Source organism: Neobacillus drentensis (assembly GCF_021560175.1).
GTDB classification, from domain to species: Bacteria; Bacillota; Bacilli; order Bacillales; family Cytobacillaceae; genus Neobacillus; species Neobacillus drentensis_A.
On record NZ_CP091110.1, the window covers coordinates 3,816,201 to 4,277,573 of the forward strand.

Sequence of the window (461,373 nt, forward strand, 5' to 3'; positions counted from 1 at the left end):
AACAACTTTTAACCTTCATTACTGTATTTGAGTTAAATAATTATTCGCGTACAGCAGACCACTTGAATTTAACACAGCCCGCGGTAACGGCAAGAATTCAAAAACTAGAAAATGAACTAGACTGTAAATTATTTTACCGTGACGGAAAAAAAATCCTATTGACTCAGGAAGGAACTGCCCTGCTTCCATATGCGCGTAAAATATTAAACTATGTAAAAGAAGCCAGACAGGTGATTGAAGGTATTAAAACTCCAACGATTACCATTGGATTATCACCTGCCATCTCTGTTTCGATTGTCATAGAGGTTTTATCACTGCTGCGCAAAACAAGTGAGTTTTCGTTTGAACTAGTGGAAGCAGCGGACTCTGTAGAAGTTTCTAAAATGATTGAAGATGGGTCAATCGATATAGGGCTGGTAAGAGATGTAATCCCATTTACAAATCTGGAATCTGAATATATTTTTCATGAAAAGCTTGTTTTTATTGTTGGAAAAGACCATCCATTAGTAGGAAAAGCTAAAATTTCCAAAGACGATCTTATTGACCAAACGATGATTTGCTATCGTAGGGAAACAGCCTTATGGCGAAAAATTGATGAAAGATTAATCGGAATAAGAAATCTAAAACGAATTGAAGTTGGCGGATTCGAAATGGTAATATCGATGATTAAAAATAACTGGGGTTTTAGCGTCGTACCAGAACTAATTCTAGCTAATCACACAAATACACACAATAAAGATTTATGTACCGTCCCTTTTGCTGAATTTAAAGATCTCACTTATAATATTGCTGGAATATATAAAAAGGATTCTCCAAAATTAGAAAGGCTTCTTCTGTTCCTTCATACTTTTGAAACTATTTTAAAAAATTTAAAATCTATTTAAATAGGTATAAGCTATGGATCAGCAATAACAAAGGACATTCCATTTAAACAGAAATGTCCTTTGTTATAAATCCATACCGTTCTTTAATAACACTGTGGCTTTATTTAACCCCAAAACTCGATAGCATTTTCTCCAAGCATTTTTTTCCTTTCCTCATCCAACACTTTTTTCTAACATTTCGACTACAATACCTGGTGGTGCTACATCCATTTTTACCCCTGCTGATTTCTAATCGAAATAATCTTTGTTTTTGCGCGTTAATTCAAGATTTTAGTTATATTCATAAGGTTATTAAATGTTACACAAACTTATAAAAAATCAAAAAACCGTCAGATATATCTCGACGGTCTTAACATTTAAATTATTTGTTTGAGTTAGTTCGTTTTCAATCTTCTTTGTTTTGCTTTTTCTATAATGACTTGGGACTCTGTACTTTGCTTTAAATTTTATTATTAATCGTTTTGTTCTCTCACTATAATATTATTCTCAATTATTAATGGTTTTTCTACAAAATTAATCTTTTTCATTATTTTTTGTATTACTTTCGGAAAAAAGTAAGCCCCAAAAAAAGCGCAAATAAAAGCCTGTGACCAAGTTTTTAACCATGCATGTAAAAATGTTCCATCATAACCCCTATTTATTAAGATTAATATTAATGAAATAAAAAAGGACATACTAAAAGCCATTAAAAATGCAAAAATGATATTTTTATATTTAATATTAATATTTATTATTACTCATCTCCTCATCATTTAATTTAGATACATTTTTATCTTACGAATACCTACTTATCAAAGTTAGAAAAGCTTCTACTATTTCTACAGTCATTTAAAACCTCTTTAAAAAAATTAAAATTTTCCTGATCTGAACTATAGGTCAAGATAAAAGAACATTCCTATCAAAATGGAATGTTCTTTTATTTGGCCTATTCCGATTCTTTAATAAAACTCTCTTTATTTAATCCCAGAAAATTAATCGCATTTTCTCCAAGCATTTGTTTCTTTTCCACATCCGAAACATTTTCCAACATTTCAACTATTTTCCCCGGCGGTGCTTCCCGCAACATGAATGGATAATCTGTACCCATGATAATATGATCAGCACCAAATTTTCCAAGCATAAATTGGAGATTGCACGGATCGTAAACGAGCGTATCGTAATAGAGTTTCTTCGCATAATAGCTTGGCGGCTGTTCCGTTGTGCGTATATGCGGCCAAACTTCCCAGGCTTGGTCGATTCGCGGTAATAAATACGGCAGGGACCCCCCGCCATGGGCGAAGCAGATTTTTAATTTTGGAAATTTATCAAGAATACCGCTGAAGATTAGGCTTCCTGCCGCTAGAGCTGTTTCGGACGGCATTCCGATCGAATACATAAAGTTGTGGTTTGGCATTCTCTCTACTCCGACCGTGGCCCATGGATGAACTAAAATGGGTACATCCATTTTTGCCGCTGCTTCCAGAAATCTTTGAATCTCTGGATCATCGAGGGTCTTTCCATTTGCGTTGCTGCCGATTTCAATCCCGATCAGCCCCAGCTCTTTAACTGCTCTTTCCATTTCTGCAATCGCCAAATCCGAATTCTGCAATGGTACCGTTCCAAGGCCGACAAAACGATCAGGATATTGGGCTACTACCGAAGCTATGAAATCATTTTGTGCTTTCGACAGCTCTAAACACTTTTCTACATCTGCCCAATATGTAAACGTAACGGGAATCGGAGATAAAACTTGGACATTGACACCTTCTGCATCCATTTCAGCGATGCGCTTTTCAGGATTCCAGGCATTCTCGTCGATTTTTCGGAATGACTTTCCATCCTTGTAAATTTCAGCTCCACAGCTGCACGTATGCTTTAAAATCGGAAAACGATCATCCGCATATTTTTCCGCAAAATCAGGAAAATTCTCGGGAATAATATGGGTGTGAAAGTCAACACGGAAATTCTCACCTTTTGACACGATGCTGCCTCCTTAAAGGATAATTATTGATTGATTATTGATTAACTTTTTCCAAGTCTTCCTTTATCAATTTACCAACTTTTCCCCATCCTGGTTTAGGTCTTCCTCCCCATTCATCAAGGGTATGCATGGTTGGTTCTAGACGGCGAGGCTCTCTTGGATTTTCTTCCGGAAATTCTTCCATTCCTTGACTATACTCAATCGTTAAACCGTCAGGATCCGCAAAATATAGGAAAATGCTGCCCGATGGGTGATGTTTTCCTGGCCCAAAAAGAATCGGAACATTGTTATCCTTTAATCTATTAACTTGAATCCCTACATCATCTACACGTTGAGCTTGATAAGCAAGGTGATTTAATTTATTTTCTTTTCCTTTTGTCAGGGCAAAATTATGGTGAAATGGAGTTCCAGCTGCCCTTAACCAGGCCCACCCCGTTTCCCTTCCTTGGATATCTGAAATGTTGAAGTTCAAAACAGTCGTAAAGAAATCAAATAATTCGTCAAATTTATTAGTTTCATAAACGACATGAAGAAGTCTCGTAATTCTGGCCTTCTTAGGAACAAATGGTGTACCCATTTGCATAATTTGCACATAGAATTCATACGTTACCCCTAAATATGGATCTTTAAAACGCAATGTTCTACCTTGGGCCAAATTTTGGCACTCCTCTGCGCTTAATTCGACAGGATTTACACCTTGTTTCGTTAAATGGTCAAACACTGCTTGAAATTGGTCTGCCTTTTCAAGCTCAAATGCTACTCTTTTTAACCCAGGTTCTTCTCCTTGTTCAAGGATTAAATTGTGATGGTCCCAGCTGCATCGAAGGTATGCGGCATCAAGAACCCGTTCAACAAATTCCATACCAACAATATTTTCATAAAAATCTACCGATTTATTAAGATCAGTCACGCTTAACACAACATATCCCAACTTTTTATAACGAATCATTCAAAAACCTCCTATATTATAGTAGAGTGTCTGACCCTCATAGCTTAACCGCGTTAATGTGTTAATTCGTATAATCCATAATCAAAATCTGACTTCATATTATAAAATGATACTTACTTTTCCGTGCGGGCGGAGACTGTCCAATTTGAGAATGACTTTCTTGGATTGAATCTTTAATTCTCCATTTTCTTTTACCAAGATGTATTCGTTGACCCCGACATAATTGTCCATTACTTCACGTTTCGTACGGTAGGTAGAGAAATTGCATCTGACTTTTACGGCATCCTCTTCATTATTAACGATTCTTACATTCATCACATTGTGGAGAGTAGTGGAGTGCGGGTATTCTACATGGGCTTCTCTTTTCAGTAATCGTAACGCCCGCTGTTCTAAACGAGCACGATCATCATGAACAAAGAAAAGCGATTTTTTAAAATCCGCATCAGGATTTCCGATGGGCGGAATCACATACGTTCCATTGCTTGCGAATAATGCAGCCCACTCCTTTAACTTAAACTCATCAAGAAGCTCAGACTCATGGAATAAAAAATCTTCAATTTCCTGACGTGTTATGTTCATACTTCCACCTTCCCATCTTCTTCTTTTTTGCTTTCCGCTGCTGTCATCCGTTTATCCCATTCACGCCAAAAGGCACGCATTTGTTCTTCATCTGTCGCTTGGGGAATTTCCCTGTTCATTCCTTTGGAAATATCATTCCATCCGACTTCTTTAGTATTTAAAAAGCCTTCCTGGCATAGTTCAAGTGCTTCATTATCATCCGGAGTCGCAAAACCGCCTGGCCCTAAAAACTCTAAGTAGCTGTCATTCCGTACCTCTCTGAAACCGTCTGTTTCATTTATAGGAGATAAACCATAGGCGGTTACTTGCATATAACCCGGTTCAATCGGATAAAAGGTTCTGATTGCAATCGCCATGATGTCATTGATGACCAGGTTAGGGAAAATTAAAATATTACGGTTCTTTTTCGAAATGCGGTGGGCTCTTTCTTCGCCAAATTTTTCTACTAAGCGGGCATTGATTTTGTCGATAATTTCTTTCGCCTCTTCACCATAACCTTCAATCCATTTTCCGATTGGTCTTGGCCACGGGGCATAATATTCCATTACGGCATGTCCATTCCCCAGAGCGCGTGCTTCCCCTGCAAGACTGTCTTTTTCCATTATTCCGCCACGGGTAGCAACAATATCAAAATAGGTTTTATGGGTTGGTACCCCGTGGTATAAATCAAAACTATTTTCACAAAGTAATTTCCAGTTCGCTCGTACGCTATATTCTTGGGAATCCTGCAAAACTTCCATTCCAACTTCTGTTTGATCTGCCACCAAGTCGAGATACTCTTTTGCACCTGCCAGGTATTCCTCTAATGAAATGGCGTTGTCATCAAAGTTAACGAATACGAAACCGCGGTAACTTTCAAGTCGTTTGACAGCCAGCATATTTTTGGAGCCATCGCAGTTATGGTCTTCCAAGAAACCATATTTATCAGGTAATCCGACTAATTCCCCTTGCGTATTAAAGCTCCATGCATGATAGAAGCAGCGGAATACTTTTGAGTTTCCTTTTCCTTCACGGCAGACGAGCGCACCCCGGTGTGGACAGGAGTTATATAATGCCCTTATTACCCCATCATTGCCGCGGGTGAATAAAAGGTTTCGTCCCCCAACTTTTCTTCTATGAAAATCCCCTTTATTCGGTACTTCTGATTCATGCCCGATATATAACCAGCATTTATCAAAAATTTCATTGCGTTCGATTTCTAAAATTTCCGGATCAATAAAAACTTCACGATTTACTTTGAATAAACACTTCTGTTGATCATCCTTAAGATAATTGCTCATTGGCTCTCCCCCTAAATAAGTTTTTTTAGTAAACCTGCTCATCATCTGTGTCAGTTCTGAATGAGGTTTTAGAAAACCTTAAAATCATTTTTATTGCATCTTGCTTCCGCCATTTAAAAATCCCTCCGTAATTTTGTTTCACCATATTCGGCAACACTCTGTATCATGACCACAGCACGGTCCAGTGGTTACGGCCGATTGTTGTTTTTAAGGGTACGGTGTTTGTTCAAGGAACGGAAGAATTACGCTTCAGGCGGCATTATTGACAAGACTGTCGATTTTGTCCCATTTATGTATGGGTTCTTCAACCATCTGGATAACGTTTTCATCCTATGATAGATCACCAATAAAGTAGTCTGTTTCCCGCCCTGTTAATACTTCCTCGGAGACTTTCTGCGAACGTTCGAGATTGGTTCCTGTAACCAATACAGTCGCACCTGCTTGTGATAAACCAATTGCAACCGCTTTCCTAATTCCTTGTAAAGAACCTGTTTCAACGGCTACTCTCCCTTCCAAAAGATAGGCTTGTGATTGACTCGACAAGCTAAAATCTCCTCCTTTCCTTGTAAAAATGGTCTGTTTCCTTTTTGTCGTGCAACTTTCAATTGCACAAAAACTAGCATCGATCCGGATACCTCAGCTAAATGTAATCGCATCCAAAACTTAACTCAGTGTACTTAGGTAAACTGCGTTTAATGCATTTTCCAGATACTATCTGAACATTTTGACATAATAAATATCAGAATATTATCTTAATTGATTTAATTTTAAATCTTTTTTTTGTGAAAATCTAATCGAAATATTCTTACTTTTAGTGCCTAAATTCAAGATATTATTTATATAAACATTATGAATATGCTGTCAATTCACGTGCAAAGAGATGATTTAAGAGGAATAATTAAAAGATTTCGTTTGTCCTGAGTAAATTCTAAAGACATTTAAATGGACATGACATAATAAAAAAAGGGTAAGGGGTGCTCGAAATTATAAAAAGGATAAACTAAAAGAATCTTTATATTTGTTTTTGATAATCTAGATTTGATGCACTTTTATACGATTTGATCACAAAAAAAATGAGCCATATGATTTCCAATTCTATTAACCTCTCTTATGATAAGAAGTGACTAAACTTACTTCTTATGAGAGGACGAATAGGATAATCAAAATGGCTTAATTTCATAATATCAAATTCTTAAAAAAGGTTGGTTTTTGTCGGTATCTCCTGGTTCCTACATTAAGGCTTGTAGCTTTCCCCACATTTTTCGTAGCGATTTACCCAATTAAGTATAGTTTGAGGACTACCAATGCTAAATTTCTTTACCTGTTCTCTTAATCCTCCCCCTCCTTCTAAATACTCTGATACAATCTATTTTCTAAAATACTTGAAAACTATTAAAAACCTCCTAAATTTGGATTATTATTCCAACCTAAGGGGGTAACTTCATTAAGTTGCCTTTTTCTAATGCTAAAATATTGTTAATTACAGTTTTATTTATTGCTAATAAAGTTACCTTCCCTCCGAAAAGAGAACCCGGTTACTTTTCCTCCTGGCTCCTATTTGTTGAAACTGGATGAATTACATAATAGAATCCTAAAATACTTTCAATCTCTCCTATATCTAAATATTCATCTGATGAATCTTTAAGCACTATCTGTGCATCTTGAATATCCAATTTCTCTAGTTTTTCAATGAGTTCAGATACTGTCATTTTATATTTTCCTCCATAATTATTTACCGATGTCTGCAATTTTTTTATAATGAGTCTGCACCTGGAAGATAGACCTGAAAACAATAGATTAACATGATAAAAAATTCGTTAATGAAACAATTAATTCAGACAGATACAAAAAATTACCAATTCAACAAGATGAATGGGTATGCCTTTAAATCTATTTTTACTATGGCTAATCATAACGATATGAGTAATAACAAGAAGAGGGGTAGTGAACCTCGCTTAAGGGGATGTCAATACCTCAGGTATATCGACAAACCCGAATATTTTCGAATTTGTCGACAGTCTGAACTCCCTTTCAAAAAATATAGGGAGTTTTAATTTTTTTTTTCTAAGGTTGTGAAAAATTACCTTTATAATAACAACTAATAGTTTGTCAATTTTCTAGAACAAAGTTACTAGACTCATGCTTATTCGTTTATTTTCTATCAGAAACCGGTACACCGGCAACTCCCCAATGAGTTTTTGGCATTTCATTTACCAATACTCGAACGCTAGTTTTTGGTACAACTAATGTTTCAACAACAGTATTAGTAATATTTTCAATTAATGCTTTTATTTTTTCAGGTGGTCTGCCTTCCAAAATACTTACTTGAATAAGTGGCATGGTAATTCCCCTTTCATAAATTATATTTTCCTATTGTAATATGTTTTAAAATTGCTCATTTATTTACCAACAGAGAAAGTTACTTCGCCCAGGCCATCAAATTTACCTGAAACTACGTCGCCAACTTTTAACAATATTGCACTTGTTAAGGCTCCCGATAATATGATTTCGCCCTTTTTAATTTTATCTCCTTTTCTGGCGAGCATGTTTGCCAATACTGCAATGGCATTTGCAGGATTTCCCAAAACAGCAGCTCCAGCGCCCAATTCTTTAATTTGGCCATTAATCGATAAGGTTGCCCCTACTAATTCAAGTTCAAAGTCATTTGGTTTTCGAAGTGTATTACCGAATACGACCCTTGAAGTAGATGCATTATCAGCAATTACATCTGTGTGGGTAAAGTTAAAATTTTCATAACGGCTATCAATAATTTCAAGTGCAGGTAAAACATACTCTGTTTTAGCTAACACTTGTGAGCCGGTAATTCCTGGTCCTTCAATATCTTCGCCAATCAAAAACGCAATTTCTGCCTCTACTTTTGGATGGATCAGATCAGAATATGGAAGAACACCAGCGTTATCGATCAACATATAATCAAACACATATCCATAAATTGGCTCAGTAACGCCCATTTGTTCCCACTTCGCCTTGCTTGTTAATCCCATCTTAGGGCCAATGATTCTTCGGCCTTCGTCTAATTTTTTTTGAACAAGCAGTTCCTGTGCCTCATAAGCTTCCTCAACTGTTAAATCAGATTTAAACGTCTTAGTTACCTTTACAACTTCACGTTTTTCTACTTCTGCAGCAACTAAGTAATCAGCAATTTGTTTAATAATATCACTTGCCATTCCTTTTCCTCCTTTGATCCAGATTCAGTATCTATTTAAGGCAATTATTTAAAGTTAACGCTTACTTGACCAAGATGAGCAAATCTTGCTGTAACATTATCGCCCGGATTAACGACAACCATGCCGGAAAGTGCACCCGAAAGAATTACTTCACCTGCTTTAAGAGTAATATCATAATCTGCTAAACGATTCGCCAGCCATGCAACACAAGTTGCCGGATTTCCAAGTGCAGCTGCTCCAACACCTGTATTGACAACTTCACCATTTTGCAAAAGTACCATGCCCATTAATTCCAGATTAATATCTTTAATTTTTGTAGGCTTGCCACCCAATACAAATAATCCGGATGAAGCATTATCAGCGACCGTGTCTGGTAGCTTAATTTTCCAATCTTGTATCCGACTATCAACAATTTCTAAAGCAGGAACAACATAATCTGTTGCTTGCAGCACATCAAGAACAGTCACATTCGGACCTTTTAAATCTTTCTTTAAAATAAATGCTATTTCACCTTCTACTTTTGGCTGAAGCATGGTTTCACAAAAAATAGTACCGCCATTTTCAACGACCATGTTGTCTAATAGATGTCCATAGTCAGGCTCATCAACACCCAACATTTTTTGTACGGCAACAGAGGTTAATCCAATTTTTTTGCCAACAATTTTCTGTCCTTCAGCTACCTTATTTTTAATATTTTCCAATTGAATATAATATGCCTCATCGACAGTAATTTCTGGATCTACCACAGTTAACGGATTAATTCCAACGCGTTTTTTTTCAGATTCTAATAATTTAGCAGCAATCTTTTCAATTTTACTAGTCAATTGAATATATCCTTTCTATTATAAACGTATTTTAAGACTGTTTAGTATAAGCCGAGAAACATTCAAAAAAGTTGCACGGTATATCTTATTTAAACCGTGCAACATATCTATGATAAAAACTAAAAATTAAAGTTTAACACAAATATTAGTTATTTCAGTGTAGAATTCCCAACTGTGACTACCGCCAACACGACCTAGTCCACTGTCTTTCGTACCCCCAAATGGAGTTCTTAAATCACGTACGAACCAGCAGTTGATGTAAGATAAACCTGATACAATTTTTTGAGCTACACGATGTGCACGACGGATATCGTTAGTCCAGATTGTATTACTTAAGCCCACGCGAGTATCGTTTGCAGCCGCAATTACTTCTTCTTCTGTGTCGAATGGAATAACTGTAACAACTGGCCCAAAGATTTCTTCACGAACACAACGAGAGCTGTCATCTAAACCAGTAATAATAGTAGGTTCTATGAAATATCCTTTATCCAATCCTTCAGGACGTTTACCTCCTGTAACGAAAGTTCCGCCTTCTTCTTCAGCAATTTTTAGGTAGCTCATTACTTTATCGTAGTGTACTTTAGCAACTAATGCGCCTTGATCGTTGGCCATATCAAATGGGTCGCCAACTTTTAATTCTCTTGTTTTGGCTGCAAATTTTTCAAGGAATTCTTCATAAATTGGACGCTCAACGTAAATTCTTGAACCGCATACACAAACTTCCCCTTGGTTTGTAAAACTTGATCTAATAGTTGTTGCAACTACTTCATCAATATCTACATCCGCAAAGATAATGTTAGGGTTTTTACCGCCTAACTCGAAAGAGAGCTTTTTCAATGTAGGAGCAGCTTCTTCCATGATCTTAGTACCTGTTGATACTTGACCGATAAAGCCGATACCTGAAATGTCAGGATGTTTGTTGATTGCACTTCCAGCACCAGGTCCAAAACCGTGAACTAAGTTTACAACTCCATCTGGAACACCAGCTTCTTTAAGTATTTCCATTAATTTTGTTGCTGTCATTGGAGTTAATTCAGATGGCTTAATAACTACAGTGCAGCCTGCAGCTAAAGCTGGAGCTAATTTCCAAGTTAATAAGAATAATGGAAGGTTCCATGGCTGGATTAATCCGACTACTCCGATTGGGCGGCGATATCCGTAGTTAAGCGCATTATGAACTTCATCCTGGTATGCTTCTGTTCCTATAGAAAGCATGTAGTCAGCAAAGAAATGGAAGTTTGCTGCTGCACGAGGTGCATCAACGTGACGTGAGAATTTAAGATGCTTACCAGTATCTAATGATTCTAATTGTGCAATTTCTTCTTGTCTTGCTTCAAGAATGTCACCAACTTTGCGGATAATTCTTGAACGTTCATTTACAGTCATTTTTCCCCATGGGCCTTCTTCAAAAGCACGTTTAGCAGCTTTTACAGCTAAATCAATATCTGCCGAGCTTCCTTCTGCAACTGTACCATAAACTTCTTCAGTTACAGGGTTGACGTTATTAAACGTTTTTCCATCTACAGATTCAACAAATTTACCGTCGATATAATGTAAACAATCAAATGGTTTTACGATAGGTTCAACTTCTGTTTTAGTTTCGATTTGTACCATTCATAATTCCTCCTTGGCTGGTCGTCTGATTCCTTCTTGTCGAGACTATCAAATGCAGAAAACTAGCATCGAACCCGTGCACCTCAGCCAAATGTAATCGCATCCAAAAGTTAACCCAACGTGCAACGGTAATCAGCGTCTAATGTATTTTTCAGATAATAACAATATTTTAAAATGTTAATATTTAAATATATCGGAATATTATCTTAATTAATTTAATTTTAAATCTTTCGACCATGTAATTCTAATCGAAATTATCTTTCTTATAGCGCCCGAATTCAAGATTTTATTTATATATAAACACAATGAATATGCTGTTAATAAAATAGTAAACCCTTGTTTCTTCCAGTTACATTTCGAGAAAAAATGGGATTAAACATATCATTCAATATAATTTTTGTATCAATCCGTTTTGCAAGTGGTTCGGAAGCCACAAACACAATTTACTGTGGTCAAGAATAAACCTTATCGGTACAAACTCAACTCATCCGGAAAGCGGGACACAAATCATTTCAATGTATTAGAGCATCGCACAGGAAGTAGAACACTGAATCCGTATTAATTCTGTGAAGGATGTTGTGTCTGAATACCAATTTCATAAGAAAAGTATGTAAATTCAGATAACAATCCAGTTGAACATCCTTCCTATTTAGACGACCTATACGAAATAGTTAAACTCTAATAAAAGTGGATTCTTTTTTCATTTTTTTAGCGCAAACCAAATTGGGTGAGAAAAGTTTATATACAAGGCTATAGCTTAAATCTTAAATTTCTATGAAGGAATCAGATTAAATGATATTTTCTCTCTAACGCTAAGAAGAAGAAATAGTTTTAGTTCCGCCTGTTTGCCACAAAAGGAACATTTAATTTTTGTTTGGGCAGACATTTTTTTTACATGTGGAACAGGGAGTAATTCCAATCCTTTTGTGAGATGTTCTTTACAAACCATTACCATAATGAATGCTCCTTTCTAATTAGACTCTACTCGAGCAAAATAAGTAAATGATAAACCAACGATTGCATCTGCCTTCCCAATTCCTTGTGAAGAACCTGTTACAACGGCTACTCTTCCTTCCAAAAAATAGGCTTGTAATTAACTCGACATGCTAAAATCTCCTCTTTTCCTTGTAATCTCTTTTTTGGTTTGTAATGAAAAAGGGCTGTTTCCTTTTTATCTTGCAACTATCAAATGCACAAAAACTAGCATTGATCCCGGATGCCTCAGCCAAATGTAACCGCATTCAAAACATAACACAGTGTGCTATGGTCTAAAATCGCAATTAAAATATATCAGAATATTATCTCTATTAATTTAATTTTAAATCTTTTCCCCATCTAATTCTAATCGAAATAATCTTTCTTCTAGAGCTAAAATTCAAGATTTTATTAATATATAAACACAATGAATACATTGTAAGGGCAAATTCACAAGAGAAATTTTGTTGCTGTTTATACCATCTTGTTTTCTCCTCCTAATATGGCTCTGATTTTTTAAATAAGAATTATTAATCAATACAGTAATATTTTCTCCTTCTAGATCCCCTTATTGACTTACAACTATAAAAAATATTTTAAAAAAACCGCCTTTTTACAAATTATATTCTATTAGATATTTCAATAGCTTTTTATTACACTATAAACATTCAGAAAATTTAAATATGTATAAAATATTTATTTTCTGAATGTTTAAGACAAAGGTGATTCTATAAGTTAATGGAAGATTTAGGGTTATATAAAAAGGGGGGAAAATGAAAATGCCATTATTAATGGTTGCACTTGGGGTTATTCTATTAATTATTTTAATCACGGTCTTCAAATTAAACGCTTTCATCACATTGATTATTTCCTCGTTTGTTGTGGCGCTGGCATTAGGGATGCCGCTAGGTGAAATAGTCACTTCAGTAGAAACTGGATTAGGAGGCACTTTAGGACATATAGCGCTAATCTTAGGTTTCGGAGCGATGATTGGTCGTTTGATCGCTGATGCCGGTGGAGCCTATCGAATTTCAATGACATTAATCGATAAGTTTGGAAGAAGTAATGTGCAATGGGCAATTGCTGCTTCTTCCTTTATCGTAGGAATTGCTTTATTCTGGGACGTTGCCTTTATTCTATTAGTTCCAATCATCTATATGATTTCTAAGGAACTAAAGATCTCCATTACACACTTTGGCCTTACGTTAGCAGGTGCTTTAGTTGTCGCACACAGTTTCTTGCCACCTCATCCAGGAATCACTGCCGTTACACAGGAGTACGGAGCAGACCTCGCCATGGTATTAATATACGGAATCATTATTGGGATACCAACAATTGTAGTTGCGGGAGTTTGGTTTCCTAAAATCAACAAAAAGTGGATCCCAAGTGCTTTTGAAAAAACAGGCAATGCGGAAGCAATAGGAGATCAAAAAATATGGAAATTAGAAGAAACACCTAGATTTGGAATCAGTGTCTTAACAGCAGTATTCCCGATTCTATTGATGTTTGCAGCAGCTTTTTTAGATATTTTTCAAAAACAATTGGGATTTGCCGATAATCTTTTAGTTGTAATTATTCGTCTTGTCGGAAACGCTCCAGTAGCTTTGTTAATTTCACTATTATTAGCTATATATACAATGGGATTTGCCAGGAAAACTCCAATGAAAGACTTAACGTCCTCTGCAGGGGCATCCATAAACGCGATTGGTTTGCTATTCTTAATTACTGGTGGTGGTGGTGCATTCAAACAAGTTATTATAGATGGCGGAGTTGGGGAATATATTGCTAGTCTGTTTACTGATGTTTCCATTTCTCCAGTTCTTCTTTCGTGGATTATTGCCGTAATTTTCCGTACTTGTTTAGGTTCAGGAACTGTTGCAGCATTATCAACTGCCGGATTGGTCCTTCCAATGCTAGAATCATATCCTGAGGCAAACTTAGCACTTGTTGCTCTTGCTACTGGAGCGGGAACAGCTTTTGCTTCACACGTAAATGATCCTGGCTTCTGGATGGTAAAAGAATTTTTTGGCTTATCAATGAAAGAAACATTTGCGACATATACGATTCTTTCATCAGTAGCATCAATTGTTGGAATTATTCTTGTCCTCTTAATGGATACTTCTGTCATATTAGCTGGTGTAACCATTGCAGCTATCCTAGTTGCTGCAGTTTTTATTCATACGATTGAAGGGGCTGGAAATAAGAAGAAGCAATTTAAAAATATTTCTGTTTAATCTTTATATATTAACATAACACCAAGAAAAGCTATTTGATAAATTCCTTTCATAATGAAGTTACTATTATAAAAATAAATAGCAAGATGCTTCCTATTTTTAATAGACTTTCTATTCTAATTATGAAAAATGGAGAAAATATAATACGAAATGGGGTTTTTAAATGAAGATCATTACAGTACTTGGAGCAGGTATTATGGGTCATGGCGTTGCTCAATTACTTGCACAAGCAGGATATATTGTACGTATTCAAGCTAGACGCGAGACATCATTGGAAACAGCAAAAAAAATGATTACGAACAGCCTGAAAATCATGGTTGATAAAGGAATGCTGTCACAAGAAAAAATGGATCAGACTTTGGATAATATTAAATACACAACAGATTTACTTGAAGCGATCCAGGATACCGATTTTATTCTAGAATCTATTCCAGAAGTGCTTGAGACAAAATTAGATACTTACCAGATTATTGAAAGCATTGTCTCTGAAAAAACGATTATTGCATCTAATACATCTACTTTCCCTTTAAAAGAATTAACACAAAGAGCAAAACATCCAGGAAGATTTATCATTACACACTACTTTAACCCTCCACAACTTGTACCAATTGTAGAAATTGCTAAATTTGAGAAGACAGATGAAAATGTCGTAAAAGTAACTTATGACCTAATGAAAGAAATCGGTAAAACTCCAGTAGTACTGAAAAAAGAGATTACCGGCTTTATCGTTAACCGCATACAAGTAGCCTTTCTACGGGAATGCTTCAACTTAATTGAATTGGGAGTATGTACGGCAGAAGATATTGATATCGCTGTAAGAGGAAGCATGGGCTTTAAATGGGCTTTCTGCGGACCAATGGAAAGTCAGGATTTAGCAGGTCTGCAAACAACACAAGCTATGGTATACAACATCGAGCAGGATTTATCAAATACAAGAGAAGTTCCTAAATTCTTAAAAGAAATGGTTGAAAAAAGTGAACATGGTATTCGTTCAAATAAAGGTTTCTATGAATACGATGATAATGGGGCAAAAGCAATTTATACACGTGATGATAATTTCCTAGATCTTCTAAAATTAATTCAAGACAAAGAAGCAAAGAAGGAAAAAAAAGCATCTGCAGTTAAATAAGCAATGTGACAGTTTAAAAATAGTGAGAAAGAAGTTGGTTTAGCCTGCTTCTTTTTTTTGCTCCGTACAGCGTCTCCGATTCTGGGATAGGAAAAGCTTTTGTTGATTAACTTAGATTTACCCTCGGACCCAAGAAACACTTATTTTAAGTTCAACTCTCCTGTTACTTGAAGAAGAAAAAGGCTACTGAAGAAATATTTCCTTCAAAGGCGAATTCCCTTCTTAGTTCAAAAGCTATTTATTGTTTAGCGCTTTTCTCTGACCCCCTTTTATATATTGTTTGAGGCCCTCAAGAATTGTTCTTAAGGGCTATTTTTTTCTCCATGTTGTATGCTCACTTTCCCACACCACCAATAGTTTTATGACACCAAAAAAGGGGACGTTCTCCACTTAGGTATGGAACGTCCTTTTACAGTACTAAGACGAAGAGTCATCATCGTCACCACAACAATTTGCCACATCTTGCTATAGACGATCAACTAAAAAGATCATTTATTGTTAAAGATACACAATCGGCTTACCTTTTATTACTGAGTTTAAATATTAATATAATGTATATATAATAGTAATAAAGCAATTTACAATGTAATCAGAAATAACAACAATCATATAATAAATTCTTTGAGAAGATTAATATTCCAGTTAATCTATTACAAGGAATATTATCTCTTCGCAAATAAAAAGTCTCGTGAATTCTTTTCGAGACTTTTTTGATCTATTATGAATGGTAATATTTTTATAGATACACTCAGTTTTGAAGACTGTCGAGGACACCAGTGGTCACTTCAGCTTCATAATTTTGTGTAACATCAAGGGATATCGGCAGTCTCTTGATTGTTTTTTAGACCGTTTTCCCTCAACCTCTACTCTCCCCTTCCTGAATAGAAGTTTCTATTTTAAATACCGCCTAAAATAAATCCAGGCCTATAATTAGGTGCGGAGTGAAACGAACAGCGCTTCTCTATTAGGACTACTTCTCTTCAAAAGAACATTCCTTTAGTGGAACAATCTTTGTTTTATGAATTAATTTATACCCGAGCCATACTGCCAAAAAGATCGGTAAACCAATATAAGACACGGCTACTCCATACCAATCAATCTCACTAGTTATAAAAGCTTGATAATTTTGGCCTAAAACAACAAAGACACAAATGCCTAAAGCGAGAATCGGACCGAATGGGAACCATTTAGCTCTAAATTTCAAATCATTTATGTCCTTGCCCTGGGCGATATATGCTTTTCTAAAACGGTAGTGGCTGACAGCAATTCCAATCCATGCAATAAATCCAGTTAAACCGGACGCATTTAATAACCATGTATACACTTGATCTCCAAAAATGGAACTTAAAAAGGCCAAGCCTCCGATAATGGTGGTTGTGACCAGGGCATTCATTGGAATCCCGCGATTATTTACTCTTTGTAAAAATTTAGGGGCCTGTCCGTCTTTTGCCATCGACCAAAGCATTCGAGTCGATGCATATAAACCAGAAGTCCCTGCCGATAAGACCGATGTCAAAATAACTGTATTCATTACAGATGCCGCAAAGGCAATGCCCACTTTCTCAAATACAAGGGTAAAAGGGCTGACAGCGATACTGTCGACATCTCTGCCCAACAGATTAGGACTTGTATAAGGAATTATAAGGCCAATGACAGCAATGGCGATAATATAGAACAGAAGAATACGCCAAAATACTTGTCGAATCGCCTTTGGTACATTTTTCTCCGGCTCTTCACTTTCTCCTGCAGCAATCCCGACAAGTTCCGTTCCTTGAAAAGAAAAACCTGCGATGAAAAAAATACTTAAAATGGATAAAAGACCGCCATGAACCGGAGCATCGCCTAAAGTAAAGTTTTTAAACCCGATAAACTGCCCTCCTAGAATACCGAAAATGGTAAGCAAACCGACTCCAATGAAAACAATGATTGTTACTACTTTTATCAAGGAGAACCAATACTCGGATTCTCCGTAACTTTTAACCGACAACGCATTCAATAAAAAGATTAATCCTAAAAAAAGTGCACTCCATAGGATGCTCGGTACATCTGGAAACCAAAACTTCATTATAATAGCGGATGCCACTATTTCAACCGCAAGTGTGACGGCCCAGTTAAACCAATAGTTCCATCCAAGCGCAAAACCAAATGCCGGATCAACAAAACGGCTGGCATATGTTGAAAAAGATCCCGAAACCGGTATTAACGTAGCCATTTCTCCGAGACTAGTCATCAAAAAGTAAACCATGATGCCAATAGCACCATACGCAATTAGCGCTCCACCTGGTCCTGCCGTCTGAATGGATGCCCCTGTTGCTAAAAATAACCCTGTCCCGATTGACCCTCCAATAGCAATCATCGTCAGGTGACGTGCCTTTAGGTTGCGTTTCATTTGCTTTTCGCTCTCAATAGTATTTCGATTTTTCTGATTTTTATCTGTATAGCTTTTGATTGCTTCCATGTCTTGTCTCCCTTCCATTTTGAACACTAAGAATCTATCTAACTATAAGAATCTATTATTGCAGATTGTTTGGACAATTTATCCCTTCTTGAAGATAGCTGGGATAAATTGTCCATAAGAAAGTTCATTACTGGTGTTATCGAAAAACGGGAGACGGCTCGCTATTTATTTGGAAAAATCAAAGTAGTTTCGCTTCAATAAGCGCGGAGCAGCCATTAAGGTTTCATACTTCATACTTTTTTCTAGTAGGGAAGAATCAATCAAATATAGCTGATCCTCGATTTCTTTTACCGTAGTATCTGTTTGATAGTTCATTCCACATTCCAGGCATAGAATGGACGGTGTACCCTGAATTTCAATTACTTTTGTTCCATCGGGAAGTTCCCAATACACTGTGTTGCGCGATTCATGTACTGTTTCGGATTCGCACCATTGACAAATCAACATTATTCCTCCTTTGCTCCCACCATCTCGTACTTGCTCATTTGCGCCTGGAACTTTTTCTCTTTTAACTCGTCCCGTTTATCCCTTTTATCCTTTAAAGAGCTATGCTCAGGATTTTCCCGGTACGTTTTACGGCGGTCTAAACGTTTTAAACCTTCTGGGGTCAAGTTAAATTTGGTATCATCAATAAGAGACAGAACACCATTGCTTTCAAACTTTTCAAATACTTCAGGATAAACCTTTTTATAATAATCTTCTGCACTTCCTGCCACATAGTTTACTGGTTCAGGATAAGAGGTAATGACACCTTCAAAGTTACGTAATACGACTTTATTGGAGCTTTGAGAAATAATGTAGTTCGGCTGCAATGGAATTTTACCGCCTCCGCCAGGGGCATCTACGATAAATGTCGGAACGGCATAACCCGATGTATGGCCGCGGAGTCCTTCCATGATTTCCAATCCTTTACTGATTGGAGCACGGAAATGACCAATCCCCTCTGATAAATCGCATTGGTAAATGTAATATGGGCGAACACGAATTTTAACAAGATCATGCATAAGCTGTTTCATGATTGGAACACTGTCATTGATCCCTGCCAAAATAACCGCCTGGTTACCAACCGGAACACCAGTGTTAGCAAGCATTTCACAAGCGCGCTTCGATTCTTCTGTAATTTCTATGGATGTATTGAAATGTGTATTTAGCCAAACTGGGTGATACTTTTTCAAGATATTACAAAGATTTTCGGTAATTCGCTGCGGGAACACGACAGGTGCCCGTGTACCGATGCGAATAATTTCAACATGCGGAACCTCACGTAAATTTTTTAAAATATATTCTAAAATATTGTCATTGATAAGGAGACCGTCTCCTCCGGAGATTAACACATCTCTGATTTGCGGATTTGAGGCAATATAATTTATCGCTGTGTCTAACTGTTTCTTTGGCACGCCCATTCCAATTTGTCCGGAAAAACGTCTTCTGGTACAGTAACGGCAGTACATGGAGCATTGATTTGTTACCAAGAACAGTACGCGGTCAGGATAACGATGGGTTAACCCTGGTACTGGTGAATCCTCATCTTCGTGAAGGGGATCTTCTAAATCATATTTTGTTTTATGCAGTTCCTGAGAAATCGGCACAGACTGCATTCTAACCGGACATCTTGAATCATCCTGATCCATAAGAGATGCATAATATGGCGTAATATTTAACGGAATTGTTTTCGTTGAGATTTTAACGCCTTCTTCTTCCTCAGGTGTTAAGTTAACAACTTTCTTTAAATCTTCTAAATTTTTGATTGTATTGGTCAGCTGCCAAACCCAATCGTTCCATTGCTCATCGGTTACATCCTTCCAAAGCTCGATTTCTTTCCAATGTCTTTTTGGTTTGAATAAAGTGTTTCTCATTAGTAACTCCCCCTAAAATGGTTGATTTTTTATGACCCCTTTAATGAATTCTCTGTTTATTAAGAAATGGAGTATTCCATATAGTAGCGATTTTCGCCTTCTCCAAATTCATCGAATCTCGTCTCTTTTATAGCAAATCCCATTTTTTCATAAAGCTTAACAGCTGACTTATTTTCAACGTTGACCGTTAAGCATACTTTTTGAAATCCATCTTGCTTCAAAATCGGATAAATCTCCTGTAAAAATAATTTCCCTATGCCTTTTCCCTGCTGATCTGAGCGGACATAGAATCCAAAAATATAGGCTTTATGAATATCGTGGTAAGCTCTCATCACTTCGCAAATCGCAATCGGTCTTGGATCACTTTCCTGCCGATACTGAATGAGTTTCCCATAACGTGTAAGCGGGACAAGTGTTTGTTCATCTACTGCTCCAAATCCCGGAAATGCATCTTTCTCAAGCTCCATCATCATTGTCAGCTGATCCGGCTTCAATGCAGCCGGTACTTCGATATAATAGGTTTTTTTCATTGTTTCCATCGTTCTTTCTCCCTCCGTTCCACTTCATATTCGATATCATCCAGCGGCCAAATTGGCTTAGGAATATTACGATACGTAAATGTTGATAAACAATTGGAAGCAACACCTGGCGCATCCACATAAATGATCCGGCCAACAATTGGTTCAAATGCAGCACGAAAATGATTTTTAGCCTTGAGCGCGAGAATTTTCTTGGTCGATGGCTCAAGCCCGATATGACGAAACATTGCAGGATCATTCGCTGACATCGGCCTGCCAATCAGGAGGATATCCATTTGTCCCACACGGATGTGTGCCGCTCCCTTTAAATCAACTTTTAAATGCTGATTGAAGGGGCCTGTATTTTGAAATATCCCGTCTGATAGAGCCACTACCGTAGCTTCCACTTGAACAGGTTCCCCAAATTCAGGAGACACTTTCCCACCAAGGGACAACCATACCTTTTTTCCTACTCCCGCTTTACGACAAAGCTCGAGCGATTGGGGATCATAGAGCCCTCCGAACAATATGTCGGGAATATCAAGCATCACCAGTTCCCGAAGCAGCTCTGTTGTATCGCCGCTCCCACAGCTTAAAGGATTATCTGATATGTCTGCCAGAACAACCGGACGATCGTCTTCAATAGAAAGCGCCAATTCCAGCCCTTCCTTTACACTGGGTAAATCAATGATAAATTCTTCTTTGACACTCCAGAACAAGGAACCCATCCTTTTAGCTGTCTCTTCTCCTTTTTTCGGATCAAGGGAAACAACTAGCACACTTGCACCGACCATGGGGATGTCCGAATAAGGAAAGCCGCCAAATACCGAGACATTCACAATCCCTGCTTCCAGTTCGGCTTGTTTCGCCCACTCGATCATTTTGTGCATCGGCCCTTCTGAAGTTCTCATATTGATTGAAGGAGGCATCATTGGCAATTTTTCAAAAGAAGCATAATAATTTACCTCTTCCTTTAATTGGTTCATTAAAGCCTTTGCTGCATGAACGCCTTGATCATACATATCAACATGGGGATAGGTTTTAAAGCCAAAATGTAGTGGTGTGTAATGAATCATTTTTCCACTTAAGTTTGCATGCATATCCAGTGTCGTAGCAATCGGGATCCGCGGTCCAAGAAGCTCACGAATTTTACCCAGTAAATGCTCTTCAGGATCAAAGAGATCTTCCACAACCATTGCTCCATGTAATGCCAGCAATAAACCGTCCAGCCTTCCCGCCTGTTGGATGGACTGAAGCATTTGTTTTTCGATGATCGAGTACGCTTCGGTTGATACGACCCCGGAGGGAATCGCAGCCGCACACACTAGAGGTACGATTTCGACAGCCTTTTCTTGTTCCAAAACATCCAAAAATCCGCCCACTTCCGTTTTCGTGCCCGTATAGGCATCATAAATTTCATCGCCAATAAAGTAGCCTTCATGTAGAAACTGTTCGATTTCAGTCTTTATTGGGCTGAAACTGTGGGATTCATGGTAAAAGAATGCGATACCGATACGATGTTCTTTCATATTCTCCCCCCTTGGATATATGAAGTTTAATATAGTCCTCCTGAACTTCCCGGTCCGTTTTGAAAATTAATAATTTGTATAAATTGACTTCCACTCTGTCATGACGTCAAATACATGATGGGATACTTCACGGTGACCGTTTCCTGACATTTTCATTCCTCCAAATGCAACGCCCATCTCAGCATTGGATGTACCGTTATTAATATAGACAAGTCCGCTGACCACTTCCTTGGCAGCTCGGTTTGCAAAGTGGAGACTTTGAGTATAAATAGAAGTCGACAACCCATAAATGGTCCCGTTATTTACCTCTATGGCTTCCTCATATGAATCTACTTCAATGATGGCAAGTACAGGGCCAAAGATTTCTTCCTGTGCAACGGTATCCTTCGCTTTGACATTCTCAATGATGGTTGGTTCATAATAAAAGCCTCCCAATTCATTGACACGCTGACCGCCTGAAACAATTTCCCCGCCTTCTTCGACCGCTTTTTTCACATATTGTTCGACTGTATGAAGTTGGTCTTCATTTACGAGTGGTCCCACTTGTACCCCTTCTTCAAGACCATTTCCTATTTTCATAGACTTTGTTAATTCCACCACTTTTTGTAGAAGCAATTCCTTTACCGGACGCTCCACGATTACCCTGCTTGCTGCTGTACAGCGCTGGCCAGTTGTCGTAAAGGCCGATTTTACGATTCCGTCCGCGGCTTTTTCCAAGTCGGCATCCTTCAAGACAATCACGGCGTTTTTTCCCCCGAGCTCCAATGAAATCCGTTTTAACGTTTTACTGCTCATTTCACTCAGCTGTTGTCCAACTTCAGTTGAACCCGTAAATGAAATAACTTTCACATCCGGATGCTCTGCAAGTCTTTGTCCCACAATTCTTCCCGAACCAGTAATTAAGTTTACAACCCCCGCCGGAAATCCAGCTTCATCCAAGACTTCCACAAAAATCTTTGCTGATAACGCAACCTCTGAAGCAGGCTTCCATACGACGGTATTCCCAGCAATCAGGGCTGAAAAGATTTTGTAGGAAGCAAGCGCAACCGGGAAATTCCAAGGCGTAATGCACGCTACAACTCCAAGAGGTTCACGAACCATTGTTACGTTCCGGTCTAGGAAACCTGCCGGGACTATTTCTCCAAAGAGGCGTCGTCCCTCACCGGCCATGTATTGAGCAGTTGCGATGACGACTCCTGCTTCGCCTAAAGATTCCGATAGGACTTTGCCCATCTCCATTGTCATGACACGAGCAAGTTCGTCCTTTCTCTTTTCAAACAATTGAGCTGCTTTCATTAAATATGCCGCTCGTTCTGGAATGGGGGTGTCTTTCCAATTTAAATAGACTTTATTCGCTATTTCGACAGCATCATCCACTTGTTCTGGTGTAGCAGCCGCACATATACCAACAAGTTCACCTGTTGCGGGATTTAAACTATTAAAATACGATTGATCGGGCGCAGTTACCCATTCTCCATTTATATAAAGATCTCCCTGAAGAATATCTGTTTTGATTTGGCTAGACATAAGCTTGACCTCCTTTTGTGGTATTCCGCAGAAATGAAAATTAGTTTCCTGAAATGCTTTCAGTGATCACATCTTCTAAAATCGTTAATCCTATGTTCAGCACATCTTCTTCAATATTAAGTGGCAGCATTAGTCGGATGGTTTGTCCGCTTACACCGCAGTTCATAATAAGCAAACCATTTTCCAGTGCTTTTGATTTAATTTTAGGTACATAGTAAGGAGCAGATTGCAAATCGAATTCAATGCCGATCATCATACCGACTCCACGGACTTCAACAATACCTGGTAAATGACCGATCGAGCTTTGAAGCCTGCGCACAATTTTCGCACCTAGTTTTGCACTGCGTTCGACTAATTTTTCTTCCTCAATAACCTCAATGTTTGCCAATGCCGCTGCACAAGAAACCGGATTTCCACCAAATGTCGAACCATGACCTGCCGTCGGCCATTTTTCATGCAGCTCGCGACTTGCCACAATGGCACCAAGAGGCATTCCGCCAGAAAGGGCTTTTGCCAGTACTAAAATATCAGGCGTCACATTCGCGTGCTCTGCCGCGAACATTTTGCCTGTACGGCCAAATCCTGTTTGTACTTCATCAAAGATAAGCAAAATGCCATGTTCCTCTGTCATCTTTCTTAACGCCTGCAAGAAACTTGGCGGTGCTGGATAATAGCCGCCTTCCCCCATTACCGGTTCAATAATGATTGCAGCTACTCGTGAAGGGTCGACACGTAAATCAAACAATTTCTGAAGCTGATTCAAGCAATATTCTTCAACTTCTTCTTCTCTAATGTTTTTCAACTGGCTGGGATACGGAAATGGTGCATGGTACACTTCGCCTAAAATCGGTTCATAATAACGGCGGTATTTAGAGCTTGAGGCCGTTATGGCTGTTGCTCCTAGTGTGCGGCCATGAAACGATCCTTCAAAAGCAATAATCGCTGGTCTTCCTGTTGCGGCTTTTGCCAGTTTAAGAGCCCCGTCAATTGCTTCCGCTCCAGAATTGGAGAAAAAGACGGTGTCTAAATTTCCAGGAGTGATATGAGCAAGCTTTTCTGCCAAATTTGCCGCCGTTTCATAATAACCATAGTTCAATCCCAGATGTATCAAGGCTTCTGCCTGCTTCTGAATCGCCTCAACCATTTTTTTGTTCGTATGCCCGACAGCGTTGACGGCGACTCCTGAAACGAAATCAATATATTCCTTTCCGTCCATCGTCCAAAATTTGGCGCCATGCGCTTTTTCAATGACAAGCTCGGTCACCCTTGTCATAACCGGTGATAAATGTTTTTTTGCTTTTTCTTGGATTTCTGCTGTTTTATTTTGTAATTTCATAGAGTTCATCCTTTCTTAATTGAAGCTTGAATATGGTGAATGATTCATCTAGAATTCTTACAATCTCATCCATTTCTGTTTTGGTAACATTTAAAGGCGGGCTAATGATAAGGTGTTCCCCCTTTGTGCCGTCAATCGAACCGGAACCGGGGTAAAAAACCGCACCGAGATCCATGGCAATTCCATTCAATCTTTCAGCCGCTTTTTCTGCTGGATCGAACAATAGATCCTGTTCACGATCCTTCACAAGCTCGATCCCCATTAAAAGCCCTCTACCGCGCACATCAGAGACAAAAGCGTGTTTTTGCTTCAACTCCAAAAGCCGGTTGAAAAGGTAAGCACCTTGTTTTTTGACGTTTTCCAGCACCATATCCTGCTTATATACTTCCAATGCAGCTAGGCCGGCTGCAACCGCTACGGGATGCCCGCTATATGTGTAACCGTGAATGAATTTCCCGTCGCTGTTTTCAATGAGCCCTTCGATTACCCGATCATGAACAATCATTCCGGCAAGCGGGGCATATCCCGCTGATACCCCTTTTCCAAAAGTAATCATATCCGGAACGATCCCTATCTGTTCTGTCGCAAAGTTGGTGCCGGTACGACCAAATCCAGTCATCACTTCATCGATAATTAAAAGAATTTGATAACGGTCACACAGCTCCCGAACTTTTTTAAAATACCCGAGCGGCGGCGGTACAGCTCCTTGCTGGCTTCCAACAATCGGTTCGGCTATAAACGCCGATACGTTCTCTGGCCCAAGCTCTAAAATCGTTCTTTCAATATCCGTAACGCACGTCCAGTTTTGTTTCGAAAGACAATCTTCTTTTTGACGATCATAGGGACAACGATGGCAGTAGGGAGAATAGACATGGGCATAGTTTAAAAGATTAGGTGTATAGGCGTGTCTGCGTTTGACATCTCCTCCTGCAGATAAAGAACCAATCGTGTTACCGTGGTACGACTGCCATCTCCCTATAACAATATGTTTTTGATGTCTGCCGGCATCCCGATGATATTGCCTTGCCAGCTTCAGAGTACTTTCATTTGCTTCGGAACCACCGGTTGTAAAATATACTTTATTTAAATCGTCCGGTGCCATTTGGCCGATTGTTTCGGCCAGCTGATGGAGCGCTTTTGTCTCGAAACGCAAAGTATGGACGAAAGCTGCTTTTTTTGCTTGTTCCGCCATAGCCTCGCCGATGGATGATATTCCATGGCCCAGGTTGGCTGCTACTGCTCCCGAGCAGGCATCCAAATATTTTTTCCCGCTTTCATCGAAAAGATAGGAGCCTGCACCATGGGTAATGATTGGATAATCCTTTTTTAAATCACGATGAAACACGTAGTCTTTTTTTATTCCATCCATCTTTCCACCACCATAGCCATTCCTAATCCTCCTGCGACACAAATCGTTGCAAGGCCAAATTGCCGCTTTTGTTTTTCAAGCTCATGACACAATGTAGTGACGATCCTTGCACCGGAACATCCAAGTGGATGCCCTAAGGCAATCGCCCCACCATTAACATTGACGTTGTCTCCTTTTATGCCCCATTCTCGTAAACAGGCAAGACTTTGCGCAGCGAATGCCTCATTTAATTCAATTAAATCGATATCTTCCAAACGGAGCCCCGCCTTTTTCAATGCCATTTGGGATGCCGGCACAGGACCGAGTCCCATTTCTCTCGGCGATACACCCGCTGCAGCAAAAGAACGAATCCTTGCCATCGGGACAACTCCGAGTTGTTTCGCCTTTTCATCGGACATCAACAGCAGCATTGAGCTACCATCATTTCTTCCGGATGAGTTACCGGCTGTTACCGTACCATCCATTTGAAACACAGGCCTTAATGTTCCAAGTGTTTCAATTTCCGTTAATCTAGGGTGCTCATCTGTCGCAAAATTTCTGATCCCTGTTTTTCCTTCCTTTACCGGAACAGGAATAATTTCTTCTTCAAAACGACCCATTTCAATGGCGCGTTTCACTTTCTGCTGGCTTATATAAGCAAATTCGTCTTGTTCCTGGCGGCTAATGTTATATTTTTCAGCCAGCCATTCTGCTGTTTGCCCCATCGTTAAACGGCCGTATATCTCCTCCGGCTGGGATTTTGGCTGACTTTCCGTATTGGAATCGTATAATGTGATATCTCCCATCTTTGTTTCAAATCGACTGCCAACCAAATAATGAGGAGCTTGTGACATGCTTTCAACTCCCCCTGCTAGCACAACGCTAGCCTGTCCGGCCAAAATCGACATAGTTCCGTTTAAAACTGCCTGCATTCCCGAGCCGCATTGCCGATGGACCGTATAAGCAGGAAGCGATTCTGGAAAATGGGCCAATAGTGCAGCGACCCTTGCGATATTCGGAGCATGGGCACTCTGCTTTGTTTGCCCCACGATGACTTCATCGACAATATTGGCACCGTAACCGGAAGCAGAAAGGTTATTTTTCATAATTAGTGAAACCAGCTCTTCTGGACGAGTATTTACCAGTGACCCGCCAAAGCTTCCGATGGCAGTACGAAAGGCATTTACAATGACAACCACTACACGGTCACCTCTTTGCTGTTTTTAAATGACTCAGGAATATGGAAAGGTGCATCCGTTTTCTGCTCCACTTCCCTAAGGGAAACCCCAGGGGACAGCTCGATCAAATGAAGTCCATCTGCCTTTACAGTAAATACCGCCAAATCAGTAATAATTAAATCTACTATTCGTTCGGATGTTATTGGATAGGTTAATTCCTTGACGATTTTTGGCCCCCCCTCAGTATTTGTATGCTTTGTGGTGACAATCACAGTCTTGGAGCCCTCCAATAAATCCATTGCCCCGCCAACACCAAGAACACTTTTTCCTGGTACGGCCCAATTAGCGATCCGACCATTGGCATCGATTTGCAGTGCCCCAAGAATGGAGACACTTACATGCCCTCCGCGAATCATTGCAAAAGAGGAAGCGCTATCAAAAAACGATGCTCCTTCTAATACCGAAACGGGTAGTTTCCCGGCATTGACCAGATTTGGGTCCCTATGCTCCAGATCTGGAGAAGGACCTACTCCAAGAATGCCGTTTTCCGAATGTAAAAACACTTTGACATCTGATGGAATATAATCAGCCACCATCGTTGGAATCCCAATCCCCAAATTGACGATATCTCCAGGCTTTAATTCCTTCGCAGCCCTTGCAGCAATGTATTGTTTTGGATTCATGCTAGTTCCCTTCCTTTACAACGATATAATCCACGTATAAATGAGGGGTTACAATTTCTTCAGGAGAAATTTCCCCTGCCTCCACTATCTCGTCAACCTCTGCAATCACAACATTTGCAGCTGTTGCCATCATTGGATTAAAGTTTCTTGCAGATTGGTTGTAAATGAGATTTCCTAATTGATCCGCTTTTTTCGCTTTAATGAAGGCAAAATCGGCTTTAATTGGTTCCTGGAACACATATTTTTTACCGTTAAGGGCTCTCACTTCTTTGGTTTCGGCGATTTTCGTTCCAACACTGACTGGTGTATAAAATCCCCCGATTCCGGCACCGCCCGCCCGGATAGCCTCAGACATCGTTCCCTGCGGGATAAGCTCTACCTCTAATTCTTGATCCTGATAGGCTTTCACGACTTCAGGATTAGAGGTAAAGTAGGAACCGATCGCCTTTTTCACTTGTTTTTTGCGTACTAAAACTCCAAGACCTCTACCCGGCTCTCCGAGGTTATTACTAATAATCTCTAAGTCTTTCACGTTTCTTTGAGCCAAAGCGTCGATTAAACTGAGCGGACATCCGACTAGTCCAAATCCTCCTACCATAATCCGTGAGCCGCTTTTAACCATTTTTACAGCTTCAGCGCATGTAATTAGCTTGCTCATCCTTTTCCCTACCTCCTCTTGGCTTTTTGTGTGTTTTAACGGTTTGGAAAAATAAAAAACCGGACAAAACATAAATCCTCCATAAAGAATGTGTTCCAAAGAACATTCTATACAAAGTGTTCATGTTTGCCCGGTTTTAATAAGACCATGGAAAGAGGTCATCTTCCCACTTTATTATAACCAAACGTTATGTATTCTTTTGCTTTATGTTATCCCAGTAACGTTGAACTGCCGCCTGAAGGGCCACAATGATCGCTTGCTGGGATGGAGCAAAATAAAAGCTTTGAATTCGTTCTATCAGCGGCTCAAGACCGTCTTGAAGACAGTAACCAATCAGTAGTTTTTGAAAATAGTTTTTCGTTAGTTCTGTTACGAATGTAAATTCGGCGCCGATAATTTTATGCTCTTTCAGTTCCACTTCGAGTACAATTCCCGCATGCTTATACATTTCATACATGGAAGTTCCCTGTGGAGCCTTTGCATATCCTGTAACAATCACTGTTTCCAGTGTTTGCATGCCCCTAATCCTCCTTTCAAAAACCAACTGATCATATTTCTAACACGAGTATACGTGTCAGAAAAAACTATGTCAATAATAATATTCTAAATTTTCAAATATATAAGAGCGCTTACATCACCTAAAAACGGCTTTCTACTATTTTTAATCTCTATATAAATAATTATCTCTTGCTTGACAAAACCCTTCCACAAAGATTAAAAATTTTTTACCAACCACGTTCTGTATTCACCAGTAATCCCACTTTGATGATTGTGAATATTTTTAATTCATTTCTTTTGTTTTTTTATAATAGCATTGAATTTCTCCTGTCACCCCTCTCATATATGGATAATCTTGGACACTTATCCAAAATATTTTTTTCACTTAAAAAATATGCAATTACTGTGCCAATATTAAAAACACCTATTTATAAACAATATAAAAAACAATATGCAAAATTTATTGGCACTCCGTTTCTTATTTTTGCGCAAAACCGCAAAAAATTTATTACCAATAAAATAGACGTACGTTGAATTCAAAAAATGTTATCTTTCGAAAAAAACGAGCATGTAGAAGTATAATGGAAACGAGAATTTTAGATTTTTTATATGAGGATTTTAAGTACAAACTTTATTCTATCTAACACGCCCATGTAAGCAGCCGTAGCTCTCACCGCCCCAACCTCTGTGCTAATTTCCCCTTACTGCACTTTGTGGCTTCGTCCCTCTCATACCACTCTTTATACCTTAAAATAAATGGATATAATAATTCTTCTAGTTTATGAACGGAAGGTACACAAAAAAAGAGGATGCCCTAAAAGTTATACTCTTAGGACACCCTCTCTACTTCTCATTATATTTGTTAGCATCTATAATTTTAAAGACTGCCCCTCAAATGCTTTAACCTCTAATGGTGCAGCTAAGAAATCTTTAGCTTTAGCTACGAACTTATTGAAGTGATCGCTTGAATTGTGACTGGCAACAGCTTGCATATCCTGCCAAACCTCCACCATCATATATACATGTTCATTTTCTACATCTTTTTGAAGGCGATAAGAAATATTCCCGTTCTCTTCTCTTGAAGCGGAAATAAGCGGCTTGATTTCCTCTAGAAACAGATTCTCCTTCGCTGGGTTTATTTGGAATGTAGCATGAATGATAATCATTAAACCTCAATCCCCTCTTGTATATTTTTCATTACTTCCATTGTGCGACTTGGTCAATTGGGAGACGTACAGATGGGTGCCCATTGTCAGCTGCTTTACCAATAGAGATCAACATAACCGGAATATAACGGTCCTTATCCAATCCAAAAGCCTCAGCAATTTGGTCTTTTTCATATCCTCCAATTGGATTTGTATCATATCCATAAGCACGGGCAGCAAGCATTAACTGCATGGATACAAGACCGCCATCTACCAAAACAACCTCTTTCATCTCTTCGCGTGAAATGGTTTCAAAGTAGCTAGAAAAGGATGCCTGAATTCGCTCTTTTACCTCTAAAGGCATTAATCCCTTATCTACAGCTGCCCCGTAGATATCTTCGAACTTCTCAAAATTATTCAAATCACCAAAAACCGCAATAACAGCTGATGATGTTTCAACCTGGGTCTGATTGAACCGAGCTAAAGGGGCAAGTTTTGCTTTTGCCTCAGAGCTTTCGATCACAAGAAAACGCCATGGCTGCATATTTACGGAAGAAGGAGCACGTGTTGCGAAGGTAAGAATTTCTGCCATCTCTTCGCGGCTAATTTTTACGGATGGATCGTAATTCTTTATGGAACGGCGTTCTGTTACAATTTTTTTAAAATCATTCTTTACTTGTGCTGTTGTCATGATGGTCATTCTTATATTCTCCTCTTTTCCCATTAAGCATTTATTCTAATGTTATTAACCATTTTAGACAAAATTGATATAAAGTGTCTAAAATGATATCTATGTATAAACATACTCCACTTTCTGTTAGTTGTAAACTGTGAAGAATTGGATTATCAAACTCTTCATTCACTTTATTGGATTATGATATAATTTCGGGATAAAGGAAGTGGTACTTTGAGAAAAATCGCACCTGATGAAAGACAGATGATGAGAAAAATCCATGTAAAAAAATTGATCCCTCTCGTTCGTACGCAAGGATTTCTTTCCCTTACTATTCAAGATATCGCCGACACGATTAATTTGAGCCGGGCTTCCTTATATAACTATTTTTCTTCCAAGGAAGATATCATCATGGAACTGACCAATCTCTGCATTGATTATATAAATGAAGCGGGTCAAACTATTACGAACGAAGATTTATCGTATCCACTTCGTCTTCAAAAAGTGTTTGAACAGGCTGTTTTTTCAGCTGCATATGCTTCAGATATTTATTTACATGACCTAAAAAAAAGCTGCCTACATCTTTATGAAAAAAAAAGGCAATCAAGAAAAGAACAATTGTCCATTATTCATACTTTTTATCAAAATGGCATGAAAGCACAGGTGTTTAACGAATTAAATGCCTCAATACTCATAATTCAGGATGAAGCGGTACTAGGGAAATTAGTGAATACCTCCTTCTTAATGGAAGAGGATTTGTCCTTGAAACAGGCGCTATTCGATTACTATGTGGCGAAGAAAACCCAGGTACTTACGCCTGCATACCTGCAAAACACGGAAGATGACGATGTCCATGCCATGATAGAGTCCATCCTGAAAAAACTAGCAGCCATCTAACTACTAAAAAAAAGCTGTCATTTGTATGACAGCTTTTTTCAATGCTATATGAATTTAAGTATTTGATGTAATTATTTTATATGAAGATATCACAAGGAAGCAGGAAATTCGAACCAAGCCCCTGCTTCCTCGTTACTATATTGTTGCCCCTGCCAAGGAATCTCATTTTAACACATTACATACTAACTTGCCATGTCCATACTAACAAGGCATTCTTTATAACTACATTAGAAAAAAATTCAATTCTATGAATTGATGATATGAAACAGGGGAACCTACCTAGAAATTAGGAAGAATCAACACACAAAAAAATGAGTTATAATTATTCTCCCGATTCCTCCTAATAATAAGATTGAAAACATTAATTTAAGGAGGTCTCATATGCCACAGGATCAACAAGCTAAAGAGAATTTAGGCTCTGGATCTATTATGAATCCAGAATTTGCTGGAACTGATGCACAAAAAGTAAAACAAGAAATAAAAAAAGATGTAAGCCAGGGACAAGGGGCAATCACTTCCCGAGAGGCAGGATCATTACGCGATTAAAAAACCACGCCATGTGGTTTTTTTATTTTCCTGCCTTACACTCATTATTTTGTATTTTTGTAATGGCCTGTCCCTCATCCTGCATAAAAATGTAGAAAGGGGGATTTTTCATGAAAATGTATTTATCAGCCAATAGATTAATTAGATATGCGGTGGCCTATGTTTTTATTACCTCTTCACTCATGAAATTAATGAGTCCCAATGTAGCCAATCATTTTCTTGGACTAGGGCTCCCTTATCCTCACCTAATGTTAAAGCTTATCATTTTCCTCGAATTTGGTTGCGGAATTTTACTATTAGTCAATAAATCTGTAAAAAATGCAGTGGTACCACTAATTGGAATCATGATCGTCGCCCTTTTAGTAACAAAGGTTCCCTTATTACACACAGGTTTCCTTCCATTTGCCTTTCAAGCACGTTTAGATATTGTGATGTTACTTTCACTAGTTTATCTATACAAGCAATATCCTAGGTAATCCTTTCGTGTGTTAAAATACTACTATCTATTTATGATTTGGTGAGTGAACACACTATGAAACTAAAAGACAAGGTAAAGTCGCTGCCGCTAACTCCTGGGGTGTATTTGATGAAAGACGCCCATGGTCATATCATTTATGTTGGAAAAGCTAAAAGCCTAAAGAAGCGAGTCCAGTCTTATTTTCAACATTCCAAAGCCCATACTCAAAAAATCAAAAAAATGGTTTCTAACATTTTTGACTTTGACTATGTGCTTACTGATACTGAATTTGAAGCCTTTTTACTGGAATGTAACCTAATCAAGGAATTAAAGCCACATTTTAATAAAAAAATGAAAAGTCCCCAATCCTATATTTACCTCGTGATAAAAATGGTTGCAGGCAAGCGGGTTCTGGAAATGGCCAGCTCCATTGAGGAGAATGACGGGAATCTATATTTCGGTCCTTTTCTTAACAAGTACACTGTTGAAAGAGCCATCACCGGAATAAAAGATGTTTTTAAAATAAACTGCAGCAACCCGTCGATGAAACATGGACCGTGTTTAAATTATTCTTTAGGATTGTGTATGGGAGTGTGTCTTGGAGGTTCCGCTTTAGCACAATATAACCGAATATTGGACAAAATCATTGCATTTTTGAACGGGACGGACTCCGAAATACTGGAGGAAATCGGGCAAAAGATGGTAACTGCATCCGAACAATATCAGTTTGAAGTTGCGGCAAAATATCGGAACATCCTTGGAACTATCAATGCCCTCCTTTTTAAGGAGAAGGTCATCGAGTTCACAGAGGCAAATCAAACTATTGTGGTCGTTGAATCCTTAACTGAGTCTACCTTTAAACATTTTCTTATTAAGGGTAACAAGGTTTTATATAGAGAAATACTAAATAATGAACAACCGTTCGAGACCATCAAGATGAATCTATCAACTTATTTAAAACAAAGCCCGCTCAACACTCGCATTGTAGTCAGTAAAGAGGAACTTGATGAGGCGCAAATTATCTATAATTATTTAAAAAGCGGCCATTGCCGTTATCGTATTATCCCTAATGCTTGGCTTGAGGCAGGGAATGATTTGCTTATTGAAAATGTACTTGAAGAATTACTAAATGAAATTCTCCAAAAAGAGAGTCAAAATTTGTTTGAAAGGTAGTCCAAATCATGTCTTGTTTTATATCTAAAAAAGATGTACCTTTCCATCCATAAACCTTTTAGTGGAATTAGCTATAATCAAAAAAACCACCTTCCCTTCCATTAAAAGGAAAAGTGGTTTTATAATGTTAATTATACGTTATTACCTTTGTTAATTAGTTGCCTTTTTTTCTTGCCCATTATATTTCGAACCTTTTGAATAGGAACACTAGAAATGATCAGTAATGCAGCAAAATAGTCCGTTATGGTAAGTTTTTCACCCAACAATATAACAATAAACACAAGAGTAACAAATGGTGTAAAGAACGTAAAACTTGCGATTAAAGAAGCGGGAGAATATTTCAGTGCCCGAAAATACAGGAAAAACCCTAATACAATGTTGCTGATACTCAACCATGTAACACCTAAAAAGTCTGTTCTATGAGGAAGGATAAACTCAGAGGATATAAGTATCGCTCCAACAGATAAAACAAAGGCTGTAATGGTTATAAAAAAGGTGCTGAGAAACATGTCTTTTTGGTTCTTCTTAATGAGGTTCGTAAAGAGCCCCCAACTTACTGCGGCTAACATTGCAAAAAAGTCTCCCTTTAAGTTCGTAAAGGTAAGATTTGCCAAATCACCTTTTGTTACAAGGAGAACAGTTCCCATAAACCCCATACCAATTGAGAGCACCTTGTATACAGTTAACTTTTCTTTATGGATAGGTATAGCAAACAAAACAATAAAAATAGGAAATAGATAATTAAGCATGGATGCTTCTACAGCAGGGATGCGTTCAAGGGATTTCAAGTAAAAAAAGTCATAAAGAAAAGTAAAGGATCCACATGAAATTATTAATGCAAACTCTGATCTTTTCCAAGAGCGGATTACACTGAATTTCACTTTGAAAACAACTATAACAAAAAAAACAGCAACTCCAATTCCATACATATAAAACAACACTTGATAGCTATCTAGGTTGTTTAAGAGTAGTTTACTTACGGCTGCAAGTGACCCCCACATAAGCAGTAAAATCGGCATTAAAAATAGAGGACTTTTTGTTATATCCATTTTTTGATTTTTCATATTGTAAGGTTTCCTATCAACAATTTGTCATATAGGGTCTATTATAGTATTTCCCTAGAATTTTTGCATTATTTTAAATACTGTTAATTGTAAAAAGCCGTACAAAAAAATTGTAAACGGCTTTATTCTCTAAATTTGTTTTTGATACTAATAGGACTATAATTACGTATAGTTGAAATAGACCTCTAAGAAAAATCCTTCTGCTATTTTTCTGCGATAATTATGAGGAAAATGCGTATTCTTTACTGACAAAAAAATGATAGAGCGCCCCATAAAGGTTGGCATCATTCTGAAACTTACAAGCAACAACAATAGGATTTGCAGTATGCAACGGGTTGGCCTTTTTGATTTCATCTAAAGCCCATTGGATTCTTTCAATTAAAATGGGCTGAGCACTAATTCCTCCACCAATTGCAAAAATTTCCGGGTCTAAAATATAGCTAAGGTTTAATATTTGCGCTGCTAAGTAAAGGCAATATTCATTAAAAATGGCATTGGCTTCGACATCGTTGTCCTTAATATACTTAAAAACCTGTATTCCATCTGTTGTATCTTTCATGTTCTTTATTTCGGCAATCTTTTTTACCATTTCAACAGCAGAACAAACCAAACCAAAATATTCGACTTCTTTTGTTTGTGTATCAATTGCATTATTGATATAACTTACCTCTCCAGCAGAAAGATGGACTCCCCGATGAAGTTTTCCATCAATAATGATTCCTCCCCCTACTGCACTTCCAAGTACGAGGACCACTGAATTCTTAGTATCCTTTACACTTCCAAGCCACAATTCCGCTAAAGCCGCACACTTTGCATCATTTTCTATAAACACATCGAGATCGTATTTCTTTTCAATTTTATTTTTTAGATTGACTTGATGTAAAAATGGGAATGAACCGCCATTATAAATCATCCCTGTATCTACATCAATGGTACCTGGACAACTGATCGCAATTCCCTTTATTTCATTTAATAAATGCGCATCAATAATCGAATAAATCACACTTTCAAAATCAGTTAAATTTGTTCTTGGAATTGGCTGTTTACCTTTGCTTATAATATTCGCTGCTGCATCCATTAAGGCATACTTAACAAAGGTGCCCCCTATATCAATAACTAAATACATACTAATCACCTTTCTACCGAAAAACTTTAGAATGATCCCTTATAATTGAAATCTGGAATATCCGTCCAACGTCTGCGGAGTTCATGGGCGACATACTTTGGTTTACGTTCACGGGTAAAGATCCCTTTTTTATTTCCCTGAACACGGATAATCCCTTGACTGGTTGCAAAATCTGCGAAGTTCCACACTTGTTCGCCAACAAACTGGGTAAATTCATCAAACACTTCATGATTGGCCCGATAGAACTCTACTTGATATTCTTCTGTAAACATAACTGGCTCTACATCATGCAATCCTGCAACGGTATCGGCACCATATTCAGTCATCATAAACGGTTTGTTCGGACATCGTTTAAGCCAGCCATTAAATTCTGCACGAAGTTTTTCTTTTGCTGAAGCGAAATTGCCTCCATCAACATACCAGCCGTAATATCGATTAAAGGTAAGGATATCGAGTAGTTCCGCAACTTGGTCTTTTTCTGGTGAAGATTCAATTTGTGTTACGAGTGTAATAGGTCGTTTTTGCGGGTCAAGTTCTCTTGCCAGTTCAACTAGGGGCTTAAAGTATTCATATGCTCCCTCTTCCTCTGATGCAGGTTCATTTGCTATATTCCACATAACCACCGACGGATGGTTCTTATCGCGTTCAATTAATTCCTTGATAACCTGTTGATGGTGCTCGAATGTTTTGAGCTCCTTCCAAGTATTACGCAGATTCCCTCCGTTATACATGACCATCATATTCAAGTGCAAACCAACGGCTGGTACTTCATCAATGACGACAAATCCTTCACGGTCAGCAAGACGCATGATTTCTTCCGAATATGGGTAATGGGCCGTACGGAAGGAATTAGCTCCGATCCATTTCATTAGGTTGAAGTCCAAAACATTTGCGGCTTCATCAAATCCTCTTCCATGGATGGGTGAATCTTCATGTTTACCAAAGCCTTTAAAATAAAATGGTTTATTATTAATCAGGAACTTCCCTTCTTTTATCGCCACCGTCCTGACACCAAATGGCTGTTCATACACATCAACGGTTTTCCGACCCATTTCCAACTCGACACGGAGTGTATACAAGTAGGCATTTAATGGCTCCCACAGCCTAACATTTGGAATGCTGATTTCTCCTTTAGTTCCTGATGCCTCACCCACGACATCACCGGATTCATTTATCACCTTCACTTTTACATGTGTGGAACCAATCATATCTACACAATAGTGAACCAGTCCATCTATTTCCGTTACGATGGTTACATCCTTCACATAAGTGGTCGGTGTGGTATAAATTTTAACGGGTCTGTGTATACCAGCATAGTTAAAAAAGTCAAAGTTTGGCTGGTTGCGGATTACTTTACCCTTGCCGGGAATCTCCTTTTCCGTTACAAAGCCAACCGGTAAGGTAGTCTCATCAACTATATTATTGACAGCAACCGTTAATCGATTTTTCCCTTTTTGTAAAAAATCATTGATTTCCGCCTCAAAAGGTAAGAAACCACCTTTATGCTCGACTACAAGTTCCCCATTTAGATATACTTTTGCCAAATGGGTAGCAGAACCAAATCGCAAAACCACCCGTTCAGCGGTAAGAATATGTGGAATGGTTATTTCTCGCTCATACCAAACCCAGCCAACATGGTCACGTATATTTGCATGCACCCCAATATCATTAAACGATGAAGGAACAGCCATGCTTCTAGCATCAGACAATTTGGCATTATGCCACTTTTCTTGAAATCCAATTCCTGGATCAAGTTTAAAATTCCAAATTCCATTTAAATCTATAATACTACGTGTTTCAGTAACAATTGGATATAACATTTCAAACTCTCCTCTTCAACTACTAGATTCTGTATCTTGAATGATTGGCAATGAATCCAAGTTTTCTAAATATATTAGTTTGATTAAAGGGAGATAGTTAAAGGTGTTCCTAACTATCTCCTTTCTTTCATGCACTTTTACCAGAATTCATTTCATTTCTTTTTACTTCTATATCATTTACAAGTTGAGCCGTACGTTTTTTATTTAAAGGGTATAAGAATGCAAGAAATATAAACACCAACAATAGACCAATTGCTGGTATTAAAGTAGCCAGAGTATGGATTCCATGAAGTGTACTTTGAGATTGTGCCTGGAGGGCTGGATTATAGCCAACCGCTGCAACCGCTACACCACCTATACCGCCGGCAACAGCCTGTCCTACTTTACGGGCAAAAGAGTAGAGTGAATAAATGGTTCCATCTTCACGTAAACCGGTTACATATTCATGGTAATCAACTAAGTCCGTAATGAACGCCCAACTAACTAAATTAAATAGGGCATAACCAAACATGCCGATTGATAAAATCGCAAGGTATTGTATGGCAGACAAATTTGGCAATAGGTATAAAATGAAATAGACCATTGTTGCAAGCAAAAACCCTGCCGAAGCAACTTCTTTTTTCCCAAACTTTGATACCAATGGTTTAACAAGCGGCATCCCAATAAAAATCGTTGCTGCTTGAACAAGGCTTAGCATACTTAATATTTTTGCATTTCCGAAGTAATCCTTAAACAAATAAGTATTGACAGTTCCCATTAACATTAAACTAATTAAGAATATTAGAGATCCAATAAGAAAAACGATTAATGGCTTATTCTTGGAAATACCTTTTAGCGTTTTGGCCAAATTAACATTTGGTTTTGCGCTTTCATTTATGACTACTCTTTCAACACTTAATTTATAGCAAGCCATATAACTTGAGATTGACAGAATTCCGAAAATGATTGCGGCCATTAGAAAGTGATTAGCATCCGCTTTATTATTTACAAACATGAGCAATGGTCCGATAACTCCGACAATTAACTGAGCCAAAGTCGCTCCAAGAGATCTCCAAGTTGATAAAGTGGTCCGTTCTACTGGGTCCCCTGTAATCACAGAAGCCATTGAGCCGTATGGGATATTAACCGTACTATACAAGGTTCCCCATAGAATGTAGGTTACATAAGCATACGCTGTATAAAATCCATTTGACATCCCTGGAATATGGATAAACATTAATACCCCTGAAATCACAAGCGGGAATGACATTCTATAAATCCAAGGTTTGAATTTCCCGTTTTTCCCTGCTTTCCTTGTATCAATAAAGCGTCCCCACGAAATGTCTGCAACTGCATCCCACAAACGGGCTAACAAGAATAACCCTCCTACACTAGCAGGATTGAGATGAAAAACGTCAGTATAATAGACCATCAAAAAGGATCCGACAAGTCCAAAAAAGAAATCATTACCAAAATCACCAAATAGATACCCAACCTTATCTTTGAAACCAAAAGGACGCATATTAGTCACCTCGGAAATTTTTTATATTAGATAATTGCTAAACATAAATGACAGCTTTGACGGCCAAAACATGTATACGATTACATTTTAGTTAAAATTAAGTATTGTGCAATCCCTGACAAAGGTGCTTAATTCAAGCAATCCTACTAGTTACCTATCTAAATATCTGTCCCTCTCCTCCCTATTTAGGTTTTTGAAATCGATTTCTTAAACAGATTATAGTTTTTATTTTCAATAAATTATGGTATGTTTTACAGATAAAAAGGATGAATTACAGATAAGTTTTTATTCTTCTTTTATACGAGATTGGAGGATTAGTAGTGGGGATTTTTAAACAAGAGGAGATTAATTATATTTGTACATTAGCTTTTAACATGTATAAAATACCTGTTTACTTTTACAATCATCGTGGTGAGTTAGTCTATGATGCCGCCCCTAATTCTCTGTATAATCCCTTGTATCCTTCTAATTCAGCAATCATCGCTGAGCTTTTTTCGGGAACGGGACTTCATAATTTTCCAGTATTAAAGGAAACAAAATACCTGGAGAAATTTTTTTCAATTAGTGTCCATTCTAACCATCAATTGAACGGAAATATAATTGTTGGCCCTGTCCTTAATTTTAGAATGACTGAGGAAACCATCAATGGGACCTTAAGAGACCTGCAAATCAAAGTAAATAAAGAGGAAATGATTCGTTATTATACTGAACTTCCTGTCATAAGTAATTTTAATTTTATTAATATGAGCATGGTTATTTATTACATGGTTTATCAACAACCATTGTCGTTAGCAGATATCTTGCACAATAATGAGGGAGTAGAAAAAGCACGGATTGAGGTAGAGACTCCGGATTCTCGAATAACCGAAGGACGTCAAACCAAAATGGTTCATACTGATATATCCATTGAAAAGAAATTCTTAAATTATATAAAGCTGGGAAAAAAGGATAAATTATTAGAAAGTTTCCACGCTATTCAAAAACAAGGAAAAAAAGGAGTACTATCAAAGACAAGTTATGTGCGGAGTCAAAAAAATCTGGCTATTTCAATCATAACACTCGCAACAAGGGCAGCCGTGGAGGGTGGACTTTTTCAAGAAATAGCCTACAACCTTAGTGATTTGTATATACAGAAGCTGGAAGAACTAACTGAAAGTAAAGCAGTCGATCAATTAGTAGAAACTGCCCTTTTAGAATTCGCAGAACGAGTGGAAAATAGTAAAAAACATAAATATTCCAAACCCATAAATATGTGCCAAAATTATATTTTTAACCATCTTTACGAGAATATAACACTTTCTCAACTAGCTGAATTAACTTCCTTGAATCCCAATTATCTATCCAATCTTTTTAAGAAGGAAGTAGGTGTTTCATTTCTTCAATATATCCAACAGACTAGGATAGAGGAAGCAAAAAACTTATTGTCATATTCTTGCTATACCTTAGCTGAAATTTCCACACTTCTTAACTTTCATGATCAAAGTCATTTTGCAAAGATTTTTAAGAAATTTGCTGGTGTAACGCCAAAACAATTTATAAATGGGAATATGGAAAGATAATTTTTCATTTTGAAGGAAAAAAGTAGTAAAGGAAAGAAATGAATAGAGGACAACGAACAGAGGTGATAATATGTTAACAAAAGAAGAATTAGCTTCCATTAAAGAACTTCAAAATGTTTGCGAGCAGGCTGACAGTTTCAAACTAAAGCTTAATTTTGACATGCTTGAAAATAGAGAAGGGAAAGAGAAAGAAGACTTCTTTCATTATGAAGACGATAAGCTTGTCGGTTTTCTCGGCAGCTATGGCTTTGGCAACAAAGTGGAGCTTTGCGGAATGGTCCACCCAGATTACCGCCGTAGAGGTATTTTTACTAATTTGCTAGCTTTGGGACTTGCGGATTCAAAACGACGAAAATTTCAAACGATTTTATTAAATGCTCCAACAGACTCTCAATCGGCAAAGGAATTCTTAAAAAATATCCCATGTGCTTTTTCGGTTGCCGAATATCAAATGAAATGGCAAAAAACAGGATTAATTGAAGACTCTGCTGTTACCTTAAGGCCTTCTACCACAGCTGAGGATTTTGAAACAGAAGTACAGCTTGAAGTCTTGGCCTTTGGATTTGAAGAGAAAGAATCGCGGAAGTTTAATCTGAAACTCAGAGAAAACCACTTTGAGGAAAATTTCATTATTGAAGTTGATGGGAAACCTACCGGTAAAATGCGCGTGGCTGAATCCGATGGTGAAGCTTGGATTTATGGGTTTGCCGTGTTTCCTGAACTCCAAGGGAAAGGAATTGGCAGAAGAGCTCTTTCCAGGATTGTCAATCTGGAGGATCAAAAAGGCTTATCCATTTTCCTTGAGGTAGAAGCAAAGAATGCGCATGCCCTTAGGCTCTATGAATCATGTGGATTTAGAAGCTACCATTCTCAGGATTATTATCTATATCAAAAATAGTTTAAAGAGCCTTTTTATGATCTCCATAAAAGGCTCTTTAACTTTGTAGATTCTTGTAAAAAATACCTACTCGTTTGTTTCATCAAGGTACACTTTTCGGCTTTAATTTATGTTATAATGAAAGAGTTTACATAGGTGTTAATTACCTACTTATCTCTCAACAAGAATGGTCTGGAGTTGATAAAAATGAACAATATTTTAGAACGTTTAAACCCCGTTTTTGAGTGGATTACAAAGCTTGCCGGCACCAATCTGTTATGGGTTTTGTTTAACTTCCCGATTGCTTACCTAGTATTATCTTTATTTACTGTTAAAGAGATGTCGCAAATCTCCATGTTAATTATAACCATTGCCGTATTGGCACCATTTATTTTATTTCCTGCAACCACGGCTATGTTCGGCATTGTCAGGAAATGGGTTATGAAAGAAGAAGTGCCAATTATACGATTCTTTTGGAAATACTATAAGGAAAATTATAAGAGGAGCCTCGTCGGGGGATTGATTCTAACTGTTCTTTGGGCCATTGTTGGCATTGACTATTATTATTTTCATTCCCGCATTTTCCTAGGCAGTTACCTATTTTTATTCCTAATGGTTTGGCTGTTCATTATTACTCTTTTCTTTTTTTCTCATACCGTTCATACCGAAACAAAACTTGGACAAGCATTAAAGAATGTGTTCATTTTATCGATTGCTAATCCCATCCTTTCATTTGGAATTGCCATTATCAGTATTGTCATTTTGTATATTAGTTTGATGAAATTAACCTTTCTATTGCCATTTTTCAGCGGCGCGGTTATCTCTTTTCTCGGATTCTTTGCCTACTATAAGGTATTCACAAGGATTGTTCAAATAGAACAAAGTGCTTCAGTAGAAAAAAACATGATAGAAAGCTAAGTTACCTGTGGTTGGCAATTTCTAATTTGCGGATAGCAGCAGCTAACTTGTAAATAGCCAGTAACCAAATAAAAATTCCTCTCTAACCGAGAGGAATTTTTCAGATTGTAGACAAAAGGCATCCGGATGTGCCAATCTGGGTGTCTTTTTGTTGTTTTTTTGCTCGTAAGAGCAAAAGTTAGGCCTATCCTATGCTTATTGCTACGCCATTTCTGGACTTATCCAAGTCCAATTGGCCATCTTTTTTAAATTCATGGCAGCAAAAGTAAGCATCGCTTGCATGGACAATTTTTTTAGGCCTCTTAAGGTTGTCCAACGCATACCATGCTTTTCCTTGGCATCTGCAAAAACACGTTCAATGGTTTCTTTGCGTTTTGCGTAAATGCTTTTATTCTCTTGTGTCGAACGAAGATATTCGGCTTCTTCTATATGGTGTTCCCAGACATGACGCTGAATGAGTTTTTTATGTTCCTTACTCTGCGTGCATTTTGAAAGTAAGGGACATTTTTCACATTCAATCGGATTAGAGAAGTATTGACGGTAGCCTTCCTTCGTCGTAGTTGCATACTTCAATACTTGTCCTTGCGGACAGATATAACAATCGTAGTATTCATCATAAACATATTCATATTTTTTCATGTACCCCTCTTTCGTACGAGGGCGAGTATAAGGTAAAGCAGGTGTCATATCATTTTCAAATATGTATTGGGCAATAGCAGGTGTTTTATATCCAGCATCAGCAGCAACAGCAGAAGGTTTTCCTTGTTTCTCGATTACCTTTTCCAATAGTGGTTCGAAAATGACACTATCATGGACATTCCCAGGAGTTACAATTGCCCCTAATACAAAACCATTTCGATCAGCGGCCGCATGGAATGAGTATGCGAACTGTTTCGTACGCTCGTCTTTTACGTAATAACCACTCTCAGGGTCAGTAGTACTTTTTTTTATTTCCTTAAATTCCTCTTTCTCAAACTTATCTGGTGGAAATGGCTTTTTATCATGTTCTTCACGGTCTTTATTAATCTCTTCTTGTAGTCTTGCTTCGTATGCTTTCGTTTCTTTTCTAACTAATTTCTTCTCGAATTTATGTTTATTTGCACTTGCTTTTACATGGGTTGAATCTATAAATACATGCTCGCTACTAATCAATTTCTTATCAGAGGCTTCCTTCAAAATACGATAGAAGATCTGTTCAAATAAATCTGTATCTTTAAAACGTCGTTCGTAATTTTTACCGAAGGTAGAGAAGTGAGGCACTTTATCATAAAATCCAAAGCCTAAGAACCAACGATAAGCCAAATTTGTTTCGATTTCTTCAATAGTTCTTCGCATAGATCGAATACCGAAGGTGTATTGGATGAATGCCATCTTAATTAATATCACAGGATCAATGCTTGGGCGTCCTCTTTCAGTAGAATACATTTCTTGAACCAGGGGATAGATAAATGAAAAATCAATAGAAGCTTCTAACTTGCGTACTAAATGGTTGGCCGGCACAAGTTGTTCTAAAGCTATCATTTCTAATTGGTCACGATTTATCTGTGTATTCTTACTTAACATCTTATCCACCTCAAAAAAATTATCTATATCCCAATTATACAAAAAAGACTGCCTACAAACCCTTAATTTTTTCGGATTTGTCGACAGTCTGAAAAATTCCTCTCTAACCGAGAGGAATTTTTATTTGGTGTGTCCTATTTAATTATGAAGATCCACTCTAGCTTTAATAACCCTAAAGCTATCCTCCGTTTCTTCCACTTCATAAATCTTAGCCCGCGATTCAGGTGTACTGAATGGATGATGAAGAATAAGCATCCAATCCCCTTCAAATGTTTTGAACAGCATCCCGTGTCCACTATCACCAACAACCAACGGATCCAGTTGCTCCCAAGGCCCTTCTAACTTACCTGACCTAGATCTAGCCATCGTTTGGACATACCCCTCATTGTTATAGCTTGACCACAGCATCATAAGGTGACCACCATATGTCCGGTATAATTGACACCCATCCGAAACGTAAACTGACGGCTTCACATCAGGCCTTCGTTCAGCATTAATCCATGGGGCATCTGAAGCTTTAAAAAGATGTTGCGGTTCCCCATCAGCTGCAGATAAATCATCTTTTAGTGGAATAGCCTCAAACGTACCATCAATGACCTGAATCCATTCATGACAATAAACCATCCATGGCTTTCCATCCTCATCCACATATAAGGTTCCGTCTAATGTCATGAAGTTTCTAGGCGGCACTGGCCCATCCGTTTTTAGTAATTCAAATGGTCCATCTGGCGAATCAGATACAGCAATGCTTGTGCCACGAAGATGATTAGTATTCCACACTTCCGGCGGTTCTGCTAGCTTCGTATCTCTATTATGAAGAGTCACGAATAAATAATATTTATCATGGTACTGGTGAACCTCTGGTGCCCATGTACCATGCTGTGGATGAGCCCAAGTTCCATCAGGAACCTCGAAAACGACAAATGGTCCCTCCCAATCAAGTAAATCTTTACTTTTATAAGCTAATACTCCATTTCTTTCTAAATCGGTTAATTCCCAATCTCCGGTTGTATATAAATAATAAGTATCTGTTTCTTTATGCGACAAAACGAACGGGTCGTGTGCAGGAATATCAATAAGCCGGTGCCCCTTTTGGGGATTCGATGTGTCAGAGGCGTTATTATACGGCATCTAAGCATCTCCTAACTAGTATATTTTTAATCAAACCTTTAAGTAGCTCTTACTCAACCTTTATTTTGAGAGCTGAACTTTCCAAACCACCAGAAGATGTTTTTAAGGTAATCGTCCCTGGTTGATCAGTCGACTTCACATAAATTAATAATTTCCCTTGATAGGCATTTCTAAAATTTGCTTTATAATCCTGATGGCTCGCAGGGTTACTGCATTCCATTCCAATCAATTCGCCAGGTCCTTCAATCTCGCAATCTATTTGATTTTCTGCGTCATAAACAAGGGTTTCGTCTTGATCAAGGATATTTACTTCTATATGTGCAACATCCTGTTTATCAGCTTTAAGAATGGTGGTATCCGCGAGTAACTGTAGCTTAGATGGCTCACCAGCTGTCTTGAGTTCGTGTGTACAACAAATGTTCCCGTTTCTTTTTCCAACAGCTTTTAACGTACCCTTTTCGTATGGAATATCCCAATAAATGGTTCCACTTGGGAAGTCCTCCCGATTTTTCAAACCAACAGATACTCCATTTAACAATATGTCCACCTCAGGACAATTGGTACAACAAGCCACCCTAACTGTTTCTCCTTCATTCCCTTTCCATTGGCAGACAACTTCATGGTCCCAATAAATTTGACCAGGATGATCTTCCTTTATAGAAGTTAAACCTACATGGACCATATCCTTTTCGGACCATTCACTTTGTTTAAAAAAGTATAAAGGCTTTTTGAAACCAGCAAGATCGAGCAATCCTGGTGTAGCGTGACGAAGCGGCCAGCCATGGGCTTCTCCCAAATAGTCAATCCCTGTCCAAATAAATTGTCCTGATATAAAGTCATTCTGTTCTACAGCCAGCCATGCCTCATGATTCCTCCCGTTTTCACTTCCATAAATCACACGATTAGGGTAATTTTCATGGTCTTCAGGATATAGAAACTCTTGATAGTTATATCCAACCACGTCAAGTGCATCTGGAAATTCCGTTTCATTTGACATGATCACACTTGCGAGGGCTGCTGTAACGGGCCGCGTGGGATCATATTGCTTTACAACCTTTGCCAGCCTTTTCGCAATCTCCCCCATCCCCTTTGCTTCCGGTTTGTCCGCGTTATAACGTTCTTCGAGTACTGGATGTGAATAAGGATCATTTGGATAATCAATTTCATTCCCAATACTCCAGAAAACAATCGACGGATGGTTCCGGTCTCTTAAAATCATATCCCTCAAATCAATCTCTGCCCATCCCGTAAAGTCGGAAGCATAACCGTCAAGGGATGGCTCCCCTTTATTCCAGCCTTCTACCCACTTGTTTTTAGGATATTCCCATTCATCAAATGCTTCATCTTGCACTAAAAACCCGTAGGAATCACACATATCTAAAAGCTCCGGTGCAGGCGGATTATGGCTCATTCTGATCGCATTTACACCAGCGTCTTTTAATAGCTTCAAACGCCGATGCCAGACCTTTTCAGGAACAGCCGCTCCCAGACAGCCTGCGTCATGATGAAGACAAACACCCTTCATTTTCAAATTTTTTCCATTAAGATAAAATCCTGAGTTCACATCGAAATGAAAATATCGCACACCAAGTGGAGTTGTTTCAACATCAATCACTTCACCATTTTTTACCACCGTCGTTTCCACACGGTATAAATACGGATTTTCCGGTGACCAGAGATTCGGCTGTTCTAGCAAGATGGAATGAGAAAATTCTTGTTCCCCATTTGCAGCCATGGTCTCCCCAGATGAACAAGCGATGATTTCTTTGCCGGCAGCATCTTTAATTTGATGGACAATTTGGAATTTAGCTTCGTTTGGTTCTTCATTTTTCACGCTTGTTTGAATATGGATTTCTGCTTCTGATGATGAAATATTCGGAGTGGTGACAAAAATACCATAGGGCTTGATATACAGCTGATCAGTTAAATGGATAAATACATTCCGGTAAATGCCAGACCCTGGATACCAACGGGAATCAGCAAAATCAGTGTGATCCACTTTTACCGCAATCACATTTTCTTGGGTTTCGAAGTTTACATATGGGGTTAAATCATAATGAAATGAGCTGTAACCATAAGGTCTTTTACCGAGAAATTGTCCATTGATCCAGACTTCACTATTTTTATAAATCCCGTCGAATTGAATCACGATTCTCTTTGCCTTGATGCTGTCAGGTACGATAAATTTCTTCCGGTACCAGCCGATTCCTCCTGGCAAATATCCTGTTGAACTGGCATATTCCTTTTTAAAAGGACCTTCAATACTCCAATCATGCGGCAAGTCTAATGTACGCCAATCGGAATCGTCAAATTGAATTTCCCATGCATCAGGATGATCACCCTTTAAGAATTTCCAATCAAAATTAAACATTCTACTTTTAACAGACAGATTCCACTCCTGAGATATTACATTTACCATAACAAGCTTACACCCCTTACCTAAATACTAATTATTAAAAAATAGCAGACTGATAGAGAAAGGGCTATCAAACATGAATGATAGCCCTTTTCCTTTACATACAATCTCTCATTAATTACCTTCTACCTGTTTTTTAAATGCATCCATTTGTTTCTGGATTTCTTTTAACACCTTATCATAACCGGCGTCTTTTAATCTCTTGCGGAAATCTTTTACAGCCTTTTCTGGATCGCCTGCTTTACCAAATGCAATGGCTGGTACCATTTGGGCAGTCACTTGTGATAAAGCAGAAATTTCGGCCTGTACAGGTGTACTATCAAACACAAATCGGCCATATGGGTAAGGCTTCTTAATTTTATCGTACTTCGCATAAATCTCAGAAATTCCATCATATGAGTCGGCACTTGGGATTTCGTACTTGTCCATACGGCCGCCCCAGAAGTTAGTAGAGAATGAATCCTTTGTGTCATCATAACCTTGTGGTTGAACACGTTTTCCGTCTTTAATTTCGTATTGTACACCTTCAATACCATAGCTCCATAATCGATAAAGTTCCTGATCGTTTCGAATTAAATCGTATACCATTAAGGCACGTTCAGGATTTTTACTATGAGCTCCAACTGCCATCGCACCATGTGTAATAGATGTTGAAATTAAGTTGTTTCGTGTATCAGACCAAGCAAACATATCAATAGCTGAACCTGGCTGCTTCACGTCCATTTGTGGGCGAAGACCTGAGAATGTTTGTGTATGATGTTGGTCAGCACCTGTTTTTCCTGCTTGGAATTCAGCTCTAGTGTCACCTTTATAGTTCAATACATCCTTACGCCAGTAACCAGCATCTCCCCACTGTTTCATCATTTTTGCATAGTCGACAAAAGTATCTGTGAAGATAGGACTCATAACATTATATTTCTCATCATAGGATTTGGCCCAGTAAATTGGGAATACTCCTGTTGTAATAGGCAGTTCAATAGCATCTGAATAAGAAGTTACATATCCCCATGCTGTAGTAACGTTTGTTCCTTGTGCATCCCAAGGAATGACACCTGGTTTTTTATCTTTCACACCTTGGAGGTATTTACCCATTGTTTCAAAATCGCTAATATGTTCATTGATTCCAAATTCTTTTGCCCAATCTGTGCGGTAGAAGAATCCGTGGTTCACCCATTGAGTATATTGGTCCTCAGGAATCATGACAATTTTACCTTTATACTTTGATTCCTCCCAATCAGCTTTAGGAACTTCTGCCCATGTCTTAGGTGCATATGTTGGCAGAAGTTTCGAAATATCCATGAATGCACCTTTTTGTGCATTACCCCAAGCATCTAACCAGTCAGTTGCTGTGATGACTAAATCAACAGGTTCCCCGGAAGCTAGAGTTAGATTATATTTTGTCGTATAATCAGCCCATTCAATCCATTTTAATTGAATCGTAGCGTTTACTTTTTCTTTTAATTTAGCATTCACTTTTTCCAATACTTTTTCTACTTGGCCATTGGTTGGTTTATCCCCCAACACCATCATAGTAACGTTTACAGGCTTAGAAGTATCAATTTTCCCATTTTTGTCTACCTTTGTTCCAGCGTTTCCTGAACTGGTTTTGCTTGAGCCGCTACAGGCTGCAAGGCTGAAGGTCAACACCATAATCAAGACCAGTGCCAGGATTTTTTTCATCTTAGACATTCTATTTCCCCCTTAAAAGTTTAAAATGATTACTCTCTATGAAACGAGGTAAGATCCTCAAGTCATATTCAATTACCCTTTTACTGCACCAACTGTAATACCTGTAATAAAGTACTTTTGTACAAACGGATAAAATAGAATAACCGGACCAGTAGCTACAACGGCTGTTGCCATTTTCATAGATTCCAATGGTACGTCTTGCGGCGGCACATTGGAGGATGCAGCTGAATTCCTGATAAAGTCAGCACTCGTAATTACGTTATAAAGAAACAGTTGCAGCGGCCTATATTCCATATTAGGTGAAAGGAAAAGCATGGAATTATACCATTCATTCCAATACCCAAGGGCAATGAATAGTCCGATTGTCGCCAAGGCTGGCGTAGACATCGGCAGGATAATCCTTAAAAAAATGGTGAAATCACCGGCACCATCAATCTTCGCAGATTCCGTAATCTCATGTGGAATCGACTTTGTGAAAGATTTCATCATAATAATTAGAAAAGGACTCAGCAATCCTGGTAACAGTACAGCCAAGTAATTATCCTTAAGATGCAGATACTGCGTAATTAATAGATAGAATGGGACAAGACCACCTGAAAAAAGGGTTGTAAAGTAGATGTAAAATGAAATCTTATTACGATACAAGAAATCCTGGCGCTGCAAGGCATAACCTGTCATGGCGACAATAAATAGACCTACTGCAGTACCGACAATTGTAATGCCCAACGTTACGATATAGGATCCAATGACAAGTCTTGGATTCTGAAAAACAATCTGATAGGCAAATGTAGAAAACTCTTTAGGCCATAAGGAAAATCCGTGGTCCATAATGGACTTCTCTGATGAGAGAGAAGAAGATAGGATTAAGATAAAGGGCAAAAGACACGAAAGAGCAAAAACACCGATAAAACCATAACCAATTATACGAACCATAATCGTCGACACATCTATATTTCGTCTGGCCGTATTTTCCATAAATACTCCCTCCCTTAAAATAATGAATTATCTGGTGAAACCTTTTTAATAATCCAGTTAGCCACAAGAACAATAACGAGACCAAAGAAAGATTGATATAAACTTACAGCACTTCCTAATGAGAAGTTAAAATTCGTCATCAATGTTCGGAAAACATAGGTTTCAATAATATCAGTGGTAGGATAGAGCATGGTATTATTTGCCCCAACCAAGTTATAAAACAAACCAAAATTTCCTTTTAATACTCCACCTAAAGAGAACAATAATAAAATGATGAACGTCGGCTTAAGCCAAGGAATAATGATATATCGAATACGTTGGAAAGCATTTGCACCATCGATTTCCGCAGCTTCTAAAATCGATTTATCCAGCCCCATAATGGCTGCAAAATAAACGATTGATCCATATCCTGTGGATTGCCATAAGAAGGTAATGACAATAATATAAGGCCAAATATGAGGATTAGAATAAGTCTGCACCGGATCCACACCAACCATTTTTAAAAATGAATTTAATAAACCATAATCGTAACTTAGGATGTTATAGGCTAAAAGTCCAACTAGAACAGCGGAAATAAAGTGTGGCAGGAACATGATTGTCTGTGATACTTTTTTGAACCATTTATTTGTCAGTTCGTTCAGCATGATGGCTACACCTATTTGCAGGAAATTACCTAGTACTATGAAAGCTATATTATAAGCAATTGTATTAAAGGTTAATTTCCATAAATCACCGGTCATGACCAAAAATTTAAAATTATCAAATCCAACGAAGACGCTTTTAAAAATTCCAAGTGAATAATCATAGTTTACAAATGCTAGATAAAGTCCCGGCATGGGCAGGTAAGCAAAGATAGCAAAGAAAATAATCGCAGGCAAACACATAAGAAGAAGGGTTCGGTTCTTCCACATTCTTTTAAATGCGGACTCTTTAGTTTTTGTTTGTTTTTCAACAATAGGTGTCGGTGATTCTACAGTAACAGTTTTCAAATAAATCCCCCCTAAACAACATATTTTGAACTCAAAAGCGGCAAACCAGCATATAAAACAAGCGGCAAGGTGATCTATCAGATTACTACACTAGCACCTGAAGAAGATTATCTTTTTAGAAACAAAAGGTTTTCTATAGGTCATATAGTATAGAGTAGTATCAATTAACTAGGTGATTTGAAATGGGTTTCAAAAAACATTCCAATGCAACTTTTTATTGATATTCTGTTCTCATTTATTATGTATGGATTCTAGGAGGATGAAATGGGTTTCATTACATTGAGATAAAGGCAGTTTCTTATTCAGAAAATCAAAGGAGTCTTTTAAATCCTCCATTGTAAGCGGTTACTATATTTTTATTATATTTCGGTTCCTATCAAATGTAAATACTGTTACTTGACTATTTAGATTATTTTCAAGATTACCATTATTATAATCCTATACTTGTATACCGTTTGGTATCGCATCAATTAGAAATGGGTTTCAAGACAATACTCATGACCAGATTTATATTATGTTCCCTTGGCTAAACTAATCCAAGGGAACACATTAATACTAAAGCGACAGTTCATACCTCGAAATCGGATAGGTTCTGATGGATTCAATTCACAAGAAAAGGTCTATAAACCCTTTACACTAATTCCCTTAAGTTTAAAGGTATAAGAGTAACATCGATTGGCAAATAGCGTGAATTCAGGATGTGTTTTTTGACCCCAGCTATCATCTCCGCCTACGCCCATTTGTTTATAATTAATCCGTACGACTGTTTTACCGCTTGGTGGTAATTTATAACCGTGATCATGCTCTTCAAGCTCAAATGGAGTATAAGGTAAGGCATTCACCTCAACTGTAGGGCTTCCAATTACCTTTAACCCTGCCCCCTGTTGATTGGAGAGTACTGCCCATCTTACGCCTGTTTTATTGCCGCATTCCTGAGGTTTTAAGTATGGTACATATTGATCTTTAACTTTCCCCGTATATAATCCAATTTTTGCTCCTTTCTCTTTATCCCAATAATTTTCATATGGGCCTTTTCCATACCACGTTATGGTGTCGAACCTGCCATCTAATGTTGTCATCATTCCGACCTCAGGCAGCTCGGGAAGATCGTTCCCAGGTTGTAGTTGATAGTCTACTGTTATTTCTCCATCACCCGTAATGGTGTAAACAATCTTGCATATAGATAATGTTGTTGGCAAACCGTATTCAGTTGTCACTACCGTAGTAGAAGGACTTTTCACATCTACTAAAAACGATGTCAGAACTTTATTCGTCCCCGCATCTCTCCATACAGAGCTGCGTTCATCCAATTTATTCCCACGGTCATTATCTGTCATCGCACGCCAAAAATTCAGACCTAATTCATTCTCAAGTAGAGGGATACTATTGAATCTATAAGACTCTAAAGCCCCATTGGTTTTATTAAAAACAACAGTAAAACTGGCACCATTTATCGTTACATAATCTTTTTCATGTCGCACCTCTGTTTTGGGCAGGTTGATAGGCATACTTGCTGCTGCTGTTTTCACTGTAGGAATCACAAATTGTTCAAAAGCAACTTCATGGCCTATCTGTGCCCAAAGGGTGCTATTTTTTAAATGCAGGCTAACTGTTAAAACGTATTCATCTGACGGTTTACAGACTTCTGGAAGAGAGTAAGCTAGTTGAATCGTTTTGGAGGAGCATGGTTCTACCTCTATTTCTGCAGTTCCTTTTTGAATGAACACGCCATTTTCTGCTAGCTGCCATACTAGTTCGTACTCTCGAAGGTCAGTAAACAGATAGTTATTTACCACATCAACAAGACCTTCTTCCAGATTATTAGCTGTAAAACGAACATTCTGATAGCACTTTTTAACCTCGATAATCTTTGGTGAAATCGTACCATCGGCAAAAATCAAACCATTCCCTGAAAAATTGCCATCATGAGGTGTTTCTCCAAAATCACCACCATAGGCTAAGTATGGTACACCATCCTTGGTCTTAGTTAATAAAGCTTGATCCTTCCAGTCCCAAATAAATCCACCCTGAATAATAGGGTATTTTTCAAACAAATCAGTATATTTGTAAAGGTTTCCACAGGAATTTCCCATCGCATGGCTATACTCACATAAAATGTACGGCTTTGGATTTTCTGCGTTTTGCACATATTCAGCATATTTCTGCACACCTTCAGGATTTACATACATCGTACTTTCAATATCTGAAGCTGCTTCTGATTTACGGTAATGGAAAATCCCTTCATAATGAACGATTCTAGTAGGATCATTTTTCTTTAAAAAATCATGCATTTTAATAAAATTATCCCCGCCAAATGATTCATTACCAAGCGACCAAATAATAATTGAAGGATGGTTTTTATCTCGTTGAAACATGGAATTACATCGATCAAGGACGTTTTCCCGCCATTCAACCTTGCTTCCCGGCACTGTATCGCCTTCATCTTTTTGCCCATACTTCCATGTTCCGTGGGTTTCAAGATTGGTTTCATCAATCACATACAAACCATATTGATCACATAATTCGTACCAAAACGTATTATTCGGATAATGGGAAGTACGGACGGCATTAATATTATGCTGCTTCATTAGTTTTATATCGTTAATCATATCCTCATAACCAACGGCTCTCCCTTTATCCGATGCAAACTCGTGACGGTTTACACCTTTTAGGACAATTCGTCTGCCGTTGATTTTCATGAGACCGTCTTTTATTTCAAATGTTCGGAATCCCACCTTACAGCTCTCGGTTTCTCTGATGATTCCGCTTTCATCTTTTAAAATTAAAACGAATGTATAGAGGTATGGTCTTTCTGCACTCCATTTAAAAGGATTCTTTACATGAGTTGAAGCGTTAATCGAAAGCAAGGATTGATTATTCATATCCACGTTTATTTGGAGAGAGTCCTCAAAAACAGGATTGTTTTCTTGGTCATAAAGCATTGCTTCGACCTTATAACCATTCACTACCTGCTCAAACACATTTTTGATTTTGGCTTCGATCTTTAATTCAGCATCCTTATAGTCACAATCCAACTCCGTGGTCACAAAGAAATCATTGATATGAACTTCTGGAGTTGAATACAAATAGACATCACGGAAGATCCCACTCATCCTCCAAAAATCCTGGTCCTCTAACCAGCTGGCATCACACCAACGATAAACCTCTACTGCTAACTTATTTTCGCCGTCAATTAAGTAAGGTGTTAAATCAAACTCTGCTGGTGTAAAGGTATCCTCACTGTATCCAACAAGTTCTCCATTTACCCACAAATAAAAGGCTGACTCCACTCCTTGAAAGCTGATATAAACCGGCTGGTCCTTCCAATCCTCTGGGATCGTAAAATTCCGGATGTACTGCCCAACAGGATTATATTTTGTTGGAGCAAAAGGTGGCTTAATATCTTCTTTTCCTTCCCATGGATATCGAAGATTTGTATATTGGGGATAATCATATCCTTGCAGCTGCCAGTGTGCCGGCACCTTGATTTCATCCCACTCACTTGCATCATAATCCTCTTTAAAAAATGCTTGATTTCTTTTTTCAGGATTCTCATAAAATGCGAATTTCCAGTTTCCATTTAATGAATGACAAAATTCAGACGAAGTTCGGTCCCCTTTTAATGCTTCCTCAACTGTTCTATACGGCATTAATGTTGCATGAGCATCCAATCGATTTAGTTGAAAGATCTCGGGGTTGTTATTCCACTCGGGATATCCATTTTTAGGTGGAGTATACTTATATTTGTTCAGCTGTTTAAGCATAAAAATACCTCTCTTCCATACATTTAAATTCGTAATTTCTCACACAACTACCTTTTCATGAAACCCGTTTCAAAAAAACTAAATAATAAAGGAATATTAATCATCTATTATAGTAAATTTAAATACTATCAATTAATATTCCACACCTTACGAAACCCATTTCATTTTTTATCGTACCCTAAATTATGGATGGGTGCAATGATTTATTTTATAATTCTGAAAATAATTTACAAGAATCTCTCAATACGAGTGATGTTGGAACGACCGTTTCTTTTTCTGCTTCGTTCTCATTAATTAAATCTACTAGAACATTGATAGCCGTCTGACCCAACTGATCATAATTCTGGCTGACTGTCGTAATTCCCGGAGGAAAATGCTGCGCCAAATAAATATCATCGAAGCCAACAATGGAAACATCATCTGGAACTTTTAGCCCAAATTTAGTAAGAACCTTTATGACCCCAATTGCTACTAAATCATTGGCACAGATAACCGCTGTAGGTCTATCTCTCAAATAAAGCAATTGTGCAGCCACTTCTTCACCTGATTCAATATTAAACCCAGTACCAAAAATCCAATCTTTGTTAACGCCTAACCCTTTAGATTTCATGGCTTTCACAAACGTATTCTTTTTCACGTCCGTTGAACTAATTCCTTCCAATCCACCTAGAAAACCTATCTTTTTATGTTTTAGATTTACTAATAGTTCAACAAGCTTTTCAATCCCTGACTCTTCATCTGTTCTAACCATATGGGCATCCACCCCAGCCATTTGACCGTTCACAAAAACAACCGGAATTCTTTCCATCACTTTCTTCATTTCTTCCGCGTATTCTTGATCGGTGTCCGTATCATTAATTCTTCCGCCCAAATAGATAATCCCATCCACTTGTTTTTCTACTAAACTTTGTAAGTATTTTGATTCATTTGCTGAGTTGTTCATCGTATTGCACAAAAAAGTTGTATACCCTAATTCCAATGCATGTGCTTCACATTTTTGAACCAGTGTTGAAAAAAATGGATGATTGATGTCTGGCAGGATAAAACCAATCGTTTTCGATTGCTTATGTAATAAGCTTCTTGCTAGACTATTAGGTCTAAAATTATATTTTTCAATTACATCTACTATTTTCCGCATTGTTTGAGGCCGCACTTTTGCATTTCCGGTTAAGACTCTCGAAACAGTAGCTGGAGATACATTAGCTTCTTTGGCAATGTCATATATAGTTATATTTTCCTTTTTCATAACTTTCCTCCATCGCTAATGATTTCATTGCATTCAAGAAGGAAGAATGAAACCGATTTCAATTAAATTGTAATCCTTTAATAGCCGCAAGTCAATAAATTGTTAACCACTCTTTGAGTAAATCAATTTTGTAAGCTTTTTGTCACTTTATCGGCCGCTTGCTGTACTTGTTTTATTAATTTGGGGATAGTTCGCTCATTTATTCTAGTAATCGGTCCTGCGATACTCACAGCGGCTATTGGTTTGCTTTTGCTATTCCTAACAGGAACTGCGATTGACACACCCCCTTCATGAAGTTCTTCCTTACTCACCGCATATCCTTTGGATCGGATTGTATGTAATAACTTTTTTAACACCATTGGATCTGTGATTGTTTTGGATGTATAGGATATTAGATTCCCCTCCAGTACCTGATTAATGGTGGACTCTTCTTGATAAGCTAACAAAACTTGTCCAGTGCTCGTACAATGAAGCGGACTTCTCCTCCCAGCATGCGACAATAAATGGACGGGATTTGTACTATCGATTTTTATGAGATACATCAGCTGAAATTCTTTAATAATACCAATATGGGCTGTTTCACCCGTCCTCTCTGCTAGTTTCTCTATATGATCGTATGACAAATGATATATATTTTCCTTTTTAATGAGCGTCTGTCCCAAAGCTAATAAGGATGCTGCTAAACGGTAGGATTTAGTGGATGAATCCCTGACAATAAAGCCTTCTACCATCAAAGTATGAACTAAACGAAACGCCGTACTTTGCCCTATTTCCAAACGGCTTGCAATATCCTCTAATTGTAATTCAGGTTCTTCCAAGGAAAATAGATGGAGAAGACGAAGAGCATTTCTCAAAGACGAGTAATGATAACTATTTGCAGAAGGATACCTCAATGTTCTGACCGCTCCTTTTCAGGAATATTTCCTAATCTCAGCGATACTTCATTTGCAGCCTTCATGACCCTTCCAGTAAACCTATTAATTTCATGATTTTGAATACGGTCCCTTGTCCCGACAACACTGAGGGCCGCTACCACTTCACCCGTGTAGTCCCTAACTGGAGCTGCAATACTTACAACATTGTCATGCATTTCATCGATACAGATGGAATATCCCTGTTCTTTAATTTGACGTAATTGATAGATTAGTTGCTCAGGATCTGTCTGGCTGTTTGGTCCCATTCGTGGAAGACCTTCCCTGATGATGCTGTCAACTATATTCTTTCTCCCAAATGCCAATAAAACTTTGCCAGCACTTGTACAAGATACCGGATTCTTTTTTCCAATCGATGATAAAAGAGGTACTGGATTCGAGCATTCGACTTTATGGACGTAGGTAATTTCTATTCCTTCTAAAATTGCAACATGAGCCGATTCCCCTAGATCAGATACTAATTTTTTTAATATATCTTTGGACTCTCGATGAATTTCTAAATGGGAAGTAATCACGCCACTAATAGAAAGTAACGAAAATCCAAGACTATATTTATTCCCTTCCTTTTGTAAAAAACTTTCAGCAGTCAAATCGGATACTAGCCTGCTCACGGAACTTTTATTCATTTCAAGAGCATTGGCTATCTCAGTGATTCCCCAAATTGGTTTTTCAATTGTAAAAAGTTGTAGTATTTGCAGTCCATTCTGGACCGATTGTAAAACGGACGTTTTTTTATTAGTCGGAATGATACCAATCACCTCAAAAGATTTAATTTGTTCCGTATATAAGAAGTTAACACTACTATTCAGAATATTTTAATTATATTATAACTTTATCGAAATATAAAACGCTTTCAATCAAAGGAGCTGGAAAAATTGAAAACACAAGTTGGGATTATCGGGGCTGGCCCAGCTGGTCTTATTCTTGCACAACTACTACATCTTCAAGGTATTGATTCTGTTATCTTGGAGCGTAAATCCAGAAACAATATCGAGGGAACCGTTAAGGCCGGTATTCTAGAACAAACAACGATTGATCTTTTAAGAGAAATGGGTGTCGGCGACCGAATGGATCGTGAAGGTCATTTTCATAATGGCAACTACTTTCAATTTAATGGGCAAAGACGCCATATTGATTTAAAAAAATATTCTGGCGGCAAGCACGTCGTTGTTTATCCACAGCACGAAGTGATTATCGACCTGGTCAATGCCCGTTATGAAAATGGCAAAGACATTATCTTTGACGTGGAAGAGGTCACTCTACATGATATCGATACAAACCAACCGAAAATAAGGTACCGTAAAAATGGGTTGGACGAAGAACTTGTTTGTGACTTTATCGCAGGCTGTGACGGCTATCATGGACCAAGCCGTCTTGCAATTCCTGAAACGATAAGAAAAGAACATGTTCATTTTTATCAATATGGCTGGTTAGGAATCCTATCCGATTCCGCACCCGCAGCAGATGAATTAATTTATGCCTATCATGATCAAGGATTTGCTTTACTTAGCACGCGTACACCTATTCTCCAACGACACTATCTTCAAGTGGACCCGTTCGATGATATTGCCAATTGGTCAGATGATCGGATTTGGACCGAATTAACGGCACGAACCAAAACAAATGATGGCTGGCAGGTGCCAGATGGACCGATTAATTCAAAAGGAATTTTCCAAATGCGCAGTTTCGTTTGTGAGACGATGCAATATGGCCGTCTCTTTATTGCCGGGGATGCTGCTCATACGGTTCCGCCAACAGGTGCTAAAGGACTAAACCTTGCCGCTACGGATGTAAAAGTCATGTCCCGCGGAATTACCGAATTTTATCAGAATGGCAGTACAGATATACTGGATCGTTATTCGGAAATTTGTCTTCATCGTGTTTGGAAGGCAGAACGTTTCTCTTATTTCATGACACGACTTCTTCACACCAATCCTAAATTTGATTCCTTTGAACAGGGTGTTCAGCTGGCAGAACTAGATTATTATACTTCGTCTGAAGCTGGATTAAGTACGATCGCTGAAAATTACGTTGGCTTGCCGATTCAGTGGGAAAAGGCGGGAGATTTTAAGACACTTATCAAATAAGCGGATGATTTTTTGGTTAATAATGGCAGAAGAGCCGATGTTGTTTAAAAATGATCCAAAGTCCATATAAATTCGGCCAATCAACTATTCAGGCATTTAAAAAAGGAATTTGACGCATGGTCAAATTCCTTTTTTAGTTCCGTTACTAGGGGGATCTCGTTTTCTACTTCAAATCTTCAATTGAATCGATGTCCATATACTTTGGAACCACTAATCCATTCCTTGTTCCATGGAGGTTCACTCCTAAATCTAGAAAATCGTTTTTATATTGCTCGTAATATTTTTTATGAGTACTTGGCAGCCAACCAGCAACCATAGCGTCGGCGCTTCCGTTAGCCACACCGGCAAACATTGGTCCTACCTCGACTTGACTTAATTTTACCTTAAAGCCATTGTCTTCCAGCACCTTCCCGATCACGTTGGTACTAGCGATTTCTGTGTCCCACGCGACATAGACAAGATTGATGGTTTCCCCATTGCCCTTTTTGGCGCCATTAGTCCATTTTGCCACTTGATCTCCGTTAGCCTTTATCCATTTTTCGGCTGCTTGAGTGGGGTCCATCCCCTTTTTGATGTCCACCATCACTTTTTCCATATCAGCTGGCTTCCACGAAAATTGATCAAGGATGGTGTAAGCACCCGGCATATCTTGTTCAAGACCTTTTCTTACGATGGTATGAATATCTTCTACTGTGCCAAATGATTTGTTCGGGTCTTTTAGAAATTTCAAATCATAAGTTGAAAACATCCAATGCGGTGCCCAGCCGGTGACAATAATCGGTTTCTTCTGACCATAAGCCTTATCCAATTCAGCTGCCATCGCGGCGGAAGATCCTTCCACTACCTGCCAATCCTTCAGTTGATATTCTTTTAGTGCGTTACCAGCCTGAGTCATGATACCTGCTCCAGGCTCAATCCCAATAATTTGATAATCGGTTTGAGCCCCAACGCCGTTTCCTTTTTTATCCTGAGCCGTTTGGTTGGTAATGCCTGTCACAATGGCAGTAAGAATAACCAGCGCGGCAACGATCGAAAACACGATTTTTTTCTTGATAATATGCTCATAAGCTGGCTTCCGTAAGTTTTGCGTAATCCGGTCAAGAATGACCGCGATAAAGACGATCGATAATCCTGCTTCAAATCCTCTTCCTACGTCAATTTGACTGACCGCCCGGTAAACATCCGCGCCTAGTCCTGGTGCTCCTACTAAAGAAGCGGTTACCACCATAGAGAGGGCAAGCATAATACTTTGATTCACACCAGCCATAATCGTTGGTGTGGCGATCGGTAATTGAACCTTAAATAATTTTTGGCTGTTACTCGAACCAAAGGCATCCGCTGCCTCGATTAAATCTTTCGGAACTTCTTGAATACCCAAATTAGTCATGCGAATCGTTGGTGCAATCGCAAAAATAAAGGAAGCGATAATTCCAGGTACTACACCAATGCCAAAAAATAAGATAGAGGGTATTAAATAAACAAATGCCGGCATCGTCTGCATAAAATCGAGTATTGGTGTTACTATTCTATGTACCGTTTTCCTTTGAGCACACCAAATTCCAACAGGAATTCCAATAATGATCGTAATTAATCCCGATAATAAAACAATCGCAATCGTTTGAATACCGGAATCCCAATAACCGAGATTATCAATTAAAAGTAAGCTCAGGAGCGTAAAGACTCCTAAAGGCCATCTGCTTGTGTAGGTTACCAGCAAGGTTAAGATGATTATTAAAAGAATAGGAGGTCCCGCACTCAGGACATCGACTAAAATATTCAAAAGACCCTCGATAGCGGTTGTTAACACGGTAAATAAACCTGCAAATGCAACGGTGACCCACTTGACCAGAACGTCTACCCAATCTCCTAAAGGGATTTTCGGAATGTTCATCTTATTCACCCTCCAAATCGTTCAAGGAATCTTTATTTCCGGCCAAAGCTCCAATGACGGCCCCGCGAATAACAATTCCTACAAGACGGTTGTTTTCATCAATCACAGAAATGGGCAGACTTGCTGTCGCCATTACATCCATCAGATCAGTCAAAAATGTATCACCAGAAACCGTTGGAATATCCGTTGTCATCACTTCCGCAATCGTTTGATTATGCTCAATTGCCTGCCGCGCCTGCTCAGCGGTAATTGCTCCCAATAGTTTTCGATTCCGATCCACGACAAAAATACTGGAATACCCCTGCTTCCGCATGATTTCCAATGCCACCCGTGGACCGCGGTCGACCCCTATTTTTTCTGCCCGCTTCATAACATGGGAGGCAGTTAAAATTTTGGATAAGTTTACATCCTCCACAAACTTCTCGACAAATTCATTAGCCGGATTCATCAAAATTTGTTCTGGTGTTCCCAGCTGTATGACACTGCCATCCTTCATTAAGGCAATCCGGTCTCCAATTCTCAATGCCTCATCTAAATCATGGGTGATAAAAATAATTGTTTTTTTGTATTTTTCCTGGATCTCCAGTAATTCATCCTGCATATCTTTCCGGATTAAGGGATCAAGCGCACTGAAGGCTTCGTCCATCAGTATCACAGCGGTGTCACTTGCTAGAGCCCTTGCCAACCCCACCCTTTGCTGCATGCCGCCGCTCAATTGTTTAGGCAGCTGGTTTTCATACCCTTTTAACCCGACAACTTCCAGCGCTCGTAGTCCTTTTTCCTTTCGCTGTTCTGGCGGAACCTTCTGAATTTCTAGTCCATACTCCGTATTTTCTAAGATAGTTTTATGAGGAAACAATGCAAAGTTCTGAAACACCATGCTGATTTTTTTCTGTCTTACTTCCCTCAGCCTTGCGTCGTTCATCTTTACGATATCTTCATTTTCAATCAAGATCTCACCGATTGTCGGATCAATCAGCCGGTTAAACATGCGGATTAAGGTAGATTTCCCACTTCCAGATAAACCCATAATAACGAAAATCTCCCCAGGATAAATTTCAAAGGAAACATTCTTTACCCCTACCGTCTGTCCCGTTGCTTTCAATATTTCTTTTTTGGTCTTCCCTTGTTTTAATAAATCAATGGCCGCTTTTGGATTGTTACCAAAAATCTTAGAGACACTTCTAACCTCTATGTAGGGATTCATGCTGTCACCTCATTTTTATAATCGAGCTTATCATATACATTTTTTCCACAATTTGTTGTTCTATGTTCGTTTAGATAGAAAAACAAAATAAAACATAAAAAAAAGGATATACCCAGTGGGCATACCAAAAAAATTTAGCAATCCTCAGAATAGTCGGAGAAGAATCGTATTGTATGCATATATACTAAAATTCTTCAGGAGGAGTGCAGTTTTACTTTTTTGGGAGTTTTTAAGAGGTCATCGGAATTAACTAAATGGATTAACATTTATCGATAATTTCAAATAAGACAATTCCAAATTTTAATCTGAAAAGCATTCACCAATTACGATGAATGCTTTCAAATCAGCTATTTTTTGGCTTAAACGTTTTACAACAAGTCTCCGCTGAATGACCAGCTGTATCTTGGTGGTTCTTTTCGCCTAACTCAGCAGACATTTCGGTATCATATCGTGCATGGCTATCTAGTTCAACCATAATCTTATCAGCAGTACAAACATTTCCATCTCCATAAAAAGTACAGTTCGAAATCGCACAAGAAACTTCTACTTTGGGCATTTTAGTACCTCCCTTTTGTTTTCCTGTTGCTATATTATCTTCTGCAAAAAGCCATTTTTCATTCCATATGATTACTTTTATAAATAATTTTAATTTACTGAAAAATGGTATAATAAAAAGCGCATGAAGAGAATGAGTTTGTATAATAAAGGGGATTTTTATGAATAAAAAAGCTTTGCTTATGGCAATGATAACGGTAATTATCTGGGGATCTGCATTCGCTGCCATCCGTGCAAGTTTGCAAGGTGGTTATTCTTCTGGCCATTTGGTTTTATTTCGCTATTTAATTGCTTCTTTCTCATTTGTCCTATATGCACTCATTCCCGGAGTGAAATTTCGCTTTCCAGCCAAGAAAGACTGGATACGGCTTTTGCTTTTGGGATGGATTGGTATTAGCACCTATCATATTGGGGTAACCTTTGGTTCTCAAACTGTTTCTGCCGGAACCGCTGCTATGCTTATAGCATCTTCGCCCATTTTTACCACGATTATTGCGATACTTGTCCTAAAAGAGCGGCTTGAACGAATGGGTTGGATTGGACTTTTTATTGGTTTTGCAGGTATTGCCATTATTACCATCGGTTCAAATGACACCTTGACTTTTTCACCAGGAATTATCTTTGTATTAGTTGCTGCGTTAGCAACTTCTGTTTTCTTTGTTTTACAAAAACCACTTTTTACTCGCTACAAACCGATTGAATTAACCGCTTATTTTACCTGGGCTGGAACGCTGCCATTTTTATTTTTCTCACCAGGCTTGATTGAGGGAATTCAACATGCAACGTTAGAAGCCAATTTGTCAGCGATCTATGTAGGAATTTTCCCAGCAGGTATAGCTTATGTAACATGGGCTATTGCTTTATCCATGGGAAATGCAAGCTCGGTTTCAACCCTTCTTTATATTGAACCTGTATTCGCGATTATAGTGGCTTGGGTATGGCTTAGAGAGCTTCCAAGTACACTATCTATTGTAGGGGGAATTGTTACCGTTTCGGGGGTATTATTGGTAAATTTGTTAGGTAAAAAGAAAACAGTTGGGATGACAATTGACTATTAATTTAGTTACACGCATAATGGTGAACTGGTTTGAATAAAAGAACGATCGTATATTTCTTTTAAAACAATTAACCATAAAAAAAAAACGGGACATCTTTTAAAGAGGTCCCATTTTTTGGTGGATTAAATTCTCGTAAGTAATAAATAATGCAATTTGGGTAGCCAAGGGGTTATTGATGACTGTCATTGAATTATTTTTCGTGCTTGGGTCGTCAATCACGGCTATTGTCTACCTTCAACGAATTATTTTTCAAGCTTCGGTCGTCTATCAGGGCTGTTATCTACCTTCATTGAATTATTTTTCAAACTTGGGTCGTTAATCAAGGCTATTGTCTACCTTCATCGAATTATTTTTCAAACTTGGGTCGTCAATCAGGGCTATTGTCTACCTTCATTGAATTATTTTTCAAACTTGGGTCGTTAATCAAGGCTGTTGTCTACCTTCATTGAATTATTTTATAAGCTTGGGTAGTCAATCAAGGCCATTGACTACCCTCTTTTTTTTATTTTTCAAGATAGGTTGTCAAGCATCTAAATTTCTTACTTCAAAAGGCAGCAAGCCTCTCTCAATTTGACCTCTATATGGTTCATACTGTTCAGGCAGCATTAATTTTTCACCCATCGTTTCATATGATTCATCAAGTGCGAATCCTGGAGGATCTGTCGCAATTTCAAATAGTATTTCGCCATGCTCCCTAAAATAAACCGCATTAAAATAATTTCTGTCCTTAACAGGAGTGACTCCATATCCATTCGCTGCAACATGTTGTTTCCAATACAATTGGTCTTGGTCATTCAATGCCCGCCAAGCAATGTGGTGTACCGTTCCCACACCCATTTGTCCGCGTCCAATCGGCGATAATTTAAGGTCGATCACATTACCAATATCTGCGGTAGAGCGGAACCGAGTGAAATCCCCCTCATTCCCGATTACTTCAAGACCTAATACTTTTTCTAACAATTCAGCCGTTTTGTTAGGCTGGGTTGATAATAAAGTCGCTCCGCCAAAACCTTTGATAGCGACTTCTGATGTTACTTCACCAAAGCTCCATGGATTGATTTCCCCTTCTTCTCTTTCCACTAATTCTAAGTGAAGACCATGTGGATCATCAAATTCCAGATATTGCTCCCCAAAACGTTCCATTTTCGTAAAAGGAATTTGGAACGTTTCAAGTCTTTGTTCCCAAAATTTAAATGAACCCTTTGGAACGACATATGAAGTAACGCCTACCTGACCGTCACCAATGATTCCTTGGCGAGCCCCAGCCCATGGAAAGAAAGTAATAATAGTTCCTGGTTTTCCACCTTCATTCCCGAAGTACAGGTGATAGGTCTCTGGATCATCAAAATTAACCGTTTGTTTTACCAAACGTAACCCTAAAACTCCAGCGTAAAAATCAACATTCTCTTGAGGATGACCGACAATCGCAGTGATATGGTGAATCCCCATTATTTTTTTAGTCATAGTGGAACACTCCTTTTTCATAGGATAGTTATTTTGTTCCTAGTTAAAACATTAAAACCTAAGATTTTTATTTGAATTTAAGAATCTCTACTTCAAGATATTTAAAATAAAAATGCGTCTAAAGCATATTGACCAGGACCTATTAGCGCTACACCTATCGTCACCGCAAGTAAAGTTAAGTTATATTCATAGCCATTGGACGTTGCCCATAACCCATTAGCACCATGTACCTTCACAATTGCCATTACCATCGTTCCTGCAATGATGAAACCAGCTAGGGGCGTTAGAAGACCAACAGCAAACAATATTCCGCCAACAAGTTCAGCTAATCCTGCGAAAAGGGCCATGGTTACACCCGGCTTCATTCCAATCGACTCAAACCATCCACCTGTTCCTTTTAAACCGTACCCGCCGAACCAGCCAAACAATTTCTGTGCACCGTGACCAACAAAAAGTAAACCGATTACTAAACGAATAATTAATAAACCAATATTTATCATCTTAAAATCCTCCTAAGTTTTTTATCTCGAATTCGAGATATTTATCAAAAAAATTAAACTTTATTCCTTACCTTTTTCAACAAGCGAACCAATGTCTCTGCTTCTTCGGAATTTAACGAATCAAACATATCATCCACTACCTGATGATAGTTAGGCATTATTTTATCCATAAATTCATTTCCTTCATCAGTTAATGAAACATGGATTGCTCTTCGATCATTAGGGCAGTCACTTCTATTTAATAGACCTTTTTGTTCTAACTTATCTATCACATAGGTCATGGAACCACTTGAGATTAAGATGCAATTCCCAATCTGTTGAATGGTTTGTTTCCCTTTTTGGTAAAGGACTTCCAAAACCGAGAATTCCGGAATATTTAGCTTGTTTTTGGACATTTCTTCCTTCATTCGATCATGGACTGCTTTTGATGTTTGCATTAATTGCAGAAAGGGTAAATTCGTGCATTTCTTCACCATTTAACTCACCTCCAATAAATCTTGAATTAATATATCTTGAATATGAGATAATGATAATACGAATAACGTTATTTGTCAACAACCATTTTAAATGTTTTGCCATTTGAATATTTGTAAGATGATTCTACTGTTCAGAGATGCCCTCTCGCACATGAGTTGGAGCAAATTCCTACTCGGCTGATTTATCTATTTGTTTTATCTATTATTAACTTATTTTCCCATTACTTCTTGTATAATAGATATAGAAATAATTTCTTTTTCGACTTATCCAAATGATATGGTTTTTAAAGGAGGTGTTTGTTTGATAAAAAGGAAAATCAATAGCAGCAAGAAAACCTCATTAGGCGTATTAGGGACAATTGGTGCTATATTATTGGGTAAATTAAAATATGTTCTCGTAGTGTTAAAACTCCTTAAACTTCAAACACTTTTGAGCATGTTTATTACTCTCGGATCCTACGCCCTCATTTTTGGCTGGGAGTTTGCCGTTGCGATCGTCTATTTATTATTCATTCACGAAATGGGTCATGCCTACGCAGCGAAAAGGATTAAACTACCAGTAAGCCCAGCTATATTTATTCCTTTTATGGGGGCGGTTATTGGGATGAAGGAAATGCCAAAAAATGCAAAAGATGAGGGCTTTGTAGCCTATATGGGACCTTTATTCGGATTGATATCCTTTTTGCCGGCGATTCCTTTGTATGATCATACACATGAACCGTTCTGGGCGCTTCTAATTATTTTAGGAGGAATGATCAATTTATTTAATCTAATTCCTATTACTCCATTAGATGGCGGAAGAATTGCCGCTGGAATTAGTACTAAGCTATGGGGTTTAGGAATCATTTTGTTATTAGCTTACTCCATATATAAATTAAGCTTCATAGGTTTTATCATCGTCCTTCTGGGCTCCCGAGAATGGTACAAATTATATAAAAAACAAAAACGGTTAAAGGATGATCAATTAGAGGTGCAAGAACTAGAAGTTCTAATTGAGAATATTTCTCTAGAATCTCATTCTCTAGATTCGACTTATGAAATGATTAGAAAGGCAAAATGGAAAATCGCAAATTTAGAGATTACTCAACTATTAAATACACTGACTTTGGAAATTGAAAAAATGAAAAAGGATCTTTATTTGCAACAATTGTCTGGTACTTATCATTTGAGTGATGAAGCTATTCATTACAATCAACCCGTTATTTTAGATATTCTTAACCAATTACAAGAAAAATTATCAGCGTATAAAAAAGATATACTGATAACAAAAAGTTATTATAAAACGGATAAAAAAACGAAACTGCAATTATTTTTGATTTATATCGGTTTAGTCCTTGCCCTAACGATTAGTTATTATTATGGTAATGAAATCCTCATGAATCATCCAGAAATACAAAATGAGTTGAATAAGTAAAAACGCAATCCAAAAAATGTAATCCAAACAACCCAAAAAGGTACACCACAATTTAATCCGTGGTGTACCCTTTTCAAAGAGAACTGATTGAATCGTATATAGCACAAGAACGACAGTACATATTAAATTAATTCATTTTTCTTTTTTAATATCATATATAGGATGATGCTGCACACCGAGCATAAAAGAGCTAGAGAAGCAATAAACCCGTATCCTGCCTGTAATCCCACTACCTCGTTTACAGATCCCCCATCACCATTGAACATCTTACTAACTAAATCGATAATAAAACCTATCATTAGGTTTCCGATTACACTGGCAATCCCCATGAGTGTAACAGTAAATGTAATTGCTGTACCTGTACCTTTTGGGTAGCGTTTAGCTAAAAGTGCCATGACAGTTGGATATATTAACGCAATCCCCACTCCAGATATAGCAAATAGGATAGCTCCTTTTTCTCCTGCCAAAATCGCAGCGAATCCGCATATGCCTGAAAAGGCCGAGGCAATAATGATCGATAAGGTAAAACCAATTTTATCAGTGATCGACCCTAAAAAAAGTCTGGCGAGCATAAAAAATAAGAAAAACATCGATAACATCTTAGATGCATCGTTTATGTTCCATTTATAGGCTTTTACCAAAAACTGTACAAGCCAACTTCCAATCGCAAGCTCTGAGACCACACCGAAAGAAAGAACCGCAACGATGAGCCATGCGACAGGGTCGCGAATTAGAGAATGATAGGAAGTAGTTTCCTCAACTTCATGCGTCTCGTTAGGAATTTTCCCTAATAGAGAAGGCACAATTGGCAGCAGTGACAATAATAGAACCAAGAGGTACATCCCCCGCCACCCCAGTTCTTCACCAAAAACATTCCAGCCCATTATGGACGCTGCAATAGTCGGGGCAACGGTTGAACTAAGCCCGTAAAAAAAGTGAGAAAGGTTCATCATCGCACCCGTATTTTTAGTGAATATTCGAGCCGCCATGATTCCTAGTCCAATCTCCAGAACGCCGTTTCCAATGTACAGTAAAAAGAACGAAGCAGAGAGAGATGCATAATTAGCTGAAAAATAAATAACAAATCCAGCTAGTGCCATTGATAAAAATGCAATGACTCCGGTCCATTTAATCCCTATTTTATTGCTAAGTGCTGATGTAAATGAACAGGCAAGCAGATAGCCTAAAGAATTCAAGGCTAGTAAAATGCCAATTTGTGACTGACTTAAATGTAGTTCGTTTTGGATGATTGGAATAGCTGGTCCTTTTATGTTTTCAGATAAACCAAAAATTAGAAAGCCGCCAAAAACGATACTAAGTAATAGATAATAATTGTATTTAGGATTTACCTTAAGGGCATTGCTACTTTTTTCAGTACTTAGAGCTTGTTGTTGTGTTTCCATGAATGTTCCTTTCTTTATAAAAAATTATCTAATCTATCATGTACGTCTTCTTATCATTTATTTGCATGCATATAGTTTGATAAGTAAAGCACCAAAACCATAGGGACCATCCCGCCTTTTTACTTCAGATAAGATTCTGCTGCTGTATATGATTTATTTTTCGGGTTTGGAAATATACAACATTCCGTAAAGGATGTGGGATTAAATGGATTTAGCTACCTTTATCAGATTATATCAAGAATTTTTAAAAGAATGTGAACAAAATGGATGGATGGTAGAAGTTCTTATTGAAGAATTCGGAAATTATCTTGCTGCTATAACAAATGTGGAAGGAGTCGAAGTCCAATTCTATATTGAGTTGGACATAGAAAACTGTGTACACCTTAGTGAGTCTACCAATCAAAGCAGACTGGATTATGGTGTAATCAGGGACGAAGGAAAGGGTGACCAGTTTGCGAAACAAGTATTGGATGAATTTCACCAATACTGGGTAAAGCATATACCAAAACGGTACTCGAGCTTTATTCTTTATAAACAATAAAATAAATTCATGGAAGAAGGTATAATTGTCTAATATATCTTCTTTATTTTTTGATTACCAAATATGTGGTAAACACAAGTTAGATAAGACAACATAAACTATAAATCAAAATTCAAATCATATGATCTTCACGTTCATTGGAGGGTAAATATTGAAATTAAGCGTTCTCGATCAATCAGTTATAAGTAAAGGGGATTCGGCGAGTACCACTTTACAAAAAACTGTAAAATTAGCTCAGTTATCGGAGGATTTAGGATACACTCGCTTTTGGGTTGCGGAACATCATAACACCAATGGAATGGCTGGTTCCTCTCCAGAAATACTTATTTCACATATAGCATCAATGACTCGGAAAATACGTGTCGGTTCGGGCGGTGTATTACTCCCTCAGTATAGCCCCTATAAGCTTGCCGAGAACTTCAAAGTATTAGAGGCCTTGTTTCCGAATCGAATTGATTTAGGAATCGGACGTTCCCCTGGTGGTTCAGCGACTACTCGGCTGGCTTTGACAGATGGATTAAGAAAAAGCCTCAATGAATTCCCTAGGCAGGTAAAGGACCTGCAGGGTTTTTTACAGAATCAATTACCCGAAGATCATCCTTTTCATGGTGTACAAGCATTCCCGATGACAACAAATTTACCAGAAGTATGGCTTTTGGGAATTACTCATAGAGGTGCAAGATTAGCTGCAGAAAATGGGACCGCTTTTACTTATGGCCATTTTATCACTCCGGTAAATGGACAGCAGGCTATGAACTATTATTATAATCATTTTCAGCCCTCGCCTTTTCTGGAAGAGCCTGTGGCAAATGTTTGTGTATTTGTGGTGTGTGCCGCTACTCAGGAAAGAGCGGAAGAATTGGCTTTAAGCCAAGATATGTGGCTGTTAGCAGTTGAAAAAGGAATTGATACTAGGATCCCTTCCATCATAGAAGCAAAGAACATACCGTTAACCTACGACGACAGAATTAAGATTAAGGAAAATCGAAAGCGCATGATTATTGGTACACCTCAAAAAGTTAAAAGCGAACTTCTTCGGTTGATTGAAAATTACCAAACGGAGGAATTTATGATTATAAGCAATATACATGACTTTCAGGAAAAAATTGAAAGCTATACTTTGTTAGCTGAAGCATTTCTTTAACCTAATCCGATAAAAAACATGATTAAATAGCATAAAATGTCTTTGTGTTTTCTAATAATCTTTCGGAAACTTCTTCTTCTGCAAGGTTTTTTATTTTCGCAATCATGTAAATCGAATGCTTCATCATGTCAGGATGAGTCATTTTTCCTAAAAAAGGACCTTCGAACGGCCATGGACCGTCTGTTTCAATCATCATTTTCCCTAATGGATAGGTTTGAACCAATTTCTGAATCTTCTCCTTATAAACAATTTCAGGAGTAACAGAGATAAAATACCCCGCTTCGATCATTCTCGAAATTGTTTTTTCATCCCCTTTAAACCAATGGAAATGGGCCTTTGTCACCGAATGCTTTTCCAAAAGATCACAAACAATCGGGGCATCATCATAGACGGCATGCAGAACAATCGGCTTGTCCCATTTCTTTGCCATCTCCACAAACGTTTCGAGATGGTCAATATATTGGCCATACTGCAATCTAGATACTTTTTGGTCCTCCTTTAAATAGTAAGGCAAACCTACCTCTCCAATAGCAATCATTTCTTCTTGATGTTGACCCATCCATTCAATCAGTCTGGAAAACTCAACTTCAGTTGGCAGTATCTGCTCTGGATGCAACCCAAATAGAGGTTTTATTTTTTGATATTTCCTTGATAATTGAAGGTTTCGCTTACAAGATTCAAGATCAAAAGAAACCGACAGCAAAGCTTCAATCGAACCAGTCCCTTCCAATATCAAGTCTATTTCTTTATCTGTATACCGATCTAAATGAATATGGGCATCAATCATTTTCATTTTGGATTCACACTTTCTTTATTTCTTTGCTTATAGATTCCTTGTTAGAAAAACAGATTCATTTCATAACAAGAAATATGGGCTGCCGGGTTCACTGTTTAGAACAGATGACACAGCTGCCCACATCTTAAGTCTTAAAACTTATCTATTTGATAGGGAAAATCCTTTTCCGATTACAGGTCCAACACTAGATACCATGTTATTAACAGCACTAAATAATGCTTTTATGGATGAAGCCATAATGTCAGCATCGATTCCACAGCCCCAATAAACAGCCCCATCTAAAGAAGTGAATCCTACATATGATACTGCATTTGATTCCGAACCTCTTTCTAGGGCATGTTCTTTGTAAACTAAATCTTTAAAATCGAGACCCAGTGTGGTGCGAAGACCATTGCTGATGGCGTCAAGTTTCCCATTTCCTATACCAGTCAATTCGTGAGCCTCACCGTTTATCTTGACTGATACAGTCGTTTCATATTTTTCATTTTGAGTAAATCGGTAATTGATGAACTCAACTGGGGTATGAATATTGACATATTCTTTTATGAAAATATCATAGATTTCATTTGGCATAAGCTCCTTGTGCATGCGATCCGATACATTTTTAACACTATATCCAAAGCTTTCACGCATCTCCGCCGGCAGATCAAGTCCAAAATTCTGCATCAGCACATACCCAATACCCCCCTTACCTGATTGGCTATTAATACGGATAATATCGCCTTCATACTGTCTGCCAATATCCTTTGGATCGATCAATAGATAAGGGACTGTCCAATACTCATTTTCTCTTTCCTCACGCCACTTCATTCCTTTTGCGATTGCATCCTGATGGGATCCTGAGAATGCCGTAAAAACAAGTTCTCCCCCATACGGGTGTCTTTCATGAACTTTCATTCTTGTTAATTTTTCATACTTGGCAAGGATATGATAGATATTTTCAAAGTGAAGCTTAGGATTTACGCCGTGCGAATACATGTTTAAAGCCAATGTGACGATGTCTACGTTACCTGTTCTTTCTCCATTTCCGAACAGTGTTCCTTCTACCCTCTGCGCTCCAGCAAGCATACCCAACTCCGCATCGGCAACTCCGGTTCCCCTGTCATTGTGAGGATGAAGGGAAAGAATGACATTGTTCCGAAAGTTTAAATGATCACTCATGTATTCAATCTGACTGGCATAAACATGGGGCATTGACATAGACACTGTAGCTGGAAGATTGATAATCACTTTGTTGTCAGCAGTAGGCTGCCACACATCCAGTACCCGGTTGCAAATTTCAAGCGCAAACTCCATTTCTGTGCCTGTGAAGCTTTCCGGTGAATATTGAAACTGGAAATTCCCCTCCGTTTCGGCGGCATATTTCTTAACCATTTTTGCTCCGGTTACGGCAATGTCGATAATTTCTTCCTCCGTTTTTTGGAACACCTGTTCACGCTGCGGTATGGATGTTGAATTGTAAAGGTGGACAACCGCCTTATTCGCTCCTTGAAGAGATTCAAACGTTTTTTTGATAATATGTTCTCTTGACTGGGTTAAAACTTGAATGGTTACATCATCTGGAATTAATTCCTGTTCAATCAAGGTACGTAAAAAAGTATATTCTGTTTCAGAAGCGGCAGGAAAGCCCACTTCTATTTCCTTGAAACCTACTTCCAACAGTAATTGAAAATATTCCAGCTTCTCCTCTAGACTCATTGGCACCACTAAAGCTTGGTTACCATCTCTTAGGTCTACACTGCACCATGTTGGAGCTTCCTCAATATACTCCTTTTCCGTCCATTTCAAGCTTTTTACTGGAGGCATGAAATAACCTCTGGAATACTTTTCAATGTTTTTCATTCTATTGCCCACCTTTTTATCAATTTAATTAGTAGAGTTTAAATAAAAAAAGCCTATCATCTCATAAGAGACGACAGGCTTTGCCTACGTGGTACCACTCTTTTTGATTCGTTAAAAAAAGCAAACGAATCCACTTAATGACTTGATTACGGCTATCAACCGTTAAGGCCTACATTTCAGCCTTACCACTCCTGGGTGAGTTGGGGGTGTTATTGACTGTCTCTCACCAACCGACAGCTCTCTATACAATACGTAACCCTTAATACTCCCAATCATTGCGTTTTTATTTTTTGAATTTTCCCCATTTTATTACTAATTTTAAAAACAGTCAACCCTTTAGGTAATTATTTTCCACAATAACCAACTTATTAATCTTTAATCAAGTGAAATTTTTTTGTTTTTTGCAAGGTTTCCATCATTTCAAATTCGCACATTTAGTACATTTGGATGAGATTTATGGAGAAAAAAGTGAATCTAGGTTAAATAAAAAAAGAGCAATTCAGCTCTTTTTTATTGATCCTTCTGTATCGGAAACTGTATTCAGTATTAAAATGAAAAAGAGCTGCTTTTTCTAAAGAAATATCTATTGATTACTCTGTGAAATAGCACTAGATAAAACGATTTCATAGCATTTAGATGTTCGAAAGACTAACCCCTATAGTTTTTGCACAACCTTATACACCACCACTACAGAAATCGTTCCCCCATCTAAATTTGCTACCCTAAGATCGACGAAATTCATTTGGTCAAGGGTATTTAAGAAAACATTGACCTGTTCCTCGACATCACTTGGTGGACCTGTAAATATTTTTGTTCTTATCTTACGAACCGTATATTCCATATCGCATCCGCTCCCTTGTATGATTGAAATCCATTGCTACAGATGTGAATCAGTTGCCGCCAAAATTTCTATCACCCCTGCCTCTTGTTCCTTTGCTTCTTCCTTGCCCTTATCTATTCAGCCAACAGCAGAGGCAGAAAATTATGAGACCTCTGCTGTTGCCCAGTTAAAATTTGGTTCTAAGAATGATTGTTTTTTTGCGCCGCGCCTGACCAAATAGCAAGAATTAAGACAATAATTCCAAGAATGACACTATTCCACATAGCGCCCGCATTGCTGGTGAAACTATACACCCATGGAGAAATGATGAGCCAGACACCGATCAGTCCAGTTAGCCAAAGTTGCCACATCATAAAAACCTCCTATTTATTAATTGACGTTAACGTTAATGTCAACGTCAATAAAACATATGAAATTTATGAGAATATATTCCAATTCATGTGAGAAGTTATCTTTATTTTTTTGATTAATCGAAAAAAAATCGTTGCATATGGAGTAATGAGTGTAAGTTGTTTTAAAATTTTGTAGGGTATTGCCAAAGGTAAAACTGTGGAGTGTGCTATCTCTGAGGTTGCTGCCAGGATTTATGTAGATACTTAGTTTAATACGCTTAATCTGAAAAAATTCTTTATTATTTGTAGCTAGACCCGATTTACTTTTTTTCCAATTCGTCCATAAAGTGTAAAGAGCGTTCCACTTGCTCTTGGTACAGATTGCGCATGATTTCTACGTTTTCTATTTTCGTATTCATTTTTTCAATCAAGTTGTGAAGAACATCGATGTACTGCCTTACCAACACTCTTTGTCCATCGGCACTTTCAATATTCTCTTGAAATGTACGGCGTATTTCATTAAGCGACTCCTCTGCGTCCATAACTTCCTGAATCTCTTGAAGTGAGATACCCAAATATTCCTTCAGGCGAAGGATTTGCTTAATTCGGTCCATCGTGCTTTGATCATAAAGACGATGCCCGCCATTCGTGCGCAATGCAGGGGAAATAAGACCTACCTCCTCATAATACCGGAGCGTTCTTGGGGTTATCCCAAGTTGCCGTGAAACCGCGTCAATGGTCAATACATCGTAAATCTCATTATTCGTCAAGCTGAAACACCTACTTTGTACAGAGTTAATTTGGATAAAAGATATATATCTATTAAAACACATGGATAACTTCCAGGTAAATCCATTTATTCACCACTCTTTGTACCTTTTTTCTCCAAATAAAAGGAGATGCTGTACGGCATCCCCTTATTATTCAACATTTACTTCTCTTCACTTTTTTTCCAATACTGCAAAATAATTATTTTCACTATCTGCAAAGTTGAACACTCTGCCAGAAGGCATGGTGACCATTTCACCAACGGTAACATTTTGCTTGGATAAGTCGGCATATAATTGATCTAGGTCATTTGAAAAAAACATTAAAGATGGTGTACCGAGATTTAATTCAGGCTGCATTTTAGAAATTAGTTCCTTATTGTGCAGGACAATACTTGTCCCAAATTCATTTGTTGGTGCAATTTCAATCCATCTCAACCCCTGACCGTTATCTTCGTCTGAAATTACCTTAAATCCCACTTTTTCAGTCCAAAATTTAACTGCCTCATCTTGATTATTTACATACAACATTACTTGCCCTAACCTATTAATCATTCGTTCACCCTCTATATCAATTTAAATTATGACCTCTATCAATTTATTGATAGAAATAAATAATATACTATTCAATTTTACCCAATCAAGCCAATAATGAATACATTTTTTATGGAAAATGATGTTAAAATATGATTTAGAGTTACTTACTTTATAAACAGTTCGACTGAAAAATATAAAAAGGGAGGTATCGAAGATGACATCTTCAACTAAAAGTTTACGAACCTGCGCCAAGGGCCACAAATACTATAAAAGCAGCGACTGTCCGACTTGCCCGATCTGTGAAAAAGAACTGAAACCTGCCACTGGATTTCTCTCCATCCTCTCGGCGCCAGCCAGACGGGCATTAGAAAACAATGGGATCACTTCTTTACAACAGCTTTCTACCTATAGTGAAAACGAGATCTTGGAATTTCATGGTATGGGGCCAGGTTCTTTACCGAAACTTAGGACCGCTTTGAAAGAAAAGGGGTTATTTTTCAAAGCAAAATAGCTGAATGATATTTTTTCTAACTATCTTATTTGTCTAAACAGTTCTTAAATATATAATTACTCTATTTTTATAAAACATGTTCCTCTAATCTCCCTGTTATACCGAAAACAAAAAGGCTGCCATAATGACAGCCAGAGCATTTTTTTCATAGAAATTAAAAATCCTTTTATTTAATCGTCAAACTTAAATTTTGGTAACGCTTCGACTGTTTCGGTATTTGTTAGTTCTTCCTGCCTTACTTTTGATTTTTTCACACCTAGAAAAATAACCATTCCAACCAATAAGATTGCAAGTAACAGCCAGAGAAAAACCATATGAATCGCTCCCTTCGAAAAAATAACCGCATTATAATATATGAAGAGGAGCTTGGCATTTTTAATGTCAAAAAGATATAAAATTATTTACAGTTTTATAACTGAATGGAATATAGCTCCTTTTTAATATGCACTAATTCTTTGTTTCGTAAAAATTTTATTTATACATCAGGTACTCCTCAAAAATCCCTCTTTCTGCTATGTTAATGTTAGCTAATACCAATTTAAGGATGTGAAGGGCAGTTCAGTTCTGCTATGGGATGAATATTAAAATATTGATTGCGGATGATAATTCGTTTATTCGCGAGGGAATGAAGATCATTTTGAGTACCTACGGAGAGTTTGAGGTACTTGCAACCGTAGATGATGGTAAGGAAGCAGTTGAATATTGTCAACATCATCATGTTGACATAGCTCTTCTGGATGTAAGGATGCCCAATATGAATGGCGTTGAAGCAACAAAACTTCTGACAGAAACAACGAAGACCAAGCCGATGATTCTGACAACGTTTGATGACGATGAGTACATTATCGATGCAATTAAGAATGGAGCAAAAGGCTACTTATTAAAAAATACCGACCCTGAACGGATCCGCGATGCCATTAAAAGTATCTACTATGGCAACACTGTTTTGCAGGATGTTGTCCTCGATAAGGTTAAATTCAAAATGACTGGCAATTCAAAACCCGAGTCCAAGGTGGATTCCAGCCTCTTCACAGAGCGGGAAATGGACATCATGAAACTTATTGCAAAAGGCTACTCCAACAAGGCGATCTCTAAAGAACTATTTATTTCGGAAGGCACTGTTGCTAACTATATTACTTCGATTCTAGGGAAAACAGGCTTGGAGGATCGAACCCAAATTGCCATATACTTTCTTACTGGCTCAGTAGATTAAGAGGACCATGAGATGGAATTATGGATCATTTTCAGCAAGCTAATTATTATCCTATTTCTCAGCTTTTCCTATGTTCAATCCAAAACAAGCAGTCTGGCTTTGATTGTCCTTGCGATTTTAGTATATTTCAGCATAAATATTACCCTTTACCTTATTCGATCGGGAAGAGTAAGGATTTGCCTCCACCTTGTATCGATGGTTCTTATTTTTATTACCTTTCGGGAAGTCAATTCGTTATTTATCCTTCTCCTGCCAAATCACTTTTATGAGCTTGCCTGGCCTTTTTTTGAAAAAAAGTGGGCGTTGTTGGTATTGGGATTACTGCCTGTATTTATTGTCCCTCACTTACAGGCGTCATACTGTCTGGTTGCACTCTTTTGCTTTGTGGTTTATTTCATGACTAGCCATTACTCGCATAGGCTGATTAAATATGAGAATATGCTTGATAAGATGCGCGTTGATATGCAGCGTCTCTCCAAAAACCTTAATGAAAATAAAGAGTACATTAGGCAATCTGAATATACCTCTCGCTTAGAGGAGCGCAACCGGATTTCCCAGCAGATTCATGACAGCATTGGCCATTCCATGACCGGCGCATTGATTCAAATGGAAGCGGCGAAGACTCTAGTGGGTATGGACCAGGCGAAGGCCGTGGAACTGCTTCAGAATGCGATAAACATTTCAAAAGAAGGCATCGAAGATATTAGAATTACCTTAAAAAATATGAAGCCCCCAACCGAACAAATCGGCTTACAGCGTCTAAAACTGTTCATTGAGGAGTTTTCCATCCAGCACCAGTTACGAATGCCGTTGGTATACAAAGGAAACATAGATTTGATTTCACCGATTCAATGGAAGATTATTGCTGATAATATCAGCGAAGCCCTTACGAATTCATTAAAATACTCAGGTGCGTCGGAAATAGCGATTGACATTCAGGTATTGAACAAACTAGTCCGGGTCGAGGTCCGTGATAACGGTAAAGGGATTGTATCCGGCAAAGTGGTAAAAGGGCTTGGCATCGTAGGCATGGAAGAACGGTCTGCATCCATAAAAGGCACAGTGATTGTCGATGGACCAAATGGATTCTCCGTTACCACCCTCCTCCCCATCGCCTAATGAAAGCCTTCATATGAAAAACATGAAATTTCTCATGTATAAAGGGTGAACTAATGCACTTATGTTAGTTCACCCTTTTTTCTTATAATCAAATTACAAATAAAGGAAATGGTGTCAGGCACCATCCTATATGAGGTGAGTTTATGAACGTGTTGGAGATTAAGAATTTAACGAAGAAATTTGGCGATTTTATTGCTGTAGATAATATGTCTTTAGTGATTCAGGAAGGGGAAATTTTCGGTTTCCTGGGGTCCAATGGAGCCGGCAAGAGTACAACGATCAATATGATCTCAGGTCTTTTACGAAACAACAGCGGGGAAATCCATATCCTTGGCAAGAACATTGCGTCACACAGCAAGTTTTCCAAGATGAATATCGGGATTGTACCACAGGACTTGGCGATTTATGAGGATATGACAGCTTACGAGAATGTGAGATTTTTTGCAGGTTTATATGGTCTGCGAGGAGCAGAATTAAAAGAACGTGTCGAAGAAGCACTAGAGTTTGTCGGGCTGTTAGATAAACAAAAGAGCTATCCAAAGACTTTTTCCGGCGGGATGAAACGCAGATTAAATATCGCTTGTGCGATTGCTCATCGCCCAAAGCTGATTATTATGGATGAACCAACTGTTGGTATTGATCCACAATCACGAAACTACATTTTAACCTCTGTCCGCAAATTAAACGAGATGGGCTGTACCGTTATTTACACGAGCCACTACATGGAAGAGGTGGAAGAAATCTGTTCGCGGATTGCGATTGTCGATCATGGAAAGGTGATTGCGGAAGGAACTAAGGAGCAATTAAAAGCGATTATTACGGATACAAAGGATATATTGTTTGAAGTGAAAAACTCAGATAACTTCGATGAAGTTTCATTAAAGGAAATCAAAGGTGTCAATTCCGTTTCCGTCGAGGAAAACCTGGTGAAAATTAACTCCAAATCAGAAATAAACAATTTAAACCAGATTATTCAGTTCTTCATTAACAATGGTAAAGAAATCCGCTCACTCCAAGAGCTGGCTCCAAACCTTGAAACCGTATTTCTTACTCTAACCGGTAGAAACTTAAGAGATTAGGAGGAAGCCACAGTGAATATCATCAACATAGCTCTAAATGAATGTAAACGCAGCATCCGAGATTTCAGGACGCTGGTGTTTATGCTGGCCTTCCCAATCGTGTTAATGCTGATTCTCGGAACTGCTTTGTCTAGTACCTTTGACACAAACATTAAAATTGGAAAAATCAATGTACTATTTACCGAAAATAATGATCGTAACTTTTCAGAACCGTTCCATAATTTTATAATGGAAGCCAAAAAGCAAGACATTCATTTTTCAGAGGCAAAGAATGGTACAAATGGACAGCTGGCTGTTCAACAAAACAAATATGATGCTTATGTGATCGTTACTGATAAAGGAATTCAATTTTACGGCAGTGAGCGGAACAGCATCCAGGCAAGTATGGTTGAAGGAATGCTGACTGCTTTTACCGATAAATACAATTTGATTACCGAGATAGCAAAGGAAAAACCTGAGCAAATACAAGCCGTATTAGCCAATACCTCAAGCAACTATGTAAAAGAAACCTCCTTAACTGCTGATAAAGCTCCTGGATCGATGGATTATTATGCCATTGCGATGACCACGATGATTGCCTTATACAGTGCTATTTCTGCCAGTTCTCTAATTCGCGCGGAAAGAAGGCGGAACACAGCCATTCGACTCGCCATCGCACCTATCAACAAAATCGAAATTTTTCTAGGTAAAATTCTTGGCGGAATCGGTATTAATTTTATATGCATCTTGCTGGTAATGGCCTTCAGCCGTTTTGTCTTTGGCGCAGACTGGGGCACCCATCTCGGAATGGTAGTACTCATTCTGTTCACGCTCGTATTTCTTGCTGTGAGCTTTGGGCTCGGCCTCAGCTATATGATCAAAACGGATTCAGGTATGCAAACCATCGTCATGATTGTCCTACAGCTTGCTGCCTTTTTTGGCGGGGCCTATTTCAGAATTGACAATGCTGACGGAATTCTGGGAATCGTGGTGAATTTGTCCCCTTTGACATGGGCAAGGGATGCGTTAACAAAAATTATTTATAACAATGATCTAGTCGCTGGACTGCCTGCGATCTCATTAAATATTGGCATTGCACTTGTTTTTCTAATGGTTGCGATTGTTGCATTCAGAAAACGGGAGGGTCTCTAGAATGAAAGAAATCATGTGGCTGGTGGCCAATTCGTTACGTTCCATCTTTTTAAACAAACGAAAAATTTTCTCATATGTGCTCGTACCGTTACTGGGCATCTTTATTGCCTTTATGGTGTATGGCAATACGGGTCCCTCCTATCTCAATGCCGGGATTGTGGACCAAGATCAGACGACGATTTCGAAAAATACCGCCAGTTTTATTGGCAGTTTAAAAAATGTAAAGACAAGTAAACTAAGGGAATCTGAGGTTAAAAACAAAATCGCTTCCGGCGACCTGGATTGCGCCATAATCATTGAACCAGGTTTTTCTCAAGCAATTATGAATGGCGAGAAGCCTGAGGTGCAGGTTGTATCGATTAAAGGAGCACAGGTTACGACTTTTATTACGACCTACCTTAACAACTATATTAGTAATCTTTCATCCCTACGAACTGCTGCCAATGGGGATGAAACGGTGTTTATAACTCTCTACGACAATTACCAAATTTCAGGGTTTAAGGTTTCTACGCATTCTTTAAAAGATACATCAAATAACAACGATATGACGATCCAGACGATTGGCTTTCTGCTAATGATTATGCTCAATTCTGCAGGCGGCTTGTCAGAATTGATTTTAAAAGAAAAAGAAAACCGAACCTATTTCCGGATTATGTCGACACCAATTGACGGTAAAAAGTATGTTCTTGCTAATGTGATTGTCAACATGATCATAATGACCATTCAAGTGGTTGTCACCATGACGGTTATGACGAAAGTCTTTGGTATTTCAGCTGGGGTCCCCTACTGGGAAATGATTGGTGTGATGATGTTTTTCTCACTTGTCTCTGTAGGTTTATCATTGGTCATTACTGCCTTTGCCACCAACTCGAATTCGGCAAGTGCCTTGCAAACTCTTATTATGACACCATCCTGCCTGTTGTCCGGCTGCTTCTGGCCAGTGGAAATCATGCCAAAAGCAGCCCAAAAAATTGCGGACTTCCTCCCGCAAAGATGGCTGCTCGACACAATCGCTGAACTGCAAAAAGGACATACACTCAGCAGTTTGGCATTAAATCTAGCAACCCTACTCGCCTTTGCCTTAGTGTTCTTTATGATTGCCATTTATAAGTTTAGCCGGAATAACAATGTTAGGAGTTTTATTTAAGCGAGTATCATTACAAAAAACCTCACCGAGCTTCGGCGAGGTTTTCAAATTTTGGGCTATTGAGTTTATTTCCGCTTATTTATCAAGAATTCGATTCTATTTTAATATTAGTAGAAGTCTGTTAAGAGCTGTATCAATTTAAGGAATTAATCCAAGCCTCAACCGTCATCACATCAGCTTGTCGCGGGAATACCTTCTCGGTAAGAACACGGTGAACCTCAGGGTCACCGTCGAGACAAGCATCCGATAGTACCGTAATTGCATAATCTTTATCCGCTGCTTCCCTTACTGTTGATAGAACTACACCACTTGTCGCAATCCCACTCAATATTAACGTGTCAATCCCCTTCGATCGCAGAATGACTTCCAGGTTACTTCCGGCGAAGGCACTGACTCGATACTTTGTTACGACTGGTTCATTCGGTTGGGGTTGCAGGGATTCGTGAATTTGCGTTCCTGGGTCTACGACCGTCATTCCCCCGAATTTAGACAAAGCTGAGAACATTTTATTCCGCGGATTGCTTTCAGGATAACCTTCGCTAAAGGCCACACGGACAAAAATGACTGGAATATTAGATCGGCGTGCAGCTTCCACTGCCTTTTGAAATGGAGAAAGAATGTCCTGGTTTTCTGAATAGCGAGACACAATACCATTTTGCAAATCCATCACTAATAGAGCTGTATTTTCGAAAGACTTCTTCATGTGTGAAACTCCTTTGAGGATTACTAACTCAACTTTCGCAGAGTGAAATCGGCAAATAAGCCTTGATATAACTAGGAAGGCCAGAAATCCATTGTTCAAGTTGACTTTTAATTAACTTTTTGATTTATTTATTTGTCTGTTTTAGGACATCTTGAAGAAGTTCCATTAATCGTTGCAACGCGACAGCCCAATCAAGTTCATTTACTTCATAGCATAATTCGTAAAAGAGACCACCTATTGTGCGATGATCAATATTACAACGATTCTGCCATGACAGTACAATAAAGCGAGCAAAGACAATAGTTGTATGGCAAATAAGCGCATCATATGAACGGCTTTGAAACTCCTTTTCAAGTTTTAAAAGAGATTTGGTCGCCTTAAAGAACACTTCAATATCCCAACGCATTTCATAGATTCGAACAATTTCCTGTTCAGAAAGAGTGTAATCGGTACTTAGGATGGCAAGCCAGTCGCTTTTCTTATTTCTATTTTGAATAAAAACAACTTTTATTAATGTTCCATTAGCCATAACTGTATGAATAGACCGAAGAATTCCTTTCTTAGATTGAACAGGCTGAGCTAATGTATACAACTGTCTTAAGGAAACTAACTTACCATTTATATTATAGCGTTGTTTTGTTTCTTTAACCATGCCAATTACATCTAATCCCTGATCCCCTATTGTTTTGCATAAATAACCTCTAGAAGTGCGACGTTTCAAAGGTGAAATTGTTCAAAAAAGCATAGTTTTAACCAAAACTGTAGGTGAAGACCAGCATCCTTCAAAAAGCTAATACTTCCTATTTTCGTAAAAAAAGAATGTATCAAAATAGAAATTCCTTTCTATTTTAATACATTCACTTATCTTGTTGACTCTTATTTAATTATTGTTCCTTTTTGTTTTTTTATGGTCACAATACGTTAAAAAGTGTCAATTTTATTTCTTCCATTTAACTTAAAAATTTTTCTTTTCTTTAATGTTCAATAATAAATTCACTTCTCCATCGTAGCCATTAACAGTTCCTGTATAAAGCTGATTTCCGGGACTAGATTTAGCTACTCTGGTTAATGACCATGTTACATTTACTTTTTCCTTACTTCCATCACTCATTAATGCTTCAACCATTTGAGGCAAAACATATTTGTCCCCTTCATTAATTGTCACATTTATATCTAGAATATCACTTATTACTTTTGCCTGAACAGGAACATGGAAATCATCAACGTTGATGTGTCCAAATCCACCTGTTGAATTATCTACAACTTTAATATATAAATCTTCTCCAATGAATTTAGAAGCATCCCAGTTTACACGACTATACTGTTCACTATTATTTCCTGTAGCCTTTAACAAAACAGTATTATCAGAAGCTCTTACTAAAGCTACATAAAGATTGTCAGTATCCTTTCCACCACCAACCAAGAAATTGATTTGTCCATCTCCTGCCAGCCTAAAGTTATTGGACTTTAATGAACCAGTAGCAGCATCTCCTAAACCGCCTTTTGCCGGATCTTTAAATCCCCATAGATGATATCCTGCTGAACCATCACTTCTCTGAGCCTGGTTGAAAGTCGCCCATCCAGAGTCAGTAGCGCTCGTTACCATATCGTTTGAAAAAGCATTTCCTTGTACTGTCCATCCTGTTAAGTCTCCAGTTTCAAATCCTGCATTTTCGATATTTCCTGTCTTAATTTTTGTATCCTGAAGGTGTGTCTCTACCGGAACTACAGTTCCATCTCCATAAGCAGATTTCATCGACCATACCTTCATGGACTTAACATCAACATTACCATCTCCATATATTTGCAATCCTAATGAATCATATCTTACCGGATATGCTCTAGTAGTTATACTCTTTGATCCATTGGCGTAAGCTTCAATCATGGATCTATCCAGGTATATATGAAGTTTTAATTTTTTCCCATCAAGTTCAAGTTTTCCTCCATAGATACCTTTTTTGGAATCTGGATTTATACTTGTTTTATTATTATTTACATTAACAGTGCTATTAGAGGCATCATAATATAGAACAGTTTCTTCTTGCCCATCAGGGCTTCTTCTAACCTTTATACCAAACTTTTTAGCACCCTTGGGTTGCAGCTCTAACTGAATGTCCAGCATATCGCCTTTAACATCCTTTAACAAAGCATTAGCCTCTGGTAAAGTTTTATTAGAGAAATTAACAAGTTGTTTATCATGTAGCGAATCGAGTTCATCCGATATTGGATTAATTCCAAGTTTTCCATCATCATAGGTTAATTGTAGTGGAAGTCCTGCATTATGTGCCCAGCCTGCATCATAATGATCCTGTTCTGAACGTGAATCCTGTGCAATGCTAAATACTATTGTCCTTCCTTTTTGATCAACAAAACCACTTGGACCGGAAAAATGCATTCCATAATCGAACATCTGTGGTGCTTCTTGATCTGGAGTAAATCTAAATGTCTTATTATCCCATTTACCAATCCAATATAAAACTGTTTTTGATTGATACAATGCGGTTTCTTGAAAATTAGAATAACTTGGACTTACTAGCATGATATATTTACCTGTTTCCTTTCCTTTGCTATCCTTTAATGGAAGGAAGACAGGCAATTCCCAAACTGTTCCATCTATAACATATTTATTATGATCCCCTTCGAATACTGGTCCTTTATAACTCCATGAAGTTAAATCTTTCGATGTATAAACCAATGCAGTTCCACCAGTTTTAACTCCATCCTTTTGTATACCTGAACCAACTAGCATAACCCAAGTATCTCCATCCTTAAATACAAATGGGTCTCTAAACTCTCCGTAAATAGCAGTTTCACCAGGATTTTGCCCCTGCAAATCTTTTTGTTCAACATTAACAAGCTGATTATACATATTCCAATTTGGCAATTCAGGATTAGAGTAATTTGTAGCTGTGGCAAGACCTATACTTTGGTTTGGTGTAGCACTGTCATTCCCCGCTGTAAAGAACAACACCGGCTTACCTTCTTTATCATAAGTTGCGCTACCTGACCATACTCCATCAGGTGCGACAGAATTTTCCTGTGGTGTTAGGGCAATAGGTTCTTCCTTCCAATGGACCAAATCTTTACTTACAGCGTGGCCCCAATTTATATAATGCCAATATGGTCCTCTTGGATTTGCCTGATAAAATATGTGATATTCTCCATTAAAATAAATAGGAGCATGAGGCTCATTCATCCAATTTTGCGGTGGACTATAATGAAATTGAGGTTTATATCGGTCTCCTGCTAAAATACTTGAGTCTAGTGTTAATTCTGGTTGAGGATCCGGAATATGTTGATTTAGCTTACTTAAATATGAATCATAGTTTTCTTTAACTTTTTCAGCTGTTATTGGAGCATATGAAATATTCAAATCATCTATTAAGCCATCAAACATATTAGCTGAAAAAACGCCATTTATTATTGTTGGTTGATTGTGCTTACCAATTATTAATGGCTCTGTTGACGGGGATATAAAACCTTTAACAGGAACCTTTTTTTCACCAACCAATTCACCATTTAAAAATAATCTCATATATTGACTATCCATATCATAAGTAGCAGTAACATAAGACCATTTTCCAAGAGGAATTGGTTTATCTTGAGCTGCATCAACTCTAAACCATGCGTTATTGATTCCTAGCTGCAAATCCCACGCACCATGTCTTCCAATGCCCAGTCCAAATCCTTGGGACTTACTTTTATCCTGCTGATTCACTATGATGGAATCTTGTCCAAGGTCACCATATTCATAGGTTCTTGGTGCTACCCATGCTGAAATAGTAATAGCATTAGACGGTTTTGGAATTTTATCTGCATCACGGCTAATCCAGGTTGAATAACCGTCAAATAAAAGTGCATTACCTAGAATACCTTTTTTCCAAAGCGGTCCGGTAATTGGTTTTTCCTTTGCCGTATTAAAAACATAATTCACATAATCCTCTGTTCCACTTATAGAATCCTTAGCCACAGTTCCCTTTTGTTCATCAAAATTCCAGGATGCAACTGTCCCAAAATTTTTGACATGTATATCATCCACATTTATATACCCAAAGTCCTTTGTAGAATTATCCACGATCTTTAAATACACTTTTTGCCCTATATATTGTGATGCATCCATTTCTACTCTGTTATATTGAATGCTATTGGTTGGATTTGTTACTTTTACAAGTTCAGTATTATCTTTTGCATTTACGAGTGCTACATATAGATAATTCTTATCTGCTCCGCCTGAAAGAAGCATATTTATTTTACCTGTTCCACCTAATACTAATTCTGACGACTTCAGCGCACCAACCTTTGAACTGTCTTTGTCCCATAAATGGTATTCGCCATTTATATTAAGTTTCACTCCGTTATAATCGGTTTCTTTAGTAACTGCATTGTTAAAAGCATCACCGCTTACTACATTCCATCCGGTTAAATCTTCACTTTCAAAATTTGGATTGATTATATCATCAGTGATTGGCTCATCAACATTATAGACATGAAAATCATCCACATTGATATGTCCAAATCCCCCGCCTGTTTTGTCAACAACTTTTATATATAGATATTGACCAATGTAAGCAGAAGCGTCCCATAAGACTCTTGTATAACCTTCATCGTTATTACCAGTTGCTTTAAACAATTCTTTTCCATCTTTAGCACTTACAAGTGCTACATAAAGGTTATCTAAATTATTTCCTCCTCCAACAAGGAAATTTATTGTGCCGTTTCTACCTAATTTAAATATATTAGATTTCATCTCGCCTTGCCCATCATCCCCCGCTCCACCTTTTGCTGGATCAATAAACCCCCAAACGTGATATTTGCCATGTTGATTAAAATTATGTGTTTGCCAATACTTATCTACATCTGATACTGCAAAAGTATTACCTGATACTTGCCATCCACTTAAATCTCCGGTTTCAAAATCCGGATTATTAATATTGTTAGTTATAGGCTTACTTAGATCTATTGCTATAAACCCATCAGTAGGTACAGTTTCATAATAGGTCTTAAATGCATCTGCAAACATTACTCCCCAATCAGATGTCGCATTATCAACTATTTCAATATATAAATTCTTGCCTTTATATGCCGACATATCAGCTCGATACTGAACCATATTTGCCAAATTCATACCTTGATCTACATGTGGAAAGTTTTTATCTGCAAATTCTGTATTTCCAAATTTCGCAATCATTTGCTTGGTGTCGGCATCATACACCTGGATATTACATAAATCTGTATTCTTTCCACCTCCTAATTTGAACGAAATCCAACCAGTCCCACCCAATTGAAAGGTAGATGAACGAAGTACTCCAGTTTCTGATTCTGGATAAGCCCATCCATCTAAATGATAGTTCCCTTCTTGATTGTACGGTATTTTTTCATTCCACCATGTTGTTGCATTGGATACACTGTTAGGGCCAAACGTTCCCCCTTTTACTACTGTCCATCCGGTGAGATCTCCAGTTTCGAAACTACCATTTATAATTTCATTTGGTACCACATCTGCTTTAATTTTGGATACAGGACCCATAATTGCTGTGAACATAATTATTAGTAACACTGACCATACACTGATTTTTTTACTTTTAATTGTTTTTCCCATTCATATTTCCCCTCTTTTTAACGATCTCCTCAATACTTTTGTTGTTATAAAAAACGGAAAGAGCTAAATTAAACGGTAATAATTACGTAAATTGCTAAGAGTGTATCCAATATCAAATAGGTAACTCCTCTTCATCCCTAAAAATGTCAAAAGGCATATGAGTACGAAGAAACACTTCCTAGTCAATTCCACAATGAAATATTTTAGGAGAGATAAGATAATCTTTTAATCTTACTATTAAAATGAACTTTCTAAATGTACTATTTGAAGTAATTCTTGTGGTGTTAAAACATACTAAGGAGCAATTAAAGAATCCAGATTAAAAGAAGAAGAGTGAAGTGATGCAGTTAATTATTGTTCAGACAAGCCTTTACAAATTAAAGGAAGGCTCCTTTTTGAAACGTTTCCAATGAAGGATAAAAAAATAAAACGAAACTACTTAGCTTTTTCATGCTTTGTAAATTACTATCAATCCATATTCTTTTTAGCTGCAAGGGATGAAACGTTTCCAATAAAGGATAAAAATTTTTACTGTTAGGTCATTTCACCTGCTCTGTACTTTACAGGGATTCGGAAACTTCTTGCTCAAACGTTTCACCTTCAATCTTTCTTAGGAGAAGTTTTACAGACGTTCAAGCCATTTCCTCCACCGGCTGCCGGATCGTTGATAAGACGGGGTGAAATAATTCATTATCTTGAATCCATCATAACCGATTACTTTTACATTGTCGGGAGTTATAATTCATCAAGCTCATCTTCAATATAATAGGCAAGCTCTGAAAAAAAGGATTCCATATACTAGGGAGAACTAGGGCTACCATTTTTTATTTTTACATTTTAAAGTTTCTTGCCACTTCATTATGTATATAATTTAATCTTTGGATAGCCTCAATCACTTTCTCCCTTTTTTCCGGCATAACACTAGGATGGTTGTTAATGACTCTTGAAACAGTACCAACTCCTCTCCCGCTAAGTTTCCACATCTTTAATACTAGGCACTACAACTACCTCCAAAATTTAAGCGATTTCATTAATTTATTTTTCATGGAAACGTTTCAATAGCTTTATTATTTTATCTTATCACCCATTTGGAAACGTTTCAACTGTTTTTTTATAAGATTTTTAGGAACTCGCCAAGATCGCGAATGATGGAATCGAAGCTAATCTCTACGAGATTATTGCTGATGATACGAGCCGGAATTTACAACAAGGCCTTGCCGGAGGAGTACCTTTCTTGTACCCGCAATTGTTTCACTAAAATTTCAAATAATTATTCTTAGGAGGGGGGCAACATGCGTTTTCTCGTTCATGTCAAAATTGATCCATCCACATCAGAGGAAGAAATTGCAGAACCTGTTACCTGCGGAACTAACACGATTTGCCGAATTAGTGGAACAGGGTATGATCAACACGTTTTACCTCTCCTACACAAGGGATGAGCATTGGTCCCTTTGTATTGCTGCCAGCGAGGACGAATTAAAAATGGCTTTGGAATCATTGCTATTTTATAAATTCATGAAAATAGAACACACCCAACTTATCGACGATACGAATCAGGCATAAACGAAAGTAGTACCGGAATCAGACTGACGTAAGTGTTTCTTGATTTCAAGCTCAGAAAAAACAGAATTAAGTTCTTTTGGTAGTTGATTGTATTGGCTATTTTGGTCTATCATGTAGATGACACCTCTTCTATATGGTTTGTGATTCTAGTCAATCTCACTATACCAAGGAACGAGGTGTTTTTCATTTTTAATTCATCTTGTCAAGCAACATAATAGATTGTATTAAAATTCAATACAGTCAACGAGTAGCACTTATTTTATTGGTGCGAAAGTTGAGTTACTAATAAATAATTTTTTCATGTTTCATCTAACATTCGGTACTTTTAAAATTTTACCGATTATACTAATACAAATCAAAAATAAGCCATAAAGATTCAGTAACTTTTTTAGAAACTGTATCTTCATGGCTTATTTCAATAGTATACTTAGACGTATTTTAGTCCTGCTTGCTTAATATTATTTTTATCTGCTGATCCACATGGTGTTACCGCATAGGTCATTTCACAGTTTGGACAATTCATAACGATTGTTTGTAGGATAAAAGTTTCTCCACAATCACATGAAATTTCGTGAGCCACTGTCGGAACAAAGTTTTCCTTCCCTTTACTTTTCACATGATCTACGACGTCTTTTCCATTTTTTAATCTTGTTGTACAACCACAACTCATTTTTCACCCTCCAAATACTTCATATAATAATCTATGTTCAGAATATCACATATTTATTTAAAGCTCTGTGTCCAAAAATCAACAGATATGCTCTTAAAAAATATCCATCAACCATCATGTTACAAAATACAAAGAAGCCTGCGCCACTTTGACTTTTATGTTATAAAAGTATTCAAAATAAAAGAAAAAACATTTTTATTCAGCCTGTAACTTAGTAATTTTTTCAATATTATTTTCAGAATAAAGATTTCTCCAGCGCACATTATATTAAAGGCTTGACCATTCAACTTTTAAGGGGGATTTTTATGAGCGACTTCTTAGGTTTATTCAGTGATGACAATTCACAAAATACGGAAAATCAAAATAACCAATCAAACTCAAGCAATCAAGGCAATGCAACCAGTTCAACTAGCCAAAATAGCCAACAGAGCAGCCAGCAAAATAGCCAAAATGGTCAAAATGATGGCACACTTCAACTTCATAAAGAAGAACTAGACATTACGAAAAATAGTGTGGATGCTGGTGATGTAGTGATTTCTAAAGATGTTGTCGAAGAACAAAAAACGGTTGATGTTCCTGTCATGCACGAGGAAGTTGTCATCACGAGAACCCCTATGAATAATGAACGAAGCGATTCATCTTCGATCTCCCAGGAGACCATCACTATTCCGGTGTCTCAGGAACAAGTGGAGGTAAACAAGTATGCAGTAACGACTGAGGAGATTTCCGCTTCAAAACGTCAAGTTGAGGAAACGCAGCAAGTCCAGGAGACTCTCAAGCGCGAAGAAGCTCATGTTGATACGACTGGAAATGTGAATGTCGTTTCCGATGAGTCAAGCTTTAGCGATATCAATAACAGCTAAACAAAAACACCTATTCATTGTTGAGCAATGAATAGGTGTTACATCACTTTCCTATGGAGGGAATTTAGTTGACTAAACAGCAGAATTCACGATTAGACCCACAAAATGAAATAACGCTCCAATTACATAAAGAGGAAATGGAACTAAATAAAAAATGGGTTGATACCGCCGAAGTTACCATCTATAAGAAAAAGTATACGGAGGAAAAACAAATACTGGTTCCTATCACCCGAGAGGACCTAATTATTGAGAAAAAGCTAGCAAATCCAAAAAATCCAGCAGATACAAAATTGGAAACGATCTGCATTCCTTTATCTGAAGAGAAGATTGAGGTCAAATTAACCCCAGCAATACTGAATGATGTAGAAATAAATAAGAATCAATATCAAGAACTTATCCAGGTTCATGAAATCTTAAAAGAAGAGAAAGTCCACATAGAAACGGTTGGAAATGTAAAACTAGATGATGAAGAACCTTTATCTTAGGTTTTCGTCGACTTGATAAATGATATAAAAAAGCAGCCTTGCTTAAAAACAAGACTGCATTCTAGACTGCTTATCCAGTTATTTTTTATCTTTCCCCATAAACGGAAGACCTGCAATATAACCAACATATCCTGGATTTTGTGAACTATTCATTAAATACGTATGTCCGTCAAGGTTATCGACCATCTGCAAGCCGGTTGATTCCCCGCCGCCCGGTACTGATAGGATTCTAGAAAGTTTTTTGGTATCGACATTGTAAGCCCAAGTATAGTTGTTTTCATGTTTATCGGAATCTTCAGCGATAAATAAAGTTCTCATATCTTGTGAAAATACGACGTTATCGGGATTCGCAATTTTATCAACGTTGGCGGTGTTTCCATCCACATCCGGTGTTGATAAATCTTCCCCCATTAAAGTTCCTGTCATGCTTACAGGTACATAATGACTACTTATTTTCTTGCCGTCGATTGTTTTTCTGTTAGGTTGAAAAGAAAGTTCATACACTCCACCAGCACTAATCTTTGGAAGTTGGATATCATCTGCAGGTGCTGCAGGATCTGCTAACATCGTCTTTTCCTGATAGGAAATAGCCACGTAAGCCTTATTGTCTTTTTCATTAAAATCAAGACCTTCCATTTTATTAAATTCAACAGTTGCACCTAGGTAAGCCGCATATCGATGCGTTTCTAAGAACGCAGCAGCAGTTTCCATTCCTGGTTTCACTTTCACCCATTCCACTTTCCCACCATTTGCTGCTGTTTTGATCGCTTTGTAGCCCTCAGCTTTTCCCTTTACAGCATCATCTGTTGCCTCAAAAATATCACTGAATTTGGTAGTATCAGCAAGCTTCTCCATTTCCTTATCGGTAGCATGTCCAAGCTTAATCCATTCAAGGTTAGCCGAACCGCCATTCTCCGTGCCGGTTTGGACCCATTTAGCCGCATAAAGTGTACCAGCTGATAAATCCTTTTCTTTGTCAGCCACATACATAAACAGCGCGCCAGGATTGCTGTCGATTCCATAAATAACAGTTCGATTATCAGGCATAACTTTCACTCGTTCGAAGGCCATTCTGCCCATACTGAAATGTTTGACCACCTTTGTTCCACCTTTAGCATCCACTGTTACTTCAGGTACGTGGCCGTAGTAGTAGGGATTGCCCGTTATAGTTGGGTCATTATAATAGTTTTTCATAAAATTAGTTACAGCAGAGGCGGAAGGATTTTTTTCATGTGCTCTAGCATCTGGGTCTGTTTCTTCCGAGCCAAGATGGGTATTCCATGGAGTCAATAGACCCGCACACGGTTTCCAAATTCCATGAACCGCTGAAAAATCGATCGGTTTGATATCGACAACAGTCAATTGACCTGTAGCTGTGTCCATCTTAACGGTGCTCAGACTCATGGTACCCGGATTTTCTAATCCATTCTCGTTTTTTGGCATCGACTCGTAATGGCTGATCAAATAATATGTATTCTCAGGTAATCCTGGAACCTTCATCAAGCTATTCATATCGGGAGCTGTCGATACGTACGGAGTTCCATTGGATTTAGTCATCACTTGTCCATTTGCATTCATGGTCACCCCCGCAATTTTACCATTGATTACCTCGCCGGGTCTAAACAAGGATTCATAGCTTAGCGGAACTGTCTTCTTTGTTCCATCATTGTAAGTCACCTTTACCGATGCTTTAGAGTACATTAGTTCAGTTTTTTCTTGCAAGGTCTTTGGTGCATCCATTCCGAGGAATTCAACTGATTTAATTTTTCCGGGTTCTTTAGGGGCTGCCATAACGGCATTAAATGAAGATAGTGTGAATGTTGCTGCAAGTACTGGTACTAATATTTTTTTCAATTCTTCTCACTCCCAATTTTGGTTTGGTTTACTCTTAAAACAATAACGGGAAATCATTAAGCCGATGTGAAGGGAATGTAGGAGTTGTGTAAATTTTTAGAATTATTAATTTAACAAAAAAAGTGACCAGATTCAAAACTGGTCTGTTTAATTTTAGTCTTAGGTTTTCCGTCTTTATGACCCGCAACAATGGCATAGGGATTTACGTTATGCTTAATCAAGCGATCAATCGAGCTGCTTCTTAGTTATTCAACTCCGTGTTAGGTTAGGTCAATTGCCTCTTTTTCTATTTCAAGAAAACAAATTCTCTGGTAACCGCATACACTGTTGGTGAACAACCGATGACAGGGGGTGAAAATAAATGAGTTCTAATCATTTTTGCTGGGGAGCATTTCTTGGATTTTTAACAGGGGTATTCTGGGTACTTGCTGTCGTTTTGGGCTGGATTACCACTTTACTTGGAATTATTGGCCTAGGTGGTTTACTTGTTACTGTTATCAACTTCCTAATTGCTTTAATAGGCATTCTAGCTTTCCTTATCTTCGGATTATGTGTTTTCAAAAAAGCCTGGCATCACTGTAAGTGAATTAGCCATGGTGAATAATAGATATTCATTCCCGTAACACTCGATATTTAGCAATCTTAATCAAAACTAAAAAAAAGCGGGCAACAAGAGCCGTAATCGGCCTTATCCCGCTTTTTATTTTAAACTTAGAATTTAGAATGATAGTTTTCGATTTCCCATGTATGAACGGCTGTACGGTAGCTATCCCATTCTGTTTTCTTCAATAATACATATTCATTGTAAACATGTTCCCCGAGTGTTTTAGCAGCAATTTCTCCTGCTTCTAATTCTTTAACCGCTTCAGCTAAGCTGCCTGGCAAGTTATCGATTCCCCTGAATGCTCTTTCTTCTTCATTCATGTGGAAGATATCCTCATTAATTGGTGCTGGTGCCTCTAAACCTTTTTCAATTCCGTCTAAACCTGCAGATGCAATCACCGCAAATGTTAAGTAAGGGTTAGAAGATGGATCTGGACAGCGTAATTCTACGCGTGTTGCGAGTCCTCTTTTTGCAGGAATACGAATTAGCGCTGAACGGTTTGATGCAGACCAAGCAATATAACAAGGAGCTTCGTAACCAGGTACTAAACGCTTATAAGAGTTTACTAACGGGTTGGTTACCGCTGCAATGCCCTTTACGTTTTCTAGTACTCCCGCAATAAATTGGTACGCTTTTTCTGATAATTGCATCTCATCAGTTGGATCAAAAAACGCATTGTCGCTTCCTTCAAAGAATGACATATTTACGTGCATACCAGAACCGTTGATTCCGAACACTGGCTTTGGCATAAAGGTAGCATGCATACCAAATTTCTTTGCCACTGTTTTTACAACCCATTTATAGGTAGTTGCAAGGTCAGCTGCCGTTAATACATCGGCATATTTAAAGTTAATTTCATGTTGTCCCTCAGCTACTTCGTGGTGAGAAGCTTCAATCGTAAAGCCCATTGCTTTTAATGCACGGTAGATTTCTAAACGAACGCGCTCACCAAGATCATGTGGAGATGGCTCAAAATAACCTGCTTTATCTGTTAACTCTGTAGTTGCGTATCCATTGTCATCGTTTTTAAATAAGAAAAACTCTAACTCAGGACCTACTGAAATGGTATATCCTTTATCAGCTGCACGGTCTACTGTTTTTTTCAAAACATTTCTTGTATCACCTTCGAAAGGAGTGCCGTCTGGATTGGCTGCTGAGCATAGGAACCGAGCTTCTGAATATCCAGCTTCTTCTGTCCAAGGCAGAACCGCAAATGTTGTTAAATCTGGTTGAAGATAAAGGTCTGATTTATTAATAGGTGAAAAACCTTTGACAGAAGAACCATCAAACATCATTTTACCTTCTACTACGTCTTCTAATTGCGCACTTGTAACCGTGACGTGTTTTAAAATCCCTTCAATATCGACAAATTGCAAATGTAATAGTTCAACACTTTTCGCTTTGATGATTTCTTTGATTTGCTCTAAAGTTGCTTCTGTAGATGCGTTTGATATTAGTGTTCCAGCCACGTCACATTACCTCTCATTTTCATGTTATATTTTGTCACATCATTTAATAACTAGATTATATTTTATAAATACAAGTTTGACAATCCTTTTTTGTATATTTTTTTGAATATTTATTCTAATTTTTTCGAAAGCGTTTTCATTTATCCCCTAGTAAATAAAGGGATACCTCTATCAGCAGTCGAATGTTTATAAATAAATATGCAAAAATATGTAATACTTATCAAATTCCATTGCAAAACGTTACAAGGGCTGCTCCTGATGTGGGGCAGCCCTTTTTAATCAAAGTTAAAAATTAAATTTTCATTTTTCCCGTATCAATTATTTTTTTCAGATAATCGTATTCTTTTTGCTGTAAGATGTCGATCTCGTTGTTGGTGGCAAGAAGAATCTGATCCCTGCATTTTGCTATTCTTTGAATCATGGGATGAATGGTGAGACTCGATAAATTCACAAAATCGTATAAGTCGTTTAGGCATGCAGGTAGTTTATAGCCTCTATTACTGCTTGCAATCAATAATCCGCTGTCCCGAAGCTTAGAAACGATGGTTGAGCGAAAGTTATGCGGATTTAATTTTACATCGCGGATAGCGTTCAGATTGTCTAAGATTTCCTCTGTATATACATACTCGTCCGGATTTTCCTTCAAATTAAATAACAGAAACTTTAGGAAATCTAAGCGAAGCCGCTCATCCTCATCGTCACTGTTTCGATGCCTTTCAATATATTTATACGTTAAATTAACGGCTTGCTCTATAATAATTTCATCAGATTTTGAGTGATGATGCTCTGGCTGATAGTCAAAAAGAAAGTTCTTATAGTCTTGGGGCAAAAGGTTTACGGCAGCTATCTTGCTTTTAAAGATTTTAGAAAAAGAACGGTATTGATCCGTATAGATTGTCCTTTCATATCCTGTTGCAAGAATCCTGGTGATTAAGTTTGCTAGCTGGGGAATGTTGTCTGAACGCGTTTGGTTGAATCCGAAGGTAGAATAATTAAATAAATCCGGTATACTTCTTGTTTTAATATAATCGTTAAATGACCTAATAAAGAGTTTAGGTTCTTGTTCATCTGCCGCAAAGTCAAGTTGTTCGAAGGTTCGATTTAAGTCATCATAGATTTGTCTGTTTAAGTACTTAAGGAAAGGTACTTTATATAAAATTCCATGGTCTTCTCTTATTTTTCTTTTATCAATAACATAGGCATAAATACTAAATGGTAACTCCTTTAGGTCATTTATGAGCTGCATGGTTTGGGTTGGATCCTGGCCAATGATGTTAGGATCCATTTCTCCAGTTTGAAAGTACTTTTTGCTAATCTTTTCAAGTTCCCTTTCTAAAGACGCTTTATTTGATTCCTTTAGGAGAATAGACGCAATAATAAAATGGGTTGATCCTATCCCCTTTTCAAAATCAAATCGATCATCACCCAATTCATCCATAAAAGCATATTGGATTTCCTCCATCTTTCCACCACCCTGAATGAAATTTTGTCGTAATATACAAGTTCAACAAAATTCCATTGAAACCTCCTAACCTATGCTATTTTCAATAAAAAGGGCACTAATAATTAGCGCCCTTCCTAAAAAAGTCACCTGTTATTGTCTTCTTTTTCACCAACCGTAGTATTCCCAATTTTTGGTTCGGTTGTGGAGTTGGTTTCATTTGGAACCCAATCAAAACTTGGTTCGGTTGTACCTGTTGACATTAATGGCTGGATGACTCCATCTGCCTTGGATGCATTTTTTGTACTTTTGGAGTTAGAGTTTTCTTGTACCAAACTTTTTTCCTCCTTTTCATTTCCCAAATTTCTTGGCTAAAGGCTCCTCCTTATTATGGACCAAATGAAAAAGAAAAATAATTAAATTAATTCTTCCTTCAATTCTTTGTTTTTCCCAATATCCCTTACTCCCCTTTTTATATTCAAGTTGAGCTATAAGTCTTACCAGCCCTTCGAGAAGTTAAGGATGTAATATGTGCTAGATGGTGGCGGCCATGCCATGCATACATTCCGATATTCCTGCCTACAGATACTTCACCTGATTCAGGATGTAAAAATGTTTTTTTCAAATCATTCGGACTTAAACTACGAAGGAGTTGGACCAATCGTTTATGGAGGGCTGTTAGGAGTTCTAAGGAAACATTAATAGGTGATTTACTATCAGGCAGTTCCGCCCATTTTTCTTCTTGGTAAGGCTTAATCGTTGGATTTTCCTCGGTGAGGGCCAATTTAATACGGATATATGCATTCATATGACTATCAGCCAGATGATGGACAACCTGACGTACTGTCCATCCCCCAAGTCGATATGGGGTTGCAAGCTGTTCCATATTCATGTTTTTTACAGCTGATCTTAAAAGTTCAGGTAATTCCTCAATCTCTTCTATCCAAGAATTAACAACATCGTTGGTTATTTCACCTTTAAATTCAAATTTCCCAATTGGATACCTTTCGTCCATGAGCATCTCCCCCTTTTCTATTTAATTTTAGCAAATTATCCCACCATTTTAAATAATCCTTTTGGAAGTGATTTGAACTTTGGTAATGATTTACTTTTTTGAATGATTGGATTATGATATAAATGTGATATCACTTTTATATCACTTTACCTTTGGGAGGGGTTCAAGATGAGAGAAAAGTCAATTTTTAAAATTAATGGATTTGCCGCAATGATTATTGCACTTGCCTGTATTGGTTTTGGTATTTATTTAATTGTTACTGGTACAACAATCCCTGAAAAAATAGCTGGAGTCATTGTGTTAATTTTAGGATTAGTCATTGCAACAAGTTTAACCATTGTACAACCAAATGAGGCTAAAGTCTTAACGTTTTTTGGTACTTATCTCGGTGTTATTCGGGATCAAGGCTTATGGGCTACTATTCCATTCACATTCAAACGAAGCGTTTCACTGCGTGTAACGAATTTTAACAGCGAGAAATTAAAAGTAAATGATCTAGAGGGTAATCCTATTGAAATTGCCGCGGTTGTGGTCTATAAAGTAAGAGATGCCGCCAAAGCATTGTACGACGTAGAGAACTATGAAAAATTCATTCAAATTCAAAGTGAGACCGGTATTCGCCATATTGCAAGCACCTATGCCTATGATTCATTTGAAAATAACACAAATGCATTTACCCTGCGGCAAAATAGTGACGAAGTCTCGGACGTGTTGGTTCGTGATCTTCAAAGAAGACTGGATGTTGCTGGCGTAGATGTGATTGAAGCCAGACTGATGCACCTTGCCTATTCTTCGGAAATCGCCTCTGCGATGCTTCAAAGACAGCAAGCTCAAGCTGTTTTATCTGCTCGTAAAGTGATTGTTGACGGTGCTGTTGGTCTTGTAAAAGCAGCGATTGACCAGCTAACCGAACAGGATATTGTAGAGCTTGATGAAGAGAAGAAGGCTCAAATGGTCAATAACCTAATGGTCGCGATTGTTTCCGAAAAAGGTACACAGCCAATTATCAATACCGGAAGTATTTATTAAGGTCGTGTAGTAAATGAGTAAACGAAAAGCATTTCCGCTTCGGATTGACCCAAAGTTATATGAGGTATTGGAAAAATGGGCTGAAGATGAGCTGCGAAGTGTAAACGCCCAAATAGAGGTAATTTTAAAAGAGGCTGCAAAAAAAGCGAAAAGATTAAAATAAATACATGAAGCCATTTACGCCACTTTCTAAATGAAGCTAGGATTTTACATTTAGGAATGTTTTTGTTAATGATCGGACAATTAAAACCCTCTACATCTCACTTCCGCCTTGAACTAAGGCGGTTTTTCTTTTCCCCCGACATAATGTTTACCTCCTTGGCAATAATAAACAAATAGTATAAAGATAAATGACCGGAGGAAGAGACTATGGAGCATACTTGGCTTTCTCTGTTACCTTTTATTATTGTCATCTCCATGTCCATATGGCTGAAAAACATCTTGCCTGGCTTGGTTGTTGGCTTACTGGCCGGGGCTTTTATTGTTCAAACTCATTTATTGGCTGGTGCCTATCAAACCGTTTCTTATATTGTTACAACCCTATCCAATGGAAACAATATAAAAATTATCGGGTTTCTTTATTTATTTGGCGGGTTAGTCGGGATGATGAATATTTCCGGTGGCATTAAAGGATTCTCGGAATGGATTGGAGCTAGGATTAAGACAGAACGAGGACTCTTAGGACTCATTTGGCTCACCCTCCCCTTCACGTTTATGATGCCGATGTTCCGGATTATGATGATTGGGCCAGTCGTTAAATCGCTTATAAAAAAGATGAATGTCCCTAAACAACGGGTTGGCTTAATGATGGATATTTCCACAGAGTCAGTTATTGTCCTTTTGCCCGTTGCGACAGCGTTTGTGGGATTCATGGTTTCATTAGTAGAAGGAAGCATCCGAAAACTGCAATTAGACATGTCGGCTTATCATGTATTCCTGCTAAGTATCTTGTTTGATTTTTTTGCGATTTTAATGCTGGTAATTGGAATTCTATTTACCTTCTGGAATCCCGACAAGAGAAGTCATGCTAGACAACGTGACCATGAGTTATTAGATGCAGAAGGAAATGAGTTTCACCGCGCAGGCATACAAAAAGAATTGTCCTTGGTCAAAGCCCAGCCTTGGAATTTAATTTTCCCTGTCTTTTTACTGCTAGGATTATCTTTATTCCTTTTGTGGAAAGATGGTATAGATAAAGGGGCTAAAACGGTTTTCGAAGCTTTTTCGAGGGCAGATGCGACCTTCGTGATGCTGCTCGCTGTTTTCATCACACTTGTTTTATCTTTTGTGTTTTACATCATTAGGAGACAAGCATTGCATGAAATCTTATACCATTTTTATGATGGCGGAAATCAAATGATGGAGGCCATAAGTCTCCTAGTCCTCATCTGGTCTTTGACCTTAGCTGCTGAGGATTTAGGTTTTTCAAAATTTATCAGCTCGACATTAGGGTCATTTCTGCCAGCTTTTTTGACCCCTGTCACTATTTTTGTGCTCGGTTCTTTAATCGGCTATTTTATTGGGTCTTCCTGGGGAACTTGGGGGTTATTTATGCCTTTAGGTATGTCGCTGGCTGTTTCTACCGGTGCATCGATTCCGTTAACAGTCGGAGCCGTGTTTGCGAGCGGGGCATTTGGTGCGTTAACTTCGCCCTTGGGTGATACGACTATTACGACCGCGTCGATCTTGGATATGCCACTAGTCGAGTATGCCCGCTTTAAATTGAAGATATCTGTCATTGGTGCTGCGATTGCGATTTGTTTATATTTAGTTAGTGCGTTGTTTTATATTTAGTCAATTTTAAGGACATTTCAGTCATTTTTAAAACCCTTGTCTTGCCTTCTTTAATAATCATTTAAAATAGATTATACTATAATAACAATACCTATTTTAAAAAGGAGAATTTCCTATGACTGAAAATAATCAAACCGAAGAAAAAAAGAAGATTAGTCTTCAAGACCTAATGAAGCAGCAGTTAGCAAACAAAAAGAATCAATCTGCTTCAGGTAAAGGCCAGGCAATTAGCAGCCAAGCAACCCAGAAAATGAAAAGCCAGCAAACAAAGAAGCCAAGTAATACCCGCAGAAAAATGGGTGTCTAATGAACGGACGAAATCGAAAAGACCTGCAGCCTGGATTGACGGTTGATATTATTTTAAAAGCAGATCAACGAACAGGGAAGTTAACTAGAGGGGTTGTAAAAGATATACTTACCAACTCCTCTACCCATCCTCATGGCATCAAAGTCCGACTCACAGATGGGCAGGTTGGACGGGTACAAGTCATCCACACACACGAAAAATAATGAAAGCAACGCTCCTTGGCGTTGCTTTCATTTTTCTATTCCAAAGTGTTGTTTTGCCAATTGCTTAAATCTTTCATCCTCAATTAATTCTTTTGAAACCATCCCATCCTTCCACTCTGTCCAGGTTGAATTGGTTAAAGTTATATTCCCTTTACTAGTTAGCCGTGTAAGTAATTGCCCCTTACTAAAAGGAGATTCCGGGTGTTCTGCGATAATAGATTGAATCTCATTAAATTCCGTCACATCGTCAATACGCTTCCTGGTATCAAAGGTATAGCCTGTCTTCCATTCTGTATCTTTATGTTTTAGCTTCATTTCCAGCACATAGTCCCCATATTTTGTATTGAGTTTGCGAACTCTAAATTCCCCATTATGAGAGGTAACCGACTCACCTGTTAAAGGAACCGGTCTTAACGGTAAATTCCCACCAAAGCCAGTATCGACTACATAGCTTTGCCCTTCATGATTGACTAGAATGGTTACATGGGTTCTCCCCAGATCTTGAAATTCTTGTTTAGCTTGATTAAACACCACACCGCGTGCTAGGAAGGCGTCAAATCCATTTTCGATTAAATAAAAATAGAAAAGTGAATTTAATTCATAGCAAATTCCCCCTTCCTTCCTAACCAAAATTTTATTTACTAAGTTACTCTTGGTAATTTCATTGGTATTCTTCTCAATGATACATAAATTTTCAAACGGGATTGTTTGGGCTGTTTTTTCCAGAACAGTGGCTAATGTATCAAAAGTTATTGGATGTCCCTGAGATAATCCAATTCTTTCATAAAATAATTTATTTAGTTCAGGCATTGCAATCCCCCCTCATCGTTTAAACCTTATTCTACCAAATAACTCATCTAAACTAAAAAAAAAAAGCGAGCGTAATCAGCTCACTCTGTAAATCTCCATCGATTTGCCTTATTTTTTGTCACTTTCATTTAGCACAACTTCTGCCACAATCTTGTGCGATCCATAACGGAATTCTGTTCCACAATTTCATAGGCAGCATTCGTAATTGCTTGTGCTAAAGATTCTCCTGTTGCACAAAAATCATTAAAACAAACCTTTGACAATCCTTTTATTTCATACGTAAAGCCCAGCCCTTCTAACCGATCAACGATAAGCATAGCATGGTCTATGTTCTGTTCTGGCTGAAATTCAGACTCGTGAATGAATTTCCCTTGTTCATAATCATACCAGCGGTCCCACCTATTTAACTTCCAACCAAGGATTCTCCTTGCAATGGCATCGATTTTCATCATCGTTCATTCCCCTTTTTAATTAATAATCATTTTTTGTCCACTTTTTGTTATATAACAGTTTAATTAATTACTTATCATTATATAACAGGTGTGGGCCGTTTTCCAGTATCTGTTGGAAAATTTTCTATAAATTTTTTTTTGTTGGACATGCACCGAAAAAGAAACGTTCCGAAAAAAGATAAGCTCTTTTTGTTTGAGAAACAAGAGGATAGACAATAAAAAAAGAACATGCCCCAATCGACTCCAAGTTTGTTCTTTCCACGCATTAATTTATAGTTTGGCAGCGATGATCATTGTATTTTTCAGAATAATAGTTAATAAAAAAATGTTTGAGTACATAAATTTAGTAAGAGGATGAATTAAAAGGGGCAAAGGAATTGACTGAATTAGCTAAAGTTTTTTTCATAACCTTAGTAAGTGACATTGATAATATGTTAATTTTAGGAACTATTTTACGTAAATATACACATTTACGAATCACCTTGCCAGCTATTATTGTTCTAACTTTCTCACGGGCTATCTATGTTTTTATCATCAAGAGTATTTTGGGTGTCCCAATGCTGCAGCTATCGATGGGTCTCATTTTACTTTTGATTGCTTTTAAACTTGTTCGAAAATCAATCGACGGAGAACCATTAACAAGGCCTTTCAATCAATCTATTTTTTTAAAAATGAAAGTTTTATCTATCCTAGCGGCAACCGACTTTTTAATTTGTCTTGATAGTGTAGTCATTATTGCGGGTATATCTCAGCATGTTGAGGCGGTAACACTCGGAATCTTTTCAAGTCTTTTAGTATCGCTTCTATTCCTCCCATTCGTTGTAAAGCTCGCTACAAGCTTTTTTTGGATTAATATTATTGCAGGAGCATTTATTGCACAAAATGCTGTCATTGGCATTCTGAAGGATCCCGTATTAACTGGTTGGCTAAATACAATCAATAGACTTTTTCCGCATACGAATGTAATCAATATGACTGCAAATGGGGCAATTATTATTTTTATTGTTATCGGGGTCTATTCGTATATAAAGCATCAAAGAATCACTATCCATAAATAGAAATGATTCATATCTCCCCTTTGTAACTTGGAATACCCTACCATTTTGCCTAATTTGATAAATCAACAGCATTTTTTAGAACTTTGGTTCATACATAAAAGAATGGTGATACACCTAACTCTACAATATCCCCCAAGGAGGACTAGAATGATTCAGCAAACAGTGAAAATTAATAACAAAGCAGGATTATACGCCCAACCAGTCAATCAATTGGTTCAAGCAGCTTCGCAATTTAATTCGGATATTTTTCTTACCCATAAAGGAAGAACAGTTAATGTAAAGTCGGTTCTCGGCGTTTTATCTTTAGCCATACCAAAGCAGGCAGAAATTACTTTAGAGGTTTCCGGGGATGACGAAAACGAAGCAATCAATACAGTACTTCAAACCTTGAAGAAGTTTGAACAATAAGACAAAAAAACAGCTAGGTATCAACACCTAGCTGTTTTCTATATACAAGTTTCGTGATTTGTTTGTTTAAGTAGAAAAAGTGTGTAAGTAAACCTAACAAGAAACTTGGGTGATACCTTGTTTTGAAACTATAATGGATTTGTGACATTATTCCTTGAATGAAAACCATAGTGAGGGAAGGCACTTTGGTTTTCGTTCTTTCCATCAAATATTTTGTCGTCGTTTTTGTCTATTTCTTTGTAATTCGCTTTGTTTCCATATGTATTTTTGCATATATACTCTAAGTACATCTTTCATTGACTTTCCATTATTTTCGACAGCATCCCGAAAATTATCTCTTATGTTTTCTGGAATTTCGATACTGAGACGGACAGTTTGCGTCTTTTCCTCATTTCTATTTATTTTCGATTTACATTTGTGTATCTGCTGCATTATTTATCCTCCTGTATAAGTTCTCATCAATACACACTACGATTGAAATAGTCGTAAGAAAGTAAAAATTGAAAATATTACGGACCATTTTATCTTAACAACTGAAAACGGATACAGTTTAATTTTTTTATCGACAAATTCCGACATTTAGAAATTGGTAACTGCTCTTTAACAGAACATGGGAAAAACGCCGCCTTTTTATGGCAGCGTCATCGATATCCAATGGTTTTATGGTTAAACAGTTTGATGGTTTAACCTTTCCAGTTCCTCATCAATTCTTGCTATATCAATCCGTTTAAATAAGGGTTCAACGTTTGATAAACATTCCGTTTTAACTCCAAAGGATTTCCAATTTGTTTCTAGTATATTTAACATTTTTTTAACCTTTTCACTCGAAAAGGGAAGGAATGGAGTCAAGACATGTGCTAGGTTCCCTATTAGATAGACGCAATTTACTAAGGTTTGTTTACATGACTCAGGATTTTCGTGTACCTGCTTCCATGGCTGCTGTTCATCAAAATATTTATTTGCGAACCGAACTAGTTCAAAAATTTTTTCCAATCCTTGTTTGAAAGATGTACGTTCAATAGAATATCCAACTTCTTCGTATAAATGATTCACTTTATCTTGAATAGAAAGTGTAACGTCCTTTTTAGGTATAATACCTTCAAATGACTTTTCTATAAACATCAAGGTGCGATTTACGAAGTTCCCATATGCGCCCAATAATTCACTGTTATGACTATAGATGAATTCCTTCCAAGAAAAATCAGCATCACGGCTTTCCGGTGCATTAATTGTTAAAAAGTAACGAATGGAATCAGGCTCATATCTTTCTAAAATATCTGGAACCCAAACGGCCCAATTCTTACTTGTAGATAATTTTTTCTTTTCCAGCGTAAGATACTCGTTTGAAACGAGATGTGTCGGTAATGGCTCTTTTTCAATCCCTGCCAGAATCCCTGGCCATATAATGGAATGAAACGGGATATTATCTTTTCCATGTACGTAATAAGATGTTGAAGAAGATTCCCAAAACCCGGAGTCATTTTGATTCGTTTCTTTTGCCCATAGTTTACTGGCGGTATAATACCCCGAAACGGCTTCAATCCAAACGTAGATTTTCTTATCCTCATAACCTGATACCGGCACACTTACCCCAATGGGCAGATCCCTTGAAACGGCTCGATCTTGCAAGCCTTCTTTTAAATATCTTTTGGTCAACGATAGTGCATTTTCACGCCATAGATGGTTTCTTTCAGCTTGCAGAGTATGGTTTTCTAAAATAGTTTGAAAGGAACTTAACGAAAAGTAAAAATGCTCTGTTTTTCTTGTCGTGGGCGTATGTCCGCAAATTTTGCATTTTCTATTTAGTAATTCAAGCGGTTCTAACACACTTGAACAAGAATCACATTGATCTCCACGAGCCTGTGCCCCACAAACTGGACAAATCCCTTCCACATAGCGATCAGGTAAAAATTGCTGATCGTATTCACAATAGGTTTGCTCGATTTCTTTTTTGTAGATAAGATTCTTTTCAAGTAAAGCTAAAAATATCTCTTGAACAATTTGATGATGATGTGCTGTATCGGTTCTTGTATATACGTCGTAGGAAAATCCTAATCTTGAAAAACAGTCTACAAATTCTTGATGGTAGCGATCCGTAATTACTTGTGGTGATACCCCCTCTTGTTTTGCTCTGATGGTTATCGGTGTTCCATTACAATCGCTGCCTGATACATATAAAACCTCTTCTCCTTTTAAACGGTAATATCTCGCTAAAATATCACCAGGCAACAAACTTGAAATATGGCCAAGATGTAACGAGCCATTCGCATACGCCCACGCACCGCCGATAAAAATACTCATAATGAATACCTCCCACTATTAATTTAATAAAAACAAAAAAACCCCGCCTTAACTGTTACTAGTTAAGGACGAGGTTTATATACCACGTGATACCACCTTATTTCACAAATGGCTTACACCATTTGCCTCAGCAAGTACGGAGCTATAAAACGTGCTCATATACCGTGGCATTGATAACGAGTGCCAAAACTCGTCGTATCCTACTAATACAAATAGTACGTTCAGTACGAAGCTCAGAGACCATTGTTCAAATGATTGTTTTTTGCTTCTTTTCAGCTTCCGAAGCTCTCTGTGGAAAAACAAATTCATTCTACTTTTTCTCATCATTGCCTTTATTTGTTAATTAACAATTAGTTTATTGAATTTTATACATGAAGTCAATAAAAATCTTTGCTGGTTATTAAAGATAAGGACCATGCCTAGAGGTTGAGAAGCAAAAGAACCGTCCCCATGCTTATTTATTTTTCTCTCTGCCTTTCCCTTTCCCTTTTCCTTTTTCTTTTTGTTTTTTCCATTCTTCTGAATGATTCTTTTTGACTTCACTACCGTTGTTTCCACTGTTTTTTGTTGTGGCTTTTTCTTCTGTGTTTTTAGGTTTAACTGGGACTTCCGCAGAACTGTTCCCTTTTATATATAATTCATTATTTACTCGATAAACACTGTTTGGCTGCTGGAAACTAGATGAATCTGTTCCAAAGGATCGCATCATCGCTTTGAACATATATTGGGCAATTTTTGTCGTATTACCTGCCATGTAGTTACCAGATCCATTTTGTGCATATCCTGTCCAGACTGCCATGGTGTATTGTGGTGTGTATCCAGCAAACCAGCTATCATTTGTCGCTGTGCTTGGATAACCGTATTTCGCACGAGTCTTTGTATCAAAATTGGTTGTTCCAGTTTTTCCGGCAACATCTAACCCAGGAACATTCGCTGTCGTCCCTGTCCCTGTATTTACGACTGAACGTAACATGTCGGTTACCATATAGGCAGTGTAGTCTTGCATGACACGCTGTGACTTTTCGGCAAAATTAACAGCTTTACCATTCGGAAAAACAACCTTTTGGACAAAATGCGGTTTATTGTAGACACCATCGTTTCCAAAAGCACTGTACGCTCCTGCCATTTCTACAGGACTGACTGTATTACTTCCAATTGAATAAGATTCATAAACTTGGTCATTTTTAAATTTAATGCCGAGTTGTTCTGCAAAGTTCTTGGACCTATCAAGTCCCACTTCTCTAAGGGTGAGAAGCGCAGGAATATTATAAGATTTTTCAAGTGCTGTCCTAATCGTCAGTAATCCGTGATATTGATGGTCCCAGTTTGAAATCGGCTGACCGGTTGAATAGAAGGTCTCTTGGTCATCAATCTTATGAGCAGTTGACCATTTTAACTTTTCAATCGCCGGACCATAATCAAAAATCGGTTTAAATGAAGATCCTGGTTGACGATTTAAATCGACTGCAAAGTTGTTGCCAAGGAATTGTGCTTTATAGCCGTTTCGTCCACTTCCAATCGCCCTAACTTCTCCTGTTTTGGTATCTAGAAAGACAAAAGCTCCCTGAAAATTTGAATCTGGATAAGCAATAATTTCATTGGTATTCATCATTTTGTCTGCATAATCCTGTGCTTTCGGATCCAGTGTCGTATAAATAGATAACCCATCCTTACTTATGTCAACATCCTTCAGTTTTCCTTTTACCTCTTTCACCACTGCATCTAAAAATGCCTCGTATGGCATATTTTGTTGAGCTGTTTTTCCTACTAGTCCCTCTGTTATGGGGACTTTTGATGCTTCCTTCATTTGTTCAGCTGTTATATAACCATCTCTCAGCATCGAACTTAAAACAATATTTCTGCGTTTCGTTGCATCATCTCTGTTTTCAGGTTTTGTCGGATCGTAATTATTCGGACTCTGTGGCAGTCCAGCTAACATAGCTGCTTGTGCAAGCGATAATTTTTTCAAATCGTTGGCTTCTATACCATAGTAGTTCTTCGCTGCTGCTGCAATTCCATAAGAGCGGTTACCAAGGTAAATCTTGTTTAGATACATCATTAAAATATCATGCTTGGAATATTTTTGTTCTAACTGATACGCTAAGTCCCATTCCTGAACTTTTCGCTTTAATGTTTTCTCGGGAGTCAAAAACGAGTTCTTAATTACCTGCTGTGTAATCGTACTTCCGCCCTGTGATCCAAAATCTCCCGTTAAATTCACTAAAATAGCCTTGGCAGTCCTTTTTATGTCTATGCCGTGATGTTCATAGAAATGAGAATCCTCCGTAGCAATAAATGCCTCTTCAAGCACTTTTGGTACTTGATCATACGTAATTTTAGTCCGCTTTTCTTTTCCATATTCATATAAAAAATTTCCGTCTTTATCATAGAATTTTGTTGAAAGCGGATCGACCAGTTTAGAAGAATCCAACTTAGGTACATTTTTTATCATAGAAGCAAAAGTAATCGCTCCTGCACCTGTTGACACGAGTCCGAGCACTAAACAGACGATGATTATTTTTTTAAACATGGAACCTTTTTTTGGTAATCGATTGCTCTTTTGTTGACTTTGTCTCGCTTTTTCCGCTGCTTTTCGTTCTTCACGAGATTGATAAGTTTCTTCTGACATTCTACTACTCTCCCCTATACATAGTTACTCAAAGTTGATTTAAGAGGCATTTTTTAATTACAACATATGGATGAGGTTATATTTTAGCCGATTTTGTTCATTTACACGAATATAACGTATTAAAGAACTATTAATCCAGTGATCTCCTTGGCTGTCTCTAGCAAGAAAGTATTTCCGTTGCTCAATTTTTTCAAGTATCTCTTGAACAACCTCTTCCTTTTTAGTATCGGTCTCTTTAAGTATTCTTTCTCGTTTAATATCATTTTCTAAGGTATAACAAACCACAAATTCCTTCAAAAAACTCTCCCCTATTCTCTATTCCCCTGTTTACTCAGTTGATGAAGCAGTTTAATAATCTAAAAGCTGACTTTTTTACGAAAAAAAGGGAACACCCTCCCTTTATTAAGCCATATATAGAAGTTCGTAAGAAACTCATTTTTTATGAGGGAATCTAACTTAAAATTTCATTCTGTTAATAATACAGTTAATCGGATAAAAAAAAAATCGACCAATTGGCCGATTTTCATAAATCTTAATAAATTTTATCTCCATTGAAAATGGAATTCTTCACAATAACATAATCTACATTTCGAATGGCTGAGAGCTTGTTACCGCCAGCATAAGAAATTGAAGATTGCAGATCCTGCTCCATTTCCACTAGGGTATCTTGTAAAGAACCTTTGAATTTCACATACATCTTTTTGCCTTCAACATTTTTTTTCTCGCCTTTTTGAAACTCGGAAGCTGAACCAAAATATTCTTTATAAAGCTCTCCGTCTTTTTCAACTGTTTCTCCCGGAGATTCTTCATGCCCAGCAAACAACGAACCAATCATCACCATAGAAGCCCCAAATCGAATTGACTTGGCAATATCACCATGCGTACGGATGCCTCCATCAGCAATTATAGGTTTGCTTGCTGCCTTTGCACACCATCTAAGTGCAGCTAATTGCCATCCGCCAGTCCCAAATCCAGTTTTTATTTTAGTAATACAAACCTTACCTGGACCAATTCCGACTTTTGTAGCATCTGCACCTGCATGCTCCAGTTCTCTTACAGCTTCAGGTGTTCCAACATTTCCGGCAATTACAAAACTTCCAGGAAGATGTTTCTTGATATGCTGAATCATATTAATAACAGCATTGGAATGTCCGTGTGCAATATCAATGGTAATGTATTCAGGTGTAAGATTTTCTTCTGCTAATTCTTTAATAAAGCGATACTCATCTTCTTTTACGCCGACACTAATCGATGCATACAATCCTCTTGCTTGCATGTCTTTAACAAAATCCAAGCGCTTCTCTGGCTGAAAACGATGCATAATATAGAAGTAATTATTTTCTGCTAAGTAAACGGCAATCTTCTCATCTATAATTGTCTGCATATTTGCAGGCACAACCGGCAGTTTAAATGTACGGCCGCCAAATGTAACCGTTGTATCACATTCAGTACGGCTGTTTACGATTGATTTTGCTGGTACAAGCTGAATATCTTCATAGTCAAATACATTATCCATGTGTTTTCACTCCATATTTAGGTTTGGTATTAAGAATAAGTTTTTAATTTAAAATAACTTATCTAATATTAATAGTCTTCCGAAAGTGAACCGTTTCATCCACTACTTCAAGTTGTGATTTAATACATTTTTGTGTTAAACCCAAAATTGATTGTATAACACGAATATTAGTTTGTCAATTAATAATAATGTTCGTCTTTTAGGTTAAAAGAAACCTTTCATGATAAAAATAAAACTTTTTCTCGATAATCGGACATTTATGCTGATAATTCTAATATTTCTTCAATAGTAAGGTATTATAATAGTCTTAATGGATTGAAGAGCCTAACATTAAGAACAATAAAAAATGAGGACGCTTCGTGATAACGGATTTCGTTTCTATCGCATACATTAAAAATGTAAATTAAAATGAGTGCCAAATTGTATATGAATTTGACACTCATTTATTGTTTGTGAAGCGATTTGTACAGAAATCACACTAAAATTTGTATAGCTGTTTTTGAAATATAAATCATTTGTATGGACGTAAGAGGAAGTGGTGGGAATTTTACGATAAGCCCAAATTTTTTATAAGGGTTGAACTTCCTTTCGATATTGGCCCTTATATCCTATGTCTATGTGGTTCCTTAAATTTTCAAATGGAAACTTTAAAAAGTTTGTATTGATTAATGCGATAGCGAATGGACTCTTTGCTTTTCTCTTCATTCCTTTCTTAAATAAAATTAAAATTGTTCCTCTAAATTCCGTAACAAAGATCGCTGGATCCGGTCTATACGTTATCCAGGTATCAATTTAACCAAATTTGGCAGCGAATATTAAAATAGACCTCCCGTCCTTATTTTCTTCTAACAGCAGACCGATTCAACCAATTAATTCTACCCCTATCTAGGAAACATAAATAATATGGGATAAAAGATACACAAGTTATTCGAAAAAAGGTTAAATAAGGAAGATTTGGCAAATCATAAGTAGTAGAAGGAGGATTTGAAATGAAATTTACTATTCGTATTTTCTACAGGGAAAACTTTAATAATTCATTATTTGAAAGAGAGCTAAAAAAATCCTTAGAGGAAATTAGTGTATCTGTTACAAGTATTAATTTTAATCAATTTGAAGAAAAATACCTACATAATAAAAGGAATATTATTGAGATAAATGTTGAAGTTAAAGGGGACTATATCGATTACAGAACTGTTTTTGGTTGTGTATTTTTAGTGTTAGATGAACTTTCTTTAAATTTATCCGGATTAGATATAAATGAATAATAGGCTTCCCTAAGTGCTTTTGTATTTCTAAATTTCCCCCAAAAAAATTTGTTTTAAGGAGGAAATTATAAAAGAATTTATTATTTAATATATAGAAGATAATGAAGTTGGTGGCCATAGAAAGGAAATCCTCGTTGTGGGCGAAGACTTTCAATCATGCTATGAAGAGTATATTCAAAAATATCCAACCATGGTATTGTTCTCAATTTGATGAAGACCACAAAGCCATAAATCTTCTCCGCCCTAACAATATTCAAATAGAAAAAGTCACTGACGAAAATAGAATCGGTTAATTTGTCCATAAAATTCCTATTTCTTTATTATTCACACTATTAGATTCAGTTAACATTTATTTAATTGACCTACTAGTTAATGGTGGTTCATTAAACCAACCTTTTTTAACTAATAGCTTAAACCCTTTTTCTGAAAAACTTTGGACCTGTTCCATTAATTCATTTAGTATTTTGACATGACTCTTCTTATAACTAGATACAGCAGCGTTTTGTAAATTTATTATTCCAATAGGATTTAAAAACATTATTAGATTCGTCATTAACTTATCGGAAAATGGAGATTCATGGACACTATAAACGAAGCTCTCTAGTCCAGTTGTAGTACTAATTCCGTTTTCCCTGAAAATATCCGATAAAGTAGCAGCTTGATGAAATGCTAATTTCTTGCCATCATTAATTAATTGTTTTGACTCTTCATCTTTTACAACATCAGCAAAAGCAGTGCATAGAGCAACACCAACATTATTGCATTGAAGTGCACTATACATATGTCCCAATTCTACCGCATTAAGTGGTCTCAATTGTGTAGATACAACCTTAAACAGTTTACTCTCTCTTTCATTTGCTTTCATGTATAAAAATGGACTGTTTTGTAACAAGTTCTTTTCTTTTAATAAACCTAAAAGAGATTCATCAATTTGAATAAGCTTAGTGAGGACTTTACTAAAGAATTTCTTTACATTCATATCCGTTAGTTCTGAATATTGAGAAGCGAGGACCCGCATCCCATTTCCGGTAATATGCTTAAGAATTTCAATGATTAATTGATCGGTAAAAAGCTTTACTGAGGAGTTATATAAATCAGCTTCACTGAAAAATGGCGTTTCATTATAACCGCTGTCATTTAATATCTTTGTAGCCTCTTTTTCTTGAAATGTAGATAATGAATTGATTTCATCTAGAACACTTCTCAAATCCTTATCCTCAGCGGTGTCAATAAGGTTTTTTAAAATAATATTAACCATATTTGAATTTGATTGTAGATACCAAAGAAAGCCGAACTCATTTACGTTCATACAAAAGGCTCCTTCATTATTTATTTTCTCTTATTAGAATGACAAAAATATTGGTAATTATTCAGGGTTATTTCTAATTAATACATTTAGTCTCAATCTCAAACTTTTTTAATTATTGTAATTTATATAATTTAATTAGAGTTTCTGTTAAGAATACTAATTAAATTCACTGGCTCTCAGGTTTCTCAATAACTTATTTAATAATTTTCATTAGTAAAAGGCCTATCCAAATTCCTGGTATCACGCACAAAATTGGTAACCATATTGGGCCAAATAAAAATCCGAATATCTTGAAAGTTGATGAATATATACACCCCACTGTTACAAAGAAAGCAGAAAAAACGAATGGGAAATAAGAATATTTTCTATTTCCTCCACCAGCATCTTTATAAGCATCCCACATAGCAAAAAAGTATAAACAAGGGTAAAACATTAGCCATAAGTAATCAGTTTGAGCAATGGATTTTTCGATTTCTCCATGAAAACTCGAAATTATAACAACATTAAAATTTGCATTTACATTTATAAGGAATTCTAAAAATACAAAAACAATACCTTTTATTAGTTTGCCATTTAAAAATTGACCAAAGCCAGGAAGAGCAATACTCCATAGTAATACTTCTTTTGAGTTAGCCACCTAATTTTAGCTCCTTACCAAGTTTCTTATAGTGTGATTATGTCAATTGTAAAAAAGGCAATCGCACTAATCATTATTCATTAAAAACTTAATTAGTTTTTTATTATGGAAATAAAATTTAACATGACACCAACGTAACCTTAGAATGTCCTGCTTAACATATAAAATGTGATAAATTAAAGGGTAACCTAAATAATTAGGGCAGCTAACTCTGACAGCTTTTCTTAGTAAAGTAACGTGGAGTGGAACAAGAGAGTTAAAAATCCAGTAGTACTATCTTTTATACCACTAGACTGAAATCGTGCATTTGACTTTATACAAGGGTCAGTCTAACTGCTCCTTTTTATTCATAAAATTTAGTTTTAAAAAACCAGTTGTGAAAAGCTTGTGTTATGTAATCAGTTATCCATATTGTTATAAAACTCCAATACCAAGTCCATTTTTTATATTTAATTAACTTTGTATATTTCACTGCAATTATTTCAAAGATGACTATTACAGAAGTACTAATAAAGCAATGCAGGATTTTTAAAAGGTTAGATTTATTTTTTTGATAGTACAAACTAAATAAAGCGCACAGTCCAGGATATATAAAGTATTCAAATGAAAAAGCAGCTTTATTTGCTTCTTTGAAAAATAAGCGATATGGATAGGAAATTAAGTTTTTTTCTACCACTACTAATCCAAAAATCCATGTTAGTGCTTGTTTAAATAAAAATACAACTAGTGATTCACGAATTTTATTTTTTGGTGTAAATTTTATTAATAATAATGAAACAATTATCCAGGATGAAATTTCGATTGTTTTCTCTGCTGTATTTCATTAATTATCCCCCTTTAATAAATAGTTTTTACTTTTAGAATTGATTAATTCAATTTTTATTTAAGGTAAAATTATAATACGAAGATAATATGAAATAAAACAGTAAGGGATATTAAGCTAAGCGTTGATTCAAGAAGGATCAACGATCTTATTGTATAGTCCTCCTCTGTTTGTAAAACCAATTTACAAAAAGCAGCACTTTAACAATGGTCTTGCAGCAACGATCGTTTCCAAAGAAATAGCTAAGAGCTGGAATTTTGTTTTTCTTTATTTCCAAACATAAATCGACATAAAAAAAGACCCTCACAGGGTCCTTCTTATTAATTCAAACTATTTCTATAAACATAAGGGTCATTCGGCTTTGGAATGATTTTGTAGCTTGTCACTTTTAAAACAGGTATTTTGGTTTTCATTTGTGGATAATAGACTGTATCCATGGTTCCTGTCGCCTGATACCACTGGTCATTTGGGATATGAATATTGTTCGGGAATTGAATCATCAAACCAAAAGCTCCAGAGTCTGCGACACAGTGAATCATCCCGAATCGAAGTAAAAATAGTTGGTTGGATTGTAATCCAGGGCCATTGTAAGTAAATCCTTTCATCGTAAGAGTTTTCCCTACAAAATCCCCTGAAAAATTATATAGCACTTCTAAACCGACTAAATAGTCTTTATCTGTTAAAGTAATATTATTTTTTGGAATATAAGACTTCGACTCTTTCCTGACTAAATCCGTAAAATCAGATTGGTTCATGAATTTACTCATATCAGGATTCAGAACTTGATGGGTTCCGTACTGATCACCTCCGTCTTCTAATGTTGGAAATGAAAATCCCTTGGCATTTACTAGCTGTGAATCAAGAGTTGCCACCGGCAAAACTACGCCAGAAATAGCAGGAATTAACACAAGAGAGTATGCCAATAATTTTTTTATTTTCTTTCCAGCAGATGGTTTCTTTTTTCCGTGAACATGGTCATGATGATCGTGGCTACAATCACAATCATGTTCTTTTTCTTTCTTCTCTCCAGATGACCATAATTTAATTCCTTCGACAACTGTAAGTATGAACAAAATCACGATCATACTCTCCGATAGGAAGCTATATTTCATATTTATATATTTTGAAATATTTCCTGTGGTATGCAGCATAAAAAACAAGTTTGTAGTAAGTATTAAAATAAGGACTTTAAACATCATCACACATCCTTTACAACAGAAGTGAACCAATGAATACAAATGACGAAATTAATGAAACTAAAAGAAGAGCAAATTTTGCTTTAAAAGACCCAAACATCATCAGTAAATTTTTAATATCTACCATATTGCCAAACACTAAGAAAGAAACGATTGACGTTTGGGGGAAAAAATTACGAAAAGATGCGGCTACAAAAGCATCTGCTTCCGAACAAACAGATAAGATAAAAGCTAAAACCATCATAACCAATATAGCAGTTACATGCGTACCGCCCAGTGTTGTTAATATCCGTGTAGGTACATAAACTTGCATTGTAGATGCAAGTAGTGCACCCAGAACTACGTATTTTCCCATATTAAAAAATTCGTCAATCGTATGGTTAAGAACACTCCATAATTTTTGTCTAGTATTCTGGTGGGAATGGTCGTGAACATGTATTTCATTATTTTCTTTTAGTGGGTTGTCCTTTATGACAAAAGATAAAACAAGTCCAACTAAAATGGAAACACCGATTGCTAACCCTGCTCGGTACCCTACCATCGTCCAGCTATCTCCGAATGCAATAAATGTAGCAAATAAAACAATCGGATTGATAATTGGACCAGAAAGCATAAAGGCAATTGCTGCGTGAGGGGCGAGTCCCTTTTTTATTAACCGTGAAACGATGGGAACAATCCCACATTCACATCCAGGAAATAATACTCCCATAAAACTAGCAGCCACAACAGATAAATATCTATTTTTCGGCAGAATTCTAAGCAGTGTATTTTCAGAAACAAAAACTTCTATCAGTGCAGAAATAAAAGCCCCAACGACAATAAATGGGAATGCTTCAATGATAATACTTATAAAAATCGTATTCAATTGTAATAATCGATCCATGCATATTCCTCCTGTGATATCACACAATTGGTCTCTTTAAAAAAACAACTACTATCATATCAAAATGATCAAGAATTTGATATGTTTTGATTTTCCATATGAGTAAATAGTTTTCCCATCAAAATATATTAAACTATCTTTGTGACGAAAATGTTAACAATTTAAAAGTATTTTCAATAACCAGTAATAATTAGAAATAAAAAATCCAGACAATTACGACTGGATTTCTCTTTATAAGCTATTTTTAGTTGTAAATTCACTTTTGTAATAGGAAAACGGAACCCGTTACCTTCGTGCGGTCATCACTCTTTCGAATTACACCCGATTCTTTAAATTTTAACTGATTCCACTGTTTCTTTTATTCATCAGCTTTATTACCTGCTCCTTTGGGTTCCAGCAATCAAATTTATAGTTCGTTTTTGTTTCATAACCTAATCGGCTGCAAAAATAAGTGATTCCTTCTGATTTTTTCTCTATTTTAAAATGACGGCATGTTGCACAGCAATGGAAATCTTTCATGGACACCAGCACCTTTGCATCTTCAAAATAACAGGGAAAAAACTTGCGATTTTTTCTCTGTTATTTATAGTTTATATTTTTCAGACCGGAGTGGTAAGCTATTGGGTCAGCCTTTTTCATTATTGAATCAATAAACATTTGACTGCGATGAAAATCCTGAATTTGCGGAAGCAGTTCCACTTTCAACGTTGCAGCAAGGGTGGTGTGAACGTATAACATGTCCCGAAACAAATCGACTGCTCCACAATAATTCGGGTAAAAGCTATCTCCCGTACCGAATACGGCTGTGACCAAGTCTTTATTGTCAAGCTCCTCTAATCCTTGATAGAGTTTCCACATCTCTTTAGGGATTTCACCATCTCCCCACGAATAGGTGCCAATCGCGATCGCATTAAAGATACTTAGAAGCTCAAGGGGGAAATCTTCAATCCTATAAATGTACACGTCCACTGAACGGCCAATCAAGTTTCGATAAATCAGCTCGGCTAATTCTTTGGTGTTACCTGTAACAGACGAATAAACAATGGCAATCTTCATCTTATAATTCGTCAAACCCGTTGGACTGTGAGACTTTTGAGTAGGTTCTTGATTTTTGCTCAAAGAAATCCGACTTCGTCTCATTCACCATATCATCTCCAAACACTTGGATCCATGGCATAGGGTTTATTTTTTCAGGATATAAATTGTTCAATCCCAGCTGTCTCAATCTCTTATTTGCCAGATATTCGACATACCCATCAAACTCCTGTAAATCAATACCTTTTATTTCAGCTAAAATGTAATGAGCCCACTCCTTCTCCAGCTTGACTGCCTCGTTTATGGTTTGATATACATAGTTGATATTTTCATCTGTATGAAGAGCAGGATTTTCCGTTAAAAGAATGCGGATAAACTGAGCTATAAAATAGGCATGCTGCATTTCATCGCGTTGGATATAACTAATCATCGTACTGGTTTTCAGCATTTTTTGCTGACGAGCTAAATGATAGAAAAAGGCAAACCCTGCGTAAAAGTAGATTCCTTCAAGATTGATAGAATTCACACCTAATTGGAATAAAGTTTGTGGTGTAGGATTCTCTCTAAACTGCTCATAAGCATCTAAAATTAATTGATTTCGCTTCTTTACAATTGGATCCATTTTGGCCTGATTGAACCGTTCATTTTGTTCGCCAATCGAGACCAAGGAGCTTAGGATATAGGAATAGGATTCATTATGGACCGCTTCTTGCTGTGAAATCACAGCAAAGATTGCTTTGAAGCTAGAGTCTGTTACATAATCCATGACCTGACTCATCGTCGGTGTTTGCAAGCTGTCAAGTGAGGCAAGCTGTGTGTTTATTCGCAGGAAAACATCTTTTTCTGTATCACTTAGGGAATCCCACTGTTTAATATCATCCTGCATATTAATTTCTTGCGCCTTCCAAAAATTCGCAAGCAAGGTTTGATACAAATCATACATTTTCGGATAGGCAATATCATTCCAATTCAACAAACCTGATGACTTGCCATTGATAATTCCGGTTGACTTATTAGGATATACCGGGTTTAATAGTTTAATTTTGGTTAATGGTGTCTGAATCATTTTGTAAATACCTCCCTTTTTTCACTAACTATGGCATGCTTCACATTCGTTGATTTCTGTTTGAGATGTACTTCTGACGTAATAAGTTGTTTTTAAACCTTGCTTCCAGGCTTCCATATGAAGATTCAATAGGTCCTTCGCTTTAATGTCATGACGAACATAAAGATTAAAGCTAATCGATTGATCAATGTGCCGCTGGCGGGCAGCATTTTGTCGAATGCTCCAAGTCTGATCCAAGACATGTCTCGACCGGCGATAATAGTTATAAGTGTTATGATCTAAATCGGGTGCCGTGACTTTAAATTTGAAATTCTTCTTTTCTTCCGCGTATTCGACCGCATACAATGGATCAATTCCATCTGTCGAACCACCGATTTTTGCTGTAGATGAATTAGGAGCAATCGCCATCATCCAGCCATTTCTCACTCCGAATTTGGAAACATCCTCTTTTAGCTGTTTCCACCGTATACTTTTATAACCTTTTCTCTCAAAATAACGGCCCGTTTGCCATTCTGACCCAGCGAACTTACTATAAAAGCCTTTTTCCTTTGCTAACAACATCGAGGAACGAATGGTATAGTAGGCAATTTCCTCATAAAGTCGGTCGGCAAAGGAAACAGCCTCATCTGATTCCCAGAAGATCCCCTCTAAGGCAAGGAGGTGATGCCAGCCAAATGTACCCAAACCAATGGCGCGATATTTTTTATTGGTCACTTCGGCTTGTCCGACTGAAATGGTATTAAGATCAATGACGTTATCTAACATTCTTACCTGAATGGAAATTAACCGCTCTAAAACATGCACTGATTTAGGCAGATTAATAGAAGATAAATTACAAACTACAAAATCCCCGGGTTTGCGAACAATCACGATATTCCCATCTTCATCCTTATATTCTTTGACAATGGTTGTAGCAGACATATTTTGAGCGATTTCCGTACACAAATTGCTGCAGAAAATAGACGTTCGTCCCAATCCGGCTATATGTTTGTTAGGATTTTGCCGGTTGACTTCATCTCGATAAAACATATATGGCGTTCCTGTTTCTAATTGAGATATCATTATTCGCGCCATAATATCCATTGCCCGATACGTTTTCCTTGGCAGTAATGGATGCCTTACCGCTTCTTCGTATTTTTCAGTAAAGAACTTTTCATCCAGCTCGTCATAAAAATCTTCTAAACCCAGAGGCGTTCCGTCTTCATCCTTCCATCCCATGATTTGTTTGACTTGATGCGGACAAAAGGTATGCCATTCTCCCACACTTCGGCCATTTTCATCGACTTCTTCCAGTTTCCTCATAAATAAATCAGGGATGGAAACACCCGTAAAAATATCATGTGCCTTTCGTCTTTCGTCTCCATTGTTTGTTTTTAAATCCAAAAAGCCATTCATCATGTCTTTATGGAAAACATCTAAGTAAACGGCGATGGCTCCTTGTCTTTGACCCAGTTGGTCGACACTCACTGCGGTATCGTTGATGAGTCTGATCCACGGAACCACACCGGATGAATTTCCTTTGAATTTTTTAATATCAGACCCTAACGCCCGTACTTTTCCAAGATAAATACCAATACCGCCGCCATCTTTACTTAGGCGGGCAATGTCCCAATTGTTTAAATAAATTCCGTCTAACGAATCGTCTACCGTATCAATAAAACAGGACGAAAGCTGCCCAAAACTCTTCCCAGCATTAGAGAGCGTCGGGGTCGCAACGGTCATATATAGGTTGCTTAATGCCCAGTATGCTTCTTTCACATAGAGTAATCGCTTTTCCCTAGACTCGTTTTTCATCAAGGTCATCGCGATGATCATAAAGCGTTCTTGAGGCAGTTCGTAGATTCTTCCCTCGTAGTCTTTGGCAAGGTATCTGTCTGCTAACAAAAATAAACCTATATAATTAAACAAAAGGTCCTTGTCTGAGTCTATTTCCGCCCCGAGGTTTTCAATTTCTTCCTTGGTATAATCATTTAATACATTTTCAGAGTAGATACCTATGTTCGTCAGATATGTAAGTAGTTTATAGAAATCACCGTATTTTTCGTTTTGCTGATATCCTCTATGTTTGGCTGCTTTCTCATATAAATCATTTAAAAATAAGTTTGCCGCCAGAAAGGTCCAGTTTGGGTCCTCCATGGAGATTTGATTTAAGGCATAGATCAGTGATTGTTCGTAGCGTGTTGACTGCTCTAGCTCAGATATCTTTTTATAGAGCAGAGTGGTGTCTAGTTTGTATTTTTCATTTGCTGTTTTGATGGCTTCTAAAACAGCATCCATCTCTGGATGATTTTTTACAGTCATTTATATTACCCCTTTTTTATGACCGTGGCTCCAGTATTTTGGGGAGTTCGGGCATAAATATTCTTATTTGTGACCGTCACACCTATTTTTTCTGGAACTCGGGCATAATTTACTTTTTTTGTTACCATTGCTTCTCATTTCCCGGACTCTCGGGCACAATTAACGTTTTTTTTACCGTATTCCCTCTTTTTCACACACACTCGGGCACAAACATCAAAAAACCCATCTTCAGAGAAGATGGGTTTAATAAAACGTGGATTGATCTAGTAAAACAGCAGGATCACTGTATTAGTCAGAATACCCCTCGTTCTATCTTCCCACTTCCCGAAGAAGATAACACGCTATAAAAATGGCAGGTCTCCTGACTTATGCTTTGAACCTACTTTAATCCCTTCCCGTCCTATGACAGTGGATATAATTATTTCGTCAGCATATACAGTTGCGGGTACAGTTCTGGATTTTCACCAGATTCCCTATTAAGTCTCTATGGACACCATTTTCATTGGTTATTATCTATATTTAGTATCTTTTCAAAAAAATAAACACTAAATATTGTATATCAACTAATATAGTATACTACTCTCACTTTGACAAGTAATTTATTTTTTCACAACAAGATTAACTCTCACCTGGTGTGCTGCTGCTATCATTACCTCTAGGGCCGCAACAGACTCCTCCAACCCGCGGGTTTTCAAACCACAGTCAGGATTTATCCAGAACAGCTTCGGATCAAGGACTTGAAGGGCCCTCTCAATGTTTCTTGTCAACTCTTCAAGTGCTGGTACACGAGGACTATGAATATCATAAACTCCGAGACCAATCCCTTTTTCATACGTATTTTCTTCAAAAGCAGACAGTAGTTCACCATGACTGCGGGATGTCTCAATTGAAATCACATCCGCATCGAGTGCCTTTATTGCATCGATAATATCTTCAAAATTGGCATAACACATATGCGTATGAATTTGGGTCTCATTTTGAACGGATGCGGTGGCAAGCTTGAAGGCATAAACGGCAGCATTCAAATAATTCTCCCAGTTCTCACGCTTTAGTGGCAGTCCTTCACGGAGTGCAGGCTCATCCACTTGAATCATTCGGATTCCACTTTCCTCAAGTATTTCAACTTCTTTGCGAAGGGCAAGGGCAATTTGATTGGCCACCTCATAACGTGGAATATCATCGCGGACAAACGACCAATTTAGAATCGTAATCGGACCTGTCAACATCCCTTTTACAGGCTTTGTCGTTAACGACTGTGCAAAAATTGTTTCCTTGACGGTCATTGGGACCTGGAAGGAAACATCTCCATAAATGAGCGGCGGCTTTACACAGCGGGAGCCGTAGGATTGTACCCAACCGAATTTAGTGAATTGAAACCCAGCTAATTTTTCTCCAAAATATTCAACCATATCGGTCCGCTCAAATTCTCCATGGACCAATACATCTAGGCCTAGTTCTTCTTGAATTTCTATCCATTTTTTAATTTCTGTATTGATATAATTCTCATATTCCGCATCTGTTAACTCGTCTTTACGCCATAGTTGACGCTGTTTTCGGACCTCCTGTGTTTGCGGGAAGCTCCCAATAGTGGTGGTGGGCAATAGTGGTAATTGAAATGTGTCTTCCTGAATGACTTGTCGATTCTTAAATGGCACTTCCCGTTCAGCCCTAAATGAAGCCAAGTTTTCAATGTCCTTTTGCACTTGTTGATTGTTTCGGAAGGATGATTCATTCAATGCATTAATTGCTTTTGTACTAGCTTCCAGCTCTTCTTGAATGGAGTCTTTCCCTTGACGAAGTCCTTTTGTTAGAATAACAACCTCGGATAATTTTTCATCCGCAAAGGATAGCGCATTTTTCAGTACCCCTTCCAGTGCTTCTTCACTTTTCACTGTTACAGGCACATGTAATATGCTTGATGAGGGCTGGACAATCAAGCGGTCCTTCGAAACACTCTCGGCAATTTCTGCAAGTAACGATGTTTTTTCATCAAGATTGGCGCGCCAGATATTCCGGCCATCGATAACTCCAGCGGCAAGTACTTTATTTTTCGGGAATCCCCACTTCTTCAAAGAGGCAAGATTCTTACCACAATCATGGACGAAATCCAAGCCAATTCCCTGAACAGGAAGGGAAATAATCTCGCTGTAATAATCGGTGCTATCAAAGTACGTTTGCAACAGAAGCTTTACGTTTGGTGCTGCCTCATGCAATTGGCGGTAGACGTCAGAAAATAGCTCTACCTCTTCTTTAGAAAGGGTTGTCACTAACATAGGCTCGTCGATTTGTACCCATTCCACACCTTCGGCCTCAAGCTCATTAAGTATTTCAGCATATAGCGGCACAAACTGTTGAACCACTGTTTTAAAATCACTATACCCTTTTGAGAGTTTGACAAAGGTAACCGGCCCTAAAATAACTGGCTTTCCTTCAATCCCCAGTTTTTGTTTTGCCTCTTGATAAAACTGAAGTGGACGGTTATCAACAAGCGTCGGAACAGCTCCCTCCAGCTCAGGAACAATATAGTGATAGTTCGTGTTAAACCATTTTGTCATTTCAGCTGCCACGGCATCTTTTCTTCCTCGTGCAATTTCAAAATAGGTTTCTAGTGACACTTTTCCACCATTATGATTAAACCGCTTAGGCACCAGACCGAACATTACAGCTGTATCTAGCACATGGTCATATAGGCTAAAATCACCGACTGGAATCAGATCAATCCCCTGGTCCTTTTGCTTCTGAAGATGCTGCAGGCGAAGCTCTTCCATTTGTGTTAAAAATAGCTCTTTTTCTATTTTCCCTGCCCAAAACTGTTCAAGGACCTTTTTCCACTCGCGTTTTTCTCCAATTCTTGGATAACCCAAATTCGAACTCTTCATCTTGTTTTACATCCCCTTATATGTTTCTTTTTTGTCCCAATAAAAAATCTCCCTTTTCTTATAGAAAAGAGAGATTGATACGCACAGTTAACTAGAATTGAGACCATCAGGATTTCTCAACACGTATTTCTCACTCCCCCCTATACACCCGTAGAGTCCAAGCGCATACAACAGGCAGGTCTCCTGGCTTAGGTTCATCGCTCCTTATCCCTTCCCATTTCAATTGAAACAGTGGTTCTTTGATAAGTCGCTCACCATTACAGTGGCGGGACCGCGCCGGATTTTCACCGGTCTTCCCTTTTAAGCTGTGTAAGGTTCACACAGCACCTGATGCATTTATTATGTAATTTTTACAAACATTTTGAATTTAATAGCCATGTTAGCATGGATAACGAAGACTGTCAAAATATTATTTTCTAACATGCTGTAATATTTTGTTATAATGATCCTATGACAAATTCTCCTAGGAGTAAAATGATGGAATTAACATATGAAGTGATCTCGGATGAAAATATTGATTGCTGCAGAGATTTATGTAATGAACTTATGGTATTCCAAAAATCAAAAGCAACCATCAAACCTGAATTGTTTGACAGCATGAATTTTGAAACAAGGATGATTCCGTCCATCAAAAGTGCCCTGCACAATTATACGGTAGTAGCAAAAGACGGCAATAAACCAGTTGGTTATGTCTACTCCAACATTTCTGCTAAAGAAGCGTATTCCAATGACTTTGCCACTTTTTTTGATCTATCTTCTGTTAGAAAAAGTAATATAGGATGTTTATCCAATTTTTATATAAAAGAGGAATACAGGCAATTTGGGATTGGTTCTACACTTTTTAATATGTCAATGGATTGGTTAAAACAATTTGAGGATGTCGAAGATTATTTTATCTTTGTCTCAAATGGCAATACAAATGCTTTGGAATTCTACAAACAAAAAGGTTTTTCGGTCAGTCATGATATTTTGGATAGTTTTATCACTGTTTTACGAAAACATAAGAAAATATGATGTAAACCTAACAGGTAAAACAAATGTTTTACCTGTTTAATTGTTAGAGTACTGTGACGGAAGCTCGATCTCGAATTTCTAACGGGTCTTGTGGTTCTGTTGATTGATTGACTTCAACCATTGGTACTCTTGTTTGTGAATCATTTGAGGGACTCATCTCAGCAGGTTCTCCGATATCATTCATGGCTGATGGAAAGTTATTTTGTTTATCCACATCTTTCACCTCCCTATTTTATTATTTCAAACAGTTGAAAAAATAATTGTTTCTTTAAAAATTGGAAATAGTAATGAAGTAGAAATTAATGAGTAGGTGGGGTAATCATGGAAGAAAACAAACCGAATTTCCATAAAGAAACAATCAAAAGTTCTCACGAGAATGAACCAGCCTTTAATGTATATTTAAATGAAATGCTAGTTGCCGAAGTACGGGGGAGTGATCCTACTCAACTAACCGTCATTCCGATGAGAGAACTGAATGATTATGAGGAAGACAAACTTCACGAGTATATAGAATCCATGGTATCGGATCAAGAATATTAATGTGAAAAGGACTAACCATCATTTGTTAGTCCTTTCTTGTCATATTATTTTTTTAAAACAAAGAATGACTTGATCGATTTCGTCTTTTGTCGTGTACCTGCCTAAACTAAAGCGAATTGCCCCCATCCCCACTTCTTCAGGTACACTCATCTCCTTTAACACCGGAGATAATTCAATACTTCCGGCATGACAGGCAGATCCTGTTGATGCAGCAAGATTAGGGATTGCTGAAAGCAAGTCTTGACCTACTTTTCTGACAAAACTTACATTCAAGGTATTTGGCAGTCTTAATTCAAGATGCCCATTTAAGACAACCTGTTCTCCAAATTCATCCTGTAGTTGACGCCATAAATAATGGGTCAACTCCTTTATTTGCTGATTTGTATCCTGTTGCTTCGCTATTTCACAGGCCTTTCCTAATCCCACAGCCAATAAGGTATTTTCCGTTCCTGCACGGATCCCAAACTCATGCCCCGCTCCGTGAATGAGTGGTTCAAGCTCCATTCCGTTTCTAATAAATAATGCGCCAATTCCCTTTGGTGCATACAGTTTATGCCCGGCAATCGTGAGAAGATCAACTTTTAGTTCATTCACGTCAATAGAAACTTTTCCTGCTGATTGAGAAGCATCTGTATGAAAAGCAATCCCATACCTTTCGGCGATCTTCCCAATCTCTTTGATTGGCTGCAACGTGCCGGTTTCATTGTTAGAGTGCATAATGGAAATCATTATGGTTTCTTTTGTGACTGCCTTCTCGATTTCTTCCGTTAAAACTCTCCCGAACCGATCGACACCTATGTAAGTCACTTTTGCTCCTACTTGTTCCAGGAACTTACAAGGGTTCATAATCGCAGGATGCTCAATTTTAGACGTAATGATATGATTGCCTTTATGTCGATTTTTAAAATAAAATCCTTTTAATGCCAAGTTATTAGCTTCACTGCCGCCGCTAGTAAAAATGACTTCTCCTGCTGTGCTCCCGATTAAATTGGCCACCTGTTCTCTAGCATTCTGTAAGACCTCTTTTACTGGGCCACCTGCCCAATGCAAGGCCGAGGGATTTCCATAAAAATCGGTTAGCAAAGGCTGCATGGCGTCCACCACTTCAGGTGCCAATGGGGTACTCGCATTAAAATCCAGATAAATTTTTTTCATAGCCATCTTATTTCCCCTTTACTTAGGTTTATAAAACAGGGACTTTCATGCTGCTTTTAATAAATTCAGCAAATAAGTTGTTCATTCCAGTATTTGTACTTGCCATTGATTCAGGATGCCATTGAACTCCGACTGTAAAAGTACTTGGATGAACATATTCTACTGCCTCAACAACTCCGTCGGATGACCGAGCGACTACTCGTAACTCACTGGCTATCCTATCTATGGATTGATGATGCAGACTATTTACTCTTACATGCTCAGAGCCAAGTAATTGAAATAATTTACTATCATTCTCAATGTTCACCCAATGAGTATCACGACTTCTCTTTACTATTTGCGAATGCTGGATCGGTTCTTTAACTTGGCAAGGGATATCCTGTATTAGGGTTCCGCCTAGAGCCACATTTAAGATTTGTATCCCTCTGCAAATCGCCAGAAGTGGAATGTTGTTCTCCAGTGCATATTTAACAATGGCAATTTCTACTTTGTCGCGCTCAGGAATGGATGGCCCTATTTGTGGATGAGGGTCCTGGCCATAAAATTGCGGGTCAACATCTTCTCCTCCGCTTAAGATGATTCCGTCACATAAAGGAAGCGTTTCTAGGGCTATTTCTGCATTAATAAAGGGAACAATGATGGGTATCCCACCATTGTTCGCAACAGATTTATGATAATCATGGTGCACATAGACACCTTCCATATAATGATTATGGTCAACATAGGCACCGGTGATGCCAATAACAGGTTTTTTCATAAAATCCCCCTTTAAATCTAAAGCCAGCCTTCATCAATCGAGCTATTATCTGCAACCGAGTAGGCTGCATTTGTGATTGCCTGCGCTAAAGTTTCCCCCGTTTCACAAACATCACCAAAGCAAGCCCCCGATGTTCCATTCGTTTTATAGCTAAATCCCAGCTCTTTTAACCTTTCGACGATTAGCATTGCATGTTCTATATTTTCTTCAGGCTGAAACTCTGAAACTGGAATAAACTGTTCCTTTTCAAAATCGTACCAGCGATCCCATCTGTTTAACTTCCAGCCTAGGATTCTGCGCGCAATGATTTCTATTTTGTTCATAACCTTTGGGCTCCTTTTTTCTATGTTTTATTATTTTACCATTTTCATAGATCCCGTCCTATCAAAATAGCACACTCTTTAGGCGCATCGAAAATTTTCACAATATCGTCACAATAGACTATACTTGTACTTACTACCGTTAGTTGGTTTTATTTGCTTATGGATAGGGAAATATCTAAATTGAGGTGAGAAAATAAAATGAAAGTGAACATAACAAAAGACGCAAATCAGCAGCTTATAACCTCTCTGGGAGAGGGGCCAATCGTTAGACTAAACCAAATCCGCACCACTGGTTGAGGGGCCACCTATATGTATGAACTTGCTCAGGTTGAGCAAGCAGAAAATGAAGAAATTTTTAATGTAGATGGGATTACCATTCTTATTGACCCACAGGTGATTCGTCATCTTGATGGGGATATCGTGATTGACCATAACAAAAATTATGGATTTATTCTTAAAAATAGTTATGAAATCTTAACTTTTGGGATGAATTTTAAAAAGAACTCCTAGCCTAAAGGATGTTAAACCAGCCACTGTATCGAAATGAACAGTGGCTTTCTCTTGTAATTCGATCGTTAACGTTCACATACTTCATATTGAATTATAAGTTTTGCATTGGCTATGACAAAATTCACAAGAAAAGCTGTTTTGAATAGCCCTGCAAATACATATGCATTAGGTAATAGATTGATTTTTAAGGAGGTAGTTACTTGAACGATTTTTACCAGCCCAGAATAAAGCCCTACCTTAATACAAAGTCCTTAATGCCTGAAAATCAAGAAACACCTATCCAATTTTTAGATGGCGAGATTGTTGATGCTCCATTATTTTATAGAAGAAATCATTTTTCCTATCCTCCTTTTACTTCATCCTTCTATTTTCTTCCGATTGAGGGATTGGTGTATACTCCAAAAACATTTTCATTACAGGAAATATATTCAATGCCATCGAAAACGATAAAAGTTGTTTTAGAATGTTCTGGAGATAAGCGGGAGTTATTCCAACCAAAGGTATTTGGAGAGCAATGGGAAAAAGGGGCAATCAGTCAAGGTATTTGGAAAGGTGTTTCTTTAAGAACGTTATTAAAGTCCACGGGCTTGCTTCCTACTGCGAAAGAAATCGTTTTTGAAGGCTATGATTTTGGAGAAAGACCTGATTCCAACCAAATATTTAGATTTGCACGAAGTTTACCCATTGAAAAAGCTCTAGACCCAGATACCATTATTGCTTATGAGTATAATGATCACCCTATCCCCTTCAAGCATGGATTTCCCTTAAGATTGATTGTCCCTGGATGGTATGCAATGGCTTCTGTAAAATGGATTAAAAAAATCACTGTGATTGACAAAGAATTTAACGGGCCCTTTCAAGCTGTTGATTACGTTTATTATCCAAACAAAGAAAACGATCATGGAAAATTTCCTGTCAGTACAATTCATGTAAACTCTACCATTCAATATCCATTAAATAGGCAATTATTGCATACAGGGCTTTATCAAATAAAAGGAATCGCATGGACCGGAAAAGGTATTATAACAAAGGTCGAGCTTAGTTTAGATGGTGGTCAAACATGGAATATCTGTCAACTACCTACTAAATCCGAAAAATATTCATGGGTTCCTTGGTATTTTAAATGGAAGGCTCTAAAAAAAGGAGAATATACCATTAAATCAAAAGCGACTGATTCCGAAGGCAATGTTCAACTTTCAGAACCATTTTGGAACAGGAAGGGCTACGGTTATAATGCCATTGATACTATAGAGGTCAATGTGGAATAATGCTATGCTAAAATAGTGATTCCTCTTATGTATAAAAAAGAGACATGTTAAGGCAGAGGGATCCTCTGCCTTTATTCGTATTTTATTTTTATAGTATTACACCTAAACCTCTAGCTATATGTATACATCATCCAGAAACCTATGTCTTCAAAACCAATTCGCTTGTAAATAGCTCCAGCTTCAGGATTATCATAGAATAAACATAGTTCTTTTCCTTCATCTAAAAGTTCGTTGCACAACTTAAGCATACACTTAGTAGCAAATCCTTTTTTCTTATAGTTTTCTAGCGTAGCTACACCAACAACCATCGCTGACATTGAATTTTCTGCCGCCGTTGAGGCAGTTGATACTATTTTCCCATCTTCCTTAATAAAAAAGGACCGCGAACTTCGATCTTTCAATTCCCGAAGTTTTCTTTCTATTGTCATAGTGGATCCGCTAAATTCAGGAACGGAATTTAGTAATTCAACAAGTGCTTCAGCATCATCGGGATGTGCCTGTTGGACAGTCGATAGATCCACACTGTTCTCATTAGTATTTAACTTGGTACACTTGGCATAGTAAAGTTGTCTTTTCCTCTTATATGGTTGTTTCAGGTATGGTTCAATTTGCTCGGTAATTTCCTTAAGTCCGGACATCATCTTAAATGAAGGGTCATTAGACATAATCTCAGCAAATCCTCTAGCATTAAATGATTCTAGCGCAAATGGAATATAGTTTTCTTCGAATTTTAATAAGACAGCAATTAGTTCTCCTCTCTCGTTAAACTCTCCCCAGAGCTTTTGAAAGTTTTGTTCATACCCATATACCTCTATGTCCCCAATGATAAATAAGTTTTCTGCAGGCTTAGTTCTTAACAATCTTAGGCATACCTCATGATCATGTTGAGTTAGTCTTCTTAACAACGTTCTCCCCCATTTCTCAATTCTAATCCTCTTAATTTTAACATTAAAGATGCACTTAGTTTGAATTTAAACAAGAAATCCAATACAGTTAGGTGTTGCTATACGATCAATAAAGGAACACTTTTTTCAAGTACATAGTACTTGATTTTTTTCTGAATTATGGTATTCTTATAGTGAATTTTCAGTATATTTAGAATTATTAATTAAAATATCTTTGTCTTTATCTCTCACTTTCACCACAAGATGAAATCCTAACTTTCTAATGGTTCGGTAAATTTATAATGAATGGAATGGAGTGGATGGTATGTACGATTCCCAAGGTGGATCTCTTGAGGCTGTGAACACCCATGTCTGTCAGGATTGTGGAAGATTAACGTTAAAACATGGAGAAGCTGAATCAAATAAAAAACAAGGAATCATCTATCCTATATTAGGTTGGACATTCTTTGTTCTTTCCCTTATTTTTATTCCCATTTTGTTTGGAGCGGCCGCGTTTTTGATGGGTTTCTTTACTTTCCATGATCGAAGTAAAGCACACGGCGCTGTCCTCATGATGTTTGCCTCAGTTGGATTAATCTTGGGCTCATTGTTCAGTATTATGGTTTCTGGAACGATGTTTTTATAGTTTTTCCAATGGTTGGTAGATATTCTATCAACCTTTTTTTATTTTTAAGGAATAGCTGGAGTAACAGTCGAAGTATAATAAAATACTCTCCATCACACCACGCAGACAACTGATTATTTGACTAAAGGGCAAGTCATGTATTGTAGTACGTTCTCTGACTTACCCTTTTGGGTGGTCTTTTTAATCATATTAATTAGTCGTGATATACTGAGTAAATACAACTATTTGTTAAGTAAGCTAGAAAGCATCATAGGAGTGTGTACGATGAATTATAAGGTTGTCATTTTAGATATAGACGGAACTATAGTCCCACATGGAAAAAACATTAGTCCTGCAACGAAGGATGCAATTCAACGGTTAAAAGATCGAAATATGGAAGTCGTCATTGCTACAGGAAGGGCTCCATATTTCTCGACGTCTGTTATCGAGGATACTGGGGTAAATTCAATGGTCTTCTTTAATGGTTCGTATGTTTTTCATGAAGGGGTAGAAATTTTTCAAAATCCAATCGATAAAAATATCTTGAAAAAGGTTCAACTGTTATCTGGTGATTTTCAGCATCCGCTTACGTTCTTAAGCAGTTCTAGTTTTAAAGCGACCGACCTAAGTCATCCTTATGTGGTTGAAGCCTACTGTCGTGATCCATGGAAGCCTGAACTGGCACCCCCACAATATTGGATGGATCAGGATATTTTCCAAATATTCCTCCATTGTAACTTAGAGGAAGAGGTTCATTATAAGGCAAACATTCCTGAGTTGGATTTTCGGAGGTGGAGTTCAGGGGCAAGAACCTGCGATGTCAATCTAACGGATTCGAATAAGGCTGTTGGTATCACCAAGTTATTGGAGAAGCTGGGAATTGCACCAGACGAAGCTGTGGCCTTTGGGGATGGCTTAAATGATATTGAGATGCTTTCATTAGTTGGCATGGGAGTAGCCATGGGGGCTTCATCTGATGAATTAAAACAAGCAGCCAATATGGTGACACTGTCAGCAGAAGAAGATGGAGTTGCCTACGGGTTGGAAAAACTAGGTTTAATTTAACTGAAAAAGCTTGTAAAATTATCCCGACAGGACTTATTTTACAAGCTTTCATTATTTATTGTTCTGCTTCCCAATTAGCCACTTCTTCACGAACACGTGGCGCAACTTCTTTACCCAGCAACTCAATTGCTCTTAAAACATCCTCATGAGGCATGCTTCCAACCGGCACATGGAGCATGAACCTGGTCACTCCCACATTCTTACCAAGGTGAATGATTTTTTGTGCCACTGTTTCAGGGTCCCCCACATAAAGCGCTCCTTCAAAGCTGCGTGCGGCATCAAAACTCGACCGATCGTAATATCCCCAGCCGCGTTCTCGTCCAAGTACGTTCATCGCTTGCTGAGTAGAAGGGAAAAATTTATCCGCAGCCGTATCAATGTCATCAGCAATAAAACCATGGGAATGCGACGCTACCGTCAACTTCGACCCATCATGCCCTGCTTGTTCCGCGGCTCTTTTATAGAGTTCAACAAGCGGTGCAAACTGGACAGGACGACCACCAATTATTGCTAGAACAAGTGGCAATCCCAAAAGTCCCGCACGAATAACGGAATCAGGCGTTCCCCCGCTGCCAATCCACACAGGCAATGGATCCTGCACGGGTCGAGGATACACCCCCAGATTTTGAATCGACGGACGATGCTTTCCACTCCAAGTGACTTTCTCGGACTCCCGTAATTTTAATAATAGCTCCAACTTTTCCTCGAACAATTCATCGTAGTCTTGGAGATCATAGCCGAACAAAGGGAACGATTCAATAAACGAACCTCGGCCTACCATAATTTCTGCCCGCCCATTTGAAAGACCATCTAACGTGGCAAAGTCTTCAAAAACTCGGACTGGATCATCTGATGAAAGGACTGTTACCGCACTCGTCAGCCTGATCCGTTTTGTTTGCGATGCGGCCGCAGCAAGAACAAGTGTGGGAGAAGACGCCGCATAGTCTTTTCGATGGTGCTCCCCCACTCCAAACACATCCAATCCGACCTGATCAGCAAGGACAATTTCCTCTACGACTTCGCGCAGCCGCTCTGCATGACTTATCACCTTTCCGGTCCGTGTGTCCGGAGTTGTTTCTACAAATGTACTAATCCCTATTTCCACCTAAATTCCTCCTATTTCTACTTTGTTTATGTAAGTAATTAAGACAGACCCATTTTATCATAGTTTGCTCAAGTCCATTGTCAAACCCAACTCGGTCAAAATAATTTTGTGAAGTTTACACATAATACAGGAAAAAAGGTGTGTTCTTGTTTGGATTTTCCTACCATTGAAATGAATTTTTGGGACGCCGTCTTTGCGATCCCAATTATTATGGTCTTAACCCAATTTATTAAAGTTTATTTTAAAATTCCGAAATGGTTTGTTCCTACGATTGCCCTTTTGTTCGGACTTGGGATCTCTATTTTTATTAGCCACAAACACAGCTTCATTTCTGGTGTGTTTATGGGCTGGTTTTATGGATATGCGGCGATTGGCTCTTATGCTTCATTAAGGACCAATATAATCTCTTATCGTAATAAAAAAAGGAAGAAGAATTAAAAAGAAAGGAAACCTTTCGTAAAAGCTTTACGATTGATTTCCTTTCTTTTTACCGAAATCTATTAGGAAACTGTTTCACAATTCCATCTGTTAAAAAGTCACCCATATGAATAAGATGGGTCTCAATGGTATCGGCGGTTTTGATATCAGCCGCCCATTCCCCTTTCAATCGGTATTCCACTTCAGCTATTGTTAATTTTAAATGGGTATAGAACATATCTGCTAGAACCTGTTTGTTCCAATTTGGGTTCGCGTTCGTTAAAAATGCTACAATTTCATCGGCATTACGGATCCAATCTTTATTGAATTGGTTAAACTTCGCTTGATCACCGGCTTTTGCCGCCTCAATTATTTTTCCGGCAATCAGAATATGTTCCTTAAGTAAACTAGTCAGTTTGTCCCTAGCTTGTTCTCCGTAATATGGTTTAATAATATTTCCAAGATCCACTTGATTTTGTAATAACCTTGCTAGAACATCATTTTGATCTTTAAGTCCTGCTAAACTGCTAACAATAAAGCTTCTAGTCCACCAGGCATGTTCGATCCATAGCTTTTGCATTGGGTACTTTAGTTGAATCACTGATTGATTAATACAAACCCGCTGAGGTGCTGGTCTTCCTTCTGCCCATGCGAGTGAATGAGAGGTTGTAATAGCAATGGTGAAAACAGCCAAACATGAGACTAGTTGTTTTTTCATTGATGAATCTCCTTTTCGGATGTTTTTCTATTAGTTTTAGTATTGGGACATTTTCCTTCCTTATGCAACCAAGTCCAGAGCCCCGAATCAAAAATTTACATTTTTCCGGGATGAGTTTGACTTACTAAGGATTCATGATAGAAAACCATCCCTGGCATATTAATCTGGTGTTCATGAAATATCCTTAATAACTCAAATCTTACCTGCCTCGATACCTCAAAATAATCATCCGGCCAAACCAGCCCTACCATACAAAGCTCGTACCCAACATATTTATGATATGGATTAAGATCAGTTATGCCGATAAACTGAAATTCCTGTTCTGGGCTGCCGTCTTCCATTATTAATAGGCATTGGGAATATTTTTCATTACAGATACTACAAACTTGTTCCATCAACTGTTTCATTTCTTGAGGGTCTTCCTGGTAACTGACCGTTATTCGTTCGATTACACGCATTTTCCCTTTATTAAAATTTTGAATTGTCCTAACTTCCCCATGTGGTATAGTCAAAAGCTTGCCAGACCATTCACGTATTTGCATAAAACGGATGCCAATCTCCTCGATTGTTCCAGAATTATTACCATTAAACGTGACATAGTTTCCGACTCGAAACTCTCGATCTGACAGCCGAACCAATCCCAATAGTATATCTTTTAAAACCTCTTGAGCAGCAAGACCGACGATAACTCCAACAATTCCTGCACCCGCTAATAAGCCCTTTAGGTTCATAAATTGGCCGATGAGATACACAATCACAATGGTAACAGAAGAGTATTTTAAGGCAGATCGGATAACCCCTTGAATGGTCTGCTCGACTTCATCCTCTAATAAATGTGATTTACGAAAAAACCAATCGACACTCCGGTTAATCACAAAAGAAGAAACAGTGAGGATAAGGATTATAAACACAACTCTTAAGATTAAATAATCCTTTATATAGTTTAAGAATGTCTCTGTATAGGTTAAAAGTTCCATCGATTCACTTCCTTTTTAAAAATAGAATCACCTCTTAGCATGACCTATATTTTCCAGATTATTTTTCATAGTACTTCAATATCTAGCAAACGATTCTTCCAATACTAACAACTCTTTTATTATGTAATGTAATTGTAAAACTCTGTAATACTAATCTAGCGATTCTGTTCATAGAAATAGACATAAATAAGAGAGTTCGACTGGAGGAAAAACAATGAAAAAATTAATGACTGTGATAACTGTTCTGTTATCCCTACTATTTACCTCACCTGCATTTGCTTATACTGTAAATAGCGGGGACACGATGTCAGGAATTGCCAGAAGTCACAATCTTTCATTACAAGAATTAGCAAGACTAAATCCGCAAATACAAAATATTGATTTAATTTATGTTGGGCAAACGATCCATACAGAATTGCAGGAAGTTAATGCAATTGGACAAGCTGTACATACTGCTTCAACACCTGAAATAACAGTAGGTTATTCTGAAAATGAACTCGATTTGCTGGCAAGATTGGTCCGTGCCGAGGCCGAAAGTGAACCATACCAAGGCAAAGTCGCTGTCGCCTGTGTGGTCCTAAATAGAGTTGCCAGTCCAGCGTTCCCTAACTCCATTAAAGAGGTTATTTATCAAAAAGGGCAATTTCAACCTGTCCGCAATGGGGCCATTAATCAGCCGGCTGATGGAGACTCCATCAAAGCGGTACAGGAAGCCTTAGATGAAAAACGTAATACAGCCGCAGGCTCGCTATTCTTCTATAATCCGTCCACTGCCACCAATCGCTGGCTTGATTCCAAAACAACAACCCTTGTTATTGGCCACCATGTATTTAAAAAATAACTAAATATCCAAGCGCCAGATGCCTTTCAATTAAATGGATGGCACCTGGCGCTTTTCTACGGTAAAATAAAAATCAATGAATCTTAAAGAAACAAAGGGGAATTAGCTTGAAACCATATAAAACGATATTGTTCGATGTTGATGATACATTATTAGATTTTGCTGCTGCTGAAGCGTTAGCCTTAAAACTCTTGTTTGAAAGTCAAAATATCCCACTGACAACAGAAATAGAAGCAAACTATAAAAAATTAAATCAGGGGCTGTGGAAATCATTTGAAGAAGGAAAAATGGCTCGGGATGAAGTTGTAAATACCCGGTTTTCCCTTTTATTTAAGGATTACGGTCAAATCGTTGATGGTGTTTTATTAGAAAAGAACTACCGGGGCTATTTAGAAGAAGGCCATCAATTAATCAGTGGTGCACTTGAACTAATTTCCGAGTTGCGAAATCACTTTGATTTATACATTGTTACAAATGGGGTTTCCAAGACACAGGACAAACGATTGCGAGATGCAGGCCTCCACCCGCTTTTTAAGGGGATTTTTGTCTCAGAAGATACTGGTTTTCAAAAACCGATGAAGGAATTTTTTGTTTATGTCTTTGCTCGAATTCCAAATGTTTCTCCAGATCAAGCTTTAATCGTCGGGGACTCCTTAAGCTCTGATATTAAAGGCGGACAGCTTGCTGGCCTTGATACTTGTTGGTTTAACCCAATGGGTAAACCAAATGATACTGGAATAATTCCCACCTATGAAATCCGCAATCTTCATGAGCTATATCCCATTTTAAATCTGAATCATTAATCGTGACCACGTTGAATAGCCGCCATGTGTTATGCATGGCGGCTATATTATTTATTTTGAACCGTTGTTGGATGGATGATTTAGGCTTTCCGATTGTTCATTCGTCGTTTCTTCAGGTTCATCGATCGTTTCTTCATCCCCGTTACTTTTCTTACGATTGGTCTGAAAAATATCTTTTGATACTGTGTTAAGCTTTTTAACAAAACGGTTAAAACCAAATCCTACAAAGAAAGCTATACTTATCGGTGCATAAGGAGTATCTTGATAATCCGTAAATTGAATTAATAAAATCCCACTTTGGATAATGGTAACCGCTACGACTGCCGTGCCGGTTGCAAAAATAGGATAAAAAATATACATGATCCATTTGCGATAATCATGTAACTCGTCATCCATATAATGAGTGCAGAACATATAAAGATGTCTTAGTGAACCCCCAATGGCTCCAGCAAAAAAATAATACAAAAAGATTTTAATTTCCGAAATGAATGGCAAAAATTTCTCCAGTGTACCGGTCCCCAACATGCCTACAGCAATAAAACTTCCGAAAAATAGCAGCGAAAGATATGTCAAAATGACTACTTTTAACCATCTCTTCATTTGTGACACCTCCGCTACTATCCTATGTTTCTCTGGAGCTGAAGTGTCACTGTCTTTAGAACCAATTCCATTTAGAACAAAAAAACGAAGAAATTTTCACCTTTTTCATTAATTGATCATGCTTTGATAACATCATCCGGCTGTAATAGGGTTACATTATTGGTTTCAACGGTTTCCGGATATTTAATGCCTTGCCCCGTGTTTAAGCAAACCACTGTTTCATCTTCCTTAATCCAATTTTGTTCACGTAATATACGTGCTGCTGCAAATGTCGCCGCACCTTCCGGACAAATGAAGTTTCCTTCAAGTTCTGCCACTTGCTTTTGAGCTTCCGAAAGTTCATTTTCCGATATCGCAATCGCACAGCCGTTTGTTTCATAGATGGCTTCTAAGACCAGAAAATCTCCAAGTGCTTTAGGTACATTGATGCCAAACGCATTTGTCTTAGAGTTTTCCCAAAACTCCGATTCCTTCTTCCCTTCTTGCCATGCCTTTACAATTGGAGCACAACCCTCCGCTTGGACAGCTACCAATCTAGGAAACTTGTCAGTCGTAATCCAGCCCAGTTCTCTTAATTCGACTAGTGCTTTAAAAATACCGATAATCCCTACACCGCCGCCAGTCGGATATAAAATGACGTCCGGAACCTGCCAATTGAATTGTTCCAAAATTTCATAGCCCATTGTCTTTTTACCCTCAATACGAAAGGGCTCTTTTAATGTTGATGCATCATAAATACCTTGTTCAGCAATTAACTTGGCGACAATTTTACCAGCATCACTGATTAATCCATTTACTAAATATAGATTGGCCCCGGAGACGGCAACCTCTTTTCTTGTGATATTCGGTGCATCCTGTGGCATAACTATGGTCGCTTTGATCCCTGCTTTTGCAGAATATAATGCCCAAGCAGCACCAGCGTTACCATTCGTCGGCATTGCCAGCTGTTCTATACCAAGTTCTTTTGCTTTTGAGATTCCCACACTTGCACCGCGAGTTTTAAAGGAACCCGTTGGAATGATCCCCTCATCCTTAAGATATAAATTGGTTAGAGCGTATTTTTCGCCAAGTTTCTTTAGTTTTGTTAAAGGAGTCATTCCTTCATCTAACGAAACGATATTTTCCTCGCTTTTAACGGGAAGCAGTTCATGATATCTCCATAAACTATTTTTTCGAGCGTTTAAATCTGCTTTTTTAAACACAGATTTTGCCCCACTTAAATCGTATTTAACTAAGAGTGGTGCTCCACAACGACATAACTGATTTACTTCATCTACGGAATAAACCTCATGACATTTTGGGCACTCAAGGTGAGAAACATAGCTGTACTTCATGGTTTAAGCCCTCCAATAATGTATTATGCAGGCTAAATATTTCGAAAAACGAAATATAAAGCTCACTAGTCTGTACAAGCCCATTATATCCGATAATTCCGATTATATAAATAAGTATTATGGTATAGATTAAACAAAAAAAAGGGAGTTCTGGTAAACTCCCTTTCTCCAATCTTCATCATCCCGAAAACGGCTCTTCCCCTAACTGATTTTGATTTTGTGCAATCCGCTGTTTTTTGGACTTTTTAAAATGGAATAATTCATAGATAACCGGCACCACAACTAATGTTAACAAGGTTGAAATAGCGAGACCTCCGATTACTACGATAGCGAGACTCTGAGAAACAAGACTTCCCATTTCTGCTTTTTTAAATAATAGTGGCAGCATGGCACAGATTGTCGCAATGGCCGTCATTAAAATTGGTCGTATCCGCGTACTGGCCGCATCTAAAATGGCCTCACGCATAATCATCTTCACTTCATTCTGCTTAACCCGATCAATTAATACAATGGCATTGGTCACAACAATTCCAATTAACATTAATGCGCCTAGTAGGGCTGTAATATCAACAGGAATTCGGCTTACCAACAGTCCAATGATGGCCCCAATTGCAGCTAATGGGAGCGAGAATAGTATCGCTAGGGGGGCACGCAAGGTTTTGAATGTAATGACCATGATTAAATAAACAATCCCAATTGATAGCGCCATTGTTAAAAATAGATCCGTAAAATCATTGGCTTGATTGACAGCCGCACCTCCGACATATACCTTTACATCATCAGGAAATTTTAAACCAGTTCCAGATTTGGTGCCATTAATCTTGGTATTGATTTTCCCAGAAACGACGGAAAGCTGTTTTGGGTCAACGGTAGCCGTAACTCGGAGATAGGTCTCCCCTCCCTTATGAAGAATCTGGGTTGCTTTATTTTCTACATCAAGCTTGGCAACAGAGGTTATTGGGACTAATTTTTGTTGATTTGTAACCATAATTCCTTCCAAATCCTTTTTATCGGACGGATTTAAAATGGGTTCTAAATATACAGGTGTATGATTACCATCTAGATTAACACTTCCAATTGGCATACGATTTAGCATCATGCCGAGTTGTTGGATCACTTCACTTGGCCTTGCTACTTCTGGGTCAACTGAGAACGTATAGACTGGCTTCTTCTCTTCTTGGTTTGTTTCTACTTTTTCTACCCCTTTAATATCCTTAATCACATTTTTAATCTTCATAGCACTGGCCTCTATATCGGCCATTTTTCCGCCTACTACATCAATGGTAATCGATGTGGAACTTCCGCCTGTTAATGAACCAGTGCCTGAGAGTAATTCAGCACCCGGATAATTTTCCTTTTGTTTTTTCACTTGATTGATAAATCGTTCCGTATTGGCATTCTTTTTCATCACAATGGTAAAAGCAGCCGATGTCGGGGATCCAACCTCCCCATATTGAGCCGCATCGGGACTATTACCCAATTGTGTATAAATGGCTTTAGGTCCGTCTTGGTCTAATAAATAATTTTCTAATTTTAAAGTATTATCATGGACTATTTTTATCGGCGTTTCATTCGGGTAATCTAATGAAACCGTGACCAGTTCTGCATCAGAACTATCAACTGCCCCCTTCGGCATCACAAAATAGGCACCGATTGAACCAAAAAACAGTAAGGCTGATGAGAGTAAAATAACCCACTTATGATTTAATGACCAGCGCAGCATTGAAACATACCTTTTAGAAGGACGATGTTTCGGGAGATTTGCCTTTTTCAAAAGTCCTGCACTCATCAGTGGAACAACAGTTAAAGCGACAAGTAACGATGATAATAATGAATAGGTTACCGTTAACGCAAACGGCAGTAAGAAATCTTTTAACCCCGCCCCCACTAAGCCAAGTGGAAGAAATACAGCCACCGTTGTGAGTGTGGAAGATGTGATGGCAGAAGCCACTTCCTTTGTAGCTGCGATTACAAGCTCAATTGAAAATTTCTCGTCCTGCATTTTGCGGAAAATATTTTCAATCACGACGATACTATCATCAACTAAACGCCCGACAGCAACCGCGACTCCACCTATTGTCAGGATATTTAGGGTGATACCTGACCGCCCTAGTAAAAAGAGCGTTAAGCACAACGATAATGGGATTGAAACAATGGTAATAAAGGTTGATCGAATGTTCCGCAAAAAGAACATAATAACAATGGTTGCAAATAAAGCCCCTAATAATACCTCTTTTATCATGCTTGTGACTGAGTTGACAACCATATCGGCAGTTGAATAGAAGACACGAACATTAGCATTCTCGTATTTTTTCGTGAGCGCTTTTGCTTCTTTTCTTACCTCTTTGATAATGGAGACCGCACTTGAATTACTATCCTTTGTGATGACAGCAAGCAGGGCATCCTCCCCATTAACACGAGTAATATGATCTTCTTGACTGGCTTTTTGGACATGGGCAATATCCCCGAGCTTTACTCCTTGAATAACAGGAACATTCTTTAAGTCTTCAAGACTTTCAAGTGTTCCAACTACCTTAATGTTACTCGTTTTTCCATCAATCGTTTTTTGACCGACAGCAGCTGCCAGGTTTTGACCCTGTAACGCCGCTGCAACAACTTGAGCTGGTAATTTATATTGCGACAGTTTTGCTTGGTCCAATTCAATGGAAACCTCATTTACTCCTCTTCCGTACATGGCAACACTTCCGACACCTTTCATTTGCTTCAGTGCAGGAAAAATTTTTTCATCTGCTAGTTTACTATTTTCTTTTGTAATGCCGTCCTTAAATGTAACTGAAATGTCAGCTATTGGAATCATATCTGTATTAAGTTGGACAACGATCGGTTTATTCGTACCTTCCGGCAGCTTGACTGTATCAATGGCTTTTTGAACATCCGCAGCAGCCTGCTTCATATCTGTCCCTGCCTCAAACATAAGGTCTATCTTACTGAATCCATCACCAGTGGTGGAATAAGTCTCACTTTTTCCTTTTACGGCTGCAACCGAATGTTCAAGTGGAGCGGTTACTGTATCTGTCATGGTCGCAACATCTGTCCCCTGACCAAGAACTACTACTGTTACCTGCGGATTATCAGCCGTTGGCAAAAATTCCATTGGTAAAGTAAAATAACTAACAATCCCCATTATTAGGATTAGAACAGTCGTTAGTGACACAGCAGCTTTGTTCCGAAAAGACCACTTTGTAAACCAAGTCATTTTTAATTTCCCCCTTATAAATTTATTGATGAATGTACGTATGTAGGTATGGATAAAGGCCTTATGAAGACTAAGTAGTGAACAACAAGTACAAAATACCTATCTCGACTAGGATTTTTGAATTACTTAATCCAAAATGATTATACTTGTTCTTTATTAAGAAGTAAATTATTTTTGGAAGATTTACCAAACTTTTACAACATTGATTTTTAAAATTAAATAAAAAAGCAGTATGAATAAATTCACACTGCCTTTCTAGTTCAACTATTATTTTTTTATTTTATAATTTTTATGATTCACGATGGTTGTTAGCGGTTCATCCTTTTCTTTTGAATAACCGTATTGGACGATAACAGAATTTTCCCGGACCCCGGTAACACTGCCTTCGTGGCTTTCTCCATCACGTTTAAAAGTTATGATTTCTCCGACTTTTGCATTAGCCATTCTATTCACCTCGTCTTTATCTTTTCCAAAACAACTAACTGCCATTCGATTACCGCTTCTCTTCCTACATAAATTTTTAGATCTTGACGAAAAATAACATGAAAAATTTCAAAATTCATTGGGAGATACTGAATGGAAAAAAGGCAGGACTCTGATCACAAACATATTGCACGGTTATATTTACGAAGATATTTCTATAAAGGCAGGACTGCTCTGCCAAAATTAACGGCGGAATCTGTTGGGCTCGGAATATTACTTGCCTTAGTGGGGGGATTCTTGGATGCCTATACCTACGTTAGCCGAGATGGAGTATTTGCTACTTCCCAAACGGGTAATCTTGTTTTGTTAGGTGTTGAGATGGCACATGGCCAATGGCATCAAGGATTAAGACATATTCCGCCTATTGTCGCATTTGTTTTAGGAGTAGCCGTTGCCGAAGGATTAAAACACCCACATATTATTAGGACTTTTCCCTATCCAGCCCGTACTGTCCTTTTATTAGAAAGTATTGTTCTTTTATTGGTCGGAACTTGGCCAGTTGAGGTACCAAATATGATTGTTACGATCACGATTGCTTTTGTAGCCTCAGTACAAATTTCCTCATTTCGAACCTTAGTGAAATGGCCCTATAATTCTGCAATGGTAACTGGAAATTTACGTACTGCTGCAGAAGCGGCCTATACTGCAATCGTGATGCATGACCGAAAAGGCTTCCACCAATTACTTGACTTTACGCTCATTATTGCCTCTTTTCTAATCGGTGCTTTATTCGGCACTCTTTCAACTTTACATTGGGGTGCAAAAGCCATTTGGATTGCTTCAGGAATTCTTCTATGTGCCATGCTCGTCTTACATTCAAATCCAAAAACATTACTTAATAAATCATAAAGTAGAAAAGAGGCGGGTGACTCCCGAAATCGGGAAAATCTATCGCCTCTTGAGATTATATTTTCTTTTTAATATCGTTTCGGATCAATTCAATGATTTCTTCAGGTACATTAGCCGGTAGTGACGTGCCATCCTCGAAAACCCAGCTATTGATGATTTCTAAATCTGCTTTTTTAAATGTAACACTATATTCTTTATTTTCATAAACGAATTCGGCTGTCACATATTCCTCAACAGCAAAATCATCATCTATAATCATATTGGTAATTTGAAATGACTTCACAAATATGTCTCCTTTTTCATTCCGATATTATCTTATATCGTTAACCTAATAGAGGGATTTATTCAAAAGTTATTCCAAACCAGCTTCCTCATTTGTCAGTTTCGTTAACGCAGACCAATCAAGATTTCCCCGGCCTTTTGCAGTAGAGGACAAGAGACGATTATGGACTAAATTTGCCAGTGGCATAGGAGTCTTTGTATTGTTCGCTTCATCCAGGACAAGATTACAGTCTTTTAGACCTAGTGCCAACTGAAAACCGGCTGGTTCAAACATCTTCTTCGCAATCATTGACCCATAACCGTTATAAACGGTGCAGTTAAATAGGGTTGACGAATAAACTTCAGCCACCATCTCACGATCCATTCCATTCTTTTCAGCCAAATTAAAGGTCTCTGCCATCGCTTCCATTGCTGCCATTATCATAAAATTCCCGCCTAATTTTACCACATTAGCATTGCCAGGTTCTTCACCTAAATCAAATACACGCTGACCCAGTGCCTCTAGGACAGGCTTCACCTTTTCTTTCGCTACATGGTTCCCTGATGACAGGATCCACAATTTTTGGGCAGCGGCAGCCTCTGGACGTCCAAATACCGGAGACGCGATATAAAAACTCCCCTTTTCTTGATGGTACTGCGCTAGTTTCCTTGATGTCTCGGGTGAGACTGTACTCATCGAGAGGTGGATACCATCTGTCCCTAATCGATCCCCGATCCCATCTTGACTGTATACTAATACCTCTAGTACTTGGTCGTTGGCAACCATGGTTACAACAATTCCACCAGGGGTAATAACATCACACGGACGATTAACCTGCTCCGCACCTGCCGCAACAACCTCCGAGGCTTTACTTGCTGTCCGATTGTAAACTTTTACTTTAAAGCCTGCCTTTAATAGGTTCAATACCATTGGTTGTCCCATATTTCCAATACCAATAAAACCGACTTCTCTCATTTTAATTCCTCCTCACTGCTTTCTTATTAATGACTATTCCCTGTCTAAGATACCCATTTCCATATAAAATCAGATTCAAGATTTTCGTTTTTTGGTTTCTACCGAAAGAAAAAGCCCATTATAATAGCTTTTGAATTCATTGATTATTAAATCATTATTCTTTAGTAAACTAAGAGTATCTCGGTTCAGGCAGCACCCATCACAAATTCTTTTCCAAGCAGGTGTTAGCCACTCTTGTAATGCAGCTAGAAACCGATTTTCCATTTTAACATGTTCAAAAAACAGTAATTTTCCTTCTGGCTTACATACTCGCAGCATTTCCTTCATTGCTTGATTCGGATTTGGGATCGTGCAGAATACGAGTGTAGCTACAACTGTATCAAAAGTATTGTCTCCAAAAGGGAGCTTTTCAGCATCTGCTTTCACCAGCTCAATTTTTACAGAGGATTGTTTAAGCTTCTCTTGTGACTTGTTAATCATATAAGTACTTGGTTCGGTTGCGACTACCTTTTCAACCGATTTATATAGAGGAAAATTAATACCAGTCCCGGAACCGATTTCCAGTACATATCCATCGGCCTTAGACAAAAGTTCCTCACGAATTCTTTTAAACTTCCTTTTTTCTAGAGGACGCATAAAAAAATCATACCATTCAGCAAACCTGCGGCTCAATCTAGTCAACTCCATTATGTATGTTCTCGTTTTACACTATCACTATTCCATAAAAAGGGAAAGACCCCCTAACCCTGGAAGTGGCCATTTCTAATAGTTAAACAAGAAAAAAGCAGTGAATTCACAAATAGAATCCACTGCTTTTTAGAAGAACTGATGACGCGCCCGAAAGGAGTCGAACCCATAACCTTCTGATCCGTAGTCAGACGCTCTATCCAATTGAGCTACGGGCGCATGTAAGTGATATTTTTTTCTATTGAGAGTTCGTTCTCTCAAAACTAGATAATGTAGAAGAAATTTTGTAAAAACGAGTTATTTCGCTTTAAAACTTGTCCAGCTGCGGCTCCTAACTTCTCGGTCGTTTCGATCCGTCCCCACAAATCCAAAACCAGGATTTGCAGTGTCGGCTCTTCAACGCCTGTCGAAGTTGAACAGTCGCCTCCGCTTTTCGTTTTGGTTAAGTCCTCGATCGATTAGTATCAGTCAGCTCCACATGTCGCCACGCTTCCACCTCTGACCTATCAACCTGATCATCTTTCAGGGATCTTACTAGCTTGACGCTATGGGAAATCTCATCTTGAGGGGGGCTTCATGCTTAGATGCTTTCAGCACTTATCCCGTCCGCACATAGCTACCCAGCGATGCCTTTGGCAAGACAACTGGTACACCAGCGGTGCGTCCATCCCGGTCCTCTCGTACTAAGGACAGCTCCTCTCAAATTTCCTGCGCCCACGACGGATAGGGACCGAACTGTCTCACGACGTTCTGAACCCAGCTCGCGTACCGCTTTAATGGGCGAACAGCCCAACCCTTGGGACCGACTACAGCCCCAGGATGCGATGAGCCGACATCGAGGTGCCAAACCTCCCCGTCGATGTGGACTCTTGGGGGAGATAAGCCTGTTATCCCCGGGGTAGCTTTTATCCGTTGAGCGATGGCCCTTCCATGCGGAACCACCGGATCACTAAGCCCGACTTTCGTCCCTGCTCGACTTGTAGGTCTCGCAGTCAAGCTCCCTTGTGCCTTTACACTCTACGAATGATTTCCAACCATTCTGAGGGAACCTTTGGGCGCCTCCGTTACTCTTTAGGAGGCGACCGCCCCAGTCAAACTGCCCACCTGACACTGTCTCCCACCCCGATCAGGGGTGCGGGTTAGAATTTCAATACAGCCAGGGTAGTATCCCACCGACGCCTCCACCGAAGCTGGCGCTCCGGCTTCTCAGGCTCCTACCTATCCTGTACAAGCTGTACCAAAATTCAATATCAGGCTACAGTAAAGCTCCACGGGGTCTTTCCGTCCTGTCGCGGGTAACCTGCATCTTCACAGGTACTATAATTTCACCGAGTCTCTCGTTGAGACAGTGCCCAGATCGTTACGCCTTTCGTGCGGGTCGGAACTTACCCGACAAGGAATTTCGCTACCTTAGGACCGTTATAGTTACGGCCGCCGTTTACTGGGGCTTCGATTCAGAGCTTCGCTTTTAAGGCTAACCCCTCCTCTTAACCTTCCAGCACCGGGCAGGCGTCAGCCCCTATACTTCGCCTTGCGGCTTCGCAGAGACCTGTGTTTTTGCTAAACAGTCGCCTGGGCCTATTCACTGCGGCTCTTCGAGGCTATGAACCCCAAAGAGCACCCCTTCTCCCGAAGTTACGGGGTCATTTTGCCGAGTTCCTTAACGAGAGTTCTCTCGCTCACCTTAGGATTCTCTCCTCGCCTACCTGTGTCGGTTTGCGGTACGGGCACCTGTAATCTCGCTAGAGGCTTTTCTTGGCAGTGTGGAATCAGGAACTTCGGTACTAAATTTCCCTCGCTATCACAGCTCAGCCTTCACGAGAAACGGATTTTCCTGCTTCTCAGCCTAACTGCTTAGACGCGCATATCCAACAGCGCGCTTACCCTATCCTCCTGCGTCCCCCCATCACTCAAACGATTCTTTGGTGGTACAGGAATATCAACCTGTTGTCCATCGCCTACGCCTTTCGGCCTCGGCTTAGGTCCCGACTAACCCTGAGCGGACGAGCCTTCCTCAGGAAACCTTAGGCATTCGGTGGATGAGATTCTCACTCATCTTTCGCTACTCATACCGGCATTCTCACTTCTAAGCGCTCCACCAGTCCTTACGGTCTAGCTTCAACGCCCTTAGAACGCTCTCCTACCACTGACATCGAAGATGTCAATCCACAGCTTCGGTGATACGTTTAGCCCCGGTACATTTTCGGCGCAGAGTCACTCGACCAGTGAGCTATTACGCACTCTTTAAATGGTGGCTGCTTCTAAGCCAACATCCTGGTTGTCTAAGCAACTCCACATCCTTTTCCACTTAACGTATACTTTGGGACCTTAGCTGGTGGTCTGGGCTGTTTCCCTTTTGACTACGGATCTTATCACTCGCAGTCTGACTCCCACGGATAAGTCTTTGGCATTCGGAGTTTGTCTGAATTCGGTAACCCGATGAGGGCCCCTAGTCCAAACAGTGCTCTACCTCCAAGACTCTTACTACGTGAGGCTAGCCCTAAAGCTATTTCGGAGAGAACCAGCTATCTCCAAGTTCGATTGGAATTTCTCCGCTACCCACACCTCATCCCCGCACTTTTCAACGTGCGTGGGTTCGGGCCTCCATCCAGTGTTACCTGGACTTCACCCTGGACATGGGTAGATCACCTGGTTTCGGGTCTACGACCACATACTCATTCGCCCTATTCAGACTCGCTTTCGCTGCGGCTCCGTCTCTTCAACTTAACCTTGCATGTAATCGTAACTCGCCGGTTCATTCTACAAAAGGCACGCTATCACCCATTAACGGGCTCTAACTACTTGTAGGCACACGGTTTCAGGAACTATTTCACTCCCCTTCCGGGGTGCTTTTCACCTTTCCCTCACGGTACTGGTTCACTATCGGTCACTAGGGAGTATTTAGCCTTGGGAGATGGTCCTCCCTGCTTCCGACCGGATTTCACGTGTCCGGCCGTACTCAGGATCCACTCAGGAGGGAACGAAGTTTCAACTACAGGGCTTTTACCTTCTATGACGGGTCTTTCCAGACCGCTTCATCTACCCCGTTCCTTTGTAACTCCATGTTGAGTGTCCTACAACCCCAAGAGGCAAGCCTCTTGGTTTGGGCTAATCCCGTTTCGCTCGCCGCTACTTAGGGAATCGCGTTTGCTTTCTCTTCCTCCGGGTACTTAGATGTTTCAGTTCCCCGGGTCTGCCATCAATACCCTATGTATTCAGGTAAAGATACTGTTCCATTACGAACAGTGGGTTTCCCCATTCGGAAATCTCCGGATCAAAGCTTACTTACAGCTCCCCGAAGCATATCGGTGTTAGTCCCGTCCTTCATCGGCTCCTAGTGCCAAGGCATTCACCGTGCGCCCTTTCTAACTTAACCTAAAAGGTTTTACTCTATATTAATAGAGAGAAAAACTAAAATGGCGATTTTACTCGGTTTTTACTTGGTTTCTTCTATACGATTATCTAGTTTTCAAAGAACGAAATTTCTTGAGAGATTGTACTCTCAAAACTAAACAAACAAAAAGTGGTCAACTTCTTATCAGTCCATAAGGACTGCATTATCCTTAGAAAGGAGGTGATCCAGCCGCACCTTCCGATACGGCTACCTTGTTACGACTTCACCCCAATCATCTGTCCCACCTTAGGCGGCTGGCTCCAAAAAGGTTACCCCACCGACTTCGGGTGTTACAAACTCTCGTGGTGTGACGGGCGGTGTGTACAAGGCCCGGGAACGTATTCACCGCGGCATGCTGATCCGCGATTACTAGCGATTCCGGCTTCATGTAGGCGAGTTGCAGCCTACAATCCGAACTGAGAATGGTTTTATGGGATTGGCTAGGCCTCGCGGCTTTGCTGCCCTTTGTACCATCCATTGTAGCACGTGTGTAGCCCAGGTCATAAGGGGCATGATGATTTGACGTCATCCCCACCTTCCTCCGGTTTGTCACCGGCAGTCTCCTTAGAGTGCCCAACTGAATGCTGGCAACTAAGAACAAGGGTTGCGCTCGTTGCGGGACTTAACCCAACATCTCACGACACGAGCTGACGACAACCATGCACCACCTGTCACTCTGTCCCCCGAAGGGGAAATTCCTATCTCTAGGAGTGTCAGAGGATGTCAAGACCTGGTAAGGTTCTTCGCGTTGCTTCGAATTAAACCACATGCTCCACCGCTTGTGCGGGCCCCCGTCAATTCCTTTGAGTTTCAGCCTTGCGGCCGTACTCCCCAGGCGGAGTGCTTAATGCGTTAGCTGCAGCACTAAGGGGCGGAAACCCCCTAACACTTAGCACTCATCGTTTACGGCGTGGACTACCAGGGTATCTAATCCTGTTTGCTCCCCACGCTTTCGCGCCTCAGCGTCAGTTACAGACCAGAAAGCCGCCTTCGCCACTGGTGTTCCTCCACATCTCTACGCATTTCACCGCTACACGTGGAATTCCGCTTTCCTCTTCTGCACTCAAGTCCCCCAGTTTCCAATGACCCTCCACGGTTGAGCCGTGGGCTTTCACATCAGACTTAAAAGACCGCCTGCGCGCGCTTTACGCCCAATAATTCCGGACAACGCTTGCCACCTACGTATTACCGCGGCTGCTGGCACGTAGTTAGCCGTGGCTTTCTGGTTAGGTACCGTCAAGGTACCGGCAGTTACTCCGGTACTTGTTCTTCCCTAACAACAGAGCTTTACGACCCGAAGGCCTTCATCGCTCACGCGGCGTTGCTCCATCAGACTTTCGTCCATTGTGGAAGATTCCCTACTGCTGCCTCCCGTAGGAGTCTGGGCCGTGTCTCAGTCCCAGTGTGGCCGATCACCCTCTCAGGTCGGCTACGCATCGTCGCCTTGGTGAGCCGTTACCTCACCAACTAGCTAATGCGCCGCGGGCCCATCTGTAAGTGTCAGCCGAAACCGACTTTCAGCTTTTCCTCATGAGAGGAAAAGGATTATCCGGTATTAGCACCGGTTTCCCGGTGTTATCCCAGTCTTACAGGCAGGTTGCCCACGTGTTACTCACCCGTCCGCCGCTAATCAACAGGAGCAAGCTCCTGTTGATTCGCTCGACTTGCATGTATTAGGCACGCCGCCAGCGTTCGTCCTGAGCCAGGATCAAACTCTCCATGAAAGTTGATTAGCTCATTTTGTTACGTTGGCTTCATTTCGTAAGAAATGAATAGTATTGTTTGTTGACGTTTTTGTTTGTTTAGTTTTCAAAGAACAATGTCACCAAAAGCGACAGGAATACTATCTTATCGCATTTCTAACAATCTATCAATCATCAATTATTTCCAATTTCGATTGACGTGCTCACTCTTTTTAAAGAGCGACTTTCATATCTTAACACGTTGTGTGTTTCAGAACAATAGAAAGTTATTTCCATTTTTAATTCACTCTTTGGAAGTGCGACTTTCATATCTTAACACCATTGGTGTTCACTTACAAGAGAAAGTTTTTTCCAATTCACAAATTGGGGAAAGAAAAAGACAGAAACGTAAATTCCTGTCTTTCGCCTGGCAACGTCCTACTCTCGCAGGGACAAAGTCCCAACTACCATTGGCGCTGAGAAGCTTAACTTCCGTGTTCGGTATGGGAACGGGTGTGACCTTCTCGCCATTATTGCCAGACTATTTACTTGTTCGCTCTCATCAGAGGCGACTTTTTTATAATACCACCCATACCAAGTATAAACAACTGGTAATTTTTTTCTAAAACTAAAACTAGTTTAACTAAATTAAAAACAAAAAAAGGAACATTCCTTATTATAAGGAACATCCCCTTTGTTTATTTTAATAAAGATAGATTTAAGTATTCCGTAATCAACTTTCCTAGCCTTTGAACACCTTCGACTATTTCAGGTTGACCTTCATAACAAAATGATAGACGAAGAAACTCTGTTCCATCCTGCGGGTTTAGGAAGAAGTATTTTCCTGGAATAAAAGACACACCCTTGTTCAGGGACAGGTCTAATAGTTCGGATGTATCCATTCCAGGAATATGAACCCATACAAAGTAGCCTCCGCTTGGCATATACCAAGTAACGCATTCAGGAAAATATTTCTCCAATGAATTGATTAAGGTTTCACTTTTCTCGCGATACACTTCTTTTATCCTATTTAGCCGATCTTGAAAATCAATGTCTTCAAGAAAGGAAGCCATTGATGCCTGTGAAAATGGATGATCTAAATCTTTCTTAAACCAAGCAAAAGCTGAAATTAACGCCTGTTTACCAGCTATCCATCCTACTCGCATTCCCGGTGCAACCACCTTAGATAGTGAGCCAACATGTAAAACTCTTCCTTCCGTATCCATTGATTTTACAGGAAGCGGGCTATCTTCAAATGAAAGTTCTCCATAGGCATCGTCTTCTAAAATGAGGAAGTCATATTCATCGGCTAATTTTAATAAATGATGTCGACGTTCCGGCCCCATTGTTGTCCCTGTGGGATTTTGCGCAGTAGGTATAGTATATAAAATTCGAGGTAGGGGAAGATTTTTTTGTTTTCTTTCCCTTAGTTCTTCTTCTAATAAATTCGTTTGAAGTCCATTCTCATCTATAGGGATATTAATAATCTTTGTCGAATAGTTTCGGAATATTTCCAATGCTTCCATATAAGTTGGTGCTTCCACTGCGACAACTGATTTTTCGTCAACAAGAACACGCGCAATTAAATCAAGCGCTTGGCACGCGCCTGAAGTGATTAACAGTTCCTCTGCTTCTACCTTGATTCCACGCTCAGCTAATCTCTTTTGAATTTGCTTCTTAAGGACATCAATCCTTGGACTTCCAAGATAATGGAAAGGCAAATCCTGTTCTTCCACGATAAGTTTTGCTACAGCTTCCTTTATTTGATGGGAAGGAACAAGGGAGGGATCCGGATAGCCCGAGCTCAAGCGGATACACTCGTCCGGAAGCATAGGCATCCATTCACCCGGCGGATCGTTCTTAAGAGCCGCTTTTACGTTTTCAGAAATAAAAGACTCTATCTTCACCTTACTAAACACCTTTCACTAAAGGAGATTATTTAATTTTAAAAAATACTCCATTTTTCAGAATACTATCATCATAGCAGAATTGTACTCATATTTTAATTAATTGCCTTCAAGCTTTCTTCCCTAATCAACGACAACAATTCTTCCTTATATCCTGCAAATTCCACTGACCCTTTTATACTAAAATCCCTTGGCCTTGCCAATGCGATTGGAACCTTTTTCTTTAGACGCCCAGGTCTTGCCGTCATGACATAAACCGAATCAGCCAGAAAAATCGATTCTTCTACATCATGGGTGATAAACAAAATCGTTTTCTTTGACTCCTCCCACGCTTTTAAAAGGACTTCCTGCATGATATTTCTTGTTTGCGCATCTAGCGCACCAAACGGTTCATCCATTAAAAGGATTTTAGGATCATTCGCCAAGGCACGCGCAATGGCCACCCGCTGTTTCATACCACCAGACAATTGAATAGGATAATGTTTCTCGAATCCTTCTAACCCAATTAATTGTAGATAATGACGTGCAACGTCGTCTCGTTCCTTTTGAGAAATGCCTTGTAATTTTAAGCCAAATGTAATGTTTTCCTTTACTGATAGCCACGGATATAAGGTATAAGACTGAAACACCATCCCACGGTCAGGTCCCGGACCATTTATCTTCTGCCCATCAAGTAATACCTCTCCGGATGTAGCGTCTTCCAAGCCGGCAACGATTCGTAAAACCGTTGATTTACCGCAGCCTGATGGGCCTAAGATTGTAACAAACTCCCCTTCACTTATGGAAAAGGATGTTTTCTCTAATGCCGTCGTTTCGCCGCTTTTGGTTTTAAATACTTTACCAACTTCTTTAATTTCTAACTTTGGCGTTACCAGTTTTGGTTGAGATTTATCAAATTCTACATTTTTTGCAGCTGTTGTGACCATCTTATAAACCATCCTTTCTCATCCATGAAAATGAAGCGCGATAAATGGCTTTAAAGACCATATCTGTTAACAGCCCAAGTATACCAATAATTAAAATACCCACTATAATTTTATCTGGCTGAAGGAACCGTGAAGCCTGCATAATCATATAGCCTAATCCGCTAGAGGCCCCGACGATTTCCGCTACGACTAAATATGTCCACGCCCATCCAAATGTAATTCGAAGGGTATCGACAATCCCTGGAAGTGCAGCAGGTAAAATGACCTTGGTAAACACCTGAGCTTTTTTTGCGCCTAAGGTATAGGAAACTTCAATCAAGTCATTTTGAACATTTTTTGTCACATCCATGATCATCAGCGTTAATTGAAAAAAGGTTCCAAGGAAAATAACGCTCATTTTTTCCGGCTCTCCAAGGCCAATCCATAAAATTAATAAGGGAATAAAAGCAGAGGCTGGCATGTAACGGATAAATCCAATAATAGGTTCAAAGGCGCCTTCCATAATTTTTAACGAACCCATCAATATCCCCAGAGGGATACCAATAATCGCGGCTGCAAGAAATCCTACTAATACCCTTGTAAAACTGATTCCAATATCAGAAAGGAGATCTCCATTCACAAATAAATCAATACCGGTGGTAAGTACAGCCGTTGGTGTCGGCAAAAACAGCGGATTGACAATTCCTCCATACGTTAGGACACACCAAACGGCTAAAAATACCATAAATGTAACAAACCCTGCGGTGGAATAAAAACCTTTCGGAATCTCCCTATTAGGCGTAAACAATTTTGCCAACATTTTAATCACCCATTCTATCAATCTGTTAAAAAGCCTAACATATGAGAATCTCATATATTAGGCCTCGGTACATTTCTTATTACTGAAAGCTCGGGTTAATAACCTCTTCCGCTTTCGGTTCAGTTTTTATAATTCCTTGCTCTTTATAAAACTGAATTGCATTTTCGGTTGATTTATAAATAGAACCTTTACTGCTTTCCGTTCCGAATAGGTCTTTATTATCCTCTTTTGTAAAGAACTGCAGGCCAGATTCCGTTCCGACAAATTCTTTAGTATCAATTTTTAGACCCTTAGCCATAATTTCATCCGCTTCATCTTTATGTTCTTTCCAATAGGCCATAGCTTCACCCATTGCTTTTACGAACGCTTTGACATCATCTGGACGGTTTTTAATCACGTCTTCTTTAAAGCTAATGGTGTCAACGATGATTCCTGGAAGATCTTTTGTCGATAATAAAACCTTTCCATTTGCTTGTGAACCTTTAGACAACCAAGGCTCCCATGTGACCGCTGCATCTACTTTACCTGCGGCAAACGCTGCTCCGGCGTCACCTGCTGACATTTGAACAACTTCTACGTCTTTCTCAGTTAAACCGCCTTGCTTTAATGCGGTAAGTGCAAGCATATGGCTTGTTGAACCTACTTCAAATGCTACTTTCTTTCCTTTTAAATCTTTCACACTGTTGATGCTCTTCTTGACAAGGATTCCGTCACCACCGTGGGAATCATCTAATACCCACACCACTTGAACAGGTATCTTTGATGCAGCCAGTGTAACCTGAACATCTAATGCTGTTGCCATTCCATCAATTTTTCCACTTGCTAAAGCTTGTTTACGCTCTGCTAACCCCTCTACGATTGAAAGGTCTACATCAATCCCATTTTTCTTAAAGAAGCCCTTTTCTTTTGCCAAAAATAACGGACCATAGCCCGTCCAAGTCGGCAGTGTTACCTTTAAAGGTTCGGATGATTTCTTTCCATCGGCACTGCTGGATGCTGCGTCTTTCCCGCAAGCTGCTAGCGCAAATAACAACATTAGTGTACAAATTAACCCTAACCACTTTTTCATCTAAATTTCCCCCTATTAATTCTGTATATTAGTGTGAAACGACTAACATTTCTGTTCCTATTTTATCGGCCTGACTGACAGCCTTTATGACCATATCGGGTGTCACCTCAAACGGCATATTTGCCATATCTTCAATCGTCACTGTAATTTCACCTAGTGCTATCCATTGGTCAGCTGTTAATCCGTTGATCCCCATTTGCTGCAAGGTGTAAGGCAAACCAACTTGTTGGTAATAGTGAATTAACGTTTTTATCTCTTCCTTATTCGTACCTTCCATACATAACTGCGCTAAAATCCCAAAAGCGACAATCTCACCATGATAGGTATGGTGAATATCCGGGAAGATCGTTAATCCCGAGTAAATTGCATGAGCTGCGGCTGTCCGGCAATCATCCCCTCCATAGCCGCTTACACTTCCGCTGACTAATATAATCGCATCAATGATGTCATTAAGTTCAATCGTTGCTTTTTGTGCATTCAAGGAACTGACTGCTTTTTCACCTTTTTGGATTAAGCATTCATATAACTGGCCAGCTATTGCAATTGCTGTTTGATTAATTGCGTTAGGCACTGCTTTTTTGATGGAACACTTGGTTTCGAACCATTTTGCTAATGTATCCCCAATCCCGGCAACTAAATAACGGACCGGTGCTGACAGAATGATATTTGTATCGACTAAGACCAGTTCTGGCACTTTTGAATTCCTACCAATTTCCAGAAATTCTCCTTCGTCACTATAGAGAATACAAATTGGTGTTGCTGCGGCACAGGTAGCGGCAATTGTAGGGATAGCCACTAACGGCTTGTTCAGTTGGAAGGCTGCGGCTTTAGCGGTATCTAGTGCCTTTCCTCCACCAGCCGCAATGATCACGTCAAAGGTTTCATTCTCTAATTGCTCTACCAATCTATCAATATTGGTTTGTGAAGATTCTCCCCCAAACCATAATGAATGTTTCAATGTCACCCCGTTCTCGGATAAGCTTTGCCGGAGCGGCCCATCGATAACCTTGCGGCTTAGATTGCCTCCGACCAGAACAGCGGTTGTTCCAAACCTTTTTATGTATAAACCAGCATCTGATAATAAACCTGAATTTCTGTGATATTGTCCGGGCCCCACCGTAACAAACACATCGATCACCCTCTAAATTATTGTATATTTATTAATAATATTCTATTAATATAAATGCATGTCTAATTTATGTCAATATATTATAAAAATATTCTAAATCTTATTTTTATTCCATTACAATAGTCAATTAAAGTAATCCAGAGAAAATTTTATCAAAAAATTATTATTCAAATACTTTTTTCTGTTGATCATATTCATTGTTAACAGATAAAAAAAGAACAGACCCATAAAATCGGAATCTGTTCTTTTGCATTAATTGATTAGCTTTAACGCCTCATCTATCGGAATCTCACCCGAAACGAGATCAAACGCTTTATAAAACGTATTCCCTTCTTCTAATGAGGCGATAATGGTTTTCGCTACATCCTCACGAGAAATGGTCCCGCTGCTAATATTCTCTGCCACTGATATAGTTCCAGTACCTGAGGTGTCCAATAGACCGCCAGGGCGGATGATTGTATAGGTTAAATTACTTTGTTCAAGCATTTTGTCGGCATAATACTTTGCAGCATAATACGGCTTGATCGCTTGATTCCAGTTTTCTCTTTTATGTGCTTGAAGAGCACTGACCATGATAAATCGTTTAATTTTTGCTTTTTCGGCAGCTTCGATCGTTTTAACTGCACCATCTAAGTCGACTAAAAGCGTCTTATCTGCTCCGGTATGACCGCCAGAACCCGCCGTAAAGACAATCGCATCACACCCATTAGCCCGATTCGCAATTTCCTCGACACTATCTTCCAAATTAGCGATTGCTGTTTCCACTCCTAAAGTTTGCAATACACGCGCTTGCTCCTCTTTTCGAATCATTGCTTTAACTGTATATTTATTCGAATCTGATAATAATTGAACGAGGTGTTTTCCGATTTTCCCGTTGGCACCAACTACAAAAATCTTCATTTGTACTAACCCCTCATGATTAATTTATCCTCTATTGAAACTATTCAATATCACATTTTACCTTTCTTTACTTTTTACGATTTTTCTGCCGTAATATCGTTATATGGGAGAATCAGTTTTTTTACTTTTTCAAAGCTCATTGAGCTAATTTCCTCCATCAGTCGTGGGATGGACTGTTCAGGATACCCATAATCACGAAGTAATTTTTCCATTTTTTCATTTTGTTCCATGAGTTGACTCCTTCCATAAATGCTTACCAAATAAATTGTAGTAAATTCAATTAGCCAAAAATACGCCGAGATCGATAGCTAAATTCATACCTTCAAAAAACAAAAAGGCTTTTTGTTATTTCCCCTTTTTTGGTCTTTACTAACGTATTTACCTATTATTTTTTATACCTTACGAATTTAACCTTTCAAGTTCATTAAAAACGGCTTCATAGTCTTCTCTTTTATCTGCTTTAAATGAAGTGTTTAAATAGGTTATGACTCCAGCTTTATTTACAACAAATACGGAACGGATTGCAGTCTCCCCTTTTTCGTTAAACACTTGGTAGTTTTTTACGGTTTGTTTATGCCAATCTGAAAGCAGTGGATATGGAAGTGTGCCCATGCTTGCGGCAAAGACCCGGTGCGAATGAATATGATCGACACTGATTGGTAAAACCTCAGACTCCGTTTGTTCAAATCGTTTATAATCCTCTTTCCAAGAGGCTATTTCTTTTATTCAGCCTGGAGTAAAATCCATTCCATAAAAGGCAACTACAATATTCTTCTTACCGCGGTAGTCCGATAAAGAAATCTGCTCCTTTGTTGTAGCCGGCAGTGAAAAGTCCGGAGCCATTTCTCCAACTTTCAAAAATTCCTGCATTCAAAATTCTCCTTTCTTAGGTTAAAATGAAATAGCATTAACTCCTTATGTATGCTTTCCATAATGGCTGGAATTAGACTATTAAGCTCTAAATACGATACTAACTTTTTACATTACTTACATAACCAGCCTTATAAAACGTTTCCATTTATCCTAAAATAAATTTTTTTAAAATATCTTTCCTTATTGGAATAAAACTTATTTTCCGAAAATTGAATCTATGGTATAGTCAAATAAACCAAAAAGATGGAGTGAGAAAAGTGAAATTACAAGTACAACGTGCCTACAATTTTAATGCCGGCCCTTCCGCATTACCTCTTTCAGTATTAGAGAAAGCTCAAGCAGAATTAATCGATTTCCGTGGTACAGGAATGTCAGTAATGGAACTCAGCCACCGAAGCCGCCCGTATGAAGAGGTACATAATCAAGCGATAAGCAGCTTACGCGACCTATTGGCGATCCCTGATACCCATGAAGTTCTATTTCTTCAAGGCGGAGCCAGCCTTCAATTTTCAATGATTCCGATGAATTTTTTACAGCCAGGGAAAAAAGCAAGTTATGTTATGACGGGTTCTTGGTCAGAAAAGGCCTTCTCAGAAGCTAAATTATTTGGCGATGTTTACCAAGCAGCTTCAACAAAAGACGGAAAATACCGCAGCATCCCAAAACTTAATGAATTACAGTACGATCAGGAAGATGCTTATGTGCATATTACCTCCAATAATACGATTTATGGGACACAATGGAAGGACTTCCCTGATACTGGAAGTGTACCTCTGATTGCGGACATGTCGAGCGATATCCTTTCTAAGCCGATCGATGTCAGCAAGTTTGCCCTAATTTATGCGGGTGCGCAAAAGAACCTGGGTCCTTCAGGTGTAACAGTTGTGATTATTCGCAAAGATTTGCTGGAGCGTGCGAATACGAACATCCCGACAATGTTAAAGTATACTACTCATGCGAAAAATAATTCCTTGTATAATACGCCGCCAACCTTTGGTATTTACATGCTTGGAGAAGTTCTTAACTGGGCACGTGATTTAGGTGGTCTTGAGACAATTGCTAAGCGAAATGAAGAAAAAGCAAACTACATCTACTCAGTTATTGACAATAGTAATGGTTTTTACATTGGCCATGCGGACAAGGACAGCCGTTCACTAATGAACCTTACCTTTAACTTAAAAACTCCTGAATTGGAGAAGAAATTCTTAGAGCTGGCGAAACAAGAAGGCTTTGTAGGAGTGAATGGGCATCGTTCTATTGGTGGATGCCGCGTTTCGTCCTACAATGCGGTTCCGATTGAAGCTTGCCAAGCTTTCAGCGAATTTATGACTAAATTTCAAAAAGAAAATAACTAAAAAAAATCACCCTCTTCATGTTTAGAGGGTGATTTTTTTTAGAAGGTTTATTTGCCATCAACGATTTCTTTAAAAATCTCATAAGAACGTTTTTGTTTTTCTTCATCAAAGATATAAGATACAGCCATAATTTCATCGACGTGGTATCTATCTTGAAAATTCGTTAATTGTTGACGGATGGTTTCCTTGCTTCCCAACAACGTGACACTCGACATAGAAGAAGCCATTTCTTTTTCCATCGGACTCCATAGCTCATCTATATTTTCGACAGGAGGACGTAATGGATTTTGTGTCCCGCGGACTACATTAAGGAAGAATTGCTCCTTGGTTGTTGACAGCCATTTCGCTTCCTCATCTGTTTCAGCTGCAATCACATTTAAGCAAACCATCATATATGGTTTCTCCAAAAACTCGGACGGTTGGAATCGTTCCCGATAAATCGATATTGCCTCTTCCATGAATCTTGGAGCAAAATGGGAGGCGAATACATAAGGTAAACCCAAACTTGCTGCCAAATAAGCAGAATCCGTTGAGGACCCGAGAATATAAATCGGAATATTGATCCCGACCCCAGGATATGCTTTGACGTAACTTTGTTGCTCGAGTGGTCCGAAATAGGTAAGCAATGATTGTACATCCTCAGGAAAGGTGTAAACAGAATCATTTTTCGAACGCCTTAAAGCACTTGCTGTCATCATATCGGTTCCGGGAGCTCGGCCAAGGCCCAGATCGACACGGTTTGGAAACATTGTCGCCATTGTACCGAATTGTTCGGCCACTACAAGCGGTGCATGGTTTGGAAGCATGATTCCACCAGACCCTACTCGAATATGGTTAGTATGTTCTAAGGTATGTTGGATTAAAATTGATGTCGCTGAACTGACTAGTGTGGAAGTATTATGATGCTCTGCAATCCAATAGCGTTGATAGCCCATGTCTTCTACAGCTTGGGCAAGGTCGACCATTGCCTCAATCGCTTGTTTGGAGTCCTGACCCTCGCGGATGGGGGCAAGATTCAGCACTGAAACAGGTATATGAATGGTTCCCATGGTAAATTTCCTTTCATTTTCAAGATTTACTACTATAGTAACAATTGAGATAACCGAAACAAACTTATTTGCTTAGGTTGTACTAAAAAGAATCCCAGCACCCGCTTGTAGTTAAAAATAAAAGACTGCCTCTGGGCAGCCTTCATGAAGTTATTCACCCTGCTTTTTGGAATCCTGGATTGGCACATTTTTCGGCCGTTCCGGATAGGTGGCTTTTCCGTCATTTGGACCAGTAAGGTCATTTCTTTGGTCCAATACCCTTCCTGTATACTCAATCGGATTATTTTTTGGCATTTTTTCACCTGCTTTTTTCTTTAGCTTTTTTTTCCTAATCCTAGAATTTTTAATTTATACTCTGCTTCGCTCATGTTTGGATTTTTTTTAGGCGGACTGTTTTGTAGACTGTTCTTTAATTCAATATTTGCGTCATCATTTGTATTATATTTTCCTTCCATCGCTCATACCCCCTTTACGTTATTTATTATGGACTGAATCCACTGGTTCATTCTGTTATATCCATTTGCAAAAAAGCCTCTAGCTAATTCTAGAGGCTTAACAGTATCAGGTATAAGACTCGATAGCCTGATCTAGAGCATTGTATGCTTCACCAAAGGCCGCTGCAGACGATACATCTCCCGCATTTTCCAAGGCCCCTACGGCATTCCTGGCTTGGGTTAATGCGCGGATACAATCCTCAATCATGGTGCCTTTATCGCCATTTTGTTCCAATGCTTGCTGCAGCTGGGCAATACAACGGTCTAAGTCAGAAGATTGTGGATGGTCATAAGCTTTTTCTAATTCTTCTTTTACTTGCTGTAAAACTTCCTTCATTTGCTAATCCCCATTTCATCAAATAGTCAACAAAAGGTAGTTTCACCGCGGAAAAACTTTCTTATTCCTTTTTATTAGAATCAATACGCCAAGCCACAAGAACACTTGGTTTTCCCGAATAGGAAGGAATAGGAGGATGGGAACTCCTTGTTTACTCTTTGCACCTCTTTTGCGAATTCTACTTCGCTTATTGGGACCTTAGATAAACTATTTGCTTTATCTTGCGTATCTATATGAGCCCCAGGAGGTACAAAGCTGTGTGGTTTTAGAGTGACACCACCTGTAACAAGGGCATTTGTCGAAATAAAGGATCCTTCACCTATCTGTGCGTTATAAACGATTGCCTTAAAACCCACAAAAACCTCTTGCTGAATCTCACAAGGACCATGAATCAGTGAACCATGAGCACAAGAAACTCTTGGTCCTATGTAGATTGAATATTTTTTCCCATTAACGTCCACTTGTTTATTTTTTAAGCCATGCAGGATGACACCGTCCTGGAGGTTACAATCTCTATCTATATAAAATGGACTACCTTCATCCGCACGGATACTTACGAAAGGAGCAACGTAGGTACGATCGCGGATGGTTACATCCCCTATAACAGAAGTGAACGGACTAAGAAAAGCCGTTCTCTTAATTTTTGGAAAGATTGGATTAGGATTGAAGGAGGTTGAAGGATTGGCGCCAATAAAGTAGCTATATATATTATAGGGTCCAGATTGGTTCGTCATCATCATTTCTCCTTTCACAAAAAGATCATTTTGTATTTATATTACTTATATGGAGCACAAGTAAAAATCATAACCTTACTAATATAAAAAGCGAGTCAGCATGTGGGCTGACTCGGCTGTATATTTATTCATTTCATTAGCAATCCCCCAGTTTTTTGCATCAGCAAAATGTTGTGTTAGAAGAGGCAATTGATTGGATTGACCGCTGATTCTATACTGCTTTTTCTTCATAAAGTTACCATGGCAAGCAACGTAACTACCTTAAGACATATAGTTTTGCGATTATGACGAAAGCCTTTATTTATATACAGCAATATCCAAACCCCCGCCATAATGAAAATGAAATGCAAAACAATCAGGTCTTTCCAAGCAAATTCCGATTCACTTTAGACTTATTGCCAGTTTTCAAATAGAAAATGGTTCCTCCTTTCTACCGGCACAAGAAATTCTCATTTTCTTAGTGAACCAGATCCACCTCCTTGGCAGATGTATTCTCCAATCGGAATTCGTTCGGTTCATTGCATTTCATTACACTACTATTATTTCCTTACCTCTCCAAGTATTTCTATATAGATGTTACATTCCTGTGAACCTTTTTGAATACCATTCAGGCTGGAAACATCGATTATAATTGTGATTTCTGTCTATTAGTAAAAAGCAGTTTTGGGACTAGGTATGATTTGGTAAAATAGATGAAATAGACTTTATGTTATTTTTCTAAAGTTTTTGTTATAATAAAGTGTCTTTAACATTTATGAGGGGGAAACATATTTTTATGTCAGTTGAAGTAGGCAGTAAAGTACAAGGTAAAGTAACCGGAATCACTAATTTTGGAGCATTTGTAGAATTGCCAGGCGGCACAACCGGCCTAGTGCATATTAGTGAGGTTGCAGATAGCTATGTAAAGGATGTTAACGATCATCTCAAAATTGGCGATGTAGTTGAAGTAAAGGTAATTAGCGAGAAAGACGGAAAAACTGCCCTATCCATTAAAAAAGCAATTGATCGACCTGAAGGACAAACATCTTCTCATTCACAGCGCCCACAGCGTCAAGGTAGAGGGGATAGCCGTTCAAAAGATTTCCGTTCTAAAGGGAACTTTAAACCTAAGGAAAGTTTTGAAGATAAAATGGCAAAGTTCCTGAAGTCGAGTGAAGAGAATTTATCAAGCCTCAAACGCAACACCGAAACAAAACGCGGTGGCCGAGGCGGCAGACGCGGTTAAAATGCCCACCTGCTAATAAATCTCTATATAGATCAAAAGGCAAGCCTATCCCAAGGCTTGCCTTTCTATTTATCTATGCTGGCTTTGGTTAGAGCTTTTTTCACTTCATTAGATTAGAAATGGTGCCTGTCACCATTTAGTCGTTTGGCAGCCATATTCTATATCTGATATAGTAGCTATATGTAAAATGGAAAGGAATTAAAGGACACCCATGAAATGTATTTCAATTGATTTAGACGGTACATTATTAAACTCTAAGCATGAAATTACCGAAGAGAACGTAAAAGTCTTAAACGAACTGCAGGCACAAGGTCACTGCTTGATTTTAAACACAGGGCGGGCTTATGCAGACGTCATTAAATTAGCGGCTATCCAAAAGATGAAAATGCCTATTTTTTGCGTTAACGGTTCAGTATTATTCTCAGCAGACAGAGAGGTTCTTTTTGAAGCAACCTTATCTATTGAGGTCTATAAGGACATTTTTTCCATATTAAATGAGATGGGTGTAGGAATCCTCGTTTACACAAATCACGGCGGCCTGCCTTCAACGCTCCCCCCATTACATGAAAAGAGTAAACAAGAGCTTGACCAGATTTTTACTGAATTTGATTATAGCAAGATTGTTGAACTTAAAGATTTAAAGATTTACAAACTCATTGCACTTGTTCACCCAGATCAGTTAGCTAAGATTGACGAAGTAAAACAAGCATTAGCTGGGAAATTTCCAATCTCGATTGCGTCTTCTCATCCGAATAATGTGGAGATTACTTCAAATGAAGCTCATAAGGGAAAGGCATTATTACGCTATCAAGACATGATGAACCTTACGTTTGAAGAGATAATTGCTTTTGGCGACGGCGGCAACGATATCGCTCAATTTGAGGTAGCGACAACTGCTGTAGCAATGGGAAATGCCCCGATGGAGGTTCAACAGGCGGCAGATATGATTACAAAAACCAATGATGAAGATGGATTTGCTTATGCAGTCCGCCATCAGCTGGGGTTACTAGACTAAATACGACATGAGGGGGAATGGATTTTACCTTTCCCCCATTTTTTATGACCTGATGGCGGGTGAATGCTCATACAAATTCAGCTAAAAAGTACGATCTGCCTTAGTGTTAAAATCGGGTCAGTTGTTTCATAATTTCTCTTTTTCTCTCTTTATCCGAGATCCTTGTCAAATCAAGGGCTACCTCATGTCCTTTATGCTTAGAACGTAATATCTCTCTAATGGCATTTTTAACACTTTCCTCATTATCCTTTACAACAATCACATTTCGGAGCATTTATTTTCCTCCTTAACCAGAATTCCTTTACCACCTAATTTAATTCGGAAACAACCCCTTCATTTTATGTGTATACCTTTTAGTTTAGCCCTTTAAAACTACCATTTTCTTCACTTAATTTTAACGATAAACAAGGCCGCCATTTATCAAAAATGGCGGCCATATGCTTTTTTATAATAAATGATGAAAATTCATTAGAGAAGGAATCAATAATGCTCCCCAAACTAAGGTAATCAAAGCTGCAAAAATCATTGCTAACGATGAAAAAGTAGCTTCTTGCTTTCCGTATTCCATCGCTTTATTCGTACCAACACCATGTGCTCCCATGCCTAATGCAAGGCCTCTAGCAATAGGTGTTTTAATCGACAATCCTTTAATAACCGAAGGTCCAACAATACCTCCAACAATTCCCGTAATAATGACAAACACTGTTGTTAATGTTGGCAGACCGCCAATTTCCTTTGAAACCTCAATCGCAATCGGCGTCGTAATCGACCTTGGCAAAATAGATATAATAAAATCAGGTTTCAAATGGAACAATTTTGAAAGTCCAAAGGTTGAAAAAATGGCCACCAGCGAACCACACGTAATACTAATAAGAATGGTCCCAATATACTTTTTTATCACAGCTAAGTTTTTATAAATCGGCACCGCGAACGCAACGGTTGCAGGGCCAAGCAAATGAGTCAGCCATTTTGAGGCATGAAGGTACTGATTGGCAGATACATGTGTAACGGATATAAGCACAATTAACATAATTGGCGAAAGCAGCAATGGGTGAAAAAATGGCATGCTCCATTTTCCATATGCCATTTTCGACAACCGATAAATAAGATACGTTGCTATTGTAAATACAATCATCATCAATGCTGCTCACTCCTTTTTCGACCGCTCATTTTTTCCGCCGTTAAGGCCGTCATACCCATTACAATTATCGTACTAATCCCAATTAAACCGACAATCTCAGCGCCTTGTAGGCTGATAATTTCATCATAATTTACAATCCCCACTGCTGACGGGATAAAGAATAGCAATAGTTCTGCCAATAACCAATTGGCCCCTTTTTCAACCCACTCCAGCTTAATGATTTTAAAGCAGAGTGCCAGAAACAAAAGGAATAAGCCAAACATCGAAGCTGGAATCGGAAGTGGAATCACTTCCTTAAGCGCAGCACCTAAAAATAAAAAAACATGCAAACATAGTACTTGTAACACAATTACTCCAAGTTTCATCTTCATGACCCTTTCTATATACAAAAAAGAAGTAATACTCTCCTTTTTGTTTCACGAAATTTAACTATAGAGTAATCCTACGCTCATTATTGCCATTCGTAAAATACATATTACGAATCATTTTCATAACTAAAAGTTATAATGGATCTTTTAAGATAAAGTCAATAAAGGTCCTGCCTGCATTCGAGATATATCGATCTTTTTTTGTAAGCACTGCCAAGCGCCACAGAATTTTTTGTTTGAGGTCAATAACCTCAATATCACTGGTAAAGACACGATTACAGATGGAATGCGGAAGGATTGTAATACCGAGATTAGCCGCTACCATCTCTGTCATGAGGTCCCATTGAGAACTTTTAAACAAAATTTTCGGTTCAAACCCTGCAGCAATACACTGGTTCCTCATAATTTGATTAAGCGCAAACTCTTCGTGATAAAAGATAAACTCCTCATCCTTCAATTCTCCTATATCGACCACTTTTCGCTTCGCCAAACGGTGGTCTTTATATACTAACAGCTTCATTTCCTCTTCGACGATGGGGTAAATATCAAACAGCTGCTCATCAATTGGCAGCACGGCCACACCAAGTTCGAACTCCCCTTCTTCTACACTCTTTACGACCCTTGCACCGCCATACTCCGTAATATTGAGTTCAATATTAGGGTATGTATGATGAAACTTTGCCATCACTCTCGGAAAAAACAGACTTCCAATAAATGGAGGAAGACCGATATTTATCTGCCCTCTTGTTAAATCGGTCATATCATTAAGGGTGGTTTTCATTTCATCCACTAGACCATTCATTTTTTGTGCATAGTCGAGAACCACCCTGCCTGCATCGGTTAAATCACTCGTTTTATTGGTCCGAAGGATTAACGTCATGCCGAGCTCTTCTTCTAACGCCATAATCGACTTACTTAAAGCCGGCTGTGACAAATGCATGGCCTCTGCTGCTTTTGTAATACTTTTATGCTTCGCCACTTCAGAAAATAATTTCAGTTGTCTTAATTCCAACAGCTAACACCCCATATAAACAAACTAATAACTATTATTATTATCCTAAATAAATGTTTCTGTTCACATAAAAAAATACCCCCACCCAAGTGGAGGGCATTGAAAAAGGCCCTTAAATGTATGTTGTGTATGTAACTTGGCTGTTGATTTCCGCTCCATGCGGCTTCGCTTTCCGCGGGCGTGCCGGGAAGCCTCCTCGGCGCTATAGCGCCTGTGGGGTCTCCCCTGTCCCGTACTCCCGCAGGACTTTGAATTTGCATCCTCGAATCTGCCCACACACGAAGGAAATGCGATAGCATTTTCGAGGAGTCTTCGCCGCCTTCCGCTCCAACCAACAGGGTTCTTTAACTTAGTCTTAATTTAAAAAGGTTATAATTTGTTCGTTTTTTTTTAAAAAAATTCGTTTATTTTTCCTTTAGTTCAGCTAAAATTGGGTAAAGTTCTTCCAAATGCTTAATTTCGTAAGTAGGAATTACTTCATTCCGCTCTTTGTTAAGTCGGTTAATCCAAACTGTTTTGATCCCGGCACGATTGGCTCCCAATACGTCGGTCATTAGATTATCCCCTACCATTAGAACTTCATCTTTTTGTAATTCCATTAGAGAAAGAGCATGCTCAAATATCGATGGATCAGGCTTTCCTCTCCCAAAATCACCTGAAATGACAATCTGGTCAAAATATGGAACAAGCTCCGGTGTAATCTCTAATTTCGTATTTTGCAGCTCCGGTGATCCGTTAGTTAACAGTAGAAGCTGGTAGTTACCTTTTAAAGTATCGAGTATTTCAAACGTTTCTTCGTATACAAACGGGCTCTTTCTCCGCTCCTCGGGAAAACGCTCTGCTAACACAGAACCAAAATCAGGATTATCTATCCCCATTTTCTTCAAACCTACTGTCCAAGCATCCTTTCTGTAGCTTGGAACGGTTACCTTCATTTTTTTGAAATCCTCTAGATTTTCATCCGAAAAATTGCCCCATAATCCTTCAAACGGATTAATCCCTATCATTTGTGTAAATGGGTAAAAGTCATAGGAAGAATACAGTTCTCTTGCTGCTTCACGAACCGATTCTTCTAGTTGGTCGGCATTGATTCCATAACGTTCTTCTGCCACCTTACATGTGGCTGCAAAAGCTTCCTTCACACTCTTTTGGTCCCAAAGAAGTGTGTCATCTAAATCAAAAAATATTGCTTTTATCATTTTGAAACTCCTCTAGTAGATTTTTTTATAGTTTACCATTTTACGAGTTAAAAACAAAATATTTCTTCAATTCCGAGTAAAAGAAAACGGTATGTGAAGCGCGTCTTCACATACCGTTTTCTCGTTTAAGAAACTACTGAGATCACCTTGTTTTTACTAGAAAAATCTTGCAAGGCAGGGTTAATGATTTCATTATGACCCACGACCAATAAATGGGCATCAGGATTTTTAGAAACGATAATGACCCCATCCATAATTTGTGTTTGGCTTCCCACCACAGCATTTTCAATCCAAACATTTTCTCCAATAATGGTCTGAGGCAGGATAACGGCATTTTTGATTCGCGCTCCTTTTCCTACTTTTACACCACTAAACAAAACTGAATTTTCAATGGTTCCATATATTTCACAGCCGTCGCTTACAATGCTTTGATGCATCTTGGCACGCACATCAAAGTATAACGGGGGTTCATCATAATGGGCAGTCTGAATTCTCCAATCAGGGTTTTGCAAAAAAATATTTTTTGCACCTGATAATAAATCCAAGTTTGCTTCCCAATAACTATGAACGGTGCCCACATCCTTCCAATAATGATGATTATAATAAGCATACAGCTGTAAGTGATCACTTAGCATGGAAGGAATAATATCCTTGCCAAAATCTCGATGGCTAAATTCCTTTAGTTCTTCACGCAGCAAATATTCTTTTAAAATCGGCCATTTAAAAATATAGACGCCCATAGATGCTAGATTAGATGTCGGGTTTTTAGGCTTTTCTTCAAAGCTGGTTATTTTATAAGTCAACGGATCCGTCTTCATCAGCCCAAAACGATTAGCTTCTGCCCAAGGAACCTCAACTACCGCTATCGTACAATCTGCGTTTGTCTCTAGATGCTGCTCCAGCATAAGTGAATAATCCATTTTGTAGATTTGGTCGCCAGACACAACGAGAACATGCTCTGGATTGGATTGTTCAATAAACTCAATATTTTGAAAGACAGCATGTGCAGTTCCTTCATACCATTCTACACCGGAGTCACTTCGCTGGTAGGGTGGAAGAATGGTCAAACCGCCTTTAGGGTTGTAATGATTCCCATATTGACAACGGCCAAGATGAGCATGCAGCTCGAATGGCCTATATTGTGTCAAAATCCCAACCGTTTCAATCCCGGAATTCCAGCAATTACTTAGAGCAAAGTCAATAATTCGGTACTTCCCGCCAAAAGGCACGGCAGGTTTAACTAATGTTTTAGTAAGCAGATTTAATCTTGTTCCTTTTCCACCCGCCAGCAGTAATGCAATCCACTTTTGTTTTTTCATACTCTACCTCCTGCTCTTCATTTTTGCAAACTTTAGTTCGTGTAAGGTAATTTTCTTTCTACATATACTTTTATTATCTCCGTTTTTTTCCATTTTTCCGTTGAAGCTGTTACAGCTTTGTGAAGAGTTCAGGCTTTTTTATCGACAGAAAAAGAGCGGTACCACAAGAAACTGACTAGTATTGTCAGATTTTCAGGTTTAAATAAGGAACCTTCACTTGTCATTTATAAAATCATTTATTTGACAAACCTTTTATTCAATGATATATTTATCTCGAATTAAAGATAAATAGTTTTGAGATAAACATTGAAGATAATTCCAAAACTTAATGGAGTGGATTATCACTAGAAGTGAATCATAATCATAAATAGAAAAGGAGCGTTTATAGATGAACCATTTAAAAGGGATTCACCATGTAACAGCGATTACGAGCAGTGCCGAAAAAAATTATCAATTTTTTACTTATATTTTAGGGATGCGCCTTGTAAAGAAAACGGTCAACCAAGATGATATCCAAACCTACCACCTATTTTTTGCGGATGATCAGGGAAGCCCTGGAACTGATATGACCTTTTTCGATTTTCCTGGTATTCCTAAAGGTAAACATGGCACGAATGAGATTTATAAAACATCCTTCCGGGTACCAAGTGATGCTGCATTAGAATATTGGGTCAAGCGATTTGACCGCTTGCAAGTCAATCATACAGGCATAAAAGAACAATTTGGGGTAAAGACATTGTCATTTGTTGATTTCGATGATCAACACTATCAATTGATTTCTGATGAGATGAATAAAGGAGTTGCTCCCGGGACTCCTTGGCAAAAAGGACCTATCCCATTGGAATTTGCGATCACTGGACTAGGACCTATTTTTGTGCGGGTAGCTAACTTTGATTATTTTAAAGAAATGATGGAAAAAGTCCTTATGTTCAAAGAAATAGCCCATGAAGGCTCATTTCATCTGTTTGAAGTTGGTGAAGGCGGAAATGGAGCGCAGGTCGTGGTCGAATACAATGCAATACTTCCACCCGCACAACAAGGATACGGAACTGTTCATCATGCAGCTTTCCGTGTAGAGGACCGGTCTGTATTAGATGAATGGATTAACCGAATGGAAGGTTTCGGTTTCCAAACTTCCGGTTTCGTAGACCGTTTCTTCTTTGCTTCCTTGTATGTACGTGTTGCTCCGCAAATTCTATTCGAGTTTGCCACCGACGGTCCAGGATTTATGGGTGACGAACCTTATGAAACTCTTGGTGAAAAGCTTTCTTTACCGCCATTCCTTGAACCAAAACGTGAACAAATTGAAAGTTATGTCCGCCCTATTAATACAGTAAGAAGCACGATAGAATTTATTAAGGAATAGATAGAAAAAGGCAGTGATTTTTTAAATAAAATCACTGCCTTTTTAATGTATCCCCTTAATTTACCTTCTTAGGGCCCTTCCAGTACATTTCACGGAGACGATATTTTTGCAGTTTACCTGTTGTTGTTTTTGGTAACGCTTCCACAAATTCCACTGTTTTAGGTGCTTTAAAGTGAGCCATGTTGGCACGGCAGAACTCAATAATTCCTTCTTCTGTTACCGCTGCATCAGGTTTTAGAACAATAATGGCCTTTGGTACCTCGCCCCATTTTTCATCTGGTATCGCAATTACAGCCGTTTCTAAAACTGCTGGATGCTTATACAACACACCTTCTACTTCTGTGGAAGAAATATTCTCTCCACCAGAAATAATCAAATCCTTCGCACGGTCTTGGATTTCAATGTATCCATCTGGATGCGTGACTGCCAAATCCCCGGTATGAAACCAGCCATCTCTTATCGCTTCAGCTGTATTTTGCGGGTCTTTGTAATACCCCGACATAACGACATTGCCGCGGGTGACAATTTCACCTAACTCTCTTCCATTCCAGGCTACTTCTTCACCGTCCTGACGAACGACCTTTGTCTCGCCATTAAAGGCAAGTTCAATCCCTTGTCTTGCTTTAATCGTCGCCTGATCATCAGCAGATTTTGTATCAAACTCTTGTTTCCATTCACAGTAAAGAATAAATGGGGAAGTTTCTGTCAGACCGTAAACATGAATCATGTTCAGTCCTAGTATCTCCTGTGCCTTTTGAATCAGAGCTGCTGCTGGTGGTGCACCGGCTGTCGCCATCCGCGGATGGGTTTTCACTTTTATATTCTTCGCTTCTGGTTCGTTTACTAACATATTGATCACAGTTGGAGCACCGCAAAGTAATGAAATCTTTTTGGTTTCAAACAGATTTAGGATTAATGGTGGATCTACCTTGCGCAAGCAAACATGGGTCCCACCTGCAGCAGTAATCGCCCAGACTCCTCCCCAGCCATTTGCATGAAACATTGGCAATGTGTGAAGATAAACATCATCATGGTTTACGCCCAGGTGGTACATGAAATTAGCAGCATTCAAATAATTACTACGGTGGGTAAGCATGACACCCTTCGGATGAGAAGTGGTCCCACTAGTGTAATTTAATGTAAGCAACTGATTTTCATCAATCTCAACCACAGGAAAATCGGCTTGTTCCACGGCATGCTGAAGAAAATCCTCATAGTCTATTCCATTTAAAGTCGTTTCTTGTCCAGGTACACGCACAATAATTATTTGATCCAAAGCTAGTTTTTCAACTATTTCCTCTATTGGTTTAGTAAACTCCTCATCGATGATTAACATCTTCGCATCACTATGCTTGATAATATACTCTAAATCTTTTGCTGTTAACCGGTAATTCAAGGGGACCATTACCGCACCAAGCTGACAAATCCCATAAAAACATTCCAACATGTAATGGGTGTTAGGCAGCATAACAGCTACGTGCTCTCCTTCCCGTATACCTGCATGGTGTAGAGCAGTTGAAAGCTGATCGACTCGTTGTCCAAATTCTGTGTATGTAAATTCTTTCTCACCATCAATAACTGCTGTCTTTTTCGGATAATACTTGATTGCTCTCCGTTTCCAATCAAGTGGCGTTAGTGGTGAAAACATCTTATCTACTCCTTTTAATTATTAGTAAATTCATAAAATTTTTCATATTATTCCTCTAGATATTTCAAAAAAACATATGCATGTAAAGCATATGTTTTAAGTTGGGCAATGTTATTTAATAGGGCTTTTGACTGGATAAAATACTTCTTTTAAGGCCAAGCCTGATTTTTCAAGGGCAGCTTTTCCAAGTCCTATGACGGAAGCCATGCTCATGAAACCATGAATCGTTCCCTCATAACGCACTAACTCTACCTTCACACCAGCATCCTCCAACTTTTTCGCATAAAGTTCCCCTTCGTCTCGAAGCGGATCGTATTCGGCTGTAATGACAAGAGCTGGTGGAAGTCCACTGACATTTTCAAATAAAATAGGTGCTAAGAGCGGATTGCCCTTGTCCTCTTCTTCCCCATTCGAATAACAGTCAAGGAACCATTCCATTGTTCCTCTAGTTAAAAAATAACCTTCTGCATTTTCGAGCATAGATGGAGTTGGTTCACCCCAAATATTTGTTGCAGGATAAAGTAGTAGTTGGAAACAAATTGCCGGGGTCTGTTTGTCCTTAGCCAAATTGGAAATAACAGCCGCAAGATTACCTCCCGCACTATCCCCGCCCACAGCAATTCTCCTTGGGTCCACTTGAAACTCATCCGCATGCTCAGACACATATTCTACTGCCGCGTAGCAATCATAAACGGGAGCTGGAAATTTATGCTCAGGTGCTAATCGATAATCAACAGAAATCGTTACACAATTTGCAAGATTTGTTAATGCCCTGCAGATATTATCATGTGAGTCAATATTGCCGACCACCCATCCACCGCCGTGGTAATAAATAAGTGCAGGATACCTTGTTTGAGCCTCTTGTGGATAATAGATTCGAACAGGAATTTCACCCTCGGGACCTGGGATTTTCCGGTCTTCCACATTTCCTACCGCCTCGATCTCCCCCTGAGGAAGCTGAAATGCTCTCCTAGCCAACTCAGGTGTTAACGTTTCTAATGGCGGCGTACCTAAAGAAGCTAAGTAATCTAGTAACATTTTCGTTTGTGGATCAAGAGACATCAGTTCGCCCTCTTTCACGTGGAATTATCTTACATTTATTACTTCGCTTTTAAGTTTAAATATCCTTCTCTATTTAGTAATCGCTTTCATTTTTATTTTCTCTACAAAAAAGAACTAATCTCAATTCAAAGATTAGCTCTGCCATCGTCGTATTCTAAGTCATTCTATTGATAGCCTTTTAGTCATTACAACATGTGCCTTCTTCGTTTAAATGACCAGACTTATTGATTTTTGTCTTCAAATACTTCTCGTTGAATTCTGAAATATCTCCCCATAACGATTCCCTGCCCGAAACCTCTAGTCCAGCATTCTTTAATGCTTTCAGCTTTTTAGGATTGTTCGTGATTAATGAAACTGGTTTAGCGCGCAATGCTTTGAGGACGAGAATAGCATCTCCATAATTTCTGGAATCATCAACAAAGCCAAGGGCCTCATTGGCCTCAACTGTGTCATAGCCATTCTCTTGCAAAATATAAGCCATGGCCTTGCTAAAAAGGCCAATTCCTCTTCCTTCATGGTTCGCTAAGTAAAATAATGCTCCCGTTCCGTGGTCTGAGATCATTTTCATGGATTGCTTTAATTGGTAACCACAATCACACCGCTTACTTCCAAAGATATCTCCGGTATGACAAATGGAATGAAACCGGATAATTGCATCGTCTCCATATTCAAAATCCCCATAGGCTAGAACACTTGATTGCTGGAATTCCGCTAAATTAACTGATGATAATTTATCAATAATTCGTTGAAAATCTTCTGTTACTTCATCACAATTTAGCCAGCAATACCATTTAAACACAACCGTTTCACCATACAAATTTACGGGCAGCCGGATAGGACCAACTAAATAAATAGCCCCTTTATCTGTTTTAATTAACTGAATTTTGTCTTCCAAAACAGAAATCACTTTGGCATCGAGTGTTTGCTTCAAATTTAAGCACTCCTTTTTAGCATAGTGTTTAACTACAGGACCTTTGGCATTCTTGGAAGATTTCTCTAGAAGGTGACTATAGTAGAAATGGTGTCAGGCACCATTTCTACTATAGTCACCTTTTTTTCTGCGGTTAGGCTTTTGTCCCAAACATGGACAGTCTTTGGTACGTAAATTGGTAAAAGAAGAGTGGGTCAGGCGGGAAAGTTTTCTATTTTAAATTTTCGTACTCTTTTTTTCTATCTTGTAAGGAGGTGCAATTTAATGAGTGATTTTTCATCAGAAGAAAGCGAAAATAAGTCAGAGAATGTAAGACGGGGCGGCTTTGGTGACTTTATGTTTGGGCCCCACTTTCATCATCATGAATCCTCATCCAGTGATAGCAGTTCAAGCTCAAGTGATCACAGTACTTCCGAATCACCTTCTGGTTCCCAGAAGGATCCATCTAGAGAACATCCAAGAAACTGTGGAAAATTGAAATGGCAGAATTCAGCTCACAGCAATACCCAAACGAAAATCTGTTGGGCTGATGGAAGCATGTGGGAATTCCGAATGAGAAGAAGACCTAGATGAAGTGTAGCGAATAAAAACGGGAGAGGATATAATGAACCTTTCCCGTTTTTATTATGCTAAATTCATTTATTCTTTTTCAGGAATCACACAGTTCCCATCTGCACAGCTGACATCCTGTTCAGTTGAGAGATCCTGAAACATCGGTTTTGGTGCTTCTTCCTCCCAAACCTTTTGTAAGGCACCCTTAAACGTCTCAAGCGGCTGTGCCCCAGATATTGCGTACTTTGAATTAATAACAAAATACGGTACCCCGCCAATTTGATATTGCTGTGCTACTGCCTCATCAGCACGAACTTCATTGGCAAACACAGATTTATCCTGAAGAACATTCAACACTTCTTGGCGGTCCAACCCTGAGGTTTCCGCAAGGTCTGCTAATGTATCAAAATCGCCGATATTCTTTCCCTCTGTGAAGTAAGCCTGTAACAACTTTTCAGATACTTCGGCCGCTTTTCCTTTAGTTTCAGCAAACTTTGCTAGACGATGGGCATCAAAAGTATTAGTAGGCTTCATTTCATCAAATTGATACGATAAGCCTACCGTTGCGGCCTGTTGACCAACATTCTGGTTGGCTTGTTTTGCCTGTTCCACACTCATCCGATACTTTTTGGCAAGTACGTCATGAATGCTTTCCCCCTTGTACGATGGGGAATTTGGGTCAAGTTCAAATGCTTTAAATTCTACTTCTACCTGATCTTTATGTGGAAATTGTTCTAACGCCAGTTCTAAACGGCGTTTTCCAATATAACAAAACGGACATACATAATCTGACCAAACTTCAATTTTCATGTCTACACCTCAATTTTCATTGGTTACGTACATCGTATCATAAAGAATGTAAAAACCAATACAAAGTGCTCATCTTTGTCCTCAGGTACCTATTTCTTCGAAAATGGTTAATTTTACCTATAAAAAAGGCAAAATTAACTAGATCTATTGATTTAGCTCCGGAGGTGAAATGCCAATTAAATATATATTTAAAGGTATCATTGGCTTTATTATTTTAGATTTATACTTCAATCTTGTCCCTGTTCAACTATCGAATCCCTATCTTCAATTTATTACTACTCTCCTTTTTTTCCCGCTTGCATATGTAGTCTCAAGATGGGTAGGAATAGACGGGATAAAAGGACTTGGCCTCTACTTCCATCAGGGCTGGAAGAAAAACTTTTGCATAAGTTTTATGATTGGATTTCTCCTTTGGATGGTGATGTTTGGAATCCAATTTTTATCAGGTGAGTTAGTATATATCAGTTCCAAAAGTATGGCAGAAATAACAATGCCAATTTTAGAAATTTTTGTAGGCTATTTTGTTGGTTCCCTCATAAATGATTTAGTAGTGAGAGGGTATGTTTTTGGTCTCTTAAAAGGTAGAATGCGCATTGGCTGGGTTTTCATGGTTAGTATCCTGCTATATGCCTTGGATGATTATTGGTACGCCGGCTTTAATCTTAGTAATATCATCTTTTCTATTATCCTAGGTCTCTCATTGACACTTGCATATTACAAAACTGGCAGCATATGGGCCGACACCGGTATCCACTATGGCCTAAATATTGCCTACGGACTATTCTTTGGACTAGTCGGCAATCCAGAAAGTGCGATCTTTATCACAAGGGAAACTGAACACCACACCTACCTTACTGACAGTCTTCAATACACCATACCAGCCATTATGTTGATTGTCGTCCTTTGGGCATCAAAATACTATAAAGTTCATAATAGCGGTAATTCTTTTAATTTTGATGATCACAGCGGCAGCCAGTCTGATTTTCGATAAAAAATAACTCACCCCCTATTTTTTGGTTCAACTTTGCCTCTATATTCATGCAAAAATAAACATAAATAGTGAATAGTTGGCAATAATAACCTCGATAACCTTGAGAGGATGGGATGTTTGATGTCGTTAGAATGGTTTGACAGAGTAAGTGCTGAATTGCAGGATCACCTAGAGTCTATTTGTGAAGAATATGATCAAGTTGGTCAAATGACAATTGAAAGAGCTGCCAAACATCCAAGGATTGAGTTCTTTGTGGATACAGCAGATGTAGACACAGAAGAACTTGACCGTGAATATTTCTGCACCCTTTTCTTTGATCCGCAGAATGAAGAGTTTTACGTCGATAGCTTCGATGTTGACAGTGGACATACGGCGAAAATCATCCTTTCAGATATTGAGGAGATTATCGATGAAGTGCATGCTAGTCTTCATGACTACATAAATGGAGATGACCATTATACAGATGATGGGGTCTACCTTCAGTCAGAGGAAGAATTTAATGAAGAAGACTGCGAGACCGTTGAAGACGACATGGACGAAGAATATTATCAAGCAGAACAAGTGAATGAAGATGATATTTTTGAGGAAATTGATGTTGACTGGTCCACGCCTGAAGTGACGGCTTTCAAGCACGAGGACGAAGTGGAAGTAACCTATCAGTTTGGGGTGGTTCAGGAAACGGGTGATGGTGTGCTAAAACGGATTAACCGAATATGGACCACTGAAGATGAATTGATTAAGGACGAATCCCACTTTATTTTTAGCAAAGAAGAGGCGTCCACGATTATCGCCATGATTGCCAGCCACATGGACCAATTAAGCGAGTTTGACTTTTAATAAAATTACCTAAAACGCATGGATTTTTCCATGCGTTCTTTTAATTGATTAACAATCTAGAAAGGGCTCGGGGGTGCCGAGTCTGAATAATGGACTTCCATCTTCTTGAGTTTAATCAATTGTATAGTCAATTTGAATCAGATCCCAGGCAGTGATGATCCCTATGGGAGCTTCATCTATTTTCCCGTTTTCCGTAATAATCACGCCTTCGATTTTACGTTTCTTTTTATGGGCCTTTTCAAAAATGTTTTCTATTTCGAAGATATTTATGTCTTTCGCGACAATCTCAATAAGATGCTCTTTTTCGAAATCCATGATGTCTGAAACCCTAATATTTGATAGGTTCACCATACCATTTTCCATATTTTGCGCCATCCATTTCATGATGGTCCCTGCAGTTAACAGACCGATACATTTTTTATTATGATAGATTGGAAATTTTGAATAATCGTACTCCTTACTAGCATCTGTCACCTTTAGAATGCTGTCCTGATAATCAAAGTAAACCACCCTTTTTGTGGCAATACTCATAGCATAATTAGGCTGGCTTAAAACATTGGCTATTTTTTCAATGTGGTGTACAACCTTGGCATTGGGCTCCGCGATATAAAAGCCCACCTCCATTTTTTCATGCACAATGGCATTTCTCAGCCTCGCATATTGCTCTAAGTCTTTTTTAAACGAATCGATAATTTGATATTTTTTTGCCCCGATTTTCACTAACACTACGAATCTCTCATCATTTATTTGAACAATATCTCTTAAGGCATCATGAACCTGATTGAAGGCTACCTCAAAACGCTCTGATAAAAGTTGTCCCTGCTTTTTATTCATAATCCCATTCTCCCATATTCTTAAGCTTCTTTCATTTATTTACCCGTTAATTTTATAGTAAATTTAACACTCAAAATTTTCAAGAAACTTCTAATTCCATTTTTTCTTAATCATTTCAATCTCTTCTTTGTGGCTGATCCCTTCGTCATCAGGAGTCTCTAAAATCAACGGGATTCCTGCCAGTACAGATGCCCTAACAAGTTCTTCCAACTGATCCGCGTTAATATAACCATTACTGCTTTTAAAAATATTGGCATGACGGTCCTTTTTGGAACCTGTTGGATACTTGGAATTATTCAAGTGAATGACCTTTAATTGCTCCCAATAACCTAAGCTCTCGCCTTTTGCAATGAATTCCTCCGTGTTTTCCCCATTCCAAAGACCACTTGCAAACGCATGACAAGTGTCCAGGCAAAAACCAATTTTTTCAGGATAGCCACATAAGTTCCGAATCTGAACAAGTTCCTCAAGGGTTGTTCCGAGTGCCCCCTTTGTCCCGGCATTATTTTCTAAGAGAATCAGAGAGTTTCCGTTCCACTGGCTTAGTACACTGTTGAGTATATCTAACATCAAATGATAACTGGCGAGCGGATCTGTTTTACTAATTTGACTGCCATAATGAACAACTACCCCAATCGAGCCGCAGGCATCTGTAATTTCTAAATCATTAAGAAGAGAGGAAATTGTTAGGTCTTTTTTGTCGATTGCTGGAGTTAAGCTGGTAGAATAGGGCGTGTGGGCCACGGAATAAAGCTGATGTTCCAAACAGAAATGGTTGCAATTTTTCGCATCTTCTCGATCGAATTCCTTTATTGACAAACTCCTTGGGTTTTTCGGGAAATATTGAAAAGCGCTTGCCTGATTTGCAACGGCTCTTTTCGCTGCCCCTGTATATCCATCTCTAATGCTCACATGACTACCGATTATCATGGAATCATCCCTTCTCCACCACGTGATAGGGGTTATTTTTTGTAGTCTCAGCTATTTCTATACAGTAAGCTGGTTTTACTTCCGGAGGAAAATAAGGAATTTAAATCGTACTTTTCTCCTATCTATATGATAAAAATATTTCCTGTGGTAGAATTAGGTAAAAAGAAGATCGAAACGGTTTCAGGGGGTAGTGAGGTTGGTAAAAGTTCTTGTTGTAGAGGACGAAATTAGGATCAGTAATTTATTAAGATTATACTTGGAACGCGAGGCGTATCAAGTTGACGTAGTCGATAATGGGAAAGATGGGTTGGAATGGGCTTTAAAGGAAGATTATCATCTAATTGTTTTAGATGTCCTAATGCCTTTTAAAAATGGGTACGAGATTCTCGAAGAGGTTCGCAGGATTAAAAAAACACCGGTAGTTATGCTCTCGGCAAAGTGTAGTGAAGAGGATATAAAACGAGGGAAAGATTTGGGGGCAAATGAATTTATCGCTAAACCCTTTAGCCCTGGTATGGTTGTTTCAAAAATAAAGGAAATATTGTTACAAGAAATGTAGAAGAAAGAATTAAATAAGTAGAAAATTCTAAGATAGGCGCTATTTTAAGCAGGCCTATCTTGAATTATTGATTTGCTAAAATGGTAACGAGGGTATCCTCAATTTTTTTTCCCTTTGTTTCATCCAGCATATTATTTAACAGGATAGAGAAAATTAGGGTTTGCCCACTTTTCGTGTCCACATATCCAGATAAAGAAGTCACAGTTGAAATCGTTCCTGTTTTTGCTTTTACCCTTCCTGTCATACTAGGGTCTGTTAAGCGTTTCCTTAACGAACCACCGACCATTTTTTCTGAATTTCCAGCGACCGGAAGCGAATTCAAGTAGACAGGAAACCACTTTTCCTTCTGGACCGAAAATAATAACTTAGAAAGTTGATTGGCCGGTATACCATCCACATGGGAGATCCCTGATCCATCCCTTATTACCATTATATTAGGATTTACTCCTAACTTAGCCACTTCCGATTTCATAACAGTTAATCCCTTATCCCAACTTCCTTCGCCTTTTTTTAATTTTCCCATTTCCTTGATCAATATTTCAGCATGAACATTATTGCTAAGTTTCATAAATGGAATAAGCAATTCCGACAACGGCATCGATTGATGTTTTGTTAACAGTTTTGCCTGTTCAGGGACTGTACCTGTTTTTATTTTTCCTGTTACCGTAATCCCACGTTCTGCTAATGCTTGTCTAAAAAGGGTTGCAGCAAAAAGGGTTGGCTCCCAAACACCGATCCATGTCTTTGTTTCTTTGGTATTAAGTGGGAGTGTTCCTTCAATCGTTACTGTGTTTTTTGAATGCATCCGTTCAATCTTAATCTTTTTTTTATCATCTTTAGCAACTGTTACAGCGAGGTTAATTATTTTTACATAATTACTTTTTGGTGTAACCGTTATTTTTGCCTTCTCACCTATTTTCGTTCCAGGTTTCACCTTTATCCTAATGGAACCTGAATCATAATCTTTTGTTGGAGAGACAGTGAGGGCAGAAATTTGGGCACCGTAATAGGCGGTTTCATCACTCCATGGCATATCGAGTGAATAGCGAACATGGTCGTAACGAGAATCATCCGCGACCAAATTTCCTTTAATTTTTTTTACACCGATTCTTTCAATCGCCATTGCCAAATTTTCAATATCATCCTTTAATAAGGTAGGGTCACCGTTTCCCCTTAAATAGAGATCCCCTTTAATGGTTTTCTCGATTTTCTTTGCATCCGTTTGTACTTCTGTGGAAAAGGTATAATTTTCACCCAGAACCTTGAGAGCGGCTGCGGCTGTCAATAGTTTCATGTTAGAAGCCGGCCGCAGGCGGACATCTCCTTGGTAATCATATAAAATTGCACCGTTTGCTCCAGACCTGACACTAATTCCGGCAATCGCCCCTTGTAAGGCCGGATCTTTCATGATGACCTGGTTCAGTTGATGAGTCAAGCTCTGGTTACCAGTCATTGCGCTTACCTGCGTATAGGGCATTAAGGAAATAGTCATCGTTATGAGTATAATGACCATTCTTTTATCTATCTTAATCAAACTATTTCCCTGCCTTCCCTTTTCTTATTAGTGTTTCCCGTCCTTTATAAATTATGATAAAAAAACCCGGGACCATTAGGCCCCAGGTTCATTACCAATTAATTTGATTCGTTAAAGTTAAAATAAAATTTTGCTGTAATCGACCCATCATTGTTCTCTTTAATGTCCGTTACATGAATGCCCGAATCAGCTGGAGTTGCACTGTAGCCTTTCCAGAAGTAATACGATCCAGTATGCACGTTTCCAGAAACAGGAGTAAGTTTGCTGCCTGTTTTAAAGAAGTCTACTGCATCCCCGCGGTTAACATTCTTTTCTAAATCATACTTACCATCTGCCTGAAGAACTGATAGACCGTAATGTGTAACAACCGTTCCATTGCTGGCTGTTTGTGATTGATTGAATTGGAAACGTTTGTTCATCCAATTCTCTACATTATTTGGACGGAAGCCTGCAGTTTGATAGAGTGATAGAATATTTTCATCTACATGCCATGCAACCAGTCCATGAGCATCTGCCCCTTCACGAATTAACCCTTTATTAAAGCCTTTTTGTTGAACATTTTCAAATAAGAAATACTCAGTACCGTTTGAACCAGGTACCTCCATTTTAACAATTCCATTCGTTGATTCGGCTGCATTCACTGGCGGTAATGTTATGGTTTGGACACCATCTGTTGGCTTAACTTCTTTAGGAGTAGCCCAGCCAAGGAAAGTTTTTGAATATGGATCGAAATGGGTTGGTGAGTTTCCAGAGTATGCTGCTGCATCAGGATACCTCATCCAAGAACCGCCTGCCATCATAGAGTAGTTGCCGACACCCTCTGAAGTATAGACCGTATCATAGAAATCCGGAAGACCTAGGGCATGTCCAAATTCATGGGCAAACACACCAGCCTGTCCAGGGAATGGACCTGTTTTCGAGGCTTCATCATAACCGCCCGTTGTTTCATTATAACCTGCTACGTTTCCACCGATTTCCGGCTGAATATTATAATTGTTTACTAGAACGCCGTCTAATGTATGGTCTTTAATAAATTGAGCCTGCCAAGTACTCATTTCCGCTGAAGAAACTTTACCGTCTTTGTTTACATCCGGTGTAAAGTAACCTGTCTCATAATACTTTCCATAATATTGGGCACTTAACGCGTTCCATTTGTGTGACCAAATTTGGGCAGGATCGCCGCTGAATTCGGCACCTGTACCTTCATGAACAATAAATACGTTTGGTACTTGTCCATTTACAGCATATTTGGAGTAATCCACTACACTATCAGCAGCTTTAAATAAATCGGTCACTAGCTCGCCATTATGGGCATCACCATTAACGTTACCGTTAACATACTTACCGCCTTCCGCATATGTCCCATCTTGGTCTAAGTAGTAGGATGCACCTTTAGGAAGTTCAACCCAAACCAGATCAGTATTATCCTTTTTTACTAGTTTCACTTTTCCATAACTGGATTCCTTGTAAATATTCTGCATCGTTCTATCGGTTGGAGCTTTTTCACCATTGAATTCTGCATACTTCTTAAATTCATCTAATTCATATGGATTATAATGATCACCGAAAATTAAATCTTCAAAATACTTCACCGGGACTTGTCCAGGTACATCACCCTTTGGCTCATCTCCCTCTTTAAATTTGGCTAAGATAACTAATACTGGGACATCCCCAGTTGTAGGCTGATTCGTCACATGATTGTCTCCAGCCTGTTGAAACTTTTCCCCTTGCTGGTTCGCTATTTTTTCAGCAGGGTCAACTTTTGATAAATCTTTGCCTAATTCCTTTGCCTTATCTTGAAGCTCAGGAGATGTGCTTACATAGTGAGCGAGGCTTAATTCGTATGTATCTTTTAGTGTTGCTGCCTTTGTTGAAGAACCACTAGTTGGAACCCCGCTAAAAGCAACACTTCCTGCTAACGCTAAAGCGAACGCAGATTTAGACAGAACCTTTAACATATTCAACACCCCTTTTTGTTGTAGAATTCAAATTTATCAGAATAGTTTATAAATAAAAAGTTACTATATTACCATTATTTAGTAACCCGAAATATAGGTCCTTATACTCGAATCCACCTCCTCTTTAGTGCCATTTTCCACACTAAAAACAAGTAATAAAAAAAGACCTAATGCAGGCCTTTTTAACACTTTTTATATTAATATTCCTCACCATATCGATATCGTTTATACTTGGCAGCATGACAAGCATCACAAGTCGGAAAACTATGATCCCACGGCAGTTTTTTTCCACACGTTTTGCATTTTTTTATAAACTTTCTGATATCCGTTTTCAAACGGTCTTGAACCCGATCACTCACTTCTTCACGCAATCGTTCCCAATAGATGGCTTCCGTTCGCTCCCCTAACCGGTATAAGAATAAAAGGTGCAGCCCAATCGCTTTGTAACTTAATTCTAGGTCCTCTAGGCTTCGATCCTTTACAGCCGGCTCCGGCAGCTCCCTGCCTTGGATAAGAGCATAAATGGTATCTTCCCATTGTCTCGTTAACACCTGTTCATTCTTTGAAAAAGGTAGGTGTAAAAATCCATAAAGGTCCATTAAAGAGAGACGCGCTTCCACCTCAGTCCCTGCAATGATTTGATATAGTGACTTTTCTTCAGATAAAGAAGCCTTTTTTGTCCCATTCGGACTTTCAAATTTATCCCATAGTTCAAAAAATGTTCCTAAGTCGTGATAATAGCGCTGAAAGCGTTCAAAAACCGAGTTAGTTGGGGCAATGGCAAAGGTATGAACCGGTTTATCCTCCTGTTCCAGTAAATTGCGCATTTTCTTAATATCACTCGTGAAGGCGACTTTTCCGACATCATAAATTCCTTTTCGACCAGCACGACCGGCAATTTGCTTCACTTCTTGTGAGGTTAACAGCCTTCTTCTTGTTCCATCAAACTTGTCATTTTCCAGAAAAACAATGCGCCGAATTGGCAAGTTTAGACCCATTCCAATCGCATCGGTTGCAACAATCACCTTGGTCTTTCCTGTATTAAACTGCTCAATTTGTTTTTTTCTCGTTTCCGGAGGCATGCTGCCGTAAATCATGCTGACAGAATGGCCGTCATTTTGCAGCCTAGAGGCCGTTTCAAGCACGCGCCTTCTTGAAAAACAGATTAAGGCATCGCCCTTTTTGACGTGTTTGATATTAAACTCTTTCTTTTCCACTTCCAGAGGGGTATCGCGGCTATATTCGTGAATTTCAATATTAGCATCACCTAATAACTGCAAAACCATAGTCCTGGCATTGCGGCTGCCTATGATATGGACCTCCTCTGCATTGGCTTTGGTAATCGCTTTATACCAAGCAAAACCTCGATCCTTGTCTGTTAACATTTGTGCTTCGTCTATAACTACAACCTCGTAATATGCTTTTTCGTGGAACATCTCGACAGTACTCGAGATATGCTCGGCACCAGCAACGATTTTTTCTTCTTCACCTGTTTTTAACGAACAAGCAATTCCTTCAGCATTTAATTTGTCGAAAACTTCAAGTGCTAATAATCGAAGCGGAGCTAAATATAAACCGCTGGCTGCCTCTTTCATTTTTTCAAGGGCATGATGGGTTTTACCGGTGTTGGTTTCACCTATATGCAGAACATAGCGGACATTTCGCCTTAACGAAGGGTCGTACTCTTCCCCAAAGATATCCTGCATCATCCGTTCTTCCGCCTCTTTTTTGCGCTGGAGTTCCTCCTCTTCTGCTTTTTTCTTTATTTCCCGCTCCTGATAATCCTTTTCAAAAATTTCACCATGAATATTTTCGTCAAAAGGGACTTCTGATAATTTTAATAAATCTATCAGGTATTCTTGCTGTATATCTTCAATAAAATAGCTCTCTACATCATATAAAGGTTGTGTGATACTTCCCTTGACAAAAGATGCTGAAATTTCTTCATGAAAGGTTTCATAAAAATCTTCCTTAAGATCATTCGGCAGCTGTTCGAGTACTTTCTGGGGAATTAAATCGGACAGATAGTCAGAAATTAAGCTTTCATAAATGAAAAAATAGGTTTGGTATTCATAAAAGCTCCTCCCCCAATGCAAGGTTTTATGAATATCGCCTGTTAGCTCTTCAAAAAAGGTGGCAACGGTTGTATAGGCTGACGGATTGAATGCACCTTGATCAACCAATTTTTCTTCAAGGGCAAAAGTATCAACCGATTGGAACTTTACATTATTTTTTATATCTGCATCCAGCTGTTTGGCTGTAAAGTATCGAACGTATAAATAAAACAGTTCGTATTGATCTTCCAAAATACCTACTGCAACATCCTCTATTTCCGTTTGTATCAAGCGCTTCTGTTCTTCGAGTTTTTTCTGTTCCTCCCGCTTTACGAAGTTCTCCTTGGCAGCATAATACCGGTTAGTCCACTTTTCCTTCTGGCCTTCAAACTGTTCTCGAAGCCATTCCATGGCATCAAAGGGCAAATAGGTCCTCATTTCATCACGAAAAAGCTTATTGACAAGCTTACGATCAACCCCCTGAAGTTCAAACCCTTTTTCAGCTAAAAATTGCTTCTTTTCATTCTTTGGTACATCGTTTGTTACTTTGTTCAACCAGACATTTACCCATATTTGCTCACTATAGTGGCCTCGGTCAGCTAAATATTGTTCAAATGTCGGCAAAGATTCTTGAGTTTCTAAATAGCGATCGATATCTTCATAAATTCTCACTTTTGTCTGTTCAATCGCTTGAGGGTATATAGCGGTTAATTTATTCAAATCTCATCCCTCCAGGGAAAATTTGATTTTCCTTTTTTCTCAAAGTTATGTATAATGTGAGTATAGATTATCGTATAGTAAAAAAGACCGAGCATGACGATAAAACGGCTCGGTCATGCAATAGCTGCTTCCCTTTTTCCGGGGATCGGCGTTACGGACCATAATCCACCGCTTCTGCTTGCCGGCTCAAGGGTGGATTATTTTTTTTTGTGGAAGGACAGAACCGTGACAATGAGACTAGCAAACGATAAGCTAAACATCAATGCCTGAAAAACTGTCAAAAAGCATCACCCCCTTTCTGTTAGGAGATGTGCCGTCCACCCTTGAGAAAAACATGCTATTGCATGTTTATTATAGCATTAATCAAAATATCGAACAAGTGTTCTTTAAATATTATGTTTATTACAGTAATCATCAACTAATTCCTCAATTTTGTCCAGTTCAGGATATTTTCCCGTAAACTTAAATTGAATTTCCTCAATAAAACTCTCGTGATTATACACATGAATAGCCCCATTTTGTTGGATGATACTATACTCTGGTACAAAGCGGTATCCGCCTCGTTCAATTGCCCCCATTAATAGACCCCTTTTTCATTTTTTATTATAGTATAATCGGAAAATGTGGAGATTATCATGTTTAGAAAAAGTTCCGTTTTGCGATTGGCTCTTTTCATTCGTTTTATTGTCGATTTTTTACCGACTCTAGCTCATTTTTTTGTATTATTGGCTCATTTTATTTTTCCAAACAAAAAAAGGAAAAGGATACTCACATCCTTTTCCCATGTTTATTTAGGCAGTTGTATATACCTCTTCTTTGTTTAATTCATAGCGAATAGTTGCCTGTGCTGCAGCTAAGCGGGCAAGCGGTACACGGTATGGCGAGCAGCTGACATAGTCTAGACCGATTTTGAAACAGAAGTCAATCGAACTTTTCTCTCCTCCATGTTCGCCGCAAATCCCTGTTTTTAACGACGGCTTTGTCGCACGGCCAAGCTTCACACCTGTTTCAACTAATTTGCCAACCCCATCTTGGTCAAGTACAGCAAATGGATTTTCTGGCAGTACTTTATTTTCAATGTACGCCTGCAGGAATTTGCCTTCTGCATCATCCCGGCTATAACCAAATGTGGTCTGCGTTAAATCGTTGGTTCCAAAAGAAAAGAAATCAGCTTCCTCGGCAATTTGGTCTGCCGTTAAGGCGGCACGAGGAATTTCTATCATCGTACCGATTGTGTAATGGAAATTCTTCCCGGTTTCTTGCTGGACTAGTTCTGCTGCTTCCATCACTAATTGGCGCATTTGTTTCAACTCGTTGACATGACCGACTAATGGGATCATGATTTCAGGCTGAACTTCCAAGCCTTTTTCAGCAAGTTGTGCAGCAGCATAAAAGATCGCTTTTGCCTGCATGTCATAAATTTCTGGATAAATCATCCCTAATCTGCAGCCGCGGTGTCCCAGCATTGGGTTAAATTCATCTAATTGACGAACCTTTTTAAGCAATTGCTCTTTCTTCTTTAATTCAGCTGATCGTGGATCCGTAATTTGAAGCTTAGTCACTTCTACTAACAGTTCCTCTTTATCTGGTAAAAACTCATGGAGCGGCGGATCCAGTAAACGAATGGTAACCGGGAAGCCTTGCATAGCTTCAAAAATCCCTTCAAAATCGCCTTGCTGCATGGGCAGCAGTTCGCTTAGGGCTTCCATTCTTTCAGCGTAATTATCAGCCAAAATCATTTTTTGGACAATTGGAATCCGCTTCAAATCCATGAACATATGCTCCGTTCGGCATAATCCAATGCCGCCAGCGCCAAATTCAAAAGATTTCTTCGCATCTTCCGGAGTATCTGCATTCGCACGTACACCCATTTTCCGCTCTTGGTCAGCCCAAGCTAAAAGAAGTTGAAATTCATCAGAAAGTTCCGGGTCAATCATGGGAATTTCCCCAAGCATAATTTCTCCGGTGGAACCATCAATGGTTATTATATCACCATAATTTACCACTGTTTCACCAACAGTAAATTGTTTTGCTCTTACATCGATTTTTAACGGCTCACATCCACAAATACAAGCTTTTCCCATCCCCCGTGCAACAACAGCTGCATGGCTGGTCATTCCTCCACGGCTTGTTAAAATCGCTTGCGCGGCAACAATGCCATGAATATCATCGGGAGTTGTTTCCGGCCTAACGAGGATGACTCTTTTCCCATCATTCCCTAAACTTTCCGCTTCATCAGCATCAAAAACTACCTGACCTGTTGCAGCACCCGGTGATGCTGGCAATCCTTTAGCTAAAATATTTTTTTGGAATTTGTCATCAATCCGGCGGTGGAGCAGTTGGTTCAACTGATCAGGGTCTACACGCAGTAGGGCCGTCTTTTTATCAATAATTCCTTCTTGAACCATCTCTACGGCAATTCGAATCGCTGCTTGTGCCGTTCGTTTCCCATTCCGGGTTTGCAGAATGAAGAGCTTGCCACGTTCAACGGTAAATTCAATGTCCTGCATTTCTTGATAATGCTGTTCAAGAATTTTACATGTATCTGTAAATTGCTTATATACCCCAGGCATTTCGTCCTTTAATGTAATAATTGGCTGTGGTGTCCGAATACCCGCTACCACATCCTCTCCTTGGGCGTTTATTAAGTATTCACCGTATAAAACATGTTCGCCTGTTGAAGGATTTCGTGTAAAAGCAACTCCAGTCCCTGAATCATTGCCCATATTGCCAAACACCATACTTTGAATATTAACCGCTGTTCCAAGGTGATCTGGGATTTTATTCAAGCGGCGGTAGACGATGGCGCGCTGATTGTTCCAAGAATTAAAGACAGCGTTAATCGCTAGAAAAAGCTGTTGTTTTGGGTCTTGAGGAAAATTTGTTCTCGTACGCTTTTTGACAATGTCTTTATAGCCACTAATCACTTCCTGCCAATCTTCAGCTGACATTTCTGGATCTGTATTGTATCCTTTCTGTTCACGTGTTTCTTCTAAGAATTGCTCGAAGTAAAATGTATCAATTTCTAGCACAACATTACTAAACATCTGAATAAAGCGGCGGTAGGAATCATAAGCAAACCGAGGATTATTTGTTAATGCTGCTAAACCTGCTACTGTTTCATCGTTCATCCCAAGGTTTAAGATCGTATCCATCATCCCTGGCATTGAAAAAACGGATCCAGACCGTACTGAAACTAGCAATGGGTTATTGGGGTCGCCCAATTTTTTACCCATTTTTTCTTCTAAGCGGCTAAGTGCTTCCAGTGTTTGTTTTTCCACTTCTGTTGGAATGGTTTTACTAGCTTCATAGTAAGCATTACAGGCCTGGGTTGTTATCGTAAAACCAAATGGCACTGGAAGACCAATTCTAGTCATTTCCGCAAGATTTGCCCCTTTCCCCCCAAGTAAGTCTCTCATATTACCTTGTCCCTCTTGAAATAAGTAAACAAATTTCTCCATCTCTAAAAGCTCCTCTCTTTTTTTAATACGTCTAGTATTAACCCTGAAGTTTCTTCCACAGCTTTGTTGGATACATCAATGATCGGACATCCTACCCGCTTCATGATTTTTTCTGCATGATCCAATTCTTTTAAAATTCTATCAAAACTAGCGTAGTTAGCCCTTGAGGCTAATCCCAACGCTTTTAGCCGTTCTTTGCGGATTTCGTTTAGCTTATCGGGTGAAATAATAAGTCCAATGCAATTCTTTCTCGGAATTTGAAATAACTCATCAGGCGGCTGCACTTCCGGGACGAGAGGCACATTGGCCACCTTAAAACGCTTATGCGCCAAGTACATCGATAGTGGTGTTTTCGAAGTACGTGATACCCCTATTAGAACAATATCGGCCTTTAGTAGCCCCCTTGGGTCACGGCCATCATCATACTTTACGGCAAACTCAATCGCTTCTATTTTCCGAAAGTATTCCTCATCAAGCTTCCTCATTAATCCTGGACGGTGATGCGGTTCTTTATTAAATTTGGTTTCGAATGCATTCATCAATGGACTTAGCAGGTCCACTGCCATAATTCCTTCTTCGGCAGCACGACGATCTAAATACCCTTTTAAAGCTGGTATGACAATCGTATAAGCAATAATCGAGTTCGATTTTACGGCTAATAATATGACGTCTTCAATATCTTCAAAATCTTCCACATAAGAATTACGACGAATGTCTACCTGTCCCCCGTTAAATTGTGTAGCCACTGCCTTTACAACAAATCCAGCCGTTTCCCCTACTGAGTCGGAAACCACATAGACTACTTCTTTTTGTGCCAAAATGACAGCCACTCCTCCCTTAGTCTATTTTTTCATCCATCACTTCTAAATAGGCCCTTGTAATGGTTGTTTTTGTAATACGCCCCACCAGCAAATATGTATTCGTCTGTTCGTCAGATTTCCGCACAACTGGAAGCGAATCAATGTGATTTTGGATCATTTTTTTAGCTGCCTCAAGTAAGGTTTCATCCGGATTTATGGTAATAATATTTGGCATTCTTGTCATAATAACGCTGACTGGTAACTCTGAGAGATTTTGGTTACCAAGTGATGCTCTGAGCAAATCCTTTCTAGAAATCACCCCAGCTAGAAGCCCTTCGGAATCTACCGCGTAAAGTGTACCTACATCCTCTAAAAATAATTGGACGATGGCATCGTAAACGGAGGCTGATTTCCCAACGACAATAGGGTGGGCTTTATAATTATTGACACTTTGATGCAGGAATCGTTCGGCTTGGCGCTTAACCCTAAATTTGTCATTATAAAAATAACCAACACGCGGTCTTGCATCGATATTTCCTGACATGGTTAAGATGGCTAGGTCAGGTCTTAACGCTGCCCTCGATAATGACAACTTTTCAGCAATCTCTTTTCCTGTGATTGGCCCGTTTTGTTTTACAATCTCAAGAATCTCGCCCTGACGCTTTGAAAGTTTTATCTTTACCACCCCCTTTATTCTATTATCATGTTATAATATGTGTAATCGCTTTAAATGTGCTATACTTATTTTCATTTAGTATATAACATTTAAATATAAAGTGAAATAGTTATTTGCAAAAAACTTGATAAAGCAACATAAAAAAGACACCAGCGATCTTAAAACATCGTTAGTGTCTTTTATTAGAGTATGGCTGTTATAACCCTACTAGGTATCTTTAATTCTGACAACTCGGACAAAAGAAAGTTTTTCTAGAGGAGATAACCTCAATAACTATAGTTGTTCCACACCGATTGCATGGTTGTCCTTCGCGGTCATAAACCTGGCATTGGTTATTGAACCCACCAGTTAATGTGTCCCCCTTAAAGAGTGGATTATCCATATACCCGCCGTGCTTGATTCCATCTTGAAGAACATTTTTCATTGAATCGAAGAGTTTGTTTCGATCACCATCATTCATGTCATCAATATCCTTGGTCGGTTTGATCCGAGCCTCAAAGCATATCTCCGCAGAGTAGCAATTGCCGATGCCGGCAATAAATGATTGATCAAGCAAAGTGGTTTTTAACCGGCCATGTTTAGTACCTAATCTTTTTGAAAATTCATTTTTGGTAAATTCTGAATCTAATGGCTCTGGACCCAAGTCCGATAGCTTTTCCTCTGTTTGAGTTTGATTATATAGGTGTAAGTATCCTAACCGGAGACCGATAAAATAAAGATGGTTTTGTCCAAATGATAGTCGAACCTGAATCGTTCGTTTTGGTTTTTCTGATTCTGTACCGAAAAACATCCATCCCCCCAACATTAAGTGTAATAATAGCGTTTGCTCATTTTGCAGCTGGAAAAGAAGATGTTTTCCTCGACGTTTGATATCAATGATTCTTTGTTGCTGAACCGTTTTTTTGAAGAGATCAGGGTTGGTATTGATGGATTTCTCACGGTTTATTTGAACATCTGTTATGAGCTGATTTACAATTTTGCCTTTTAACAGGTTTTTATAGTTTTCCATTTCCGGGAGCTCGGGCATGTTAGATTCCTCCCTTATTTCATTTTCTACTATCGTTCCCATTACTCAGCAGAAAATGAACTTTATTTCTATATAGACACAAAAAAACCGAACAGCACTCTGCTCGGTATGATTCATTCATATTTTAATGGGCCTAAATGGACTCGAACCATCGACCTCACGCTTATCAGGCGTGCGCTCTAACCAGCTGAGCTATAGGCCCGTTATTGGAGCGGGTGATGGGAATCGAACCCACTACATCAGCTTGGAAGGCTGAGGTTTTACCAGTAAACTACACCCGCACAAGTATAAATACTAGATGGTACCGATGGTCGGGGTCGAACCGACACTCCTCACGGAACACGATTTTGAGTCGTGCGCGTCTGCCAATTCCGCCACATCGGCATGTGTTAATAATCAAAGAAAATATCTGGCAGGGGCAGTAGGAATCGAACCCACACTGAAGGTTTTGGAGACCTTAGTTCTACCTTTAAACTATGCCCCTAAAATGGTGGAGGGGGACGGATTCGAACCGCCGAACCCTGAGGGAGCGGATTTACAGTCCGCCGCGTTTAGCCACTTCGCTACCCCTCCAAAAAATATAAAAATGGCGGAGGAAGAGGGATTCGAACCCCCGCGCGGTTTAACCCGCCTGTCGGTTTTCAAGACCGATCCCTTCAGCCGGACTTGGGTATTCCTCCATTAAAAACCATATTTATAATTATGGTAGCGGCGGAGGGGATCGAACCCCCGACCTTACGGGTATGAACCGTACGCTCTAGCCAGCTGAGCTACACCGCCATATTATCATTTTTTTTAAAAAATTGGTGGAGTCTAGGGGGATCGAACCCCTGACCTCCTGCGTGCAAAGCAGGCGCTCTCCCAGCTGAGCTAAGACCCCATTTTTCTTAAGAAGATTCATGGTCGGGAAGACAGGATTCGAACCTGCGACCCCTTGGTCCCAAACCAAGTGCTCTACCAAGCTGAGCTACTTCCCGAAACTTTAAAGCAATATCCATCATAAAATTAATATGGTGCCGAGGACCGGAATCGAACCGGTACGGTAGTCACCTACCGCAGGATTTTAAGTCCTGTGCGTCTGCCAGTTCCGCCACCCCGGCATTTATGGAGCGGAAGACGGGATTCGAACCCGCGACCCCCACCTTGGCAAGGTGGTGTTCTACCACTGAACTACTTCCGCAATATGATAAATAACTTTTATGTTTTTAAAAAACATTGGTGCGGGTGAAGGGAGTCGAACCCCCACGCCTTGCGGCGCCAGATCCTAAGTCTGGTGCGTCTGCCAATTCCGCCACACCCGCATAATTAAAATAAACTAATAGAAAAGGTGCCGGCGAGAGGACTTGAACCCCCAACCTACTGATTACAAGTCAGTTGCTCTACCAATTGAGCTACCCCGGCATACAGTATAAGGAATATATTAATTTGAAACACGCTGTCTTTGTTACCGTCATCCTGACCTCAGAAGGATTATTCAAGCAGCAGCTCGGTCAGTATGCTGAAGTTTATTCAGGAAGCTTATTCGGTCGTGCTCTACCAATTGAGCTACCCCGGCGTAAGGTAAGGAAAAATTATGGTGGAGGATGACGGGATCGAACCGCCGACCCTCTGCTTGTAAGGCAGATGCTCTCCCAGCTGAGCTAATCCTCCATATAAAGCCTGGCAACGTCCTACTCTCACAGGGACAAAGTCCCAACTACCATCGGCGCTGAGAAGCTTAACTTCCGTGTTCGGCATGGAAACGGGTGTGACCTTCTCGCCATTATTGCCAGACTATTTAATTGAAAGAAGTTCATTCTCTCAAAACTAGATAATGTAGAAGAAACTTTATAAAAACGAGTTATATCGCTTTAAAACTTGTCCAGCTGCGGCTCCTAACTTCTCGGTCGTTTCGATCCGTCCCCACAAATCCAAAACCAGGATTTGCAGTGCCGGCTCTCCAACGCCTGTCGAAGTTGAACAGTCGCCTCCGCTTTTCGTTTTGGTTAAGTCCTCGATCGATTAGTATCAGTCAGCTCCACATGTCGCCACGCTTCCACCTCTGACCTATCAACCTGATCATCTTTCAGGGATCTTACTAGCTTGACGCTATGGGAAATCTCATCTTGAGGGGGGCTTCATGCTTAGATGCTTTCAGCACTTATCCCGTCCGCACATAGCTACCCAGCGATGCCTTTGGCAAGACAACTGGTACACCAGCGGTGCGTCCATCCCGGTCCTCTCGTACTAAGGACAGCTCCTCTCAAATTTCCTGCGCCCACGACGGATAGGGACCGAACTGTCTCACGACGTTCTGAACCCAGCTCGCGTACCGCTTTAATGGGCGAACAGCCCAACCCTTGGGACCGACTACAGCCCCAGGATGCGATGAGCCGACATCGAGGTGCCAAACCTCCCCGTCGATGTGGACTCTTGGGGGAGATAAGCCTGTTATCCCCGGGGTAGCTTTTATCCGTTGAGCGATGGCCCTTCCATGCGGAACCACCGGATCACTAAGCCCGACTTTCGTCCCTGCTCGACTTGTAGGTCTCGCAGTCAAGCTCCCTTGTGCCTTTACACTCTACGAATGATTTCCAACCATTCTGAGGGAACCTTTGGGCGCCTCCGTTACTCTTTAGGAGGCGACCGCCCCAGTCAAACTGCCCACCTGACACTGTCTCCCACCCCGATCAGGGGTGCGGGTTAGAATTTCAATACAGCCAGGGTAGTATCCCACCGACGCCTCCACCGAAGCTGGCGCTCCGGCTTCTCAGGCTCCTACCTATCCTGTACAAGCTGTACCAAAATTCAATATCAGGCTACAGTAAAGCTCCACGGGGTCTTTCCGTCCTGTCGCGGGTAACCTGCATCTTCACAGGTACTATAATTTCACCGAGTCTCTCGTTGAGACAGTGCCCAGATCGTTACGCCTTTCGTGCGGGTCGGAACTTACCCGACAAGGAATTTCGCTACCTTAGGACCGTTATAGTTACGGCCGCCGTTTACTGGGGCTTCGATTCAGAGCTTCGCTTTTAAGGCTAACCCCTCCTCTTAACCTTCCAGCACCGGGCAGGCGTCAGCCCCTATACTTCGCCTTGCGGCTTCGCAGAGACCTGTGTTTTTGCTAAACAGTCGCCTGGGCCTATTCACTGCGGCTCTTCGAGGCTATGAACCCCAAAGAGCACCCCTTCTCCCGAAGTTACGGGGTCATTTTGCCGAGTTCCTTAACGAGAGTTCTCTCGCTCACCTTAGGATTCTCTCCTCGCCTACCTGTGTCGGTTTGCGGTACGGGCACCTGTAATCTCGCTAGAGGCTTTTCTTGGCAGTGTGGAATCAGGAACTTCGGTAATAAATTTCCCTCGCTATCACAGCTCAGCCTTCACGAGAAACGGATTTTCCTGCTTCTCAGCCTAACTGCTTAGACGCGCATATCCAACAGCGCGCTTACCCTATCCTCCTGCGTCCCCCCATCACTCAAACGATTCTTTGGTGGTACAGGAATATCAACCTGTTGTCCATCGCCTACGCCTTTCGGCCTCGGCTTAGGTCCCGACTAACCCTGAGCGGACGAGCCTTCCTCAGGAAACCTTAGGCATTCGGTGGATGAGATTCTCACTCATCTTTCGCTACTCATACCGGCATTCTCACTTCTAAGCGCTCCACCAGTCCTTACGGTCTAGCTTCAACGCCCTTAGAACGCTCTCCTACCACTGACATCGAAGATGTCAATCCACAGCTTCGGTGATACGTTTAGCCCCGGTACATTTTCGGCGCAGAGTCACTCGACCAGTGAGCTATTACGCACTCTTTAAATGGTGGCTGCTTCTAAGCCAACATCCTGGTTGTCTAAGCAACTCCACATCCTTTTCCACTTAACGTATACTTTGGGACCTTAGCTGGTGGTCTGGGCTGTTTCCCTTTTGACTACGGATCTTATCACTCGCAGTCTGACTCCCACGGATAAGTCTTTGGCATTCGGAGTTTGTCTGAATTCGGTAACCCGATGAGGGCCCCTAGTCCAAACAGTGCTCTACCTCCAAGACTCTTACTACGTGAGGCTAGCCCTAAAGCTATTTCGGAGAGAACCAGCTATCTCCAAGTTCGATTGGAATTTCTCCGCTACCCACACCTCATCCCCGCACTTTTCAACGTGCGTGGGTTCGGGCCTCCATCCAGTGTTACCTGGACTTCACCCTGGACATGGGTAGATCACCTGGTTTCGGGTCTACGACCACATACTCATTCGCCCTATTCAGACTCGCTTTCGCTGCGGCTCCGTCTCTTCAACTTAACCTTGCATGTAATCGTAACTCGCCGGTTCATTCTACAAAAGGCACGCTATCACCCATTAACGGGCTCTAACTACTTGTAGGCACACGGTTTCAGGAACTATTTCACTCCCCTTCCGGGGTGCTTTTCACCTTTCCCTCACGGTACTGGTTCACTATCGGTCACTAGGGAGTATTTAGCCTTGGGAGATGGTCCTCCCTGCTTCCGACCGGATTTCACGTGTCCGGCCGTACTCAGGATCCACTCAGGAGGGAACGAAGTTTCAACTACAGGGCTTTTACCTTCTATGACGGGTCTTTCCAGACCGCTTCATCTACCCCGTTCCTTTGTAACTCCATGTTGAGTGTCCTACAACCCCAAGAGGCAAGCCTCTTGGTTTGGGCTAATCCCGTTTCGCTCGCCGCTACTTAGGGAATCGCGTTTGCTTTCTCTTCCTCCGGGTACTTAGATGTTTCAGTTCCCCGGGTCTGCCATCAATACCCTATGTATTCAGGTAAAGATACTGTTCCATTACGAACAGTGGGTTTCCCCATTCGGAAATCTCCGGATCAAAGCTTACTTACAGCTCCCCGAAGCATATCGGTGTTAGTCCCGTCCTTCATCGGCTCCTAGTGCCAAGGCATTCACCGTGCGCCCTTTCTAACTTAACCTAAAAGGTTTTACTCTATATTAATAGAGAGAAAAACTAAAATGGCGATTTTACTCGGTTTTTACTTGGTTTCTTCTATACGATTATCTAGTTTTCAAAGAACGAAATTTCTTGAGAGATTGTACTCTCAAAACTAAACAAACAAAAAGTGGTCAACTTCTTATCAGTCCATAATGACTGCATTATCCTTAGAAAGGAGGTGATCCAGCCGCACCTTCCGATACGGCTACCTTGTTACGACTTCACCCCAATCATCTGTCCCACCTTAGGCGGCTGGCTCCAAAAAGGTTACCCCACCGACTTCGGGTGTTACAAACTCTCGTGGTGTGACGGGCGGTGTGTACAAGGCCCGGGAACGTATTCACCGCGGCATGCTGATCCGCGATTACTAGCGATTCCGGCTTCATGTAGGCGAGTTGCAGCCTACAATCCGAACTGAGAATGGTTTTATGGGATTGGCTAGGCCTCGCGGCTTTGCTGCCCTTTGTACCATCCATTGTAGCACGTGTGTAGCCCAGGTCATAAGGGGCATGATGATTTGACGTCATCCCCACCTTCCTCCGGTTTGTCACCGGCAGTCTCCTTAGAGTGCCCAACTGAATGCTGGCAACTAAGAACAAGGGTTGCGCTCGTTGCGGGACTTAACCCAACATCTCACGACACGAGCTGACGACAACCATGCACCACCTGTCACTCTGTCCCCCGAAGGGGAAATTCCTATCTCTAGGAGTGTCAGAGGATGTCAAGACCTGGTAAGGTTCTTCGCGTTGCTTCGAATTAAACCACATGCTCCACCGCTTGTGCGGGCCCCCGTCAATTCCTTTGAGTTTCAGCCTTGCGGCCGTACTCCCCAGGCGGAGTGCTTAATGCGTTAGCTGCAGCACTAAGGGGCGGAAACCCCCTAACACTTAGCACTCATCGTTTACGGCGTGGACTACCAGGGTATCTAATCCTGTTTGCTCCCCACGCTTTCGCGCCTCAGCGTCAGTTACAGACCAGAAAGCCGCCTTCGCCACTGGTGTTCCTCCACATCTCTACGCATTTCACCGCTACACGTGGAATTCCGCTTTCCTCTTCTGCACTCAAGTCCCCCAGTTTCCAATGACCCTCCACGGTTGAGCCGTGGGCTTTCACATCAGACTTAAAGGACCGCCTGCGCGCGCTTTACGCCCAATAATTCCGGACAACGCTTGCCACCTACGTATTACCGCGGCTGCTGGCACGTAGTTAGCCGTGGCTTTCTGGTTAGGTACCGTCAAGGTACCGGCAGTTACTCCGGTACTTGTTCTTCCCTAACAACAGAGCTTTACGACCCGAAGGCCTTCATCGCTCACGCGGCGTTGCTCCATCAGACTTTCGTCCATTGTGGAAGATTCCCTACTGCTGCCTCCCGTAGGAGTCTGGGCCGTGTCTCAGTCCCAGTGTGGCCGATCACCCTCTCAGGTCGGCTACGCATCGTCGCCTTGGTGAGCCGTTACCTCACCAACTAGCTAATGCGCCGCGGGCCCATCTGTAAGTGTCAGCCGAAACCGACTTTCAGCTTTTCCTCATGAGAGGAAAAGGATTATCCGGTATTAGCACCGGTTTCCCGGTGTTATCCCAGTCTTACAGGCAGGTTGCCCACGTGTTACTCACCCGTCCGCCGCTAATCAACAGGAGCAAGCTCCTGTTGATTCGCTCGACTTGCATGTATTAGGCACGCCGCCAGCGTTCGTCCTGAGCCAGGATCAAACTCTCCATGAAAGTTGATTAGCTCATTTTGTTACGTTGGCTTCATTTCGTAAGAAATGAATAGTATTGTTTGTTGACGTTTTTGTTTGTTTAGTTTTCAAAGAACAATCATCATCTACTAATCTATCATTTAGCGACATATGTTATTTTAACATATTGTTTAAGACTTGTCAACTTTTAATGAAATGTTGTTCATTACTGAACTCTCAACTCATTCCGTCGAAGCGACATTGATAATAATACTATCTTCATACATAATAGTCAACTATCTTTTTAAAATTTTTATAGAAAATAAAACTCCTTATCTAATTCAAAACTAGAATACTACAACCTAGATAATGAATTAGTTTTAAATAGCCCATCAGTGGTTAAAATATAATAGTAAATATTTGTAAGGGAGTGTTGAATAATGAAAATTAATACCTATAAAAAAGATGAAAACAGTCAACCCATTGAACAGGAACAAAGAGAAGATTTAAACCCGGAGGAAAGGGTACCAGAATTTGACGAAATAGGAACAGCCCTAAATGGTATCTGATTTATCAAAAAAACCCTTCGCACTTAGAGAATATCTCTTTTTGCAAAGGGGTCTTTTCTTATTTTTTAATTGCTTTTAAAAGGATGGCCTCTCCTTGAAAAGATATTATTTGACTCTCTTTAATCGTAATTTTAAATTTATCCTTGATCCTATCAGAAGCATTTATCATAAACTGGGTCAAATTTTTCTTTTCTTCGATTGGTAAGTTCATTCGATTACACCAGGAATCAAAATAAAAGATTTTTTCAAAACGATGCCATTCAACAATTTCGAAACCAGCAAACTCAAGCATACGAATCCACTCACTCTTCTTCCATGCCCTAAAATGACTGTAATCCCGCCATTTTTCTATTTTATTATAAAATTGGTCGTATTCGTCATCTTCCGGAACAACATTATCGTCCAATAAAAATTGCCCACTTTGCTTAAGGACACGGGATACTTCCTTAGTAAACTGATTAATGTTGGGAAAGTGATGCGGAGCAATCCTGCAAGTGACAACATCAAAAGAATTGTTCGAAAAAGGTAAATCTTCCGCATCCCCTTTTACTAACTCTACATTTTGATTCCCATTTCCTTTTACAAATTTCTCCGCAGCCAATAACATCTCCTGAGTTAAATCAACTGCGGTTACCTTCTTTACAAGCGGAGCAAACGCGTTTGCCGTATGGCCTCCACCTGTGGCAACATCTAGAAGTTCTTCTTTCCCAGTAACTTCAGCCATCGCTAATATTTTTTGCAAATCCTTTCCATCTTTATGATTCGGACTGTTCACGTATGAATCCGCACTTTTTCCAAATTGCTGCTGTACATCCTTTTTGAGATCCATCATTATCCCTCCGAGAAATTCCTTATATACTAACTATAAGGCAGCATCTCGATGAAGAAAATTACAGTTTTTCAATACATTGTTATAAGAAATTCTTATTGAAATGGGCTTTATTTAAGTTCAAGCACGACCGGACAATGATCACTCCCCATAACATTGCAATGGATTTCAGCATTTATAAGACACTCTTTCATGGAATCTGACACGATAAAGTAGTCTATACGCCAGCCAATATTTCTTTCACGGACCTTGTTCATATAAGACCACCATGTATAGGCTCCTTCCTGTTGTGGATAGAAATAACGGAAGCTGTCTATAAAACCAGAGCCAAGCAAGGTTGTCATTTTCCCTCGTTCTTCATCCGTAAAGCCCGAGTTTCCAATATTGGATTTTGGATTGCGAAGATCAATTTCCTTATGGGCGACATTTAAATCACCGCATAATACAACTGGTTTTATTTTATCTAAATCCTTCAAGTGCTGAAGGATCCGATCTTCCCATTCTAAGCGGTACCCAATTCTAGCTAGATCTCTCTGTGAATTTGGAACATAAACATTGACCAAGAAAAAATCGTCAAATTCCAGTGTGAGAATTCGCCCCTCCTCTTCCCCCTCTTCTTCTCCTACTCCATATTTAACCGACAGCGGTTTTACCTTTGTAAATACGGCTGTACCGGAATAACCCTTTTTGATTGCGTAATTCCAATATTGATAATATCCCTCTAATTCCAGACTGATTTGACCTTCTTGCAGTTTCGTTTCCTGAACGCAGAAAATATCCGCATCTACTTCTTGAAAATAATCTAAAAATCCTTTTTTCACGCAAGCTCTAAGGCCATTCACATTCCAAGATACTAACTTCATTTTACCTATTCCCTCTCCCTAATGATTCTATGTGTTAACCAATGATTTGTTTATTTAATAAGTCAGGTGCCATTTTACCAGTTTAGCACGTATAGGAAAAGAATTCTGAATGACCATTGTTTTCCATCAATAAAAAAAGACAGCTCTCGCTGCCTTTTTCATGGTACAAATTGTTTTTTTGTCAGTTCACCCGCAAATAGTTCTGACACGGGTACTATTTTTATATTCCGCTTTTTAAATTCATCGATAGCTTGAAAGATCCCTATTGAACAAACTTTTCCTGTAACACCTACATGTCCAATGGCAATTCCTTTGCCTTTTACTTCTGTTACCTTTGCCAACCTGACCATTTGTTTTCGAACATAGGAAGATGAGGAAATATCATCGAGAAATACATCTCGTTTTAAAAGTGAAACCCCAAGTTCCTTTGCAATCTCAGGAAATTTTGTGCCTGGACTTGTCCCGCTGTCGATTATAAATAAGTTCTTTTCCTTAGCTACTTCTACAATTATCCGAACAATTTCTTCGTTTTCAACTGCTCGCGAACCCATATGATTATTCAGACCTACCGCATATGGGACACTTTTTATGGCTTCCTCTACACGTTTTCTTACTTCTTCTTTCGAAAGGTCAACAGTAATTGGTTTAGGACCTAACCATGATCTCTTTCCTCGCTTAGGTTCCATTGGCAAATGAACCATAACCTCTAAGCCGTTTTTATGTGCCCACTCTGCATGCGCCTTAGAATTTTCAGTAAACGGCATCACGGCAGCTGTAATGGGTATGTCACCTTCTAAGAAATCACGTACTCCACCGGTACCCCCGCCAAAATCATCAATAATAATCGCTGCCTTCAGTTCTTTTTCTTGCTTTTTATTTTCTGCCGCATTTATGTGAAAAGGAAATAACAAGAAAGGGATAAACACCAGCATTAACTTTTTCATATAACCCCTCCAATTGATTGCTTTAAAGTTAATGTGCCCGTTTGTATTTCCCTTTACTACTTGTTAATGACTATTTTCTTCTCCTTTGCCAAACCTTTCACACCGAACATATATTCTATATAATTATAGAAATAATCAATCAAACTGACTTGAAATCACACACAAAAAACGGGCCTCATTAAAATTGATGTGTTCTGCCTGTGGAATCGTAAAAAAAAGAGTAGAGCATCAGCCCTACCCTAGCACTACCTATTTAATTATTCCTCATCAAACACTCTAACTTCTGTCATTTTGTCACCATTCTTCATTTTAAGAGCAGTCTCAAGACCTGATGTAACCTGACCAAAAACAGTATGAACTCCATTTAAATGAGGCTGGGGCTCATGGACAATAAAAAACTGAGATGAGCCTGTATCTCTTCCTGCATGAGCCATGGATAAAGAACCTGCTACATGCTTATGAGGATTACCTTGAGTCTCACATTTGATAGTAGTACCACTTCCACCCATACCTGTTCCTGTAGGATCTCCCCCTTGACTTACAAAGCCTGGGATTACTCTGTGAAAGATAACTCCATCATAAAAGCCTTCATTAGCCAATTTTTCAAAGTTAGCTACTGTGTTCGGAGCTTCATTAGGATAAAATTCAAGCTCCATCTTTTCTCCATTTTCCATTACTATGTATCCTTTTTTAGCCAAAGAAAACATCTCCTTTTAGGTAAAATCAGCTTTTATAATAACATTTTTAAAAAGATAAAAAAAGCACGAGCTATTCAAAAAACTAAGAACTCTTGAATATGACAAATAATGCATCTAATTTCTAAACAAATTCATCATATTACTTAAAAAAATTTGAACCACTAATATTTTCAATATATCTGTGGTATAATAAGAGTACCCCCTCCGAACATTCGCTTGTTGCGGGACACTTAACCACTGTACGGACGGAGGGGGTAGGTGCCGCAATGACGGCATCACGAAAGCCGAGACTGCGGTCTCGGCTTTTTGTATTTTTATCGAGTTCTTTTTCCCATCCACTCATGAAATAACCAAACAATCGTAAGAAACAACAAATAACCAAGAAATGTGTATAGGTGTTTCCAATCAACTGAGTGAGTAAACAAACCTAATAATTCCGATAATTTTTCAAGAATAGGCATTAGCAAGCTCACAAATAAGATAACCCCTGCTTTCCCCCAGTTCGTTAACTGGGCAATACTTCGTAAAAGTATTAATGTCATGAGCGGCAGTACCAATAACGTAAACGCAATATTAATTGAAAAAATTTCTGCGAATGGTCTTAAAGGAAATTGATAAAAGTGATTTCCAACAAAATATAAATCTAAATATGTCCCTAGCAAAGAGGCGAGGACCATACTGCCAAGTTCATATTTAGAAGGTAATCGCTTTTTTGGCAAGAGCTGCAAGTTCGAGTCGTTCGAGTGTTTTGCAATATTCATCCTTAATCTCCCCGTCAATAAATTCATCATCTTCCATTAGGTAATCCACAATACGCCAATCTGAAAACCAATCCCCTTGTTCTGCTTCTTTATGGGTTTCATTTTTCCAGGCATTCTCAAGCATTGGGCTATAAATTCTTTTTGACCCTGGCCTTAACTGGCAGGACTCTAAGTGAAGCTGGTATGGAATTCCCGGCGTACCTTCATTTACACTATTAAAAATATCTGGCCAATAATCCTTCCTAGAGCCGGTATGGGGATGGCTTTTTGCCCATTCTACTGACATTTGGTGAATCACTTTATTTTTAAAAAGAAGCTGATACAATTGCTTTCCAAGTAAAATCCTCTCATGTAATGACTCAAATTGATGCACAGTTAATCCCGCCAACTTCTTATTCCCATATGGAAACAGAATATGATTAAACGATAACCAATCTTGAAGCAAAAATTCAAATTTGTTCAAGACATCTTTTTGGTACTGCTGATTTTGAACGACTCTTTTTTCAAGGTAATTTTGTTCATTAATTACAAGAGCCATTGTTAGGATATACGTATCATTAGTTTGCCAATACTGATTCCAAATCGTTTCCATAAAAGTGGAGATTTTTAAGTGAGCAAATAAGTGAAACAGGGGCTTCTTTTTTCTTAGGCTTTCCTCATAGAGCAAAAACTGCGGATAAACGTCTTGAAAAATCAGCCAATTACCCCGCTCTAAAAATTGAAAGAATAATTGACGATCTTTTCTCGCCATTAATCGATTCAGAAATTCCCCTTTTAAATCTGTCATATTCCAGCCGCCATTCCGCGAAACCATATGACCTAGAAAAGCCCAGTGAATATCTGGATAACGAACATAAAGATCAAGGTAAGCTTTTGTCCTGGTGACATTATTCAAATTCATTTCTTTCGTTTTTTGCTTTATTTTTTCTAGAAGACTTACTTTATACTTGGTGATTGAAGAAAAAGGCACCGGCGTTTTACTTTTTTTCTTTAATTCTTCCGTTATGATTTCAAGCGGAGATCTCTCTCGATTTCTAATAAAAAAAATAGTCCATTCCCTCCCTTACGAATTCTCCAGTAATGATGAGAATATGTATAGATAGATGTGAAATTTTGGGAGAGGAATGTGAGGTTCGATGACTGATACAAAAAAAGGCATGGATTGGATTATTGAAATGCTGCGAAAAGATCAATCTCCCAACGGCTCTTGGGACTATCCATTTGAAACAGGCATATCTACGGATGCCTATATGATCATTTTATTACGGACATTGGAATTACATGATGAAGAATTAATTCAAGGGCTTGCAAAAAGAATCATCAGCAAACAGGAGGAAAATGGGGCCTGGAAGCTCTTTTATGATGAGGGATCTGGAAATTTAACGGCAACCGTGGAAGCTTATTATAGTTTGTTGTATTCAGGACACTATTCAAAAAATGACAAACGCTTAGTGGCGGCAAAACGTTTCATTCTTGCTAACGGAGGATTAGAACAAGTAGGTATGTTTACTAAAGTTATGCTTGCGTTAACCGGTCAATACACGTGGCCTTCCTATTCTCCGCTCCCAATTGAACTAATTCTCCTGCCGTTACATTTTCCAATTAATTTTTATTCGTTTTCCGTGTTTGGCAGGGCTAATTTAACCCCCATCATGATTTTGGCAGATAACCAGTTCACGATTAAAACAGACAAGAGTCCTGACCTTTCTGAGCTATATTTAAATAGAGAGGCAGAAAATCATTGGGACCGTTCAGATCACTATCGCTCGTTGTTTTCCTATATTAAGGACGGAGTAGAAAGTTTACTTGGGTTACCAAAACAGCTTCACCAACTTGCAATTGAACGGGCTAAAAAGTATATGTTTGATCATCTTGAACCCGATGGTACGTTTTACAGCTATTACAGCTCGACTTTTTTAATGATTTTCGCATTGTTATCATTGGGTTATAAAAAAACAGATCCCGTACTAACCAAAGCAATTAAGGGTATCACCTCGATGAAGTGTGAAATAGACGGCTTCCCCCATATGCAATATACCACTGCAAATTTGTGGAATACCTCATTAATTAGCTTTTGTTTACAAGCAGCAGGAGTTTTACCCGAGGATCCCATGGTAAAACAAGCTAATCAGTATTTACTTGAACGGCAGCATCGTAAATTTGGAGATTGGGTGATTCATAATCCTAAGACTTTGCCAGGCGGGTGGGGCTTTTCTGATATCAATACGATTAACCCGGATGTCGATGATACAACCGCTTCCCTTCGCTCCATTTCTCGAGTCATCCCGCCTGAAATGCAGGCTTGGGGTCGTGGCATCACCTGGTTATTGTCTATGCAAAATGATGATGGAGGCTGGGCGGCATTCGAGAAAAATATAGATTCAAAGATGCTGCAATTTCTGCCAATTGAAAAAGCAGAATTTATCCTTGCTGATCCGTCAAGTGCTGATTTAACCGGGAGAACTCTTGAATTTTTGGGTCATTACACTAATTTATCACAGGATCATACGGCCATAAAAAAAGGAATTCATTGGCTATTGAGGAATCAGGAAAGAGATGGTTCTTGGTACGGAAGATGGGGAATTTGCTATCTCTATGGTACTTGGGCTGCGATTACAGGCCTTATGGCAGTTGGTATTTCTGCACGTAACGCTTCAATAGAAAAAGCGGTTAAATGGATCCTTGATAAACAGAATAATGACGGGGGCTGGGGAGAGTCATGTCACAGTGACAGTAAAAAAATGTATATCTCGTTACCCGCAAGCACGTTAACGCATACATCCTGGGCCCTTGATGCGCTGATTTCCGTGGCAGATAAACCGACAGCCGAAATCAAAAAAGGAATGACTTATTTACTTCATTCACTAGAAAAAGTGGACTGGACGACACAGTACCCCAAAGGGCAAGGAATGGCAGGTGCGTTTTATGTTCATTATCACAGCTACCGATACGTCTTTCCACTTGCTGTTTTAGCGCATTATCATAAAAAATTCGAATAACCTCTACATCGCATCGACGGTATCCACATCCGTCGATGTTTTATTTTATTTCAAGCAGAAGCAGCCGGTAGATGTCTACAATTTCAGCCATTTTCATTCTGACTAAACCGCTCGACGACGGAGCCACAAAATCAATAACTCCCGGGACAACCGGCTCCGTTTGTTTTCCCCATGGAGCAGACTTTCGTCCACTGTATTCCTGATAGACACCCTTACCAACAAAACAAACCACCTTCGGCCGATATCGTACAATTTTTTGTTTTAAAATCTCTTTTCCCTTTTGATATTCTTCTCTTGTAATCTCATCAGCTGCCTTGGTTGGCCGCTCTACAATATTGGTAAAACCATAACCAGAATCCAATAGCTGCGCATCCTCTTCTGGCTCATATTTTCTAGGTGTTAACCCTGCTTCAAATAAAATCTTCCAAAACCGGTTGTTTGGGTTTGCGTAATGATGGCCACATTCACTCGAGCGAATACTTGGATTAAAACCTACAAATAAAATCTTTAAATTCTCTGCTAAATGATCATCTACTAATTTCACCGGTCTCCTCCTCGCGCATTGTCTGTTTACTCTATTATACCCATTTTTAGTTTGTTTTCAGTTTACGTGCTTAATCCGACTGTAGGATGTAATAATCGTTGCTAGCATTCCAATAATGGAGATGATTAATAATGAATATAAAAGCCTCACATCCTGCAAGAGAAAAAGTCCTGTTAAAATAATCACGGCATCGAGGGCAACCATGATAACCCCGACATTCACCCTTGTCCATTTTGCGAGTAAAAGTGCGAGTAAATCCATGCCGCCTGGACTGATATGATTTCGCAGCATCACTCCTACACCTACTCCAATCATGATCGAACCGATGATAACACTGCTGATAATTGGCAGAGTAATCATTCCATTTAACGGTAGTAATAATTCTATTAAACAACCTGAAAAAATCGCCCCAAACAGCCCATTATAGAAATATATAGGGTCTTTTTTTAAAGCAAATAGATAAATAGGAATATTCAGCAGGATAAACATAACCCCAACTTTAAATCCCCAAACATAATTTAACAACAAGCTGATGCCAAATATTCCACCATTTATTAGATGGAATGGCAGAATAAACATATTGATTCCCACACTGATCATCGTGCTTCCAAATCCAATCACCGCTAATTTCCTCAGCATCCCATCATCCCTTGTCCAAATACTTTATTACCACTTATATGATAAAAAAACGGACTTCATTCAAAAGATATTTAGTGATTCGATTCGAAAAAGAAAAAACAGAGCCAAGATAGCCTCTGTTTTTAAGCTGATGCAGTATGATGTTTTTCGGATTTGCGCCATTCCCTTCCAAACGATATCACTATCGTAGCGAGCGGTAATACCCATAAAAATAATGCATATGGCAAATACTCAAGCAATGGAATACCTACAATGGTGCTGCACATGATCGTAAGCACGCTCCATGGAACAATACCAGGAAATAGCATGGTCGAATCTCCCATCACCCTTGCTAACTCTTCCTTTCCATAATAATGAGACCAATGCGGGAGAAACGATCTCCCTGTTAAAATAATCGGAAGTGTCTGATTAGCAGCGATGAGAGTTATGATTAGGGTTGCCGAAATCGTTTTTAAGGTATCAATAAGCAAATTGTGCGACGATTCCAGCCATTTGTCCAAATAGGGCTGAATAACATTCATCTCTTCCAAAAGACCATTATAGGCACCAGCCAGAGCTAAAAAGAGCAGTAATTGATACATATGGATAAAACCGCCGCCTAGACCATCAATACCATTCCAAAGAGCACCAGCTAATTTGGTTAATGAGGCTCCGTTGACAAAAGAAATAACAGCTGCTGATAGAATACTAGATAAAAATGCATAAATGATACTCAACCTAAAAAGAACAAACACAATTAGAATAATAGGAGGAATAAACTTTGCCAAAGACAGCTTATTCCAGTCCAAATGACTGCTTGGCAAGGATGCTCTGCTGGAAAAACTTATATCCACAACACCATAAAAGCATAGACAAACAAGAATTGCGGTAATGGTAGTAATAAACATTGCTTTCCACTGCCTTTTAACAGGTACCTCGACCGTGTGGGACAGTAATTGATGCGCGCTGGAAAACGGTGATGTCCGGTCTCCCACAAAAGCCCCGGAAACTAATGCTCCGGCTACAATGGGAATAGGGAGATGAAGTACTGCCGCGGTCCCTAAAATCGGAACCCCAATTGCACTTAATGTCCCGATCGTTGTACCAATCAGCATGGAGAAGATCATGCTAATAACAAATGATAAAATAAAAAAGTGGTGTGGATGGAAAAGATCCAGTGCCATCTGAACCATTTGCTCAATCGTTCCCGATAAGTACCAGGAAGGGAGCAAAAAGCTGACTAACAATAAAATAATGATTACAATTCTTGTTTTATGAACACCTAGCAAACTAATTTTTATTGATTTTCTAATTGGAAATTTACTTTTTAATGAAAGAAAAAATAAAACCAGATATCCTGGAAGAAAACCTATAACCAGCGGCTGGTGATCGATAACAGACCAGATCACACCAACTATGGTAATGAGTAGTAGAAACAGGACATGCTTAAAAGAAAACTTTACCATCATAAAAAACCACCTTCAGAAATAGGAACATTTCTTATTATATGGGAGATTTCTCACTTCGAAAAGTCTCTCAAAAAAAAGAGAGCCGTACCATTTACCATTCAAAAAAATCTCCCCAGAAATTTCCTGAGGAGGCTTTTTTGCTTCTTAAATTACCTCATCCAAAAGTGCATAAAGCTGGTCGCGCTCACTTTCCCTTACTTCAATCTCCTGGAATATTTTCTGCAGCAATTCCAGCTCACTTTCCTTTTCAAGCCTTTGTTTTAGATCAGAAATATCACTTTCAATCTGTTCAATTTTTTCCTCAATTTCTTCTGTTTTTGTCTTCCCTACCTTTGTTGCTTTTGGAGGGATGGTTTTATCGACGACTACCTTAGAAACGATTGGTTTGCTTACACTCTGTGCCAACTTCACTTTTGCCCAATCATAATTACCGTCGAAATGGTGGAGACGACCATTTTGAAGCCAATAGGTTTTAGTAAATATTTTATTTATAAAGTATCTGTCATGGGATACAGCTAAAATCGTCCCATTAAACTTTTCCAGCGCTTCCTCCAGGACTTCGCATGAATCAATATCCAGATGGTTTGTCGGTTCATCCAAGATGAGCAAATTAATGTCTTGATACATTAATTGTGCCAGCCGCAAACGCATCCGCTCGCCCCCACTCAACTGGTTCACCTTACGAAACACCGCTTGACCGTAAAATAAAAACTTGGCTAATATATGGCGGGCTTCTCCTTCATTCACTACTACCTCAGAACGAAATACATCGATCACTTGTTCATCGGCAAAATCCTGAAAGACATGCTGAGATAAATAACCCATTTTCACATTACTCCCAACCTTAATGACCCCTCTATCCGTTTCGACTTCCTTTAGAATCATTTTCAACAGAGTGGATTTTCCTGTTCCGTTATCACCGACGATGGCAGTTCTTTCCTTAAATTGGACCAGCATATTCACTTCATTAAACAAATTATGAGTACCAAAGCTCTTTGAAACGCCCTCAAGAACGATAACATCTTTCCCACTCCGATCTCCCGCATCAAAATCAATGGCCAATTTTTTGACGTCAATCTTGGGACGTTCTAGTTTTTCAATACGGTCAAGGGCGCGCTGCATATTGGTGGCTCGCTTATGAAGCGCCGCACTTGGCGGATTTGACCGGTTCGCCCAATCACGAAGACGCTTGATGGCTTCTTTCATCTTTTTAATTTTCCGCTGCTGCTCTTGATATTCTTGAAATTCCCGCAACAACTTTTCTTCTTTCTCTTTCACGTAGCCACTAAAATTCGTATGAAATAACTGGACTTCACCATCTTCCATTTCCAGTACTATTGTCACTACCTCATCTAAAAAATAACGGTCATGAGAGATCAGAATAATCGTCCCTTTATAGTCGTTCAGATAGGAGCCCAGCCATTCGATCGCTTCTAGGTCTAGATGATTAGTCGGTTCATCCAGAAGCAATAGATCAGGATTCCTCAACAAGCTAAGCCCGAGGCCTACCTTGGTCTTCTCCCCGCCACTTAAGGCCGCGAAAGTCTGTTCCTGCAGATGGGTAATATTTAATCCACTAGCAATCCTGTCTAATTGAGCTTCCATTTCATACCCGCCATTTAAAATAAACTCATCCTGAAGGATACCATACTGGTCCATGAGTCTTTGTAAGTCAATAGGAGTAAACTCTTGAGCCATTTCATGCTCCATTTCCTGAAGCCTTAATTCGGTTTGGATTAATTTTCCAAAGGCAGTTTTAAGAACTTCCCTTACCGTTAAACTTTTATAATCAGGGATTTGAGCTAAGTAGCCAATGTTCAATCCCTTTCTCCAGTGAATAATCCCCTCATCAACCGGTTCCTGATTTGCAATCAGCTTGATTAATGTCGTTTTCCCACCGCCATTCCGGCCGACTAAGCCAATCCGGCTCCCTTCGTGTACTTCAAAGGATAAGTCTTTGAATATCGTATTGCCTCCGTACGATTTTGATATATGATTTATACTACAGATAATCATGTTCATTCTCCTTAAAAAAATAAAATGAACATCTCTATTACGCAAAATAAGCTACGGGCATCTTTTTCCCGCAGCTTTACAACGGCATGAAAAAAGAGAGCACACGAAGCACCCTCTTCTACATACCTATTTTAATGGGCAAAGAGATGTGTTCGTTCTAATTTCTGTATGCAGTTTCGAAAAAAGGGCAGACTTCTCCCTTGGAAAACTACTTCATGAAAAATTGCACGATAAATAGTTAGCGCTTTAAGCCACTCTAGACGTGCAATAATAGAACGTTTCATCTCTTCCCCACCTCCGTTTTCATTCAAGTTACTCCCATTGTAAAATGTTTAAGAAGCATTTGCAAGCCCAAATTATCCAACTTGTCTGAAAGTTTAAAATTTACCTCAGTGAAGGTATTTCTTTCTTGAGCTAAACCTTCTGCGGTATACAAATTTACGTAAATCATCATCCTTCAAATGATTATCATAAATTAAAAATAATAGGGACTGTAACTCTGGATAACGATCCATGACGAAAAGGGCGAACTCCTTTCGTCCGCTCTTCATCATTAATTTAAACTCTTCCTGTTTGACAATTTCTTTCAACTGCTGCTCATAATAAGCTTTTGAATCTTCCCATTTTTCCTTACGATTTTCCAACGTATCACGGGCATACTCAGGTAATTTGTCGATAACTTGGTCAATATAGCCTTCTGACCACATGATCATCTTATCCTTCTCAGGCAATTCAAAGACCATATTCATAAGTTCAAGGTCATCTCCTGTACTGCTGGCTGCATGTTTCCCTACCCGATTCACTTTTGTCCACCCCTTGGTTGTTGGGTTATGCTTCTTTACTCAATGTATTTTCAATATCATAGCTCTTCTTCTTGCTGTCTATCCATGTTTGATATTGAGAATCGACTTTTTGATCAAATAATGTTTCTTTTATTTGGGCCTTGCTGTCCTCATAGTTTGCTGCTTGTGCTGCCTTTTTAGCCTCCACTTTAATAATGTGGTACCCGTATTGTGTCTTTACAGGGTCACTGATGGTGTTTACCGGCAAGGAAAAAGCTACGTTATCAAACTCAGTTACCATCGTTCCTTTTGCAAAGTAACCAAGCTCGCCGCCATTAGCTTTTGTTCCTTCATCGGTCGAGTATTTTTTTGCTAATGCTGCAAAGTCCTCGCCATTATCCAATTTTTGCTTGATTTCCTTTGCCGTTTTCTCATCTGCAACAAGAATATGGCTGGCTTTTACTTGTTCTGCTGACGCAAATGAATCTTTGTTTTCATCAAAATAAGTTTTCATTTCCTTATCAGTAATTTTGATATCTGGTTTCATTAGTTTTTTTAGGATGAGATAATTCTTTAAATCGTTTTTAACGACAGTAAGAGTGGTATTATTGCTCTGAAGCGCCTCATTAAAGGCGTCATCTCCACCATATTGTTCTTTTAAATTGTTAATTTCCTTATTGACTGTACTATCTGAAACGGTAACTTTTTGTTTAGCTGCCTCTGCTGCAACAATTTTATCACTAATAATTTGATTAACGGTGGCCGAACCATACTGTTCGACCATTTTATCATACAGTTCATCCTTGCTAATGGATTCACCATTAAACTTTGCCACCGCATCATCCTTTGTGAAGGTAAAGGTTAGATAGACACCTGCAGCAACGATGAACGCCAAAATAAGCGTGGTCATCATTTTATTTTTCTTTAGCCATGTCATTACCTTGCCATCATCCTTCCGATTGTGCCGTTAGTTTAGCAGTTAAGGTGATCAGTTTTCCGTTTCGGTACACTTCAAACTTAATCGTGTCACCTGTTTTCACTTTTGAGTATAAATATTTCCTGAGTTCTGATGAATTTGCGATCTGAGTTCCATTCATGGATACTATGATATCCTTTGGCTGGAATCCTGCTTTCGCTGCTGCAGAATTGTTGTCAATATTCATGACCAACACACCTTTTGTAACATTCTGTGGCAGGTTTTGGTAGTACATCTGCGGCACTTGGTCTAAGTCAGCTAGGCCGACACCTAAATATGGACGAGCGATCTTACCGTTTTTAATTAGTTGATTCACAATCGGAATAAAATCATTACTTGGGATTGCGAAACCTAGCCCTTCCACCCCGGTTTCGGATATTTTCAGGCTGTTAATTCCAATCACTTGACCTTGAGTATTGATTAGAGCACCGCCGCTGTTCCCAGGATTAATTGCTGCATCTGTTTGAATAACATTTGTATCCCAATTACCTGCAGAGGTGGACACGGAAATCGACCGGTTAGTCGCACTAACGATACCTTGCGTTACAGTTCTAGATAGATCAATTCCAAGTGGATTTCCAATTGCATAAACCGTGTCCCCAGGTCTTAATTTGGTTGAGTCCCCAAAGTTTGCCGTAGTCGTAACATATTTTGCATCAATTTTTAAGACGGCCAAATCTGTTAACGCATCGGTTCCCACTACTTCAGCAGTTGTCTTTTGACCGTTATATAGTGAAATTTCAAGCTTAGATGCCCCTTCAACTACATGATTATTGGTCACAATATAAGCGATATTATTATTCTTTTGAAAAATAACCCCAGAGCCAGAGCCGGTTTCAACACTTTGTGATGAGTTTGGATCCGAGTAAGAATTTGAACTTGAATCGGAATTGCCCCAAAAATCAGTTGATTGCTGTTGTTGCTGCTGCTGGTAATTTACAATACCAACAATCGCTTTGGACAGCTTTTCTACGGTGTCAGCAACGGAATTTGTCGATACAGCTGTGGGCTGTGCCGTTACGGGTTTAACATTATTACTACTAGTAAGGCTGCTAACCTCTTGATCTTGGCCATTTTGATTAAAGTTTTGCAAATAATCAGTATGCGGTAAAACAGCTAGCGTTAGAACTGAACCAATAACACCCGCTGCAATCGTGGAAACAAATCCTTTTGCCTTACGCTTTTTTGTTTCCGGATGAAGATTGGCACGGGTTTGTTCTGCTACAGGAGGTTCAACATTTTCTTCTGCTAATCTTCTTTCCCTAAGGTCTTCATCGTCCCTTGTCTTATTCGACTCTACTGAGAAAGTCGCATCTACTGCATTCACAGTATTCTCTGAATGGCTTTCGTCCTTCATTTTTTCAAGGGAAGGATCTTGTGGATTTGTATAATTGTTCATCTCAGATGAGTTTGATTGATTGGTTTCGAATTCATTTTCATTATTATTTTTGAAGTCCATCATCATCGATCTCCTTTAATCTATTACTTACCTTGTCTATACTTTAACTCACAAATCTTAACAAATTATTAACAAACTTTAACGAGTTTAAGAAAAATGCTTTAAAAACATGAAAAAGCTGCGGTCAGTCCGCAGCTTTTTCGATTATTTATTTTTTAAACGAATCGTAAATTTCGTACCTTTTCCTTTTTCACTAGTAACATCTATTTCACCGTTATGAAGCAGTACTAATTGTTTCACAATCGACAGACCTAATCCAAATTCTCCATATGGCGTACTGGTTCTTGAAATATCCGCTTTATAAAAACGGCGCCAGATGTTTTCAACTTCTTTAGAATCAATTCCAATTCCTGTATCCTCTACTTCAATAATTGTGGCATTATCTTCTTTTCTTCCGCGCAGCCAAATCGTTCCACCGGCGGTAAATTGGATACTATTTTTTGTGATATTGATTAATATTTGAATAAGCCTGTCATAATCAGCCAGTACCATTATCTCAGGTTCGGCATCAACGATAATGCGGTTGTTCTTCTCTTCCGCTAACATGCTCAATTGATCTTGGATAATTTCCAGCGCTTCTAATAATTGAATTTCCTCTTTGAATAATTTAATTTGATTAGATCGTATTTTTTCAAAATCCAAGTTTTCGTTAACTAGACGAATCAGCCTTTTCGCCTCTTGATTCACTAAATTAATTCCCCGTTCCTTATCTTCTTCAGGAATCATATCATTTTTCAGGCCTTCAATTACACCGCTAATCGTTGTTAATGGTGTGCGCATTTCATGGGATACATCCGCCATGAACTGGCGCCTTCTATTTTCAAGACTTTCAATTTCGAGCATCGATTCATTAATTTTATTTACCATATGGTTAAAATCATTAGCTAATTCACCAATTTCATCGAAATTTGAAGAATTAACTTTAACATGATAATTTCCCTCAGAAACTTGTGATGTAGCCTCACGGAGCCGCTTAATCCGATGAACATGAATTCTTGATAAGAACATACTCTGTAAAAAGGAGACAGCAAAAGCAATGAAAATGGTATAAAGTAAATACTTATTTAGCTGCTGAATCATCTTGCTGGAACCGCTGATAGGCGACGTTAACAAGACTCCGCCGAAGAATCTTTGGTTTTCTATAAATGGCAGTACAACAAAGGTGACCCCTTCTTGCCCAAATCGTTTAAAGTCGCTTTGAACAATTAATGTCTTTCCTTTCGTTACTTGATCCCACTCCTTCTGAGATAAATTTTTAATGGCGGGACCATGTTTATTAACTAAATAGAGGTGACCATCCTGATCAAACATACTAAAACTCATCTTCCTTGCTGCCAATACATTGCTGTATTGATTAAGCACATCATCCGAGTCTATAGGTGCTGCGTCTTTTAAATCGGATAGAATCGCCTTTCCGTATGAAATCAGTTCTTCCGATTTCGTTTCATATATCAGGTTTTCGACATAATGAGCAAATAATATACTTAACAATAAAAATGCAACAATAATAATACTAATATGACTAAAAAACTGCTGATAAAAATATTTAAATTTCATCTGCTTTAACTGCATCATCGAATTTATATCCTACTCCCCAAACCGTATGGAAGAAAGGCTGTAACGTAGTTTCCACTTTTTTGCGCAGACGTTTAATATGAACGTCCACTGTACGTTCGTCTCCGTAGAACTGATATCCCCATACACGTTCTAGTAATTGTTCACGAGAAAAGACTTGACGAGGGTGCTCCACCATATAAGAAAGTAAATCAAACTCTTTCGGTGTTAAATTTGTCACCGGTGTTTCATCTACAAATACTTCTCTCGTGATTTTATTCACCCTAAAATGATCCGTTTTTATGAAATTGTCTTGTTCTTTATGCTCCTGATTCTGGACTCTGCGTGTTACGGCTTTAATTCTGGCCATCAAAGTTAGCGGACTGAACGGCTTCGTGACATAATCATCCGCTCCCATTTCAAGACCTAGTACTTGGTCAGATTCACTATCTTTCGCAGTTAACATAATAATTGGAATAGTAAACTTCTCTTCGCGGATTTTCCGGCAGATTGTAACCCCATCCATACCTGGAAGCATCCAATCGATAATTAGGGCGTCCCATGTTCCGTTCTTAAAACGGTTGTACCCTTCTAATCCATCGTTAACAAACTCGCCATCAATCCCCTCCTTAGCAAAAAACATCTCAATCATGGAGCAGACACTTTTATTATCTTCAATCACTAATAATTTCACAGTTACTCATCCCCTAGCCATAAGACTCTTTTTTCTTAGTTTATACGAAAATTTTTGCATATCCAACCTCCTGCCCAATAATTACATTTTAATTAAGAGTTTGTTCATAGTTTTTTAATATTTAATTTTTCACAACGAAAAAGAGACTTGAAATGTTCAAGCCTCCTCTAATCCTTTAATATTCCAATTAAATTAGTGGATCAATATGCTCCACTAGTTTCATTCTTTATGGTTCTAAAATCAATTTGCCTTGTGTCTTTCGTGATTGTAATAAGGTATGAACCTTAGCTGCCTCCTCTAACGGAAACACCCCGCCAATGGTCAGCTTTAATTTTCCTTGGCCAAGATAAGAGAATAATTCTACTAAACTCGGCTGAAGCAGTTCTGGTTTTCTCATAATTTGCGGCAGGAAAAATCCAATCACGGATTGATTCCTCGCCATAAGTGATGATGGATAGAACCGGCTTTGCTCGCCGCTTGCTGCACCAAAAATAACAAGGCGGCCAAATGTGGCTAGACATTTAACGGTTTTATTAAAGACCTCACCACCGACCATTTCAAGTGCAACATTTACACCCTTGCCGCCTGTTGTTTCAAGTACCTGCTTTTCCCAATCTGGCTCGGTATAATTTATTAGAACATCCGCTCCCATTTCGCGGGCCAAGGCTAACTTTTCTTCTGAACTTGCGGTGGCAATCACTTTTCCGGCTCCAAACAATTTGGCAAGCTGCACAGCGATTGTTCCGACACCACCTGCAGCGGCATGCACGAGGACACTTTCCCCTTTTTCCAAACGCCCCATTGTTTTTAAAATATGATAGGCGCTAAGACCTTGAAGAGGCAGTGCGGCAGCAGTGTGGAAATCTAATTGTTCTGGAATAGGGATGACCGACCGTTCGTCCGCAATGGCAAATTCTGCATAACCTCCTGATTCAATTAATGTCACAATTCTTGTACCAGGCTTTATTTTTGTCACTTGTTCGCCAACTGCTGTAACGACTCCGGCTATTTCTGCCCCAGGAATAAATGGAAGTGGTGTTTTTACTACATACTGTCCTTCTCGTCTTGCCGTATCAGCATAGTTAACACCAATTGCTTTAATTTCGATTAAGACTTCATGTCCTTTAGGAACCGGTTTTTCAATATCGACGAAGTTTAAAACCTCTGGTCCACCATATTCCCTTAGCTGTATTGCTCTCATATTATTCACTCTACTTTCCTTTAAAGGCTGGTTTTCTTTTTTCTTTAAATGCGGCTATACCTTCTTGGTGGTCGTCCGTTTCCACCATAAGCGTTTGAATTAAACGCTCTTGTTCGAGGATCTCTTCAAGCGTGAAGGTAAACGCCTGATCAATAAGTTTTTTCTGTTTTCCATATGCCTTACCAGGGCCATGTGCCAATTTTAAAGCAAACTTGGTTGTTTCTTCTTGGAGTTTTTCGAGTGGAACTAGATAGTTGATTGCCCCTAATTGGTAAAGGCGCTCAGCCGGGATCGGTTCGGCTGTAAAAAAGAATTGTTTGGCCAAGTGGGGGCCGATCAGTCTAGGAAGTAAATAAGAACCGCCGCCATCGGAAATGAGACCTACTTGAGAAAAACTTAGAGCAAACTTACTTCCTTCTGCTGCCAAAATGAGATCGCACGCCAAGGCTAAATTAACACCTGCTCCGGCAGCAAAGCCGTGAACAGCTGCAATTATGGGCTTTTCTGTTTCTTTCATTAATACAATCAACTCATTGAGTTTGCCAATATGTTCGTATACTTGAACTCCTTTTGCCTGCCCCATGGTTTTAACGTCACCGCCGGCACTAAAAGCTCGCCCCGCTCCGGATAAGACAATCACTTGAATATCCTCGTCATTTTGTGCTTGAAGGAGGGCTTCCTTAATTCCCAAGATCATCTCCGGGCTAAAGGCATTAAGGCTTTCTGGACGATTTAAGGTTAAGGATAAGACTGGACCAAGTTTTTCAACTACTAAATGTTCTTGCGTCATTTTTTCATCTTCCTCTCCATTAGATTGATTATATTTGACAATCCTTCTTTACTAACTGGAAACCAGCATACCTAGCGTTAATCGATTTTGCGAGACAAAGTTGGTTCAACCGTTACCCTCCCCTCTGTTAAAATTGGTACAATCGAGGTAATTCCTTTCGAAGCGGCGACCTTCAAGTCAGGGTGCTGATTATGTTTTTCTAGCAGCCTGCCAACATATGAATCTAACAATACTTCGTAGGAATCATCTTGACTGCGGTAAAAATATAGTGCTGTTTTAGCCGCATCTGTTAGTTTATATTCCCTCTGTTTTTGCAGACAATCGATTAAGTGCCCAGCACCATAAAAATCCTCTAAACTCGTTTCACCTGAATTACCGGAACAAATAATTAGGATGGTATGATCATCCATACAGTGCTGCAGTGAACTGGCAACTGCAGGATTGTTGAGCAGCGAACCAATATAGACCCTTTCTGCCTGAGCAGATTTCCTTAGAGCGACGGTTCCATTAGTAGTAGACAATATTAATGTCTTCCCTTTAATCTTTTCACTAATTAGGGTTGGACTTGGATAAACAAATCCATCTATTGGTCTTGCCTCAAGCTCTCCGGCCAAAACATATTCCCCCTTGGAGAACTTTTTTGTAACTCCTAATGCTTCACAGCTATGCAAAACAGGAATGACTTCCTTTGCCCCATCCTTTAATGCAGATACAATGGTTGTGGTCGCCAGAAGAACATCTAAGACGACTGCTATCTTATTTCCAGCTGCCATTTTTTCTTCTTTAATCTCTTCTTTTTTCATCAGAAGGTGAATTTTTGTCATTCCTATTCGGCTCCCCCATTAAAGCTTTTCTTCCGATACAAGTGCGGCATGCAAAATTAAGTTCTTTACAAAGTGGTTAAAGTTTGCAAAACGAGTGTCACTGGTTTGCCCCTTTTTGTAACGATAATAAATTTGCTGCCCAATTACGGCGAGTTTAAAGTAGGCAAAGGTTAAATAAAAGTTGAAATTAGTAATATCCCTGCCGCTTTTTTGGGCGTATTGTTCAATAAATTCCTTTCTTGTAAAAAAACCATCGTGGACAGCGGTAATAGGCGCTTTCCCTAACCCATTAATCAATAATTCCGAGTCGTTTCCCTGATTCCAATAACTCATTGCCACCCCAAGGTCTGCCAATGGGTCGCCAACGGTGGTCATTTCCCAATCAAACAGTCCGACCATTTCAGTTAATTCCTCATTAAACATGGCATTATTAAATTTATAGTCATAATGGATAACCGCAGCATCTGACTGTTTAGGAATATGATTTATTAGCCAGGTTTTTAATGCCTCAACCACGGGGATCTCATTCGTTTTCGCACGCTCATACCTTCCAATCCAGCCATGGACTTGCCTTTCCATAAAGCCCTCCGGTTTACTTATCTCGGCAAGACCTGTCTGTTTGTAGTCTATTTCATGTAATTCCACTAGTTTTTCAACCATTACCTTTGAAAGGCGGCGGCAGAGTTCTCTCGTTACTTGCACCCCTTCTGGAAAAGAAGTATCAATAACCATGCCATTTTTTCTTTCCATGATAAAAAATGGACCCCCAACGATTGTTGGGTCCTCTGAATAAAGAAGCGGACTTGGAGCAACGGGAAAAATCGGATTCAGTGAAGAGAGAATTTTGTATTCTCTCCCCATATCATGGGCTTTTGGGGCCACAGGTCCGAGCGGTGGGCGTCTTAGCACAGCCTCCCAATTTCCAATTTTAATCTGATAGGTCAAATTGGAATGGCCAGCCGAGAACTGCAAAATATCCAGCTGTCCGCCCGGTAATGTATCAATATTTTCTCGCAAAAACTTCTCCAAAACAGTCAAATCCAATTCTTCGCCTTGTCGAACTGGAATCGTATCTTTATTCATTTGACTTGGCATGAAATTCCTCCTTTCATATTTGAAGATTCCGGCTTTTGAATGCAAAAATTCATTATAAGCTCGTTATCCAGGAGTTTTTACATTATGACTCTTACTGTACATGCTTTTTTTCATACTAACCGGTTAGTATATCCTACTCAAAAAAAGAGAGAAATTTAAAAAATAACCCTCTCCTTTTTGTTTATCCATTCATTTGAATACCCTTTAAAATCATATCTACAAAAATTTCGGCAACCTCTCGATCTGAGCAGCTTCCATTTGGGTTAAACCATTGATAACTCCAGTTTGTTATCCCCAAAATTCCAAATGTAATAATCGAAGCATTGATTTCCGGACGAAATTCCCCGTTTTCGATACCTGCTTTTATTAACGCCTCAATATTTAGGCGAAACTGATCACGCTTTGAAATAATGACAGTGGAATGCTCATCATTCAAATTGGTTAACTCCCGGTAAAACACTTTCGCAGCAGAACCCCGAGATTTAATATCCGAAAGGAGCATATACACTACTTCAAATAGTTTTTCTTTATAGTTCAAGGATGGATCGTTAAAAATCCGCTCCAATTGGACCAGTAATTCATCAATATAGCCGCGATGGATATCCATTAATAATTCTTCTTTACTTGAAAAGTAATAATAAAATGTCCCCTTCGTTACCCCAAGGGAATCAACAATATCTTGTATGGATGTTTCACTGAATCCTTTCTTTTCAAATAAGCGGATGCTTTGTTCCGTTATTTTTTCTTTCACCGTTATGTCCTCACATTCTGTTAGATGTTACTCAAATTATACCATAAGATTGATCTCTCCCTTACGACAATATGTGTTCTTAAAGGATTCTCAGCTAGTTCTTCATGGTTTCTTCCCTTAAAGCGCGTCGAAGAATTTTCCCTACACCTGTTTTTGGTAACTGATCGCGGAATTCAACGATCCGGGGTACCTTATAGGCAGCCATGTTTTGTTTGCAATATTGAATTATTTCAATTTCTGTTGCTGTCTTTCCAGCTTTTAGGACGACTACTGCCTTCACATCTTCACCTCTGTATGGGTCTAGGACTCCAATACAAACCGCTTCCTGTACGGCTGGATGTTCATATAATACTTCTTCTATGTCACGTGGATAGATATTATATCCGCTCGCGATAATTAAATCTTTCTTTCTATCAACTATATATAAATATCCGTCTTCATCCACTCTGGCAATGTCACCAGTATAGAGCCAACCATTACGGAGTGTATGAGCCGTTTCTTCTGGCAAGTTCCAATAGCCTTTCATTATTTGCGGTCCTTTAATAATTACTTCGCCTAACTCACTTGCCTGGACTTCAACCGTCCCTGTGGCTAAATCGACAATCTTGTATTCTGTTGAAGGCATGCCAATCCCAACACTTCCAGGTTTTCGTTCTGCAAATGGCGGGTTACAATGCGTAGTGGGTGATGCTTCAGAAAGGCCATAACCCTCAAGGATTTTCGAGCCAGTCTTCGTTTCAAAATTACGCAACAATTCAACAGGCATCGGTGCACTGCCGCTGTTACAAGTTCTAATGCTTTGAATGTTATATTCCTCTGCCCTAGGGTGATTTGTGATCGCCACATACATCGTAGGAACACCGGGGAACATAGTCGGTTGTTCATGTTTTATAGTATTTAAGACCTCTTCTAATTCAAAACGGGGCAGCATGATCGATTCAGCAGCGGTATAGATTGAGAGATTCATACATGAACTCATCCCAAATACATGAAAGAGTGGAATGACCGTTAAACACTTTTCCTTTCCAATTTCTATTTCGTGTTTAAAAAACTCATAGCATTGGAGAACATTGGCCAAAACGTTGCGATGAGTCAGCATCGCGCCTTTTGACCGGCCGGTTGTTCCACCTGTATACTGGAGTACTGCCACATCATGTTCAGGCTCAAAAGTTATGGGAGTAATGTCTCCATCGCCCTTACCTAAGAAGCTTTCAAAGCTTTGATCTGAAGAAAAATCTTGGTCTGACGGCTGTATACTTACCACAATGACATTTTTCAAGCTTGTTTCCAGCTGAACACTTTTAACTCTTGGATATAAGGCATCGAGGACGATAATGGTCTCAGCACCGGAATCTTTCAAAATGTATCCCAATTCCCTCTCAACAGACATTGGATTTACTTGCGTAACAATCGCTCCAGCGTTCAAGATTCCATAATAGGAAATGACATATTGCGGGCAGTTAGGGAGCATAATTGCTACTCTGTCCCCTTTTTTTACTTGATTTTTTTGTAAGGAAGACGTGAAGCTCATTGCCATTTGGTTTAGCTGTTAGTAGGTGATTTTTCTGCCATAAAAAGAAAGGGCGAAATTAGAAGGAAATTTTGCAGCTGTTTCTTGTAGTATCTGACCCATCGCTAGATCAGGCAGTGTAATCGTTTTATCTATGCTTTCAGGATAATGCGCCAACCAGGCTTTGTTTTGACTCATATGTCCCCTCCACATTCTTTTTCTTCCTTCAAACTTAAAATGTCAGTCCTCCTCCATCAACTGATAGCGTTGTTCCAGTTATGAAGGATGCTTCATCAGATGCCAAGAATAACACCGCATTGGCGACTTCCTCGGGTGTACCAATTCTTCCAAGGGCATTGGCTCGTGAAATAATCGGCCATTTCCGTTCGTTCTGTTTCCAATTATCAATAATTTTAGTATCAATCACTCCAGGTGCAATGGCATTTACACGGATATTATATTTCCCATATTCAAGTGCAGCATTTTGTGTCAGAACCACTACACCAGCCTTAGAGGCATTGTAAGCGGAAACAAATTTCTGCCCTTTTAAGCCTAATAGACTTGAGGTGTTAATAATGGAACCTCCGCCTGACTTGATTAATGCAGGCACTGCATATTTAATGCCTAGAAATACACCTTTTAAGTTAATGTCAACGACTCGATCCCATTCCTCCACAGATAAATCCACACTTCTTACTTCCGAATTCCCGACCCCCGCATTATTGAACATGATGTGTAAACCACCATACGTACTAGTGGCAGCTTTAACTAATTGCATGATCTGCACCGGGTCAGCTACGTCAGTTTTTAAAAAAATGGCTGACCCATCTAGCTGATGTATGTAGTTGACCGTCTCTTCCCCATTTGGCGAATCGATATCTGCTACAACGACGTTTGCACCTTCCTTTGCAAAACGAAGGGCTGCTGCCCGGCCGATCCCACTGCCGCCGCCTGTCACAATAGCTGTTCTACCGTTTAATTTCATCTAAACCAGCCCTCTCACCACTCGTTCCTTCTACTTCCGAACAATACTAACCAGTTAGTATGTTATATGTACCATTATACCTCCAAAACTTAATTATTCAATTTCTTTTCTAAATATTCTAATAATTTTTTAGCGGTTTGGTGGAAAAAACAAAGGAATGAAAGAAGCCCGTTTAAGGTCTCCTTTTCTCTCAGTACCGTTTGAAAGATCTTTTCTGTTTATTCATGACCTCATACGATTTTTCAATGATATCTGTTAAAACATCTCCTTTGTAAATCCGGCCCAACTTTAGCCCCTGTTGATAGTATTCAACAATTTCATCCAATTTGGCAGAGGTTTCTTTTGAGATTCTTACATTCAATTGAATTCTTTCGCTATCATTCATGTCTTAACTCTCCTGTTTTCAACGCTAGCCTTGTGCTAGCATTTTTCTATTCATTTGTTATACCCTGCTACTATACTATAAATTTCAACTTTTTTCATTAAAAAATAGGACTGTCATCGTGACGGCCCTATTTAATGATTCAGCTCAAAGTGAACCTGCACCAGTGATTATGCAGCTCAACAAACTCACGATGAAGTGACAATTTACGCTTTGCGACATTTGCTTCTCCCTATTGTTCTTCATGTTTCCGTTCAGGAATTATAATGGTGGCTACTGTTCTTCTTCTTCTTCCTTTTTCCGGCTTATTTTGTGTCACTCTTGTATAAATCTCTGATAGTTCCTTAATAAATTGAGCAAACTCCGTGTCATTCAAAAATAGAGAAGTCTGTCTAAATGATACCCCATCACGGGCTAAATCAATTTTATCCTCGTTTAAATATCGCTCATATTCCCCCATGATGTTAGCCATGAACTTAAAAAATAAATCCATATGCTCATCCTTAGTAAAACTGTTTAATTTCTCTACCGATATGGTGGCATTAGCAGGGTCTTGAAGGGAATATACCTTTTCAATTGTTCCTCGATTTGGTATCTCTTCAATTATATGAATAACCCCTGCCTCAACTAGTTTTTTTAAATGGCGATACAAGGAGGCTTGTGGAGTATCAGGGAGTAATTCTTTCAATTGTTGTGCGGTCATTTGTTGGTTTATTAAGGACTGAATAATTCTCATTCGAACGGGATGCAAAATTACATCAACGGTTGATTCTTTTACCATTATAATGGTTCCTTTCCTTTATTATCATTATTAATAATGATAATAAATTATTTTTAAATATTTGTAAAGTAAGAGTTAAAAATAAGAATAAATATTTTGTGTTCAACTTCTCTTCACATTTCTACATGAAAAGGGAAATTTCTACTTATATTATAATGAGGAGGCGTGCAATTAATGATATTATCATGTATTTTAGGCATTATCTTAACATCACAACCGATAACCTCTCCCGATCATTTAGTTATAACCAAAAACGGGATCCATGTGACAACCATTAAACAGGAGGATTTCTCCTATCCCTATACAGATTTGCCGATCATTGATGGTAAGAAGTATAGCCAATTCCTAGATAACTTGGACAAGCAATTCTCGATAAAGCCTGAAAATGCATCGATTGATTTAAATGGTGAGATAGTCCCTGAAAAGATTGGATCTCAAATTCACCGTCAAGCGTTTACGGAACAACTGTATGCTTATTTGTTTTCCCGCCGCTCAGGAAAATTAGAAATTCCGATGTTAGCTGTTTACCCGAAAGTGGACAGTGAATTACTCGCAGATTTACGTAGTATGCGAATTGGCCGATATGTAACGTCCTTTAATCCAGGAAACAAAACTAGGACCAATAATATCGATTTAGCGACAAAGGCGATCAATAATTATGTGATCTTTCCGGGGGAAACTTTTTCTTTTAACAAGGTGGTTGGAAAGAGAACAGCTTCAAAAGGTTATTTAAAGGCCCCTGTGATTGTGAGAGGAGAATTTTCAGAAGATATAGGCGGAGGTATTTGTCAGGTATCCTCCACTCTTTTTAACGCTGTAGATAGTGCAGGACTTAAAATTGTCCAAAGGTTTTCCCATTCGAGAAAGGTTCCGTACATCCCACCTGGACGCGATGCGACGGTTAGTTGGTATGGACCTGATTTTGTCTTTAAAAATACGTACAAAGAGCCCATCCTGATTCGAGCTAAAACACTAGGGCATTTATTAATTATTAATCTCTACTCTTCAGATATGATTGAGTACCAGCCAAAGAAAATTCCACATACTCCATATTAAAAAAAGTCCGCTGAACCAACAGCGGACTTTTTGGCGAAATTTAACGTTTATTTGTTAAGGCACTTTCCATTAACTCATCAGAAAACTCTGAGAGAGCTGCATTGTCCATTACATTTAAGCTAGGCAAGTTCGTTTTTTCTGAAAAGTTTTTCATTACATTTTGAAAAGGAAGTGCAAAATCTCGACGCTTCCCTTTTGTTATCCCAAACACCGCAGCGCTTAATCCTAGTCCGACAAGTGATGCCCATAATGGCATTCTGCTTTTTGGTTTTGGAGTAAACAATTTGAAAAGTGGTTGTCTTGTCATTTTTTTCATATTAAGCACTCCTTTGCATGGTATAGAAGTTAAAAATTCTCCCCTCTATTTGCTTAATTTGTACGATACGATCAAAATTATGTGAAGCAAAACATGCGTAAGTTGCTGATATTTAACAATTGAGTTCTTATAATTATTTTTAGAATGATAGTGATGAACCACCAAACCATTTTTTACATACAATGGCTAAAAAGAAAATGGGTGGTGTCTATGGGAAATTTAACTTATTTTGATTTTCTAGCAAAATTTGGTGTTGGGGGTGCCCATCCAGGTGGAATCCTTCTTACACAAGACATTCTTTCAAAGGAAAAGATAAATGATCAATCCGTTATATTAGATGCTGGCTGCGGCACTGGGCAAACAGCTGCTTACTTATATCAGCACTACAAAGCAAATGTGATTGGTTTGGAAATCAATCCGATAATGGTGGAAAAAGCAAAAAGCCGCTTTGACAAGCTGCAGTTTCCCATTTCTTTGATACATGGCTCCATTGAGGAAATTCCGTTTGCTGATCAAACATTTGATTTTATCATCTCAGAGTCCGTTTTAGCTTTTGTGAATAAACCAAAAGCTCTTAATGAATTTTATCGAGTATTAAAAAAAGGCGGTCGTTTATTAGCTAACGAAATGACCATTAACCGCCCCGTGAATAAGCAGGAAGCCGCCGAAATTATGAATTTCTACGCGGTTGACACTTTATTGCTCGAGGATGACTGGATGCGCCTCTTACAAGCTGCGGGGTTCCGTCAAATTGAAATTCAAACCCAAATCCCACCCCTAAGTCACGGAAATCAAACACCTGAATTTAATTTCTCCACGAACTTTGAACCTGAACTTTTTCACATCTTGAATGAACATGGGAATATCGTTATTAAATACCAAGATACTCTCAGCTATCGGGTTATAACTGTAACTAAATAAAATGACCGCCTACTTTTTAGTAAAAAAGTAGGTCTTTTTATCACTATAATCTTTTCATGTATCTTTTCATGTGGATTATGAATATTATTGTCCTTTCAAAGAAAAATAATAAGGTGAAAGGATGGGATAACTACATGGATAAAACTTTGGGGTATTTAAAAGAGATACTATCCAATTACACGGACGATCACACTGAAGGACGATTTATATATAAGAAACTAATTGAAGGCGCTTACAAATCTGAAGGTTCTTTTGTCAATGATTTAACCCAAAAAGAAATTCACTTTTTAAACCACATGTTACCTAAAGAAATAAACCATGCAAAAGAGGTACAGGATGAGAAAAGAGCCTTTCAGTTAAATGAGGTTTATGAGTTATTGTGATAAATTTGAAAAAGATGGCAGACCAGTCTGTCATCTTTTTCGGAAATATTTCATTTTTTGCTAAAACTATTTCCTAGGTAAGCGCATAGAACGACAAAACATTCATAAAATCATCGTCTCCTCTCCCTATTTATGACAATAAAACCAGAAAAGCTACAAATACCTCCATCGCCATCACTCATTTTTTCCATTTCTCTATTAATGGATGTCTCTCTTCTTAAACCTGCCTCCACGTACTTCCGCAATATCCGCCACAGCTAAAAAGGCACTGTCATCATTCTCTGTGACAATTTCTTTTAATTTTGCTTCTTCTAGTCGGTTTATCACACAAAAAATCACTTTCTTATGGTCACCAGAATAGGCTCCTTCCCCATTCAAGTAAGTGACACCACGACCTAAACGATTCATGATGGCATCTCCTATTTGACTGGCATTGTCACTTATAATCCAAACTGACTTTGATTCATCTAGTCCTGTAATGGTAATATCAATCGTTTTGTACGCAACGAAATAGGCGATTAACGAATACATAGCCCGATCCCACGAAAAAACAAATCCGGCGCTCCCTAAGATGAATAAATTAAAAAACATGATAATTTCCCCAACAGAAAACGGAAGTTTATTGTTGAAAAGAATGGCCAGAATTTCAGTTCCATCTAATGAACCTCCATAACGAATGACCAAACCTACGCCAGCACCAAGCAAGATTCCCCCAAAAACGGTCGCAAGCAGTATATCTTGTGTAAAAGCTGGAACTGGATGAAGTATGGTGGTTGTAATAGATAGAATAACAATTCCATAAAGAGTGGATAAAGCGAAGGTCTTTCCGATCTGTTTATAGCCTAAAAAGATAAAGGGAATATTAAATAGAAAGAGGAAAATTCCTAATTTCCAACCTGTCATATAAGACAACATGATGGAAATTCCCGTAATCCCTCCATCAATTACCTTATTGGGGACAAGAAAGATTTCCAGTCCTACACCCATTAGAATTGCCCCAAGCGTAATTAATAGGATTCGTTGGAAGATTTTTTTCTTTGTCAAACCTTTGTGCTCAATCTTAGCCATGATCGCTTCTTGCTGGTCAATTAAACTAAGTTCTTGTGTTCCTGACATTATCTTTCCCCTTTCAATACAGTCTCTTACCAATAGTATAATGAATATTCACTGCTATTTATATTTAAATGCTTACTTTTCTTTAAATAAAGACTGTATGAATCTTGAATGTTGATATCCGCTCCAGGCTATAAAATAAACAATAACTTTTACACATCGTAAACAAAAAGAAACTGCCTTTTTTCAAGGCAGTAATCCATTCAACTTGGGTCAACTTCATCGTAGGAGAGGGTGGTCACACTCGTGTATTCCCCATCGGCTACTTCCTTATCAGTTGCACTTGCATTTAGTTCTTCTTGGTCATCCATCCCAGGGGCTATGTTTGGATCTTTTTTCTTATTCATACTATTCAACTCCCTTACAGGGATTATTTTCCCAGAATTTTTACTATTTATACTAAAAATCTTTCTGGAGTTTTATAAAAATAAAAAGAAGCTACTCCATTAGGAAGTAACTACTTTTATGGTTAACAGCTTAGGAGACCCAACCATGACACCAGCCAATGATTTTTAAATAATTATTTCCATTTAGTTTTTTAAGCTAGAGGAAAAATTTAAAAACTCAGCCGATGGGTGTTTGTTCCGTTGAAGGAATTAATTCACATGCGTTTAATGGAATTTAAATTCCTAAAAGAAACAAATTATTTTCGGTTTTGATACTGCTTAAGACTCTTTTATTCCCATTTGGATTCAGCTTCTTGGCAATACATCTTTCGGTTTGGTTTCAGTTATGAATACCTTGTTAAGAAATTTTCCTTATCTAGGTACTAACCTATAAATCCTTAACTTTTTCCTTTGATAGTGATCTAATAAAATCATATAAATCAACTATAAAAGGAGTTTATTTTGGATTTAAGCCCCCCTAACAATCCTTGTATCGCTCCACCCTTCCAAATGATTTAATCGGAATAACCTTACTGCTACTCGTTCACATAACGGAACGAACACGTATGGTTGAGCCTCCTAAGTTGTTAATATCTTTTACACTTATAGTATACCATTTAATTAACCGAATAGACAGAAAACTCGTGACGAAGATGTGAATTTTTGGGAATCCCACTACAGATTAGTACCAAAGTAATAAGGGAACCTTATTTAAATATAGCTACCCTACTTAAAAAGGAAAGGATCGTACAGATGATAGAATCCCTAAAAAAATACGCAAAACCTTTTCATACTATTGATGACCTTGATCCGCTAATCGAAGCGATAGGTGATGCTAAATACGTTCTGCTTGGAGAATCATCACATGGTACATCGGAGTTTTATTCGATTCGGGCTGAAATAACAAAACGATTAATCCAAGAGAAAGGTTTTTCCTTTATGGCAGTGGAAGGTGATTGGCCAGCCTGCCAATCAATTAACCGATATATTAAAGGCCTTTCCTCCTCTAAACAGGAGGCCCGGGAAGTACTAGAGGATTTTAATCGATGGCCCACATGGATGTGGGCCAATCAAGAAATAATTGAATTAATCGAGTGGTTAAAGGAGTTTAATCTAAAAACGAACCGAACAGAAAAAGTTGGTTTCTACGGCCTGGATGTATACAGTCTATGGGAGAGCCTAGATGAGATTGTAGGTTATTTAGAAAAAATTAATTCGCCTGAACTTGAGATAGCAAAGAAGGCCTTTGCTTGTTTTGAGCCTCATAACCGAAACAACGAATCCTATGCAGTGTCAGCGGGATATTTATCAGAAGACTGTTTAAAAGAAGCCCTTGACCTCCTTTCTACCATTCAAAAAAATAAATGGAAGTTTGAAGATGACCAAGAAGGCAGTCTCAATATGGAAGTAAATGCGCTTGTGACTGCGCATGCAGAAGAATACTACCGAACAATGGTGAAAAGTGATGATGAATCCTGGAATATTCGTGATCGGCACATGGTGGATGCTTTACAATCCATTGTTAAATTTTATGGCAACGATGCAAAGGTCATTATATGGGAACATAATACCCATGTTGGGGATGCACGAGCCACTGATATGAAGGATGAAGGAATGGTAAACGTTGGACAACTTGTCCGCGAACAATATGGAGAAGATGAGGTGTTTATCGTCGGATTTGGGACCTATACAGGCTCCGTCATTGCTTCAACCGAATGGGGAGTAAACTTGGAGGTAATGAAAGTTCCGCCTGCCCAGACCGGCAGCTGGGAATATTTCATGCATCAGTCTGGAGCGATGAATAAGTTTCTTATTTTTAACGAACAAAACCGCAAAGAATTTTCAGCAACAATTGGTCATAGAGCTATTGGTGTAGTGTATCATCCAGAATACGAACAATTTGGAAATTATGTACCTTCAAACATGGGCCAACGGTATGATGGATTTATTTTTGTAGATCGAACAAATGCTTTACACCCTTTAGTTTTAGAACGAGTTTTTGTTTAGTACTCTGTTTCTATATAAATGTTCAATATCCAATAGATGAAATTAACAAGGTTGACCGTAAAAAAACCAATCTCTATAAGGATTGGTTTTTCTTACTGATTACTTTGAACCGGGTGCTGGATGGTCGACACCTTTTACATGATGACTATGACCATTGTCTTCGGAAGTATAGAAATCATAATAATGTACATGCATTCCATTCCCTACAGGTATAGCAGGACCGGAGTATGCACGGTAGTGATGTGTGTGTCCATCCTCAAAAACAACATATCCTTCCGTATAATGAATATGTCCTCCATCTTGAGTTGGAATTGCCGGTGATGTGACATCCAAACATTGATGGACATGCCCTGAGCTTACCCCTGTGTAGTCGACCGAACCATGATTATGATGCGGAACAAAGCCTTGGACAAAGTCATCCTTACCTATATTTCTAATCGCAATCACCCCATAAAGTAATGTTGATGTTACAACTATATGCGGCTAAGTAGAAAAAAAGTCAAAATGAGCATTCAAAATTTTGTGCACCAATTGTTATATTTGAACGAAAGAGTAGAATGGAAAAATCCTTATCAACCATGATTGATAAGGATTTGCAATTAAACACTGACATTATGAATTTTTTGTTTTACCATTTTATTTGCGAAACAGCTGTGAAGCACCATACCAATCATTACTAATGCCATGCCGCCCCAAGATAAGAAAGAAGGCATCACCGAGTTTAAGAGCAGCAATTCTCCCATTACAGCAAACAAAACTTCCATCGATTGGGTCGCCTCAACAGCGGCGAGTTTTTGCATGTCTCCTCTTACTAAATCAGTGGCTTGAAAGAAAAGGACTGTAGCAATAACTCCGGAGGAAATAGCAACAAGCCCAGATTGAGCAGTCTGCCCAAGACTCGGAGGACCCGCGTCGATGAATCCATAGATCGATAATACAATCCAAAACGGCAGGCTTGCTAGTGTCATGCCTAATACTCGTTGGAATACATCCAAGCGGCCTCCACACACCTCCATCATTTTGCGGTTCCCTAATGGATAGGCAAAAGAGGCAACAATAACTGGTAAAACCCCTAAGGATAACCCCATTATTGATAAGTGGTTCGATTGTTCCAATTGCATAAGAATAATTCCTAGTAAAATAATCAGAGACATTCCTAAACCCTTAAAGGGAATTTTCCCTCTTAATTGTACCGGCCCTTTCTCTGTCACAACAGTTTCATGAAAAAGTGGGGCAAGCATGGAACCAGAGATAATGGTGATTTGCCAAGTTGCAGCAATTAACCATCCGGGAGCATAAGCCGCTGAAAAGCAAATTGGTGCATAGAACAAGCCAAAACCAACTGTACTCCATAAAAACCAACTACCAGGCTGCTTTTTCATTTCAAGGAACAACGGTTTAAGATTCTTTCTCAAGACTACAATTAGTACTAGAAAAGGAACCATGAAAAAATACCTTAATGCTGCACTCCAGATCCAACTTCCTCCGGCAAGATCCATCGATCTATTAAGGATAAAAGTAATCGCAAAAAAGAAAGCGGCAAATATTCCTAAGATAATGGGTCGCATTCTTCACTTTCCTTTCATATTCATGGGAAATCAACATAGATTTGCCCCAATATTTGATTTGTATCAGTATATCAGATTTCTGAATTTTATGTTAACATATCATATGAAAAAACGTGCATAGGATTTCCTGTCCGGCATATAATGTTCTGTCATTTAAAAATAGAGCTGCCGCTTGAAACTTTATTTACCCCTAGTTCGTACATAACTTAGTTAAAAAATTATAAAGTGAGGTTGAAAAGATGTTTGGAAAAGTTGCTTCCGATATTTTAGGATTGAGCGATGTAGGATCTGTCATTAAACCGGAAAATTATGATAAGGTGGATGCAGACGATTATGTCATGCATGAAGACAATGAGAAAATTTACTTTTTAATCAAATCTAAATCAGATGAATATTGTTTTACTAATAACGCGCTAATCCACCTTGACGGCACCAGTGCTACGAGTAAAAAACGGATGCTGCACCGATATAGTTATGCCACCCATCGAATTTCGGATGTGATGCTTGAAACAGCAGGAACGGTAGACCTCGATGTTGAGATTAAATTCAAAATAGGCTCTGTCCCTTTCTCGATTGATGTACACAAGAAACACATTGAGGAGATTAAAGACTTATATAAAGCATTAATCAAAATTTCTGAGATTTCCCATGAAAATGAAATCAGCCTACAGTTTGCAAAACAAAGCCTTGACGTTGCTTCCACAACACTAGGCCGCGTCACAAGTCCAGACAGCAATTTAGTCGTTCAGTTCAAGATGCTTAATCAAGCAGCATTTCAATGGCTTGAGGACAGTAAAAAACAGTATTGCGTGAAGGATTTTGGATTCGTATTTGAAAAATATATTAATAACTAAGAAAATCCCCTCAAGAGTATCAGACTTTGAACTGCACCAAAATTGTTAGTACACAAAACTAACAATTTTGGTGCAGTTTTTTTTATGGCTATATTTAAATTCGAGTAAAAGAATATTACTCTGGAATGTTGTCATATAGGAATGTTGCTAAAAGGCTATGTACTGTTCAATTATTGGCATTGCCCTTGTCCAAAGTTCACTCGTCTTCGGACACCATCTTGCCTTTTTAGCTTTCCCTTGTCCGAAGTTTACTCGTCTTCGGACACCACCTACCTTTTTAGCTTATCCCTTGTCCAAAGTTTACTCGTCTTCGGACACCACCTCATCTTTTTGGTATTGCCTTGTCCGAATTTCCCTAGGGAATCGGGAGCCGTGTTTATCGAAACGTACTTCAACCTTTAACAACTCTTACAGTGCAGAATCTTCTGTACTAGGTAAGACTACCCGTCGCACAGAAAAAGACGTATGCAAATACATACGTCATTTCTTGAGTCTATTAATAAGAAAGCACCGAAAACGGAACCCTTTATTATGTTTAGTGCAACCCTTTTTATTACCCTTCTTAGCTTCAGCGTCGAAGGGGCTTTACCCCTTCTTAGGATGGATGTTGTCGATGAAACAGCCCCATTACTTCAATGGTTTCGGTGATATTGACGAAAGCACATGGGTCCACTTCAACAATTAAATTCTTCACTTCATTTAATTCATAACGAGTAATAACGGTTATTAATATGTTTCGTTTGTCATTCGAGTATGCACCAATTCCATCCATAATGGTAAGACCTCGATATAGGTTGGTTAGTAAATGTTCCCTCAACTCTTGGCCCTTATCAGTAATAATCATCAACGTTAATTTGGCATGGTCCGTATAAATAGTATCGACTACTTTTCCGGTTAAATAAATTGATACTAAGGTATTAAGTGCTGCGTCCCAATTAAATAGAAACCCACTTATCACAATGACAACAGCATTCATACCTGAAAGTAATACTCCTATTGGAAAATCCTTTTTTCGCGACACGATCATCCCAATAATGTCAAACCCGCCAGTGGAGCCCGAAGAACGAAAGACAATTCCTACTCCAAGCCCTGTTAAGATTCCTCCAAAAATAGATGAAAGAATGGAATCCTTCGCAATTGGAAGAACAGGAACTAGGTAAAGGCCTACAGAAATGATAACCACGGAAATGATCGTATTCATGATGAATTTTTTCCCAAGCATCTTATAACCAATAATGATGAGTGGTAAATTCAATAAAAAGTTTGCCAAACCGGTATTTAATGGGGTAATCATCCCTAATATCATAGATATTCCACTTAATCCACTGCTTAAAACAGCGTGTGGAATTAAAAAAAGGTTAAATGCCACCACTACAATGAGGGAACCGGCAATTACTCCAATAATCTGCATGGCAAATCCTCCTGCTTCCCAATTTTTTCTTTTTTTTAAATGATACTGATTCTCTAAATCAAAGTAAACTTAATAGTTTTTTTCCAATAGAAAAAATAATCTGTTTATTTCGATATCATTGATTTTCAAATAACTCATTGACAGTTTAAAGATATTAATGATACTTTAGTAGTATATTAATTGAATAGTTAAATCCTCATCAAAACCGGTGAGGTAGAGGTCGCGGTTTTTATTAGTAAAACGGATGAGATGTAGAGACATCCATGACTCCGTTTGAAAGGAAAAGCTGCCGAAGTGTGCTATGTTCTCTAAAAAAGCATGCTGGGTCTGTTTTCGAATAGGAACAGAACTGTCACGTTTGAACCTACCAAGCAAACGTGTTGAGCTATCTTTCGGAAGGTATGATGCGGGGTATACACAATGCCATCGATTCTACTTCGATGGCATTTTTTATTCCAAAACTCCTTCTCGAACTAGTGATTGCAGGCTGACCTTTCAGGTACCTGCGTAACGTTATCAGTACTATATAAAAGAAAAGGAGTTTTATTATGCAAGGACAAACAGCAAGACCATTAGAAAAAAATAATACAGGAAGACATACATCTAAAAATGATTCAAACGAATTAAAACGAAGTCTAAAATCTCGCCATTTGACGATGATTTCTCTTGGAGGGACAATTGGAACCGGCTTATTCCTAGCCAGCGGCGGGGCAATTCACTCTGCTGGACCCGGTGGAGCCATTCTTTCCTATCTTGTCATTGGAATTATGGTTTACTTCCTTATGCAAAGCTTAGCGGAAATGGGCGCCTACATGCCCGTAGCAGGAAGCTTTAGCACATATGCTACAAAATTTGTTGACCCATCCCTTGGCTTTGCCCTTGGTTGGAACTACTGGTATAACTGGGCAATCACCATTGCAGCTGAATTAGCCGCAGTCACCATGATTATGAAATTCTGGTTCCCCCATACTCCTTCATTTGTCTGGAGTGCCATTTTCTTAGTCATTATGTTCCTATTAAACTATCTTTCTGTAAAAGGATTTGGCGAAGCTGAGTATTGGTTCTCTCTAATTAAAGTAGTTACGGTTATCATTTTTATCATCACAGGCACTTTGATGATTTTCGGTATTATGGGCGATCATGCAATTGGCTTTAAGAACTTTTCAGTTGGAGATGCTCCATTCCACGGCGGTTTCATGGCTATGCTTGGGATCTTTATGGCAGCAGGTTTCTCGTTCCAAGGGACTGAGCTATTAGGTGTTGCTGCGGGTGAAACCGACGATCCTAGTAAATCAATACCACGTGCTGTTAAATCTGTATTTTGGCGGATTCTCTTATTTTACGTTTTAGCTATTTTGGTTATAGGTCTTCTTATTCCGTATACAAATGGAAACTTGGCTAGTGGTGAAGTATCTGTCAGCCCATTCACGCTTGTTTTCCAAAAAGCAGGTATTGCATTCGCCGCTTCTGTTATGAATGCGGTAATCTTAACAGCTGTTTTGTCAGCAGGTAACTCTGGAATGTATGCATCAACACGGATGTTATGGGATTTAGCAAGACAAGGTAAAGCGCCTAAGTTCTTAGGTAAACTCAATAAAAATGGCGTTCCGGTTAATGCTTTAATCGTGACAACGTTAGTAGGAACACTTGCATTTTTGGCCTCTTTCTTTGGAGATGGTACCGTTTATGTATGGCTATTAAACGCATCTGGTATGTCTGGGTTTATCGCTTGGCTAGGGATTGCCATCTGTCATTACCGTTTTCGCAGAGCATTTGTTGCTCAAAGAAAAGATCTAAACCTGTTGCCTTATAAATCAAGATTCTTTCCGTTCGGACCGATTTTTGCCTTTGCGGTTTGTGCTTTTGTTGTTCTAGGACAAAACTACTCTGCTTTTATGGGCGACCATATTGATTGGAAAAGTGTATTAGTATCCTATATCGGCTTGCCATTATTCTTTATCTTATGGCTTGGTTATAAATTCACGAAAAAGACTAAGGTTATTCCTTTAGAAAAATGTGATCTAAACGTATAATTTTTCAAACCAAAAAAAACAGACTCTGCATGGAGTCTGTTTTTTTGGTTGCTGCTTTATAAATCATGACGTTCTATTACTTGTCTGATTCCCAGATATACAAATCTTCAATTTGACAATTTAATTCTTTTGAAATGGTCATAGCAGAATTTAAAGTCATTACCTTTTTAGACATGTAGGTATCTAGCTGGCTCCTTGGAATGTTTGTATTGCTTTCTAAATTATCTAGAGTCATACCGCTTTTTGATAATAACTCCTTGAGGTTACTTCTTTTTGCTTTATAATTGGTCAAAAATGACACCTCGCTTTTGTAAAGCATACCATAGTTACATTATAATGGAAAGGAGAACTGCTTCGGTTATTCTTATTGTTATTTCCATATCCTATATGTAACAAGGCATAAGTGGCATTTTTGTGATATACTTAGAGGGAAGATTAGAGGGGTGTTGAAATGAAAAGTTCGAATAACCGTTTCAATAATGGTCAAACTGTAAATATAATAGAAACCGGTGAGGTTGTCACCATTTCTAAATGGCAATATGTGAAAAATATGAAAAGATATTCGTACATCGTTAAAGAACATCCTAGTACATTTTATTTTGAAGAAGAACTACAAGAGGATTCATAAACCGAAGATGATAAAAAAAGAAGATCCATTTCACATGAAATGAATCTTCTTTTTAATATCATTAAAATTCAGCATTACCTGTCGTTCTAGGGAATGGAATAACGTCCCTAATATTAGCCATACCCGTTAAGTACATGATTAATCTTTCAAAACCTAGGCCATAGCCTGAGTGTTTTGTTCCGCCATATTTCCTTAATTCTAGGTACCACCAATAGTCTTCCTCACTCATCCCAAGCTCTTTGATTTTTTCAGCTAGGATATCCTCGCGTTCTTCACGCTGACTTCCACCGATTAATTCGCCGATACCAGGTACAAGTAAATCTGTTGCAGCAACGGTTTTGCTATCTTCATTTAAACGCATATAGAATGCTTTGATCTCTTTTGGATAATCTGTAACAAACACTGGGCGTTTAAAGACTTTTTCACACAGATAGCGTTCATGTTCCGTTTGCAGATCAAGGCCCCATTCCACCGGATAAGCAAAGGTTTCACCTGAATTCTTCAATAACTCAATTGCTTCTGTATACGTTACCCGTCCAAAGTTTGCTGTATGAGCTAGATTCAAACGATCTAACAATCCTTTTTCTACAAAGCTGTTAAAAAAGTTCATTTCTTCTGGAGCTTGTTCCAATACATAACCAATGACATACTTCACCATTTCTTCGGCTAAATCCATGATATCCGGTAACTCGGCAAAAGCAAGCTCAGGTTCAATCATCCAAAACTCAGCCGCATGTCTTGCCGTATTTGAATTTTCCGCTCTAAAGGTTGGACCAAATGTATACACATTTCTAAAGGCCAATGCAAACGCCTCAGCAGAAAGCTGACCACTCACGGTAAGATTGGTTTCTTTATTAAAGAAATCCTTTGTCACATCAGTTTTGCCATCTTCAGTTTTTGGAAGATTATCCATATCCAAAGTGGTGACACGGAACATTTCTCCGGCACCCTCCGTATCACTGCCAGTGATAATTGGTGAATGAACATACACAAATCCTTTATCCTGGAAAAATTTATGAATCGCATAAGATGCTAACGATCTTACCCGGAAAACAGCATTAAACGTATTTGTTCTTGGACGTAAATGCGCGATGGTTCTTAAATATTCAAAGGAATGCCTTTTCTTCTGCAGCGGATAATCTACATTAGATGTCCCTTCAATAGAAATTTCCGTTGCTTTAATTTCAAATGGCTGCTTTGCTTGAGGTGTATAAACAAAGTCACCCTCTACTCGAATCGAAGAGCTAATGGGAAGCTTGGTAATCTCCTTAAAGTTATCTAATTGCTCGTCAAAAACAATTTGAACACCTTTAAAAAAGCTTCCATCATTTAATTCAATGAACCCAAAGGTTTTGGAATCCCGTATTGTCCGGATCCATCCAGATAATTGAACCTTCTGTTCAACATAACTTTCCGTATTTCTGTACAAATCCTTAATTAAGACCTGTTTCATTCTTCTTCCTCCTAAATCCTATGTAAAAGGTTATGCTAATAGCCAGAATCATTGTTTTACCCGATATAATAATAAAAACCTTTCATCCTAAGGGAAGAAAGGTAGAATTCTGACTATCACCTTTTTCTTTATCCCTTCAATATTATACAAAATACCACGTCCCATAAGCAATATTCAACAAATTATTCGGGGGATAAGGAATAAATTGTCGTTTTTTTAGCTATTCTCGCCTGCCTAATACCCTTTGGTAAATATAATTTTATTTTTCAGAAATATCTATCCGTGAATTAGCAGGAATCCTTTAGAATATAGTCGAATTAATTAGGAAAAGGAATACTTGATTGGAGGTCAGTTTGTGGACAAGGTTACCTGTATTGCCTATCTGCTTTACAAATCTTCTAAGAATCAAGACAATAGAGAAAAAGCTATCCAATTATTAAATGGCGATGTTTCGATCCATGATTTAAAAAGGAATCAATCCGTACAACCACTAATCGTTGTGGCAGAATCCATGATTAGAAAAAACAAAGTCGATAAAATAGAAGTACAACTATTTGTTGACGAATTTATGGTAGTCGAGGTGTAACTTTTTATTGGCAGAATGAATTTTATATTTGTTTTTGATAACATAATATTCCACTTCCATTTTCAGCCTTAGATGTTATATAATAAACAAATCCTAAAGATTCCCAAAAGCGCTGCGCTTTTGTGTTTTCTTGCAATATGCCAATTCTAATGTTGTCTAATCCCCGATTTCGCATCTCATTCTCGTAATTTTCATATGCCTGTTTACCGAAGCCAAATCCTTGATAATCTTTATGAATTATTAACAATCCCAGCCATGGAAAAGAATCTTTCAGATTTACCAGCATATAATCAATAACCCCAATATATGTATCATCAAGTTTAATAAATTTACTGGTTGTATTTGGGTTCAGAAATTCTTTTTCCATATCCGTAAGTGACCTAGTTTTTTTCCTATTTTCCATCTCATTATATTGTGGATTTGAATTTATAATCTCAAGAGCAATATATAAAGTTTCTTTGTTTATTTCTTCGAATTTTATAGACATCCCGAACACTCCCTTAGAATTTTGACGTAATACATGAATTCAATCCCACAGAATGACCCTATTGAACTAGGAAGCTTATCATAACGATCTCACACAATTTTAACAAAACTAATAAGAAAAAGGTGATTTTAAATGGTCCAAGTAGAAGTAAAAATTACTCTTGAAGGAAAAAGCTACTTAACAAATGTTATCGCACAGCGAGAAACATCCGAAGATGAAATAGTACGTCTTGCTACTGAACAAATTCAAAAGCAATGGAAAAAATAATACCTTAAAAAGCGGCAGGAGTATCCAATACCAATCGGACCCTTGCCGCTTTTTAATTTATTTAAATAACATCGTAAACATCCTTAGGTACACAAGCCATGAGAGGACTATTTTCACCGGTAGCAAACATATGGAGGGCATGCATAGCACGTGTGCAGGCCGTATAAAATAATTTCCGCTCACTTTCTTTTTGATAGCGGGAACAATCATAAAGAATGACAGCGTCAAATTCTATTCCTTTAGCTAAGTAAGATGGAATCACATTAATTCCTCTTTCATAAGAAATGGTCCCCTTTTCAATTAAATGGATCGGAACTTCTTCTTTAAGTTCCTCAAACAATGCTTTACTTTCTGCCTCCGTCCGACAGATTACGGCAATTGTTTGATATCCTGCTGACTTATATTGTTTAATTTTCCCAAGAACTTTTCCATTTAACTGTGCCTCGTCCACATGGCTCACTGTTGGTTTTTCCCCTCTACGATTAAATGGTTCGATTTTTTCCCCATCTGAAATAAGTGCACTGGAAAACTCCACAATTTCCCTGGTTGAACGATAGGTTTTGGTAAGGACAAAAGTTTCAACCTCTTTTTCGCTGTTATCCAAATCAGTCAAAACTGTTTGCGAACCTGTTGCCCCTGAGAAGATGGCCTGGTTAAAGTCTCCGAGCAAAGTCATTTTGCTGTAAGGAAACAGGCGCTGGATAAAGGCAAACTGGAACGGTGTATAATCCTGTGCCTCATCAATAAAAATGTGGCGAATCGCGGTGTTTGATTTCCGGCCCTCAAGTAAATCCTGCAGGTAAACAAGAGGCGTAGCATCTTCATAGGGAACCGCTTTATGCTGGATGTGATCAATTGTTTGTTGACACATCTCTGGCCAATGGTTTAGAAAGCCCTTTTTGGATGGTTCCATTTCCTTAAACAATTGAAGGTATATTTGTGTTAGATCAATAAATTTAAAGTTTTTCACCCTTGCAAATAACGGTTTAAATCTTTCTTTTACAACCATTTCAGCAAGCAGCCGTTGTTCCCGCTCAAAATCGTCAAAGGTATTATCCGAAAAGCGGTTCTTCTCTTGAAGCTTCTTAAATGCTTCCATATAATCCTCTTTTTCAAGGAATTGAACCTCTTCCTCTACCCAGCTTTGAGAACGTTCCCGTTTCACAGCGCGCTTTAATTCTTTTAACAACCAATCCTTTACCAGCTGCATTCGGTTTGGAATGGAATAACTGCTCTCCAACCCATAAAAATATTCGCTAATTTCTTTTTTAGAAATAATCTTATCACCTCTAAAGGATAAGTCCTTAAAGATTAAGCCCTGGTTTGATAACTTAGATACGTACTGGTCAATTAACGTTTTAAATTCAAGACTGGCCTTAAAACGAATAGCTTCCAATCTTGTCTGATATTCCTTTTCCAAATTTCCGCTAAGAAGAAACTCCATTTGTGAAAATGAATCCTCAACATCATAGGTTTTTCCCAATCTTTGCGTTAAATATTCTTGAAATGTAGATTGCTGCATATTTTCTTCGCCAAGTTCAGGCAGTACTGTCGAAACATAGCTGTTAAAAAGAGGATTAGGGGAAAAAAGCATAATGTTTTCGGCGTTCAAGGTACCCCGATAACGATAGAGTAAATAGGCAACGCGCTGTAATGCTGCTGAGGTTTTTCCGCTCCCTGCTGCACCCTGAACGATTAAAATTTTACTTCGCTCATTTCGGATGATTTCATTTTGTTCCCGCTGGATGGTGGCAACAATGCTCTTCATTTGCGTACTCGCATTATTCCCAAGTACTTCCTGAAGCATTTCGTCACCAATCGTTACACCTGTATCAAACATCGCCTTTATATCTGATTCCCGGATGATAAATTGACGTTTTAGCGACATTTCTCCTTCTATGGTACCTTCAGGTATTTTATATTGCGCATAGCCTGGAGAATAATCATAATATAAACTCGAAATCGGTGCCCGCCAATCATAAATTAAAAAAGTCTCGTCGTTTTCATCCATTAATGAGGCAATGCCTAAATAGACTTGATCAACATGCCTCTCGCCTTCTTCCAGGAAATCAATCCGGCCAAAATAAGGTGAGTATTTTAATCGGGCCAGTGTTTTAAGATTTTTATCCAAGTGACTATGCGTACGTTCGCGCTCTGAGAGCAGTTCAGCCTGTTGTTTGATACTTGCTGCCGTTTCTATAATGTCATCTGGTTCATCTGTGTTGACCGTAACATCTTCCCAAAAGTTCTTGCGAATCTCGATAACATCAGAGCGTACAGTCCCAGTATTTTTTTGCAGACTCTTTATCTTTTGATCGATGACCTTTACAACCGTACCTACTCTCTCCTGCTCCAGTCGTAAGTCGGTGCTTTCTTTATCGCTCATCTAACCACTTCCCCTTAAAATAGATTTCTATTCCTTGACAATGTACCTATTATATGATAATGTTATAATAGATATTTAAACTCTTTTAACAAATATACATATTATACCACCAGTCATTGTATCATGCCCTCTTTTAATAATCAAGGATTGAATTCACAAAACCCAAACGCCAAATAGGCGTTTTTTTACTTTGCATGAGATTCATTCATCTCGATATCCGCCAAAAATCCACTTTCTATATGTTCCATAAACAAATACCATAACACTTTTTATTAAAATATAATTTATTAATTTTATCTTTGTTTTTAATATCTTCGTCCTAATAAAAATTTGATATAAACAAGCATCGAACAAAACCACCATCAACTTTGCCCAATAACCATTATATTTTTTTAAGGTAAAGTAGCTAAAAAGCGAAAATGTAATGGAATATAAAGGTGTGATTAAAAAATGTTCCGTCCATGCATGATATCTGCCCCAACCAAAACGAATTTTACGAAGGAACGCTAAAAGTAAAAATAAGTTTGTTTCAGTTACCATGATCATCAAAAAGAGGGAGATCTTACGGATGAGCTCATTTTTTTGGGCAAGCATATAATACCAGTAATCGCTTATTACAAAGTAAATGGGGATTAGAATCAAGGTATAAACGGTTCTCCACCAATTATGCTTATATACCCGCAGGCGCAAAAATAATAACTCAATTAAGGAAAAATAAATGCCTCCGAGCAGTTTCTTAGCTAATCCTGATTTAGTCAAAGTGAGGTAAACTGCAGTATACGGAACAAAAATGGACTGCGATAAAAAAGCTCCTAGAAAATTGTCCAACGATTTATTTCTTAAAACATTTGGCATATATTTGTAACCCTTGAACAAGTTTAATACAAAGAACTCCAATAAATAGGAAAATCCCATAATGGAACCCAGAAAAATTATTACTTCCTTTTTATTTTTACTTTTATAAAAGGCTAATCCTATGAGGAATGTATGGATTATAAACAAAATAAAGAAAGGGATACTATTTTTATTTTTCAACCTCATGTAAAAAACCGTCCTTAGACTTTCTTATTTGATTAGTATTCGAAAAAAGTCAGGAATTCATTACAAAATAAATTGACAATATGTTTTTAAAATACGCACTTGAGACAGGCCCTCTCCTCATCGGCGACAAAGTTAATGTTAATCTTAACAAACGAGTTCAAGCAGCAAAGACAGATCATCTTCTTAAACAATTAGCTCTCCTCAAAAAAGGAGGGCTTTTTAAGTCGAATATATTTTCTAAATATTCTATTTACTTATAATTTGGAGGACAAATTATTTTGAAAGTCTAAATAAACTGTTCTCTGAAACTATATTAAAACTATAATAATAGTCATTTGGATAATCCTTTATAAACGCTATCAATTAATACATATTAAGGGTTTTGTCATTAACCATGTAATTAAATATTCCCCAAATTATTATTCTAGTAATTTTGCTAAATTCTCTGTAAAAAAATACTAAAGATGTCGAAAACTACTCCCAAATAACTGGTTTTTCAGGAAATAAGAAGAAATATGAGGAAATAATCCTATTGCTCAACATTTATTTTCAGAATATTATTAAATTTGCAACTACATTTTTTTAGGGAGGTCTATCTTTGAAGAAACTATTTAAAACTGGTCTAACCACTGCAGTCATGGCTGGTACATTGTTCTCAGGATTTCCTGGCAACTATGTAAACAGCAGCAGTCTTACAAGCGGGGAATTGCTACATAAGAGTTCTAGCGCTGTCTCTCAGTCGTATGGTTCACTAGATTTATCTGTAGTAAATGAGGACAAGTTAATCGAGTTGCTAATTAGGGAGGGGATTATCTCCAAAGATGCAACTGAAACAGAGAAACAATCAGCACTTCACAATTACCTAGTACAAAAAGGTAAAGAGGATAATGTAAAAACGAATGACCCAATAGCGGCAAAAGTTAAAGCTGGTGACGCGAAGAAGAAAAAAAAGTTTAAAGAATATAATAATGGGATGATGAAAGGAAACGGTAATAAATACGGGCAAAACGTAAAAGAAGGAAAATCACCTGGAGTGGTTAAACAAGGTAAACTTTTAACGCTTGTAGTAGAGTACTCGGATTTTGCCCATAACCAAATTCAGCCCAGCCAAACAGATAACTATTACAAGGATTATACCATAAATCACTTTGAAGACATGATTTTTGGTGCCAATGGAGTAACTGGTCCAAATGGCCAAAACTTCATTTCTCAAAAGCAATTTTATGAACAGCAATCTGGTGGCACCTACACAATTAATGGTAAGGCATACGGTTGGTTAAAAGTTCCTGGTACTGCTAAATTTTACGGTGCTGATAAAAGCACAGGGCACGATAATGTAACACCGGGTGGTGCTGCCCAATTAGTAAGAGACACTTACACTGCTGCAATTGCAGCAGGTATACCTTTACAAGACTATGATTTAGAAGATCCACATGACTTAGATGGTGACGGTAACTTTTGGGAACCAGATGGATTAGTTGATCACCTGCAAATCATCCATTCTGGTATGGGTCAAGAAGCTGGTGGTGGATCACTTGGTAATAATGCAATTTGGTCGCATCGTTCTGCCGTTTTCTATGATCCTGATGGTCTTGGTAAAGGCTTGCCAGGATTTTATGATTATACAGTAATGCCTGAAGATGGAGCTACCGGGGTATTCGCACACGAATATGGTCACGACTTAGGCCTTCCTGATGAATATGATACAGTCTATTCTGGCGCTGACGAGCCAAATCAATATTGGTCGATTATGTCAAGCGGTTCATGGGCAGGAAAAGTTCCTGGTACAGAACCAACTGGGTTCTCCCCATATGCAAAGCAATATTTTCAAGCTACACTTGGAGGAAAATGGACAGATCCAACAGTTGTCAATTTAGAAGATGTTACTTCAAAAGGAACACAGTTCTTACTTGATCAAGCAAATTCACCACTCGGAAAAAATAACCAGGCGATTCGAGTAAATTTACCACAAAAGAAAAAACACCTATTAGATCCGTTAGATGGCAAATTCTCTTTCTGGGGTGGGACAGGTGATGAGTCTGACAACAATATGGTAACATCGGTTGATTTAACTGGTAAGAGTTCTGCTACATTGGATTTTGATGCTTACTATAAGATTGAAGATGAATGGGACTACGCTTTTGTACAAGTTTCAGAAGATAATGGAGCTACTTGGACGTCACTTTCAAATGCAAACACCACTTCTCGTGTAGCATCAGGTGTTTATCCTACAATCCCTGCTAATCTACCTGGGTTCACAGGAGACTCAAAAGGATTGACAAAACAAACTTTTGATTTATCTGCCTATGCAGGCAAGAAAATTCAATTGAAGTTCCGTTACATTACTGACTGGGGATATAACGATACTGGTTTCTTCGTTGACAATGTAAAGGTTACTGCTGACGGTACAAATGTATTGAATGAAGATGGTGAAGGATCAACTTCTGCTTTCACCCATAACGGCTTCAACAAGTTCGACGGCAATGTATACGCTGATCACTACTATTTACTTGAATGGCGTAATCATCAAGGAGTAGATCAGGGTCTTGCTCATATTAAACGTGGAAGTTCTTTAATGAGCTATGATGGTGGTTTAGTAGTTTGGTATGTTGATAATAGCTACACTGATAACTGGACAGGTACTCACCCTGGGAATGGCTTCCTAGGTGTTGTAGACTCACATCTTGACAAGAATTTAGAATGGATTCTAGCTAATGGAAAAACGGCAAAAGCAAGTACTCGTTTCCAAATTGCCGATGCAGCTTTTGGTTTAGATCCTACTTCTGAATTAAATATTACTTATCCTGGAATTCAGACTTTAAATGTTCCAAGTCAACCAGCTGTATCATTATTCGATGATAGCAAATCGTACTTAAATACATTTGTACCGGATGCTGGACGCGATATTCCACATTACGGTCTAAAAGTTCGTGTAAATGGCGAATCAAAAGATAAATCTGTTGGTTCAATTGTTATCTATAAGTAAATAAATTTCCCACCCTTGTATTTTAAGGGGTGGGATTTTCTGCTATATAAAAAAGGCAGAATAAAAAAATCCGCCTTTAGAAATTATGGACGTATACTGACCCTGGTTCCATTTGGAACCATTCCAGCTAGCTGAAGCACATCCCGATTATACATTCTTACACAACCATGAGAGACGGACTTTCCGATCGAACTCGGATCATTAGTCCCGTGTATCCCATAGCCTTGTTTTGATAAAGAAAGCCATAAAACCCCGAATGGTCCCCCGGGATTATACTGGCGATTGACAATAACAAAATCCCCTACTGGTGTTTGTGTGAGCATCTTGCCGACCGCAATTGGATAAATTTTCACTAACCGGCCATTATTGTATAATGTAAGTCTCTTTTTACCAACAGATACTTGAATTGAATAGGGTATGGTACTTGGCTCCGGCAGACCTGGAATTTGTATTTTTTGTCCCACATGCAAATGTCCGATTCCCGGATTTGCAGCGTAAAGGCGCCTTAGGCTCACTCGATAGTTTGCTGAAATTGTTCCCAGTGTTTCACCTGGCTGTACTGTATGGATCATGCTATCCCACCTTCCTTCTGATAGCATATTCCTATACAAGTATGTGGTTGACTATAAAACGGTTAAGCCTCTGCCCATCTCCGAAATGCTTATTTATAATTTTAGTGAATCACTTAAATCTAAAAAATGGCGACATATCCTCACGCAAGTGATGGATATAGAAATAATCATTACTAGGAGGATCATAGACGTAATCGTTTTTCCAATTATCTATGTTTTCTGTAATTTCTTTAATCGCTCGAACAAAGATAAGTATTTCGTCATTTGTCATGATCGGATGAACTGAGAAACGTACCCATCCTGGTTTTGTAGACATATCTCCTTGATTAATTTTATCCGTAATCTGTTTCGAGGTTGCTTGATCGATTTCTAAGAGATAATGGCCATACGTCCCTGCACATGAACATCCCCCTCTTACCTGAATTCCATACCTGTCATTTAGGAGACGAACCACCAAGTTATAATGAATGTTTTCAATATAAAACGAAACAATACCAATTCTATCTTTGATATTCCCTGCTAATATTTTGACCTCCGGAATGTTTTCCATATGGGAAAATAACAGACTGAGTTGTTCTTTCTCTCTTCTCAATATTTTGTTGATCCCCATCTTCGTTTTCAAATTCAAGCATAAAGCAGTCCGAATCGATTGCAGAATTCCAGGGGTCCCTCCATCTTCCCGCATTTCAATCTCATCGATATACTGGTGCTCTCCCCAAGGATTGGTCCATAAGACTGTTCCGCCGCCGGGATGGTCTGGGACCTTATTGGTATAAATCCTTGAATCGAAGACCAATACTCCACATGTTCCAGGACCGCCTAAAAATTTATGCGGTGAAAAAAATATCGCATCAAGCTTCTCAAGCGGATCTTCCGGATGCATATTGATCTCGACATAGGGTGCAGAGGCTGCAAAATCAACAAAACAGAGCCCCTGATGTTGATGCATGAGCTTTGCAAGCTGATGATATGGCGTTTGAATCCCAGTTACATTAGAGCATGCTGAAAAGGAACCAATCTTTAATCTGCGATCCTTATAAACATTAAGAAGATGTTCTAAATGATTTAAATCCACTCTCCCCTCCTCATCAGGATTAATCACTATGACCTCACCAAGTGTTTCTAGCCATGATGTCTGATTCGAATGATGTTCCATATGAGTCAGGAAAATAATGGGTCTTTCCTTACCAGAAAGCGGGAGTCGGTCTCTCCAAACTTCCGGAACTCGCAGCCCTAAGATGCGCTGTAGTTTATTTATGACTGCAGTCATTCCAAATCCATCCAGGATAACCACATCATGTTGATCTGCATTAACATGTTCTTTAATAATTTTTTTGGACTGCTTATATAAGCCGGTCATCATTAAACTAGTGATATTTGATTCTGTATGCGTATTGGCCATAAAGGGTCCAAATACCTCAGAAATTTTTTGTTCAATCCGTTGATACAGTCTTCCGCTGCCCGTCCAGTCGGCATAAATGATTTTCTTTTGACCAAAGGGGGAATCAAATTCTTGGTTCATCCCAATTACATCTGAGCGAAATGGTTGAAAATATTCTTCAAGGTTGTCTGGGATTCGAAACGTTTTACTTCCAATATTGGCCGTGATCATTTGTTCCACACCTCACACTTTTTGTTCTTATTCAATATATGCAAGGCTCTTTTACACCGTTTCATTTGTTTTCAAACAAGAGAAAGGGCTTCCAAACGGTTCTCGTCTGCCATAGTAAAAAATACCCAATCGGATCACCGATTAGGTATTTCAATTTCTACGATTAATAAGTTGTAATCTTAGCGGATTCCTTTTTGGTTACCTCCTCAATTTTTTGAATAAACATTTGAAAAACTCTTCGTTTCTCCTCTAAATCTTTTATGTACTCTTTTAATTGGTTATAGCTTTCTTCAAAAGGTTTATGATACATCTCACGGATTTTTTCAATAATCTCTTCATTTACTGTTGATTGAATAACTTGTTTCGTAATTCCATACTTATACGAATACACCTTTAATTCCTGTGCCACTTCATCATATTCTTTGGCGATTTCAGCTAAAACCAAGGAAATATCTTCCTTCCACTCGTCTAGTGATTTTTGTAGATACGATTTTGTCAGTGTTTCTTCCATAAAATACCCCACCCAACTTGATTCAAGTATATTAACCCTATTATAGCGAGGTTTGATTACATCCAAGTTTCCCACAGTTTACAAAGTGGTGTCATTACGTTTTTACTGATTGCTTACAAAAAAACTATGCAATAGGCCTCCTGCATCTTGCATAGTTTCTTTGAACTATTCAAATGATGGTTTTCGCAATGAACATTGCATACTTTCAGTCTGAAGCTCTGGAGCAAATTCTGCTAATTTTTTGATAAAATAGCAGGTTTCAGGAAAATGGTGTTCGAGGAATCGAAGGGTTGTTTTATTTAATATCCTATTACCCTTATATTTTTCAACCACGGATCGAATATATTGATTCATATCGATAACCGTTTTGCCGACTTCTAAAGCCAATTCGGTTTGACGCGGGAACCCCTGCTCCGTGAAGCGCAAGAACCCTTTTACATGATGATTCTGCAGGATGAACATCTGAAATCTTTGCGCATAAAGATCTGATTGACGCTCAACAGACAGCTCGATCGGATCAATTAAATTCCTTAATAGAATGATGTGACCCAATTGATCCTCCAGCCATAAATCTAGCAGTTGATCCAATCTCTGCCGAACTGGCTGCTGTCCATTGACAAGGTAGGATAAGAGCCGTAAATATTCTTGATTTTCATTTAAAGTGCCATTTAAATAAGTAGGTGACAGATTTAAGTTTATTTCATTTTTAATTCTTAAGTTCTGCATCTGTCCCTCAAACCGGTAATATTCGTAGGAAACAGCATAAGCTTGTTTGGCAAACGCAGTTATATCACTCGATGTATAGCTTAAGGTTGGGTTCATTTGTTTTAGATGATTAAGAAGGCCTTGAAAGGATTGATTAAACCCTTCTGCAATAGAAATCTCCTTTCTTTCTATCACCGATAAATGATCACGAACAAAGATCGCATGATCCTGTAAAATTTCAAGCCAGAATAAATGCTCCTCCCACAAACTAATAGTACCAGACATACACATCCCCCCTCTAATAAGAAGATATTCATGCCTGATTAAATTAGAAATTTTCTGCAAAATTTTTCGTAAAAAACATGAAATTTTTGTTTATTGCACCTCGACTATTTTGGCGAATTCCTTAAGGCTGGTAGAATATGTAACATAGGTCCGGGGTAACAAGTATCGTTCCTTTTTTGTACTAGAAGAAGTATATGGGCCAGGGGTGGTTGTCAGTCCATACCTGTAATACTTTTCCGTTTCACTTACCACTCGCTTATTGGTGTTTCCGTACGGGTATGCGAGTGCAATTACCTTTTTTCCAGTGATTTTCTCAATCTTCTCTTGCGAATCTTTTAATTCATACGTGAGCTTCTCAGATTTCGTAAGATCAGGATGGGTAGCTGTATGTGACTGAATTGAGATTAAACCTGAATCGGTTATTCGTTTTATCTCTTGGTCTGATAGACGATTAGGCCTGCCAATAAAATCAGAAATGACAAAAATGGTTCCTCTCGGCTTAAACTCCCTTGTTTGCAGCATTTGAAAAATGGTCAACACATTTAAATTATTTTTATAGCCATCATCAAAGGTGAGAAAAATCGGTTTTTTTACATTCACTGCTTCGCGCCATTGTTCAAATGTTAATAACGTAAAACCATGATCTCGCAGGTAGATCATTTGTGCTTCAAAGTTTTCTGGCGTGACATAAAGTTCCTTGGACCCAGTACCTGAATATTCAGCAATAGAGTGATAAATAAGAATCGGTATTTTTTGAGCAGCATTTCCCTTGCCTGGTAAGGCCAAAACAGCAATGGTTAATAATACAATAAAAAATATTTTCATTTAATGTTCCTCCCTTCATTTCAGTTAAAAGAATCTAAATTACTATTTCCTTTTGCCTAATTTGTCATTCGGTCATAAGAGATGATATCTCCTCTCAAATGGTGGTAAACTATTCATAACTTTTAAAAAGGAGAACACTGATGACAAAGTTTAAGGTCCTATTCCTAGATATTGATGGCACACTTGTAACACCTGATAATAGATTTGAAGAATCAACAAAAGAAGCCGTTGCCCAGGTTCAGGCTAAAGGGATAGAAGTATTTCTTGCCACTGGAAGGCCGCTCCACGAAATCGATGATTTAGCCTCACAATTGAACATTCGCTCTTTTATTGGCTATAACGGGGCCAACGCAGTATATAAAGGTGAAGACATTTTTCAGGAACCGTTAGAACCAGCATTGATTAAGCGTTACCTCACAATTGCAAAGGAACACAACCATGATGCCGTTCTCTATACAAATAAAGAAAATCTCTTCACTGATCTACAAGAACCCTTTATCCAAAAATTTATTGAGGTGTTTCATTTTCATAAAAACGAACTGTATACCCCAGACTTCGAGCGTGATATTTTGGGCATAACACTGATTAATTTAAAAACGGAGGATGTTTCCCTTTATGAAAACGAGTCAGGTATTCATTTATCACAAGTGAATGTTGAAGGACTTAGGCATTGCTATGATGTGATTAGAGATAAGATTAATAAGGGATTTGGAATTCAAACGTTATTAAACTACCTCAACATCCCAAAAGAAAGTTCGATTGCCTTCGGGGATGGGATGAATGATAAGGAAATGCTGCAAGCTGTTGGCGAAAGCTTTGCGATGGGTAACGGCCACCCAGATATTTTTCAATATGCCAAACATAGAACAACAGATGTTACAAACTCTGGGATCTATAATGGTTTGAAGAAGCTTGGATTAGTTGAATAAAAAAAGAAATGCAGGTATTTCAATAGTGGAATACCTGCATTTCTTTTTTTCCTCTGCGCTTTTTATGCAAAAAAATGTTGTTATTTCGTGATTTCAGTCTTGTTTTGATAGCTTTTGTCAACCAGCAGGAAAAATGTATACCTGATGGTGAATAACTAGTTAATGAACAAAAAATTTCCTATATAAATAGAGAGAGGAATGGATTTTATGAAGACCTATACCTTAAAAGAGGTTTCCAAAAAAATAAATGTAACTCCTGGGACATTACGAAAATGGGAACAAGACTTTGAAGATTTACTTGATATCCCACGAACAAAACAAGGAGCCAGAATATATACGGATATAGAGATTGAATTGTTAGTAGAAATAAAACAGATGGCTGATAAAAAAGTGAGCAAAGACGCCATCCGTCAGGAAATGCAAAAAATCGAAGAGCCGGAGAAAGTCGAGGGTTCATCTATGCACCTATATACTTCAGAAGTGTTTCCGGAAGATGAGATTATTCCGGATCCAGATGTCTCGTCAGAAATCAATCTCGAAAAGATGAATACTTCCGAGCCGCAAGTATCTTTAGAAATTGTCCCAGAAGAGGCCATTACTCAGTTACCAATTGAGGAGAGTGCCATGAAAAATACGGAGCTGTTTTTTGACGCAATGGAGAATTATAAAAAAACGTTCTTAAGTGAAGTAAAGGACGAAATTCGCACTGTCGTTCGCAAAGAAGTTCTAGAAGAAGTAAAAAAGGAAATTTCAAAAGGTACTTTTGTAACGGTAAAAACAATCTCTGATTCCATTTATAAATCCTCCGAAAATACAAAGGCTGAAATTCAAGTTTTATCGGAGTCTATTGAAAAAGTATCAGAGGAAACGACAGACTCCTTGAAACACCTTGCAAATAAAGTCGCGAATGTTTCCTTAGAAACCTCTGAAGAGATCTTTTCCCTTTCAAAGCAGCTATCTGAAACTTCTGAAGAACTTTCCCATTATGTTGATGTCACAAATAACGAAATCTCCAGTTTAGCTGAGGCTATTACAAAAGACCGTGAATTCCTTATTGAGGAGCGGAATCAATACCGACAAGAAGTTACCCAGAGAGAATTGGCCTTCCAACAAATGCTAACTAACTTCCGTGATGTCGCAGCTGCAAAAGAAAAGAAATGGTGGAAGTTTTGGGCTTGAGTATTTTTCAACTTTTGTTTTGGCGCATTCCTTTTTATTCGTTAAGATTTTCTTAGTCTATCGTCACTCTTGTTTGTAGCTTATTCTATCTTTAGGAGGATTCGGCATGAATACTAGTGAAGTAGCAAAGTTATTAGGGGTATCTTCGAGTACGATCCAGCGTTGGGTAAAGCAGCTCGAACTGCCAATGGAAAAAAATGAACGAGGTCATTATTATTTTAGCAGCCAAGATATTCAGCAATTAAAAGATATTCACGAAAAACTACAAGCCGGAACACTTCTTCATGAGATTAGCCCAGTGGGAGAGAAAAAAAGCATCCGAAAAGGGACTGTGAAGGCAAGTGAAAATGATGAAGCAATGGAAAAACTAATAGGGAAGGTCAAGGAATTGGAGATAAGTCTACATGCCAAAGCAGATTCCGTTGCTTCCTATCAATTGCTTCAGCATCGAAGAGAAATTGAGGAATTGCAAGATCAGGTTAAAAATTTAACCCAACAAATGGAACATCTCCAAAGTAAGTTGAACGAATTAACCTCACCGTTACTTCCCGAAAAACCTTTGGTCTTTGACCAAACAAAAACAAAACGAAAAAAGAAGAATTTTATGAGCAGTCTGTTAGGTTTTTTGTAAAGCAAAAGTCGAACGTACTTTACGTTCGACTTTTTATGTTCTCTTATCCAGTTTTAAACTCAACTAATGGTCTTGTATATTTCTTTATAAAGTAACTGCCAAGGAGTTGACAGATGAAAAAGGACAAGAAGAAAAGTAGAATGTAATTTCCTGATAGAAACTGTAAAGTTTCATCCGGTAAGATGGCTTGGATTGATTTTATAATAAAGCCATGGAATAAATAAACATATAACGTTCTTTCACCAATTTTTGTAAGTTTGTATTGTGTTGAGGGAATTAATGCAAAAAAACCGAAGACAACCAATAATGTCAGTGCATATTGAAGCAATCGCACAAGACCATCCGACCATTGCAATCCCCCCATGTTTGCATAAGAGGTATCCCCTAACAGCCAAGGCACTGCATCTTTTGGAAAGCCCATCCAGAAGAAAATCATTGTTGCAATAATGATCATAATCCCAATAGGTAGTGAATACTTAGCCCGTACAACCCGTTTTAACTGATTAGCATTCAGTAAAAATCCTAAAAGGAAATATGGGAAAAAGACAAAGGTTCTTGAAAGGCTTAAGAAACTTCCGGCATCCTCTACATAACCAATTGCAATCCCTAAAATGATTGCCACTCCCATACCGAACCACTTTAATTTAGCAAATCCATATAATAACAAATTCCAGAAGAAAAGGCTTAATAAAAACCATAATGACCAATGAGGATGGAGAAAATCAAAGGCCAATTTCTCTTCTTGGCCAATTAGATAATAATAAATGGAGTAAATCATCTGAAAGATTAAGTATGGAATTAAGATTTTCTTGACAGATTTTTTAAGATAGCCCTTCTTTCTATAGCCTTTTGCAAAATATCCAGAGATTAAGATAAAGGCAGGCATATGGAATAAAAATATCCCTGTATACAAAGTAAACAGTATTCCATCCTGCTCCTTAAGTGGACTAATGATATGTCCGAAAACAACAAGAAAGATCAAAATAAATTTGGCATTGTCGAAGAATTTACTCCTTTTTGAAGTTGCAGCCATCTAATCACCTCAGTCGAGTTATCGTTCAAAAAGGTATAGTAATATGTTTATTTGTATTAATTATAATCACAAGAGAAAACCCTTTTGGACAGTATGAAAATTGATCCTAGTTATCCTTATACCCACAATATCATAAAAGTATTACAGCAGTATGTATTTGTTTTTACCAACTATTGCATAAGAATTACAATTTTAAAATAACGATACTATGTACCTACGATTAATTTACCAGGTAGTCCTTAAGAAAAGCTTAAATACAAAATCGCTGGGTGGATGCCACAAAAAAAGAACTTAGGAGTCCTAAGTTCTTATACATTCAAAATATCGACAAAGTTATTACTAATAATTTCATGGAAGTCTTCCTTCAAGTCATCTATAGATAGATGTAGAAATGAGGACAACTGTTTTAAATATTCTTGGTCAAAGCGCAGCCATGAAGCATGATTTCTTTTTAGAGAGCGCTCCGCTTCAGGGAAACTGGAATACGTCGGTGCTTCCCTTTCGCCTTTATGGACAATATAAAAATTCCCGTCGCCCGTTGGAACAATATAAGAAATTTCTCCATTATGATTTTGGTAACTTGTCCCAGTAGCAGATTCCTTTACATTAAATTCATTCCGATCAGTGTCTGGCTTCAGTGGGTTTAAGCCAAATACCTCGACTACAAACGTCTCAAAGGCCTCTTTTGACAAATCTGATCCAGATGCTTTTGGATGTCCCCCACCACCGAATTTTTGGGCAAACTGTGCAACATTTACTTCATCATGAATGGTCCGAAATCCCATTTTCTTTCCCGAGACATTTAAAAGGACAATCATATCTAAATGTGGATAAATATTATTTAACGCGTTTCCAAGCTCAGACAAATACTGCTCAGCATGGACGATTCCAATACAATACTCATTTACAAAGGTCTGGATGGTCTGCATGCTTTTGGAGTGGATATATCGAGTAATCTTTTGTTCCTCAAGATTAAGAATCATATTTTCTGTTTCGGTTAACGAAAAGGATTCTTTATTTTCAGTCAGCCGCTTTAGCATTTCTTCTTCAAATCGTTCTCTGTTCAATATGTAAAATAAATCATTTAACCGCTTGGCTGTGACATTGTTATTTTCATCCCACTCCCAAGTATCATATTGACGGACCAAGTCAATAAATTCCTCTAATGCTTGATTTCTTTCCATTTTTTTATGCTCGATTAAGTAATCATAAAATAAAGAGGTTGCACAAGTCTTTTTACCATTATCATATTCTGGAATCACTTTTCCCCATTTATATTCGTTAAAGTGCAAGGCGGTTACATGATGATCGATCATCTGAACAGGTTTCCCCTGCCGATACCGTTCTTCAAGCATTTTCTCGACTGACTCATTGACCGCTAAATCAGTAATATAAATTTCTTCCTGATGGTTACCAGGATGTGTTATAACTGCTTCCACACGCTTATTTAAATTTCGATAAGAACAGTAATAAACATTTGCCTGATCACCGAAGGCGATTTTAGCAATCAGCCCGCAACCGAGACCGTCTAAGTCAATATCCGTAAAAAGTCTTACCATACAAGACACCATCCAATCTATTTTCCATAACGCTTAGTTTGTTTTTGATGAACGGATCCTATTCAGCATCCCTACATCCTCATACACGCTTTTCTTTCTATCTGCTTAATATATCGTAAATGGTAAATAAAATCGATTATTTTTTTGAAATTAATCCTGTATGAACCTAATACTTCATTATTAGAATAAAAAATTAAAATCCAGCCATCAAGAATCGTGGCTGGATTTAACATTACGATAACCTTTTTATCTTATCAGCAATCGGTTTTCGTGGTTTTGGCTCTGGTATGATTTCCGGATAACCAATTCCTAGCACACCGATTACTTCATATCCATTAGGAACACCAAGTATTTCCTTGTTGCGCTCTGTTGCCCCAATGGATGACCAAAATGTCCCCACACCTTCAGCCCAAGCGGCTAAGTTAAAATTTTGAATAAAACATGCTGTCGCTAATGCATTTTCGATCATTTCTATTTGTGATGTACCATTCCTTGATAAAACAGCTATTACAGTAGGTGCATCGCCAAAGTTTGTTTTATGATTCAGTTTTTCTCTAGTTTCCTTCCCGACAAAAAGGATTTCCCACGGCTCTGTCATGCGATGATTCGGAGCCATAGCAGCGGCTTCAAGCCACGCTAATAGAGATTCTTCTTTTACTACATCAGGTTTAAACTTTTTAATATTTCTCCGATTTTTAATTACATCGATCATTTTGTCCTCATCACTCCACTTCTAACTTTTTTTTAAATTCTACTAAGATATACTCTTACCTTTTAACTTAAATTCCTACCTTATAATAGCCTCTTTTAAAACCATAAAAACAAAACCATATTGCTTGCAGGAAGAAAAACAGCCCCCAAAATGATGCCGGAAGAAATCCGGTTATTCGGGCAAGATTTGCCGCGTCCCCTGCCGCCTGTGGCTGTATTACGCTAATAAACAAAATTTCATATGCACTTTGAACAGAATCCACTAATATGATGGCTGCAATTAATAGTAATACATGGTTTCTAATACGTTGGCTCCCTTTTATAAGTAATAAAAGAAAGGCAGCTGCGAAGGAGCAAAGCCAAAAGATCCCGTATGGATTACGGACCCAAAATATGAGATTTAAAAAAATAAAGGCTAATATAATATCAATTAACATGTTTTCCTTTTTTCTTCTTAACAGCCAAAAAGAAAGGAAAGCTGTGAAAGATGCAAAGGTGTAGCCTGCAAGACTTGTGAAGAAACTGCCCATCCATGTTGATTGATTGCTAATCGTGGCCCCTTCCGAGTTCATAAATAATGAAATGGTTTCTACCCTTCCCCCAAATAGAGCTATGATGGCATGACCCGTTTCATGTATCAGCGTATTAATTATTTTCACATAATTTCCTATGATCGGTACATGAATCAATATAACCGCAATCACGAGGACAAGGAAAAATTTTGCACTGAATTTGTCCCGGACAAAACTCAAGTTAATTCTCCTTTTTTATCATAATTTTTTGCTTATCTATATTTTACAGTTTCCCTATATAATATTGCAAATATTCTCTCATATTACTTTGTTTCATTTATATTTTATCTGGGTATATCCTCATTAGTTCATTCGTTGGGTCGACAACCAACAACTTCTATGTTACCATTAAGTTGTTACTATATTAACCTAATAAATTTGAGGGGGAATGAAATTGATAGAATTCAAAAACATTGTAAAGAAGTATCGAACCAAAACCATTATTAATCCATTTTCATTAAAAATTGATGCAGGTCAATTAGTTGTCTTCATTGGTCCAAGTGGCTGCGGAAAGACTACATTGCTCAAAATGATTAATAAACTAATTCAGCCAACATCAGGGCAGATTTTTGTAAATGGAACGGATATTACCACGATGAATCCCATTGAACTCCGCCGTAACATTGGCTACGTTATTCAAAACACCGGGCTATTTCCACATATGTCTATAAAAGAAAATTTAGAATTAATACCGAAGCTTAAGGGGGAAGAGCCTGCTTCCATTGAAAAGAAGACCCATGAATTACTGGAATTAGTTGGCCTTGAGCCCAAGGAATATTTATATCGCTATCCAAAAGAATTAAGCGGCGGGCAGCAGCAAAGAATCGGTGTTGCGAGAGCCTTCTCTACTAACTCGGATATCATTCTCATGGATGAACCATTTAGCGCACTGGACCCAGTTACAAGAAGCTCCCTTCAAGATGAATTGTTCCAAATGCAAAAGGAATTAAACAAAACGATTATCTTCGTTACCCATGATATGGATGAAGCAATCAAAATAGCTGACAAAATTTGTATCTTGAAAGAAGGGGATATACTTCAATATGATACTCCGGAAAACATTCTAAAAAATCCTGCGAATCACTTTGTCGAAGACTTTATTGGCAAACGCCGAGTGTGGAACAATCCAGAGTTATTATTGGCCGAAGATATCATGATTCAACATCCTGTTAAAATCACGTCTATGCGTACTGTACTACAGGCTATTGAGATTATGAAAGATCATAAGGTAGATAGTTTAATGGTGACAGACAAACATAATGTCCTTAGAGGGCTCGTGACATTAAAAAGTATCCAATTACTGAATCGAAATTTATCGATTGAAACGGTCATGGAGCGTAATGTCCTGTCGGTTGCACAGGACGCTAACTTAATCTCCGTGTTAGCCACGATGAACGAACATAAAATCGGATATCTTCCTGTGGTGAACAGTTCCAGCCAACTAACAGGCCTCATCACTAGAAGTAGTATTTTATCTGCGTTAAGCAGTCAATTAATTGATTTGGAGGTGGCATTTTAATGAGTGGATTTTGGAATTATCTTACAAACAACTACAGTCAAATCCTAAGCCTACTAGGAGAGCATTTATATTTAAGTATCGTATCCGTTCTAATCGCCATAATTATTGGAATCCCATTAGGCATATTAATTTCAAATGAACCAAAACTCTCAAAACCAATCATTGGAATTACAAACGTAATCCAGGCTGTCCCAAGCTTAGCTTTACTCGGTTTTCTTATCCCATTTATCGGAATTGGCAGTACACCTGCAATCGTAATGGTTGTACTTTATTCTTTACTTCCCATTGTTAAAAACACATACACTGGTTTAACAAATATTGACGGAGACATTCTGGAAGCCGCCAAAGGTATTGGTCTGACCAAGAGTCAAACAATGAAAAAGGTACAGTTACCACTGGCCTTCCCAATGATTATGGCGGGTATCAGAATTTCAGCAGTGACAGCAGTCGGCTTAATGACCATTGCTGCGTTTGTTGGAGCAGGCGGACTTGGTTACCTGGTTTTCTCAGGTGTGCAAACTGTCGATAATTACATGATTTTAGCAGGAGCCATTCCCGCTTGTATTCTCGCTCTTCTGATTGATTTTGTCGTTGGCAAACTCGAATCATCTCTTTCTTATACAAGTAAACAAAAATCAACATCGAAAAAAGGAAAAACTACCAAAAGAGTGATGATTGCATTTATTTCTATTGTTTTGGTAGCTGCCATAGGCTTTAAAGCCTATTCATCCGTTAAGGCAGAGGATAAGATTGTTATTGGTTCAAAAAACTTTAGTGAGCAATTAATTTTAGGCAATATGCTCGCTGATTTAATTGAAGATCAGACCGATATACAGGTAGAGCGAAAATTGAATCTAGGTGGTTCACAGGTAGCCTTTGGTGCATTAAATTCTGGAGATATTGACATGTATGTAGAATATACGGGGACAGGTTTAGTTAATATTTTAAATCAACCTCCAGAAAGTGATTCGGATAAAGTCTATAAGTATGTTGAGAAGGAATTTAAGCAAAAGTATGGGATTAATCTATTAAAACCGCTTGGGTTTAATAACACCTATGCATTAGCTGTACGACAAGACACGGCTAATGAGTATCACCTAAATACCATCTCAGATTTAGCTAAGGTAAGTGGAAATTTAACTATGGGTCCTACCATTGAATTTCCAAATCGGGAGGATGGATTAATTGGCCTTACAAAGACCTATAATATGGCCTTTAAGGATGTAAAACCAGTTGATGGCGGCTTGCGCTACACCGCTCTTCAAAATCAGAAAAGTGACGTTATTGATGCCTTTTCAACCGATGGATTACTTGAAGCGTTTCATTTAAAGGTACTAAAGGATGATCAGCACTTTTTCCCTCCATATTATGCAGTACCAATTATTAAAGAGGAAACCTTAAAAGAGCACCCCGAGTTGAAAAAGGTAATTAATAGCCTCTCCGGAAAACTAACGGATGAAAAAATGCGGGAACTTAACTACAAGGTTGACAGCCTTAAACAATCTCCAGCTAAGGTTGCCAAAGACTTTTTAGAAAAAGAGGGATTATTGGATTAATAAAAAAAGCCGGTCGGATTGACCGGCTTTTTTTATGTGCTCAGTTTGATATCTTTTAATACTAATCTTCTAAGAAATGAACAACCCTGTCATAGGTCTCATCATCCCCAATTACTAGTAAAACATCCCCTTCCAGGATTAAGGCGTAAGGGCCAGGTGAGATAATCAAATCACCGTTTCGCTTCATTCCAATCACCGTACCACCCGTATTTTGCCAGAATTTCACTTCTGAAATGGTTTTTCCAATATAACTGCACCCTGGAAAAATCTCTACCTCGATAGGCGCCAATGGATTGGTATGCCGTAGTTTCCCTGAATAATCCATTATTTTTCTTAACGTATCAAAAAGATCCTCATCCAGTCTATTTCTTTCTGAAATGAGCGTATTCATTTGTTTTTCTAAGTCCTTTATACTCGCTAAATTTGAAAAACGATGGATATATTTATAAGCATTCTCTCTCGATGAGATGACAATTCCACTACCCTTAGTGGATTGGACAATCTCCACGTCTTCTAAGATTTTAATTGCTCTTCGGACCGTTTCAGGTGAGACCTTATATTCACTTGCAAGAGTGGATCTTCCATGGATCTTTTCCCCTACTTTAAACTTTCCATCGTATATTCTATTTGCTAAATCAATCGCAATCCGTTCATATGTTGGAATTTGTGCCTTTTGCATTGGACCACCACCAAGTTTCATCTTATAAAAATTTTCATATATCATCACTATACCGTTTTTATAACCAGTTTGCGAGCCGGAACCTATACCTTTATATTTGATCATTTTAGGACATAATGGTAAGGAGGCATTTTGCTTAGGAGATGAGCTGGTGAAAAGAAAGGTAACGATTTCATTAAGCATACTATTTAGCTTGGGAATGGCTGGGTTATTTATCTTTTACTTGATAAAGCATGACCATACTCGGTGGCAGGTTGCTCTAGGGGGAATTTTCGTCAGCCTGTTACCGCTGGGTCTATTAAAAATGAAAAATAATCCTTTTAATACTCCAATTATTGTCAGTTATTATCTGTTCTTATTTTGCTCTTTATATTTAGGCTCTATTTCAAGCTTTTATTTGCATTTCGAATGGTGGGATTCTACCCTCCACTTTTTTAAGGGAATGTTTGTAGGGTTTGTGGGTATTAGTCTTTATAAACACTGGGTTCCACCGCACACCCGAAGTAACGTTTCCACTGGGATTCTTTTTCTGTTCGTCCTTTCACTAGCTGTTTCCTCAAGTGTGCTTTGGGAGATTTATGAGTTTGTAGGCGATCTCACTCTAACACATACCATGCAAAGAGGGGGAAATAAGGATACCATGCTTGATCTTCTATGTGGTTTTGCAGGAGGACTTATTACTGCGTTTTATTCCCTTCTTAGAAAAAGAAGTATTTAAGTGGAGGTGTTTGTACAATGAAACGGAAACTCGTTATCACTTTGAGTCTATTGTATGTCTTATTCATGGTCTTCTTGGCATTCTATTATCATAGTATAGGGCAGTCCTTTAAATCCACTGTGGCCCTTGGAGGGATCCTTTGTGGGGCAGTTCCGCTTTTATTGGCATTGTTTACAAAACTGCAATTTAATTTACCAATCGTCTTTTCGTATCTCATTTTTTTGATTGGTTCACAATATCTAGGTTCTATATTAGGCTGGTATGGGCTAGGTTGGTGGGACACCTTTATGCATTTTGTCAGTGGAGCCATTTTGGCTTTTTCAGGAATTGCCTTATATGAAAGATTAATTCATCGGGCAGCAGGACACGAAATTTCACCTTGGTTTGTTTTCCTGTTCACCTTGTCATTTGCGGCCTTGGGCGGCGTCTTATGGGAGGTCTATGAGTTTAGCTGCGACCAATTGTTTGGGATGACCCTGCAAGGCGGGGGAAATAAAGATACGATGACGGATTTAATAGCTGATACTATAGGCGGGCTTGTCATAGCGATATGGACCTTCGCTCGAACAAAGTTAAAATTAAAAAATGTAAGACGACTTAATTAGTGAGAATGTAATCCGTCTTAAAACATTGATAAACCAATATCGGTACGACTAAAATTAATAATACTTTTAGCTGCTATTCGATTCCGCTCCTGCAAGAGACTTTGTAAACAATGGTTCATATTTAATTCTCTTTTCACTCATCGTTTGGAAGAGGACCATGCTCTCCCCAATTGTGACAACATCAACTTCCTGATAATTAGTCATTAATTCTGTTGACATGATTACAGCCCGCATTTTATTAAAATACCAATACTAAAAAAAGGCTCAATGCTACATGAGCCCAGGTAACGTTTTCATTCATCAGCTGGCAGTCATTGACACCTCTTTAGATCAATCCATAAATAAATTATGAATGGATTTGCTTATGAAGCGTCGCTCTGACAGCACCTGGTGATTGGATAAGCTGTTTGAAGAATGCCTCTACTTTTTCTCCTAGTCCAGCTTCATATAAATTGATACCAAAAATTCTTTCATTTGATAAAATGGGGCGTAAATTATCTCCTACTGAATCTGGATGACCAAATACTATCTTTTGAAGATATTGCTGTAGTTCCTCTAAAAGAGGATCTGGACTAAGTGTCATTTTTTCTCCTGCATCATTAAAGCCCATCAAATAACGGCACCAAGCAGCAATCGTCAAGGGGATAAATGATAAGTCATTTACATCCAGGTCTTCCTTTTGTAGATATAATTTGATCGTTTCCCCAAATCGAATCGCTAACTTTTGTGAAGTGTCTGATGCAATTCGTTGTGGCGTATCCGGAATATTAGGATTTGGAAAGCGTACCTCAATGACTTCTTTAATAAACTCTATTGGATCAATAATGCCAGGATCTGTTACCACTTTCATACCCTCATCGTAGCCGATTTTTTCTATTAACGCTTTTAAATCTGGATCCTTCATTTCATCAGCAATCGAAGAATAATCAAGTAAACAGCCAAAAATGGCCAGAGCGGTATGAAGTGGATTTAAACAAGTGCACACCTTCATTCTTTCGACAAGGTCAACCACTTCTCGTTCTGTAAAATACACACCCACCTTTTCTAAAGGCGGTCTTCCGTTTGGAAAACAATCTTCAATAACAAGGTATTCCGATTCCTCTGTATTCACAAATGGAGCCAGTGCCGGTCCATTTTCCTTTACTCGAATTAGTTCAGCACTTCCATATCCTTTATCGATTAACTTTTCTTGCACCATTACGGAAGGAAACGGCGTAATTTTATCAATCATACTCCATGGAAAGGTGATTTTCCTTTCATCCATTAAATAGTCAATAAACCCTTGCACAACCACACCGTTTTCCTTCCAAATCGAAGCAACCGTAATAATTGCCTCCTTCAGCTTATCTCCATTGTGAGAGAAATTGTCTGTACTTACTAACGCTAAAGGAGCTTCCCCTGTTTGATATCTTTCATGTAAAAGGGACGCAAGCATTATCATCGTATGCTGTATAGGATAATTCAGTCCTTTCTCCAATTCTTCTTGTATAGATGCACGAATTTCCCCATTCATATCTCTTAAATCATAGCCCTTTTCTGTAATGGAAAGAGAAATAAATTGAAGTGAAGGATTACTAAAGATCTCTTTTAAACGTGACCAAGACGCGGGTCCGTTAAAGGTCGCAATACTTTCCGCCACACTTGCGATCACTTCCATACTCAATGACCCATCAGTCTTCATCACAACATCCAAACTTAAATTATCATATGGTTGATAGATCTTTTCAACTAGCGTATCACTGTTTGCGGATGCTACAATGATCCCTTTATCAGTCCCTTTCTGCTCAATTAAATGCTGCTGCAAGACAGAATGAAACGCTCTAAATAAATTCCCGCCACCAAAATGTAACCAAACCGGTTCTTTTTTCGTTGCTTCCCAAACCTCTTCAAAATGATAATCTGGTGTTTTAATACCGATGACCTCAAATTTATTTTTATTCGTTTTGAGTTGTTCCTTTTCTAGTAATAGCAATGTTGTTCCTCCTTATTACTTTATTGATTGATCAACACATCTTTTCGAATTTAGTTGGAATGCAAATTATTCTTTTGCATTATTAAAGAAGTTATCCTGAACCCAAATTTCTTTGGCAGTTGCCCCTTTTAAGACGGTATCCACGTTTAAATACTGTTTTAACTCTAAATGAGTCCAATGATAGAGAGGATTCCCTACTAATTTTTCTATTGTTTCAGCCCATTTGACAAATTTCTCATAATCCTCTGCTTCACCTGTAATGTAGTATTCTTCAACTCCATTTGCTCTCATTGCCCGCCATTTATAATGGTTTGTTTATTTAATTTAAAGGAAAGGACGTAATCAATACGACTAGCAATAATCCAACTACTCAATCAGTATGACCCCTACAATGGTATGAACAGCGCCTTATGGTTGTGTGGTTGCTTTTTGTACAACGCCTCCAGCATCCAGGACTGCACCAACTAAGAAAGTATCAAGGGCTACCGATAATTTTCTAAAGAATGTCATAACCGATGCAAAAATACCTTCACGTCTTTGTTTGGTACTCATTTCATCTGCATCTAGAATAAATGGGGATAAATGCCAAGGAACGAATTCAAGCATACTTCTACCAATTTAATAGATGAACGAAATAATACTAACGTCAAAATTGGTTAACTAGGATGGAAGTAATAGACTGCTCCATATCCAAATAAACAAAGAATCATTGTCGAGTATGAAATTTCAGCCAAGTTTGCAGGGCCCCATTTTGATTATTAAAAATCCATAAACGATGGCACTAGGAAGCCCGATAATACTAAAGGAAAGTAAGTTAAACGCCACTTCGGAGGAGCTATTCAGTGCATTACACAGTAGAAGACGAAGACTGCATTAAACGCATCTTAACCAGTCATTGAGCAAATATACATAAGTAGGTGTTTGCGGAAACTTTTTACTTTAAAAGTAGACGCAAAATCAACTAGTGTTTGAATAATTACTTTTAAATAATCAGTAATGCTTTTACGTTCTTTCTTTTGCTTCACAAATTGCTACATTACTTCTGGAGATACCTCTCGTTCTCAGATGAGCACAATCGCAAAAATGAATGCCCCCTAAACTACAAATGTCGAAAAGAAGAATAAGATTTCTTTCTTCCCTATGAAAGAATAATTTTATACCGTGTGAAGTGGTTTTTTTGCAAGCAAATTATCCCTTAATAAAACATTGGTATCCCAGGCACCCAATAAATACATAGCACCTAATGCACGATCATATAAGCCATAGCCCGGTCTGCATACTTCATCCCAAATATGTCTACCATGATCGGGGCGAGCATATCCACTGAAACCGTTTTTGTAAAGTGCATTAACAATGCTAGTAATTGGTAAAGAACCATCTTCTACTCGGTGGGAAGACTCAATAAAACTGCCATCTTCAAAATGTTTAATATTTCGTATATGAGCAAATGGGATCCGATCTGAGAAACTATTCACGATATCAATTAAATCATTAGAAGGATTTACACCTAACGAGCCAGAGCAAAAAGTTAATCCGTTGGATGGGCTATCTACTGCACTTAATAGACGCTGAATGTCCTCTTTGTTCTTTACTATTCGTGGTAATCCAAAGATGGGAAACGGCGGATCATCTGGATGAATGGCCATCTTAATTCCACATTCCTCTGCAATCGGGCATATTTCTTTTAAAAAATAGGTCAAATTCTCTAATAAATTCATTTCGGTAATATCCTTATAAAGGCCAAAAAGCCGCTGCAAATCTTTTAATCTTTCAGGCTCCCAACCTGGAAGGGAAAAATCCTTTGCGTTTTCTTTCATATTCTTTACGACCTGCTCTGGTGATAACGAGTGAACTTTAGTAGCATCAAAGTATAATGCGGTACTGCCATCTTCCATTTCTTTAAATAAATCCGTACGGAACCAGTCAAATACAGGCATAAAGTTATAACATACCACTTTTACACCAAATCTGCTTAAATTTTTCAATGTTTCTTTGTATGTCGCAATATATTGGTCTCGTGTAGGTAATCCAAGTTTTATATCTTCGTGTATATTCACACTTTCAACCACGTCAGAATTTAACCCGTATTTATTTGCTTGTTTTACTACTTCCTCGATCCGTTCGAAAGGCCATACCTCTCCGACAGGTACATCATGTAGCGCCCAGACGACCCCTTTGACACCTGGGATTTGACGGATTTGTTTTAATGTAATGGAATCATTTCCATCTCCATACCATCTAAACGTCATTTGCATGTATGGTTCACTCCTTTAATTAACGCTCTCATTTTAAAAAATCTTATCCCTAAACCTAAAATGATATCAATATGATTATTTGACTTAATTCATTCCATTTTTAATTGCCAACTGTGTAAATTTTAGCTCACTTTGCCAATAGGTAATGAAAATAGAAATACTTGAGAAAAAGAAAATAAAGATGATTGGAAACTTTAAAGAGATAAAAAATAGTCCATAAAGACAAATTATATTGATGAAGGTCAGATGAAATTTATACAAGCCAAATTTTAAGGCATTGATAAGTAACTGTTTCCCTGTATAATAACCATTGACCATTAACGGAAACAAATGTAAAACAACCGCTAAAAAGAAAACCAACATTAAACAGAAAACCAAGTATAAGAAGATTTTTATGTTTGAGTCAATTTTTGTAATGATATGGAAATCTCCATAAAGCAACACACCAAATATTACAATAAAAAAACCGGCAACCATGCTTTGTCTGAAATTTTCTTTCATTAATTGAAAGTATGTTGTGATAATGGGCGGTTCTTTCTTTTTTATCCATTGTCTTGCAACTCCAAAAGCTGCAGCCGTAGCGGGGAAAATGGTGATAATTGGTATACAGCTAATTAAGAATATAAGGTTCAAAAGGGTAAAGTGATAAATCCAAGTACACGTGCGGTATAACCAGCCGTCTATCTGTAACATAATGATACACACCTTCTCTTATTTACTTATAAATTTTAAAATAGCAACATAGATCATCATAAAGTCGGTCTTTTCTAGCAGAATAACTCACGAACCTGCTTTGTATAGACCCCCTTCTGGTTTTTCTGCTAATGCATAAATATTTCTTTTTATAAGATCCTTATTTTGCTTTGTTGCAAAAAGGAAACTGCCTCATAAAAGGCAGTTTCCAAACAATTAGTTTTTTATTTGTTTTGAGCCTTGTAATTCTTTACATATTCATCATAAACCGCCTGTCCGCCTTGAGCCATGTATTCTTTAACCAATGATTTGTACAAGTTGCTTACTTGATTTGGCTTAGCAGCAATTAATTTTGCAAGCATCTGAGCAGAAAAATTCTTAAGTGAGGCATTGAATTTTGCATCGGCTGAATTCGGCGTTGAATAGTAATAAGGAGCATAGTAATCAACAGATCCAACCTTTAATGCATTCTCTACTTCACTTTCAAAACCAGGATATCCTGCCGAAACAGCTGCAACGTTCTTCTCTTTGTCACCAAGCTCGATACCGTTTGAAAGAATATCGTAGTCGAGGTTGTTTGCAACAGTCATCATCTTCTCGCCTGAATTTGTAGTTCCTGTCTGTTTTGGAACTCCATTGACCATGTTGTAATCTTCCCCTTCTTTACCATTCTGTAGGAAGAGGGTTACCTCTGGGTCAGACATCCAGTTCAGATATTTTATGGCAAGGTCAACGTTTTTACTTGATTTCGGTACAAGGATATACATACCATTAGGAGCATATCCTGGCTTAGGATGCTTTCCTGCATCATTTGCCCAAGGATCAATAGGCACTAGTTCTGCACTAGGGACGTTCTTCTTAAGATTGACAAGGTCACCAGGAGCTGTCCTGTATGGACCATCCCAGTTCGTGATAAAGGCTCCAACTTTTCCATTGGAAATATCTGCATCCAGTTGTTTTGCATCTTTGTCAGTAGCGAAACTCTGGCTAATCAAACCTGCATTATACATCTTGTTCATATATTGAACAGCTTGTTTAAATCCTGGTAAATTCCAGTTGTCCTGGTAACCGGGACTTGTCTGCAGTGTAGCAAACTGTTTTTCAGTCAGATCTGAAGGTTTAAAGGCTTCCGGAATATTACCTACTCCTGGATAGGCAGGTTGAAGTGCATATCCAAAAGGAATAACTCCGCTTACATTCCCCGGATTCTTCTCTTTGAATGCAGCCATAGTGTTATAGAACTCTTCTGCTGTCGTCGGAAGAGGAAGACCAAGTTTATCGAGCCAGTCTTTACGGATAAATGTATTCATGCCCAGGAGTACAGTTCTCTTACCTGGAATGGCATACTGCTTACCGTTAAACTTACCATACTTTAATAAATCATCTCCAAGATACTTCGAGAGGGTAGTTCCATCTTGTTTAAGGGCTGAACCAAGGTCTGCCAATCCACCCTGCTGTACATAATTATAAACAGTGCCCTGGTTGTAGGTGAAAACGATATCAGGGGCCTCACCTGATGCCATCAATACATTTAACTTGTCTACTTCCTGGGTTCTAGGAACTGGAACAAACTTAACAGTTGCATTATACTTCTTGCCGAACGTCTCATTGATATACTTTGTCCAGTAGTTATTATTCAAATCCGGCTGACCGGGTTTTCCTCTGTCAAAAACTTCAACCGTTAATGTTCGATGTTCTTTTGTATCCCCTGATGACTTCTCTGCTGTACCACTTGATTTGCCATTTGATGCTGTACTCTGACAAGCGGCCAAAGAAGCAGCAAGTGCAACTGCAGTGATAGACGCAAAGAAAGGTTTCAGTCTCTTTATCTTCATAAAATCCACTCCCTTTGTAAATTTTAATAATGAATAAAAGCGCGCAGGTCAGATTAAAATGATTGATTTCATCAGCCTATATTAACCTTTGATTGCACCAATGGTAATGCCGGATACAAAGTATTTCTGGAGCCACGGGTACACAAGCAGAATCGGAACGGTACCAAACATAATGCTCGCTGCTTTCAGTGCCTCTGAAGGAAGATTTGTGTTGACATTCTCTCCCGCCATTTGTTGTGAAATATTGATCACATTGTACAGTTTAAGCTGGATGGTATACAGGTTTTCGTCTGTAATATAGAAAAGAGCGTCCTGAAAATAATTCCATCTGAATACCGCGTATAATAAAGCGATGGTAGCAAGTGCAGGCTTGGAAAGTGGCAGCATGATCTTAAGCAGGATCTGCAGATCATTGCATCCATCCAGGTAGGCAGCTTCTTCAAGGCTTTCAGGTAAGTTCTCAAAGAACGATTTCAATATAATCATATTGAAGACACTCATTATACTCGGTAGAATCAGTGACAAGGAGGAGTTTAGTAGATTCAGATTTTTTACAAGCATATAATCCGGAATCAAACCACCGCTAAAATACATGGTAAACACCATCACTAACAAGAAAACATTTCTGCCCTTGAGCCTTTTTCTACTCAGCGCGTACGCTGCCAAAACGGTGACCGCCAATGAAAGGAGCGCATATACAAGGACCAGAATCATCGTGTAAACCAATGAGTACAGCATACTGCCATCCGCGAATACAACCTTGTAGGCTTCGATATTAAAGTCTATAGGGTATATGGTGACCAGCTGGGATACAATTGCCCGATTGGAACTAAGTGATTCCGATAGAACATAAAGAAAAGGAATCAGGCATATTAAAACCGCTATTAAAACAATCAATGCAGCTGAATAGTCAAAAACTCTATTTTTCAATTTTTGTGACATTGTCAGTACCTCCTTACCATATTCCTTTCCCGCCTAATTTCTTAGTAATAAAATTGGAACCTAACAGAAAAATTAAGCAAATAACGGATTGGAATAGACCTACGGCAGCACCAATTGAGAAATTTGCAGATTGAATACCTACACGGTAAACATAGGTGCTGATAACGTCAGCATAGTCCATAACAAGGTTGTTCTGCAGGTTGAATGGACGGTCGAAGTTAATGGCCATAATATGACCGAGCTGCAAAATAAGAAGGATTGCAATGGTCGGTCTTATCCCCGGCAATGTAACATGCCAGATTTTTTTTAGCCTTCCTGCCCCATCCACGTCGGCAGCCTCGTAGAGCTCTTTGTCAATTCCCGTCATAGCAGCAAGATACAAAATCGTACCCCACCCAGTACTCTGCCATACTCCAACTAAAGAATAAGTTCCAATCCATGCAAATTTATTCGTTAGGAACGGTAATGCATCGCCGCCCATACGGGTAATTAATGAATTGACCATTCCTGTAGGTGTAAGTAACTGAGCAACAATTCCGCCGATAATAACCCATGAAAGGAAATGCGGCATATACAGGATGGTCTGACTGATCTTTTTAAACCTTTTAAATGCCAATTCATTGATCAGGATAGCTAAAATGATTGGTGCCGGAAATCCCACAATTAAATCCAAGGCATTAAGCATCAAGGTATTTCTAACAACCTCAAAGAATTGTGATGTGGCAAAAATTTGTTTGAATGTTGCAAAATTATTCCAAGGACTCTCGCTCAAACCCTGAAACATATTGTAATCCTTAAAGGCTATCAGGATTCCATACATGGAGCCATATTTAAAGATCAAAATATAGGCCACAGGGATAACCAGCATGAGGTAGAGTAACAAATCACGTTTTAAATAATAAAGTAATCCCTTATTCGTTTTAAGTGGCTTTACCATGATATCGTTTGTATTAAGAGCAAGGTCACTATCCTTTACCTTTACCTTCATACATTACCACCTCCGTTTTAACAAAATCAGCTTGACCGCTATGGAGTCTTTTTATAGATGGGCACTTTCTTCTCCCGTCGCAATTTTATGTCAAATACGACAATTGCTTATTTAACGAAGTCACTCCCATGTGCGACCTGCTCATACGTATGGTGTGCTGTCTCAATTTGTAAAGCCTGTTCTTGTGCTTCAATACATAATTCCGCAGCTCTGAAGGTATGCTCCTGTGTCATTGCATGCTCCGTTCCATTTAGGCAGTCAAGGATAAATTCCCCAAAGAACGGATATCCAACTTTTCCAGATAATTGATAATGCTTCTCCCCTTGCTTGTTCACCAAATATAAATGATCTCCCTGTGAATCTCTTGCAATATCAATATACTTTCTCACTTCAATATAACCTTCTGTTCCTAAGATAGTGACACGGCCATCTCCCCATGTACCAAGACCATCCGGAGTAAACCAGTCGACACGGAAATAGAAGGTTGCACCGTTATCTGCGACTAGGGTAGCATCACCAAAATCCTGGAATTTTGGATATTGTTTAAAATGATAATTTCCTACCTTACTATGCAATACTTTTGCATCTTTGGCTCCAGCATAATGTAAAAATTGCTCAATTTGATGGCTGCCAATATCACAAAGAATACCGCCATAATATTCAGGATCAAAGAACCAATCGGGTCTGCTTTTCGGATTTGCGCGATGCGGGCCTGTCCCAATGACCTGAATGACTCGCCCAATGGCCCCTTCCTCAATCAATTGTCCTGCAAACATGGAACTTTCAGAGTGGAGGCGTTCACCATAGTAAATTCCCCATTTAAGTCCCGTTTCGGCTACCTTGATTCTCGCTTGTTTCACCTGATTCAATTTTGTAAAAGCAGGCTTATCTGTAAAATAATGTTTTCCATGGTCAAGGACACGAAGACCAAGCGGACCGCGCTCTGAAGGGATATTCGCACTTGCAACCAGCTGTATATCTGGATGATTAAGAATCTCCTCTTCACTAGTTGCTATTTTTGCCTGAGGATATTTAGTAACGAAATCATTTACCTTCTTATGGTCCGGATCGTACACTAGAGTGAGCTGAGCCCCGGCCTCAATTAAGCCATTGCACATTCCATAAATATGGCCATGATCTAACCCAATGGCAGCAAATTGAAACTCCCCTTCTCCAACGACGACTTTTTTAACCAAACCTTTTGGTGCATAATTCATTCCATCATTTCGTTCCATATTACTCTCTCCTTTTTGTTTAAGATAGAAAAAACAATTATTCGTATTTACCACCAGTAGTAATCACATTTTCTGTAAAATTAATAACATGGTTTTTCTTCTCATAAAAGTGGGTGGCGTTTTTCAATACTCCTTCTCTGGTATAGAACGGACTTTCCTCATTTAATGGAAGCTTTACGGTTTCTCCAGTGCTTGCTGATTGGTAAATCGCTGATATTAATTCAAGCGTTTGTCGTCCTTGTATTCCATCCACTAACACTGGTTTTTGACCTTCAATGGCTAATAAAATATCTTCAATCTGTGCTGTATGACCTGTATATTCTAAGTCTGTCAATTGGTCATAGGCATTCTGAAGTTCTGCCTCCAGCTCTTCATCTTTTTCAGGGAAACCATTTTGTTTCGATTTCGATGCCGCAACTTTCCACGGAACAGATACCCTTGCATTTTTTCCTTGGAAGATCAATTGCTGCTCCTCTCCATGATGAACAACCGAGCTGGTAATTTGCGCTAAACTTCCATTCGGATATCGGAAAATGGCAACCGATAAATCTTCTACTTCAGCATTATCATGTGATGTATTGCTTGTAACAGCTGTTACTTCTGAAGGCATTCCATTCATCCAATGAAAAATATCGATATGATGGACCGCATGGTTTAATGTGCAGCCGCCGCCTTCTTTTTCATATGTACCTCTCCACCATAAATCATAGTAGCAGTGACCTCTCCACCAAAATGAATCCACTTGCGTATGTACAATAGGACCCATTAACTTTGTATCAAGGATTGCCTTAAGCTTCATCATCGGATCTGTAAACCGATTCTGAGAAACAATCGATAATATCTTGCCGCTTTGTTCCTGTGCCCGGTTCATGGCATCACATTCTTCTAAGGATGCAGCCATGGGTTTCTCAACAAGAACATTTTTTCCAGCGTTTAAGAAGTCAATGGCAATTTCAGCATGTGTATATGGTGGTGTACAAACGGAAACCAAATCAATATCAGGTCGGTTTAACATGTCATGGTAATCACTGTAAATATCAGCGTTTAAGTTAAAATCTTTTGCGGCCTTTTCAGCTTTTTCCGAATAAATATCGGATACTGCAACAATCTCACATCTGTCTGGAAATTGCAGGTACCCCTTGATATGTGCATTTGAAATTGCACCAGTACCAATAATTGCGACTTTAATCATCCTGTTCCATCCCTTTCTGTTTTTAAATCCTTCCATATAGAAATCAGGCTTTGCCTGTTACTACCTTAGTAAGATAAAACATGTAATGTGCCCCAATAAGGAATTCTGTCTTTTGGTATTTTTAGTTCTTCTTTTCCTAGCTGCATCATTTCCATCATCCTCTAATACTTTTAAACCGCTTACATTATATGTTTTTAAAAAAAGGAACAAAACAATGTTATTCCTTTTCTCACATACGGGCAGAGCATCCTCTGTGTTTACACGGTTGCATACAATAATGCTACTTCTTACGTTTGAAATATTCCGGGTATTCTTGCAATAATAAATCTTGTTCAGATAGCATCAGCCTTAAGTGTTTAGACATAAGTATTTCTGCCTTTGTTTTATCCTTTTCACAGATAGCTTCAAAAATTTCTTTGTGGTGATCTATCACAACATCCCAATCAAAAACCTTGATATCGGTTAACCGCAACATTCGAAACCTATATAAGTGTCCTGCCATGTCTTGTATCATCTTCCAGGTACGTTCTTTCCCGGAACATACATATAGAGCTTTGTGGAAAGCTTCATCTAATTCAAGGAATTTTTGAACTCCTTGGTTTCCTAACTCGTTAGAGACAAGCCTTTCCTGCATTTTTAGGTTCACTTCTAAATTAAAAATAGTTTCATCTATGAAGTTTTCACAGCATAAACCAACAATTTTTGATTCAATAATTTCACGGACAAACCGTGCTTCTTCTGCACTATCCAAATTGATGAGCGAGACATATGTTCCACTCTGAGGGATGATCGTTAATAATTCTTCCTGGGCTAATTTTAGAAATGCTTCTCTGATTGGAGTTCGACTTACTTCTAATAGTTCGGACATTAATTTTTCTGAGATTTTTGTACCAGGAATTAATTTTAAATTCAAGATGTCTGACTTTAGAGTTTCATAAGCAAATTCTTTGGCATTTACGATTGCACTTGGCATAAATTTTCCTCTTCTCGTTGTTCCTTTTTCTGGTTATTCGCTCTTATTTAAGCAGTAAGGTAAAAATTACCACACTACCACTCTAGTATAATTAATATTCTAATATGGTAGATTTAAGTTTATTGTACCTCATACCATAAAGATTTCAAGGGATTTTTTTCGACAATTTAGAAAATTATTAAAATAGACTCTTACCTCCTCTTCCATCAAATACTCTTCATACTCTTTTCCGATTTTCGCCATTTCAAGTTTAGAACATCCAGCTTTCGACTTTGAAGAAACAAATCTCCTTACAAATTCGTTGAAAAAGTCGGGGATGAAGATATAAAATGTCTTTTGCAAGAATCAGGCTATAAAGAGGAACCAGCACAATTATATATATGAGCGTCACAAACTTGATGCTGAATGGAATAAGTAAGAGCAAATAGACTAGGAATAATCTTTATTGTTATGATCTCGTTTGGACTGAAATACTAAAGGAAGAATATATGTGTAAAGCAGACTGTATATTATCCCTATATGATCTACTAATCAAACATTTAATTAAAAAAGCAGAATATTACTTTCGGCATGTCATTCACTTGGAAACTTATTAAAGATATTGTCGAACCAAAGTAAAGTATGCCTCAGAAATCCTACCCCAAATTCACGTGAAAATCTATAGTTATCAACTTCAATTGACATCCTATCCTTTCGTTCCACATAATTTGCTATTATTCAAATATTCGTTAAAACGTACAAATTATAGTGTTTAACTACTCTTTCAGGCTAACCTTCTCTACGTTCAAGTTCAGTTTCTTGATAAAGGTGAAAAATATCATCTTTAACTTTAATAACCACCTAGAATCATCCTAATTTTGGTATCTTAACCCGATTGGGATGTTATTTGGTAGTATCTTTCATTTTTATTTAGTTTTCGCAAATAGCCGATTTCATCATACACACTCCTTGGAGTCGAATGGCTTACGCACAATTTCTAAGGGCATCTACGATCCTAAAGTTTATACTTTGATATGAACCGAGAAATATATCCATTGCTCGTTCCTCTCTTGGTCGCTTTTTTGCCCTAAGAAGATGACAGTAAGGTAATAATTATCAAGATATTTAGTTGCCACTCTCTGAAAAAGATCCGTTCGCTTTTTTTAGCGGTTGTGGTATCCGTTAACTTAGACTTTGTTTGATATTGGATATTCCCTTTATTTCAAAAACCTTTTTACTCCTAATTCCATCATAGGTCTAGGAATTCCTAAATTAAAAAAGGTACGTCATGATTGACGTACCTTCCTGAAACACATGATCAAACTGTGACAGGAACAAAGAATTCCTCGTAAAGAGCCTGTACAGCCCGTTTTTCATCTACCTCTTTTACACCAAACATCATACTAACTTCAGAAGAACCTTGATTAATCATTTCGATATTAACCTTTGCCTTTGCTAGTGCCTTTGAAGCCTTTGCCATTGTTCCAACATTTTGCCGCATGCCTTCTCCCACTACCATAATAAGAGCCAGACTGTGGGCAACTTTCACCTCATCCGCATGTAGTTCATTTTTTATTCGATTAATCACTTCATCCATAATTTTCTCATCAAACTGGCTCTCCCTTAAAATGACAGACACATCATCAATGCCAGATGGCGTATGTTCATAGGAAAGACCATAATCCTCTAAAACCCCTAACAGCTTGCGCCCAAACCCGATTTCTCTATTCATTAAGTATTTGCTAACATATATACTGCAAAACCCTTTATCGCTGGCGATACCAATGACAGGTCCGTTTGTGTTGTCGCGGTTGTTCACAATAAGTGTTCCAGGGGCAGATGGATTATTTGTATTCTTAATATTGACAGGTATTCCTGCTCTAAAGGCCGGAACAAGTGCCTCATCATGCAATACCTTAAATCCAGCATAAGATAATTCCCGCATTTCCCGGTAAGTTAATTCTTTGATCTCTTTTGGCTTTTTCACAATCGAAGGATTTACTGAATAAACGGCATCCACATCTGTAAAGTTCTCATATAAATCGGCCTTTAAAGCATTGGCGAGAATGGATCCGGTAATATCCGAACCACTCCTTGAAAAGGTGAATACCTCTCCATTTACACTATAACCAAAGAATCCTGGAAAAATTAAAATGCCAGACCGGTCATTTAAGGAGTTTAATCGTTCATAGGATTCCGGTAATGCTTGTGCATTTCCCGGCTCATCGCTTACAAGCAGTCCGGCCTCCCTAGGATTCACATAATGAGCCTCTACCCCCCTTGATTGAAAATAGGCGGCTACCAATTTGGCATTATTATCCTCACCACTAGCTTTTAACAAATCAAGAAATCGGTCAGGTTTGTCTTGGTTACTTGCTATTCTTGTTAATAAGTCATCATGGATTTCCTGGATTACTCCATCAGGTAGATTTAATTCCTCTGCTATGACTGCATATCTTTCCAGAACAGCAGCTAACTTTTCCTTGGGATCCTGATTTACTAAACAAGATTCCGCACATTCAATCAATAAATCGGTTACCTTTGTATCTTCTGCATACCTCTTACCCGGAGCTGATACAACAACAACTTTACGTTCCCGATCAGCAGTAACAATTTGAAAAACTTTCTCCAACTGTCTTCCGGAAGCTAAAGAGGATCCGCCAAACTTTACGACTTTCATGGATACATCCCCTACTCTATAAAAATATAATTTTAATTTTATTACAATTTAGAAAATAATCAAGAGTTTTTTCCATGCATAATGAACAATCGTCCATGTATAAAAGACAATTAGGAAATACACAAAAAAGAGTGAGCTTTAACTCCAGTGAAATCACTGTTTTAACCCTATTTCCGATTTAAAATAGTTTTTGAAATTATTGAATTAGCTCGATAAAATGGGCTAAGATTCTTGCTGTTAGTCCCCAAATCGTTTTATCGCCATAGCGATAAAAATATTCGTCCATCACTCTAGCCCGCCAATTATATTTTTCTCCCCCGGGAATTAAATCAAACGGAAAGTTCTCCGAAGGCTCCGCTTTCAGTGCGACGCGATAGATTTCCGGCTCATTATGGATAAAGAACGATAAAGGAACCGTAAATATTTCCCCAACCTCTGCTGGACTTGGCTTAATTTTTTCAGGGTTATTGATATAACCTACATAAGGATAGAGAATCATTCCAAAAGGGGAAATCATATAATCTAACGGAAAAACATTCGTTATATCTTGTTTATTAATCCCTAATTCCTCTACTGTCTCACGGATAGCCGCACCTTGTTCATCTAAATCTTGTGCATCAATTCTCCCGCCTGGGAAACAAATTTCTCCCGGCTGTCGCCTTAACTCGAGAGACCGTACTTCAAATAACACATGTAGTCCCTCCTCCTTCATCAATAACGGAAGCAAGACCGCATATTTTGAAAATCTTTCACTACCTAAAATCTTAGGGGTATGATCATTTAATTTGATTAAAACGGAATCTAAATCCATAATTTCACCTCACTCTATATGTATTATAAAAATTACCTATTACTACAATACCACTTTTTTCTAATAGAAAAAACATACCTTCTTTAGGTATGTTTTCAACAATTGAAATAGTAGGAAAATATATCGTTTGATAACGTTTATTAAAATGAAAAAGTTTTTTACGTTAAGCTAGGATGGCTCGATCGCTCGCCATTTGTGTCCCGCGAATTCGTTTAAATTCACTTAACAATCCTTCAATTGTCAGCTTTTGCTTTTCCTCTTCATTCACCTCTAAGATTATTTGACCCTTATCCATCATGATCAAGCGATTTCCTAGGTCAATGGCCTGCTGCATGTTATGGGTAACCATTAAGGTAGTCAGCTTATACTTAGCAACTATTTCCTTTGTTAAATTTGTAATAAGCTCAGCACGAGAAGGGTCAAGTGCGGCTGTATGTTCATCGAGCAGAAGAATCGAAGGCTCAGTAAACGTCGCCATTAACAGGGAGAGTGCTTGCCGTTCCCCCCCAGAAAGTAACCCTACCTTTGCACTAAGACGGTTCTCAAGACCAAGATGGAGGGATTCAAGCACCTCCCGGAAATAATCCCGTCTCTTTTTTGTAACACCTTTTCGAAGTGTCCTCACTTTATTTCGTGAATAGGCCATTGCAAGATTCTCTTCAATTGTCATACTTGGAGCAGTCCCCGCCATCGGATCCTGAAACACGCGTCCAATCATTTTTGAACGGTTATATTCTGACATGTTCGTAACATTTTTTTCACCAATTTGGACTTCACCAACATCGGGGATTAAAACGCCTGAAATAATATTCATTAACGTTGATTTCCCAGCACCATTGCTCCCAATAACCGTTACAAAATCCCCTGGGTTCAGAAAGAGGTTGACATGATCAATTGCTACTTTCTCATCCGGGGTTCCTTCATTAAAAATTTTATGAATCTGATTTAAGTGCAGCATGATTGTCCCCCTTTGCTTGTGAAGAAGTCTTGATTAGGTTCATTCTCTCCGCTTTCCTTCGAGCTTTGCGTTTTCTTTCTTTCGAAGCATCAATTATTTTTGGTGCTGTCAAAGCAATAATGACAATTATCGCTGTAATTAACTTCATATCACCAGGGCTCATAAATTCTGCTCTCAGTGCTAGAGTAACAACGATTCGATAAATGATAGAGCCCCCGATCACAGCAAGAGTCGTTCGGGCCATTGTTTTGGTTCCAAAAAGTGCCTCACCGATAATAACCGATGCTAAACCAATGACAATCATGCCAATTCCCATACCGACATCTGCAAATCCGCCTTGTTGAGCAATAAGTGCCCCTGAGAAAGCTACCAAGGCATTTGAAAGGCCAAGCCCTAGAACCACTAGAATATTTGTATTAGCAGAAAAGCTGCGAATCATTCGCTTATTGTCACCTGTAGCCCTTAATGCAAGCCCAATTTCTGTTTGTAAGAATAGATCCGTAAGGAACTTGATGACTAATGTCACAATGATCATTAAAATCAAAATTCCCCATGTTTCAGGGAGGCTGTCACCGAGTCCCACCATTGTTAGAAAACGATTAAAAAATGCATCAATTCCCCATTTTTCAAATACGCCCCCGATTTTTGTAAAGGCTGTATCAGCATTTAATAGAGGTATGTTTGAACGTCCCATAATCCGTAAATTAATAGAATATAAGGCGATCATCATTAAAATACCTGAAAGTAAGTTATTAATTTTTCCAAATGTATGAAGAAGCCCTGTCATACACCCAGCAGCAAATCCAGCAAATAATGCTGCAATTGTAGCAACAAAAGGGTTAACTCCATTTGCAATTAGTACAGCTGACATAGCGGCCCCTGTTACAAAACTTCCATCCACCGTTAAATCTGGAAAATCCAGAATACGAAAGGAAAGATAGACGCCCAGTGCCATAATCGCATAGATTATGCCTGCCTCAAACGAACCAAATACGGCTGTAAACATTGAGATCATCCTTTCTTTTAGTCTTAAAGCCCAACATTTAAGTATCCATTGAATTTATACTTATGTATGAATCAAGGAGGTAACCTGTCAGACAAGGTTTCCTCCTTGATAATGTCCTGCTATAAATTATTTTCCATCGTAGAATTCGCCGAGCTTACTCCATTCCTCTTTCACTGTTAAGCCTTGGGCCTCAGCTGCTTTCTTATTAATGATTAGTTTTAAGCTCTTTGGAAGCTCCACTGGGATTTCGGAAGGCTTTTTCTTACCAGTTAGAATGTCCGCTGCCATTAACCCGGATTGATAACCTAAGTCATAATAACTGAATCCACTTGCGGCAACTGCCCCTTTTTTCATGGAGTCAAGTTCTCCAACGAAAAGAGGAATTTTCTTACTGTTAGCTAACGCAATAACTGAATCGAGAGCGGTAACAACGGTATTGTCAGTAGGAATGTAAATTGCATCGACACGTCCAACAAGGGACTCAGCTGCTTGTTTTACTTCTGATGTATTTGATACGGAAGCTTCGACCAGTTTTGCTCCTTTTTCTTCTACCAATTTTTTCACTTCTTTTACTTGAACCTCTGAATTTTGTTCACCTGAATTAAAAATCACACCAACATTCTTGGCTTTAACTTCCTCTGTAATAAAGTTAATGGTTTTCTTTGTGGCATCAGGATGATTATCAGTAGTACCTGTAATGTTTTTACCTGGTTTATCAAACGATTTAACAAATCCCGCTCCGACTGGGTCCGTTACCGATGTAAAAACAATTGGAATATCCTTAGTAGCATTTAAAGCAGCGGTTGCACTTGGTGTAGCATTGGCAAAAATCAAGTCCACTTTATCTCCGACAAAATTATTCGCAATGGTTTGTGTATTATTCATATCTGCCTGCGCATTTTGCTCATCAAACTTAACCTTTAACCCCTTATCCTTTAACGCCTGCTTAAATCCTTTCGTTGCTGCATCTAATGATGGATGCGGCGCAAACTGAGTAATACCTACATTAAATTCTTTCCCTGAACCGGTTTTTTCCGAACTTCCTGAAGATTCCTTGCTGCCGCATCCAGCTAACAGCAGCATACCTGCTAATGCGATCGAAACTGCCTTTACCTTTCTTTTCATAAACATGCTCCCCCAATTTCATTACAATTTTCAAATAATTTTTTATATATTAAAAATTATTATTATTCTAGTATCTTTTTTAGATAAAAGCAATAGAAAAGCCAAAAATAATTTTTCGCTTTAAAGGATCGAAACCGCAGGCTTAGAGCTATTCTGGTAAAAACGGCTGTTACTTAAGGTTTTTTAATAGAAAAATGCCCTCTAACTAGTAGAGGGCATTTTCAGAGGTATACTATTTTTAATGTTATTGCCAGTTTGGCTTACCAATTACGTGTATTTTCAAGAAGTTGATCAATCTCCACTTTTTTCACTTTATTATTGTTTTTCTCAGATGTTAGATCTGAAGTAGCTTCTAGTAGTTGGTCGATATCGATTAATTTGATTCCCATCACTAACCTCCATAGAACTTTTGTCAGTTATTTTCTACTAAACTATTCGAGGTTACTAGAGAGAACATGGGGGTTGTTTTATAATTTTTTCTAATTAAGCTGTTACTTTTATATCTTTTTGACTCTTACTTTTTTTAAAAAAGTATTTCATCATTGGTGGAGTAACGATTGTTGTAACAAGTACAACCATAACTAAAATAGCAAAAAGCTGTTGGCTTAGTAAATCACTCTCAAGACCGATTGCTGCTATAATTAAGGCCACCTCCCCCCTTGATACCATAGCCGCGCCAATTCCAAACGAGCTGTTCCAAGAGAATTTCGCCAATTTTGCACCTGCAGCAGCTCCAATCAACTTTGTTAAGATTGCTAGAATACTAAGCCCAATGATTGTCATAAGATGTGGGGAAATTCCGTCAAAACTAACCTTTACTCCGATTGAAATAAAAAATACGGGTACAAAAAGTGAATAGCTAATGGTTTCTACTTTTTTAAATACCTCATCTTTTAATTTGGTTAAACTTGTGGCCAAGCCAGCAATATAGGCGCCAATTATCGCTGCAACACCTGTTAACTCTGCCATATAGGCAAACAAAAAGCAGATGATCAGTGCACCGGAAATAACTGATTCTGTTACCTTTAAACGAGAAATTCTAGTTAAAACCCAAGGTACTAGCTTCCAGGCTCCCAATATCGCTCCACCGAAAAAGAGAGCCTTTTTCAATAAGATCATACTGAAATTCACCTCACCACCTGCCATGCTCATTAAAAAGGCCAGCGCTACAATGACTACGACGTCATCGATAACAGCTGCACCTAAAATAGCTGTCCCCTCTTTTGACTGCATTTTGTTTAATTCTTTAAGAGCCTGAACGGATATACTCACACTTGTCGCTGAGAGCAATAATCCTAAAAATGACGCTTCAAGCGTCGACATATTCATGATGACTCCAGCTAAAAAACCTATAAAGAACGGAACGATTATTCCACTTATCCCTACTGAGGCTGAGGCCTTCCAAGAGTGTTTAAATTCATCTGCATCAGTCTCCAGGCCTGCCATAAACATTAACAAAATAACACCAATCTGGCTGAACTCTTCCAAAATCTTCGTTTCAGAAACAAGGCCAAATACAGCCGGACCTAAAAGGATTCCAACAAGAAGCTCACCTAGAACTGAAGGCTGGCCTAATTTAACAGTAATAGCCCCAGCCACCTTAGAAGCAAATAATATAATAACTAACTCGAGAATGAAGTCCATCTTTTCACCTTTCCTTTCAAAATAAATAAAAAAGAATCTGTGTTTTAAACAACAGACTCTTTTTTCCGTAAAAATAACATCAAAAAAGCCCGTCAACCAAAGGACATAATAATCCCTTGGTGACAGGCTCCTCCAAAAACATACTATTTTATTAAGTACATTATAACAAACTTTATCTTTAATATCAACCTATTGGAATAACTTGGTATTAATTCCACTTTCGTATCCTATCAAAGATGGTAACTTTCAGGAAGGTTATAAAAGTGGATTCTCCCTTTTGAACTTTTTGCTTATGCCATTCATTAAAGCTGGCTATCGTTATAAGGATTAGCCCGGAAACCAGCAAATATGCCCACCAAGGCATGTTCCCCCAATAGGGTCTTGTTTGCAGGAAAACATTTAACAGGAGCACGCCTGCCCCAACGAAAAAATACGATTTTATTTGGATAAACATACCGGCCACCATTGATAACAAGGAAAGTGATCCTAAAATAATCGCATCATAGATGGTACTGCTTGCCATTGCATCTTGGATTAAAATCAGTGACACGATCACTAAAACCAGCCATTGAATTGCCTTGACCACCTTCGCATATTTCCCCTTTAAACAACGACGGATGAAAATAACCATCAGGATAAAAGGAAGAACCTGTACCTCGCGCAGCCACAGTGACGGAATGTATATTGCGCTAATGATCGCATAATAGGGTTGTAACAAATAAGCGCCAGCTGCGATTATGATAAAATCAGTCAATTCACTAGGGACTCTTTTTCGTTGCAGCCAAAAAGAAAGGGCAATCAACATTCCCGGCAATGCATGACTCCAAAGGTACTGATTTTCTAAGAAATACATAAACGCATAGAACAAAAAGGCAATGACTGTATATCCGTCTATTTTCACTTCCAAAATTTTTGTTCCTGGTTCAAATACCTTCTTGTAAAGGGACTGACCTAGGAATGTGAAGATCGTTCCAATAATGGCAAAGACAAGCATTTTTTCAGAAGCAGGAAAATCACCTGCGTACATGTACTCGATTGTGGCCAAGAAAGCAAAACCTAGTGGCACCAGTGTGATAATATCCCATTTTACTTTATGCAAATAAATCAGTAACACCAAAACATATAGCCAAGTTATAAGATATGGGATGATTCCAAATGGATAGACCATTAGCATCGAACCAATCCCCATTACGGAAAATGGAACTAAATAAAAGGTTGTTCTCCTTCTATATTCCTGATCAGCAAATTGGACCATTCCGAGCATTAGTCCGCTGGTGATCGGGAAGGCAAATCTCTCATCGATAGAAAGAGGCAAACTTTCCATTCCTGTAGAAATCACAAAAAATAATAGAGTAAAACTTCCATATAGAAAAATCTTTATTTTCCATTCCTTAACAGCTAATTTTGTGCTAACTGCATAACCTGCCAATGATAGTATAAAACAAAAGATGGCATCGGTATGATACACAAACCAAGAAAATACAAGTGCAAGTGGCAAGATTAGGTGCCCGACCCACGCAAAAGCAGCCTCGAAGTCCGAATTCGATCGTCGATATAAACCGGCTATGACAAGGAGTAGGATAGCACCTACAGTCGGGGCTAATCCCTTTACAAGGTGATAAACAGCATAATTCTCTGTAATCGCATGGATAACTGAAAAATAACATAAGATGGTCGTTATACTGATAAAATAAGCGATCCACTTGGCTCCAATCCTATTATAAAAATAGGAATACATCCCTATTCCTGCGGCCATAACCAGAGGCTGAACCCAAGTGTAATTGATTGGACTAATAAAAGCTTGGAATATTGCGATTGTATAAAGAAATTGGGATACATACAGTGAATTCCTTGCAAAAACTTGTTTAGAAAGCTTCGCCCAGACCGTGCTTGTAAATAACACCATAATTGCTCCAGCAGCGAAACTAATTGTAACTCCATATTCAGAATGATACGTAAGCGAGTTAACATTAAACTCCTCACCAAAAGCTGCAAAGGAAAGTCCAAGTGCACTAGGCAGAACCCAGGATGCCACTTCCTTTATTAAATTTCTTTCTTGATATTGATGAAGTAAAAAGGCTGCCACTGCTAACAGTATAAGCATCACTCCCAATTCCCACCAATAAAGAAGAGCGACCGCCATCATCATGGAAATGGCCATGATGGATAATCCAACCTCTACAGCTGCATGTCGGATCATCTGCACATACTTTATTAACTGCAGGATCCCAAAGACACAAAGCAGAATAAACCCTGTTAAAAATACTCTTAGAGCCAAATTGATTTGCTCAATTGGAATCGTCATTAATGATATTCCTTCATAAATACCTGATGACAAAAAGAGTGAACTTAAATAAGGGAAAAGGAATCGAGAGCGATTATTGGTAAGGTAAATGAAATTCACTGCCATAATAAAGTAGGCAATCATCAATACAAAAGATGGCTGTCCAGAACGGAGCAGGAACCCTTCAAGACTAACATAAATAAAAGCTAAACCAGAGATGATGGCACTTGTGTATTGGAAGGCTTTGTCTAATGAAAATCTCTTTTCTAAAGTTCTCGGGACAAAGACAATCCCAAATGCCACTAATGCGTAAACAATGCCGCCTGCATATTCAAGGACACTATTCTCAACGAGCTGATAGACCCCATAAACCAACATGACCGTAAAGATAAAATGATACTCCTTCTTGCCCGTTACGTAGATCATTGATAAATAAATGACAGCAGTTAATAGGAGGTTAAAGCTATGCACTACCTCATTATCAAACAGAAATAGCATAAAGAGGGTAGAAAGAATTAAATTCACTTGGATAAATGGTATAAATTCTTTACTAAATAATTGAAGAAAGCTGATGGCTTTCACCCGATGGAAAACAACGACAAGTATTGCATTAAATAGAATCATTCCTAAATAGAATAGATCCACTTTTAAATGGAGGGCAGCTAATAAAAAGGCAGCTCCCAGAGAAAGGGAAACAAAGGTGAACCAGACAAATAATCGGGAATCCAAATTTTTAGCAAAGAGTATATAGACGATAAGAGAAAGAATGCTTCCAAGCATGCCAAGTACATATCGTCCCCCACCAGCAATCGATAAATACGAACCTAAGAGCCCAAACCAGCCTAAAGAGAGAATAAAAATCGGTAAGAATAAACTCCCTAACACGGTGAAAGCAAAAGCCGTTTTATCAATATGCAGCACCTTTTCGGAAATGAAAGCCATTACATAAAATAACGATGAAACAATGGCAATTGAGCCGCTTTTCATAAAATTTGTCATAGATTCCCAATTACTTGTTGCTACAAATAAACCACCGATTAGTAGAAAAATAACCCCTATATTTAACGACCAGGTTATGTTTCTTTCCCGTACCTCTTCTTGCGAACGTGCCTTTTTAAGTTTGGCCGGTTTGGGAGAGGAAGCGGGTAAGAGGCTGGATTGGAGTGAATCCATCTTGGGTTTAAGGGTTAGTTCATTTTCTTCATTTAGTAAATCGAGTTGGTATTGATGATGTGCCTTTGCCACTGTATCCACGATTGCATTTGTAAGATACCCTTCTTCTCTCAACTTATATAATTCATTCCTAAAGATTCTTCTTCGCTCTTCTCTTCTATTGAGTTCCATTTAAACTCCCCTCATTCCTTCAATTCAGGTGGTTTATGTAAATTATGGGATATTTTATAAGATTACCCCTTTAGTGTAATTTTACACGATTTTAACTAAATTTCAATCCTTTTTCTTTTTCAACTATAATCGAGTTTACGTTTGGGGAAAATATCTGTATGATAAGAGAATATTTGTTTTAAAAGAAGGAGTATTTTATGCTGACATTTGATGAAAAACTAACAATTATTGAATCATACCCGCAATTAGAACGAAAAGATGTCTCTCTAAAACGTATTAATTTTCAACTTCCAAACAGTATTTCCGATAAAAAGAATATTGTCTATCACTTACATCCAAATGGAAATGGCTTTGTTTATGCCGGCCACCTCGATCACTATGATACGGATGATAAAGGAATGGTCAATATCCGAGATTTTTCAGCTATGCAGCTTCGGAGTATCTTAACTGAATCTATTGATGGATTGTCACCACAAGAAAAATCAATCAATGAAGAAGCCATTATTGGAGATTTAAAAGAAGAGCGCTGGGTTAATGAAGAGGGCAATGTTTTAGTTTTGCTATATGAAAGTGAAGTTTGGAATATCTATTTTGGCTTAAACCTCGATGAAAGCTTTGATACATACGAAGAAGCGATAGATTTCATGCGGGAAGAAGGCTTTAAACCTGAACAGAAATAGAACCAAAAAGGCTGTGCTATATGTTAGCACAGCCTTTTTATTGTTTGTTATATTCTGCATCAATCCATTGATCTAAACGCTTAATACTTTCTTTTGCACGATCATATTCAATCGTACGATAATGATGCATACCGCCTTCTTCTTCATCTTTCTCATCAGCCCATTTTACCACTTGCTGCAGAGGTGTTCTTATAATGTCATTTGAAGGTAAAAATGAGTCGGTATGAAAAAGAATTGCGAGTGCAATCGTTTTGGCTTTAATTGGGTTTTCCCCTAGGCGAATCAATAGCTTATGTGCCCGTTCCGCCCCTTTTATTGGATGAATATCATTTTGTTTATATAGGTCATAATCCCATTTTCCGTTTTTATACCAAGTATAGTGTCCCATATCATGGAGAAGCCCTGCTTTAGCAGCGATGTCAACATCAAGCTGCTGTTCTTTACTCAAATGAAAAGCATGGTATGCTACCGCTATCGCATGGGCAAGTCCCGAGCGGTTTAAATACTTTTGGGCAATGCGGTGTTCAAATATATCCAATAAAGTTACATCTCTCATGCGATCCACTCCTACCTGTTCCTAAATCTATTTCATTTATTATATGCTAACCTGTCCCAAATGGCTAATTCTTTATAACGTTCAATTACATAAAAAAGAGAAGGACCTAGTTTAGTCCCTCTCACATATGTTAATTTGCTTCAGTTGTTTTTGTTGTTTTTCCCTTTGGTCCTAAATACTCATAGTCATTAGGATTAATTGGTGTATATCCCTCAGGCTTATAGAATCTTAATAAGTCTTTATAAACAATTTCATCAGACATTTGTAATTCCGTTTTTACCTTTTCATCCACGCTCTTACATGGTGTATTATCATCTAAAAGTAATGTTGTTTGATAAGAATAACATTTATCGTTTAGCTGGATACCATCTTGGGAAACAAAGTCACCATTTCTGAATAACGCCCAATTGCGATGATCTTTCGATAGCAGGTCAGAACCAAATTCCATATAATCCTTCGTATCAATACCTAATAAATGAAGTATAGTTGGACGGACATCCACTTCGCCGCCAATTTGATGCTGAATTCCACCTTTCACACCAGGAACGTGGATAAATAAAGGTACTTGCTGCAGCTTCGCATTTATTGCCGGTGTAATTTCATTGACTCCCAATACCTTTGCCATTGCTTCATTATGGTTTTCAGATATACCGTAATGGTCACCGTACATAACAATGATGGTCTTATCATACAAACCATCTGCTTTTAAATCATTAAAGAACTGCTCAAAAGCCTGGTCCATATAATGGGCAGATTGGAAATACTGGTTAACGACCGAATCCCCGTAATCACCAGCAGGAAAATCAGTATCTTCCGGATCCATTTCGAACGGGAAATGGTTAGACAATGAAATAAACTTTGTATAGAACGGCTGCTTTAAACTTTCAAGCATTGGAATGGATTCTTTAAAAAATGGTTTGTCTTTCATGCCATAGTTTTTAGTATTTTCATCCGTCATATTGTAGTATTCTGCATCAAAGAACTGATCATAACCAAAAGCTTTATAAATAACATTTCTGTTCCAGAATGTCTTATAGTTGCCGTGGAATACAGCGGAACTATAGCCCTGTCCTTTCAGAATCGAAGGCATAGCTTGATAGGTGTTTTGTGCCTTATTTACAAAAACAGCCCCTTGTGCCATAGGATATAAGGAATTCTCCATTAGAAATTCAGCATCTGATGTTTTCCCTTGACCTGTTTGATGGTAAAAATTATCAAAATAGAAAGTACTTCCATCGTGTGCCAATGAATTAAGAAATGGTGTAACCTCTTGACCGTTTGGCATCTTATAATCAATCATAAAGTTTTGGAATGACTCCATCGAGATATAAAGCACGTTCATACCTTTTGCCTTACCAAAGTAAACAGGGTTTGGGGCGGCATAGTTAGCTTTCCGATAGTTCTCTACATCGGTAATATCACTGCTGTCAGCCAGTGCCCGCTGACTAGAGGACTTAATATTTTGAATCACATCATAAATCGTAAAGTTGTAAGCACCCAAATATTTGACTAAATAGTTGCGGTCAAATGAACGCGTTAATAATTGCGGACGATCCTTTTCTGCTAATCCCAAGTTAAAAAGAAACGTTGTGATGGCAAACAAAAGTACAATTTTGTAAGACTTTTTATTCGTGACCGTCACCTTTTTGAAAACAGTTACTGCCAAAACAATTAAGATGATCGTATCAAGAAAATAAAAAATATCTAAAGGCGACATTAATGATAACGCACTATCACCCAATTGCCCGGCATTTGTTTTAGTCTGCATTAAGACAGGTACCGTAATAAAGTCATTAAAAAAACGATAATACGCTATATTAGCGTATAACAAGAATGATAAAACGAAATTAATGATAACCATTACGAGTTTTGTATGTTTCTTAAAGAGCAGAGCTAAACCAAGAAAGAATAGCGCTGAACTTAATGGATTTATCAACAATAAAAACTTCTGCAAATTATTATCAATTCCTAAGTTAAATTCAATTTGATAGGCCGCATATGTTTTGATCCAGAATAATAAAACGGCTATTACAAAGAATGAAATATGGCTGTTTTTTAATGTTTTAGGTAATTTAATTTTATTCATAACATAATTCTCCTCTCACTTACCAATAAGCTCCGGTAAACGAACCTCAATTACTATAACACACTTTCAAAAAAATTTAAAACATAAAATATGCCATTTTATGTATGGATCAAACCATTCCCACTTGTCATTTTTATCTTTTTTTCAACACAATAAGACAAGACCCATACCTGTCCATTTGGATAAATTCTCCTTTATACTATGACAGTTTTATGGAGGACATGACTATTCATTTCTCAAATATATATGACGTTCAGCGTGATGGTTTTGTTTCAATCTCATGAAAATGTTTTTCCTTGTGCCAGAAATACTTCATTTTTCATTGCTGTTAATGATATGTCACCTATCATAAACCTGAACTTAACCGATAGGCAATAAGAATATAGACTTATCTTTTACTGATAGGTTATCGAATAAATATATAATTATTGGTAAGCATAAGCACGATGGAAGTTATAAAGTACACTTCCATGATTTGATCTGGAAAACAAATGAATGAACAAGGAAGTGAGCTTATGCCCAGAAAGAGGCCGGAGTTTACAAAAAGTCCGTACTTTGTTGAAGAACCGGGAAATTGGCATTTAAAACCTGGGGCTCCGAGGGAGATGCAACTAGAACTTGAAACCTATCTTAGCAGCCTCGAGGAATTACACGAAGATGGAACCATAAATGGTAACCAAATTGATATTTATTCTACTCATTAATATATAATAGAACAAAACGGTTACAATACAATAGTAAACCCTTTACATTACTCTATATGGACTAGGAGTGAAAAAAATGAATGTTAATCGAGTAAAGCAAATTTTGTCCTCTTCTGCTGATATTGAAGTTAAATATAACGGTACTTCCGTTTGGATTGATCAGTTAAATGAAGACGGAAGAACAGCCACTGTTCATTTACGAGGACCGCTTGAAGAGCGATCAATTGTAGAGATTCATGAGTTAATGGAAGATTAAACCTATTACCATCTTTTCGCTGAAAAGATGGTTTTTTTATGAATAAAAAAAGAGCAGGACAATTCCTGCTCATTAGACCATGTCTTCATTTTCTTTTTCAATTTCACTAGGCTGGGGCTGTTCATTTTGTACGATGCTCCCAAGGACTTTCCGATTGTATTTACCAGCGTCTTTACCTGCTCCAGGTGCAATATTCGCCATTGGGAGCTGTTCTAATTCTTTACCTCTTGGCATTCTTCCTCACTCCTTTCTCTTAAGATACCCATCGTTTTCAATATCTAGGCATCGAAATAAGGGTTTGTCGAATGCCGTATAGTTATAAATTATTTTGATGGATAAAAATGCTTTCCTTAGCCAAAAGCTCGATGGTCATATCATCCATTGGAGGATTATGCAAGCCTGCGCGTACATCCCGATAATATCGTTGAAGTGGGTTTTGGAGGGATAAACTTTTTGCTCCCACTATTCTCATTGCTAAATCTACAATGGAAATGGCCGCATTCGTGACCGTTAACTTAACAGCCCCTAGTCTGGGAAGCATCCTTTCTCTCTCATTTTCAGTCGCGGAATCCCACTGTTTTGCAATGGAGTATAAAAAAGACTCCGCCTGTATGATTTTTAGTTCCATTTCACCAATTTTTTGCCTTACGTTTGGTAAATCAACAATCGTACCATTGATACTGTTTGGAGAATATTCACTTGCAAATTGAAGCGCATACCTTTGGGCGGCTTTCGCAATTCCAAGATAACAAGCAGGAATATGAAGCAGCCATCCGTTAGCCTTTCTTCCTTTTGCATTTGGTTTTTCAACTAGATATTCTTCAGGAATGATTACCTCTTCAAGGATTAAATCATGACTTCCCGTTCCTCGTAAAGCGATACTATCCCAGGTTTCTTCAATTTTCACTCCCTTGGTTTCTCTTGGGATCAAAAAGTTAGCCATTTCATTGGTTTCCTTTATTGTTGCATTGACAATAAAATAATCCAATACTGGCGCCATGGTAGTAAAGGTTTTTCTGCCTGTAATCACCCAGCCCTGGTCTGTTTTTACTGCGTTGGTTTCTGGTCTTCCTCCCCTCGTTGGACTGCCGGTTTTAGGCTCAGTTTGAGCGCTGTTAATCAATGCCCCATTGTTTACTTTTTCACACAAAAACTTAAATAATGACTCACTCCATGATTGTTTCTCATGTATATTCATAATTATCCCCATATGCCAGCCAATCGAAAGCGCAGTAGCCCCATCACCTTGTGCAATCATTTCCTGCAGGCGAATTAGTTCATATAAGGAAATCTCCTTGCCCCCATATCTTGAGGGAACTGTCAAAGTGGTATAACCTGTATTTTTTAAATCCTCAATATTGTCAAAAGGAAAGGACCCCTCTATGTCCACTTGATGTGCTCTTGTTAAAAACTTCTGTGCGAGAGATTTCATAAGTTCTAATCGACCTTCATAGGTTTCAGTTTGTGGAAAGTTCATTCTATTCACTCCAATCAGTATCTCTAATGATTAAATTTTATCATACCCATAGCAAAAAAGACTCCTGTTTGGTTTAACAGGAATCTAACGAAATCATTAACCAATCATTATTTTACCTTTAGGATAACGGAACGGATCAGGGTTTCTCCGCATTGTCACGGCAATTGCAATTGTTAAAGGCCCCACCCTTCCGGCAAACATGGTCAACATAATCAATATCTTGCCAATATCTGATAATTCCGGTGTTAATCCCATTGAAAGCCCCACAGTCGCAAACGCAGACGTCACCTCAAAAAGAATCGCTAAAAAATCACGACCTTTTTCAGTTATAGTTAAAACAAGTGTCATGAACATTACAAGGAACAGCCCACTGAATGTTACCGTTAAAGCTTTGTATATGGTTTCATATTCAATTCGCTGACGGTAAAAAATAACATCCTCTTTCCCGCGGATTTGCGACCAAACGGCTCCCAATAATGTGGTAAAGGTAGTCGTTTTTATCCCACCTCCGGTTGAACCGGGCGAAGCTCCTATAAACATTAGCAAAATAATTAATAAGAGGCTGGATTGAGTTAAATCCCCAATACTTAACGTATTGGCTCCTGCCGTCCTAGCGGTGACCGATTGAAATAATGAGCCAAGTATTTTCCCTGTGAGGGTTAATGGCTTTAATGTTAGATGATTGGAATACTCTAACAAAAAGATGCCAACAGTTCCAACAATCACTAAGAAAGCACTGGTTATAAGGACAATTTTTGTATGTAAAGAAACTCGCTTAATTGCTCGGTATTCATACAGTTCATTCATGACAATGAATCCAATTCCGCCCAGAATAATTAATAAACAAACCGTTAAAGTGACAGTTGGATCATCCACATAGCCTGTTAAACTATGAAATTCCCCCATTAAATCAAATCCTGCGTTATTGAAATTAGAAATAGAATGAAAAATACCGAAATAAATCGCTTTCTTAAGGGGCATATCGAAAGAGAAACGAATTGCTAATATAAGCGCCCCTGTTAATTCAATCACAGCTGTAAAAACGATAATCCTTTTTGCTAACCGAACAATTCCTTCAATTGAAAGATTATTTAAAGATTCCTGAAGGAGGATTCTTTCTTTTAAGGATATTTTTTTTCCTAATAGAAAGGCAAAAAAAGTTGCAAATGTCATAAATCCAAGTCCTCCCACCTGAATCAGCGACAAAATGACAATTTGACCAAATATCGTAAATGTCGTACCCGTATCTACTACCACTAGACCAGTTACACAGGTTGCTGATGTAGCTGTGAAGAGAGCATTTACTATGGACAGACCATGTCCATTTGTAGTCGCAGCAGGGAGCATTAATAAAATAGCCCCTATTATAATAATAGAAGCAAATCCAAAAACAAGGATTTTAGGAGGATCAAGAAAAAATTTTTTACGAGGCATTTAGTATCCTTCCTAACGGATTATTATTTTATAAAAAATTTTATGCTATTTTTAAAATATGGTAATAGTAAAATACGTATTACAGGAAAAATATACTACCGCACTTAAAAAATGTAAATATATTTTGCTATCAGTGTCGAACCTCACTGTAATCTAATCCATTGTAGTTTATAATACTGAAGAAAATATAAGGAAAAAAGACTTTGAAATGTAATGCTTACGAACAAAATATATCATGAAACGGATATAAGGGGGATGAACATGAAAAAAGGTACCGGACAATTATTTATTCAAACTGGCAGTTTGATTGCAGGGTTTATGGTTTGGGTAATTATTTCTTCGCTTATGCCATTTATAAAGGAAGATATTCATTTAACCTCAACAGAAATTGCTTGGGCCACTGCTGTCCCTGTTATCCTTGGATCCCTGCTAAGGGTGCCAATTGGTTATTGGACAAACAAATATGGGGCCCGCATCTTATTTAGCTTATGCTTTATCGTTCTCCTTATTCCAATTGTCATGATCAGTTATTCTAGTAGTTTATGGATGTTAATTATGGGCGGCTTACTACTTGGAATAGGAGGTGCTGTTTTTTCAGTTGGGGTTACATCGTTACCAAAATATTATGATAAGACAAAACATGGGTTCATTAATGGAATATACGGAGCTGGAAATATTGGAACAGCATTGACCTCCTTTTTGGCTCCTGTACTAGCCAGTCTGTATGGCTGGAGATATACTGTTAAATTTTATCTTATCTTAATACTGCTATTTGCTATATTGAATTTCTTATTAGGCGACAAAAAAGAACGAAGAATTAATCACTCCCTCAATGATCAATTAAAAGAGGTTTATAAAAATCCTAAACTTTGGGTATTGAGCTTATTTTATTTTGTTACATTTGGTTCATTTGTTGCTTTTACGATTTATTTGCCATCTTTTTTAGTTAACCACTTTGAATTAGATAAAGTCGATGCGGGAATAAGAACTGCTGGTTTTATTACGCTTGCTACCATTTTTAGGCCAGTTGGCGGCTGGCTTGGCGATAAAATTAACCCATTCTTAATTCTCATGGCCGTATTCTTTAGCTTAACTTTTGCGGGGTTCTTACTTGCCTTTTCACCATCATTACCGATTTACTCGTTTGGATGTTTGTTAGTAGCCTTTTTTGCAGGGCTAGGTAACGGGGCAATCTTTAAATTAGTTCCTTTGTATTTTTCTAAGCAAGCAGGAATTGTCAATGGATTGGTTTCAGCCATGGGAGGTCTTGGCGGCTTTTTCCCCCCACTTATTTTAACTCTTTTCTTTAATTGGACTGGGCACTATGCGATTGGCTTTATGTCTCTTTCTGAATTTTCATTAGCAAGTCTTGTCATTGTCATTTGGTTATTCTATCAAGGTAAACTAGACCTATCTCGTAAAATTGTGAACCATGCCATTGATGGTATTTGTATAACCGATATGAATGGAATCATCCAGAATGTTAATCCTGCCTTCTCAAGAATTACTGGCTATGATTTAAAAGAGGTAATTGGAAAAACACCAAGTGTTCTGCAATCAGGCGAGCATGACAATCATTTTTATCAAAATATGTGGAAAAATTTACTTACAAATGGATATTGGGAAGGTTTCATCTGGAATAAACGCAAAAATAATGAAATATTTAAAGAATGGCTTACCATCACAGCGATAAGAGATGATGTGGGAGAAATACAGAACTATGTAGGCATGTTTTATGAAGTGAAAGAACTGTCTGATGGTAGCAAAATATATACAAGAAATCCTCAGTTATGAGGGTTTCTTTTTTTCATTGCGTACCTCTAGTTTCTATTTATTACAACTTTTTGTCTAAAAGCATGTGTTCACATTTCCTTCACCATTTTTGTGACGTACGTCACAAAAAAGAAGTTTGTATGTAGTTTATAGTAATTACACAAGTAACACATACAGCCAATTAAAAAATCAATTACCATTTAGGGGGAAAATCACATGGCCCGAATTAATTATTGGAATCCAGAAGATGAAAAGTTCTGGAAAGCCGAAGGAAAAAAACACGCTAACCGAAATTTATGGATCTCCGTACCATCTCTTATGCTTGCCTTTATTGTTTGGCAAATTTGGTCAGTTGTAGCCGTAAGACTGAACGACGTTGGCTTCCATTTTACAGAAGGACAATTATTATCACTTGCTGCAATCCCTGGACTTGTGGGTGCAACACTTCGCTTTGTTTATACTTTTGCAGCAGGATTTTTTGGTGGGAAAAACTGGACTGTTATCTCCACTGCCATTCTTGCAATCCCAGCTATAGGCATCGGGTTTGCTGTACAAAATCCTGAAACACCGTATTCCGTTATGTTACTACTAGCAGCACTTTGTGGTCTAGGTGGAGGAAACTTTTCATCTTCATCTGCCAATATTAGTTTCTTCTTTCCAAAGAAAGAAAAAGGTACCGCACTTGGAATTAACGGCGGCTTAGGTAATATGGGCGTTTCAGTGGTCCAATTTGTTACTCCATTAATCATTACCTCAGGTACTTTTGCTTTCGTTGGCGGCAAGCAAGTTTTAGCTACTGGTCAAACAATGTGGTTACAGAACGCTGCTTTTATCTGGGTAATCCCAATTGCTATCATGACTATTTTGGCTATTTTTAAAATGGATAACGTACCAGGTGCTAAACAATCATTTGCTGATCAATTTGTTATTGTAAAACGAAAGCATACTTGGATTATGACTGTTTTATATGTAGCTACTTTCGGTTCATTTATTGGTTACTCTGCGGCATTCCCGCTTCTTTTAAGATCACAATTCCCTGAGCATCTTTCACTTGCTTTCCTTGGTGCTTTAGTTGCAGCAGCAGCTAGACCTGTAGGCGGCTGGATGGCCGATAAGCTTGGTGGCGCAAAAGTGACTGCGTTTGTATTAGTCATAATGGGTATCGGTGCAGCAGGTGTCATTTATTTCTTAAGTGAAAAGCAATTTAATGGATTCTTGTTCTCTTTCTTAATCCTTTTCCTTGCATCAGGTATTGGTTCTGGCTCAACATTCCAAATGATTCCAAATATTTTTATTCCTAAAGAAGCAGCACCTGTAATTGGGTTCTCAGCAGCGTTCGCAGCATATGGATCTTTCTTTATTCCTAAGCTTTTCGGCTGGTCTATTAATGCAACAGGAACCTACACCACTGCTTTCTATTTCTTTATTGGATTCTATGTAATCTCATTTATTCTAAACTGGTTCTACTATCAAAGAAAAGCTACTGTTGCAAGTCCAGTAGTAAAACAAGCTAGTTAATATACAAAAGCAAAACCGACCGTTTAGCGGCGTAAGGCCTGGAGCGCTTCGACTGAGATAAAGGAAACACGAAGAGCGCTAGCGAATCGATGTTGACTTATCGCAGGGAGAAGAGTGAAGGACTCTAGCCGCTGGGAGGTGGAGGTGGAGCTGGACGTAACTAAATCTGTAAAAAAGGTACCCAATTCTTTAACAAAAAAACTGCCTAACATTTAGGCAGTTTCAGATTGTAGACAAAAGGCATCCGGATGTGCCAATCTGGGTGTCTTTTTGTTGTTTTTTTGCTCGTAAGAGCAAAAGTTAGGCCTATCCTATGCTTATTGCTACGCCATTTCTGGACTTATCCAAGTCCAATTGGCCATCTTTTTTAAATTCATGGCTGCAAAAGTAAGCATCGCTTGCATGGACAATTTTTTTAGGCCTCTTAAGGTTGTCCAACGCATACCATGCTTTTCCTTGGCATCTGCAAAAACACGTTCAATGGTTTCTTTGCGTTTTGCGTAAATGCTTTTATTCTCTTGTGTCGAACGAAGATATTCGGCTTCTTCTATATGGTGTTCCCAGACATGACGCTGAATGAGTTTTTTATGTTCCTTACTCTGCGTGCATTTTGAAAGTAAGGGACATTTTTCACATTCAATCGGATTAGAGAAGTATTGACGGTAGCCTTCCTTCGTCGTAGTTGCATACTTCAATACTTGTCCTTGCGGACAGATATAACAATCGTAGTATTCATCATAAACATATTCATATTTTTTCATGTACCCCTCTTTCGTACGAGGGCGAGTATAAGGTAAAGCAGGTGTCATATCATTTTCAAATATGTATTGGGCAATAGCAGGTGTTTTATATCCAGCATCAGCAGCAACAGCAGAAGGTTTTCCTTGTTTCTCGATTACCTTTTCCAATAGTGGTTCGAAAATGACACTATCATGGACATTCCCAGGAGTTACAATTGCCCCTAATACAAAACCATTTCGATCAGCGGCCGCATGGAATGAGTATGCGAACTGTTTCGTACGCTCGTCTTTTACGTAATAACCACTCTCAGGGTCAGTAGTACTTTTTTTTATTTCCTTAAATTCCTCTTTCTCAAACTTATCTGGTGGAAATGGCTTTTTATCATGTTCTTCACGGTCTTTATTAATCTCTTCTTGTAGTCTTGCTTCGTATGCTTTCGTTTCTTTTCTAACTAATTTCTTCTCGAATTTATGTTTATTTGCACTTGCTTTTACATGGGTTGAATCTATAAATACATGCTCGCTACTAATCAATTTCTTATCAGAGGCTTCCTTCAAAATACGATAGAAGATCTGTTCAAATAAATCTGTATCTTTAAAACGTCGTTCGTAATTTTTACCGAAGGTAGAGAAGTGAGGCACTTTATCATAAAATCCAAAGCCTAAGAACCAACGATAAGCCAAATTTGTTTCGATTTCTTCAATAGTTCTTCGCATAGATCGAATACCGAAGGTGTATTGGATGAATGCCATCTTAATTAATATCACAGGATCAATGCTTGGGCGTCCTCTTTCAGTAGAATACATTTCTTGAACCAGGGGATAGATAAATGAAAAATCAATAGAAGCTTCTAACTTGCGTACTAAATGGTTGGCCGGCACAAGTTGTTCTAAAGCTATCATTTCTAATTGGTCACGATTTATCTGTGTATTCTTACTTAACATCTTATCCACCTCAAAAAAATTATCTATATCCCAATTATACAAAAAAGACTGCCTACAAACCCTTAATTTTTTCGGATTTGTCGACAGTCTGAAACTGCCTAACATTTAGGCAGTTTTTTTTAATCGATTATTTTTATTGTAATGTGTTTATTACCCCATTTTAGCGCTTCATGCTCTGTGGATATAAATACATCGATTCTGTTTCCCTTAATAGCGCCGCCTGTATCTGCAGCAGTCGCCACACCGTAGCCTTCTACATAGACTTTACTTCCAAGTGGTATAACTTTTGGGTCCACGGCGATTACCTTCGCATTAGGGTTGGCTTTTAAATCTACACCTGTTGCGGTTGTTCCTGAACATCCTTCACAAGAAGCTGTATAGGCTGTCGCCTTTACCGTAATTTCTTTTGCATCATTATCTTCACTGCTTGCTGCTTTAGCTGGCTGTGCACTCGGAGCTTGCTGCGAAGGTTGAGCAGCCGAAATCGCTTTAGCTGATTCTGCAACCTGAACTGGGGTTGCAGGCTGGGGTGCCGAAGCTGTTGCCGGAATCGTTGTCTTTTGCGACTCAGTTGATGTTACAATTGATTTTGCAACCGGCTTTTCTAAATTACTTGTTACCGTATTTTCTGTGTTGCTGCCTGGTGCCTCCGCATTTTTAACACTATCCGTCACTTCATCATATATAATGAGCTTTAAGCCTGGATGAATAAGGTCTGTATTCAGTTTATTCCAATCTTTAATTTGATTTACTTGTACTTGATAGGTTAAAGCAATATCTCCTAGTGTATCATCCTGCTGAACTGTATATTGTTTTTCAGTTGCAATCGTTAATACATCTCCTGGATGAATCAGGCTAGTAGAAAGATGATTCCAGTTTTGAATATCTTCTACAGATGTATTATGTACTTGTGATAGATCCCAAAGGGTATCCCCTTCTTTAACCGTGATTTCTTCCGCATGAACATTAGCGCCTACAGTCCCTGAGAGTGCAGCAACTGCTAGGAATGCTTTTATTTTTTTTATCATTTCTATATTCCTCCCATGTTCTTTCGCTTGCTAACTGTTCTCATCATAACATGTTTTTTTCCGAGAAAAAGAACAGGGGGATGTTAATTGGTTTACAAGAATGGCAATTATATTACAATAATATTTCTGAGTAACTGTATATTTTGAAATTTGTATAGTAAAAAAAACAGTGCAGCGTACCGACTGCACTGTTTTTTCGCTGATCCTAAGACAACTTCGTTATAGCAACAGCACAAGCTTTGTATTCTGCAGTGCCTGAAATTGGATCATATTCATTTAAGGTTAAAACATTTGTTGGTGTTTCGCTCCAATGGAAGCTCATAAATACAAGGCCGGGAACAACTTGTTCAGTAACTTTTGTCTTTACCAGAAGATCCCCTCGGCGGGAACGAACCTGTACCACCTCACCATCCGCTATCCCAAGGGAGCTGGCATCATCCGGATGGATATCAACAGTTTCTTCTGTTTGTTTTACTTTAACACCTGATGCATAGTAACGGGTCTGTGAATGGGTATTATATGACTCATAGCGCCTGCCTGTTGTTAACGTAAACGGATATTCCTCATCCGGCAATTCTAATGGTTCTGTATAATCAACAGGAACAAATGGTGATTTTTTAACGTCTGAAGCTTGTTTATGGAACCGTTCATGCAGGATGAAGGTACCTGGATGATTCTCATTTGGACATGGATAATGGATACTATATTCTTCCTCCAAACGTTCATATGAAATCCCACCATACAGCTCCCAAGCAAGTTTTCTAACCTCATTCCAAATTTCCTCGCTATTTTGATAATGCATTGGGTAACCCATTAAAGTAGCAAGGTCACAAAGAATTTCCCAATCTTCCTTAGTATTGGGGTGTGGTTCTACGGCTTTTCGAACCCGCTGGATTCGACGATCTGTATTGGTATATGTTCCATCCACTTCTCCCCAAGAACGCGCCGGTAAAACAACGTCTGCCATTTTGGCTGTTTCTGTTAAGAAAATATCTTGGACAATTAATAAATCAAGTTTTTCAAATAACGTTTTAGTATGATTCATATGAACATCCGCTAAAAGAGGATTTTCACCAATTATATAAAGAGCCTCTAACTCTCCCATCTCTATACGATCAAAGGTACGTGTTTGCGTATCTCCAGGGTGTGGGTTCAGTTCCACCCCCCACTCTTTCTCATATCGGGCACGAAACTCATCATTAGCTAAACTCATCGCTCCGGCAAGCTGATTAGGCAGACAGCCCATATCACCTGCCCCTTGGACATTATTTTGCCCTCTTAACGGCATAATCCCGGTTCCTGGTTTACCGATGTTTCCTGTTAATAAAGCTAAATTCGCAATATCAAATACATTATTTACACCACAATGGTGCTCTGTAATTCCTAATGTATAGGCAATCATTGAACCACTTGAAGTTGCATACTCTCTAGCCGTTGTTACAATATCCTCAGCGGATAGACCGGTAATCATGGCCGCATATTCAGGTGTATAAGGTTCAACCTGATTTTCCAGACGGTCAAAATCTATTGTAAAATTCTTAATAAACTCAGGATTGTAAAGACCTTCTTTTAAAATAACTCGTATGAAAGCATTGATAAGAGCTATATCGGTTCCTACATTAATCTGTAAATGCCGGTGAGCTACTTTAACCATATCAATTTTCCGAGGATCGATGACAATGATTTTTAATCCTGACTTAACAGCCTTTTTCATGCGGTTCGCAATGATGGGATGGGCATCCGACGTATTAGAACCCATCAATAATAGTACTTCTGCCTTATCAAAATCCTCTAAGGTATTGGTTGGGGAACCGCTTCCAAAAATAGTTGCCAGACCGGCAACACTCGGTGCGTGTCACGTTCGGTTACAGCCATCAATGTTATTGCTTTGAATAACCGTCCGCATAAATTTTTGCGTTACATAATTTGATTCATTTGTACTTCGTGCACAAGCAAACATACTGATGGCATTAGGCCCCCATGTAGTTTTAATTTCTGATAATTTATTGGCAATGTATTGATAAGCCTCTTCCCAGGTTGCTTTCATTAATTGTCCTGATACCCGTATTAACGGTGAAGTCAATCGACTTTTTGCATGTACATATTCATAAGCAAATGCCCCTTTTACACAAGTCTGCCCCTTATTAACCGGAGCATCTTTATCTCCACGGATTTTCACTATTTTATTGTCCGCCACTTCTAAGACAAGGCCGCAGCCAGTTCCGCAGTACCCGCAAATTGTCTTAACCAATTTCGTATCTTCCACGTAATCCCCTCCCCAAAGAATCATATAACCTATATATTCATCATAGTCGATTTATATCAATTGTAGCTTCTAAATTGTTAATAATTATTGAAGGAAATTTAAGGAAAATTGCAAAAAAAAAAACGAGAGTTCCCTCTCGTTTAAGCAATTTTGGCAGGTAATAAAATATTAAAGGTTGTTCCTTTATTAGGTCCGCTTTCCACAAACAACCTCTCATTAAATCTTTATTTCCTCTAAGAAGGAAGCAGCCCTTTCCGAAGTGTTATAACAGTGCAATAAGTAATCCAAATAATACTAATCCAAACAAGGTCGCTTTAACTTCATTTGGAATCATCCGTTCTTTTACAATAAAAGAACCATATGACCCCTTTACCTTAACTAATTTGATTGATTGTGGCTTTTCCTCATTAAATGAAACAAACCTTCCTTTCTTACTCACGTGGTATATGGACTTTTCCTACCTCTCCCTTTGACTCTTATAATTTAGTTTTTCTGTTTTTAATTTAGGTATAAAAGACACCTCCACTGTGGATTTTTATGTGCTTGTCCAATGATGCTAATATACTTTGTCCCCAGGATATAAAATTTTATACCATTAAACTATAAAAATATTTTTAATATTAATTAAGTTGATAATAGATTGATATTTAATATGAATTAAGTTAATAAAAAAAGAGTGGCTTTGTGACCACTCATTTTCCAATAATATACTTACTTTTCAATAACCGCTTGATCAATCTCTCTATGTCAAACTCCCCAACATAAGTTACGCTTCCTAAACCTTCAATATAATAAGTTTCCTCTTTAGGTTTAATTGTCCTTGAAATCTCTTTTTCATTATTTTCCTTGTTCATCATATTCCTTCTTTTCTTTTGTTTGATGGTACAAGTTAATTATCGCCTTAGCCATTAATTCTAAGTTAGGTGCATTTCTCCTTGTTAGTTTACATGGTGGCATACGTTTACCGGTTATTTTTGAGTAGACAATTTTCTCTACATTATCTTGCTTATTTTTCTTCATTTTTCTTTTCTTCTTTCTTTTCCTTATAGGGTCCTATTGAAAGTAGATATTTTGCAAGTGTAAGACCAGTCGTTTCCTTGCTGACTGTCTCAGTTATTTTAATTTGTTTTTTCATTCCCCTTTACCCTTCACCTTACCTATTAATTCCATGATTTAAATATTAAAACCTTTAATTCTATTTCAATCCAACATATTCTTTTAAAATTCGTTCCCCTTCTTCGTCAAGGTCGCAATAAACATTGCCCTTGTCATCTTTAATTTTCGGCAGAAGCGGAAGATTTAGTATTGATCCATCAACATAAGATATACTGATATTTAATTTGACAGCATCAAATATTTTCTCTAATGCTGAGAGGTCTTTTACTATCCTTTTTATGCTAAATTCCCCCATTGCACGGCTCTTAATATGGAATTTTATAACAGGAAATTCTGAATCGGTCATATGATTAAAAAACACCTCCAAGTCCGTTAAGAATTATATCCGAATAAAATAACGTTGTCAAAATTTTCAGTTAATAATAATTAAGTTGATAATCATCAATATTTTCACACATTAACGCTTTAAATGGTTGATACAATTTTCAGACAATGGTAATATATTCACATGTTTAAATTCTTCGGAGTTTAGACCTCCTAATTAGGCTTAGCCTAGACCACTAAGCCCCCAATTTTACCTTTGATCATTTGGTCAAGGGTCTTTTTCTTTTCATAGTTTTTACTTTCTAAAAAGCTTTTCAATAACTAAAACAAAAATCAGAATCCCTAATATCCAGAATCCATCCTGAGCTAATTTTGGAGAATTTAAGATGAATCCCAAAGCAGTTATAATAAATCCAATAATAATTATTAATATTCTGGTATGCTTAACGTATTTAAATAACATAAACAATCCAAATGCTATGACAAGCAAAAAAATGATACCGACAATCGATGTAAGTAAAGTTATCAGCCTTACCATCCCCTTAGAAAATAATTACTACTTTCTAAGATATTCAGATGTTGTGTACATAAATTCCTACTGGAAGCCAAAAAAAAGTGACCATAAGAGTCACTCACAGACAATCTTAATCTTGGATAGTAACTAAAATACCATCTTCAAAATAAAGATATTTATAGCCGGGATAAACCCATTGTTCACTAACATTATTAGCAGTTATGGTTCGATTAATATCTGATGGTTTACCCCAACCATTAGTTAAAACTTCCTCCCTAGTCATGCCTATAGTTACATAATGAGGGTCTTCTGTTCTTTGGTTTGCTATTTTATTTTGTGATTCTTGATTAGCTAATTGCCCAAAAGTAGGTCAAGGGAAATTTATAATAGAATGTAGTAAATGTGGTATGAAGAAGAGCATTTAACGCTCATTCTCATTCCCTCTAAATAAGAAATAGCTGACAGTAAACTAAACGTTTTAAAATAGAATAACCCAATTTAGGAAAAGATAAGAAAAATTAGTTGGAGGTTCACTAATGGGTCAAATCCTTTCCTGGATTGTAATGATACTACCATGGTTTTTACTCGTAACACTAAATTCAATTAGGGTAAGAAATTTTTTATCAGTTGCGTTTTTTACTGTCTTATTGAATACAATCTATTTCCAAATGGCTGAAATTTGGAATTGGTGGATTGTAAAAACTAATGTGTTTTTTTTAACTAATGTTTCTTCTTTTACATATGGACTTCTGCCTGTTACTACAATCCTTGTTTTTTATTTGTTCTATCCCAACTTGTGGTTATTTTTTGGTGCTAATATGATTTTAGATGCAATACAAGCATTTATTATTAGCCCTTTTATTTTTGAAAAAGTCGGACTTTATGAGTTAAACACGATGAATAATTTTGGACTTTTTCTAGCGATTATTAGCCATTTGCCGATAATTTATGTTTATCAAAGATGGTACGACTCTGTAAATCGTAAAAAGAGTGACCATTTTTAGTCACTCTTTAACCTTTGTACTATATTCAACATTTTTAATTACTGTTTCATCATCATTAAATTTCACAACAACATATCCTTTATCATCATTGTTTTTAGACTGGAAATAATATTTATGATCATCCATGTAAACAACAACAGTTCTTTGTGCAATAGTACGATATATCATTGATGGAGGAAATTCTTTACCAATGTCTTTTGTTAAAGTGTCTGCAATTTCTTTCATACTGAATAATTGTTTATCAATCATATCATCTACTGTTTGTTCAATTGAACCAACTTTAACAGTTAACTCTTCAGTTTTACCAGGTGCAATATTCTTTTGATACCATTCTTCAGCTTCCTGTTTAGCTACCACATGTTTGTGATGGTCATATGCTAAATACCCACCTACAAATACTGCTGCTACAATTACAATAGCTATAATTTTCTTTTTCACTGTTATATCCCCTTCTATATATGCTGTCTGACTGTTTTTGCGTTCCATATAATGGGTTAGTAGTAGATATGCAGAAAACCATATTACATAAGCTACTATCAGCAGATTTGATAAAAATGAAAAGTTTGTAGCTGCTCATTTAGTTTTGACCAGCAAAGCATTAGGAGTAGCTATTGAAGATTTATTTGAAAATCGAAGAAGAATAACAAGAAGAGCCAACTAAAATAATTAGTGGCTCTTAATTTTTGTTTCCGAGTATAACTGAGTTACATATTAGATAATGGACTATTCATACCACGTTCAATAATTACTTTGTCCTCAGTGGAATTCACATATCTTTGAGTTGTTACAACATCACTGTGACCCAAAAGACGTGAAACTGTGTATAAATCAACATGTCCAAGCATTTGTTGGGCATAGAATCTTCGGAAATTATGGAAGGTCGGCTGCACTGGCAAATCGAGTTCATACAACTTTTCTATAATATGTTTCATTGCCCCTATTTTTAAATACTTACCAGTTTTGGATATATAGTACCATTCACAATTTTTATCGCCTAAAACAGAGTTCCTAACCCTCTGATAACGTATCATTTGCTTTCGTAATGGCAGGCTTATTGCAACAAATCTAACCTTATTTCCTTTACCGATAATTCGAATAGAATCTTCATATATATCATCTACACGTATATTTCTCAGCTCACTACTCCGAATGCCAGTTTCGATGAAGGTCATCATCATTGTCTTATTACGAATACTTAAAAAATCCTTACCGTTAAAGTAATTGATAATTTGCTTTATATCCTCAAAAGAATAAGTTTTGATCATTGGTTTTTGTTCTTTTAGAAAAGGGATTCTATCAAAAGGATTAGTGGAAAGGATTCCTTCGCTTACTGCATACTTATACATGCAACGGATATGTTTTACCTGTGTATTGATTGTAACAGCTTTAATACCGCTTTCCTGACGCTTTACTATATACTGCTTAATGTGAACAGGTCTAACTGATTCAACCTCTGTCAATCCTGTTTCATTGATGAATTTTTGAATATTTAACTTGGTGTGTTTAATCGTTAAATCCGAGTACCCTTTAATTTGGCACTCCATTAAATATTCATCTAATAAATCTGTAAGTAACAACACAAACAACTCCCTAGGTATTGTTACCTTTACAACAAATAATCTTAGAGAAACCTTGATATACCAACGTTTTAAGCAATTTTGGCAGGTAATAAAATATTAAAGGTTGTTCCTTTATTAGGTTCGCTTTCCACAAACACTTTTCCATTATGACTTTCAATAATTTTAAAACTTACCATTAATCCTAGGCCGTTTCCATTTTTCTTCGTCGTAAAAAACGGTTCGCCTAATTTCTTTAATTTTTCTTTCGAAATTCCTACCCCCGAATCCTGTATCGAGATTTGCACATTGTTATCATGAATGACCGTTTTAACTTGCAAATCTCCACCATTTGGCATAGCCTCGATTCCGTTTTTTATAAAGTTTAGAAATACCTGTTTTAACCGGTTTTCGTCACATTCTATTTGGATAATCTCTTGATTGCAGTCAAATGACAAGCGGACATTTTTCTTTCTAGCTTCAAACTCGAGCAAAGAAACCACATTTCGAATAACAGGGACAACATTCTTTTCCTCTAATTCAACCGCTTTTGGTTTCGCTAATACCATAAAGTCTTCGACAATGGTATTTACTCTTTCGATCTCATCTAAAATAATATTCAAAAATTCCATCCGTTCTGGATCTTTTTCGTCTAACTGCAAAAATTCTGCATAACCTTTCATCGACGTTAGTGGATTACGGATTTCATGCGCAACTCCCGCAGCTAGTTGGCCAACAGCGGCAAGCTTATCCTGACGATGCAGGACCTCTTCCGTCTTCTTTCGTTCGGTTATGTCGTTACGGATGGCTAGATATTGATAAGGTTTCCCCTGTTCATTTAAAAAAGGAACAATCGTCGTGTCCACCCAATAATAAGAACCATCCTTTGCTTTATTTCTTAATTCGCCCTTCCATACTTGACCAGCCCCAATTGTTTTCCATAAGTTCTTGAAAAACTCTTTTGTGTGATAGCCAGAATTTAGAATTCGATGGTCCTCCCCTAGTATCTCTTCCCGGCTATACTTAGAGATTTCACAGAATTTATCATTTACACTGGTGATTTTTCCTTTAGCATCTGTGAAAGCCACAATGGAAGATTGATCTAAGGCAAATTTGATGTCCTCATTTTCTTTCATCATTTCTTTGAGATGCTCTTCTGCCTTTTTTCGCATAGAAATATCAGAACGAATCGCAATATATTGAACAGGTTTACCTTTTTTATTTAGAAATGGAACGATGGTTGTACCAACCCAGTAAAAGGACCCATCTTTCGCTTTGTTTCGAATTTCCCCCCGCCAAATCTTCCCTGACTGAATAGTTTGCCATAAATCCCCAAAAAATTCTTTTGAATGATAACCTGAATTAAGGATTCGATGGTTTTTGCCAATTATTTCTTCTTTTTTATATTTAGAGATTTCTTCGAATTTATCATTTACATATGTGATAATCCCTTTTGGATCGGTAATCGCAACAATCGTCGATGCGTCTAAGGCATCCTTGATATCCTTTAAGTTTGTATCAGTTGTAGCCAGTTGCTTGCTTATCAGCATACTAGAGATGATCAAACCGCCAATAATTAACACTGAAACAAACAAAACCAAATAAATAAAGAAGGGGCTGTCTGTTTGACTATCTGATATAATCCCACTTGTTGTAACGGCAGCTCTCTTTAATAAAAAGTGCCCTTCAGCAATGGCTATTGTAATGATCAGCGCACTTATTGGTTTTAACCACACTTGATTCCCGTGGGAATAGCTCGAAGAAAAAAGAATCCATAATGAAAATAAAAAGGAACCAAAAATTAATAATCCAGAAAAAATCATTAGTCCAATATTGTAGTCTATATTTACATTCATGGCATATAGACCAATAACTTGAATGGCCATTACAGCTAGGGTTAAAAATAAACTGCCAATTAACAAGTGGTATATATTAATGGTTTTACCAAAAAACCAAAGAAAAGCCATCCCAGTAAATGCTATCCCAATAAATATAGAAAGAATAGTTAGCGGAATATGATAGCTGGCAAAGCGGTTTGTGTCTGCCGAAATCAATGCCATAAAGTTCATTACCCATATTCCAATCCCCATGGATAATGTACCGCCAAGAAATAATAATCGTTTATTATGATTTGAAGACCTTATTAAGGTAAACATATCTAGTGCGGTATAAGATGCCATAATCGTTAAACCAATGGCGATAATTATAAAATATGGATGAAATATCCCCAACATTTCCCCCATTAACTTGGATCCCCCCAATGTCTATAAGGTATTTATACTATGATTGTAATGTAAATTATATTGCAATGGAAGTAAGACTTTGAAATATGCATTAACCTTATTCATTATAGTGAAACTAATACAATGCATAAATAGCTTTTTGAAATAAAATCTTATTTTTTTCAAAGATAAACTTTTTTAAAAAAAAGTCTACACAAAACAAAGTTTTTTGTTTATACTGTACTATAACAAACGAAAAATAAATAAACTGTATTAATAAAGGAGATGGTATCAATGTTAATAAGTCCAGTTGAATTTTTCCGAAGCCTGCAAAAAAAGGAATGCCCAGAGTGTGGTCAACACATAGAGGAACAAGCTGAAAGCTACTTAATGGAATGTGATCGTTGTTTAGCAAAAAGAGAAGAGTAGTCCTATTAATCACTACACCACGGTATAAAAATTAATAAAAGGTAATTTTCTTATCTTTACTGTACTACAACAAAAGAAGCGATAGTAAACTGTATTATTAGAGGAGGAATTATAAATGTTAATAAGTCCAGTTGAATTTTTCCGAAGCCTGCCAAAAAAGGAATGCCCAGAGTGTGGTCAACACATGGAGGAACAAGCTGAAAGCTACTTAATGGAATGCGATCACTGTTTATCAAAAAGAGAAGAATAAATGAACAAAAGCGTAAGCGCCTTGGTCAGCCCCGACAAGCATAAGACGAGCCGGCCGAAAGGTTGCATTTTAACCTTATGACCTCGAGGGGCTAGGCGCTGGAGCTGGACGATTATAAACCTGTAGAAAGTAATCCCAAAGTAAAAAACAATAATTTCTATACCACAAGAGAACTCTCCTCGCCTGATGGAGAGTTTTTTTATAGAAATTTATACCTTAAAGGAAAGAATAAGGAAGGCATAAACTGATTTTTTAAGTAAAACCTTAGTATAAGGAGATGATTCTTATGGCAATGGCAAAGAAGAAGGATTTCTTAACAGCTGCAGATGAACGACCACAAATGACCCTCGAAAACGGCTCGGTATTCCCCAATAAGAAAAATATACCGGGGGATTCAGTCAACGGGCACAAGGAACTGGAAGAAGCTAATATGATTATTACCGGGGACGAGATTCGCCAACAAAACGAAAATTTGTAAAGGAAGGTTAATTCTTTATGAGTATTATTGATTTAGACAATGCCCAGCCTGGTGACGAAGTTTATGTTATTTATCGGAACCCGCATGTCCCCTCTGTTGCAAATGTACAAGCAGCAGAGATCGTTCAACATCCTAAAGATCCAAATGCTCTTGCACTTTTTTTAAATGAAACCTTTCATGTTATTGAAGATGACGATGCCTTGTTCACTTCTTCAGAATCGGCACAAAGAGCATATGATGAACATTTCTTTGATTTTGGTGAAGAATAAAAGACTGTCCGCTAACGTGACAGTCTTTTAATTAATAAAGTCATTATTTAGATTTTTGGGAGCTCCCTAATTTCCTGTAACATTTGGGTGCCACACATTGGACATAGCAAGTCATCCGCAACAAAATCCTTTCTCATCCAGCCTATGCAAGCATCATCTGAACAAGAGTAAACTTCAGTGTCCACAAGGATGGTTTCAATCTCTTCTTCCTTAGCCCTTTTACCGTAAAAAATGGGAACCGCCTCCTTTTTTTACTAGTATGTACAAAAAAATGGTTTTTCATTTCCTTAAAAAATACTTCTCACTTAGGAGTGTCAGTTGCTATGTCTACTACACAGAAACGTTATACGAATGTTGGGACAGATATTGAGGAAGTAAGACGGTTAAATAGTCAATCCGGCTTAAGTTATAATGAAGTTAAACTGCTTCTCGCCCAACAATATTTAAAACAAAAAAAGTAGGCTGTTATACAGTCCCAGCTAGAAAAACAGGATGTCTCTAAAGGCTGTATAGCCTGATATGGAAGACATCCTGCTATCTTTTATTCAAAATAATCAATGGTTATATTTTCTTGATGGCTTTTAGATAGGAGCTTACTTCTTTTCCGGCTTTCCTTAGATTGAAATATAATATCATAATCATAATCCTCAGGATATAGCTCAGAAGCTGCAATATACAAAGTTAACCGCTTATGGTTTACAGATATTTTTTCTCCTTTTACTTGAACTTGGTAATTTCCTTGCTGGTCAGGTCCCTTATACACGATTCCAAACTCATCTAAAGGCGAAATCTTCACGTTATCACCTTGTTGATAAAGAGGGATATTCTTTTTTGCTACAGTTTGTTTTTGCTTATATTTATTTGTCATCACCTGTTTTTCTAATTCTTTTAACTTCCAACGATCTATTTTTGGGCTTCGGTATTCTTTTTCTTCCTTATAAGTAAGATAATGAGCTCGTTCAACAATAGCTGGGTGCATCCCGAGTCTTAGGGCAATCGCAAATGCCTGGCTCTCCCCTCCCCTGCCAATGATTAAACGGTAGGTTGGAGAAAACGTTGTTAAATCAAACTCCATCGATCCATTTAAAAAACCGGGATGTTCTTCTGCAAACTCCTTAATTTCACTATAATGAGTCGTTGCAAATAGAGTTGCTCCTTTTTGAAAAAGAGTTTCTAAGATGGCAGTAGCAAGCCCCATCCCTTCTCCGGGATCAGTTCCAGAGCCAAGTTCATCTAATAAGGCTAATGTTCGATCATTTGTTTCTTCTAAGATTTCGATTATATTGACTATTCTTGAACTAAATGTACTCAGATTTTCGGAGATACTTTGTCCGTCACCGATGTCTACCAAAATCCGATCAAAAATTCTAAGATTACTTTCCTCCGCTGCTGGAATATGCAGCCCGCATTGCACCATTAAAGTTAACAAGCCTACCGTCTTTATCGTAACCGTTTTTCCTCCAGTATTTGGACCAGTGATAACAAGTGCTTTCTCTTCCCTTCTCATTGTGAAGGTTAATGGAACAGCCTTATCTCCGAGGAGAGGGTGCCTCGCATGAATTAAGTTCAATTCCTCAAATTGGTTAATTTTTACCTTTGATCCATTAATCATTCGGCAATATTTTGCTTTTGCAAATAAGAAATCATACTGAATCATGGTTTCAGCAGCAAGACGGATTTGCTGCTCTTTTTGCTCGACCATTCCTGTTAGATAGGTTAACACCTTTTGAACCTCAATTTCTTCATCTGTAAGGAGCCAGGTTAATTGATCTTGAAAGATGGCAATTTCCTCAGGCTCGATAAAAAGTGTGGACCCTGACGCAGACGTATCAAGGACAGTCCCTTTGATTTTGTTCCGATATTCTTTTTTAACGGGAATCACATAGCGTCCATTTCGCTGACTAATGACATTCTCCTGCAAATACGGTTTGTATTTAGTAGATCGCAGCATTTGCATCGTCTTTTCCTTCAAGCGTTCCTCTTGTATGGTAAGTTGTTTTCTTACTTTTAATAATTCCTTGCTTGCGTAATCATCTACCCTGCCCCCTCGGACACAACGAATAATTTCTGCTTCGAGTTCTGGCAATTCATCAATTACTTCTACATATGCTGATACCCTCGGTGCATAAAAAGTCTTACTCCTCATGTACCTTCGCATCTTTCCACAGCAATCCAAAAAATCATACAGCTTTGTTAACTGATCCACTTTAAGTACTGCCCCTTTATTCATGTTCGCAAGGATGGTGCTGATCCCATCAAGACCATGAATGGGTACACTTGCACTTATTTTTAAAATCTCGACTGCTTCTGATACTTCTTCAAGCCATGCCTCTATTTGCTTTACATTTGTTGATGGGACAAGATTCTGTACCTTTTCTCTACCTTCTTTCGTTAAGGCAAAGGCAGCGATATCATCCTTAATATGATTGAATTCAAGCATATTAAACGTATGTTGATTCATTATAAAAGCCTCCTAATAATAAAAATAGCCGCAATGAACAATGTCATTGCGGCTCTAACGTAATGAATGGAAAACTACCCATTCTTCCATACTAAATTAATCCAAAATAAAAACTGTCTACACAAGTGTACACAGCTACATTGGAAAAAGTGTATGCCTATGCTTGCCCATTGTTCTTAACTCCATCCCATAACTAAATAAACCATTCATTTTGTCAAAAAAACGAACGAGTAGTTTTGAAATGAAAATATCCAATTGGTTGGATTAGTTAAGAACGACACCTAACATAAAACATACTCCCTTATTTGAGTAATTTATTCCTCTATAGAATATGAAAATTAGAAACATTTGTCAACTGCCATTCACCCATTAGATAATGAATTTTATAATATATGGAACAATAAATGAGGTAAAGATGGCGGCAATTCCCATTGCTGCACCAGAGACCGCACCTTGAATTTCCCCTTCCTTAACCGCCTCAGCTGTTCCAATTCCGTGAGCAATCGTTCCAATTGCCAGACCTCGCGCAAAGGGATGGTCGATCTTAAACCAGTTCAATAATTTGGACCCAAACATCGCTCCAATCATCCCCGTAATAATGACATAAGCAGCAATAAGAGAAATATTCCCATGAATAATTCCCCCTATTTCTGCTGCAACCGGGACAGTAACAGACTTTACCGCGAAACCAAGGAGATAAATTTTTGAAAGGTGAAGCCCTTTTGCCATAAAAATTGCTGTTCCAATCGTTGAAACACTTCCGATGAATAACCCCGACACCGCAGCCCTTATGTACTTTCTGAATACCTCACGATTTTTGTAGATTGGGACTGCCAGAGAAACGGTAGCTGGACCAAGCAAATAGGTCATAATGTTTTTTGCCTGCTCATACTCTTGATACGATATACTAGAAGCTAACAATATAATGATGATGATGACGGTACTTAAAAAAACTGGACTAGTAATTGGAGATGGATATTTTCGGGTTAAAAAGCGTGCACAACAATAGACAGAAACAGTGACTAGAATACTATAAAGCGTGATCATGGTACTTTACTTGTTCCTTTTCCTTTTTCGAGATGACCATTTGCGTAGTCTTTCCTGCTGTAATGATGCCAATAAAAGCACTGATAAAAAGGATACCTAGCAGTATCCAGCCTCTTGCTATGACGATATCGCCTAAGTTCATTAAACCAACAGAAATAGGTATAAAAAAGAAACCAAGATGTTTAAGCAGCCACCCTGCCGCCAATTCGATTTGTTCTACTTTAATTACACCGAACGAAAATAACACCAATAATACAACAATCCCAATCACATTTCCGGGAATTTGCAAATTAAAAAAACTCGCAGTCAGATTCCCAACTTGATAGATGACGATTAGAATGAGCAGTTGAATCGTAAACTTACCACCCTTTTTCATATAAACACCCATCTTCCCACCGTAATAAAAAATCTGATTTTTCAAACGTTTTAATTTTCATTATAAAGGAATAACCTTTATACTGCATCCACTTTATTTCACAAAATATCCATATCTTTTTACGACAAACTTATTTATCTTTATGATAGGAGGGGATTGTTTTGAAAAGGATTTATATAATTTGCAGTCTAGCTGTATTCTTGGGGATTGCAGGAGGAATCTCGTTTTTCCTTATCCGTGATGCCAATGCTGCCATTCCAGCAAGTGCTACTTTCATTACACAGAGTGGTGATACATTTACTTTTGGTAAGGATAAGACTAAGTTAAAACTAATTGAGTTCATCTATACCCACTGTCCTGATGTATGTCCAACAACTACACAAAAAATGGTGGATTTAAAGAAAGATTTAATGAAAAAAGGGATTTATGGGAAGGAAATAGAATTTGTCACCATAACCATTGACCCTTACCGAGATACAACTAAAATTTTAGAAGAATATAAACAGGGGTTCGGTATAGGGAATGATACTAGTTGGTTGTTTTTAACCGGGGCAAAACAACAAACGAAAGATAATCAAAAACAACTTCGTAAAATTACCAATGCCTTGCAGTTCCAATACAAAGATCCTGGAAACGGCCAGTTTATCCATTCCACATTTACGTATCTTGTTGATGAAGACAATAAATTTATTGACAAGTTCCCAATGGGAAAAGAGTTTAATAAACAAGATGCTTACGCAAAAATAATAGATAAAATAGAGTAGAAGCAAAAGCGCAAGCGCCTTGGTTAGCCCCGACAAGCATAAGACGAGCCGGCCGAAAGGTTGCTCTTTAACCTTTTGGACGGATTGGCTTATGACCTCGAGGGGCTAGGCGCTGGAGCCGGACGTATCAAACCTGTAGAAAGTTATCCACAAGTAGTAAGTCTATTTTACCTAGAACATAAAAAAAGCGGTTAGTCCCTCAGGATTAATCGCTTTTTACTGATAAAATTTCATTCAAAGGATGAAGGATATTATTTAATTTGCTGCAATGTTAATAGATAAGTTGATTTCGGTTTAGTTAGACTCGCTTTAATACCAGCTTTTTTTAATTTGTTAACGAGTTCAGTAAGCTGTTTTTTTGCCATACTATTCACCCTCTTTAAAACTTCTTAATCCAATTCTACAACATAATTATGAATAAAGTGTGAAAATGGAAAAATTTTTTTAGAAAATTTTTCTTATAATCTACATCGGGCTAAAAGAATTCGCTCTTCATGCAGATTAATGGTATAATAAATAGATATTTTTGTTCTGGAGGATTACTACTATGATTACTGTAAGTAACGTAAGTTTAAGATATGGTGACCGTAAGTTATTTGAAGATGTAAACATTAAATTTACACCAGGAAATTGCTACGGATTAATTGGGGCAAATGGAGCCGGGAAATCAACATTTTTAAAAATACTTTCTGGTGAAATTGAAGCACAAACAGGAACTGTTCAATTAGGTCCAAATGAGCGGATGGCTGTTTTAAAGCAGAACCATTTTGAATATGAAGATTTCGAGGTACTAAAAACTGTCATTATGGGTCACGCAAGACTCTATGAGGTTATGCAAGAAAAAGATGCTATTTATATGAAGGAAAATTTCACTGATGAGGACGGTATGAAAGCAGCCGAACTAGAAGGTGAATTTGCAGAACTAAACGGATGGGAAGCAGAGCCTGAAGCAGCGATTTTATTAAAAGGCCTGGGTATTGGAGAGGATCTCCATTATAAGAAAATGGCTGAATTAACTGGTTCGGAAAAAGTCAAAGTATTGCTTGCCCAGGCTTTGTTTGGCAGACCAGATGTATTACTTTTGGACGAGCCGACTAACCACTTGGATATCAAGGCCATTCAATGGCTTGAGGATTTTTTAATTAACTTTGAAAATACCGTCATTGTCGTATCCCATGACCGTCACTTTTTAAATAAAGTTTGTACGCATATCGCCGATTTGGATTTCAGTAAAATTCAAATTTATGTGGGGAACTATGATTTCTGGTATGAATCAAGTCAATTAGCTTCCAGAATGGCATCCGATGCGAACAAGAAGAAAGAAGAAAAAATTAAGGAGCTTCAGAGCTTTATCGCTAGGTTCAGTGCCAATGCCTCTAAGTCAAAACAGGCAACCTCTCGTAAGAAGTTATTAGATAAGATTACCCTGGATGATATCAGGCCATCCTCACGTCGTTATCCTTTTGTAGGATTTACACCTGAGCGTGAAATCGGCAATGATTTGTTACGTGTTGAAGGTTTAACCAAGACGATTGATGGAGTAAAGGTTCTAGATAACGTAAGCTTCTTTATGAACAAAGGAGATAAAATTGCCCTTGTTGGTACAAATGAGGTTGCAAAAACGACACTCTTTAATATTTTAATGGGTGAAATGGAAGCTGACAGTGGCACATATAAGTGGGGAATTACCACTTCTCAAGCTTACTTTCCGAAGGATAATACCGAGTACTTTGAAAATAGCGATTTAAACCTTGTTGATTGGCTGCGTCAGTTCTCACCAAAAGATGATAGTGAAAGCTTTTTAAGAGGTTTCTTAGGAAGAATGTTATTCTCCGGTGAAGAAGTGTTGAAAAAAGCCAGTGTCTTGTCTGGTGGAGAAAAGGTTCGCTGCATGCTTTCAAAAATGATGCTTAATGGAGCCAATGTTCTCTTATTAGATGAACCAACAAACCATTTAGACTTAGAATCCATCACAGCATTAAATAATGGATTAATTAATTTTAAGGGTTCTATGCTTTTTTCCTCACATGACCATCAGTTTATTCAAACGATTGCCAATCGTATCTTTGAATTTACACCAAAAGGCCTTGTGGATAAACAAATGACCTATGATGAATATTTAGAAAATGAAGAAATTCAAAAACAAGTTGCGGAAATGTATCAATAAGCTAAATGGAGGATGTCAAAAATGACATCCTCTCTTTTTAATATCTTTTTTGTTTTTTTCTTGAGGATGAAACTTCGATTGAACCCGTTTCTGTTGTAGTCGTTCCTTGACCTTCTACTTGTGAAGAATTAAGGCCGATTGTGGACGGATCAGCTTTTCGTTTTCTACCTCTACTCATTACATACACCTCCCCTATTATCCTTTGGACAAATATCTTAGCTTATACGGAATATTTCCTAATGCTTAAGGCAAAATATTCTACAGGAGGAGGTGTTTTGTATGGCAAAAGTTGGAGTAGAACAATCTCTTACAAATATTCAACAAGTATTAAAGGAAAAAGGATATGACGTAGTAGAATTAAAACAAGAATCCGATGCACAAAACTGTGATTGCTGTGTAGTTACAGGCCTTGATTCAAATGTGATGGGTATGTCTGATACTTTCACAAAAGGTTCTGTGATCGATGCAAACGGAATGTCTGCTGATGAGGTATGCCGACAAGTAGAAAGCAGATTACAATAGCGTTGTTAAAAGACTAAAGTATTTATCACTTTAGTCTTTTTTTGCTTTAATATTGACCTTCAGTTGTTTTTCAGGTTCTTTTTTTCTCTCTGTATTGTTGTTAACGGGCTTTTTCACCTCTTCATCAAGGTGTGGTGTAAATTCACTTCCATAGGTCGCTCCAATATTCAATTTTCCTTTTAATTCTTTAATCCCAAGCTGACCAAAATTGTTATTTAACTCGTATTTATCTAGGATAATTTTTTCAATATTAATTTTTTCTATAATAATTGGCGGGTCTTTGGTTTTTACTTCACTTTCTGGTAAACCCTGCTGTTGGGAGGTTTGTAGAGATTTTTTTAATTCCTCAATATTCAATTCTAATGAGATCAATTTATTCTTTAATTCCATTTCATAATCATTTTTCTTGAATATAAGGAATAAATCTTTTAATGACATATCACAAACTCCCTTTTATTTACCCTTACTTTTATTTATATGAAAAAATCACTTGAACATGTCCAAGAATATCTGACAGACTAAAAAATCGTCAACATTTCTTTTTTTACTGTCTATTCAATTGGAATAACTTCCCCTTTTTCAATTGTACGCTGATAACTGACAATTAATAAACCATTCCAAAATTTTGCATTCAATTGCTGAGGGCTCACCGTGTCAGGTAAAGTGATCTGTCTTTGAAATTCACCATAGAACCTTTCAGAATATGTCATAGTTAAATGCGGATGGAGGGGGTTCACTTTTCCTTTTATAGTTAGGTAAGTACCATTTAAACCTAATTCCAAATTTTCCTTTGCTACCCCAGGAAGTTCAATCACCACCACAACTTCATGCTCCCCTTCAAAGACATCAATAATCGGAAACGTCCTTGATTTTTCTGCTCGCCCCGATGCCCCATCAGCAGTGGATGACTTTACTGGTTGTTCATTCATAAATTGTTTAGCAAATTCCTGGTCAAAAATATTGTTCCAAAAGTCCCCGCCTTGCATATTTTTCGCAATATCCATCCACTGTTTTAATTTTTCCATATCCATCAGTTGACACCCCCCTTTTGCTCATGTCTGTATATTACCTATTTCTTTATTTATCCCTACTTTCATCATACGAATCTTATTCACTAATTAATCCAACTATTACGCTTGTTTCATAAACCTTTAAAATATTGCATATATTGATAACTAAGTGGAAGGAGGAAATAATATGCCAGTCCCAGTTCCTTTTATTAATATAAATATATTCATGATTAAAATTAATTCCTTTGAAAATGCCTCAGCAGTAAATATTGGGCAAAACCTGCTAGCTGAATGGCATAATTCTGATAAGAAAAATCAAGGATATGGTCAAAATTTCGGTGATCAAAGCGATTTTGTTGCGACAAGAAGTTTTGTAGATGATAAAGACCAAATCGACTCTCCTGCCTCTTTCAACTCCAATTCGTTACCAATTGATAATATGTAAACATACAACTTAGACCATAGGAGGTTTTCTCCCATGGTCTAAGTTGTATGTTAATATCCTCTTGATTCTTTTTTTCGGACAGCCACTGAGATACCAATCAGTATAATAATCATACCTAAAACTGTATTTACAATAATTGATTCAATCTCAGTTTGTTTATTATTACTCTTTTTCACTTTATTAATAGAAGCTACTTTTGGTTTTGGAGGTTCCTTGTAGGTTAATTGTACTTTCTGGACTAATTGTCCCCTATTGTCCTGGAGTGAAAGAAGCCCGTCGTTTGCAATATTTTTTAAACAACCATCAATCCTTTCTGTGACTAGTGTGTCTTTATCTGGATAAAATTCTTTCCGCTCAGCAGTTGTAAATATTTCTCCCTGTTTAATTGTCACATGTTGAAAGTTTTTGAATCCATAATCCAATAGTATAGCGGTATCATTATATTTATCGTTCTTTAAATTTGATTTCAATACTACAGCTGTTAGTCTAATTTTCCCATTATCAGCTGTTGTTGCTAAGGTTTGTTTCGTTTCGCTTGTATAGCCAGTCTTTCCACCCGTAATACCTGGATAGGCAATCTCACCCTTTAACATTTTATGGTGTGTAACGAGATTTGTCTGCCAAGATTGACCTTTCCATGGAAGTATCTTGGTTCCAAAGACTTCAGCAAATACAGGATTCTTAATGGCATAATTAGTAATCAACGCCATATCCATGGCCGTTGTATAATGATTAGGATCAAATAATCCGTTGGGATTCGTAAAATGCGTGTTGGTTACACCTATCTTTGTTCTTAAATAAATATTTAGATTTTCTGCAAACTGCTGAACCGAACCATCCGTATACTCCGCGATTGCAACGGCCGCATCATTTCCAGAATTAATAAGCATTCCTTGAATCAGTTTTTTCAAAGGGACTTGTTCCCCTTCATTTAAATACACACGGGTACCATCTTGTCTTACAGCATTGCCACTCACGGTTACAAGACGATCTAAGTTTCCTTTTTCGATCGCATAAATAGCCGTTGCTATTTTCGTTAGACTAGCTGGATACATTTTCTGATTAGGATTTTTAACGTAAAGAACAGCTCCAGTATCAGAATCAATCAGAGCTGCTGCTTCACTTTTAAGAGGAAGCTGAACAGGCTCTGCAGCTAAAACAGGTAATTGAACTGAAACAAGATAAAGAAAAATTAATATTGCCGGCCAAAACTTTTTCAATAGGATACACCCTTACTTTTTTCTTATAATCCTCCTTGATTTTACCAGAATATTTATAGAAATAAAGTACTATTTTAAAATTTAATCCTTGTAATATAGGAATTTTTAACCATAAAAAGCCGGTTAACTAAAGCCAACCGGTTTGTTTATGATCTTTTTTTGGAAATTAACAAGGCGATTTGGGCCATAATAAACGGCAATGATGATTTTCTTCTAAATGCCAAATATTTCGGTTCCCAAATATCAGTATATTTTTCATTAAACTTTCGAAGACCTTGAAAATGATAGATAAAGTGTCCATGCAAGAAAATTTGAGCAGCGATCTTTTCGCTCAAAAAAGAAAATTTTGACAGTCCTACGTTCGATAAGGGTGCCATTCCCATATTAAATCGCTGATACCCCTTTTGAATAGCCCAATCAATTACTGATAAGAAGAAAAAGTCTATAATTCCTTCCGGGGCAGACTGTTGAACCCTCATTAGGTCCACCGAAACTGTCTTATAATCATCATATACATACATAATACTCATAAACCCGAGTATATGGTCTTCTTCATCTTTTACAATGGCAATCGGTGCTCGATTTAAATAATCTTCATTATAGAACCCAAGTGAAAATCCTTTTTCCCTTCGCCCCGAAAGCCATTCATCGGATATTTCCTTCAATTTGTCCAAGAGTACATTTGAATGCGGAGGATATAGCATTTCAAAATAATATTGTTCGCCATTAAATTTATTTTTAAGGGTCCGTAACCCCTTCATTTTGTTTCCTTTAAGCGAAAAAGTCTTAAGGTCAACAAAAGCTTCTTCTCCTAATTTAAAAAATGCAAAACCATGACCATGTAAGTATGGGAGCATATCATCGCTTACTTGGTAGAAAACGGGTGTATAGCCGTGTAAATCAGCGACCTCTTGAAATTCTTCAATGGCACTCGAAAAGTCATGTTTCTCACCAACTGGATCACCAAGGATAATTAATTTATCCGCATATTTTTGGAAAGAGATTAAAACATTTCTCTTACTATTCCAATAAATATATTTATCATGGAGGAATATCAAATGGGTTAACACCTTGCCAGGAAAAGCGGTTACATGATTTATGATTTCTTGTTCATGATCAATCGACCTTTCAAGGTTCCACTTTTTCGGCAGGCTAATTAAATAACCAATAAAGAGAATACTTAAGGCGATAATTAGGCCAATAATTGCACTTGAAAACAAGTCCCGGTAATCAACAATCACATACGGGATAAACTTCTTAGGTATGGTAATTTTCGCATTTGGCAAATTAAAGTACCCGATTAATATATACATAGAAGTAACAATCAAAACAATCGTCACATCAAAGATGGTTTTACCCCAAGTTAGCACATAGCTTTCACGATAAAATTGCCCTTTTGACATTCTTAGCAGGAGGGCAACAACGATTAAAAAAACAGCTTCCTCGTAATCAATTCCTTTAAAAATAGAGAATAACGCGGCCAGAATTAGTGCAAGCATCGTTAAATCATAGGTTCTTTTAACACTGTATTCTATTCCGCGCGATAGCCCCAGTAACAAAAATCCAGCCGCAACGGATAACTGATGTGACACATTGATGATCGGAAATGACAAAAGTTCCTGAGCAATTCTGAGCCTCGACATAATTCCTGGTACACTGGCAGACAACAGCAGGATTAGGCCAGACAGAAAGACTAGCATAGTTAAAATAACATGGCTTAGGCCTTGAATAATCGCTTTAGGAAGATTATTCCACAACTGATTCCATCGTTGCCAATAAAGTCGCACAAAAAAGACTAAGCTGATTAAAAACGGGATGAAATAATAGCCAATTCGGTAAAACAATAGAAGGATCAGTACTTTTTCATCCGGAATATGCAAATCCTGCATTCCCCAAAGAAAAACCAAATCAAATGAACCAAGGCCGCCAGGAATCATACTAATAATCCCCGCACAGGCAGCAACAATATAAATGGGGAACAAATCAAGGAATGAGATTTGAATTCCTAGTATCTTTGTTAAGACAAAAATAGCCGTAAATACCGCAAACCATTCTATTACTGAAACGATGACCAACCCAACAGTATTCTTAAGTGTAAGTCTATACTGATTGTCTTTACCGGATTTTATTATATGTATTACTATAAAGATAGGTAGATATAAGCTTACACCCAAGACGGCGAAATAAAGCCATTTTGTGTCTATAAACAATGGAAAATTTCGATAGTTAATGGTTACAATCCATGAAAGGAAAGAGATCCCTGTTAAGTAAAATAAGGAAACCGTGGCAATAACCCCAAGAAGTTTACGCTTATCCCCTTCAAGCTTATGAAAAAAATAGGTTCTCAGCATGGCACCAATCAATCCACCGAACCCGATTAAATTTGAGAAAGAATTCGCAATAAATGATTGCTCAACTAACTCTCTTTTTGATACTTTTGTCTTCAAAATTTTAACTAAAATCACATCGTATAAAACCATTGGCAATACAGCTGCAAAAGTAACGACAAAGATTAATAATAACAACCAAATATTGAGATGATGGATCTCACCTTTTAGTAAGTGGGTATTAATGTTTCCAGTGAATTTCTTCATTTCAATGAGAGCGAAAATTAATAAGAACACAGGAAAAACAAATTTTACAACTTTTAGCACTTTTTCTTTTCTAATCCCCAACCAGATTACCACCTATTTTTTCATTCCTGTTTTTACTATAAACTCTCCACAGCGAAAAACAAAGTAATATCTTTAACTACAAGGACATTTAGTCATATTTTAGACAGATAATTGGCTATTCAACCGCTCTTATTTCAAGCAGTGATTCCCTATGGCTCAATTTGTTCAAAAAATTTTTAAAATGAGACAAGTTTTCCAACCTTCTTAGCATAAATATTAATAGAACAAAAAAAGAGGAGGTTTGCAGGTGAGATTCGTAGTCTTTAAAAAGGAGACCCTGCTATTTTTTTTAGCAGTCGGTATCGTCTTAGCAAGTATTTCTGCCTGGTTCATGTTAAAAGCAGGAGATACAACGGTATTTAATCAACAACCTGACCATAAAACTCGTCAGATCCACATGGTGACAGGAGAATTTAAGACCACGATGAAGGACGGTAAAGAAATAGAAGCGTATCGCTGGGATCCAGGTACCATTGTCTTAAAAAAGGGAGAAAAAGTAAACTTGATTATAAGTGGAATTAATGGGGCTGAGCACCCATTTTACATTGAAGGGACTACGTTGAAAGGAACTGTAAAAAAAGGGCAAGATACCCTCGTTCCCCTTCAATTTCAAAAAGAAGGAACTTATCGATTAATTTGTGAAGTACATCCTGACCGAGCTCACAACGGTCCAATGATTGCCTATATTGTCGTCAATTAGTAGCAGGAGATAGCTTTCCTGCTTTTTCAATTGGCAAACAGTTCTGTACTACATAGTTTTCACTATTAATACGCTGATATTGTTGATTTCTTTCTATATAACAGTTTTCTATTTACTCATTTATTTTATAGTACAGTTTCACTTATCTTATAATCAATGTTCATATAATATTCATAAACACCTTTAAAAAACCCTTAAATTCAACGGGTTCACAATTCCTTAACAATTAGTGTATTTTTTATCATATTTCGCCTGTTATACTAGGGTCATGAAATAAATAACTTTCTGTTATATATTCTTCTACTAATTTAAGAGGTGAAAGATAATGGAACAATGGCAGGGATTTAACAAAGGAACTTGGTCAAAAGAAATCAATGTACGCGATTTTATTTTAAGAAACTATAAACAATATGAGGGCGATGACTCCTTCTTAGCACCCGCAACCGATGCAACAAACAAGCTTTGGGAACAAGTAATGCTATTAACGAAGCAAGAACGTGAAAATGGCGGTGTCCTTGATATGGACACAGAAACAGTTTCTACGATTACCTCACATGGTCCAGGATACTTAGATGAAGATCTAGAAAAAGTTGTAGGCGTTCAAACAGATAAACCGTTTAATCGGTCTCTCCAGCCGTTCGGTGGTATTCGTATGGCTAAGCAAGCATGTGCTTCATACGGATATGAATTAAATCCAGAAATTGAAAAGATCTTCACTGATTTCCGTAAAACTCATAACCAAGGTGTTTTTGATGCATATACAGACGAAATGGCGCTAGCTCGTAAAGCAGCTATTATTACAGGGCTTCCTGATGCATACGGCCGTGGCCGAATAATAGGCGACTATCGTCGTGTTGCTTTATACGGTGTGGATTTCCTAATAAAACAAAAACAGTTAGACAAAAAAAACACCAGCAATGTCATGACTGAAGATAATATGCGACTTCGTGAAGAGATAGCAGAACAAATCCGCGCCTTAAATGAATTAAAGGAACTGGGCACAAGTTATGGTTTTGACCTATCCCGCCCTGCACAAAATGCACAAGAGGCATTTCAATGGTTATACCTTGGCTATCTAGCAGCTATTAAAGAACAAAACGGTGCTGCAATGAGCCTAGGCCGTACCTCAACATTCTTAGATATTTATATCGAAAGAGATTTAGAAAATGGTATATTAACAGAAACTGAAGCACAAGAAATCGTTGATCACTTCATCATGAAGCTTCGTTTAGTAAAATTTGCACGTACACCTGATTATAACGAGTTATTTAGTGGTGACCCAACATGGGTAACTGAATCTATTGGTGGTATGACATCTGACGGACGTTCACTTGTAACGAAAAGCTCTTTCCGCTTCCTTCATACTTTGGATAACTTAGGGGCAGCTCCTGAACCAAACTTGACTGTTTTATGGTCACCATCATTACCAGAGAATTTTAAGAATTATTGTGCTAACATGTCTATTAAAACTAGCTCAATCCAATATGAAAATGATGAAATAATGCGTCCTGAGTATGGTGATGATTACGGAATTGCCTGCTGTGTATCAGCGATGGAAATCGGTAAACAAATGCAATTCTTTGGCGCTCGTGCAAATCTTGCTAAAGCCCTTCTATATGCTATTAACGGTGGTGTCGATGAAAAATTAAAAATCCAAGTGGGACCACAATATCGACCAATTACATCAGATGTGCTAAATTATGATGAAGTTATGGCGAAATTTGACCAGATGATGGATTGGCTTGCAGGTCTTTACATTAATACATTGAATGTTATTCACTATATGCATGATAAATATAGCTATGAAAGAATTGAAATGGCCTTACATGACACGAAAATCCTTAGAACTATGGCAACAGGTATTGCAGGATTAAGTGTTGCAGCCGACTCATTAAGTGCTATTAAATATGGCGAAGTCAAAGTGATTCGTGATGAAAACGGTCTAGCAGTTGACTTTGAAACAACCGGTGACTTTCCTAAATACGGCAATAACGATGATCGTGTTGACAGCATTGCTGTTGAACTTGTTGAAACCTTTATGAAAAAATTACGTAAGCATGGAACGTATCGTGATTCCCTTCATACTTTATCAGTTTTAACGATTACTTCTAACGTAGTTTACGGAAAGAAAACAGGAAACACACCTGATGGCCGTCGTGCTGGTGAGCCATTCGCACCAGGGGCTAACCCAATGCATGGCCGTGACACAAAAGGAACATTAGCTTCCCTTTCTTCTGTTGCTAAGCTTCCATATGCCTATGCAATGGACGGAATTTCAAATACATTCTCAATCGTTCCTAAAGCACTAGGGAAAGAAGAAGAAAACAGAATCCGGAATCTTGTATCTATCTTAGATGGTTATTCCATTAAAAACGGACACCATTTAAATGTTAACGTCTTTAATAGAGAAACATTAATTGATGCGATGGAGCATCCTGAGTTATATCCACAATTAACTATTCGTGTATCAGGATACGCTGTAAACTTTATTAAATTAACTAAAGAACAACAGCTCGATGTTATTAACCGTACCTTCCACGAATCTTTGTAATTAAAACTAATTGGAGTTCCCTTCTCTTAGGGGGCTCCTGCTTAAAAATAAGGGGGACATCATCATGATGGGAAATATTCATTCTATTGAAACATTAGGGACAGTTGATGGACCAGGAATTCGTTATGTGATTTTTACACAGGGCTGCTTATTGCGCTGCCAGTTTTGCCATAACGCAGATACTTGGGAAATCGGTTCCGGAAAACAGATGTCTGTTTCTGAAATCATGGATGATCTCTCAAGTTATCTTCCTTTCATCGAATCATCTGGCGGTGGGATCACTGTAAGCGGCGGGGAGCCTTTATTGCAAATTCCCTTTCTTACTGAGCTATTCAAAGAGTGTAAAAAGAAAGGAATTCATACCACCATCGATTCATCCGGAGGCTGTTTTTCCCACTCCAAGCTCTTTATTGAACAACTAGAAGAACTTCTACCATATACAGATCTAGTGTTACTTGATTTAAAACATATCAACCGAAAAAAACATATTCAACTGACTGGTATGGCGAATGATCACATCCTTGAATTTGCTAAGTTTTTATCCGATCGGAAGGTTCCGATTTGGGTACGTCATGTCCTTGTACCAACTGTTACCGATGATCCAGAGGATTTGCAAAAACTTGGAGAATTCATTGGGACACTAGAGAATGTTTTGAAAATCGAAATTCTTCCCTATCACAAACTTGGAGTTTACAAATGGGAAGCACTTGGCCATGAATATCCACTAAAAGATGTCGAGCCGCCAACAGAGGAGAAAGTGGAATTTGCCTATAAGATGTTGACAGCCCATTGGAAACTATTATTACAACACTGATTCATAGGATCAGTGTTTTTTTTCCAAAAATTAAGAACTTTGTTTCTTCTGCATTTTTCTTTCTATTAATTATTTATTAATTAGGCTGTGTTAATCTTGAATGTTGATTTCCGCTCCAGGCGGCTTCGCTTTCCGCGGGCGTGCCGGGGAGCCTCCTCGGCCCCGTACTCCCGCAGGAGTCTTCGCCGCCTTCCGCTCCAATCAACATGCTAAAAATCAACAACAATAATCTTTAACACAGCCATTAATTATGGAATTATTCTACCGAGCTTATTACGTTGCTCGATACAATTACCTATTGGTCATAAAACAAACGTATATTTCAACCTGAGTTATATTAGGATATTAGTAAAAGTCATCTAAACTATTAGCAATGTCTTCATTTTATGGGATTTAGACAGTGATAAAATTGATTCTTTTCGGTTTCTCCTATATACTCATATCATTGGTATTTAAGTGAGGTGATAATTTTTGTTCCAATTGCTGATTGATCTTTCCGATATAAATGCTCTAAATGCCCTTTACGTAAGTATTTTTCTTGGAATCACATTAAAGTTTTTGTGGGCTTGGGGTGTAGAATATACTTTTTTCGGTTCTCTTTCTGAATCTGCAAACACAAAAATTAATTACCCGCTCGTCTTCTGCCGGAATCAAAATAGTATTAACGGAAGCTTTATTCTGAAAAGAATTGTTAAATATATTCGTAGAAAAGAATGTTCGCAGGATGATTCTGATGAACCAATTTCCTTCCTTATATCCAACCACATAATATACTAAGACATTTTAGGAGGAAATATGAAAAAGAATCGATCTTCACTTATACTTGCAGCTATGTTTATTTTGTCTACTTTATTATTGTCTGCTTGTTCATCACAAGCGCATACAACAACTACTACTAATAAGACAGGGTTTTTTCAAACCTATTTTGTCTATCCTTTCTCGACGATTATCCATTCAACCGCAGAATTTTTTGGTGGAAACTATGGTTTGGCGATCATCGTGGTTACCCTGGTAATTAGACTTATATTAATGCCATTAATGCTAAAGCAATACAAAAATCAAACGGTTATGAAAGAAAAAATGGATGGTTTAAAGCCTGAAATGGATGCCATTCAAAAGAAAATGAAGACCGAGAAGGACCCTAAAAAGAAACAAGAACTACAAGCTGAAATGATGGGACTTTATCAAAAACATGGTGTTAATCCACTCAATATGGGATGTTTACCTATTCTTATTCAAATGCCAATCTTAACAGCCTTTTATTATGCCATTCGCGGATCACAGGAAATTGCAACTCATCAGTTCTTATGGTTTAATTTAGGACACTCAGATATCGTTATTACGATTATCGCTGGACTAGTTTACTACTTCCAATTCAAGGTATCCCAGTCAAACATGCCAACGGCCCAGCAGCAACAAATGAAAATGATGGGCTTGATGTCGCCGCTAATGATTGTAATGTTTTCTTTTAACGCCCCAGCTGCTCTTCCTCTTTATTGGGTTGTCGGCGGGTTATTCCTTACACTTCAAACTTTGGTAGGCCGGAAGTTATATCAATCCAAAAAACCAATTGAAACACCTGCTCACCAAAAGTAAATAAAATAAAAAAGAAGCGTTGACTCAATGCTTCTTTTTTATTTTGTAAAAATTTCTTATAAAAAGGATCTCTTCCCCATGACTATTTTTATTGTGACCTAATGAATAGGATAATTTCTTCTGAATTAGGAATCCTATCTCTAGGTGTGATTTAGTCCAAAGGAGTGCTTACATAAATGAAAAAAAGATTGTTTGTAACAATAACTCTAATCTTTTCTTTGTATATAGCGGGCTGTTCAAAGAATAATGTAGATGATGATCTTACAAAACAGAAGCTTGACCCCAGGAAAACAGAATCAGCAAAAGTCAATTATAATACACCAGCTCATGGTGGCCCCGCCATTACAAGCGTCGATACAAGCGATCCGGAAATAGATCGGCAGAGAAATCATAACAAACACTCTACAAACACACAAATTCAATATGACACTTCTAAGATAATAGTTGCAAATCGAGCAGCAGATAGGGTTACTGATTTATCTAGGATTGAACGAGCAAACATCATTGTCACCGATAATAATGCATACGTCGCTGTGAAAATGGCGGATTCTACTTATAATCAGTTAACAGCAACAACCAGAAGTAAAATTACAAGGGCAGTAAAATCTGTTGATGGGAATATCGACAATGTCTATATTTCGGAAAATCGGCAATTCTATAAACGAATGTCAAGTTATACTCGGGATATTCGATCTGGACGAACCAATTCCGATTTCATCGATAGGTTTTCTGATACGATCCGCAGAGTATTCCCAGATGCTCGTTAATCATTATCCATGTACCAGCTGTCTGAAGATTGTTGTTTCAGACAGCTGGTTTTATTTTTACATCCGAGCTTCATAAAAGAAGACTGGAGGCTACACCTCACAGTCTTGTTTGATTCTATGCATCTTGAAAATATTCCTTGTAAAATCCGCCCACTTTACCAGAATTATCGATAATGTAATAAAACTCTTCTGTTTCATTTTTTACATCATAAATTTCTCCTTTTGTTAAAGCATTATGAACGAGATATTTTTTTGCATCTGTATGAACGCATTTTACTTTCTTAATTGTCTCACGATCTTTCCATGATAAATGAATCATTACTGCCACCGTCCTTTCGGTCTTTGTCCAAGTTCTAGTATAATCAATTGATCCGGTGGTGTGCAACAATATGATGATTCCTTAACCGAAATTGTAAAATTTGAGTTCTCAAATCTCAGTTAAACTATTACAATAGTAAAAACTGAATAAACAATCCATTTTTTTAAGGAGGGCATTCTTAAATTGAAAATTATGAGTAACGAGCAGTTGATTATTTCATATCGGGATGCATTAAAATCTGGAGAAAAGGAATGGATTAAACTTTTAAAAGATGAAATAAAGCGCAGAGGTCTAAGACTGCTGAAAACCTAGACCTAGGAAAGAACCCAAAATAAACCGCTGAACAAATTCAGCGGTTTTTATATTCCTTCATGAAGTATTAAATCAAATCTGGCAGAACAATCGTTACTTTTGTTCCAACCCCTTCCTGACTTTCAATTGAAATTTCTCCATGATATTTTCTAATTAATCGCTGAGCAATTGACAGACCTAATCCTGTACCACCGTTTTCTCGACTTCGAGCTTGATCCACTCGATAAAAACGATTAAATACGTTCGCTAAATGTTCATTCGATATTCCAATTCCATTGTCAACTACGGAGAGGATTATTTTCCCGCCTTCCTGCATGGCAGTAATCCAAATAGTCTTATTATTGTTAGAGTATTGAATGGCATTATTTAATAAGATAATCATGATCTGTTCCATATGCTGCCTCGAAATAGCAACCTTAGGCAATATCGGACTCACTTCTAAAAAAAGATTGTAATCTGGATGGATGATTTCCAAATTCTTTACCAATTGATGAAGAGTTTCTATAATATCCGTTTTTTCCTGGTTTTTTAATCTAGGATGTTCTGCTCTTGTAATATGTAACAAGTCGTTAATTAATTTTTTTAATCTTGTTACTTCTTGAAGTGAAGCATCAAGCGATTCATCTAGAATCGCAGGATCCTTTTTCCCCCATCTATTCAACAAGGAAAGATGTCCCTCTAATATCGACACTGGTGTCCTGAGTTCATGAGAGGCATCTTCAACAAATTGCTTTTGAAGTAGAAACGATTTTTCAATTTCATCCATCATTTCATTAAAAACATTGGTCAGGGCTGTTAATTCATCTTTTTGTTTATACCCATTCATTCTTTCTTGAAAGCCAGTTTCCTTAATTTGTTTCATCGCTTTGGCTAAATCCCTTACAGGTTTTAAAAGCTGTTTTGCAAGTAAAAAACCACTGATAGCACTAAAGATAATTGCCGCAATCCCAAATACGGTCATTACCCAAAAGAGATTCCCCATCATTCTTCGGTAGGTATTTAAATGACGTACAATTTCTATCGTCCCTGTAAAATCATTTCCCTTTAACGGAGCTCTGGCAACAAATGCTTCATTTCCTTCAATCGAAATCTCTTGAGTAACCTTTTTCTTAGTCGGTGCAGCCTCTAAAACGGGGAAGGTACCATTTTTATCCGAAACAAGAACATGACCATCTTCGTCATATACTCTAATTAATTGATCTTTATCATTCATTTTCCTCAAAAATGCCGCACTTTTTTTCATATCCCCTCGATTAGGTTTGTATGATTTTGCGTTATAAAAAGTGGTAATGTCACTCATTGTTCGATTAATGGCAATTTCTTCACGATTCATCATCCATTTTGAAACGGTATGATATTCTAAGAAACTAAATAGAAAAAAAGTCAGAAATATTGCAGTGGAACAGCTTAAAACTAATTTCGTTTGCCAGCGAAGTCGATTAAATTGACTGCTAATCTTATCTATCATCGCATAACATATCCTATACCACGAACAGTATGAATATAATGCCCATCATCATTTTGATCATCTATCTTGTTTCGTAAATATCGAACATACACATCCACCACATTTGTTTCAACGCCTGTACTGTATCCCCAAACCTTATTAAGGAGCACTTCCCTTGTTAAAACAATGTTAATATTACTCATAAAAGTAATTAACAAATCGTATTCCCTCTTTGTAAGACTAATAACCATTTCTCCCTTTTTAACCACACAGGATTCTAGCTCAACAACAAGATCCTTAAATATAAGGGTCTTAACCTCAGTAGATTGCAAAGCCTCAATCCTTCTAAATAACGACCTCAATCTTGCTAATAACTCTTCAATCGCAAATGGCTTTACAATATAGTCGTCTGCCCCGCTGTCTAAACCAGAAACCCGATCAAGTACACTATCACGGGCGGTAATCATAATAATAGGAATCGTCTTATTAGATTGCCTAATTCTTCGGCAAACCTCCATGCCATTTAATTCTGGAAGCAGTAAATCAAGTAAAATGGCATCCCAACTCTCAGTGAGAGCTAATTGCAACCCATTACGTCCGTCTGTTGCAACGGTCGTTTCGTAGCCCTCATGCTGCATTTCTAACTCTATAAATCGAGCTAAGCTTTTTTCATCTTCAATAATTAGTAATTTGGACATACTCCCACTCTCACATTACGTTTTTCTACTATTTTAACTGATGTTTATCTCGAATAAAATCAAATACTGCATGAATAATCTCAATTGATTGGAACGAAACGAGAGAAATTGCGGTGAACGAAAAGAAGCCAACAATAATTAACCGAAACCAAAACATGTTGTATTCCTCCTTTTTGAACTTTTTTTCAGTACCTGCTATTTGATATGATTGGAGATAAATTTTTTAGAAGGTAGTTAACATCTTACCTGTTCTTCTGGAAACTGCCATGAGAAAAAGATTAGAATCTCCTTAGAAACGTAATCAAGCACACACCTTTAAAGGGCGTGTGCTTGGTTATTTATGTTAATTAGATGTGGCTATTTGTTTCTAACATCGGAGGAAAGGATAGCTCTTTAAGTTTGGCTGTAATCTTATCTGCCGCATCAATCGGATCTTCCGCAATTATATCAATAAACTCTCCAATATAGTCTTGTCTTGCATGATCGTACCGTGGGTCATAATAGTGATTAAGTAAAATCGAAATCATGTCGTGATAATTTTTTTCATGTAGGGTTTCGATTAATCGGTTTCGAATGTCTGTATCCTTCACTCTTCTTAAGACCTTTTCAATTCCTAACGATATTTTTTCGTCATACCAGGGTTCCTGTTCATAAGGAAGTACATACTCAGAAACAAGTTGTTTTACCCTTTGTTCCAGCGGCGAATGAATGTAAATATTTAAGCCTTTAAATTTAACATCCATTAGCTTTTCAGGCTGAACAGCTTTACCTATTCTTTTACTTTCTGCCTCTACAAGAAAATAGTCGACCCCTTTGATTTCTGTTAGACCTTTAAATAGGAGAGAGTCAAAAGTCTTTTGATTATGACCTTCACCAAGACCAATAGTGCCAAAGATAGAGCCGCGGTGTCCTGCCATTTCCTCTAAATCAAGAACAGGATACCCCTTTTTCTTTAAAATTTTCAAAACCTCTGTTTTTCCAACACCTGTCATCCCATGAATAACAACCGTTTTATCCGGTATCATAGATGGTATTTGTTCAAGGATATGATGCCGATAGGCTTTATATCCCCCAACTAATCGCCATGCATAAATGCCTGCAAACTCTAAGAAGGTTACAACGGCTTTACTACGCATTCCCCCACGCCAACAATGAATAATTAACTCCCCATCCGTTTGATACGACTTAATTTTCTTTAACAGAGCAGGAATCTTAGGAGAAACAAATTCCATCGCTTGCCACTTAGCAGCCGCTTGTCCTTCATGTTTATAAATTGTCCCTATAATTTGACGCTCTTCATCCGTGAATAATGGAATGTTGATGGCCCCAGGAATTGCCCCATCTGCAAACTCAATCTGTGAACGAATATCAATAATGACCGGTTCCTTTAGGGTTAATAATTCTTCCACATGTATTTCCTTCATTTATATTACGCTCCTAGCAAAAATTATCCTTATAGATAACAGATATAAAAAACGAACAAAAACTTCCACTACTGGAAGTTTCAAAATAATTTATTCATCATAAAAAGGATTTACTTATAATGATTATATACCTATTATAAAGAAGTTAACCTCGGCTATCAAGAAATTCAAAAAGCATGACAGGATTTAACACCTTACTGTACAACTAAATTGATAAAAAAGGTCTACTCTGAAAGAAAAGTAGACCCTTTCACTTACAATACGTTTGATTCTTGTTTAATCACAGACATTAGATCTTCCATCTCGCTTAGACGATCTTGTTCAAATAGCTCAACAATTCTACTGCCGACAATAACTCCATCGCAGTATTTTGATATTTGTTGAATTTGCTTTTTGCTTGAAATACCAAACCCTGCCATAACAGGGATAGCACTCACTTCTTTGACAGATTTTATGAAGTTAGTAAGTTCAGCATCATACTCATTTCTAACCCCGGTAATTCCTTTAACTGTTACCGTATATAAAAATCCTCTTCCTGTACTTGAAATCGTTTTGATTCTTTCGAGGGGAGTTGTCATGGTCACTAAACGGATTAATTCCACTTCTGCTTTATCAAGCTCCGGTACGATAATTTCTTCCTCTTCTATCGGCAGATCAGGAATGATGCAGCCATCCACTCCCGCGTTTCGGATGTCGCCAACAAAATTAGCGATCCCGTATGAATAAATCGGATTTAAATATGTCATAAGAATGATGGGTATTGATACTTTTTTTCTAGCTTTTTCAATTTCCTGAACAATTCCTTTTAGTGTGGTCCCATTAGCAAGCGCTCTAAGGCCGGCTTTTTGGATCGTTGGTCCATCTGCTACAGGATCTGAAAAGGGAACCCCAACTTCGACCGCAGTGGCACCGAATTTTTCAAGTATAGTAAGTCTTTCAACCAGCGTTTCTAAACCTCCGTCACCTGCCATTATATAAGGAACAAAGGCTTTTTTTTGACTTTCCTTTAATGCTGCAAATGCTTTTTCAATTCGATTCATGTTAGTTCCTCCCCTCAAGTCTTGCTTTGACTGCATCTACATCTTTATCCCCACGACCAGATAAACAAACGACAATATTTTCACTTTCTTTCATTTCAGCAGCAAGCTTCACCGCGTAAGCAACCGCATGAGAACTCTCCAGCGCAGGAATAATTCCCTCCAGTTTTGATAAAAGTTGAAAGGCATCAAGTGCCTCTTGATCGGTAATCGAGACATAATTGGCCCGTCCGCTATCTTTTAAGTAGCTATGTTCTGGACCTACCCCAGGATAATCAAGTCCTGCCGAAATGGAATGAGCCTCCTGGATTTGACCATCTTCATTCTGCAATAAATACATCAACGAACCATGAAGGACGCCTGGTTTCCCTTTTGTTAAGGACGCAGCATGAAACTCCGTTTCTACTCCTTGCCCTGCAGCTTCAACCCCATATAACCGAACTTCTTTATCCTCAATAAATGGATAAAACATCCCAATCGCATTACTACCGCCTCCGATACAAGCAACAACAGCTTCAGGAAGGCGGCCTTCCCGCGATAGAAATTGTTCTCTCGTCTCCTTGCCGATGACACTTTGAAAATCTCTAACCATCATTGGGAATGGATGAGGGCCCATAGCTGAACCTAGTAAGTAGTGTGTATCATCGACATTAGTCACCCAATATCTTAATGCTTCATTAACTGCATCCTTTAGGGTAGCACTACCTGAGGATACGCCAACAACCTTAGCACCTAGCAATTCCATTCGAAAGACATTTAAAGCTTGTCGTTTGATGTCTTCTTCACCCATAAAAACGATACAATCGAGGTTTAATAATGCACATACCGTTGCTGTTGCCACACCATGCTGACCTGCTCCTGTTTCAGCAACAATTCTTCTTTTCCCCATACGAACAGCAAGCAATGCCTGGCCAATCGCGTTATTAATCTTATGGGCGCCCGTATGATTTAGGTCTTCTCTTTTTAGGAAAATATTTGCCCCGCCGGCATGTTTAGTTAAGTTTTCCGCAAAATATAATGGTGTTTCTCTACCAACATACTCACTTGCTAATCTAGCAATCTCAGCATGAAAAGCAGGATCCTTTTTTGCGTCTTCATAGGCATCATTTAATTCATTAACGGCCTTCATTAAAGTCTCTGGTACAAATCTTCCGCCAAATATTCCGAAATGGCCTTTTTCATTCGGTAATGTATAGGTGCTCATTTTTTTTCCTCCAATTGGTATTGTTTTTACCTTTTCGATAAATGCTTTTATTTTTACAAGATCTTTTACTCCATTTGTTTCAACCCCAGAGCTCACATCGACCATATAAGGGTTAATGATCTGCACGGCCTCAGCGACATTTTCGAGATGTAATCCCCCTGCAAGTATGACTTTTTTTCCTTTCAAACATAAAGTGTTAACTTGCCTCCAATCAAACGATGTTCCATTTCCGCCCCGATATTTTCCTTTTGGTCCATCGAGCAAAATATAATCGGCTGGGAATTGAAGAATTCCCTCTAAGGCTTCATTATCATCAAAAGAGATCGCTTTTACAACGGCTAGTGGAAGAAGCGATTGAGTAAAGGCAGAAGACTCCTCACCATGAAGCTGAATATGGGTTAAACCAACTAGAGATGCAATCCTTTCAATCTCTTCCTTCGTTTCATTAACAAAAACACCAATTTTCATAACATTTACTGGTAAGGAAGAAACGATTTCTTGTGCTTGTTCTGGTGTTACCTTCCTCTTACTTTCTGCAAATACTAAACCGATGGCATCTGCACCATACTCAACAGCTTTAAGTGCGGTCTGGTTATCCATGAGTCCACAGATTTTTACCTTAATGTTCATTTATTAACACCCTCTTGAAGAGGAAGACGAAGATTAGAGAAGGATTTCTCTAGATCCTGGCTGACCATTAAAGCCTCACCTACCAAAATTCCATTTGCACCCGCGTTTCGAACTCTGTCAGCATCCTGCTCAGAATGGATCCCGCTTTCGCTTATTAAATAAGCTCCTGATTTTTTTACAATTGAGGCTAATTGTTCGGTTACTTCTAGTGAAACTTTAAATGTCTTTAAATCACGGTTATTGACACCAATTAACTTTGCTCCTGTTTTAAGTGCTTTCTCTAATTCATTTTTATTATGGACCTCTACCAGCACTTCTAAGCCTTTTGCTTTCGCGTAATGAAAGAGCTCAGCCAAACTGCTTTCTTCTAACGCTGCAACAATTAGTAATATGATGTTTGCTCCATTGGCCGCTGCAACATCAATTTGTAGTGGGCTAATAATAAAATCCTTACATAATATAGGCAGGTTAACTACTTCACGAACGGCCTTTAAGTCGGCAAAAGAACCTTTAAAAAAGGTGGAATCCGTTAATACAGAAATGGCTGACGCTCCTGATTTCTCATAAATTGCCGCTTGTACTTCTGGTTCCACTCCATTATTGATTAAACCCTTTGATGGGGATGCTCGTTTATATTCGGCAATGATGGAAAGTTTCTCTGCTGTTTGCAGTTTTTCTATAAGAGATCTTTTTGGATAAACTGTTTCCTTACTGATTTCCGTCCTTTCTTGAAGCAGCTGGACCTCCTTCTTCTTCTGTTCAATAATCCTGTCAAGAATGGTTTCCACTTAAATCGCCTCTTTCTGGCCTAATTTAGATTTTTCGATAAGCGTTGTCAGTTTTGCATATGCCGCACCTGAATCGATTATTTCCTTGGCTACATCAATTCCTTCAATAATGGAACTGGCTTTTCCAGCTGTATAAATACCGATTCCGGCATTTAATAATACTGTATCTCGAGGGGCACCTTTTTCCCCTTTTAGCACTTTTAATAAGATTTCCCCATTTTCTTCCGAATCTCCACCCTTTATCTGGCTGTTATCGTATTGCGGGAGATTAACGTCTTCCGGTGTAAATATATGACTAGTAATTTTCCCATCCTCCAAAAGGGTATAATGATTTTCTCCCTGAAGAGAAGCTTCATCCATAAATCCAGCACCATTTATGACGACAGCCCTTTTACGGCCTAATCTTTTGAGTACTTCTGCAAATACATTTAATAAATCCCTGCGATTAACGCCTAACAATTGATAATCTAGTTCAATCGGATTTGTTAATGGGCCAATATAATTAAAGACCGTGGGAATTTTCAATTCTTTGCGAACAGTCATCACTTTCTTTAATTTTGGATGAACGTGTGGTGCGAATAAAAAGGCGATTCCGATTTCATGAAGTATTTCTTCCGTCCTTTCAGAAGGTAAATTTAGATTAACTCCCAGATATTCAAGGACATCTGCACTTCCTGTTTTACTTGAGATACTTCTATTGCCGTGCTTAGCGACTGGAATCCCGGCACCTGCAATAACAAAAGCTGAAGTTGTACTAACATTAAAACTTGATGAACCGTCTCCACCAGTGCCACAGTTATCCAGAACATTCGGAAATTTCCGTTTAAAACTCAGGGTATTGCCCTTCAAAGCCCGAACAATTCCCGCGATTTCGTCAACTGTTTCACCTTTAGACTTTAACCCCATTAAAAAGGCGGCAATTTCAGATTCAGAAACTTCCTCACCTAAGATAAAATCAACTGCTTCTTGCATTTGCTCTTCAGAAAAGGATTGCATTTCAGCTAATTGGAGTAGATAGTTTTTCATTTTCCCTCATCCCTTCTATTTCGAGTAAAAAATTTTTTAACATTTGTTTACCATCCGGAGTTCCTATAGATTCCGGATGAAATTGCAGACCGTAAACCGGATATTTCTTATGCTTTATTGCCATAATTTCATGATCATCGTTGGAATGAGCAATGCACTCCAACTCCTCTGAGAGATTACTTTCTTCTAACGTCAACGAATGATAACGCATTACCTCTAATTGAGTACTTAGGTTTGCAAATACTTCATTGCCCTGATGAGTGATGAAGGAAGTTTTCCCATGCTTAATATAATGAGCCCTCCTCACTTCACTTCCAAAGGCTGCTCCAATTGCTTGATGACCAAGACATATACCTAGTAACGGAATGGTCTTATGGAAAGTTTTAATTAAATCTATACAAATACCCGCATCCTCAGGCCGGCCAGGCCCAGGTGATAAAATTATCGCTTTCGGATTCAAATTTTGAATTTGTTCCATACTCAGCTGATTGTTCCGATATACAACAACCTCTTCACCCAGTTCACCTAGGTATTGATAAAGATTAAAGGTAAACGAATCAAAATTATCTATTAATAAAATCATTTTTCACCCTCCAAAAAGGATCTCAACTTGTTTAGTGTTTCCTCATATTCAGACTCTGGATTTGAATCATGAACAATACCTGCACCTGCTTGGATAATTGCTTCACCATCTTTGATGATCATGGTACGAATCGCCAAGGCAAAATCCATATTTCCGTTTACAGACACATAGCCAACTGCACCGGAATAAAGACCGCGCTTTGATTTTTCTAACGTATTTATAATTTCCATTGCCCTAACTTTTGGGGCACCAGAAACCGTCCCTGCTGGCAGACAGGCAGCCAAGGTATCTAAGGCCGTTTTTTCCGGATGAAGCTTTCCGCTGACCTCCGATACTAGGTGGATAACATGACGAAATTTTTCTACCGACATATACTTCTCAATTTGAACCGTTCCAAATTCACAAACTTTGCCTAGATCGTTTCTTCCAAGATCTACAAGCATGCGATGTTCGGCTAGCTCTTTTTCATCGTTAACTAATTCCTGCCCAATCCGTTCATCCTCTTCAGCAGTTGTTCCTCTCCGTTTTGTACCGGCAATCGGATTTGAGATTACTGTATTGCCTCGTGTTTTAATTAAGCTTTCTGGCGATGAACCAATGACAGTATATCCATTAAAGTCGATATAAAACATATACGGTGTTGGATTGGTGCTTCGATGCTTCCGATAAAGTGATAAGGGCGTACCTTGAAACGTTGATTTCATACGTCTAGAGAGAACTACTTGAAAAATATCTCCTGAAAGGATATGCTCTTTTGCAGTTTCAACATTTTTAATAAACGCTTCTTTTGTTGTATCTGCTTCAAAACCACTAAAAGTATAAGGTTCCTCTTCAAAATAATAATTTGGCTTTTTTAATTCTTCTATCCTTTGCATTACTCGTTTTTCGATTATGGCTGTACTACTTTTCTCTGATAATGGAAGACCGCAAATTTTCACTTTTTCTTGCTGATGATCAAAAACAATCACTTCTTCAAAAAACATAAGATGCACATCAGGCATTTCCAAGCCATTTGGATATTCCTCACCAATTACTTCAAACTGTCTAATGATGTCGTAGCCAACATACCCCACTGAGCCTCCTATAAAAGGGAAATCATATTCTTCAAATATCCCTTCTGGTAAAAGCTTCTTTATAACCTCTAAAGGATTTCCTTTCACTACCTGCTTTGCCCCGTCGCGATAGATAATTTCGTTCCTTTCTCCTCTAGAAATGAGTTCAAAGGCAGGGTCGGTACCAATAAAAGAATACCTACCCGAGTCATTGTATTTATGAGAGCTTTCCAATAAAAATTTCTTTTTTCCGCTAATCTTTTGTAAGATCGAGATGGGTGTTAATGTATCTCCTTTGATTTCTTGTATTAAACATCGATTTATTGTCTTCATGTCACAACCCCTTTTCGAAAATAAAAAAATCGTCCTCTATACGCGCAAATAGATTGCGCATATAGAGGACGATTCTAAGACCGTGGTGCCACCTCCTTTTGGAACAGACAAACTCTGCTCCCTCATTCAGATACAGAACATATTCTGTCCGATATCCTATCCTTGTAACGGGGGAAACCGGGCGTCCCTACTAAGGTTCAAGACACCTCTCACAAGTCCATTCCACAAATTCATTCATATCGGGCTCACACCTACCCCGACTCTCTGGAAAGAATTAATTTTGTGTACTACTCTTGCTCAACGAGTTAATTATTTTAATTAAAATACAAAAGGGCCCTCCATCCAAAAAGGACGGAAGACCCGTGGTGCCACCTTCATTAGCTAAAATTAGCTCACTCAACCGATATCGAAGCAAAAAAGCTTGAATATCTGTCTCTTGTAACGATGAGATCTTCGCCAAAGCCTACTGCCCATCAGGGTTCGGTTTGGAGGCTCGGAAGTCCATTCACTTGAACGTCTACACTGATTTGCACCAACCATCAGCTCTCTTTAAGAATCCGTAAAAGTTACTACTCTTCGTCTACACCTATATGATTTGCTTTATTGATTATTATCCTATCCAACTTCACTAAATATGTCAAGTGATTATTTTTTTAAAATTCGAAATTAACTTTTCTTGTATTTTTCAGCTCATTCTTACTGTCTTTATTTACCTACTTCCATTTAAAGGATGCTTTAAACTTTGTTATTTTCAATTGAATTAGCCAATATTAACGTTAGCAAGCAAACATGGCTCTTCAGAGTGGACTGTTGAGAGCATAAATGAAGGCGGGATAGAAGATTCATGGAACATATTGAACGAATAAGCCAAAACCAAAAGGCAGCAAAGAAAAAACAATCGGCGGCTGGCCAAAAAAAACAAAGTGAAATAGCTAAACAAAAGTGGGCAATCGTCTCGCTGTCTTCCATTCCTTTAGTGATGACTTTAGGAAATTCAATGTTGATTCCTGTACTACCTTCTATGGAAAAAGAATTATCCATCACATCCTTTCAAACCAGTATGATTATTACTGTTTATTCAATTGTTGCCATTTTTCTTATTCCAGTTGCCGGATATATATCCGACCATATTGGAAGAAAAAAAGTGATTATCCCCAGTCTGCTTATTGCGGCGATTGGCGGCTTAATTTCCTGGTGGGCTGCATGGAAGTTAACAGATGCCTATTGGCTCATTTTAGTCGGCCGGGCTCTTCAGGGAGTAGGGGCCGCAGGGGCCATGCCCATTGTACTTCCATTAGTAGGTGACATGTTTAAAAGTGAAGATGATGTTAGCAGCTGTTTAGGACTGATTGAAACGTCTAATACGTTGGGAAAAGTTTTAAGCCCGATACTCGGGGCCTTTCTTGCAGGATTCGTCTGGTTTTTACCATTCTTTTCAATTCCAGTATTTTGTATCATTTCGGTTATCTTAATGATTTTTCTAGTTAAATGCCCAAAAAGTAGTGAAGAACCCATTCCTTTCAAACAATTTTTTACAAATATAAAAAAAACCTTTACTGAAAAAGGACGTTGGCTGTATGCCATCTTTTTTATTGGCGGTATTCTAATGCTTGTCCTGTTTGGTATTTTGTTTTACCTGTCTGAGATCTTCGAAAAAGAATATGGGATTAAGGATCTCAAAAAAGGTTTCTTTTTAGCATTACCGCTTGGTGCACTTTGTTTAGCCTCTTTTATCAGCGGAAAAATTATTAAAAAAAATAAAGTATTAATGAAATGGATCACCTTGATCAGTATTATCATCGCAGCTATCTCAATTGGTGCTCTATGGTTTTCAATTAAGCTTTGGTATATGATCACAATGTTTTTGATTACTGGCATAGGAATTGGGTTAAGCCTTCCTTGTTTAGATGCGTTAATTACTGAAGGCATCGAGAAAAAAGAACGCGGAACAATTTCCTCAATTTATAGTTCGATGCGCTTTATTGGGGTTGCCGCAGGTCCTCCACTTATTGCAGTGCTCATGAAATACGCTAACCATTGGATTTTTATTGTTCTAAGCGGCCTCAGTATTATCGCCGCAGTGGTAACAATCTTCGCGGTAAAACCAAAAGCCGAAGCCTAGAGAAGTGCTGGGAAAAACCTCAGCACTTTTTGTTTTTTAAGCAAAATGCTGTACAAAAAAAGTAGCAACTATGATATAATATATGTGTTCTTATTTGAAAGTGCGGGTGTGGTTTAATGGTAGAATTTCAGCTTCCCAAGCTGACGGCGGGGGTTCGATTCCCCTCACCCGCTCCATACGGAGAAGTACCCAAGTGGTTATAAGGGGGCGCACTCGAAATGCGTTAGGACGGGTGACCGTTGCGTGAGTTCGAATCTCATCTTCTCCTCCATACATACAGTCTTAACACTTAGCAAGTGCTTTAATTTTGTTCATACATAAAAAAGAGGTTCTTTTTAATTGGCTTATCCTATTAAAGAGAACCTCTTTTTCTAAGTATTAGGGACTTAACCATTCTGGATTCCGTTCGTGACAAATAGGGCAGTTGTCTGCTTTTATTTGGAATGTGGAGAATGGTTTCCCGCAGTTTTTACATTCACGTATCAATAGCGGGTAGTTTTTGTATTGTTTTTTTGTAATTTCCTGTTTAATTTCTATGACGCCTTCCGGGCAGATATCCATACAATCACAACAGTTTACACACTTTTCATTGTGAACCCTTAAGGAATGATCTTCTAAAGTAAATACCTTTTGAGAACAGAAGGAAAAGCATAATTGACAAAGTGTACATTTGTCAAAATTGATTTCCACTTGATAGAATTGATAGTCACCATAATAACGGGTTATTTTCCATTCGTTTGCTTTTACCTTCCAAGCAGCAGGTGCCAAGGATTTGGCTAACTGTTTGCCCTTTGTTTGTAAGGAAGTTAAAAAAGCTCTCCTCGACAATCCTTCATAACGTAAATCTGTTATTTGGATGGGGCTTTCTTCAAGCTGCTGCAGGATTTTGTTGGCATCAATTAGAACATTCATCCAATCTGGATTAAGAGGGGTTCTATCTGACTCAATGGTGTTTACCCCCCTCTGTTTGTATATCAGCAATTCCTTTATCTTTGGAATATAGTCCTCATTATAGACCAAACTATCCTTTACATATTCCCTTGACGCAAGGACACCTTCTATAGCAGAAAGCGGACAGGCAATCATACACTCTCCGCATGAATTACATTTTTTCGTATCTATACCAATGGATGTAGAAGTGATGACAAGCGCCCCAAAGTGACAGGCATCCATACAAGCCGTGCAAGTGGAGCGATCGTGTTTCTTTCTAGAACAACTTTGGGTTATTTTGGCATCTATATGCATGCTTTCAAGCCAATTAACAAGTAGCGACATATGATCACCTGCTGATATTTTTGTTAACTGCCAAACAACTTTGCATCCTTATGGGGTGTAATGACAAGGTTTGGATGTGTAATGGCACCACTAGGCATCCCTTTAATTTGATTGACGCTGCCATATTTTTTTCGAAGCTCTTCAATTGGGCCAAATTCAATAGCCCGCATTGGACAGGATGCTACACACACTGGATTATCGCCTTTTTCCTGTAGATCCATACAAAAATCACATTTATTTGATTTAAACACCTTTTTATTGTATTGAGGAGATCCGTATGGACAAGCCTTAATACATAATTGCGCCCCTTGGCATACATCCTGGTCAATTGTTACCACACCGTTTTGTTTATTCTTTATAACCGCGCCGGTCGGACAGCTTGGAATGCAGGCAGCGTTCTGACAATGATTACATGAAATGGAAAAATAATATGCTTGTATAGTTGGAAGCAATCCCTTATTGGACTGTTCAATAAAGGTTCCTTCTTCATATGAGTAAACCCTCCGGAAATTGATGCCAACGTCAAGGTTATTTTTATCTTTACAAGCCACCGTACATGCCTTACAACCGGTACAGAGGCTTTGATTAATATAAAATCCGAGCTGTTTCAAATTCCTCACTCCTATAGTTTTTTAACTTCAATCAGGTTTGATAACTGCGGATTAGCCTTTGCTAATGCCGTCGGCCTCTGTGATGTCAGAACATTTACGGAGCCCCGTTGATCAAGTCCATTTTTATCAGGAGTATACCATGCACCTTGAGGAATTCCAGCAACTCCAGGAGTAATCCTTGGCGTGACCTTTACATCAATCAAAAGTAATCCGCGATCATTAAATACTTGTACCCGATCCCCATTTTTAATCCCTCGTTTTTCAGCATCCTTTGGATTTAACCACATCTCTTGCTTGGCTGCTTCCTCAAGCCACTCTTGATTATCGTAGGTGGAGTGACAGCGGCGCTTATAATGCCAGCTAATCAATTGAAGTGGATACTTCTTAATAAGCGGGTCTTCTGGCCCTTCCCACGAAGAAATGTACTTAGCAATTGCGGGTATTTCATCATGCTGGTTCATATCCCATAAGGCTTTTGAAAACAGCTCAATCTTCCCGGAAGGAGTTTCGAATGGATTTTTTTCAAAGTTATCAATTTGCTTTTTAAAACCTACTAATGGTTCACTATAGGTAAAGTGATGAACTCCTTTTTTACGAAAATCTTCAAATGCTGGGAAATTTGGGTCAAGCTCTTGTTTTGTCCTCTCGACGCTTTCCTTTACGAGATCCAGAATCGACTTTCCTTCTGTAAACCGATCCTTTAGTCCCAGCTTTTCAGCGATATCTGCAAAAACATCATATTCATTTCGGCATTCATACAGTGGATCAATGGTCTTATCCCCGAAGACCACATAATCTCCAAAACACCATGGTACACCAATATCGTATCGTTCAAAGAAGGTCGTTCCCGGTAATAATATGTCCGCATATTTTGCACTTGGGGTCATAAAGAGATCGCTGACCACAATAAACTCTACTTTACTTTCATCCTCAATCAGTTTTCGTGTTTTATTAATATCGGCATGTTGATTTATCAGCATATTACCCGCCATATTAAAAATCATTCTAATATTGGTTTTTAACTTATCCGTTCCTTGTAATCCATCGGCAGCAGTCATTTCTGTCCCCTTTTCTACCGCAGTAGTCCAAAGAAAACAGGGAATAGAAGCTTTAACTGGGTTTTCGTCAAAAAATGGATAAACAATATTACTGCGGCTCCAATAGCCAGTCCCAGCTGCCCAGCCTCCCAGTTTACCAACATTTCCTGTTATACAGGCCAATTGTGCGCCGCCGCGCATAAACTGTTCTCCAAATGCTTGACGCTGTGCAGCCCAGCCTTGAATCAATGCAGCAGGTTTGCTTTGAGCATAATCACGGGCTATTTGCCGAATTTTATTAGCTGGTACGCCACAAATCCTTTCGGCCCATTCAGGAGTTTTAGGGATCCCATCCTTTTTTCCAAGTAAATAGCTTTTTAGTGATTCATCTTTCGAAACACCATCAGGCATGTGGTTCTCATCAAATCCAAGACAGTATTTATCAAGGAAAGCCTGATCGTGAAGTTTTTCACTAACAATTACATACCCCATGGCATCCATCATCGCAGTATCTGTTGTTGGAAGAATGGGTATCCACTCATCAGCGAAAGCTATGGCAGTATCGGTATATCTAGGATCAATTACGACTATTTTTGCCCCATTCTTCTTTGCTTGCATTAAATATTCACGATATGGTGTGGAGAAAATCATTTCAGAAGGGTTTTGCCCCCATAAAATAATATATTTGGAATGGAGCAAAGAATCAAAGCTGCTTCCCGAGTTATTTGTTCCGTAAGTATAAGGAGTGGCAACATTACCTGCACCAGAACTGTAGTCATTTCGGGAATTCAAATAACCGCCGGTTAGGGCTAAAAGTTTTTTGGCAGCACTCACTCCGCCATGTAATCCCCAGCATTGACCTGATGCATAGTTAACATACCTAGATTCAGGGCCATATGTATCTCCAATTCTTTTTACTTGTGCAGCAATAGACTCAATGGCCTCTTCCCAAGAAAACCTCTCAAATTTCCCTTCGCCCCGTTTACCCACTCGTTTCATAGGGTATTTAAGACGATCAGGATGATAAAGCATGCTTCGATAGTTTCTTCCTCTGATGCATGCCCTTAGTGGAGGATAAGAGAGGTCTCCAGCCTCTTGAGTATCTGTACTAACCCGGACTACAACCCCGTCTTTTACATGGGCTTTAATGATACAACGTCCTCCGCAGTTCGTAACACTGCAGGTTGAGATAATCGTCTCTGCATTTTCTTCTTTAGCACTTACTGGTTTATCTTCTTCGTTACGTTCGACAAGCATCTTTGTCCCTATTCCACCGGCAATGATCGGGATACCAATTGCGCTTGACCATTTTAAAAAGGTTCGTCTCTGCATTTTATTTGTCAACAAGTTCTTTAAGTGGTTTTCAGACATTTTCTACTGCCTCCTTTATTTCCATTAAAGATGTTAAATCAAAGATTAAAAAGTCTTCAAGAACCATGGCAGCACCTAGGTATAGGCGGCTAGTAGTATGATCCACAACCCGTTTACAAAATTCTGGAATCCAAATCGTTAAGTGATCTTTGAGAAAGTCAATTTGACTTGATATCAGTTCCTGCACCTTTTCAATGTCTAAGGCTTGCAGACTTAACTCGATTAGAAAAATCATAAACTCAATTTCAAGGAGTAAATGATCCTCAGGCTCATTATTTTCGTGGATCGATTGCAGCCCAAATTGGTGATATAGTTCTCTGACCTGGAGCGTCCATTCTTCAAATAAAAGATGTTCCTTGCTTCGATAATACGACTCCCAGGGAGGAGCTACTAACACACCCGGATCAATAAATAACCGACAGTATTCTTCTCTTTCCGTGTTCACTTTCTCATTTGTAGTTAATTGTTCAAAAGCGTCGGCGAGAATTCTCCCACCTTCATGGAACTCTTTTAATTCGTCAAAATTTCTCACGAGCCCCTTATTAAATAATAAATGGTGCTTGGCTGGTTCCAAGAATAAAGTATGGAGAATTTTGTAAAAGTTTCTTCTAGCTAATAAAAATGGATATAATTGATTATGTATTGAATCTTTTGTTGTTGTCATTGCCTTCTCTCCTCATGTGTGAATTGTTGACACCAACTTCCTTCATTGTAAGCCCTTATAAATTAATCTTACCGTAATCTAGTATAGTCCGGTTGACTTTGTGCAATTATTCACATTAAATTCAAAATCCTTGATATCACAGTAACTAATATCACTTTTTTGGGTTATTCCTTAAAATGTGTATAATAAGAGAGTCAATAAACAGAAAAGGATGATAGAGTTGAACATTACAGGCCACGAAGTGGAAAAATTAGAGGATCCATTTGGTTTACTATCTGGAGACCGTTATGAGTTTTTTCTAGAGCTCGAAGTCGATGAGGAGGATGAATTGTATTCTGAGAAAGGTGTCGGTTTAAAGTGTATATTTGTACACGATGAAAGCGGAGATAAAATAACCAGCTATCACTTATTTGAACGCGGGACTGAAAAGGTACTCGATTTTGAATTAGAGGAAGATGAAGAAGGGTTAGTTTTATCTTACTGTATAAACATTGTAGAAAACGAATAAAGCGGGGGCATCATGCTCCCTGCTTTATTTGTTTTCTACATGAAATTTTTACTATGGTTATGAATCACTTGCAGTTCTTTCGTTGATTGCCTCATTTCACTTTTGCAAATTGGGCAAAGTGGAACCTCACTGCTTTTAAAATTATCCCGAACCCAGCACTTACAAGTTTCAGAGGTACATTCCCAAATCTTTGTTTCTTCTAATTTAATTTCTTCTTCATTTTTTCTGCCAAACGCCAAAACGATCACTCCTTATAGATAGTTATGCCTGAACAAGCTTAAAACGCATCCCCAGCTATTATTCTAGTAATACTAATACATAAAAAAGTGATGCTTTACCAATTGTTGCATCACCATTTTAATTTTGTTGACCATTCTACAAAATAAAAAAGACGTACCCTACACGTTAGGTAAAAGAGCTTCCCCCACTTTCGTGCAGCTACGACCACTTAAATCAGATAATACCGAAACATTAAAACATATTTAAATTTTAACATAATTATTACTCCAAGTCAATTTTTAGAAACAAATTCATATAGGAAAGACCAAGTGAATTGAACCTGGTCCTTCACTTTATTGATAAAGTTGACATCTGTCGCTAGGCTTCTTTTTTCACTTTGGATGGGGCCTTTTTTCTAGGAGCTGCAGTTGCTTTTTTAGGTTTCGTTATCTCAGGTTTTGTAGCCTTTAGAGCTGATGTTGTTGTTTTATTTGGTTTCGTCCGGTCAATCGACGCTTGTAAAGCTGCCATGAGGTCTGTAACATTTGATGCTACTTCTTTAGTAGCTGATGTTACGGTCTCCTGCCCCGTCCGTTTTGACTCAATTAATTCTAATAACGCGGTACGATATTCATCTGTATATTTTTCAGGCTCAAACGTGGTCGTTAACTGATCAATCAGTAATATCGCTGTTTCTAGTTCCCTCTCCGTTACTTTATTCTCTGCTGGAACATTAGGAACATCTCCAGCTTTACGGACCTCATCTGGATAATGAATTGTTTCCATCACCAATGTATTTTCGTATACGCGAATAACTGCAAGCTGTTCCTTAGAGCGAATAATAATTTTAGCCAGTCCAACTTTTTGGGACTCTTGTAATGCCTTGCGCAGTAAGGAATATGCCTTACTGCCGCCCTCATTCGGGGACATATAATACGTTCGATCAAAATAAATAGGGTCAATCTCTTCAATTTTGACGAAATCAATGATTTCTACAGCCTTTTCTTCATTTTCTTTGCGCAGCTTTTCTAATTCTTCATGATCTAGGACGACAAACTTGCCTTTTGTATACTCGTAAGCTTTTACAATATCCTCTGGTTTTACCTCCTCTTCACAGACAGTACAGATTTTTTCATATTTAATGGGAGCATGACATTTATTGTGCAGGGTGCGAAGCTTTATATCCTTGTCTTCCGTTGCGGTATGAAGCTTGATAGGAATGTTTACAAGCCCGAAACTAATACTGCCTTTCCACATCGTATGCATAGATATTCTCCATTCTTTTTGTTTTTATTTTGCGGTAAAGCCTCGGCTTCATTCCTTAAAAGATTTGGAAAAGGATGAAGTGAAATTAATTGAAGCAGAATAAGGGAAAAAGAAGGGAAACGTACCGATGAAGCCAATGCTGCCAAGTTTAACCTTTGATCTTCCCGTACGGCCTGATTGGAAATACGAGGTGAAATATGATGGTTTCCGGGCTATGTTAACCTGGAATCAAAAGGGGATAGAACTAATAAGCAGGAATGGAAAGAATTTATTACCTCAATTCCCGGAAATCAAACAGTTCCTTTTGCAATATGAAGCCCAGTTTAAATCCTATTTACCTTTGCAATTAGATGGTGAACTTGTTTATTTGGAAAACACACATAAAGCGAATTTTTCCGCGATTCAAGTCCGAGGACGACTAAAGTCCGAAAAAAAAATTGAAGAGCAAGCAACTCGTTTTCCCTGCCGTCTAATGGTTTTTGATCTATTGTTGGTTAAAGGAAATAGGATCTATACAGAACCCTTTTATAAAAGAAAAGAAGCACTAGAGAAATTATTCCGAGCAGCAGGTTTTAAGTTAAAAGCTGATCCATATAACGATCAACTGCTTCAATACGTAAAAGCACATGATGATTTTAATGAATTATGGGAAAAAGTGGTCTTGTATGATGGAGAAGGCATTATTGCTAAATTTAAAAATAGTCTTTGGGAAGAAGGAAAACGCACGCTGCAGTGGTTAAAGTATAAAAACTGGAAATATGTCAGCTGCTTTGTAACAGCTTATGAGAAAACAAATGGCTATTTTTATATAGGTGTTTATCAAGACAAAAAAATATGTTCGATTGGACAAGTTCTATTTGGTTTTAAACCAGAAGAAAAAAATGCCTTACAACAAACAATAAAACAGAACATGATTAATGAGGATAATCAATTTATCTATGTTGAACCCGCTATCTGCCTTGAAGTGAAATATTTAGAACTATATGACAATCAACTGCGTGAACCTCATTTTGATCGTTTTCGATTTGATTTACAACCTGCTGATTGCACCTATGACCGCTTTATGTTTGCTCAAAAAAATCTGCCTCAAGAGTTGGAAATAACCCATCCAGATAAACCCTTATGGGGAAATTTCAACATTCAGAAGGCTGATTATATTCTTTATCTGCGGGAAGTTTCACCATTTATGCTGCCCTTTTTAAAGGACAGGCTCTTAACAGTTATTCGTTATCCACATGGAATGTTTGGAGAGGCTTTTTATCAAAAAAATTGTCCTGATTATGCTCCAGAATTTGTCCAGACAAAAGAGGCAGAAGGCATTCATTACATTTTGTGCAATAACCTTAAAACCCTTGTGTGGCTTGGAAACCAACTGGCCATTGAGTTCCATATCCCTTTTCAAACCGTCGATAGCATGGGACCTAGTGAAATCGTTTTTGATCTTGACCCGCCATCAAAAGACGCCTTTCAATTAGCGATCAAAGCCGCTCGATTGATAAAAGAAGTACTAGACCAATTAAATCTGGTTGGTTTTATTAAAACCTCAGGAAATAAAGGTTTGCAGATATACCTTCCTTTACCGGAAAATGTCTATACCTATGATGATACACGATTATTCACCAGCTTTATTGCGGAATATTTGATTTCGAAGGATCCTGATTCTTTCACGATTGAACGGATGAAAAAAAATCGAAATAACAGGTTGTATGTTGATTATGTACAGCATTCTGAAGGTAAAACGATTGTCGCTCCCTACTCGATGAGGGGCAACGAACATGCAGGTGTCGCAACCCCTCTTTATTGGGAGGAAGTGAATGACAAACTAGATTTATTCTCTTTTAATATGGAGAATGCGCTGAAACGAATCCGCAGTCAAGGTGACCCTTTTATGGACTATTCTCAAACAAAGCAACTGCAGCCCTTTGCTCCGGTCCTTGAGTTTTTAAAAAACACCAGTAAAAAAGGATAAGGTGATATCCCTTATCCTTTAAAGCGATTGTTCTATTTTTTCCTGGGCAGCCACTTGGAGCTTCTCATAGGTATCTTGTTCTGTAAAATTGGTTTTTGATGAAACGGAGAAAGTTTTTTCATTTAGTGATAACTCAATGAAAGCACGATAAAGATAGGTAGCATTTCCAATTAGATCAATTGTGAAGCTATCTTCCGTTTTATGAACCACACATTGGACTTTACCGCCATTATTATAAACGTTGATTGCCGTTTCAAAGTCATTTAAATCAGTTAAGCAAGTAACCAATGACGAAGCTGACATGGCTGTACCACAAGCATTTGTAAAACCTACCCCTCGCTCAAAGGTGCGGACGTATATAGAGCCTCTTTCGAGCGGCTTTACAAAGCTTACATTTACCCCATCCGGGAATAAATCATTGGGACCATTCACTTTTTCACTAAGTTGTTTTTGAAGATTACTATCAAGCTGCTCAGTTTCTACCATTGCAATCAAATGCGGGTTGGGTACCGCCAGCGCGGTAAACCTTAACTCATCTGAAAGCTCCTTGATTCTTTCGTTAAAAAGAGTAGGTTTATTTAGGTTTAATGGGAGTGCCTTTAGTTCAAACAGGACGGGAGAAATCTCAACCTGGTAGGTGTGAACGTGAGGAAATATATCCTCTTGTTTTCTAACCTTTAGATTTGCTTTCATTGTTTCAATAACTGCCTGGTTAATTCCTTTCAGTTCACAGATATATCTGGCTACCAGACGGAGGCCGTTCCCACACATGGACGCTTCAGAACCATCTGCATTAAAGACACGCATTCTTCCATCCACTTGCTCACTTTTCATAATAAATAAAATTCCATCGGCTCCGAGATCGGCGTCACGGTTACACAAAATCTTTGCAAGGTTTGCTCTATCTTCTTCCGTAAACACATAGTCATTTGAGATTTCATCGATGAGGAGAAAATCATTTCCTGATCCATGACCTTTAATTATATCAATTTGCACAACTTTTACCCCCAGAATCATAACTTAAATCCATCATATCAAACATTATTATGGAAGGAAACTGTCTTGTATTATCTCTCAATAAAGTATTCATTAATTAATAACGACATTCTAAGCAGCCTGTCCTGTTCCGAAAAATCTTCTGTAAGCGATAGTACAGGTGTATTCGGCTCTGGAAATAACGGACTCCATTCAATCGGCATCCACCCTCTCCGCAGTCGCCCCACCTCTTTTAGACCACGATCATAAACGAGTTCATCCATAAAGAATGAAGATCCTTCCACCTCTCCGATGAATCTTCCGTTACGGTCAAACAGCTCCTTTTTTGCTTTCCGAAAGCCGATATTCCTCTTTTCAAATCTGCCTAAATAGAGGCGATTTCTATCAAAAACATTAATCTTTATCACTTTCCTGCCTTTTAACTTAAAATATCCCAGTACTTGGTCTTCTATATTATATAAAGCATAAGTTCGCGATGGTTTTAACCTCTCGATACCCGTTCCTCGAAATTTTTTTATGTGTCCAGCCATATGACCATTGGGAAAATAGATGAACAATCTAGAGGACTGTGAGTTCCTGTAAAGTATTAAAAGATGCTGGGCATTAAAAATAGAAGTGGAAATATCTCTAGAAGTATTCATATTGCGTTTAATTGAAATAGATTGGTTCATTCTAAATAGATAGACTTGAAAACTAATCAGGCTATAAATCATAAATGGAAGCACAAATAGCATGATTTCCCTTTGCTTTAAAACAGAAAGATTTCCTACTATGATAATTGTAGTTGGCACCAGAGCGGCAATACTACCATTTAAGTTCATATTAGCTGTATCCCGGTAATATTCATTTATTTTCATCCAGATAACCCCTTATCAATTCCTCTACTAAGAGTTTATTTAATAGGATTAAAAAAAATGATAGGAGTTTTTAAAAAGTAAAGGAGAGCCTGCTAGACTCTACACTAGCCTTCTAAATAAGAATTAATTTTATTCTTTGATTCCTGTGCATCCCGGTAGCCTTGGCGATATAAATCTTCTAACCTTTGTGGATTTCTTTCCATCCGCCCTACTTTTAATGGCTCAGATGGACGAATAATCAGCACATTACCTGCTTTTTCCTCTTTTTCTAAATAATCCAGGGTATCGTTATAAATTTGATACCTTCTCCGTAATGATTTCTGTAACCCCTTGTAATTCGGGTACTTCCTATCTACTAGAAAATGAAATTTTGATGGTTTTTTGACATAACCCTTATTCCTAGTTAAAATGACAATATTTTTTTTAAAGCCATCTTCTTGCGCTTTTTTGATAGGTATAGGATCACTTATCCCCCCGTCAAGAAGAATTTTATCTTGGTACCGGATTTCTGGAGCGATAAACGGAAGCGAGCTTGATGCCCTTAGTACGGTTAGCAAATCTTGCCCGTACTCCTGCTTTTTAAAATAAACCGGCATCCCTGTTAAGCAATCAGTTGCCCCGACCACAAACTCAACTGGACTGTTATAAAACACATCATAATGGTAAGGCACATGTTGATTAGGGATTTCATCAAAAATAAAATCCATTCCAAAGAACTGCCTATTTTTGAAATAGTTTCTCCACGATATATATCTTGGATCACTAGCATATTCAACTGTTACCGTCTTATTCCTGCCTTTTTGCTTTGATAAATAAGAAGCTGCATTACATGCTCCTGCTGAAACACCGATAACATAAGGAAAAAACAATTCCTGTTCTAAAAAATATTCCAGGATCCCGGCAGTATAAACCCCACGCATCCCGCCGCCTTCTAGAACTAATCCTATTTGGTTTAACAAACTGCCTCACCCCTAAAAAATAAGGCTGTGTTAAAGGTAATGGTTGATTATTATCATGTTGATTGGAGCGGAAGGCGGCGAAGACTCCTCGAAAATGCTTTCGCATTTCCTTCGTGCGTGGGCGTATTCGAGGAAGCAAATTCAAAGTCCTGCGGGAGTACGGGGCAGGGGAGACCCCACAGGCGCAAGTGCGCCGAGGAGGCTCCCCGGCACGCCCGCGGAAAGCGAAGCCGCCTGGAGCGGAAATCAACACTCAAAATTAACACAGCCAAAATAAAAAAATACATCTCTTATTATAGAATATGGGTTCCCGTATGCAAACAAATAGACTTTAATATTCCTGCAATACTTATATTATAAACAAGCCAAAACCCGACAAATCTTTGCCGGGTTCTCATTCTGCCTTTTATTATTTAATTAATCTAAATATCCATGGAAACCGATATTCTTTTCCTTCATAAGCTTTAACAGCTGCGATTATGCTAAAAATAAGCGCTGCAATCCCTAACACCCATAACAAAAAAATACCAATAATTACGATTGACAAGATACCTGCTACAATCGAATAGACAAAATAAGAAATAAAGAAGTTAAAGTATTCTTTCGCATGTACATCAATAAAAGTGGATTCTTCTTTTTTTAATAACCAAATAATCAGTGGTGCTATAATAGGAAAAAACAAGCTTAGGACATACAAACCTGCCGCTAATAGCCTTTCTTCACTCTTTACCATTTCATATCCCCCATTAAATAATTTTTCTTTACGCTAATATTTACGCTTCGACACTATAAAGGTTTCGTGATTTTAAAATAAATCCGCAAATAAATTATCATTAGTTGACTTTTCCTGTGACACATATGTTGCTAAAATAGATAAAATACTATTAACAACATATAGAAAGGTATTACTATGGATAAAATACTTTTAAAAAATGCGACTATTTATCCGGTTACCTCTAAACCGGCAATGTATACCGATCTCCTTATCGAAAATGGCAAGATTAAAAAAATTGGCAGCAATTTAAAGTCAGATTTAACAGTAAAAATAATTGACTGTTCGGACGCTTATTTGTTTCCTGGTTTTATTGATGTTCATACACACTTAGGTTTATATGATGAAGGAACTGGCTGGGCTGGTAATGATGCCAATGAAACAGTTGAAGCCCTCACACCGCATATCCGAGCGATTGATGGTGTATATCCATTAGATCAGGCTTTTACCGATGCGATTAAAAGCGGAATTACAACCGTTCATGTGATGCCCGGCAGTGCAAACGTTATTGGTGGTACTACTTCTGTTATTAAAACTACTGGGAAAAACATTAAGAAAATGATAGTCAAGGAGATCGCAGGGCTAAAAATTGCCTTAGGAGAAAATCCAAAGAGGATCCATAGTCATGGTAATAGTGATTCCATTACTCGAATGGGGATTATGGGAATGTTAAGGGAGGCTTTCTACAAAGCCATCCATACAGACAATCCTGAAGATCTTCGAATTGCACCACTTGTAAGGGCTTTAAAAAGAGAAATACCGGTTAGAATCCATGCCCACCGTGCCGATGATATTATTACGGCCCTGCGATTTGCGGAGGAATTCCAGCTTGATTTACGTATTGAACATTGTACAGAAGGACATTTAATAGCAAATGAATTAGCAGGACTTGATCTAAAGGTTTCAGTAGGCCCAACATTAACAAGAAGGTCTAAAGTAGAATTAAAAAATAAAACGTGGAAAACGTATGAAATTTTGACTAATCACGGCTTGGAGGTATCCATTACAACAGACCATCCTTATACACCCATCCAATACTTAAATATTTGCGCGAGCCTTGCCGTTCGTGAAGGGTTACCTGAACAAAAAGCCATTGAAGGAATTACCATTCTCCCGGCAAGAAACCTAAAAATTGACGATCGAGTCGGCAGTATTGAGGAAGGTAAGGATGCTGATTTAGTTCTCTGGACCCATCATCCTTTCTATTATTTAGCGAAGCCGAAATGGACGATGATTGGCGGTGAAATCGTTTATTCGGAAGGCTAAAAATGTGTAGAAAATTGGTAAAAAATATTAGCGAAAAACCGCAAAAAACCTATTTCTTTTTTTCAATTTTTCTTGTATTATACTCTAAGTAAATGATTTTGAACCTGTTTGATTTGGGGGTTTATCAACATAATCTGGTAACAAAAAAATGATATAGGGAAGGCAAATGGTGCGCCACCAGTTTACTGGTTCTAGTGGGTTCGATTCCCACCCCGAAATTTTTTACGCAATTCTATAAAAAATTTCGAGGGTGGACCGCTTCTTTACACATGGGATCGGAATGCCCTAATGGAGGGATTTTCATGTTGAAAAAACGTGATCTTCATGACAGCCACACACTGTACGAATTAATGACGCATCCAGATGTCTTCCCTTTTGTACGTCAAAAAGCTGACTCATATGAAGAATTTTTATTTATGACGAAACAAACGATTGAGGCAGAAGAACGGGGTGAATTAATTTCACGTACCATTCTTGATGAATGGGGCAACCCAATCGGCACCATTAATTTGTTTGACATCCAAGATAACGCTGGCTTTTTAGGGACTTGGCTGGGCAAACCCTACCATGGGAAAGGGTATAATAGCCCTGCTAAGGAAGCTTTTTTCAACGAGCTTTTTTATGAAGCCGGAATTGAGACTATTTTTATGCGAATTCGAAAGGTGAATATTCGTTCGATTAAAGCCGCAGAAAAACTTCCCTATGTTGTAAAAGCAAACGAAACGCGAGCATCACTTTACGCACAATTAAATGCAAATGAAGTTGTTTATGACTTATATGAAATACCAAAAGACCTGTATACTTTCCATCTGTTACGCATAGGAACAGATGAAACGGATTCTAAGTTATTAGAAGCCTAAAAAAGCAATCGGCTAGCCGATTGTTTCAGACTGTCGACAAATCCGAAAAAATTAAGGGTTTGTAGGCAGTCCTTTTTGTATAATTGGGATATAGATAATTTTTTTGAGGTGGATAAGATGTTAAGTAAGAATACACAGATAAATCGTGACCAATTAGAAATGATAGCTTTAGAACAACTTGTGCCGGCCAACCATTTAGTACGCAAGTTAGAAGCTTCTATTGATTTTTCATTTATCTATCCCCTGGTTCAAGAAATGTATTCTACTGAAAGAGGACGCCCAAGCATTGATCCTGTGATATTAATTAAGATGGCATTCATCCAATACACCTTCGGTATTCGATCTATGCGAAGAACTATTGAAGAAATCGAAACAAATTTGGCTTATCGTTGGTTCTTAGGCTTTGGATTTTATGATAAAGTGCCTCACTTCTCTACCTTCGGTAAAAATTACGAACGACGTTTTAAAGATACAGATTTATTTGAACAGATCTTCTATCGTATTTTGAAGGAAGCCTCTGATAAGAAATTGATTAGTAGCGAGCATGTATTTATAGATTCAACCCATGTAAAAGCAAGTGCAAATAAACATAAATTCGAGAAGAAATTAGTTAGAAAAGAAACGAAAGCATACGAAGCAAGACTACAAGAAGAGATTAATAAAGACCGTGAAGAACATGATAAAAAGCCATTTCCACCAGATAAGTTTGAGAAAGAGGAATTTAAGGAAATAAAAAAAAGTACTACTGACCCTGAGAGTGGTTATTACGTAAAGGACGAGCGTACGAAACAGTTCGCATACTCATTCCATGCGGCCGCTGATCGAAATGGTTTTGTATTAGGGGCAATTGTAACTCCTGGGAATGTCCATGATAGTGTCATTTTCGAACCACTATTGGAAAAGGTAATCGAGAAACAAGGAAAACCTTCTGCTGTTGCTGCTGATGCTGGATATAAAACACCTGCTATTGCCCAATACATATTTGAAAATGATATGACACCTGCTTTACCTTATACTCGCCCTCGTACGAAAGAGGGGTACATGAAAAAATATGAATATGTTTATGATGAATACTACGATTGTTATATCTGTCCGCAAGGACAAATATTGAAGTATGCAACTACGACGAAGGAAGGCTACCGTCAATACTTCTCTAATCCGATTGAATGTGAAAAATGTCCCTTACTTTCAAAATGCACGCAGAGTAAGGAACATAAAAAACTCATTCAGCGTCATGTCTGGGAACACCATATAGAAGAAGCCGAATATCTTCGTTCGACACAAGAGAATAAAAGCATTTACGCAAAACGCAAAGAAACCATTGAACGTGTTTTTGCAGATGCCAAGGAAAAGCATGGTATGCGTTGGACAACCTTAAGAGGCCTAAAAAAATTGTCCATGCAAGCGATGCTTACTTTTGCTGCCATGAATTTAAAAAAGATGGCCAATTGGACTTGGATAAGTCCAGAAATGGCGTAGCAATAAGCATAGGATAGGCCTAACTTTTGCTCTTACGAGCAAAAAAACAACAAAAAGACACCCAGATTGGCACATCCGGATGCCTTTTGTCTACAATCTGAAGCAATCGGCTAGCCGATTGCTTTTCATTTTTTATAAAAATCATGATTCCAATGTATTTTGGTCATTGATCCCTTCACTAATTCCCATATGGAGCAAAAATTCGTCTAATTCCTCATTTGTTAACGTTTCAAAGCGGCCATCTTGAAAAAAAACCTGGGTTTGATTTGGATTAATTCGGTTCATGTTAAAACTCATACAATTCTTTGCTCCTTTCATAGATGAATAAATTCTAGTATCTACAAAAGTTGCCATATCCATTCACAAAATCAAATTGTTCAAAAACTTTAGAACATATATACTTTTTACGTTCTTAATGCCTTTCCGAGGACATCAAACCCGCCGGTTACTGGTATAATACTTCCTGTAATATAATCAGATTTCTCATCAATTAAAAATTGGATAACGCGAGCGATATCTTCACCCGTTCCCTGTCTACCCACCGAATGCCTTTCACTGCTTAATGAGAGGGAATCTTTAATGTTTTTTTCCTTCCATTCATTTGTAATATCTCCAGGGCAAATCATATTCGCGGTTATTCCATACTCCCTTTCTTCCATTGCCATGGTTCTAGTGAAGGATGCTAAACCAGTCTTAGCCGCAGCAAAAGCGGATCGGAAAATCCAGCCTGGTGTGGTTTCAACCCGGTCGAACCCTAACGTAATAATTCTCCCCCAGTTTTGTTTCCTCATTAAAGGGATGATCAGTTTTGACAAATAAAATACTGCTGTTAAATTACCTTGGATTAAATAATCCCATTCCTCAAAAGAGTAATCTGTCAGTTTTTTTCGTTCATGTATGTATGGACCAGCATTATGAACTAAGACATCTATTCCCGAATAAGCTAAAAGAGTCTCATTCACAATGCGTATACAATCCTCTTTGTTGGCAACATCGCCTTGGATGGCAATATTCTTTGTCCCGTAATGATCATTTAATTGCTTTGCTAAGAAAACAGCTTCTGACTCACTTTTTCGATAGTTGATCACAAGTTGATACCCATTTTCCGCAAGCAGTTCTGCCGTTTTTTTGCCGATACCAGAAGCTCCGCCTGTAATCAATGCCGTTTTCTTGTTCACCATCATTACCTCTCTATAAAAAGAATTCTTCTCTTTATATATATGTTAAAAAGAAATGTTTATATATGCAAATTTTATCGCCTGTCCCTTTTTATGGGATGGGAAGTTTTAATAACGGATGGGCGAGTAGTTGCATATGATACGGATAACAACAATAAAGGATGTGACAGGATGCAGACTGTAATTAATATCTTCAGCCTGAAAATCAACAGTGTTTCTAACAACGGGTCTGTCAACATCGGCGAAGCCCTTCATAATGCACATACAGCTAATTCAAAATCCCAAGGTCAAAATTCATCCTATGGAGATTTTGCCCCCCCCACTGCGGCCATGGAGAATGTTTTTATTGATCCAGATATGAATGATATGGGTGATATCGCAAATCCATCGAATGTCTATAGTAATTCGATATAAAGGACTGAAAAAAATGCCTTTTCAGATAAACGTTTTTAATATCAAGACGAATTCCATAGCTAACAATGCAAATATTTCTTTAGGGCCGGCCGTCCAGAATAGCCATACCGCCAACCAAAAATGGATAGGATCCAATTTTGCCTTAGGGGATTTATCTCCTTCAAGTTCTTTTTCATTAAATGGCTTCGGTGACACAGATATTAGTGACCAAGACCAAATTGCGAACCCTTCCGCACCAATTGCAAATCAATTTTAGCGTTAGAGAGGTTGAAAGAAAATGTTTCCTTGGAATATGTTTCCTTTTACAAAGGATATGAAAGATTCATTACAAAAAATGAAACCGGATGAGATTAACAATTACGTTCAAGATCTAATTGGAAAAATAATGCCCAATAACATGGGCGATATGATGAACAACCAAGATTTATTCAGAAATTTTCAAACATCAGATACAAAACAAAGGTCAGCCAATGTATTAAATTCCACCGCCTTTGAGACACATGATTATGTATTCGTAAGAATACCCATTCGTAACGAAGAATGGTTGAACCAGCTTCGCCTCTACCATACTTCAAATCAACTTATTGTAGAACATATTCCTGATCGAGAAGATTCTAATACGATTACTCTTCCCGCAATTGTTAAAAAGAAAGGCGGCACGGCAAATTATAAAGATGGGGTCCTAGAAATAAAAATTCCTAAAAATATTGATATGCAATATTCACAAATCGACGTGACAGAAATTCTGTAAGCGTTGATTTTTTTTGCATGTTTCCGGTAATTACAAATAAGATTAACTAAAGGAAGCTATCCCGGTTCGGTTTGTGAATAATCCAATTCTGAATAGAGGGTTTTTATGCAATTCTTCTTTCGCTTGTTCACTTCAAATAAAACTTTTACGAAGAAAATATCGGAATTGGAAAACAAGATTACTTCACTTGAGTCAAAAATTAATGAAGTCAACACAGAGGTAAAATCTATTAGTATCCCTGCAGCAAAAAAAGAAAGTGACCGTCCTCCAACGGTTCAAATAAACCATCTGCAGGTTGACCAAATTGTGATTGAACACTTAGATTATGCTAATAACTTTGGCCAAGTAGGGATAAAAGAGTTATCGGGGAAGTTGAACATTGGTTCAACATATGAAGGAGATATTTCTGAAAAAGTCAATGAAATTGTCAAACAGAAATTAGGGAAGGAAGCAACGGTAAATATTAAGGCAAAAAAAGAGGAGTAAAATACAAACTTATACTCTTTTTTAGAGGTAAAAGACAGCCAAATGGCTGTCTTATTTTTAGTATAGATCCTAATGATTAATTACTTTTTGTGATCATCCATGTTCATGCCGTCCATTGATTGATTAGATGCTGCATCTTCCTTCTCACTCGGTGCCCCAACTGTAAACTCCTTTTTCGGCATATTATGCATATCCCTTGCAGTTACATGTGAGATAATATAATATGTACCCTCTTGTTGGAACGTTTTTTCTAACCGATACACACCATCTTCTGAATGTTTAACAGCAATTTTCTCATGTTTTGTATCTTTAGACCGCCAGACCTCAAAGGTCACTTCCGCATCATTGATTTTTTCCTTTCCTTGCGTAACTTTTGCCTCAAATGTAATCGGTTTGTTTGGTTCGCCTGGATTAGGATTCACGGACAAATTTACATCCACCATTTTCGGCATATCACCGGTACGATCCTCTTGCTTGCTGCAAGAAACGACTAAACCTAAAAACAAGGTGACAATAAACATCAGGACTAGCTTTTTCACAGTATTTCTCCCCTAACATAGTTCGTTCCATTATAGATTTTGGACCTTCACTAGCATTGTTACATATTTACCAATATTTTTGCAAAAAATAATGTTTAACAATAGTATGAAAGGAGAAACCTATGTCAACTCCATACAAATGTCCTAATTGTAAAACAAACCGAAGTCGTTTTAACATTATTCAACAAGTCGTTCAATCTGTTAAACTCGACCCTCAATCAGGCGATGTTATTCACGAATATAGCGAGAAAGAGCTTGAGCCATTTCATCTTCCATATAATGGACCAGAATACCGTGTTCAATGCGGTGCCTGCGGATTAATTGAAGATGAACTGACCTTCATCAAGTTTGGCGAACAGCGTTAGATCATTTAAAAACACCTTTAGCAATTCTAAAGGTGTTTTTGTTTATTTTAGAAATCATTTTCTTTTAAAAATGGCTTAGAATCCACTTTCCAAGCATCTGCTGGGGAAAAACGGATTAAGTGAATGTCTCCTTGAAACGTTTGCCTGCCTACGTCCTTAATGTACCAATCAATCACAGCAGGCACGTCTAAACTTATTTCTTCGGTAAGGTCTTCAGGTGGCAGCTGCTCTAATCTTACAATCCGAACATTTTCAACTTTTTCAAGAATTGGAACCCATTTTACTGTTTGCAGTGACGTTTTCGAGACAATAGCAGTATCCTGCTGTTTAAAGCCAGCAATATAAGCGTTAATTACCTGATAGGGATCGGCGTTTGCCAGATATTGATTTAAATGGCCTGATGCCTTATAGATCATTAGCATATGAGACAAGTCCATTGAATTGGTACGATGGGTTGTACTACCATAGAAATGAATACAAAAATGTCCTGGAAAATTATTTTTTAATGCTCCCGCTCCATGAGGCATTCCATGCATAGATGCGGCAATTCTCTGCTTTTTATGAATAACATAAATGGCCCGGCGTTTCCAGCTCCATTTTCCCCCATAAATTTTTTTCATAATATTTGTATCCTTTTCAGTTAGCGGCTGTACATCAGCATGTTGACTTCCGGCCCGTCTTTGTACCTTAAACCTTTTTCCTGTTTCCATATCTTGGACAACGAACTTCGAGTATTTGGGTAATAACTGATTCACTGTTTTCCAGTCCGGCATTTCGATATTGTTTTTTTTCTCGTTTGCTGCATCTACCCCATATCCATTTAGGAGGATTTGGATAACGACTATGAAAAAACATACTGCCTTCTTCACTAATGCTCCTCCTTTAATGGCTTTTAGCTACATTAAAAGAGTTACCTGAAGTGGAATTAATCATTCATTCGCCACCCATTTTTATTTGGGTTAAACTACTCTGTCACATTTTCAAGTGAAGCAAGCTGCTTTTTAATGACATCCCAATTAACCTTTTCTCCGATAAACACCAGATTTAACCGCATATTCATGTATTCCTTCATGTAAAAAGGCATCCCATATGCATATTGGAAAAGAAATGGCTGTTGCGAATAGTGAAACTTTAGATAACCTTTTATCCTGTAAATGGTATCTGGTAATTTTTTTAAAAACTCTTCAAAACCAGTATCGCTAATCGGTTTATGAAACTGATAAACGAACGTAGATAAATTTAAGTGGATATGGCTAGATTCCTTTTCAAGATTTACAGACAATTTTCTAAGCTGTTCAATTGGAACTTTAGAGTATTGGGTTAGTAAACATTGCGCAGTAGAATTTAACCCTTGCATTTCAAATATCAATTGGGCCTGCTCATTTTCTTTTAATTCATCTATTTTGTTTATAAGAATAAAATCTGCATTTCTCACCTGTTCAAGGATCAATTGCTGCAGCTGAGGGCTTAACGCTTTCCTATCCTTCCACCTCGTACCATCGACAGTTGTAATAATCCCTTTTATCGATAATTGATCTGCAAACAAGGGGGAAAGGATGGAATCTAATACTTCCACTGGATGGGCTGCACCCGTTGTCTCAATATAGATTACCTCCGGCTGATCCTTCATTAATAACCCTTGGAGCTGTGCTTCAAGTTCGTCCTGTATGGAACAGCAAATACACCCTCCTAATAATTCTTTTAACAATACATCTTCTTCTACGGCATCGGAATCAATTGAAACTTGACCTAGTTCATTCATTAAGACAGCTGCTTTTCTCCCACGGCTGCGCTCGTCCTCTAACAATCGTTTTAATAAGGTTGTCTTACCGCTTCCTAAAAATCCTGACAATATGTATACTTCTACCTTATTCATACTTATTTCCCTTCTATAATAAAGTGTAACCCGACTCCAGTTGGAATCGGGTTACTATTTTTATTTCATACGGCCTTTTAATACCTCAACCGCTTTTTGTAATTGAGTATCGCTGTTTTTTAACTTCTCACGCAATGCATCCATGAGCTTCAAGGTAGAATCACCCTTTAACACACCATTAGCTGGAAGCTTCTGAGCTGTTTGAAATTTGATAACAGCTTGTTTTGTCTTCTCGTCAAAGAATCCGTCTACCCTGCCTGGATCATATCCAATTGCCTTTAACATCTTCTGTGCTGTTTGTACCTCTGTCGAAGAAGATGATAATACCAATTCCTTATCCGGATCAATAATCGGTAATGTCGCATATTCAGGAAGCGCCACTTCCACATCGGGAACAATGCCCTTTTTGTGAATCCAATTGCCATTAGGTGTTAACCACTTTGCAATTGTGTATTTCAAATTGGAGCCGTCTTTAAAATCAGCTGCGGTTTGAACAGTACCTTTTCCAAAGGACTTTTCACCAACCAATGGAACACCAGCAGATTCTTTTACAGCTGCAGCAAATATTTCAGAAGCACTAGCACTTCCTTTATCAATTAACACAACAAGCGGAAGATCTGGATTGCCTTCATTTTGGGAAGCAATTTCCTTAATTTTACCGTTACGATCTTGTTCTTTAACAATGATTTTCCCCTTAGGAACAAACATACTAGTTATACTTACAGCTTGATCCAATAATCCCCCTGGATTTTGGCGTAGGTCTAGAACAAGCCCTTTCATTCCTTTTTTCTGTAAATCGTTTAAAGTAGTGACTAATTCTTTTGATGTGTTACTTGAAAAACTAGTAATTTGAACCTTGGCAATCGAATCATCAACCATTTCCCCATACACTGTTTCAATTGGAATCGTGTCACGAACAATCGGGACATTCATTGGTGCATCCATACCTGGTCTTTGAATCGATAGTGTCACCTTTGTTCCTTTTTTACCTCTAATCATTGTTACAGCTTCTGTTGAATTCATGCCTTGCAGGCTCTTACCATTTACCGAAATGACCATATCATTGGGTTTTAAACCTGCTTTTTCGGCAGGGGATCCTTTAATAGGAGATACAATGATAATATGGCCATCCTTTTCCTGTATTTCAGCACCTATCCCTTCGAATGAAGAGGAGATGCTGCTATGAAAGCTTTTTGCTTCTTCATTGCTCATATAGTCAGAATAAGGATCATCAAGTGATTTGACCATACCGTCAATTGCACCATTAATCAACTTCTTCTGATTAACATCCTTGTAATAACCATTTGTTATGGTATCAAAAGCCTCATAAAGTTTATTAAACTCAGTTCTTTCCGGCGCAACTGTTACCACTTTATCTTTTCCAAACGCAAGAGCGAAGGTTGTAATCCCAGCCGATAGGAAAACAAGGAAAAATAGCAGCATAATAAAATGAAACTTTTTCAAGCGTATATAACCTGATTTATTTTCGGTCACTTGCTCTTGTTCTACTTTTTCTTCCTCAGCCTTCAGTTGATCTCCATTTTTTTCTTCCAAAGCCTTCACCACTTTCATTCACCATAAAAATATAAATTGTAAACCAGCAATTAAACGGGGTATCTTACCTTTTAAGAAGCCTATTTTAAAATAGTAAACCCTTAGTGATTAGAATAACATCTTTTATATAAAATTAACAAAGAAAAGTTAATGAATATAATAAGAATTACGTTTTCTCTCTTTTTTAAAAGAAAAACGGCACTACCTGGTGATAATGCCGTTCATTTTAAGCTATATCACAGCCCTGGTCCTCCACTGCTTTTCACTTTATATTTTAACCCTCTTCAGGCGAAGCGAGTTTGTGACAACAGATACCGAGCTGAAGGCCATTGCCGCACCCGCTACCCAAGGAGCAAGCAATCCGATTGCTGCAATTGGAATACCTCCGGAATTGTAAAAAAGTGCCCAAAACAGATTTTGCCGGATATTTTGCATCGTTTTCTTACTTAAAGAAATGGCCTTTGAGACCAAAGTAAGTTCTCCGCCAAGAATGGTAATATCAGCTGCTTCAATGGCGACATCTGTTCCTGTACCAATGGCAATCCCGATATCGGCCACGGCAAGAGCAGGGGCATCATTAATCCCATCACCTACCATTGCTACTTTTAACCCTTTAGTCTGTAATTCCTTCACATGTATGGCTTTTTCTTCAGGCAAAACTTCGGCAATCACGTTTTGGATTCCAACTTGATTGGCAATCGCCTTTGCTGTCCGATCATTATCACCGGTAAGCATATACACTTTGATTCCTAACTCCGTTAATTGCTGAACGGCCTGAATGGCTGTTTCTTTTACTGTATCCGCAACCGCCACCATTCCCATAATGGTATCATTGATAGCAATATACATTGCCGTTTTTCCTTCTGTTTCAAAACGCAGCAGGTCTTTTTCTAACTTATGGTAGGAAATACTTTTTAAATTCATAAGTTTACGCGTTCCCACATAGACCTCATCATCGCCAATTTTCGCCTCAATTCCATACCCAGGTATCGCTTTAAAACGTTTTACTGGTAAGGTGCTTGAACGTTTTTCCCTTCCATACTTTACAATTGCTTCCGCAAGGGGGTGTTCAGATGACTTTTCAGCTGAAACAAGATACTGAAGGACCTTTTTCTCATCTTGGTAGGCAATAAAATCGGTAACCACGGGTTGACCCTTAGTAATTGTCCCAGTTTTATCAAAGACGACTGCATTGATTTTGTGGGCGGTCTCAAGATGCTCCCCACCCTTAAAAAGAATTCCCATTTCTGCAGCTTTTCCCGTCCCGACCATAATGGAGGTAGGGGTTGCAAGACCAAGAGAACATGGGCAAGCAATAACGAGTACTGCAATCGCAGTTTCTAACGCAGAAGGGAAATCGTTAGGGCTTATAACTAAATACCAAATAATGAATGTTAAAATGGATATGGCAACTACTACAGGGACAAAATAACCTGATATCGTATCTGCAAGCCGTTGAATCGGTGCTTTACTACCCTGTGCTTCTTCCACAATTCTAATAATTCCAGCAAGTGCAGTATCCTTTCCTACCTTTGTTGCTAGCATAGTAAGTGTGCCGTTTTTATTAATGGTTGACCCAATGAGGATGTCCCCAACCGTTTTCTCTACTGGGATGGATTCACCGGTAATCATCGACTCATCAATTGAAGATTGCCCCTGGATGACCCTCCCATCAACAGGAATTTTCTCTCCAGGCTTCACGATTAATCGATCGCCAGCCTTTACCTCATCTATTGGAATCTGAGTTTCTTTCCCATTTTTTATCACAGTTGCTTCCTTGGCCTGAAGGTTTAACAGTTTTGAAATAGCAACGGTTGTCCTCCCTTTTGCGATTGTTTCAAATAACTTACCAAGTAGAATTAACGTAATGAGAATTGCGCTCGTTTCAAAATAGAGATGTGGCATATAAAAAGGGTTTCGAATCGTCTTTATCCCTTCTGCAAGACTATAGAAATAAGCAGCTGAGGTCCCCAAGGCAACAAGGACATCCATATTTGCACTTTTGTTTTTAATCGCCTTAAAGGCAGCAATGTAAAAGGGACCACCAATATAGAACTGAATCGGTGTGGCTAAAAGGAATTGAAACCAAGGATTCATTAATAAATGCGGCATTGGCAGACCTAAATTGATAGGGATGTGACCCAGCATTGTATACAAAAGCGGAATGGATAATAGGACAGAAAGTAGAAACTTTTGTTTCTTCTGTTTGATTTCCTCTTCCTTATGCTGTTGTTTTGATTCCCTTTTTCCCTTCTCCTTTGCTTCATAACCAAGTTTATTAATTCTATCTTTAATGCCCTCTATCGTAACTTCCCCCGGGTTATATTCAACACGTGCTGATTCAGCTGCTAAATTAACGGTTGCTTGTTTAATACCGTCCATTTTGTTTAACACTTTCTCAATTCGTGTGGAACAGGCCGCACAGGTCATTCCATAAATATCCAATTCCGATTTCTCAAACCGAACGCCATAGCCTAGATTCTCAATTTTGACGATAATGTCATGACTCGTTACCTTGTTTTTCTCATATGAAATGACTGCTCTTTCCAACGGTAAATTAACATTGGCTTCAACGCCATCCATTTTATTTAGCACTTTTTCAATTCTTGTGGAACATGCCGCACAGGTCATACCCGTAATATCTAATTTGAGCTGCTCTTTCACTTCGTTCACCTCATTCATACTATACCCCTGCACCCTATATATCACAATATATTTATGAATTATGTCACTTATTTGCCTCTTTTTTATTTTACTTTTTGGCTGTGTCAATCTTGAATGTTGATTTCCGCTCCAGGCGGCTTCGCTTTCCGGGGGCGTGCCGGGGAGCCTCCTCGGCGCACATGCGCCTGTGGGGTCTCCCCTGACCCGTACTCCCGCAGGACTTTGAATTTGCATCCTCGAATCCGCCCACGCACGAAGGAAATGCGAAAGCATTTTCGAGGAGTCTTCGCACTTTCCGCTCCAATCAACATGCTTAAAATCTACAATATCATTTAACACAGCCTACTTTTTAAATCTTAAATTTTGATGATGCTGGTCACTATCTTATCTATTCCTTTGTATATTAAATTCTCCATTTTATTGCGGAGTTCCTTTATAGACAAAGAAAAAACCTCTTCCATCCAGGAAGAGGCCTAAACAATTATTATTCCTTGGTTGCAGCTTCTAATGCCACTTCAATCATATCATTAAAGGTTAGTTGTCGTTCTTCTGCTGTTGTCTCTTCTCCTGTTAAGATATGATCACTAACAGTAAGAACGGATAGAGCCCTGCGATTAAACTTTGCAGCTAACGTATACAGAGCTGTTGTCTCCATCTCAATTGCAAGGATTTGATATTTAGCCCATTTTTCAAGGTCAGCATTATCATTATAAAATGAATCCGCTGTAAATATATTTCCTACTTTTAAATTAAGACCTTTAGCAACCCCTGCATCATAAGCCTTTCGTAGCAAGTCGAAATTTGCTGTAGGAGCAAAATCAACATGTCCAAAGGTGAGGCGATTGATATTGGAATCGGTTGAACTCGTCATCGCTAAAATTACATCACGAACTTTTACATCCTTTTGAATTGCTCCACAAGTGCCGACCCGAATTAAATTTTGAACATTGTAGCTTTGCATTAATTCGTTGACATAAATTGAAATGGAAGGAACACCCATTCCTGTTCCTTGCACAGAAATCCTTTTCCCTTTATAGGTACCGGTAAAACCAAACATATTCCGAACTTCATTGTAACATTTTGCATCCTCTAAAAATGTTTCCGCTATATATTTTGCCCGAAGTGGATCTCCAGGAAGTAAAACTGTTTCCGCAATTTCATTCTCTTTTGCCCCAATATGTACACTCATAATTAAACCTCCCAAAAAAGTAAGTACAGCAATAAGTTTGTACCATAGACACTATATCATAAACATATTTTATTGAAAACGAGGACATGATTTTTTTAAAATGTGGGATGCTATTTTTAAGGTCAAAGGAGGGGTAATGATGGGAAAAAAACACCGAGCACGTATACGTGGGAAAAAGAAGAATAATCACATCCCACCTGAAGCCATTGTGGCAGAGCATGATGCACATGCAAAAGAATTCAGTGCTGCAGACCGTAAAAACTGATTGCCTAAAACCATAAAAATTTAAAAAACCTAAGGTCACCCCTTAGGTTTTATGTATTTACCTAATATTAATTCGATTTACTGGTACCCATCCTCCAGATTTTAATTGATAATAAAAGTGGCCGTCACGGCCTTCATCAATTAAAATAATATCGCCAGTCGCCATAAATCTTCCTTTATAATTGTTCGGTATTCTGTCAGTCACATTAAAACGTCTAAAGGCTTCATCTAAACATTCCTTGCGGCTGTTAGCGGGAATTGTTATCCGATGAACCTCTTTATAACCTCTATGTTCACGATACTTTGGAGTTTGAAAGATCGTCACATCGTAAAGAATACTTGTCTTTTTCGTTAACATTTTGATCATCGTATCCCTCCAATTATTTATTATCTTATTTAGATAATTGGCGATAAAGGATGGTTTATCCTCCCTTGAAAGTCCACTTTTTTTGTCGATATTCATTTTTCAAGCGGAAACGGGATCAAAAAAAAAAACAGAGTCCTAAGACTCTATTCTGCTTAATACATCATGAATACCTTTGGATGGCGCTTTGAATTTTCTGCTGTAATGATGGAATATCCTCGTTAGTTATCGTTAATCTTACATTAGTCTCATCTGTTCCCAATGCCTCAGAGAACAATCCAGATAACCCTCGGGCTCGCCGATCAACTTGGAACATGATGTCAAGATTACCATTACCGGCTGGGAAGAAAACCACTTCCAATTCATCCAATCTTCCACGAAACAGGCCAGAAGCAGGAACAAACTCAAATTCCTGAACAAAGGGTAATCTCCCTCGCAGTCGGCGCGGTGCTTCCTCACAATCAGCTTCACGGATTCTAAACCCCAGCTGTTCAACTGTGTTGAATACAGTCGACATTAATGGGTTTGGTATCACTTTTAAGTAGTCCTTATCACTTGGGTCAACAGCACCTTTAATATCAAGCCCAGTAGTTACCCATACTTTTGAACGGCCAATCGAAAGTGGTGTGTCATACGGAAGCAGAAAAGAGAAAGGGATATCTTTTTGCTCATTGGCTCGTATCGTGAAAGGTGTGGTTAAACGAAATCGGTCTATCGTTGCTGTTACTGAGTATTTACGATCATCCGACTCTCTTAAGTAGGTTGTATTCAAGGCAAGATAAATCTCGTCAATCTGTTGGTGAACCTTCCCTCCTTTAATTACTACCACACCCTGAACAGTTTCTCCTGGCATGTACGTATCCTTTTCAAGCTTCGTGTCCACCTCAGCGGCTCCAATGCCTACACTGGCAAATACTTTGTTAAAAAATGACATCAATTCTCCCCCTTGTTACGTAACCTTCTAATATCTTCTCTGATTTGTGAACAATCATCATATGCTGTTTCAATCTGTAAGAGTCTTCTAATAATGTGTTTTGCCCTAGATGAAATATCTAATTCCTCTTCCCAGCTTTTTTCCTTTTTGTGCGTTTCAAAGGAAAAGTTAGAATAGAGTAAAAACAATAGAAAATGGCCAAGTCCATAAAAATCGGCTTGGGGATTAATCCTTTTTCGTAAATCTATCTGTTTTGTTCCTATTTTCTCTACTTTATCCTGCCCTATATATCTCCCTAACCCGAGGTCAATGAGCCTAACTTTCGACCCATTGAAAATCACATTTGGAATCCGTATATCCCGATGGATAATGTCCCTACTATGCAAAAATTCAATTAAGGTTAGCAATTCTTCAGCAATTTTAAAGGCGCCCAGTTCTGTTATGGACCAACCCTCAGAAAAAATAAGCTGTTCGAAATTTTTCCCCTCAATATACTCCATTGTATAAAAAGGTATTTTCTTGTCTGCTCCCTCTTCGAAATAATGAGGGAATCCTGGATGATTAATAGACTTTAATAATCCTTTTTCCAGTTCAAAGCCTTTTCTGCCCGACTTTGTCATTCTCTTATGAATCCTTAATGCTTTTAACACTTTCATTTGTTGGGTAGAGAGATCCATTACTAAATAACTGTGCCCATAGCTGCCCATGCCTAGATGTTTAATGACTTTAAATTTCCCAGCAATCACTTCTTCAGACGGTATGGGTCTTTCCAACAAATTCGCCAAGAACAACACGGACCGTTTTAACATTTAATACCTTTTTAGCTGCTAAAAAAACTAGACAAAAAACTGCCGCTTTTATATTTATTTTTTTTGTAATGATGGTGACCATAGTGACTATGCTTATGGTGATTCATTTTTTTCCATGCATCACTTGAGGATGAATATTTGTGATGATGGGTAAGTTTACTGTTAAAAAGAGACTTAAGGATTTTCTTTAACATAAAAACCCCTCCTTAGATTCGTAATCATATATACGAGGCAGACAGATAAAGGTTTCAGCAAAACAAAAAAAAAAATCCAAATCTCATAGGCGTTAAGGTTCATATGTAATACAAACAAAAAGCGAGCAGATGCTCGTCTTTTGCCATTCTATCATTAATGAGGATGACGCTTTTACGAGATTGTTAGTCATCCTCTACTTCTTCATCAATAATACTCTTTTCAATAAGATATTCGAAGGTTATATCTGCGAGTTCTTCTAATTCTTCTTCGCTAGGAACGTAACCCCGCTTCACCAGCTCATGAAAGAAAAATTCAGCAATTTCTTCCGTATCAATAAACACTTCGATTTCTCTCATAGCATCGCCCCCCTTTTTAGAGAATGTATGATGGTCATAGCTTTTTCATGCTAGTTACTTTTGAAGGGGAAAATCATATAAAAAATTTTCATTAAGATTTTTTTGTCTTATTTTTGATGGACAAGCATAGGATGTAAAAAAGACTTGATGAGGTGATTGAATGTCAAATTTCCAATTGAAGTTAGAGGCATTTATTGAAGATGTTAATAAGGAGGATGGATACACCCTCCGACTAGTTGACAAGTTAACTAATTTCATGTTTTCAATCATTAAATGGGCTGGAATTCCCTTTGTTCTCTATTTATTGATCGAGATCTCAAGATGGTAGTTAAACATGGCTTTTCCCATCGTTATTTACCAGGCTTTCTAATTTCCTAAGAATGACCCGCATTACTTGATAGTATTCTTGGTCTTGAAACATTTCGTATAAAATTCGGTAATCATTAAATATGTCCAACAAGTTGTCAATTAATTCCTTTTTTTCTTTTTTTCGTTCTATTTCCTCAAATTCTGCCTTTCGAACCATGCTCTGAACTTTAGGATTTTTATCTGTCTTTTCTTGCTTATTGACTAAGTATAGAAGACCCAATTTTTGGATGAAGGTATCTGCATTCTCGGCATCGGCGACAAGGGTTAATTCCTCTTCGCCTGCTTCGAGCCAATCTCCATCACTGACCCTAGATAATTCATATATGACATCTTCCCAGGCGTCTTCTTTGTAGCGCCAAATTTCTGTTCGAAAACCGACTACCTTGAATAAATCAGCTCCATAACCACTAACTTGAACTAAGTCGCCGAAAAAGAATTTATACTCAATATCAATCTGTTCTTGCTCAACAACAGTTCCTTCATATTCAGAGAGTAACTGCAGGGCTTCTTCTATATAAAGGCCCTCACTCTTATTTACTTCATAAACATAGTTGCCATCTAATAATTTGATATCGGTAACTTTTCCAACCGTACCATAAATGGTGATCACGACAGTATCACCGATCTTATATTTTGGTTTTTTTCTCTTTGCCATATCCTCCCATCCCCTCAAATGGATTAGTCGTGTATGATGATTACAATATTATATGCAGGGTTAAAAATATCGCGCATGACAATTTTTGAAATAAAAAAATCGCCTTCTTAAGGCGATCGATTAGTGGATATTTAGCTTTCAGAATGAATATAATCTTCCCAGGCTTCATCAAAAACCGTCATTGATTTCAAATACTGTCCGTTCATTTCTAGATAGGAACTAATTTCATGATAGTCCACAGAAGTTTTTGGAAAACTATGATCCAAAAACGCATGGTTTGCAAAAACACTGATCTCATCCTTTGGAGCAGGATGTCTATATTTCATTAAAAAATGATAAAATGATTTTCTCATACTTTCTAACGCCTTTCTTGTCCAATTCGGAAACAAGTCATTTTCCTTATGAATTACTATAACGGATACGGAAAGTATCGTCCAGTTGGACTTACTGAAAGTGGAATGACAAAAAAACAGCCTCTTAAAGGCTGCTCTTTTGCTAACTCGTAAAGTCAAAATAGTTCTTTTTTAATAATCTTGGCCTGTTCATTAACTCTTCGTAAGAAATTACTTTTCCAATTTTCCTGCAATCAATTAAAAACAACTGATCCTCTATTTCTTTAACAATCCTCTCGCTCTGGTAAATCATATGACAATCACCGCAATGTTCGGTTGGTGTATCTGTTATTTCAATCGCTCGTGAGCCGTCCGGTAATTCCCAGAAAACAGAGTCATGATCAGCCTTCACATTGGAACTATTACACCATTCACATTCCACTTTCATCACAAACTCCTCCTCCTATTCCTTCATTGGTCTGATTGTCTAATTCGAATTTTGACCCGTGTTATTGTCCTTTTCTTTCTCTGTCAAGGCTTTGAATTTTTTTTCCTTTAATTCATCCCGTTTACTCCGTTTATCTTTTAGTGACGAATGGGCAGGATCCTGATGGTATTGTTTTCGGCGATTGAGTCGGTTTAAACCTTCCGGAACTAAATTGAAGTGCTGATCATTCATAATCCCAGCAATCCCAGCGTGGGATTTTTTCTCTGCCATATCCGGATACACTTTCTCAAAATATTCTTCCGCCCTGCCGGGAACGTAGTTTTCAGGTTCCGGATAGGAAGTAATCACGCCTTCAAAATTTCGGAGAACGACCTTTTCTGGACTTTGGGAAATTAAATAGTTCGGCTGCAAAGCAATTTTCCCGCCGCCGCCTGGAGCATCGACGACAAAGGTTGGCACAGCATATCCGCTCGTATGTCCCCGCAACCCCTCGATAATTTCCAGTCCTTTAGAAACAGGAGCACGGAAATGCCCAATTCCCTCTGAAAGATCACATTGATAGATATAGTAAGGACGGACACGGATTTTCACCAAGTCGTGCATGAGCCTTTTCATAATTGGAACGCTATCATTAATTCCTGCAAGAATGACCGATTGGTTTCCAACAGGAACACCGGCATTAGCCAGCATTTCACACGCTTTTTTTGAGTCTTCGGTAATTTCAATTGAGGTATTAAAATGGGTATTCAGCCAGATTGGGTGATATTTTTTTAAAATATTACAGAGGTTTTCGGTAATCCGCTGCGGGAAGACCACTGGTGCCCTCGTTCCAATTCGGATTATTTCCACATGATCAATTTCACGTAAATTTTTCAAGATATATTCTAAAATATTGTCATTAATCAACAATCCATCCCCGCCGGAAATTAAAACATCGCGCACCTCTGGAGTTTGTCTGATGTAGGAAATTGCTGAATCAAGCTGTTTCTTTGGTACACCCATGCCAATTTGACCCGAAAAGCGCCTTCTCGTACAATAACGGCAGTACATGGAGCATTGATTGGTAACGAGAAAAAGCACCCGGTCAGGATAGCGGTGTGTTAATCCCGGTACTGGTGAGTCCTCATCTTCATGCAAGGGATCTTCTAGGTCATATTTGGTTTTGTAGATTTCTTTTGAAATAGGTACCGATTGCATCCGAATCGGACAGCTAGGATCATCTGGATTCATTAATGAGGCGTAATAGGGTGTGATATTTAAGGGAATGGTCTTAGTGGAAATTCTTACACCCTCTTCTTCATCAGGAGTTAAGTGGATGACCTTTTTTAAATCTTCGACTGTACGAATCGTATTGGTTAACTGCCATAGCCAGTCATTCCACTGTTCCTCGGTAACGTTTTTCCAAAGCTCTATATCTTGCCAATGTCTGGTTGGTTTATATAAAAATGATTTCATATCAGTTCCCCCTAACTTGCTTTATTAAATAATATGCAAGAATCGTGCCAACTCTACAATCCGTTAAAAAAGCTAATTCTTGATTGATTATCTTTTTTAATTCAAAAAAAACCGCCGAAAATTCGGCGGTTAGTAAGGGATTTTTTTTAATTTATATTGAAGAGTCTGCCGTGGAATATCTAGGAGTTTGGCAGCTTGATTGATATTTCCCTTAGACAGGTCTAGAGCACTTATGATTAGCTTTTTCTCCATATCGACCAAGTTCTTTCTTAATGATAGATTGTCGGAAGAATGGTTAATTCCTTGAGCACCAGCAGAATTCGGCTTCAGGATAACCGGCAAATCATCGAACCTAAGGAGATTTCCCTCACATACATTCATCATGTATTCAAGCGTATGTTTAAGTTCCCGGACGTTTCCAGGCCATTGATAACCCGTTAGGAATATCTCTAGATTTTTTTCAACACCTTGAATGTTCTTATTTAAAAGCCTATTAAACTCTTGTATAAAAAAATCGGTTAAGTACAAGATATCCTCTCTCCTTTCCCTTAATGGCAGGAGAGAAAAGGTAAACACGTTTAAGCGATAATAAAGATCATGGCGTATCTTCTTTTCTTGGAGGGCTAATTGCGGGTGGACATTCATGGCTGCAATAACACGGACATTGACGGAAATATTTTGTGAGCTTCCTACCCTGCGAATCATTCCGTCTTCCAATACCCGTAACAGTTTAGCCTGAAGCTCTACTGGCATTGTATGAAGTTCATCGAGAAAAAGGGTGCCGCCGTCAGCCAATTCAAACAGTCCTTTACGGTCGACCGCCCCTGTATAACTACCTTTTGCTGTTCCAAACAGGATGCTTTCAAGCAGCGTTTCGGGGATAGCTGCGCAATTTTGAGCTACAAATGGACCATCCGAACGATGGGACTCATGGTGAATGCCTTGGACCACCAATTCTTTTCCAGTTCCAGACTCCCCGTAGACAAGAATCGGTGCATCGGATTTTGCCAGTTTCTTAGCCTCTGCCTTGGTATGAATGAAATCAGGGTTAATCGTTCTAATATCATTCAGTGTATACTTTACCTGCTTTACACGCTTTTTAGAGTTGCTTTTAAAAAGACCTTTTTGTATGTCTAACAGCCTCTCAGCAAGCAGCTTCATTCTAGAAAAATCTTTGGCAATTTCCACCGCACCAACCATGTCGCCTTTAACAAAAATAGGCAGCGTGGTATTAATGGTGTCAATCCTCACTCCGTGAATATTTACGTATACTTGAGTTTGATTAAAAATGGGCTTTCCTTTTTTTATTACCTGTAAAAGAGTACTCGACTCTTCTGTTAAGGAAGGAAATACATCCATTAGATGCTTTCCCAACACTTCATCTACATTCATCCCATCATGCTTGGCAGCTACTTCATTATAAAAGACCGTCCTCCCTCCAGTATCGACTACATGGATTCCTTCATCGATACTTTTCAGAATGGCAGTCAAAACCTCTTGTGTTAAAGCCATTAATTGTCCTATTTTATTCACCTGCCTTTAAAAGAATCAGGGTGCTGAAAAATTGGCACCTAAGCCGAAATTTTAGCAGTTTGCCAGATTTTTTACCCACATATTCATATCCTCTAGTTTGTCATAGATGTAGCAATTATTCATGAATCTGCCTCTATAGGAATACCCCAGTTGAAATAATGCAGCATTCATCCCAAACGATAAAGCCCTAGCAATGGAATACGCACAAAAAATACCATTATTCATTAATTCCTTTTCCAGTTCCTGAAGGATTAGTTTCATAAGTCCATATTTCCGATGCTCGGTTAACGTTGCACAATCCGTTAGTTCAGCATTTTTGTAATAATCGTTTATCTCAGCAGAAGCCGTACTGACTATTTTCCCTTGATACGTAAAAACATAATAGATTGTCCCATCCTTCATGGTCTTTTTTACATAGTCAGGATTATGCAATGGTGTTGGGTAGATTTGAAATACTTGTTTATATAAGGCCGAAAGCTCGTCTACACTGTTCTCATCTGCCTTCTTTAATTCATATTCCTTTGGTGGGAGGGTTTTATCTAGTGAAGGGCTTAATTGATAGATACTTTGAATCATTCCATCTTCAGTAATCCAATGGTCATTCCTCTTGCGTTCAGGCGAATAAAATTTAGAAAAAAAGTGAGCGTCTGAGCCAAGAAAATAACGGTCCACTATGGCTTCAGGCTGAAATCCCGCTTCGATAAACGTTAAAAAGTCCTCACTTCGGCCTTTAATGATGAGTTTTTCCATTTGATGCTGTGTAACAAGCTCTGTTACTCTCTCCAATAAAAGTTTTGTATTTCCACGATAATCATCAACCCTGATTCGTTTATTAAATGGATCTACATATAATTCACAAAAATAGTTCGCTTCATTGACGTAAATAGTAGATGGGGTTTGGTTCATAAAGTCACTCCTCAACAACTTTCTATAAAAACGGAGCTTCGTTCTTCACTAAAAAAACGAGATTCAAGTCTGGCTGAAAATAGCCAGACTTAAACGTATACTCTCCAAATGATCGTCAGCTTTTTTTCATTAACATAATATGATTTTAGCAATCTGCAACTAAAAGTGCCAATTAGTGTGTTTCCGCTATTTCACACCATCTTAATATGGTCAAAGCGATGATTTTACTTGCTGCAAACAAATCATCTAGGAGGATATGTTCATTGGCATCATGTGCCAGTTCCGTTATACCGGGACCAAAGACGACAACAGGAGTATGGCCCACAGTCGAGAGGATTCCTCCGTCTGTACCCCAAGGGCTTGCTTCAATAACAGGCGGCTCTCCTTTTATTTCTATAAAGCTGTTCGTTAATTCACGGATTAACGGATGGTTGGTCTCAAGAGTTCCTGGCTGCCATCTGCCGCCAAACCATTCAAGCTTGAGCGGGTGTTTCTTCAGCCATTCATCCTGATCACACAAATTTTGCAAGCATTTTTCCATTTCCAACTGTGCAGATTGGATGCTTTCTTCAGGAGATACACCCATCCTTCCTTCAATTAAGGCGGTATCGGGGACGGATGAAGGCCACTCTCCACTCATCATTTTGCCAATATTAATGGGGATAGGGATTGGGATCTTTTTATAAAGAGGATCAGTAACTCTAGCATTTCGATCTTTCTCTAATCGTTGCAAGCTCTGAATCACTTGAAGAGATTTTTCAATAGCACTAATCCCTTCATATCTTGTTCCTCCATGTGCTGCTTTACCTGTAACCGTAATACGGAACCACATGGAACCTTGTTGTTTTGGAAACATCTTCATATTGGTTGGCTCAGGAATTATTGCCCCATCTGCCTGATAACCTCTTAAAACTGCCGCAAGTGTACCCGCTCCACCACTTTCTTCTTCAATGACACTCTGAAAAATAACATCCCCTTTCAGCTTTATACCAGAGGCAATAATCGCTTCCATTGCCATTAATAGGGCAACATTCCCTCCCTTCATATCGGTTGCCCCTCTTCCATAGAGCTTGCCGCACTCAATCGCCCCACTAAATGGATCATCCGCCCAGTTTGACTCATCTCCAACCGGGACTACATCAATATGACCATTTAAAATAATCGATCTTCCTCCACCAGCTCCTTTTAATACAGCGACCAGGTTCGGGTTTCCTTCAAAACTTTGGCGGTCGCAGCAGTAGGCTGGGTGGCTTTTTAATTCATCACCGCCAATTTCCCATATATCTAGTGTTAATCCAAGCTGGCGGCACTTCTCGATGACAATAGCTTGTGTACTGCTCTCATTTCCTCGTGTACTATTCTCTCGGACCAGCAGTTGTAAAAGTCGTGCTGCTCGAGCCTGATTTTCCTTCAGCCATTGCTTTACAAGGTGTTCATATTTTTCCATTGGGTTTCCCCCTTAAGCCAGATTTCCCGATTAGTAAGGTATGGTACGAATACTTTTACAAATGTTAAATTCACAGCCAGTTTTACTGGTCACATAATCAAGATCATATGGTGCAAATAATTCTGTCAAAAGCAATCCTTCTTTAGATACTTTAAAGACAGCTAATTCTGTAATAATCAAATCCACGCAGCGAGAGGAAGTTAAGGGTAGTGTACATGTATTAACAATTTTGGGCAGACCGTGTTTATCACAATGATTCATCACTACGATCACCTTTTTAGCCTTTTGCGCGAGTTCCATCGCTCCCCCCATGCCTGGCACTTTTTTTCCCGGAACAATCCAATTCGCCAAATCACCGTATTGACTTACCTGAAGTGAACCTAAAATGGTTATATCCACCCTGCCCCTGCGAATCATGCCAAATGCAACAGCACTATCGCAATAGGAACCACCCTTTATTAAGGTGGCCGGAAAGCCGCCGGCATTGCACAAATTCTCATCTTCTTCTCCTTTAACGGGACTGGGTCCCATTCCAGTAATCCCATTCTCTGCATGGAACATCACACGTGTTTCTTTTGACAGGTGGTTGGGAACAAGCGAGGGGATTCCAATCCCGAGATTAACCACCATTCCAGTCAGAATTTCCTCTGCTGCCCGTTTAGCCATTTGGTTTCTGATATCTACTCCCATGCCCATTGCCAATTCACCCCTTGCGTAGAAATGATATAGTCAACGAATACCCCAGGAGTAATAATTTCATCTGGGTCAAGACTTCCCAATGGTACAATTTCCTCTACCTCAGCAATGGTGATTTCTCCAGCCATTGCCACAAGCGGATTCGTATTACGGGCGCTTTTGTCATAGATTAAATTGCCATAGACATCTGCCTTTTTGGCATAGACAATTGAAACTTCGGCTGTTAAAGCCGTTTCCACTATATATTCGTTTCCATGAAGCTGATATCGTGGTTTGTCTCTAGATACGATTTCATTGTCCACCCCAATATCAGATAAAATAGCTGGCAGTCCCACCCCTCCAGCACGAATTCTTTCAGCTAATATTCCTTGTGGTGAGAACTCAACCTCCAGCTTTCCATCATGCATGAGCTGGCCCGCAACGGGATTTGAACCAATATGCGAGGCAATAACTTTTCTCGCGCGTCCCCGGCTGACTATCTTACCTATGCCAATATGGGGAAATCCTGTATCATTGCCAATTAAGGTAAGATCTTGAATACCCTTCTCCAATATCGCATCAATTATGGTTGGGGGTGTACCAACCCCTCCAAAACCGCCGAACATTAAGGTCATTCCATCGTAAAAACAATTCATAACAGCCTCTACGGTAGTTATTTTTCCAAATGGGTTTTCCATCTAATTTCCACCCCCCATTCCTGTACTTAATTCGTTCGAAAAAGCTGTAAAAGTGGCTTTTACCAGTAAGACCAATTCCTCCATCTCCCGTTTAGTAATGGTTAACGGAGGGGAAATAATAACGGCATCACCATTTACTCCATCTAATCCAGCACCTGCGGGGTAGATAAGTAATCCTTTCTCTTTAGCAAGTTCGATTATTTTTGCGGTAACAGTGGATGTCCTCGGAAAGGGTGTTTTCGTGTTTTGGTCTGCGACCAGTTCAATCCCCAGCAGCAAGCCCTTTCCTCGGACGTCTCCAATAAAAGAGAATTGTGACTTTAACTTTTCAAGCTGATTTTTCAAATAGATCCCCTTCGATTCTACTTCTTTCACAATCCCGTTTTTTTCTAAGTATTCCAATACTGCCAAAGACACTGCACATGACTGTGGGTTTGCACTCAAGGTATGTCCGCTCATTACTGACTTTGAACCAGCTAGTATCGGCTCCATGACTTTGTCACTTGCTACAGCAGCAGCAATAGGGGCAAATCCTGCCCCCATTCCTTTTCCAAATGCAACAATATCAGGTACGATTCCCCATTGCTCACAGGCTAACATCGTTCCTGTCCGCCCAAAGCCAGTCATTACCTCATCTGCGATAAACAGGATGCCATTATCGTCACAGATTTTCTTTATCTGTTTAAAATAATCTTTTGGCGGAGCAATCGCCCCCCCCGCTGCTCCAATTACTGGTTCAGCTATAAAGGCCGCGACTTGTTCAGCACCTATTCGCTTAATTGAGGTCTCTAATTCATGGGCACACAAGTAATTACAAGAGGGGGCTTCCAGATTGTAAGGACAACGGTAGCAATAGGGTGGATGAATGGCAGGAAAATCTTCTAAGAGAGGAACAAACCGCGCCCTTCTTCCTGGATGACCAGACATCGAGAGCGCTCCCATTGTAATACCATGATAACTAACCCATCTTGAAAGAATCTTTGTCTTTGTATGAATCCCTTGTTCTTGCCAGTATTGGATGGCCATTTTCATAGCAGTCTCGGTTGCTTCGGAACCACTGTTCACAAAAAAACTCCAATTTAGCTCCCCCGGTATCATTTCTGCAATTTTTTCGGCAAGTTTTTCAGCAGCTTCACTTGTAAATTGTGAACGATAAACAAAAGAGACTTTTTTGGCCTGTTCCAGCATCGCTTCCATGATTTCCGTTACACCATGACCGATGTTCGCAGTCACTGCACCGGAAGCAGCATCCAGATATTTTTTTCCTTCCATATCAAATAAATAAACCCCTTTGCCATAATCAATGACCGGGTATAATTCATCTAACATCGGTTTGATTAGAAATGATTTTTCCACCATGGACACCACTTTCTTTATCGAAATAAGTAGTAGTTATATTCCATTGTATGAAGTGATTTTTCATTCTATCATCTCATTTCTTCAGGTCTGCTAAAGAAATATTGCATTTTTACGTAAAAGTTTGAACCTAAAAAAGAAAGCTGACCCTCAGGGGTCAGCCATTTCGTTTTATTAATAAGTCCAGCTTGCGCCAATGATGATTAACAAAATAAATAAAACAACAATTAACGCAAATCCGCCAAAGCCGAAGCCAAAGCCTCCGCATCCACCTACTGGGTATGAAGGATAACCACAGCAGCCATCAAAACCATAACCGTAACCATGATACATTTCACATTCACTCCTCAATAAATATTTCTCTTTACATATGTACACTATGAACTAGATGCTTGACCTGTATGTGCATTCGCCTATATGATGAGAGACAATGATATTTTTGTGGGTGATAAGATGAAATCAATATTAAAGAATTTTATTAATGGTATTTTAACCATTGTTCCGATTATTTTGGTTATTTATGTTATTTACAAAACCTTTGTATTTTTAGACAGTATCCTTGGCAACTCATTAAGACCCTACTTCAAAGATGATTACATACCCGGATTTGGTCTTTTAACCACTGTCATCCTAATAACCGTTTTAGGCTGGATGTCCACCAAATATATAACCGGAAAGATCATTAAATTAATTGATTACCTGCTTGAAAAAATCCCTGTTGTTAAGACGATTTATTCGGTTATAAAAGATACCGTTCAATCCTTTCTCGGTGATAAGAAATCTTTCTCTAAAGTGGCTTTGGTGGTAATCCCCGGAACAGAAATGAGAAGTATTGGATTTATTACATCAGAGGAATTGGAGGATTTTTTTACTCCCCTAAAGGACCATGTAGCCGTCTATATTCCGCAAACATTTCAGGTTGCCGGATTTACTTTTTTAATTCCTAAAGACCAAGTAGAGATTATTGATGTGAAGGCAGAGGATGCCATGAAGTTTGTCCTCTCTGGCGGAATGACATCGACCTCTAAACAGAAGTCATAGGAGAATTATTTTTCAAGAAAAAGGCGTCCTAGATGGACGCCCTTTTTATTTGTCATTAAATAGGTTGATAAATTCCTTGTAGCCTTCTTCCTCAAGCTTCTCTTTTGGGATGAACCTTAACGCCGCTGAGTTAATACAATAGCGCAAACCTGTTGGCTGTGGTCCATCATCAAAGACATGCCCTAAATGGGAATTAGCTGATTTACTTCGGACCTCTGTCCGAATCATAAAATGACTATAATCTTCTTTTTCAAGTACTTCATCAGCTTCAATTGGTTTCGTAAAGCTTGGCCACCCGCAGCCGGCATCAAATTTATCAAGCGAACTAAATAATGGCTTACCAGAAACGATGTCTACATAGATACCATCCCTTGTTTCATTCCAATATTCATTTCGAAAAGGAGGTTCTGTTCCATTTTTTTGCGTAACCTCATATTGCATGGGTGTTAATTCTTTTTTTAATTCCTTATTTTCCATGTTCGTCCCCCCAATGTCTTTCAATAAACCCAGCACGGCCGGAACCGACATGATATGACTCATAATGAGCTCTATTTTTCCTATAATAGTGCTGGTGGTATTCTTCAGCAGGATAAAAAGTTTTTGCTGGCAATATAGGCGTCACAATTGGCTTTGAGAAGCGCCCGCTCTCTTCAAGTGCTTGTTTAGATTTTTCAGCAAGCTCTTTTTGGATTTCATTATGATAAAAGATGGCTGTCTTGTAGGATTGGCCGCGATCATAGAATTGACCGCCCGGATCGGTTGGATCAATTTGCTGCCAAAATAATTCCAATAATTTTTCATACGGAAAAATATCCGGATCAAAGGTAATTTGAACGGCTTCATAATGTCCAGTCGTATCGGAACAAACCTGTTGATAGGTTGGATTTTCTATTGTTCCCCCTGTATATCCAGACAAAACACTGATAATCCCCGGCTGTTCATCAAACGGCTTGACCATACACCAAAAACAGCCACCGGCAAAAGTTGCTAACTGATGAGTATTTTCCACGTTCCCACCCCTTCATTATTTATATAAAAAGTATACAGAAAGTTTTTTTAAAAATAAACTTATTGAAACAAATCTGGTTGTCTAATCCTTTCTACTATCATTAGAAAAGGATTAGACACCTACCTATATCAGCTTGAATAACTTATGGTGTAATCCATAAGTTAGGAGTTAATAATATGTCCGAGAAAAGGAATCAAACTGATTATCTCCAAAAAGCAGCGATGTATGATTTGTTAGCCGAGGTTTATAAATATACCAACCCCAACTTACACATGCATTTCTATTTTAAACATTATAAATATATGAATAAAGCAATGAACTTGATGCGATCCCCTGCTCAAGTTTATCCAGGAAATGCTCAAATCCGATTTTTGCATACATCCGCTGATTCCCCTAACGTTGATGTATATGTAAATGGGAGCCGTGTCATTAAAGATTTGGCTTTTAAACAAGTTAGTCAGCACATGCCGTTAAAAGCCGGCAAATACCATATCGATATTTATCCTGCTGGAAATATGGTCGATAGTGTGTTAAATAAAAATATTACCGTTGAAGAGGGAAACTCTTACACGTTAACCACCATTGACTCCGTTAAGAAGATGCGCCTGCTGGTGTTTTTAAATCAGCCGGAGGTGCCTGTAAATGAAGCGAAGGTTCGTTTCATTCATTTATCTCCCGACTCATCCACACTAGATATAGCTGTTAAAGATCGGGATGTTATTTTCCCGACGGTTTCATACAAACAAGCTACCGAATATTTAGGATTAACCCCAATGACAGTCGATTTAGAAGTTAGGTCAGCGGGCAGTAAAAACATCCTGCTTCCATTACCAAAAGTAAGTTTTAAACCGAATGGAAGCTACACAATTGTCTTCTTAGGGCTATCAGCGAGTTCACCCGAATTTCAATATATAACTATTGAGGATTAAAAAATAGGTGCCTCCAACAAGGCACCTATTTTACTGGGACTAATATTGTGAAAGCAATATCGTCCTTCTTTAAATTAAATTTGTCTACTTTAATTTTTAAATCGCTTTTTTGTTTTAATTGCTGCATATGAATGTAAACCAAATGATTATTGGGTCTGATTTCAACACCCTCTGGCAATTTATAGTTCTTCCTTATAAGGTTTAAAACGTTCGAAATGGGGAGATGCAATTTCCCGACTGACATCGACTTTTGTTTTAAAATTAAATCACCATTCTTTTGCGCCATAGGTTCAAATGTCAACTTCAATTTTATCTTTTCACTAAAAAAAGGCAGTGTACCATATAACTCCACCTCATCACCCAACAGAACCTTATATTCTATAGGTGAGTCTGCGGCTTCTTCTTTCAAATAATGGTTAATCAATCTGTTTAGATCATACTTGTTTGATCTAACATGAAAAGATACATAGTCTTCATTCGAAGTGTTTGTTTTTACGGGTTCCTTCTCTTTAATTGGGGCCGTAACGAATGAAAAAAGTATAATTGCAATTAATAAATTAATTCCTAACAAAACAAGGAATCCCAGTTTCCATTTATTTTTCATCTAATTCTCCTCATTGCTGACCGTGTAAGCATTTTTCTCCAAAGCAGGTAAAACCTGATTAGCTAATGCATCATTAAGTCTCTCTGCTATTAGTTTATATCCTTTATCATTAGGATGGAAATTATCTGTATACAAAACATCTTCATCTGCATTTAAAAATAGGTCTTCGATTGACACAAAATAAGAATGAGAATATTGGCTAACTACACTGTCACCGATTTGATTCCATTCAGCTACAATTTGATCCATTTCTTTTATATCCGAAAACCACTTAGAGAATGGATTATACACGCCAACTAACACGATGAATGCATTTGGGTTTTCTTTGTATATCACATCGAAAATTTGCGTTAAATGGCTGCGATAGGATTCTTTTTCTTTAATAAAATCCGATACCTGCAGGTCTGAGATATTGTCTTTGACAATCTTCATGATATCATTACCACCAATGGTGAGGATCACTAAATTGGACTGACGCAGGATGGGCTTCATTTCCAGAGATTTGAGCCTTTTTAGCAGCTGTGTTGTCCGATTTCCTTTGACACCATAATTGTAAAAATCAACTTCCTGAATTCCTTTATCTTTTTCAAGCATTGATTTAAGATATGGCAAATAACCGCCTTGCTCTGTACTGTCCCCGACACCTTGAGTGAGTGAATCACCTGCAGATAATACTGTCACCTTTTGTGGGATAAAATCAACAGGGATGGGTTCAAAAACTGGTGAAGCAACTTTCTTTTCCTGATGAAGAACCATTGAAGCAGACTGACTGCAAGAGGACAAGAACATCATTGCAAGAATTAGAAGGGGGAAAACCTTTTTCACTTTCATTCACCTGCCTCCTAAGTAACTTATTCCCGGATCATTCAGTTAACAACCAATTAAAGTAACCACAATCTTAAGTGGTAATTTTGCCACATGCCACTGTACTCTAATGTTCCTTTATTATAACACGACTATAAATATTCCAAACAAATATGAACGATATCCCTTCCAGAAAGAAAATAGACCTTATTAAGGTCTATTGTAATGTTTTAATATCGTTAATGATTTCCTCATAGGGAACATTTTTATACCCATTGTATGTTTTTTTAATATTCCCTTCTTTATCAACCAAGTAGAGAAAAGTTTGGTGTATCACTTGATTTCCATCCACCGGTTTTTTGACAATTGTCTTGAAGCTATCAGATGCAAATTTTTCAATAAATTCTTGTGAGTATCCGGTTAGGAACGTCCAGTTATTAAAATCCACCCCAAATTGTTTCGCATAGTGCGTCAAAACTTCTGGAGTATCGACTGTAGGATCAACACTAAAGGAAACTAATTCAACATCTTTCAGATTTTCTTCTTTTAATTTCTTCTGAAGTTTTACCATGTTAGCAGTCATTGGTGGACATACATCTGCACAACTAGTAAAAATAAATGCAGAAACCCAAACCTTTCCTTTTAAATCCTTTAGATCTATTTGTTTGTTTTGCTGACTTGTGGCCGTGAAGTCCTTAATGGGCCAAGTAACGGCATTTTCAATTTCCTTTCCACATGCCGATAATATTAACGTAATTACTAGTACAAATAAGACCATAAATCGTGTCTTCATTCAATCACCTGCAACCTTTTTCTATTCTAATTAAGAATAGTTTAACAGAGTTATAAAGTTGTTGAAAGCAATCAGCAATTTCCGTTCTAGCTTTTTTGCGCTCCTGTATGTCCAATGAAAGGAATAAGAAAAAATAGGTGAAACTTCACCTTCCTATTATTTGGAAATTGTGATATTATGAATGAGCATTCACTCAGTTACCGGTCAACTGAATTTATCGTTTTATAAAGGTGGGGTATGTAAAATGAATCAGATTGGGCCAATCCTAATCCTAGAAGGTGCTAATTTCAGTAAAGTTCCTAATTCTAGAAGTCTATATTTAAACTGTTCTGAAAAAGTGCTGATCGATACGGGGGCAGAGGCTAGGATTCTCCAGAATCTCAACCATGAACATGGCGTTCAATTAATTATTAATACCCATTATCATCCTGACCATACACTTCATAATCATCTATTTCAAAATACAACAAAATTAATTAACCCAATTGAGTTTGAAACATCGCTTACGATTGAAGGGGTTGCTAGTGTTAACGGCGTATTTCAGGAGTGGGGCCAAAAGGGTGTTGAAAAATGGAAGGCTACTCTTCCCCAAAAATGGGTGAAAAACCTTGGGGAAATTTCTGGAGCATACGATTATGAGGCCATATATCAATTCGGCGATATAAAAGTGCAATTTTTACACACACCTGGACATACTAGCGGGTTTTCATGTCCATACTTTCCGGAGTTAGGAATCGTTTTTACAGGTGATTATGATATGACCTCGTTTGGTCCTTGGTACAATGGGACTGATGGAGATATTGATAATTTTATTGCTTCTGGCAAACGACTGTTGACACTTGATGCAGATACCTACATAACTGGACATCAGAAAGGAATATTCTCCAAACAAAAATTTTGTGAGGCAATGGAACGTTTTCTGGAGAAAATTGAGCAGCGGGATGAACTAGTTACCCGTTATGTCCAGCAGGGAATGAACTTTGATGAATTAACCAATATTGGAATATTTTACCCAAATAAAAGCTTGGAAAACACCATTCTCAAAACGTGGGAAAGAAGTGGGGTTCGGAAGCATTTAAACAGGTTAGGTTATGAAGTCATGGGAATGGATTGTCAATTAGTCAAGATAAGATAAATGGATGATGTCTATTAGACTCATCCATTTTTTATTAATTAGTATATCATTCGCTTCATTTAGTTGACTCGGTTTCTTCTGTTGGATTCTCTGGCTGACCTGTAGGAATAGTTTGATTAACTTGAGTGGTTGTTATTGGTGACTCCACAGCATTCTAAGCCGCTTGTTGCGCCCATGTTCTAGCTTGAATCTTTTCTGTTATCTCGTGTTTGGCATTAAAATGGGCATTTGTATTAGACGTTGTATATCCAATTATTAAAGTACTAATATAAATTATTGCTAAAAGTTGAACCACAAGTCTATTACTATTATTTTTGGGGAACTTTCTTATCCTTGAGTATCTAATGATAATCACACTCCTGCTCACATGGGAAGCTGACATAATAAAACTAAAAAACGATTATGTAAAATTTCTAAACAAAATGACTCCAGTATCATACCGGAGTCATCGGTTTATTGCTCTTAAATACCAGCCCCGAAATTATTAATTCCCCATATCCATCGACTGATGTTCTTTCACATCAACAGCCTTAAGTGTAAGACTCTTTGTTAGCCGATCTTTTTGACCATCTTTTATTGCACTCCCATGTTCTTTCGTAATCGTTCCGTCTTTAACGGCATTGTCGACGATTTGACTATCAACATCCTTTAGTTTTTGTAAGAGTTGTGCTTTTGTCATCCCCTTCTCTTTGGCAATCTGAACTAATGTTTTCCCTTTTTTCATTTCATCCATGATATTTATTGGCAGTACGTTTAATACTTTTGCTGCTTCACTGATTATGTTCATTTGGGTTAATCGGCTTCTGCGGATGGTATTTCCTGCTGTTCCTGCCTTATCCCTGGATTTTTGCGGTGTATACTGGGCCATTATTGCTTTGGCATCTACTGAAGGAGCTTTGGTTTTACTCTTTGCATAAGCAGGATTATTTTGCAAAGCAGTCACTCCTGTACCTGTAATCAAAAGCAGCGCAATAAAAGCAGAAAGCATGACTTTTTTGTTTTTCATCCATGTACCTCCTTATTGCAAACTAATTCATTTTGTAAAATAATCTTTGTTCAGGCTGCGGCTTTACCATTTGATAGAATCGCAGCCCTGTCATGTAAGGTGCTTTTTTATCTTTTTATGGTGTTAAAATATTAATTGAATTGGACCATGTAGAATTTCCAATCTGATTTACAGCCCGAATTCTTACATAGTAGGTTTTTTTCTTCATGAACCCTGTTCTCGAATATATTGTCAAGTTACTGCCAGTATTGTAAGTGGAAACGTTCGTCACAAAGGTTGGGTCTGTGGAAAATTGAACATCGTAACTGTTAATCGTACCGGCAGGCGACGTCCAACTAACTCTAATCGTATCCGTAGTAGTTCCGCTCGTCGCGGTAGCGCTTACTCCCGTTGGGGCTGCAGGAACATTCGGAATTGTCACTTTGAAAGTATTTGAATAATTCGATGGTGTATTACCATTTACTGCGTTTATACGATAATAATAGGTCATACCAGCCTGTACAGTCGTATCAGAATAGGTAATGGTTGTTCCGCTGCCTGTTTTCATTCCACGTGAATCAATCACGGTGAAATTCACTCCATCATTTGAACGTTCAATGGTGAATCCGGTCTCGTTTAATGATTGATCTGTCCATGACAGTCTTACACTTGGGCCGAATTGTACACTTCCTGTAAGATTACTTGGGGCTGTAGGTGCTGTCGCCGTAATCGTCACACTTACTGTGTTTGAGTAATCTGATGACAGGGCTCCATTGACCGCCTTTACTCGATAAGTGTAAGTAGTACCTACAGTTAAATTTGTGTCCGTAAACTTGGAAAGAGTTGAGGTCCCAACATAGCTAAAGTTCTTAGCGTCTGTTGAACGTTCAACAACAAAGCCAGTGGCATTTGTCGCATTGTCTGTCCATGTTAAGTTTACGTTTACCCCAGATTGTGCAGCAATTAAGTTGCTGGGTGCCATTGGAAGTCCAGGAGCAATGACCGTATTAGAAGGTGTTCCACCAGTCAGATAGGAAATCGGATCAAGCGGGTCTGCTGCTGTTGCTGCATTATAGGCATCAATTCTATAGGAATAGGTAGCATTTAGGTCTGCTGTAGTATCGATGTATTTTATATTATTCGCTAACACAGAATCAATTTTTGTATACGATCCCACTACCCCTTTGATAACTGGGGCACGCATAATATTGAACCCAATCTCATTTGAGGAATTCCCCAATTTAGTCAAATCATAGTTACCATTTTTAAGGGTAACTTGTGTAGGATCTGTCCAAGTTAGGTCTACTTGTCCCCCGTTTGTCCTTGTTAAACTCAACGAGGATGCGCTTGGCTTTGTATTTATAAAGTTAAAATTCATTGTCCGCATCATATCGTTTTCTTCATGCCCTAATAAATGACAGTGCCATATATATTCCCAGGCAAAATTCGTCATCTTGTTAATGACAGTAACTGGATTTCCTGTCTGAGGATCCACGTTCATAAACTGGCCTGTAGATCCTATTGGCATGGTTGGATCAAGTGGGCGAATACTATCAGGGATTCCAAATGGCAGCTTCGGTGAAACTGGCCTTAGTGCAACGATGCAGTCTTCCAATGGGTTCATTCTTACGGTATCTTTCCAGCCTAGTTCGTTTGCATCCGGGAACCTAATGGAACCATCCCAGCCAACTCGATTGATGAGCTGGACATCAAATAAATGGAAGTGCATTGCATGTGTATCGACCCCATTATGAGTAATCTTCCAGAGCTGCGTTCCATCACCTGTCGGGGAACCAATAGGTGTCATGGAATCCTGCAAGTTCTCTGTCGTTGGATCGACATAACCCAGCATGATGGTAGTTTGATTCTGGAAGTTGGTATTTGGCATTTCCACCCCAAGTGTTGAGTTCATCCGTCCATAGTTTTGCTCAAACTCCTCTGCAATTGCCTTCGGTTTAAGATCCATCGTCACAGAGGTGGTAGTTCCTGGAGGTGTGAAGGTTGATGAGTTGTCTTGAATATTAACCCATTTACGATTTGGATTATCTGGCTGATTTGGAAATATAAGCTCTTTTTGTCCTGTAGCAAAAGCATTTGGGAGGGCAGCATTTAATTTATCTACAGTAGTTTGAGTTGTATCAGCCGCATTTGGATCTGCTGCAACCTTTATCTGCATAATCGTACGAGTATTGGGTCCAAAGCCCGGCTGTGTTGTTGGCGCCCCGCCAGTATTCTCACCTGTTGCTGATTGGTCTGGGTCCCCTGTATAGTAATCGTAACGGGGGTCAAAAGCTGGAACAGGAGCAGGTGCATCATTATAAAGTATAAGTGTCTGACCAGCATATTTACTGAAATCAACAACTACATCCGCCCGTTCGGCTGGTCCCAATAATAAAGTTTTCGTTGAAACGTTTAAAACCGTAATACTTCTTCGGCCATATTCATAATTAATTGGCTGGTTTTTAAGGACTGCCGGCTTTGGTAAAAAGCCACTGTCATTTCCAATTTGAATCATTTCTGGTCCCGATGCAGCAGGATCTGGAACTCCACCGTCGCGACCATCTGACGGCCAAGTCGCCGGGTATCCCGTCTTATGGACAGCATCTACCATTTTAACTTCACCGGCATCTGCATCATTTAATGTTCCATCTGCTTTCCACATCTCCCCATTTGACTTAGCTTGATAGAATTGTAGATTCCACATTCTATCATTGGAAGCATTCAACACTCGGAACCGATATGCTTTTGGATCAACAGTTAAGGTTGGATATACGGTTCCATTAATGACAGGTGTATCCATAAACGCTTCAGGAGTGGTCGATACATCTGGTGTCCCTGGATTCATTGGGGCCTGGCCTTGCTGACCATCTAACGGATTCGCAACTGGACCCTTTTTCAGCCCTGTGTTTGGCGGCCAGAACCATGGACCATAATCCCAGCGACCCATTGGATTGGAACCAGATAGCTCATAAGGATCCTGGTTTGGCATATAAACGTGCGGGAACCACAGACTACCCTGTCCGCCCCATTTATTCGTATCCCAAGTAGGGTCAGTAGCTTTCAGCTGTGTATCGGATGGGACAAATGTTTTATCTTCGATGATTAATGGAATCTCATTATTGCCGCTAGGAATAACTCCCTGATCAATCAGATCCTGCTCCACCTGATCTCGAATAAGATATCCAGCTGCCTCCCCGGCATATACATTTAACCGAGTCAGTCCATAACTGTGATCGTGAAAAAACATTAGCCTCGCACTTTGCTGGTTAGTATAAAAGAATGTTTGGGATCCATCTCCTGGATCAGGCATATCTGGTACGTTCCGGACGCTAACCCCTTTTGGGTATGGAGTATCCTCTCCAGCTGGAGTAATCCATTGGTGAGGAGTACCATCGCTAATCCATGGGGTTATACCGCCATGTAAATGAAGGGTGGCACGGTTTTGTGTATATTTATGTACTCCATCTGGCCCCATCCCAGCCCCCATTAAGCTTTCGTCTACTGGCAAAAATAAATCTCCACCACTTCCTGTAGGCAAATTGTTCGTAAATTTAATACGGACAGGCCGATCCTTTTTAGCAATAATCACCGGTCCAAGGTAATTCGGCTTGCTGACGGAAGGATCTGTTGTATTTGTTTGCACATAGCCCCTAAGCCTTGTTGGCTGTAAGTCACTATGCATTTGTTCTTCATACTCTACTAAGGAAATTTCATAATAATCTGACCCAGGATAGGTGGTTGTATCCGGAACAGCAACAGGAAGATATTGCCCAAGATTGTTTTTGTTTGCTTCGCCCAAGCCTGGTAAAGTATCGACAAATTTTCTAATACCTGTACCCACAATGTGATTGCCGTTTGAATCAAATTCAGGCAGCTGGCTATTTGCATAGTTCGGTGTTGTCCAATAATCTGGGGAACCTCCTGAAACACCAGTTGCCGCAATTGCCTTCCATGAAGAACTACTTCCAAACGGCGTTACCCCAACAGCTAATAAAACTGCAAGCATCCCAAATTTTATTCTCCGACCCGCTACTTTCGCTTTTTTAAACCTAATCATATCGCATCAGCATCTCTCCCTAAAAGTTTTTAATGAGCTATATCTATTTCTATTAAACTTGTTGCTCATTAACAGTTAATTGTCCGAACCTGCTCCCAATAGGTTTTAAAAGTAAGATTTGCAGAGATGCCCTGATAGGAATTATCCGCATCCAATGGTAATTCCACTGTAAAAGCGAGCAATTGCGCTTTATCAGGTTCCGCAATAATACCCAAACTGCTTACATCTGCAGTATTAAGTAAATCAGATAAATTAGCTCCATAAAGGTCAGTTACTTTAACAAGTTCATCGGTAACTGTGGAACCAGTTGTACCGATAATGTCATTTATGTGCTGGAATAGGATTAGATTTTCAGCTTGTAACAATTGTCTCTTCCAATTCGGATCCTGGGTTGGGTCCGCTCCTGGATTTTCAGCTGACCATTGCTTATATCCATCATTAAGGAACTTCATAATTTTATCCATTTGTGTCGCGTTCAGATTAGTTAGTTTTCCATTTAAACCTACTGAGTTAAACCACTTCACCTGCCAAATAATCACCTTTGCCTCTTGAGTAAATTTAAGATTTTCTTCTATATTGCTCCCTTCTCCATTGGTAATTGAGACAGTCTTAAGCTTTGCTCTTAGATTCCCCTCATTCTTTAGAAAAAGCCCGCGGGTTTGCTTATCTCCTGGAGCCCAAGCTCCTGTAGGATTGATACCTGGTGCGTCCGTAGTCATATTCGTGTAAAACATGGGGCCTGTCGTTGGAACATCATCTCGGTTGGATGTTATTTTTAATGTGCCCGCAGTAAATTGGTTATTAGAATTCGATGAAGTGCTTGAAAATAAGGCAAATGAGGCACCGCCAACGGTTAAACCTAGACCTAATAAACCGGATAATGAGTAAGCCATGAGTTTTCTATTTTTGTTCATTTTATTGATCCTCTCCTGTTAAAAAGTTCAAAATGTCAGAAAACCATTAACACTCCAAAGTGGTTTGTCACTGCCAACTGACAGGACCAATTTGATTATTGTCAGAATCGTATTCTGTATTATTTCTAGCTTGAACCGCTTTAACACGCAACGTTACATTCCCTGTTTTTCCTTGGTATTCATTTCCTGCCGATGCAGGGAATTCAAAATCAACGTTAAATGAATGACTCTTACCTGCAGGGATAAGGATAGCTGCTGAATCAAAAGTAAATTGAACGCCCTTATCCCCTTCAAATAAGTCGCCAATACCGTTGTTTGCAATATGATCTGCATTAGTTATTAAGGAGTCTATTTTTACCCAAGCATCCAAATTTCCGGTGTTTTTAATTGTTAATACTTTCGTATCATGATCTCCAGGTGCGAGGTTCCCAATATTTACATTATCTTTAAATACAGCACCACCCGTCACATCATTGATACTTAGTGTTCCTGCTGTAAAGGTATTACTTGTGTTTTCTGTTGTAGAGCTAAACAGTGCAAATGTTCCTCCACCTATTAATGCTGCACCAAGTGCTGTGGTCAAAATTGCTCCTCCGATTTTCTGTCTAATGCTCACTTAAATTCCTCCTTATCCCCTGGTCGCTAACCATTTTTTAATTTATATTGAACTTCTTTAGTTCTTAAAGAAGCATCAACCATCGGCATGTCTTTAACTTGCTGGTGTTTCTATTTTCGTATCCATCCTCTTAATACTTTTCCAGATGGAGAAGAATGACCAAATGATCATAATGACACCAGGAACAATCAGCATCAGAACAGCTCCCAGCTTTGATTTAACAAAAGATAATAGATATCCGATAAAAGGTACCGTGAAATGATCGTATCGTGCGACAATATTTTCTGTTTGAACCGGAAGTGAATCTCTTCCATCGTTGTTATCTCCTTTCGTTATATATTGGAGACGGTCACCTGCTTTTTGGATTTCAATAATTCGGTGGGTAATCAATAAATTAGGAGCATCTGCCGCTTTAAATGTAATGATGTCACCCTTCTTTAATTCTTTAGTATTTAAAACAGGAGTAACTGAAATAATAGAACCAGTTTTGATATCCGGCTCCATTGATCCAGATAAGACGGTTAACATCTCATGACCCAAAAATATCGGTTTTCCCCCCGTAAGTTTGGAGGAAATTGATGTAATAACCATAAAAATCAATATTCCATAGATTAAAAAAGAAACCATTTTACCAAGCCATTTTTTTGTTTTTCCCAATTCAAACACCTTCTTTATTTTCATCGAAAACGTTCTTTTTAACGAACTTTATAATCATAGTATATTTGAATTGCAGACTCTTATAAAATCCCAAAAATAGGCATTTTCTCCTGATTAAGAGCAAATTGCTGAGTTATTTCAACATTATCTCTTGTTATCTCAAGATTACTTTTTTTATTTCAAAAAATTATATTTTTTTAAAACCAAACTATAAAAAATACATTTAAACCAGCATTTTCCCATAATTTAAATAAAAAAATAATGAGTTTAGAAAAATGATTATTTACATTTATAAACATAAATTAGTTTACTAATATAACAAACGTAATAATATTGTTTATATTTTTAAAAAATAGAACCAAAAGAAGACCGGGCAACAGCCCGGTCTTCTTTTGGTTAACAACTAGAGGCAAATTAGCCTCCATGTCTTTTTCCTAACTATTATGCTTTTACAACTTCTTCTTTTTCTTCCTCATGGTCTTCATTTTGCAGTTGTTTTAATTTTTTTCGATAAACGAATTTTGATAAATTAATGCTCACCTCATAAAGAAGTAACAAGGGTATAGTTACGACAAAATCAGACATAAAATCCGGAGGTGTAATAACAACTGCAATAATAATTAAAACAAAATAGGCATACTTACGGATTTTTGCTAACACAAAGGGATTAATAATTCCTAGAGAGGTTAAAAACATAACTACAACTGGTAATTCAAACAAAACTCCAAATGGAAGTGTCATATTTAAGATAAAGCTAAAATACCTCTCAGCAGTAAAGTTTGTAACAAACATATCTTGACCAATGTTCACCAAAAAGTTGAGCACCATTGGGAAAATAACAAAATACCCAAATGAAAGCCCCAAAACAAATAATATAAACAGTGCTGGAACATAAGTAACGGTTATTTTTCGTTCATTTGGTCTAAGTGCCGGCCTAACAAACAACCAAATTTGTAGGGCTAAAACTGGAATCGTACCAGCTACAGCTACAACACCGGCGAGCATGAAATAAATCCACATAATATCACTTGGTCCAAGTACGAGAAGTTTCGTACTTCCCACAAACCATTTATAAATATCGTCAACATAGATAAAGCCAACAATAAAAAAGACGATAAATGCCAAAGCCGATATGATTATTCGTTTGCGAAGTTCCTCTAAATGATCAACCAAATTTAATTCTTTATCTTCCATGTACTTCCCCTGCCAATTTCAAAGGTTAAAATGTCATGCGTTAAATCTCCAGACAGTAAATAATAATTTCACTTAAAAGATTAACACGTTTTCACGCATCCATATAGGATTAAATTTCGAGAAGAAAAAGGTGCAAGATAGAATCTTACACCTTATTTAGTCAAATTTTTCTTTTCTTCGTTAAGATCTTCCATTACATCATCAGTTAGTTCACGAGTAGATTTTTTAAATTCCTTTAATGTTTGTCCAAAGGCTTTACCGATTTCAGGGAGTTTCTTTGGTCCAAAAATAATTAATGCGAGCGTTAAAATCAAAATTAATCCGGGTACTCCGATATTAGAAAACATGGATTTACATCCCCTTCAAATGATGTTTTATATTTCTACTATGATTATAGTATTGAAATATACTTTTGAGGTAATTATCTTCAATAATTCATAGTTATTTCACAAAATCCGATTAAAATTCGATTAAAGTGACATTTACCGTTCACAAATTAATTGTAAATCACTATAGACAATTTAACAATTACAATCGGTTAAGTCAATCTTCAAACTGTTAATGCTTTTTATTATTCCTAAATTTTTCTATCATATATTCTAAATTCATAATCGTAAGGATTCTCTTCATTTTTAATCCCTTTTTCAACCGATGTAAGGACCCAATCCTCTTGATTGAATGAAGGAAAAAAGGTATCTCCTGCAAAGGTTTCGTCAATATAGGTAATGTATAGTCTATTTGCAAATGATAACGTCTCTCGAAAAATTTCAGCTCCGCCAATGACAAAAATTTCGTTGTTTTGCTTTTGGCTATACGCCACAAACTCATCAATGGAGGAAAAAACGGTACAGCCTTCACATTGATAATGAGGCTGCCTGGTTATGATGATATTTTCCCTGCCTGGCAGGACGCGGCCAATCGATTCATGTGTTTTTCTCCCCATAGCAATCGGATGTCCCATTGTGGTTCTCTTAAAAAACTTTAAATCTTCCGGTAAATGCCAAGGGAGTTGATTATCTTTACCAATGGCATTTTTTTGATCCAGAGCGACAATAAATGAAATCATACACTGACCGCTCCTTTAATATGCGGATGCGGGTCGTAACCCTCTAAAGTAAAGTCTTCAAATTCAAAAGAATAGATGTCCTTTACATTTGGATTAATCTTAAGAATAGGTAATGGACGGGGCTCTCTTTCCATTTGCAGTTTCACCTGCTCCAGATGGTTTTGATAGATATGGACATCTCCAAATGTATGAATAAATTCTCCTGGCTTTAAGTCACAGACCTGCGCAACCATTAGCGTTAATAGTGCATAAGAAGCAATATTAAACGGTACACCAAGGAATACATCTGCTGAACGCTGGTATAACTGACAGGAGAGCTTTCCATCTGCCACGTAGAATTGGAACATACAATGACAAGGCGGCAGAGCCATATTATCAATTTCAGCTACATTCCAAGCATTGACAAGCAATCTTCGTGAATTTGGATTGGTTTTAATTTGCTCGATTAATTCACTGATTTGGTCAACGGTTCTCCCATCAGCCCCTGTCCAAGAGCGCCATTGATGACCATAGACGGGCCCTAACTCACCATTTTCATCAGCCCACTCATTCCAGATCCGCACCCCGTTCTCTTGCAGGTAGCGCACGTTCGTGTCTCCTTTTAAAAACCATAGCAATTCATAAATAATAGATTTAAGATGAAGTTTTTTTGTCGTTAAGAGCGGGAATCCTTCCTCTAAGTTAAATCTCATTTGATAGCCAAAAGTACTGATTGTCCCAGTCCCGGTACGGTCGCCTTTTATATGACCATTTTTAAGGACATGCTCGCATAATTGCAGATATTGTTTCAACTAAAGACACTCCCTGTCATTCATATTTCTCCATTGTATCATGATAAAAAAAAGCTGCCAATCATGATGGCAGCTCCCAATTGAACATAAACTAAACTTCCAAACCGAAATTCCGACAAAGGGCCGCTAAGCCGCCTGCGAAACCACTACCAACTGCATTGAATTTCCAATCTCCATTATGGCGATAAAGCTCGCAAAAAACCACGGCTGTCTCAACCGAAAAGTCCTCTCCAAGGTCAAATCTCAGGACCTCACTACCAGTGTCCTCATCCATCAGGCGGACAAAGGCATTAGCAACCTGACCAAAGTTCTGATTTCTTGCTTCAGCCTCATGGATGGTGACCGTAATCGCAATACGCTGAATATGAGAAGGAACTTTGCTGAAATCTATTTTGATTTGCTCATCATCGCCCTCCCCTTCACCAGTGCGGTTATCACCTGTATGCTCCACCGCTCCTGAAGGGTGCATCAATTGATTATAAAAAATAAAATCACTTTCCTGAAGGACTCTACTGTTAGCATCCGTAAGAAATGCAGAGGCATCCAAATCAAAGTCGTTACCACCATGATACCGGTTTGTATCCCAGCCAAGGCCGACAATAACCTTTGTTAAACCAGGATTTGTTTTTGTCAGGTCAATTCTTTGTCCTTTTGATAAGTTAATACCCAAATAAATCACCTCAAGCCAAGCTTTTCAAATAAAAAGGAATGAATTTTTTTAACATTAATTAGCTGCATTTCATTCGAGTCAATCCTGATTCTTGTTAACTATAAGAACGAACAACCTCACTTAAGCTTGCGGCATTCGTTCCGCTGCCAATCGCTGCAAACTTCCACTCATTGCCATGGCGATAAATTTCACCTGTGACAAGGCAGGTAAGTCCACTATAATTATCTGTTAAATTGTAGTGAAGCAGCTCTTGGTTTGTGGTAGGATTTACAATTCGAATAAACGCATTTTGAATCATTCCAAAGTGCTGTTTTCTTTTTATACAATCATAAATATTAACAACAAAGACGAGTTTTTGAATGTTTGATGGGACACGGCTTAGATCAATCACAATTTGTTCGTCATCACCGTCACCGTCTCCGGTTAAGTTATCCCCCGAGTGCTGGACACTTCCATCATTACTTCTTAAGTTTCCGAAATAAATAACATCTTTATTGTGTTGTAATTTGTCATTTGCCCCAAGCATAATGACAGACGCATCACAGTCAACATTAGCACCAGCACTGCCGCCTCCGAATAAGCCGCCGAACAACTTGCCACCGCCGCTTTGAACGGGATCCCAGCCTAAGCCTACTAGGATCTTAGTTAAGCCCGGATTTCCTTTTGTTAAATCAACTCGTTGACCTTTTTGTAAATTAATCGCCATTTCAATCACTCCATTAACATATTTGTATAGAATTTAGGATTGTTTCATATTTTTGAAGTTCTCTTGCAGCTGCTCTAAACGTTTCGTCCCTTCTAAACGAAGGCGTTTATTCTCCTCTTCAATCGCTCTTGTTTCCTGCATCCCTTTGATGATAATATTCCAGGATTCTTCAATCGTCTCGATTTTAATGCTCGGACCACCAGCAAGTCTGGCGATATCGGTACTTTGCTGAGAGATATTCTGTGCGTTTCTTAACAGCATCTCATTGGTCCTTCGGTCAAGCTCGCTCATCGAATCGGCTACAAGCTTTTGCCGTTTTGCGGCCACAGCTTGTATTAAACCATTTTTAAAAATAGGAATCGTCGTCACAAAGGCAGAGTTAATTTTTCCAATAAGCTTGGTATTCCCTCTTTGCAATAAGCGAATCTGTGGTGCAGTTTGAAGCGACACCATCTTAGCCATTTCAAGATCATAAATTCGCTGCTCTAAGAGTTCGATCGCATTTTTTAACGAATCTAACTGCATAGAAGCAAGCTGATCCCCTTGGGCAACACGGGCCTCAAGCTGTGGAAGGGTGTTGTTCTTCATCTCCTCAGCCTTTAATTCACCGGCAACAATATATTTTTCCAAGGTTAAATAATATTGATAATTTTGTTCATACATTTGTTCTAGCATGTTGGTCGCATCGACCATTTCATGCTGATATTTAGAGATTTCCACATACACTTTGTCTATTTCTGAACCCATTGTCTGATACTTGCCAAACAGCTTTTCAACCATTTTTTCGCCTTTTTTAAAAAGCTTTCCGAATAGTCCCCCAGACGTCTTTTGAAAATCTTTGGCATCAAATTTATCCATTATTCGGCCAAGATGTTTTAATAGTTCACCGGAATCTTCTACTTTTGTTGTCCGCATATTGCTTAAAATTTGATCTGAAAATCGAGATATTTGCACAGCTGGCTCTTTCCCAAATTCTAATATTTGAATTTGGTCACGTTCATCAATCGTACGAGCCAAATTTTGAATTTCAGGTTCTTTGCGTAAAGCTAGTTTAATATCTGTTACTTTTGTTTCGGTTAGAACATCATCAGCCGTTGCAGGTGTTAAACCGTTTGATGGATTTGGTGATAAATTCACTGTTTAATCTCCCCTTAAATTTTTTAAGATTCCTTGAAAAAGCCCTTTTTTAAAAAGCGATGGTTCCTTAAACTCCAAGTCAAACACCACTTCATCTAGCCAGTGCTTATCAAATAATCGTTCATCGACATAGCTTTCGATATCATTATGGCCTGGAGGATTGTACAAAATGAGATCAATCCCAAATTGATTTAGAAGCAAGAGAAGCGCTGCATCAGACCTTGATATCATTCCTGTCGTTTCGTTATTGTATATAATTAATTTAGGGACAGCTTGGGAATAATCAAATCTCTCCATTAACTGAATGATATTCTTGGGCATAAACATCGCCTGTGTAAACAGATATATTTTTACTTCTTCGCTAGATTCCGCTGTCAGCTGTTTTAAACCTGGTGTTTCACAGATTTTTCTAATGGCATAGGCGATCCCTTTTTGCAGACCTGAAGCTAAGAACGAATAGGGCCAATAATGTGATTGCATCACCTTGTCCGCACTCAGCAAACCATCTTTATCAAGAGCATTTCGATAGTGGTAGCGAAAATCACTAGTACTTGGAACCGTAAAAGGCAGCCTTTTAATCAGCATACTATGTTCTAATTGACTAAGAGCTTGAAGTCGATCCCAATATTCTTTACGGTTTTTACTGACCCCTTGAACTTTAGCAAATATCGAGGGGATCTTCACTTCACCGTTCCTTACCTCAAAGTCCGGTCGAATCATCGCTATTTCTTTCGCAAGGATAAACAGCTCGTCATATGTCGTTTTTAACGTAATAGAAGAAGGAGTGTAATCCCGTAACTGCCAGGGCTTATAAAGACCGGATCCCTCTTGATTGAGAATAGACTCAATCTCTTTAGATGCACGGTAAGCCACGGTTGTTTTCCTGCTGCGCCTTTCCTTAGGAAAAGGCTCTGCTGGCTGTTGATTAGGAAAATGATAGGTGAAAATTTCTTCCGTGATAAGACCTGATAATATATCGTGGCCTTCCGGATGAAAGATAACGAGGTCACAGCCAAGCTTGATTAAATAATATAAAAAATATTGATGACTCTTTTTATAATCCCCATACCACAAGAATTTGGGCATTGCCCTTTGCGGGTCAGCCTGCTCTAACAAAGGTTGTAAATGGTTCAACGACCATTTCACAAGGTCGACGAGAACCCTCCTGAGTTCATGATTCTTTAACCCATTTGTTTCACGGTTTGCAAATAATTCAAGGGTGACAATCATTGCTTCTCTTAGTTTTCGGTGAATAACCGGCACGTTTGATTTTAACAAAAGCTGTTCACCATCCAGAAAGGCAGTGAAACGGTTAATAGAAAGCTTTTGTTCATTATTAATATTAATGACCCTTTGAATGGCTTGAAAGTGAGTATTATCTATGGTTTTATCCAGCGAGTCCTCACTTAATAGTCCAAGGTTCCATGTATGATCATGAACATAATCATACAGCTGGTTATAATATTCATCCGTGTCTATGGGTAAACCCAAAAACTTTCCAATTACTTGTCCAATTTGTATCGTTCCATTTTCCATTGAATAATTCGGCCGTTCTGGCAGTGTTTTCTTCAGCATGCCCTGCCAATTTTCAAATGAAAGGGATACAGTCTGGACGTTTAACTGATTTAATGTTGGATACATTCATAATCCCTTCCCTCTAGAAGCGAAGCTGGTGTTGTCGTTTAGAAAATTATGTAAGGTTTCCATTTCATCATATCACAGTTATTTCATTGGTTCATTTGTTTATACGAAAGAGAGCTAAATTTGTTTCATTTTCAGCTCTAATCCTCCTTTTTCACGTTTTCACATGTCCCTACATATTAATGGAGTACTCATACTAAGTAGGTGACTCAAGTGAGATTTTTATATAAACGACCGAGACTAGACCAGGTATCTAATGAATTAGACACTTTAATGGAAGTGATGGTTTCAGACCTATTTATCTATTTAGATTTATTTGTCTTCAGCTTTATCTTTACAATGTTCTTATCTCCAGTCATCCCGTCATTAACTATGGCCATTTTGTTTTTTCTTGTAAGCTACAGTTTTTTTGGCTGCCTCTACTATTTTGTTATTAGTAAAATTACGATAAAAAAATAGGATTAGTGTGGATTAACTGATGGATATGTTGAATAATCTCTTCTCCTGCTTTAACACCGCTGTTTGTTGTAAGAATCGAGGTACCTCCACCGGAAACATGCGCAAGTTTTCTGGCAAGTTCCCCATGGTTTGGGACAAATTGGTACTGACAATTCTTTAGAAAATCCCAATCAAGGAGGGAATCGCCTGCTCCAGCAACCGAATTTTCACCTTCTAGTTTACAAATATAATCAAGTGCGTTTCCTTTACTAATGGCTTGAGGGATAAAGTAAAGTTTTCTTCCTTGCAACGAAATCCTCCAACCAGATTTGGCAGCCAAATCCTCAATCAATTTTCTTTCAATATTTGACGGAAGGCAGTTTAATAAAAAATAGAAAAACCATCCCTCAGCCTGTTTCCTTCTCCCGTCTAAACTGACACCTTCCCTGTGCAATGTGGAAAGCAGTTCAGTTTGTGAAACAGACTCTAGTTTGACACGATTTAGGATTTGGCTTGACCAGTCCTCCATCAGAGTCCCTTGATGGAGAATATTGGCCCCATTTGAAGTAATCGCATATTTAATGCTAATATCTTGTTCAAAAATAACAAATCGTTTAAATTGCTCCGTTGTCCTTGTTGTGACTGGTACAAATAAACTTTGATTTGCTAGCTCCTTTAATTGGATATAGGAGGTTTCTGTCATAAAAGCAACCGATTCTCCATCCTTTTGTTCCACAGATACTAGTACCAAACCTTCAGGTACTCCAAACTCATCAAGTGCCCGTTTTGAATAGATTAATGTTCGGTCGAGGTCAGATGCGAAAATCATCTTTGCAACCCTTTGACCTTTTTGATTAGACCACAGCACAAATACTTCATATCTGGATAGGCCTGGACTTCCACTCCCTTTTCTTCTGCAAGCATTAGGATATGTTTGACAAACGGACTAGAAGGTTCACGGACTAATATTTTCCATGGTACTCTGCGAAGTAGAACCCTCGTTGTTTCTCCAACTCCGGGTTTAATATGGTGGGTATTCTCGATTGAGAATTCAGCCTGTATTTTTTTCACATCTTCCATCCCTAAAAACCCTGTTTCGATTACCCTAGACAAAAGCTTGGCAGCTGTTTCTTCCGCTTCCTGGCCAATGGCAGAAAATTCATCGGATATTAGTTGGATAAACTGGTTAGAAACATCTTCTGCAATTAGATTTTGATAAAATTTAGCCCCGTGAAAATCATCCTTACCAATGAATGCATCATTTAATACCGTCCTGCTGACTAGCCCCGATACGGTAGAATTTAAACAAGCACTCGGAATTAGGAAGTCCTCTCTTGTACCAAAAAGGGTGGTGCAGCAGCCAGGATCGGCAATAACGGCAAGTGTATCATCAAGCTTGAAGCCATATTTTTCTCTATATTCCCTACAGGCATTTGTTAATTCTAATGAAATAGCCCCTTTCCCTGTCCAGCCGTCTACGAATTGAATTTCCCCATTTGGATGTTCTTGTTGAATGTAAAGAAGGGCATTTTCATCAATTCCCTTATCACGGATGATTGAAATGCTATAGTGTGGTAAGCTGATCCCGTATTTTAACTTTAGGTATCGCTTAATTAAAATTCCAACCGGGGTACCAGCCCGGGCAAGCGAAACGAGAATGGTATTTGACCCTTTTAATTGATAGATTTGCTCTGAAACTATCCCAACACACAAGGCTACTTTTTGTTTATATCGTTGTAAGGTGTTCCAGAAAACCTTTACATACTCTTCAGGAGGCTGGTATTCTATGGGCAGTGACTCGCTATAATGACCTCCTGATTGGATCTTTGTTTCCCTGTTTACCACCGTATCCTCTAAAACTATGTCACTTAAATCTTTTAACAAAAATAGAACATCATCCACATGATAGGTTCCGATTTTGGCAGGTTTGCTGAGTATTTTTTGCATCCTAATCACCTCTGCCTTCCTGAAAAAAAGACAATTTTAATGGTTTTAAAAGCCAATTCTCCTAATTCTTCAATCATCGGCTCAAGCTTCTCTTTAGAAACTTCCCTTTCAAAAAATAGAAATAATTCATCATAATGATTCGGAGGGATATTATAAACAAAATTTGGGATAATCTCGTTCTCGGGATTTGGAAAGTTGACCCCGAATTTTGCCCCATATCCCTCCTCATCCTTAATATAAATTGGACTTCTAGTTGTAGATTGATAATAAACACCGCTGCCCATCTCTGCAGCGAGTCTCATTGGCAAATACATGAATTCTCCGGTTCCTAGGCATAGAGTTCGAACCCCGTTTCTTTTTTGCCTTAAGAATTCGGAAGCCTTAGAAATTCTTTGATGAACAAGAAAATTTTCTATGCTTTTTAAACCAAAACGCCCTGTTTCGTTTAGATAAGGAAGTCCATTCAGTTGGTCTCTAGAAGAAAAAGGGGAAGATGTAAAATAAGAACCAAGGTCCATTACTTCAATAGAGCCTGCTCTTCTGAATATACCAGCCCTATTTGAACGATCCTCTAACTCTTTTAATTGATAAATCTTGACATGACCAGAAAGTAAGCTGACCACATTTATTTTAATTCCTAATTCTTGTTCCACCCTTAAAAACTTTTCCTTGTATTCTTGGGAACGCCAATCTAAAATACTTACTACCGTATAAACAGGTCTCGGAAAATTTTCATGAATGGATTTGATAATATTTAAGGCTGTGTTACCGGTCGTTATTTCATCATCAACAAGAATGACCTCGCGCTGGTGATCAATCATTTCTAATGGAATATAACAGCGATGGGATGTTGCGTGGGAGTGTTCCTCCTCAAACGTAATCACAGGCCTTTCCCCGCTTATCTCCTCTCTGGTTGTATGAAAAAACTCAGCTCCTTCAAAACAATCAAAAAAAGCATGACCAAGGGCAGTTGCCGTTTCCGCAAAACCAATGATGACCGGTTTGTGCTTTTCTGCAATAAAGGGACTGCTATGAAAAGTGCCACCCTTAATGAATAAAGATAGCAGTCTATCTTTTTCCCGGCACTTTATTCCCTTAACCACTTCTAAATATCTCGCACCAAGCAGAGCCGCTATCAGCAGGCCCTTATTGGGTTCAATCGGTAAATGTTTGCCAAGCACCTTACTAATAAATAAAAACGAGCGCTTCTTATTGATTCTGGCTGCCATGGTAAAGAGTTCGTCTATTGGAATATGATATGGATTTTCAAGACTATTTATTTCTACTTTTATTGAATCGAGGATGTTAAACGTATACCTCTTTTCTGATAAGGTCAATACTTGTGAATTCTTCATGTAACACCCCATAAACCTGTGATTTTAATACTATTTTTTGCGCCCAAAAATAATGAGGTTTAACTTCGTTCATCTTATTAGCAAATTCACTTTTCATAACCCCATTATTTTCATCGAAAGCTTTTATGATATTGCTAGCATCAATATATTCTTCATAGGAAACGACATTAAGTGCCTGAACAACCTTTATATGTGATGGATGAATGATAGTTTTTCCTGTTAACCCATTACTAATATCCATCAAGATTTCACGGATAAGGCCATCCATATTTTCATCTATTAATTTGGCCCTCCATTTGAGGCCTTCCTCTCCATATCGTTCACGAAACGGTGTTTGCCTTAACTGGGGCTTTAACATTCTTTTTTTCGCAGAAAAATATTCCCAGACAGGTCCAGAAACTACATATGGACTATCAAATCGTTGAAAGACATTAATAATATCAGAAATGCAATCTCTTAAAACAGCAATATCATAAACTGTCGTATCCATATTCCTGCGAATACCATATAAACCACAGAAATCAGTCGCCCCTATCCGAACATTCAGAATATAATCCCTATATTGATCAAGCAAGTGCTTGATCTTCAATAATTCATCCATTCTTGTCTCCTTTTGAATCACACTAGCTGATTCAAGAATGGGCATTACATAAAAAGGCTGACTCTCGGTATGAATGGTACGAACCATTTCCAAAATGTCCCTGCCATTTTCGGCACTGAATTTAGGAATTACCACGCCTGTCAGAAGGTTCAATGCATCTCCTAACTGATCCTTGAGCTGTTTCAATTGATCGAACTGGCGAATCCGAATAAACATGAGCGGTAAATCCTCAACCTTTAAAAACCCTTTATTACATTCAGCATGTAACTTTAATAATTCCCGAACTAGTAAATTTTCTGCTCGTTCAACTTCATTATCGCCAATTGCATCTTCCAAATCAATGACAAGCGAGGTTAATCCTTCATGTTTATTAGAAAGAATTTCCTGATGAATATTTGGCCGGGTAGCTGGCATATAGAGTGTTGCTCCTAAACCATAGGACAACAAATCACGGTTTGTATATTTTGTAATTGCCCCAGGTCTACGAAAAAAAAACCGTTCAATTTCCTCTTCGTAAAAGTATGTAAAAAATTCCATAACCATTTTCTCCTCCGTGAATGGTAAAAAAGAGAGGGAAACAGACTTTCGTCAGCTCCCCACCCTTTGACAATCATTATGAATTATTTTCCTTGCTTCCTTGCTTTTTCTTATTGTTATAGTGAACGATAAAGGTAGCCCCAAAGGTTAGTAATAAGATAATAAAGAAGGTAATATGTCCCATTTCAATATGAACCACTGCAAGAAGCATTTTGATCGCTATGATTAGAATTAATATATAAGCCGTTGTTTCAAGTTCTGGCACACGGTCAATTAATGTTAAGAAAACACCTGCTACTCCCCGCATCATTAGTACGCCAAGCATACCGCCAATTAATAAAACCCAAACCTCTTCACTAACACCAAAAGCCGCTAATACACTGTCAACAGAAAAGGCTATATCCATCAATTCAACTGCAGCCACAGTTCCCCAGAATGTTCCGAATAAGCGAATTAACAGGCCTTTTTGATTCATACCTTGCTCATCGTTCTCTTCTTCATCAGAACCTTTTCGTTTATCGATAAAGTACTTAATCGATAACCATGCGAGGTACCCTGCACCTAATATTTTTACCCACCAAAGCTTGATTAAAAATACCCCAATGCCGATTGCTATAAACCGGAAGGCATAGGCCCCTAATAAACCATAAAACAGTGCTTTCTTCCGTTTTTCAGGTGGAAGATGTTTTACCATAACCGCTAAAACTAAGGCATTATCAGCAGAAAGCAAACCTTCTAAAATAACTAGTGTACCAATTAATCCCCAGCTGACGGGATTTGTTAACACCTCTCCCCACATTTCCCAGTTAAAAAACTGTGAGTATGTATCTAATATATGTTGTAAAACTGACATTAAAAGAATTCCCCCTAGATAGTAAACCTAATTTTTTAAAAAGACCCAGCCAACTGGGTCTTTTTTTCAACTATTAGCCGATGGACAAGCCAAAGTCTGTTGCTAACGCGGCTAATCCGCCTTGATATCCGCTGCCAATCGCACTAAATTTCCATTCACCGTTGTGACGGTATATTTCTCCTACCACAATAGCTGTTTCAATCGAAAAATCTTCCCCTAAATCATATCTAATTAATTCTTCTCCTGTGGTTTCATTAAAGATACGGGCATAGGAATTGCTAACCTGACCAAAGTTTTGATTTCTACTGTCAGCATCATGAATAGTAATGGTAAAAGCGATCCTTTGAATGTTCGCAGGAACAGCAGTAAGATTAATTTTCACTTGTTCATCATCGCCATCGCCATCGCCTGTCCGGTTATCTCCGGTATGTACAACTGCACCGCCTGCGCCTTCACGATTATTATAGAAAATAAAATCTGTTTCATTTGTTACTTTCCCATTCTCTCCTAAAAGGAATACGGAAGAATCCAAATCAAAATCATTTCCGCCATCATATTTATTCGTGTCCCATCCTAATCCAACCACAACGCTAGTTAAACCAGGATTTGTTTTTGTTAAATCAACCTTTTGCCCCTTTGATAAACTAACTGCCATTTTTACATTCCTCCAATTTTGGTAATACTCTATTTACGAGTTTCTCTTAAAAAGGTTTCATTTATTATAAAAAAATTTACTAAGGACTAACTCATCCATTTTGGCGGAGTATTTTTATCCCAATAAATCGAACCTAGTTCATGATGTGAATGAAATTGATCATGATAGGTATGATAATGAAAATTAAACCAGTATCCTGCTTGCGGAGGATTATCGCGTCTTACATGGAAACGAATAATATCTTTCCCAGAAACACTATCTTTTATATTAAAAATTTTTTCAGAAAGGCCAGCGCCCGGCTGCTCAGTAATCGAAAGATTCTTGACATCATCCTCTGGAAATTGTGAAGCTGTTTGTTCCATTGCCTTTTCAATATTCGGTAAAATTACTTCTCGGAACTCATTTTCGATGACAGGCTTTATTCTAGTCCCAAATTTTTGATAGGATTGCATTTCTGCCTGTTTAATTAGTTCCTGCATAAATTCTTCTCTATTAAACTCTGTTTCTATTACATAACTATTTGCTTGGACAATACTTCGATCCTGAGCTTGGGTTTCGAAAACGTCCCTATCGTTAATTTTTTCTGCATTCGCTTGATTGATTAGTTGTGATGGAGTTACCAGACCAAATGTTAAAATGGATATGGTAACAAAAAGTGATTTACGCAGCCACTTGTTCATTTTCGGTTCACACCTTTATATTAAAAGATTTCTGAAGTTAAGTTCCTTAAAAATAATTATACTTCTTTTTTGGGTAAAATGGAAAAAAACTGAAAGAAAGAGCTTTCAGTTTTTTTCGATCACACCAAAGTGAAACTTTGCGGTTTTTCGGCGCATCACTTCAAATCCATATTTTTCAAAGCGAACACTCTTGTAATGGTCTTTTAATACCACTCTTAATTTCGCTACTCTGATCGCTTCGTTCATCAGCTCATCCGTCAAATCATCATGAATAGCTAGTTGGCCTAAAGCTTTAATCCCATCCGATTCAAGGATCGTTTCTTCAAACATGGGATCAAAATAGACACAATCAACAGATGAATCAGCTTGGCTTTTTAAATATTCGGAAGCTTCCTTATGGAGAACATGAACCCGTTTCATGGCCTTATTCATGTAGGGAAGACCAGAGTCCCAGGTCTCGAGTCCCTTTTGAACCATGAAAGCCAAATATTTCTGACCCTCTATACCGGTTACCTTCCCTTCCTTGCCGACGAGGAAGCTTGCAACAATTGCATCTGAAGCGATACCAAGGGTACAGTCAAGTACCGTCATGCCTCTTGCTAGTTTTGCCGCATTGGCAAATGGGTCACTTTCTCCATTTATCAACCGCTTAATCCGAAACATCGCTGAATTAGGATGAAAGAAAAATGGCTGAACACTTTTTAGCTTAAAAAGCTCTAATCGTTCTTTCCCCACCACAATACAGCCGCTTTCAGCCTGTTGTTGAATAAGCTTTAATGATTTCTTATTTCGCGGAAGATAAGGAACCTGCAAATACTCCGCAAGTTCTAGTGCGTGCTTTATCATCCCTGGGGTTGTTCTCCCTGCTGTTGTTATAAACATATTAACCTCTCTTCCTCCAAAATAAAAAAAAGGATGTCTACTGACATCCCGTTTAGCAATGAGCTTCAAATGCGCCCAATAGGTTTTGCATGACCGCTTCCATCGGCATGCCTTCAATATCATGTCTAGGAATAAAATGTACCACCTGTTTATCTTTTAGTAATGCCATTGATGGTGATGAAGGTTCGATTCCTTCAAAGTACTCACGCATTTTAGCGGTCGCTTCTTTATCTTGTCCAGCAAACACGGTAACTAAATGACCTGGTTTTTTCTCGCTATTTAACACAGCTTGGGTTGCTGCAGGCCGTGCTAAGCCAGCGGCACATCCGCATACGGAATTGACGACAACCAGTGTTGTACCGGTTGTTTTTTCTATAAAATCTTCGACTTCTTCCGCTGTTTTTAGTTCATCAAAACCTGCTCTCGTTAACTCTTCCCGCATAGGTAATACCATTTGTTTCATATATTCTTCGTAAGCATTTGACATCTGCATTCACTCCATTTCTTCTCCTTATAGAATACTATAATCATGACTAATTTACAAAATTACTGGTCAGAATTTCGTGCTTCCGTCATCTGTTTCCAGACAGAGCCTTTCGCTTCTTCTCCGCCTTCAATTCTTTCAATCGCCATTTTGATTTGCAAGCTGACTTCAAATTCAGGGTCATTTTCGGCTTTTTTAAGGGCGGGAAGGGAATTTTCATCTCCAGCTTCATAGAGAAACATGGCTGCCCTCCAACGCACAAGCTTGCTTTTATCCGTCAATGCTTTTGCCATTTCCTCAGCTGCCTCTGGAAAGCCTAAATCGGATAAGCAATCACCTGCTGTTCTGCGCACGGTTACAGTTTTATCTTTTAATGCAGTATAGAGTAGCGGCAGAACTTCCCGCTCCTTGATCATACCAAGATATACAGTCGCTAGTCTTCGTATGGAGGGCTTCTCATCTTGTAATGCTTTTTTTAGCATAGGTAAATCATCGAGCTCAGGGTCATCCATTTGTTCTAGCAGCTGATAGCGTAACTGCCAGTCAGGATTGTTTAAATCCTCAATCGTTACTTTACTACGGGTTTGCATTGCTTTGAAAGTAATTGGTGTATCGGCATTTTGCGCTTTGGAAACAAGTGCTTCTAATCGATTTTTTGGATAGGCGGCAATCAGTTCCTCAACTATCTCTTGACCAATCTGATCAAAATCCCCATAGCGGACGCCTTGATTTTGCCATTTACGCAAAAGGATGTAATTATCTTCAGGCAGCTGCGCCCGTTCCCTTGCTTGTAAAAAATAATCTGGCATTCCAAACCTTCGTTCCGTGGAACTATCAGTCAATTTAACTTGAAGAGGAATGTCTTTAAACATTTGAATTTCTACCTTAATTTCTCCAAAATGCTCATCTAGCTTGTTTAAATTAGCAGTCTCCTCTGTTTTTTCACCAAACGCCTGGCGGACTTGAGGTAATAAATCCTTCCAATCATATTTGGCATTACGCTCGACTGCGAGAAAATCAGCAACATGGTAGACCCCTTTAATCCCCTCAATTTGTAAGATAGCTTGAATAATAAGGGGTGCGTCTGTAAATGTTTCTTTTTTATAATTATGACTTTTGCCCATTGGAAGTTCTTGATCTAATATGATTTTCATTGTATTTGGACTTGGCGTTGGTTCAATCGCCTTTATATTCAATACAATCACCTATTTCCTCTATTATCTTTTTACAAGTTTAACATAATGTCAATATTCTATTCATTCGATTTGCTTTCATAAAAAAGGAGGACGTCATCAAGACGTACCCTCCTACTCTTGTTCGGCTATTTCGGCTAAATAGGACCAGCGTTCAATTAAATACTCAAGCTTTTCGTTTAATTCTTTTTCTTGTTTCATTAATTCTTGTGCTTTTGTGAAATCACTGCCTGTCTTAGCCATTTCAGCGCCCACTTCTTCGAGTTTTGCCTCCGTATTGGCAATCACCTCGTCAATTTCTTCCCATTCTTTTTTCTCCTTAAACGTTAACCGTTTCTTTTTTTCTTTTTCTTGAGCTTTAGAGGTAGAAATTGGCTTGGTTGCTGTTTTCTGTCCTTGAAGATCATTTTCTTTTTCAAGATATTCGCTGTAATTACCATAGAACGAGTCGATTTTCCCTTCTCCACGAAGAACGAGCAGCTGTTCTGCCACTTTGTCAAGAAAATAGCGATCATGGGAGACAGTAATCACAACACCTGGGAAATCTTCGAGATAATCCTCTAGGACCGTTAGGGTTTGTGTATCTAAGTCATTAGTAGGCTCGTCCAGCAAAAGGACATTAGGTGCCATCATTAATAGCTTTAAAAGGTAAAGACGCCGTTTTTCTCCACCGGATAATTTCCGAATCGGTGTACCATGAGTAAAGGGAGGAAAAAGAAAACGTTCAAGCATTTGTGCAGCGGAAAGGGTCTTACCATCCGAAGTCTCTACGACCTCAGCTGTCTCTTTAATATATTCAATCATCCGCTTATTTTCATCCATATCCTCGCTTTCCTGGGTATAATAGCTGAGCTTCACCGTTTGCCCAATGATAAAATCACCCTCATCCAGCGGCAGCTTCTGCGCTAATATATTTAATAAGGTCGATTTCCCGGCACCGTTTTTACCGATGATTCCAATCCGGTCTCCCGGCTTTACCAATAAATCAAAATGATTTAAAATGACTTTTTGCTCATAGCGTTTCGATGCATCCTTTAACTCAAAAACCTGCTTGCCAAGACGGCTTCCATTTAATGATATATCCAATTTTTCGCCCGACGGCTTTCCGCTTGAAAGCTTATCATCGAGTACTTCAAAACGTTGAATTCTAGCTTTTTGTTTTGTTGATCTCGCCTTAGCACCACGTCTGATCCATTCCAGCTCTCTGCGAAATAGGTTTTTATTTTTTTCATAGGTTGCTGCTTCGTTTTCCTCACGAATCGCTTTAGCTTCCAAAAAGGAAGCATAGTTTCCTTTATAACTGTAGAGATTGCCGCCATCTAATTCAAACATTCGGTTGGCAACCCGGTCTAAAAAGTATCGGTCATGCGTAACAAGCAAGATCGAACCATTATACCTGCTTAAGTAATCTTCCAGCCATTTAACAGAATCAAAATCCAAATGGTTAGTCGGTTCATCAAGTATTAATAAATCCGGCTCAGCAATTAATACTTGCGCAAGAGCGACCCGTTTTTTTTGTCCCCCGGAAAGTTCACCAATTTTCTTCGTAAAATCCTCAATCCCTAATTTCATTAAAATGGACTTAGCATTTGTGCTGGCATCCCAGGCATCTAATGCATCCATTTGCCTTTGTAATTGAAATAGCTCTTCTTGTACCTTTGGCTCATTTGGCGAACTATTCAATTTTAATAGAGTCTGTTCGTATCCGCGCATCAATTTTAGGATCGGTGCATCGCCTCGGAAAACCTGTTCCAGCACTGTTTTATCTGAATCTAATTCGGGCTGCTGGTCTAAAAATGAGATGGAATAATCTTTTGGAGAGACAATTTTTCCATCGTCAGGTGCATCTAATCCTGCAATGATCTTTAATAAGGAGGACTTACCCGTACCATTTATGCCAATTAATCCGACGCGCTCCTTTTCACTAATTGTAAAAGTAATATGGTCAAAGAGCTGTTTCTCACCATATGTTTTTGAAACATTTTCTACTGTGAACATCTTCATAAATCTTGTCCATCCCATTCTTGATAAAATTGTTCTAAAAAGTTAAGCATCATTTGCTGACGCTTCTCTGCCATTTTTCTTGCTGTATCTGTATTTAATAAATCCTTTAATTTCAATAATTTTTCATAAAAATGATGAATACTAGTTGATTTTCCTTTTCGATACTCTTCTAGGGTCATTTCTGCCCTTACTTGAACTTCCGGGTCATAGATGGACTGCCCTTTTTTACCTCCATAAGCGAATGCTCTTGCAATCCCAATCGCCCCAATGGCATCTAAACGGTCAGCATCTTGTACTATTTTTGCTTCCATTGTTTTAAGCTTCGTTTTCTGGCCTCCTTTATATGAAATGGAGTGGATGATTTCCTCGATGTGACCTTTGGCTTCATCGGTAATCATTATTTTATTTAAAAAGGAATCCAGTTTAGCTCTGCCCTGTTCGATTGTTGTGTTTAATTTTTCGTCAGGAATATCATGGAGGAGCGCAGCCAATTCAATAATAAACGGGTCTCCTGTTTTTTCATGCTTGCAGATATGTAAGGCATTACGCCGGACACGGTCGACATGATACCAATCATGTCCAGTAGCATCTTCACCCAGTTCATTACGGACAAACATTTCCGCTTGTTCAATTAATAAGACCTTCACTATCAAGCACCTGCCTTCACCTTTGTTATTTTAACATGAATGGCAAACAAAAAATAACCCCGATGTTTCAGGGTTATTTTTTGTTTGCCTGACGGCCGCTTTTTTTCTGACTTTGTGATTTATTGTTGCCAATTTGAAACTCACTGCCTAATTCAACATCATTGCTAATATCCTGCTTTTCAATTTGTTCTCTTGTCTGATTGGCATTTTGTCTTCCTTGCTTACTCACGTGAACACCCCCTACTCATGATGACTGACTATCTTAGTATGTACAATTTGGGGTGTCGTTATTTTAATCCATTAAACCAACTAATTCCAAGGGTGTTTTCGCCAGCATGAACGCCAATGACAGCACCTAATGGACAGCTAAGAATCTTAACTTTAGGATAATCCGACTGAAGTTCAAGCTGCCAAGCTTTGGCTTGTTCGTCATGTAATCCATACAATAGGTATACCTCTTTAAACTGGTTTTGCTCATAGGCAAATCGAAAATAATCAAAAATTTTTTCTTTCGCCTTTTTCTCTCCTCTAACTTTTTCTTTCACGCGGAGTGCACCAGCTTCAAATGAAATAATCGGTTTAACATGAAGCATGCTTCCTAGAAAAAATTGCAGTCCGGTCATTCTCCCGCCTCGATGCAGCTGCTCTAAACTTCCTACAAGTACATAAGTCTCGCATGTGTCACGCAGGTGTTCAAGTTTTTCTATCATCGAGTCAATACGATGTCCAGTCTCTACGAGTTCCATCCCCTTTTTGATTAATACAGACATTGGATAAGTAAGGATGTGCGAATCAAAAATAGTTACCGGAATATCGACAAGGGAGGCGGCCTGCTTACTCGAGGAGACCGTTCCGCTAAGCTTTCCTGAAACGAGAATGGTTACAATTTGATCATATTCTTTTGATAATTTTTCATATAAGGATTGAAAAGAACCAATCGATGGCTGTGAGGTTAACGGCGGGCTTTTTAATTCCTTTAATCGGTCAAATAACTCGTTTGGGGTTAAGTCTACTCCATCAGAATATTCTACCCCATCCAGTAGTACGGTTAAAGGGATCGTATATAAATCTGGATGGTTTCGTAACTCATCATCTAAATAGGCTGTACTATCGGTTACCCATGCAGTCTTAACCAAAGTCATCTCCCCTTATGATTAGTATGAGGTCATAATATCACATTACCTTAACTGTACATTTTAAATTGAATATTGTAAATATTATAACAATAAAAATAACCAGCTGCGTTTTGCTGGTTATTTTTATAATGAATTCTCTAATTATCAAACTGCACGAGGGTGGTAATCATAAAGTCAATCATCTCAACTAAATCTTCCATATGGTCCTCGGTAATCAGCCGTCCGAATTCCACGATAAGAATGGTTATACTTTTTTTGTCTCCGTCTAAAGGGTGATTTTGACTAACAAGTGATATGTCTCGAGATTCTCCCCATATATCGAGAAGGACGTTTTTTAGTAAAACATAATCAGGAGCTTTTTCCTGTTCAAGTAAAAATTCTAGTCTCACATAGCATCCAGCGAGTTGTTCGGTTTGAACCGATGGCAAAAGCTCGGCTGCTAGATTGATCAATGGCGAATTTAATTCCACTTTAGCGATACTTATCCCATCCTGTAATCGAAAGGATAAATCAAAGAGGCGGGACATTTTGGCTAAATTGATGACATCATTTCGGTCAGTAATGATAATGTCGCCATCTATGTCTCGATCATACAGGGCCCCTTCTATCACTACTTTCATATTGTCAAAGGCTGTTGGGTCAAACATTGCGTTGTCAACTCCTTTAAAAAAGCCCTAGAGCATTCCCTTGATCATCCACATCCATCGTTAAAGCTGCGGGCTTTTTAGGAAGTCCCGGCATGGTCATGACATCACCCGTTAATGCCACGATAAAGCCTGCTCCGATAGACGGCTTTAGTTCCCGTATTGTTACAATAAAGTCGGTTGGCCTGCCAAGCTTAGAAGGATCATCCGAAAGTGAATATTGTGACTTAGCCATGCAAACTGGTAAATGAGACCAGCCGAATCTTTCAAAATCAACTAATTGTTTTTTCGCTTTTGGTAAAAATTCTACGTCCTTCCCACCGTAAACAGTTTTGACAATGGTTCTAATTTTTTGTTCCATTGAATCAGAGAGTTCATATAGCGGGTGAAAATGATTTTCCTCTTTTTCCATGACTTTTAAGAGTGTTTGTGCTAATTCAACACCGCCTTCGCCGCCTTTTTCCCATACTTCTGCTAAGGCACAAGGCACATTTTTCCGTTCACACCAGTCAAGCAATGCTTGAACCTCTAAACTTGTATCCGTAATAAATTTATTGATGGCAACCACGAGCGGAAGACCAAAACTTTTGATTGTTTCGATGTGTTTCTGTAAATTTTCAAAGCCGCGCGAAAGAGCTGGGATATTCTCACTTGCCAAATCCTTTTTTTCTACACCACCATGCATTTTCAAAGCACGAATCGTTGCTACTACCACAACCGCTTCAGGTTTAATTCCGGCACTTCTTGATTTAATATGTAAAAATTTCTCTGCTCCTAAATCGGCCCCAAAGCCGCCTTCGGTGATAACATAATCTGCTAACTTTTGTGCTGCTTTTGTGGCAATGACACTATTGCAGCCATGTGCGATATTGGCGAACGGTCCACCGTGAATAAGCGCTGGTGTATGCTCAATGGTTTGGACAAGATTAGGTTTAACAGCGTCTTTTAACAATAAAGCTAATGCCCCTTCAACAGCTAGATCCCCTACTGTAATAGGTTCTTTATTAACATTATAGGCAACAACCATTCGCGATAGTCGTAATTTTAAATCCTTTAAGTCCGTTGCTAAACATAGGACGGCCATAATTTCAGAGGCAACTGTAATATCGAAACCATCTTCGCGGGGAACTCCCTGAAGCGGTCCGCCAAGTCCAATAATCACTTTTCTTAAGGCTCGATCATTTAAGTCCAATGCCCGTTTCCAAACTATTCTGCGCTGATCTATATTCAACTGATTGCCTTGCTGCAGATGGTTATCGATTAATGCAGCCAGAGCATTGTTTGCTGTTGTAATGGCGTGAATGTCTCCAGTAAAATGGAGATTAATGTCCTCCATCGGAAGAACTTGAGAATAACCGCCGCCAGTTGCCCCGCCTTTTATTCCCATCGTTGGTCCAAGCGAAGGCTCACGCATTGCAATCATTACCTTTTTACCAAGTCTAGTAAAGGCATCACCAAGACCAACTGTAACAGTAGATTTCCCTTCACCAGCCGGAGTTGGATTAATGGATGTCACAAGTATAATCTTGCCTTCTTTATTTGTTTGGATTTTATTTAGTGCCTCATTGGAAATTTTCGCTTTAAATTTCCCGTAAAGCTCTAAATCATTTTCTGCCAGACCAACTTTCTCTCCAATCTCGACAATCGGTTTCATTTTGGATGCTTGTGCAATTTCAATGTCTGACTTCACTGAAGATTTCATCGTCACGTATATCCCCCGCATTAAGCATGTATTTTTCATTGCGTTTCCATTGTATCAAAAAAGGTTTTTTAATTCCGATGATTATTATATCGAAATTAGTACCTTTCCTGAATTTATAATAATGTTTATAATGTAATTATCGAATTTTTTTAATATTCAAAGACTCTATCGGTGCAGGTTATTAATAAATACCTTGTATATTTGTGGATTTTAGAAAGGGGACGGTCACTTGCCTATTAACATACCAAAGCAATTGCCTGCAAGAGAGATACTTGAGCAGGAAAATATTTTTATTATGGATGATGAGAGGGCAATCAGCCAAGATATCAGGCCTTTAAATATCTTAATATTAAATCTTATGCCTGAAAAAGAAAAAGCTGAAACGCAATTATTGAGATTATTAGGAAACTCACCTTTACAGGTGAATGTTAATTTTCTAAAAACCAATTCCTATGAATCAACTCATACTAGTAAACAGCATTTAGAGCAGTTTTACACCACTTTTCCAGAAATTAATAATTTAAAGTTTGACGGTATGATTATTACTGGAGCACCGGTAGAGTTATTAGAATTCGATCAAGTAAAATATTGGTCCGAACTAAAGGAAATCATGGATTGGGCCGATCAACATGTCACCTCTACCTTACACATTTGTTGGGGGGCACAGGCAGCACTTTACTATTATTATGGAATTGGTAAATTTGAGTTAGACCGGAAATGCTCGGGTATTTATCCTCATCAAATTTTTGAACAAAATGATCTATTGTTGAGAGGATTTGACGATCAATTTTATGCACCGCATTCACGTTATACCGATGTTGCCATTGATTCAATTATGAAAAATCCGGAATTAAAATTATTGGCTGCCTCAGAAGATGCGGGGGCGTTATTGATTTCTTCGAGGAATCGGAAGCATGTCATGGTTACCGGTCATTTGGAATATGACTCCGATTCATTAGCGCAGGAATATGAAAGAGACTTAAAGAAAGGTCTGGAGATTCATATGCCAGAAAATTACTTTCCTAACAATGACCCAACACAACCCCCAATCAATCGCTGGCGTTCACATGGTCACTTGTTCTTCTCTAATTGGCTAAATTATTATGTATATCAAGAAACTCCTTTTTCTTGGAGTTAAAAGCACCGGTTCCCGGTGTTTTTTTTATCATTGTAATTAGGGTTTATAAATTAGGCCAATGACCAATAATACATGGGAAAGGAGTGTTCCAATGGAAACTATTACTGCCGTCCATCGAAATCATTCTGGTGAGGTCATTAATTTTGTTACTTCCGAAGGCCGTGTCATATCGTATCGCAAAGCATTAATGGATGTAGAACAAGGTCTTATTCAAGGCATGCAGACATGTCAGGATACACATGGAAGATTGTTTCTCATTCCGGAATTTGAACAATCCTTTGACCATTTCCCAAATTTATTTTAAAAGCACCTAGCTTGATATCGCTAGGTGCTTTCGATTTACTATTTTAACATGAAAAATCCATTCTATTCATGTTCATTTAGTTTCTGAATTTCCTTTAATGCCTCAATTCTATTTTGGTCATCTTCAAAGAACTGAACAAGATCACCAATACGATCAATAGAGTCCCAGCTTAAATGATGCTCGATCCCTTCAACATCATGATAAATGTTTTCATCCTTTACCCCAATAATTTTGAGGAATTGTTCAAGTAGTTCATGTCTAAAAACTAGGCGTTTACCAACCTTATTACCCTTTGGGGTTAAGCTAAGTCCTCTGTATTTTTCATAAACTAAATATTCATCTTTATCAAGCTTTTGCACCATTTTGGTTACTGAGGAGGGATGGACAGACAGCGCTTCGGCAATATCCGATACCCGAGCGTATCCTTTTTCTTCGATCAAAATATATATTTGTTCAATATAATCTTCCATACTAGGTGTTGGCATCCCTTAACCTCCAAAAAAAATACTCTTCTAAAAGTTTACTATATTAAAAAATGAGTGACAAGGTTTTATAGCGGAAGGAATTATTTTACGGCAGTCTCCTCGAATAAAAACTTTATCCTTTTTTCCTGCTCATCAAGAAATAGCTTGGCATTGAAGGTTTTTTCTTTATTCGTAAATCCTTCAATAAGATCTGTTTTTTCACCGGACAGCAAAAGTTTTACATTTTTCTGAGTAATATTTTTGCCAAGGATTTTTTTTGATATCGTAAAGTTACACTGATTTTTTTTATAATTACTACAGCCATAAAAGGTGCCTTTATCGACGATATCTCCATCACATTTCTTACAAGGCCCAAGTTTCGTTGGCGTTCTTCTTTTTCCTTTTTGTTTTCCAGGAGTGAAGTTTTGCGTGAGATCATCAGAAAAAGCCCAGTTAACCGATTTATTCCTGCTAGATGAGATTAAATGGAGGACCATTTTTTTAGTTTGTTCCATAAAGTGCTTTGGTATGGCAGCTCCTTCCGATATTTCTTTTAGTTTTTGCTCCCACTTTGCTGTCATTTCGGGTGAAGCGAGAATTTCTTGACCAATCGCTTCGATCAGTATTTTCGCTTTAGCAGTTGCATAGACTACATTCTTTTTCACTTCAATGTATAAACGGTCCTTTAGCATGGTGATAATCCCGGCTCTTGTCGCTTCCGTCCCTAACCCTTCCGTTTTCGTAAGGATTTTTTCAAGTTCTTTATCATCTATATGTTTTCCAGCCGTTTTCATTAAGGTAATGAGCTGACCTTCTGTATAACGTTTTGGCGGCTGTGTTTGACTTTCTTTTACATCCACCTTAACAGTTTTCCCCTGCTCCCCTGCAGTTAGCACAGGCAATTCAGGCTCTTCCTCTCGTTCCTTTTGTTTTAAGACTTTTCGCCAGCCCTCTTCAAGCTGTACCTTTCCTTTAGAAATAAACGACGCCCTGCCATCGACCAGTGTGGTAACCGTAGTATATTCCGAAACAGACTTATTATAATGAGCGGCAATTAAACTCGTAACAATCAAATCATAAATTTTTCGTTCATCTGAACTAAGTCTATCTAAATATGGGATTTGTTCTGTCGGTATGATTGCATAGTGGTCAGTTACCTTTTTTTCATTTACATATCGTTTGTTATCTGCAATCGATGCAACCGGCAGCGGGAAATAACTTTCATACTCTTTTAGATGACTTAATCGATTTAATATATCAGGGAAAGTATGTGCCTCTTCTTTCGTTACATATCTCGAATCGGAGCGGGGATAGGAAACATACCCTTTTTGATAAAGTTTTTGCAGAATATCCAACGTGTTTTTGGGAGAGAATTTATACCGTTTATTGGCTTCAGCCTGTAAAGCTGAAAGATTATATAAGAGCGGTGGTAAAAATTCCTTTCTTTCGGAAAGGACTTCTGCTACTTCAGCTTGCTTGTCGCGGCAGAAGGCAGCTACTTTTTCTGCCATCTCCTTCGTCTTCACGCGAGTCTCACCATCGTTCTGCCATTTCCCATTGTACTTCTTCCCATTTATAGAAAAATGAGCGATGACCTCCCAAAACGGCTCGGATTTAAAACTTTCAATCTCTATTTCTCTTTTCACAATAAGAGCTAAGGTTGGAGTTTGGACCCTGCCAACAGAAAATACATCTGAGAATCCTTTTTGCTGAAGCAGCAAACTATAAAGCCTTGAACCATTCATTCCAACAATCCAATCCGCACATGCACGAGTATAGGCTTCAAAGTATAAGCTTTTTGTCTCCTGTTCGTCCAATAATTTGTTAAACCCTTCTCGGATAGCATTCGCTGTTAACGAGGAGATCCAAAGTCGTTTCATTGGTTTTTTGCAGTTTGTCATGCGCAGAATATTTCGGATAATTAATTCACCTTCACGCCCGGCATCACCAGCATGAATAATTTCCGTAACATTTGGATCAGATACTAGTTTCTTTATAACGGTAAATTGCTTTGCCTTATCTTTTGTTACCTCATATTGAAATTGATCAGGTATGATCGGCAGCGTGTCCAGAGACCATTTTTTCCAACCAGGTTCATACTTTTCAGGGGCGACAAGTTGACATAGATGCCCAATTGCCCACGTAACAAATGCACCATTCGGAAATGTTTCATTCGGAAATATTTCAATAAAGCCGCTTTGTTTTTTATGTTTAAATATAGAAGCTAAGGTTGAACCTTGATCGGGTTTTTCAGCAATAATTAATTTCATCTTAATTTGCTCCTTTTTAAAGCATCCCTGATTCATTTTCCCACTAAAAATCTATTTTTGTAAAGGTAATAAATAAAGGCAGAATTTAGTCAGTCCAAAAAAGCAAATACTTTTAGTGTTCTTACAAAAGACTGGAAAATAAAAAAAGAACCCGCCAAAATCTTGGCAGGCTTCATACAGCTCGTTTATAATGTACTATTTCATTGGCTTAAAAGAATCCTGTTCTTGAACATACCAATTTTCTTCTGGAACAATATTAGAGACAGTTAAAATGAATGAGGGAATCCGTTCCACATCAAAGACAATAGCTCCAATTTTCTTAGTAAACATGATAAAGGCACTCCCATGGGAAAATTCAGCTAAAGTCTTACCAATATGCAGTAAAGACATGAGTATAGCTTGCTTCTCATCTGCTTCAATTAAAACTTGTGGTGAAAATCTTAAAATCCATTCTTCTCCATCAATAGAAAATCGGTACATGGGCTCCCCCTACCTCATATGACAAAGTTATTATTAAAACATATGAGGTAGAGTCTATATTATATTCATCAAAGAAATTATATTCATATTTATTAATAAATTATTCAGAACTTATCCGTTTTATGGGAAAAAACCACTTGTCTATTCCTTGACTGTCCATTTTCATTATTGTATATTTAAAGCATCATGTAAGCGAATATATTTCCTGAACATGATAATATTCAACTTGGTACCAAATGGTGCCACGATAGGCTTAGGAGGAAGAAGTACATGCAAAACGGTAAAGTAAAATGGTTTAACAACGAAAAAGGTTTTGGTTTTATCGAAGTTGAAGGCGGAGACGATGTATTCGTACATTTCAGCGCAATCCAAGGCGACGGCTTCAAATCATTAGAAGAAGGTCAAGAAGTTTCTTTCGAAATCGTTGAAGGAAACCGTGGACCACAAGCTGCTAACGTAGTAAAACTATAATCATTTCTACAAACAACCATTCAAAGGCTGACGAAATTCGTTAGCCTTTTTAATATGCTTAATTTAATTTCTTCCCATACTCGCGAAGCTGCTCGCCAACTGTACATTGAGAAATACAAAAACGATGAGCGGCTCTCCGGCCATCTGCTTTTTTGATAAATTTATGCAAGAAGCAGCCATTACAATATTGATTCATCAAGCCTTCTACCTGGCTCAATAATTCCTTTCTCACTGAAGGCTTCATGATGGGTAGCAACCTCCCCTATAGTATTAATGTTTTAGCAAAGATCTCTTTCCCCTCTAATGCCTGGGTAGCCAATTTGTCAGCTTCCTTGTTTTCTTTTCGAGGAATTACCGTGAATTTCGGATGCATTCCTAATGACTTCATTTTTTCCTCAATTCGGTCAAGCCAGCGGTTTAGGGTTTCTTCGTAACACGGCCAATCTCCTTCAAGCTGCTTTAATACACCTTGAGAATCACCCTTAAACTCGCATGATAAATGATGTACGCCTAGGTCTTCTAAGATATTTAATGCAAAATAAAATGCAGCATATTCTGCCTCATTGTTCGATTCCATTTCGTCAAATCGTTGATTTGCACGAATACGATATTTCTTTTTTCCTTGCTTAAAAAAGATCACTGCTCCAAGTCCACCCTGATTACTTTCCTTTTGAAAACCGCCGTCAAAAAAGACCGTTATGTCATGAGGGTCTTCCTCAATTTCCGTTAGCAGTTTTTTCATTTCCTTCAAAATCCAAGATGTTCCTGCTTCATCATAAAAGTATAATTCTGTTACTTTCCCACTGGCTTCAAGTTCTTCAGCCAATTGAACTGCCAATTCACCCGTAACCCACTCAGAAGAACATTGAACCTTTTCATTACTCTTTACCTTATATATCCACTCAAGCTTATATTTCATTTTTTTCAGCCTCTCATGATTGTTTTCTGCGTCTTACCATCTAGCCTATTCTGTCATGATAAAACTCTCGATGCTTTTATTCTGCCCACTTCTACCAAGAAAAATATTTACCTGCATGACGATATGAAAATATGTTAAACTTTTAATACTAAGAAGAACATTTATCATCCAAGGAGGAAGCAGTATTGATTGAAGTCTATATTGATGGAGCAAGTGCTGGTAATCCTGGGCCAAGCGGAGCCGGGATCTTTATTAAGGGAAACGGTACATCAGAAAAATATGCGATACCGCTTGGAAACATGTCAAATCATGAAGCAGAATTTCATGCTTTTATTGAAGCACTTGACATATGCTTAAAAAAAGGATTTGGCCAATCTATTGTTTCTTTCCGAACAGACTCTGAACTCGTAAATATGTCTGTGGAAAGAGAGTTTACTAAAAATAAATCGTATGCCCCCCTACTGGATAGGGCATTACAACTAACCAAAGAATTTGAATTATTCTTTATGAAGTGGATCCCAAGTGCTGAAAACAAAGTAGCAGATCAACTTGCTAGATTGGCGATTCAAAAAAATAGCCGAGAGGAGAAAAATTAGACATCATGAAACCATCATTAATTGCCGATTTAAGCCTGCTTTTTGTTACATTAATTTGGGGGACAACTTTTGTACTCGTTCAAAATGCGATTGATTTTCTCCCTCCCTTTGCTTTTAATGGCATTCGTTTTTCATTGGCAGCACTTCTTTTATTTTTATGTCTGCTCTTTTTTGATTTTAAACAGTTAAAACAGTTAAACTTAAAGTTATTAGGCTCGGGGGTATTTATCGGTTTATGGCTTTTTCTTGGCTATGTAACCCAGACCCTTGGTCTCTTGTATACCACAACATCTAAGGCAGGGTTTATCACTGGACTTAGCGTTGTATTGGTCCCACTCTTCTCCATGTTTTTACTAAAACAATATCCGAGTAAAAATGCTGTCTTTGGCGTTATTGCCGCAACAATTGGGCTATTTTTATTAACACTGGCTGATGTATCAGGTTTAAACATTGGTGATGGTTTTGTTTTTATCTGTGCAATTAGTTTTGGTATGCATATTATTATAACCGGTAAGGTCAGCAATAAATACCCTACTCTGCTTTTAACGGTTATTCAAATTTCAACGGTAGCCTTATTATCCACATTTTCTTCTTTCTTTTTTGAGGATTGGAGGAAGTCAGTAAGAATCGAGGTTTTATTGTCAAAGGATGTTTTAGCTGCATTAATCGTTACTAGCGTTTTTGCGACAGCAATGGCTTTTTTTATTCAAACTAATTTTCAAAAGTATACATCTACAACCAGGGTTGCGTTAATTTTTGCGATGGAGCCGGTTTTTGCCGCGCTAACAGGGTTTTTCTTGGCCCATGAACGCTTATCCATAAGTGCTCTTTTGGGTTGTATTCTAATCTTGCTAGGAATGATTTTTGCCGAGCTTCCAGCAGGAAAGCTTGCATTGTTTAGAAAAAGTGAAAGTTTGGAAAGTTAACAAGCTCCCATCATTGTCAGGGAGCTTGTTATAAATTAAATAGCCAATAATTCATTTTCCTTCACATATTTTAAAGCAGCTTTCCTCGTATTGATATTATTTGCAGTTAACATCTCGAGCAAGGCTACATAGAAACTCCCATCAAATCGTTTTTGCGCTTTTAAAGTTATTTCGATCGCAGTATTAATCATCTCATCAGAAGCATTTGTATAATGTTTACCGAAGAAAATAAAACCAACCGCATCGTCTTGGAAGTGAAAGCCCTTCCCTTTCAAGTAGTGCAAATAATCTTCAACTGTTAACAAGGTTTAGACCAATCCTCTCCCACACATATGAACAGTTAAAATCTTAACTTAATTTTAGACAATTTTCTATCTTTTTTTGTTAAAAGGTGTCCAATTACCCCAACTAATACTCCTAAAACTGCTCCTCCTACTACTTCCTCAGGTTGATGACCTAACATTTCTTTCAACTTTTTTGGGGCTTCTTGTTTATATTCCAGACTTTCTTCTTTATTGATTTTTTCAATTAAATCATTCATTGAATTTACTCTTAGGGTAAGTTCTCCCGTCTGCCTTCTAACTCCTTGCGCATCATACATAACAATTAAGCCGTAGACAAGTGAAAGTGCAAAGTCAAAGGTTGGTAATCCCCTTTGCAGTGCAATATACGTAGTCAAGGTAGAAACACCAGCAGAATGGGAACTGGGCATTCCGCCTGTTCCAAAAAATAGGTCTGGCCGCCATTCTTTCTTTTTAAAATAATGGATGGGAATCTTAACACCTTGGGCAAGACCAATGCTAAAAAGGGCTAAATAAACACCTTTGTTCATCCTATCACCTCTACTTATTATTGTTTAGAAAGTGGTGTTTTATTATTCCTAGTGGAAATACTAAAAAAGTGGAGGTGAGTGTTTTGACTAAAAAAGGTAATGCTAGTCGCGGAGTGAAAGCTCCTGGTGTAAATCCTCAAGGATATGGACAGGATGCAGAAATGACAGAGGATCCAAAAAGCCAATTGGAAAATAGGGCTAAGAAAAGTAACACCAAAATATAATACAACTATGAATTTTGGGTATGAGAAAAGGGTGTCCATATGGTTGGGACACCCTTTATACTTAGGAAACAATTGCCTCATTAAACGGAAGCAGCCGCTGTAAACCTCGAAGTTCCATTTCTTTCAATTTATTTAATGCTTTTTCCATGGGAATTTGCAGCCCAGCCTGATCCAGTTGACAGGTAACGGGAACATCACATTTTATTTCCGCTAGGATTCTAGACAAATGGAGCATATCTAAATCTTGCTCTATTTTTGATTTATGTGATTTTGATAAACGGTCAAGGTTCGAAATAATTCCTTCTACATGTTCGAACTCCTTTAAAAGCTTCAGGGCTGTTTTTTCACCAATCCCTTTTACCCCTGGATAATTATCACTTGGATCACCCATAAGTGCCTTTAAATCAATCATCTGTCTTGGCATGATTCCCTTTTCTTCATAAAAGGTTTGTGGTGTATGAACAAGGTAATTACCATATCCCTTTTTGAGTAAAATAACCGAAATATCCTCATCAAGTAGTTGTAGAATATCCTGGTCACCCGTTAAGATCGACACATGGGCAGTATCCTTCATTTGCTGGGCAATCGTTCCTATACAATCATCTGCCTCATATCCAGTCAAGCCGATATTAGGAATATCAAAGGACTCAACCACCTCTTTGACCAAATCAAATTGTGGGATAAGCTCAATCGGAGCCTCGCCCCGATTACCTTTATAATCAGCAAATAGTTCCGTTCGAAAGGTTTTACTGCCCATATCCCAGCATACGATTAGATGTGTCGGCTTAAATTGAGATACGGCCGTAAATAAATGTTTAACGAAACCATGAATTCCATTAGTCGGAATTCCTTTTGAATTTATCATAAATTGGCCTGTTACGGCAGTGGCATAAAAAGCGCGGAATAACAGTGCCATACCATCAACGAGCATTAGTGAAGGCTTTTGATTTTCCAATTCTTAGTCCCCCTCTTGGTATACTAAAAAAACAGCACGTCTACCATTATACCATAAGAAGACTAGGATGATGATTCAATTTTATTTTCATCATACGAAATCCAGTCACTAAAGCTTCCAACATACAGCTTCACCTTTTCAAAACCTGCTTCCTTTAGTGCCAGAAAATTGGGGGCAGCCGTTACCCCAGATCCACAATATACGACAATCGATTGATTGGGATTAAGATTGGAAAATCGCTGTAATTGTTCAGGAACCGGCAAATAATGACCAGACCTTACTCCCTCCATCCACGGCTTATTAAGAGCGCCTGGAATATGACCAGCTTTTTTATCTATTGGTTCTTCTAAACCAAGATATCGTCTTTCTTCACGTGAATCAATTAAGACCTGGTTTTGGGTTTCAACAGCTTCCTTGACCTCTTCAAATGTTGCCAGTAATTCGGGCCTTAATTTTAATCGAAAATCAGCCTTTTCAAAAAAGGGAACTTCTACAGTTACAGGTAAATTCGATTCGTGCCAAGTTTTAAACCCACCATCAAGTACAAACACTTTTTCATGGCCCATGTATTGCAAAAGCCACCAAAAACGAGCAGCAAAGGCCCCTTCTCCTTGATCATACGCAATGACAATTTTATCATTATCGATTCCTGCATCTTCGATCTTTCTAATCAAGTTATCAATATCCGGCAATGGATGACGACCACCATGCTCCCCGATGGTTCCTGATAAATCTTGTTCTAAATCAAAGTGGACTGCTCCAGGAATATGACTTTGTAAATAGTCTTTTTTTCCCTGTAATGGGTCAGCCAATGAAAACCGGCAATCAATCACTCTTACATTCTCATCATGTAAATTTCTCAATAACCATTCCTTGTCTTTTACAAACCTCATCCGGACGTCCCCTCCATTATTCAGATAGCTTTTGCTCTATTTCTCTTAATCGTTCGACCGAAACACCTCCATCTAATGCCGAAAGCAAACTTAAATAAAAATCTTCAGCCTGCCCCTCCATTTGTTGTAACAGAAGTGTAAAATTGTCAGTTAATTCAACTACATAATGGTCATTTAGTTTGACCGCTTGTTCTTTTAGATAATGGTCTGCCAACGGATTCAGAATTTGGAACAGTTCATCACTCATGAACTTCTTTTCGTTTTTCTCGAAAAAGGACTTTGGATTTTTAAAATAGGATAGTGCTTTACTGAGATGCTGTTGGCTTACATCCTTAAAGGCAATTGGAAAATCAATTTGATTATTTTCCTTTTTATCAAATACTGAAAAGGAGAGATCACAGTTTACTTCATGAAAACTCCTCATGAGACGTTCTTGATAATCGATGATCTGCTTTTCCATAAACCGATCTAATCTAACGGTTGTTGCTCTAAGCTCTTGAGAGAAGTCGTAGCCAAAACTTTCCAAAAATTCTTCAAGACCAGTTTGTAAGGCTCGCTTCAAATTGCGACCATCGTCCCTTAAGGTAGACGGATTAAACGCCTCTTTAAAAAATTCACTAAACCGCAGGAAGACTCTTTGTTTAATATAAAAAACTAGTTCTTCTGCTTCTTGTATCATTCGATTTTGCATAGTTTCAACTTTTTGATTTTCTAACAAATCCTTAATCTTGGCTTTTTGGTTTTCTAATTCAGTTCGTTGTTGTGCTTTACTATTCAGGTCTTGTTGAGAATTGTGGATAAGTGTAGTAACTAATTCACGTACCCGCAACAATTCCTTTTCTGCGGAGGCAATGGCCATTTCCGTTAGGTCATCGGAAATAAATTGATAAAAGGCCTGCTCAAATCCTTTCATCCCGGAGGATGATTCCGTATTCCCAGTCGTTTTCTCTTTTAATCCCAGAAGACTAGATAAGGAATAAAGATGGGGATTTCTAATCCCAAACTTCATTAGATTTTCTTCTACATATTGGGAAACAAATTCCTTTTCCTCGTCATTTTCCGCAAGATCAATGGCATTGATGACGAAAAACATCTTATCCATTTGAAAGGATTCCTTTACACGTCCTAACTGTATTAGAAATTCGCGATCTGCCTTCGAGAAAGCATGATTATAATACGTAACGAAGAGGATAGCATCAGAATTTTTAATATAATCAAAGGCTACACCCGTGTGTCTAGCATTAATGGAATCGGCTCCAGGGGTATCTACTAATGTAATTCCTTTCCGTGTTATCCCACAATCATAGTAAAGCTCAATCCATTCCACGTAACAGGATTTTTCTTCCTGAGCCACAAACTCCTGGAATTCGGATAAGCCCGTTTCCTTTACCGTACCAAGTAATGGAACAAACAGGTTATATCCTTTTTTAAATGCATGTAAAAAGGCAAAATGAGTTTTTTCAATAACAGTTTGCCCTTGCTCAAGTATGATCCGGTCAATTAAGGTTACTGCCTCGGAAAATCCAGCTGCATGCAAATCAAAAACCTTTAAGGAACGATTAATATCTTCAAGCATAGCATTTGATTCTTTAAACTTAACTAGAACGGTCCCGTGTGAATATTGATCCGTTACTGGCTTGATTTTATTGATTGCTGCCGTGGTTGGATTAGGGGAGACAGGTAATACCTTTTCGCCTATTAAAGCGTTGGCAAATGAAGATTTCCCCGCACTAAAGGCACCAAATAAGGCAACCGTAAAACCCTTATTCTCTAAACGCTCGGCTTTCTCGGTTAATTCCTTCGAAATCTTGTGGAAACCAGGCAGGTCTTTGACAAGCTCCGAAGTATATCGCAGCTTTGCCGTTATTTCCTTTAAGTGATTTCCTTTTGATTCCTTTTCATCTTTGATGACTACATGGTTCCTCTTTTTTCCCATTAAACTATCAGGCTTTGTTTTCAATTTCTTGAAGTCACCTTGGGAATGAACAACTTCGTATTCTTCGGCTTCACTTGTGAAGAGATGATAAGGATCTTCCTCTATCGTTGTCTGTGAAAGCAACAGTTCATTTATTTTCTTTTCTCTGTCTAAATGGATGTGCTCATTCCTTTTAAGATCTTCTAATGCGTTTACATACTTTTCAATTTTCCTATATTCCTGTTCATATCTGTGCTGTAAGCCAGCACTCTGTTCTTTTAATGCCGCAAATAATATCGTTTTAAAGTCTGTTAACTGATTTCTTGCATTTCTTTTGATTTCATTAGCTACGTCCTCCGTGTAATGAAGGATATAATCACCGGTAACACGCGCCCCAGGTTTAACTGTATTTCTTAATAAATCAACTGGAACAGGAATGGAATAGGATTGTGCTAAGCTATGAAGTTCAGGAAGATCAAGCTCGGCTGCTTTCAACGTACGGAGTAAAAATTCCCTGAGATGCCATTCCAGTTGTGTTTTTGTTTTCTCCACAAGATCCTCATAAAAACTTGTTAATCGTTTATTTTTCTCCTCTTCCGTTTTTTGTTTGGAAAACAATATACCCACTTTAAATTCAGGCTGACAACTTTCTAAATATTTCTCAGCTAACTCTCTCGTTTGGAACGGCATGAGATAGGCAGTCTTCATGATTTGGGCAATTTCCAAATCAAATTCCCTTTCCTTTTTACCCGTTCCCTCTTTGACACCGTTCAACCCAAATACCAGTTTTTGGTAGTTTACTGATAACTCTTGTTTCTCCTGCTCTGATAATTCATTGAGTACTTCTATTATAGGAGAAAGCGCCTCTCCTTCCTGCTTTTTCAATTGGCTTAAGTGGTCTAGTGCAATTTTCTTTAATGAGTGATAAATAGATGGAACTAATAGCTGGTCTTTCTCTGCCAGTTTATCTGCAATAAATTCCTGGAGCTGCTGAAACTGATTATAAGGGTGATGTTTCTCTTTTAAAGAGGTATAAAAAATTCTTGCAGGTTTTACCCCCCATGATGCAAAAGAATCGATCACACTCGTTTGAAAGTCTTGAAATGTTAATTCCTCATCTTTATGTTTATCAATTTGATTGATGACAAGATATATCTCTTTTCCTGCCTCCGTTAACTCTTTTGTAAATAAAAAATTTAATTCGGCTTGCACATGGTTGTAGTCCATTACATAAAAAATCAAATCAGCTAAATGGATAGCGGATTCTGTGGCAATCCGGTGAGCATCATCAGCCGAATCAATCCCAGGGGTATCCATGATGGTAGTATTTTCCGGTAACATCGATTGACTGTGACTAATCTCCACTTCCTCTATTGTGTCCCCGTCTTTACAATAATTTTTAACTAGATCGTAGTCATATGGTGCCAAATATAGTCTTGGTTTTTCATTTTTGAAGAATACTTTGGCATAATCCTCACCCGTTTTTACCTTAACAAGATTTGCACTTGTTGGAATGGGGCTAGCTGGGAGCAAATTCTCGCCAATTACCTGATTGATCATGGTCGATTTACCTGCTGAAAAATGTCCGCAAAAAGCGATTGAGTACTCCCGATTCTCTAATTTTTTTGCTAGCTGTTTCACTTTTTCAGATTGGACTGGATCATTCTGATTTCTTAAATATTCATAAATTGAAACAATTTTTCCTTTAAGTGTTTGAAAAGTTTCTACCCGTTTGGCTGTTTGCACCATTAACTTATTCCCCTTAGCATCGTAGTAATATTTTTTATTTTATACGATAATTCAAACATTTCCTATTATGTAATTTCCTTTTGGAGTGAAAACTTTCTGGTAATACTAAAAAAGCCAAGGATTTCTCCCTGGCTTTCCTTAAGAATATTACGATTGAGTTACATTTTTTAAGACGTGCTTCATGACAAATGCATATATAATCACCGTTCCACCAACAAAAGCAAAAGTCATTTTTTACACCTTCCTTGTTTTCATCACTTGAGAATGATTTTCATTATTATAACCATTTTATCATGAGTGATAATCACTTTCAATAAGCATTTCGGAAGTGTCACATTTATTTAACAATCTTTGGTATGAAACGGTGACAGTTTCGGAAAGCTTCATCATACTCAGTTAGTGTATTAAGAGCCTTTTCTTCCAAGGGAATTCGGATCTTAAGCATTAAAATATTTAAAGCAGTGAAAAGTACAGCGGTAAAAAAAGAGTTAAACAGTAATGGAACAGACATTAATTCAAGTGCGACGACCAAATAATTTGGATGTTTTAAATAACGGTATGGTCCTTTTCTAATTACATTTGTATTTGCCAAAACGAGTATTTTTGTATTCCAAAATCTTCCTAAGGAGGTAATAACCCATATTCTTACGGCCTGTGCCAAACCAAACAAACATAAAAACAAGGGCCACACAGGAGATATTCCCCTTGGTATCATTAAGGTTTCAGCGGATAAAAAAATAAAAAAAAGCACATGTAAAAAAAACATATACTTATAGTGCCTTTGCCCAAATTCAATAGCCCCCTGCTGTTTCATCCATTTCTCATTCCCTTTTGCAATATAAAGCTCGATGATCCGCTGTATACCGATGACAGATAGTAATAGAATGAATAAAAGTGATTCCTGCATTATTGCCACCTCAAAAGAAGTAATTCTGAGCTGAATCCAGGACCGAGAGCTGTTGCAAGCCCCCAGTCATTTTTAGCGATATCCTGCTCCATAAAACGCTTTAATACAAATAAAATGGTAGCTGAAGACATGTTTCCATAATTCTTAAGAACATGATGAGAGATGTCATTCATCGAGGGTTGAATCTCCAGTGATTTTATATAGGCATCTAATACTTTTTTACCTCCAGGATGGGCAATAAAGTGGTTGATTTGGCTGAGTTCCATTTGCTGCTCAGATAAAAAACCAATCACATTTGGTTTTAACCATGCTTCAATAATATGTGGAATGTCTCGAGAGAAAATGACAAATAACCCAGTGTTTCGGATGTTCCAGCCCATCACATCTAAAGAATTGGGCATCAGTGTTGATTGAGCAGCGGCAATATACGGTATGGCAGACTTCTTACTATATGCCTCTTTTTTAACTTCATCCCCTATGACCAATGCACAAGCAATACCATCGGCAAATAGCGATGTTCCAATCAAATTACTTTTTGAAAGATCATTCTTCTGAAATGTTAAACTGCAGAGTTCAACTGAAAGGACAAGTACTTTCGCCTTAGGGAAGGCCTTACAGTATTCAAAGGCCCTTGATAATCCTGCAGCCCCCCCAGCACAGCCCAATCCCCAGATTGGCACCCGTTTTATATGGGGATTAAAAGGTAAATGGTTAATAATCCTTGCATCAATACTCGGGGTTGAAATTCCGGATGTTGAGATAAAGAAAATAGCGTCAATCTCTTCGTATGAAATGGGTTCATTTAGAAAGCTATTACTTTGTAAGCATTTCACGATTGCCTCTTTACCGAATGTAACAGCACATTCAATATAGGCATTGTTCTTCTCCTCAAAAGAATGATCTTCTTTAAACCATTCCAAACTTTTTGCAAAGTATCTTTTTTCAATTTGGCCGTTCTGGAAGGCTTTTAAGAGTCTCTCAATATCCTTGAATGAGCCGAAAAAAAGGTCTCGCGCAAACATAGATGCCTGATCTTGATTGACTTGAAAAGGGGGGGTGACTTCTGAAACGGATAAAATGGAAGGCATGAATCAGTCTCCTTCTTTATGATTAAGGATATTTTTTCCGTTAAAGGTAAATTTATTCTCAACTAGTCAGCAAAAAAAAAGCTTCCCACTGCTGGGAAGCAAACGTTTTGAAGGTTGTTGCTGTGCAATTAAATTATATCGCGGTTTTGAATTTCCTTCATTAGATAAACTTTTCCAATTAACTATTTTCTTTCCTATCATTCTCCTGTGCTTATTTTTCGGATTGCTTTTGTACTTCAATTTTAATTTTGTTAGTGGCCAATACCCCACACACCTTACAATACTCTTTTTTATCATATAAAAGTCGACAATTCTCGCAATAATATTTCTCCAACAAACATCACTCACTTTCTAAAAAAATGAACTATATTATTAGCATATTTTTCTATTTCAAGAGTGTTACCCAATTCAACATATAGGAGCAAAGTGTTCGTGAAGTAATATTCAATTACATTTATCACTTGCGGAACAGGGGCGTTCACAGTTTATTCATATTTATCAAACGGGTTAGTGATATAAATCACTGTTATATCAAGTTTTTATCATTAACATAGTAATTAGATAAGGAATGAACAATTTGTGAATTTCGCAAATTCATATTTCCCTTTCGTAATTGTTTTGTATTATGAAAGAGAGAAGTGATTTATTTATTGTTAATATTCTGAAGGGAGTGCAAGGGGGATGGCGAAAGCGGAATTGAAAACAAAACAAAAAACAGAAGTGGAAGATAGCTCTTCTCTTAAAGGGACATTAGCGTCCGTTTTCTTTTTGGGGGCATTTATTATTGTGTCTTGGGTAAGTGTCTATTACCTATTCGTCGAACGTTTTTAACTGATTGAAAGGGGGGTAAGTTGTTATGCATATGCATAAATTTGAAAAAATTTGGCTGACGTTCGGTATTGGCTGCCTTGTCGTTTTTCTTTCAGTGGTGGGCGTCAGCGCTTTCTACCTAGGCAACAAGCCGGCTAGTTGTTTAACTACTATTAATTCTGAAAAGGTGGATCAGACAAAGCCTTTTGATAAACCCGGTTTACATAAGGCGGAGGGAAAAGAATGGGATTATGAGTTAGTTTTTGTAGCATCCACATTCTCCTATAATCCAGCACAAGTTAAAGTACCGCTCGGTGCAAAGGTGAAGGTTATCGCTACAACAAAAGATGTTATACATGGTTTTGAAATGGCGGGTACCAATATTAATATGATGCTTGAGCCGGGGTATGTCAGTGAATATACGACTACGTTTGACAAGGCCGGCGAATATTTGGTGGTTTGTAATGAATACTGTGGTACAGGACACCACTTAATGAGTGCAAAGATTGAGGTGGTTAAATAATGGCTAAAGAAACAGCAAAAATAAAAGTAGACCCGCGTGATGCAAAACTTTCAATGGCACACTTTTTCGTTGCCTTTTCAGCACTTGCTCTGGGTGGTTTGATGGGGCTTCTGCAAACCCTTGTGCGTTCTGGTAAATGGGAACTTCCTTGGGGAATTGATTATTATCAAATTTTAACTGTCCATGGTGTTCTAATGGGTCTTGTATTAACAACCTTCTTTATTATGGGATTCCAATATGCGGCAGTAAGCAGAACAGCCGGTGCTCATTCAAACGCTGCCAGACGTCTGGGCTGGATAGGTTTTTGGGTGATGTTAATTGGTACCCTAATGGCGGCAACAATGGTATTACTTAAGCAAGCATCCGTCCTTTATACATTTTATGCACCACTTAAAGCGCATTGGATCTTTTATTTAGGTTTAACCTTTGTTGTGGTTGGAAGCTGGCTTGACGGTGCAGCGCAAATTATGACTTATGCAAGATGGCGGAGAAATAATCCTGGCAAACCAAGTCCATTATTAAGCTTTATGGCTGTCATAAACACCGTACTTTGGATTGTCGCTACTCTCGGGGTAGCAGCAACCGTTTTATTCCAACTGCTTCCATGGTCACTTGGTTTAGTTGACACTGTTGATGTTCTAGTCAGCCGTACCTTATTCTGGTATTTCGGTCACCCATTAGTTTACTTTTGGCTTCTGCCAGCGTATATGTGCTGGTATGCAATCATTCCAAAAGTAATCGGAGGAAAAATCTTTTCTGATTCACTAGCAAGACTATCGTTTATTTTATTCCTGCTGTTCTCCATCCCGGTTGGATTCCACCACCAATTAACGGAGCCTGGTATTGATCCGGCATGGAAATTCTTACAAGTTATTTTAACCTTTATGGTTATTATTCCATCTTTAATGACTGCTTTTTCATTATTTGCAACTTTTGAAAGGTTTGGCCGCTCCAAAGGGGCAACTGGTCTTTTCGGCTGGTTTAAAGTATTGCCATGGAATGATGCACGCTTTACAGTTCCATTTATCGGAATGGCTTCATTTATTCCTGCCGGTGCAGGTGGGATTATTAATGCCTCAAACCAAATGGACGAAGTAGTTCATAATACAATTTGGGTAACGGGTCATTTCCATTTAACAGCTGCAACATCTGTTGTATTAACATTCTTTGGTATCTCTTATTGGCTGGTACCACATTTAACTGGACGTAGATTAACGAAAGCGATGAATAAATTGGGTATAATCCAGGCATGGGTCTGGTTTATCGGTATGGTATTCATGTCAGGAGCGATGCACATTGAAGGTCTGCTTGGCGGACCAAGACGTTCTGCTTTTTCAACCTATGGCGGAGCAAAGCAGGCGGCCGAGTGGATTCCTTATCAAATTGCGCAGGCAGTAGGCGGTTCGATTTTATTCTTAGGGATTATCTTAGTCATTATAATTTTTGTCAATCTTGCGTTCTTTGCTCCTAAGGGCGAAGAGGAATTTCCTGTGGCAGAAGCGGAGAGTACTGAACAACAAGCCCCAATGGTGTTTGAAAATTGGAAACTATGGCTTGGTATCACTGCAGCACTCATTTTATTTGCTTACACGATTCCGTTTATAGATATTATCCAAAATGCTCCTCCTGGTTCAAAGGGTTTCCAAACATGGGGTAAATGGTAATTGGTAATCGATCAAAAAAGGCTTCAATCATCGAGATTGAAGCCTTTTTTTCGTTAATTTAGTTTGTAAACATCTGAATATTTTTTATATAGATAATCAATTAAGTAGTTTGGATTCAGCCCTTCCCCAGTGACATCCTGCAAGATCTCAAGTGGTTTTTTTAATTTTCCGTATTGATGAATCTTTTCAGTCAGCCATGACTTTATTGGTAAAAATTCACCATTTTCCACCAAGCGATTAAACTCGGGAATCTCTTCTAGCAATTTATGTTTAAATTGGGCCGCATACATATAACCTAACGCATAGGATGGAAAATAACCAAAGCTGCCGCCTGCCCAGTGGACATCCTGCAGGACTCCTTCTGCATCATTTTTCGGACGGATCCCAAGATACTCTTCATATTTATCATTCCAGATTTCTGGTAAATCTTTTACTTCAAATTCACCATCAAATAACCCTTTTTCAATTTCATAGCGGATAATGATATGGAGCGGATAGGTTAATTCATCCGCCTCGATTCGAATAAAGGATGGCTTAGACTCATTGATTGCTCGATAGAAATCGTCCAGTTTTACATTATCAAATTGGCCATCTGCGGCATACTGTTTCAAAAGTTCAAAGTTGTTTTTCCAAAAAGAATAGCTTCGTCCTAAAATATTTTCATAGAAAAGGGATTGAGACTCATGGATACCCATTGAAGTTCCAGTACAAAGCGGTGTACCAATCAATTCCTTCGAGATGTTTTGTTCGTATAAAGCATGCCCCCCTTCGTGAATAGTACCAAAAATGGCCGTTCTAAAATCACTTTCATTGTAATTTGTGGTGACACGGACATCACCGGGATTGAGTCCGGTAGCAAAAGGATGGACGGTTTCATCCAATCTCCCAGCCTGAAAGTTGTATCCCATTTTTTCTAAAATCTTCAAACTAAAAACTCGTTGTTGCTCTTTCGGAAACTTTTCAAATAGAAATTCCGTTTTTGGCTTAAAAGAAGATTCTGAAACAGCTTTAACTAACGGGACTATCTTGTCCCTCAGCTCTTGAAATACTTGATCAAGTACACTTACTGTCATCCCAGGTTCGTACATATCTAATAGAACATCATATTTATTTTGTTGGTATCCCCAGTAGTTGATAAATCTTTTTGTCATGGTTACTAGCTTTTCTAGGTAAGGACTAAACAGAGCAAAATTAGCTGTTTCTTTTGCTTCTTCCCAAACACTTTCCGCCTTGGATTGGAGAATGACGTATTCTTTGTATTCTTCTTCGGGTATTCTTTTATTTCGCTCATACTCCCGTTTGCATTCCTGCAAAATCTTGCTTGTCTTTTCTGTCAGCGATTGTTTTGTTAAATTAGCTATGTATGCAGCCATTTCCTCGGAAGTGGACATTTTAAATACTTCAGAGGAAAGCATTCCAATTACTTCCGACCTCTGTTCTATTCCTTGTTTTGGAGCCCCGGTCCGCAAATCCCAATAAATTAGTCCAATTGCCTCATTATAAGCGGAGATTTTTTTTACAAAGTCTAAGAATTCTTTTTCTAATTGCTTACTGTTCATACCAAGACCTCCCTGCATAATTAGTTAAATTCTAACATACAATTCAAAATCGCTGACTTAGAGAGTAAAAAAAAACAACAGGATATCTGTTGTTAGAAAAAAGAGAAGTTATTAGGAAAATAAATTTTAAAGTTTAAAAGGGTTGAGAGAGTTTTTCAAGCACTAATCAATTGATGATTGATTAGAATCATTTACAGGTTTATAACGTTTGCACCTCCCATAGTTTGTTTACTTCATTTTTATTATAGTTGAATATACATAAATCCCATTGTGCTACTTATCACACCTATGGCATAATTTTATTAATAAATTGTGAATAAAGGCGGAATAAACATGACCGAACTGGTAGGCTGTTGTTGTAGGTGCCAGAAAGAAGTTTATTGCTTAGATGGTTTTTTAAATGGTGTTCATCGCGACAAAAAAGAGATCTTTTGTTTCGATTGCTTTGAGAGATTCATTAACGAAACGAAAAATCCGCAAAGCTGAGCTTTGCGGATTTTCTCCTCTTATTCTTCATCCAGCGCTAAATCTTTAACAGGAAGCTGTTCTCCCTCTTTATGCGTTGGTTTACGTAAATGAAACAGTGCCTTAATGCAGAAAACCAACAATACCACTACACCAATAAGGAATATGGTGTCAGGCACCGCCCGCCAGGTTAAGAGTGTTTGCACAAGGTCTTTTTGCAAGAAGGCTGCTGAACGGGATGCTGCATATCCATGATGGAAAGCTTCTCTTATTTGAATGAACCCAACAGGAAGTAAGGATAAGAAGACCATACCCGCCAAGCCGATATTGAGCATAATACAGCTAAATTTAATCCATTTATCGTTCCAAAACTCGGGTTTGACAATATTACGCAATGAGTACAGAAGTACTGCAACCGCAAACATCCCGTAAACCCCCATCATGGAACCATGACCATGTGCTGGCGTTAAGAATTGCCCATGTTCAAAATAACTTACTGCCGGAAGATTGATCAAAAATCCTAGCACACCTGCACCTACTAAGTTCCAGATGGCGACAGAAATTAAGAACCAAAATGTTCCTTTATAAGGAAAATCAATCCCGCCTTCCCGCATCATTTTATATTGTTCGTATGCCTCAAGAATTAATAATGTCAATGGGATAACTTCTAAGGCTGAGAATACAGCCCCAAGACCTAGCCAAATCTCGGCTGACCCATTGTAATAATAGTGGTGACCAATACCAATCACACCGCTGCCTAATAATAGGATTAATTGGAAGTATAGCTGTCTGACCGTAGATTTTTTAGTGACAAGTCCTAATTGAACCATCAAGAAACCAATAACGACAACAGCAAATACTTCAAAAATCCCTTCAACCCAGAGATGGATAATCCACCAGCGCCAATAGTCTGCAAATGTGAAACTAGTCCCAGGATTAATAAATAGCGCAAAGATATAAAACGCCGGTACCGCAATGGCTGAGTAGAATAACAAATGAATTAGTCCACCCTTATCAGATTCTCTTTTTAAGCCTGCCCGAATTCCACGGTAAACGATAAACAGCCAGATTAGCATACCGACAATTAGAATTAACTGCCAAATCCGTCCTAATTCAATATATTCCCAGCCATTGTTTCCAAGCAGGAACCAATTATTGCCTAAATATCCCTTCGCACCAAGCCATTCTCCTGCCATACTGCCGCCTACAAGGACAACTAGTGCCCAAAATAAGATATCGACTAAAAGTCCTTGTTTCTTTGGCTCATATCCACCCACAAGCGGCGCAACATAAATACCCATTCCAAGCCAGGATGTTGCGATCCAGAAAATAGCCAGTTGTAGATGGAACCCTTTGGTAATATTAAAGGGCAGAATATCATGAATCCACTTAATACCGAAGAAACTATCAGGCTCTATATAGTAGTGGGCCAGTAAAGCACCAAACATACACTGAACAAAAAATAACACAGACACAATAACAAAATATTTTCCACTCTTTACTTGTGAACTTGTTACAGGAATTTTTCGTAAATCGATTTTAGGGAATTGCCCCTCTTTGTATGCTTCCTTCATCCCAAACTGATAACGGTAAAACACAAATAGGATAATTCCTACCATTAATACAAATAGTGTAATACTGGCACCGCTCCACCATACCGCAGAAAAAGAAAGGTGGTTTCCGGCATCTTCGTAATAAGGCCAGTTATTAGTATATGTGATGGTATCACCTTTTCGGACTGTACTTGATAACCAGGCAGTCCAAAAGAAGAAATCAGATATTTGTGTAATTTGGTCACCTTTCGCCACATATGCCCGGTTCTTTTCCGGCATATCCGTTTCTTTAATCAGATTGGCCTTTAACCCCCAACCGTCTCCTTTGGTAAACACGTCTTGATAATGTTCTCTTACCTTTTCAAGACCAAAAGCTTGGGCATTTGTTAATTTCATTGTATCTTCAGCACTATCATAGCGATTTTTACGCATTTCTTTAATCACATTATTTTTAATAACCGATTTTTCATCATCATTAAGGGAGTCAAAGTCTTTGCTGTATTTTTCCTTTGCCTTAAAAACCTGCATTCCTTTTGTATAGATTGTAAGGGCTTCAGCCGTATAATCTGGCCCCATGTAAGAGCCATGTCCTAACACTGTTCCATAATCCATTAAACCATACTTTTGAAAAACAGCTTGCCCTCCCATAATTGACTCTTTTGTAAAAAGAACCTCACCCTTCTCATTTGTTACCTGCAATGGTCTTGGAGCCTGTTCTTTGAATATCCAATAGCCCCCGGCAAGCAAGACAGTAAAGCTTAGTAAAATAGTAATTATTAAAACTGACTTTAACAAACCATTTCGATTTGTATTCACCACTTTGTTCAATGTTTTCCCCCGTTGTAGTTCCATCCAAATTCATCCTTTCTTATTTGTTCACATTTATTATTGTAACGGTGGAGGATCACTTATAGAGTGAAGTCCCTCATCGTATCCCTGTGATTTTTCTCACATCATTGAGAATGAGTTTCAAAAGATGTGACACTATGACGGAGGTCACTTAATTACAAGGTAAACACTGCTAAAATGTAACTTAAAGAAGATGAATGACTTACATGAGGTGTTGTTAATGAAATGTGAGGATATTGTTAAAAGATTATCAATTGTGCCGATTTTCAAAGAGTTATCAGCTAAAGAACTTGATCCAATTGTAAAAATTGCCCAAGCTCGTTTTTATAAAGATAGAATGTACGTCTTTATGCAGGACGATCCTCTTGATCGAGTGTTTTTTATCCACTCAGGGAAAATTAAAATCTATAAATCCGATTTAACGGGGAAAGAACAATTAATCTCTGTGTTAGGGCCTGGTGAAATGTTCCCCCATGCTGGTTTCTTTAGGAAGGGGAAATACCCAGCATACGCGGAGGTTTTGGAGGATGCCGAGCTTATCATCATTCCTATTGATAGATTTGAAAAAATATTAATATCTTATCCAGAATTATGTATTAAGCTGTTTAAGGTATTAGGTGAAAAGATTGTGGACTTGCAAGGAAGGCTGGAAGCACAAGTCCTTCATAATACGTATGAACAAATCATTTTACTGCTTGTTCGACTATGTAAATCTAATGGAGAAAAGGTTGGAGGGCTTTATAAATTAACGACTCAATTCACTAATCGTGAATTAGCGAATATGATTGGAACCTCAAGAGAATCCGTCAGCAGAACGATTACCCAGGTTAAAAAGAAATCATTGGTTTCCCAAGATGAGAATGGATTTTACTTAATCAACCGTGAGGCTCTCGAACAGGAATTATTTTATTAAAGGCTGTGTTAATCTTGAATGTTGATTTCCGTTCCAGGCGGCTTCGCTCCAATCCACATGCTAAAAATCAACAATAAAAAAGAAAGCGGAAGCAATTTAAACTTCCGCTTTCTTTTATTTTTCGATTGGGTCTGTCGGCAGGACGGCTTTTATTTCTTGCAGCACAGTTACATCCAGTTCATCATCGAGAAGGATATGGACGGTTCCCTCATCCTTTTCAGTTCTAATTAGCCTGCCAATTCCTTGGCGAAGCCGGAGAAGCATATAGGGTAAGTCTACTTCCAAAAAGGGATTAGTAAGCCCATTCTTTTTAGCAGTAAATACCGGATCATTAGGCGGAAACGGAAGAGAAAAAATAATGACATTTTCTAATGACCTGCCTGGAACATCAAGCCCTTCCCATAAATGAATCGAAAAGAGAACAGCATGTTCTTCATTTTGAAATTTCGAAACCAACGTGCTAATCTCCTCATCTCCTTCAAAATATACAGGATAAGGAAAGGCACTTGAAAGCTGCTTCTTAAGAACTAATAATTCTTCATGGTTATTAAGGAGAATTAATGCTCGTCCTTCAGACTGAGTAATTTGCTTAATTAAATATTGAACCTTCCCATCGACCTCATCTTTTGGAAAACGAGGCAGAAATACTTTCATTTTTTCATCATAATCAAATGGCGACGCCACGGAAAAAGAAACGTATTCGCTAACGCCAAGGCTATTGGCCATGTAATCAAATGACTTATGATTTGAAAGTGTAGCTGAAGAAAAAATAAACGGCTTCTTCTGTGAAAATACTTCCTCACGCATTACTTCCTCGACCATTTTAGGCATGATCACAAGGGTTCTTTCTCCACCCTTTTCTTCAAACCAGGTAATCCCATTCAGTTCTTGAAGGAATAATGATAGTGAATAGGTAATTTGTTCTAAATATTCCTCAACAATTTTCAAATCATACTCATTAATTACATATAACTCACTTTCAAAAACCAGCTCTTCTTCAAGTGACTGCAAGGTTGACAGCAGCTTTCGACAGGTTTTCATCACCAATGGATGCTTGGTTATGACTTGTTTTTCAGATCCTTGTGATTGAGAAGAAAATTGAGAAATAGCATCAAAAAATGCCTCATTTGCCAAAAGCGCCTCTTCAATCGTATATAACGTCTTTTCACGGACTTCGTTTTCCATTAACCTAGTTAGTAATGTATCTAATGTATAATCCGTAAAACGGTAGCTCAATGCTTTCTGTGCAGCATATTCCAACAAGTGTCCCTCATCAAATACGACAGAGGAATGCTCTGGTAACAGCGGCAGCTGTCCTTCCCGTTTTCGTGATTCTTTCGTCCAAATATGCTCCATGTAAAAATCATGAGAACAAATGATTAAATCGGCCGCATGTCGATAAAATTCCCGGTGCAGAGTTAAGCCGCAGCGATGACGTTTATCACAAGAGAAGCAATCCTGCAGCGCATCCCAATTCACATTACTCCAAATTTCATCCGAAAGAGATGGATAATCCCGTCTGTCACCATATCTTTCAAAAGACTGCATGGATCCAACGGAATGAACAAAATCAGGAAGTTCCTGATAAACCTCTGAAATCTCATCCGAAAAATTATTGTTTTTGACCTGATCCAGTTTTTTCAAACAAAGATATTGATCCCTTGATTTTGCCAGACGCACATCTATCTGCAAATCTAAAATCTTCTCAAGCTTTGCAATATCTCCTTCTTTTTTAACCAGTTGTTCAATTAATGTCTCGTCAGCACAAGCAATCACTGCAGGCCTATTCGTATAACGAGCATACATGATAGCATACAGTAAATAGACAATCGTTTTCCCCGTTCCTACTCCTGCCTCGGCAAACATTACTTTTTTCTCTTTAAAGGCATTTTCTAATTGAAAAGCCATATAAATTTGTTCGTCTCGTAGTTCAAAACCTGCTTCCGGTAATACATCATAAAATAGGTCGCCAATCCATTCCCCTAACTTGTCATAAAAAGACTCCGTTTTTGAAATTTCAAATGGCATTCGGTTGTGCATGAAAACCCCTCCCCCATAAATATTCTTTCCTACTCGTTCCGCGGGGGTCTCTTGCCCCAATATTGATAAAGGTCCGTCCGAATGAATCCATTAAACAGCTTCCGCTTCTTTGTTGCCGGTTTTCCGTATAATTGCTCAAAATCTTCATTCGAAGTCATGATATAAATCGACCAGGTATCGAGTTTACTAAAAGCCTGGCCCATTTCCTTATACATATGCTCCACTGCCTTTTTATCTCCAAGCCGCTCGCCGTATGGAGGGTTTCCTACAATAACCCCATACTCTTTACTTGTCGATATATCTCGAACCTGCATCTGTTTAAAATGAATTAAATCACCAAATCCAGCTTCCACGGCATTACCTTCCGCTATTCTAACCATTCGATGGTCGATGTCAGAGCCGCTAATGTCTAATGGCTGGTCGTACTTTGCCAAATCCTCTGCTTCCATTCGTGCATCATCCCACACTTTTTCAGGAATCCAATTCCAAGCTTCAGAAGCAAATTCCCGGTTAAATCCTGGTGCAATATTCTGCCCAATCATCGCTGCTTCAATTGGAATGGTACCTGATCCACAAAAAGGATCCATAAAAGGCCGATCAGCCTGCCAGTTCGTTAACATTACGAGTGCAGCTGCCAATGTTTCCTTTAGCGGTGCCTCCCCTTGATCAATCCGATATCCTCGTTTATGGAGTCCACTGCCACTGGCATCAATTGTTATAGTTGCAACGTCTTTTAACAAAGCAACTTCAATCCGGTATAGAGCACCACTTTCTTCGAACCAGGTATTTCGCTTATACTGTTTTTTCAGACGTTCAACCACTGCTTTTTTAACAATGGCCTGACAGTCTGAGACACTGAATAACTTTGATTTAACCGATTTCCCAATAACAGGGAATTCTGCATCTTCAGGCAAAAAATGTTCCCAGGGAAGTGCCTTTGTCTTTTCAAACAGTTCATCAAACGTAAAGGCCTTAAATTCGCCTACTTTAATTTTAATGCGGTCTGCCGTTCGCAGCCATAAATTACTTCGTGCAATCGCAGTCTCATCCCCAGAATAGGTAACCCTGCCATTTTCCACTTCACAATTATAACCAAGTGATCGTACTTCTTTCGCAACTAAGGCTTCTAACCCCATCGCTGCGGTTGCAATAATTTGATATTTTCCCATATTTTCACCCTTACATAAATTCAAATGTATGTATTAGTACCCTTATCGTTCAACTTGTCGCTTACATTATTGACAAAATGCTGCAAACGAATGCAGTTGTTGGCAATAAAAAAGCTCCCCATATTAGGAGAGCCCTTAATATCCAGCATTTTTAACATTAATAACGTTCTGTAAGCCATGTTCTGTACCATTGTACTGCAAACGACCTTTTGGGTCTCGTACACAGGTGGTAATCATCTATCTACAGATTCAAGTTGAATCTGTCTTTCTCCTCGTTCAATTCCTCAGAGAAAACGCCCCTACCATAATTTGGGTTTCTCGCTCGTGGGGTTTACCCGTTCCACCCTTTCCGTTTCCAGAAAGACTACGTCACTGTGGCACTTTTATAGGTATTCATACCATATCCGGTTGGGACTTAGGTATTTTCCCGGCCGTCAACTGAATGCTAGACTCAGCTGCCCTAGCTTATGAATTCACTAGGCACGAACACTACGAGCATCGCAGCTCGTGCGAGCATGGACTTTCCTCAACGATTCGCTTAAAGCTCCTCGCAGCGATTACCCGAACGTCATTAATGATACTTTCTTATTATATGTATTTCTTGTTGAATATACAATGGTTTTTATTAGGAAACTGCGGTACAAAATGTTAATCGTAAAGTTTATTACCAAAAACATGCTTTTCTAGATTAGACAATCTTTTTAAAATATCAAAATTGGTGGTTCCGGCAGGCTGTGCCACCGGCTGCCTTTTTGACGTATCTTCAAGCTGCTTACGAAGCCTTAGGTTCTCTTGCTGGAGATCCTCAATTTCTTGATGAAACGTTTCATAGTCTTTAATAATTAAATCTAAAAATTTATCCACATCTTCTTGTCTATAACCACGAACACCAGTTTTAAACTCTTTTTCTAAAATATCCTTAGCTGTTAATTTGACCTTATCAGCCAACATACAAATCACCTCAAGTTTAGCCAATCATTACCTATTATTTTTCCAAAAATAAGTCCTTTTGTCAATTTTCTTTTACATTCAGGATTTGTGCCAACATTTCATTCATATGTGGCACCCACTAATCCTACTCCTTAAAAGTCAGATTGCTTAAACTGTTCTTCCTCAACAATCATTTGCAAATCGTAAAACGTAATTAATTCGATTCGATAATTGTGCTGCTTTTGATAGTCTAATGCGAATTCGTACAAAAATTTAGAACTTCCCTCTTTTTCATGGTCATACAAAAGCAGCAGGCCTTCACTTTTTTCCACAAAGAATTGATTTTTCAAACGAAATTGCCATGGCTTTTCATACCCTTTTTTCGTAATAGAATCGACGAAATCCGCTTGCATTAAGATCGTTGAATACCACTCTTTATTGGTTTCATTCCAGTTCGATTCCTGTTCTAAAAACGGAGTAATCACTGCAAGCTTTAACTCAGGATATTCAGTCTGTAAGTCAAATACTACTTCGGCAGCCCAAAGTTCTACACCTAGTTGACCACTGATTAAGATCCATTCTAATTCTTCTTCAATCATGGGCAGTAACGCCTTTTTTATGGCTGCCTTGATGTATTGAACAGATGGATGGTCCTTATTAAATACCCCTAATTCAAAAGGTTTATAACCCGAAATGGCTAAAACTTTTACCAAACTCTTTCTCCTTTTTTTAAAATTATTTAAAATTGGGACAAACATTTTATTACTAAGAACATAACATATAATAAGAAAATAAAAAACAAGGGCTAAATAGCCCTTGCAAGACAATCCAATTACTATGGTCTGCGGCCTCTAAAAGATCCTGGCCCTGCTCCAAAGCCTGGTCCTGGTCCTGGTCCAAATCCTGGTCCAAAGCCCGGTGCGCCTGGTCCAAAGCCCGGTGCGCCTGGTCCAAAGCCCGGACCACCCATTCCACCAAAGCCTGGTGCATTAGGTACAGCATTTGGCATTGGTGCGATTGGCATTGGAGCCGCTGCCGGTGCACATGTGTTACAGCAGTCAATGTGCTGATTGCAGCACTCTTCTGCACATGATGCAGTGTGTGGACAATAATGTTTATGTTGGAACATATGATGGTTCACTGTGGTTGTATGAACCGGATGAATATGTGGCACCACCGTTGTTGAAAACGTATGGTTCACAATTTGTTGCGTCGGATGAATGACTGGAGGTAAAAAATTAGTTCCTAGATACATATGAAAATCTCCCTTCAAATATTCTGTTTACATTAACAGCCTATGTTAAAGGAGCGACTCTTGTACTAATGAAAATACCTATTTTTTTGATTTTAGCTATGCTGTTTTTATAACATAGTATAAAAGCTGTCTTTTAAACTTGTTAAAACAACGGCAGTCAAACAGACGACAATAAAAAATAAGAAAAGAATTGCTTTATACATACTACCAGCTCCATAAGTTTTATAGTCGTTTTTTTCTCAACTCAATTTTCAATTTTACCTTTTTCAAGTCTGATAAACAATATGGGAATGCTGGTTTTCTCCATAAAAAATATTAAAATTTTGTGACATACCGATCAACTATTAATCATGTTGAATAGCTCGGCAAAAATTAGTGAACGTTGGGCTTATTTAGGATCATTTATCGTACTTTTTTTCCAAGCGTGAAAGCCTGGTTTGCAGCTGATCTAGTAACGGCTTATTCTCATTTATTGGATCAGCAGATACAGAATGAATGGCTTCCTGACAATATTTAATGGCCTTTGGAAGATCTTTGAGCCTATGCTCAAAAATTTTGGCCAGCTCAATACAGGCCTCTAATCTTATTTGCAGATCCTCAGAATCGACAACTTCCATAAATAAATTTCGTGCGCTGATCCAATTACGTTCTTTTTTTTGCTGGTAGGCCAGGAGTAACTTTGCCTGTTTGGATGTTATATCCTGCTCCTTTGTTAGGGTGGTTAAGACTTTTTCCGCTTGTTCCGTTTCTCCTAAGCTAGCAAACCAACGCCCTACTTCATAAGTCTCAGGTCGTGTTTGATTCTGGTCCATACCCGAAAGCTGAAATGTCAGATGAGTATACAACGTAACAAGGGATAAAATGTCGATTTCATTATGTTTTAAAATACCAAGCATTCCATCAGGTTGTTTACTTTCAATAAAATCAAAATAAATGATAGGTGCCAGATAGCCCGGTATATCATCCATTCGTTCCACTCCCAATACTTCTTTTTCAACAATGGACAACTTCATTCTATCTAATTTATGTTTCCAGAGTCTTCTGGCCGCATGGTAAAGATCAAAATGTCCAAAGGCAGGCAGTTTTGGGACATGTTCTCTGACTAGTGTATGTCGTGTTTTTACTTGTGGCCAATCAAACGATTTGCCATTGTATGTGACGAGTGTTCGATAGTTCACTTTTTCCAAAAAGCTTTGATATAGGGGAACCTCAGCACCTGGATTTGGCAAAATATGCTGTCTTAAAATAAGCTCCTCTCCAGAAACACTAGCATAACCAAGTATAAAAATGGTATTTCCAACTCCGCCCCCAAGCCCTGTCGTTTCTGTGTCAAAAAAGAATAATTCTTCCACACTATGCCCTTTAGACGATATTGGATGTTTAATTTCTTTTCTATTCCAGCAATTAACTGCCGTTCGTAATTCTTGAAACTGATAGTGCCCATGCTGATAGGACAGAGGGTATCTTACCTCTCGAATTAAACAATAATTTTCATCTAAGAAATAGGGAGAGACATGTTCTTGTTCCCATTTATCACGAAATGGGATATCAATTAAAGAACCTTCAGGAAGATGCTTTTTTTCCTTTTCAGAATGAGCACCAACCGACAGATGCGGTTTTAAACGATTCAATTTGTTTTTTAGTGACATGTTGCAACTTCCTCACCTAACCGTGGAGTTCGCAGGAATGTCTCGAGAATATTAACAGTATCATTTTTAGCTGTTTCACTAACAGCTTCAGTGCCAATACAAGAAGGACATCCTGACTGACATTGGCAGCGGTGGATCATTTTTAAGGTTTCATTAAATACTTCAGACATACCTGTATATATTTTTTCACTTAATCCAATCCCGCCCGGATAACGATCATAAAAGAAAATCGTCGGCTTTTCATTATGATCTGCTTTAACTTGGGGTATAACGTGGATATCCTGGGGATCAGCCATGACAAATAAGGGAGCTATATGATTAAGGGCATTTGCAGCGCCAATCAGCCCTTGCTCGAGACGCTCTTGTCCCATTTCTACTAACGGTTTACTTAACGAAATCCATGCAGCATTTGTATGAAGCTCCTCCTCCGGGAGGTGAATCGGACCGGACCCAATGTTTTCATGAGTTTCAAATTTAATCTTTTTAAAAATAGTAGCCATCGCCCGTACACTTACATCGCCATACCCTATTTCTGCTTTAGAGAATGTTTGTAGTTTATCAACCTCTAAAACCTTTAATTGAACTGCCAGGTTGGCATCTGTAAAATAGTCTACATCGACCTCACGAACAAAGGCCTTTTTCTCATCCCAATCGAGCTTCTCTACCTGATATTGTGTCCCTTGATGTAAGTAAATGGCCTCATCATGGAGCAATGTCATGGCGGAGAAACGATCCATTTCACCGATGACCTTCACATGAGCTATATCTGATTGATCGACGATTATAACATTTTCCTGTGAGGCTGATCGTAAACTAATGTTATGAGCCGGAAATGAATCATTCATCCAGAAAAATTTTTCTCCATTCCGATAGAGCACACGTTCCTCTGCTAAGTATTCGAGTAACTCGTCCGTTTCCACATTTCCAAACAAATCACCCGACTTAAACGGCAGTTCATAGGCAGCACATTTCATATGATCAATTAAAATAATGAGATTATCTGGGTTAATTCTTGCTGTTTCGGGACTTTTATTAAAAAAGTAATCAGGGTTTTGAATAATATATTGATCAAGCGGGCTCGAACTGGCTACCATTATAACCAAAGCCTCGCCATGTCTTCTGCCTGCTCTTCCTGCTTGCTGCCAAGCACTCGATATCGTCCCAGGATAGCCTGTCATAATACAAACCTGCAGCTGTCCAATATCCACGCCCAGTTCAAGAGCATTCGTGCTGACAACCCCATAGATATCCCCTGAACGCAAGCCTTTTTCAATTTTCCTTCGTTCCGTTGGCAAGTATCCGCCTCGATATCCCATTATTGATTTTGCACCCAACTCATTTTTAACTAATTCCTGCAAGTAAGTCAGAATTATTTCCACTCTTACTCTGCTTCTAGCAAATACAATAGTTTGAATCTTATTTTTCAATAGTTCCCCTGCTAGTTTACGAACTTCAAGTGTTGCACTTCTGCGAATATTTAATGGCTTATTCACTATCGGAGGGTTATAAAAGAGGAAATGTTTCGTTCCACTTGGTGCACCATTATTATTAATCAACGTCATTTTCTCTTCGGTTAACTTCTCCGCAAGTTCTAAAGGATTAGCAATAGTGGCAGAAGTACATATAAACACAGGATTGCTTCCATAATAATGGCAAATCCGCTTTAATCTTCTGATTACATTGGCAACATGACTGCCAAACACACCGCGGTATGTATGGAGTTCATCAATAACAACAAATTTAAGATTCTCGAATAAGGATACCCATTTTGTATGATGCGGCAGGATCGCAGAATGAAGCATGTCTGGGTTGGTAATGACTACATGTCCAGCTTTTCTTACCCTCTGGCGGATGTTTGCGGGAGTATCTCCGTCATAGGTATAACTATTTATGTCAGCGCCGGACGCTTCAATTATTTCATTAATTTCACTTTTTTGATCTTGTGCGAGTGCTTTAGTTGGAAAAATGTACAGAGCTCGTGCATTAGGATTAGCCAAAATGGTTTGTAACACCGGCAAATTATAGCAAAGTGTCTTTCCAGAGGCAGTTGGTGTCACAGCTACAATACTATGCCCACTAATAATTTCATCATATGCTGATTTTTGATGAGTATAGAGCTGGTCAATTCCTCTAATAGAAAGAGATTTCTTTAAAACAGGATGCAGGTCCTGTGGCAAGTCTACAGATTGGGCTGGCTTGTGTTCAATCGTATGCCATGTGACTATATTTTCTTTAAATTCTTGGTTTATTTTTAAATCTGCAAGGATTTCCTGCAGGTTTTTTTTTAGCTTCATGTTCTCACCTCATAACTCTTATTTTACCGAATAGACGTTCGTTATTAAAGGTATAAAATAAAATTTAATCCATTAACAGGATTGTAACCTTTTACCATTATGATAGAGTAAACGTTATAACCATATTTTGTTACAATATAAATGGAATGAACTTGATTTGAAAGGTGATTATATGAAAATAGAAGATATTGAACGTGTACTAGGTGGTTTTACCCTTTTCCGTGAATTAGACCATTTTGAATTGACAAAAATAGCGAATATTTCGATTGCCAGGGAGTGGAAAAAAAATAGTCATGTTTTTCTCCAAGGCGATCCACTCGAAAACGTCTATTTTATCTTTGATGGAAAAATAAAAATCTATAAAAGTGATATAAGTGGTAAAGAACAAATTGTAGCGATTGCAAAAAAAGGAGAAATGTTCCCCCATGTTGGATTCTTTAGAAAGGGCGATTATCCTGCCTATGCAGAAGTGTTAGAGCCTTCTACCCTTATTGCAGTTCCTATTTCAAAATTTGAGAAGGTATTAATCGAAAATCCAGAGCTCTGTATTAAAGTGTTTAAGGTGCTTGGAGAGAAAATTGTTGATTTACAAAATCGCTTAGAAGAACAGATTTTAAACAATACATATGAACAAATTATCAAGCTTCTTATTCGTTTAGCTCAGAAACATGGAATGGAACAGACGGATGGTACGATTCAACTGAAATCAGAGTTTACGAATAGAGATCTTGCCAATATGATTGGAACTACGAGGGAAACCATTAGCCGGACATTGACGAAAATGAAAAAAGAGGAATTAATAGAACTAGACCATGAAGGAAACATGATTTTGGATATATCTATGCTGATGCAGGAATTAAATCTACTATAATAAAAACACCGCAGTTTTTATGCCTGCGGTGTTCTTCTTATGATTACAGCTGAAGCATTTCTTCCATATCTTCTTTGGCTGTACCGATTAACTTAAGATTAAAAGTATCCTGAAGGACCTGAAGAACTCCTTCTGAAATAAATTCAGGCGGTTTAGGTCCAATTCTAATGTCCTTAATTCCCAAACTGAATAAACCTAACAGAATCGCTACTGCTTTTTGTTCAAACCAAGATAAGACGATACTCACTGGTAATTCATTTACTTCACAGCCGAACGCGTCCGCCAATGCTAAGGCAATCTTCACGGTTGAACCGGAATTATTACATTGACCTAAATCAATATACCTAGGGATGTTTGTTCCAGGTACTACCCCATAATCTACATCATTAAAGCGGAATTTACCGCAAGAAGTCGTTAATATCACTGTTTCGGGAGGAAGCGATGTAGCAAGCTCTCGGTAGTATTCCCCTCCTTTTCCAGGAGCGTCACATCCTGCAATAACAAAAAAGCGTTTAATTTTACCTGCTTTCACAGCATCAATAACCTCTGGTGCTAAACCTAGAACGGTTTCATGGTGGAATCCAGTGAGTAATGTTTCTTCCGATTCAATTGCTGCTTCAGGAAGCTCCAATGCTCTATTAATTAATGAGGTAAAATCATCATTCACAATTTTTTCAACATTCTCAAGTCCGGCAACTTCATAGGAGAACATCCGATCAGCATATGTACCCTTAATTGGCATTACACAGTTGGTAGTAGCAAGTATAGCTCCTGGGAACTTTTCAAATAGGCGGCGCTGGTCGTACCAAGCTTTACCTATATTACCTTTTAAATGTGCGTATTTTTTCAAGGCAGGATAGCCATGTGCAGGCAGCATTTCAGAGTGTGTGTAAATATTAATACCTTTTCCTTCAGTTTGCTTTAATAATTCCTCTAAGGCGAATAGGTTATGTCCCGTAACAACAATACACTTGCCTTCAATTTTATTTTGACTAACGCGGATTGGTTCTGGGATTCCCAAACGTTTTGTATGGGCCTCATCAAGCATTTCCATAACGCGGACCGCAGATTGTCCCACCTTCATAGCCATATCAATATGTTCCTGTACGTTAAAGTTTGAATTAGTTAATGTCATGTAAAGTGCTTCATGTGTTGTCGCATCCACAAATGGGTCCGTATACCCTAGTTGATTGGCATGTGTTCTGTAGGCCGCAATTCCTTTTAACCCAAAAATTATCGTATCTTGTAAGCTGGCGATTGTTTCATCTTTACCACAAACACCAATTACCTTGCATCCGCCAGTTGGTGTTTGTTCACATTGATAACAGAACATGTAACTTCCCCACTTTCATTATATTTCTATCCTAGCGTACAAATTTTCTCACTTCTTAAATGTGATTCAAATCACATTTGCCATATTTGTAACAGAATGTTCAAAAATTTGTGACGAACATATGTCAGCACCTACCTATTTTTCTATGCATATAATATGGAGTGAAATAATGGAAAGAGAGGGAATAATGATGTCATCCATGCTTCCGAATGATAAAAATAACCGTAAATCCCCGCTGTCAGAACCTTTCCGGGATTTAATCAAATCAATGAATGACCTATTCACTGATAAACCGATGCGGGGATTTTTACAAACAATTGATGAGTTTTTTAAAACTCCTTTTCCTACGGCGGCAGGTTTTCATGTGGAAACGGTAGAAACAGGAAAGGAATATATTATTTCAGCCGAGCTGCCTGGCGTGAAAAAGGAGCAAATCCAATTAAACATTACAGGAAACTATTTAACCATCTCTGTTGAAAATAGCGAATTAGAAACAGAGGAAAACGAACTTACCCAAGTATATCGACGTAAATACTTCCGTCAGCATGCTGCTAGGACGATCTCCCTGCCCCATGCGATCAATGAAAAATTGGTTCGGGCTTCGTACCGTGATGGGTTGTTACAAATCCACATTCCTCAGGAAAAAGGTAAAGTAATAGACATAGAAGAATAACTTACTATTTTTTTGTTTCCTCCATATAGGAAAAGACGGCTGCTATTAGCCGTCTTTTTTATACTCTGAAATAATTTAAGCCTTAAAGATACCCCCAAATCCTTTTACGAGCGAGGATACTTCATGGTTCAATATCCCTTTGTTTCCTTTAATAGCTTTTCACCACCCAGAGAAGCTATTAACTCGTTTACTTTCCTCATATGATTATAAGTGCGTGAAATTTTTGTGGTCAGTGGTCAATTTCGGCACTGACCACATTTTTTGTTTATACTGCATTTCCTACCTGCTTTAACACATCTAAAATAAGAGGGGAAACTTGAATTAAAACATATCCCAATCCAGCTTTCATAATGCCATCCCAAGCTTTCTCTGATTTACCAAACATGAAGAAAAAGCATGAGCCGACTATGATCACGGAAGCAATCGGGAAGGATAGGGCCACCATGATATCGACAAGTGGGTCTAGTACGTGGGCAAGAGTAGAGAGGGTATGTTCACTCATCCACTCCTTCGCTCCTACCTCTATGACCACAGGTGCGCTCACAGGGGTTGAAGTAGTTGCCGCAAAAGCTTTCATGGCAAATCCAAGTGTGCCCACTGCTCCACAAGTAGCCAATGGAAGGACAGCAGCACTCGCTAAGTGGGCAACCTTCTTCACTCGGTTATTTCTTCTTTTTTTCTCCTTTACTTTATACTCGCCTGTCATAAAGTCATGAAATTGAATAGTTTTCATTTCCTTCACTCCTTATTTAATGTCGTCCATGGTGTAGATGAAATGAGGTAATCCTTTACACAGTTCCGCTAATTTAGCTTTTCTTAGCTTAGTTGTGGTCAACCAAATGAGCATAGGAAAATACCCAAAATGCTTTTCCACTGCCCCAGCTTCTAATAATCCTCTGTACCTTTCGATTTTGGCTTTGTTCTCTTTCATGGTTTGCATGTGGTCAACTTCTAGAATGTTGTATCTTCCATTTGCTTTAAACCACGCATCACAGACCACGGTATTAATTCCATCCGTTAACTTCATTTCATTTCTCCACTCATGAGGAAAACCAACAAAAATATAAAAGTCATTTCTCATAATGACATGCTGCACAAAATTACTTTTCTTTCGGACTTTTTGGGAATTGACATATTCACGACCTGTTTTATTGAGATAATAGATAGTGGAAAATTCTTCACGGTAATTGCTAAGATACGGGGATAATTGTTGCAGGATCCTATTGGCATTTCTTTTTTGCCCTAGTCGATGGATTTTTTGAAGCTGTTCCCGATTAAGATAATCTAGTTTCTTCAAGCTTAAAAGTATTCGCTCTTGTCTCTCGTTTAGGGGTTTCAACTTTCTTTTCCTCCTTATTAACAATGTAAGGTTGTATGAGTTGTTTAATTAGGTCGTTACTCATAAAAGGAGTTTGAAGAGTAGTTTGTTTTACCTCTTTGTATATCCCTCTGCCTGGTATTTCGGGTAAGTTTTCGGCTCCTACTTTGTCTAAGACGGTCATAGAAGCTGATGAACTATCCAAAACAAAGCATAACCGTGCCGGAATATTTCTCTTAATCTGCATACTGATCGCTTGAGCAGAAGGGTATTGGGTTGCATAAATCACGTAGTAGCCGGCCCCTCTTCCTTTCCTTACGATGTCTGTTAATATATCCATGCTCTTCCCATCATCCACCAAATCGGCAGCTTCATCGACAATGAGAAAATGTCTTTTCTTTACTCCTGCTTCGGAAACATCTTCAAAGCCACCATCTACAATTTTTTTATAATTTCGGTTCATTTGCTCTTGAACATCTTTTAAAATGACTGCCGCTTCTTTCATATCGGTTCCAAAGTTTACGACCTGTTTACAATTTTTAAATCGGGCAAAAGCCGGGCCGCCTTTGAGATCAACTAGAGAAAAAGAGACATCATCCGGCTTAGAAAGAATTAATGATGTAATAATCGACTTCATAATTACAGACTTCCCAAAACCTGTTGAACCAGCAATAATCAAATGTTTTCGTTTGTCAAAGTCGTGGTAAATAGTTTCGGTTCGATTCATCCCAATAGCCACGGACCATGTATTTTGTCTTAGTAATTCTTCTGTCCATGGGATTTTGCTAGGTAAAGATTCATTGTAGACTCTGACTTTCAATATCCCATCGTATGATAGCTCTATTTCCTTCTGTGAGCTTAGTTTCTTAGTGTATAGACCTTTTATATTCTGAACGATGTTTCGGTCTAATTTGAGGGTTTTTAGGTCTTTAAACTCAACCTTCACCGAACGAGTATTAAGCCCTGACTCAATCGCTTTTTGTTTGGAAACATAGTCTTCAAAACTTCTACCTAAAGGGATACGGTAACGGTATTCGGTGCCCCACTCATAATTCTTTTTTTTAAGAAGTTGAGTGGTCAAGGTCCGGGAACCATCTTTGACATTTAATCCTGTGAGAGCAAAGATCTTGTTTAATTTTTTTGAGTCGTTCCCCTCTCCACTTTTTGATAAATAAGCTTTCAACGAAATTGCTCCAAAAATTGTTGAAGACAACACTTCAAAAATCATTCGATTTTCCTCCTTTCTTTGCGCCACCTCATTGAAACTTACGTAGTAAGTAGTTGTAGAAATAGAGAAATACAAATAAGGTAGTACTATCGTTGATAGAGTAGTATCGGGAATATTCCCATACACTCTACTAGGTAGGCATTAATTTGGGTATGTAATAAAGCATATTTAGCACAGTTTGACCATTATGACCTATAGGGAAAAATATTTTTACCCAAAAGGAAAATCAAACAGGTTTTCAATAATTAATGAGGAATATTATAATATAGATGATCGATAGTTGGGGAGGAATAAAAATGGCAAATGGATTCATCAAAAGTAACGGGAGAGAAGCTAAACTTTTAAACGACTTGAAAAAAGGGTATTTTGCTTGGACAACAAGCAATAAGTCCTGGGTTGGTGATAGTAACGGAGATAAGATTAGAGGGTTTCAAATAGGGGCTCTTATGTATTTAATGAATAAAGATTTAGTTGAACTAAAAGAAGAAGGATATCCTGAAGGTTTGTATAAATACGGTTTGAAGGAGCAATAAGTAGATGCTTAAACACGAGTACATTAACAAAATAAAAGAATTAATTCATATTGGTTATACAAAACAAGACTTATATATTTATTTAAATGTAAAGAGAAAACAACAAGTAATGAGTCGATATCAACAATTGATTAATGATGCCTTGGATAGCAATTTACAGAGTCATTCTTACTACGCAGGGTTATTTGGGATAAGTATACAAATGGTTTCAAGCGACTATAAAATATTAATAAGAAAAGCAAACTGGTTAAATAATTACAGAAAGGAAAAAGGGGAGATTTATAAAGGAGAAATAAATGTACGGGTAAAAAACAAAGCCCCTCTCAAATGAGAAGGGCCTTTTTCATTAAAACATTTTTGACCAGGTTTTAGGGCCGATTATACCATCAGCTGCTAGGCCGTGTTTCTTTTGCCACGCTTTGACCGCTGCCGTTGTCTGTGGACCAAATACACCATCCACCTTTGCCCCAGCTACCTTTTGAATTAATTTAGTCGCTATGGTGTTGGTAGATCCTTGTTTAACTGGATGGCCAGGATAAGGATTGGCAACAGGAACAGGTTTCAAAAACAAGGCTTTTTCAGCATTTCTACGCTTCACTAAGCCGTTTAAGGTTTGCCCTCCTGCTTTGCAATATAAGCAAATATTATCGGCTACTTGATTCAATGAGCGCCCTTCTACGAGCTTTTTAAGATTTCCGGGGCCGACATTATAAGCGAAGGAAACAAGCGCATCAAATTGGTTCTGATTGAGTTTAAGACCTAACTTATTGACTGCATCCTCAAACCTTTTTAAATCTTGTTTGAGCAATTCATCAGCCTTAGCTTGTGTAATCCGCTGACCTACCACTACACCGCCAGTATGCCCCCAGCCGATAGTAGGCACACCTACAGCATCTTTATACCCGACAAGTAAGCAGCCTTCAAATTGTTGGATTAGTTTAATTCCAGTTTGTGAAATTTTCATTTAGAACCCCTCCCTTTCAATACTTGAACAGCATCCTTAATCTGTTTTGGTACTGGTAATCCTGTACGCCCTGCATTTTCTAAGATGGATAGCCCTTCGTTTCCTAAATAAAAAAAGATGATAGCCGATTGAACGGTATCACCCTCACCCATAGTTTTATCTATTAAATGTCCTAATGCCACCAAGCAAAACATCATCAATTTTTTAGCGATTCCTTTAAATCCTATTTTGCTGTTTAACTTACCTTCGACACCGGAAGCAAGCAAACCACTAAGATAATCAAAGGCAGCAAAGGTAAGTAATACTTGCAGCAAGACACTCCACCCCCCAAATAGGTAGCCTACGACTGCGCCTGTTACGGTTGCACCTGACTTATAAAAGATTTCCCAATTCATGTAGCGCCTCCCCAAATAAAAAGAGGACTGAATAATCAGCCCTCTTTCTTAGCGTATTTATCCTCTTTATGAGGTAATAATAACCCTAATCCAATACCAACAATAATTAATAATGCAATCACGCCCCATAACCATAAAGGTTTAGGAGATATGATGGTAAATAAAGTCGCACCTATGATGATGCAGTACACGGCTACCCAATGATACCATGCCATGTTATCACTCCTGATTTCGTAGTCTTTCCATAGCTTGACGAGAAAGGCTATTTCTTTTTTGAATAAGGGAGTCAATCATTTGTTTTTTCTGTTCAGCCGTATAATTTCTAGAGTTTTCAATCATCCGAATCTGTTTACTAATATCGCCAATGGATTTTGTAAAATCATCAACTGCTTTATATTCAGATTCTTTTCTGAATGGTTCGTTATT

The 461,373-nt window shown here is 38.3% G+C and carries 444 protein-coding genes, 17 tRNA genes, 6 rRNA genes, 1 other RNA gene, 5 pseudogenes, 3 riboswitches and 4 other annotated features (2 of these 480 running past the window's edge); of the genes and pseudogenes, 123 read left to right on the forward strand and 350 right to left on the reverse strand.

From position 1 onward, the window contains the following. Positions 1–884: the 3' portion of a LysR family transcriptional regulator gene (locus tag L1999_RS17795; RefSeq protein ID WP_235739774.1), read on the forward strand. Its footprint begins 10 nt before the window's first position; only the last 884 of its 894 coding nucleotides appear in the window; its start codon lies beyond the left edge, outside the window; its stop codon occupies positions 882–884. Between the two features lie 452 nt (positions 885–1,336). Here L1999_RS17795 and L1999_RS17800 read toward each other — a convergent pair whose 3' ends face one another. The 11 genes from L1999_RS17800 to L1999_RS17850 all read right to left on the reverse strand — a co-directional run bounded on the left by L1999_RS17800 (position 1,337) and on the right by L1999_RS17850 (position 11,278). Further along, the gene (locus tag L1999_RS17800) at positions 1,337–1,570 is read right to left on the reverse strand and encodes a DUF2798 domain-containing protein (protein ID WP_255286594.1); all 234 of its coding nucleotides are present in this window, start codon (positions 1,568–1,570) and stop codon (positions 1,337–1,339) included. Positions 1,571–1,809: 239 nt separating this feature from the next. Then, positions 1,810–2,844: an amidohydrolase family protein gene (locus tag L1999_RS17805; protein ID WP_235739776.1), complete on the reverse strand. Its 1,035-nt coding sequence runs from the start codon at positions 2,842–2,844 to the stop codon at positions 1,810–1,812. A 34-nt stretch (positions 2,845–2,878) separates the two neighbouring features. Then, on the reverse strand, positions 2,879–3,793 hold the full coding sequence (locus L1999_RS17810) for a VOC family protein (RefSeq protein WP_235739778.1): 915 nt from the start codon (positions 3,791–3,793) through the stop codon (positions 2,879–2,881). A gap of 99 nt (positions 3,794–3,892) precedes the next feature. Continuing rightward, positions 3,893–4,372 (reverse strand): aromatic-ring-hydroxylating dioxygenase subunit beta, encoded by a 480-nt coding sequence (locus L1999_RS17815; protein WP_215041971.1) that lies wholly within the window; start codon positions 4,370–4,372, stop codon positions 3,893–3,895. Further along, a complete protein-coding gene (locus tag L1999_RS17820; protein WP_235739781.1) occupies positions 4,369–5,652 on the reverse strand; it encodes an aromatic ring-hydroxylating oxygenase subunit alpha in 1,284 nt (427 codons plus the stop codon). Before L1999_RS17820 ends, L1999_RS17815 begins: the two co-directional genes overlap by 4 nt. Positions 5,653–5,982: 330 nt before the next feature. Continuing rightward, positions 5,983–6,195, reverse strand: a complete 213-nt coding sequence (locus tag L1999_RS17825) for a Rossmann-fold NAD(P)-binding domain-containing protein (protein ID WP_235739783.1) — start codon at positions 6,193–6,195, stop codon at positions 5,983–5,985. Between the two features lie 992 nt (positions 6,196–7,187). Further along, positions 7,188–7,361, reverse strand: a complete 174-nt coding sequence (locus L1999_RS17830) for a hypothetical protein (RefSeq protein WP_176541128.1) — start codon at positions 7,359–7,361, stop codon at positions 7,188–7,190. A gap of 442 nt (positions 7,362–7,803) precedes the next feature. Continuing rightward, positions 7,804–7,992, reverse strand: coding sequence for a 4-oxalocrotonate tautomerase (locus tag L1999_RS17835; protein WP_235739784.1), 189 nt, complete (start codon positions 7,990–7,992; stop codon positions 7,804–7,806). 59 nt (positions 7,993–8,051) lie between these two features. After that, positions 8,052–8,840, reverse strand: a complete 789-nt coding sequence (locus L1999_RS17840; protein WP_235739791.1) for a 2-keto-4-pentenoate hydratase — start codon at positions 8,838–8,840, stop codon at positions 8,052–8,054. 44 nt (positions 8,841–8,884) lie between these two features. Next, on the reverse strand, positions 8,885–9,664 hold the full coding sequence (locus L1999_RS17845) for a 2-keto-4-pentenoate hydratase (RefSeq protein ID WP_235739792.1): 780 nt from the start codon (positions 9,662–9,664) through the stop codon (positions 8,885–8,887). Positions 9,665–9,790: 126 nt separating this feature from the next. Beyond that, entirely contained in the window at positions 9,791–11,278 is a 1,488-nt protein-coding gene (locus L1999_RS17850) for an aldehyde dehydrogenase (RefSeq protein WP_235739793.1), read from the reverse strand. A gap of 1,754 nt (positions 11,279–13,032) precedes the next feature. Here L1999_RS17850 and L1999_RS17855 point away from each other — a divergent pair. Next, positions 13,033–14,487: a gluconate:H+ symporter gene (locus L1999_RS17855; protein ID WP_235744387.1), complete on the forward strand. Its 1,455-nt coding sequence runs from the start codon at positions 13,033–13,035 to the stop codon at positions 14,485–14,487. Between the two features lie 163 nt (positions 14,488–14,650). Further along, on the forward strand, positions 14,651–15,616 hold the full coding sequence (locus L1999_RS17860; RefSeq protein WP_235739794.1) for a 3-hydroxyacyl-CoA dehydrogenase family protein: 966 nt from the start codon (positions 14,651–14,653) through the stop codon (positions 15,614–15,616). Positions 15,617–16,586: 970 nt separating this feature from the next. On the opposite strand, the gene L1999_RS17865 is transcribed toward L1999_RS17860, so the two are convergent. The 14 genes from L1999_RS17865 to L1999_RS17930 form a co-directional block, all read right to left on the reverse strand. Further along, the gene (locus L1999_RS17865; RefSeq protein WP_275677036.1) at positions 16,587–18,074 is read right to left on the reverse strand and encodes an amino acid permease; all 1,488 of its coding nucleotides are present in this window, start codon (positions 18,072–18,074) and stop codon (positions 16,587–16,589) included. Between the two features lie 165 nt (positions 18,075–18,239). Further along, complete coding sequence (locus L1999_RS17870; protein ID WP_235744389.1) at positions 18,240–18,518, reverse strand: YokU family protein; 279 nt, start codon at positions 18,516–18,518, stop codon at positions 18,240–18,242. Positions 18,519–18,520: 2 nt separating this feature from the next. Beyond that, a complete protein-coding gene (gene ablA / locus L1999_RS17875; protein ID WP_235739795.1) occupies positions 18,521–19,930 on the reverse strand; it encodes a lysine 2,3-aminomutase in 1,410 nt (469 codons plus the stop codon). A gap of 59 nt (positions 19,931–19,989) precedes the next feature. Further along, positions 19,990–20,469, reverse strand: a complete 480-nt coding sequence (locus L1999_RS17880; RefSeq protein ID WP_098528243.1) for a GNAT family N-acetyltransferase — start codon at positions 20,467–20,469, stop codon at positions 19,990–19,992. Further along, positions 20,457–21,977, reverse strand: a complete 1,521-nt coding sequence (locus L1999_RS17885) for a M81 family metallopeptidase (protein WP_235739796.1) — start codon at positions 21,975–21,977, stop codon at positions 20,457–20,459. The genes L1999_RS17880 and L1999_RS17885 overlap by 13 nt, the downstream gene beginning before the upstream one ends. 66 nt (positions 21,978–22,043) lie before the next feature. Next, positions 22,044–23,504, reverse strand: coding sequence for an aldehyde dehydrogenase family protein (locus L1999_RS17890; RefSeq protein ID WP_235739797.1), 1,461 nt, complete (start codon positions 23,502–23,504; stop codon positions 22,044–22,046). Positions 23,505–23,544: 40 nt separating this feature from the next. Beyond that, positions 23,545–24,840 (reverse strand): aspartate aminotransferase family protein, encoded by a 1,296-nt coding sequence (locus L1999_RS17895; protein ID WP_235739798.1) that lies wholly within the window; start codon positions 24,838–24,840, stop codon positions 23,545–23,547. Beyond that, positions 24,824–26,209, reverse strand: coding sequence for an aspartate aminotransferase family protein (locus L1999_RS17900; protein ID WP_235739799.1), 1,386 nt, complete (start codon positions 26,207–26,209; stop codon positions 24,824–24,826). The genes L1999_RS17895 and L1999_RS17900 overlap by 17 nt, the downstream gene beginning before the upstream one ends. Next, complete coding sequence (locus tag L1999_RS17905; RefSeq protein ID WP_235739800.1) at positions 26,197–27,387, reverse strand: thiolase family protein; 1,191 nt, start codon at positions 27,385–27,387, stop codon at positions 26,197–26,199. Before L1999_RS17905 ends, L1999_RS17900 begins: the two co-directional genes overlap by 13 nt. Beyond that, positions 27,387–28,049, reverse strand: coding sequence for a 3-oxoacid CoA-transferase subunit B (locus L1999_RS17910; RefSeq protein WP_235739801.1), 663 nt, complete (start codon positions 28,047–28,049; stop codon positions 27,387–27,389). The genes L1999_RS17905 and L1999_RS17910 overlap by 1 nt, the downstream gene beginning before the upstream one ends. Before the next feature lies 1 nt (position 28,050). Beyond that, on the reverse strand, positions 28,051–28,707 hold the full coding sequence (locus tag L1999_RS17915) for a CoA transferase subunit A (RefSeq protein ID WP_235739802.1): 657 nt from the start codon (positions 28,705–28,707) through the stop codon (positions 28,051–28,053). A gap of 187 nt (positions 28,708–28,894) precedes the next feature. Then, on the reverse strand, positions 28,895–29,224 hold the full coding sequence (locus L1999_RS17920) for a DUF3870 domain-containing protein (protein ID WP_235739803.1): 330 nt from the start codon (positions 29,222–29,224) through the stop codon (positions 28,895–28,897). Between the two features lie 850 nt (positions 29,225–30,074). Then, positions 30,075–30,371, reverse strand: a complete 297-nt coding sequence (locus tag L1999_RS17925) for a putative quinol monooxygenase (protein ID WP_235739804.1) — start codon at positions 30,369–30,371, stop codon at positions 30,075–30,077. Positions 30,372–30,402: 31 nt separating this feature from the next. Beyond that, positions 30,403–31,041, reverse strand: a complete 639-nt coding sequence (locus L1999_RS17930) for a nitroreductase family protein (RefSeq protein WP_235744390.1) — start codon at positions 31,039–31,041, stop codon at positions 30,403–30,405. A gap of 216 nt (positions 31,042–31,257) precedes the next feature. Here L1999_RS17930 and L1999_RS17935 point away from each other — a divergent pair, with 216 nt between their 5' ends. The 4 genes from L1999_RS17935 to L1999_RS17950 all read left to right on the forward strand — a co-directional run bounded on the left by L1999_RS17935 (position 31,258) and on the right by L1999_RS17950 (position 34,096). After that, complete coding sequence (locus L1999_RS17935; protein WP_235739805.1) at positions 31,258–31,920, forward strand: TetR/AcrR family transcriptional regulator; 663 nt, start codon at positions 31,258–31,260, stop codon at positions 31,918–31,920. A gap of 381 nt (positions 31,921–32,301) precedes the next feature. After that, on the forward strand, positions 32,302–32,466 hold the full coding sequence (locus L1999_RS17940; protein ID WP_235739806.1) for a hypothetical protein: 165 nt from the start codon (positions 32,302–32,304) through the stop codon (positions 32,464–32,466). A gap of 110 nt (positions 32,467–32,576) precedes the next feature. Then, positions 32,577–32,942, forward strand: a complete 366-nt coding sequence (locus L1999_RS17945) for a DoxX family protein (RefSeq protein WP_235739807.1) — start codon at positions 32,577–32,579, stop codon at positions 32,940–32,942. A gap of 56 nt (positions 32,943–32,998) precedes the next feature. Beyond that, positions 32,999–34,096: a GIY-YIG nuclease family protein gene (locus L1999_RS17950; RefSeq protein ID WP_235739808.1), complete on the forward strand. Its 1,098-nt coding sequence runs from the start codon at positions 32,999–33,001 to the stop codon at positions 34,094–34,096. 131 nt (positions 34,097–34,227) lie between these two features. Here the strand turns inward: L1999_RS17950 and L1999_RS17955 are convergent, their stop codons facing one another. From L1999_RS17955 to L1999_RS17970, 4 genes are all read right to left on the reverse strand, one after another. Next, on the reverse strand, positions 34,228–35,160 hold the full coding sequence (locus tag L1999_RS17955; protein ID WP_235739809.1) for a DMT family transporter: 933 nt from the start codon (positions 35,158–35,160) through the stop codon (positions 34,228–34,230). A 220-nt stretch (positions 35,161–35,380) separates the two neighbouring features. Beyond that, a complete protein-coding gene (locus tag L1999_RS17960; protein ID WP_235739810.1) occupies positions 35,381–36,286 on the reverse strand; it encodes an ROK family protein in 906 nt (301 codons plus the stop codon). Positions 36,287–36,312: 26 nt separating this feature from the next. Further along, complete coding sequence (gene uidA / locus L1999_RS17965) at positions 36,313–38,106, reverse strand: beta-glucuronidase (RefSeq protein WP_235739811.1); 1,794 nt, start codon at positions 38,104–38,106, stop codon at positions 36,313–36,315. Between the two features lie 127 nt (positions 38,107–38,233). Beyond that, entirely contained in the window at positions 38,234–39,607 is a 1,374-nt protein-coding gene (locus tag L1999_RS17970; protein WP_235739812.1) for an MFS transporter, read from the reverse strand. A gap of 320 nt (positions 39,608–39,927) precedes the next feature. Here L1999_RS17970 and L1999_RS17975 point away from each other — a divergent pair, with 320 nt between their 5' ends. The 3 genes from L1999_RS17975 (at position 39,928) to L1999_RS17985 (ending at position 42,961) form a co-directional block, all read left to right on the forward strand. Beyond that, on the forward strand, positions 39,928–41,166 hold the full coding sequence (locus L1999_RS17975) for a helix-turn-helix domain-containing protein (RefSeq protein ID WP_235739813.1): 1,239 nt from the start codon (positions 39,928–39,930) through the stop codon (positions 41,164–41,166). 70 nt (positions 41,167–41,236) lie between these two features. Further along, positions 41,237–42,064: a GNAT family N-acetyltransferase gene (locus tag L1999_RS17980; RefSeq protein ID WP_235739814.1), complete on the forward strand. Its 828-nt coding sequence runs from the start codon at positions 41,237–41,239 to the stop codon at positions 42,062–42,064. Between the two features lie 186 nt (positions 42,065–42,250). Continuing rightward, entirely contained in the window at positions 42,251–42,961 is a 711-nt protein-coding gene (locus L1999_RS17985; RefSeq protein ID WP_235739815.1) for a YesL family protein, read from the forward strand. 201 nt (positions 42,962–43,162) lie between these two features. On the opposite strand, the gene L1999_RS17990 is transcribed toward L1999_RS17985, so the two are convergent. The 10 genes from L1999_RS17990 to L1999_RS18035 all read right to left on the reverse strand — a co-directional run bounded on the left by L1999_RS17990 (position 43,163) and on the right by L1999_RS18035 (position 58,424). Then, on the reverse strand, positions 43,163–44,524 hold the full coding sequence (locus L1999_RS17990; RefSeq protein WP_235739642.1) for an IS1182 family transposase: 1,362 nt from the start codon (positions 44,522–44,524) through the stop codon (positions 43,163–43,165). 138 nt (positions 44,525–44,662) lie between these two features. Next, on the reverse strand, positions 44,663–45,655 hold the full coding sequence (locus tag L1999_RS17995; protein ID WP_235739816.1) for a glycoside hydrolase family 43 protein: 993 nt from the start codon (positions 45,653–45,655) through the stop codon (positions 44,663–44,665). A 49-nt stretch (positions 45,656–45,704) separates the two neighbouring features. Further along, complete coding sequence (locus L1999_RS18000; protein ID WP_235739817.1) at positions 45,705–48,074, reverse strand: glycoside hydrolase family 2 TIM barrel-domain containing protein; 2,370 nt, start codon at positions 48,072–48,074, stop codon at positions 45,705–45,707. Between the two features lie 111 nt (positions 48,075–48,185). Beyond that, positions 48,186–49,760, reverse strand: coding sequence for an ABC transporter substrate-binding protein (locus tag L1999_RS18005; RefSeq protein ID WP_235739818.1), 1,575 nt, complete (start codon positions 49,758–49,760; stop codon positions 48,186–48,188). A gap of 72 nt (positions 49,761–49,832) precedes the next feature. Then, positions 49,833–50,735: a carbohydrate ABC transporter permease gene (locus L1999_RS18010; protein WP_235739819.1), complete on the reverse strand. Its 903-nt coding sequence runs from the start codon at positions 50,733–50,735 to the stop codon at positions 49,833–49,835. A gap of 14 nt (positions 50,736–50,749) precedes the next feature. After that, entirely contained in the window at positions 50,750–51,646 is an 897-nt protein-coding gene (locus L1999_RS18015; RefSeq protein WP_235744391.1) for an ABC transporter permease, read from the reverse strand. Positions 51,647–52,344: 698 nt separating this feature from the next. After that, positions 52,345–55,488: a beta-galactosidase, LacZ type gene (locus L1999_RS18020; RefSeq protein WP_235739820.1), complete on the reverse strand. Its 3,144-nt coding sequence runs from the start codon at positions 55,486–55,488 to the stop codon at positions 52,345–52,347. Between the two features lie 208 nt (positions 55,489–55,696). After that, positions 55,697–56,734, reverse strand: coding sequence for a LacI family DNA-binding transcriptional regulator (locus tag L1999_RS18025; protein ID WP_235739821.1), 1,038 nt, complete (start codon positions 56,732–56,734; stop codon positions 55,697–55,699). Positions 56,735–56,856: 122 nt separating this feature from the next. Then, positions 56,857–57,627, reverse strand: a complete 771-nt coding sequence (locus L1999_RS18030; RefSeq protein WP_235739822.1) for an IclR family transcriptional regulator — start codon at positions 57,625–57,627, stop codon at positions 56,857–56,859. Next, positions 57,624–58,424, reverse strand: coding sequence for an IclR family transcriptional regulator (locus L1999_RS18035; protein WP_235739823.1), 801 nt, complete (start codon positions 58,422–58,424; stop codon positions 57,624–57,626). Before L1999_RS18035 ends, L1999_RS18030 begins: the two co-directional genes overlap by 4 nt. A gap of 117 nt (positions 58,425–58,541) precedes the next feature. Between L1999_RS18035 and L1999_RS18040 the strand changes: the two genes are divergently transcribed. Further along, the gene (locus L1999_RS18040; protein WP_235739824.1) at positions 58,542–59,753 is read left to right on the forward strand and encodes a 4-hydroxybenzoate 3-monooxygenase; all 1,212 of its coding nucleotides are present in this window, start codon (positions 58,542–58,544) and stop codon (positions 59,751–59,753) included. 163 nt (positions 59,754–59,916) lie between these two features. Here the strand turns inward: L1999_RS18040 and L1999_RS18045 are convergent, their stop codons facing one another. The 3 genes from L1999_RS18045 to L1999_RS18055 form a co-directional block, all read right to left on the reverse strand. Further along, entirely contained in the window at positions 59,917–61,644 is a 1,728-nt protein-coding gene (locus L1999_RS18045) for a glycine betaine ABC transporter substrate-binding protein (protein ID WP_235739825.1), read from the reverse strand. Between the two features lies 1 nt (position 61,645). Then, positions 61,646–62,851 (reverse strand): quaternary amine ABC transporter ATP-binding protein, encoded by a 1,206-nt coding sequence (locus tag L1999_RS18050; protein ID WP_235739826.1) that lies wholly within the window; start codon positions 62,849–62,851, stop codon positions 61,646–61,648. Positions 62,852–63,194: 343 nt separating this feature from the next. Further along, positions 63,195–63,407: a DUF1540 domain-containing protein gene (locus L1999_RS18055; RefSeq protein WP_235739827.1), complete on the reverse strand. Its 213-nt coding sequence runs from the start codon at positions 63,405–63,407 to the stop codon at positions 63,195–63,197. A 160-nt stretch (positions 63,408–63,567) separates the two neighbouring features. Here L1999_RS18055 and L1999_RS18060 point away from each other — a divergent pair, with 160 nt between their 5' ends. Then, positions 63,568–64,464, forward strand: a complete 897-nt coding sequence (locus L1999_RS18060) for a DMT family transporter (RefSeq protein ID WP_235739828.1) — start codon at positions 63,568–63,570, stop codon at positions 64,462–64,464. A gap of 522 nt (positions 64,465–64,986) precedes the next feature. Here L1999_RS18060 and L1999_RS18065 read toward each other — a convergent pair. The 3 genes from L1999_RS18065 to L1999_RS18075 form a co-directional block, all read right to left on the reverse strand. Continuing rightward, positions 64,987–65,928, reverse strand: coding sequence for a ring-cleaving dioxygenase (locus L1999_RS18065; protein WP_235739829.1), 942 nt, complete (start codon positions 65,926–65,928; stop codon positions 64,987–64,989). Positions 65,929–66,029: 101 nt separating this feature from the next. Then, the gene (locus L1999_RS18070) at positions 66,030–66,428 is read right to left on the reverse strand and encodes a DoxX family protein (protein WP_235739830.1); all 399 of its coding nucleotides are present in this window, start codon (positions 66,426–66,428) and stop codon (positions 66,030–66,032) included. 53 nt (positions 66,429–66,481) lie between these two features. Continuing rightward, positions 66,482–66,904, reverse strand: a complete 423-nt coding sequence (locus L1999_RS18075; RefSeq protein WP_235739831.1) for a MarR family winged helix-turn-helix transcriptional regulator — start codon at positions 66,902–66,904, stop codon at positions 66,482–66,484. A gap of 316 nt (positions 66,905–67,220) precedes the next feature. On the opposite strand from L1999_RS18075, the gene L1999_RS18080 reads away from it, so the two are divergent. After that, positions 67,221–68,318 (forward strand): site-2 protease family protein, encoded by a 1,098-nt coding sequence (locus L1999_RS18080; protein WP_430540046.1) that lies wholly within the window; start codon positions 67,221–67,223, stop codon positions 68,316–68,318. A 122-nt stretch (positions 68,319–68,440) separates the two neighbouring features. Here L1999_RS18080 and L1999_RS18085 read toward each other — a convergent pair whose 3' ends face one another. After that, positions 68,441–69,721, reverse strand: coding sequence for an MFS transporter (locus L1999_RS18085; protein WP_235739833.1), 1,281 nt, complete (start codon positions 69,719–69,721; stop codon positions 68,441–68,443). Between the two features lie 205 nt (positions 69,722–69,926). On the opposite strand from L1999_RS18085, the gene L1999_RS18090 reads away from it, so the two are divergent. Both L1999_RS18090 and L1999_RS18095 read left to right on the forward strand, forming a co-directional pair. Then, entirely contained in the window at positions 69,927–70,262 is a 336-nt protein-coding gene (locus L1999_RS18090) for a hypothetical protein (protein ID WP_235739834.1), read from the forward strand. 151 nt (positions 70,263–70,413) lie between these two features. Further along, entirely contained in the window at positions 70,414–71,406 is a 993-nt protein-coding gene (locus L1999_RS18095) for an LLM class flavin-dependent oxidoreductase (protein ID WP_235739835.1), read from the forward strand. 22 nt (positions 71,407–71,428) lie between these two features. Here L1999_RS18095 and L1999_RS18100 read toward each other — a convergent pair whose 3' ends face one another. The 6 genes from L1999_RS18100 to L1999_RS18125 all read right to left on the reverse strand — a co-directional run bounded on the left by L1999_RS18100 (position 71,429) and on the right by L1999_RS18125 (position 76,539). Further along, positions 71,429–72,199, reverse strand: coding sequence for a TatD family hydrolase (locus tag L1999_RS18100; protein WP_235739836.1), 771 nt, complete (start codon positions 72,197–72,199; stop codon positions 71,429–71,431). A gap of 141 nt (positions 72,200–72,340) precedes the next feature. Then, complete coding sequence (locus L1999_RS18105) at positions 72,341–74,044, reverse strand: 2-isopropylmalate synthase (RefSeq protein ID WP_235739837.1); 1,704 nt, start codon at positions 74,042–74,044, stop codon at positions 72,341–72,343. Positions 74,045–74,107: 63 nt separating this feature from the next. Continuing rightward, positions 74,108–74,329: a binding site (T-box leader), on the reverse strand. 370 nt (positions 74,330–74,699) lie between these two features. Continuing rightward, positions 74,700–74,885: a sporulation protein cse60 gene (locus L1999_RS18110; protein ID WP_235739838.1), complete on the reverse strand. Its 186-nt coding sequence runs from the start codon at positions 74,883–74,885 to the stop codon at positions 74,700–74,702. A 179-nt stretch (positions 74,886–75,064) separates the two neighbouring features. Further along, a complete protein-coding gene (locus tag L1999_RS18115; protein ID WP_235739839.1) occupies positions 75,065–75,238 on the reverse strand; it encodes an SPW repeat protein in 174 nt (57 codons plus the stop codon). 299 nt (positions 75,239–75,537) lie between these two features. Further along, complete coding sequence (locus L1999_RS18120; RefSeq protein ID WP_235739840.1) at positions 75,538–75,987, reverse strand: helix-turn-helix domain-containing protein; 450 nt, start codon at positions 75,985–75,987, stop codon at positions 75,538–75,540. 171 nt (positions 75,988–76,158) lie between these two features. Further along, positions 76,159–76,539 carry a VOC family protein gene (locus L1999_RS18125; protein ID WP_235739841.1) on the reverse strand — a complete coding sequence of 127 codons (381 nt, stop codon included), beginning with the start codon at positions 76,537–76,539 and terminating at the stop codon, positions 76,159–76,161. A gap of 196 nt (positions 76,540–76,735) precedes the next feature. On the opposite strand from L1999_RS18125, the gene L1999_RS18130 reads away from it, so the two are divergent. Beyond that, a complete protein-coding gene (locus L1999_RS18130) occupies positions 76,736–77,032 on the forward strand; it encodes an RNA polymerase alpha subunit C-terminal domain-containing protein (RefSeq protein WP_235739842.1) in 297 nt (98 codons plus the stop codon). Between the two features lie 170 nt (positions 77,033–77,202). Here L1999_RS18130 and L1999_RS18135 read toward each other — a convergent pair whose 3' ends face one another. Then, a complete protein-coding gene (locus L1999_RS18135; RefSeq protein ID WP_235739843.1) occupies positions 77,203–77,346 on the reverse strand; it encodes a hypothetical protein in 144 nt (47 codons plus the stop codon). A gap of 260 nt (positions 77,347–77,606) precedes the next feature. Between L1999_RS18135 and L1999_RS18140 the strand changes: the two genes are divergently transcribed. The 5 genes from L1999_RS18140 to L1999_RS18160 all read left to right on the forward strand — a co-directional run bounded on the left by L1999_RS18140 (position 77,607) and on the right by L1999_RS18160 (position 82,721). Further along, positions 77,607–78,245 carry a response regulator gene (locus tag L1999_RS18140; protein ID WP_235739844.1) on the forward strand — a complete coding sequence of 213 codons (639 nt, stop codon included), beginning with the start codon at positions 77,607–77,609 and terminating at the stop codon, positions 78,243–78,245. A 12-nt stretch (positions 78,246–78,257) separates the two neighbouring features. Further along, on the forward strand, positions 78,258–79,364 hold the full coding sequence (locus L1999_RS18145; protein WP_235739845.1) for a sensor histidine kinase: 1,107 nt from the start codon (positions 78,258–78,260) through the stop codon (positions 79,362–79,364). A 143-nt stretch (positions 79,365–79,507) separates the two neighbouring features. Continuing rightward, complete coding sequence (locus L1999_RS18150; protein WP_235739846.1) at positions 79,508–80,443, forward strand: ABC transporter ATP-binding protein; 936 nt, start codon at positions 79,508–79,510, stop codon at positions 80,441–80,443. 12 nt (positions 80,444–80,455) lie between these two features. Further along, positions 80,456–81,574, forward strand: a complete 1,119-nt coding sequence (locus tag L1999_RS18155) for an ABC transporter permease (RefSeq protein ID WP_235739847.1) — start codon at positions 80,456–80,458, stop codon at positions 81,572–81,574. Position 81,575: 1 nt separating this feature from the next. Continuing rightward, positions 81,576–82,721, forward strand: a complete 1,146-nt coding sequence (locus tag L1999_RS18160; RefSeq protein ID WP_235739848.1) for an ABC transporter permease — start codon at positions 81,576–81,578, stop codon at positions 82,719–82,721. A 133-nt stretch (positions 82,722–82,854) separates the two neighbouring features. Here L1999_RS18160 and L1999_RS18165 read toward each other — a convergent pair whose 3' ends face one another. The 4 genes and pseudogenes from L1999_RS18165 to L1999_RS29895 all read right to left on the reverse strand — a co-directional run. After that, complete coding sequence (locus L1999_RS18165) at positions 82,855–83,424, reverse strand: cysteine hydrolase family protein (RefSeq protein ID WP_235739849.1); 570 nt, start codon at positions 83,422–83,424, stop codon at positions 82,855–82,857. A gap of 28 nt (positions 83,425–83,452) precedes the next feature. Then, a pseudogene (locus tag L1999_RS18170) lies at positions 83,453–84,118 on the reverse strand (IS4 family transposase); the annotation flags it as partial. A gap of 261 nt (positions 84,119–84,379) precedes the next feature. Next, complete coding sequence (locus L1999_RS18175) at positions 84,380–89,023, reverse strand: GH32 C-terminal domain-containing protein (RefSeq protein WP_235739850.1); 4,644 nt, start codon at positions 89,021–89,023, stop codon at positions 84,380–84,382. 744 nt (positions 89,024–89,767) lie between these two features. Then, positions 89,768–90,022, reverse strand: a pseudogene (locus L1999_RS29895) (LacI family DNA-binding transcriptional regulator); the annotation flags it as partial. A 293-nt stretch (positions 90,023–90,315) separates the two neighbouring features. On the opposite strand from L1999_RS29895, the gene L1999_RS18180 reads away from it, so the two are divergent. Continuing rightward, positions 90,316–90,462, forward strand: a complete 147-nt coding sequence (locus L1999_RS18180; protein WP_235739851.1) for a hypothetical protein — start codon at positions 90,316–90,318, stop codon at positions 90,460–90,462. Between the two features lie 551 nt (positions 90,463–91,013). On the opposite strand, the gene L1999_RS18185 is transcribed toward L1999_RS18180, so the two are convergent. Further along, on the reverse strand, positions 91,014–91,256 hold the full coding sequence (locus L1999_RS18185; protein WP_235739852.1) for a hypothetical protein: 243 nt from the start codon (positions 91,254–91,256) through the stop codon (positions 91,014–91,016). A gap of 305 nt (positions 91,257–91,561) precedes the next feature. Here L1999_RS18185 and L1999_RS18190 point away from each other — a divergent pair, with 305 nt between their 5' ends. Together L1999_RS18190 and L1999_RS18195 are read left to right on the forward strand one after the other, a co-directional pair. Continuing rightward, positions 91,562–92,119, forward strand: coding sequence for a YsnF/AvaK domain-containing protein (locus tag L1999_RS18190; protein ID WP_235739853.1), 558 nt, complete (start codon positions 91,562–91,564; stop codon positions 92,117–92,119). 68 nt (positions 92,120–92,187) lie between these two features. Continuing rightward, entirely contained in the window at positions 92,188–92,604 is a 417-nt protein-coding gene (locus L1999_RS18195) for a YsnF/AvaK domain-containing protein (RefSeq protein ID WP_235739854.1), read from the forward strand. A gap of 78 nt (positions 92,605–92,682) precedes the next feature. On the opposite strand, the gene L1999_RS18200 is transcribed toward L1999_RS18195, so the two are convergent. Continuing rightward, entirely contained in the window at positions 92,683–94,458 is a 1,776-nt protein-coding gene (locus tag L1999_RS18200) for a PhoX family protein (RefSeq protein ID WP_235739855.1), read from the reverse strand. 361 nt (positions 94,459–94,819) lie between these two features. On the opposite strand from L1999_RS18200, the gene L1999_RS18205 reads away from it, so the two are divergent. Continuing rightward, entirely contained in the window at positions 94,820–95,044 is a 225-nt protein-coding gene (locus L1999_RS18205; RefSeq protein WP_215041888.1) for an ABC transporter, read from the forward strand. 125 nt (positions 95,045–95,169) lie between these two features. On the opposite strand, the gene glnA is transcribed toward L1999_RS18205, so the two are convergent. The 4 genes from glnA to L1999_RS18225 all read right to left on the reverse strand — a co-directional run bounded on the left by glnA (position 95,170) and on the right by L1999_RS18225 (position 98,987). After that, positions 95,170–96,531, reverse strand: coding sequence for a type I glutamate--ammonia ligase (gene glnA, locus L1999_RS18210; RefSeq protein ID WP_235739856.1), 1,362 nt, complete (start codon positions 96,529–96,531; stop codon positions 95,170–95,172). 292 nt (positions 96,532–96,823) lie between these two features. Beyond that, positions 96,824–97,993 (reverse strand): hypothetical protein, encoded by a 1,170-nt coding sequence (locus tag L1999_RS18215; RefSeq protein WP_235739857.1) that lies wholly within the window; start codon positions 97,991–97,993, stop codon positions 96,824–96,826. Between the two features lie 125 nt (positions 97,994–98,118). Further along, positions 98,119–98,307, reverse strand: a complete 189-nt coding sequence (locus L1999_RS18220; RefSeq protein WP_235739858.1) for a hypothetical protein — start codon at positions 98,305–98,307, stop codon at positions 98,119–98,121. Between the two features lie 143 nt (positions 98,308–98,450). Next, positions 98,451–98,987, reverse strand: a complete 537-nt coding sequence (locus L1999_RS18225) for a YfiT family bacillithiol transferase (protein WP_235739859.1) — start codon at positions 98,985–98,987, stop codon at positions 98,451–98,453. A gap of 168 nt (positions 98,988–99,155) precedes the next feature. Here L1999_RS18225 and L1999_RS18230 point away from each other — a divergent pair, with 168 nt between their 5' ends. The 5 genes from L1999_RS18230 to L1999_RS18250 all read left to right on the forward strand — a co-directional run bounded on the left by L1999_RS18230 (position 99,156) and on the right by L1999_RS18250 (position 102,320). Next, on the forward strand, positions 99,156–100,016 hold the full coding sequence (locus L1999_RS18230) for an SPFH domain-containing protein (protein WP_235739860.1): 861 nt from the start codon (positions 99,156–99,158) through the stop codon (positions 100,014–100,016). 13 nt (positions 100,017–100,029) lie between these two features. After that, positions 100,030–100,179 (forward strand): type II toxin-antitoxin system antitoxin, encoded by a 150-nt coding sequence (locus L1999_RS18235; protein WP_235739861.1) that lies wholly within the window; start codon positions 100,030–100,032, stop codon positions 100,177–100,179. Between the two features lie 206 nt (positions 100,180–100,385). Then, on the forward strand, positions 100,386–101,810 hold the full coding sequence (locus tag L1999_RS18240) for a Na+/H+ antiporter NhaC family protein (RefSeq protein ID WP_235739862.1): 1,425 nt from the start codon (positions 100,386–100,388) through the stop codon (positions 101,808–101,810). Between the two features lie 115 nt (positions 101,811–101,925). Further along, on the forward strand, positions 101,926–102,117 hold the full coding sequence (locus L1999_RS18245; RefSeq protein ID WP_235739863.1) for a hypothetical protein: 192 nt from the start codon (positions 101,926–101,928) through the stop codon (positions 102,115–102,117). After that, positions 102,117–102,320, forward strand: coding sequence for a YwbE family protein (locus L1999_RS18250; RefSeq protein ID WP_235739864.1), 204 nt, complete (start codon positions 102,117–102,119; stop codon positions 102,318–102,320). Before L1999_RS18245 ends, L1999_RS18250 begins: the two co-directional genes overlap by 1 nt. Positions 102,321–102,347: 27 nt before the next feature. Here L1999_RS18250 and L1999_RS18255 read toward each other — a convergent pair whose 3' ends face one another. Further along, positions 102,348–103,130: an arylamine N-acetyltransferase family protein gene (locus L1999_RS18255; RefSeq protein ID WP_235739865.1), complete on the reverse strand. Its 783-nt coding sequence runs from the start codon at positions 103,128–103,130 to the stop codon at positions 102,348–102,350. Positions 103,131–103,258: 128 nt separating this feature from the next. After that, on the reverse strand, positions 103,259–103,582 hold the full coding sequence (locus L1999_RS18260) for a BC1872 family protein (protein WP_235739866.1): 324 nt from the start codon (positions 103,580–103,582) through the stop codon (positions 103,259–103,261). Positions 103,583–103,959: 377 nt separating this feature from the next. Between L1999_RS18260 and L1999_RS18265 the strand changes: the two genes are divergently transcribed. Beyond that, entirely contained in the window at positions 103,960–104,640 is a 681-nt protein-coding gene (locus L1999_RS18265; RefSeq protein ID WP_235739867.1) for a TerC family protein, read from the forward strand. A gap of 147 nt (positions 104,641–104,787) precedes the next feature. After that, on the forward strand, positions 104,788–105,048 hold the full coding sequence (locus L1999_RS18270) for an HPr family phosphocarrier protein (protein ID WP_235739868.1): 261 nt from the start codon (positions 104,788–104,790) through the stop codon (positions 105,046–105,048). A 204-nt stretch (positions 105,049–105,252) separates the two neighbouring features. Here the strand turns inward: L1999_RS18270 and L1999_RS18275 are convergent, their stop codons facing one another. From L1999_RS18275 to guaC, 5 genes are all read right to left on the reverse strand, one after another. Continuing rightward, on the reverse strand, positions 105,253–105,480 hold the full coding sequence (locus L1999_RS18275) for a hypothetical protein (RefSeq protein ID WP_215041875.1): 228 nt from the start codon (positions 105,478–105,480) through the stop codon (positions 105,253–105,255). 234 nt (positions 105,481–105,714) lie between these two features. Further along, a complete protein-coding gene (gene metG / locus L1999_RS18280) occupies positions 105,715–107,349 on the reverse strand; it encodes a methionine--tRNA ligase (protein WP_235739869.1) in 1,635 nt (544 codons plus the stop codon). Between the two features lie 61 nt (positions 107,350–107,410). After that, positions 107,411–107,685: a binding site (T-box leader), on the reverse strand. Positions 107,686–107,803: 118 nt separating this feature from the next. Next, entirely contained in the window at positions 107,804–109,978 is a 2,175-nt protein-coding gene (locus L1999_RS18285; protein WP_235739870.1) for a transglycosylase domain-containing protein, read from the reverse strand. Positions 109,979–110,035: 57 nt separating this feature from the next. Continuing rightward, a complete protein-coding gene (locus L1999_RS18290) occupies positions 110,036–110,275 on the reverse strand; it encodes a hypothetical protein (RefSeq protein ID WP_235739871.1) in 240 nt (79 codons plus the stop codon). A gap of 235 nt (positions 110,276–110,510) precedes the next feature. Then, on the reverse strand, positions 110,511–111,494 hold the full coding sequence (gene guaC, locus L1999_RS18295) for a GMP reductase (RefSeq protein ID WP_235739872.1): 984 nt from the start codon (positions 111,492–111,494) through the stop codon (positions 110,511–110,513). A gap of 989 nt (positions 111,495–112,483) precedes the next feature. On the opposite strand from guaC, the gene L1999_RS18300 reads away from it, so the two are divergent. Further along, on the forward strand, positions 112,484–112,759 hold the full coding sequence (locus L1999_RS18300) for a hypothetical protein (protein WP_235739873.1): 276 nt from the start codon (positions 112,484–112,486) through the stop codon (positions 112,757–112,759). 349 nt (positions 112,760–113,108) lie between these two features. Here L1999_RS18300 and L1999_RS18305 read toward each other — a convergent pair whose 3' ends face one another. From L1999_RS18305 to metE, 10 genes are all read right to left on the reverse strand, one after another. Further along, a complete protein-coding gene (locus tag L1999_RS18305) occupies positions 113,109–114,068 on the reverse strand; it encodes a DUF3231 family protein (protein WP_235739874.1) in 960 nt (319 codons plus the stop codon). A gap of 193 nt (positions 114,069–114,261) precedes the next feature. Then, positions 114,262–114,705: a hypothetical protein gene (locus tag L1999_RS18310; protein WP_235739875.1), complete on the reverse strand. Its 444-nt coding sequence runs from the start codon at positions 114,703–114,705 to the stop codon at positions 114,262–114,264. A 343-nt stretch (positions 114,706–115,048) separates the two neighbouring features. Then, positions 115,049–115,507 (reverse strand): CBO0543 family protein, encoded by a 459-nt coding sequence (locus L1999_RS29805; protein ID WP_345790905.1) that lies wholly within the window; start codon positions 115,505–115,507, stop codon positions 115,049–115,051. Between the two features lie 341 nt (positions 115,508–115,848). Beyond that, positions 115,849–116,727 carry a TIGR03943 family putative permease subunit gene (locus L1999_RS18315; RefSeq protein ID WP_235739876.1) on the reverse strand — a complete coding sequence of 293 codons (879 nt, stop codon included), beginning with the start codon at positions 116,725–116,727 and terminating at the stop codon, positions 115,849–115,851. A 10-nt stretch (positions 116,728–116,737) separates the two neighbouring features. Further along, positions 116,738–117,607, reverse strand: a complete 870-nt coding sequence (locus L1999_RS18320; RefSeq protein WP_235739877.1) for a permease — start codon at positions 117,605–117,607, stop codon at positions 116,738–116,740. A gap of 336 nt (positions 117,608–117,943) precedes the next feature. Then, positions 117,944–118,126: a hypothetical protein gene (locus L1999_RS18325; protein WP_235739878.1), complete on the reverse strand. Its 183-nt coding sequence runs from the start codon at positions 118,124–118,126 to the stop codon at positions 117,944–117,946. A gap of 60 nt (positions 118,127–118,186) precedes the next feature. Next, on the reverse strand, positions 118,187–118,726 hold the full coding sequence (locus tag L1999_RS18330) for a flavodoxin domain-containing protein (protein ID WP_345790857.1): 540 nt from the start codon (positions 118,724–118,726) through the stop codon (positions 118,187–118,189). Then, positions 118,665–119,708: a ribonucleotide-diphosphate reductase subunit beta gene (locus tag L1999_RS18335; RefSeq protein WP_235739880.1), complete on the reverse strand. Its 1,044-nt coding sequence runs from the start codon at positions 119,706–119,708 to the stop codon at positions 118,665–118,667. The genes L1999_RS18330 and L1999_RS18335 overlap by 62 nt, the downstream gene beginning before the upstream one ends. A gap of 24 nt (positions 119,709–119,732) precedes the next feature. Then, positions 119,733–122,009 (reverse strand): ribonucleoside-diphosphate reductase subunit alpha, encoded by a 2,277-nt coding sequence (locus L1999_RS18340; RefSeq protein ID WP_235739881.1) that lies wholly within the window; start codon positions 122,007–122,009, stop codon positions 119,733–119,735. Positions 122,010–122,343: 334 nt separating this feature from the next. Further along, positions 122,344–122,522: riboswitch (cobalamin riboswitch) on the reverse strand. Positions 122,523–122,608: 86 nt separating this feature from the next. Beyond that, positions 122,609–124,888, reverse strand: a complete 2,280-nt coding sequence (gene metE / locus L1999_RS18345; RefSeq protein WP_235739882.1) for a 5-methyltetrahydropteroyltriglutamate--homocysteine S-methyltransferase — start codon at positions 124,886–124,888, stop codon at positions 122,609–122,611. 156 nt (positions 124,889–125,044) lie between these two features. Beyond that, a riboswitch (cobalamin riboswitch) is annotated at positions 125,045–125,234 on the reverse strand. A gap of 128 nt (positions 125,235–125,362) precedes the next feature. Between metE and L1999_RS18350 the strand changes: the two genes are divergently transcribed. After that, entirely contained in the window at positions 125,363–125,902 is a 540-nt protein-coding gene (locus L1999_RS18350; RefSeq protein WP_235739883.1) for a GNAT family N-acetyltransferase, read from the forward strand. A gap of 43 nt (positions 125,903–125,945) precedes the next feature. Here L1999_RS18350 and L1999_RS18355 read toward each other — a convergent pair whose 3' ends face one another. Next, on the reverse strand, positions 125,946–126,116 hold the full coding sequence (locus L1999_RS18355; RefSeq protein ID WP_235739884.1) for a hypothetical protein: 171 nt from the start codon (positions 126,114–126,116) through the stop codon (positions 125,946–125,948). 107 nt (positions 126,117–126,223) lie between these two features. Here L1999_RS18355 and L1999_RS18360 point away from each other — a divergent pair, with 107 nt between their 5' ends. After that, the gene (locus L1999_RS18360; protein ID WP_215047719.1) at positions 126,224–126,442 is read left to right on the forward strand and encodes a hypothetical protein; all 219 of its coding nucleotides are present in this window, start codon (positions 126,224–126,226) and stop codon (positions 126,440–126,442) included. A 39-nt stretch (positions 126,443–126,481) separates the two neighbouring features. Here L1999_RS18360 and L1999_RS18365 read toward each other — a convergent pair whose 3' ends face one another. From L1999_RS18365 to L1999_RS18375, 3 genes are read right to left on the reverse strand one after another with little or no spacing between them, the layout of a single operon-like run. After that, positions 126,482–127,603: a cysteine desulfurase family protein gene (locus tag L1999_RS18365; RefSeq protein WP_345790858.1), complete on the reverse strand. Its 1,122-nt coding sequence runs from the start codon at positions 127,601–127,603 to the stop codon at positions 126,482–126,484. A gap of 22 nt (positions 127,604–127,625) precedes the next feature. Continuing rightward, positions 127,626–128,354 (reverse strand): gamma-glutamyl-gamma-aminobutyrate hydrolase family protein, encoded by a 729-nt coding sequence (locus L1999_RS18370; protein WP_235739885.1) that lies wholly within the window; start codon positions 128,352–128,354, stop codon positions 127,626–127,628. Positions 128,355–128,371: 17 nt separating this feature from the next. After that, a complete protein-coding gene (locus L1999_RS18375; RefSeq protein ID WP_235739886.1) occupies positions 128,372–128,677 on the reverse strand; it encodes a BC1872 family protein in 306 nt (101 codons plus the stop codon). 309 nt (positions 128,678–128,986) lie between these two features. Between L1999_RS18375 and L1999_RS18380 the strand changes: the two genes are divergently transcribed. Both L1999_RS18380 and L1999_RS18385 read left to right on the forward strand, forming a co-directional pair. Further along, on the forward strand, positions 128,987–129,187 hold the full coding sequence (locus tag L1999_RS18380) for a hypothetical protein (protein ID WP_235739887.1): 201 nt from the start codon (positions 128,987–128,989) through the stop codon (positions 129,185–129,187). Between the two features lie 200 nt (positions 129,188–129,387). Next, the gene (locus L1999_RS18385) at positions 129,388–130,455 is read left to right on the forward strand and encodes a sulfite oxidase (RefSeq protein WP_235739888.1); all 1,068 of its coding nucleotides are present in this window, start codon (positions 129,388–129,390) and stop codon (positions 130,453–130,455) included. Positions 130,456–130,565: 110 nt separating this feature from the next. Here L1999_RS18385 and L1999_RS18390 read toward each other — a convergent pair whose 3' ends face one another. Continuing rightward, complete coding sequence (locus L1999_RS18390; protein WP_235739889.1) at positions 130,566–131,360, reverse strand: GNAT family N-acetyltransferase; 795 nt, start codon at positions 131,358–131,360, stop codon at positions 130,566–130,568. Positions 131,361–131,664: 304 nt separating this feature from the next. On the opposite strand from L1999_RS18390, the gene L1999_RS18395 reads away from it, so the two are divergent. After that, positions 131,665–131,985, forward strand: coding sequence for a hypothetical protein (locus tag L1999_RS18395; protein ID WP_235739890.1), 321 nt, complete (start codon positions 131,665–131,667; stop codon positions 131,983–131,985). 264 nt (positions 131,986–132,249) lie between these two features. Next, positions 132,250–133,029, forward strand: coding sequence for a Cof-type HAD-IIB family hydrolase (locus L1999_RS18400; RefSeq protein ID WP_235739891.1), 780 nt, complete (start codon positions 132,250–132,252; stop codon positions 133,027–133,029). Positions 133,030–133,084: 55 nt separating this feature from the next. Here L1999_RS18400 and L1999_RS18405 read toward each other — a convergent pair whose 3' ends face one another. Further along, positions 133,085–134,134: an LLM class flavin-dependent oxidoreductase gene (locus L1999_RS18405; protein WP_235739892.1), complete on the reverse strand. Its 1,050-nt coding sequence runs from the start codon at positions 134,132–134,134 to the stop codon at positions 133,085–133,087. 150 nt (positions 134,135–134,284) lie between these two features. Between L1999_RS18405 and L1999_RS18410 the strand changes: the two genes are divergently transcribed. Beyond that, positions 134,285–134,572 (forward strand): hypothetical protein, encoded by a 288-nt coding sequence (locus tag L1999_RS18410; protein ID WP_235739893.1) that lies wholly within the window; start codon positions 134,285–134,287, stop codon positions 134,570–134,572. A gap of 49 nt (positions 134,573–134,621) precedes the next feature. Here L1999_RS18410 and L1999_RS18415 read toward each other — a convergent pair whose 3' ends face one another. Both L1999_RS18415 and L1999_RS18420 read right to left on the reverse strand, forming a co-directional pair. After that, positions 134,622–135,269, reverse strand: coding sequence for a glycosyltransferase (locus L1999_RS18415; protein ID WP_235739894.1), 648 nt, complete (start codon positions 135,267–135,269; stop codon positions 134,622–134,624). A gap of 95 nt (positions 135,270–135,364) precedes the next feature. Then, on the reverse strand, positions 135,365–136,246 hold the full coding sequence (locus L1999_RS18420; RefSeq protein ID WP_430539976.1) for a mechanosensitive ion channel family protein: 882 nt from the start codon (positions 136,244–136,246) through the stop codon (positions 135,365–135,367). Positions 136,247–136,460: 214 nt separating this feature from the next. Here L1999_RS18420 and L1999_RS18425 point away from each other — a divergent pair, with 214 nt between their 5' ends. Then, the gene (locus tag L1999_RS18425; protein WP_235739895.1) at positions 136,461–137,087 is read left to right on the forward strand and encodes a cell wall hydrolase; all 627 of its coding nucleotides are present in this window, start codon (positions 136,461–136,463) and stop codon (positions 137,085–137,087) included. Between the two features lie 107 nt (positions 137,088–137,194). Next, entirely contained in the window at positions 137,195–137,890 is a 696-nt protein-coding gene (locus L1999_RS18430; protein WP_235739896.1) for a YjjG family noncanonical pyrimidine nucleotidase, read from the forward strand. A gap of 51 nt (positions 137,891–137,941) precedes the next feature. Here L1999_RS18430 and L1999_RS18435 read toward each other — a convergent pair whose 3' ends face one another. The 4 genes from L1999_RS18435 to L1999_RS18450 all read right to left on the reverse strand — a co-directional run bounded on the left by L1999_RS18435 (position 137,942) and on the right by L1999_RS18450 (position 143,530). Then, positions 137,942–138,490, reverse strand: a complete 549-nt coding sequence (locus L1999_RS18435) for a hypothetical protein (RefSeq protein WP_235739897.1) — start codon at positions 138,488–138,490, stop codon at positions 137,942–137,944. 116 nt (positions 138,491–138,606) lie between these two features. Continuing rightward, a complete protein-coding gene (locus L1999_RS18440; protein WP_235739898.1) occupies positions 138,607–139,824 on the reverse strand; it encodes a threonine synthase in 1,218 nt (405 codons plus the stop codon). Positions 139,825–140,002: 178 nt separating this feature from the next. Then, a complete protein-coding gene (locus L1999_RS18445; protein ID WP_235739899.1) occupies positions 140,003–143,041 on the reverse strand; it encodes an efflux RND transporter permease subunit in 3,039 nt (1,012 codons plus the stop codon). Positions 143,042–143,308: 267 nt separating this feature from the next. Beyond that, positions 143,309–143,530 carry a DUF2187 family protein gene (locus tag L1999_RS18450; protein WP_235739900.1) on the reverse strand — a complete coding sequence of 74 codons (222 nt, stop codon included), beginning with the start codon at positions 143,528–143,530 and terminating at the stop codon, positions 143,309–143,311. A gap of 87 nt (positions 143,531–143,617) precedes the next feature. On the opposite strand from L1999_RS18450, the gene L1999_RS18455 reads away from it, so the two are divergent. Next, positions 143,618–144,373 carry a YoaK family protein gene (locus tag L1999_RS18455; RefSeq protein ID WP_235739901.1) on the forward strand — a complete coding sequence of 252 codons (756 nt, stop codon included), beginning with the start codon at positions 143,618–143,620 and terminating at the stop codon, positions 144,371–144,373. A gap of 55 nt (positions 144,374–144,428) precedes the next feature. Here L1999_RS18455 and L1999_RS18460 read toward each other — a convergent pair whose 3' ends face one another. The 15 genes from L1999_RS18460 to L1999_RS18530 form a co-directional block, all read right to left on the reverse strand. Next, entirely contained in the window at positions 144,429–144,656 is a 228-nt protein-coding gene (locus tag L1999_RS18460) for a hypothetical protein (RefSeq protein WP_235739902.1), read from the reverse strand. 69 nt (positions 144,657–144,725) lie between these two features. After that, positions 144,726–145,610, reverse strand: a complete 885-nt coding sequence (locus tag L1999_RS18465; RefSeq protein ID WP_235739903.1) for an NAD(P)-dependent oxidoreductase — start codon at positions 145,608–145,610, stop codon at positions 144,726–144,728. A gap of 75 nt (positions 145,611–145,685) precedes the next feature. Then, the gene (locus L1999_RS18470; protein WP_235739904.1) at positions 145,686–146,282 is read right to left on the reverse strand and encodes a class I SAM-dependent methyltransferase; all 597 of its coding nucleotides are present in this window, start codon (positions 146,280–146,282) and stop codon (positions 145,686–145,688) included. A 160-nt stretch (positions 146,283–146,442) separates the two neighbouring features. Then, a tRNA-Arg gene (locus L1999_RS18475) sits at positions 146,443–146,516 on the reverse strand. Between the two features lie 219 nt (positions 146,517–146,735). Then, positions 146,736–149,673, reverse strand: a 23S ribosomal RNA gene (locus L1999_RS18480). A 191-nt stretch (positions 149,674–149,864) separates the two neighbouring features. After that, positions 149,865–151,415: ribosomal RNA gene (locus L1999_RS18485) — 16S ribosomal RNA — on the reverse strand. A gap of 383 nt (positions 151,416–151,798) precedes the next feature. Beyond that, positions 151,799–151,914, reverse strand: a 5S ribosomal RNA gene (rrf, locus tag L1999_RS18490). The 16S, 23S and 5S rRNA genes sit together here with 1 tRNA gene alongside, the layout of an rRNA operon. 157 nt (positions 151,915–152,071) lie before the next feature. Beyond that, entirely contained in the window at positions 152,072–153,280 is a 1,209-nt protein-coding gene (locus tag L1999_RS18495; protein WP_235739905.1) for an aminotransferase-like domain-containing protein, read from the reverse strand. Positions 153,281–153,375: 95 nt separating this feature from the next. Beyond that, positions 153,376–154,206 (reverse strand): ABC transporter ATP-binding protein, encoded by an 831-nt coding sequence (locus L1999_RS18500; RefSeq protein WP_235744393.1) that lies wholly within the window; start codon positions 154,204–154,206, stop codon positions 153,376–153,378. A 1-nt stretch (position 154,207) separates the two neighbouring features. After that, positions 154,208–155,005, reverse strand: coding sequence for an ABC transporter permease (locus L1999_RS18505; RefSeq protein WP_235739906.1), 798 nt, complete (start codon positions 155,003–155,005; stop codon positions 154,208–154,210). A 79-nt stretch (positions 155,006–155,084) separates the two neighbouring features. Beyond that, on the reverse strand, positions 155,085–156,074 hold the full coding sequence (locus tag L1999_RS18510; RefSeq protein ID WP_235739907.1) for an ABC transporter substrate-binding protein: 990 nt from the start codon (positions 156,072–156,074) through the stop codon (positions 155,085–155,087). A 28-nt stretch (positions 156,075–156,102) separates the two neighbouring features. Continuing rightward, the gene (locus tag L1999_RS18515) at positions 156,103–157,203 is read right to left on the reverse strand and encodes an iron-containing alcohol dehydrogenase family protein (protein WP_235739908.1); all 1,101 of its coding nucleotides are present in this window, start codon (positions 157,201–157,203) and stop codon (positions 156,103–156,105) included. A 252-nt stretch (positions 157,204–157,455) separates the two neighbouring features. Beyond that, complete coding sequence (locus tag L1999_RS18520; protein WP_235739909.1) at positions 157,456–158,103, reverse strand: SDR family oxidoreductase; 648 nt, start codon at positions 158,101–158,103, stop codon at positions 157,456–157,458. A gap of 74 nt (positions 158,104–158,177) precedes the next feature. Continuing rightward, a complete protein-coding gene (locus L1999_RS18525; protein ID WP_235739910.1) occupies positions 158,178–158,333 on the reverse strand; it encodes a hypothetical protein in 156 nt (51 codons plus the stop codon). 169 nt (positions 158,334–158,502) lie between these two features. Next, positions 158,503–158,973 (reverse strand): redoxin domain-containing protein, encoded by a 471-nt coding sequence (locus L1999_RS18530; RefSeq protein ID WP_345790859.1) that lies wholly within the window; start codon positions 158,971–158,973, stop codon positions 158,503–158,505. Positions 158,974–159,233: 260 nt separating this feature from the next. Between L1999_RS18530 and serC the strand changes: the two genes are divergently transcribed. Continuing rightward, on the forward strand, positions 159,234–160,331 hold the full coding sequence (gene serC / locus L1999_RS18535; RefSeq protein ID WP_235739911.1) for a 3-phosphoserine/phosphohydroxythreonine transaminase: 1,098 nt from the start codon (positions 159,234–159,236) through the stop codon (positions 160,329–160,331). A 47-nt stretch (positions 160,332–160,378) separates the two neighbouring features. Here the strand turns inward: serC and L1999_RS18540 are convergent, their stop codons facing one another. From L1999_RS18540 to L1999_RS18565, 6 genes are all read right to left on the reverse strand, one after another. Then, positions 160,379–161,380, reverse strand: coding sequence for an LLM class flavin-dependent oxidoreductase (locus L1999_RS18540; protein ID WP_235739912.1), 1,002 nt, complete (start codon positions 161,378–161,380; stop codon positions 160,379–160,381). Between the two features lie 150 nt (positions 161,381–161,530). Next, on the reverse strand, positions 161,531–161,674 hold the full coding sequence (locus tag L1999_RS18545; RefSeq protein ID WP_235739913.1) for a hypothetical protein: 144 nt from the start codon (positions 161,672–161,674) through the stop codon (positions 161,531–161,533). 20 nt (positions 161,675–161,694) lie between these two features. Next, positions 161,695–161,835 (reverse strand): hypothetical protein, encoded by a 141-nt coding sequence (locus L1999_RS18550; RefSeq protein WP_235739914.1) that lies wholly within the window; start codon positions 161,833–161,835, stop codon positions 161,695–161,697. Positions 161,836–161,941: 106 nt separating this feature from the next. Next, positions 161,942–162,211 carry a hypothetical protein gene (locus tag L1999_RS18555; protein WP_235739915.1) on the reverse strand — a complete coding sequence of 90 codons (270 nt, stop codon included), beginning with the start codon at positions 162,209–162,211 and terminating at the stop codon, positions 161,942–161,944. An 80-nt stretch (positions 162,212–162,291) separates the two neighbouring features. Then, a complete protein-coding gene (locus tag L1999_RS18560; protein WP_235739916.1) occupies positions 162,292–162,945 on the reverse strand; it encodes an LbetaH domain-containing protein in 654 nt (217 codons plus the stop codon). Positions 162,946–163,023: 78 nt separating this feature from the next. Then, entirely contained in the window at positions 163,024–163,176 is a 153-nt protein-coding gene (locus tag L1999_RS18565; RefSeq protein WP_235739917.1) for a hypothetical protein, read from the reverse strand. Positions 163,177–163,720: 544 nt separating this feature from the next. On the opposite strand from L1999_RS18565, the gene L1999_RS18570 reads away from it, so the two are divergent. Continuing rightward, positions 163,721–164,170 carry a S1 domain-containing RNA-binding protein gene (locus L1999_RS18570; protein ID WP_235739918.1) on the forward strand — a complete coding sequence of 150 codons (450 nt, stop codon included), beginning with the start codon at positions 163,721–163,723 and terminating at the stop codon, positions 164,168–164,170. A gap of 211 nt (positions 164,171–164,381) precedes the next feature. Continuing rightward, complete coding sequence (locus L1999_RS18575; RefSeq protein WP_235739919.1) at positions 164,382–165,185, forward strand: HAD family hydrolase; 804 nt, start codon at positions 164,382–164,384, stop codon at positions 165,183–165,185. 106 nt (positions 165,186–165,291) lie between these two features. Here the strand turns inward: L1999_RS18575 and L1999_RS18580 are convergent, their stop codons facing one another. The 6 genes from L1999_RS18580 to L1999_RS18605 all read right to left on the reverse strand — a co-directional run bounded on the left by L1999_RS18580 (position 165,292) and on the right by L1999_RS18605 (position 170,224). Beyond that, positions 165,292–165,459: a hypothetical protein gene (locus L1999_RS18580; RefSeq protein WP_235739920.1), complete on the reverse strand. Its 168-nt coding sequence runs from the start codon at positions 165,457–165,459 to the stop codon at positions 165,292–165,294. A 171-nt stretch (positions 165,460–165,630) separates the two neighbouring features. Next, the gene (locus tag L1999_RS18585) at positions 165,631–166,323 is read right to left on the reverse strand and encodes an LrgB family protein (protein ID WP_345790906.1); all 693 of its coding nucleotides are present in this window, start codon (positions 166,321–166,323) and stop codon (positions 165,631–165,633) included. After that, positions 166,323–166,691, reverse strand: coding sequence for a CidA/LrgA family protein (locus L1999_RS18590; RefSeq protein ID WP_235739922.1), 369 nt, complete (start codon positions 166,689–166,691; stop codon positions 166,323–166,325). Before L1999_RS18590 ends, L1999_RS18585 begins: the two co-directional genes overlap by 1 nt. Before the next feature lie 136 nt (positions 166,692–166,827). Beyond that, positions 166,828–167,706, reverse strand: a complete 879-nt coding sequence (locus tag L1999_RS18595; protein WP_235739923.1) for a LysR family transcriptional regulator — start codon at positions 167,704–167,706, stop codon at positions 166,828–166,830. Positions 167,707–168,110: 404 nt separating this feature from the next. Further along, positions 168,111–168,905 carry an HAD family hydrolase gene (locus tag L1999_RS18600; protein WP_235739924.1) on the reverse strand — a complete coding sequence of 265 codons (795 nt, stop codon included), beginning with the start codon at positions 168,903–168,905 and terminating at the stop codon, positions 168,111–168,113. 125 nt (positions 168,906–169,030) lie between these two features. After that, the gene (locus L1999_RS18605) at positions 169,031–170,224 is read right to left on the reverse strand and encodes a glucose-1-phosphate adenylyltransferase (RefSeq protein ID WP_235739925.1); all 1,194 of its coding nucleotides are present in this window, start codon (positions 170,222–170,224) and stop codon (positions 169,031–169,033) included. Positions 170,225–170,612: 388 nt separating this feature from the next. Between L1999_RS18605 and L1999_RS18610 the strand changes: the two genes are divergently transcribed. Beyond that, entirely contained in the window at positions 170,613–171,590 is a 978-nt protein-coding gene (locus L1999_RS18610; protein WP_235739926.1) for a ring-cleaving dioxygenase, read from the forward strand. Between the two features lie 55 nt (positions 171,591–171,645). Here the strand turns inward: L1999_RS18610 and L1999_RS18615 are convergent, their stop codons facing one another. The 3 genes from L1999_RS18615 to L1999_RS18625 form a co-directional block, all read right to left on the reverse strand. Then, positions 171,646–173,238, reverse strand: coding sequence for a long-chain-fatty-acid--CoA ligase (locus L1999_RS18615; RefSeq protein ID WP_235739927.1), 1,593 nt, complete (start codon positions 173,236–173,238; stop codon positions 171,646–171,648). Between the two features lie 111 nt (positions 173,239–173,349). Next, entirely contained in the window at positions 173,350–174,300 is a 951-nt protein-coding gene (locus L1999_RS18620; RefSeq protein WP_235739928.1) for an alpha/beta hydrolase, read from the reverse strand. Between the two features lie 178 nt (positions 174,301–174,478). Next, complete coding sequence (locus tag L1999_RS18625; RefSeq protein ID WP_235739929.1) at positions 174,479–175,231, reverse strand: GTP cyclohydrolase II; 753 nt, start codon at positions 175,229–175,231, stop codon at positions 174,479–174,481. 264 nt (positions 175,232–175,495) lie between these two features. Between L1999_RS18625 and L1999_RS18630 the strand changes: the two genes are divergently transcribed. Next, complete coding sequence (locus tag L1999_RS18630) at positions 175,496–175,804, forward strand: hypothetical protein (protein WP_235739930.1); 309 nt, start codon at positions 175,496–175,498, stop codon at positions 175,802–175,804. 66 nt (positions 175,805–175,870) lie between these two features. On the opposite strand, the gene L1999_RS18635 is transcribed toward L1999_RS18630, so the two are convergent. Next, on the reverse strand, positions 175,871–176,593 hold the full coding sequence (locus tag L1999_RS18635; protein ID WP_235739931.1) for a DsbA family oxidoreductase: 723 nt from the start codon (positions 176,591–176,593) through the stop codon (positions 175,871–175,873). A gap of 169 nt (positions 176,594–176,762) precedes the next feature. On the opposite strand from L1999_RS18635, the gene L1999_RS18640 reads away from it, so the two are divergent. Together L1999_RS18640 and L1999_RS18645 are read left to right on the forward strand one after the other, a co-directional pair. Beyond that, positions 176,763–177,584, forward strand: coding sequence for a CPBP family intramembrane glutamic endopeptidase (locus L1999_RS18640; RefSeq protein WP_235739932.1), 822 nt, complete (start codon positions 176,763–176,765; stop codon positions 177,582–177,584). 120 nt (positions 177,585–177,704) lie between these two features. Beyond that, on the forward strand, positions 177,705–178,421 hold the full coding sequence (locus L1999_RS18645) for a hypothetical protein (protein ID WP_235739933.1): 717 nt from the start codon (positions 177,705–177,707) through the stop codon (positions 178,419–178,421). Positions 178,422–178,532: 111 nt separating this feature from the next. Here L1999_RS18645 and L1999_RS18650 read toward each other — a convergent pair whose 3' ends face one another. Together L1999_RS18650 and L1999_RS18655 are read right to left on the reverse strand one after the other, a co-directional pair. Then, positions 178,533–179,255 (reverse strand): CBS domain-containing protein, encoded by a 723-nt coding sequence (locus L1999_RS18650; protein WP_235739934.1) that lies wholly within the window; start codon positions 179,253–179,255, stop codon positions 178,533–178,535. A gap of 90 nt (positions 179,256–179,345) precedes the next feature. Beyond that, positions 179,346–180,185, reverse strand: a complete 840-nt coding sequence (locus L1999_RS18655; RefSeq protein WP_235739935.1) for a deoxyribonuclease IV — start codon at positions 180,183–180,185, stop codon at positions 179,346–179,348. Between the two features lie 196 nt (positions 180,186–180,381). On the opposite strand from L1999_RS18655, the gene L1999_RS18660 reads away from it, so the two are divergent. Beyond that, the gene (locus L1999_RS18660; RefSeq protein WP_235739936.1) at positions 180,382–180,744 is read left to right on the forward strand and encodes a response regulator transcription factor; all 363 of its coding nucleotides are present in this window, start codon (positions 180,382–180,384) and stop codon (positions 180,742–180,744) included. Positions 180,745–180,808: 64 nt separating this feature from the next. Here the strand turns inward: L1999_RS18660 and dacB are convergent, their stop codons facing one another. The 25 genes from dacB to L1999_RS18785 all read right to left on the reverse strand — a co-directional run bounded on the left by dacB (position 180,809) and on the right by L1999_RS18785 (position 199,635). Then, a complete protein-coding gene (gene dacB, locus L1999_RS18665) occupies positions 180,809–182,278 on the reverse strand; it encodes a D-alanyl-D-alanine carboxypeptidase/D-alanyl-D-alanine endopeptidase (RefSeq protein WP_235739937.1) in 1,470 nt (489 codons plus the stop codon). 98 nt (positions 182,279–182,376) lie between these two features. After that, positions 182,377–184,236, reverse strand: a complete 1,860-nt coding sequence (locus L1999_RS18670; RefSeq protein ID WP_235739938.1) for a M6 family metalloprotease domain-containing protein — start codon at positions 184,234–184,236, stop codon at positions 182,377–182,379. Positions 184,237–184,433: 197 nt separating this feature from the next. Then, positions 184,434–187,010, reverse strand: coding sequence for a DEAD/DEAH box helicase (locus L1999_RS18675; RefSeq protein WP_235739939.1), 2,577 nt, complete (start codon positions 187,008–187,010; stop codon positions 184,434–184,436). A gap of 386 nt (positions 187,011–187,396) precedes the next feature. After that, positions 187,397–187,588 (reverse strand): YbxH family protein, encoded by a 192-nt coding sequence (locus tag L1999_RS18680; RefSeq protein ID WP_235739940.1) that lies wholly within the window; start codon positions 187,586–187,588, stop codon positions 187,397–187,399. A 213-nt stretch (positions 187,589–187,801) separates the two neighbouring features. Beyond that, complete coding sequence (gene ppdK / locus L1999_RS18685) at positions 187,802–190,471, reverse strand: pyruvate, phosphate dikinase (RefSeq protein ID WP_235739941.1); 2,670 nt, start codon at positions 190,469–190,471, stop codon at positions 187,802–187,804. A 2-nt stretch (positions 190,472–190,473) separates the two neighbouring features. Beyond that, entirely contained in the window at positions 190,474–191,289 is an 816-nt protein-coding gene (locus tag L1999_RS18690) for a pyruvate, water dikinase regulatory protein (RefSeq protein ID WP_235739942.1), read from the reverse strand. A 19-nt stretch (positions 191,290–191,308) separates the two neighbouring features. After that, positions 191,309–191,965 (reverse strand): transcriptional regulator CcpN, encoded by a 657-nt coding sequence (locus L1999_RS18695; RefSeq protein WP_275677715.1) that lies wholly within the window; start codon positions 191,963–191,965, stop codon positions 191,309–191,311. A gap of 199 nt (positions 191,966–192,164) precedes the next feature. After that, positions 192,165–192,974 carry a bifunctional DNA-formamidopyrimidine glycosylase/DNA-(apurinic or apyrimidinic site) lyase gene (mutM, locus tag L1999_RS18700; RefSeq protein ID WP_235739944.1) on the reverse strand — a complete coding sequence of 270 codons (810 nt, stop codon included), beginning with the start codon at positions 192,972–192,974 and terminating at the stop codon, positions 192,165–192,167. A 128-nt stretch (positions 192,975–193,102) separates the two neighbouring features. Continuing rightward, positions 193,103–193,176 (reverse strand) — tRNA-Ile (locus L1999_RS18705). A gap of 5 nt (positions 193,177–193,181) precedes the next feature. Then, positions 193,182–193,255, reverse strand: a tRNA-Gly gene (locus tag L1999_RS18710). 18 nt (positions 193,256–193,273) lie between these two features. After that, positions 193,274–193,358, reverse strand: a tRNA-Leu gene (locus L1999_RS18715). Positions 193,359–193,384: 26 nt separating this feature from the next. After that, a tRNA-Trp gene (locus L1999_RS18720) sits at positions 193,385–193,458 on the reverse strand. A gap of 4 nt (positions 193,459–193,462) precedes the next feature. Continuing rightward, positions 193,463–193,547: transfer RNA gene (locus L1999_RS18725), tRNA-Tyr, on the reverse strand. Positions 193,548–193,561: 14 nt separating this feature from the next. Continuing rightward, positions 193,562–193,654, reverse strand: a tRNA-Ser gene (locus tag L1999_RS18730). A gap of 23 nt (positions 193,655–193,677) precedes the next feature. Beyond that, positions 193,678–193,754: transfer RNA gene (locus tag L1999_RS18735), tRNA-Met, on the reverse strand. 24 nt (positions 193,755–193,778) lie between these two features. Then, a tRNA-Ala gene (locus tag L1999_RS18740) sits at positions 193,779–193,854 on the reverse strand. Positions 193,855–193,874: 20 nt separating this feature from the next. After that, positions 193,875–193,951, reverse strand: a tRNA-Pro gene (locus tag L1999_RS18745). 34 nt (positions 193,952–193,985) lie between these two features. Further along, positions 193,986–194,074, reverse strand: a tRNA-Leu gene (locus L1999_RS18750). A 5-nt stretch (positions 194,075–194,079) separates the two neighbouring features. Continuing rightward, positions 194,080–194,154: transfer RNA gene (locus L1999_RS18755), tRNA-Gly, on the reverse strand. A gap of 36 nt (positions 194,155–194,190) precedes the next feature. Beyond that, a tRNA-Leu gene (locus tag L1999_RS18760) sits at positions 194,191–194,275 on the reverse strand. Positions 194,276–194,302: 27 nt separating this feature from the next. Next, a tRNA-Thr gene (locus L1999_RS18765) sits at positions 194,303–194,375 on the reverse strand. Between the two features lie 173 nt (positions 194,376–194,548). Next, positions 194,549–194,624, reverse strand: a tRNA-Val gene (locus tag L1999_RS18770). A gap of 7 nt (positions 194,625–194,631) precedes the next feature. Beyond that, a 5S ribosomal RNA gene (rrf, locus tag L1999_RS18775) occupies positions 194,632–194,747 on the reverse strand. 208 nt (positions 194,748–194,955) lie between these two features. Next, positions 194,956–197,893, reverse strand: a 23S ribosomal RNA gene (locus L1999_RS18780). A 191-nt stretch (positions 197,894–198,084) separates the two neighbouring features. Continuing rightward, positions 198,085–199,635, reverse strand: a 16S ribosomal RNA gene (locus tag L1999_RS18785). 397 nt (positions 199,636–200,032) lie between these two features. On the opposite strand from L1999_RS18785, the gene L1999_RS29660 reads away from it, so the two are divergent. Continuing rightward, entirely contained in the window at positions 200,033–200,161 is a 129-nt protein-coding gene (locus L1999_RS29660) for a hypothetical protein (RefSeq protein WP_275677070.1), read from the forward strand. A 58-nt stretch (positions 200,162–200,219) separates the two neighbouring features. Here the strand turns inward: L1999_RS29660 and L1999_RS18790 are convergent, their stop codons facing one another. From L1999_RS18790 to L1999_RS18815, 6 genes are all read right to left on the reverse strand, one after another. After that, positions 200,220–200,990 (reverse strand): class I SAM-dependent methyltransferase, encoded by a 771-nt coding sequence (locus L1999_RS18790; protein WP_235744395.1) that lies wholly within the window; start codon positions 200,988–200,990, stop codon positions 200,220–200,222. 110 nt (positions 200,991–201,100) lie between these two features. Continuing rightward, on the reverse strand, positions 201,101–201,853 hold the full coding sequence (locus L1999_RS18795) for an exodeoxyribonuclease III (protein WP_235739945.1): 753 nt from the start codon (positions 201,851–201,853) through the stop codon (positions 201,101–201,103). Between the two features lie 158 nt (positions 201,854–202,011). Further along, positions 202,012–202,797, reverse strand: coding sequence for a divergent polysaccharide deacetylase family protein (locus tag L1999_RS18800; protein ID WP_235739946.1), 786 nt, complete (start codon positions 202,795–202,797; stop codon positions 202,012–202,014). 257 nt (positions 202,798–203,054) lie between these two features. Further along, positions 203,055–203,495, reverse strand: a complete 441-nt coding sequence (locus L1999_RS18805; RefSeq protein WP_235739947.1) for a peptidylprolyl isomerase — start codon at positions 203,493–203,495, stop codon at positions 203,055–203,057. Positions 203,496–203,809: 314 nt separating this feature from the next. Continuing rightward, positions 203,810–204,256: a CBO0543 family protein gene (locus tag L1999_RS18810; protein WP_235739948.1), complete on the reverse strand. Its 447-nt coding sequence runs from the start codon at positions 204,254–204,256 to the stop codon at positions 203,810–203,812. Beyond that, a complete protein-coding gene (locus tag L1999_RS18815) occupies positions 204,189–205,295 on the reverse strand; it encodes a DUF2515 domain-containing protein (RefSeq protein ID WP_235744396.1) in 1,107 nt (368 codons plus the stop codon). The genes L1999_RS18810 and L1999_RS18815 overlap by 68 nt, the downstream gene beginning before the upstream one ends. Before the next feature lie 97 nt (positions 205,296–205,392). Between L1999_RS18815 and L1999_RS18820 the strand changes: the two genes are divergently transcribed. After that, a complete protein-coding gene (locus L1999_RS18820) occupies positions 205,393–207,255 on the forward strand; it encodes a terpene cyclase/mutase family protein (RefSeq protein WP_235739949.1) in 1,863 nt (620 codons plus the stop codon). A gap of 40 nt (positions 207,256–207,295) precedes the next feature. Here L1999_RS18820 and mug read toward each other — a convergent pair whose 3' ends face one another. From mug to L1999_RS18915, 19 genes and pseudogenes are all read right to left on the reverse strand, one after another. After that, positions 207,296–207,799 (reverse strand): G/U mismatch-specific DNA glycosylase, encoded by a 504-nt coding sequence (mug, locus tag L1999_RS18825; RefSeq protein ID WP_235739950.1) that lies wholly within the window; start codon positions 207,797–207,799, stop codon positions 207,296–207,298. 57 nt (positions 207,800–207,856) lie between these two features. After that, positions 207,857–208,438 carry a YitT family protein gene (locus L1999_RS18830; RefSeq protein WP_235739951.1) on the reverse strand — a complete coding sequence of 194 codons (582 nt, stop codon included), beginning with the start codon at positions 208,436–208,438 and terminating at the stop codon, positions 207,857–207,859. A 122-nt stretch (positions 208,439–208,560) separates the two neighbouring features. Next, the gene (locus L1999_RS18835; RefSeq protein WP_235739952.1) at positions 208,561–209,886 is read right to left on the reverse strand and encodes a Na+/H+ antiporter NhaC family protein; all 1,326 of its coding nucleotides are present in this window, start codon (positions 209,884–209,886) and stop codon (positions 208,561–208,563) included. A gap of 144 nt (positions 209,887–210,030) precedes the next feature. After that, positions 210,031–211,902 carry a ribosomal protection-like ABC-F family protein gene (abc-f, locus tag L1999_RS18840; protein WP_235739953.1) on the reverse strand — a complete coding sequence of 624 codons (1,872 nt, stop codon included), beginning with the start codon at positions 211,900–211,902 and terminating at the stop codon, positions 210,031–210,033. Between the two features lie 131 nt (positions 211,903–212,033). After that, entirely contained in the window at positions 212,034–212,186 is a 153-nt protein-coding gene (locus L1999_RS18845; protein WP_235739954.1) for an RAxF-45 family protein, read from the reverse strand. 105 nt (positions 212,187–212,291) lie between these two features. Further along, on the reverse strand, positions 212,292–212,705 hold the full coding sequence (locus tag L1999_RS18850) for a hypothetical protein (protein WP_235739955.1): 414 nt from the start codon (positions 212,703–212,705) through the stop codon (positions 212,292–212,294). A gap of 25 nt (positions 212,706–212,730) precedes the next feature. Beyond that, entirely contained in the window at positions 212,731–213,621 is an 891-nt protein-coding gene (locus L1999_RS18855; RefSeq protein WP_235739956.1) for a peptidylprolyl isomerase, read from the reverse strand. A 10-nt stretch (positions 213,622–213,631) separates the two neighbouring features. Further along, complete coding sequence (locus L1999_RS18860; RefSeq protein ID WP_275677717.1) at positions 213,632–215,119, reverse strand: S1C family serine protease; 1,488 nt, start codon at positions 215,117–215,119, stop codon at positions 213,632–213,634. A gap of 144 nt (positions 215,120–215,263) precedes the next feature. Next, the gene (locus tag L1999_RS18865) at positions 215,264–216,676 is read right to left on the reverse strand and encodes an ATP-binding protein (protein WP_430540047.1); all 1,413 of its coding nucleotides are present in this window, start codon (positions 216,674–216,676) and stop codon (positions 215,264–215,266) included. Beyond that, a complete protein-coding gene (locus L1999_RS18870; protein ID WP_235739958.1) occupies positions 216,666–217,367 on the reverse strand; it encodes a response regulator transcription factor in 702 nt (233 codons plus the stop codon). Before L1999_RS18870 ends, L1999_RS18865 begins: the two co-directional genes overlap by 11 nt. Before the next feature lie 226 nt (positions 217,368–217,593). Next, positions 217,594–218,568, reverse strand: a complete 975-nt coding sequence (locus tag L1999_RS18875) for a quinone oxidoreductase family protein (RefSeq protein WP_235739959.1) — start codon at positions 218,566–218,568, stop codon at positions 217,594–217,596. Positions 218,569–218,578: 10 nt separating this feature from the next. Beyond that, a complete protein-coding gene (locus L1999_RS18880; protein ID WP_235739960.1) occupies positions 218,579–219,358 on the reverse strand; it encodes an enoyl-CoA hydratase/isomerase family protein in 780 nt (259 codons plus the stop codon). 77 nt (positions 219,359–219,435) lie between these two features. Beyond that, positions 219,436–220,182: a 2-phosphosulfolactate phosphatase gene (locus tag L1999_RS18885; protein ID WP_235739961.1), complete on the reverse strand. Its 747-nt coding sequence runs from the start codon at positions 220,180–220,182 to the stop codon at positions 219,436–219,438. Positions 220,183–220,200: 18 nt separating this feature from the next. Next, entirely contained in the window at positions 220,201–221,277 is a 1,077-nt protein-coding gene (locus L1999_RS18890; RefSeq protein WP_235739962.1) for a phosphotransferase family protein, read from the reverse strand. 181 nt (positions 221,278–221,458) lie between these two features. Continuing rightward, on the reverse strand, positions 221,459–222,028 hold the full coding sequence (locus L1999_RS18895; RefSeq protein ID WP_215042680.1) for a TetR/AcrR family transcriptional regulator: 570 nt from the start codon (positions 222,026–222,028) through the stop codon (positions 221,459–221,461). A 94-nt stretch (positions 222,029–222,122) separates the two neighbouring features. Next, positions 222,123–223,736, reverse strand: a pseudogene (locus L1999_RS18900) (long-chain-fatty-acid--CoA ligase). Positions 223,737–223,770: 34 nt separating this feature from the next. Beyond that, positions 223,771–224,523 carry an SDR family NAD(P)-dependent oxidoreductase gene (locus tag L1999_RS18905; RefSeq protein WP_235739963.1) on the reverse strand — a complete coding sequence of 251 codons (753 nt, stop codon included), beginning with the start codon at positions 224,521–224,523 and terminating at the stop codon, positions 223,771–223,773. A 190-nt stretch (positions 224,524–224,713) separates the two neighbouring features. Further along, positions 224,714–224,908, reverse strand: a complete 195-nt coding sequence (locus L1999_RS18910; RefSeq protein WP_215042685.1) for a hypothetical protein — start codon at positions 224,906–224,908, stop codon at positions 224,714–224,716. Positions 224,909–225,137: 229 nt separating this feature from the next. Then, positions 225,138–225,686, reverse strand: coding sequence for a helix-turn-helix domain-containing protein (locus L1999_RS18915; RefSeq protein ID WP_235739964.1), 549 nt, complete (start codon positions 225,684–225,686; stop codon positions 225,138–225,140). A gap of 174 nt (positions 225,687–225,860) precedes the next feature. Here L1999_RS18915 and L1999_RS18920 point away from each other — a divergent pair, with 174 nt between their 5' ends. Continuing rightward, positions 225,861–226,742, forward strand: a complete 882-nt coding sequence (locus L1999_RS18920; protein WP_235739965.1) for a VanW family protein — start codon at positions 225,861–225,863, stop codon at positions 226,740–226,742. 40 nt (positions 226,743–226,782) lie between these two features. Here the strand turns inward: L1999_RS18920 and L1999_RS18925 are convergent, their stop codons facing one another. After that, positions 226,783–227,058, reverse strand: a complete 276-nt coding sequence (locus L1999_RS18925; RefSeq protein ID WP_235739966.1) for a hypothetical protein — start codon at positions 227,056–227,058, stop codon at positions 226,783–226,785. Positions 227,059–227,268: 210 nt separating this feature from the next. Between L1999_RS18925 and L1999_RS18930 the strand changes: the two genes are divergently transcribed. Together L1999_RS18930 and L1999_RS18935 are read left to right on the forward strand one after the other, a co-directional pair. Continuing rightward, on the forward strand, positions 227,269–227,979 hold the full coding sequence (locus L1999_RS18930; protein WP_235739967.1) for a class I SAM-dependent methyltransferase: 711 nt from the start codon (positions 227,269–227,271) through the stop codon (positions 227,977–227,979). 134 nt (positions 227,980–228,113) lie between these two features. Then, positions 228,114–228,362 (forward strand): sigma-G-dependent sporulation-specific acid-soluble spore protein CsgA, encoded by a 249-nt coding sequence (locus tag L1999_RS18935; RefSeq protein ID WP_235739968.1) that lies wholly within the window; start codon positions 228,114–228,116, stop codon positions 228,360–228,362. Between the two features lie 198 nt (positions 228,363–228,560). On the opposite strand, the gene L1999_RS18940 is transcribed toward L1999_RS18935, so the two are convergent. Both L1999_RS18940 and L1999_RS18945 read right to left on the reverse strand, forming a co-directional pair. After that, positions 228,561–229,430, reverse strand: a complete 870-nt coding sequence (locus tag L1999_RS18940) for a YitT family protein (RefSeq protein WP_430540048.1) — start codon at positions 229,428–229,430, stop codon at positions 228,561–228,563. A gap of 248 nt (positions 229,431–229,678) precedes the next feature. After that, positions 229,679–229,822: a hypothetical protein gene (locus L1999_RS18945; protein WP_235739970.1), complete on the reverse strand. Its 144-nt coding sequence runs from the start codon at positions 229,820–229,822 to the stop codon at positions 229,679–229,681. Between the two features lie 792 nt (positions 229,823–230,614). Here L1999_RS18945 and L1999_RS18950 point away from each other — a divergent pair. Continuing rightward, positions 230,615–231,868: an erythromycin esterase family protein gene (locus L1999_RS18950; protein WP_235739971.1), complete on the forward strand. Its 1,254-nt coding sequence runs from the start codon at positions 230,615–230,617 to the stop codon at positions 231,866–231,868. 99 nt (positions 231,869–231,967) lie between these two features. Here the strand turns inward: L1999_RS18950 and L1999_RS18955 are convergent, their stop codons facing one another. After that, positions 231,968–232,306, reverse strand: a complete 339-nt coding sequence (locus L1999_RS18955; RefSeq protein WP_215044325.1) for a YmaF family protein — start codon at positions 232,304–232,306, stop codon at positions 231,968–231,970. A 161-nt stretch (positions 232,307–232,467) separates the two neighbouring features. Beyond that, positions 232,468–233,436 carry a DMT family transporter gene (locus L1999_RS18960; protein WP_235739972.1) on the reverse strand — a complete coding sequence of 323 codons (969 nt, stop codon included), beginning with the start codon at positions 233,434–233,436 and terminating at the stop codon, positions 232,468–232,470. Between the two features lie 239 nt (positions 233,437–233,675). Here L1999_RS18960 and L1999_RS18965 point away from each other — a divergent pair, with 239 nt between their 5' ends. After that, positions 233,676–234,290 (forward strand): PH domain-containing protein, encoded by a 615-nt coding sequence (locus tag L1999_RS18965; protein WP_235739973.1) that lies wholly within the window; start codon positions 233,676–233,678, stop codon positions 234,288–234,290. Positions 234,291–234,885: 595 nt separating this feature from the next. On the opposite strand, the gene L1999_RS18970 is transcribed toward L1999_RS18965, so the two are convergent. After that, positions 234,886–235,701, reverse strand: a complete 816-nt coding sequence (locus L1999_RS18970; RefSeq protein ID WP_235739974.1) for a YitT family protein — start codon at positions 235,699–235,701, stop codon at positions 234,886–234,888. A gap of 206 nt (positions 235,702–235,907) precedes the next feature. After that, a riboswitch (Lysine riboswitch) is annotated at positions 235,908–236,097 on the forward strand. 152 nt (positions 236,098–236,249) lie between these two features. Here L1999_RS18970 and L1999_RS18975 point away from each other — a divergent pair. Next, the gene (locus tag L1999_RS18975; protein ID WP_235739975.1) at positions 236,250–237,734 is read left to right on the forward strand and encodes an amino acid permease; all 1,485 of its coding nucleotides are present in this window, start codon (positions 236,250–236,252) and stop codon (positions 237,732–237,734) included. Positions 237,735–237,810: 76 nt separating this feature from the next. Here the strand turns inward: L1999_RS18975 and L1999_RS18980 are convergent, their stop codons facing one another. Further along, positions 237,811–238,026, reverse strand: a complete 216-nt coding sequence (locus L1999_RS18980; RefSeq protein ID WP_235739976.1) for a helix-turn-helix domain-containing protein — start codon at positions 238,024–238,026, stop codon at positions 237,811–237,813. Positions 238,027–238,185: 159 nt separating this feature from the next. On the opposite strand from L1999_RS18980, the gene L1999_RS18985 reads away from it, so the two are divergent. Then, positions 238,186–238,362 (forward strand): hypothetical protein, encoded by a 177-nt coding sequence (locus tag L1999_RS18985; RefSeq protein ID WP_235739977.1) that lies wholly within the window; start codon positions 238,186–238,188, stop codon positions 238,360–238,362. Between the two features lie 61 nt (positions 238,363–238,423). On the opposite strand, the gene asnS is transcribed toward L1999_RS18985, so the two are convergent. Then, on the reverse strand, positions 238,424–239,815 hold the full coding sequence (asnS, locus tag L1999_RS18990) for an asparagine--tRNA ligase (protein WP_235739978.1): 1,392 nt from the start codon (positions 239,813–239,815) through the stop codon (positions 238,424–238,426). A gap of 355 nt (positions 239,816–240,170) precedes the next feature. Here asnS and L1999_RS18995 point away from each other — a divergent pair, with 355 nt between their 5' ends. Then, positions 240,171–240,401 (forward strand): hypothetical protein, encoded by a 231-nt coding sequence (locus L1999_RS18995; protein ID WP_235739979.1) that lies wholly within the window; start codon positions 240,171–240,173, stop codon positions 240,399–240,401. 22 nt (positions 240,402–240,423) lie between these two features. Here the strand turns inward: L1999_RS18995 and L1999_RS19000 are convergent, their stop codons facing one another. Beyond that, positions 240,424–240,888: a GNAT family N-acetyltransferase gene (locus tag L1999_RS19000; protein ID WP_235739980.1), complete on the reverse strand. Its 465-nt coding sequence runs from the start codon at positions 240,886–240,888 to the stop codon at positions 240,424–240,426. A gap of 132 nt (positions 240,889–241,020) precedes the next feature. Between L1999_RS19000 and L1999_RS19005 the strand changes: the two genes are divergently transcribed. Further along, positions 241,021–241,155, forward strand: a complete 135-nt coding sequence (locus L1999_RS19005; protein WP_235739981.1) for a BA3454 family stress response protein — start codon at positions 241,021–241,023, stop codon at positions 241,153–241,155. A gap of 61 nt (positions 241,156–241,216) precedes the next feature. Here L1999_RS19005 and helD read toward each other — a convergent pair whose 3' ends face one another. Together helD and L1999_RS19015 are read right to left on the reverse strand one after the other, a co-directional pair. Further along, positions 241,217–243,541, reverse strand: a complete 2,325-nt coding sequence (gene helD / locus L1999_RS19010) for an RNA polymerase recycling motor HelD (RefSeq protein WP_235739982.1) — start codon at positions 243,539–243,541, stop codon at positions 241,217–241,219. Between the two features lie 201 nt (positions 243,542–243,742). Next, entirely contained in the window at positions 243,743–244,396 is a 654-nt protein-coding gene (locus tag L1999_RS19015; protein ID WP_235739983.1) for a hypothetical protein, read from the reverse strand. 784 nt (positions 244,397–245,180) lie between these two features. Between L1999_RS19015 and L1999_RS19020 the strand changes: the two genes are divergently transcribed. Further along, positions 245,181–247,568 (forward strand): immune inhibitor A domain-containing protein, encoded by a 2,388-nt coding sequence (locus tag L1999_RS19020; protein ID WP_235739984.1) that lies wholly within the window; start codon positions 245,181–245,183, stop codon positions 247,566–247,568. Positions 247,569–247,651: 83 nt separating this feature from the next. Here the strand turns inward: L1999_RS19020 and L1999_RS19025 are convergent, their stop codons facing one another. The 5 genes from L1999_RS19025 to L1999_RS19045 all read right to left on the reverse strand — a co-directional run bounded on the left by L1999_RS19025 (position 247,652) and on the right by L1999_RS19045 (position 252,078). Then, the gene (locus L1999_RS19025) at positions 247,652–248,140 is read right to left on the reverse strand and encodes a L,D-transpeptidase family protein (RefSeq protein WP_235739985.1); all 489 of its coding nucleotides are present in this window, start codon (positions 248,138–248,140) and stop codon (positions 247,652–247,654) included. A gap of 109 nt (positions 248,141–248,249) precedes the next feature. Continuing rightward, positions 248,250–249,752, reverse strand: coding sequence for an aminotransferase class V-fold PLP-dependent enzyme (locus tag L1999_RS19030; protein ID WP_235739986.1), 1,503 nt, complete (start codon positions 249,750–249,752; stop codon positions 248,250–248,252). 163 nt (positions 249,753–249,915) lie between these two features. Further along, positions 249,916–250,263 (reverse strand): hypothetical protein, encoded by a 348-nt coding sequence (locus L1999_RS19035; protein WP_235739987.1) that lies wholly within the window; start codon positions 250,261–250,263, stop codon positions 249,916–249,918. A gap of 165 nt (positions 250,264–250,428) precedes the next feature. Further along, complete coding sequence (locus L1999_RS19040) at positions 250,429–251,253, reverse strand: DUF2935 domain-containing protein (protein ID WP_235739988.1); 825 nt, start codon at positions 251,251–251,253, stop codon at positions 250,429–250,431. A 90-nt stretch (positions 251,254–251,343) separates the two neighbouring features. Beyond that, a complete protein-coding gene (locus L1999_RS19045) occupies positions 251,344–252,078 on the reverse strand; it encodes a polysaccharide deacetylase family protein (RefSeq protein WP_235739989.1) in 735 nt (244 codons plus the stop codon). 140 nt (positions 252,079–252,218) lie between these two features. Here L1999_RS19045 and L1999_RS19050 point away from each other — a divergent pair, with 140 nt between their 5' ends. The 3 genes from L1999_RS19050 (at position 252,219) to L1999_RS19060 (ending at position 254,817) form a co-directional block, all read left to right on the forward strand. Continuing rightward, positions 252,219–253,007 carry a Cof-type HAD-IIB family hydrolase gene (locus tag L1999_RS19050; RefSeq protein ID WP_235739990.1) on the forward strand — a complete coding sequence of 263 codons (789 nt, stop codon included), beginning with the start codon at positions 252,219–252,221 and terminating at the stop codon, positions 253,005–253,007. Between the two features lie 207 nt (positions 253,008–253,214). Beyond that, a complete protein-coding gene (locus L1999_RS19055; protein WP_235739991.1) occupies positions 253,215–254,186 on the forward strand; it encodes a MerR family transcriptional regulator in 972 nt (323 codons plus the stop codon). 106 nt (positions 254,187–254,292) lie between these two features. Continuing rightward, positions 254,293–254,817: a MerR family transcriptional regulator gene (locus L1999_RS19060; protein ID WP_235739992.1), complete on the forward strand. Its 525-nt coding sequence runs from the start codon at positions 254,293–254,295 to the stop codon at positions 254,815–254,817. Positions 254,818–254,860: 43 nt separating this feature from the next. Here L1999_RS19060 and L1999_RS19065 read toward each other — a convergent pair whose 3' ends face one another. The 4 genes from L1999_RS19065 to L1999_RS19080 all read right to left on the reverse strand — a co-directional run bounded on the left by L1999_RS19065 (position 254,861) and on the right by L1999_RS19080 (position 258,872). Then, a complete protein-coding gene (locus L1999_RS19065; protein ID WP_235739993.1) occupies positions 254,861–255,850 on the reverse strand; it encodes an acyltransferase family protein in 990 nt (329 codons plus the stop codon). A 308-nt stretch (positions 255,851–256,158) separates the two neighbouring features. Next, the gene (locus tag L1999_RS19070; RefSeq protein WP_235739994.1) at positions 256,159–257,409 is read right to left on the reverse strand and encodes a DHH family phosphoesterase; all 1,251 of its coding nucleotides are present in this window, start codon (positions 257,407–257,409) and stop codon (positions 256,159–256,161) included. A 232-nt stretch (positions 257,410–257,641) separates the two neighbouring features. Beyond that, positions 257,642–258,121: a nitroreductase family protein gene (locus tag L1999_RS19075; RefSeq protein ID WP_235739995.1), complete on the reverse strand. Its 480-nt coding sequence runs from the start codon at positions 258,119–258,121 to the stop codon at positions 257,642–257,644. A gap of 67 nt (positions 258,122–258,188) precedes the next feature. Next, complete coding sequence (locus L1999_RS19080) at positions 258,189–258,872, reverse strand: M50 family metallopeptidase (protein ID WP_235739996.1); 684 nt, start codon at positions 258,870–258,872, stop codon at positions 258,189–258,191. Between the two features lie 208 nt (positions 258,873–259,080). On the opposite strand from L1999_RS19080, the gene L1999_RS19085 reads away from it, so the two are divergent. Beyond that, on the forward strand, positions 259,081–260,211 hold the full coding sequence (locus L1999_RS19085; RefSeq protein ID WP_235739997.1) for an ABC transporter ATP-binding protein: 1,131 nt from the start codon (positions 259,081–259,083) through the stop codon (positions 260,209–260,211). Continuing rightward, positions 260,211–261,767, forward strand: coding sequence for an ABC transporter permease/substrate-binding protein (locus L1999_RS19090; protein ID WP_235739998.1), 1,557 nt, complete (start codon positions 260,211–260,213; stop codon positions 261,765–261,767). The genes L1999_RS19085 and L1999_RS19090 overlap by 1 nt, the downstream gene beginning before the upstream one ends. 61 nt (positions 261,768–261,828) lie before the next feature. Here L1999_RS19090 and L1999_RS19095 read toward each other — a convergent pair whose 3' ends face one another. Further along, entirely contained in the window at positions 261,829–262,446 is a 618-nt protein-coding gene (locus tag L1999_RS19095; protein ID WP_215042764.1) for a GntR family transcriptional regulator, read from the reverse strand. A 151-nt stretch (positions 262,447–262,597) separates the two neighbouring features. Here L1999_RS19095 and L1999_RS19100 point away from each other — a divergent pair, with 151 nt between their 5' ends. Together L1999_RS19100 and L1999_RS19105 are read left to right on the forward strand one after the other, a co-directional pair. Continuing rightward, positions 262,598–263,164: a DUF2238 domain-containing protein gene (locus L1999_RS19100; RefSeq protein WP_235739999.1), complete on the forward strand. Its 567-nt coding sequence runs from the start codon at positions 262,598–262,600 to the stop codon at positions 263,162–263,164. A gap of 17 nt (positions 263,165–263,181) precedes the next feature. Further along, positions 263,182–263,769: a DUF2238 domain-containing protein gene (locus L1999_RS19105; RefSeq protein WP_235740000.1), complete on the forward strand. Its 588-nt coding sequence runs from the start codon at positions 263,182–263,184 to the stop codon at positions 263,767–263,769. A 66-nt stretch (positions 263,770–263,835) separates the two neighbouring features. On the opposite strand, the gene L1999_RS19110 is transcribed toward L1999_RS19105, so the two are convergent. The 20 genes and pseudogenes from L1999_RS19110 to L1999_RS19200 form a co-directional block, all read right to left on the reverse strand. Continuing rightward, positions 263,836–263,988, reverse strand: coding sequence for a hypothetical protein (locus L1999_RS19110; protein WP_235740001.1), 153 nt, complete (start codon positions 263,986–263,988; stop codon positions 263,836–263,838). Positions 263,989–264,115: 127 nt separating this feature from the next. Beyond that, positions 264,116–265,741, reverse strand: a complete 1,626-nt coding sequence (locus tag L1999_RS19115; protein ID WP_235740002.1) for a mannitol dehydrogenase family protein — start codon at positions 265,739–265,741, stop codon at positions 264,116–264,118. Positions 265,742–265,831: 90 nt separating this feature from the next. Further along, a pseudogene (locus L1999_RS19120) lies at positions 265,832–266,053 on the reverse strand (glucuronate isomerase); the annotation flags it as partial. Between the two features lie 96 nt (positions 266,054–266,149). Beyond that, the gene (locus L1999_RS19125; RefSeq protein WP_235740003.1) at positions 266,150–266,347 is read right to left on the reverse strand and encodes an MFS transporter; all 198 of its coding nucleotides are present in this window, start codon (positions 266,345–266,347) and stop codon (positions 266,150–266,152) included. 548 nt (positions 266,348–266,895) lie between these two features. Continuing rightward, entirely contained in the window at positions 266,896–267,996 is a 1,101-nt protein-coding gene (gene uxuA / locus L1999_RS19130) for a mannonate dehydratase (protein WP_235740004.1), read from the reverse strand. Between the two features lie 84 nt (positions 267,997–268,080). Then, the gene (locus tag L1999_RS19135; protein ID WP_235740005.1) at positions 268,081–268,689 is read right to left on the reverse strand and encodes a YesL family protein; all 609 of its coding nucleotides are present in this window, start codon (positions 268,687–268,689) and stop codon (positions 268,081–268,083) included. Between the two features lie 224 nt (positions 268,690–268,913). Beyond that, positions 268,914–270,524: an extracellular solute-binding protein gene (locus tag L1999_RS19140; protein WP_235740006.1), complete on the reverse strand. Its 1,611-nt coding sequence runs from the start codon at positions 270,522–270,524 to the stop codon at positions 268,914–268,916. A gap of 81 nt (positions 270,525–270,605) precedes the next feature. Continuing rightward, on the reverse strand, positions 270,606–271,466 hold the full coding sequence (locus tag L1999_RS19145) for a carbohydrate ABC transporter permease (protein WP_235740007.1): 861 nt from the start codon (positions 271,464–271,466) through the stop codon (positions 270,606–270,608). 13 nt (positions 271,467–271,479) lie between these two features. Beyond that, entirely contained in the window at positions 271,480–272,454 is a 975-nt protein-coding gene (locus tag L1999_RS19150; protein ID WP_235740008.1) for an ABC transporter permease, read from the reverse strand. A 107-nt stretch (positions 272,455–272,561) separates the two neighbouring features. After that, positions 272,562–273,689, reverse strand: a complete 1,128-nt coding sequence (locus tag L1999_RS19155) for a Gfo/Idh/MocA family protein (RefSeq protein WP_235740009.1) — start codon at positions 273,687–273,689, stop codon at positions 272,562–272,564. A 37-nt stretch (positions 273,690–273,726) separates the two neighbouring features. Further along, complete coding sequence (locus L1999_RS19160; RefSeq protein WP_235740010.1) at positions 273,727–274,881, reverse strand: Gfo/Idh/MocA family protein; 1,155 nt, start codon at positions 274,879–274,881, stop codon at positions 273,727–273,729. Between the two features lie 280 nt (positions 274,882–275,161). Next, positions 275,162–275,854 (reverse strand): GntR family transcriptional regulator, encoded by a 693-nt coding sequence (locus L1999_RS19165; RefSeq protein ID WP_235740011.1) that lies wholly within the window; start codon positions 275,852–275,854, stop codon positions 275,162–275,164. A 1,297-nt stretch (positions 275,855–277,151) separates the two neighbouring features. After that, complete coding sequence (locus L1999_RS19170; RefSeq protein WP_235740012.1) at positions 277,152–278,513, reverse strand: aspartate kinase; 1,362 nt, start codon at positions 278,511–278,513, stop codon at positions 277,152–277,154. A gap of 196 nt (positions 278,514–278,709) precedes the next feature. Further along, positions 278,710–279,324: an NUDIX hydrolase gene (locus tag L1999_RS19175; RefSeq protein ID WP_235740013.1), complete on the reverse strand. Its 615-nt coding sequence runs from the start codon at positions 279,322–279,324 to the stop codon at positions 278,710–278,712. 163 nt (positions 279,325–279,487) lie between these two features. Further along, a complete protein-coding gene (locus tag L1999_RS19180; protein ID WP_235740014.1) occupies positions 279,488–280,282 on the reverse strand; it encodes an ABC transporter ATP-binding protein in 795 nt (264 codons plus the stop codon). Continuing rightward, positions 280,257–281,288 carry an ABC transporter permease gene (locus tag L1999_RS19185; protein WP_235740015.1) on the reverse strand — a complete coding sequence of 344 codons (1,032 nt, stop codon included), beginning with the start codon at positions 281,286–281,288 and terminating at the stop codon, positions 280,257–280,259. Before L1999_RS19185 ends, L1999_RS19180 begins: the two co-directional genes overlap by 26 nt. A gap of 126 nt (positions 281,289–281,414) precedes the next feature. Beyond that, entirely contained in the window at positions 281,415–282,413 is a 999-nt protein-coding gene (locus L1999_RS19190; RefSeq protein WP_235740016.1) for an ABC transporter substrate-binding protein, read from the reverse strand. Between the two features lie 260 nt (positions 282,414–282,673). Then, the gene (locus L1999_RS29665; protein WP_275677086.1) at positions 282,674–282,802 is read right to left on the reverse strand and encodes a hypothetical protein; all 129 of its coding nucleotides are present in this window, start codon (positions 282,800–282,802) and stop codon (positions 282,674–282,676) included. Between the two features lie 94 nt (positions 282,803–282,896). Further along, a complete protein-coding gene (locus tag L1999_RS19195) occupies positions 282,897–284,057 on the reverse strand; it encodes a cation:proton antiporter (protein WP_235740017.1) in 1,161 nt (386 codons plus the stop codon). A gap of 208 nt (positions 284,058–284,265) precedes the next feature. Then, the gene (locus tag L1999_RS19200) at positions 284,266–287,685 is read right to left on the reverse strand and encodes a hypothetical protein (RefSeq protein WP_235740018.1); all 3,420 of its coding nucleotides are present in this window, start codon (positions 287,683–287,685) and stop codon (positions 284,266–284,268) included. Between the two features lie 197 nt (positions 287,686–287,882). Here L1999_RS19200 and L1999_RS19205 point away from each other — a divergent pair, with 197 nt between their 5' ends. Beyond that, positions 287,883–288,365, forward strand: a complete 483-nt coding sequence (locus L1999_RS19205; protein WP_235740019.1) for a hypothetical protein — start codon at positions 287,883–287,885, stop codon at positions 288,363–288,365. Positions 288,366–288,402: 37 nt separating this feature from the next. On the opposite strand, the gene L1999_RS19210 is transcribed toward L1999_RS19205, so the two are convergent. Further along, positions 288,403–288,921: an HD domain-containing protein gene (locus L1999_RS19210; RefSeq protein WP_235740020.1), complete on the reverse strand. Its 519-nt coding sequence runs from the start codon at positions 288,919–288,921 to the stop codon at positions 288,403–288,405. Positions 288,922–289,051: 130 nt separating this feature from the next. After that, positions 289,052–291,007, reverse strand: a complete 1,956-nt coding sequence (locus tag L1999_RS19215; protein ID WP_235740021.1) for a lipoteichoic acid synthase — start codon at positions 291,005–291,007, stop codon at positions 289,052–289,054. A gap of 515 nt (positions 291,008–291,522) precedes the next feature. Here L1999_RS19215 and L1999_RS19220 point away from each other — a divergent pair. Together L1999_RS19220 and L1999_RS19225 are read left to right on the forward strand one after the other, a co-directional pair. Next, positions 291,523–291,711 carry a hypothetical protein gene (locus L1999_RS19220; RefSeq protein WP_235740022.1) on the forward strand — a complete coding sequence of 63 codons (189 nt, stop codon included), beginning with the start codon at positions 291,523–291,525 and terminating at the stop codon, positions 291,709–291,711. A gap of 76 nt (positions 291,712–291,787) precedes the next feature. After that, the gene (locus L1999_RS19225) at positions 291,788–291,967 is read left to right on the forward strand and encodes an H-type small acid-soluble spore protein (RefSeq protein ID WP_098529276.1); all 180 of its coding nucleotides are present in this window, start codon (positions 291,788–291,790) and stop codon (positions 291,965–291,967) included. Between the two features lie 72 nt (positions 291,968–292,039). Here L1999_RS19225 and L1999_RS19230 read toward each other — a convergent pair whose 3' ends face one another. From L1999_RS19230 to L1999_RS19240, 3 genes are all read right to left on the reverse strand, one after another. Further along, positions 292,040–292,201: a hypothetical protein gene (locus L1999_RS19230; RefSeq protein WP_235740023.1), complete on the reverse strand. Its 162-nt coding sequence runs from the start codon at positions 292,199–292,201 to the stop codon at positions 292,040–292,042. A gap of 82 nt (positions 292,202–292,283) precedes the next feature. Continuing rightward, positions 292,284–293,444, reverse strand: coding sequence for an acyl-CoA dehydrogenase family protein (locus L1999_RS19235; protein ID WP_235740024.1), 1,161 nt, complete (start codon positions 293,442–293,444; stop codon positions 292,284–292,286). A 96-nt stretch (positions 293,445–293,540) separates the two neighbouring features. Next, positions 293,541–294,878 carry a TrkH family potassium uptake protein gene (locus L1999_RS19240; RefSeq protein WP_235740025.1) on the reverse strand — a complete coding sequence of 446 codons (1,338 nt, stop codon included), beginning with the start codon at positions 294,876–294,878 and terminating at the stop codon, positions 293,541–293,543. Positions 294,879–295,139: 261 nt separating this feature from the next. On the opposite strand from L1999_RS19240, the gene L1999_RS19245 reads away from it, so the two are divergent. Both L1999_RS19245 and L1999_RS19250 read left to right on the forward strand, forming a co-directional pair. After that, on the forward strand, positions 295,140–296,672 hold the full coding sequence (locus L1999_RS19245) for a nitrate/nitrite transporter (RefSeq protein ID WP_235740026.1): 1,533 nt from the start codon (positions 295,140–295,142) through the stop codon (positions 296,670–296,672). A gap of 195 nt (positions 296,673–296,867) precedes the next feature. Next, complete coding sequence (locus L1999_RS19250) at positions 296,868–298,169, forward strand: MFS transporter (RefSeq protein ID WP_235740027.1); 1,302 nt, start codon at positions 296,868–296,870, stop codon at positions 298,167–298,169. Between the two features lie 323 nt (positions 298,170–298,492). Here L1999_RS19250 and L1999_RS19255 read toward each other — a convergent pair whose 3' ends face one another. From L1999_RS19255 to L1999_RS19280, 7 genes are all read right to left on the reverse strand, one after another. Beyond that, positions 298,493–299,854, reverse strand: coding sequence for an IS1182 family transposase (locus L1999_RS19255; protein WP_235739642.1), 1,362 nt, complete (start codon positions 299,852–299,854; stop codon positions 298,493–298,495). A gap of 119 nt (positions 299,855–299,973) precedes the next feature. After that, positions 299,974–300,882 carry a LysM peptidoglycan-binding domain-containing protein gene (locus L1999_RS19260; protein WP_235740028.1) on the reverse strand — a complete coding sequence of 303 codons (909 nt, stop codon included), beginning with the start codon at positions 300,880–300,882 and terminating at the stop codon, positions 299,974–299,976. A 205-nt stretch (positions 300,883–301,087) separates the two neighbouring features. Next, complete coding sequence (fdhF, locus tag L1999_RS19265) at positions 301,088–303,172, reverse strand: formate dehydrogenase subunit alpha (RefSeq protein WP_235740029.1); 2,085 nt, start codon at positions 303,170–303,172, stop codon at positions 301,088–301,090. 238 nt (positions 303,173–303,410) lie between these two features. Then, positions 303,411–303,587, reverse strand: a complete 177-nt coding sequence (locus L1999_RS19270) for a hypothetical protein (protein WP_235740030.1) — start codon at positions 303,585–303,587, stop codon at positions 303,411–303,413. A gap of 398 nt (positions 303,588–303,985) precedes the next feature. Continuing rightward, positions 303,986–304,168 carry a hypothetical protein gene (locus tag L1999_RS19275; RefSeq protein ID WP_235740031.1) on the reverse strand — a complete coding sequence of 61 codons (183 nt, stop codon included), beginning with the start codon at positions 304,166–304,168 and terminating at the stop codon, positions 303,986–303,988. Next, entirely contained in the window at positions 304,155–304,283 is a 129-nt protein-coding gene (locus L1999_RS29670; RefSeq protein WP_275677090.1) for a hypothetical protein, read from the reverse strand. The genes L1999_RS19275 and L1999_RS29670 overlap by 14 nt, the downstream gene beginning before the upstream one ends. 60 nt (positions 304,284–304,343) lie before the next feature. Beyond that, positions 304,344–304,610 carry a hypothetical protein gene (locus L1999_RS19280; protein WP_235740032.1) on the reverse strand — a complete coding sequence of 89 codons (267 nt, stop codon included), beginning with the start codon at positions 304,608–304,610 and terminating at the stop codon, positions 304,344–304,346. Positions 304,611–305,638: 1,028 nt separating this feature from the next. Between L1999_RS19280 and L1999_RS19285 the strand changes: the two genes are divergently transcribed. Continuing rightward, complete coding sequence (locus L1999_RS19285) at positions 305,639–306,106, forward strand: hypothetical protein (RefSeq protein WP_235740033.1); 468 nt, start codon at positions 305,639–305,641, stop codon at positions 306,104–306,106. Here L1999_RS19285 and L1999_RS19290 read toward each other — a convergent pair whose 3' ends face one another. The 3 genes from L1999_RS19290 to L1999_RS19300 all read right to left on the reverse strand — a co-directional run bounded on the left by L1999_RS19290 (position 306,107) and on the right by L1999_RS19300 (position 309,905). Beyond that, positions 306,107–306,544: a hypothetical protein gene (locus L1999_RS19290; RefSeq protein WP_235740034.1), complete on the reverse strand. Its 438-nt coding sequence runs from the start codon at positions 306,542–306,544 to the stop codon at positions 306,107–306,109. It abuts the gene before it with no gap. Between the two features lie 266 nt (positions 306,545–306,810). Further along, on the reverse strand, positions 306,811–307,683 hold the full coding sequence (locus tag L1999_RS19295) for a tyrosine-type recombinase/integrase (protein WP_235740035.1): 873 nt from the start codon (positions 307,681–307,683) through the stop codon (positions 306,811–306,813). Between the two features lie 71 nt (positions 307,684–307,754). Beyond that, positions 307,755–309,905, reverse strand: a complete 2,151-nt coding sequence (locus L1999_RS19300) for a PAS domain S-box protein (protein ID WP_235740036.1) — start codon at positions 309,903–309,905, stop codon at positions 307,755–307,757. 273 nt (positions 309,906–310,178) lie between these two features. Between L1999_RS19300 and yhfH (L1999_RS19305) the strand changes: the two genes are divergently transcribed. The 4 genes from yhfH (L1999_RS19305) (at position 310,179) to L1999_RS19320 (ending at position 311,310) form a co-directional block, all read left to right on the forward strand. After that, positions 310,179–310,313 carry a protein YhfH gene (gene yhfH, locus L1999_RS19305; protein ID WP_235740037.1) on the forward strand — a complete coding sequence of 45 codons (135 nt, stop codon included), beginning with the start codon at positions 310,179–310,181 and terminating at the stop codon, positions 310,311–310,313. Positions 310,314–310,428: 115 nt separating this feature from the next. After that, the gene (gene yhfH, locus L1999_RS19310; RefSeq protein ID WP_235740038.1) at positions 310,429–310,563 is read left to right on the forward strand and encodes a protein YhfH; all 135 of its coding nucleotides are present in this window, start codon (positions 310,429–310,431) and stop codon (positions 310,561–310,563) included. A gap of 286 nt (positions 310,564–310,849) precedes the next feature. After that, positions 310,850–311,041 (forward strand): hypothetical protein, encoded by a 192-nt coding sequence (locus L1999_RS19315; protein WP_430539977.1) that lies wholly within the window; start codon positions 310,850–310,852, stop codon positions 311,039–311,041. 17 nt (positions 311,042–311,058) lie between these two features. Continuing rightward, positions 311,059–311,310, forward strand: a complete 252-nt coding sequence (locus tag L1999_RS19320) for a transcriptional regulator SplA domain-containing protein (protein WP_215042810.1) — start codon at positions 311,059–311,061, stop codon at positions 311,308–311,310. A gap of 47 nt (positions 311,311–311,357) precedes the next feature. Here L1999_RS19320 and L1999_RS19325 read toward each other — a convergent pair whose 3' ends face one another. Then, positions 311,358–311,543 carry a cold-inducible protein YdjO-related protein gene (locus L1999_RS19325; protein ID WP_215044327.1) on the reverse strand — a complete coding sequence of 62 codons (186 nt, stop codon included), beginning with the start codon at positions 311,541–311,543 and terminating at the stop codon, positions 311,358–311,360. Positions 311,544–311,633: 90 nt separating this feature from the next. Between L1999_RS19325 and L1999_RS19330 the strand changes: the two genes are divergently transcribed. After that, positions 311,634–311,771 (forward strand): hypothetical protein, encoded by a 138-nt coding sequence (locus L1999_RS19330; RefSeq protein WP_235740040.1) that lies wholly within the window; start codon positions 311,634–311,636, stop codon positions 311,769–311,771. An 80-nt stretch (positions 311,772–311,851) separates the two neighbouring features. Here the strand turns inward: L1999_RS19330 and L1999_RS19335 are convergent, their stop codons facing one another. The 3 genes from L1999_RS19335 to L1999_RS19345 form a co-directional block, all read right to left on the reverse strand. Continuing rightward, complete coding sequence (locus tag L1999_RS19335; RefSeq protein ID WP_235740041.1) at positions 311,852–313,771, reverse strand: endonuclease MutS2; 1,920 nt, start codon at positions 313,769–313,771, stop codon at positions 311,852–311,854. Between the two features lie 369 nt (positions 313,772–314,140). After that, positions 314,141–314,818 carry an LrgB family protein gene (locus L1999_RS19340; RefSeq protein ID WP_235740042.1) on the reverse strand — a complete coding sequence of 226 codons (678 nt, stop codon included), beginning with the start codon at positions 314,816–314,818 and terminating at the stop codon, positions 314,141–314,143. Continuing rightward, positions 314,802–315,194 carry a CidA/LrgA family protein gene (locus L1999_RS19345; RefSeq protein WP_235740043.1) on the reverse strand — a complete coding sequence of 131 codons (393 nt, stop codon included), beginning with the start codon at positions 315,192–315,194 and terminating at the stop codon, positions 314,802–314,804. Before L1999_RS19345 ends, L1999_RS19340 begins: the two co-directional genes overlap by 17 nt. A 161-nt stretch (positions 315,195–315,355) precedes the next feature. Between L1999_RS19345 and L1999_RS19350 the strand changes: the two genes are divergently transcribed. Next, positions 315,356–315,958, forward strand: coding sequence for an SCO family protein (locus L1999_RS19350; RefSeq protein WP_235740044.1), 603 nt, complete (start codon positions 315,356–315,358; stop codon positions 315,956–315,958). A gap of 547 nt (positions 315,959–316,505) precedes the next feature. After that, positions 316,506–318,125, forward strand: coding sequence for an ABC-F family ATP-binding cassette domain-containing protein (locus L1999_RS19355; protein WP_215042818.1), 1,620 nt, complete (start codon positions 316,506–316,508; stop codon positions 318,123–318,125). Between the two features lie 37 nt (positions 318,126–318,162). Here L1999_RS19355 and L1999_RS19360 read toward each other — a convergent pair whose 3' ends face one another. Then, positions 318,163–318,303 carry a YuzL family protein gene (locus L1999_RS19360; RefSeq protein WP_215042820.1) on the reverse strand — a complete coding sequence of 47 codons (141 nt, stop codon included), beginning with the start codon at positions 318,301–318,303 and terminating at the stop codon, positions 318,163–318,165. Between the two features lie 101 nt (positions 318,304–318,404). Between L1999_RS19360 and L1999_RS19365 the strand changes: the two genes are divergently transcribed. Next, entirely contained in the window at positions 318,405–318,647 is a 243-nt protein-coding gene (locus L1999_RS19365; protein ID WP_235740045.1) for a YkuS family protein, read from the forward strand. Positions 318,648–318,677: 30 nt separating this feature from the next. Here L1999_RS19365 and L1999_RS19370 read toward each other — a convergent pair whose 3' ends face one another. Further along, a complete protein-coding gene (locus L1999_RS19370) occupies positions 318,678–319,085 on the reverse strand; it encodes a hypothetical protein (protein ID WP_235740046.1) in 408 nt (135 codons plus the stop codon). Positions 319,086–319,198: 113 nt separating this feature from the next. Continuing rightward, positions 319,199–319,678, reverse strand: a complete 480-nt coding sequence (locus L1999_RS19375; RefSeq protein ID WP_235740047.1) for an Hsp20/alpha crystallin family protein — start codon at positions 319,676–319,678, stop codon at positions 319,199–319,201. Between the two features lie 166 nt (positions 319,679–319,844). On the opposite strand from L1999_RS19375, the gene L1999_RS19380 reads away from it, so the two are divergent. Then, entirely contained in the window at positions 319,845–320,102 is a 258-nt protein-coding gene (locus L1999_RS19380) for a hypothetical protein (protein WP_235740048.1), read from the forward strand. 50 nt (positions 320,103–320,152) lie between these two features. Here L1999_RS19380 and L1999_RS19385 read toward each other — a convergent pair whose 3' ends face one another. Together L1999_RS19385 and mprF are read right to left on the reverse strand one after the other, a co-directional pair. Next, complete coding sequence (locus L1999_RS19385; RefSeq protein WP_235740049.1) at positions 320,153–321,322, reverse strand: D-alanyl-D-alanine carboxypeptidase family protein; 1,170 nt, start codon at positions 321,320–321,322, stop codon at positions 320,153–320,155. A gap of 146 nt (positions 321,323–321,468) precedes the next feature. Continuing rightward, positions 321,469–323,997: a bifunctional lysylphosphatidylglycerol flippase/synthetase MprF gene (gene mprF / locus L1999_RS19390; RefSeq protein ID WP_235740050.1), complete on the reverse strand. Its 2,529-nt coding sequence runs from the start codon at positions 323,995–323,997 to the stop codon at positions 321,469–321,471. 247 nt (positions 323,998–324,244) lie between these two features. Between mprF and L1999_RS19395 the strand changes: the two genes are divergently transcribed. From L1999_RS19395 to L1999_RS19415, 5 genes are all read left to right on the forward strand, one after another. Continuing rightward, positions 324,245–324,697 (forward strand): cupredoxin domain-containing protein, encoded by a 453-nt coding sequence (locus L1999_RS19395; RefSeq protein WP_235740051.1) that lies wholly within the window; start codon positions 324,245–324,247, stop codon positions 324,695–324,697. A gap of 325 nt (positions 324,698–325,022) precedes the next feature. Further along, a complete protein-coding gene (gene pflB / locus L1999_RS19400; protein WP_235740052.1) occupies positions 325,023–327,248 on the forward strand; it encodes a formate C-acetyltransferase in 2,226 nt (741 codons plus the stop codon). A 61-nt stretch (positions 327,249–327,309) separates the two neighbouring features. After that, on the forward strand, positions 327,310–328,062 hold the full coding sequence (pflA, locus tag L1999_RS19405; RefSeq protein WP_235744399.1) for a pyruvate formate-lyase-activating protein: 753 nt from the start codon (positions 327,310–327,312) through the stop codon (positions 328,060–328,062). Between the two features lie 795 nt (positions 328,063–328,857). Beyond that, complete coding sequence (yidC, locus tag L1999_RS19410) at positions 328,858–329,658, forward strand: membrane protein insertase YidC (RefSeq protein ID WP_235740053.1); 801 nt, start codon at positions 328,858–328,860, stop codon at positions 329,656–329,658. 176 nt (positions 329,659–329,834) lie between these two features. Beyond that, positions 329,835–330,425 carry a YhcN/YlaJ family sporulation lipoprotein gene (locus tag L1999_RS19415; protein ID WP_235740054.1) on the forward strand — a complete coding sequence of 197 codons (591 nt, stop codon included), beginning with the start codon at positions 329,835–329,837 and terminating at the stop codon, positions 330,423–330,425. A gap of 115 nt (positions 330,426–330,540) precedes the next feature. Here the strand turns inward: L1999_RS19415 and L1999_RS19420 are convergent, their stop codons facing one another. Continuing rightward, positions 330,541–330,744, reverse strand: a complete 204-nt coding sequence (locus L1999_RS19420) for a DUF6501 family protein (protein ID WP_235744400.1) — start codon at positions 330,742–330,744, stop codon at positions 330,541–330,543. 192 nt (positions 330,745–330,936) lie between these two features. Here L1999_RS19420 and sda point away from each other — a divergent pair, with 192 nt between their 5' ends. Beyond that, a complete protein-coding gene (sda, locus tag L1999_RS19425; protein WP_430540049.1) occupies positions 330,937–331,056 on the forward strand; it encodes a sporulation histidine kinase inhibitor Sda in 120 nt (39 codons plus the stop codon). A 67-nt stretch (positions 331,057–331,123) separates the two neighbouring features. On the opposite strand, the gene L1999_RS19430 is transcribed toward sda, so the two are convergent. From L1999_RS19430 to trpE, 11 genes and pseudogenes are all read right to left on the reverse strand, one after another. Further along, positions 331,124–332,524 carry a HAMP domain-containing sensor histidine kinase gene (locus L1999_RS19430; protein WP_235740056.1) on the reverse strand — a complete coding sequence of 467 codons (1,401 nt, stop codon included), beginning with the start codon at positions 332,522–332,524 and terminating at the stop codon, positions 331,124–331,126. Continuing rightward, a complete protein-coding gene (locus L1999_RS19435) occupies positions 332,521–333,201 on the reverse strand; it encodes a response regulator transcription factor (protein WP_235740057.1) in 681 nt (226 codons plus the stop codon). The genes L1999_RS19430 and L1999_RS19435 overlap by 4 nt, the downstream gene beginning before the upstream one ends. Positions 333,202–333,229: 28 nt before the next feature. Then, positions 333,230–333,358 carry a hypothetical protein gene (locus tag L1999_RS29675; protein WP_275677097.1) on the reverse strand — a complete coding sequence of 43 codons (129 nt, stop codon included), beginning with the start codon at positions 333,356–333,358 and terminating at the stop codon, positions 333,230–333,232. 190 nt (positions 333,359–333,548) lie between these two features. Beyond that, on the reverse strand, positions 333,549–334,625 hold the full coding sequence (gene mnmH / locus L1999_RS19440; RefSeq protein WP_235740058.1) for a tRNA 2-selenouridine(34) synthase MnmH: 1,077 nt from the start codon (positions 334,623–334,625) through the stop codon (positions 333,549–333,551). A 254-nt stretch (positions 334,626–334,879) separates the two neighbouring features. Then, the gene (gene trpA / locus L1999_RS19445; protein WP_235740059.1) at positions 334,880–335,665 is read right to left on the reverse strand and encodes a tryptophan synthase subunit alpha; all 786 of its coding nucleotides are present in this window, start codon (positions 335,663–335,665) and stop codon (positions 334,880–334,882) included. Between the two features lies 1 nt (position 335,666). After that, the gene (gene trpB / locus L1999_RS19450) at positions 335,667–336,866 is read right to left on the reverse strand and encodes a tryptophan synthase subunit beta (protein WP_235744401.1); all 1,200 of its coding nucleotides are present in this window, start codon (positions 336,864–336,866) and stop codon (positions 335,667–335,669) included. Positions 336,867–336,911: 45 nt separating this feature from the next. After that, positions 336,912–337,496, reverse strand: a pseudogene (locus L1999_RS19455) (phosphoribosylanthranilate isomerase); the annotation flags it as partial. Further along, the gene (trpC, locus tag L1999_RS19460; protein WP_235740060.1) at positions 337,493–338,284 is read right to left on the reverse strand and encodes an indole-3-glycerol phosphate synthase TrpC; all 792 of its coding nucleotides are present in this window, start codon (positions 338,282–338,284) and stop codon (positions 337,493–337,495) included. The pseudogene L1999_RS19455 and the gene trpC, both read right to left, overlap by 4 nt. Further along, the gene (trpD, locus tag L1999_RS19465; RefSeq protein ID WP_235740061.1) at positions 338,285–339,310 is read right to left on the reverse strand and encodes an anthranilate phosphoribosyltransferase; all 1,026 of its coding nucleotides are present in this window, start codon (positions 339,308–339,310) and stop codon (positions 338,285–338,287) included. After that, complete coding sequence (locus tag L1999_RS19470) at positions 339,282–339,893, reverse strand: anthranilate synthase component II (protein WP_235740062.1); 612 nt, start codon at positions 339,891–339,893, stop codon at positions 339,282–339,284. Before L1999_RS19470 ends, trpD begins: the two co-directional genes overlap by 29 nt. Further along, a complete protein-coding gene (trpE, locus tag L1999_RS19475) occupies positions 339,890–341,278 on the reverse strand; it encodes an anthranilate synthase component I (RefSeq protein ID WP_235740063.1) in 1,389 nt (462 codons plus the stop codon). The genes L1999_RS19470 and trpE overlap by 4 nt, the downstream gene beginning before the upstream one ends. A 61-nt stretch (positions 341,279–341,339) precedes the next feature. Then, positions 341,340–341,588 (reverse strand) — a binding site (T-box leader). Positions 341,589–341,622: 34 nt separating this feature from the next. Further along, positions 341,623–341,870: a binding site (T-box leader), on the reverse strand. A 252-nt stretch (positions 341,871–342,122) separates the two neighbouring features. On the opposite strand from trpE, the gene L1999_RS19480 reads away from it, so the two are divergent. From L1999_RS19480 to L1999_RS19490, 3 genes are all read left to right on the forward strand, one after another. Continuing rightward, on the forward strand, positions 342,123–343,400 hold the full coding sequence (locus L1999_RS19480) for a bacillibactin exporter BcbE (protein WP_235740064.1): 1,278 nt from the start codon (positions 342,123–342,125) through the stop codon (positions 343,398–343,400). Positions 343,401–343,502: 102 nt separating this feature from the next. Next, a tRNA-Gly gene (locus L1999_RS19485) sits at positions 343,503–343,576 on the forward strand. Between the two features lie 3 nt (positions 343,577–343,579). Then, a tRNA-Ser gene (locus tag L1999_RS19490) sits at positions 343,580–343,671 on the forward strand. A 107-nt stretch (positions 343,672–343,778) separates the two neighbouring features. Here L1999_RS19490 and L1999_RS19495 read toward each other — a convergent pair. The 4 genes from L1999_RS19495 to L1999_RS19510 are packed head-to-tail and all read right to left on the reverse strand — an operon-like array spanning position 343,779 to position 348,358. Further along, entirely contained in the window at positions 343,779–344,675 is an 897-nt protein-coding gene (locus L1999_RS19495) for a 4Fe-4S binding protein (RefSeq protein WP_235740065.1), read from the reverse strand. Between the two features lie 23 nt (positions 344,676–344,698). Next, on the reverse strand, positions 344,699–345,286 hold the full coding sequence (locus L1999_RS19500; RefSeq protein ID WP_235740066.1) for a DMSO/selenate family reductase complex B subunit: 588 nt from the start codon (positions 345,284–345,286) through the stop codon (positions 344,699–344,701). 11 nt (positions 345,287–345,297) lie between these two features. Further along, positions 345,298–347,694 (reverse strand): DMSO/selenate family reductase complex A subunit, encoded by a 2,397-nt coding sequence (locus L1999_RS19505; protein ID WP_235740067.1) that lies wholly within the window; start codon positions 347,692–347,694, stop codon positions 345,298–345,300. Then, positions 347,687–348,358, reverse strand: a complete 672-nt coding sequence (locus L1999_RS19510) for a TorD/DmsD family molecular chaperone (RefSeq protein ID WP_235740068.1) — start codon at positions 348,356–348,358, stop codon at positions 347,687–347,689. The genes L1999_RS19505 and L1999_RS19510 overlap by 8 nt, the downstream gene beginning before the upstream one ends. Positions 348,359–348,569: 211 nt before the next feature. Between L1999_RS19510 and L1999_RS19515 the strand changes: the two genes are divergently transcribed. Continuing rightward, entirely contained in the window at positions 348,570–348,866 is a 297-nt protein-coding gene (locus tag L1999_RS19515) for a DUF6509 family protein (RefSeq protein ID WP_235740069.1), read from the forward strand. Positions 348,867–348,901: 35 nt separating this feature from the next. Here L1999_RS19515 and L1999_RS19520 read toward each other — a convergent pair whose 3' ends face one another. After that, positions 348,902–349,105 carry a cold-shock protein gene (locus L1999_RS19520; protein WP_235740070.1) on the reverse strand — a complete coding sequence of 68 codons (204 nt, stop codon included), beginning with the start codon at positions 349,103–349,105 and terminating at the stop codon, positions 348,902–348,904. 358 nt (positions 349,106–349,463) lie between these two features. Beyond that, on the reverse strand, positions 349,464–350,351 hold the full coding sequence (locus tag L1999_RS19525) for a non-homologous end joining protein Ku (RefSeq protein ID WP_235740071.1): 888 nt from the start codon (positions 350,349–350,351) through the stop codon (positions 349,464–349,466). A 127-nt stretch (positions 350,352–350,478) separates the two neighbouring features. Between L1999_RS19525 and L1999_RS19530 the strand changes: the two genes are divergently transcribed. Next, positions 350,479–352,320, forward strand: a complete 1,842-nt coding sequence (locus L1999_RS19530) for a DNA ligase D (RefSeq protein ID WP_235740072.1) — start codon at positions 350,479–350,481, stop codon at positions 352,318–352,320. Between the two features lie 18 nt (positions 352,321–352,338). On the opposite strand, the gene dapF is transcribed toward L1999_RS19530, so the two are convergent. The 4 genes from dapF to L1999_RS19550 form a co-directional block, all read right to left on the reverse strand. Further along, positions 352,339–353,316: a diaminopimelate epimerase gene (gene dapF / locus L1999_RS19535; RefSeq protein ID WP_235740073.1), complete on the reverse strand. Its 978-nt coding sequence runs from the start codon at positions 353,314–353,316 to the stop codon at positions 352,339–352,341. Positions 353,317–353,387: 71 nt separating this feature from the next. Continuing rightward, positions 353,388–354,173: a hypothetical protein gene (locus tag L1999_RS19540; protein WP_235740074.1), complete on the reverse strand. Its 786-nt coding sequence runs from the start codon at positions 354,171–354,173 to the stop codon at positions 353,388–353,390. 104 nt (positions 354,174–354,277) lie between these two features. Continuing rightward, positions 354,278–355,132 carry a patatin-like phospholipase family protein gene (locus L1999_RS19545; RefSeq protein ID WP_235740075.1) on the reverse strand — a complete coding sequence of 285 codons (855 nt, stop codon included), beginning with the start codon at positions 355,130–355,132 and terminating at the stop codon, positions 354,278–354,280. Positions 355,133–355,541: 409 nt separating this feature from the next. Next, positions 355,542–355,865 (reverse strand): DUF4870 domain-containing protein, encoded by a 324-nt coding sequence (locus L1999_RS19550; protein WP_235740076.1) that lies wholly within the window; start codon positions 355,863–355,865, stop codon positions 355,542–355,544. 177 nt (positions 355,866–356,042) lie between these two features. Here L1999_RS19550 and L1999_RS19555 point away from each other — a divergent pair, with 177 nt between their 5' ends. The 3 genes from L1999_RS19555 (at position 356,043) to L1999_RS19565 (ending at position 359,509) form a co-directional block, all read left to right on the forward strand. Beyond that, positions 356,043–357,170 carry an amidohydrolase gene (locus L1999_RS19555; protein ID WP_235740077.1) on the forward strand — a complete coding sequence of 376 codons (1,128 nt, stop codon included), beginning with the start codon at positions 356,043–356,045 and terminating at the stop codon, positions 357,168–357,170. 302 nt (positions 357,171–357,472) lie between these two features. Then, a complete protein-coding gene (locus L1999_RS19560) occupies positions 357,473–358,030 on the forward strand; it encodes a GNAT family N-acetyltransferase (protein ID WP_235740078.1) in 558 nt (185 codons plus the stop codon). Between the two features lie 117 nt (positions 358,031–358,147). Continuing rightward, on the forward strand, positions 358,148–359,509 hold the full coding sequence (locus L1999_RS19565) for an IS1182 family transposase (protein ID WP_235740079.1): 1,362 nt from the start codon (positions 358,148–358,150) through the stop codon (positions 359,507–359,509). Positions 359,510–359,650: 141 nt separating this feature from the next. Here L1999_RS19565 and L1999_RS19570 read toward each other — a convergent pair whose 3' ends face one another. Further along, positions 359,651–359,806 (reverse strand): hypothetical protein, encoded by a 156-nt coding sequence (locus L1999_RS19570; RefSeq protein WP_235740080.1) that lies wholly within the window; start codon positions 359,804–359,806, stop codon positions 359,651–359,653. Between the two features lie 107 nt (positions 359,807–359,913). Then, on the reverse strand, positions 359,914–360,687 hold the full coding sequence (locus L1999_RS19575) for an SDR family oxidoreductase (RefSeq protein ID WP_235740081.1): 774 nt from the start codon (positions 360,685–360,687) through the stop codon (positions 359,914–359,916). Positions 360,688–360,858: 171 nt separating this feature from the next. Here L1999_RS19575 and L1999_RS19580 point away from each other — a divergent pair, with 171 nt between their 5' ends. From L1999_RS19580 to L1999_RS19595, 4 genes are all read left to right on the forward strand, one after another. Next, on the forward strand, positions 360,859–361,101 hold the full coding sequence (locus L1999_RS19580; protein WP_235740082.1) for a spore germination protein: 243 nt from the start codon (positions 360,859–360,861) through the stop codon (positions 361,099–361,101). Between the two features lie 13 nt (positions 361,102–361,114). Beyond that, complete coding sequence (locus L1999_RS19585) at positions 361,115–361,357, forward strand: spore germination protein (RefSeq protein WP_215042895.1); 243 nt, start codon at positions 361,115–361,117, stop codon at positions 361,355–361,357. A gap of 21 nt (positions 361,358–361,378) precedes the next feature. Next, complete coding sequence (locus tag L1999_RS19590) at positions 361,379–361,852, forward strand: Hsp20/alpha crystallin family protein (RefSeq protein ID WP_235740083.1); 474 nt, start codon at positions 361,379–361,381, stop codon at positions 361,850–361,852. Positions 361,853–361,957: 105 nt separating this feature from the next. After that, complete coding sequence (locus L1999_RS19595; protein WP_235740084.1) at positions 361,958–362,338, forward strand: hypothetical protein; 381 nt, start codon at positions 361,958–361,960, stop codon at positions 362,336–362,338. A gap of 80 nt (positions 362,339–362,418) precedes the next feature. On the opposite strand, the gene L1999_RS19600 is transcribed toward L1999_RS19595, so the two are convergent. Continuing rightward, entirely contained in the window at positions 362,419–362,877 is a 459-nt protein-coding gene (locus L1999_RS19600; protein WP_235740085.1) for a FixH family protein, read from the reverse strand. 122 nt (positions 362,878–362,999) lie between these two features. On the opposite strand from L1999_RS19600, the gene L1999_RS19605 reads away from it, so the two are divergent. After that, positions 363,000–363,242 carry a DNA alkylation repair protein gene (locus L1999_RS19605; RefSeq protein ID WP_235740086.1) on the forward strand — a complete coding sequence of 81 codons (243 nt, stop codon included), beginning with the start codon at positions 363,000–363,002 and terminating at the stop codon, positions 363,240–363,242. A gap of 47 nt (positions 363,243–363,289) precedes the next feature. On the opposite strand, the gene L1999_RS19610 is transcribed toward L1999_RS19605, so the two are convergent. From L1999_RS19610 to deoD, 5 genes are all read right to left on the reverse strand, one after another. After that, positions 363,290–364,111: a hypothetical protein gene (locus tag L1999_RS19610; RefSeq protein WP_430539978.1), complete on the reverse strand. Its 822-nt coding sequence runs from the start codon at positions 364,109–364,111 to the stop codon at positions 363,290–363,292. Between the two features lie 95 nt (positions 364,112–364,206). Next, positions 364,207–365,118 carry a CobW family GTP-binding protein gene (locus tag L1999_RS19615; protein WP_235740087.1) on the reverse strand — a complete coding sequence of 304 codons (912 nt, stop codon included), beginning with the start codon at positions 365,116–365,118 and terminating at the stop codon, positions 364,207–364,209. Between the two features lie 60 nt (positions 365,119–365,178). Then, positions 365,179–366,690, reverse strand: coding sequence for a lmo1851 family serine protease (locus L1999_RS19620; RefSeq protein WP_275677112.1), 1,512 nt, complete (start codon positions 366,688–366,690; stop codon positions 365,179–365,181). A gap of 249 nt (positions 366,691–366,939) precedes the next feature. After that, on the reverse strand, positions 366,940–369,354 hold the full coding sequence (locus L1999_RS19625; protein ID WP_235740088.1) for a heavy metal translocating P-type ATPase: 2,415 nt from the start codon (positions 369,352–369,354) through the stop codon (positions 366,940–366,942). A 466-nt stretch (positions 369,355–369,820) separates the two neighbouring features. Beyond that, positions 369,821–370,525: a purine-nucleoside phosphorylase gene (gene deoD, locus L1999_RS19630; protein ID WP_235740089.1), complete on the reverse strand. Its 705-nt coding sequence runs from the start codon at positions 370,523–370,525 to the stop codon at positions 369,821–369,823. A 136-nt stretch (positions 370,526–370,661) separates the two neighbouring features. Between deoD and L1999_RS29680 the strand changes: the two genes are divergently transcribed. After that, entirely contained in the window at positions 370,662–370,790 is a 129-nt protein-coding gene (locus L1999_RS29680) for a hypothetical protein (RefSeq protein WP_275677748.1), read from the forward strand. 57 nt (positions 370,791–370,847) lie between these two features. Here the strand turns inward: L1999_RS29680 and L1999_RS19635 are convergent, their stop codons facing one another. The 5 genes from L1999_RS19635 to L1999_RS19655 form a co-directional block, all read right to left on the reverse strand. Next, the gene (locus tag L1999_RS19635; protein WP_235740090.1) at positions 370,848–371,156 is read right to left on the reverse strand and encodes a YodL domain-containing protein; all 309 of its coding nucleotides are present in this window, start codon (positions 371,154–371,156) and stop codon (positions 370,848–370,850) included. Positions 371,157–371,316: 160 nt separating this feature from the next. After that, positions 371,317–372,087, reverse strand: coding sequence for a sporulation protein (locus tag L1999_RS19640; RefSeq protein WP_235740091.1), 771 nt, complete (start codon positions 372,085–372,087; stop codon positions 371,317–371,319). Continuing rightward, positions 372,087–372,896, reverse strand: a complete 810-nt coding sequence (locus L1999_RS19645) for a serine/threonine protein kinase (RefSeq protein ID WP_235740092.1) — start codon at positions 372,894–372,896, stop codon at positions 372,087–372,089. The genes L1999_RS19640 and L1999_RS19645 overlap by 1 nt, the downstream gene beginning before the upstream one ends. Before the next feature lie 11 nt (positions 372,897–372,907). Further along, positions 372,908–373,090 carry a hypothetical protein gene (locus L1999_RS19650; protein ID WP_235740093.1) on the reverse strand — a complete coding sequence of 61 codons (183 nt, stop codon included), beginning with the start codon at positions 373,088–373,090 and terminating at the stop codon, positions 372,908–372,910. Positions 373,091–373,273: 183 nt separating this feature from the next. Continuing rightward, entirely contained in the window at positions 373,274–373,447 is a 174-nt protein-coding gene (locus L1999_RS19655) for a YozD family protein (protein WP_098529412.1), read from the reverse strand. A 160-nt stretch (positions 373,448–373,607) separates the two neighbouring features. On the opposite strand from L1999_RS19655, the gene L1999_RS19660 reads away from it, so the two are divergent. Continuing rightward, a complete protein-coding gene (locus tag L1999_RS19660; RefSeq protein WP_235740094.1) occupies positions 373,608–373,775 on the forward strand; it encodes a hypothetical protein in 168 nt (55 codons plus the stop codon). Here the strand turns inward: L1999_RS19660 and L1999_RS19665 are convergent, their stop codons facing one another. The 11 genes from L1999_RS19665 to L1999_RS29900 all read right to left on the reverse strand — a co-directional run bounded on the left by L1999_RS19665 (position 373,776) and on the right by L1999_RS29900 (position 383,654). Next, positions 373,776–374,471 carry a hypothetical protein gene (locus L1999_RS19665; protein WP_235740095.1) on the reverse strand — a complete coding sequence of 232 codons (696 nt, stop codon included), beginning with the start codon at positions 374,469–374,471 and terminating at the stop codon, positions 373,776–373,778. A 131-nt stretch (positions 374,472–374,602) separates the two neighbouring features. Continuing rightward, positions 374,603–374,824: a YozE family protein gene (locus L1999_RS19670; protein ID WP_235740096.1), complete on the reverse strand. Its 222-nt coding sequence runs from the start codon at positions 374,822–374,824 to the stop codon at positions 374,603–374,605. Positions 374,825–374,966: 142 nt separating this feature from the next. Continuing rightward, positions 374,967–375,251: a YokU family protein gene (locus L1999_RS19675; RefSeq protein ID WP_235744404.1), complete on the reverse strand. Its 285-nt coding sequence runs from the start codon at positions 375,249–375,251 to the stop codon at positions 374,967–374,969. A gap of 39 nt (positions 375,252–375,290) precedes the next feature. Beyond that, the gene (gene ablA / locus L1999_RS19680; RefSeq protein ID WP_235740097.1) at positions 375,291–376,706 is read right to left on the reverse strand and encodes a lysine 2,3-aminomutase; all 1,416 of its coding nucleotides are present in this window, start codon (positions 376,704–376,706) and stop codon (positions 375,291–375,293) included. Between the two features lie 129 nt (positions 376,707–376,835). After that, on the reverse strand, positions 376,836–378,218 hold the full coding sequence (locus tag L1999_RS19685) for a sigma-54 interaction domain-containing protein (protein ID WP_235740098.1): 1,383 nt from the start codon (positions 378,216–378,218) through the stop codon (positions 376,836–376,838). Between the two features lie 72 nt (positions 378,219–378,290). Continuing rightward, on the reverse strand, positions 378,291–379,145 hold the full coding sequence (gene ablB, locus L1999_RS19690; RefSeq protein ID WP_235740099.1) for a putative beta-lysine N-acetyltransferase: 855 nt from the start codon (positions 379,143–379,145) through the stop codon (positions 378,291–378,293). A gap of 172 nt (positions 379,146–379,317) precedes the next feature. Next, positions 379,318–380,592, reverse strand: a complete 1,275-nt coding sequence (locus L1999_RS19695; RefSeq protein WP_235740100.1) for a peptidase — start codon at positions 380,590–380,592, stop codon at positions 379,318–379,320. Between the two features lie 30 nt (positions 380,593–380,622). After that, positions 380,623–381,288: a 3-oxoacid CoA-transferase subunit B gene (locus L1999_RS19700; RefSeq protein ID WP_235740101.1), complete on the reverse strand. Its 666-nt coding sequence runs from the start codon at positions 381,286–381,288 to the stop codon at positions 380,623–380,625. Beyond that, positions 381,273–381,965: a CoA transferase subunit A gene (locus L1999_RS19705; RefSeq protein WP_235740102.1), complete on the reverse strand. Its 693-nt coding sequence runs from the start codon at positions 381,963–381,965 to the stop codon at positions 381,273–381,275. The genes L1999_RS19700 and L1999_RS19705 overlap by 16 nt, the downstream gene beginning before the upstream one ends. Then, positions 381,966–383,321 (reverse strand): aspartate aminotransferase family protein, encoded by a 1,356-nt coding sequence (locus L1999_RS19710; protein WP_235744405.1) that lies wholly within the window; start codon positions 383,319–383,321, stop codon positions 381,966–381,968. Positions 383,322–383,495: 174 nt separating this feature from the next. After that, positions 383,496–383,654, reverse strand: coding sequence for a YjcZ family sporulation protein (locus L1999_RS29900; protein ID WP_430539979.1), 159 nt, complete (start codon positions 383,652–383,654; stop codon positions 383,496–383,498). Positions 383,655–383,774: 120 nt separating this feature from the next. Here L1999_RS29900 and L1999_RS19720 point away from each other — a divergent pair, with 120 nt between their 5' ends. Beyond that, positions 383,775–384,362, forward strand: coding sequence for a DUF502 domain-containing protein (locus tag L1999_RS19720; protein ID WP_235740103.1), 588 nt, complete (start codon positions 383,775–383,777; stop codon positions 384,360–384,362). 45 nt (positions 384,363–384,407) lie between these two features. Here the strand turns inward: L1999_RS19720 and msrB are convergent, their stop codons facing one another. Beyond that, a complete protein-coding gene (msrB, locus tag L1999_RS19725) occupies positions 384,408–384,839 on the reverse strand; it encodes a peptide-methionine (R)-S-oxide reductase MsrB (RefSeq protein ID WP_235740104.1) in 432 nt (143 codons plus the stop codon). Continuing rightward, complete coding sequence (gene msrA, locus L1999_RS19730) at positions 384,829–385,320, reverse strand: peptide-methionine (S)-S-oxide reductase MsrA (RefSeq protein ID WP_430540050.1); 492 nt, start codon at positions 385,318–385,320, stop codon at positions 384,829–384,831. Before msrA ends, msrB begins: the two co-directional genes overlap by 11 nt. Positions 385,321–385,547: 227 nt before the next feature. Here msrA and L1999_RS19735 point away from each other — a divergent pair, with 227 nt between their 5' ends. Further along, the gene (locus L1999_RS19735; RefSeq protein ID WP_235740106.1) at positions 385,548–386,300 is read left to right on the forward strand and encodes a DUF4397 domain-containing protein; all 753 of its coding nucleotides are present in this window, start codon (positions 385,548–385,550) and stop codon (positions 386,298–386,300) included. 25 nt (positions 386,301–386,325) lie between these two features. On the opposite strand, the gene L1999_RS19740 is transcribed toward L1999_RS19735, so the two are convergent. From L1999_RS19740 to L1999_RS19750, 3 genes are all read right to left on the reverse strand, one after another. Beyond that, positions 386,326–386,904 carry a YpmS family protein gene (locus L1999_RS19740; RefSeq protein ID WP_235740107.1) on the reverse strand — a complete coding sequence of 193 codons (579 nt, stop codon included), beginning with the start codon at positions 386,902–386,904 and terminating at the stop codon, positions 386,326–386,328. After that, positions 386,905–387,735 (reverse strand): SGNH/GDSL hydrolase family protein, encoded by an 831-nt coding sequence (locus tag L1999_RS19745; protein ID WP_235740108.1) that lies wholly within the window; start codon positions 387,733–387,735, stop codon positions 386,905–386,907. It lies immediately after the preceding gene. Positions 387,736–387,925: 190 nt separating this feature from the next. Continuing rightward, on the reverse strand, positions 387,926–388,501 hold the full coding sequence (locus tag L1999_RS19750) for an SCO family protein (RefSeq protein WP_235740109.1): 576 nt from the start codon (positions 388,499–388,501) through the stop codon (positions 387,926–387,928). A 244-nt stretch (positions 388,502–388,745) separates the two neighbouring features. Here L1999_RS19750 and L1999_RS19755 point away from each other — a divergent pair, with 244 nt between their 5' ends. Further along, complete coding sequence (locus L1999_RS19755; RefSeq protein WP_235740110.1) at positions 388,746–389,636, forward strand: MBL fold metallo-hydrolase; 891 nt, start codon at positions 388,746–388,748, stop codon at positions 389,634–389,636. 484 nt (positions 389,637–390,120) lie between these two features. Here L1999_RS19755 and L1999_RS19760 read toward each other — a convergent pair whose 3' ends face one another. From L1999_RS19760 to L1999_RS19900, 29 genes are all read right to left on the reverse strand, one after another. Further along, positions 390,121–390,642 (reverse strand): hypothetical protein, encoded by a 522-nt coding sequence (locus L1999_RS19760; RefSeq protein ID WP_235740111.1) that lies wholly within the window; start codon positions 390,640–390,642, stop codon positions 390,121–390,123. Positions 390,643–390,757: 115 nt separating this feature from the next. Then, positions 390,758–394,678 (reverse strand): fibronectin type III domain-containing protein, encoded by a 3,921-nt coding sequence (locus L1999_RS19765; protein WP_235740112.1) that lies wholly within the window; start codon positions 394,676–394,678, stop codon positions 390,758–390,760. 68 nt (positions 394,679–394,746) lie between these two features. Beyond that, positions 394,747–395,592: a hypothetical protein gene (locus L1999_RS19770; protein ID WP_235740113.1), complete on the reverse strand. Its 846-nt coding sequence runs from the start codon at positions 395,590–395,592 to the stop codon at positions 394,747–394,749. Positions 395,593–395,659: 67 nt separating this feature from the next. Then, complete coding sequence (locus tag L1999_RS19775; protein WP_235740114.1) at positions 395,660–396,208, reverse strand: TasA family protein; 549 nt, start codon at positions 396,206–396,208, stop codon at positions 395,660–395,662. Positions 396,209–396,301: 93 nt separating this feature from the next. Beyond that, positions 396,302–396,865 carry a signal peptidase I SipW gene (gene sipW / locus L1999_RS19780; protein WP_430539980.1) on the reverse strand — a complete coding sequence of 188 codons (564 nt, stop codon included), beginning with the start codon at positions 396,863–396,865 and terminating at the stop codon, positions 396,302–396,304. A 441-nt stretch (positions 396,866–397,306) separates the two neighbouring features. Beyond that, a complete protein-coding gene (tatC, locus tag L1999_RS19785) occupies positions 397,307–398,059 on the reverse strand; it encodes a twin-arginine translocase subunit TatC (RefSeq protein ID WP_235740115.1) in 753 nt (250 codons plus the stop codon). Positions 398,060–398,211: 152 nt separating this feature from the next. Then, entirely contained in the window at positions 398,212–398,406 is a 195-nt protein-coding gene (locus L1999_RS19790) for a twin-arginine translocase TatA/TatE family subunit (protein ID WP_215042961.1), read from the reverse strand. Between the two features lie 230 nt (positions 398,407–398,636). Then, positions 398,637–399,125, reverse strand: coding sequence for a dihydrofolate reductase (locus tag L1999_RS19795; RefSeq protein ID WP_235740116.1), 489 nt, complete (start codon positions 399,123–399,125; stop codon positions 398,637–398,639). Continuing rightward, positions 399,122–399,916 (reverse strand): thymidylate synthase, encoded by a 795-nt coding sequence (locus L1999_RS19800; protein ID WP_235740117.1) that lies wholly within the window; start codon positions 399,914–399,916, stop codon positions 399,122–399,124. The genes L1999_RS19795 and L1999_RS19800 overlap by 4 nt, the downstream gene beginning before the upstream one ends. Positions 399,917–400,007: 91 nt before the next feature. Beyond that, a complete protein-coding gene (locus tag L1999_RS19805) occupies positions 400,008–400,586 on the reverse strand; it encodes a TerD family protein (protein WP_235740118.1) in 579 nt (192 codons plus the stop codon). Between the two features lie 94 nt (positions 400,587–400,680). Beyond that, complete coding sequence (locus L1999_RS19810) at positions 400,681–401,292, reverse strand: TerD family protein (RefSeq protein WP_235740119.1); 612 nt, start codon at positions 401,290–401,292, stop codon at positions 400,681–400,683. 33 nt (positions 401,293–401,325) lie between these two features. After that, positions 401,326–402,429 carry a toxic anion resistance protein gene (locus L1999_RS19815; protein ID WP_235740120.1) on the reverse strand — a complete coding sequence of 368 codons (1,104 nt, stop codon included), beginning with the start codon at positions 402,427–402,429 and terminating at the stop codon, positions 401,326–401,328. A 3-nt stretch (positions 402,430–402,432) separates the two neighbouring features. Beyond that, positions 402,433–404,070 (reverse strand): YceG family protein, encoded by a 1,638-nt coding sequence (locus L1999_RS19820; RefSeq protein ID WP_235740121.1) that lies wholly within the window; start codon positions 404,068–404,070, stop codon positions 402,433–402,435. A gap of 442 nt (positions 404,071–404,512) precedes the next feature. Further along, positions 404,513–405,337 (reverse strand): HAD family hydrolase, encoded by an 825-nt coding sequence (locus L1999_RS19825; RefSeq protein ID WP_235740122.1) that lies wholly within the window; start codon positions 405,335–405,337, stop codon positions 404,513–404,515. After that, a complete protein-coding gene (locus tag L1999_RS19830; protein WP_235740123.1) occupies positions 405,334–406,455 on the reverse strand; it encodes a cysteine protease StiP family protein in 1,122 nt (373 codons plus the stop codon). Before L1999_RS19830 ends, L1999_RS19825 begins: the two co-directional genes overlap by 4 nt. 5 nt (positions 406,456–406,460) lie before the next feature. Further along, positions 406,461–407,810 (reverse strand): phosphoribosyltransferase family protein, encoded by a 1,350-nt coding sequence (locus L1999_RS19835; RefSeq protein ID WP_235740124.1) that lies wholly within the window; start codon positions 407,808–407,810, stop codon positions 406,461–406,463. Further along, a complete protein-coding gene (locus L1999_RS19840; RefSeq protein ID WP_235740125.1) occupies positions 407,761–408,948 on the reverse strand; it encodes an HpcH/HpaI aldolase/citrate lyase family protein in 1,188 nt (395 codons plus the stop codon). The genes L1999_RS19835 and L1999_RS19840 overlap by 50 nt, the downstream gene beginning before the upstream one ends. Positions 408,949–409,024: 76 nt before the next feature. Then, the gene (locus L1999_RS19845) at positions 409,025–409,801 is read right to left on the reverse strand and encodes a TerC family protein (protein WP_235740126.1); all 777 of its coding nucleotides are present in this window, start codon (positions 409,799–409,801) and stop codon (positions 409,025–409,027) included. 73 nt (positions 409,802–409,874) lie between these two features. Beyond that, positions 409,875–410,456, reverse strand: a complete 582-nt coding sequence (locus L1999_RS19850) for a TerD family protein (RefSeq protein WP_215042983.1) — start codon at positions 410,454–410,456, stop codon at positions 409,875–409,877. An 86-nt stretch (positions 410,457–410,542) separates the two neighbouring features. Continuing rightward, on the reverse strand, positions 410,543–411,136 hold the full coding sequence (locus L1999_RS19855) for a YpjP family protein (protein WP_235740127.1): 594 nt from the start codon (positions 411,134–411,136) through the stop codon (positions 410,543–410,545). Positions 411,137–411,241: 105 nt separating this feature from the next. After that, on the reverse strand, positions 411,242–412,018 hold the full coding sequence (locus tag L1999_RS19860) for a class I SAM-dependent methyltransferase (RefSeq protein WP_235740128.1): 777 nt from the start codon (positions 412,016–412,018) through the stop codon (positions 411,242–411,244). A 52-nt stretch (positions 412,019–412,070) separates the two neighbouring features. After that, complete coding sequence (locus L1999_RS19865; protein ID WP_235740129.1) at positions 412,071–412,505, reverse strand: BrxA/BrxB family bacilliredoxin; 435 nt, start codon at positions 412,503–412,505, stop codon at positions 412,071–412,073. A 59-nt stretch (positions 412,506–412,564) separates the two neighbouring features. Then, entirely contained in the window at positions 412,565–413,698 is a 1,134-nt protein-coding gene (locus tag L1999_RS19870; protein ID WP_235744407.1) for a conserved virulence factor C family protein, read from the reverse strand. Between the two features lie 111 nt (positions 413,699–413,809). Further along, a complete protein-coding gene (locus tag L1999_RS19875) occupies positions 413,810–415,699 on the reverse strand; it encodes an ABC-F family ATP-binding cassette domain-containing protein (protein WP_235740130.1) in 1,890 nt (629 codons plus the stop codon). Then, complete coding sequence (locus L1999_RS19880; RefSeq protein ID WP_235744408.1) at positions 415,696–416,316, reverse strand: HD domain-containing protein; 621 nt, start codon at positions 416,314–416,316, stop codon at positions 415,696–415,698. The genes L1999_RS19875 and L1999_RS19880 overlap by 4 nt, the downstream gene beginning before the upstream one ends. 103 nt (positions 416,317–416,419) lie before the next feature. Continuing rightward, positions 416,420–416,575, reverse strand: coding sequence for a hypothetical protein (locus L1999_RS19885; RefSeq protein WP_180960284.1), 156 nt, complete (start codon positions 416,573–416,575; stop codon positions 416,420–416,422). Positions 416,576–416,633: 58 nt separating this feature from the next. Further along, positions 416,634–417,482: a DegV family protein gene (locus tag L1999_RS19890; protein WP_235740131.1), complete on the reverse strand. Its 849-nt coding sequence runs from the start codon at positions 417,480–417,482 to the stop codon at positions 416,634–416,636. A gap of 137 nt (positions 417,483–417,619) precedes the next feature. Beyond that, positions 417,620–418,129 (reverse strand): hypothetical protein, encoded by a 510-nt coding sequence (locus L1999_RS19895; protein ID WP_235740132.1) that lies wholly within the window; start codon positions 418,127–418,129, stop codon positions 417,620–417,622. A gap of 16 nt (positions 418,130–418,145) precedes the next feature. Next, positions 418,146–419,828 carry a formate--tetrahydrofolate ligase gene (locus L1999_RS19900; RefSeq protein ID WP_430539981.1) on the reverse strand — a complete coding sequence of 561 codons (1,683 nt, stop codon included), beginning with the start codon at positions 419,826–419,828 and terminating at the stop codon, positions 418,146–418,148. A gap of 229 nt (positions 419,829–420,057) precedes the next feature. On the opposite strand from L1999_RS19900, the gene metA reads away from it, so the two are divergent. Continuing rightward, entirely contained in the window at positions 420,058–420,966 is a 909-nt protein-coding gene (gene metA, locus L1999_RS19905; RefSeq protein ID WP_215043002.1) for a homoserine O-acetyltransferase MetA, read from the forward strand. 91 nt (positions 420,967–421,057) lie between these two features. After that, positions 421,058–421,270 carry a DUF3892 domain-containing protein gene (locus tag L1999_RS19910; protein ID WP_235740134.1) on the forward strand — a complete coding sequence of 71 codons (213 nt, stop codon included), beginning with the start codon at positions 421,058–421,060 and terminating at the stop codon, positions 421,268–421,270. Between the two features lie 62 nt (positions 421,271–421,332). On the opposite strand, the gene mntR is transcribed toward L1999_RS19910, so the two are convergent. The 3 genes from mntR to L1999_RS19925 form a co-directional block, all read right to left on the reverse strand. After that, entirely contained in the window at positions 421,333–421,755 is a 423-nt protein-coding gene (gene mntR, locus L1999_RS19915) for a transcriptional regulator MntR (protein ID WP_235740135.1), read from the reverse strand. 80 nt (positions 421,756–421,835) lie between these two features. Beyond that, positions 421,836–424,004, reverse strand: coding sequence for a DNA topoisomerase III (locus L1999_RS19920; RefSeq protein WP_235740136.1), 2,169 nt, complete (start codon positions 424,002–424,004; stop codon positions 421,836–421,838). A 195-nt stretch (positions 424,005–424,199) separates the two neighbouring features. Beyond that, positions 424,200–424,484, reverse strand: a complete 285-nt coding sequence (locus tag L1999_RS19925; RefSeq protein WP_235740137.1) for a hypothetical protein — start codon at positions 424,482–424,484, stop codon at positions 424,200–424,202. Between the two features lie 270 nt (positions 424,485–424,754). Between L1999_RS19925 and cspD the strand changes: the two genes are divergently transcribed. Continuing rightward, complete coding sequence (gene cspD / locus L1999_RS19930) at positions 424,755–424,955, forward strand: cold-shock protein CspD (RefSeq protein WP_071459908.1); 201 nt, start codon at positions 424,755–424,757, stop codon at positions 424,953–424,955. A 58-nt stretch (positions 424,956–425,013) separates the two neighbouring features. Here the strand turns inward: cspD and L1999_RS19935 are convergent, their stop codons facing one another. Continuing rightward, positions 425,014–425,199, reverse strand: coding sequence for a zinc-finger domain-containing protein (locus tag L1999_RS19935; protein ID WP_235740138.1), 186 nt, complete (start codon positions 425,197–425,199; stop codon positions 425,014–425,016). An 18-nt stretch (positions 425,200–425,217) separates the two neighbouring features. Continuing rightward, a complete protein-coding gene (locus L1999_RS19940; RefSeq protein ID WP_235740139.1) occupies positions 425,218–425,874 on the reverse strand; it encodes a reverse transcriptase-like protein in 657 nt (218 codons plus the stop codon). Positions 425,875–426,059: 185 nt separating this feature from the next. On the opposite strand from L1999_RS19940, the gene L1999_RS19945 reads away from it, so the two are divergent. Both L1999_RS19945 and L1999_RS19950 read left to right on the forward strand, forming a co-directional pair. Continuing rightward, positions 426,060–426,470, forward strand: a complete 411-nt coding sequence (locus L1999_RS19945) for a reverse transcriptase-like protein (RefSeq protein WP_235740140.1) — start codon at positions 426,060–426,062, stop codon at positions 426,468–426,470. Between the two features lie 5 nt (positions 426,471–426,475). Beyond that, a complete protein-coding gene (locus tag L1999_RS19950; protein WP_235740141.1) occupies positions 426,476–427,396 on the forward strand; it encodes a DMT family transporter in 921 nt (306 codons plus the stop codon). A 35-nt stretch (positions 427,397–427,431) separates the two neighbouring features. Here the strand turns inward: L1999_RS19950 and L1999_RS19955 are convergent, their stop codons facing one another. Together L1999_RS19955 and L1999_RS19960 are read right to left on the reverse strand one after the other, a co-directional pair. Beyond that, entirely contained in the window at positions 427,432–427,701 is a 270-nt protein-coding gene (locus tag L1999_RS19955; protein ID WP_235740142.1) for a DUF6123 family protein, read from the reverse strand. A 35-nt stretch (positions 427,702–427,736) separates the two neighbouring features. After that, a complete protein-coding gene (locus L1999_RS19960; protein ID WP_215043022.1) occupies positions 427,737–428,228 on the reverse strand; it encodes a divergent PAP2 family protein in 492 nt (163 codons plus the stop codon). Between the two features lie 83 nt (positions 428,229–428,311). On the opposite strand from L1999_RS19960, the gene sspL reads away from it, so the two are divergent. Further along, positions 428,312–428,452, forward strand: a complete 141-nt coding sequence (gene sspL / locus L1999_RS19965; RefSeq protein ID WP_215043024.1) for a small, acid-soluble spore protein L — start codon at positions 428,312–428,314, stop codon at positions 428,450–428,452. Positions 428,453–428,513: 61 nt separating this feature from the next. Here sspL and L1999_RS19970 read toward each other — a convergent pair whose 3' ends face one another. The 5 genes from L1999_RS19970 to L1999_RS19990 all read right to left on the reverse strand — a co-directional run bounded on the left by L1999_RS19970 (position 428,514) and on the right by L1999_RS19990 (position 435,959). After that, entirely contained in the window at positions 428,514–429,407 is an 894-nt protein-coding gene (locus tag L1999_RS19970; RefSeq protein ID WP_275677135.1) for a 5'-3' exonuclease, read from the reverse strand. Between the two features lie 62 nt (positions 429,408–429,469). Next, positions 429,470–430,300 (reverse strand): sulfurtransferase, encoded by an 831-nt coding sequence (locus L1999_RS19975; protein WP_235740144.1) that lies wholly within the window; start codon positions 430,298–430,300, stop codon positions 429,470–429,472. 16 nt (positions 430,301–430,316) lie between these two features. After that, a complete protein-coding gene (locus tag L1999_RS19980) occupies positions 430,317–433,964 on the reverse strand; it encodes a dynamin family protein (RefSeq protein WP_235740145.1) in 3,648 nt (1,215 codons plus the stop codon). A gap of 337 nt (positions 433,965–434,301) precedes the next feature. Beyond that, positions 434,302–434,871 carry an isoprenylcysteine carboxyl methyltransferase family protein gene (locus L1999_RS19985; RefSeq protein WP_235740146.1) on the reverse strand — a complete coding sequence of 190 codons (570 nt, stop codon included), beginning with the start codon at positions 434,869–434,871 and terminating at the stop codon, positions 434,302–434,304. After that, on the reverse strand, positions 434,871–435,959 hold the full coding sequence (locus L1999_RS19990) for a type III polyketide synthase (protein ID WP_235740151.1): 1,089 nt from the start codon (positions 435,957–435,959) through the stop codon (positions 434,871–434,873). The genes L1999_RS19985 and L1999_RS19990 overlap by 1 nt, the downstream gene beginning before the upstream one ends. 681 nt (positions 435,960–436,640) lie before the next feature. Here L1999_RS19990 and L1999_RS19995 point away from each other — a divergent pair. Genes L1999_RS19995 through L1999_RS20005 form a run of 3 tightly spaced genes read left to right on the forward strand, consistent with a single transcriptional unit; the run spans position 436,641 to position 438,956 of the window. After that, on the forward strand, positions 436,641–436,790 hold the full coding sequence (locus tag L1999_RS19995) for a cytochrome c oxidase subunit 2A (protein ID WP_215043034.1): 150 nt from the start codon (positions 436,641–436,643) through the stop codon (positions 436,788–436,790). 25 nt (positions 436,791–436,815) lie between these two features. Further along, complete coding sequence (locus tag L1999_RS20000; RefSeq protein ID WP_235740153.1) at positions 436,816–437,292, forward strand: cytochrome c oxidase subunit II; 477 nt, start codon at positions 436,816–436,818, stop codon at positions 437,290–437,292. Continuing rightward, complete coding sequence (locus L1999_RS20005; RefSeq protein ID WP_235740155.1) at positions 437,292–438,956, forward strand: b(o/a)3-type cytochrome-c oxidase subunit 1; 1,665 nt, start codon at positions 437,292–437,294, stop codon at positions 438,954–438,956. The genes L1999_RS20000 and L1999_RS20005 overlap by 1 nt, the downstream gene beginning before the upstream one ends. Before the next feature lie 53 nt (positions 438,957–439,009). Here the strand turns inward: L1999_RS20005 and L1999_RS20010 are convergent, their stop codons facing one another. After that, positions 439,010–440,515 (reverse strand): carboxypeptidase M32, encoded by a 1,506-nt coding sequence (locus L1999_RS20010; RefSeq protein ID WP_235740157.1) that lies wholly within the window; start codon positions 440,513–440,515, stop codon positions 439,010–439,012. 506 nt (positions 440,516–441,021) lie between these two features. Further along, positions 441,022–443,385 (reverse strand): nitric-oxide reductase large subunit, encoded by a 2,364-nt coding sequence (locus L1999_RS20015; protein WP_235740159.1) that lies wholly within the window; start codon positions 443,383–443,385, stop codon positions 441,022–441,024. A gap of 217 nt (positions 443,386–443,602) precedes the next feature. Here L1999_RS20015 and L1999_RS20020 point away from each other — a divergent pair, with 217 nt between their 5' ends. Further along, positions 443,603–444,295: a Crp/Fnr family transcriptional regulator gene (locus L1999_RS20020; RefSeq protein WP_235740160.1), complete on the forward strand. Its 693-nt coding sequence runs from the start codon at positions 443,603–443,605 to the stop codon at positions 444,293–444,295. A gap of 114 nt (positions 444,296–444,409) precedes the next feature. Here the strand turns inward: L1999_RS20020 and L1999_RS20025 are convergent, their stop codons facing one another. The 8 genes from L1999_RS20025 to L1999_RS20060 all read right to left on the reverse strand — a co-directional run bounded on the left by L1999_RS20025 (position 444,410) and on the right by L1999_RS20060 (position 453,632). Further along, positions 444,410–446,335: an ATP-dependent DNA helicase gene (locus tag L1999_RS20025; protein WP_235740161.1), complete on the reverse strand. Its 1,926-nt coding sequence runs from the start codon at positions 446,333–446,335 to the stop codon at positions 444,410–444,412. Positions 446,336–446,364: 29 nt separating this feature from the next. Further along, a complete protein-coding gene (locus tag L1999_RS20030) occupies positions 446,365–447,504 on the reverse strand; it encodes a THUMP domain-containing class I SAM-dependent RNA methyltransferase (RefSeq protein WP_235740163.1) in 1,140 nt (379 codons plus the stop codon). Positions 447,505–447,670: 166 nt separating this feature from the next. Further along, an RNA gene (rnpB, locus tag L1999_RS20035) (RNase P RNA component class B) lies at positions 447,671–448,073 on the reverse strand. 79 nt (positions 448,074–448,152) lie between these two features. Further along, entirely contained in the window at positions 448,153–448,455 is a 303-nt protein-coding gene (gpsB, locus tag L1999_RS20040; protein WP_098530451.1) for a cell division regulator GpsB, read from the reverse strand. Between the two features lie 131 nt (positions 448,456–448,586). Then, on the reverse strand, positions 448,587–449,147 hold the full coding sequence (locus L1999_RS20045) for an SLOG family protein (RefSeq protein ID WP_235740164.1): 561 nt from the start codon (positions 449,145–449,147) through the stop codon (positions 448,587–448,589). 122 nt (positions 449,148–449,269) lie between these two features. Then, complete coding sequence (locus L1999_RS20050; RefSeq protein ID WP_235740166.1) at positions 449,270–449,689, reverse strand: CotD family spore coat protein; 420 nt, start codon at positions 449,687–449,689, stop codon at positions 449,270–449,272. A gap of 398 nt (positions 449,690–450,087) precedes the next feature. After that, the gene (locus tag L1999_RS20055) at positions 450,088–451,338 is read right to left on the reverse strand and encodes a ribonuclease H-like domain-containing protein (protein ID WP_235740167.1); all 1,251 of its coding nucleotides are present in this window, start codon (positions 451,336–451,338) and stop codon (positions 450,088–450,090) included. Continuing rightward, positions 451,329–453,632, reverse strand: coding sequence for a DEAD/DEAH box helicase (locus tag L1999_RS20060; protein ID WP_235740169.1), 2,304 nt, complete (start codon positions 453,630–453,632; stop codon positions 451,329–451,331). Before L1999_RS20060 ends, L1999_RS20055 begins: the two co-directional genes overlap by 10 nt. A gap of 172 nt (positions 453,633–453,804) precedes the next feature. Here L1999_RS20060 and L1999_RS20065 point away from each other — a divergent pair, with 172 nt between their 5' ends. After that, entirely contained in the window at positions 453,805–454,503 is a 699-nt protein-coding gene (locus L1999_RS20065; RefSeq protein WP_235740170.1) for a Crp/Fnr family transcriptional regulator, read from the forward strand. A gap of 43 nt (positions 454,504–454,546) precedes the next feature. Here the strand turns inward: L1999_RS20065 and hcp are convergent, their stop codons facing one another. Beyond that, entirely contained in the window at positions 454,547–455,836 is a 1,290-nt protein-coding gene (gene hcp / locus L1999_RS20070; RefSeq protein WP_235740173.1) for a hydroxylamine reductase, read from the reverse strand. Between the two features lie 169 nt (positions 455,837–456,005). Between hcp and L1999_RS20075 the strand changes: the two genes are divergently transcribed. Continuing rightward, positions 456,006–456,509 carry an Hsp20/alpha crystallin family protein gene (locus L1999_RS20075; protein WP_235740175.1) on the forward strand — a complete coding sequence of 168 codons (504 nt, stop codon included), beginning with the start codon at positions 456,006–456,008 and terminating at the stop codon, positions 456,507–456,509. Between the two features lie 265 nt (positions 456,510–456,774). On the opposite strand, the gene L1999_RS20080 is transcribed toward L1999_RS20075, so the two are convergent. From L1999_RS20080 to L1999_RS20090, 3 genes are read right to left on the reverse strand one after another with little or no spacing between them, the layout of a single operon-like run. Further along, the gene (locus tag L1999_RS20080) at positions 456,775–457,242 is read right to left on the reverse strand and encodes a hypothetical protein (RefSeq protein ID WP_235740176.1); all 468 of its coding nucleotides are present in this window, start codon (positions 457,240–457,242) and stop codon (positions 456,775–456,777) included. 12 nt (positions 457,243–457,254) lie between these two features. Then, positions 457,255–457,848 (reverse strand): replication-relaxation family protein, encoded by a 594-nt coding sequence (locus L1999_RS20085; protein ID WP_235740181.1) that lies wholly within the window; start codon positions 457,846–457,848, stop codon positions 457,255–457,257. After that, positions 457,784–459,055, reverse strand: coding sequence for an FtsK/SpoIIIE domain-containing protein (locus L1999_RS20090; protein ID WP_235740182.1), 1,272 nt, complete (start codon positions 459,053–459,055; stop codon positions 457,784–457,786). The genes L1999_RS20085 and L1999_RS20090 overlap by 65 nt, the downstream gene beginning before the upstream one ends. Before the next feature lie 296 nt (positions 459,056–459,351). On the opposite strand from L1999_RS20090, the gene L1999_RS20095 reads away from it, so the two are divergent. After that, a complete protein-coding gene (locus L1999_RS20095) occupies positions 459,352–459,588 on the forward strand; it encodes a hypothetical protein (RefSeq protein WP_235740184.1) in 237 nt (78 codons plus the stop codon). A 4-nt stretch (positions 459,589–459,592) separates the two neighbouring features. After that, on the forward strand, positions 459,593–459,919 hold the full coding sequence (locus tag L1999_RS20100) for a TenA family protein (protein WP_235740186.1): 327 nt from the start codon (positions 459,593–459,595) through the stop codon (positions 459,917–459,919). Positions 459,920–459,934: 15 nt separating this feature from the next. On the opposite strand, the gene L1999_RS29685 is transcribed toward L1999_RS20100, so the two are convergent. The 4 genes in view from L1999_RS29685 to L1999_RS20125 are tightly spaced (at most 35 nt apart) and all read right to left on the reverse strand, a layout consistent with a single transcriptional unit that may run on beyond the window. Then, positions 459,935–460,552, reverse strand: a complete 618-nt coding sequence (locus L1999_RS29685) for a glycoside hydrolase family protein (protein WP_275677139.1) — start codon at positions 460,550–460,552, stop codon at positions 459,935–459,937. Beyond that, the gene (locus L1999_RS20115; protein ID WP_235740188.1) at positions 460,549–460,947 is read right to left on the reverse strand and encodes a phage holin family protein; all 399 of its coding nucleotides are present in this window, start codon (positions 460,945–460,947) and stop codon (positions 460,549–460,551) included. The genes L1999_RS29685 and L1999_RS20115 overlap by 4 nt, the downstream gene beginning before the upstream one ends. Positions 460,948–460,982: 35 nt before the next feature. Then, positions 460,983–461,162, reverse strand: a complete 180-nt coding sequence (locus L1999_RS20120) for a hypothetical protein (protein ID WP_235740189.1) — start codon at positions 461,160–461,162, stop codon at positions 460,983–460,985. Between the two features lie 4 nt (positions 461,163–461,166). Then, positions 461,167–461,373: the end of an LPD38 domain-containing protein gene (locus L1999_RS20125; protein WP_235740191.1), read on the reverse strand. It continues 4,044 nt past the right edge of the window; 207 of the gene's 4,251 nt are visible here — the last part of the coding sequence; the start codon falls outside the window, past its right edge — the gene reads right to left on this strand; it ends in the stop codon at positions 461,167–461,169.

Coding starts and splice junctions, on each gene's coding strand:
- L1999_RS18335 (WP_235739880.1), bottom strand. CDS start 119,708: ATGATTCAGACACCATTAACCAAAATTAAACTATTAAACCCGGTATAT.
- L1999_RS18045 (WP_235739825.1), bottom strand. CDS start 61,644: ATGAACATTCCGAAAATCCCTTTAGGAGATTGGGTAGACGTTCTGGTC.
- L1999_RS19430 (WP_235740056.1), bottom strand. CDS start 332,524: ATGATAGATAAGATTAGCAGTCAATTTAATCGACTTCGCTGGCAAACG.
- L1999_RS19620 (WP_275677112.1), bottom strand. CDS start 366,690: ATGAAAGTGGTGAAGGCTTTGGAAGAAAAAAATGGAGATCAACTGAAG.
- L1999_RS19605 (WP_235740086.1), top strand. CDS start 363,000: ATGTCAACTCCATACAAATGTCCTAATTGTAAAACAAACCGAAGTCGT.
- metG (WP_235739869.1), bottom strand. CDS start 107,349: ATGAGTATTTTTATCGGCGGTGCGTGGGCGTATGCGAATGGCTCGTTA.
- L1999_RS19770 (WP_235740113.1), bottom strand. CDS start 395,592: ATGAACAAAAATAGAAAACTCATGGCTTACTCATTATCCGGTTTATTA.
- L1999_RS18365 (WP_345790858.1), bottom strand. CDS start 127,603: ATGGCTATGAAAAAAATTTATCTGGATTTTAATGCGAGTACCCCATTG.
- L1999_RS18050 (WP_235739826.1), bottom strand. CDS start 62,851: ATGAATCCCTACATAGAGGTTAGAAGTGTCTCTAAGATTTTTGGTAAC.
- L1999_RS19555 (WP_235740077.1), top strand. CDS start 356,043: ATGGATAAAATACTTTTAAAAAATGCGACTATTTATCCGGTTACCTCT.
- L1999_RS19675 (WP_235744404.1), bottom strand. CDS start 375,251: ATGAAAGTGGAATGTGAATGGTGTAATAGTTCCAATGTGAAGGCTGAT.
- L1999_RS19370 (WP_235740046.1), bottom strand. CDS start 319,085: ATGTCATTAAAAGATTTATTCCTTATATTCAAGAAAAATGATTATGAA.
- L1999_RS29660 (WP_275677070.1), top strand. CDS start 200,033: ATGAAAATTAATACCTATAAAAAAGATGAAAACAGTCAACCCATTGAA.
- L1999_RS19565 (WP_235740079.1), top strand. CDS start 358,148: ATGTTAAGTAAGAATACACAGATAAATCGTGACCAATTAGAAATGATA.
- L1999_RS19540 (WP_235740074.1), bottom strand. CDS start 354,173: ATGAAAATAAATGAATATTACCGGGATACAGCTAATATGAACTTAAAT.
- L1999_RS19435 (WP_235740057.1), bottom strand. CDS start 333,201: ATGTCCAAATTACTAATTATTGAAGATGAAAAAAGCTTAGCTCGATTT.
- L1999_RS19995 (WP_215043034.1), top strand. CDS start 436,641: ATGGCGAAAGCGGAATTGAAAACAAAACAAAAAACAGAAGTGGAAGAT.
- L1999_RS18885 (WP_235739961.1), bottom strand. CDS start 220,182: ATGACAAAAATTCACCTTCTGATGAAAAAAGAAGAGATTAAAGAAGAA.
- L1999_RS18075 (WP_235739831.1), bottom strand. CDS start 66,904: ATGGTGAAGAAATGCACGAATTTACCCTTTCTGCAATTAATGCAAACA.
- L1999_RS18100 (WP_235739836.1), bottom strand. CDS start 72,199: ATGAAAATGATTGATGCCCATATTCATTTAGATCGGTATACAGATAAA.
- L1999_RS18875 (WP_235739959.1), bottom strand. CDS start 218,568: ATGAGAGCAATACAGCTAAGGGAATATGGTGGACCAGAGGTTTTAAAC.
- L1999_RS18325 (WP_235739878.1), bottom strand. CDS start 118,126: ATGAAAGATTTCCATTGCTGTGCAACATGCCGTCATTTTAAAATAGAG.
- L1999_RS18445 (WP_235739899.1), bottom strand. CDS start 143,041: ATGACTTGGTTTACAAAGTGGTCTTTTCGGAACAAAGCTGCTGTGTCA.
- L1999_RS19480 (WP_235740064.1), top strand. CDS start 342,123: ATGGAACATATTGAACGAATAAGCCAAAACCAAAAGGCAGCAAAGAAA.
- L1999_RS19895 (WP_235740132.1), bottom strand. CDS start 418,129: ATGTTTGACCCAACAGCCTTTGACAATATGAAAGTAGTGATAGAAGGG.
- L1999_RS19960 (WP_215043022.1), bottom strand. CDS start 428,228: ATGAACAAAGGTGTTTATTTAGCCCTTTTTAGCATTGGTCTTGCCCAA.
- L1999_RS17945 (WP_235739807.1), top strand. CDS start 32,577: ATGAAAATGTATTTATCAGCCAATAGATTAATTAGATATGCGGTGGCC.
- L1999_RS18950 (WP_235739971.1), top strand. CDS start 230,615: ATGATAGAATCCCTAAAAAAATACGCAAAACCTTTTCATACTATTGAT.
- L1999_RS17960 (WP_235739810.1), bottom strand. CDS start 36,286: ATGTATTTAGTTATTGATATAGGGGGCACCTTTGTTAAGTATGCCTTA.
- L1999_RS18640 (WP_235739932.1), top strand. CDS start 176,763: ATGCCAATTAAATATATATTTAAAGGTATCATTGGCTTTATTATTTTA.
- L1999_RS17810 (WP_235739778.1), bottom strand. CDS start 3,793: ATGATTCGTTATAAAAAGTTGGGATATGTTGTGTTAAGCGTGACTGAT.
- L1999_RS19550 (WP_235740076.1), bottom strand. CDS start 355,865: ATGGTAAAGAGTGAAGAAAGGCTATTAGCGGCAGGTTTGTATGTCCTA.
- L1999_RS19760 (WP_235740111.1), bottom strand. CDS start 390,642: ATGAAAAACAAAAAAGTCATGCTTTCTGCTTTTATTGCGCTGCTTTTG.
- L1999_RS19040 (WP_235739988.1), bottom strand. CDS start 251,253: ATGTCTGGTACTATTAGTTTGTGGGAGGAGCATTTATTCTGGCTTGAA.
- L1999_RS18450 (WP_235739900.1), bottom strand. CDS start 143,530: ATGGCAGTTAGTTGTTTTGGAAAAGATAAAGACGAGGTGAATAGAATG.
- L1999_RS19755 (WP_235740110.1), top strand. CDS start 388,746: ATGAATCAGATTGGGCCAATCCTAATCCTAGAAGGTGCTAATTTCAGT.
- L1999_RS19850 (WP_215042983.1), bottom strand. CDS start 410,456: ATGGCAGTTAGTTTATCAAAGGGGCAAAAGGTTGATTTAACAAAAACA.
- L1999_RS19245 (WP_235740026.1), top strand. CDS start 295,140: ATGAAAAAAGGTACCGGACAATTATTTATTCAAACTGGCAGTTTGATT.
- L1999_RS18510 (WP_235739907.1), bottom strand. CDS start 156,074: ATGAAAAAGTGGTTAGGGTTAATTTGTACACTAATGTTGTTATTTGCG.
- L1999_RS19920 (WP_235740136.1), bottom strand. CDS start 424,004: ATGAAATTAATTATTGCTGAAAAACCCGATCAAGGTTCAACCTTAGCT.
- L1999_RS19700 (WP_235740101.1), bottom strand. CDS start 381,288: ATGGGCATGGGAGTAGATATCAGAAACCAAATGGCTAAACGGGCAGCA.
- L1999_RS19215 (WP_235740021.1), bottom strand. CDS start 291,007: ATGAATAAAATTAAATTACCTAAAACATTAAAAAACAGCCATATTTCA.
- trpA (WP_235740059.1), bottom strand. CDS start 335,665: ATGAATCGAATTGAAAAAGCATTTGCAGCATTAAAGGAAAGTCAAAAA.
- L1999_RS18920 (WP_235739965.1), top strand. CDS start 225,861: ATGATATTATCATGTATTTTAGGCATTATCTTAACATCACAACCGATA.
- L1999_RS20055 (WP_235740167.1), bottom strand. CDS start 451,338: ATGTCACTAAAAAACAAATTGAATCGTTTAAAACCGCATCTGTCGGTT.
- yhfH (WP_235740038.1), top strand. CDS start 310,429: ATGTTAATAAGTCCAGTTGAATTTTTCCGAAGCCTGCCAAAAAAGGAA.
- L1999_RS18110 (WP_235739838.1), bottom strand. CDS start 74,885: ATGGAATATACGGTTCGTAAGATAAGAACAAAAATATTTACAGGTCCA.
- L1999_RS18400 (WP_235739891.1), top strand. CDS start 132,250: ATGAATTATAAGGTTGTCATTTTAGATATAGACGGAACTATAGTCCCA.
- L1999_RS17855 (WP_235744387.1), top strand. CDS start 13,033: ATGCCATTATTAATGGTTGCACTTGGGGTTATTCTATTAATTATTTTA.
- L1999_RS18520 (WP_235739909.1), bottom strand. CDS start 158,103: ATGAAGATTTTTGTAGTTGGTGCCAACGGGAAAATCGGAAAACACCTC.
- L1999_RS19200 (WP_235740018.1), bottom strand. CDS start 287,685: ATGGAACTCAATAGAAGAGAAGAGCGAAGAAGAATCTTTAGGAATGAA.
- L1999_RS19135 (WP_235740005.1), bottom strand. CDS start 268,689: ATGTTACAGATAGACGGCTGGTTATACCGCACGTGTACTTGGATTTAT.
- L1999_RS20100 (WP_235740186.1), top strand. CDS start 459,593: ATGCTTAAACACGAGTACATTAACAAAATAAAAGAATTAATTCATATT.
- mnmH (WP_235740058.1), bottom strand. CDS start 334,625: ATGAAGGAAATACATGTGGAAGAATTATTAACCCTAAAGGAACCGGTC.
- L1999_RS18150 (WP_235739846.1), top strand. CDS start 79,508: ATGAACGTGTTGGAGATTAAGAATTTAACGAAGAAATTTGGCGATTTT.
- L1999_RS17830 (WP_176541128.1), bottom strand. CDS start 7,361: ATGACAGTATCTGAACTCATTGAAAAACTAGAGAAATTGGATATTCAA.
- L1999_RS19045 (WP_235739989.1), bottom strand. CDS start 252,078: ATGAAAATATTTTTTATTGTATTATTAACCATTGCTGTTTTGGCCTTA.
- L1999_RS19580 (WP_235740082.1), top strand. CDS start 360,859: ATGCAGACTGTAATTAATATCTTCAGCCTGAAAATCAACAGTGTTTCT.
- L1999_RS18085 (WP_235739833.1), bottom strand. CDS start 69,721: ATGGAAACACAACAACAAGCTCTAAGTACTGAAAAAAGTAGCAATGCC.
- L1999_RS18015 (WP_235744391.1), bottom strand. CDS start 51,646: ATGTGGAAGAACCGAACCCTTCTTCTTATGTGTTTGCCTGCGATTATT.
- L1999_RS19250 (WP_235740027.1), top strand. CDS start 296,868: ATGGCCCGAATTAATTATTGGAATCCAGAAGATGAAAAGTTCTGGAAA.
- L1999_RS19285 (WP_235740033.1), top strand. CDS start 305,639: ATGGGTCAAATCCTTTCCTGGATTGTAATGATACTACCATGGTTTTTA.
- L1999_RS17925 (WP_235739804.1), bottom strand. CDS start 30,371: ATGATTATCATTCATGCTACATTCCAAATAAACCCAGCGAAGGAGAAT.
- L1999_RS20075 (WP_235740175.1), top strand. CDS start 456,006: ATGGAAAGAGAGGGAATAATGATGTCATCCATGCTTCCGAATGATAAA.
- L1999_RS19570 (WP_235740080.1), bottom strand. CDS start 359,806: ATGAGTTTTAACATGAACCGAATTAATCCAAATCAAACCCAGGTTTTT.
- L1999_RS18135 (WP_235739843.1), bottom strand. CDS start 77,346: ATGGTTTTTCTCTGGCTGTTACTTGCAATCTTATTGGTTGGAATGGTT.
- L1999_RS18105 (WP_235739837.1), bottom strand. CDS start 74,044: ATGAAAAACATTGAAAAGTATTCCAGAGGTTATTTCATGCCTCCAGTA.
- L1999_RS19180 (WP_235740014.1), bottom strand. CDS start 280,282: ATGCTGCACTTAAATCAGATTCATAAAATTTTTAATGAAGGAACCCCG.
- L1999_RS19515 (WP_235740069.1), top strand. CDS start 348,570: ATGATAGAGTTGAACATTACAGGCCACGAAGTGGAAAAATTAGAGGAT.
- ablB (WP_235740099.1), bottom strand. CDS start 379,145: ATGAACCAAACCCCATCTACTATTTACGTCAATGAAGCGAACTATTTT.
- L1999_RS18680 (WP_235739940.1), bottom strand. CDS start 187,588: ATGGGGGCAATTGAACGAGGCGGATACCGCTTTGTACCAGAGTATAGT.
- L1999_RS18555 (WP_235739915.1), bottom strand. CDS start 162,211: ATGAAGGAAGTTTTACAGCAAGTAAAAGAAGAATTAGAAAAAGCTTAT.
- trpB (WP_235744401.1), bottom strand. CDS start 336,866: ATGAGCACCTATACATTACCGAATGAAAAAGGCCATTTCGGAATATTT.
- L1999_RS19645 (WP_235740092.1), bottom strand. CDS start 372,896: ATGTTAAAACGGTCCGTGTTGTTCTTGGCGAATTTGTTGGAAAGACCC.
- L1999_RS19875 (WP_235740130.1), bottom strand. CDS start 415,699: ATGAAGATGTTCACAGTAGAAAATGTTTCAAAAACATATGGTGAGAAA.
- L1999_RS19640 (WP_235740091.1), bottom strand. CDS start 372,087: ATGTCATTTTTTAACAAAGTATTTGCCAGTGTAGGCATTGGAGCCGCT.
- L1999_RS19470 (WP_235740062.1), bottom strand. CDS start 339,893: ATGATTTTATTAATAGATAATTTTGATTCGTTTACCTTTAATCTTTAT.
- L1999_RS18505 (WP_235739906.1), bottom strand. CDS start 155,005: ATGTTGGCAAAATTGTTTACGCCTAATAGGGAGATTCCGAAAGGTTTT.
- L1999_RS18130 (WP_235739842.1), top strand. CDS start 76,736: ATGACATCTTCAACTAAAAGTTTACGAACCTGCGCCAAGGGCCACAAA.
- L1999_RS18810 (WP_235739948.1), bottom strand. CDS start 204,256: ATGAATATTGCAAAACACTCGAACGACTCGAACTTGCAGCTCTTGCCA.
- L1999_RS19585 (WP_215042895.1), top strand. CDS start 361,115: ATGCCTTTTCAGATAAACGTTTTTAATATCAAGACGAATTCCATAGCT.
- L1999_RS19195 (WP_235740017.1), bottom strand. CDS start 284,057: ATGGACTTCATTCTCGAGTTAGTTATTATATTATTTGCTTCTAAGGTG.
- L1999_RS19260 (WP_235740028.1), bottom strand. CDS start 300,882: ATGATAAAAAAAATAAAAGCATTCCTAGCAGTTGCTGCACTCTCAGGG.
- L1999_RS19860 (WP_235740128.1), bottom strand. CDS start 412,018: ATGTTTATAACAACAGCAGGGAGAACAACCCCAGGGATGATAAAGCAC.
- L1999_RS19925 (WP_235740137.1), bottom strand. CDS start 424,484: ATGTACCGATTTTCTATTGATGGAGAAGAATGGATTTTAAGATTTTCA.
- pflB (WP_235740052.1), top strand. CDS start 325,023: ATGGAACAATGGCAGGGATTTAACAAAGGAACTTGGTCAAAAGAAATC.
- L1999_RS29900 (WP_430539979.1), bottom strand. CDS start 383,654: ATGTATCATGGTTACGGTTATGGTTTTGATGGCTGCTGTGGTTATCCT.
- L1999_RS19360 (WP_215042820.1), bottom strand. CDS start 318,303: ATGAGTAGAGGTAGAAAACGAAAAGCTGATCCGTCCACAATCGGCCTT.
- L1999_RS18575 (WP_235739919.1), top strand. CDS start 164,382: ATGAAATGTATTTCAATTGATTTAGACGGTACATTATTAAACTCTAAG.
- L1999_RS18635 (WP_235739931.1), bottom strand. CDS start 176,593: ATGAAAATTGAAGTTTGGTCAGATTATGTATGTCCGTTTTGTTATATT.
- L1999_RS17915 (WP_235739802.1), bottom strand. CDS start 28,707: ATGAGCAAGCTAATTACATGCGCTGAAGCTGTAAAAATGGTTAAAAGC.
- L1999_RS18250 (WP_235739864.1), top strand. CDS start 102,117: ATGAACGGACGAAATCGAAAAGACCTGCAGCCTGGATTGACGGTTGAT.
- L1999_RS18650 (WP_235739934.1), bottom strand. CDS start 179,255: ATGAATAAAAAGCAGGGACAACTTTTATCAGAGCGTTTTGAGGTAGCC.
- L1999_RS18020 (WP_235739820.1), bottom strand. CDS start 55,488: ATGCTTAAACAGCTGAACAAATATAAGTATACTCCACCTAAAAATGGA.
- guaC (WP_235739872.1), bottom strand. CDS start 111,494: ATGGATAATGTATTTGACTATGAAGATATTCAGCTTGTACCAGCAAAA.
- L1999_RS18145 (WP_235739845.1), top strand. CDS start 78,258: ATGGAATTATGGATCATTTTCAGCAAGCTAATTATTATCCTATTTCTC.
- L1999_RS18225 (WP_235739859.1), bottom strand. CDS start 98,987: ATGGACGAAAGGTATCCAATTGGGAAATTTGAATTTAAAGGTGAAATA.
- L1999_RS18830 (WP_235739951.1), bottom strand. CDS start 208,438: ATGCTGAGGAAATTAGCGGTGATTGGATTTGGAAGCACGATGATCAGT.
- L1999_RS20080 (WP_235740176.1), bottom strand. CDS start 457,242: ATGAAAACTATTCAATTTCATGACTTTATGACAGGCGAGTATAAAGTA.
- L1999_RS17900 (WP_235739799.1), bottom strand. CDS start 26,209: ATGGATGGAATAAAAAAAGACTACGTGTTTCATCGTGATTTAAAAAAG.
- L1999_RS20005 (WP_235740155.1), top strand. CDS start 437,292: ATGGCTAAAGAAACAGCAAAAATAAAAGTAGACCCGCGTGATGCAAAA.
- L1999_RS18855 (WP_235739956.1), bottom strand. CDS start 213,621: ATGACATGGCTAAAGAAAAATAAAATGATGACCACGCTTATTTTGGCG.
- L1999_RS19375 (WP_235740047.1), bottom strand. CDS start 319,678: ATGGATATGGAAAAATTAAAACAGTGGATGGATATTGCGAAAAATATG.
- L1999_RS18435 (WP_235739897.1), bottom strand. CDS start 138,490: ATGAAGAGATGGTTAAAAGTAGTCATTTTGACATATCTTTCGCTGCTA.
- L1999_RS17895 (WP_235739798.1), bottom strand. CDS start 24,840: ATGAAATTACAAAATAAAACAGCAGAAATCCAAGAAAAAGCAAAAAAA.
- L1999_RS18970 (WP_235739974.1), bottom strand. CDS start 235,701: ATGCAGATTATTGGAGTAATTGCCGGTTCCCTCATTGTAGTGGTGGCA.
- L1999_RS19810 (WP_235740119.1), bottom strand. CDS start 401,292: ATGGCGATTAATTTACAAAAAGGTCAACGAGTTGATTTAACAAAAGGA.
- L1999_RS19330 (WP_235740040.1), top strand. CDS start 311,634: ATGTCTACTACACAGAAACGTTATACGAATGTTGGGACAGATATTGAG.
- L1999_RS17955 (WP_235739809.1), bottom strand. CDS start 35,160: ATGAAAAATCAAAAAATGGATATAACAAAAAGTCCTCTATTTTTAATG.
- L1999_RS17970 (WP_235739812.1), bottom strand. CDS start 39,607: ATGCGTCCTTTTGGTTTCAAAGATAAGGTTGGGTATCTATTTGGTGAT.
- L1999_RS18025 (WP_235739821.1), bottom strand. CDS start 56,734: ATGAAAAAGGAAAATATAACTATATATGACATTGCCAAAGAAGCTAAT.
- L1999_RS18935 (WP_235739968.1), top strand. CDS start 228,114: ATGGATAAAACTTTGGGGTATTTAAAAGAGATACTATCCAATTACACG.
- L1999_RS18240 (WP_235739862.1), top strand. CDS start 100,386: ATGGAGCATACTTGGCTTTCTCTGTTACCTTTTATTATTGTCATCTCC.
- L1999_RS18465 (WP_235739903.1), bottom strand. CDS start 145,610: ATGAGAGAAGTCGGTTTTATTGGTATTGGAAATATGGGACAACCAATG.
- L1999_RS19990 (WP_235740151.1), bottom strand. CDS start 435,959: ATGCCTTCCATTTTATCCGTTTCAGAAGTCACCCCCCCTTTTCAAGTC.
- yidC (WP_235740053.1), top strand. CDS start 328,858: ATGAAAAAGAATCGATCTTCACTTATACTTGCAGCTATGTTTATTTTG.
- L1999_RS19560 (WP_235740078.1), top strand. CDS start 357,473: ATGTTGAAAAAACGTGATCTTCATGACAGCCACACACTGTACGAATTA.
- L1999_RS20090 (WP_235740182.1), bottom strand. CDS start 459,055: ATGATTTTTGAAGTGTTGTCTTCAACAATTTTTGGAGCAATTTCGTTG.
- L1999_RS19075 (WP_235739995.1), bottom strand. CDS start 258,121: ATGATCGATGTAATTAAAAATCGGAGAAATATTAAAAAGTTTAAACCT.
- L1999_RS18165 (WP_235739849.1), bottom strand. CDS start 83,424: ATGAAGAAGTCTTTCGAAAATACAGCTCTATTAGTGATGGATTTGCAA.
- L1999_RS18580 (WP_235739920.1), bottom strand. CDS start 165,459: ATGCTCCGAAATGTGATTGTTGTAAAGGATAATGAGGAAAGTGTTAAA.
- deoD (WP_235740089.1), bottom strand. CDS start 370,525: ATGAGTGTACATATTGGGGCAAAAGAGAATGAAATTGCGGAAACAGTT.
- L1999_RS18940 (WP_430540048.1), bottom strand. CDS start 229,430: ATGGCTAAGATTGAGCACAAAGGTTTGACAAAGAAAAAAATCTTCCAA.
- L1999_RS19865 (WP_235740129.1), bottom strand. CDS start 412,505: ATGTCAAATGCTTACGAAGAATATATGAAACAAATGGTATTACCTATG.
- asnS (WP_235739978.1), bottom strand. CDS start 239,815: ATGAAACAGGTCTTAATTAAGGATTTGTACAGAAATACGGAAAGTTAT.
- L1999_RS19015 (WP_235739983.1), bottom strand. CDS start 244,396: ATGCCAAATGTTTTAAGAAATAAATCGTTGGACAATTTTCTAGGAGCT.
- L1999_RS17985 (WP_235739815.1), top strand. CDS start 42,251: ATGAACAATATTTTAGAACGTTTAAACCCCGTTTTTGAGTGGATTACA.
- L1999_RS19210 (WP_235740020.1), bottom strand. CDS start 288,921: ATGAGAGATGTAACTTTATTGGATATATTTGAACACCGCATTGCCCAA.
- L1999_RS19005 (WP_235739981.1), top strand. CDS start 241,021: ATGGTCCAAGTAGAAGTAAAAATTACTCTTGAAGGAAAAAGCTACTTA.
- L1999_RS17865 (WP_275677036.1), bottom strand. CDS start 18,074: ATGGAAGCAATCAAAAGCTATACAGATAAAAATCAGAAAAATCGAAAT.
- mntR (WP_235740135.1), bottom strand. CDS start 421,755: ATGCCAACACCTAGTATGGAAGATTATATTGAACAAATATATATTTTG.
- L1999_RS18140 (WP_235739844.1), top strand. CDS start 77,607: ATGAATATTAAAATATTGATTGCGGATGATAATTCGTTTATTCGCGAG.
- L1999_RS19795 (WP_235740116.1), bottom strand. CDS start 399,125: ATGATTTCATTTATTGTCGCTCTGGATCAAAAAAATGCCATTGGTAAA.
- L1999_RS17995 (WP_235739816.1), bottom strand. CDS start 45,655: ATGCCGTATAATAACGCCTCTGACACATCGAATCCCCAAAAGGGGCAC.
- hcp (WP_235740173.1), bottom strand. CDS start 455,836: ATGTTCTGTTATCAATGTGAACAAACACCAACTGGCGGATGCAAGGTA.
- L1999_RS18600 (WP_235739924.1), bottom strand. CDS start 168,905: ATGATAAAAGCAATATTTTTTGATTTAGATGACACACTTCTTTGGGAC.
- L1999_RS19825 (WP_235740122.1), bottom strand. CDS start 405,337: ATGATTTTCGCATCTGACCTCGACCGAACATTAATCTATTCAAAACGG.
- helD (WP_235739982.1), bottom strand. CDS start 243,541: ATGAGCGATAAAGAAAGCACCGACTTACGACTGGAGCAGGAGAGAGTA.
- L1999_RS19190 (WP_235740016.1), bottom strand. CDS start 282,413: ATGAAAAGAAAGGTAAAGGCAGTTTCGATCGCATTAGCAGGTATGCTG.
- L1999_RS18340 (WP_235739881.1), bottom strand. CDS start 122,009: ATGACTGTAAAAAATCATCCAGAGATGGATGCTGTTTTAGAAGCCATC.
- L1999_RS29680 (WP_275677748.1), top strand. CDS start 370,662: ATGATGGGAAAAAAACACCGAGCACGTATACGTGGGAAAAAGAAGAAT.
- L1999_RS29685 (WP_275677139.1), bottom strand. CDS start 460,552: ATGAAAATTTCACAAACTGGAATTAAACTAATCCAACAATTTGAAGGC.
- abc-f (WP_235739953.1), bottom strand. CDS start 211,902: ATGATTATCTGTAGTATAAATCATATATCAAAATCGTACGGAGGCAAT.
- L1999_RS19160 (WP_235740010.1), bottom strand. CDS start 274,881: ATGATTAAAGTCGCAATTATTGGTACTGGTGCAATTTCAAATGCACAT.
- L1999_RS19505 (WP_235740067.1), bottom strand. CDS start 347,694: ATGTCTGAAAACCACTTAAAGAACTTGTTGACAAATAAAATGCAGAGA.
- L1999_RS20015 (WP_235740159.1), bottom strand. CDS start 443,385: ATGGAACTACAACGGGGGAAAACATTGAACAAAGTGGTGAATACAAAT.
- L1999_RS19300 (WP_235740036.1), bottom strand. CDS start 309,905: ATGGGGGAAATGTTGGGGATATTTCATCCATATTTTATAATTATCGCC.
- msrA (WP_430540050.1), bottom strand. CDS start 385,320: ATGGTCAAGCCGTTTGATGAACAGCCGGGGATTATCAGTGTTTTGTCT.
- L1999_RS17990 (WP_235739642.1), bottom strand. CDS start 44,524: ATGTTAAGTAAGAATACACAGATAAATCGTGACCAATTAGAAATGATA.
- L1999_RS17880 (WP_098528243.1), bottom strand. CDS start 20,469: ATGGAAACAATGAAAAAAACCTATTATATCGAAGTACCGGCTGCATTG.
- L1999_RS19070 (WP_235739994.1), bottom strand. CDS start 257,409: ATGGTAAGACTTTTTACGGATATTGACTTAGACGGTCTCGGTTGCGGG.
- L1999_RS17910 (WP_235739801.1), bottom strand. CDS start 28,049: ATGAATCCAAAACAATACATTGCTGCAAGGGCTGCGAAGGAATTAAAG.
- L1999_RS18185 (WP_235739852.1), bottom strand. CDS start 91,256: ATGAGTTGTGGTTGTACAACAAGATTAAAAAATGGAAAAGACGTCGTA.
- L1999_RS18190 (WP_235739853.1), top strand. CDS start 91,562: ATGAGCGACTTCTTAGGTTTATTCAGTGATGACAATTCACAAAATACG.
- L1999_RS19340 (WP_235740042.1), bottom strand. CDS start 314,818: ATGATCACGCTTTATAGTATTCTAGTCACTGTTTCTGTCTATTGTTGT.
- L1999_RS18550 (WP_235739914.1), bottom strand. CDS start 161,835: ATGGAAGGAAAATATAATACAAATGATGACGCAAATATTGAATTAAAG.
- L1999_RS18565 (WP_235739917.1), bottom strand. CDS start 163,176: ATGAAGAAAAAGCAGTATAGAATCAGCGGTCAATCCAATCAATTGCCT.
- L1999_RS19240 (WP_235740025.1), bottom strand. CDS start 294,878: ATGCCTCGTAAAAAATTTTTTCTTGATCCTCCTAAAATCCTTGTTTTT.
- L1999_RS18360 (WP_215047719.1), top strand. CDS start 126,224: ATGGAAGAAAACAAACCGAATTTCCATAAAGAAACAATCAAAAGTTCT.
- L1999_RS18910 (WP_215042685.1), bottom strand. CDS start 224,908: ATGAATGATAGCGAAAGAATTCAATTGAATGTAAGAATCTCAAAAGAA.
- L1999_RS18395 (WP_235739890.1), top strand. CDS start 131,665: ATGTACGATTCCCAAGGTGGATCTCTTGAGGCTGTGAACACCCATGTC.
- L1999_RS19345 (WP_235740043.1), bottom strand. CDS start 315,194: ATGAAAAAGGGTGGTAAGTTTACGATTCAACTGCTCATTCTAATCGTC.
- L1999_RS18905 (WP_235739963.1), bottom strand. CDS start 224,523: ATGAAATTAAACGGTAGAACAGCTATTGTGACAGGCGGCGGCAGTGGG.
- L1999_RS19935 (WP_235740138.1), bottom strand. CDS start 425,199: ATGAAGCCTTCAGTGAGAAAGGAATTATTGAGCCAGGTAGAAGGCTTG.
- L1999_RS19125 (WP_235740003.1), bottom strand. CDS start 266,347: ATGCTTGAATTCGTTCCTTGGCATTTATCCCCATTTATTCTAGATGCA.
- L1999_RS18305 (WP_235739874.1), bottom strand. CDS start 114,068: ATGAACGTAAATGAGTTCGGCTTTCTTTGGTATCTACAATCAAATTCA.
- L1999_RS19950 (WP_235740141.1), top strand. CDS start 426,476: ATGAAACCATCATTAATTGCCGATTTAAGCCTGCTTTTTGTTACATTA.
- L1999_RS20030 (WP_235740163.1), bottom strand. CDS start 447,504: ATGGGAAAATATCAAATTATTGCAACCGCAGCGATGGGGTTAGAAGCC.
- L1999_RS17860 (WP_235739794.1), top strand. CDS start 14,651: ATGAAGATCATTACAGTACTTGGAGCAGGTATTATGGGTCATGGCGTT.
- L1999_RS19740 (WP_235740107.1), bottom strand. CDS start 386,904: ATGAAAAATAAATGGAAACTGGGATTCCTTGTTTTGTTAGGAATTAAT.
- L1999_RS19175 (WP_235740013.1), bottom strand. CDS start 279,324: ATGGATTTAGATTCCGTTTTAATCAAATTAAATGATCATACCCCTAAG.
- L1999_RS19230 (WP_235740023.1), bottom strand. CDS start 292,201: ATGCCAAGAGGTAAAGAATTAGAACAGCTCCCAATGGCGAATATTGCA.
- L1999_RS19790 (WP_215042961.1), bottom strand. CDS start 398,406: ATGTTTTCTAATATCGGAGTACCCGGATTAATTTTGATTTTAACGCTC.
- L1999_RS18965 (WP_235739973.1), top strand. CDS start 233,676: ATGTTTGGAAAAGTTGCTTCCGATATTTTAGGATTGAGCGATGTAGGA.
- L1999_RS19060 (WP_235739992.1), top strand. CDS start 254,293: ATGAATACTAGTGAAGTAGCAAAGTTATTAGGGGTATCTTCGAGTACG.
- L1999_RS19985 (WP_235740146.1), bottom strand. CDS start 434,871: ATGCAGGAATCACTTTTATTCATTCTATTACTATCTGTCATCGGTATA.
- L1999_RS18975 (WP_235739975.1), top strand. CDS start 236,250: ATGCAAGGACAAACAGCAAGACCATTAGAAAAAAATAATACAGGAAGA.
- L1999_RS18090 (WP_235739834.1), top strand. CDS start 69,927: ATGGATTTAGCTACCTTTATCAGATTATATCAAGAATTTTTAAAAGAA.
- L1999_RS18235 (WP_235739861.1), top strand. CDS start 100,030: ATGAGTAAACGAAAAGCATTTCCGCTTCGGATTGACCCAAAGTTATAT.
- L1999_RS18845 (WP_235739954.1), bottom strand. CDS start 212,186: ATGAAACGTTCTATTATTGCACGTCTAGAGTGGCTTAAAGCGCTAACT.
- ablA (WP_235739795.1), bottom strand. CDS start 19,930: ATGAGAAACACTTTATTCAAACCAAAAAGACATTGGAAAGAAATCGAG.
- L1999_RS19220 (WP_235740022.1), top strand. CDS start 291,523: ATGCCCAGAAAGAGGCCGGAGTTTACAAAAAGTCCGTACTTTGTTGAA.
- L1999_RS19735 (WP_235740106.1), top strand. CDS start 385,548: ATGTCCGAGAAAAGGAATCAAACTGATTATCTCCAAAAAGCAGCGATG.
- L1999_RS18125 (WP_235739841.1), bottom strand. CDS start 76,539: ATGATTAATAGGTTAGGGCAAGTAATGTTGTATGTAAATAATCAAGAT.
- L1999_RS18630 (WP_235739930.1), top strand. CDS start 175,496: ATGAGTGATTTTTCATCAGAAGAAAGCGAAAATAAGTCAGAGAATGTA.
- L1999_RS18010 (WP_235739819.1), bottom strand. CDS start 50,735: ATGGAAAATACGGCCAGACGAAATATAGATGTGTCGACGATTATGGTT.
- L1999_RS17835 (WP_235739784.1), bottom strand. CDS start 7,992: ATGCCACTTATTCAAGTAAGTATTTTGGAAGGCAGACCACCTGAAAAA.
- uidA (WP_235739811.1), bottom strand. CDS start 38,106: ATGTTATATCCAATTGTTACTGAAACACGTAGTATTATAGATTTAAAT.
- L1999_RS18945 (WP_235739970.1), bottom strand. CDS start 229,822: ATGAATAAGAAAAAAGATCCAAACATAGCCCCTGGGATGGATGACCAA.
- L1999_RS18245 (WP_235739863.1), top strand. CDS start 101,926: ATGACTGAAAATAATCAAACCGAAGAAAAAAAGAAGATTAGTCTTCAA.
- L1999_RS18440 (WP_235739898.1), bottom strand. CDS start 139,824: ATGAAGTACAGCTATGTTTCTCACCTTGAGTGCCCAAAATGTCATGAG.
- L1999_RS19365 (WP_235740045.1), top strand. CDS start 318,405: ATGGCAAAAGTTGGAGTAGAACAATCTCTTACAAATATTCAACAAGTA.
- cspD (WP_071459908.1), top strand. CDS start 424,755: ATGCAAAACGGTAAAGTAAAATGGTTTAACAACGAAAAAGGTTTTGGT.
- L1999_RS19665 (WP_235740095.1), bottom strand. CDS start 374,471: ATGGCAAAGAGAAAAAAACCAAAATATAAGATCGGTGATACTGTCGTG.
- L1999_RS19525 (WP_235740071.1), bottom strand. CDS start 350,351: ATGCATACGATGTGGAAAGGCAGTATTAGTTTCGGGCTTGTAAACATT.
- L1999_RS18180 (WP_235739851.1), top strand. CDS start 90,316: ATGCGTTTTCTCGTTCATGTCAAAATTGATCCATCCACATCAGAGGAA.
- L1999_RS20000 (WP_235740153.1), top strand. CDS start 436,816: ATGCATATGCATAAATTTGAAAAAATTTGGCTGACGTTCGGTATTGGC.
- uxuA (WP_235740004.1), bottom strand. CDS start 267,996: ATGCAAATGACGTTTAGATGGTATGGAGATGGAAATGATTCCATTACA.
- L1999_RS18380 (WP_235739887.1), top strand. CDS start 128,987: ATGTATGAACTTGCTCAGGTTGAGCAAGCAGAAAATGAAGAAATTTTT.
- metE (WP_235739882.1), bottom strand. CDS start 124,888: ATGAAGAGTTCGAATTTGGGTTATCCAAGAATTGGAGAAAAACGCGAG.
- L1999_RS19880 (WP_235744408.1), bottom strand. CDS start 416,316: ATGTTTGTCCGTAATGAACTGGGTGAAGATGCTACTGGACATGATTGG.
- L1999_RS18070 (WP_235739830.1), bottom strand. CDS start 66,428: ATGATAAATATTGGTTTATTAATTATTCGTTTAGTAATCGGTTTACTT.
- L1999_RS19830 (WP_235740123.1), bottom strand. CDS start 406,455: ATGCAAAAAATACTCAGCAAACCTGCCAAAATCGGAACCTATCATGTG.
- L1999_RS19910 (WP_235740134.1), top strand. CDS start 421,058: ATGGAAACTATTACTGCCGTCCATCGAAATCATTCTGGTGAGGTCATT.
- L1999_RS29665 (WP_275677086.1), bottom strand. CDS start 282,802: ATGGGAATCAAATTAATCGATATCGACCAACTACTAGAAGCTACTTCA.
- L1999_RS18620 (WP_235739928.1), bottom strand. CDS start 174,300: ATGTCTCTTGATCCACAAACGAAAATGTTACTAGATTACTTAGCTTCT.
- L1999_RS19595 (WP_235740084.1), top strand. CDS start 361,958: ATGCAATTCTTCTTTCGCTTGTTCACTTCAAATAAAACTTTTACGAAG.
- L1999_RS20065 (WP_235740170.1), top strand. CDS start 453,805: ATGAAAATAGAAGATATTGAACGTGTACTAGGTGGTTTTACCCTTTTC.
- L1999_RS19055 (WP_235739991.1), top strand. CDS start 253,215: ATGAAGACCTATACCTTAAAAGAGGTTTCCAAAAAAATAAATGTAACT.
- L1999_RS19000 (WP_235739980.1), bottom strand. CDS start 240,888: ATGTCTATAAAATTCGAAGAAATAAACAAAGAAACTTTATATATTGCT.
- L1999_RS19900 (WP_430539981.1), bottom strand. CDS start 419,828: ATGAAATCTTCAGTGAAGTCAGACATTGAAATTGCACAAGCATCCAAA.
- L1999_RS18540 (WP_235739912.1), bottom strand. CDS start 161,380: ATGGGAACCATTCATATACCTGTTTCAGTGCTGAATCTTGCCCCCATC.
- L1999_RS19980 (WP_235740145.1), bottom strand. CDS start 433,964: ATGGTGCAAACAGCCAAACGGGTAGAAACTTTTCAAACACTTAAAGGA.
- L1999_RS18835 (WP_235739952.1), bottom strand. CDS start 209,886: ATGATGGTAAAGTTTTCTTTTAAGCATGTCCTGTTTCTACTACTCATT.
- L1999_RS19280 (WP_235740032.1), bottom strand. CDS start 304,610: ATGACCGATTCAGAATTTCCTGTTATAAAATTCCATATTAAGAGCCGT.
- L1999_RS17800 (WP_255286594.1), bottom strand. CDS start 1,570: ATGGCTTTTAGTATGTCCTTTTTTATTTCATTAATATTAATCTTAATA.
- L1999_RS18000 (WP_235739817.1), bottom strand. CDS start 48,074: ATGGTAAATGTAATATCTCAGGAGTGGAATCTGTCTGTTAAAAGTAGA.
- L1999_RS17950 (WP_235739808.1), top strand. CDS start 32,999: ATGAAACTAAAAGACAAGGTAAAGTCGCTGCCGCTAACTCCTGGGGTG.
- L1999_RS17840 (WP_235739791.1), bottom strand. CDS start 8,840: ATGGCAAGTGATATTATTAAACAAATTGCTGATTACTTAGTTGCTGCA.
- L1999_RS19145 (WP_235740007.1), bottom strand. CDS start 271,466: ATGTCACAAAAATTGAAAAATAGAGTTTTTGACTATTCAGCTGCATTG.
- L1999_RS18060 (WP_235739828.1), top strand. CDS start 63,568: ATGAATAAAAAAGCTTTGCTTATGGCAATGATAACGGTAATTATCTGG.
- L1999_RS19695 (WP_235740100.1), bottom strand. CDS start 380,592: ATGGAAAAATATGAACACCTTGTAAAGCAATGGCTGAAGGAAAATCAG.
- L1999_RS19845 (WP_235740126.1), bottom strand. CDS start 409,801: ATGTCAGTTTTACAACATATATTAGATACATACTCACAGTTTTTTAAC.
- mutM (WP_235739944.1), bottom strand. CDS start 192,974: ATGCCCGAGCTCCCGGAAATGGAAAACTATAAAAACCTGTTAAAAGGC.
- L1999_RS17885 (WP_235739796.1), bottom strand. CDS start 21,977: ATGAAAGAACATCGTATCGGTATCGCATTCTTTTACCATGAATCCCAC.
- L1999_RS18215 (WP_235739857.1), bottom strand. CDS start 97,993: ATGGAGGAAATCCAATATGCTTTTATGGATGAATTGGGTGATGATCGA.
- L1999_RS19530 (WP_235740072.1), top strand. CDS start 350,479: ATGAAGCCAATGCTGCCAAGTTTAACCTTTGATCTTCCCGTACGGCCT.
- L1999_RS19510 (WP_235740068.1), bottom strand. CDS start 348,358: ATGACAACAACAAAAGATTCAATACATAATCAATTATATCCATTTTTA.
- L1999_RS20120 (WP_235740189.1), bottom strand. CDS start 461,162: ATGGCATGGTATCATTGGGTAGCCGTGTACTGCATCATCATAGGTGCG.
- L1999_RS29675 (WP_275677097.1), bottom strand. CDS start 333,358: ATGTTTTGGTTTCGGTTAATTATTGTTGGCTTCTTTTCGTTCACCGCA.
- ppdK (WP_235739941.1), bottom strand. CDS start 190,471: ATGGAGAAATTTGTTTACTTATTTCAAGAGGGACAAGGTAATATGAGA.
- msrB (WP_235740104.1), bottom strand. CDS start 384,839: ATGGAAAATAAGGAATTAAAAAAAGAATTAACACCCATGCAATATGAG.
- L1999_RS18560 (WP_235739916.1), bottom strand. CDS start 162,945: ATGACGAACCAATCTGGACCCTATAATATATATAGCTACTTTATTGGC.
- ablA (WP_235740097.1), bottom strand. CDS start 376,706: ATGAAATCATTTTTATATAAACCAACCAGACATTGGCAAGATATAGAG.
- L1999_RS18790 (WP_235744395.1), bottom strand. CDS start 200,990: ATGGATCTCAAAAAGGATGTACAGCAGCAATTTGGAAAAAGTGCGGAT.
- L1999_RS18425 (WP_235739895.1), top strand. CDS start 136,461: ATGAAAAAATTAATGACTGTGATAACTGTTCTGTTATCCCTACTATTT.
- L1999_RS20095 (WP_235740184.1), top strand. CDS start 459,352: ATGGCAAATGGATTCATCAAAAGTAACGGGAGAGAAGCTAAACTTTTA.
- L1999_RS18255 (WP_235739865.1), bottom strand. CDS start 103,130: ATGCCTGAACTAAATAAATTATTTTATGAAAGAATTGGATTATCTCAG.
- L1999_RS19165 (WP_235740011.1), bottom strand. CDS start 275,854: ATGCCAAGTGCAATCGTAAATGCCAAAGAATTTGCTTATGAAACTCTA.
- L1999_RS18585 (WP_345790906.1), bottom strand. CDS start 166,323: ATGATGATTGTATTTACAATAGCAACGTATCTTATTTATCGGTTGTCG.
- L1999_RS18880 (WP_235739960.1), bottom strand. CDS start 219,358: ATGACGCAAGAACATTTAGTAGTTGAAAAACTTGGTCCAGTCTTATCC.
- L1999_RS18320 (WP_235739877.1), bottom strand. CDS start 117,607: ATGGATCGATTATTACAATTGAATACGATTTTTATAAGTATTATCATT.
- L1999_RS19335 (WP_235740041.1), bottom strand. CDS start 313,771: ATGAATCAACATACGTTTAATATGCTTGAATTCAATCATATTAAGGAT.
- L1999_RS20050 (WP_235740166.1), bottom strand. CDS start 449,689: ATGTATCTAGGAACTAATTTTTTACCTCCAGTCATTCATCCGACGCAA.
- L1999_RS18260 (WP_235739866.1), bottom strand. CDS start 103,582: ATGATGAAAATCGATGCCATTGCAAGGAGAATCCTTGGTTGGAAGTTA.
- L1999_RS18670 (WP_235739938.1), bottom strand. CDS start 184,236: ATGTTAAAGGTTCTGTCTAAATCTGCGTTCGCTTTAGCGTTAGCAGGA.
- L1999_RS18300 (WP_235739873.1), top strand. CDS start 112,484: ATGAAATTTACTATTCGTATTTTCTACAGGGAAAACTTTAATAATTCA.
- L1999_RS20010 (WP_235740157.1), bottom strand. CDS start 440,515: ATGAACAGTAAGCAATTAGAAAAAGAATTCTTAGACTTTGTAAAAAAA.
- L1999_RS19495 (WP_235740065.1), bottom strand. CDS start 344,675: ATGTCGCTACTTGTTAATTGGCTTGAAAGCATGCATATAGATGCCAAA.
- L1999_RS19255 (WP_235739642.1), bottom strand. CDS start 299,854: ATGTTAAGTAAGAATACACAGATAAATCGTGACCAATTAGAAATGATA.
- L1999_RS19090 (WP_235739998.1), top strand. CDS start 260,211: ATGAGTGGATTTTGGAATTATCTTACAAACAACTACAGTCAAATCCTA.
- L1999_RS19745 (WP_235740108.1), bottom strand. CDS start 387,735: ATGAAAGTGAAAAAGGTTTTCCCCCTTCTAATTCTTGCAATGATGTTC.
- L1999_RS17930 (WP_235744390.1), bottom strand. CDS start 31,041: ATGACAACAGCACAAGTAAAGAATGATTTTAAAAAAATTGTAACAGAA.
- L1999_RS20020 (WP_235740160.1), top strand. CDS start 443,603: ATGAAATGTGAGGATATTGTTAAAAGATTATCAATTGTGCCGATTTTC.
- L1999_RS18350 (WP_235739883.1), top strand. CDS start 125,363: ATGATGGAATTAACATATGAAGTGATCTCGGATGAAAATATTGATTGC.
- L1999_RS17890 (WP_235739797.1), bottom strand. CDS start 23,504: ATGTCTAGCCAAATCAAAACAGATATTCTTCAGGGAGATCTTTATATA.
- L1999_RS18500 (WP_235744393.1), bottom strand. CDS start 154,206: ATGGTCACAACAGCTGCAAAAAATGTAGAATTTGATAAATCTCAACCA.
- L1999_RS18115 (WP_235739839.1), bottom strand. CDS start 75,238: ATGATGTGGCAACTTTGGCTAACTGGACTGATCGGTGTCTGGCTCATC.
- L1999_RS18985 (WP_235739977.1), top strand. CDS start 238,186: ATGAAAAGTTCGAATAACCGTTTCAATAATGGTCAAACTGTAAATATA.
- L1999_RS18655 (WP_235739935.1), bottom strand. CDS start 180,185: ATGATAATCGGTAGTCATGTGAGCATTAGAGATGGATATACAGGGGCA.
- L1999_RS19275 (WP_235740031.1), bottom strand. CDS start 304,168: ATGAAGAAAAATAAGCAAGATAATGTAGAGAAAATTGTCTACTCAAAA.
- L1999_RS29670 (WP_275677090.1), bottom strand. CDS start 304,283: ATGAAAAAACAAATTAAAATAACTGAGACAGTCAGCAAGGAAACGACT.
- L1999_RS19320 (WP_215042810.1), top strand. CDS start 311,059: ATGAGTATTATTGATTTAGACAATGCCCAGCCTGGTGACGAAGTTTAT.
- L1999_RS17940 (WP_235739806.1), top strand. CDS start 32,302: ATGCCACAGGATCAACAAGCTAAAGAGAATTTAGGCTCTGGATCTATT.
- L1999_RS19670 (WP_235740096.1), bottom strand. CDS start 374,824: ATGAGAAAATCATTTTATCATTTTTTAATGAAATATAGACATCCTGCT.
- L1999_RS19420 (WP_235744400.1), bottom strand. CDS start 330,744: ATGATTCATTTATCATGGAAAGATCGTGAGACAATTAAGAAAGTAAAA.
- L1999_RS18860 (WP_275677717.1), bottom strand. CDS start 215,119: ATGGACTTCAAAAATAATAATGAAAATGAATTCGAAACCAATCAATCA.
- L1999_RS18270 (WP_235739868.1), top strand. CDS start 104,788: ATGATTCAGCAAACAGTGAAAATTAATAACAAAGCAGGATTATACGCC.
- L1999_RS20115 (WP_235740188.1), bottom strand. CDS start 460,947: ATGAATTGGGAAATCTTTTATAAGTCAGGTGCAACCGTAACAGGCGCA.
- L1999_RS18820 (WP_235739949.1), top strand. CDS start 205,393: ATGACTGATACAAAAAAAGGCATGGATTGGATTATTGAAATGCTGCGA.
- L1999_RS18645 (WP_235739933.1), top strand. CDS start 177,705: ATGTCGTTAGAATGGTTTGACAGAGTAAGTGCTGAATTGCAGGATCAC.
- L1999_RS19085 (WP_235739997.1), top strand. CDS start 259,081: ATGAAATTGATAGAATTCAAAAACATTGTAAAGAAGTATCGAACCAAA.
- L1999_RS17815 (WP_215041971.1), bottom strand. CDS start 4,372: ATGAACATAACACGTCAGGAAATTGAAGATTTTTTATTCCATGAGTCT.
- L1999_RS19095 (WP_215042764.1), bottom strand. CDS start 262,446: ATGCAAAAGGCACAAATTCCAACATATGAACGGATTGCGATTGATTTA.
- L1999_RS19235 (WP_235740024.1), bottom strand. CDS start 293,444: ATGAACTTTCCACAAACTGAAACCTATGAAGGTCGATTAGAACTTATG.
- L1999_RS19655 (WP_098529412.1), bottom strand. CDS start 373,447: ATGAGAGAAATCGAAGTGTTTATTGATACGGAAGAAATTGCTGAATTT.
- L1999_RS18315 (WP_235739876.1), bottom strand. CDS start 116,727: ATGATGTTTAAAGTCCTTATTTTAATACTTACTACAAACTTGTTTTTT.
- L1999_RS19150 (WP_235740008.1), bottom strand. CDS start 272,454: ATGAAGGTAAAGGTAAAGGATAGTGACCTTGCTCTTAATACAAACGAT.
- L1999_RS18865 (WP_430540047.1), bottom strand. CDS start 216,676: ATGAAATTTAAATATTTTTATCAGCAGTTTTTTAGTCATATTAGTATT.
- sda (WP_430540049.1), top strand. CDS start 330,937: ATGAGTAACGAGCAGTTGATTATTTCATATCGGGATGCATTAAAATCT.
- L1999_RS18610 (WP_235739926.1), top strand. CDS start 170,613: ATGAACCATTTAAAAGGGATTCACCATGTAACAGCGATTACGAGCAGT.
- L1999_RS19105 (WP_235740000.1), top strand. CDS start 263,182: ATGAAACGGAAACTCGTTATCACTTTGAGTCTATTGTATGTCTTATTC.
- L1999_RS19625 (WP_235740088.1), bottom strand. CDS start 369,354: ATGAATGAGGTGAACGAAGTGAAAGAGCAGCTCAAATTAGATATTACG.
- L1999_RS18525 (WP_235739910.1), bottom strand. CDS start 158,333: ATGGAACAAAATGAAAAAATGGAAAAATTACTTCGTGATTATGGGTAT.
- L1999_RS19315 (WP_430539977.1), top strand. CDS start 310,850: ATGGCAATGGCAAAGAAGAAGGATTTCTTAACAGCTGCAGATGAACGA.
- L1999_RS19765 (WP_235740112.1), bottom strand. CDS start 394,678: ATGATTAGGTTTAAAAAAGCGAAAGTAGCGGGTCGGAGAATAAAATTT.
- L1999_RS18175 (WP_235739850.1), bottom strand. CDS start 89,023: ATGGGAAAAACAATTAAAAGTAAAAAAATCAGTGTATGGTCAGTGTTA.
- L1999_RS19635 (WP_235740090.1), bottom strand. CDS start 371,156: ATGATCAAAATGTTAACGAAAAAGACAAGTATTCTTTACGATGTGACG.
- L1999_RS19705 (WP_235740102.1), bottom strand. CDS start 381,965: ATGGAAAACCCATTTGGAAAAATAACTACCGTAGAGGCTGTTATGAAT.
- L1999_RS19050 (WP_235739990.1), top strand. CDS start 252,219: ATGACAAAGTTTAAGGTCCTATTCCTAGATATTGATGGCACACTTGTA.
- L1999_RS17980 (WP_235739814.1), top strand. CDS start 41,237: ATGTTAACAAAAGAAGAATTAGCTTCCATTAAAGAACTTCAAAATGTT.
- L1999_RS19025 (WP_235739985.1), bottom strand. CDS start 248,140: ATGATCCATACAGTACAGCCAGGTGAAACACTGGGAACAATTTCAGCA.
- L1999_RS19650 (WP_235740093.1), bottom strand. CDS start 373,090: ATGTTAAAGAAAATCCTTAAGTCTCTTTTTAACAGTAAACTTACCCAT.
- L1999_RS19140 (WP_235740006.1), bottom strand. CDS start 270,524: ATGAAGATAAAGAGACTGAAACCTTTCTTTGCGTCTATCACTGCAGTT.
- L1999_RS18915 (WP_235739964.1), bottom strand. CDS start 225,686: ATGGTAAAAGAATCAACCGTTGATGTAATTTTGCATCCCGTTCGAATG.
- L1999_RS18420 (WP_430539976.1), bottom strand. CDS start 136,246: ATGGAACTTTTAACCTATACAGAGACATTCTTAAACTATATAAAGGAT.
- L1999_RS18065 (WP_235739829.1), bottom strand. CDS start 65,928: ATGACTAAAAAAATAATGGGGATTCACCATATCACTGCGATTGTCGGT.
- tatC (WP_235740115.1), bottom strand. CDS start 398,059: ATGGAAGATAAAGAATTAAATTTGGTTGATCATTTAGAGGAACTTCGC.
- L1999_RS19185 (WP_235740015.1), bottom strand. CDS start 281,288: ATGTTTACAGCCGTATTTGGTTCGTTTGAGGCAGGCATAATCTATGCG.
- L1999_RS19820 (WP_235740121.1), bottom strand. CDS start 404,070: ATGTATCCAACATTAAATCAGTTAAACGTCCAGACTGTATCCCTTTCA.
- L1999_RS19835 (WP_235740124.1), bottom strand. CDS start 407,810: ATGAAGAATTCACAAGTATTGACCTTATCAGAAAAGAGGTATACGTTT.
- L1999_RS19840 (WP_235740125.1), bottom strand. CDS start 408,948: ATGGAATTTTTTACATACTTTTACGAAGAGGAAATTGAACGGTTTTTT.
- L1999_RS19720 (WP_235740103.1), top strand. CDS start 383,775: ATGAAATCAATATTAAAGAATTTTATTAATGGTATTTTAACCATTGTT.
- L1999_RS18275 (WP_215041875.1), bottom strand. CDS start 105,480: ATGCAGCAGATACACAAATGTAAATCGAAAATAAATAGAAATGAGGAA.
- L1999_RS19225 (WP_098529276.1), top strand. CDS start 291,788: ATGAATGTTAATCGAGTAAAGCAAATTTTGTCCTCTTCTGCTGATATT.
- L1999_RS18545 (WP_235739913.1), bottom strand. CDS start 161,674: ATGCCAAAAAATAATCCGATTGAGTATACAGGAAGGGTATTGGACCAA.
- L1999_RS19205 (WP_235740019.1), top strand. CDS start 287,883: ATGCTGACATTTGATGAAAAACTAACAATTATTGAATCATACCCGCAA.
- trpE (WP_235740063.1), bottom strand. CDS start 341,278: ATGAAGACAATAAATCGATGTTTAATACAAGAAATCAAAGGAGATACA.
- L1999_RS19750 (WP_235740109.1), bottom strand. CDS start 388,501: ATGAAGACACGATTTATGGTCTTATTTGTACTAGTAATTACGTTAATA.
- L1999_RS18590 (WP_235739922.1), bottom strand. CDS start 166,691: ATGAAACTTGGAGTAATTGTGTTACAAGTACTATGTTTGCATGTTTTT.
- L1999_RS20025 (WP_235740161.1), bottom strand. CDS start 446,335: ATGCACAACCGAATGCCATTTGAAATTTCAAAAACGGAGTCTTTTTAT.
- L1999_RS18005 (WP_235739818.1), bottom strand. CDS start 49,760: ATGTCTAAGATGAAAAAAATCCTGGCACTGGTCTTGATTATGGTGTTG.
- L1999_RS17920 (WP_235739803.1), bottom strand. CDS start 29,224: ATGCAAACACTGGAAACAGTGATTGTTACAGGATATGCAAAGGCTCCA.
- L1999_RS18375 (WP_235739886.1), bottom strand. CDS start 128,677: ATGAACAAAATAGAAATCATTGCGCGCAGAATCCTAGGCTGGAAGTTA.
- L1999_RS17850 (WP_235739793.1), bottom strand. CDS start 11,278: ATGGTACAAATCGAAACTAAAACAGAAGTTGAACCTATCGTAAAACCA.
- L1999_RS19065 (WP_235739993.1), bottom strand. CDS start 255,850: ATGGCTGCAACTTCAAAAAGGAGTAAATTCTTCGACAATGCCAAATTT.
- L1999_RS18930 (WP_235739967.1), top strand. CDS start 227,269: ATGGGAAATTTAACTTATTTTGATTTTCTAGCAAAATTTGGTGTTGGG.
- L1999_RS18055 (WP_235739827.1), bottom strand. CDS start 63,407: ATGCCCAAAGTAGAAGTTTCTTGTGCGATTTCGAACTGTACTTTTTAT.
- L1999_RS18285 (WP_235739870.1), bottom strand. CDS start 109,978: ATGTCAGAAGAAACTTATCAATCTCGTGAAGAACGAAAAGCAGCGGAA.
- L1999_RS19940 (WP_235740139.1), bottom strand. CDS start 425,874: ATGAAATATAAGCTTGAGTGGATATATAAGGTAAAGAGTAATGAAAAG.
- yhfH (WP_235740037.1), top strand. CDS start 310,179: ATGTTAATAAGTCCAGTTGAATTTTTCCGAAGCCTGCAAAAAAAGGAA.
- L1999_RS19110 (WP_235740001.1), bottom strand. CDS start 263,988: ATGTCAACAGAATTAATGACTAATTATCAGGAAGTTGATGTTGTCACA.
- L1999_RS18890 (WP_235739962.1), bottom strand. CDS start 221,277: ATGCCAAGTCAAATGAATAAAGATACGATTCCAGTTCGACAAGGCGAA.
- L1999_RS18615 (WP_235739927.1), bottom strand. CDS start 173,238: ATGTTTTCACCACTAACGCCACTTGATTGGAAACGGAGAGCAATCAAG.
- L1999_RS18415 (WP_235739894.1), bottom strand. CDS start 135,269: ATGAAAAAACAACTAGTCTCATGTTTGGCTGTTTTCACCATTGCTATT.
- L1999_RS19855 (WP_235740127.1), bottom strand. CDS start 411,136: ATGAACAAGTGGCTGCGTAAATCACTTTTTGTTACCATATCCATTTTA.
- L1999_RS18230 (WP_235739860.1), top strand. CDS start 99,156: ATGAGAGAAAAGTCAATTTTTAAAATTAATGGATTTGCCGCAATGATT.
- L1999_RS18160 (WP_235739848.1), top strand. CDS start 81,576: ATGAAAGAAATCATGTGGCTGGTGGCCAATTCGTTACGTTCCATCTTT.
- L1999_RS19035 (WP_235739987.1), bottom strand. CDS start 250,263: ATGGAAGAAACACTGACAAAATCGTATCTACAAAAATCACTAGACGAG.
- L1999_RS18960 (WP_235739972.1), bottom strand. CDS start 233,436: ATGCGACCCATTATCTTAGGAATATTTGCCGCTTTCTTTTTTGCGATT.
- L1999_RS18455 (WP_235739901.1), top strand. CDS start 143,618: ATGGAAAAAAGGCAGGACTCTGATCACAAACATATTGCACGGTTATAT.
- L1999_RS18605 (WP_235739925.1), bottom strand. CDS start 170,224: ATGAAAAAACAAAAGTGGATTGCATTACTGCTGGCGGGTGGAAAAGGA.
- L1999_RS19415 (WP_235740054.1), top strand. CDS start 329,835: ATGAAAAAAAGATTGTTTGTAACAATAACTCTAATCTTTTCTTTGTAT.
- L1999_RS17820 (WP_235739781.1), bottom strand. CDS start 5,652: ATGAGCAATTATCTTAAGGATGATCAACAGAAGTGTTTATTCAAAGTA.
- trpD (WP_235740061.1), bottom strand. CDS start 339,310: ATGAAAAACTATCTACTCCAATTAGCTGAAATGCAATCCTTTTCTGAA.
- L1999_RS20060 (WP_235740169.1), bottom strand. CDS start 453,632: ATGAAGCTAAAAAAAAACCTGCAGGAAATCCTTGCAGATTTAAAAATA.
- L1999_RS18795 (WP_235739945.1), bottom strand. CDS start 201,853: ATGAAGTTAGTATCTTGGAATGTGAATGGCCTTAGAGCTTGCGTGAAA.
- L1999_RS19975 (WP_235740144.1), bottom strand. CDS start 430,300: ATGAGGTTTGTAAAAGACAAGGAATGGTTATTGAGAAATTTACATGAT.
- L1999_RS19155 (WP_235740009.1), bottom strand. CDS start 273,689: ATGGAACGAAATGATGGAATGAATTATGCACCAAAAGGTTTGGTTAAA.
- L1999_RS19170 (WP_235740012.1), bottom strand. CDS start 278,513: ATGAAAGTCGTAAAGTTTGGCGGATCCTCTTTAGCTTCCGGAAGACAG.
- L1999_RS19030 (WP_235739986.1), bottom strand. CDS start 249,752: ATGATCACGGCCAATATTGGAAGTAAAACGTTTCGAATCCCAGACAAC.
- L1999_RS19380 (WP_235740048.1), top strand. CDS start 319,845: ATGCCAGTCCCAGTTCCTTTTATTAATATAAATATATTCATGATTAAA.
- L1999_RS19590 (WP_235740083.1), top strand. CDS start 361,379: ATGTTTCCTTGGAATATGTTTCCTTTTACAAAGGATATGAAAGATTCA.
- L1999_RS18925 (WP_235739966.1), bottom strand. CDS start 227,058: ATGAAAAAAATGACAAGACAACCACTTTTCAAATTGTTTACTCCAAAA.
- L1999_RS19355 (WP_215042818.1), top strand. CDS start 316,506: ATGATTACTGTAAGTAACGTAAGTTTAAGATATGGTGACCGTAAGTTA.
- L1999_RS19685 (WP_235740098.1), bottom strand. CDS start 378,218: ATGGCTTTAACACAAGAGGTTTTGACTGCCATTCTGAAAAGTATCGAT.
- L1999_RS18570 (WP_235739918.1), top strand. CDS start 163,721: ATGTCAGTTGAAGTAGGCAGTAAAGTACAAGGTAAAGTAACCGGAATC.
- L1999_RS19660 (WP_235740094.1), top strand. CDS start 373,608: ATGTCAAATTTCCAATTGAAGTTAGAGGCATTTATTGAAGATGTTAAT.
- gpsB (WP_098530451.1), bottom strand. CDS start 448,455: ATGTTGGCTGATAAGGTCAAATTAACAGCTAAGGATATTTTAGAAAAA.
- L1999_RS18800 (WP_235739946.1), bottom strand. CDS start 202,797: ATGAAAAAGTTAATGCTGGTGTTTATCCCTTTCTTGTTATTTCCTTTT.
- L1999_RS18370 (WP_235739885.1), bottom strand. CDS start 128,354: ATGAAAAAACCTGTTATTGGCATCACCGGTGCCTATGTTGACCATAAT.
- L1999_RS18205 (WP_215041888.1), top strand. CDS start 94,820: ATGAGTTCTAATCATTTTTGCTGGGGAGCATTTCTTGGATTTTTAACA.
- L1999_RS19615 (WP_235740087.1), bottom strand. CDS start 365,118: ATGAATAAGGTAGAAGTATACATATTGTCAGGATTTTTAGGAAGCGGT.